This is a genomic window from Achromobacter sp. KK8 (assembly GCF_054188005.1).
In genome coordinates this window covers 223,202-670,741 of record NZ_CM135178.1, presented here as the reverse complement: position 1 = coordinate 670,741, position 447,540 = coordinate 223,202, and the positions used below count along the sequence as shown (strand labels likewise).

Genomic DNA, 447,540 nt, shown 5'->3' with positions numbered 1-447,540 from the left:
GCAGGACTTTGTCGCCGGCGGAAGTTCTGCTTCCATCGAACGGCCGTCGGATCCGGCCATGCGTTCTATCTGAAGATGGCCGGCCCGGGTCGGCGCGCGCACGCTGGTCGAGTCAATCCAAATGAAGGAAAAGCACTCATGAAAGGATATCTGTTCGCAGAACTCGGCGTCACCGACAACGAGTTGTTCTACAACGAATACATGGTCAAGGTAAGGCCGATACTGAAGGCATACGGAGTGCGTATGTTGTCGGCCACCGACAACCCTGAAGTGATCGAAGGGGGGCGCAACGTCAAGCGCGTCATCCTGCTGGAGTTCGACTCCATGGAGATGCTCAAGGAGTTTTATTACTCGGACGCGTATCAGGAAGTTGCACAGATACGTTTCAAGTCCGCCAAGACGCACCTCTACCTGCTAGAGGGCCTACGTTGAGGCATCGGGCCGTGCTGATTCTTGCGGAGAACGCGTAGCGGGGCGCACTTGGAAGGGCAGTGGGAGGCCGGCCGCTTCAATTTTCCGAACGGCCGATCAGCTTTGCGATCAGCGCACCGGCGGTCTGGGCGTTCAGCTTGCGCATCAAGCGCGCCCGATGCGCCTCGATTGTCCTGGGGCTGACGTCGAGCTCCTTCGCGATCTGCTTGCTCGATCGTCCCTCGACCAACAGTCGTGCGATCTGCCGTTCGCGAGCAGTCAGTCCTGTGGTAACGGGACGATTATTGGAAATGTCTTCGAAAACCCAGGTGGCCGAAGCGAGAGGCTGATTCAAATCCATTGCCTGGCCTGTGGCATGGCACCAGAACAGCCGCCCTGACCGATGCCGCATGATTCGCTCGTCGCTATATTTCCCGCGCTTTTGCATGGTCTCGGCTGCTTTCTCTCCCGTATGCTGGAATTCGGCGATGGAGGGATACAGACAGTCCAGTGATCGGCCTATCAGTTCACGCTCGTCGTAGCCGAATATTCTTGCGAATGTCTCGTTGTAGAGCGTGATCACGCGGTCTGTCGCGATCAGCAAGCCGATGGGCGCTGTGCGAAAGGCATGTTCCAGCAATGCAAATGATTCGGGGGAGGGCGAGCTTTCGAGCTGCCGTTCTAGAGCTGCCATATCCGTATCCATATCAGCGTGCGCATGCTTCAGGCGGCATGTTCTGCCCGATTTGTGAACGCGTCTTCGGGGTGCCCGGCAATAACGCGGGTCTCGGGTTTATCCAGGATGGGCGGCCCAACGGGAGCAATTCTTGCTCTGCCAGGACCGGAAGGGGTTCCAAGCATATACCACCGCCAACGCCAGCGCATCAGGAATGAATCCACGGTGGGGCATTGCCAGCCGAAACACATGCGCATCGAACCCGGACATGGCCAGAGCGTGGAACATGAGGCTCCGCTGTCTCAAGCTCGTTGCGCGTTTCAGAGCAATCCTATTTTCAAGGCGTCATCACATGGCTTAAAAGGCCGTCTGGTTTCGACGAAGTTGTGATCACCTGGAATAGGGCATGATGAAAAGCAAAATACGAGTCGGCGCGGCAACTCTCCTGTCGTTGGTACTTGCCGGTTGCGCCACCGAACGTTCCCAGTCGGTCGCGGTACCCGCGGTCGCCGCGGCCAGCAAGCCCTACCAGGGCGTGCGAAGTCCGATCTCGGTTGGCAAGTTCGACAACCGCACCAACTACCTGCGTGGCGTGTTCTCCGACGGCGTGGACCGCCTCGGCGGCCAGGCCAAGACCATCCTGGTCAGCCACCTGCAGCGCAGCGGCCGGTTCCAGGTGATGGACCGCGACAACCTGTCCGAAATCGCCCAGGAAGCGGCGTTCAACAAAAAGGCCAGCCAGATCAAGGGCGCGCGTTACGTCGTGACGGGCGACGTGACGGCGTTCGGCCGCAAGGTGACGGGCGACCATCAGCTGTTCGGCATCCTCGGCCGCGGCAAGGAACAGGTGGCTTACGCCAAGGTCGACCTCAACGTGGTCGACGTGACGACCTCCGAGGTGGTCTATTCCGCGTCGGGGGCGGGCGAATACAGCCTGTCCAACCGCGAAGTCATCGGCTTCGGCGGCACCGCCGGCTATGACTCCACGCTGAACGGCAAGGTGCTGGACCTGGCGATCCGCGAGGCCGTCGATCGCCTGGTCGATGGCATCGAGCAAGGCGCCTGGCAACCGGTCCAACCCTGATAGGTATCCCAATGTCGAACAATCTGGCGAAGGCGCGCCCGCGGGCGCTCGCGCGCATGGGGCGTGCCATGGCGGTGGTTGCCGTGGCGGGGTTGCTGGGTGCGTGCGCGCAGCAACCCAAGAGCATGTACAGCTGGCAGTCGTACCAACCTTCGGTCTACGCCTATCTCAAGGACGACGGCGCCGACTACGCGGCGCAGAGCCTGGCGATGGAAAAGAACATCGAAACCGCGCGGGCGAGCAACGCGCAATTGCCGCCGGGCTTCCGCGCGCATCTGGGCATGCTGTACCTGAAGCTGGGTGATGGCGCCAAGGGCCTGGAACAGCTGGAAGGCGAGAAGGCGGCCTTCCCCGAATCCAAGCCGTTCATGGATTTCCTGCTGCGCAATGCCAGCAAGATGGCGGACAACGCCGCGTCGGCCGCGCCGTCGGCGGCGCCCGCCGCGCCCGCCGCGCCCACGCCCGCCAGCGCACAGCCGGCCAAGCAAGGAGCCTGAGATGAACACGATCATGCGTATTGCCGTGTTGGCGCTGGTCGCGCTGCTGGCGGGTTGCGCCGCGCCGCAGCGCAACGTGGACTATGCCGCCTTTCGCGAAAGCAAGCCGGCATCGATCCTGGTGCTGCCGCCGCTGAACACGTCCGTGGACGTGGCGGCGGGCGCGGCGGTGCTGGCGCAGGCGACCATGCCGCTGGCGGAATCGGGCTACTACGTCGTGCCCGTGGCCGTCATGGAAGAGACCTTCAAGCAGAATGGCCTGACCAACGCGGACGAAATCCACGAGTTGCCGGCCGCGCGCCTGCGCGAGATCTTTGGCGCGGATGCCGCCTTGTACATGACCGTCAAACAGTACGGGTCGAGCTATGCGGTCCTGTCCAGCTCGATCACCGTCTCGATCGACGCCGCGCTGGTGGACCTGCGCACGGGCGCCAAGCTGTGGGATGGCAGCAAGGAGGTCGTGCAAGCCAGCAACAGCAGCGGCGGCCTGATCGGCATGCTGGTGCAGGCGGTGGTGGATCAGGTCGTCAATACGCTCTCCGACCGCAGCTATGGCGTCGCCGGCATGACGAACAACATGCTGCTCAGTGCCGGCACTTCCGGCGGCATTCTGTACGGTCCCCGTTCCCCGAATTACGCTAAGTAGTAGTCGCCGCAATTGGCACGCCCGTTCAAGCGCCAGGGCGGCGCTGAGCCTGCGCGGAGCACTGCTTCAATGGACGTGAAATTGGAAAACGCCAACTCGGCCGTTCTGCGATGTGGTCTTGCTCACGGGGGCGAAACGCGCACTCGAGCCGCAGGCATTGCCGGTCTGTCGCGTGGACAAGAATGCATGCTGATCCCTCGGCCAAGTGGCTTTGCTGCCTCTTTCATGTCACGCATCGCCAACGCCTTGCGCGACTCGTTTCGGCGGCTGAAACTGCTCATTTCGCGCCATACGGATGTTTCCGGCGACAAGAGCTGCTCGAAGCTGCGCTTCCCGCTTTGTCAGAAATACACCGATCAACACGCGGGTCTGGAGACCAAAATCGGGGATTGCGAGGTCGACCCAGGCCCGGTATGTGCCGACCGAGTCGGAAGTTACCCTCTCGCGGATCTCGACGTCTACATGATTGACCATAGAACCCCTCTCTCGTACTGGCAGATCAGGTTGCTGGCGGTGGCAAGCGATGCCGCTTCCGCCATCTTGTCCAAGCGCAAGACATCATAAGCCGATGCAAAAGTGATTGCATGCCCTACCGGTGAATAGCTTTTCGCACAGGCAACATGACGGCGCAGGCTCAGGAGTTGAAACACTGGGTCAACCATTGTGTGAATACGCGGACGCGCGCTGACAGCTGGCGATGTTGCGGATAGAGTACCGACACAGGCATCAGCGGAGGTGGATGCTGCGGCAGAACGACATGCAACCGCCCTTGCGTAATTTCTGCTGCTATGCGATAGCGCGGCACCTGCACCAACCCCAGTCCGGACAGTGCCGCGCCGGTGTACATGTCCGCGCCGGACACCGATATCCGAGCCTTCAACTGACGCTTCACGACGTCGTTGCCCACCAGAAAATCCAGGCTCATCGGCCGGCCGGTGACGCTGGATACATAGTCGACGGCGAAATGGCCTTTCAGATCTTCGAGTGTCGCGGGCACCCCGTGCCGATTCAAGTAGTGGGGGCTGGCGACGGTCACTTGTTCCATTTGCGCCACCTGTTTGGCGATCAATGTGGAATCTTGCGGCACGCCCGCGCGAAGTACGCAGTCCATACCTTCGCGGACGAGATCGACGAGGCGGTCGTGCTCGCTCACGTGAAGCGTGATATCGGGATACCGTGCCAGAAAATCGCCCAAGGCAGGTACCACGAAATGCTTGGCCAGAGTTCCTTGCAGGTTCGCCCGCAAGAATCCCTTGGGCGAGGCGTTGCGGAACGAGTTCTCCGTTTCCTCCAGGTCTGTGAGCAGCCGGACACAGCGACAGTAGTAGGCGTCGCCTTCTTGAGTCAACCGGACTTGCCGCGTGGTTCGCTCCAGCAGTCGCGCACCGATACGCGCCTCCAACCGCTTGATCAGATTGGTGGCCGTTGCTCGAGGAATCTGCAGGTCCTCGGCGGCGAGGGAAAAACTCTTTCTATCCGCAATGCGGACAAAAACCTGCATTTCGTGGAAGCGATCCATGAAGCCCTGACAATCAAAGAAGATGGAATTTGTTAATGGTCTCGGGGTAATTGCTGCGCGGTCGATGGCACGGAAATGGTCGGCGCGGTGGCGGGTCGCATGTGTCGCGGAAGGCTCCGCACTACCGGCCTGACCGCTCCCTGGGGGAGCTCGCATCCGAGACATGGCGGCAACGCACGCGTGCTTCGGTGGCGCCGCTCATCAGCCTACTTTTCTGGCAATGCGGAAGAATGGTGGCTGGTTATGCGCCAGTCCTTGCCGTTCCAGTTGTATGTGTACGTATAGCGAGCCTCAGTCTCAGTGCCGTTGCCGAACTTAAACGTATACAAACCGGTGGCAACAGCCGTGTTGCAACCGATTCTCACTGTTTGGCTGTCAATCCGCCCTTCCGGTTGAAGGGCGAGGAAGTGCGTGAAGTAGTCGCGTTTGGCCTCCCGTGTCAGGCGGGGAGTGTTGGATAGCGTCGGAAGCAGGACGGCATCGTCCTCATACATCGACACCACCTTGTCGGCATCGCCCGTTTTCAGCATGGCGTTCCAGCGATCAAACTGCGCCACGATTTCATCTTGGGTGGCCTGTTTGCATGTCTCTGCTTGCGCAGCATATGGCACCACGCCCAGCAAGAGAACGGCAGCCAGTTTAGGAAATTGCATCTGTGGATCCTTCGACGTAATTGAACAGTATTGCCCGTGACCGCGGCTAACCGGGCCGGGACGCGCCAACCTGCCTTCGGCAGGTTGACGAGCTTACGGGAAAATAATCGCCCGCGACCATGTGCGGATAAAAATCAGAGAATTCCGATATGCGTGGCATTGAGAATCACTTTGGCGTAGGATTCAAATCAGCCATTGGTGCATAGGCTGAGTGCAGCGTCCGCGCTTGTTTGCGTACGGTGGACGAAGGTCATGCCAAGGCTGCCGCAATCTTCCATAGGCCCGAGCAGTTCTCACGCAGTTTCGCCATGTTCTGGAGTTGCCATGCTCAAGCCACAGCCTAGCCGTCTCGTGCTACCGGTGCTCGTCTTCGTCGGCGCCTTCTCGATGCAAGCCGACGCTTCCCAGGGAGTTATTCATTTTCGCGGCGCAATTGTCGAGTCCAACCCTTGCAGTGCCACGCTACCGGCCCATGGCCGCAAAGTTCGCATTGAGTGCGAAGCCGATAATGCGCGGGCTGGCGGTCTGCCCGAAAACGCTTCGCGCCTGGGAGCAAAGCAGGTTCGCGCCAGCGTCACGAAAATAGTCATACCGCCAGCGGGGGCGGAAAAGAGGGCGCAGACGGGCTACCTCATCACGTTGTCCTATTTATAGAAATCGCTTGAAGAGCTGAGAGCGACAGCGCTCTAGCTCGAACAATCGGGCGCAGTATCGCTGTGCGGTGCGAGTTTGCCTCGCCGGCCTTCGATTCGTTGCGTCTGTAATCCAGCGCGCTGCATCTGTCGGCGAGTCCGGGGCAAGTCGCGCCCCGGCGTGCTATTCCTTATCCGCGCCCCGTCTGCTCCATCGCGGCGGTCGATAGCTCAGTTCGCCGTGAGTTCATGGTCGAAGCCCTCTGTCTGCTGGCCAGTGCGCTCGTTTCGATTTCATTGTTTTGGATGCGCCGATAGCCGCTGCTCCGGCGGTTTTCATTACTCTGCAAAATGTGGGTCTTGTGTGTTTTTGTAATCCCCGCGCGCGGCCGATATTGTGAAAAGTGCGCGCGCAAAGAGACGGGAAAATTTGGGAGCAGTCCGATAGTCGAGAGGTGCCCCCCTCGGTACAGTTGCCGCACTGACAAGCGTTGCATCGTCAACGTTCAATCGTCAGTCGCGTAACTTTATCTCTTAGGAAGCACCCCTCTCTATGAAAACCAAGCTGATTTTCGCGCTGACTCTGTCGGCATGCGCCTTTCTGCCTCAGGTTGCCGCCGCCGCGGACGGCACCATTCAATTCAATGGCCGTATTACCGCTCAAACTTGCACGATCAATGGCGGCTCGGGCCGTGACTTCACCGTCACTCTGCCGACGGTATCGGCCAGTTCTTTGAGCGCTGCCGATGCCACCGCGGGCAATACGCGCTTTCAGATTGCGTTGACCAACTGCACCCCGCAGGCTGGGAACGTTCGCGCATTTTTCGAACATGTCGCCGGCACCAACCCTTCGGGCGATTTGAATATCGCCACGGGTAACGGCAATGCCGCCAATGTCCGCATCCGCCTGCTGAACGCAAACGGTTCGCGCATCGTGGTGGGTGCGCCGGAGCCGCTGCAGAATTCGCAATCCACCGCACTGTCGGAAGGTGCCGCGACGCTGGTGTATGCGGCGCAGTACGTCGCGACGGGGCAGGCCACTGCCGGTGCCGCGACCGCAAGCGTTCAGTACACCATCGCTTATCAATAACGAAAGTCAATATTCCAGCAAGCGCTCGCCCTGCGGCGGCGCTTGCTGGCGCCTCGCTGAATATCCCATGAAAATGCTCGGTCGTAATATCGCAACAGTCGTCGGATTGGTTCTACTTGGTTTCGCGGCAGTCATCGCCTTTCGCGCGGAGGCATCGATTGTCATCGCGGGCACGCGGGTGATTTATCAGTCGAGTGACGCCGAGGTTACGGTGAGAATAACGAATAACGGGGATGCGGCGTCGTTGGTGCAAGCGTGGATCGATAATGGTGATCCCGTCCAGAATGCGAGTGACATAAAAGTCCCCTTTGTGGTGACCCCGGCTGTCTCCCGCGTGGACCCGGGCAGGGGCCAGAACTTGCGTATCTTTCATACCAACGAGGCGATGCCTCAAGGTAAGGAATCGATCTATTGGCTCAACGTGCTGGATATTCCGCCCAAAGCTGCGGCCGATGCGTCTGACATCAACACGCTTCAGTTGGCGATCCGTACACGCATCAAGATGTTCTATCGTCCCGCCGACTTGGCCGGTCGCGCGGATACCGCACATGAATCGCTCAAATGGCGACTGAGAAAAGACAGGCAAGGGCAATTAGTAGAGGTAAGCAATCCCTCCGCTTATCACGTGTCGCTCATTGAGATAACCCTTGACAACGGTGGCTCGGATTCGTCCTCGGCGGAAGAGGTCGATATGGTGGGGCCCGGAGAGACGAAGGCCTTTCGCTTGCCCGCGGGCTTTACTGTCGGGCGCAGGGGCACGATTGAATACCGCGCAATCAACGACTATGGCTCGCCCTACGCCGGGAAAGCCACTCTGATTGAACCGTAATGGGCCGCGACGCGGGTTACTCAGGTTTGATTTCGCGGATTCCTATGCACAGCTTCAATTTCGCCTCTAACGCAGGTCCCCGCGCGATGGCGCGCAGTGTCGTGCGAATTTTCGCCGCGGTCGGCTTGTCTCAGGGGGTCTCCGTTGCGTCGGCGACCCAGATGGCCGCGGCACAACCGGTCGAATTCAACGAGATTTTCCTGCAGCGCCATGGTGGTAGTTCGATCGACGTGAGCCGGTTCAATCGAGGCAACGTAGTCATGCCTGGAAAGTACCGAGTGGATCTCTACCTCAATGACAATTGGGTCGGGAGAGTCGAAGTTGATTTTCGCCAGATGGGCGAAGCACCCGGCGCGCAGCCCTGTTTTGACAAGGCATTATTGAACCGACTTGGCGTTGATTTATCCAAGGCGCCCGAAATTCTGGTGACTCCCGGCGTGTGTTACGCGCTTACGGAGGTGATTCCCCAGGCTACCGTAGACTTCGATGCCGGTGACCTTCGCCTGAATCTCACGGTGCCCCAGGCGATGCTCAATAACCGCGCGCGCGGATATGTTGACCCGGAAAATTGGGACGATGGCATAACTGCTGGCTACGTCAACTACAACGCCAACACCTATTCTTCGAGCAGTTCGTCCCAATCCAACACCCAGACTTTCGCAGGAATCAACGCGGGCATGAACGCCGGACCATGGCGATTTCGTCATTCTGGGAACTATACCCATTCGCGCCTTGGCGGCGGCGGCTACCAGAGCACCCTGACCAATCTTTCCCGGGCGATCGTGCCGCTGAAGAGCCAGCTTGTCATCGGCGATGCCTTTACCAATGGCGAGATATTCGACAGCTTTGGCTTTCGAGGCGTAAAGCTGGCGAGTGACACCCGCATGTTTCCCGAAAGCCAACGCGACTATGCGCCGATTGTGCGTGGCGTAGCAAGCAGCAATGCCAAGGTGCAAATTCGTCAGAATCGCAACGTGATCTATGAGACGACGGTCGCACCGGGCCCTTTCGAGATCAATGACCTCTATGCCACGGGTTATGGCGGAGACTTGGAGGTGATCGTCACGGAAGCCGATGGCCGGGTGCTGGTTTCGAGAGTGCCTTTCGCGGCGCCCGTCAATGCCGTGCGCGAGGGGGTGACGAACTACAGTTTGACGCTCGGTACCTACCGAAATCGGTTGGTCAATAGCAAACCCGGCTTGGCGCAGGCTACGGTGCGTCATGGATTCAGCAACACGATTACCGGCTACGGCGGACTTATGCTGTCGCCCGTCTATCATGCGGGCAACGCGGGTGTGGCCTTGAACACGGGCCTTGGCGCTTTTGGCGTGGACATTACCCAAGCGTCTGCGGAAATTTCCTCTCAAGAGACCAGGAGGGGACATAGCGTCCGGTTGAGCTATGGCAAGTGGTTGGAGCCCACCAGCACCAGCATTTCGATTGCCGCGTATCGATATTCCAGCCGCGGCTATCTCGGCTTCGAAGATGCCATGTCGCTGCGCGATTTGCATACCCGGGGGCAGGGGACCGTCCCCGATCTGAATCGCAACCGCTTTCAGGCGATCCTCAACCAGAGCCTGCCCGACGGATATGGCTCGTTCAGCCTGAGCGGCTCCATCCAGAACTACTGGAATCGTAGTGGTCGCGATACGCAATACACCGTTGGCTATGCCAACAGCTACCGTCGGCTCAACTACAGCGTGACGGCGGGGCGGCGCCAGAATTTCAGAAGCGGCGAATGGGATAACCAGGTGATGGTCAATCTCAACTTTCCGCTCAGTTTCGGCAGTCATACCGCCTATGCGTCGACCAATTTCCAGCGCGAATCCAATGGCAGGTCTTCGCTGCAACAGTCGGTGGGAGGCGCGTTGGGTGAGGATCATGGTATTTCCTACAGCCTGAACGCCGGTCGCAGTACGGACGGTTCCAATCGCACGAACAGTGTGGGGGCCAACGTCAATTATTCAACGCCGGTCACGGCGCTTTCGGCCAGCGCAAGCAAGAGCGGTGAATTCACACAGCGAAGCTTCGGCATGTCGGGGGGGGTCTTCGCCTACAGCGGTGGCGTGGTGCTGACGCCGAGCAGCGGCGAGACGGCGGCGATCCTCGAGGCCAAAGGGGCGGGGGGCGCTCGGGTGACCAGTAACAGCGGTCTGCGCCTGGACCCGTGGGGACGCACCGTTGTCCAGAATCTCGTTCCATTTTCGAACAACGATATTGCGTTGGATCCGAAAGGACTGCCGTTGAACGTTGAGTTGCTGAGCACGGAACAACGAGTAGTTCCCACTGCTGGCGCGATTCTCCGGGTGCCGTTCGAGACCAAACACGCCGGACGAGCGGTGATTTTCTCTGGCCTTATGCACGATGGACGACCCCTGCCTTTTGGCGCGCGGGTACTGGACGTGGCCGGGAATGAAATTGGTGTGGTGGCGCAGGGCAGCCGCATTATTGCGCAACGCATTGAAGGCAATCAGGGCATATTGACAGTGCGCTGGGGCGAGCAAGCGCAAGAGTCTTGTGCGATAGATTATTCGCTGCCGGAAGCGAAAAACAGCGGATCCAATCCTTTTGTCACAGTTTCGGATGTGAAGTGCCGGCCAGCGGTGGCTGCCTTCGCGCCATAGGTGAAATTCTATGAGTATTTTCTCGCTGTCGGTGTTCGGCCGGCTTCAAAGCCTCGGTGTTGCAGCTGCTGCATTGCTGAGCGTGATCTGCTTCGATGCCAAAGCGGCGATTCCTGGCTGCGATGATCGCTTCGAGAGCTATACCCTGCCCCTGCCTCCAGCGGTGGTGGTGGCTCGGGACAGTCCTGTCGGTACGCCGATAACGCCTTGGATTGAATCTCCCATCGTCGAATATATACGCTGTGGTGGTGCCCCGCTGCCGGAGCGCGCGCAGCAGGCATGGCGCTTGGACATGACACTCTCGCAGACATCGGCTCGTTATAGCGAGGCTGGTCTCAACTACGTGATATACGCCACCGGTGTCCCTGGCGTCGGGGTGGTGGCGGATTCTTCTGGCCCCTATAACGGACAGTGCAGTTTCCCTCGGCTAGGCGCTAGTCCGTCAGGTACGACTTACGAGCGGGCAAATAGTCACTTTTGCACCATGTCTTTGTCCTTTAACGGCGGCGTAAGAATTCGCTTGATAAAGACAGGATCAGTCCAGAATGGAGTCATGCCCCCTATGGTCTTCGGCCAAGTGCAGACGATGCGCTCACGCGACCAAAGATTATCTATATTTCAGGCTGGGAATTTCATCTTCGGAAATAGATTCACCTATGGTTTTGGTTCCACCCAAATTGTCGGGTTGACCTGCACGACCAGCGACGTGGATGTAAACATGCGCACGCATCTGGTTTCGGCATTTTCCGGGAGCGGCGCAGTTTCGCCGGCGCAGGCTTTCCAAATTCGCATGCTCAATTGTCCAGCAGGGTTGAGATCGATCCAGTACCGCATCGATCCGACCACCGCGGTGGTGCCGGGCATGGCAGGCACGGTAGCTTTGCAAGGCGCGAACGCCGCGCGAGGCATTGGGCTTCAACTTCTTGATGCAAGCAATCGCGCGGTTCAACTGGGCCAATGGCTGTCCTATACGCAATACAACAGTGCAACAGGGGGCAGCTATGACATCAATCTGCGCGCTCGATATATCAGGACTGGAGGCGCTGTTCAGCCGGGCGAGGCCAATGTTCGAATGACGTTCACCATGAACTATCAATGACGGGACGGACCGGCATTGACGGCGTGCTTGCGGGCTCTTATCAATAATTGAAATTCGCGCGATTATTTCGCGGCGCGGTGCCATGCGGCGCGGCGCCGCCGGGTCGCGATCGATGGCGAAGGTTTTATCAAAAGGCGGGAAATAAATGTTATCCAAGACTATTATTGGCGGCGTGCTGTTGATCGCTTCGCACGGCGCGCTGGCGCAGTACGGTGGACCGACGGCGGCAAAGCATCTGACGGTTTCTCAGTTATTGGCCTCCGCTCCGGACGATGCCCATGTTGTTTTGCGCGGTCGATTGGTACAGAAACTCTCCAACGATGTGTTTCTGCTTGACGATGGTTCTGGCCAAGTGCGCGTTGAAATCGACGCGCATTTGTTCCCGCGGGGGGGTACGGTGGATGCGACCACTGAAGTGGAGGTGGAAGGGGAGTTCGATCGTGAGTTGATCGGGCCTTCCGAGGTTGATGTGAGTGTGTTGCGCATCATGGCGCCGAATCAAGGCCGACCCGCTGAGTAGTGCGAAGACCATGCCCGTCATACGTATTTCGAAGGCATTCATGGTGCTTGCGATGGCACTGTTCGCGTCATTGGTGACGTTCAACCACGTGACCGATTACGGAACGAATTTTGTATTCGTGCGCCACGTGCTTCTCATGGATGCCACGTTCCCCGGCAATGGTGCCGCCCATCGCGCAATCCTGGCTCCATGGGCACATCATGTGAGCTACTGCATGATTATCCTGTTGGAGCTGGGGACGGCTGCGCTGTGCTTGGTCGGCGGCACTAAATTGCTATTGGCCTACAAAGCTGAGCGTTTGGATTTTATTGCGGCCAAAGATCTAGCGGTTGCCGGACTGACACTTGGGTTCCTGACCCGGCAAGTGGCTTATATTTCAATCGGCGGGGAATGGTTCGGCATGGGAGCGTCGGCGCATTGGAATGGAATGTACGGCGCGTTTCGCATAGCGATATTGCAGCTGGGCGTTTTGATTTACGTTACATTGTCCAATGATGATTGAGAACTGCGGCGTGAGTTATTCGCGTCGCAGACGTATCCGCAAGATATCTGAGCTATGCGGGCGTCGTGGCCAGGCAGATTTCCACGAAATCACTGACTTCCACAGGCATGGAAAGCGCGAACCCTTGGCCCTTTTGGCAGCCCAGGCGGCGCAGGGTCGCAATACTGGCTTCGTCCTCGATGCCTTCGGCCACCAGGTCCATATTCAGCATGTTGGCCAGCGCCGAGACAGTCGCTACGATACCGCGTGACGGGGACTTTTGGTCTATCTCCTTGACGAATGATCCATCGATCTTGACTTCATCGAATGGCATTGTCGCCAGCAGATTCATCGTGGCTGAACCCGAACCGAAATCGTCCAGCGAGGTTTGGAAGCCGAGCGCACGCAACGACAATAGCGAAGCTGATAAGGACAGGGGGTCGTCGACGGGCATTTCTTCCGTCAATTCCACTTTCAGTAAATGATTCGGCAGGCCCGCCAATGTCATTTTTTCAGCCAGTAGACGGGCTAGCCCGGGGGTGCTGACGGTCTTGACCGAGGCATTGACTGCGATGGGAATGTGGATGCCACGCTGGAACAGTGTCGAAAGCACTTCTATCACGCTGCGCTTTACGAAGCTGAATAGCATCAGATTCAGATCCAGCCTGTTGACCATCGGGATGAACGTTATCGGCGAGATGTTCCCGTGCACCGGATGTGTCCAGCGAACCAACGCCTCCGCGCCTACGACGGCTCTGGTAGCCAAGTCGTACTGCGGCTGCAGCACGATGCGCAGGCCTTCCCCGCCGCTGATCGCCGAGATCAGCTCTTCTTCTAGCGGCAGTTCCTCGTGAGGAACCGCGGGTTCAAAAAAATGGTCGGGCGTGCGCATCAGCGAATGCAAGGTTGTCGCCAATGTCGACGCGGCGCCGCCTTGGGCAATTGCAACGTCAATTCCCGCGTTCCGGGCGAGCCGGATGTGCGCCTGCAAAGCCTGGGCACCGAAGGCGCCGATCTGCCCATGGAGAGGGTCAGGGTGTGCGATGTCGTCCGGTATTGGCGAGCGGCTAGCTGCTTGAAGCCAACATGTGGTCGGGTCGACCATCCATAGCACGCGGGAGGGGGCGGCAGGACCCGCGGCCTTCCTGATGCGACGCAACATACTCGGGACCATCAACGCTTCGGCATGGCCGGGGAGCATGTCGCAGACGACCACGTCAGCGGGACTGGTTTGGAGCAGCATTTCCAATATCCGTAGCGAATCCGCAGTTTCCAGCAGCTGGATTCCCAGATTGGTCAGCGTCTTTCGGATGTGGCTCACGCGAGCCGGGCCGGAGGCGAATGCCACGACGCGTAGCGAGTCGAACTCCGTCGGAGTTTCCATCGGCAATTTCATATGTCCCATCTTCTTGCAGTGTCGAGTTCTTGTGACCGAGGCACTGTAGGGCTTGCGCAAAGTTTCCTGAATCAGATTGGGACTAAAAATGGCTGGCGGATGCGGTTTGGTGGTGTTCCCGTGCGCCGGGGCGGCGTCAAGTGGTTCGTTGGAAAGCGACAGGACATCTTTAGCGTTGTTGATATTTCGAACGCTGATTTAGGAGTGCGCCTATATATGGCGATTTGAGGCGTCCCTATAGTTCGAGTCACGCAGAATTTTCTTTACGACGCTGCTGATTCGCGCGCCCCGGCTCTCGGCTGCCGGCATGTCCGCGAAACGGAAGTAGCGCATTTACTTGTCGCCCGATCACCATGAACCGCATCTACCGCCTTGTCTGGAATGTCGTGTCCCAATCCTGGGTTCCTGTATCTGAAGCTGCGCGTGCTCGCGGAAAATCCCGGGCCAGCCGTGTTGGGGCTATTGCCAGCGTCGCGTTGCTCCTGTCTGCGACGGAGATGTTTTTCCCTCAAGTAGCCGTTGCGCAAGGGCTGCAGCTTTGCCGCGGCATTGGTGATTCGCAGGGGAGATCTTATGGCTATGGTTCCAACGTCACTCTTAACTGCGGTGTGCCGACGCAATTCAGCCTCAATAATGTTGGGACAGAAAATGGCGGTGCAGGCTTTGGCGCTAGCACGACCTATGTTCGAGGTATGCGCGACGATGGCACATTGCGACTTGCCGGTCAGAACGGCATTCGTATGATAAACCGCGTAGATATGCTGAACAATGTGATCGATGGCGTGGCGGCGGGGACGCTGTCGGCGACGAGCACGCAGGCGGTCAATGGTTCGCAGCTGTTCGTGACGAACACCAACGTGACGGCCAATACGGCGGCGATCGGGCAGAATGCCTCGGCCATCACGGGTCTTGGGACTCGGATGACGGCGACCGAGGGCAACGTGACGGGCCTGGGCACGCGCATTACGAGCGCGGAAGGCAATCTGACCACGCAGGGGGCTCGGATTACCCAGAACACGACCAATCTGAGCACGCTGACGACGCAGATCAACAATGGCGCCGTGGGCCTGGTGCGCCAGAATGCGACGACCAATGCGGTGACGGTGGCCGCCGGCACGGGCGGCACGTCGGTGAGCATGGCGGGCACCGGCGGCTCGCGCACGGTGTCGGGGGTGAGTGCCGGGGCGCTGAACGCGAGCAGCACCGATGCGGTCAATGGCGGCCAATTGTTCACGACCAATGCGAACGTGTCGGCCAATACCAATGCGATCAACCGTAACACGGCCGATATTGCTGGCAACAGCACGGCGATTACGAATGTGGCCAATCGCACGACGGCGGTCGAGGGTAATGTGACGAACCTGACGACGCAGGTCAACCAGACCAACTCGGCTGTCAGCAATTTGACGACGCAGGTCAATAATGGTGCGGTGGGCCTGGTGCGCCAGGACGCGACGACCAGCGCGGTGACGGTGGCGGGGGCCAGTGGCGGCACGTCGGTGAGCATGGCGGGCACGGCCGGTGCGCGTACGGTGTCTGGCGTGAACGCTGGGGCGCTCTCTGCGACCAGCACGGACGCGGTCAACGGCACCCAACTGTTCCGGACCAATGCCAACGTCACCGCCAACACCGCTGCCATTGCCCAGAATCGGACCGACATCGCCAACAACAGCACCGCCATCAACACGCTGGGCGACCGCGTGACGACGGTCGAAGGCAATGTGACGAACCTGACGACGCAGATCAACAATGGCGGCGTGGGCCTGGTGCGCCAGGATGCTGCGACCAGCGCGGTGACGGTGGCAGGCACCACCGGGGGCACGTCGGTGAGCATGGCGGGCACGGCCGGTGCGCGGACGGTGTCTGGCGTAAACGCTGGGGCGCTCTCCGCGACCAGCACGGATGCCGTCAACGGCGGCCAGTTGTTTGCGACCAACACGAACGTGTCCGCCAACACCAGCGCGATCACCCGCAACGCGGCCGATATCGCCGGCAACCGCACGGCGATCGCCGATGTGGCCAACCGCACGACGGCGGTCGAAGGCAATGTGACGAACCTGACGACGCAGATCAACAATGGCGGCGTGGGCCTGGTGCGCCAGGATGCTGCGACCAGCGCGGTGACCGTGGCCGGGGCCAGCGGCGGCACGTCGGTGAGCATGGCGGGCACGGCCGGTGCGCGCGCGGTGTCTGGCGTGAACGCCGGGGCGCTCTCCGCGACCAGCACGGACGCGGTTAACGGCACCCAACTGTTCCAGACCAATGCCAACGTCACCGCCAACACCGCTGCCATTGCCCAAAATCGGACCGACATCGCCAACAACAGCACCGCCATCAACACGCTGGGCGACCGCGTGACGACGGTCGAAGGCAATGTGACGAACCTGACGACGCAGATCAACAATGGCGGCGTGGGCCTGGTGCGCCAGGATGCTGCGACCAGCGCGGTGACCGTGGCCGGGGCCAGCGGCGGCGCGTCGGTGAGCATGGCGGGCACGGCCGGTGCGCGTACGGTGTCTGGCGTGAACGCTGGCGCGGTTGCCGCGACCAGCACGGACGCGGTCAACGGTGGCCAGCTGTTTGCGACCAACACGAACGTGTCGGCCAACACCAGCGCGATCAATCACAATGCGGCCGATATCGCTGGCAACCGCACGGCGATCACCGATGTGGCCAACCGCACGACAGCGGTGGAAGGCAATGTGACGAACCTGACGACGCAGATCAACAATGGCGGCGTGGGCCTGGTGCGCCAGGACGCGACGACCAGCGCGGTGACGGTGGCAGGCACCACCGGGGGCACGTCGGTGAGCATGGCGGGCACGGCCGGTGCGCGCACGGTGTCTGGCGTGAACGCCGGTGCGGTTGCGGCGACCAGCACGGATGCGGTCAACGGCGGCCAGCTGTTTTCGACCAACACGAACGTGTCGGCCAACACCAGCGCGATCACCCGCAACGCGGCCGATATCGCCGGCAATCGCACGGCGATCGCCGATGTGGCCAACCGCACGATGGCGGTTGAAGGCAATGTGAGCAACCTGACGACGCAGGTCAGCCAAACCGCCACTACCGTCAACAACCTGACCACGCAAATGAGCAATGGCGAAGTGGGTCTGGTGCGCCAGGACGCGGCGACCAACGCCGTGACGGTGGCTGGTACCACCGGGGGCTCGTCCGTGAACATGGCCGGCGCCGAAGGCGCGCGCACGGTGTCTGGTGTTAACGCCGGCGCCCTGGCCGAGACCAGCACGGATGCGGTCAACGGCAGCCAGTTGTTCGCCACCAATGCGACCCTGGCTGGCCAGGCCACGGCGCTTAACAATATCGCCGACCTGCAGGTCCAGCATAGCGATCGCGTCAATACGCTGACGCAGACGTTGCAGCAGGTTGTCACGATCCAGCAGGATCAAGCGCGGGACACCTCGGCAGTAGTGGCCGACGCCGCCGGCGGCGGCAGCCGGCCGACGGTTGCGCAGGGCACTCAAGGCGTGGCCATGGGGTCCGGTTCGGGTGTCGCTGGCGCAGGCGGCGTGGCACTGGGCAAAGACGCGCAGGCGAATGCGGCGGGCAGTGTAGCCCTGGGCGCGGGCTCGGTGGCCGACCGTGCGAACACCGTGTCGGTGGGAAGCGCGGGGCAGGAGCGGCAGATCACGAACGTGGCGGCCGGTACCGCGGCGACTGATCTTGTGAACCTGGGGCAGGTGCAAGAGATCACCAGCCAATCGTCCGGCCAAGCCGTGCAGCACGCCAACGCATACACCGACAGCCGGATCGGACGGCTGCGCTCGGAGGTGAATGCCGGTATCGCATCGGCCATGGCGATGGCCGGGTTGCCGAGTGCCAGCCTGCCGGGCAAGGGAATGGTCGCGATGGCGGGATCGACCTACCAGGGCCAATCGGCCTTGGCAATCGGGCTCTCCAAGATGTCCCAAGGTGGGGCCTGGGTATACAGGGCCTCGGGTGCGGGCACGTCGCGGGGGCAATTGGGCGTCAATCTCGGGGTCAGCTATCGCTGGTAGACGCTGCGAATTCAATGCACGTCGTCCTGAGTCGTGTCACTGATTCAGGAATCCCCCATTGTCTGCTGAAGGCATACCCATGGATGCGAAATTGCGCATCCATGGCGCTGATTGGCGTGGATGGGCCTTGGTTTTCTTGACATTTCGAGATTGCTTTTAGGAGCACTCCTATTTCTCGTAAATCACCCCCCCTCCTATAGTTAATCCGTTGCGGATTTCTCCTGCTTTTTTTTGATTTGAGAGTGCTTTGGTTTGTTTGGCGCCAGATCGCGCGTCACGTCAAAGTGTCCCTGTGTAGCAAACCCATTTTTTTTATATTTGTCATGAACCACATCTATCGCCTCGTCTGGAATATCGTCAGCCAATCCTGGGTTCCTGTTTCCGAGGCAACCCGGGCTCGTGGCAAATCTCGCGGGCTGAAAGCCGGCGCTGTTGTGGGTTCCGTGCTGCTTTTGTCTTTGATGGGAATGTCGTTTACCCAGACGGCGGTGGCGCAGTCCTTGCAGCTTTGCAATGGCGCCAACGGGTGGGCCTATGGAACGGGAAGTACCTCTCGTTTGAATTGCGGCGGCGAGGTCACGTTTTCGCTTCACGGTTCCGGAACTGCGACGGACGGTGGCGGAGGGTACGGTGAAAGCACCACCTACGTGCGCGGGACGACCAACGGTACGTTGGTACTTGCCGGTCAGAACGGCATTCGTATGATAAACCGCGTAGATATGCTGAACAATGTGATCGATGGCGTGGCGGCGGGGACGCTGTCGGCGACGAGCACGCAGGCGGTCAATGGTTCGCAGCTGTTCGTGACGAACACCAACGTGACGGCCAATACGGCGGCGATCGGGCAGAATGCCTCGGCCATCACGGGTCTTGGGACTCGGATGACGGCGACCGAGGGCAACGTGACGGGCCTGGGCACGCGCATTACGAGCGCGGAAGGCAATCTGACCACGCAGGGGGCTCGGATTACCCAGAACACGACCAATCTGAGCACGCTGACGACGCAGATCAACAATGGCGCCGTGGGCCTGGTGCGCCAGAATGCGACGACCAATGCGGTGACGGTGGCCGCCGGCACGGGCGGCACGTCGGTGAGCATGGCGGGCACCGGCGGCTCGCGCACGGTGTCGGGGGTGAGTGCCGGGGCGCTGAACGCGAGCAGCACCGATGCGGTCAATGGCGGCCAATTGTTCACGACCAATGCGAACGTGTCGGCCAATACCAATGCGATCAACCGTAACACGGCCGATATTGCTGGCAACAGCACGGCGATTACGAATGTGGCCAATCGCACGACGGCGGTCGAGGGTAATGTGACGAACCTGACGACGCAGGTCAACCAGACCAACTCGGCTGTCAGCAATTTGACGACGCAGGTCAATAATGGTGCGGTGGGCCTGGTGCGCCAGGACGCGACGACCAGCGCGGTGACGGTGGCGGGGGCCAGTGGCGGCACGTCGGTGAGCATGGCGGGCACGGCCGGTGCGCGTACGGTGTCTGGCGTGAACGCTGGGGCGCTCTCTGCGACCAGCACGGACGCGGTCAACGGCGGCCAGCTGTTCGCCACCAACACGAACGTGTCCGCCAACACCAGCGCGATCACCCGCAACGCGACCGATATCGCCGGCAACCGCACGGCGATCGCCGATGTGGCCAACCGCACGACGGCGGTGGAAGGCAATGTGACGAACCTGACGACGCAGATCAACAATGGCGGCGTGGGCCTGGTGCGCCAGGACGCGACGACCAGCGCGGTGACGGTGGCGGGGGCCAGTGGCGGCACGTCGGTGAGCATGGCGGGCACGGCCGGTGCGCGCACGGTGTCTGGCGTGAACGCCGGCGCGGTTGCCGCGACCAGCACGGACGCGGTCAACGGCGGCCAGCTGTTCGCCACCAACACGAACGTGTCCGCCAACACCAGCGCGATCACCCGCAACGCGGCCGATATCGCCGGCAACCGCACGGCGATCGCCGATGTGGCCAACCGCACGACGGCGGTCGAAGGCAATGTGACGAACCTGACGACGCAGATCAACAATGGCGGCGTGGGCCTGGTGCGCCAGGATGCTGCGACCAGCGCGGTGACCGTGGCTGGTACCAGTGGCGGCACGTCGGTGAATATGGCGGGCACGGCCGGTGCGCGCACGGTGTCAGGCGTGAACGCCGGTGCGGTTGCGGCGACCAGCACGGATGCTGTCAATGGCGGCCAGCTGTTTGCGACCAACACGAACGTGTCGGCCAATGCCAGCGCGATCACCCGCAGCGCGGCCGATATCGCCGGCAATCGCACGGCGATCGCCGATGTGGCCAACCGCACGACGGCGGTCGAAGGCAATGTGACGAACCTGACGACGCAGATCAACAATGGCGGCGTGGGCCTGGTGCGCCAGGACGCGACGACCAGCGCGGTGACCGTGGCTGGTACCAGTGGCGGTACGTCGGTGAATATGGCGGGCACGGCCGGTGCGCGCACGGTGTCAGGCGTGAACGCCGGTGCGGTTGCGGCGACCAGCACGGATGCTGTCAATGGCGGCCAGCTGTTTGCGACCAACACGAACGTGTCGGCCAATGCCAGCGCGATCACCCGCAACGCGGCCGATATCGCCGGCAATCGCACGGCGATCGCCGATGTGGCCAACCGCACGACGGCGGTCGAAGGCAATGTGACGAACCTGACGGCGCAGATCAACAATGGCGGCGTGGGCCTGGTGCGCCAGGACGCGACGACCAGCGCGGTGACCGTGGCTGGTACCAGTGGCGGTACGTCGGTGAATATGGCGGGCACGGCCGGTGCGCGCACGGTGTCAGGCGTGAACGCCGGTGCGGTTGCGGCGACCAGCACGGATGCTGTCAATGGCGGCCAGCTGTTTGCGACCAACACGAACGTGTCGGCCAATGCCAGCGCGATCACCCGCAACGCGGCCGATATCGCCGGCAATCGCACGGCGATCGCCGATGTGGCCAACCGCACGACGGCGGTCGAAGGCAATGTGAGCAACCTGACGACGCAGGTCAGCCAAACCGCCACTACCGTCAACAATCTGACCACGCAAATGAACAACGGCGAAGTGGGCCTGGTGCGCCAGGACGCGGCGACCAACGCCGTGACGGTGGCCGGTACCACCGGGGGCTCGTCCGTGAACATGGCCGGCGCCGAAGGCGCGCGCACGGTGTCTGGCGTTAACGCCGGCGCCCTCGCCGCGACCAGCACGGATGCGGTCAACGGTAGCCAGTTGTTCGCCACCAATGCGACCCTGGCGGACCAAGCCACTGCGCTTAACACGATTGCGGACCTGCACGTCCAGCACAGCGAGCGCGTCAATACGCTGACGCAGACGTTGCAGCAGGTTGTCACGATCCAGCAGGATCAAGCGCGGGACACCTCGGCAGTAGTGGCCGACGCCGCCGGCGGCGGCAGCCGGCCGACGGTTGCGCAGGGCACTCAAGGCGTGGCCATGGGGTCCGGTTCGGGTGTCGCTGGCGCAGGCGGCGTGGCACTGGGCAAAGACGCGCAGGCGAATGCGGCGGGCAGTGTAGCCCTGGGCGCGGGCTCGGTGGCCGACCGTGCGAACACCGTGTCGGTGGGAAGCGCGGGGCAGGAGCGGCAGATCACGAACGTGGCGGCCGGTACCGCGCCAACCGATGCGGCGAACTTGGGGCAAGTGCAGGATATCTCGCGTCAATCGTCCGGCCAGGCCGTGCAGCAGGCCAACGCATACACCGATAGCAAGATCGGCCAGTTGCGCTCGGAAGTGAACGCCGGCGTTGCGTCCGCGATGGCGATGGCGGGCTTGCCTAGCGCGAGCATCCCCGGCAAAGGCATGCTGTCCATGGCTGCTTCGACCTATGAAGGCCGGTCCGCCATGGCGATTGGTGTATCGGGTATGTCCGGTAATGGAACGTGGGTCTACAAGGCCTCTGGCTCCACCACCACGCGTGGCAGGGTGGGTGCCACGGCCGGTGTGGGATTCCATTGGTAGTGACGTCCAGATGCGTGCGGATTTTCTCACGGATGTGGCTCAATGCCATTTCAGGCGCGGAGCTCAAGGGATGTATTACGCCACCCCCGAAGTCGTCGTGGCGTTGATGCGTAAGCACAAGTGGCCCCCGTTGCGGGCGTGGAGGATATGGCTGTCTTATTCCAAGAAGGAGATGGCGCAACGATTGAGGATGGCTGAACCGACCTATTCGCAATTGGAAGGAGGGGTTGTTCCGTTATGCGAATGGATCGAACCTGCGCTCATGCAGCGCCTTGCGCACTTCAGACCGGCTGTTGCGCGAGCGGCGGGAAGCGTCCAGACGTCGTCGCCCTTGGAGCAATGGATGTCCCACAACCGGTGGCCCAGGGGGTTATGACGCCCGCTGGGGAGGAGACAGCGGCGATCGAAGCAACTCGGGTGGCTGTGTCGGACGTCAGGGCGAACTCGCGCAAAAGGATGCAACTCTGGCTGCTTAGCCACTGCCACCAGCCTTCCGTTACCGCCCAGGAGTTGGCGCGGGCGTTTCAGGTGTCGGTGCGCCACGTGCACCAAGTATTCCGCGAGGGAGGGACAAGCTTCCTCGGATCGCTGCAGCACGCGCGAATGTCTCAAGCCGCTGAATACCTGGCGGACAGGTCGCTGAACGAAATCCCGGTGAAGTTGTTGAGCAGGCGTTGCGGCTATTTGGATTTCGCCTCATTCAGCCGGGTATTCAAACGTCATTTCGGCACGACGGCGGCAGCCTACCGGCGAAACAAGCAACGGGAACGACGCAGTCAGGTGGTGGCGGGGAGCCTCGAGTTCGCACCTGAAAGCTACTGATAAATAGAGTTCCAGGTATCGGGAGCGGTGCGTGGCGTGCAAAGCGCTGCGAGGTTGCGAAGTGTTGCACATTCGCGACCGACGCTCTCGTCTTTCTGTTGATTCGGCGGCGTGTTGGCAGTATTACTCCTAATTAAATGAAATGTTGTGAAATATGTTGACCTACAGTAAGGGCAATTTGGAGGAGCCATCACGTGGCTAATGGCATGCCGAATCAACTACGCGTGGCCATTCTGGATGACCACGCGGTCGTGCGTAACGGCCTATTGGCCCATCTCCAGGTCGAAGCAGGCATACAAATTGTCGGCCTGTATGGCAACAGCCGCGCGATGATCGCGGGATTGGCGCACAAGCCCGCGGATGTCCTGCTTGTCGACTACGCGCTCGGTCCGGACGAGATGGACGGCGTATCGCTTATCCGCGCGCTGCGGGTCAAGTTCCCTGATTGCCGGATCATCGTGTTGTCGGCGCATGCCGAGCCAGCAACCGTGGCGTTGGTGCTTCGAGCAGGTGCGCGAGGCTTTGTGTCGAAGGCGCAGGATATGGCCGAGGTGGTCGGCGCCATTCGGACGGTGGCGGCAGGGGCGGTCTATCTCGAATCCGAAATGATGTTCCGGGTGTCTGACGCCACGACGAAGCATGTGCCGGTGGAACGTGAGGATTCCCACGATGCGGTATACGGGGCGGCATTGTCGGCGCGCGAGCGCGAGGTCATTCGCTGCTTTCTCGACGGCATGACGGTGACGGAAATTGCAGAGAAGTTCAACCGGAGCATCAAGACCATCAGCAGCCAGAAGGCTGCCGCCTTCCGCAAGTTGGGCGTGTCGTCCAACAACGGGTTGTTCAAGATTCGGCACATTATCGATTCCTTATGAAGCGTCCCTTGCTGCGGATGCTGGGCTGCATTGCGCTACTGTGCCTGGCGCCGGTGTCGCTCGCTGTCCACGGCGATGAGTTTTCGGCGGAAGAGCGCGCCTGGATCGCCGCCCACCCCACCGTAGTGGTAGGGGCGCGCAGAGACATCGAGCCGTTGGAATACGTAGAGAATGGCAAGCTGCGAGGCTTGGCCAGTGAATATTTGAACGCGGTGTCAAGGAAAACCGGCCTGAAGTTCGTCATAAAACCTGCCTCCAGCGGGACAATTGCGCAATTGGGTTGGTTGCAGGATGGCACCGTGGACATGTTTGCGCTGGCCGTCCGCCGCTCGGAACCGCTGAGCGAACAACGACGGGAGTTGTTCACATCGCCTTACTACGTCACCACGCACATCATCGTGACCCGCGCGGGAACTGTCTCGATGCTGGATCTGGAGGATCTGGACGGGATGACCGTGGGGGTGACGCAATATAGTGAGATCGGGCCAAAATTGCGCGAGTCTTCGCCCACCGTCAAGATCGTGAATGGTGGAGGAGCGCGAGAAACGTTGGATCTGTTGGCGCAGGGCAAGGTTGACGCCGTGGTCGGCGTTGACGCGTTGCTGTCTCCAATCATGGGGCGTCGCTACAACGGGATACTACAGATTTCCGGTGTGATCGCGTCGGCTTCTGCCGAGTTGAGCATGGCGATGTCCGCCGATCAACCGCTGCTGCATTCGGTCGTGCAGAAGGCGTTGAGCCAAATCACTGCCGACGAAGCCTACCGCATGAACGAAGCATGGCTGGCTCAGACCGATTTCGGAGAGCCTTCGTTGGCGGTGCTCATTCGTCATTATCGTATCCATGGCCTGTTATTCATTGGAATAGCGCTGTTGTTGAGCGGCCTGATCTATGCGTTCAGGTGGGCCCATCGCCAGGCCGTTCGAAGCGAGCAGGAGAAAACGAAGTTCGTTGCCGTAATGAGTCACGAGATCCGCTCGCCGATGAACGCGGTTTTGGCTTCCATTGAATTATTGCGGCATACGCCCTTGGAACCAGATCAGCGGCATCTGGTCGGCCTGGCTGGTAAGGAAGCGGAAGCATTGCTGCGGTTGATCAACAACGTGCTGGATATATCCAAGCTCGAAGCGGGGAAGTTCGTGCTGGACCCGGCGCCTACTGACTTCGCCCATCTTGTGCATGAGGTGGTCGATGCATATCGTACCCGCGCGGCAGAAAAGGGACTGGAACTCGCGGCGGGCGTTCCGGAGAATTGCGGCCGCTTGATACTGGACTCCAGCCGTGTGGCGCAAGTGCTGCACAACCTGGTTTCCAACGGTGTCAAATTCACCGCCGTGGGGAGCGTCACGCTTACCGCTACCTTCGAACCGGAGGAGACGGGTCAAAAAGGGGTCTTACAGATTGAGGTCGCGGATACCGGAATCGGTATCGAGCCAGGCGATCAAAACCACCTATTTAGCCCATATAGCCATTCGGCGAGCCCCGCGAGAGGCCGCAAGGCGAGCGGGACAGGGTTGGGACTGCTGGTTTGCCGCGAGTTGGTGGAGTGCATGGGCGGGACCATCGGACTGCATAGTGTGCCGGGCGTTGGTACGAAAGTGGTCGTGTCGCTGCCGGTCGAGGTCTGTGTAGAAGAGAATTCTCCTATGGTAACGCCGCCTCGTGACGGCGTTCATCCGAGGGGGGAAAGCCTGGCCATCCTGCTGGTAGAAGATACGCCCGCCAATCAATACGTGATTCAGGCGCAATTGGCCCAATTGGGCTGCAACGTCCACTTGGCGCCAGACGGATCACGGGCTCGCCAGGCATTTCGGGACAACCGCTTCGATCTTGTCTTGTTGGATTGCGACCTTCCTGATACCGACGGCTATACCCTGGCCGAAGAATTTCGAGCCCATGAGGCTGAACATCTGCTCCCCGCCAGCTCGATCATAGCCATTTCCGCGTCCTCGGGCAGCGAACATGTATCTCGCTGCCTTGACGCGGGCATGGACGGCGTTCTGAGTAAACCCATCCAATTGGGCAAGCTACGGGACACCATCGAAATCTGGTGTGACGTGACGTTGAACCTGGATGCCGACCACGATTCCGTTGGGGCGGAAATTCCTGTTGTTTCTCGGGACTTCGTGCACTCCGCCCTGGGGGAAGACCTGAGCGCGTTGCGTCGCGCGCTCGCAGAAAGAGATCCAGTTCAGTCCCGGCATTATGCGCACCGATTGCGCGGAGCGAGCTTGACATTAGGGATGGCCGAATTGGCGGGCTTGGCCTCACGGATGGAAGAACGGTTGAAGGCTGGCGCGTTCCCACGACATGATGAGGTGTTGCCAACCTTGATGTCGATGGAGGAGGCGCTCAAACGCGCTGTCGTGACGACGAAGGAGGCCGGTTGAGATCTCCTGTCCAGGCAGTGCGTGGAATGGCGGTGCTCTTTGATGAGTACGTCGCACGGCATCCGGGCCCCCGTGTAGCAACGCGGGCTGGGTGGCTGTTGGCGGCATTGGCTGCCATGACGCCCGTTCTGGTTCTTGGAGCGAGCCACCAGGAGGAGGCCGTGCTGTCGTCTGTGCCGCCAGCATACTCGCTGGTGCTGACGGATGAAGAGCGGGCTTGGATCGCCGGGCATCCAACCGTTACTGTGGGGGTGTTGCCGGATCGGCGGCCGCTGGAATACCTCCAGGACGGCGTACTGCGCGGTCTGTCCGCCGAATACCTGAAAGAGATATCGCAACGAACTGGGTTGACGTTCACTTTCAAGCCGTTGCGCAATGGACAATCACGCGTGGATGGCGTTAGGCGCGGAGAGGTTGATGTCCTGTCTCTGGCATCTCGCAATCTCGGTACCGAGGCGCGCGACAACAACCTGCGTTTTACCTCGGCCTACATTACCAGCGCTGCCGTGGTCGTGGCCTGTGCGTGCGACCCGGTTATTACCGATCTGCAGCAATTGGAAGGTAAGAAGGTCGTCCTGCCGACGTACGGACCGTACACCGAGTTGTTGCAAGACAAACTTCCCAATCTTGTTTTCACCGCTGACGGACAAGCGACGAGTTTGCTGGAAACGGTGGCACAGGGCAAGGCAGACGCGACAATCGGCTCGGAAGTATATCTGGTTCCCTATCTGAACCGGCGATATGAGGGAGTGCTGCAGATTGCAGGGGTTCTACCGACGTTGACCTCGGATATCGCCATGGCGGTTTCCCACGATAACGCCATTCTCTGGTCCATCCTGCAAAAGGCGCTGCGCTCGATATCACCGGAGGACGCCCATCGACTGCGGCATGACTGGATCGAAAGCACAGATCTGGGGGCTCCCTCCGTCGACGTATTGATCCGGCATTACGGCTGGCAGGTTCTGGCGATTGCGGCGACGCTCGGGCTGCTTGGCTTTCTGGCATACAGCACATGGTACGAGTACCGGCGGGCCGTTCGGAACGAGCGGGAGAGGGACATGTTCCTTGCGGTCTTGAATCATGAAATCCGTTCGCCGATGCATGCGGTTCTGGCAGCGATCGAGCTGTTGCTGCGCACGCCGATGAACGAAAAACAGCGGCACCTGGCGGGGCTGGCCAATGGCGGCGCCAGTTCATTGCTGAGACTGTTGGACAATGTACTGGATATCTCCAAACTGGAGGCGGGCGAACTGATCTTGCATCATGAGCCGACGGACGTTGCTGAACTCGCCCGGGAGGTCGTCGAATTGCATCGGCTGCAGGCGGACCAGAAGGGAATCGGGCTTGTCATGACCATGGCGCAGCCGTATCCACGCCTGATGCTGGATACCGCCCGGGTGAGTCAGATTCTGCATAATCTGGTGTCGAATGCGATCAAGTTCACTGACAACGGTCAAGTCGATGTCGAGCTGGAGTTTGTGCCCGATTCCAGAGCGCCGCAAACTGGGATGCTGCATATCCGGGTAAGCGATACCGGGGTAGGGATTGATACGCGCACGCAGGAGAAGCTGTTCCAGCCTTATGTGCAAGGGACTGGCGCGAGAAAAAATCGCGTGGGTACAGGTTTGGGGCTGCTCATTTGCCACGAATTGGTCACATATATGCAGGGAAGTATCGCCCTGCATAGCGAACCGGGACATGGCACCACGATAAAAATCGCCTTGCCTGTGATCATCGGCGTCACTTCCGACAGTACGACGCATGGGACAGATCGCAGGGAGCAGGGTAGCTGCGTGCCGCTGAAAGTGCTGCTGGTGGAGGATGCGCCAGCGAATCAATATGTACTGAAGGCGCAACTGACGCAACTGGGGTGTGTCGTCGTGGTAACGGGAAACGGCGCGGCGGCTGGGCTGGCATATCAAGAAGACCGCTACGACCTGGTCTTGATGGATTGCGATTTGCCCGATATCAGCGGTTACGCGCTGGCCGAGAAGCTGCGGGCCTATGAAATAGAGGCGGGATTACCACGATGTCCCATCATTGCCATATCGGCTTCCTCTGGCAGTGAGCACGCCAAACGGTGCATCGACGCGGGTATGGACGCGGTCATCAGCAAGCCTATCCGCATGGCAAAGCTACAGGACGCCATTGAAATATGGTGCGGCGTGGGCTGAGTTCTTGAGGAGGTGGCAGTAGAGTGATTACTTGGTAAGTGGCTCATCGCCAACGTTCGTCTGGGATGCAAAAAAAACACTGTTCGACCATTGCCTTTTTTGTTCGTTATATCAGACCGCAAGGTGCATCATGAAACTGCGTGCAAAAGCGTTGAAGGCCGGTTTGCGCTTGAATCAACGACGTGGCTCTGTCTTGCCGTTCCCCGAGTCCAGTTCTCCATTGCGCGGACGTCCACCGAGCGAGCGCGTTGCGTCGCGCCTGGGCGCTAACGAGTTAGGAACAATCTCTCTGGTGCTTTTTCTGTCCACGGTAGAGCCCGCATTGGCACAAACCGTTGGGCCGGGCAATATTTCCAGCACGGTCAATGTTGGGGCGGGCACCACCACTATGGTGGGCGGGACGAATGTTTCCACAGCGACCGGCGCCGGTGTTCAGGTAAGCGGCGGCGGTACGTTGATAATCGATCCGTCGGCGGGTCCGAGTCCGGGTTCCGTTTCCATTCAGACCGCAGGCGCGGGCACGGGGGATTCGGGTATTCACTTGTCCGGGCCTGGCGCGCTGACGGTCAATAGCGGCGTCACGATCTCGACCACGGGAGGCGGGCATGGCGTTTGGCTGGCGAGTACCGCCGCGACGGCGCAGATGATAGGTACATCCATCACCACGACAGGCAATGGCGCGCTCGGTTTCCTGATTTCCGCTTCCGGTTCGACGGCCTCGCTCGACCGCGTGACGATTCGAACGTCAGGCGCGAATGCATATGGCGTGGCGCTGAACAATGGCGCAGCGGCCGCCATAGACCTCAAGGATAGTTCTATTTCAACAACGGGTGCTGGCGCCGATGGTCTGATGATCGCAACACCGGGCAACCAGGTAAATATGCAGCGGGTGACGATTACGACCGTGGGCGCGGTGGGCATTCGCAACCAAGGCGGCTCGATAAATATCTCCGATAGCTCGGTATCGACGCAAGGCGCTGGTGGAATCGGGATTGCGGTCCTGGGAGGAGCATTTACTGGCAACTCCGTGTCAGTGACAACATCGGGCCTCGGGGGCAGCGCTATTGGCATGGTCGCGCAGGGCGGCGCGCAGGTTTCCTTGGCGAGACCGGTCATCAGAACCTTGGCGGCGACCGGCATTCTGGTTGATGGGACGGGGACGACACTAAGTGCTACGGATGTTGATATCGCAACCACGAACGGTGCGGGCGGTGTAAGCGCTCAACGTAACGCCCAAGTCTCCATTGTCGGCGGACGAATCGAGACCGCCGGTGTTGGAAATCTGGGCGTAGTGGCCGTTCAGGGGGGGGGCGTCAGCGTCGAAGGAGCGGCCATCCAGACACGGGGAGATAATGCTTTCGGACTCGTGGCGCTATTGGGTAGCAGCCTGCAGGCCAAATCGACGAGTGTCGCCACGCAGGGGAGCAACGCGGCCGGCGTTCTGCTGGGAAACTCCGGCTCCGTGTTCACCGGTGAGAATTTCACCGTCACGACAGGAGGGGGCAACGCGCCAGCCGTGGCGCTCAATGATGGCGCGACATTGACGTTGAGAAATGCCACGCTCACCACCACCGGCGCTTCCAGCAGTGGCTTTGTCTCGGGGGTTCGCTCGGCGCCGACTGCCGTGAACACGGCCGGGTTCTCCAATGTGACGTTGGCGAGTGCGCAGTCGGAATCCATCGCAGCCAGCGGGGGAGTGACCAATCTGCAGTTCGATCGCTCGGATGCGACAGCCAACAATGGCCGCTGGCTCAATGTGACGAGCACCGTTCCCGGAAATCCCACTACGCTGAATCTCTCGGCCGACGCCTCGCGCGTCCAAGGTGCCGCCGCAAAGGACGCGGCGAGTGTCAGCAATATCAGCTTCAGTGGTGGCTCGACATGGATACTGACGGGCGATTCCTCGGCCACTTCGCTGACGAACAATGCAAGCCAGATTCTATTCAGCCCCAGTCAAGGCACGCCTTCATCGAACGCGAGTTACAAGACTCTGACGCTGTCCAATTATTCGGGAACGGGTGGCTCCATCGCGTTGAATACGTTTCTGGCGGGGGACGGGGCTGCATCTGATCGCGTGGTGATCGATGGGGGAAGCGCGACGGGTAGTACCGCATTGCGCATCGCCAATAGCGGGGGGGGAGGGGCACTGACAACTGGTGACGGCATTCTGGTGGTGGATGCACGAAACGCCGCAAGCACACAACCAGGGGCCTTCACTCTCGGCGACCGTGTGGCAGCCGGGGCATTCGAGTATTCGCTGTTCCGCGGTGGTTCCACCAATGGTGAAAGCTATTACCTGCGCAGCACCGTAATCGACCCTGAGGTGGCGCCGCTACCGCCAGAAGCTCCAGCAAATCCAGCGGACGAGGTTCCGAACTACCGCGAGGAAGTGCCGCTGAATATGGCAGTGCCTTTGCTGGCCGCGCGGTACGGCTTGGGAATGCTAGGCACCTATCATGATCGCGCGGGGGCAGTCACGGCTTCAGTTGCCCCGGAAGATGGGACAGGCCGATCGTCTTGGGCGCGTCTGATTGGAGAAACAGGAAGGGTCGGCGGCTCAGGGTTCAGGAGGTTCGAGAACGATGGTCCGTCTTATCACTATGACCTGGCTGGCTTCCAACTGGGGCAGGATCTATACCGCCGACAGGGCGCCGAGGGCGCGCGGGATATCGTCGGTGCCTATTTCGGTGTGGCATCCGCGTCGGCCGACGTCAACGCCGTGTTCGGCGGGCGCGCGGGCAAGGTCTCGATGAACGGAACGTCATTGGGCGTGTATTGGACACGCCAGGGCAGCTCGGGATGGTACGCCGACGGGGTATTGCAGGGTACGATTTTTAGCGATATCAAGACCCGTTCGAATTTGGGGCAAAGATTGTCCACGGATGGCACGGGTTTGGCGGCTTCGTTGGAAGTGGGCTATCCATTCGACCTGGGGGGGAATTGGGCGCTGGAGCCGCAGGGGCAGTTGATTTATCAGTACGTTTCCATCGATAGCGCCAAGGACGACTTCGGTCGCGTCAAATTCGACGACATCAAGGCGACATATGCGCGCCTGGGAGCGCGACTGAAGAAGCAAATGAATACTGAAGGAGGCGCTCCGGCAACCGGCTGGTTGCGTGTCAATGTCTGGCAGCAGATGGGGGCTGATTCGCGTACCTCGTTTTCCGGCTTGCAAGGAGGCAATGCGGTGACGTTGGCAAGCGATTTGGGCGGAACCTGGGCGCAGGTAGGGGTTGGCGTGTCGGGACAGCTTTCCAAACGTGTAAGCGTTTTTGCCGCGGCCGATTACAACCAGTCGTTGAACCATAGTGATGGCCAAGGGGTCAGCGGCAGGTTGGGACTGGCGTTTCGGTGGTAGTCCGAGTTATGGGGTGGCGCCGTCTTGCATGGCGCGCTGGACGGCGTGGTTTGTGACGCCGGCGCTCCGTTGCATGTTAGAGTCCCGCCGGTCGGGAGCAATTTCGCCGACAGTTGCCGACCTTTCGCCCCAGCTTTTGAAGGCTGGGGCGTTTTTATTTTCCGAACGCGGGCGTACCTTCGTGGTGCATGCCCCATGACAGGCACCACCACGGGGAGGATGTCGTCCACTTGCACGCTTCTGGTGCGTGTGGTGCGGACATCTCCTTTCCCTCGTCCCAGGGAAACGACATGGCATTAGCCGCAATTGATCTTGGCACGGTTGTTGCTTGTCAAGGACCATACGGGAGCGGCATACATGCTGCGGACCAAATGGTTGGCTAGGGTTCCGATCCGCATCAGGCGGGTGTCTGGTCCGAGAGCCGACGACCTCGGTTGAGGTTACACGGCGGGATAAAAGCCCGGGAGAGCGGCGCCATCGGCGTTTGGCTGCTCCCGTGCCTGTGTCCTCTCAACCGGAGTGTCCCGACATGATCTTGCGCCATCTCGTGAGTCTGACGATCCTTTGCCTTGCCGCGCTGTCGTCCCCCTTCGCCAGCGCGGCCCCGAGAACCAGCTTCAACGTCTGCTGGACCATCTATGCCGGGTGGATGCCCTGGGACTACGCCCAGACTCAGGACATCGTGGCCAAGTGGGCCAAGAAGTACGGCATCGACATCAAGGTCACCCAGCTCAATGACTATGTCGAGTCGCTGAACCAGTACACCATCGGCAAGTTCGATGGCTGCACCATGACCAACATGGACGCGCTCACCGTGCCCGCGGCCAGTGGCGTGGACAGTACGGTGCTGATCGCAGGCAGCTACTCCAACGGCAACGACGGCATCGTCTTGAAGGGGGCCGGCAAGACGCTCGAGGATTTGAAGGGCCAGAGCGTGCACCTCGTGCAATTTTCCGTGTCCCACTATCTGCTCGCGCGCGGCCTGGAGACTGTGGGCCTGCGCGAACGCGACATCAACGTTGTCAACACCTCGGACGCCGACATCGTCGGCGCCTTCGCGGCGCCCAAGGTGCAGGCCGTAGTGGCCTGGAATCCGCAACTATCCGCCATAGCCGCCATGCCAGGCAGCACCAAGGTCTTCGATTCCGGCAAGGTGCCTGGCGAGATCATCGACCTGATGGTCGTCAACAGCGCGACGCTCAAGGACAATCCCGCCCTGGGCAAGGCCCTGACCGGCGCCTGGTTCGAGGTCATGGCCTTGATGAAGGCCAATGACGATGCCGCGCTCACGCAGATGGCGAAGGCCGGTGGCACCACTTTGAACGACTACCGGGCCCAGCTCGCGACCACGGCCATGATGTACACGGCGGCAGAGCAGCTGGCCTTTGTCTCCAGCCCGAAGCTGCCCGAAACAATGAAGCGCGTCGCTCAATTCTCGTTCGATAAAGGCCTGCTCGGCGAAGGCGCGCGCAGTGCCGATGCCATAGGAATGTCGTTTCCCGGCGGCGTCACCGTTGGCAACGCTACGAACACCAAACTCCGGTTCGACGCGACTTACCTGAAGCTCGCCGCGAACGGCGAACTCTGACGGCGAGGCACTCATGCGCTTCATCAATCGTCGCCCCAAGCGGGGAGAACGCTGGCTGCTCGCCCTGCTGCCGTTTATCCTACTTGCGCTGGTCTACGCGGTCGCCTCGTCCGCGCGGCTGGCGGGAAATCCGGACGACCGCCTGCTGCCGAGCGCCGCGCAAATGCTCGATGCCATTGCGCGGATGGCCCTCAGCGAAGACGTGCGCACCGGCCAAGTGCTGTTCTGGTCTGACACCTTGGCCAGCGTGACGCGTCTGTTGCTGGGCATCGCGACGGCCGCCCTGGCGGGCCTGGGCCTGGGCATTGCCTCTGGCGTCTTTCCGATGCTGGGGGCCGCCTTGTCGCCCTTGATCGCGGTTCTTTCGATGATCCCGCCGCTGGCGATCCTGCCTATCCTGTTCATCGTCTTTGGACTCGACGAGCTCTCCAAGATCATGCTCATCGTCATCGGCATCACGCCGGTGCTGGCGCGTGACCTGGAACACCGGGCCCGCGAGATTCCCGCCGAGCTGTTGGTCAAGGCCCAGACCCTGGGGGCCAACAGCTGGACGGCGGTGTTGCGTGTGATGCTGCCGCAATTGCTGGCGCGGCTGCTGGTGTCGCTGCGGCTGATGCTCGGTGCCGCCTGGCTGTTTTTGATTTCGTCCGAAGCAATTTCGGCGACTGCGGGCCTGGGTTACCGGATCTTCCTGGTACGGCGCTACATGTCGATGGAAATCATCCTGCCTTACGTGGCCTGGATCACCCTGTTGGCCTGGGCGATGGACTGGGCGCTGCGCCTGATCCATCGCAAGTGCTTTCCCTGGTCCGAGGAGGGTTCGTCATGAGTTTCATTGAGATTCGCAATGTCTGGCAACGCTATGGCGACCAGGTCGTGCTCGAACAGTTGAACCTGCGCGTCGCCGAAGGCGAGTTCTGCACGCTGGTAGGCGCCTCGGGCTGCGGCAAATCCACCTTTCTGCGGCTGCTGCTCGGCAAGGAGCGGCCTAGCAAGGGCGAGCTGTGGCTCGAGGGCCGCCCTTTGCCCGCCGAGCCAGATGTTTACCGCGGCGTGGTGTTCCAGCGCTACTCGGTCTTTCCTCATCTGAGCGTGCTGGACAACGTGACTGTCGGACTGGAACTGCGGGCCGCGCCGTTGCTCGGCCGCCTGCTTGGCCGGCGCAAACGCGCCGCGCGCGAGGCCGCGGCGGAAATGCTCCACCGGGTTGGTCTCGGCCATGTGCTGGCGCATTATCCGAGCCAGCTCTCGGGCGGCATGCAGCAGCGCCTGGCCATCGCCCAGGCGCTCATCACGCGGCCCCGCATGTTGTTGCTCGACGAGCCCTTTGCCGCGCTGGACCCTGGCATTCGCAAGGACATGCACGCGCTGCTGCTCGATCTCTGGCGCGAAACGCGCCTGACGGTATTCATGGTGACCCACGATCTGTCGGAGGGTTTCCATCTGGGCACCCGGCTGCTGGTGTTTGACAAGGTGCGCATCGACCCCCAGGCGCCGCTGGCCTACGGCGCCCGCATCACCTACGACATTCCGCTCAACCCGGACCGTGCGGCGAGCGCCAAGACCGTGGCCAGGTTGCCGCCACACGTTTTCGAGCGCGCCTTGCCCCCGGCCGAAGACATTCACGCAAAAGGAAAATCATGAGTACCGACAGCCTTTTCATTGAAGCCCGCCTGTACGAGGAGACCCTGCCGGGCGGCGGCCACACGTCCTTCGTTCTCAGGCGTGGTCAAATACTGCGCATCACCGACCTCGAGGGCGGCGCAAACGTCGGCATGATGCTGCTCAATGCGCGCCAGCCCAGCGAGCGCCTGAACCTGCCCGACACGCTCAAGGGCCAGCATACCTTCCGGCTGACTGAAGGACATTGCCTGTATTCGGACATGGGACGCGTGCTGGCGGCCATCGTGTCCGACAGCTGCGGCTGGCACGACTGCGTCGGCGGCGTGCTGGATGCCAGGGAAGTGCTGGCCAAGTACGGCGCTGGTCGCTATCAGGAACTGCGCAATGGCTTCTTCCGCAACGGTCACGACAACCTACTGGTCGAGATGGGCAAGTGGAACCTCGATCTCGAAGACCTGTTGATGGTCGTCAATCTGTTCAGCAAGGTCGTGGCCGATGGAGATGGAGGCCTTCGCTTCGTCAGCGGAAATTCCCAGGCCGGCGACCACGTCGCGCTCTATGCGCCGATGGACACGTTGGTGGTGCTGTCGGCGTTGCAACATCCGATGGACCCGGATCCGCGCTACGCGCCGCGGCCAGTCCAGTTGGCCTGGAGCCAGGCTCGCACGGAAGGCGTCGCCGAGGTCTGCCGCGCGTCGCGCCCGGAAAACGCTCGGGCCCTCCACAACACCGAACGCCTGTACCTCTGAGGAACTTCGCCATGTCATTGACCGCCAGTCTTCTTACTCCGGAGACCGCCCTGTTTCGCCACGTCATTCCCGCCGGGGAGCCCTACCTCTTCGAGGTAAAGGCCGGGCAGACGTTGCGTCTGCTGGACCTCGAAGGCAACCAGGCCGTGGATACACTGTTCTTCAGCGCCGCCAATCCGCGCGAACGCTACGATCCGCAGCGCACCCTGCGCCGCCAGGACAAGGTTTACCTGACCACTGGCAGCGTGCTCTATTCCAACCTTGGAAATCCGCTTCTGACCATCGTGGCCGACACCTGCGGCCGCCATGACACGCTGGGCGGCGCATGCGCCCAGGAAAGCAACACGGTGCGCTATGCGCTGGGCAAGCGCCACATGCACAGCTGCCGGGACAACTTCCTGCGCGCCTGCCTCAGCGATGGCCGGTTGGACAAGCGCGACATCGGCGCCAATATCAATTTCTTCATGAACGTTCCGGTAACGCCCGAGGGGGGGTTGACCTTCGAGGACGGCCTCTCGGGCCGGGGTAAGTACGTCGAGCTCAAGGCCGCCATGGATGTCATCGTGCTGATCTCGAACTGCCCGCAGCTGAACAACCCATGCAACGGGTGGAATCCGACGCCGGCAGAAGTGCTGGTGTGGGACTGACGCGGAGCTGCCAGGCGTCGCCGAGCATCGTTCCTTTTATCGAGAATCGCGGTTGCGCACGCGCGCCTCGTTCTCCCGCCTCGGACGACCGGGGCGCGACATCTCATCGCGGGACGGCCCGCCTCTCGAGATACCTAGAATGTTCAAGAAACTCCTGATTGCCAACCGGGGCGCCATCGCCTGCCGTATCGAGCGCACGCTGCATGCTATGGGGGTCCAGAGCCTCGCCGTCTATTCCGATGCCGATGCGGGCAGCCTGCATGTGGCCCAGGCCGATGAGGCTTACTGCCTGGGCGATGGCGCTGCCACCAACACCTACCTTGCGACGGACAAGCTACTCGATGTGGCGCGCGCCGCCGGCGCCGACGCGGTCCATCCCGGCTACGGGTTTTTGTCGGAGAACGCCGCCTTCGCGCAGGCCTGCGAAGCAGCTGGCATCGCCTTTGTCGGCCCCACGCCAGAGCAGCTACGGGTGTTCGGCCTGAAGCACACCGCACGGGCGCTGGCCCGCGAACAGGGGGTGCCGTTGCTCGATGGTACCGACTTGCTGGATGACCCCACAGCCGCCCTCGCGGCGGCTGAACAGGTCGGCTACCCGGTGATGCTCAAGAGCACTGCCGGCGGCGGCGGTATCGGCATGCGCGTGTGCCGGTCGCCGCATGAACTTCAAGATGCCTTCACTGTCGTACAGCGCCTGGGGCGGAACAACTTCAGCGACGCAGGTGTGTTCATCGAGCGATACATCGAGCGCGCTCGCCACCTGGAGGTGCAGGTGTTCGGCGACGGCCGGGGCGAGGTGCTGGCCTTGGGCGTGCGCGACTGCTCGGTGCAGCGGCGCCACCAGAAAGTCATCGAGGAGACCCCCGCGCCCAACCTGCCCGACGCCGTCGCCTCCGCGCTCTGTGAGGCAGCCGTGAGGCTGGCGCGCGCGGTGTGCTATCGCAGCGCGGGCACGGTGGAGTTCGTCTATGACAGTGATGCGCAGCGTTTCTATTTCCTGGAGGTCAACACCCGGTTGCAGGTCGAGCACGGGGTCACCGAGCAGGTCTGGGGCGTGGACCTCGTGCGCTGGATGGTGGAGCTTGCCGCTGGCACGCTGCCGCCATTAGCGGAACTCTCGCAGGGCCTGCAACCTCAGGGACACGCTATCCAGGCGCGGCTGTATGCCGAGGATCCCGGACGCGATTTCCAGCCAAGTCCGGGCCTGCTCAGCGAGGTGGTCTTTCCGACCTCCGACGGCCATGCGCTGCGAATCGACACCTGGGTGGAAGCGGGCTGCGAAATCTCGCCATTCTTCGACCCCATGATCGCCAAAGTTATTGCCTGGGAGGCTACCCGGGACGCGGCGCGCGCCGCGTTGGACGTCGCCTTGGCGGACACCCGTCTCTACGGCGTGGAGACGAACCGAGACTATCTTCGCCAGGTCCTAGCGGACGCGCCTTTCTCCAGCGGATCACCCTGGACACGCTGCCTGGAAACGCTGGCCTACCGTAGCACGGCGTTGGAGGTGCTGTCGTCGGGCACCCTGACCACGGTGCAGGACTGGCCCGGCCGCCAGGGATACTGGGCCGTCGGCGTGCCGCCCTCCGGGCCGATGGACGACCGCGCGCTGCGGCTGGGCAACCGGTTACTGGGCAACCCCGAAGGCGCCGCCGGGCTCGAGATCACGATGTCGGGACCGCGGCTGCGCTTTCGCGCGCCAGCGGTAGTGGCGGTGACCGGCGCGCGGCTGCCGGTGTTGCTCGATGGTGTCGAGCAGCCCATGGATACGGCATTGTTCGTGCTGGCTGGCGCCACGCTAGCGCTCGGGGCCGTCCAAGGTTCGGGAGCCCGATCCTACCTGGCGCTGCGCGGAGGCTTGCAACTGCCGGACTACTTGGGCAGCAAGAGTACCTTCACGCTGGGCCAGTTCGGCGGCCACGGCGGCCGGGCGCTGCGTGCCGGCGACATCCTCCATCTGCCGACGCCCGACGATCGCTCGGCCGGCGCCAGTTTGCCGGCGGCGTTGCTCGCTCCGCTGCCGGCCCTGCGCCGGATCCGCGTTCTCTATGGCCCTCACGGCGCTCCCGAGTACTTCACCGCTGAGTATATCGAGACCTTCTTCGCCGCCCAGTGGGAGGTGCATTTCAACTCCAGCCGCACGGGGGTCCGGCTGATCGGTCCCAGGCCAGAATGGGCGCGCGACAGCGGCGGGGAAGCCGGCCTGCACCCCTCCAACATTCACGACAACCCATATGCCGTAGGGGCTGTGGACTTCACGGGGGATATGCCGGTAATCCTGGGACCCGACGGGCCGAGCCTGGGGGGCTTCGTGTGCCCGGTGACGGTCATTGAGGCCGACCTGTGGCAGCTTGGCCAGCTCAAGGCGGGAGACCGTGTGCAATTCGTTGCGGTGGACCTTCCCACGGCGCGCCGCCTGGCCGACGCGCGCGGCCAGGAAAGCGCGACGCTGGTGCCGGTCGAGGTGGACTGGCAACCCGGGGTCGCGGTCTCGCCGATCGTGCTCGACAGCGGCGTCGGCGACCAACGTCTGGTGGCTCGGTTGTCGGGCGATACCCATCTGCTGCTCGAAGTGGGCGCGCCCGAACTGGACCTCGTCACGCGCTTCCGGGCGCACGCCCTCATGCAGGCGCTGCAAGCGCAGGGCATTGACGGCATCGTGGACCTGACGCCGGGCATCCGATCGCTACAGGTCCACTATTGTCCGCGCAGATTGCCGCTGCCGACCTTGCTGCGGAGGATCATGGCGCAATGGGAACTCGTGAGCGCCGCCGACGACGTGAGCGTGCCCTCCCGCATCGTGCATCTGCCGCTGTCCTGGGACGATCCGGCTTGCCGGCTGGCCATCGACAAGTACATGACCACCGTGCGCAAGGATGCCCCGTGGTGCCCGAGCAATCTCGAGTTCATCCGCCGCATCAACGACCTGCCCGATATCGAGGCGGTCCGCAAAACGGTCTTCGACGCCAGCTACCTGGTGATGGGGCTCGGGGATGTCTATCTCGGCGCGCCGGTGGCCACGCCGCTGGACCCGCGGCATCGCCTGGTCACCACTAAATACAATCCGGCGCGTACCTGGACGGCCGAGAACGCCGTGGGCATCGGCGGCGCGTATCTCTGCGTCTACGGAATGGAAGGGCCCGGTGGTTACCAGTTCGTTGGCCGCACGCTGCAGATGTGGAACCGCTACCGGAACGTACCTGCCTTCGACGGCCAGCCCTGGCTGCTGCGCTTCTTCGACCAGTTGCGCTTCTATCCTGTCAGCGCCGAGGAGCTGGAGCGGATCCGGCGCGACTTCCCGCTGGGACGGTTTCCACTGCGGATCGAGCCAGCGGAACTGCACCTGGCTCAGTACCAGGATTTTCTGCGCCGCGAGGCCGATGGCATCGCGGCTTTCAAGTCGCATCAGAGTGCGGCCTTCGACGCGGAGCGCCAGCGCTGGATCGATAGCGGACAGGCGCACTTCGAGATCGATGACAGGGCGGTCGGGGTACCGCAAGCTGAAGCGCCGCTGCCCGACGGTTGCCATGGCGTGGAGAGTGATATCACCGGCAATCTATGGCAGATACGGGTACACGTTGGCCAGCAGGTTCGGCCCGGCCAGGAACTGGTCGTTCTGGAGTCCATGAAGATGGAAATCACGCTGAACGCGCCATTCGGCGGCACTGTGCGCGAGGTGCGCGTGCAACCCGGCTCCCCGGTGCGCGCGGGTCAGTGCGTCGTGGTCATCGAAGCCGACCAAGATGCTCCCTTTTAAGGCAAGGAATTCTTCGCGCCAATGGACAGAACAGGGGATTAAACGTATCGGATGGGAGGGCCGTAATGCAAATAAGGCCGCTCGCCGACTCGCGAGCAAAGCTGGCTACGAATCCGCCGGTATCCCATCCCAGACGGTTTGCCGTAGAAACTCGGACTTGATTGCCAGGACGCGCACGGCGTCTTCGGGCACGATACCGATGCCGCCGTGGCCACCGTCACGGGCTTCCATATACCAAACCTGATCGTGGCCTTGCGCCTGCATTTTTGCCACCATCTTACGGGCATGGCCGGGGTGGACGCGGTCGTCTGTAGCGGATGACGTGAACCAAGCCGGGGGATAAGACGCGCCTGGCTGCACGTTGTGATACGGGGAATAGGCCAGCAGCGCGCGACGGTCGGCAGGGTGGTCAGGGTTGCCGTATTCATCTAGCCACATCGCGCCTCGAAGCAGCAGATGAAAGCGCAGCATGTCGAGAACGGGAACCTCACATAGTACGGCGCCGAACAGGTCGGGCCGCTGGATCATGCATACGGCCGTCAGGAGACCGCCATTGCTGCCTCCCTGGATAGCGAGTTGCTTGCTGGTGGTGATACCCGTATTGATCAGCGCCTCGGATACGGCAATAAAATCGTCAAACGCGATTTGGCGTTTTTGCCGTTGAGCCGCTTTATGCCAGGCGGGGCCGAACTCTCCCCCGCCGCGGATACCAGCGATGGCATATACGCCGCCCGGCGTAAGCCAGTCGGTAGCGGCGTGGCCTAGATAGGACGGTGCATCCATGGTCACGCCGAATCCCCCATACCCAGTCAACAGGCATGGCCGAGGGGCGCCTTGAAGCGCCGATGCGTTGCCTATCACCCAATAGGGGATAAGCGTGCCATCTCGAGCGATGGCCTGTCTTCGCTGCGCCACAAATTCCGCTGGATCGAAGCTCTCGGCCTCGGCGTCGATAAATTGCCAAGGTTCGTCGCTCGACAGATCCGCCAGATACAACGTCGGTGGATGTAAAAAGCTCTCTATTTGAATAAGTACCGTGTCATCGCGGGATCTATCTACCGCGCGTATAGTCGCGGTGCAATCGCCAGGAAGGGCATACGCCTCGGAGGTCCACATTTCCCCGGTGCTCTCGGGAGGCTTCCATAGCGTGGTACGGGTAATGCCCTCATGCTTGTACGCGACAATCAACCAGTGTTTCGTGAATTCGATATTCGTGAAAACGGCGCTCGAAGTCGGCAAAAAGAGTGTGGAGAAACGGCGGCTGCCTGAAAGAAGCTCGTCACGGCGGATTGCCAGCAAAGTCCCGCTGGAATAGCGCGTCTCTTGTGTCAACCAGTCGCTTCGCGGCATCAGGAACAGCCATCCAGCCCATTCGGTAAACAGATCCAAGTCGCGGGGCACGTCATAGCGCCGCCATTCGTTTGCCGATTCATCAAGCCAAAACTGCTCCGATTCGCTGTCTATCTTATAGCGCGATGCAATGTGACGCTGGTTATCGAAGTCATAAGATACCGACACAGAAAGATCGTCGAGGCCGGCCTCGAAGATTATGGGCGCATCCATTCGGGGGACGCCTCGCGGCCATCTGCGTATCTGGCGTGGCGTCTCCGCACGAGCGGGCAACGGCCTGGACTGCGGCGTTGGCGCGTCGCCACCTACATAAACGGTATCCCGGTCGAGCCATTGGATGAAATGGTGACCAGGCTCAAGCAATGAAAAGCCGTTCTCTACGAACGTTCGTGTGGCGACGTCGAATTCCCTGACGATGTGCGCATCGCTTCCGCCCCGCGAAAGGTGGACCAGCGCGCGATCGCCATCGGGGGGAAGCAACTCATAGCGAACTATCGACCAGCGCATGTCGTTGAGCGCGGTGCGGTTCAGGTCGAGTGAATCGTTATCCAGAATCCGTTCCCATTTCGGATTGCCACTGACCCAGGCGTCCCATGGCGTACGGATGATGAAGTCGAGGGGATGGTCAACGTCGGTCCAGGAACTGTAAGCCCAGTCTCCCCAACGCGAGCAAGCAATGAAGCCGTACTCGTCCGGCTCTCTTGCGGCAGAGGGCTGGGCAGCGTGCAGGTTAACTTCATCCTTGCGCCCAAACGCGTTCACGGTTCGCATGGTCTGCGCGCGAACCCATGCGTCGACGGCAGCGTTGTTGAGCTGTTCGAGTTCGATGTAGGGGTCGTCGAGCGCTCGCGCCGGTGGCCACAAGTACGCTCGCGCGAGCCGCGCAGCGGATGCGAATTTGCCAAAGGTTGCGCCCACGATCATGGCTGAAAGCGCGGCCAAGCTTGATGCACGCAGGAATTTTCGTCGCCCGGGCGACATCGTTGTATCGGGGAACCTGGACAAACCGAACTCCATTTCCGGCGCAGGGGATAAAAGCCGTAGGCAGCTTTTTAGACCCCGCTTCGGAAACGGTATATAGGACCTCTCCTATTTGGCGTTCTCGATGGCGCCTGATTGCGTGCTACACGATGCGCCCTTTCACGGACGGGCTAGTTGCCGCTGGCTATGGGACGGCTGATCAGACGGTACGCGATTGCACCGATAACCGCGCCCGCGATCGGCGCGATCCAGAACATCCAGAGTTGATCTAGAGCCCATCCGCCCACGAACAGCGCCGGTCCGGTTGAACGAGCGGGATTCACGGAGGTGTTGGTGACAGGGATACTCACCAGATGGATCAACGTCAATGCAAGCCCGATCGGTATTGGCGCAAAACCGGCCGGTGCATGCTTGGACGTCGCGCCGAGAATCACAAACAGGAAACCTGCCGTCATCACGACTTCGGTCAATAGTGCGGCCGCCATGGAATACTTCCCGGGCGAGTACACCCCATAGCCGTTTGCCGCGAAGTGGCTGGCCTGCAGCGCAAAGCCGACTTGCCCATTAGCGATGCAAGCCAGCACGGCCGCCGCCGCGGTCGCGCCGAAGACCTGCGCAATGACATAGGGCAGGATTTCCTTGGAGGGGAACCGACCGCCCGCGACAAGGCCAATAGTGACCGCGGGATTGAAGTGTCCTCCGGAAATATGGCCAACCGCGTAGGCCATCGTCAGTACCGTCAATCCAAAGGCCAGTGCGACGCCAACAAAGCCTATCCCCAGATTTGGAACACCGGCCGCCAGCACGGCCGCTCCGCATCCTCCCAGGACCAGCCAGAACGTACCAAAAAACTCAGCGCCGCAGCGCTTTGAAAGCGAGAACATCTCAACCCTCCGCGTTGGAAAGGCGTCAAAGATACCCCGCGGTACTGAGTGTGAATGTCAAGAACGGAAAATTCTCATGCTTCTGTCTTGATCCGTGTAGCGCACGCCTCATGGATCGATATTTAGGAGTGGTCTGATTGTCGCGGCAATTCAGGCTTGCACAAAATATGTGCCCTGCTTAGAAGTGCTCGTCCGGCAATCAATCCGGGGGGAGAGGCTTCAAATACGTATTCGGTCAGCTGGCAGGACTTCTCCCAAATGTCGCTATGAATCGATTCGCGCAGATTTACAAGCACGTCCCGCCAGCAAGATCGGAAGTGGGCCCAATCCGGTCATCGATCGTATGAGCCAGGTTCGGGGGTGGAAACTCGTCGCTGGTGTGCTTGCGTCCGCGATCTATGCTGGTGCATGCGGCGCGCAATCCCTGCCCGTGGATGCCGCTGCGCGCACCGATGAAATCCAGCGCCGCCAGGAACAAGAGCTGGACGCCCAACGCGCCCGCGCCGCCGAGCGGCCGGACGTGCTGTCGACGCCGGCCGCGCCCGCCGCCGACGAGGGGCGGCTCGTATTCCCCGAGGAATCGCCCTGCTTCACGATCGACCGGGTGATCTGGGATGGCGACGGCCCGCCGGTTGCGCTGCGCCGTGACGCCGGGACAACGGTGGGCAAATGCATCGGGGGCCAAGGGCTGCGCGCGCTGCAGGAACACCTGATGGCGCGCCTGATAGGCCGAGGCCTGATCACCGCGCGCGTGCTGGTGCCGGAGCAATCGCTGGCCGGCGGCACGCTGACCCTGCGCTACGTGCCCGGCCGCATCTCCGGCGTCAAGAGCGAGGGCGCGCCCGGCTGGTGGCGCACCGCGCTGCCCACCTGGCCCGGCGGCGAGGTCAATCAGCGTGACCTGGACCAGGCGCTTGAGAACATCCGCCGGCTGGCCGGGCAGGCCGACGCCTCCATCGACGTCGCTCCCGGCCCCGAGTTGGGCGACTCCGACATCATCATCAAGCCGGGCACCGGCAAGCGCTGGCATGCCTACGTGGGCGGCGATAACGCCGGCCTGAAATCCACCGGCAAGAACCAGGTCAATGCGGGCCTCACGCTCGATTCGCCGCTGTTCCTGTACGACCAATTGTCGGTGTCCTGGAACAGCAACGCCGACCTGCGCAATAACGACGCCGGCTCGCGCGCCGCGTCCATCAACTACAGCATTCCGTTCGGTTACTGGACCCTGTTCGCCGGCGCCAGCAAGTCGCGCTATCGCCAGACGGTGGCCGGTTTCGAAGAGCCCATCGTCTACGGCGGCACCAGCAAGCAGATCGAGGCGGGCGTGTCGGTGGTGCCCTACCGCGGCGCCAGCTACAAGGGCACCGCCATGCTGAAGTTCCTGCGCAAGCGCGCGAGCAGCACGCTGAACGACATCGACATCGAGGTGCAGCGGCGCGACGTGGTCGGCTACGAGTTCAGCTACGGCCATCGCCATTACGTGGATCAGATGGTGCTGGACATCGGCGGCGGTGTGCGCGGCACGCTGCCGCAGTTTTCCAACCAGTCGGGCTACGTCTATGGCGATCCGGACTGGAACGGGCGCAGCACGGTCTTGGTCGCCAACGCCGGCCTGTACCTGCCGTTCAAGGTGGCGGGCCAACAGCTTGCCTACCAGGCCAACTGGCAGATACAGCACGCGAAAACGCCGGTCGTGCCCGCCGATTACTTCACCATCGGCAACCGCTACGCGGTGCGCGGCTTCGACGGCCAGATGACCCTGGCTGCCGAGGACGGTTGGACCTTGCGCAACGATCTGTCGCTGAATCTGGAGGGGGTGACCGGTGTGCCGGGCCAGCAGCTCTACACCGGGCTGGACGCCGGCCGCGTGGGCGGACCGTCCGCTGAGTTCCTGTCCGGCCGCACGCTGGTTGGCGCCGTGACAGGCTTGCGTGGCCGCGCCGCCTTGCCTTACGTGAAGGCCAGCTACGACCTGTCCGCGGGCTGGCCGCTGAAAAAGCCCGAAAGCCTCAAGACAAGCAACACCGTATTTAGCGCCTCACTGATGTTTGAGTTTTAGCGTGAAGCGCGGACGGGCGCCTGCCCGCGCCGCGTTGCGTGGCAGTTGTGTCGTTGCGCTATCTGCCGTCCCTTGCGCGGGCTCGCGCCCGGCTTGCTGGCGGCGAGCCTTCACCGTGCCTGGTGACGTTGCCGGGTACGGGCTTCTCCAACTGTCGACAAGCTGTTCGAACCGATTACCGAGAATCGCCGCATCATGTTCAAGTTTCGCTCCGCCATCGTCTGGCTTGTGCTCTATACCCAGGTCTGGACGCCTGTCCTGGCGCAGACGCTGCCCATCTCCGTGGATAAGAACGTGGCGGGCCAACGGCCCGTGGTGGGGACGGCCAACGGCGTGCCGGTCGTCAACATCGCGCCGCCCTCGGCCGGCGGCGTTTCGAACAACCGGTTCACCCAGTTCAACGTCGGCCCCTCGGGCGTGGTGCTGAACAACAGCGGAGCGGCCAGCCAGACACAAGTGGCGGGACAGGTGGCGGGCAACCCGATGCTGGGCAACCAGCGTGCCGCCACCATCCTGAACCAGGTCACCGCGGGCAACCCGTCACGCTTGATGGGCATGCTGGAAGTGGCGGGCAACCGCGCCAACGTCATCGTCGCCAACCCGGCGGGCATCACCTGCAACGGCTGCGGCTTCCTGAACGCCAATCGCGCCACGCTGACCACCGGCAAGCCGGTGATCGGCCCGGATGGGGCGCTGGGCTTCGACATCGCCACCGGTCGTCTGGCGATCGAGGGCGCGGGGTTGTATGGCGCCAACCTTAGCCAGCTCGATCTGCTGGCCCGCACGCTGGAACTGAACGCGCAGGTATGGGCCGATCGCCTGAACGTGGTCGCGGGCCTGGCCCGCGTCGGCTATGACGGCATCGACGTTTCGGCGCTGACCGGCGCCGGGGCCGGCACCGGCGTGGCGCTGGACGTGGCCGCGCTTGGTGGAATGTATGCCAATAGCATCCGGCTCATTGGCACCGAGGCCGGCGTGGGCGTGAACGTGGGGGGCAACCTGGCTGCCTTGACGGGCAGCCTTTACGTCAGCGCCAATGGCGACGTCAAGATACTGCCGTCGGGTCGTATGCAAGCCGCCACCGACCTGTCGGTGCAAAGCGGACGCGACATCGTCAACGAGGGCACTGCCGTCGCGGGGGGCGCGCTGGCGCTCAATGCCGCCGGCAAGGTCGTCAACTACACCGGCATGTCCTCAGCCGGAAACGCCAGCATCGTGGCGCGCCAATTGGACAACCGCGGCGCCTTCACGGCGGGCCTGCAGACCGACGGCTCGATCAGCCCCCTGGGCGCGCTGAGCGTTCAAGTCAGCGGTCTGCGAAACGCCGGCACCCTGATGGCTGGCGGCAATGCCAGCGTCGCGGCCGATGTGTTGGGTCTGTCGGGCGGCAAGCTCGTCGCGGGCGGCGCATTGACGCTGGATGCCACGGGCGCCCTCACCAACCGCGCGGGTGCGGTGTACGGCGGTTCGGTCCTGCTGCGCGCGGCCAGCCTGGATAACACCGGCGGCAAGGTCACCAGTGGCGGCGCATTGACCGGCCGCGTTGGTGGCGTGGTCGGCAACACTGGCGGCACGCTGGCCGGCGCGGGTGCGGTCGACATCAGCGGCCAGTCCGTCGTCAACGCGGCGGGCGGCGTCGTCTCGGGCGATAGCGTCACGCTGCGCGGTACCAACGGCATCAACAACCAAGGCGGCGCTGTCCAAGCCAATGGTGCGCTGCGCGTGGAAACCGCCGGCGCCCTGGATAGCCAGGGCGGCAAGCTGCTTGGCGGTAGTGCCGACATTCAAGCGGCCAGCCTGGACAACCGCAACGGTGTGGCGCAAGCCGATGGCAAGCTGGCGGTGACGAACACCGGCGCGTTGCAGAACCAGGGCGGGGGCCTGTACGGCGGCACGGCCGACATCAAGACCGCGAGCCTGTCCAACACGGGCGGCAGGATTGTCAGTGGCGGTGCGTTGGATATCGGTGCCACCGGCAACCTCGACAACAGCGGCGGCACCATCGCCGCGAAAGGCCTGGCCACGCTGAACGCGCAGGCGCTGTCGAACTCCCGTGGCATCGTCGCGGCCAATGGCCTGACGCTCAAGACACAGGGAGTGCTCGACAACAGCGGCGGCCTGATCCAGGCCGACAATGGCCTGGCCTTGAACGCGGGCAGCTTGAACAACCGCGACACGCTCGCCAACGGTATCGCGGGCGCTGGCGGCACCACTGCCGGGGCCCTCGGGTTGATGGGCAAGCAGGTCACCTTGAACACCGGTTCGGTCGACAATCAGGCCGGCCGCATCGGCGCCGGACAGGACCTGGCGCTGACCACCGGCACGCTCGAGAACGCGCGTGGCAACGTGTCGTCCGATGCCAAGGCCACGCTGGCTTTCACCCGCCTGGCCAACACGGGCGGCGCGCTGACCGCGGGAACATCGCTGGAACTCGTGACCGACAACCTGGACAACGATGGCAAGATCCACTCGGGCCAGGACCTGAAGATAACGGCGGATACGCTCACCAACCGCGCGGGCGGTGAATTGATCGCCGTGCGCAACAACGAACTGGTCATCGGCGGCCTGCTGGCCAACGCTGGCCTGATCGACGGCGGCTACACCCGCATCACCGCCGGCAACCTGGTCAACACCGGACGCGTTTATGGCGACCGCATCGGCATCCAGACGCCGTTGCTGCAGAACGAGCCCAACGCCGTCATCGCCTCGCGTGGCGACATGGACCTGGGCGTGGGGACGTTGACCAACCGCGAGCATGCGCTGATCTATGCGGCAGGCGACCTGCGGATCGGCGGCGCGCTGGACGGCGCCGGCAAGGCGACGGGACAGGCGGCATTGTTGAGCAACGAATCGGCCACCATCGAAGCCGAGCGCAACGCAGACATCGCCGCAGCCAGCATTCAGAATCGCAACCTGCATTTCACTAGCGAAACCGTCGAGGTCAGTCGGGGGCCGAAGCTGTACTACCGCTTGGAGAATTCGACTGAGTTGCTGGATGGTTCCAAGCTGTGGCTATGCGATTCCGTGACGACGGCTTGCGGGAGGGATCCCGTGACCTTTCTGGAGGATGATTCCGAGCGGCGCCTGTTGCTGCCTTCAGACAAGTACCCTGAATCGCGATACGGCCCGCCGTTTGACTACGTGCGGGGCGTCAAGGGTAAGGAGGGCCGAGATGCGCCCATTCCGCCCGCGTGGTTGCCCGATCAGTATGTATGTGATGGTCCAGGCGGGGATGCCGGCGGGTCATGCGCCACCGTGCCGGGAGGGCCGCGCTACAAGGCGGGTGAACGCATCTGGAGCGTGTTCGATGTCGCCGAACCCGTGGCTGTTCCCCCCATGGTGGAGCAGAAATGCAAATTCAACCAGGTTTGCCTGGTGTCTACGCCGGAACGCGATCAGGCGCTGGCCCTGAACAAGGCCCGCCACGATGAACTCGCGGGAAAGATCTACGCCTTCAACGCGGACTTCAACGGCAGGCTGGTCAAGAACTTCTTCTATTACAAGGTCAACGAAGTCGTGATGGAGAGCCGCACGCTATCGACCGATCCCGCCAGGATCGTCGTCGGCGGCCAGGCCAAGATCACCGGCACGGTGACAAACGACAAGAGCCGCATCGTCGCGGGTGGCACGTTGACGGTGGACGGCCCCGCCATCAATAACATCGGCGCCGAAGGCATCCGATCCATCGAACGGGTGGGGTCCGAAGTCCGTACCGTGGGTCGAGGCGGCGGGCGCAGGGAAGATTGGTCCGACTACAAGGACATCGTCAAACCGGAGCGCATCGACCTCGCCGTGGCCAGCGCCGTGGGCAATACGTCGTTGCCGGACACGGGTAACCGGAAACCTGCCGCCAGCCCAGTGGTTGACAGCCATCTCCCGGCGCGAATCATGGAGGTGGGCCTGCCGGGCAGGAGCGCGATCCGCGTGGTGACGTTGCCGCCGGTGGTTCCCACGGCCGCGTTGTACCAGGTCATGCAGGCGCCCGAAGCGCCCTACCTCATCGCCACCGACCCTCGCTTCCTGGGCTTGCGTCAGCCTGTCTCCAGTGATTTTCTGTTGCGCGAGCTGAACCAGGACCGAGGTTATGTCCTGAAGCGCCTGGGCGACGGCTTTTACGAGCAGAAGCTGGTTGCCGAGCAAATCATGCTGGCATCCGGCCAGCGTTTCGTGGGCGACTACACCGATAACGAAAGCCAATACAAAGCACTGCTTGCCGCCGGGGCGGGCTTTGCCAAGAAGTTCGGCCTGGCGGTCGGCACGGCGCTTACCGAAGTGCAGATGCAACGCCTGACCAGCGACATCGTGTGGTTGGTGGAGCAGACCGTCACGTTGCCCGACGGCAGCCGGCCAAAGGTGCTGGCGCCGCAGGTGTATCTGATGGTCAAGCCCGGCGACCTGCGCGGCGACGGCACGCTGATTGCCGGTCGTGACACTCGGATCAGCACGACAGGCAATGTAGCCAACAGCGGCACCCTCGGCGCGCGCAACGCGCTGGTCGTCCAGGCCGACAACATTATCAACACCGTGGGTTCCATGCTGGGCCAGACGGTCAACCTGGCCGCGCGCAACGATATTGACAACATTGCCGGGTTGCTCAGGGGGGACAAGGTTGCCTTGAGCGCGGCGCGAGATGTCAACCTGACCGCCACCACGCAGTCCAACGCCAGTGGCGGCGTGAGCAGTACGCGCGTCGACGGCGTGGCCCGCATCGAGGCTGGTGACCTGAACGTGCAGGCCGGGCGCGACATCAATGCGCAAGCGGCGTCGATATCGGCCAGCCGTGATGCCCGCATCCAGGCGGGCAACGACATCAACCTGGGCAGCGCCGATGAGCGTTACGCGGAGTCGTATGACTACGGCAAGAAGAACCGGTCGCAGATGCGCTCGAAGACAGAGGTTGGTTCTCGCGTCGTCGCCGATGGCAATCTGACGCTGGTGGCGGGCCAGGATGTGAACGCGCGCGCGGCGGAAGTGACTTCGGAGCGGCAGCTTGCGGTTGGCGCGGGGCGGGATATCAATGTCGTCGCGGGCACCGACAGCCAATACGCCTACAACGAGACCTACTACAAAAAGCGCGGCTTCTTCTCCAGCAAGAGTGAGCATCGCAAGACAGAGTCGGATCGGACTACATCTGCTTCCTCGACCTTCACGGGGGACAGCACGGTACTGAATGCCGGGCGCGACCTGAACGTCACCGGATCCAATGTCGCCGCGCAGAATGATCTGGTCGTGGCGGGTGGACGCGATGTCAACATCGTCGCGGCGCAGAACAAGGCCGCTGAGTATCAGTACGAGAGGGTCAAGAAGTCGGGTCTTGGTGCAATGGGCGGCTTGAGCTACGGAACGCGCAAACAGACTGACATTCTCGATGGCGACAAGGTGCTTCACGCCAAGAGCACGGTGGGCAGCGTCCAGGGCGATACGCTGATCAACGCCGGCCAGTCCCTGAACGTCGTGGGCAGCAATGTCCTGGCGCGCCAAGGCGATGTGACGATGATTGGCCGCGACGTGAACGTCGCGGCCGCGATCGATACCGCGCGCGAGAAGGAGTTCCACGAGGTCAAGCAATCCGGGCTGAGCATCAACGCCAGCACGCCGCTGGTGAGCGCGATGCAGACCGCTGGCAAGATGAGCGAGGCGGCGGGCAAGACCGACAACAAGGTCATGCAGGGGCTAGCCCTGGCCACGACCGGCTTGGCCGGTGTCAATGCCTATGACGCGATTCAGGCAGATCCCCGCGCGGCGGGTGGCCTGAACATCAGTATCGACCTGGGATCGAGCAAGAGCCAAAGCACCACAAAGCGCGAATCCGCATCGGTTCGCGGGGCCACCGTGGCTGCCGGACAGGACCTGACCGTTGTCGCGCAAGGCGGTGGCCAGGCTTCCAACGTGACGGTGACGGGATCCAGCCTGTCAGCGGGTCGCAATGCGGCCGTCAAGGCCGATGGCGACATCGTTCTGCAAGCGGCCCAGAACACGTTCGAGCAGCACAGCACGAACAAAAGCACCAACGCGAGCATTGGCGTGGGTGTCACCGTAGGCTCGCAAGGCGTGGGCTTCACGCTGAACGTGGCGGCCAGCGCCGCGCGTGGCCGAGCCGATGGCAAGGACACGAGCTGGACCAGCAGCACCGTGACGGCGGGCAACACGCTTGGCCTGCAGTCTGGCGGCGACACGTCGCTGATTGGCGCCATTGGGCAGGCTGATCGGATCCTGGCGTCGGTGGGCAACAACCTGCGCATCGAGACGTTGCAGGACATCAGCACGTACGCGTCCAAGCAACAGAGCGCGGGCTTGGCGGGCAGCTTCTGCTACGGCTATTGCACGAGCCGCGTGTCGGGCAACGTGTCGCAAGGCCAGATGAAGAGCAACTTCAAGTCGGCCACGGAACAGGCGGGCCTGAAGGCGGGCGATGGCGGTTTCCTCGTTGACGTCAAGAACAACACGGCGCTTGTTGGCGGGCTCATCGCCAGCAGCGACAAGGCCGTGGCCGAAGGCGTGAACAGGCTGGAGACGGGCACGCTGGTTACCGAGAACCTGCGGAACAGCGCGAGCTACAAGGCGAGCCAGATCGGGATCAGTGGCGGGTACGGGTGGGGCGGCTCGGGCAGCAAGGACGGCGGCAAGGATGCTGGCCTGGGCACGGACGCCAAGGGCAACGTGGCCGGTGGCTCGAAGGCGCAGGCGGGCACGAGCGTGCCGCAAACGTCGGGCGGGGTGGGGATGGGAACCCCGATGGTGGCGGCCGCCAGCGGCCGGGACAGCTCGACCACGTATAGCGCGATCAGCGGCGGCAAGGTGGTGATCCGCGACGCGGTCGCTCAGCAGAACCTGTCGGGGATGACGGTGGCCGGGACGATCGCGTCGCTCAATCGTGACACGTCCTCCGATACCTTGAATGCGCTTAAACCGATCTTTGACAAGGAGAAGATCGAGGCAGGGTTCGAGATTGTGTCGGAGGCGAACCGGCAGGTGGGGCAGTTCTTGACGAATCGGGCAAAAGAAGCCAAGGCGCTGGAAGATGCGCTGAAGAACGAGCCCGAAGGACCGCGTCGAGATCAATTGCAGCAAGCCTTTGAGGATGCGAAGACATGGGGGCCGGGTGGCGAGAGCCGTCGTTGGCTGACCGCGATCATGGGGGCTGTGAGCGGCAATGTGACCGGTGCGGCCGGTGACGCGCTCCAGGCTGTGGCGGTCAACTATTTGCAAGGGCTCGGGGCGTCTCAGGTGAAGAAGATCGTCTCGGCCCTGGGTGAAGGGCCGCAGGCGGAAGCGGCGCGCGCCGCCATGCACGCGATCGTGGGGTGCGCGGGGGCCGCCGGCAAGGGCAGCGATTGCAGCGCAGGAGCGCTCGGTGCGGGCTCCGGGGCTGTGCTTAATGCGTTGCTGGGTGGCGATGCATCAAAGATGACCGCGGAAGAGAAGGAGGTGCGTCGCAACCTGGTCGGTTCGCTGGTGGCGGGGATAGCAGAAGCGTCAGGGGTGTCTGGCGCCGAGGCGGTTTTTGCAGCGATCAATGAGACGGAAAACAACGCCTTGAGCGTGCCGGAACATCAAGCGCGAATTCAAGAAAAGGCGCAATGCAATTTCGACACGCAATGCGAACAGCGTGTCGCGAAAAAGTATAAGGAGATCGACAATCGGAATCGAAAGGCGTTGACTCAGTGCGCAAGCGTGGACGTTTGTAAGGCAGAAATAGAAGCGGCAGCGGCGCAGCTCGGAGAGTACAGCAGCCGAATTGCAAATTTGGAAGAAAAGCTGCGTAGTGACGGCGGGCTGAGTGCTTCCGAGTGGGAGGAGTTGTCGATTCTAAAGATATCCGCGTCGGTAATGCTTGATGTGGATCGCAATGCTGCGATCAAGAATTACCTTTTGCTGGGAGGCGATCAGGCCAAGCAGCTTGCGTGGAATGAGATAGCAAAGACGGGTGTGGCAGGGGCTGCGGCGGCAGTGGGCGCTGTTGGGTCTAATAGGGCGTCGGTTGCAGGAGTAAAAGGTGGTGGATCAGCCACATCACCACGAATACAATCGGAGAATGACGAGGCGAAGGCTTCGGCTTTAGGTGGCGCAAAAGCAAATGGTGGCGTTAAGTTGGCTGAGGTCGAGGTTGATGTGGCCAAAGCCAGTAAGGGGACGTCTGAATACAAAATACTAAATGAGCCGCCACCAAATAGCCATGTCAAGCTGAGTAACGGCACGGAATTCAAGACTAATTCAAGCGGTTACGTCGATGAAATTACCTATAGCCCGTCTTTAAATAGAGGCGTCCGTGATGCACGTCAAACAGCAGTTGGTAAAGAGGGGATGCCAACGGATGTGGGTGGGCACATCCAAGGTTGTCAGCTCGGTGGTACTTGTGATCGATTCAACCTTTTTCCACAAAATGGCAATTTCAATAATTCTGCTTATAAGCGCTGGGAAAACGAAATTAAGAAGGGACTAAGCAATGGCAATCAAGTTGGTCCCGTGACAGTACAATTTTCAAGAACGGACCCTGCGTCGGCTAGGCCCGACTCATTGGTCATTGATTACTCAATAAACGGGGTGAAAATGCGTAGATCATTTAGAAATGAGGCCGGGAAATGAGCATTGAGAAACAAGTGGAGATATTGAATTCGCTCGTGCAGATTATGCATGAATCTGCAAAAGGGGCGTACGAAGAGATCCGGTGTGAATTTGATCATGAGGTTTACGACGAAGGGTGGTCTGTAGGTTCTAAATATTCTTTCATTCGCGACGGTTCGTTCTTTAGCGAATATCTGGATGACCCTGAGGACAGAGTTTCCAGTCTTGTTCACGAACTACACGAGCTGATGAAATCGCATACGGGCGGTGATTGGAAGAAATTCGTATTAACCTTGGCGGTTGGTGGAAAGGCTAATACGAAATTCACTTATTAATGAATAGCTTCAGGCTTCGCGGTTTTCTCAAATTCTTTGCAATCTTCCGGCGGGTTCGAGGGCAGCGGTGCTTGCAATACTCGAACGAGAACCCCAACTGATGGGGTTTCTAGCTGCGGGAGGTGCATTGGACGCTCACTGCACTTGCTGCCAGCTACAAGGCGAGCCAAGTCGGGATCAGCGGCGGGTACGGATGGGGCGGCTCGGGCGGAAAGGCCGGTGGCAAGGATGCTGGCCTGGGTACGGACGCCAAGGGCAATGTGGCCAGAGGCTCCAAGGCGCAGCCGGGCACGAGCGTGCCGCAGCCATCGGGCGGGCTGGGGATGGGAACCCCGGCGGTGGCTGCCGCCAGCGGCCGGGACAGCTCGACCACGTATAGCGCGATCAGTGGCGGCACGGTGGTGATCCGCGACGCGGTCGCCCAGCAAAATCTGACGGGCATGACGGCGGCCGAGACGATCGCCTCGCTCAACCGTGACACGTCGTCCGATACCTTGAACGTGCTTAAACCGATCTTTGACAAGGAGAAGGTCCAGCGGTCAGCGTGGATGGTTGCGCAACAACCACGCACGACCCTCATACCGCCGAAGAATAATTGACTACCCTTCATCGCATCGGGCAGAATCGCCCTCGATGTAGGATGATCGGCCGGCAACCGTTGCCAGGCCGCAGCAACCAGGACGACCTAGGTTTGCATCTTTTTTTGGGGACGACCCCGCTTACTCTTTCTTGGAAAGAAGCAAAAGCGATGCGTGTTGCCCCCCCTGATTTCTCCTCTCCCTCTTCCCTTGAACGTTCTGCTTTGCGTGGTGGCCGCCCGGTTTCACCTGCACCGTTCAGTGTGGGAGCGATTCGATGATTGTGTCGAATTTCGCCCTCGCAACGGGGGTTGTCGGCGCGGCTGTTTGGCTAGCCGCAGCATCCGCTAAACAAAAGTCGCCGGGCATTGAAAAGCGAGATCTTGGGTTTTTGCTCGCCCTAGGCGGAGTCCTTTTGTCATCCTCTGCCGCGCTATGGACATTGTCCCAATTTCTGCCTCCCGAGGGATAGGCAGTCCTGAAGGCTCGTTGTCGCTCAAGCCCCGCACACGGGAGTTTTTCGGGTAATCCACTTGGAGATAGGACACTTCCATGAATAGACAAGAGCACAGGTCTAGATCCGGGCAGGCAACCGAGCTTGCCATAATGCCAACGAGCATTCCCAAGGCTACGCTATTCAAGCTCGTATGGGCGTGGGTCGTTGTCGGCGCGTTCTCGCTTTACGGCGGGGAATGGCTTGCCAAACCGTTGACGCCCAGCGTTGCCTTGGTTTGTTTCGCAGTGCTGTTCCTGACCATCATCGCAGCATCATTCGGCGTGGTTCACGAAGCGGATCATTTGGCGCATAAGCTGGGTGAGCCATACGGTACGCTGATCCTGACCCTCTCGATCGTATCGATCGAGGTGATCCTGATAGCGTCGGTCCTGCTCGGCCCCGGCGAGTTTCCGACGATCGGAAGAGATTCTATCTTCGCCGTAATGATGATCATCGTTAATCTGGTGATGGGCATCTGCCTTATTGCGGGTGGCCTCAAGCACGGTGAGCAAGAGTTCAATGCACAAGGGACCAACGCTTACCTGGCTATGATCGCCTTGCTAACGGGCACTGCGCTGGTGTTGCCGAACTACCTCAGCGGCGCGGGCGAATTGAACGTCCTTCAAGGCTGGGTGGTCTCGGGTATCACTGCCGTACTCTATGCGGCGTTCTTGATTCTGCAGATGCGCAGCGAACGTAGGTTGTTCATCCAGCCCGAGCCTGGTCGCATGGCGGTTGCTGCGAGCGCCACATCGTCGACTGGCGGAGACGCTCAGAGCGACTCGACGCAGGAAGGCTCGATTCTGAAGAGCAGTATCCTCCTTCTTGCCATGATCGTCCCTATCGTGCTGTTGGCTCATCACCTCGCCGTGGTCATCGATTACGGCGTCGTGACGGCCGGAGCGCCGATCGCAGTGAGTGGGGTGTTGATCGCGATCATTGTATTCACCCCTGAGTCGCTGACCGCAGTGAAGGCCGCGATGAACAACGAAATGCAACGCGCGATCAATCTTTGCCTTGGTGCTTTCGTGTCAACGGTTGGGCTGACCGTTCCCGCGGTGCTAGTCATCGGCTTGGTCACCGGCAAACAAGTGATCATGGGTATTTCCGGCATGGAGACGGTTTTGTTGGCGCTGACGGTATTCATCGGGATGCAGTCTTTCAACAACCAAAGGACATCGGTCATCCAAGGCACGATTCACATCGCGCTCTTTGTGACTTACGCGTTCTTGCTCTTCAACCCGTAAGATGGCGGGCTGCCTTTATGGCAGCCCTTTGGCACGAATTGGCACGGGGGGCTTGCGCGCTAGCAACGCCTTCCGTTGTCAATTCGATGGTGGTCCGAGGCTGCATGACTGCTGGTCCGGGGAAGGGTGAACGCTTCGCTGAGAAAGGTAGTGGCGTGCCTGCCAACGAGGCCACCCATCGGTCGTATCCCGCACTCGGTGCGGGAATATCCCGATGTGTCGAAAGCAAGCGCCCCAAGTTCAATGAACTTTCTGGGAAGGAACACCGGCTTCAATGAACCATGGTGACCAAGGTGGATGAACCAAGGCTTGCTAAGTATTTGATTTAAAAGGCGCCTGGTTTCCATCTTCGCTGAACTTCGACAGCTGAAGCGTCCGAGGAGCAAGAGTCTGCTGCAGAAGTTCGCCGAACATGGAAAGTTGGTTGCTCAATTTGAAAAGTAACAATGGTGTGGAACCAAGAGCGCTGCGGCCTGCTGCCTTGTTCAGGTGCTGAGGTCATGTCCGTGGGACTGCACAAGCGAGAGCTTTGGTTTCCAGCACAAGTGAGTTCTCGAGTTCAGAACGAGTGGAAACGCTGCTGCTCGCGTCGTTGAAGTTGGAATTCTCCGTGAATTACGCGGCGTAGTCGCCGTAGAAGGCATCCTGCGGCGACTTGATGTTTCTTGCGCTATGCCGGGCAATCCCGCCCGGCACTGGAGATCCAGCAATGCAGCATTCCATCGCTTTCCACACCGTCGACCACGTCGCGGGCGCGCTCTTCGTTCGCCACCTTTGTCTAGAAAATCGACGGGCATTTTTCCGGCAGCGGGGCGGTGAAGCCGATCTAACGGTCAGGCCAGCGCAAGCCCGCTGTGCGCGCGGGTGCGGTCGTCGTGCAGGTCCTGCACGGCCAGCGCAGCTGGATGCACGTTCAGCGTATTGCCCACGCTGCCCAGGTATTGGCAGGCGGCAAAACCTTGCGTGGCCTTTTCGTAGCGCGCCACCCAGGCGTTGCGTGCGGCCTGCTTCTCAAACGGCACCGGCCAGACGCTCGGGCGCGGCAGGTGTTCGTCGATGTCCGCGCGCCATGGCTTGGCGCTCAAGCGCGCACGAAAACAATTCTGGTTACGGCACATGCGCGCATAGACCGGGTCGGCGCCCAGCGCCTCGAAAGCTTCGGACACGCCGCCATCCGTGGGAGCGAACACGTCGTGCATCACCAGAATGCGTGCGCCCGACGGCGTGCGGTACAGCCGCAGGTGCCAGTCGGGTCGTTGCTGGATGAACTGATCCAGGCGCTCCCGCAGGCCCGTCAGCGGATCGCTTTTGTCCTCGGTCAGGCGCAGCCCCTCGGCGCGTGCGCGCCAGAAGCCGAACGCCGTCACCAGCATGAGCGTGGCCAGGCCCGCCATCGCCGAGTACGTGGTGTAGCCAACCGCGAAGGCCATCAGAAACGCCGCGCCGATCACCGTCAGCCCGCGCGCGTTGCCGCGCCGTTCTTCGAAGTCGACATCGACGAACATCACGTTGGGCGTGTTCAGGCAGCGCGCCCCGTAGCTGTTGCGGGTGATGATGTTGTCGCCATGGCGTTCCAGGATTTCCTCGCGGATCGGCATGCCGTCGGCGCCGTTATACGCCACCTTGCGTTCGCGACGCTGCAGCGGTTCGCCCTTGACGATGCGGTCGAAAGCCTCGCGCGTGCGCTGGTCGGCATGCGCCTGTGCGGCCATCGCGCTGTCGTTGGACCAGCCGTAGCGGCGCACGGTGTATTGCTTGCCGGCCACCTGCTGCTGGATGCGGCCTTCGGCCCAGTACTCAGGAACGATCATGTGTCAGAAGCCTTTGCCGAGCGCGATCCACGCCAGCGCGAACAGCAGCAGGACGATGGCGATGGGCAGCCATTTGAAGCCGCCGCGCGGCACCCGGCCGGGTTCGGCCATCGGGTCGCCCAGTCTGTTCGATGACAAGGGGACGTCGTTTTCGGCGGCAGGGTTCAACTGTGCGTCGATGAGCTTGAGAGCGTCGGCCAACCCCAGGCCCGTGGCGTCGCGCGTGAGACGAACGGCTTCCACCTTATGGCCGCGCGCCAAGGCGTCCAGGGCTGCGGCCGGTACGGCGGGCCGGTTACCTTGGATGGTCCCGGCTTCGGTCGTGCTGCGGCTTGCGCTGCCGACGGCGCCTGCAGCGCGCTCTTGCTCGCTGCTATTGGCGTACCGTTCGACCGCTTCCCTGGACAACTTCAGGTCCATGCCGGTGTGGTCACGCGTGATCTTGATGGCTTCGATCAGGTTGCCGCGCTCCAGCGCGGCATTGGCTTCGAGGGTAAGCTGGGTCATGGGGGCCTTTCAAGCTCGTAGTTTGACTCTTCTATTCGCACGACGATCACCGCTCCGCAGTTTACGGGGAATGGTGGCCACGGCTGTCGAATTTCGTTCAACTTGAGATTTGGTTCACTGAAGTTGGTCGTAGTCTGGACGGAGAGCACCTTGAGCCGGCTGACCTCTTTCCACCGATTCTGTTGAACAACTCCTTCCACTGATGCTCGACTATCTTCTTGAGAGTGCTTCACCCCTTGCCCGGGATGAGACCGTTGATCTGGCGCCGATCTGAAGGATCAACTTTCGATCCCGGTGCGATGGCGCGAGGAGACAATTGCAATGAACTTTCAGGCAAAAACGCCATGTTCAATGAACCATAGCAACCAGAGTGAATGAACCAAGCCTCACTAAGTCCTTGGTTTAAAAAGTGTCGGCTTTCCACCTTCAATGAACTTCGACAGCTGGCGCCGTTCGTCTATGCCATGTTCGCAACCGGCCACGACGAGGCCAACAGCGCGGTGTTCCGCGCCCAGCCGGCCGACGATCTCGACCTGGTAGGCATCGCCCTGCGGTCCGAAAAAGGCGGTGGACAAGGCGGTCAAGGCGTCGCTGCATCCTTGATGCCGTCGCTGTCGCTGTGGGACGCGGGACGCGCCGGCGCGCCGTCCCGGTAGGCCACCGAGACCATGGCGCCGACGACGAACGTCATGACGATGAAGAGCGTCAGGTAGGCCACGATCCAATACGGCCCGCCGTCCAGGGCGTAGCCCAGGTACTCGTACAGCGCGCTGTGGGCCAGGCCACCCGCGCTCACCAGGATGCCCAGGGCCAGCATCAGCGGCCAGCGCGGGTAGGGCATGGCGGCGCGCACGCCGCGCAAGCCGGTTGCGCCGGTTATGGCGGCGCGCGGCAGGGCGGGCGCCAGTAGCGCCAACCCGTACAGGATCGGCAGCCAGAGCACCAGCACCACGGGCACCAGCGCCGCGAAGAACAGGCCCGAGTCCGGGTCGTTCATCAGCGTGAACAACACGTAGGGCAGGTCGCCGGTCGCGCGCGCCAGCGTCGTCACGACCACCGCCAGCAGGCCCAGCATCACCAGGTGCCAGGCTTGCGCCGTACTGCCGCCGGCATCGATCCGCGTATCGTCCGCGCGCGCGATGACCCGGTGCCAGGCGTACGTCATGCGCGAGAATGCAATCAGGTTGACCAGCGCGAACAGCAGGAACAGGCCGCCCTTAAGCCAGTACAGCGACGCGGCCAGAATGGCGAACGGCAGCGATAATAGGAACACCGCCAGCGACCACGGCGCGGCCGCCAGCATCGCGCGGCCATGGCGCCGGATGGCGCCAGCCGTTGCGTTGAAGAATGAAAGCGCTCCGCTTGCGTTCGACAAGTCGCTCCTCTGTGTGCAATCGACAGGGCCTTGTTTATACCGCAGCCGGGCCGCCCGGGCATCATCGTTGCAAGCCTTTACCAAAAGAGAGGAGACCCGATGGAAGTGACCTTGAGCGGCAGGGTGTAGGGGGCTCCGGAGTCTGAGTGGTCTGCTGTTACGCTACGACTGGCCCTGAAGATGCTTTGCGCTTGGTCATTCTCTGGCTGGAAGACACAGCTTGGCGCAGCGCCTTGGCCGAGGCGTTCTGGTGGGAAGCCAGCACTCGCGGGATCTCTGCGATCCCTAGATGTTTGGATGTAGAAATGGTGTTTTTCATCTTAAGTGAACATCTAAGGGAAAAACTCCATCCTTAATGGTTAGGCGGTGGCAACTTGAGTGGTGAAATGCTGCCTAAGTTATTAATTCTTATAGATCCAGGGTTTTATCTTGAATGGACTTCAACAAGGAGTTCTCTCACGCCCAAGGAGCCAATACATGCCCGCCAGCCTGCGCGCAATTCAATCGGATATCACGAAGCCTCGCGTGGACGCCATCGTCAACGCCGCGAATTCCTCATTGCTTGGGGTGGCGAGTGTCGATTTCGTTCGACTTGAGATCCGGTTCACTGAAGTTGGCACCTGGACGAGTGTGGATTGAGGCGGCGTGTGGATTGAAAGCCCGTTCATTGGCAGGCTGTGCCTTGATCAATAGGTTATATATCCACTGAAGAGCGATTTGCTAGCATGTGTTGTGCTGTACGAAAGACATCATCGACATACAACTTGAGAAGATAGGATCCATGACCCAGCCGCATTCAAGACGCCCACCCGCTTACGTACTGAAGACACGGTGTACACCTGCGATGAAGCTTCTCTTTACGTTGGGCCTCGCAATGCTGGGGACCTACGCCCAAGCCGCCAGTTTTGATTGCAACAAGGCCGCGAGCACGACGGAAAAGTTGATCTGCAGCGATGCCGAGACCTCCGCGCTGGATGGCAAATTGCAGGGGGCCTATAAGGCAGCACTAGCCGCAACCGATGCCTATGGCAAGAAAGCGTTGGCTGAAGAACAGCGCAACTGGATCAAATACGCGCGTGGCATTTGTCAAGACAGCGCCTGCCTGCGGCAAGCATACACAAGCCGCATCGCCCTGCTGGGGCGTAATGAGAAACATATTGCCAATGGCAAGGTGTACTCGGACTGCAAGCTGCCGGGCAACCAAACCGCCAGTGGCGAATGCGTCAATGTTGTGCCGATTCGTGATCCCAACTCTCGCGTGGAATCGTTCAACCAATCGCTGGAGCAGCAGAAGCAAAACGGCCGAATCATCGGTTGTAGCCGGCTGATTGATCTGCCGGTTGGCGTCGCCGGAAGTAATCACAGTTTTGGCGGTTCCTGCGTATTGCAGGAAGGCACGCAGCGCAAGGACGTGAGGATCTGCAACGACGATATGTTCGGTCATTTCCAAGTAGAGCCGTCCACGCCCCAGGATGCCTCGGACAAGCGCCTGGTCGACTTTACTTATGCGCAATGCTATGGCGGCTGATGATAAGCGCCCGCGGCTCCCGGACCTGCTGATCGACCGCGAGCCGAACGACCAGAAGAACCGCTACGAGGGCCAGATGTTCAGCAGCGCTTGCCCATCACGATTTGCGCCCGTTGAACGGCATGGTGCTGTTCGATCTGACGGACAACTACGAGCGACCCGGCCGACAAGAAGTCTGTGCGAAGCTGAGTGAGGTGGATATGGGCTGACTCGTCAGTTCGAGGCGGTCGACGCCTGCCGTGGCAGCGCCACGCGGAAGCGGGTGATGCCGTCGCGCGATTCGGCGCTGATGCAGCCGCCGTGGGATTGCGCCACCTGCTGCGCGATGAACAGCCCCAGGCCCAGGCCGCGATGGCCCCCGGCCGGCCGCGCGCCGCTGCGGAACGGGTTGAACAGTTGCGGCAGCAGTTCCGCGGGAATGCTGCCGCCGTTGCTGACCGTGACCACGACCCGGTCGGCAACGGAACCATCCACCTCGACCCGCACCGGCACGTCGCGGGCGCCGTGGTGCAAGGCGTTGCCGAGCAGATTGGCCAGCACCTGGGCGATGCGCTCGCCGTCCCATTCGCCGACCGGGTCGCCATGGCATTCGGCTTCGATCTGGCGGTCGGCGAAGCCGGCGCGCAATTCATCCAGGGTGCGGTGGACCAGCGTGTCCATGCCGATGCGCGCCGGCGCCAGCGCCAGTCCGCCGGCCTGGCGGATGCGCGTCACGTCGAGCAGGTCTTCGATCAGGTGCTTCATGCGCTCGCTGCTCTGGAGCATGCGTTGCGCCACGCTGACCACGCGCGCGTCGCCGCCTTGGCGCGCCAGCATCGAGGCGCCCATGATGACCGCCTGCAATGGCGTGCGCAGGTCATGGCTGAGCACGGCCATGAACATGTCGTTGACCCGCAGCGCCTCGGTGCGCGCCTCCAGTTGCTGCGCCAGCGCGCGCCGGCGCTCGTGCAACTCGAAGAACACGTTCGCCTTGCTGCGCAGCATGTAAGGGTCGACCGGCTTGTACAGAAAGTCCACCGCGCCGCTCTCGTAGCCGCGGAACTGCCAATTCTGTTCGCGCGAGCCGGCGGTGATGAAGATCAGCGGAATGTGGCGGGTGCGCTCGCTGCCGCGGATCAGCTCGGCCAGCTCGAAGCCGTTCATGTCGGGCATCTGCACGTCGAGCAGCGCCAGCGCCACGTCGGGATGATTCAGCAGCAGTTCCAGCGCCTGCGGGCCGGATTGCGCTTTCAGCACTTCGACCCGGTCGCTCGCCAGCAGCGCTTCCAGCGCGACCAGGTTTTCGGGTACGTCGTCGACCAGCAGGCACTTGATGCGGTCATCCGAGGGTTTGGCAGATGTCAATATCATGGTGTGGTGGAAGTGGGGGGGCAGGGCCGCGGCTGCGCGGGCAACTGCGACAGCAGCGCCGCGATGGCGGCGGGCGCCAGGACCTCGGGGGCGTCGATGCGCGCCAGGGCGGCGTCGGGCATGGCGCGCATCGCGGCGGTGTCCGGCGCCTGGACCACGGCGCGGCCGCCCGCGGCGTGGATGGCGGCCAGGCCGGCGGCGCCGTCTTCGTTGGCGCCCGACAGCAGCACCCCCAGCAACCGTTCGCCATAGCCGTCGGCGGCGGACTGGAACAGCACGTCGATTGAAGGCCGCGAGAAATGCACCAACGGGCCGATCGACAGCGCCAGGCGCGGTCCACGGTCGACGAGCAGGTGGTAGTCGGGGGGCGCGAAATAGACGTGCCCCGGCTGGATGGGCTGCTGGTCCTCAGCCTCGCACAGCGGCAGCGCGCAGCGGTCGCGGAAGATGTCGACCAAGAGGCTGCGGCGGTCGCGCGGCAGGTGCAGCAGCACGATCACCGCCGCGCGCAGGCCGGCCGGCAGGGCGGGCATCAGCAGGTTCAGGACCTCGATGGCGCCCGACGAGCCGCCGATGACGATGGCGTCCCAGGCGCCCGCCGCGTCGCCGCGATCCGGTGTCGGGGCGGTCACAGGCCGGCCTTCTTGCGGTAGATGCGGTCTTCGAGCACGAAATCATCGAAGCCGTCGGCCTGGGCGGAAAAGCGCACCGATTCGCGCGAGCCCAGGCCCATGAAGCCGCGATGCACCAGCGCGTCATGGAACAGGCGCAATGCGCGGTTCTGCAGGTCGCGCTCGAAATAGATAAGCACGTTGCGGCACGAGACCAGGTGCACCTCCGCGAACACGCTGTCGGTCGCCAGGCTGTGGTCCGAGAACACCATGTGCTCGCGCAACTGCTTGTCGAACACCACGCGCCCGTAGCGCGCGGTGTAGTAATCGGACAGCGAGCTGCGGCCGCCGGACTGGGCATGGTTGCTGGTGAAGGCGGCCACCCGGTCCAGGTCGAAGACGCCCTGTTCGGCCGAGCGCAGCGCATGCGGATTGATGTCGGTCGCGTAGATCAGGGCGCGGTCCAGCAGGCCTTCCTCATGCAGCAGGATGGCGAGCGAATAGACCTCCTCGCCGGTGCTGCAGCCGGCCACCCACACCTTGATCGAGGGGTAGGTGCGCAGGATGGGCACCACTTCGCGGCGCAGCGCCAGGAAATAGCTGGGGTCGCGGAACATGTCGCTGACCTGGACGGTCAGGAATTGCAGCAGGCTGGTGAACACCGGCGGCTCGTGCAGCACGCGGTCCTGCAACTGCGACAGGGTCTTGCAGCCGAAGTGCGACAGGGCGCTGCGCAGGCGCCGCTTGAGCGAGGCCTGGGCATACTCGCGGAAATCGTAGTGGTACTGGTGATAGATCGCGTCGAGCAGCAGCCGCTGCTCGATATCGTCGGTCTGCGCCTTGTTCGGTGGGGACTGGGGCATGATCGCGGGGCCGCGTTACTTGCGCATCCAGACGCGCACCAGCGACAACAGCCGTTCCACGTCCAGCGGCTTGGCGATGTAGTCGTTGGCGCCGGCGGCCAGGCATTTCTCCTGGTCGTCCTTCATGGCCTTGGCGGTCAGCGCGATGATCGGCAGGCGGCGCCACTCCGGCCGCGCGCGGATCTCGCGCATGGCGGTGTAGCCGTCCATCTCGGGCATCATGATGTCCATCAGCACCAGGTCGATCACCCGGTGGCCGTCCACGCCGACGCGGTCCAGCGCCTCGAGGGCCTCGCGGCCGTTGCGCGCGATCTCCACCCGCAGGCCGGTCGGCTCCAGAATGCTCGACAGCGCGAACACGTTGCGCACATCGTCCTCGACCACCAGCACCGTGCGGCCTTCAAGCGCGCTGTCGCGGCTGCGGGCCAGCTCCAGCATCTGGCGCTGCTGCGGCGGCAGGTCGGCCTCGACCTGGTGCAGGAACAGCGTCACCTCGTCGAGCAGGCGTTCGGGAGAGCGCGCGTCCTTGATGATGATGGACTTGGAGAAGCGGCGCAGTTGCTGCTCCTCGTCACGCGACAGCGCCCGGCCCGTGTACACGATCACGGGCGGGAACGACACGCTCTCCTGCTCGGCCATCTCGCGCAGCAATTCGTAGCCGCTGATGTCGGGCAGGTTCAGGTCCATGACCACGCAATCGAAGGTGGTCTCGCGCAGCAGCTCCAGGGCGGCGCCGGCGGTCGCGGCCGGCACGATCTCCACATCGTCGCGCGCCAGAAGCTCCCGCACGCTTTCGCGCTGGCGGTCGTCGTCCTCCACCACCAGCACGCGCCGCACGTTCTGGGTGAACTTGGCTTCCAGGCGCAGCAGCGCCTGGGTCAGTTCCTCGCGCTTGACGGGCTTGAGCGCGTAGCCGATCGCGCCGCGGCCCATGGCCTCCTGGGCGTAGTCGGCCACCGACACGATGTGCACCGGGATGTGGCGCGTGTGGGGGTTGCGCTTGAGCTGGTCCAGCACGCCCAGGCCCGAGAAGTCGGGCAGGTTGATGTCGAGCACGATGGCGTCGGGCCGGCGCTGCGCCGCCAGCGCCAGACCGTCGGTCGCGGTGTGCGCGGCCAGACAGCCGAAGCCCATTTCGCGCGCCAGGTCGCCGAGAATGCCGGCGAAGCGTTCATCGTCCTCGATGACCAGGATGGTGCGGCCGGCCTCGCCGGCCGGTTCCGGGTCCGGCTGGACGGGCTCGGCCGCAGGCGCGGCGGCGGGCGCCGCCCAGGCGGGGATGGCGGGCGGCGTCGGGATCGGCGCGGGCAGGCTGGGGACGGGCGCCGCAGGCGTGGCCTCCAGGCGCATCGGCAGCAGCAGCGTGAACACGCTGCCTTGCCCCGGCGTGCTGACCAGCGACAGGGATCCGCCCAGCAGCTTGGCCAGGTCGCGCGAGATCGACAGCCCCAGACCGGTGCCGCCATGCTTGCGATGGCTGCTGCCATCGGCCTGGCGGAAGGCCTCGAAGATCAGTTCCTGCTGGTCGGCCGGCACGCCGATGCCGGTGTCCTGCACGGCGAACGACAGCATGTTGCGCGGCGCGCGCGACACCTTGAGCGCAACGCTGCCTCGCTCGGTGAACTTGAGGGCGTTCGACAGCAGGTTCTTCAGCACCTGGCCCAGCCGCTGCGGGTCGGTATGCAAAGACGCCGGCACGTCGGCGGCGATGTCCAGTTCCAGGGTCAGGCGCTTGTCCTGCGCGATCGGGCGCAGCGGATCCAGCAGCCGCTCGAGCGCCGGCGCGATGGCCACGGCCTCGACGTCCACGGTGGCCTGGCCGGCCTCGATCTTGGCCAGGTCCAGAATGTCGTTGATCAGCGCCAGCAGGTCGCTGCCCGCTTCGTAGATGGTCTGCGCATACTTGACCTGGTCGGCGCTCAGGTTGCCCGGCTTGTTCTCGGACAGCAGCTTGGACAGGATCAGCGTCGAATTCAACGGGGTGCGCAGTTCGTGGCTCATGTTGGCCAGGAACTCGCTCTTGTACTGGCTGGCCTGCGTCAGCAGCCGCGCCTTGTCGGTCAGCGCGCCCTGCACCCGCAACAATTGCTCGGTCTGCAGTTCCAGGCTGACGTTGGCTTGCTTGAGCTCGGTCTGCTGCACCTCCATGCGCGCCTGCGATTCCTGCAGGATGCGGCTCTGCTGTTCCAGCTCTTCATTGCTGACGCGCAATTCTTCCTGCTGGGTCTGCAGTTCTTCCGACTGGCGCTGGGTTTCCGCCAGCAGCGCCTCCAGCCGCGTGCGGTCCAGGCCGGCGCGGATCGCCGAGGCCAGCATCTCGGAGGCGCCCTCGAGCAGGCTGCGCTCGCTCTGGCCCACGGCGTGGGTGAAGCCCAGTTCGATCACGGCATAGACGCGATCGTTCTGCATGGCGGGCGCGAGGATCAGCTCGGCCGGATTGGACGTGCCCGTGGCCGACGAGACCGGGAGGTGGCCGGGCGGTACATCGCGCAGGTGCAGCAGCTTGCGCGAGCTGGCCGCCTGCCCCACCAGCCCTTGCGCGGCGGGGATCTTCTGCGCCAGGCGCTCGGCCGGCAGGGCGTAGCCGCCGAAGAGTTCCAGCTCGTCGCCGCCGTGGTTGACGACGTAGCCGGCGCCGACGCTGGCGTGCAGGTAGTCCGCCAGGTAGTCCAGCGCGCGCTTGCCGATTTCGTCCAGGCGATGATCGCCCCGCAAGCGCAGGCTCAGGCCCGAGAGGCCGGTCGTGACCCAGGCCTGGCGCGCCTTGGCGCGGTACTCACGGATGGTCACGGCGGCCGACGCCAGGATCAGCGCCAGCAGCAACATCGACCCGCCCCATGAGTAATAGGTCGAGGTGGTCGAGGCTGCGGCCCAGGTTTCGCGTTGCTCCTCGACCTGGCCCAGCTGGCGCGTGTACAGATCGGCGACCAGGTCGCGCAACCGGTCCATCGCTTCCTTGCCGGCATCGGTGCGCACCACGGCCATTGCGCCTTCCACGTCGCCGGCCTTGCGCATTTCGATGGTCTCGCGCAGTTCCGTCAGCTTCTGCTGGGTGATGCCCGCGATGTCGTTGACGATGCGGCGTTGCGCCGAATCCGCGGTGGCTGCTTCCTTGACCAGCGCCAGGCGCTGTTCGATCAGCGGCACCGAGCGCAGATACGGCTGCAGGTATGCCGGGTCGCCCGTCAGCAGGTAGCCGCGCTGGCCGATCTCGGCATCCTTGAGCGCCGAGTTGAACAGGCTCAGTTGGCGCACGGTCTCGGTGGCGCGGTCCATGGCCCTGACCGCCTCCGTCCGCGTCTCGGCCGAGCGCACGTTGACGAAGGCGATGACCAGGGTGGCCAGCGCCGCCGTCACGAAACCAGCCATCAAGGTGCGCGGAAGGGTGTGGCGGCTGGCGGATTGTTGCGAATTCGGCATGAGAACGGTTTAAAGTTCGGGGGACAGACCGGTGGACTATACAGGGGTATGGGGCACTCGTTGCGCCCGGATACAAATACTTAGCACATGAAGGGCCCGCATGTCCTAGGATTCGACCTCTCCCCCTGTTTTGCCCGCCGGCGTCTTGAATGCGTGGCACCGACAACCATGACGAAAATCCTTTTGGTCGACGACCAGGCCGTGCTGGTCGCCCTGATGAGTGAATTCCTGAGTGGCGAAGGCTATGACGTCACGACGCACACGGACGGCTTGACCGCGCTGCGGCAAATGCTCGAAGTGCAGCCGGATCTGGTCATCACGGACTTCTCCATGCCCGGCATGGATGGCGGGGCCCTGCTGACCGCCATGCGCGAGAATGCCTACCTGTGCGACACGCCAGTGCTGGTGCTGAGCGGCCGCCCGGAATCCGAGATCGCCGCGGCCTGTGAAGGGCGCGCCACCCTGATGCGCAAGCCCGCCGAGCCGCAGGATGTGCTGGCGGCCGTGCGCCGCCTGGCGCCCGTCCCCACGCGGCGGCCGCGCGTTGATGCGGCGGTCTTCGCGGCTGGCGAGGCCCGCGAACTCGCAGCCCTGGCCGCGTAGCGCCGCCTCATCGCGCGCCCGACCTGGACCTGGCCTGCTTGGCGGGCGTGTTTCCGTTGGCGTCGCGCGCTTCCCGCGGACACCCCTGGGCCGGCGGGAGCTGGACCGGCGTGGCGTCGCCCCCGTCCAAGGAAACCGACATGACATCGCAACCGCAACGCTTCGTGGATCATCTTGCCGCACAGGGCTGGACCTTGCGGCGGACCGCGTCCGAGCCGACGCCGGCGGTCGCGCCGCCGGGCGACCGGCACGGCTATGGCGCTTTCCTGGCGACGTTCACCGAATTGCACAACGCGGACCAGACACGCTGGTTCCTGAGCGCGGCCGACCACGACGGCACGGCGGACGGCGCCTTTGCCTGGCACACGCTGCGCGACATCAGCCTGGAGGCCGCGCTGGACGAGGCCGGCCGGCAGGCGGTCCTGGACTTCTGGCGGCGGCACACGCTGATCTACATGAGCGTTGCCGGTGAATACGAATTCCTGGCGATAGAGGTAGATTCGGGCCGCATCGTGCACGGCATCGAGCCGGAGTTCGAGGACACCCGCGAGGTCGCCCCGAGCCTGGCGGCCCTGTTCGAAGACATGATGGCGGGCCGCGCCGCGGCGGCGCTGCTGGCGTAAGGCCGCTCGCTCCACAGGCAGTGCAATTCTGCGTCATCCAGCGCGCAAAATTGCGCCCTGAGCGCCGGGGATGCTTGCTAGCCTGTGGATTCTCTCCCACACAGGTGCAAGCGGCGCCCCTCGCTGCGGCGCCGGCAAAGGATCACACATGAACACGACCGCGTATCCCATCGGCAAGCAGGCCGCTTATTTGAACGTGCCCTGGGAAAGCGCCTACGGCTATGCGCAGGCGATCCGGGTCGGCCGTGAAATATACGTGTCCGGCCAACTCAGCCATGACGACACGGGTAATCTCGTGGCGCCTGCCGAGTTGGACAGCCATGGCCGCCCGAGAGATTTCTCGGACATGGAAGCGCAAATGCGCAGGACATACGACAACATTTCCAAGGTGCTCGCGCAATTCGGCGCGACGCTCGATAACGTGGTCGAGGAAACCCTGTACGTACTGGACGTTGACGCCGCGTTCGCCGCGGCCGGCAAGGTGCGCAAAGACGCCTACGGAACCCAACGGCCACAGTGCGCGAGCAATCTGATTGGCGTGGCGCGGCTTGCCATGTCCGCACAGCTCATCGAGATTTCCTGCAAAGCCATTCTTGGCCGCGGCGCCGAAGCGTAACGCCGCGGGTGGTTGTGTTCAGGCAATGGACGCGGGCCGGTGGCCCTCGATGAGGGACTTCTGTCCGCGCACGGCTTCCGAGCAAAAGTGCATGAAGCGCTGTACGGGAGGCGACATCCGGATGTCCGGATGGGTGAGCAGCCAAAGTTCATCGTCGAGCTCTGGCTCGGTCGGACCCATACGAACCAACCCGGGCGTTGAGTCCCCCAGCATGCAGGGAAGGAATCCCATCCCCATGCCGGCCGAGATGGCGGTGTGCACTGCCGCCACGGAATCCGCGCGATACAGGATGCTCTGTGGCGCGACGCGCATGTCGACGTACGCCACCGCCCGCAGCCCGGATAGGCGGCCGGCGTAGGATACCCAGACTTGATCGTAGAGGCGCTCGTTTGACGGCGTTTTGTGAGGAAAGTCTGCCCGGCGGCCATACGGCGCCCACGCAATCGTCGCCAGACGCCGCCCGATGAGCGTATCGGGCGGCGTCTTCGTAGCCCGCAGGGCGACATCCGATTCGCCGCGCGCCAGATTCAAGGAGTCGTTGCCGACCAGAATTTCAATCTGTATTGCGGCATGACTTGTTCTGAATGCGGCAACGATAGGCGTCAGGAAGTGCAGAAGCAGGGAATCACTGGTGGTTATGCGCAGACTACCAACGGGTTCGTGGCTGGACGATCCAATCTGCCGGGCAACGCTGACGATGTCCAGTTCGATGCGATCGCCCAGCGCTCGCAGTGCTTGCCCTGCCTGCGTCAAGGTATAGCCCGTGCGCCGGTGCGTAAAGATCTTGATCCCAAGGGTTCGTTCCAGACGCGCGATCCGCCGCGACAAGGTGGAGACATTCCAACCCAGGGCATCCGCTGCGCTCGTCCGGCTTCCCGAATCGCTGAGCGCCTTGACTATCCTCAGGTCGTCCCAGGAAAGGTGGTTCGTAGCGACGTTGTGCGCCGTCAGTAGCGGAAGACCGGGCATCGCAGGGTTCCTGACAATGGCGGGGGCGTCAGGGCACGTATGCCGTAATGTCCAGGAGCGTGTGGGCGCCGGCGATCACCAATGGCCCGCCCGTCACCAGCGTGGTTGATGCCGGCTTGAGACCTGGGAAATGGTCAGACCATTCGCTCATCGCTTCCGCGAAGTTCTGGCCGTCGTCGTGGAAGCAGACTCGCTTCACTACGTTTTCCAGCGATGAACCGGCGGCCAGGCAAATCTCGCCCACGTTCTTGAGCATGTAGGCCATCTGCTGCCGCGACGGTTGGCCGTAGTATGGGAAGTTGGGATGACGGCTCATGCCGGCTGCCAGCTTGCCTGTCGAATCGAACGCCATCTGTTGGCTCAGGAACAACAGGTTGCCGGCCTTGACCGCCTGGGGCTCGTGGCTGAAGGGCTGGGGGGCTTTGTCGGTGTGCACGATGTCGATCGTCTTGCGGCTGTGGTCGGCAAGCAGGGTCAACGCGATTTCGATGCGGCGCCCCTTGCCGCCGGTCAGGCCCATGTTTGGCATGACCACGCGGGCGGGCGGATTCTTGGGAAACCAACGCTTCCATGCGGCTTCCATCCCTGCATATTCGGACGGATGGCCGATATGGATCTCGGCCTTGACGGTGCGCCGCAGCGATGCGCCGGCTTTTTCCGCCAGCTTGGCGAAGTGGCTCAGGATCTGATCGGCTTGCTGTTCCGTCCCGCCGCTGACCGCGGTGCGCTGCCAGGTTTCGCTCGACAGAAAGACCCAGTCCCCGCGGCGGATCACGGCTGCCTGGCCGGGAGCCGGCGCGGGCGACTCAAAACCTTCGTTGCTCGAGCCATCGTCTATGCAGATAAGGTCGACTTCGAGCCGGGTGTCCTTGACCATCAGCGCTTTGACCCCCATGGACGTCGAGATGGGGCCGGGCGACTGTAGAAAGCCGGCCCGTTCGCTAAAGAGCGCCGCGGTCGGAATGCGAGGCCAGTTGTCGCCCTTGGCGAGTTCTTCAGCCGTCGGATAAGGCGAGGTGAGCCACTGCCACAGGCGCGCCGTGTCCCGGCCAAAGTCCAGTCCGGCGGCGGCTACCGTCTTCGCCACATTGCTCATGACGAAGCGCGTTTGCAACGCCAGCTGCTCGGCATCGGGGCCATTGCTGATGGCCTGCGGCGCCACGCCTGTCTCGAAATCGCTGGCCAACTGGCCTGCGATGAAGAGCCAGCCCGCCGCCTTGAGGGCCGGGGTATAGGGCATCAGCGGCTTCTCGATACCGCCAGGCCAGATCGGCGTCGGGGCGAGATCCCCGGCAGGCGAGGCTTGGGCCTTCCCGCCCGCTCGAGCGGCGATGGGCGTGGACAACGCGATTCCCGCGGCTGCGGCGCCCTGCAGGAAAGTCCTGCGGTTGATGGTATGAGGCATGTCGGTTCCTTCCTTGAAATCAATTTGAATGAGAAATATGGAAAATCATCGCGTGCGTGGCGATGCGTTTGGGGGGGACGCCGGCGCGATTTGAGCGGGTGCCGGTGCGTCTGTCGGTGCGCGTCGCGGTGTGAGGGGATCGATGGCCGAGGGCGCGGCGTTGCCTCGCCACATTTCGCCCGCCTTGCGCGCCGCGATAAGTTCTTGAAGAACCTGTTCGCGCGATTTTCCGGTTGCGGGCGTCTGCCGTTGCGCTGCCGGCGCCGTCGACGTCGGTGAAGGCTCAGCGTGAGCGGCGCCGGCGCAGGCGGTCAGGACCGAGAGTGCGATGAAGAAGAATCGAGCCATGGGAGTTTCCGATGATCGGTCTGGTGGAGGGAGGAAATCAGCCCGGGACCTGCGCTTGATCCTGCAACCGCGGGTAGTCCGTATAGCCGCGCGCGCCGCCGCCGTAGAAGGTCTGCGGATCGGCTTCGTTCAACGCGTGTCCGGCGCGTAAGCGATGCACCAGATCCGGATTCGCGAGAGCCCAACGGCCCACCGGCGACACGTCGGCCAGGCCCGACTCAATGTCCTGCCCGATCAGTTCCAGCGGCCGGTTTACGCGGTTGACCAGCAGGGCGCCCGGCCACAACGCCCGGATGGCCTGCAAGAGCGGCTCATCGCCGTTATGGGCGATATGAAGGTATGCCAGGCCCAGCTTGGCAAGCTCGGCCACCAACGCGCGATACAGCTCGTCATGGTTCGATCCTTCGTCGATGCCGCCCAGACGGGATCCTGGCGAAAGGCGGATGCCCGTGCGGTCGGCCCCGATCTCTTGCGCGACCGCCGTGGCGACTTCCAGCGCAAAGCGCATGCGATTGGCGATCGAGCCGCCGTAGATGTCCTCGCGGGTATTCGCGTTGGGAGAAAGGAATTGCTGGATCAGATATCCATTGGCGGCGTGGATCTCCACGCCATCCGCGCCTGCTTCAACCGCGCGGGCCGCGGCCAGGCGGAAGTCGGCGACCGTGCCTTGGATTTCCGCCAGGGACAGCGCCCGCGGCCGGGGAACCTGTTTCAAGCCCGTGGGGGTGTAGATTTGCGCGTCGGGCGCGATCGCCGATGGGGCCACCGCCGGGCGGTGATGCGGCGTATTGTCCGGATGCGACATGCGTCCCGCATGCATGATCTGGATGAATAGGTGGCCCCCTTGCGCATGCACTGCGTCAGCGATTTCACGCCAACCCGCGACATGGGCGTCGGAATGCAGGCCCGGCGAATTGAGAAATCCCTGGCCATCCTCGGACGGCTGCGTGCCTTCCGAGATCAGCAGCCCCAGCGAGGCGCGTTGCGAGTAGTACTCGGCGGCGAATTCGCTCGGCGTGCCGTCGGGCATCGCGCGGCTGCGGGTGAGCGGGGACATCGCCAGGCGATGCGGAAGATTCATGCGTCCGATGCGGATCGGATCCCAAAGCGTGGTCATGCGGTTCTCCTGTGTAGGTCCGGAAATGGCGCCGGAAGCGTGCGGACACACAGTAGAACGTTTCAAAAACGAGATGAAGACTATATTATTTAGACATATCGTCTCAAATATGGATCAAACTATGGATCTATCCACACTGGCCGACTTCCATCTGGTTGCGTCGCAAGGTGGTTTCGGAAAAGCCAGCCGCGCGAGCGGCCGGCCCAAGGCCACCTTGTCCAGGCGCATCATGGACCTGGAGCAAAGCCTGGGGATACGGCTGCTTGAGCGAGGCTCACGCTCGCTTCGCTTGACGGACGAAGGGCAGGCCTTGTTGGAACGTATCCAGGGCCCGCTTGGCGAAATCGTGGAGGCGACGGAACTCGCTGTCGCCGGCCGGGCCACACCGCGAGGCCGGTTGCGCGTCAGCGCTCCCGTGCTGTTCTCGTCCACGTTGCTGGGGCGTCTGGCGGCCGGCTTCGCGAAGGCCTATCCGCAGGTCAGGCTGGAGATCATCGCCGAAGACCGCAACATCGATTTGGTGGAGGACGGCTACGACGCCGTCATCCGGATCAATCCGAGTCCCGACGCAACGCTGGTCGGACGTTGCTTTGCCCGGGACGAAATGCTGCTCGTCGCCTCACCCGCGCTCAAGCGCCCCGCCGCCGTGCCCGAAGGGGAGGCCGCGTCCGTGCCCGCGATCGTGTATGCGACCAGATACGATGGGGGAGTGTGGCGCTATCAGGATGGCGATACGCTGAACAGCGTCATGCCGGACGTGCGTATTCGAATGTCGTCAGTTCTGGCGATGCGTGATGCCGTAGTGGCGGGAGCGGGCGCGGCATTGCTCCCCAGGTCGTTGATCGAGACCGCCATGGCCAGGCGTGATCTCGTCGTCTGGGGCCGCATGCTGGATCGACCCATCGAACTCTGGGTGCTTCACAATTCCCGTCGGCTGGTCAGTACCAAGGTCACCGCCTTCGTGGAGTACCTCTGCAACGCATTTCCGACTCGCTTGCTGACAGGCATCGTTCTGTAGCGGTATCTGGACGCAAGCTACACGGATGCCTGTCGATGAGGTGCCGCCACCTCGATGTCGTCGAAGCGCTTCCTGTCGGCCTCATGCCCTCTCAAAAATCGTAGCGCAGCGTCACGCCGGCGAATCGTGGCGAACCGTAATGTCCATAACTGCCACCGATGCCCTGATAGTAGGCCTTGTCGAACAGGTTGTTGATGTTCAACGTCGCGGCCAGCTTCTTGTTGAACTGGTAGCGTGCCATCAGGTTGACCACCGTGTACGCGTCCTGCTTGACCGTGCTGTCATAACGGCTGAAGTACAACGAGGTCTTCGACGTCCAGTCGACGCCGCCGCCCACCGTCAGCCTGTTCCACGCCCCGCCCAGCCGGTACGTGGTCCACAGGCGCAGCGTGTCGACCGGCTGCTGGGTCAGCAACTGCGCGCCTTGCGCGTCTTCGGTTTTGGCATGGCTGAATCCCGCATGCATGTTCCAACCCGGCAGGATTTCGCCGGCCACTTCCAGGTCGATGCCGGTGGTTCTCGCGCCTTTGGCCGCGCGGTAAGCCGCGTTGTCCGTGCCCGGCACCGTATAGCCCGCGTCCAGTTCGGCGACGTTGTCTTTCTGGGACCGGTAGATCGCCACGCTGGTGTTCAGGCGACGGTTCAGGAATTCCCCTTTCCAGCCCATCTCGTAGTTCTTGCCCACGATGGGGTCGAGCACGTTGCCATTGCGATCCTGGGACGATTGCGGCTGGAAGATGTCGGTGTAGCTGGCGTAGACCGATTGCTCGGGCGTCAGGTCGTAGACAATGCCCGCGTAAGGGGTGATTTCGCCGCGCGCGCGCATGGTGTAGGTTTGCAGGAAGCTGTCGGCCGGGCTTTCATAGTAATAGTCGTAGTTGTAGTCGGACCGTCGGGCGCCCAGGATCAGGTGCACGTCATTGACCGGGTTCAGACGCAGCGCCGCATAGCTGCCATTCTGGCGTGACTTCACATTGAAGATCTCGCCCACGGTTCCGGTGTTGCCCGGCCGCGCCATGTTGTTGCCCCAGGTGCTGAAATCGACCGTGGACACGCCTACGTCCCAGCCTTTGTGCTTGTTCTCGTAGTGCTGGAAATTGAAGCCCGCAATGAAATCATGCGTCCGACCGCCCAGATCGAACGGGCCCTGGATCGTCACGTCCACGCCGGTCTGGGTTTGCGTCGCGCCAGCCCGGTAGGCCAGCATGCCCGCGCGGCCCGTGGCCTGGTCCAGGAACGAGCGGCCCGAACCCACCCGATACGAGCCGTTCAGGTTGGAGCGTTCCACGTCCATGTGGTTGGCGGCGACCTTGAATTGCCAGTCATGCGCCAATGCCTGCTCGAAGTTCAGCGTGTAGTTGGTGGTCTTGAATTCGTCGTACATCCAGCGCGCGCCCGAGCTGGTCGAGCGCGTGAAGTCCGTCCGCTGGCCGTTGGTGTAGAGCAAGGGCACACCTGGCGCGCCCGTCGCCTTGTAGCGTTGGTGGTCGATGCCGAACCGCAGCAGCGTGGTGTCCGTCAGGTCGGCTTCGACCACGCCGTACAACACGTCCTTGTCCTGCGTGTAGGCGTCCATGAACGTGTGGTTGTCCTGCTTGGCGACCACCATCCGGCCCCGCAGCGTTCCGTTGCTGCTCAGAGGGCCGGAGATATCGGCTTCAGCGCGATAAAGATCCCAAGAGCCTGCTCCCACCTGCGCGTAGGCCTGGAACTCGTGCGTGGGGCGCTTGCGGATCAGGTTGACGGTGCCGCTGGGGCTGCCGGCTCCCGTCATCAGGCCGGTGGCGCCGCGCACCACTTCCACGCGGTCATACAACGCCATGTCGAGCAAGGTGCTCGGCATGGTGCGTGACTGGTTCACCTGCGTGGTGGTCACGCCGTCCAGTTGATAGGTATCCATGGCGCTGCCGCGCGAATAGATGTTGAAGCGTTCGCCGCCATCCTGCGACATGGTGATGCCCGGGGTCTGGTGCAGCACGTCGGTCATGCTGTTGAGCTGCTGATCCTCGATCTGCTGCCGGGTGATGACGCTGATCGATTGCGGCGTTTCCCTGATCGACAGGTTCATCTTCGTCGCGGTGTTGCTGACGGGCACCGTGTAGCTGCCCGTGCCTTCGCTGACGGGCGCGTCGAAGCTGCCGAACACGGCGACCGGTTCCAGGACTGCGGCTGCGTTCGCATCAGCGCTCTCGGCGCGCAGGGTGTACGCGTTGTCGCTTTGCCGGACAGCCCGCAGCCCGGACCCGATGAGCAGCGCCTGGAAGGCTGCCTGCACCGTGTAGCGGCCCTGCAGGCCAGCCGTGGCCTTGCCTTGCGTGAGCGTGCCCGGCGCGGTCAGGAACACGCCGGCGTCCGCGGCCAGCTGGTTGAGGGCGGCGGTCAAGGGGCCGGCCGGGATGGCATAGTCGCGCGCGTCGTTGGCCTGGGCTAGCGCCGTCGGCGCCCACGCCGCCGCGCCGCCGGTCAGGCCGGCAACGGCCAGGTGCAGGGTAAGCGCGAAGGGCCGGATGGCAAAACGCGGGGCGGTGTCGGGCGCGCGGTCGGCGCGCAGGCGGGTACGGCGAAACATGAGATGAAAGTCCCTCAAGGCGTGGTGGTGAGCAGCGAGAGGGAAACCGTCGGCGGGTAGGCCTGATCTTCTCTCATTCCGTAAATCGGATGAGATTCAAAAACCCGAACTGGTTCTCGGAAAAATTTCTTGTCAGCGCGCGACGATCGATGTCCACCATGGCAGTGGCCGTTGCACGCGCACGGGCAGATTGCGTTCCAGCAAGTCCAGCGCGCGGTCGGGGTCGTCGGCGGGGAATACGCCCATGACGAGCATGTCGGCGACTTCCGGCGCCACGCCCAGATAGCCCTTGCGGTAACGTCCCAGCTCATTGACGAGCGTTTTCAAGGGGAGGTTGTCGGCCAGCACGACGCCCCGGCTCCACGCTTGGCGGGCGGGGTCGGCGCGCGCGGTGGACAGGATCCGTTCGGCGTCGAAGCGGGCTTGGCCGCCTGCCATGACGTTGACCGTCGCGCCGGCACGGTTGCGCACCGCCACTTCGCCGTCATAGACGTCCAGTTGAACCTGGTCTTGCGCCAGGCGCACGCTGAAACGCGTGCCCAAGGCCTGCATGCGTCCAAAACGGGATTCGACATAGAACGGCCGCCGCGCAGGGTCGGGCGCCGTAGCGATCAGGATCTCCCCGGCCAGCAGCGTCAAGCGGCGGGCGGCGTCGCGGTAATCCACATCCATTGCGCTTCTGGCGTTGAGCCAGATTCTGGATCCGTCTGTCAGCAGCAGGTCGCGCCGTTCTCCCGTGCCGGTGGCGTGGTCGGCGGCAAGCGCCAGTGCCTGATCGCGCAGCGGCGTATGGCGCCACCCCTGCCAGCCCAACAAGCTCGTGCCCAGCACGATGGCGCCGCCGCCCAGCAGTCGACGCCGTTTGAGCACGCCCTTGCGGGCCGCGGCGGCGCCCGCCAGCGCCGCTTCGCCTCCACCCACGCGCAGCGGCTCGAACCGCTGGCTGACGGCTTGGACGTGATGCCATGCCGTGGCGTGCTCGGTTCGCTCGCGCAGCCAGGCCTGCCACGCCTTCCTGTCCTGCTCGGTGACGCGATCCGCGCGCAACAGGGCAAACCAGTCGGCGGCCTGTTGCAGGCTGTCGAAATCGGCCGCCTGCAAGCGGCCCGGCGAGGGCGCGGCCCCATTGCCGGGAGGCGGATTTGGCAAGGGCGGCGCCATGCTCCTATCTGCCCAGCCCGGCATCGATCAAGGCGCATTGCAGCATGCCCTGGGCGACGTATTTCTGGACCATGCGTTCCGACACGCCGAGGTCCCGGGCGATGTCGCGGTAGGGCACGCCGTCCACCTGCGCCAGGATGAAGGCGGTGGCGGCCTTGTGCGGCAAGCGGCTCAGCATCGTGCCGATTTCCATCAGCGTTTCGATGACCAACGCGCGTTGCTCGGGCGACGGTTCGAACGATTCAGGGCGCGTGGCCAGTGTGTCCAGCCAGGCTTGTTCGACCTCGCGGCGGCGCCAGAAGTCCGCGCACAGGCCATTGGCCATGGCGCGCAAATAGCCCCGTGCCTCTGGAAAGCTCTTGAATCCTTGCGAGGCCGGCTTGCTGAGCAGGCGAAGGAAGGCGTCATGGGCCAGGTCGGCGGCGTCGGCCGCGTTGCCCAGGCGGCGTCGCAGCCACCCTTGGAGCCATTCGTGGTGATCGCCGTAGATCACGTCCATGGACGGTGCCGCACCGTATCCGTCAGCCTTCATTCCTGTTCAAGCCCGCGGCGCTGGGGCCTCTCCGTCTAGATTTTGCAAACGACTCTAATTCGCATTCGCAAGAATGGAAGCGAATCATACATCATGGCAAAACCCTTGGCATCAGCCTGGCGCGGGATTCCGCCAGGCAGGGCAATGAAGGCATTCGACAGTTGCGCCCAGCATGGCGTTGCGCTCTTGGGCCAATCCCATGCCGCGGTTGTCGCGCCTTATCCCGCGCCGTCCCGATCCAGCGATCGCAATCGTTCCGGAATCTGATAGCGCTGGCCGTCGAACTTCAGCGTGCGGGGCGTTTTGCCTTTGTCGACGACCTTTTCCTCGCAATCGCCGCGCACCACGGCCGCGCGGCTCGACTCGTAAGATTCGCTCGTGATGATGTCGCGGTATTCGTGGGTGACCGTGTCGGCCATGGACAGGGTGACGGCGCGGCTGGAGAACTTGCCTGCGCAGTTGGTGTCCCATTCGCCGCCGGAGCGGTGCACGATCAGGCCGTCCAGCACCATCGCCAGGCCCTTGGGGCCGATGTCGAACAGGCGCAGGCTGGTTTCGCCGAAGGGGTTGGCGCGCGAGGCGCCGACGCGGGAAATCCGCAGGCCGAAGGCGCGGCGGCCGGCGGTCACGTCGTAGCGGGCGGTGTCGAAGGACACGTCGGACAGGCGTACGGCATCGTCCGACATCACCCCTTCCAACCGGAGGTCGTGGCGGATCTTCAGGGTGGCGCGGTCCAGCACCAGGATGCGCAGGTCGCCCTGGTGTCCATCGTCCTGATTCGGCGTGTCCTGCATCAGGGGAATGGCCGCCAGCAGCAGGTCGGGTTTGGCGGGCCATGTCTTGCACGTCACGGCAAAGGGTTCGCCGTAGTCGGCATCGGCGATCCGCAGGACGATGTTGTCCTGTCCCAGGCGGATGTTGCCTTCGTTGTCGGCGCTCGGGGCCCGCGGGTAGGCCGCGCGCACGATGTCCGCGGCCTGCGGGCAGGCGTCGCGGGCCGCCTGGGCGGCGCCGGAGGCGAGCAACGCGGCCAGTGACGTGGCAAGGGCCAGATGACGGATCATGGGGTGAAGCTCTCCGGATTGGATGCGCCTTCGGCGTCGCAAGCATAGCCCAGTTTATCGGCGCGGCCGCCTGCGCGCGGCCATCGCGGCCATCGCGGTCGCGCACGGATCCACTACCGCTCATTGCACATGCGTGGGCGTGGCGGTGCGCGAGGCCTGGTTGGGCATGGGCTCCTGCGCCAAGGTGCCTGGCTCGGTGGAGGAGGGCCGTATCACGACGGCGTTGTGGCTGTCGTTGGCGCCCAGCTTGGGCAGGTCGGCGGGCCGCGCGGCCAGGGTGGCGAAGGGGCCGCCGCCATTGGACGGCATGCCGTCCAGCGTCAGGTTGGCCGCCCACAGGCCGTCGCGGCGCGACAGCACCTGGTAGCGCTGGGGGCCGCCTGCCATGCGAGCCACTACATATAGCGTGCCATTGACGAGATGGATCGCCGGTGGCGAGGTGGCTTCGGCCTGCAGCCTGGCGGGCTTGCCGTGCTCGACCAGCCAGAGCGGACCGTCCGCGCGTTCGAGGATCGCCAGCACCACGTTGCCTTGCGCGTCGGCATCGACGGCGGGGCGGCCGATGTAGGGCACGCCCAGGTCGACGGGCGCGCTCCAGTCCATTTCCATGTCGGTGGTGTCGCCGGCTTCCTCCAGCCGCGTCAGGTGATTGTTGGCGCGTTGGCGGAAATAGAGTTCGACCCGGTGTTCGTGGTTGCGGATCGCGGCCAGCCCGCCGGCGGCCTCCGGCGCGGCCACGCGGCGCCAGGGCTGCCAATCGGGGCGCTGGCCTTTGGCGGCCGGCAATTGGCGCGTGTAGAACAACTGGCCGCCGCCCGCCGACGCAAACACGATGTAGCGGCCGTCGTCGCCGCGCACGACCGCGGGGGCGCCGGTGGCGCCGTCCAGCGGCGGCAGGCTTTGCCAGTGGCCCCAGCTGCCGTCGATGCCGGACGGCGCGATCCAGTGCAGCAGGCCGTCGTAGCCGAGCGCGACGGCGGCGGCTTCGCCGCGCGGCGCCACCGCCGGGATCTGGCTGACGCGGATCCCGGCCAGCGCCTGCCAGCCCTGCCAGGTGCCGTCGTGGCGCTGTTTGTTGGCCCAAACGCCGCCCAGCGGATCGCGCGCCATCAACCCGGCGGTGCCGTCGGCGTGGCCGAAGGTGACCAGCGGACCGCCGGTGCGCCCGCCCAGGCTCTGCCAGCGGCGCTGGCCGGAATCCCAGCGATTGACGGCGGCATTGGTTTCGCCGGCGGCGTACACCACCAGGCCGTCGCGGCCATCGGGGTAGATCTGCGGCGGCATGTCCTGGCGCGAGACGTAGTAGGCGCGCTGCACCCAGGCGGCGGCGGGGCCGGCGGGTTCCTTGCAGCCGGTGGGGCCGGCGCAATAGTGGTAGTCGTTCCAGGCGTAGTGCTGGAAGATCACCGATTTGCTGGCGATCTCGTTTTCGGCGAGGTTGCTGGCGCGTTCCTGGCTGGGGTAGTCGATATAGCCGGTCTCGGCATAGTTGCCGGGGGCGCGCAGCATGGCCGCGCGCACCAGCCGCGCGCTGGCGATATGGTCGGGATGCCCGTGTCCGGCGCAGCGCCAGCACAGTTGCGTGTAGGGCACCGTGATGGTGTCGTCCAGGTGGCGCACGGTGGTCGGCTGGTACTGGCGGATCAGTTCGGCCAGGGTGTCGACCAGTTGCTCGCGCGAGTAGACCTCGGGGTAGGGCCCGAGCGTGTCCACCATCTGCCCGGGTTCCGATTCGGTGCGGCTCAGCGGGGTGAGGCTGCCCCAGCCCTTGCCCAGCCATGGGTCTTTCAGGCGCAGATGCCACAGTTGCACACGCGGGTTGCCGCTCAGGGTGAAGCGCGCGATCTGCCGTTGGCCCGCGTGGCCGGCGCTTTCCTTCCAGAGGTCGGGCTGGCGCGCCATGTAGGCGTAGGCGGCGCGCACGCCGCGCTCGCGGCCCAGCATGTAGGTGTCGCCTTCGCCGGCGTCGCTGGCCGTCAGGTAGACCACGCGCACGCAGCCGCCGGCCGCGATGTTGGACGCGATGTCCGGGTTCATGAACAGCAGGTCGTCATCCAGGTGGGCGACGAAGGCCAGGTCCTTGATGCCGTTGCATTGCGCCAGCGTGGGCGGCGCGGCCAGGGTGGGCGAGACCAGGCAGGCGAAAAACAGCGCCTGCGCGGCAAGGGAGAGCAGGGTCGTGCGTATCCGCGTCAAGAGGCTTTGCTCCGGAAGGCTGGGATATGGAATTGCCGGTTGCGGGCATCTTAGCAAGTCATGGCGGCGCTTGCGCGGGACGCGCGGCGCCGCTGCGCAGATGCGCGCCGACGCCGGGCGCCGCCCCTAGCGCGCGCCGGCGGCCTGCAGCATCGTCGCGATGGCTTCCTGGCCGCGCTGGCGCGCATGCCACAACGGGCTGCGGCCGTCGCCGTCCGGCAGGTTCACGTCGGCGCCATTGTCGAGCAGCAGCCTGACGACCGCCTGGTGGGCGGGGCCGCCATCGCTCAGGATGATGGCTTCCAGCAGGCCGGTCCAGCCGAGCCGGTTGACATGGTTGGGATCGACGCCGGCGCGCAGCAGCATGCGCACCGTGTCGACCAGGCCGCGCTCGCACGCCGGGATCAGGGCGGTACCGCCATACCGATTGGTGCTGCGCAGGTCGGCGCCATGGCGCAGCGTCTCGGCCAGGATGCCGTTGTGGCCGCGCGCGCCGGCGTACAGGTAGGCGCTGTCCTGCATGCGGTTCTTGGCGTTGACGTCGGCGCCCGCCGCCATGAGCGCCGTGGCGACGGCTTCCTGGTTGGCCAGCGTTGCCCGCAGAAGGGGCGTATTGCCGTCGGCGTCGCGCGCTTCAAGCGGCGCGCCCCGGGCCAGCAGCGCCTGGACGCGCGCAAGGTCGCCGGCGCCGGCGGCGCGCAGCAGCTCGGCGCCGGTCTCGCCTGCGCTGGCCGCGCCACTCTCCGCGACCGCCAGCAGGGCGGCCGCCAGGAACTTGCGCCAGGAACGGATGATGGACATGCCTGAGCCTCCTTGTCGTGGCAGGGAACGTGCCTCGATTATGCCGCCGTGGCGCGGTCGCGACGTGTCGTCGGCCCGCCCGGACGGCCACGCCCAGCGCCGATAGCGCTTGCTCCCGTTGTCCCCTCGCGGGCGATATGGTTTGGCGAATGCGGCGGATCGCTGCAGAATCGCGGGGTTTCCCCGCATCCGTTCCCGCCATGGACACCTTCAACTATATGCGCGCCTTCCGGCGCATCGTGGAACTGGGCAGCCTCGCCAAGGCGGCCGAGGACCTGGACATGTCGTCAGCTGGTCTGAGCAAGCAGCTGCGCGCCCTCGAAGCCCACCTGGGGGCGGTGCTGATCCAGCGCACCACCCGCAAGATGAGCCTGACCGACACCGGCGCCGCCTATTACGCCGAATGCTGCCGGCTGCTCGATGCGCTGGATGCGCTGGAGAAGTCCGTCAAGCGCCAGTCCGGCCGCGTTTCGGGACGGCTGCGCGTGAACGCGCCGGTGTCCTTTGCGCTGAGCGTGCTGTCGCCGTTGCTGGCGCGCTTCCTGCGCCAGTATCCCGAGCTGCGGCTCGATCTGGCCATGGAGGACCGGCTGGTCGACGCGGTGGGGCAGGGCTTCGACGTGTCGATCCGGCTGCGGGCGCAACTGGATGATTCCTCCCTGATCGCGCGTCGCCTGGCGTCGCTGACGCAGGTGCTGTGCGCGGCGCCTTCGTACCTGGAACGCCGCGGCCTTCCGGACAGCGTCGAGGCGTTGCGCGGGCATGACATCCTCAGCTATAGCCTGGCCGACAGCCCCGGTCCGGTTCCCGAGGAAGACGCTGGCCAGCCGGCCGATCCGCTGGCCGGCCCCGCGCTGATCCAGGTCAACAACAGCCTGATGCTGCGCGACCTGCTCGAGGCGGGGCTGGGGATCGGCGCCTTGCCGTCGTTCCTGGCCGGGCCCGCCCTGGCGGCCGGCAGGCTGGTGCGGGTGCTGCCCGAGCTGCCCGGCTCGCCGCGCCAGGTCTACGCCGTCTACCCGACCAGCCGCCACCTGCAACCCAAGGTCAAGGCGTTCGTCGACTTCCTGGCCGAGCACCTGCCCGCCGCCATGCGCGGCGATTCTTGACGGCCAGCGAATAAAGTCCTGCCGGCGAGCGCCTTACTCCCGGGCCTGCCCGTCCGTAAGCTGGCGTCCATTGAAACGAGATGGACGCCAACATGTTTTCGACTTCGCCTTTCGCCACTTCGGCCTCCGCTTCCGCATCCGCCGAAGCCGCCGCGCCCGCCACGCCGCTGACCGTGGATTTCTTCCATGACGTGGTCTGCGGCTGGTGCTACGTGATGTCGCCGCGCCTGCGCCAGGTGGCGGCCGAACTCGGCGTCACGGTGCGCCAGCGCAGCTTCGTGCTGCAGGAATCGCCTGAACAGATGCGCCGTGTGTTCGGCTCGATGGAACGCGCCAAGCGCGTGATCCTGGGCCATTGGGAGGCCTGCGCCCGCCATGATGACACGCCGCGTATCGACATCGAGGGCATGCGCGGCGAGACCTTCGACTATCCCAGCGGCCTGGCCGGCGCGCTGGCCTGCCAGGCCGCTCACCTGCTGGCCGGCGAGGCGGGCCACTGGGACCTGTTCGACGCCATCCAGCGCGCGCACCTGAGCGAGCATCGCAACGTCGGCGATACCGCGGTCCTGCTGGACATCGCGGCGGCGCTGGGATTCGACCGCCCCGAATTTGCCCGCGTGATGCAAGGCGAAGAAGCGCGGCGGCGCGTGCGGGAAGACCGCGCGGCCGCCGCGCGGCTGGGCATTGACTCCATTCCGACGCTGGTCGCGGGACCGCACCAGGCCCGCTTGCAGACCCTGCCGCTGGCCGATCTGCGCGATCGCCTGCTGGCGCTGATGCCGGCGCGCGCCTAGGCCCGCGCCTCGCCGTCAGGCCGGCTCATCCCTCATTTTCCATTCTTCCTGTCCGCCGGACGGGGATTTCACGCATAAGGTGCATCATGAACATCCGCCATACTTCCAGACTGCTCGCCGTGGCGCTGGGCACTGCCATCGGTTTCAACGCTTTTGCGCATGGCGCGCCGGCGCGCGCGCCCGCCTCCGGGCAGGAGGTCGGCATCAGCCCATGGGGGCCGGACGACGAGATCGGCCGCCTCAACCTCATCACGCCGGCCTCGCGCGCCGCCGTCATGTCGCGTGTGGCCGGCGACAAGGTCTATGACCTGGCCACGGAATACTACGTGGGCATGCCGAGCTGGCAGGATGCTGGCGATCCCCATTACCAGTTCTGGATGACGCACACGCCGCGGGGCACCGAAGTCGATGATCCGATGGGCGTGGGCAAGGACATGAACGCGATGCGCAGCTACACCGGCACCGCGTTCTCGATGTACAGCCACACCGGCACGCACATCGACGCGCTGAACCACTTCGGCATCCACGGCAGGATCTGGAACGGATTTCGCGCCGACGAACACCTGGGCGACCGCGGCTGGAAGCGCACCGGCATCGAGAAATTCCCGCCGTTGGTGGCGCGCGGGGTGCTGATCGACGTGGCCGCGCTGAAGGGCGTGGACATGTTGCCGGATTCGTATCGCATAACCCGCCAGGACCTGAAGGCGGCGCTGGCGCGGCAGAAGACCGAGCTGCAGCAGGGCGACATCGTGCTGATCCGCACCGGCCGCATGAAGCTGTACGACGACCCGGCCGCCTACATGGCCAAGCCGCCGGGCATGGGGCTGGACGCGGCCCGCTATCTGGTGGAAGAAGGCGGCGCCATGATCCTGGGCGCGGACAACCTCAGCTTCGAGACCTTCCCGTCGGAAGTCGCCGATGACTACGTGCCGCTGCATACCTACCTGCTGGCGCAGCAAGGCGTGCCCATCATCGAACTGGCGGCGCTGGACGAACTGTCGCGCGACAAGGTCTATGAGTTCGCTTTCATTGGCGGCCCGCTGAAGATCCGTGGCGGCGATGCGGCGCCGTTGCGCCCGGTGGCGATGCCGCTGCGCTGAGGACGCCGCCATGCGCGGACAGGCCGCGCCTGTCCGCCGGCCGGCGCGAAGTTGCTTTTCACGCCAACACCCCCTAGGCTGGCCGCTTGCCTGCAACCCTTTCCAGGAGGCGTCGCCCATGAACCCTGTCCGCCAGCCCGCTCGCGCACCGCAAGCGCCGGATTTCGAGGCCTTGATCGAGGCCGCCGGCGACCTGATCTACACGCTCGATCTGGAAGGCCGGTTCACCTACCTGAACCAGGCCGCCGAGCGCGTGCTGGGATTTCGCGCCAGGGCGTTGATGGGCCTGCCGTTCACCGAGGTGCTGACCGAGAACTCGGCGCAGATCGCCTCGCGCCACTACCGCCAGGGCGTCCTGGGACAGGACCGCACGCCGTTCTTCGAAGTCGAGGCGCGCCATCGCGACGGCCGTATCGTCCATCTCGAGGTGCGCGCCGGCCCGCTGATGCGGGGCGGGCAAGTGGTCGGGCGCCAGGGCATCGCCCGTGACATCAACGAGATCAAGGCGCTCCAGTCGCTGGTAACCGAGAAGTCGCAGCGCGTGACCCTGTTGGAGGAGCGCACGCGCATTGCGATGGCCATGTACGCGCGCATCGCCGAACTGGTGCACGGGGCGCCTGAGGCCGGCGAGGCGGGGGATGACAAGCTGCGCGAGGCGCAATGCATGCTCAGCCGTCTGGCCGCCGAAAAGCATGGGCTGAGCGCCTCGGACCTGAAGATCCTGGGCCTGCTGGCGCAGGGGCGGTCCAATGCGGAGATCGCCGGCATCGTCCACCGCAGTCCCCACACGGTCAAGGACAGCGTCAAGAAGATCATGTCGAGGCTGGGCGCCAGGCGACGCGCCGAGGCGGTGGCCTGCGCCATCAAGGCGGGCCTGATCGCGCCGGGGCCGTGAGGCCCGGCCGGCGATCGCGGCCAGATACCCCGCTTTGGGGGAGCCATACCCCCCGTCGGTGGTCTGCCGCCAGGCGCGGCGCTGCCGCACAATCGCATTCAGTATCGGTAGAACTGGCACAAGATCACCGAAGGAGACAAGCATGAGCAAGTGGAGGAACCTGCGCGGCGTGTGTGGCGCGGTGGGATGCGTCTTGCTGGCGGCTTGCGCGTCCGGGCCGCAGGCTCGCGGCCCGCAGGCCTTGCCGGCGCAAGCCGCTATGAAGGTGGACGGACGCGAATTCCTGCCGCGCGAGCAGGTGCGCCGCTGGCAGGAGGAACTGGACGCCATGGGGCTACGCGACACCGGCTCGCCCGCGCACGAGCGCTACGTCGACCAGTTGCACGAGCGGCTGCTGGCGGCGGGCGTGCGTGACCTGCGCTTCGAATCGCTACCGCTGGCGCGCTGGTCGGCCCAGCACTGGGCCTTGCAGGCCGCGGACGGCGAGCGGATCGCCGTCGCGGGCTACGTGCCTTATTCGGGCAGAACCGGCGCGCAAGGTCGGGAGGCGGGGCTGGTGTACCTGCCGCCGGGCGCGGCGCCGGACCAGCGTGTCGCTGGCAAGATCGTGCTGTTCGACCTGCCGCGCGCCACGCTTACCGGCGATTTCTTCCATCGGTTGGCGCTGCGCGCCTACGACCCGGCCGGTTCGTTGCCGCCAGGCGCGCCGTATGCGCGGCCCTACCAGGTCCTGGAGGTGTTGACCGCGCTGCAGGAAAAACTGCAGGCGGCGGGCGCCGTGGGCGCCATCGCCATCATCGACGCGCCGGCGCAGACCGCCGAGGGACTGTATGCGCCCTACGACCGGGAGTTGCGCGCCGTGCCGGCCTTGTACGTGGACCGTGACGCGGGACGCCGCCTGAAAGCGCTGGCGGCCAAGGGCGCCGCGCTGCGGCTGACGCTGGACGCGCAGGTGGAGCAAGTGCGCACGCGCAACCTGATCGGCGTCATTCCGGGGGCGACGGATGAGTGGATCGTGATCAACAGCCACACGGACGGCACCAACGGCATCGAGGACAATGGCCCCAATGCCATCGTCGATATGGCAGGCTACCTGTCGCGCCTGCCGCGCAGCTCCCTGCCGCGCGGCGTGATGATCATGCTGTCCAGCGGACATTTCGCGGGTGGCGCCGGGGTGCAGGATTTTCTGGCGCGCCATCAGGGCGACGCGCTGGCCTCGCGCATTGCCGCCGTCGTGACCATCGAGCACCTGGGGGCGATGGAGTGGCTGCCGGACGCAACCGGCAAGCTGGCGCCAACCGGAAAATTCGAACCTGTCGGCGTATTCATGCCGCCAATCCCGGCGCTGGTGGACGCCGCCGAAGCGATGGTGCGCCAGGCGGACGCGGGGCCGGCCTTCATCATGCCACCGCTCAACCCCAAGGGGGATGGCGGCCCGAACAACGCTGTCTGGCCAGGAGAGGGGCAGTACTTCTGGGGGCGCGGCCGGATACCAACCATCAACTACATCTCCGGCCCCAACTACCTGCTCAATTACGGCGTGACCACGGCCGACAAGGTCGACTACGCGCGCATGCAACGTGAAACCGTGGCCGCCACGCAGCTGTTGCTGGACCTGTCGCGCGTGCCGTTCGGGCAGTTGCGTCCCGAGCCTGCCGCCGCTCGCTAGCCAGCGCCCGGCGGCGTCGCACGCAGCAGGCCGCCCAATCTCCGTATATCCGCCGCCTTCGCCGCCGCCCCGCACGCCGGCGCGGGGTTGGCCGTGCCTGGCCGATGGCGCGTGTTTCGTTTTTCCCTCAAATCCTGGATGGAGCCATGTCGTCGATGCAACCGAATCCCCCGCCGGGCCAGATGATGAACCGCCCCTTGTTGATTTCCAGCCTCCTGCGGCACGCCGACCAATGCTTCGGCAGCACTGAAATCGTATCGCGCCGCGTGGAAGGCGATATCCACCGCTATACCTATCGCGACTGCCACCGGCGATGCCGCCGATTGGCCAATGCGTTGGCCGGACTGGGAGTCGAGCCGGGCCAGCGCGTCGCCACGCTGGCCTGGAACGGCTACCGCCATCTGGAGCTTTACTACGCCGTGTCCGGATCGGGCGCCGTCATCCATACCGTCAATCCGCGCCTGCATCCGGAGCAGATCGCCTATCTGCTGAACCATGCCGAAGATCAATACGTGTTCTTCGACCTGGACCTGCTGGACCTGGTGAGCCGGGTGGCGCCGCGCTGTCCGGGCGTGCGGGGCTATGTGATGCTGTGCGGGCGCGAGCAGATGCCCGCTGCCGCGCCCTTGGCCGGCCTGTCGTGCTACGAGGACTTGCTGGCGGCCGCCGGCGAGGCCTACGACTGGCCCGAGCTCGACGAGAACACGGCCAGCGGCCTTTGCTACACCTCCGGCACCACAGGCCCGCCCAAGGGCGTGCTCTATACGCAGCGCTCCACCGTCCTGCACGCCTACGCCGCGGCGCTGCCGGACGCGCTGAATCTGTCGGCGCGCGAAACCGTGCTGCCGGTGGTGCCGATGTTTCATGTCAACGCCTGGGGGCTGCCATATGCGGCGCCGTTGACCGGGGCAAAGCTGGTGCTGCCCGGCCCCGCGCTCGATGGCGCCTCGCTGCACGCCTTGTTCGAAGCAGAAGGCGTGACCTCGGCGGCTGGCGTGCCGACGGTGTGGCTGGGCCTGCTGGACTACGTCGAGCAGAACGGGTTGGCGTTCAGCGCCTTCCGCCGCACGGTGGTCGGCGGCGCGGCATGCCCGCCGGCATTGATGCGGGCATTGCGCGAACGGCACGGTATCGACGTGGTGCACGCCTGGGGCATGACGGAACTGTCGCCATTGGGCACCAGTTGCACGCTGCGGGCGGCTGAGCTGGCGCTGCCGCAAGCGGCCCGGGACGCCATCCTGGAAAGCCAGGGCAATCCGGTGTTCGGCATCGAGTTGAAGATCATCGATGCTCAAGGCGTCGAGCTCCCGTGGGACGGCCAGGCGCGCGGCGATTTGCTGGCACGCGGGCCATGGGTTGCCGACGGCTATTACCGGGGCGGCGAATCGCAAGCTCATCCCGGTTGGTTCGCCACCGGCGACATCGCGTCCATCGATGTCGACGGCCGGCTGCGGATACGCGATCGCAGCAAGGACGTCATCAAATCGGGCGGCGAATGGATCAGCTCCATCGAACTGGAAAATATCGCGATGTCCCACCCCGCGGTGGCCGAGGCGGCATGCATCGCGGTGCCGCATCCCAAATGGGGCGAGCGGCCGCTGTTGGTGGTTGTGCCGCGCGCCGGCATGAACCTGTCGCGCGATGCCTTGTTGGCCTTGTACGAAGGGCGCATCGCCAAGTGGTGGATTCCCGATGACGTCGTCTGCGTCGAGCGGCTGCCGATGGGCGTGACGGGCAAGGTGCTCAAGCACGTGCTGCGCGAGCGGTTCAACGAGCAAGGCCAGCCCATGGGCTGAGCCGGCCGCCGCCCGCGGGCGGATCGAGGGGAAGACGATGGGCATTCCGGCCTGGAAGCTGGCCGCCTGCGCGCTGCTGTGCGCCATGGGAGCGTGCCGCGCGCAGGCGGCGGTGACGGTGTATGGCATCGTGGACGCTGGCCTGGCATACATCGACAATGGCGCGCGGCACGGCGCCAGCTCGGTGGCGATGCGGTCCGGCATACTCAGCGGCTCGCTGGTCGGGTTGCAAGGATCGGAGGAGCTTGGCGAAGGCCTGCGCGCGGTGTTCCAGCTGGAGACCGATTTCAACCTGGGCAATGGCCAGGCTGCCACGTACTACGGCGATCCCGCCAGCGCCACGGCGGCCGAGCCGCGTGGGCAACCGATAGCGGGCGGTTTCAACCGGCGCGCCTACGTCGGCGTTGAGAGCCGTCATGGCAGCTTGAGCCTGGGGCGTGACTACACGCCGCTGTACTGGTCGATGGTGGAAGTCGACCCGCTGAAGCTGGCGGGTTACGGCAACATGCAGCAGATCGTGCAATTGTCGGGCACCGGCTCCGAGCGCTTCGGCCGCGCCAGCAATGCGCTGTTCTACGCTACGCCTGTCACATCGGACGGCCTGCAACTGCGCCTGATGGGCAGCTTTGGCTCGCAAGGCTGGGGCGGTCCAGACCGACGGCCGGCCGATGCCAATCGCATGTGGGGAGCCTCGGTCGCCTACTACGCCCGCGGCGGGGCCGTGCTGACCACGGCCTACCAGCAGTTGCGCCTGCCGCGCGTGGCAGGGACGCCGCCGTTCTTCACCGGGGCGGCCGGCACCCGTCACGATCTGTTGGTGGGAGGGCGGTATCCCATGGGCAACGTGACCCTAGCTGGCGGATATTTCCGGGCTTGGCACCCCGAGCCGGGGCACGATGGCGGCACGGTTTGGGCGGGCGGAGTGATCCGGTTTGCGCGCGGTGTTCTCGCGGTCAACGTCCAGCGCGCAGTGCTGCAGCAACCGGACGGCCGCGCCCGCGCCACCGTGATCGGCGCGAGTTACGTCTATCCGGTGTCGCCCAAGATCTCGTTTTACCTGTCCTATGGCCTGTTGAACAACACGGCAGCGTCCGCGCTGACGCTGGGCGGCGTGCCGCCCGCCGGCGCGGGCGCTGACGTGCGCGCCTACGGCGCGGGCATGCGTTTCATTTTCTGAAAGGCGGCGCGGCATTCCGCGCGTGCGCCAAGCCGCCGCCACGCGCGCCATCGAGCCCGGCCAGCCGCTCGCGCCAGGCCGGCGCCGCCGAGGGATTGCATGCATGGGGCGGCAGTTCACCGGCGAGTATCGCCTCCACATTGCGCACGCAGGCCGGCGCGAACGAGGCATACAGCTCCTGGGTGTGCCCGGCCATGTGCGGGGTCAGGATGGCGTTGTCCAGTTGCCGCAGCGGGCTGTCCGGCGGCAGCGGCTCCACCTCGAACGCGTCCAGCGCAGCGCCGGCGATGAGGCCGTCGCGCAGGGCCTGGTGGACGGCGGCCTCGTCGACACAGGCGCCGCGCGCGGTGTTCAGGAGGAAGGCGCCGGGCTTCATGCGCCGCAATTCGGCCGGCCCGATCAGGTGGCGGCTGCCCAGGGTGAGCGTGGTGTGCAGGCTGACGATGTCGCTGGCCCGCAGCAAGGTATCGAGCGCGACCGCTCGCACGCCGGCCGGGACCTGCGCCGGATCCAGGCGCGGGCTGCTGGCCAGGATCTCGACGTTCCAGCCGCGCAGTCTGTCGGCCACGGCGCGCGCGATGCGGCCGAAGCCCACCAGGCCGACGGTCTTGCCTTGCAGCATCCGCGCCCGCGGCGCGGCCGGGCGGGGCGCATTGCGGCGCAGCAGGTCCTCGGTGCCGCGCAGGTCGTAGCTCAGGTTCAGCATCAGCATGATGGTGGCTTCCGCCATGCTCTGGAAATTCTCTGGCGTGGCGCCGTTGGCCACCATCAGGCCGCGCCGGCCGGCGTCGGCCAGGTCCAGCGATTCGGTGCCGATGGAGGGGAACACGACGCCGCGCAGCCGCGGCGCCGCGTCCAGCACGGCGTCGTCGATCACGACGCGCGAAGTCGCGACGATGACGTCGGCGGCGCCTACGAGTTCGCCCAGGCGTTCCGGCGGCAGCACGGTCTTGCGGCCGGGCACGGCGCGCGGGCCGCGCACCACGGTATGGCCCTGCTCGCGCAACCGCTCGGCCGCCGAGTCCAGGGCCGGATCGAGCACGAAGTCAGCGGCGATGAAAATGGTGTGGGGGGAGGGCATGGACGCTCGACCTCATCAAGGGTTGGCCGGCAAGGCGGCGAAAATGCGATAGAGCTCGGGCTGTTCCTCGAAGCCGATGCCGGGCGCGGCGGGCAACGAGGCATGGCCGTCCGCGATCGCGACTTCGCGGCCGAAGCCGCCGAACGCGCCGAACAGGCCGGGATAGGATTCCGCGCCGCCCAACCCCAAGCCGGCCGCGACGTGCAGCGACATCAGGTTGCCGCCATGCGGCATGATGTGGGCCGCCGGCACGCCGTGGCGCCCGGCCAGCCGCACCATGCGGTGGAATTCGCCAATGCCGTAGGCCAGCGGCGGATCGGGTTGCAGCACCACCCGGTGCGGCGCCGGGCCATAGCGCAGGAAGTTCTCTGCCTCTTCCTTGGAATACAGGTTCTCGCCGCCGGCGAGCATGCCGGGATACTGTTCGCTGACGGCGCGGTAGGTGTCGAAATCGGCCGGGTCGCAGGGTTCTTCCAGCCAGCGCAAGCCGTACGGCGCCACGGCCCGCGCATATGCCAGGGCGCTGTCGCGGTCGAAAGCGCAACTGGCGTCCAGCGCCAGGCGGCTGCCGTCATGCAGCAGCGCCAGCGCGGACTCGATGCGCGCCAGGTCCTGCGCCAGCGGCAGGCCGCCGGCCTTGATCTTGACATCGCGATAGCCGGCGTCGAGATACCCCTGGATCTCGTCGCGCAGCCGGGCGCGGTCGTCGGTCGGTTTGTAGAAACCGCCGCCCGCGTAGCAGGCAATGGCGCGCGGCCGCCCGGCGCCGGCAACGCCGTAGCGGCTGGCCAGGACCTGGTACAGCGGCCGGCCTTCCAGTTTGGCGGCGGCGTCCCAGAGCGCCAGTTCCAGCGTGCCCACCGCCATCGAGCGTTCCGCGTGCGCGCCGGCTTTTTCGCGGCGCAGCAGCGCGGTCGCGACGCGGGGCGGATCGAGCCGCTGCGTATCCGGGTCCAGCAGGTCGGACGGCGGCGCGGCCAGCAGGCGAGGGATGAAGCGCTCGCGCAGCGGACCGCCGCAGGCATAGCGGCCAAAGGAGTTGAAGGCGTAGCCCACCACGCGCCGACCGTCGCGGAACTGATCGGTGGCGACGGCGACGACGGTGGCCGTCATCTCGCTGAAGTCCACCCGCGCGTTGCGCAGGTCGCATTCGATCGGGATGGTCTTTTCGCAGGCATGGACGATTTTCATGGCGTGACGGGCTGGCGGTGGAGGGAGAGTCAATCAAGGGAGGCGCCGGTGCGCCGGACGATGTCGCCCCATTTCCGGTGCTCGGCGCGGATGAAGGCGCCGAACTGTTCGGGCGTTCCTTGCACGGCCGGGCTGCCGAGCCGTGCGATCTGCTCGCGCACCTCGGGCTGGTCCATGATGTCGCGCAAGGTCTGGTTGAGCCGCGAGATGACCGGCGCCGGCGTCGCCGCGGGCGCCATCAGGCCGTACCAGGCCAGCGACTCGTAGTCCGGCACGCCGGCTTCGTCCAGGGTGGGAACGTCGGGCAGCAGCGCGGAGCGCTGCTTGCTGGTGACGGCCAGGGGGCGCAGGCGGCCGCTGGTCAGGTTGGGCATGGCCGAGACCATGCTGTCGATGGCGAAGTCGATCTGGCCACCCATCAGGTCGATGGCCATCGGCGCCTGGCCCTTGTAGGGAACATGCACGGCGCGCGCTCCCGTGGTTGATTCCAACAGCGCGGAAGACAGGTGTTGGGGCGTGCCGTTGCCGGAAGAACCATAGGTGTAGCGGCCGGGGCTGGCCTTCAGTTCGGCCAGCAGCGCCTGCGCGTCGCGCGCCGGATTCGACTGGTTGACCAGCAGGACCAGCGGCACCGCCGCGACTTCAATGACGGGAGCCAGGTCGCGCAGCGGATCGTAGGGCAGCCTGGGGTAGAGCCACGGACTGATGGCCAGCGGGCCGCTGGAGGACAGCAGCAGCGTGTGGCCGTCGGGCTGCGCCTTGGCCACCACGTCGGTGCCGATGTTGCCACCGGCGCCGACACGGGCTTCGATGATGACGGGCTGGCCCAGCCGCGCTTGCAGGCGCGGCGCGAGGATGCGTGCCAGGATGTCGGATGGACCGCCTGCCGGATACTGGATCACGATGGTGATGGGCCGCGACGGATACGCGGACGCGTCGGCGTGGGCCGGCCGCGCCGACGCCGCGCCCAGCAGCAGCACAGCGGCCAGCAAGCGCGGCAACGCGTGCCGCAGGCGGGTGGGGATGAGGGTCATGATGTCTCCTTGGGTCGCGCGTCCTGCGTGGGACGCGCTGTTGTGGTGGGCCACGCCGTCGTGGCGGCGCCCGGGGGATCAGAGCGCGTCGATGGTGAACGACAGGCCCTGCAAGGCGTCGCCCAATGCTTGCCGTTGGCGCTCGTCCAGGGGCGTCAGCGGCGGGCGCAGGCGGTTCCAGCCGGCGTCGCCGGTGGCCTGCGCGATGGCGGCTTTCATGGCGGCGATCAGCGGATAGGCCGAGAACGCGCCGCGCAGCGCATTGAGCGCGTCCTGGCGGGCCTGGGCGTCGGCGTCGCGCCACGACCGCCACAGTTGCACGATGGGGCCGGGGTTGACGTTGGCGGTGGCGGAGATGCAGCCCGCGCCGCCCAGGCGCAGTGTTTCGAGCAACAGGGTTTCGGTGCCGGCGTAGACGCCGAAGCCCTCGGCGGCGAATTGTTCGAGGGTCCGCGTGGTGTAGGCCCAGTCGCCGCCGGTGTCCTTCATGCCCGCGACGACGACGGGATAACGCGTGAGCAGCCGTTCGACCAGCGCGTGCGAAAAGCCGACGTGCGCCACGGGCGGGATGTGATACAGGTAGACGCGCAGGCGCGCGTCGCCGACGCGCTCGATGAGTTCGCTGAAGAAGGCGAACAGGCCATCGTCGGTGATCGTCTTGTAGTAGAACGGCGGCAAGGCCAGCACGCCGGCGCAGCCGTGCGCCACCGCGGCGCGGCTCAGCCTGACCGCGTCGGGCAGCGCGCAGCTGCCGGTGCCGGGCAACATGCGCGCTGCGGGGACGCCGGCCTTGACCGCGGCGTCCAGCAGGTCGAGGCGTTCGTCCACCGACAGCGAATTGCCTTCCGAGTTGGTGCCGAACATCGCCAGGCCGCAGTCCTGCCGCGCCAGCCACAGGCAGAGGCGCGCGAAGCGCCGTGGATCCGGCAGCAGATCGGCGTCGAACGGCGTCAACACGGGGGCGAGGACGCCGGGCGGGCGGGGGGCGGAGGCTTGCGGCATGGACGGTTCCCGGAAAGAAGGCGGATGCCCCATCGTAGTGGCGCCGAGGCCCGCAACGGTTGCCGAATCGCCGTGCTGGTTTGCGAAATCCGCAAATCACTCGTCGGAAAAGACGTCCCTGGGAATAAAGGCCGGAAGTACACTTTCGAGGTGATTCTCTTTGAGGAATGCGCAAACATGATCGACCTCGTCGCGCTCAAGGATTTTCTGGTCCTGTGCCAGCTCAGGAGCTTCAGCCGGGCGTCCGAACGCTGCCACGTTTCGGTGTCCGGCTTGAGCCGCCGCATCCAGGGCCTGGAGCAGTGGCTCGGCGTGCCGCTGTTCGACCGTCGCAAGGCGGCGTTGGAACCGACCGACGCGGGCCTGCGCTTGCAGGCGGTGGCGACCGAGGTGGTCTATGCGCTGGAAGGCTTGCGCAAGTCGGTCCGCACCGACGCGCGTGACCGCCAGCAGCGGATCCGCTTTTGCGCGCCGCACATCATGTCGGCGGTGTTCTTCCCCGACTGGATTCCCCGCCTGCACAGCGATTTCCGGGACGCCAAATTCAGTGTCGAGTCCGACAACCTGCCGGAGTGCCTTGCCCTGCTCGACGAAGGCGCGGCCGACTATGCCGTGGCCCTGTTCGACGCCGGCGGGGCGGTGGCGCGGCGCGTCGGCCTGTCCGCCGAGGGCGGCGGACTGCGCTGGCTGGAACTGGGCGGCGAACGCCTGGTGCCGGTCAGCGCGCCCAATGCGGCGGGCCGGCCGCTTTACGACCTGGCGCGGGCCGACGGCCAGGCCATCTCGTTCCTGGGCTATGCGGACGAATGCCATCTGGGCTGGTCATTGCGCCCCTTGCTGGACGGGCTGGACCTGGACCTGCAACAGAGCCACAACGCCAGCCTTACCGACGGCTTGCGGCTCATGGCGTTGTCAGGACTGGGCGTGGCATGGCTGCCGCTGTCGCTGGTGCGCGGCGACCTGGACGCCCGCAAGCTGGTACGCGCGGGTGGCGCGGCGTTCGAGGTGCCGCTGCGCCTGCGATTGCTGCGCGGGGATGCCATCCTGGCGGAGCAGGCCGAGCGGTTGTGGCAACACCTGCAGGCGTTGGCGCGGCCGGCGGCGGACGCGCCGCTGGCCGAGCTGGTCGCGGGTTGAAGCGGCATGCTTGACAGTCAACCAACCAACTAGTAGATTGGTTGCCGTATGCAGCCGTCCGGATCCGTCCGATGCGGCTCGGGCGCCAGGGCATCTTGCCCCCCGCCAGTCACCACAGTGAATTCCCATGAGTCTGGAGCTTTCCCCCCGGGCCATCGAGATCGTCGAGCAGACCAAGCTGCTGCTTGCCGCCGGTGGATACCACGGATTCAGCTATGCCGACGTATCCGAGCGGGTGCATATCGGCAAGGCCAGTATCCATCACCATTTTCCGACCAAGGCGGAGCTGGTGCTGGCGGTCGTGGCGCGGCACCGCGCGCAGGCGCGTGAAGGCCTGGCCGGACTCGATCGGCACGTCGAGGATCCGCTGGCGCGGCTTACCGCCTATACCGAGTATTGGGCCCAGTGCATCCGCGAGGGCTCGCTGCCCATGTGCATCTGCGCGATGCTGGCTGCCGAATTGCCGCTGATTCCCCCGGAAATCGCCGACGAGGTGCGCGCGTATTTCGGCGAGTTGAGCGGCTGGCTGGCGTCGGTGCTGGAAAAGGGCGTGGCCACGGGCCATTTCCGTCTTCGTGATGGCGTCCAGGCCGAAGCGCAGGCGTTCATGTCCACCGTCCACGGCGCCATGCTGACCGCGCGGGCCGTCGGCGATCCCGACGCGTTCGCCTCGGTTACGCGCGCGGCCATCCGCCAACTGACCGCGCCTGCCTGACGATTCCCGCGATGCGCGCCGGCCGGCGCGCATTTTTTTGAACCATTAAACCTACCAACTAGTTGGTTGTTTTTCCTGGAGACTGCATCCATGCCTCATCCCATTTCCCCGCTGGGGGCTGCCCATACCCTCATCAGTCTCGTGCCCGCCATCGCGGGCCTGTACAGCTTCGCGCGTTATCGTGGAATCGACAGCGCGACAGTCGCCGGCAAGGTCTACCTGGGTGGATTGCTGGTGGCCGTGTTCACCGCCTTCGGATTGTCCAGCACCGGCGGCTTCAATGCCGGCCATGCGCTGGGCATCCTGGCGCTGCTGTCGATCGCGGGCGCCTTGCTGGCATCGCGCCTGCCGCCGCGCGTGCGGGCGCGGCCCTATCTGTCCCAGCTTGGGTTCTCGTTCAGTTTTTTCCTGATGTGGATTCCCGGCATTGCCGAAACGTTGACGCGGCTGCCGCTCTCGCATCCGCTTGCCGATGGGCCGCAATCGCCCTTGGTGCGTGGCGCGTTGGCGACGTGGCTGGCGCTGTTCGCGGTGGGCGTGGTGGCGCAGATGCTCTGGATCCGCGCGCAGCGCCGGCGCGAGCCCGCCATCCGAAGGGCATCGGCATGAGCGCCAAAGCCATTGATCCCATGGGCTCGGTCCGGATCGACGATGTCCGCGATCCCTACCGTGCCGAACGCCTGCGGGCACAGGCTCGGACCGAGCGGGCGGGCTTCGCGCGCACGCAGGCCGCGGCGTTGGCGCTCGCGCAGGCGGGGCGTTCGCAGGCCGCGGCCACGGCGGCATCGCCGCAACGCGGCGCGGGCGCCGGCAGGCCGGCCGTCGGCGTGCCCCTTGACCGGCTGGGCGATCAATACACTGCCCATTGCCTGCGCAATGCGATCCAGGCGTTCCACGACGCGCAGGCCCGCCTGCTGGCGCGGGGCATCGCGAACAACCAGGCTTTGCGCGAGGAACAGGCGGCGTTGCGCGCGCGCGCCGACGCGGCCAATGACCTTGGCACCATCCAGGGCCTGCTGCCGTTGCAGGCGCATCGTATCGCGGCGAGCCTGCCGTTGCTGCTGCCACCACCACTGGCGGTGGCCGGCGCCGCGGGCATCTCAAAGCGCGATCGCGCTTCGAGATGGATGGGTCAGGATTCGCAGGTCCATCCCGCGGGGGCGTGGTCGGCCGAAAATCGCAGCGACGGCCAGTAGCCCGGCATGAACCAGGCCGCGTCGCGCGGCGCGAGATGCAGGACGTAGCCGCCATCGGCCGCCATCACCAGGTCGGACGGCGCAAAGCCTTCCATGAAGGCGGCGGGCGCATCGTCGGGATCGCCGGCTTCGCGGCCGGCCTGCCACAGGAAGCGCAACGCGGCGTCCAGGCGCGCCGGCAGCGCTTGCGCGATGGCGCGGGCCGATGCCAGCAGCGTGGCGGTGGCCCGAGTTTCTTCCGCCAGCAACACCAGGCGCAGCCGGCCGCCGTCGGCCGACGCGCAATCCAGCCAGGTTTCCCGGGCGGGAATGCCATCATGCACGCAGGGTTGCAGCGTCGCGGATTGCGCCGTCGCCATCAGGCAGCCTCTTGGCCTTGCGGCCGCGATGATTCCCGGCGCGGCGGCGTCATGTCGCCGGACAGGCCTGCGACGTCCGCGCGTTTCACCGTGCCGCGGCGCCGGACAGGCGCTTCCAGGAATCGTTCGTGCAACTGCGTCATGCCGGCTCCGGTTCAGGGCCGCGGCGAATGGCGAAATGCCGGCGCGGTCCGCCATGATGCCATTTCCGGATCGCGCATTGAAGGCCCGCGCCGGGCAGGGGGCCGATGTATATACTCACTCGACATTTCAAGCGGCTCGTCTTCCGGCGGCCGTTCTCGATGCAAGGGGACCGTCGACAATGACAGACAAGGCCGCCAAATCCCTGTCGTTGAAGCAATTGGAACTGTTCATCGCGCTGGCGTCCTCGGACAACATCGCCAGCGCCGGCGCGCGCCTGGGGATGACGCCGTCGGCGACAAGCCATGCGCTCAAGACGCTGGAACTGACGCTGGGCGCCCCGTTGATCGACCGCAATGTCACCGGCGTCCAGCTGACCTACGCGGCGCAACAGATCCTGCCGCATGTGCGCGACGTGTTCGCGTCCCTGCAGGTGGTGCGGGCCACGGTCAGCGCCAGCGCGGGGCTGCGCGCCGGGATGCTGACGCTGGGATCGCTGGGCGCGAGTTCGTCGTTGAATATCCTTCCGCAGTTGCTGGAGATGTTCAAGGCGCGCTATCCGGGCGTCGACGTCTTCGTCACCGAAAAGCCAGATCCGGAAATGGAGCGCGCCCTGATCGAGCGCCGCATCGAGATCGGCGTGGTGGCGCTGCCCAAACCCGACTTCGACACGCTGCCCCTGGTGTCCGACGAACTCATGGTCGTGCTGCCGCAAGGGCATCCGCTGGCCAGGCTGAGCGTGATCGGCGTCAAGGACTTGGCCGCCTATCCGCTCATCATGACGCGCGCCGGCTCGCAGCCGGTGATCACGCGCATGTTCGAGCGCGCCGGCATCACGCCGCGCATCGCTCACGACCTCTCGCAGATCATGTCGATCCTGGAGTTCGTCAGGAGAGGCCAGGGCATTTCCGTGCTGGCGTCGCTGGTGTTGCCCGAGCGCTACGACGGCCTGGTTTATCGGAAGATCGGCCCCGCGGTCAAAAGGCGGATCGGACTGGCCTGTCTGAACGAACGGCGGCTTTCCCCGGCCGCCCACGCATTCTGGACCATGGTGCGCGAGGCCGCGCCCGGCATGACGTTTCCGGTGATGTGACGGCGGCTCACGCGGTTGGCGCGTGTTTTTTCCGGCTGCGCGATTTGGCCAGTTTCCAGAACGCCGCGGCCGCGGGCGACAGCCGGCTTTCGTTGAGACAGGCCAACCCGACCCTGCGGGAAGTGAGGGGCGCGATCGCCTTGTAGACCACGCCGTCGTACCTGGCCGGCAGGGCCAGCGACGCCACCACCGAAATGCCTTCGCCGCGCGCGACGAAGTCGAGGATGGAGAGCATCTGCGACAGCTCGTGGGTCACTTTGAGCGAAACGTCGGCCCGGCTGAACATCCTGGCCACCAGCCCCTGTGAACCCGCATGCGTGAGGATGAAGGGGAACTGTGCCAGCCGCCCGACTTCGATCGTGTCCAGGCTGGCCAGTTCGTGCCGCGCCGGCACCACGGCCACCAGCTCGTCGTTGGCGATCGCCACGGTGTCGAACTGCGGCTTGGGCAGCGTGACGACGCCGATTTCAAGGCGCCGCTCTATCAGGTCCTGCACGATGTCCGCGTCGGCCTTTTCGAAGACCCTCAGGTCGATGCCCGGATACAGCTTGCGAAACTGCTGCAACAGCGGCGGCAACAGCCGCAGCGACGAGCTCAGGCCGAACGAGCCGATCTTCAGCATTCCGCTTTTCAGGCCGACGCTGGCGTTGGCCGTGGCCTGGATCAGCTGCAGGGCCGCGAACACGTCGCGCACATGCGGCAGGATCTGCTCGCCCGCATGGGTCAGTTCGAGCTGCGGCGCATTGCGGTCGATCAGCAGCACGCCCAGAGTCGACTCCAGCGCGCGCAGGGCGTGGCTGGTGGCCGAGGGCGTCATGCCGATCTTGGCGCCGGCACTGGCGATGCCGTCGGCGCTGGCCAGGGACAACAGCAGTTCCAGCTGGCGCAGGGTGGGGACCTCGGGCCCGAGGGGCGAAATCATATTGAATCCAAATTCAATTGAGATTGAATCATGTGAATTCTAGACTGATTCCACCTCGTCAGGGATTCCGCCCATGTTCGCTCCCATCATCTCCGCTCTGCGCCTTTCCCCCATCCAGGTCATGGCGGAACGAACCCGCCAGGCCATCCAGCAGGGCCACAGTGTCATCGACATGACGCTCGGCGAGCCGGATTTCCCCACGCCGCAGCACATCGGCGAGGCGGCGATCCGCGCCATCCGCGATGGTGAAACCCGCTACACCCCCATCAACGGCAGCACGCGGCTGCGTGAGGCCATCGTCGCCAAGTTCAGGCGCGACAACGGCATCGACTGCTCCATTGCCGAGATCAGCGTGGGCTGTGGCGGCAAGCAGGTCATCTACCAGGCGTTCCTGGCGACCCTGAGTCCGGGCGATGAGGTCATCATGCCGGCGCCTTACTGGGCCTCCTACAGCGATATCGTCGCCATGAATGGCGGCGTTTTGCGCCCGATCATGACGTCGCCGCAGCGCGGTTATGCGCTGTCGGCGGCCGATCTGGCGGCGGCGATCGGCCCCCGGACCAAATGGCTGGTCCTGAATTCGCCCAGCAATCCCAGCGGCACCGCCTACGACCGGGCCCAACTGGCTGAATTCGCGCAGGTCATCCGCCAAAGCCCGCACCGGGATTTCTTCATTCTGGTCGACGATATCTACGAGCACATCCTGTACGACGGACGCGCCTTCCACACCCTGGCGCAGGTGGCGCCGGACCTCGCGGATCGCATCCTGACCGTCAACGGCGTGTCGAAAGCCTATGCCATGACGGGATGGCGCCTGGGCTACGCCTGCGGGCCGCGGCACCTGATCGAGGCGATGACCAAGCTGCAGATGCAGATCAATTCACACACCTCGTCCATCTCCCAGGCCGCGGCGGTGGCCGCGCTGGAAGGGCCGCAGGACGAAGTGCGGCGGCGTTGCCAGGCCTTTCAGCGCCGCCGCGACTTCCTGCATGACGCGCTTTCCGGGATCGCCGGGCTCCATACGCCGCGGCCCGAAGGCGCGTTCTACCTGTTTCCCGACGTGCGGGCCTGTCTTGGCCGCCAGGCGCCTGGCGGCGAACGCATCGCCGACGACGTGGCCCTGGCTGCCTATCTGCTCCGAGCCGGCGTCGCGGTGGTGCCCGGCTCCGGCTTCGGCATGCCGGGCTTCCTGCGGCTGTCGTACGCGACCTCGGACGAGAACCTGCGCATCGCCGCCGAACGCATGGCGTATGCCTTGGGCAACCTGACCTGAACGCCTTGCCCGATCGGCGCGGCCGGTCGGCATTCCTGCAACAAGGGGCGCGACGAGCCGACCGCATCGGCCCCGGAACCGCGTCCCGCTTTTTTCTGGATCATCCATGTCTACCGTTTCCCAGATCATCGGCCAGCGTCTTTATGAGGCGGGGTGCCGGCACGCGTTCGGCATCCCGGGAGGGGAGGTGCTGTCGGTCATGCGCGGCCTGGACGAAGCCGGCGTGAAGTTCACGCTGGTCAAGCACGAGAACTCCGGCGGCTTCATGGCCGAAGGCGCGTTTCATCGGTCCGGCGCGCCCGGCGTGCTGATCGCGACGCTGGGGCCGGGCGTCGCCAACGCCGTCAACGTGGTCGCCAACGCGCTGCAGGACCGGGTGCCGATGTTGTTCATCACCGGCTGCGTCGACGAGGACGAGGCCGCTACCTATACGCATCAGGTGTTCGACCACGCGGCATTGATGCGGCCGATCACCAAGGCATCGCTGCGCATGTCCGCCGGCGCCGCGCAGGCCATCATCGACAAGGCGCTCGCCATCGCCATGGACGACCCGCCGGGGCCGGTGCACGTGGATGTGCCGATTTCGGTTGCCCTGCAGGAAGTCATGCCCGCCAGGGGCGCGCGGCGCGTGCCGCCGGCGCCGGTGGCGCCGGCCGATACGGACCGCTTCCAGCAAGCCCGCGCCTGGCTGGCGGCGGCCAGGCGGCCCGTGATCATCGCCGGGGTCGAGGCCCTGCATCATCACGCGCAGGCGCAGGTCGAGGCGCTGGTGCGGGAGTTGAGGATTCCGCTGATCACGACCTACAAGGGCAAGGGCATCGTGGACGAGCGCAGCGACATGGTGATCGGCGGCATGGGGCTGTCGCCATTGGCAGACCAGGTCGTGCTGCCGCTCGTCCGCGAGGCCGACGTGGTCCTGCTGGCCGGCTACGACCCGATCGAGATGCGCGTGGGATGGCGCAATGTCTGGGCCGACGACGCGCGGGTGATCGAGGTGTCCGCGACCCGCAACACCCATTACATGCACCAGTCGGCGATCTCGTTCGTCGGCGATATCAGGCACAGCCTGGCCGCGCTGGGCGCCGGGCTGGCGGGGCAGTCGCAATGGACCGAAGGCGCCGTCGCCGACATCAAGCGCGCCATCGCCGCCATCTACCGCGCCGACGAGGAATGGGGGCCGGCCGCGATCGTCGATGTGGCGCGGGCGTTGCTGCCCGCGAACACCGTGGCCTCGGTCGACAGCGGCGCGCATCGCATCCTGTTGTCGCAAGTGTGGCAATGCCATGAACCGCGGACCCTGATGCAGTCCTCGGCGCTGTGCACCATGGGCTGCTCGCTGCCGCTGGGCATCGGCGCCAAGCTGGCCGAGCCCGAACGGCCGGTGGCCGTGTTCACCGGCGACGCGTGCCTGGAAATGACGCTGGGCGAACTGGCGACGGCCCGCGACGCGCGGGCGCCGGTGATCGTCTTCGTCTTTGCCGACGAATCCCTGTCGCTGATCGAGATCAAGCAGCGCGCCAACGGCCTGCCCAACCTGGGCGTGGATTTCGCGGGCACCGATTTCGCCGGCGTGGCGCGCGCCATGGGCGGCCTGGGATTCGAGGTCGGCAGCCGCGCCGAACTTGCCGCCGCGATCCGCGAGTCGCTGGCGTCGGATCGCTTTGCATTGATCTCGTGCCGCATCCCGAGAAAGGCCTACGACGGCCGCATCTGACCGCTGTTTCGACGACCAAGCCCCTGCAAGAGGGGCTTTTTCATAACCGGAAGGGGAAAACACATGAAGCGCCGTCATTTCATCCAGGCTTGCGCGTTGTCGCTGGCCGCCGCGTCGCGGGTCCAGGCCCAGGACCGCGTCATCCGTATCGTCGTGCCTTTCGCGCCGGGGGGCTCGGCGGACCTGATCCCGCGCCTCATCGCGGGGGCGCTGGCGGAGCGCCTCGGGCAGAGCGTCATTGTCGAAAACAGGCCGGGCGCCGGCGGCGCGGTGGGCGCCCTGCATGTATCGCGCGCGGCGCCGGACGGGCTGACATTGGGGGTGGCCACGGTCAGTACGCATGCGATCCAGCCCGCCGTCTCGGCCAGGCCCGGCTACCAGCCCCTGCGCGATTTTTCCCCCATCTCCAATCTGGCCGACGTCCCCAACATCGTGTCGATCAATCCGCGACTGCCTGCCGCCAATCTGGTGGAGTTCGTCGCGCTGGCCAGGCGCAAGGACGGCGACCTGATGTTCGGATCGCCGGGCGTTGGCTCGCTTGGGCACATGATGGGCGAACTCCTGGCGCAGACGACCGGCGCGCGCCTGCGGCACGTGCCGTACCGCGGCGCGGGGCCGGCCTTGCAGGACGCGATCGCCGGCCACGTCGACGTGCTGTGCGACAACCTGCCGGCCTCGCTGCCGCACGTGCTGGGCGGACGCTTGCGCGCGCTGGCGGTCGCCTGGCCGGGGCGTGTCGCCCAACTGCCCGACGTGCCGACATTTGCCGAGGCCGGCATCCCGGCGCTCAACGATCCCGCGTGGTTCGGCCTGGTCGGTCCGGCGGGCATGCCTCCCGCTTTGGTGGCGGCCTTGCAGGAAGCGGTCGTGGCGGCATTGAAACGGCCGGAGGTCGCCGCCCGGATCGTGGAATTGGGCGCCGTGCCGCGCGCCAATGCGCCGGAGGAATTCTCCAGGCAGATCGGCGCCGAACTTGAAAAATGGCGGTCGGTGGCGAAACGCGCCAACATTTCCCTGGAGGCGTGATGGCACTCCCTCTCCTTGATGGCCTGCACGCGACCTTGTCGTGGCTGGGGCGGCTGGTGGCATGCGAGACGGTGTCGGGCACGGCATCGAACCTGCCGTTGCTGGAGATGGTCGAGGAGGCCTTGCGCGGGCTGGGGTTCCGCATCCGCTACACCTACAGTCCGGATGGGCGGCGCGCCAACTTGTATGCCAGTCACGGCGGCGATGTCGGCGGCATCCTGTTGTCCGGGCATACCGACGTGGTGCCGGTGGCCGGCCAGGAATGGTCGCGCGCGCCGTTCGAGCTGTCGCGCGAGGGCGAACGGGTCTACGGCCGAGGCGTATGCGACATGAAGGGATTTCTCGCCTGCGTGCTGTCGGTGCTGGAACGGCTCGACCTGAAGGCCCTGAAGCGGCCCGTGCATGTGGCCTTCACCTTCGATGAGGAGATCGGCTGCATCGGCGTGCGCAGTCTGCTGGAAGATCTGCGCGGACTCGGCATCCGGCCCGACGCCTGCGTGGTGGGTGAGCCGACCGGAATGGCGGTGGTGCGCGCCCACAAGGGGCGGCACGCGCTGCGGTGCCGCGTGCTTGGCCGCGCGGCGCATTCGTCCCTGAGCGGCCTGGGCGTGAACGCGGCGCAAGTGGCCTGCGCCCTGGTGGCGGAAATCACGGAGCAGGCCGGGCAGCTGGCGCAGCGGGAGGTGGACGAGGATTTCTACGTGCCGTTCTCCACCATGGCGGTCTGCCGCGTGCACGCGGGGCAGGCGGCCAACGTCATCCCGGAAAGCGCCGAATTCGACTTCGACCTGCGTTTTCTTCCCGGCGTCGATCCCGATGCCGTGCTGGCGCCGATCCACGCGCGCGCGGCCGAACTGCAGCGACGCATGCGCGACAAGGTCGAGGCCTCGCGGGTCGACGTCTTCCGCCGCACCGCGGTGCCGGCGCTGGTATCCCGGCGCGACGAGGACGGCATCGTCGCGCGCCTGTTCCAGGCGGGGGCGGGCAAGGGCGGCCACGTGGCGTTCACCACCGAAGCGGGCCTGTATCAGGCCGCGGGCATCCCGACGGTGGTGTGCGGGCCGGGCGATATCGCCCAGGCCCACACCGCGGACGAGTTCATCGCGGTGGAGCAGTTGGCGTTGTGTGAAGCGGTCCTGGCGCGCCTGCTGGCGCAATGAGGCCGGCGGACGGAATTCAGGGTTTGCCGCCCGGCGCGCCTTCGCGCGCTGCGCGGGCCAGGCGCTGGCCGCGCAGTTCCGCCCGGCGCCGGCCGACATGCATGAGCGCCATGCCGGAAATGGCCAGGGCGGCGCCGAGGAACAGGCTCTTGCTGGTGGGTTCGTCCAGCCACAGGCTGGAGAACAGCACGCCGAACACGGGCACCAGCGTGATGTAGCCCGAGGCCGCGCCGGCGCCCAGCGCTTTGACGCCCTCGAAGTACCAGGCATAGGCGACGGCCGTGGCGCCGAAGGCCAGGGCCAGCAGGCTGACCCAGGCATCCGCCGGCGCGCCGCGCAGCGCGCCCCAGGCGGCGGTGCCTTCGAATCCGATGCTGGCCAGCAGGAGCAGCAAGGCGCCGATCACGGTGGTGACCGTGGTGGTGGTCAATGCGTCCACGCCCTTGAGCACCAGCCGGCCGATCAGCGTGTACGCGACCCAGCAGGCCACGCAGCCCAGCAGCAACAGCTCGCCGATGCCGACCGAGCCGGGCAGGGCGGCGCTCGGTCCGTTGCCGCTGATCGCGATGTAGGCGCCGATGGCCGACAGGACCATGCCCGCCAGGATCGCCGGGTTCAGGTGCTCCCTGAACAGGATGGCCGCCAGCAGCAGCGTGGCGCCGGGATTGAGCGTCACCACGATGGCGGCCTTGCCGGCCGGCACCAGCTGCAGGCTCAGCATGAAGAAGGTCGAGTAGCCGAATACGCCCGCCATGGCCGCGGCGGCCAGGCCGAGCCACTGGTTGCGCGTCAGTTTCTTCAGGTCGCGCAGCGCGGACGCGCGATGCATCCAAAGCACCAGCACCACGCTGGCGAACAGGAACCGCAGGCTGGCCGCGGCCAGCGGGGCCATCGCCTGCGCAACGACCTTGCCCCAGGACCACGATGCGCCCCAGAGCGCCGCCATGCCGACCAGGCGCAGGTGCGTGGCCATCAACGTATTTTTCATTTGTGCTTCGAAGGTGAGGAGGCGGTGGCGGCGAATCGGGACGATGCAAGCGTAGTGCGTCGTGGTGGCGTTGGCAACGTCAATTCGCGCGGGGCGTTCTTGAAAAAAATCTCAATTGAAGGTGAAGGGGCCGAATTCTAGACTGCCTCGACATCAATCGTGGAGACAGGCATGCAGTCGATGATCCCCGGCACGCTCGACGGCGTGCGCATTCTTGACCTTTCGCGCATTCTGGCCGGTCCCAGCGCCACCCAGCTGCTGGGCGATCTGGGCGCGGACGTGGTCAAGGTGGAGAAGCCCGGGGAGGGCGATGATACGCGCAAATGGGGGCCGCCCTACGTTGTCGGCAAGGATGGCCGCGACACGGACGAGAGCGCCTACTACCTCAGCGCCAATCGCAACAAGCGCTCGATCGCCATCGACATCGCCACCGAGGACGGGCGCGCGCTGCTGCACCGCCTGCTGGCCCGGGCCGATGTGCTGGTGGAAAACTACAAGGTCGGCGGATTGGCCAGGCATGGACTGGACTATCCCAGCCTGCGCCAGCGCTATCCCGGCCTGGTGTATTGCTCGGTCACCGGCTTCGGCCAGACCGGCCCCTACGCCCGGCGCGCAGGCTATGACTTCCTGATCCAGGGCATGGGCGGCATCATGAGCCTGACCGGCGAGACCGACGGCACGCCGATGAAGGTGGGCGTCGGTATCGCCGACGTCATGACGGGCATGTACGCGGCGGTCGGCATCCTGGCGGCGTTGCGCCATCGCGACGCGACCGGAGAAGGGCAGCAGATCGACATTTCGCTGCTGGACAGCCAGATCGCCTGGCTGGTGAACGCGGGCACCAATTACCTCGCCAGTGCAGAGGTCCCGAAGCGGCTGGCCAACGGCCATCCGAACATCGTGCCGTACCAGGTGTTCGAGACGGCCGACGGGCCGATGATCCTGGCGGTCGGCAACGATGGGCAATTCCGGCGCTTCTGCGAGGTCGCCGGCATCGAAGCGGTGGCGCGGGACGAGCGCTACGGCACCAACGTCGCGCGGGTCCGGCACCGAGAGGCCGTTTGTGAAGCCGTGCAGGCGGCGCTGCGCACCCGCCCGCGCCAATACTGGCTGCAATCGCTGGAGGCCGTGAACGTGCCGTGCGGACCGGTCAACGATCTGCGCGAGGTGTTCGAGGATCCGCATGTGCAGGAACGCGGCGCCCATCTGCGCATGCCCTGCGACTGGGCGCGCGATGGCGCGGTGAGCCTGCTGGCCAACCCCTTGAAGCTGTCGCGCACGCCGGTGTCGTACCGGCGTGCGCCGCCGCGCCTGAACGAGCACGTCGACGAGATCCTGCGCGATTGGGGCGGCGGCGCGCGGGCATAGCGCCCGCGGCCGCGGGCCGGTATCCGAAGCAGAAGCAATCAGGCCCCGATCCGAGGGCCGATCCACCAGAGGAGACAGACATGGACAGGAGACAGTTGTTGTTGCTTGCCGCGGCCGCCCCGTTCGGCAGGGCGCTGGCCGCCAGCGGATACCCCTCGCAGACGATACGGCTGGTCGCGCCGTATGCGCCGGGCGGCACCGTGGACATTCTTTCGCGGCAGCTGGCCGAGCCACTGCGCGCCGGATTGGGCCAATCGGTGATCGTCGAGAACCGTGGCGGCGCGGGCGGGACCCTGGGCGCGGACGCGGTCGCCAAGGCCAGGCCGGACGGCTACACCATTCTCTTCGGGGCGGTGCACCATGCGATCGCGCAGTCGGTCTATCCGAAGCTGGGCTACGACATCCGCGAGATGTCCGCGGTGGGTTTCCTGGGACGGGTCAATCATGCGCTCATCGTCAACAAGGACCTGCCGGCCGGCAATGTGGCGGAACTGGTCAGGCTGCTGAAGGCGGACCCGGAGAAGTACAGCTACGCCACCCCGGGCGCCGGCACCATGCAGCACCTGATGGCGGAGTACTTCAAGAGCGTGACCGGCACCCGGATGATGCATGTGCCGTATCGCGGCTCGGCGCCGGCCATCGTCGACATCATCGCCGGCAACGTGCACATGATGTTCGAGACCATGCCGTCGGCCATCCAGCACATCCGGGCCGGCAGCGTCCGCGCCATCGCGGTTACGTCCAAGGACCGGTCGGCCAGCCTTCCCGACGTCCCCACCGCCGCGGAAAGCGGCGCCGAGAACTACGACGCGACCAGCTGGTACGGCATCTATGCGCCGCCCGGCACTCCCGCGGATACGGTCGCGTCGCTGAACCGGGCCATCAACGGCGCCTTTGCCGACGCGCCGTTCGCGCGGCGATGGGTGGAGCTGGGCGCGGACGCCGGCGGCGGCACGCCCGCCGAGCTGGCGCAGTTGACCCGGGCCGAGGTCGCGCGTTGGGCGCAAGTCGCGCGCAACGCCAACATCAAAGTGGGCTGAGCGGCGCGCGCTGCGCTTTTTTTTCAGCGGCAATCAGGAGAAATCATGGTGGTACTTTCGAAGGAACAAGCGGCGCTGCGGCAGCGCGCCCGGGAGCTGGCCCAGCAGGCGTTCAAGCCGACCGCGGCGCACACCGACCAGAGCGAGCAGTATCCGTGGGACAACGTGCGCCAGCTGTGCGACCAGGGGTTCATGGGGATGACCATCCCCCGTGAGTACGGCGGCCAGGGGCTCGGCCACCAGGACACGATCATCGTGGTCGAGGAAATGGCGAAGGCGTGCGCGACCATGGGTCGGATCACGGTCGAGGCCAACATGGGCGCGATCGGCGCCATCATGCGGTACGGCACGCATGAACAGAAGCAGCGGGCCGCGGCCTGCGTGCTGGCGGGCGACAAGCCGGCCATCTGCATCTCGGAGCCGCAGGCGGGCAGCGCCGCCAGCGAGATGGCGACGCGGGCCGTGCGGCATGGCGACGACTATCTCATCAACGGCGAGAAGTACTGGATCACCGGCGGCGGCGTTTCGCGCCTGCACCTGATATTCGCCCGCGTCATCGAAGACGGGGTCGACCAGGGCATCGGCGCGTTCATCCACATCAAGGACGATCCCGCCCTCCAGGACGGGCTGGCGGTCACGCAGCGGTCCTACGCCATGGGGGTCAGGGGCATCCCGGAGACCTATCTGCGCTTCACCGACCTGAAGGTGCCCAGGTCCATGCTGGTCGTGCCGCCCGAAGGACTCAAGCGCGGGTTCGCGGGGTTGATGCAGGCATACAACGCGCAGCGCGTCGGCGCCGGCACCGTGGCGCTGGGCATTGCGCAGGGCGCTTTCGAAGAGGCAGTGGCATACGTGAAGCAACGCCACCAGTTCGGCCGCCCCATTGCCGAATTCCAGGGCTTGCAGTGGATGATCTCGGACATGGCCATCCAGCTCAACTGCGCGCGGCACATGCTGTACGCCGCGGCCAACAGCGGCACGCCGGAGACTTTCGGCTTTCCGGACATCTCGCTGGCCGCGCAGGCCAAGATCGTGGCGGCCGAGACCGCGCAACGCGTCACCAACGACGCCTTGCAGCTGCATGGCTCGTCCGGCTATGGGCGCGACCTGCCGCTGGAACGCCACGTGCGCGACGCGCGCATGTTCACCATCGCGGGCGGCACCGCGCAGATCCTGCGCACCCAGGTGGCGTCATCGATCCTGGGGATGAAGCTGCCACAGACGCGCGACGGCTATATCCGGGGGCGGTGACGGCATCGCGGTCCGGCCCGGGCCTGGCGGGATTTTGTTGCAATTGTCATGGATTGCCGCCCGGCCCCAGGCATAACGGTGTTGAATCTGTCGCGGAACAGGAACTGGGGAGTCTGGCGTGCCGCTAGAGTTCGCTCCGATCGAGTCGGCATTCATGGAGACGCTGCAGCAGGCCGGCCTTGTATGACTGGATGACAGTGCTGTGGGTATCATTGATTCCCTTGGCGTTGGCGCTGGCCGCATTGGCGGCCAGCGTCGCTGGCGCGCGGCGGCCCGGATAGCCTTTCGCGCGGCCGCGCCATCCCCCGATTTCAGCAACAGGAGTCCCCATGATTCGTCCGCATGCGCCCAGCCGCATCCTTTTCGCCCTGGCCGCCATGCTTGCCGCCGCCGGCAGCCAGGCCCAGGATCGGCCCGCCGTGCTCAAGGCGCTGGAGACGCGCGGCCTGCGCGTGGTGCAGGAATTCAAGGTCGACGGCAACCTGCGCGCCTTCGCCGGCGTGGCTGGCGACCAGCCCGTGGCGATCTATGTCACCCCCGATGGCAACGCCATCGTCGGCGCGCGCCTGGATGCCCAGGGCAAGCCGCTTGACGATGCCAGGATCGAGGCCCTGGTCAGCAAGCCGATGGGCGACCAGGCCTGGGCGCAGCTGGAAAAATCGACGTGGGTGCTCGACGGCCGGAAGGACGCGCCGCGCATCATCTACACCTTCAGCGATGCCAATTGCCCCTATTGCCACAAGTTCTGGGAAGCCGCGCGTCCGTGGGTGGATTCCGGCAAGGTGCAATTGCGGCATGTGCTGGTGGGCGTGATCCGGCAGGACAGTCCCGCCAAGGCCGCCGCCATCCTGGGCGCCGCCGATCCGTCTGCCGCGTTGATCGAGAACGAACACAAGTTCGACAAGGGCGGCATCACGCCTGCCAAGAGCGTGCCCGACAACATCGGCAAGATCCTCGACGACAACCAGGCGCTGATGGTGTCGCTGGGCTTTCGCGGCACGCCAGGCATCGTCGTGCGCGACGACAGCGGCGCGCTCAAGAAGTACAACGGCATGCCGCAGGCCGGCAAGCTGGCCGAGGTGTTCGGGCCGCGCTGACGCGGCCGCGCCTGGTTCAGTACGCGCCGGCGGGCAGGACGTCCGCGAGATACGCCCCGGGGTCCGGCGCCGGATTCAGCATATGCCGTACCCAGGCGTCGCGCTCGTGCGCGGTAACCACCAGTTCCCAGACGCAGGCCAGCGCTGGCGCCTGCACCGGCGCGTAGTGGCCGGGACGCGCGAGCGGCGCCGACAGCATGCGCTGGCAGGCGATGCCGCCCGTGATCCACCAGTCCACCAGCAGCCATACGGCTTCCTGGCCCACATGCACCATGCAGAAGCCCAGGCCATGGCTGCGGGCGTCCTGCGCGTGTTCGGCCAGCGCCACGCCCGCGGCCGCGCGCGCCGCGGCGGCGAGCGCGGCATCCAGCAAGGGCGCCGGATGGCGCGCATCGTGATGAATGGCGTAGGCCTTGAGGATGTGGCCGGCCAGATTCCAATTGCCCAGTGGTTCGAAGCGCCGCGGCAGATAGGGTTCGGGGGGATGGGTCATGAGAGCCGGCCGGTGGAAGGACGAGGCCATTCTACTTTGCCATCGGCCAAGGACAGTTACCGCTACTCACCACTTCCTGTCTTTTGCGAATAGCCCTGCGATACCATCGAAGCATCCGGCCAAGCCTGGCGGTCGTCGGATCAGGCGGCTCTTTCCTACAGGAGAACCCTTGCAACTCGACCCGAGTTTGAAATTCCTGCCAGATCAGGGCGAGGTCGCGCGGCATCTGCGGCAACTGGATTGGGACTCGACTTCGATCGGGCCGCCCGCCCTGTGGCCGCAGAATCTGCGCACGGCATTGAGCCTGTGCCTGAGTTCCCGCTTTCCCATCCTGCTCTGGTGGGGCGAGGATTTCAGCGTCCTGTACAACGATGCCTATGTTCCGTTCCTGGGCGCCCACAAGCATCCGGCGGCGCTTGGCCGGCCCGGGCAGGAATGCTGGAGCGAGATCTGGCCCGAAATCGGCCCGATGCTTGCGGGTGTCTATCGCAGCGGCCAGGCTACCTGGTCCTACGACGAGGAATACTATTTCGACCGCCACCTGCCGCGCGAAGAAGTCTACGTCACCTTCACCTACGGCCCGATCCTGGCGGCGGACGGCGTCACCGTCCAGGGCGTTTTCTGCCCCTGCACCGAGACCACCGAGAAGATCGTCAGCGCGCGGCGTCTGGAAACCTTGCGCGAGCTCGGCGCGCAGCCGGTGCCGGCCGCCGGGCCGGCCGCCACGGCGGGGCGTATCTGCGATGTGCTGGCGCGCAACCCGCGCGACGTGCCGTTCTGCCTGATCTATCGATGCGGCGACCCGGACTTCGAACTGCTTGCCGCGACCGGCGTGAATGCGCAGTCGCACCCGGCGGCCCACTGGCCCCTGGCTGCCGTCGCCGGCAATGGCGAACCGCAGACCGTGGCGCTGGCGTCGTTGGGACTGGCATTGCCAGGCGGGCCCTGGCCCGATCTGGCCGCATGGGCGCGCATCCTGCCGTTGCGCTGGACCGCTGATGGCTCGGTCTCGGGCGTCATGGTGCTGGGCGTCAGTGCGCGGCGGCCGCTGGATAGCGCCTACCGCGACTTCCTCGACCTGGTCGCCCAGCATTCGGCCAGCGCCATCGCCAGCGCCGTCGCCTATGAGCAGGAGGCTCGGCGCGCCGAAGTCCTGGCGGAGCTGGATCGCGCCAAGACCATTTTTTTTTCCAACGTCAGCCACGAGTTCCGGACGCCGCTCACGCTGATTCTCGGACCGCTGCAACAGGCGCTGGCGCAGCCGTCGGCAGGCCTGGAACGCGAGACGCTGGAACTGCTGTTGCGCAATGCGCTGCGCCTGCAGAAGCTGGTGAACTCGCTGCTGGATTTTTCGCGTATCGAAGGGGGCGGCATGGTGGCGCGGCTGCAGCTCACCGACCTGGCCCGCGCCACCCAGGAGCACGCCAGCGCGTTCCGATCGGCGATGGAGAGCGCGGGGCTGGCCTTGTCGGTACAGTGCGACGCGGTGCCCACCGTGCTCATCGATCGCGACTGGTACGAAAGAATCGTGCTGAACCTGTTGTCCAACGCGTTCAAGTACACCTTGCGGGGATCGATCGACGTGGCCTTGCGCGACAGCGGCGATGAGGTGGTCCTGTCCGTGCGGGATACCGGTGTCGGCATCGCCCGCTCGGACCTGGCCAATATCTTCCAGCGCTTTCACCGGGGCCAAAGTCCGGCGGCCCGCAGCCACGAAGGCTCGGGTATCGGGCTGGCGCTGGTGCGTGAATTGGTCAAGCTGTTGGGCGGCGCCATCAGCGTCGATAGCGAGCCGGGCGTGGGCAGCGTGTTCACGGTCACGCTGCCCAAGAAGCAGGCGAGCGCGGCCGATGGCAAGGTCGCCCACGAACCCGTCGCGGGCAATGCCACGATGCAGGCCCGCCAGGAAGCGTCGCGCTGGCTGGCCAACGCATCCCCGGCGCTTGCATCCGCGGGCGCCGCCAATCGCCCGCGGATCCTCTGCGCTGACGACAATGCCGATCTGCGCGAGTACCTGCGCAGCCTGCTCGCCGCTGATTACGATGTGCGCATTGCCGCCGATGGCGCGACAGCCCTGCGCAGCGCGCGGCAGGATCCGCCCGACCTGGTGATCACCGACATCATGATGCCGGGCATGGACGGGCTGACCTTGCTGCAGGCCCTGCGCGGCGATGCGCGGACGCGGACCGTGCCGGTGATCCTGCTGTCGGCGCGCGCCGGGCAGGAAGCGCGCGTCGAAGGCCTCGATGCGGGCGCCGACGATTATCTGGTCAAGCCATTCTCGCCCGCCGAATTGCAGGCGCGGGTTGGCGCGCATTTGCGGTTGGCGATGTTGCGCCAAGAAACCCAGGCGGCATTGCGCGACGCCAACGAACGCAAGGACGAGTTCCTGGCCATGCTGGCGCATGAACTGCGCAACCCGCTGGCGCCGCTGCACAATGGACTGCACCTGTTGCGGCATTCGGAGGTGGACGCCGCCGGCACGGTGCGCGTCCATGAGATGCTCGCGCGCCAGGTCAGCCACATCGCGCGGCTGGTGGATGACCTGCTGGACATCGCCCGCATCAACAGTGGCAAGATCCTGCTGCGCAAGGCGCCGGTGGACCTGGTGGAGCTGCTGCGCAACGCGCTGGAGGCAAGCCGCGGACAGATCGAGGCGGCCGGACACACCGTGAGCGTGACCCTGCCGGAGCAACCGGTGATGATGCAGGCCGATGCGGTGCGACTGACGCAAGTGGTCTCCAACCTGCTCAACAACGCAGCCAAATATACCGACCGGGGCGGCCATATCGTCCTGAAGGGCACCCAGGATGCGGCGGGCGAATTCATCCTTTCGGTGCGGGATAACGGACGCGGTATTCCGGTGGATATGCTGACACGTGTCTTCGAGCCTTTCGTGCAGGTCGATGGCCGGCGCGGGTCGGGCGGCCTGGGCGTGGGGCTCACGCTGGTGGCGCGCCTGGTGGCGTTGCACGGAGGCAGCGTGAGGGCGGCGAGCCAGGGACCCGGAACGGGCTGCGAGATCGTCGTGCGCCTGCCGGTGCAGGCCGCGTCGCCGCGCCAAGTGACGCCGCAAGGTGGCCAGGCCGCGCCCAGGCAGAAACTTGGTCGTATCCTGGTGGTGGACGACAACACCGATTCCGCGGACACCACCGCCATGGTGCTCCAGGCGTTCGGCGCGCGGGTTGGGGTTGCGCGTGACGGCCGGCAGGCGCTGGCCATGCTGGACGAGTTCGCGCCGGCCGTGATGCTGGTGGACATCGGCATGCCTGGAATGGACGGCCACGAGGTGGCGCGACGGGTACGCTCGGCGCCGTCGGGCCAGGGCGTCGTGCTGATCGCCATGACGGGGTGGGGCCAGGACGAGGATCGGCGCCATTCCCACGAGGCCGGGTTCGACCATCACCTGGTCAAGCCGGTGGATTTTGCGGCGTTGGAACAACTGCTGGTTTCGCTGGCGCGCCGGCGGCAGCGACGGGGCCCGGCGGGGCTTGATGGCGGCGCGGCCGCTATCCAGGTCGGGAAAATTAGATAATAATAATCGTTCCCATTAAGTTCTATTGCCGCCGTCATGCCGTTGCCAGGCTGGCGGCCTCCTGCCTTGGATACCTCCGACTACGCGATCCCGCCCAGCGTGGAAACCCTTTACGGCGACCATCATTCCTGGCTCCAGGCCTGGCTGCGCCGTCGGCTCGGCAATGCCGCCGACGCGGCCGACCTGGCGCAGGACGCGTTCGTGCGGCTCCTGACCACGCCGCGCCGCTTCGGCAGCCTGCCTGAAGCGCGCGTCTACCTGCGCACCATGGCCGGCGGCCTGTGTGTCGACCTGTGGCGCCGCCGGCGTATCGAACAGGCCTGGCTCGACACGCTCACCGCCCAGCCCGAGGCGCTGGCGCCGTCGGCCGAACATCAGGCGATCGTGCTGGAGGCGCTGCAAGAGATCGACCGCCTGTTGCGCAGCCTGCCCGTGAAGGCGGCTCACGCCTTCGTCATGGCCTCCGGTTGCGGCATGAGCGAAACGGAAGTGGCGGCGGAGCTGGGCGTCAGCACCCGCATGGTGCGCAAGTACATCGCGCAGGCCATGCTGCATTGCCTGAAGACGCTTTGACGACGATGGGCATGCCGCCGCAACGGGGGCACGGGGAGCACGCGGTCCTGGAGCAGGCCGCGCAGTGGTTCGCGCTGCTGCAATCGGAAGAGGCCACCGCCACCGACCGCGAGGCGTGGCGGCGCTGGTGTGATAGCGCCGAGGCGCATCGCGCGGCCTGGGCCCAGGTCGAGCGCGTCGGCCAATTGTTCCGGCCCATCCAGACGGCGCCCGATCCCCATGGCGCGGTCGGCGCCTATCGTGCCGCCACCGCCAATGCAACCCGGCGCCGTGTTGTCCTCGGTCTGGCGCTGGTGGCCGGCGCCGGCCTGACGAGCGGGGTGGCCTGGCGCTACTCGCCGCTGGCCGGCCTGGTCCTGGCCCGCATGGCCGACCATCGCACTGCCACCGGCGAAGTCCGGGAGGTCTTGCTGGCCGATGGCACACGGGTCTGGCTGGGAACGGCAAGCGCCTTCGACACGGACTTCGGCCCGGCGCTGAGGCGCCTGCGGCTGGTCGCGGGCGAAATCCTGGTCAGCACGGCCGGCGGGCAGCAACGGCCGTTCGTGGTGGATACGCCGCAAGGCCGGCTGCGCGCGCTCGGCACGCGCTTCACCGTCAGGCTGGATGCCGGCATCACGCGTATCGCGGTCTACGACGGCGCCGTCCAGGCGCATGGGGCCGATGGCGCCGGCGTGGTCATCCCCGCCGGTTGGCAGGCGCGCCTGACGGCGACGGGACTGTCGCCGATCGAGCCGGTGGACCCGGCCAGCGAAGGCTCGACGCGGGGCTTGTACATTGCCCGCAATGCGCCCCTGGGCGAGGTCTTGCGCGAACTCGGACGCTATCGCGCCGGCCTGCTCAGCGTGTCGCCGGAGGTGGCGGATCTGCCGGTGTTCGGCAGCTACCCGATGACCGAACCCGAACGGGTACTGGCCATGCTGGCTTCGGTCATGCCCATCCGCGTCAGCCATCCCCTGCCGTGGTGGACCCGCGTCACCCCCCGTTGACGGGGCGCCGGCAGGGCGTGGCGGCGGTGGCGCATTTTTTTTGCAAAAGCGGTTCCTGTTTTGGGTGGCTCGTTCGATGAAGCGGGTGAAAGGTCTTCGGACCATCCCCCAATTGCCCATTTGAGGAAGCCCGCATGTCCATCCGAACCCTCCGGCCCCGTCACTTCACCGAGCCGGCGCGCCGCCCCGATGCGGCCCGCCGCGCGCCGCTCGCGCGCAGCCTGGCACAACTGGCCTGCGCCGGGGCGCTGGTGGCGATGGCGGGCGGATTGCCGGTCGCCGCCGCCCAGGAGGCCGGCGCGGTGACGGACGGCGCGGCGCGCCGCTACGACATCCCGGCCGGCCCGCTCGATGCCGTACTGGCGCGCTATGCGGCCGAATCCGGCGTGCTGCTTGCCAGCCCGCCCGGCCTGGTGCAAGGGCGCCACAGCCCCGGGGTGCAAGGCACCTACGATTCACAGGCCGCGCTCATGGCGGCGTTGTCGGGAACCGGCGTGGAAGCGGTCAGGGATGCCCAGGGCCAATACCGGCTGCGCGCGGCTACCAGCGCCGAGGTTGCAACCCTGGCGCCGGTCACCGTGCCGGGTCTGGGCATCGCCACCACCGAAGGCACCGGTTCGTACGCTTCGAACGTGGTGACGATCGCCAAGGGCGACCAATCATTGCGCGAGATCCCGCAGGCGGTCTCGGTGATTACCCGCCAGCGCATGGACGACCAGAACATTACCGATATCCGCGACGCGCTCAATCACGCGCCAGGCGTGTCGATGGTGGCGAACGAGCCGGGCGGGCAGTTTTATTCGCGCGGATTCTTCATCCAGAGCTACCAGTTCGACGGCGTGCCGCTGGAACGGCAGCTCTACGCGCGCGGTTCGGCCTTCAATTCCGATGCGGCTCTCTATGACCGCGTGGAAATCATGCGCGGTCCGCAAGGGCTTTTCGAAGGAGCCGGCGACCCGTCGGGCTCGGTGAACATGGTCCGCAAGCGGCCGACGCCGCAGCGCCAGTTCGTCTTCACCGGCAAGGCCGGCTCGTGGGACCAGTACGGCGCGCAGGCCGACCTGGGCGGCGCGCTCAATGACAGCAAGAGCGTGCGCGGCCGCGTGGTGGTGAACTACGACACCGCCGGTTCGTTCCGCGACTATATCAACTCCCATGACCGCACCTTCTACGGCGCGCTGGACATCGACCTGGGCGCCGCCACCACCGTCGGCATCGGCTACAGCCGCGAGAAGCCCTATGGCGTGATCGACTGGTCGGGCCTGCCCAACTATGCCGACGGGTCCATGCCCGACTATGCGCGTTCCACCAACCTGAGCGCGCCGTGGAACCATGCCTCGAAAACGCAGGACACCTGGTTCGCCGACCTGACCCACCGTTTCGCCAATGGCTGGAAATTCAAGGCCGCCCTGGTGCGCGTGCAAGAGGCCAACGACATCAAGTACCTGCTGCGCACGGGACGGTTGGGACCGCCCAATACCTACCGTGGCGACGCCTATGCGTTCGACATGGAGTCCAGGAACCTGGGCGGCGACACCTATCTGACGGGGGATACCACGCTGTTCGGCCGCAAGCTCGGCCTGACGGTGGGGGCCAACTTTTCGCACCTGCGCAGCAACGACACCTGGGGTTGGCTGCGCAACGTCGAAACCCTGAACCGCAGCCCGTATCAACGATTCACCGCGCCCGCCCTGAACAGCGACGAAATCATCGCGGCCAACCGCATGGACGATGGCTATCGTTCCGACAAAAAGGGCTTGTACGCCAGCGCGCGCTACCAACTGGCCGATCCGCTGCTGCTGGTGCTGGGCGGCCGCTACTCCTGGTACAAGCAGACCTACATTTCCAATGGGGTCTGGGGCTACAGCGAGACCACGGCCGAGGAGTCCGCGGAGTTCACCCCCTTCGTGGGGGCCGTGGTCACGCTCGACGACCAATGGTCGGCGTATGCCAACTACGCCGACATCTTCCGCCCGCAGAGCCAACGCGGCGTTTCCGGAGAATTCCTTGCGTCGGTGACAGGCCGCAACTATGAGCTGGGCCTGAAGGGTGAGTTGCTGGACGGCCGGGTCGATGTGGGTCTTGCGTTGTTCCGCACCGAGCAGAAGAACGTCGCCTTCGAGGATACCGACGTCCCGCAGGCCGTGGCCAACGCCCAGTGCGGCGGCACCTGCTACCGCCCCACGGCGCAGGTGCGCAGCCAGGGTTTCGAGGCCGAGATCAATGGCGAGGTGCTGCCTGGATTGCAGCTGTCCGCCTCATACACCTATACGCAGACGCGTCACCGGAGCGCCGATGTGCCGGCGGTGGGTTACGACATCTCGGCCAACACGGGGATCCCGCGCCATTTGGCGCGCCTGTGGGCCAACTATCGCCTGCCGGGGGAATGGAGCCGCTATTCGGTGGGCGCCGGCCTGATCACCCAGAGCAAATCGTCAGGCTTCGGCTATTACGGCCGCGAGCAGGGTGGCTACACCGTGCTGGACGCGCGCCTGGGCTACCGCGTGGACGAACGTCTGTCGTTCGCGTTGAATCTGGGCAACCTGACCGACAAGAAGTACTACAGCTCCATCAGCTACGACCACAATTACTACGGCGCGCCGCGCAATTACCTGCTGACGGTGCAGTACAGGATGTAGCGTCGGCGGCGCCGCGTTCGCGGTATAACCGACAGATGCAGCGCCGCGGCTCGCGCACCCCGCGCGAGCCGCGCCCGCCAGATCGGGAGACAGTCATGGCCGACATCGTCCAATTGCGTCCGGAAGGCTTGTATTGCGCCGCGGGCGGGTTCTACATCGATCCCTGGCGCCCCGTGGATGTCGCGGTCCTCACGCACGGCCATGGCGACCATGCCCGCGCAGGCATGGGCCGCTACCACACCAGTGTCGAGGGCCTGCCGATCCTGCGGTGGCGGCTGGGGGACCAGGACTATCGCGTCCATGCGTACGGCGAGCCCTTCACGCTGGGCCGCGCGCGCGTCTCGCTGCACCCCGCCGGCCACGTGCTGGGATCCGCGCAGGTGCGCGTCGAAGTCGACGGCCAGGTGTGGGTCGTGTCGGGCGACTACAAGCGCCAGCCGGACCCCACCTGTACGCCGTTCGAGGTCGTGCGTTGCGACACCTTCATCACGGAAGCGACCTTCGGCCTGCCGATATACCGCTGGCCCAGCGCCGCCGACGTGGCGCGCGACATCGTGCAGTGGCGCGACCACTGCGCGGCGCGCGGCGAGGCCGCCATTCTCTACTGCTATGCGCTGGGCAAGGCGCAGCGCGTGCTGGCCGAGCTGATGCCTTTCATCGACCGCCCCGTCTACCTGCATGGCGCGATCGCCGCGGGCGTGGACGTCTATCGCGGCGCGGGCGTGGCAATGGCCGATACGCGCCTGGTCATCGACGCGGAAGGGGCGCCAGCGGCCGCGGGCACGGGATTTGCTGGCGAGCTGGTCCTGGCGCCGCCCTCGGCCGCCGGCAGTGCGTGGCTGCGGCGGTTTCGCAAGGCCCAGCATGGCTTTGCATCGGGCTGGATGCGGCTGCGCGGCAACCGGCGCCGGCGCAACATGGACCGCGGTTTCGTCGTGTCGGACCATGCGGACTGGCCCGATCTGCTGCGCACCGTCCGCCAGACCGGTGCGCGGCGCGTCATCGCCACGCACGGCGACACCGACGCGCTGGTGCGCACCTTGAACGAATCAGGCATCGCCGCCGAGACGCTGGCCACGCAGTACGGCGAAGACGACTAGGAGCCGTGCCCATCCGTGCTGGCAGGCCGCGGGACAGGCGCTTTTTTTGGATCGGCAGGAGAACGGACGCAGGCATGAAGCGATTCGCGGCGTTGTATCAGGAACTGGACCGCAGTACCGCCACCTTGGACAAGCGCGCGGCGCTGGTGGCGTACTTCCGTGATGCGCCGCCCCGCGACGCGGCATGGGCGTTGTATCTGCTGGCCGGCGGCAAGATCACCAGCGCGCGCAGGAAGATCGCGGCGGTCGGCGAACTGCGCGCCTGGGTCGCGAGCGCGTCCGACACCGCGCCCTGGCTGGTGGATGCCTGCTATGACCAGGTCGGCGACCTGGCCGAGACGCTGGCGCTGCTGGTTCCCGACCCCGCCACCGCCGCGCCCGAGCGCGGCCTGGCCGATTGGATCGAAGAGATCCTGTTGCCCGTGGCCAATCGCGACGAGGGCGAGCGCCGCGAGGTCATCGTGGCCGCATGGATGGGCCTGCCGTATGCGGAACGCCTGGTCTTCAACAAACTGCTGACCGGCGCCCTGCGCGTCGGCGTGTCGCAGCGGATGGTGCAGCAGGCGCTGGCGGAGATGTCGGGCGTGCCCATCGCGCGCATCGCCCAGCGCATGCTGGGCGCGTGGTTGCCCAGCCCCGCCTTCCTGCGTGACTTGCTGAGCGCCGAGGAATTGCCCGGCGACCGCCAGCAGCCTTACCCCTTCTTTCTGGCTTCGCCGCTGGAGGGCGATCCGGCGCTGCTGGGGCCGATCGGCGACTGGCTGCTCGAATGGAAGTGGGACGGCATCCGCGCGCAATTGATACGGCGGCGCGGCGAAGTGGCATTGTGGTCGCGCGGCGAGGAGCGCCTGGACGGCCGGTTTCCCGAGGTCGAGGCCGCGGCCGCGGCGCTGGATGTGGACTGCGTCATGGACGGGGAACTGCTGGCCTGGCAGGACGACACAGCCGGTCCCATGCCGTTTTCCGCCTTGCAGACCCGCATCCAGCGTCTCAAGCCCGGGCCCAAGTGGCTGGCCGAGGCGCCGGTGCGCCTGCTGGCCTACGATTTGCTGGAGCTGGACGGCGCCGACCTGCGCGAGCTGCCGCAGACCGAACGGCGCGCCCGGCTGGAAGCGTTGCTGCGCCGGCATCCGGACCCGCGCCTGCGGCTGTCGCCGATCGTCGCGCCCGAAAGCTGGGACGAGGCCCGCCTGCTGCGCGCGCAATCGCGCGAACGCGGCGTGGAGGGCTTCATGCTCAAGCGCGGCGCCGCGCCGTACCAGAGCGGCAGGCGGCGCGGCGACTGGTGGAAGTGGAAGATCGATCCGCTCACCATCGACGCGGTGCTGCTGTATGCGCAGTCCGGCCACGGCCGCCGCAGCACGCTCTACACCGACTACACCTTCGGCCTGTGGGATGGCGATGCGCTGGTGCCCATCGCCAAGGCCTATTCGGGCCTGGACGACAAGGAGATCCTGGAACTGGACCGTTGGCTGCGCGCCCACACGCGCGAGCGTTTCGGCCCGGTGCGCTCGGTTGATCCGGTACAGGTGTTCGAGCTGGGTTTCGAGGGCGTCAACCTGTCCAAGCGCCACAAGTCGGGCGTGGCGGTGCGTTTTCCGCGCATCCTGCGCTGGCGGCATGACAAGCGCGCCGACCAGGCCGACCGGCTCGACACGCTGAAGGCGCTGGCGCGATGAGCGCCATGCGCCGTGGCCCGGATGCGCCGCTGGCGGCATGGTTCGCGGCGCGCGGCTGGAAGCCCGCCCCGTTTCAGCGCGAGACGTGGCGGCGCTATCTGGATGGCGAATCGGGCCTGCTGCACACGCCCACGGGCAGCGGCAAGACCCTGGCGGCATTCGGCGGCCCGCTGCTGGAGGCCCTGGCCGGTGACGCGCCCATGGCCCCGGGTGAAGGGCCGCGGGTGCTGTGGGTCACGCCGTTGCGGGCCCTCGCCGCCGACACCACCCGCGCGCTGACGCAGACCGCGGCCGACATGGGCCTGGCGTGGACGGTGGCGCTGCGCACGGGCGATGCCAGCGCCCGCGACAAGCGCCTGGCGCGGCAGGGCAAGGCGCAGGCGCTGGTGATCACGCCCGAATCCCTGGCCCTGCTGCTTTCCTACGCCGACGCGTCGTCGCGCTTTCGCGCCCTGCGCTGCATCGTGGTGGACGAATGGCACGAATTGCTGGGCAACAAGCGCGGCGTGCTGCTGCAGCTGTGCCTGGCGCGCCTGCGGCGCCTGTCGCCCGGCGTGCGGACCTGGGGCCTGTCCGCCACGCTCGGCAACCTGGACGAGGCCCGCGCCGTGTTGCTGCCGCACGCGCCGGGCAGCGCCCTGGTGGCGGGCGCGCGGCCGCGGCGGATGCAGATATCGACGCTGCTGCCCGAGCGCAGCCGCGCCCTGCCATGGGCCGGGCACCTGGGCCTGTCGCAGCTGGAGCGGGTGTTCAAGCGCCTCTCCAGGTCGATATCGCGCAGGGCTGGCGCACTGCCGCCGGCGTAGCGGAATTCGAGACCGTTGATACGGATGCGCGCCGGTCCGCCAGGGCCGCCCTCTGACGGCCATTGCGGCAGCGGCGCCACCGCCCGTACGTCTTCGATGCGGGCCAGGGCGGCCTCGATCAGCGCCAGGATCGTGGTGAAGTTCACGAAGGTCGCCAGCGGCTCGGCAAAGCGCGCCACCAGCACCAGTACCGCGCCGAGAGCCGCGGGAGCCAGGCTCCCCTGGGTGACCCACAGCATGCCGCAGCCCAGGATTGCCAGCATCCCGGATTCGACGATGGCGGCCACCATCAACGACGGCTTGGCGCCGCGCCGGTGATGCTCGCGCTGCAATCGTTCCACCTGCTCGAAGCCGGCGCGCAGGCGTTCATTGGCGGCGCCGGCTCGGCCCGTCGCCAGGCACACGGGCAGCCCTTGCATGTACTCGAGCAGTTCCGCGTTCAAGGCTTCATTGGCGCGGCCCGTGGCCGCATGCCCGCGATCCAGCGCCGGCCGGCGCCAGCGGTAGAGCGGCACGATCACGGGAAACACCAGCATCAGCGCCATGCCCAGTCGCCAGTCCCAGGCCAGCAGCGCCAGCGCGGTCGTGGCCGGCGTAACCGCGGCGCCCAGGATCAGGTTGATCACCGTCAGCGCGTAGTTCATCTGCTCGTCGACGCCGCCCAGCAGCTTGGCGGCGATGCCGCCGGTGCGGTGGGCCTGCAGCGCCTCCAGCGGCATGCGCCGCAGTTGCTCGCCCAGCAGCACGCGCAGCTTGTGCGTGGCGCGCGCCATGTGGCCGCGATAGTCGAAGCCCTGCGCGCGCCAGCGCAGGATGATGGCGGCGGCTGCCAGCAAGGTGAAGCCCGCCAGCCAGGCCAGCGCGGCGCGCCAGGGATCGCCGCGGGTCACGTGGACGAACAGGGGCACGATGCAGGCCAGCGACAGGCCCTGGCACACGGCGGCGGCCAGCAACAGGCACAGGCTGGCGCGCAGGCGGCCGGCCTGGCTGCCTGCGCTGCGGAGAAGGCGGCGATAGGTGTCGCGCCAGGGAGCGGGAGGTGTCGTCATGAGGGTTGCTCGCCCAAGGTCCAGCGGCGGGCGCGTTGATGGTTGTTCCAGAGCTGGGCATAGAGGCCGCCCGCCGCGAGCAGGGTGTCGTGCGTGCCGGATTCGGCTAGCCGGCCACGGTCCAGCACCAGGATCTGGTCGGCGTGGCGGATGCTGGCGAGCCGGTGCGCGACCATGATGACGGTGCGGCCGCGCATCAGCGCGGCCAGCGCGGCGCCGACCGCGCGTTCGTTTTCGGGATCGGTGGCGGCGGTGGCTTCGTCCAGCACCAGGATCGGGCGGTCCATCAGCACGGCGCGGGCGATCGTCAGGCGCTGGCGCTGGCCGCCGGACAGGTCCTTGCCGCCTTCGCGCAGCACGGTGGCGTAGCCGTCGGGCAGCGCGAGGATGAAGTCGTGCGCCTGCGCCGCCCGGGCGGCGGCCTCGATCTCGGCGGGGCGGGCATCGGGGCGGCCCATGGCGATGTTCTCGGCCACGCTGCCGGAGAACAGGAAGTTGTCCTGGAACACGAAGGCGACATGCTCGAACAGGGTCTCGCGTTCCAGGTCGCGCACGTCGACGCCGCCCACCAGCAGGCGCCCGGCATCGATGTCCCAGAAGCGGGCGATCAACCGCGCCACGGTGCTCTTGCCGGCGCCTGAACGGCCGACCAGCGCCGTCACCTGGCCGGCATGCGCGGTGAAACTCAGGTTGTCCAGCGCGGTATGGCCACCATAGCCGAAGCGCACATCCTCGAAGCACACGCTGGCGTCGGCCGGCCGCCGCCGCGGCGCGCGGGCCGGCGCCAGCGGCGCGATCGCCAGCACCTGCTGGATGCGCGCCACGCTCAGCTTGGCCTGGTCGATCATGTGCGCCAGCGACATCATCGGAAACATGGCTTCGGCCATGCCCATGCCGAACAGCAGCAAGGCCAGCCAGATTGGAAAGCCGAGCTGGCCCTGCGCCGTCCACCAGGCGCCCAGCCACAGCAGCACCGCAAGGGTCGGCAGCGGCCCGAGCGCGGCAATCGCGAAGCGGGAACTGAAGCTGGCGCCGCGATACCAGTCGGTCAGCATCGCCAGGTAGCGCTCCAGGGCGCGGTGGTAGCGTCCGAAGGTGCTCTGGCCGGTATCGAAGGTGCGCACCACGGGCATGGCCTGCACGTATTCGATCACCGCGGCGCTGACCTGTTCGCGCGCCTGGTGGTAGCGCCGCGTCATGGCTCCGCGGCCGCGCATCGCCAGCGACAGGACCGCCACGCCTACCGCCAGCACGCCCACGGCGGCCAGTGCCATGCGCCAGTCCAGCGCGAACAGCAGCGCCGCGCTGAACAGCGGCATGGCGTAGGCGCGGGCGAACAGCGGCGTGCTGTCGGCCACGAAAACGTGCAGCGCCTGCACGTCGTTCTGCAACACCTTGGCCAGCGGGCCGCTGCCCAGCGCCTGCAATTCGCCGAAGGAAAGCCGCGCCAGGTGCCGCACCAGGTCGTTGCGCAGGATCACTTCCAGGCGGAAGGCGGCGTAGTGCGACTGGTTGAAGGCCTGCAGCCGCAGGAAGCAGGCCAGCAGGGTGCACGCCAGCGCGCCCAGGAACGCGGGCCAGGGATAGGTGTCCGGGGACAGCAGCAACTCACGCATGGCCAGCGCCAGGCAGGCCAGGCTCGACAGGCTGCACAGCACGCCGGCCACGGCCAGCCTCATGGCCAGGCGGATCCGGCCGCGCACCGGCCGCATGATTTCCCAGGACTTGTTCATGTTGCCTCCCGGGGAACCCAGCGCGCGGCGGCCAATAGGCCGCATACCGCCAGCACGACCGCCGCGCCGACCACGCCGCCGTAGCCGATGCGGCCGGCCAGCATGGTGCCGGCCGAGGTCAGCAGCATCGCGAAGAAGTGACTCACGCTCATTTGCAGCGTGTAGTCGGTGGCGGGACTGTGCGGCGACGACTGATCCATGATGAGCGTGCACAGCACCGTGGCGGCCGGCGTGTACAGCATGTAGTACAGCACTACCGCCACGCCCGTGGCGGTGTGCGAGCCCCAGGCCATGGCGGGCAGCGCCAGGCCGCCAATGCCCACGGCCTGCAACAGCGCCGCCGCGAGCGTGGCGCCACGCCGCGACCAGCGCTTCAACAGGCGGCCGTAGGCCAGCGCCACGAGCAGGCCGGCGGTGGCGCCCACGACGTTGAGCACCAGGCCGATGTCGGCGAGCGACCATCCGGTATCGAGCAGCGATGGCATGATGACTGCGTAGCCGAGCGATGCGGAGGCGGGATAGAGCAACAGCACCAACAGCCAGTGCTTGCGTTGCGGCCCGCGCCAGAAGGCCAGCAGGCGCGCGTGGCTGGCGGGGCCGGCGTTGCGGGGCCATTGCGGTTCACGATAGCCCAGCAGCTGCAGCCATGACACTGCCGTGAGCGCCGCCAGCAACAGGCAGCAGCCGCGCCAGCCCAACCGCGGATAGAGCATCAACATCATGCCGCCGCCCACCAGGTTGCCGATCAGGCCGCCGGCGATCTGCAGACCGTTGCCGAAACCGCGATCAGCGGGGCGGGTCAGCACGCGGCAGGCCAGGCCGTCGAGCGCCACGTCCTGCGCGCCCGAGAACAGCGCGGTCGCCCAGCACAGCAGGTAGATCGTCGTGAAGTCGGCGCGCAGGTCGAGCAGGCCGATCAGGGCCAGGCACAGCACCAGCCCGGCCTGGGTCGCCAGCAGCCAGCCGCGGTAATGGCCGCGCAGGCCAGTCGCGTGGCGGTCGATCCAGGGCGCGTACAGCGCCTTCAGCGGCCAGGCCATGCCCATCAGGTAGACCAGGCCGATGGTGTCCAGGCTGGCCCCGCCTTCGCGCAGGATGGCCACCATGGCGATGACGAAGAACATCAGCCCCAGGAACTGGGTACTGTAGAGACTGGCCAGCAAGGCCCAGGTACGGCGCGATGGCACGGGGAAGCTTCTCCGGAGGGATGAGTAGGCGGATCTCGGAAGTGCCTGGAGCGGCGGCGCGGGCCGCAATCCGGGATCGGATGCCGTGAATACATGGATGATAATGATTTTTATTGTTGTTTCTACCCGAATCCGATCATCTCGGCCTGAATCGGATAGACGGCCCATTCCATGTCCGGCGGCCACGCATGCCGCGCTTGAGGCAGGCGCCGGCGCTGATGCCCGGACGGCCAGCCTTCGTCCGCTTTTTTGGGACGGCGGCAGGGATATCCTCCCTTTGTCGCGGTCTTTATAATATAGTCCCCTACACTATATATTCCTTTCCCCCGACCATGGCCCACACCATCCGCCAGAAGGAAAAACTCATCGCCCGCGTGCGGCGCATCCGCGGCCAGCTCGAAGGGCTGGAACGGGCGCTGGAGGCCGAGGCGGCCTGCGGCGAGGTGCTGCGCCAGCTGGCATCCGCGCGCGGCGCGCTCAGTGGCCTGACCGCCGAGGTGATGCAGGGCCATCTGGACGAGCACGTGGTGCACGCGCCGTCGCAGGCCGAGCGGGTCGAGGCGGCGCGGGAAATGATGGACGTTATCCGGGCCTACATGAAATAGCGGTCCGCCGGCACGGGCCGCCGGTCACAGGCCCCGCGAGCAGCAGGAACAATCCCATGAATACTTCCCCGTCCCATGACCACGTCTTCCTGGGCCAAGACCACCGGCGCAACGAGCGCCGGGTGTGGTGGGTCATCGCCTTGACCGCCAGCATGATGGCCGTCGAGATCATTGCCGGCAACGTCTACGGGTCAATGGCGCTGGTGGCCGACGGCTGGCACATGTCCACGCACGCCGGCGCCATGCTCATCACCGCGCTCGCCTACGGCTACGCGCGCCGCCAGGCCCGCAACCCGCGCTTCACCTTCGGCACCGGCAAGCTGGGCGAACTGGCGGGATTCGCCAGCGCGGTCGTACTGGCGCTGATCGCCCTGATCATCGGCTGGGAAAGCCTGGTGCGCCTGATCGACCCGGTGCCCATCCGCTTCGACCAGGCCATCGCCATCGCGGTCGTCGGCCTGCTGGTCAACCTGGTGTCGGCCTGGCTGCTGAAGGATGACCATGGCCACGCGCATGGCCATGGCGGGCATGCGCACGGCCACGCGGGGCACGACCACCACCACGGCCGCGCGCACCGCCACGATCACGATCACGGTCACGACCATGACCATGACCATGACCACGCGCCCGCCGCGGGCCATGGCCATCCGCAGGTCCGCGACAACAACCTACGGTCCGCCTACATCCACGTGCTGGCCGACGCGCTGACTTCGGTGCTGGCCATCGTGGCGCTGCTGGCGGGCCGCAGCTATGGCTGGCTATGGGCGGACGCGGCGATGGGCGTGGTCGGCGCGCTGGTCATCGCGCGTTGGTCATGGGGCTTGATCCGCGACTCGGGCACCGTGCTGCTCGACGCCACGCCGCAAAGCGCCCGGCTGCGCCACGACATCGAGCGGGCGCTGGACGCCGGCGATGGCCAGATCGCCGACCTGCACGTATGGCAGGTCGGGCCCGGCCACTTCGCGGCGATCGTGTCGCTGGTCACGGCGCATCCGCGCGACAGCGCTTTCTACAAGGGCAAGCTGGCGCATATCGCGGGCTTGTCGCATGTGACGGTGGAGACCCAGGCCGTGCCGTGAGCGCGGCGGCCCGCGGGCTCAATCGCAGGCGCCGGCGTCGCGCCGGGCCGGATCGATGCAGCGCTTCCAGGCCTGCGCATCCAGCGCCGTCACGGGCAGGAAGCGGGTCATCTCGTGCACATACAGGAATACCCGCCCCGGGGTCTCGCGCAAGGCCTGGTGGAACGGCGCGATCTGCCCGGCGTCCAGGACCACCTGGCCCCGCGCGTTGCTGAGTCCCTTGAGCAATACCGTCTGCACCTTCGGGTCCCAGGACGGCAGGCCGTCGCCTTCGTCCGTGTCGGCCGGCACCCGTACCAGCCGCCAGGGTTCATCGGGAATCTCGGTGGTGATGACCGGGGAAGTGCCGGGCGCCACCGGCAGGATCCGGTCTTCCTGGGCGGGTGGAACCGCATAGGCGATCAGGGCGCCGTCCCGGTCCGGGTCGGGGCGCGACCGATAGACCGCGCGCGTCGTTCCGTCCGGGTTCAGGCGGTGCACCAGCGTGCCGAGCGGACCGGCGCGCTGGTCGATGGTGCGCAGCAGGGCGCCGGCGTCGTCGCGCACGTAGTAGACCGGCCGCTCGGGCGTAGCGCTGCAGCCATCCTGGAAGACGGCCGTGACCCGCTCCTTGGCATCGCGCCTGACGCAGGCTTGCTGCAATGCGCCGCCACGTTCCCGTGCCGACGCATACTCCGCATAGCCCGCCAGCCGGCCCTCGGCATCATAGGCCAGCCGGTAGCCGCCATCTTCGATCTGGCGCCCGCGCTGCAGCCGGTAGCGGTCGATACGGCACAGCCGGCCCTCGGCGTCGCGCTGCAACACGGTCGCGCCCGGTTCGCCGGCGCGGCTGGCGTAGACGCTCCAGTCCACCGCGTCGGGCCAGATGCGCGGGGCCAGGTCGCCATCCTCGGGGACCGCGATCAGCCGGGTGTCGGCCGGCACCCGTTCCCCATGCAGGCCGAGCAGCACGCGCGGGCCGTCCAGCGCCAGCGCCAGTGGCTGGGGGTGCAACGCGGCGCCGGGCGGATCGGCGCCGAAGGGCGTGTCCAGAGGCGGGCAGGCGGACCAGGCCAGGGCAGGGGCAAGCGCCAGCAACAAGGCGCCCAGTCGGCCCGGCCGGGGACGGGGCAGGGTTGCGTCAACCATGTTGCAGGTCGTCCAAAAAGCGCACCACGTTCCAGTATTCGCGCGTCATGGCGCCCAGCCGCAGGCGCGGGCCGTCCTCGAACACCAGGAAGGGGTAGACGCCGCGTTCCAGCGTGCCGTCGGCCGGCAGGCGGTAGGGCTTGTAGGCCTCGGGGTCGTTGAAAAGACGTTCCAGTTCGCCGCCGCCGTCCACGTGCAGATACCAAGCGCGCAGTGTCAGCGGGGCCTTGCCCGGCGGCGTGTCGGTGTAGGGGCCGCCATCGCCCGCCACCACCGACTGGCGCAATACGCCGATCAGCAGGCGCGCGGGACCCTGGAACACGATTTCGCCGGAGACCGAGCCGGCGGGCCGCGCCGCCAGTTCGCGCACGAACCCCACCGCGCGCGATGACGGCACCACGGTATCGGCGAAGATGCGCTCGACGTCGGCATCGGTGGCATCTGGCACGGCGGCCAGCTGGCGCAGGTTGCGCTCGAATTGATCCAGCCATTGCTGGTAGCGCTGCGTCTGCGCCTGGCGGTCGAAGGCCTGGGCGGCGGGAGCGCAAGCCAGCCACAGCAGTGCGGCAATGCAGCAGAACACAAGGCGAAGGCGGCGCGCGGCGAGATGCGCCTGCGGCGGCGTGGGCAAGGGCATGCCGGAGACTCCAGGACAGGGATCGACGGATTATGCGCAGGACGGCCGTGATCTGTCACCTTCGGCGCGCACTGCGGCGGGCGAGGGAAAGTCGAGGCATCGACCGGCATGCTTCTACGCTTGGTAACGCACGCGGACCGTTGCCGGCGCTATGCTCGACCGGGCAGCATCCCTGGCGCGCGTCCACCGGGCCTTGCGGCGCGTTCGCGTGTTTCCGTTTTTCATCTCAGGAGAGCGAAGATGGTCAGCAAGAATACGGTTTGCCTCTGGTACGACCGCGACGCGCTGGAGGCGGCGCGTTTCTATGCCCAGACCTTTCCCGACAGCGCGGTGGGCCGCGTCATGCACGCGCCCGGCGATTATCCGTCGGGCAAGGAAGGCGATGTCCTGACGGTGGAGTTCACCGTCGCCGGCATTCCCTGTCTCGGCCTGAACGGCGGCCCCGGCACCCCCCACAACCACGCCTTCTCGTTCCAGATCGCCACCGACGACCAGGCCGAGACCGACCGCCTGTGGAACGCGATCGTCGGCAACGGCGGCGCGGAGAACGTCTGCGGCTGGTGCCAGGACAAATGGGGCCTGTCGTGGCAGATCACGCCGCGGGTGCTGACCGAGGCGCTGGTGTCGCCCGATCGCGCCGCCGCCAAGCGCGCCTTCGAGGCCATGATGCAGATGGGCAAGATCGACGTCGCCGGCATCGAGGCGGCGCTGCGCGGCTGAATGAGTCGGTCTGGCGGCTGGCGCGCCCGCCGCCGTGCGGGCGCGCTGACGCGACCCGCGCAAATCCCATCGTTTCCGTTTTCCGGGCGCCGCAAGGCGCCCGTGTCGTTGTTGCCGCCCGTTGTAAAGGCCGCTCACGGCGCGCCGGCGCCACCGGGCGTTCGCCCCGGGCACGCCAATTGCGCGAGGAGTGATCCGCCTACGCAGACAGAAGGAGCAACGACGTGCAAACCGTATCCGACTTCGTGCTGGACCGCCTCGGCCAGTGGGGCGTGCAACGCGTGTTTGGTTATCCCGGCGACGGCATCAACGGGCTGATCGGCGCCTTCGGCCGCAACGACACACTGGAATTCGTGCAGACCCGGCACGAAGAGGGCGCCGCTTTCATGGCCTGCGCCCATGCCAAGTTCACCGGGCAGGTCGGCGTCTGCATGGCGACGTCCGGCCCGGGCGCCATCCACCTGCTCAATGGCCTGTACGACGCCAGGATGGACCATCAGCCCGTGGTGGCCATCGTCGGCCAGCAGGCGCGCAGCGCCCTGGGCGGCGACTACCAGCAGGAGGTCGACCTCGTGAACCTGTTCAAGGACGTGGCGCACGAGTTCGTGCACATGGTGACCTCGCCCCTGCAGGCGCGGCACATGGTCGACCGCGCCATGCGTATTGCGTTGGAGCGGCGCAGCGTCGTCTGCCTGATCTTCCCGAACGATGTGCAGGACCTGGAGGCCGTGCCCGTGCCGCCGCGCGAGCATGGCACCGTGCACACCGGCATCGGCATCACGTCGCATGCGGCGGTGCCGCCCGAGGCCGCCCTGGCCAATGCGGCCGACCTGCTCAACCGCGGCGAGCGGGTGGCGATGCTGGTGGGGGCCGGCGCCTTGTCCGCCGGCGCCGAGGTGCGCGCGGTGGCCGAGCGCCTGGGGGCGGGCGTGGCCAAGGCGCTGCTGGGCAAGGCGGTGTTGCCGGACGCGCTGCCGTACGTGACGGGCGCCATCGGTCTGCTGGGCACCCAGCCGAGCTGGGAAATGATGAACGAATGCGACGCCTTGCTGATGGTGGGCACTTCCTTCCCCTATGCCGAATTCCTGCCCAAGGAGGGCCAGGCCCGCGCCGTGCAGATCGACGTGGACGGCCGCCAACTGAGCCTGCGCTATCCCGTCGAGGTGGGGCTGGTGGGCGATGCCCGGCTGACGCTCGAAGCCTTGTTGCCGCGGCTGGAGCCCAAATCGTCGAATTCCTGGCGCGAGCGCATAGAGAAAAGCGTGCGCCGCTGGCGCGAGACCGTCACGGCGCGTGCCATGGTCGAAGCCAAGCCCGTCAATCCGCAACGCCCGTTCCTGGAGCTGTCCAGTCGACTGCCGCCGCATAGCATCATCACCTGCGACTCGGGCTCGGCCGCCAACTGGTATGCGCGCGACGTCCAGTTGGACGAAGGCATGATGGCGTCGGTCTCGGGCCGCCTGGCAAGCATGGGCTGCGGCGTGCCCTACGCGGTGGCCGCCAAGCTCGCCTATCCCGGGCGTCCGGTGATCGCGCTGGTGGGCGATGGCGCGATGCAGATGCTCGGCATCAACGAACTCATCACCATCGCCCACCGCTGGAAGGACTGGAGCGACCCGACGCTCGTGGTGCTGGTGCTCAACAACGGCGACCTGAACCTGGTGACGTGGGAGCAGCGCGTCATGGGTGGCGATCCGCGCTTTGCCGCGTCGCAGTGGCTGCCGGAGTTTTCCTACGCCGACTACGGCCGCATGCTGGGCCTGGAAGGCATCCGGGTTACGTCGCCCGACGAGGTGGGGCCGGCGTGGGATCGCGCCCTGGCGGCGGGGCGCCCGGCGGTGCTGGAAGTGGTGACCGATCCGGAAATGCCGCCGTTGCCGCCGCATGTGTCGATGAAGCAATTCGGCGCCTACATGACGGCCTTGCGCAAGGAAACCGGGGCGGCGGGCACGGCCGCGCTGCGCGCCACCATCAAGCAATGGTGGGCGAGCTGACCTGGCCGGCGGCGTGCCGCCGTGCCGGCTGGCCCGGCGGCACGCCACTTGCTGTAGGACCGGGGTCCGGGCTCGCGGTGAGGTTGGCGCGGACTTTTTTTCAAGGAGGTGTCATGGCTACACACAACGGCAACGGGACGTTGCGCGACCTGATTGCGGGAACCGAAAGCCTGCTGCGCAGCACTGCCAGCTATGGCGGCACGGAGATCGAAGCGGCGCGCGATCGTCTCAAGCAGCAACTCGACGCCGCGCGCGCCGAGGCGCGCGGATGGGAGAAGCATGCATGGCGGCGCGCCCGGGAAGTCTCGGCCGCGACCGATGGCTATGTGCACGAGAACGCCTGGAAGAGCATCGCCGGCGCCGTGCTGGTGGGCGCGCTGGCTGGCGCCTGCCTGATGTCGGAAGCGCGCCGCCGCTGATGCGGCGCAATCCTCGATTCCAAGATATGCAGCGGGTACGCCCGCGGGAGAAACGCGATGGAACAGCAATCGAATATCGTCGGTGGTCCGAAGTCCAAGGCGCTGGGTCCCGGCCCCGAAGTGATGGCCGCCAGTACCCTGGAAGGAAATGACGTCTACAACGCCGCCGGCGAAAGCCTGGGCGACATCAAGGCGATCATGCTCGATGTGCCGCGCGGGCGCGTGGCCTATGCGGTGCTGGCGCGCGGCGGCGTGCTGGGGATGGGGGAAAAACTGTTCGCCATTCCGTGGGCGGCGCTGACGCTGGACACCGACCGCAAGTGCTTCGTGCTCAATGTCGACAAGGAAACCCTCAAGGACGCGCCGGGCTTCGACAAGGACAACTGGCCGAGCATGGCCGACGAGACCTGGGCGCGCGACGTGCACAAGTACTACAACCAGGACGTCTACTGGTAAGGGGCGCTTGCCACGGCCGGCGGCCGGCATATCCGCTTGCGCGGACCTGCCGGCCGGACCCGGCGCGGCGGCGGCGTCAGCCGGCGTCGATCCAGCGGCCGAGGTCCGGCCGCACCTGCTGGCGCGCGCGGCCACGCCGCACCTGCTCATCGTCCAGCCGCGCGGCGCCCGCGGAATCGATATCGAAAGCGATGCCCAGCGCGCCGGCCACGCCGGGATCCTCGATGGGCAACTCCCACGTCAGGAACACCTGCGACAAGTCGCGGCTCGCCGGGAAGTCGGCCTCGTCGAACATGCTGGAACCCCGCGGCACCACGCCATGAGGCTGGCAGGTGTCGAACAGCACCGCGGTGCCGCGCGTCAGCGCGATGCGCTGGCCGCTGTTGGCGAACAGCAGGTCCAGTCCCTTGTCCTCGCTCAGGAACAGATTGCAGAAGGCCGCGCCGCCATACTGGTCGCCGTCGTGGTGGTAGCGCGCGCCGCGGCAGGCCATCAAGGCGATATCGCTTTCGGCCAGCGCGTCGCCCAGGCCTAGCGCGCCGGTCCAGGCGCGCATGGCCTGCACGCAGGCGGTGTAACCGGGCCAGCGCGCGATGGTGCGCGCCAGCGCCATCTGTTCGACGTCGCCGGGGCCGAGTTCCAGGCGCGATGCGATGTCGCGCGCCCAGTCCGCCAGCAGGCGGTCGGGCGGCGCGGGCAGGGTGAGCGTGGCGCTGCGCACCACGTCGCTGACGCCGCGGCTGCGCAGGGCATCGCCGCTCCAGAAGTACGAGACCAGGCGGTCGGGGGACAACGGCATGATGCGCGGGGACCGGTTCATCCGCTTTGCACGTTTGCCCAGAGCCGCTGCCACCAGGAGCGCCGCGGCGGCCGCGGCCGGTTGCCGGTGTAGTGCTTCTGCGAGGCCTTGATCAAGTCGCCAAAAAGGGACGCGCTACGGTAGTCGTCGAGCCGATGGCCGGCGGCCAACGCTTCCTGGTAGTAGCGGTCGAACAACTCGGTCAGGTCGGTGCGCGCATGCGCCACCACTTCGCCGTCGAACCAGTGGCGGCGACCTTCCGCGCGCAGGCGCGGCATGGCGTAACGGTGCGAGAACTGCGTGCCCATGTCGGAGTAATGCAGGATGCGGATATCGTCGCGCGCCAGGCCGTCGCCGTCGATGCTGTTGTAGCGTGGGTCGAGGTACTGGACCAGGTGCGGCCGGCTGGCGAAATAGTGCGTCATGTCGTGGTTGGCGCGACGCATCGCGCGCAGCGCGTCGAGTGGCGGCAGATGGGCGCGGGCGCGCTCGCAGTCCCATAATGCCATGCATGAACGCCAGCCCTCTCCATCGCCTTCGCGGCGGGCTGCGACGATCGCTCCCTCGGCCAGCGGCATGTCCCAGATCTCTGCCAGGTCGCACAGCACCAGCATGTCCGCATCCATATAGAAGGCGCGGCCCTGGAAACCGGCCGCGGCCGGTACCGCCCAGCGCAGGGCGGAGAATGGCGTGGCCCATTTTTCGGTGCGCCAGCCCAGGCCGTGCGCCGGGTCGCAGTACCACGGGCTGGCAGGATCGCGCGACAGGCGCATCCAGGTGATCTCGACCGGCCGCGAAGCATGTTTGCGGGCGCTGTAGTCCAGCACCATCATCTGCTCCAGGTCGCAGTCGTTGGGGTCGCAGCCGACAAAAATCCTTATGGCGTCATTCATTTTGTCTCGTCATCCCGGGCGGCAGGGGCCGGTCCGCGCTGCCGGCTTTCCTGAATTTTCACTGAATTGTAATCGGGTTTTTCAGGGGGAAGGTCCCGCGGCGGCGTAGTCGCGCCGCGCTGTTGCATGCAGCGGACGCTTGCCGCGCGGGCGCTGCCGAGGGCGTGTAAACCGAATACAGTGCGCGACGGAGCCCGCGCCTCGCGGCGAGGGCAGACATCAAAAAAGGGAGACGAGACATGGATACGGCAGGAACGCTGGCCGCCCGCGTGCGCGAGCAGGTCGGCGAAACGGAATGGCAGGTGCGCAAGGATCTGGCGGCGCTCTACCGGCTGGTGGCGCTGTTCGGCTGGGATGACCTGATCTTCACCCACATCACGGCCAAGGTGCCCGGCACCGAGCATTTCCTCATCAACCCCTACGGCATGATGTTTGACGAGATCACCGCGTCCAGCCTGGTCAAGATCGACCTGGACGGGCGCAAGGTGATGGACTCGGCATACGACATCAATCCGGCGGGCTTCACCATCCACAGCTGTATCCACGCGGCCCGCAAGGACGCCATGTGCGTCCTGCACACGCATTCCATCAACGGAGTGGCGGTGTCGGCGCAGAAGGACGGCCTGCTGCCGCTGTCGCAGTTCGCCTTCATCGCGCTGCGTTCGCTGGCATATCACGACTACGAAGGCCTGGCGCTCAATCCCGAGGAACAGCCGCGCCTGGTGCGCGACCTGGGCGCCAGCCAGTACCTGATCCTGCGCAACCATGGCCTGTTGACGGTGGGACAGAGCATGGCCGAAGCGTTCCAGGCCATGCACCGGCTGGAAGCGGCCTGCATGGTGCAGGTGCGGGCGCAGGCCGGGGGCGGCGAACTGACCTTCATCCCGCCCGAGGTGCTGGCGCGCGCCGCGGTGGAATCCCCGGCCGACCGCGCCCACAAGGCCGCGCTGGCCTGGCCGGGCCTGTTGCGCCGGCTGGACCGGCGCAATCCGGGCTACGCCGACTGACGCCCCCAGCGGTCCGCCGCGTCCCGCCGGTGCGGCGGAGCGGGCGCGGCCAGGGTGGCCAAGACCCGCGCCTTATTTCTTCCCGGGCTGCGGTTCCAGGAACTCGGCGCAGTCCGGCACCGGCGTGGCCGGCTGGTAGACCGAGCCGTCTTCTTTCCATTTGTAGGTCACCGTGTAGCTGCACTGCTTGTCGGCCTGCGGTTGCAGTTGCGCGGCCGTCGGCGCGGGCCGCTTGCTCGAATCGGCGTAGCGGCTGGCGTCGGCCGGACTGCGCGTGGCCTGCGTGGTGACCTGCAGGTCCGGGTACGGCTGCTGGCTGGGCAGGGCCTTCACCGTGGCGTCATAGCGGTAATAGTCCATGCAGTTGCCTTCGCGGCGTTTCTCGTCGGCCTCGTTGGCGCAGGCGCGGATGCCGGCCTTGGCGGAGTAGGGCAGCAGGTGCGCCAGGGCCGAGGACTTGTCGCCCAGGTCGACCATGAACAGGTACAGGTCGCGGCGCGAGAAGCTGCCGCCGGGGAACTGGATCTCTTCCTTGTAGTCCGGCTCGTTGGGGCCGATCACGCCGACCAGCGCGCGTTCCTCGCTCAGGCGGATGAGGTGCGGCCAGACCGTGAAGCGCGTGAAGTTCGGGATGTCGGGCAGGTCCCAGAAGCGGTAGTCGGCGCGCAGGGTGCGGCTGGTGGCGAACGGGCCGTTATCCTCGAAGCCGCCGTCGACCTTGATCCCCACGCACCAGTCGGCCTGCTTGTTGCAGTAAAGCTGGTTCTGCGGGTTGAGCGTCAGGGGCTCGACATCGGGCTGCACCGCGGACGCGGCGGCGGGCAGGACGGCGCAGAGCAGCGCCGCAAGGGCTTTGTTCATCGTGGTTCCTAATGGGTCGGGAAAAGCGGTCGGGAAAAGCGCCGGCGCATTGTGGCCCGATTCCTCCGGCAAAGCGTCACCAATTGTATAAGGTGGTGCGAAAGTTCCGCGTCGGGCAGCGCGTCAGCGCGGCCCCTGCGCGCGGTGCCGCAGGATCAGGTCGTGCAAGGCCTGGGCGGCCGGCGACAGGTGCGCGCCCTTGCGGCTGATGAGCGAAAAGGTGCGTCTCACCACCGGCGTGTGCAGCGACACCACGCGCAGCCCCGGATACGAACCGGCCTGCCAGGCCAGCCGCGGCGCCACGGCGATGCCGGCGCCGGCCGCCACCAGCCCGACGGCGGTCGAGCTGCGTTGCACTTCATAGAAGGCCGTCAGCCGCGGCGCCAGCTCGGCCAGCGCGTGATCGAGCAGCGGCCGGTTGTTGCTGCTGGCGCCGGGAAAGATCAGCCGATGACCCTCCAGTTTTTCCCAGGGCAGCGTGCGGCGTCGCGCCAGCGGATGGTCCTCGCGGCAGATCAGCACGAAGTCGTCCTGCAGCAGCGGGATGCTCCGCAGGGTGGGGGCGTGGGTCTCGGCGATGTTGATGCCGAACTCGGCCTCGCGCGTGAGCACCGCCTGCGCCACGGCGCCGGAAGAGTGGTCCAGCACCTTGACGCGGTTCTGCGGATGCTCGGCGCTGTAGCGCTGCAGGATGTGCGGCAGGTAGTGCACGCCGATGGTCGGCACACACGCCAGCGTCACGTCGCCGCGCTGGGCCTTGCCGGTTTCCCGGATCTCGGTAAGCGCCGCGGCCAGGTCGGCCAGCAGGCGCCGCGCCTGCGGCAGGAAGCTGTCGCCCGGCGGCGTCAGCGCCACCGAGCGGGTGGTGCGCTCCACCAGCCGCACGCCCAGGAACGATTCCAGGTTCTGCAGCCGGCGGCTCAGCGCGGTCTGGGTGATGCTGAGCTCGCCGGCGGCGCGGCGAAAGCTCTTGTGATCCGCGATCGCCACGAAGGCCTGCACGCCGAGCACATCGATTTTCATGAGAAAAACGCATCAATTGACTAATTAATATCATTTTACGGTCGGCAAGGCGGCGCTCACAATGCCCGCATCCTGGCAGGAGACAGACCATGAACATCACGATTCTGGACGATTATTTCGACACGCTGCGGGGCTTGCCCTGTTTCCGCAAACTCGATGGCCATGCCGTCACGGTCTGGAACGACCATGTGCAGGACGTGGACGCGCTGGCCGAGCGCCTGCGCGACACCGAGGCGCTGGTGCTGATCCGCGAACGCACCCAGATCCGCGCGCCGCTCATCGCGCGCCTGCCCAAGCTGCGGCTGATCAGCCAGCGCAGCGTCTATCCGCACATCGACGTCGACGCCTGCACCGCGCACGGCGTCATCCTGTCTTCCAACCAGCATGCCGGCACGCCGTCGTACGCCGCCGCCGAACTGACCTGGGGCCTGGTGCTGGCCGGCATGCGGCGGATCCCGCAGCAAGTTGAGGCGCTCAAGAACGGCGTCTGGCAGACCGGCATGGGCCGTACCCTGCGCGGCCGCACTCTCGGTATCTACGGTTATGGCCGGATCGGCGCCGAAGTGGCGCGCTATGGCGCGGCGTTCGGCATGCGGGTGCTGGTGTGGGCGCGCGAGGCGTCACGCCAACGGGCGCGCGACGACGGCTGGGATGTGGCGCCGGACAAGCAGGCGTTCTTCGAGGCCTGCGACGTGCTCTCGCTGCACATGCGGCTGGTGCCGGATACGCGCGGCATCGTCACGGCGGCCGATCTGGCGCGCATGAAGCCATCGGCGCTGTTGGTGAATACCAGCCGCGCCGGCCTGATCGAGCCGGGCGCGCTGGTGCAGGCGCTGCGCGCGGGCCGCCCCGGCATGGCGGCGGTGGACGTGTTCGAAACCGAACCGCTGCGCGATCCGAAGGACCCGCTGCTGCAACTGCCCAACGCGATCTGCACGCCGCATATCGGCTATGTCACCGAGGACGAGTACGAAACCCAATTCTCGGACGTGTTCGATCAGATCGTGTCCTATGCCGCCGGCAAGCCGATCCACGTGATCAATCCCGCGGTCCTGGCCTGACGCCCGGTTGGTCGCCGGGGCGACATCCCGCCGCGCCTTCACGCGCGCCGCAGGCGACCCGTCAGGACGATGGCCGCGGCGGGTGCGATGGCGAACACGCCGAACAGCGCCAGCGCCGCGCTTTTTGCCCCTTCGACGCCGCCGGGTTGCGTAAGGCCGCCGGCATTGGCGACCACCCCGGCCAGCGCCGCGGTCAGGGCGGTGGCATACAACTGCACCGTGGTGATCGACGACGACGCCAGCGTCTCCTCGCCCGGCGCGGCGGCCGAGAACACCCGGGTCAGCAGGTGCGGCCAGCCCAGGCCGATACCGAATCCCACCGCCGTCAGCATTACGCCATGCAGGACAGGCCCCAGCGGCGCGGGATGCCAGGTGACGACCGGCATGGTGACCGCCAGTCCGGCCAGCGCGGCCAGCACGACGATGGGACTGGCCCGGATCAGGCGCCAGGCGCGGGCCGGCTCGCGGCCGGCGCTGTAGATCGAGGCCAGTGTCCAGCCGCCCGCCATCAGCGCGGTCATGTAGCCCGCGGCCAGCGGCGTCATCGCGTGCGTCACCTGGAGGAAGTACGGCACGAAAATCTCGGTGGTCAGGGCCGCCACCAGCAGGCTCATGATGGCGTAGAGCAGGCCCAGCTGGGTGCCGAGCGTATAGGCGCCGGTGGGCAGCAGCTTGGCGCGGGCGCGGGTATCGATGCGCGCGATGGCGGCGGCGATGGCGATGCCCGTGGCGATGCCGGCGGCGTTCCAGGCCAGGCTTTGCGACAGGCTGGCCGCCGAGATGGCCAGCACCGACAGTACCAGCAGCGTGATGGTCAGCCACGGCACCGGTCCCGACGCCGATTCGCCGTGGGTCTTGCCGCGGAACTGGCTGGCGACGATCAGGGCCAGCAACAATGCCACCGGCACCAGCACCCAGAACGCCGGCCGCCACTGGCCGTTTTGCGCGAACACGCCGCCGATCGCCGGGCCGCCCAATGTGGCCACGCCCCACATGCCGGACACCAGCGCCATGGCCCGCGGCCACAGCCGCGCGTCGAAGATGACGCGGATCAAGGCATAACTCAGCGCGAACAGCACGCCGCCGCCCAGACCCTGCACCGTGCGGCCCAGCAACAGCGCGGGCATCGACGGCGCCAGGGCGCAGGCGATTGCGCCCGCCGAGAACACCGCCAGCGCCAGCAGGTACGCCAGGCGCGGACCGAGGCGGTCGATGAGCTTGGCCGACAGCGCCGAGCCGACGATGGAGGCGGCCACGAACAGCGTGGTGTTCCAGGCGTAATAGGTCAGCCCGCCGATCTCGCGAATGATGGTCGGCAGGATGGTGGTGACGACGTAGATATTGATCGCGTGCAGCGCGACGCCGCCCGCCAGCGCGATCGAGCGCAGGGCGTTCCTGCCGCGCAGCAGGTCGGCCCAGGAGACGGGGGGAAGGGTCCCGCCGGGCGTGGTAAGGCTGGATGGCATCGCGATTCCTTTTTTTGTAAATTATCAATCCAACAAATGATGGAATGATAGGAAGATGCTAAGGTCGCGTCAATGAAGACCTTGCCGCCCGCCCCGCCATTGACCGACGTCGCCGCCGATTCCCTCGATGATCTGGCCGACGCCGCCAAGACTCTCGGCCACCCGCATCGGCTCGCGTTGCTGCAGGCGGTGCTGCAACGCGAAAGCACGGTGGAGCAGCTGGCGCTGGGCGTCGGCCTGTCGATCACCAATGCCTCGCAACACCTGCAGCAGCTCAAGCGCGCCGGCTTCATCCAGTCGCGCCGCGACGGCAAGCACGTGCTGTATCGCGGCGGCGCGGGCCCGGTGTCCGAAGTGCTGTCCGCGCTGCAGGACTACCTGTCACACCAGCGCCAGGAAATGCGGCGCGTGGCCGCCGACAGCGTCAATCACCCCGAGCAGCTCGAGGCGGTCTCGATAGAACAATTGGTCGCCAAGCTTGATGACGGCGCGCTGTTGCTGGACGTCCGGTCACCCGCGGACTATGCCGCCGGCCACATTCCGGGCGCGGTCAACATCCCGACCGAAGAACTGGAGTCGCACCTGGCGCAGCTGCCGCGCGACCAGCAGATCGTGGCATATTGCGGCGGCCGATACTGCGTGCTGTCGATGCGCGCGGTGGCCTTGCTGCGCAAGCGCGGCTTCCAGGCGCAGCGCCTGGGCGACGGCTTTCCCGCCTGGAAGGCGGCCGGCCTGCGCGTCAAGGCGGCGCGCCATTGATCCCAATTCCTTTTTTCCGGCAGCACCATGATCACCTTGAGAACCTCCACCCCCGCGGACGGCGCGCGCATCGTCGACATCTGGCGCCGCGCCGTGGATGCCACCCATGACTTCCTGTCGCCGCGGGACCGCCGCGACATCGAGGCCGAGGTCGTGGCCTTCCTGCCCGCTGCCACGCTCGACCTGGCGGTGGACGCGGACGATCGCGCGCTGGCCTTCATGCTGCTCGACGGCAGCCACATGGAAGCGCTGTTCGTCGACCCCGACGCGCGCGGCGCGGGCGTCGGGCGCGCCCTGGTCGAGGATGCGCTGCGGCGCCATCCCGGCCTGAGCACCGACGTCAACGAGCAGAACGCGCAGGCGATCGGTTTCTATGAACGGCTGGGGTTCGAGCGCACCGGGCGGTCCGAGCGCGACGGCCAGGGACGGGCGTATCCGCTGATCCATCTGCGTCATCGCGGCGACGCGCCGGCATGAGCCCGGTCTTCAAGTCCGAGCGCCACGCCGAAGCCGTGCGCCAGGCCTATGCCGCCGCGCTGGCCCATTGGCCGGCCGATGTGCGGCGAGTGACGGTGCCGACGCCGGCCGGCGACACCCATGTGCTGGTGTGCGGCCGCGAGGACGCCCCGCCCCTGGTGCTGCTGCATGGCGCGCAGAGCACGGCCGCCAGCTGGCAGCGGCAGGCCGCGGCCTGGGCGCCGCATTTCCGCATTTACGCGATCGACCTGATCGGCGAGGCCGGCCCGAGCGCGCCGGCGCGGCTGCCGCTGGCGAGCGATGCGCACGCGACCTGGCTGGAGGCCGTGCTCGATGGACTGGGCGTGGCGCGCGCGGCGTGCTTCGGCATCTCGCTGGGCGCGTGGCTGGCGCTGGACTTCGCCGTGCGGCGGCCGGCGCGGGTCGAGCGGCTGGCGCTGTTGTGCCCGTCCGGCATCGGCCGCCAGAAGCACATCCTGCCGTGGGTCCTGCCATTGTTGCTGCTGGGGCCCGCCGGCCGCGCGCTGGTGCGCCGCCGCATCATCGGGCCGCTGCCCACCGATCCGGCGCCTGCCGATCGGGCTCAGTTTGCGTTGATGCACGCCATCAATCGTGGTTTCCGCTCGCGCTTCGGCGCCATTCCGGTCTTCGGCGACGAGGCGCTGCGCCAGTTGTCGCAGCCGCTGTTCGTGGCGGTGGGCGGGCGCGACGTGATGCTCGATTCGCAAGATACCTGCGAACGGTTGCGCCGCCTGGCGCCGAGCGCACAGGTGACGCTGTTGCCGAGTGAGCGGCATTTCATCCGGGGACAGGACGACGCGGTGCTGGCATTCCTGCGGGCGGCCTAGGGCCTGTTCACACGATAAGGAGCCTCGCACAGGCCGGCAATCGGGCGCCAGGCGCGGTCGCGCCGCAACGGGGGCGAGATTGCGCCGTCAGCGTGGCGCGCCCGGCGTCTCGGCCCGCAGCGGCGGCGGCTCGAAGGCCCGCACCGGCGGCGCGTCGCCGTGCCAGCGTTCCACCTGCACCAAGGCCGACAGCGCGCTCGGGCCCTGCGCCAGCCGCGACGTGCCCACGTCCACCGTCAGCACGTTGGGATTGCCGTGGCGTTCGAGCGAGCCGTCCTGCGGGTCGAACCAGGCGCCGGTGGGCATCACCACCACGCCGCGCAGCAGGTCGGCGCTGAGTTGCGCGCCGCCGAGGCAGGCGCCGCGGTCATTGAAGATGCGCACCACATCGCCCTGCGCGATGCCGCGTTCGGCGGCGTCGTCGGGATGCAGCAGCACCGCCTCGCGGCCGGCGACCTTGTGGGCGCGGGTGGCTGGCGCCGGGTCCAGTTGCGAATGCAGCCGGTCGGCGGGCTGGCAAGTGACCAGGTGCAGCGGCCAGCGCGCCGCGCGTTCGGCGCCCAGCCATTCCACCGGCGGCAGCCAGGCTGGATGCGGCGGGCAGTCGTCATAGCCGAACTCGGCGATCGCCGCGCTGTGCAGTTCGAGACGGCCGGAGCGGGTCTTGAGCGGATGCGCGGCGGGATCCTCGCGGAACTGCTCGAACAGCACGAAGTCGCGCGTGGGCGGCGGCAGCGCCACGTGGCCGCGCTCCCAGAATTCATCGAAGGCCGGCAGCGTCAGTTGCGCGGCTTCCCAGGCCGGCCGCATCTGTTCGTAGATGTGGCGGATCCAGGCCATCTCGTCGCGGCCTTCGGTGAAGGCCTGCTCGAAGCCGCCGCGCGCGGCCAGTTCCCGATAGATGTCGAAGTCGTTGCGGCTGTGGCCCACCGGCGCCAGCGCCTGCCGCATCGCCAGCAGGTAGCGGTCGCGCGAGGAGCCGCCGATGTCGTTGCGTTCGAGCGTGGTGGTGGCGGGCAGCACGATGTCGGCGCGCCGCGCCGTCGGCGTCCACCAGGGTTCGTGCACGATGATGGTCTCGGGCCGCGTCCAGGCCCGCGCCAGGCGGTTCAGGTCCTGGTGGTGGTGGAACGGGTTGCCGCCGGCCCAGTAGACCAGGCGGATGTCGGGATAGACGCCGGTCCTGCCGTTGAACGCATACGATTCACCCGGTTGCAACAGCATGTCGGTCAGGCGCGCCACCGGAATCGAGGCGCCGGCCGGATTGCGCCCCGCGCGCATCTCCGGCGCGGGCAGGTCGGGGCGCGGATTGCCGGCGCCGTTCATCGAGCCGTGGCCGAAGGCGAAACCGCCGCCGGGCAGGCCGATCTGGCCCAGCAGGGCGGCCAGCGCCACGCTGCCCCAATAGGGTTGTTCGCCGCGATGGCCGCGCTGCAGCGACCATGAGCAGGACAGCAGCGTGCGGGTGCCGGCCGCTTCCAGCGCCAGCGCGCGGATGGTGGCGGCGGGTACGCCGCAGATGCGTTCGGCCCATTGCGCGCTCTTGGGCTGGCCGTCGGCGCGGCCCAGCAGGTAGTCGGCATACTGCTCGAAGCCGTTGCAGCAGCGCGCCAGGAATTCGCGGTCGTGGCGATCCTCGGCCAGCAGCGTGTGCGCCATGCCCAGCATCATCGCCGCGTCGGTGTTGGGTCGGATGGGAATCCATTCGGCCGCCAGCGCCTCGGGCGCGTCGGCGCGCGTGGGGCTGACCACCACCGCGCGCATGCCGGCTTGCCGTGCCCGCGCCAGCCAGCCGGGCGCGCTGTGGTCGCCCGCGCCACCCGAGGCGATCTGCGTGTTGCGCAGCGGGATGCCGCCGAACGCGATCAGCAGCCGCGTGTGCCCGACCACGCTGTTCCAGTCGGTGATGCGGCCGGTCACGGGCGCGTAGGTGCCGATGATGTGCGGCAGCAGGAACTGCGCCGCGCCCCAGCTGTAGTTGCCCGACTGGTCGACGCAGCCGCCGCCGGCGTACAGGAAGCGGTGCGTCAGCGTGCGCGCATGGTGCAGGCGGCCGGCCGACGACCAGCCGTACGAGCCGCCGAAGATGGCGGTGGGGCCATGCTGCGCGCGCACCCGTTGCAGTTCGTCGTGCACCAGCGCCAGGGCGGTGTCCCAATCGACCTCCACATAGCCATCCACGCCGCGCAATTCGGGCGCGCCGCGGTGCCTGAGCCAGCTGGCGCGCACGGCGGGGCGGGCGATGCGCAGCGACGAATGCACCATGTCGGGCATCGCGTGGATAAGCGGGGACGGGGCCTGGTCGTGCGCGAACGGCTCGCAGCCCACGACGCGGCCGTCGCGCACCAGCGCGGTATAGGCGCCCCAATGGGACAGGGACGGATAACGGGAGATCGCTTCGGTCATGCGGGCGCCGCCGTGAAAAGCGTATTGTTATGGAAATCCTCATAACTTAATCGCATTGCCTTAGAAAATCTTTGTCTTTCGGGCGTCCTGAAAGTGTGGAAAATAGAAAAATTTTCGGGGCCGCTCTTCCTATACTGCATAAGCAGCAAGGGGAATGGTCAGGTGCAGGCGCCAACCACCGCGCGCCAGCCTGGCTTTTTTGATTGAGCAGTCCATCCGCATGTGGAGCAGGTCATGAGCAAAATGAAAATCCAGGGGTCCTTCGTCGCCATCGTCACGCCGTTCAATCGCGACGGCAGCGTCGATTTCAGCGCCTTCCGCAGCCTGTTGAAGTTCCAGGAAGACAACGGCACCGCCGCCGTGCTGATCATGGGCTCCACCGGTGAAGTCTCGCTGCTGTCGCCCGAAGAGCGGCGCCAGGTGATCGTCGAGACGGCCAAGATGAAGACCGGCAGGATGAAGCTGTTCTACGGCTGCACCGGCAACAACACCGACACCACCATCGACTACCTGAAGTTCGCGCGCGCCAACGGCGCCGACGGCGCGATCCTGGCCGCGCCGGCCTACATCTGCGCCTCCGAAGCCGACACCGAAGCCTATTTCCTCGAAGTGGCCGACGCCACCGACCTGCCGCTGGGCATCTACAACAATCCACCGCGGGTCAAGAGCGACCTGCACTGGGACCAGTTGCTGCGCATCTTCAAGCACCCGAACTACGTGGTGCACAAGGAATCGACCACGCGCGTGGGCCAGGTGGCGCAGGTGCTGCGCGGCCGTCCCGACGTGTCGGTGATGTGCTGCGACTCGCCCAACCTGGGGCTGGTGGTGCCCACCATGAGCCTGGGCGGCCACGGCACCGCCAACATGACCGGCAACATCGCGCCGGCCGAGATGGCCGAGATTTCGCGTCCCTGGGACACGCCGGACGTGTCGGTCAGCTTCCGCGAAGGCTACCTGGGCCTGCTGCCGATGCTGCATTACTCGTACTCCGCCATCAACCCGGTGGCGATCAAGTCGCTGATGAAGGCGGTGGGCCTGCCGGTCGGCGACCTGCGCCGTCCGCTGCGCGGCCTGGAGGGCGACGCCCTGGCCAAGGGCCTGCGCATCGTGCGCGAGTTGGGGCTGGATACCAAGTACGGCTTCAGCTCCGCGCAGCTCAAGGCGGCGTGATTCCCCTGTTCCGGCGGCGATAGCCGCCGGATTCATTTTTGACGACCCACGACACGGCGGCCGCGAGCGTCGCGGCCGGTGGCGTGGGCGGCCCCTGCGCGCCCGAAACGGATGCGTCATCGCCAAGAGAGACCCCACCATGTTCCATTGCCCGTCCCGCCCCGCGCCGCTCAAGCGGCTGTTCAGCGCCGCCCTGCTGGCGTTGGGCCTCACCACCACCGCCGCCGCGCTGGCCGCCGACAGCTATCCGCAGCGCCCCATCACGCTGGTGGTGCCGCATCCGCCGGGCGGTTCCGTCGACGGCGTGGCGCGCCTGTACGCCGAGCAACTGGGCAAGGAACTGGGCCAGTCGGTGGTGGTGGAAAACCGCGCCGGTGCCTCGGGCATGATCGGCGCCGCCTATGTGGCGCGCGCGGCGCCCGATGGCTACACGCTGTACCTGAATGCCTCGATCCACGCGATCAATCCGCTGCTGTACAAAAAGACCATCAAGTTCGATTCGGTCAAGGATTTCACGCCCATCAGCGAACTGGCGCAGGGCGCGCTGATCTTCAGCGTCAACCCCAAGGTGCCGGCCGACAACGTGCGGGACCTGGTCAAGCTGCTCAAGGCCGAGCCGCAGAAGTACTCCTTCGCCACCACCGGTTTCGGCTCGGCCGGCCACCTGGCCGCGGCCTCGTTCCTGCATGAAAACGGCCTGGAGCAGATTCCCATCGTGCTGTATCGCGGCGGCGGCCCGGCGCTGTCGGACCTGGTCGGCGGCCAGGTGCAGGGGCTGATCGACCCGATGCTGTCGTCGCTGCCGATGGTGCGCGCCGGCAAGCTCAAGGCGGTGGCGCTGACCGGCGCCGACCGCAGCCCCCTGCTGCCTGACCTTGCCACCATGAAGGAGCAGGGCCAGAAGAACTTCGAGTTCTATTCCTGGTACGGCGTGTGGGGGCCGGCCAACCTGCCCGAACCGGTGCTGCGCAAGCTGGAGGCGGTGTCGGCCAAGGTGATGGCCAGCCCGAAGATCGTCGAACAACTGAACGGGCTGGGCTTCGAGCCATCGGTGAAAAACTCGGCGGCCTTCGCCAGGTTCATCGATGCCGAGATGAAGCGCTACCAGGTCATCATCGACCAGGCCAACATCCACATCACGGAATGACCGGGGCCATGCCGCCCCGATACTGCGACGGGCTGAGGCCGTAGCGGCGTTGGAACGCCTTGGCCAGCTGCGTTTCCGAGCGAAACCCGGCAGCCCGCGCCAGGGGCTTGAGCGGCTGGCCCGCGTCCAGCCCCGCGCGCACCGCTTCGAGCCGTAGCGCCTCGAGAAAAGCCCGTGGCGTATAGCCGGTGTCGCGCGTGAAGCCGCGATGGAAGGTGCGTGGCGCCTGGCCGGCCAGTGATGCCATGCGTTCGACATCGATGGCTTCGGCCAGATGGTCGCGCAGCCAATCGACCAGTTCGCCGTAGGCGCCGGCCTGCCCCTCGAGGATCGTCGAGTATTGCGCCTGGTTGCCGCTGCGCCGCAGCGCCAGGTTCAGCTGTCTTGCCACTCGCGCCGCCAGCCAGCGGCCCGCGTCCTGTTCGACCATGGCCAGGCACATGTCGATGCCGGCAGTGACGCCGCCCGAGGTCCAGAATCGGTCGTCCTGAACATAGAGCGCCTCCGGCTCCACCTGCAAGCCATCGAAGTGGCGCGCCAGCAATTGTGCCGAAGCCCAATGCGTTGCCACGCGCCGGCCGCCCAGCATGCCCCAATGGGCCAGCAGGAAGGCGCCGGTGCACACCGAAGCCAGGCGCCGCGTCCGCGTGCCGGCCTGGCCAACCCACGCGCGCAAGGTTTCGTCGGCGCCGGCCTGCATCAGCCCTTCGCGCTCGCCGCCGGCGATGATCAGTGTGTCGACCGTGGCCGGGTCGATGCCAGCCACTGCCTCGGTCTGCAGCGTCAGGCCGTTGGACAGCGTGACCGGTCCACCCCGGGCCGACAGGAGGGCGACGCGATACCGTGCGTCCAGGCCCAGCGCGCTGGCCATGGAGAAGACGTCGGCGGGGCCGGCCACGTCCAGGTGCTGCACCGTGGGATAGACGACGATGGCGACCAGGCGGGGCCTGCCGGCGGCGGAGTGTCGCGGCATGGGGAAGGCTAAGTGGCAATGCCGGCATCTTAACGCGGCCGTATGGCAGAAAACGACTGAATTCTGTCATTGCTGCCGAGCGCACGCTATCGCTAGGCTGTCGGAATTGGGGCATGGCCTCGTTGCGGAAAAGGGTGGTTCATGGCGGTCGGATGGGGGCGAGCGGGCCTGGTATGCGTGTTGACGACCGTGGCCGTCGCCGCGGCCTGGTCGGTGTGGCGCGATCCTGGCGGGGTGCCCGCGCCGCCATCACCGCGCGGGCAGGCCGGGCCATTGACCGCTGCGCGGCCTGCCGCGGCTGGCCGCCTGCCGCGTGTCGTGGTGATCGGCCATAACGCCAACACCGAGCTGACCGACTTCGTGGTGCCCTACGCGGTGCTCAAGCGCTCGGGCGCCGCCGAGGTCTGGGCGCTGGGCCTGGATCCCGGACCGATACGGTTCTTTCCCGCCTTGCGGGCACAGCCGGATGCCGACATCGCCGCGTTCGACGCGCATTACCCGGACGGCGCCGACTACGTGATCGTGCCGGCCGTGCACGAAGACGCGGATCCGCGGCTGTCGGCCTGGGTGCGCGCGCAGGCCGGCAAGGGCGCCGTCGTCATCGGCATTTGCGACGGGGTGTGGGTACTGGCGCGGGCCGGCTTGCTGGACGGCCGGCAGGCGGTTTCGCATTGGTATTCGCGCTCGACGCTGGCGCGCGACTTTCCGGCGGTGCGCTGGCGCCAGGATCGCCGCTACATCGCGGACGGCGGGGTGGTGACCACCACGGGCGTCAGTGCTTCGATTCCCGTGTCGTTGGCGCTGGTCGAGACCCTGGCCGGCCGGCCGCGCGCGCAAACGGTGGCGCTCGAACTGGGCCAGGCGCACTGGGACGATGCCCATCCGGGGCAGGACTTTCAGCTCGGGCCGCGCCATATCTACACCGCGACGCGCAATGCAACGGCCTTCTGGCGGCACGAGACGTTGCAGGCGCGGCTGACAGCGGGTACGGACGATCTGCGGCTGGCCCTGACTGCCGATGCCTATGCCCGCAGCTACAGCACCTCGGTGGTCGCGGTGGCCTCCGAGCCGGGCCCCGTAAGGCTGGCCAGCGGCCTGGCCTATCTGCCCGACCAGGTGTCGTCAGCGGACATGCCGTCGCTGCCCATGGACAACACGCTGGCGCCGACTCCCACGCCGTTGCTGGACGGGATTCTGCGCGGCATGAGCGCGCGCTACGGACGCGCCACCGCCGGCTTCGTGGCGCTGCAGTTGGAATATCCCATGAGGGAACCCTGATCAGGGGCTCGCCGTCGGAGGGGGGGACCGCCATGCGCCGCCTACGGCATCGTCCGGGCCGACAGCGGTTGGCGCGGCTGGACCGCCGCCGCCAGCGCCACCAGCAGCAACAGGCTGGCGGCGACCACGTATGGCATCCATGGGCGCACGCCGTACAGCAACGTGCATACCAGCGGCGCCACCACCATCGCCATGCCCTGCACGGCGATCACCGAGCCGGCGGCGATGCCTTGTTCGTCGGCCGTGACGGCGTTGGCCGCCAGGGTCTGGATCGACGGGAACACCAGCCCCATGCCGGCGGCCATGATGGCATAGCATGCCACCAGGCCCCAGGCGCCGCCCAGCACCGGCACCAGCAGGAAGCCGACACCGGACAGCAGGGCGCCGCCCGCCAGGCAGCGAGCCGCGTTCATGCGCCGCGCCTTGGCCAGTCCCACCTGCACCAGGATCAGCATGACGCCGACGGTGGTCATGGCCCATCCGGCCGTCCGTGCCGCCGGGCCGGGCTCCTGGCGCAGCGCGTCCATGGCATAGAAGCCGACGATCATCTGCGCCGTGATGACCGCGCTCATGGCCAGCAGCATGGCGGCCAGCGGCAGGCGCAGGCGCCGGTCGCTCAGCTTGAGCGGCGGCGTGACGCGCGGTTCGTGCGCGGCGTCGGACGGCAGTTTCGCGGCCAGCCACAGCGTGCCCAGCAAGGGCAGCACGGCGGCGATGTAGAGCGGCAGCGTCAGGCTGTCCTTGACCAGCAGGCCGCCGATGGCGGGCCCCAGCACCATGCCCAGGCCGTTGGCCGCGCCCAGCCTGGCCATCATGGCGCCGCGCTGCTCCGGCGCGGTGATGTCGGCGATGCGCGCGGCGCTGACGGTGGGCATGGCGGCGTAGAAGGCGCCGAGCAGGGCGCGCAGCGCCATCAGCGCCAACAGCGCCAGCCATGCCGGCGGCGGCTCGCGCAGCATCAGGTCCAGGCCGATGGCCAGCAGCAGGTAGCTGACGATGTAGCCGGCGGCGGCGCGCAGCAGCACGCGGCGGCGGCCGACGCGGTCGCTGCGGCCGCCCCAGTAGCGCGCCATCAGCATCCACAGCACGCCGGCCACGGTGACCACCAGCCCGCCATGCCATTCGGCCAGCCGCAGGCCGCGCACCACCGGGCCGATCACGGGCATGAAGGCCATGATGGCGGTCAGGCACAGGGTATTGAAGACGAACAGGGCGGCGGCCTCGTTCGGGCGGCGGACGGGGTCTGGCGTAGGTGTCATGAAAGACTGGATGAGGATGAAAATTGTTATCATCCAGGCCAGGCGGCGGCCGCGCTAGCGAATCCGCGCCGGAAATTGCGGAATTGGAACAAAATGGCCTCTCAGCCCCGTCTTGCCCCGGACCGCGGCGCGCCGCTCAGCGTGCAGGACCTGCTGCGCCTGCTGCCGCCGGACTGGCTCAGGATCCGCTCCCAGCACGAACTGCCGGGCGGCATCTCGATCGGCTGCCTGGACGGCCGGCCCGAATCGGACTGGGCCGCCAGCGGCGCGGCCGAGTCCAGCGTGGGCGTGGCGATCGTGCTGCAAGGCCAGTTCGGCCTGGGCTTCGAGGGCGGCACGGCCCTGCGCATCCAGCCGGGCAGCGTCATCCTGCACGGCACGGTCGAGCCGGTGCCGGGCTGGGACGAATTCAAGGGCCGGCGCGACATCCGCGTGGTCGATATCCGTTTTTCGAGCGAAGCCACGCGCGCCCTGTGGTGGCGCACCTTGCGCCAGGTGCCGTCCGCCGCGTTCGCGGCCGATGGCAGCGTGCCGGCGCGCGACGCCCAACTGGCGACGCTGCCGCTGTGGCCCGGCCTGGCGCGCGTGGCCGGCGAGATCCTGGCCTGGAGCCAGGATCGTGGCGAGGTCGCCGCGCTGTATCTGCAGGGCAAGGCCCAGGAGGCGCTGGCCCTGACCCTGGCGCACCTGGCCGGCCGCGGCGCGGCCGACCAGCCGCCGCCCGCGGACCGCAGGCGGCTGGCCGAGGCCCATCGCCGCATCCAGCACGAATACGCCGATTGCGGCAGCGTGCGCCAGCTGGCGCAGGCCGTGGGGCTGAGCGAAAAACGGTTGCAGGCAGGCTTCATGTCGCTCTACGGGCAATCGGTGCATGGCTGCCTGCTGCAAGCCAGGATGGACGCGGCCGCCGGCCTGTTGCGGCGCGGCTGCTCGGTTACCGAAACCGCATACAGCATCGGGTTTTCCAGCCTCAGCCACTTCATCAAGGCCTTCAAGGCGCATCGCGGCGCCACGCCCAAGGCCTGGCTGCGCGGCGTCGCGCAATAGGCGCGGCACGGTCGCGCCGCGTCGGCTTGGGGGGTAGCGGCAATACCGGTATCGCGGCTGGCCTTGCTGCGTGGAGCGAGGCTGGCAACAATCCCCGTTCACCGACTTCGCGCTCGACACCCCGAGGCTTTTTTCCATGACATCGTCCACCTCCCCGGAACGCGCCGACGCCGATGCGGCCGCGTCGGCCGGGAACATCCATTGGCGGCGCAACCTGGCCGTCTGTTTCGCCGGTTCGTTCAGCACCATCGTGGCGATGACGCTGCTGCTGCCGTTCCTGCCGCTGTACGTGGAGGAACTGGGCGTGCAGGGTCACGCCGCCATCGTGCAGTGGTCGGGCGTGGCCTATGGCGCCACCTTCTTCGCCGCGGCGCTGGTCGCGCCCCTGTGGGGCCGGCTGGGCGACCGCTACGGGCGCAAGCTGATGCTGGTGCGCGCGTCGTTTGGCATGGCGATCTGTATGTCGCTGACTGGCATGGTGCAGAGCGTGTGGCAGCTGGTGCTGCTGCGGCTGCTGGTGGGCCTGGCCGGCGGCTACGCGTCGGGTTCGACCATCCTGGTGGCGATGCAGGCGCCCAAGGCGCGCTCGGGCTGGGCGCTGGGCGTGCTGTCGGCGGGCATCATGGCGGGCAACCTGGTGGGCCCGCTGATCGGCGGCGGGCTGCCGCCGTTGATCGGCATCCGCGCCACCTTCCTTCTGGCCGGCGGCGTGATCTTCCTGGCCTTCCTGGCGACGGTGTTCCTGATCAAGGAGATGCCGCGCCCGGCCAAGCCCGCCAGGCATGAAGGCAAGCGGCGCGGCGGCTGGGCCCAGATTCCCGACAAGCGGCCGGTGGCCGCGATGCTGGCGACGGGCATGCTGCTGATGTTCGCCACCATGTCGATCGAACCGATCATCACGGTGTACGTGGGCCAGCTGGTGGACGACCCGGCCCGCGTCACGCTGGTGTCGGGCGTGGTGATGTCGGCGGCGGCGCTGGGCGCCATCCTGTCGGCGTCGCGGTTGGGCCGGTTGGCCGACCGGGTCGGCCACTGGACCGTGATCATCGGCGCGCTGGCGGTGGCGGCGTTGCTGCTGGTGCCGCAGGCCTTCGTCACCGCCGGCTGGCAGCTGGTGGCGCTGCGCTTCCTGATGGGTTTGGCGCTGGGCGGGCTGCTGCCGTGCGTGACCAGCGTGATCCGCCACAATGTGCCCGACGGCGTCGGCGGCAACGTGCTCGGCATGTCGATCTCGGCGCAGTACGCGGGCCAGGTGGCGGGCCCCTTGCTCGGCGGATTCATCGGCGGGCATTTCGGCATGCCGGCCGTGTTCCTGGGCACGGCCGTGCTGCTGGCCCTGGGGGCGCTGGCCAATGGCGTGCTGCGGGCGCGCCACCAGCGTGTCGCGGCCGGCGCGTAGCGGGGCGCGGACGCCGATGGCGCAAGCAGCCCGGGCGCGGCGGCGTCCTTGCGCGTCGGCGCATCAGAAGCCGGCCGAGCGCGCATCCATGACGTGGTCGATCAGGCCCCATTCGACCGCTTCCTCGGCGGTCATGTAGCGGTCGCGGTCCAGGCTGCGCTCGACGTCCTCGTAGCTGCGGCCGCAGTGTTCGGCATACAGGCGGATGATGCGCTGCTTGGTGCGCTGCATTTCCTCGGCGTGGATCAGCATGTCCGAGGCCTGTCCCTGGAAGCCGCCCAGCGGCTGGTGCACGTGCAGGCTGGCGTTGGCCAGCGCGGCGCGCTTGCCGGGCTCGCCCGCCATCAGCAGGAACGAGCCCATCGATCGCGCCGTGCCCATGCACAGCGTGTGCACCGGCGATTTGATGAACTGCATGGTGTCGTACATGGCCAGGCCGCTGGTGATCACGCCGCCGGGCGAGTTGATGTACATGTGTATCGGCTTGCCGGGGTTCTCGGCTTCCAGGAACAGCAGCTGCGCGCACACCAGGGCCGAGACGGCGTCGTTGACTTCGCCGCTCAGGAAGATGATGCGTTCGCGCAGCAGGCGCGAGTAGATGTCGAACGAACGTTCCCCGCGGCCGGACTGTTCCACCACCATCGGGACGAGCTGCATCGTTTCGCTCATGAGCGAACTCCTGTCTTGCGTGAAAAGGGAAGGGGGCGTCAGGCGGCGAGCTTGAAGCCGGACCAGGAATCGTTGGCCGCCTGCGGCGCCGGTTGCGTCAGGCGGGCGTCATCAGGGGTGTGGACGATGGTGAGGCGCGTGCCGCCATCGGCGGTGGGACTGAGCTGGAACGTCACCACGCTGGCCAGGCAGGGCGGCAGCGTCTCGCGCATGCGGTAGCGGACCTCGACGCCCGGGGTGGCGGCCAGCGGCTCGGCGTCGGCCAGCGCGCCGTCCGGCAGCCATTGCTCGCGCAGCGCCGGGATGCTGATGGCGCGCCAGACTTTCTCGGGCGGCGCGTCCAGCTCGTAATCGAGCACCAGCGCCGTGTCCTGCCGGGTGGGGTCCGCGGGGTTCATTGGTCCATTTCCTTGAGCAGTGTCTTCAGGGCGTCGACGCGCGCCGGCCAGTAGGCACGGTACTTGGACATCCAGCCGGCGAGCAGCGCCAGACCGTCCGGATCGACCTGGTAGTTGACGAAGCGCCCCTGGCGTTCCTCGCGCACCAGGCGCGCCTGGCGCAGCACCGCCAGGTGTTGCGAGACCGCGGGCTGGCTGATGTCCAGGCCCGCGCGCAGCGCGCTGGCGTTCATGGCGCCCGCGGCGAGCTTGTCGAAGATCGCGCGGCGGGTGGGGTCGGCCAGGGCCTTGAAGATGTCGTTTTCCATCATGGCAACACATTAGCAAACACTTATGTGTTGTGCAAGCCCCCGATGAACCTGCGCCCGGGCCGTCCGGTTCAGTGGATGGTGCGGGCGGCCTTGCGGGCGCGCTTGATGTCGTACATGCGGGCATCGGCCAGGCGCACGGCTTCCTCGGCCGACAGGCCGCGCGGATCCAGCGCCACCACGCCGACGCTGGCGCCCTCATACGGCAGGGTGACCTCGCCGAGCTGGTAGCGGCCGACGGTGGCGGCGGCGGCGCGATCTTCCAGCGAGCGGGCGGCTTCCTCGGCGTCGCCGCGTTGGGCCTCGTGCCCCGGCGCCGCGTCGCCGCGCGCCAGGGCCGGGCCGGGGCCGATCAGCACGAATTCGTCGCCGCCCAGCCGGCCCACCATGTCGGAGGCGCGCAGCGTCATTGCCAGGCGGCGCGCGATTTCCTGCAGGAAGACGTCGCCCTGCTGGTGGCCGTGGGTGTCGTTGATGCCCTTGAAGCCGTCCAGGTCGACCACGCCCACCAGCACGCTGCCGCCTTCGCGCAGGGCGCGGCCGCGCAGCCGGTCCAGTTCTTCGTACAGGGCGCGGCGGTTGGGCAGGCCGGTGAGCGGATCGGTCAGCGCAAATGCCAGCAGCCTGGCGTTGGCGTCGCGCAGTTGGGCGACGAGCTGCTCGCGTTCCAGGAAGCTGGCGATCACGTTGGAGAAAAGCCGCAGGATCGATTCGGCCTGTGGCGCGATCGGCCGCTGGCTGGCGCTGGCGCCGCACAGGGTGCCCAGCAGCAGGCCGTCGTCGGTGCGGATGGGCGCGCTGACGTAGGTCTGGATGCCAAGCTGGCGCGCCGCCTCGGAGTCGGGCCAGCAGGCGCCGACGTCGCTGGTGGCCATGCGGCCCTCGTCCAGCGCGCGCTTGCACAGCGTGTCCGACCATGGCACCGACAGGCCTTCCGGAATCTGTAACGTGCCGGCATTGCGCGCGTAGCGTACCTGCTGCCGGTCGGCCTGCGGGTCGATCGACGTGAGGTAGGTGGATTCCAGCCCGGTCACGGCGCCGAGCATATCCAGGATGGGGCGGGTCAACTGTTCGACCGACTTGGCGGCCTGCAGCGACGCCGACAGTTCGGCGAGTATCGGGTCCAACGAAAGCTCCCTGCGTATCACTGGCGTGACCAAACCGGTTCCAAGGCGGCCCGGGCCGTCGACGCATTCCACGCCGCGCACCGCGGTCTTGGCGTCCATTATGCCTTGCCGGGACTGCCGCCCCATGTCGTTTGCGTATGCGCAGGGTTCGACGCGCGCCGGGCCTAAAGTCCCTTGCCGCCTTGCCGTAAGCCTGGGTGGCGCGGACCTTTTATCGCGTACCTGGATACCCGTGCCCTCCGGCACGGGCAGTTGCAGTAAGAAGACAAGCATGAAAATCACCTCGTTGCGCAACAGGATCCTGTTGATCACCTGTTTCACCGTCATCGGCGCGCTGGTGCTCTCGGGCATCGCGATCTATCAGATCGTGCGCGACAACATGATGGCGACCATCTCCGCGGACCTGGACGCCATCGCCGCCGGCAACGCCAGCGCCATCGAACGCTGGTCCGCCGACAAGGCCCAGGCCGTGACCGCCACCGCCGCCGTGGTCGAAAAGGGCGATCCGCGCGGCCTGACCAAACTGATGGGCGAAACCAACGGCTTTCCCATCACCAGCATCGGCTGGAGCGACAAGACCTACTTCTCCACCGCGCAGACGCCGCCCGACTACGATCCGACCGCGCGTCCCTGGTACAAGAGCGCGGTGGCCGCCGGCAAGCTGGCCGTGACCAAGCCATACGGCGATTCGGGCACCGGCAAGCCCTACGTGGCCTTCACCGCGCCGATCGTGCGCAACGGCCAGACCACCGGCGCCATCAGCGGCGCGGTGGCGCTGGACGGTATCAAGGACGTCATCAAGGTCATCCGGCCGACGCCGTCCAGCACCGCGTTCGTGCTGGCGACCGATGGCCAGGTGATTTCGCACGTCGATGACAAGCTGGCGCTCAAGCCGTCGACCGACGTGGCGGCCGGCCTCACGCCGGCCGTGCTGGCCGACATGGCGCGCGACGGCGCCGCGCCGCTGGCGTTGAGCCTGAACGACGCGCCCAAGCTGCTCAAGGCGCGCCGCATCCCCGGCACCGATTGGTTCCTGGTGATCGCGCTGGACGAGGCCGAGGCCACCGCGGGCCTGGCGCAGGTGTTCAACGCCACCCTGATCTCGATGGTGGTGCTGACGCTGGTTGCCGTCGTGCTGGCCAGCGTGGTGACGTCGCGCGCCTTCAAGCGCCTGTCCGCGGTGCGCGATGCGATGGACACCATCGGCTCGGGCGAAGGCGACATGACGCACCGGCTGGCCGTGGTGGGCCATGACGAAGTGGCGCAGATCTCCGCTTCGTTCAACGCCTTTGTCGACAAGATCAGCCACGTGATGCTCGACGTGCGCAACGGCGTGCATTCGATGACCTCGGCCACGCGCGAGATCGAGATGGGCAACCGCGACCTGTCGCAGCGCACCGAGGTATCGGCCGGCTCGTTGCAGGAAACCTCGTCGGCGCTGACCGAATTGACTTCCAGCGTGCGCCAGACCGAGGAGGCCGCCGAGCACGCCACGCGCCTGGCGACCGAGGCCAGCCTGGCGGCCGAGCGCGGCGGCCAGGTGGTGACCGACGCCGTCACCACCATGGGCGCCATCGCGCAGTCGTCCGAGCGCATCACCGAGATCATCAGTGTCATCGACGGCATTGCGTTCCAGACCAATATCCTGGCGCTGAACGCGGCGGTGGAAGCGGCGCGCGCCGGCGAGCAGGGCCGCGGCTTTGCCGTGGTGGCCGGCGAGGTCCGCACGTTGGCGCAGCGCAGCGCCGCCTCGGCGCAGGAGATCCGCGCGCTGATCCAGGCTTCGGTACAGAATGTCAAGAGCGGCACCGAGCGGGTGCAGGCGGCCGGCTCGACGATGCAGGAAATCGTCGAAGGCGTGTCGCGCGTGCAGAAGCTGGTCAGCGAAATCCACGGGGCCATGGCCGAGCAGAGCGTGGGCATCAGCCAGATCGACCGCAGCGTTTCCGACATGGACCAGGCCACCCAGCAGAACGCCGCGCTGGTGGAACAGTCGGCGGCGGCGTCCGCCATGTTGAGCGATCAGGCCGGCGCGCTGGCCGGCACGGTGGCCCTGTTCAAGTTGCGGGAAAACTTGCGGGTTGCCGCGCCCGAGCGGATCGCGCTGCCCGCCTGACCGCTTTGCCCGATGTGGCGACGCCTGTCGCCACGCGCCGCGATCGCTATCGCGGTTTGCGCCGGCTCCTGCCGGTGATGCGGGCGGCGGCCTCGGCCGATTGTTGGACGGCCCGGTCGCCGCGCCACCGCAGATCCGCTTCATAGTCCCGCAAGGCCTGCCCCAGCGGCAGGCCTTTGCACACCCGCGCCAGCCGCGTCGCCAGCGATTGCGCATCCGCCAGGGCGGTGTTGGCGCCCAGGCCGCCCGCCGGACTCATCGCATGCACCGCGTCGCCCAGGAAAGTCAGCCCGGCTTGCGTCCATTGCGGCAGGGGCGGCGCCTGGTAGACGGTCTTGAGCGCGATGCCGCGCGGGTCGCTGGCGGCCACCATGGCGGCCAGCGCGGGATGCACCGGCGCCAGCAGGCGCTGCGCGGCCTGTTGCCAGCGCGCGCCCGTCGCGGTGTCGTCCCGCTGGCTCGCGCTGATCGCGGCGTCGTCCGCGCCCGGCACCGCGCTGCGCTCGCCGATGATCGCCCAGTACTGGTAGCCGGGCACCGCCGTCAGCGCGCAAGCCGGCGCGAGGCGTTGCGCCAGCGCCGGCAGCGCCGCCAGTTTCATGGCGTCCAGCACCAGCGCGTAGCCGGCGCCGAACACCACGCCGGCGCCGTCGCGCAGGTCCGGCGGCAGGCCATCGGGCGCGAGGCTGCCGGCCGGCGCCATGCCGAAGATCGTCACCGTGCCGCTGTCCTCGGGCGCCGCTTGCGGCAAGTGCTGGCGCCGCAGCGCCGAGTGCACGCCGTCGGCGGCCACCACCAGCGTGCCGGGCCGCGCGCGGATGCCCTCCAGGCGCGGGCCGCCGTCGTCCATGCCCGCGCAGCCATGGCCGAAATGCACGCGCCCGTCCAGGCCGGCCAGCAGGATCTCGCGCAGCGTCTGCCGGTGCGCCGAGCGGTCGGGCGGGGCGTCGGCGTCGTCCAGGCGCCAGGTGGCGGAGGCGCGTTGCGGCAGCGGCCGCAGTTGCGCGTCGAGCATGGCGCCCGGGCGGTCGTGGGTCGAGCAACTGTGCTGGAACAGGGCGTAAAGGTCCGGCGGCAGGCAGTGCGCCAGCGCCGCCTGGCCGCTGGCGTCGATGCGCAGGCGGTAGCCCTGCACCCGGCTGTCGGTGCGCGCATCGCGCTCGTAGACGTCGAAGTCGATGCCGGCGCGCGCCAGCCCCTGCGCCAGGCACAGGCCGCCCAGGCCGGCGCCGATGATGGAAACGTGGAGATTCTGCATAATGTCCTCGAAGCAGGCCGGCGTTGCCGGCACCCATACAGCTTGCGCGCAAGCGCGTCCCCGCCGGTAATGCCGGCGCGCCAACAAATCATGCGAACCCGCCAGACCGCAGCCCCCGCGCCCGACTACAGCGAATTGCTCGACGGCCCGGCCGTGTGCGTGTTCCATGGCGCCGACGCGCCAGGCAGCGAATTCCGCCTGGGCTCGCGCGAATACGATTGGCACGCCCATGCCCGCGGGCAGTTGTTCGGGGTGGATAGCGGCGCGATGCGGGTGCGCACCGAGGCCGGCTCATGGCTGTTGCCGCCGCAGCGCGCGGGCTGGATCCCGCCGGGGCTGCGGCATCGGGTCAGCGTGGTGGGCGCGGCCAGCGGCTGGGTGGCGCTGGTGCATCCGCGGGCCGCCGCGGCCCTGCCGACGTCGCCCTGTGTGCTGGGTGCGGATGGGGTGTTGCGCGCCATGGTGCTGCGCGCGGCCGATTGGCCGGACAAGCTGGCGCTGGACCCGGCGCGCGCGCGCTTCGCGGCGGTGTTGCTGGACGAGATCGAGGCGGCGCCGCGCGAGCGCCTGCACCTGCCATGGCCGCGCGACCGCCGGCTGGCTCGGCTTGCGCAAGTCCTGGCGGACGACCCGGCCGACAACCGGCCGCTGGAAGCACTGGCAGCGCTGGCCGGGCTGGCGCCGCGCACCGCGCAGCGCCTTTTCCGCGAGGAAACGGGATTAGGCTTCGCGCAGTGGCGCCAGCAACTGCGGCTGATCCACGCGCTGGAACGCCTGAGCGCGGGCCAGCCGGTGGCGCAGGTGGCCGACGCGCTGGGCTACGCCACGCCCGGCAATTTCATCGCCATGTTCAAGCGCGCCTTCGGTACGACGCCGGGGCGCTATCTGCGGGCGCCGCAGGCCGAGGGCGACGCCGCCGTCGACTGAGCCGCGCCGGGGCGCGTGGCGTCCCGCTCGCTACCGGCCCCTTACTCCGCCAGCTTGCGCATCTCGGCGATCAGGTCCGCCTTGCCCTCGAAGCCGATGCCGGGCAGTTCGGGCAGGGTGACGTGGCCGTTGTCGACCCGCACGCCGTCGGGGAAGCCGCCGTAGGGCTGGAACAGGTCCGGATAGGATTCATTGCCGCCCAGCCCCAGGCCGGCGGCGATGTTCAGCGACATCTGGTGGCCGCCGTGCGGAATGCAGCGGCTGGCCGACCAGCCGTGCTGGCGCAGCATGTCCAGCGTGCGCAGGTATTCCACCAGACCATAGCTCAGGGCGCAGTCGAATTGCAGCCAGTCGCGGTCCGGCCGCATGCCGCCGTAGCGGATCAGGTTGCGCGCGTCCTGCATCGAAAACAGGTTCTCGCCGGTGGCCATCGGCTTGTCGTAGTAGTTGCGCAGCGTGGCCTGCAGTTCGAAGTCGAGCGGGTCGCCGGCTTCCTCGTACCAGAACAGGTCGTACTGCGACAGCGCCTTGGCGTAGCGGATCGCGGTGTCCAGGTCGAAGCGGCCATTGGCGTCGACCGCCAGTTTCCTGCCGTCGCCCAGCACGCCCAGGATGGCGTCGATGCGGCGCAGGTCTTCGTCCAGCGAGGCGCCGCCGATCTTCTTCTTGACCACGGTATAGCCGCGGTCGACGTAGCCGCGCATCTCGTCCTTGAGCTTGCCCAGGTCCTGGCCCGGGTAGTAGTAGCCGCCCGCCGCATAGACGAACACGCGGCGGTCGGGGCGGCCGTTGCCGTAGCGCTCGGCCAACAGCTGGAACAGCGGCTTGCCGGCGATCTTGGCGACCGCGTCCCACACCGCCATGTCGATGGTGCCGATGGCGACCGAGCGTTCGCCATGGCCGCCCGGCTTTTCGTTGACGTACATCGCGTTCCAGATGCGGTGCGGATCGAGGTTGTCGCCGCTGTCGTCGAGCAGGCTGGCGGGGTCGGCCTCCAGCACGCGCGGGATGAAGCGTTCGCGCATCAGCGTGCCCTGGCCATAGCGGCCGTTGGAATTGAAGCCGTAGCCGATCACGCGCCGGCCGTCGCGCACCACGTCGGTCACCACCGCCACCAGGCTCAGCGTCATCTTGCTGAAGTCGATGTAGGCGTTGCGGATCGGGGAACTGATCGGGACGGTCTTCTCGCGGATTTCGACGATTTTCATGGTGTCTCCTGGCCGTGCGGCGGATGGGAAAAACCGTAGATTATTGGCTTGAAGGCGCATTATGATTCGCTATCAGGCACTACTTTATTAACTGAAAGTTAAAGATTCCGGCGCTCGTTGCCCGTCGCCGCCCTCGTCCCGATGAGGCGTTCCCCGCCGTGAACCACGATCTGGCATCCTCCCTGGAGTTCTTCGTGCTGCTGGCGCGCCACCGCAACCTGTCGACGGTGGCGCGCCAGCTCGACCTGACGCCGCCGGCGGCCACCAAGCGCCTGGCGCAACTGGAGGCGCGGCTGGGCGTGCGGCTGGTGAACCGCACCACCCGCAGCATCAGCCTGACGCCCGAAGGCGAAACCTACCTGCACTACGCCACGCGCATCCTGGCCGACGTGCGCGAAATGGAAGAGGTGGTGTCGTCCAGCGGCTCGGTGCCCAAGGGCCTGCTGCGCATCAATGCGACGCTCGGCTTCGGCCGCACGGCGATCGCGCCCATCGTGTCGGAGTTCGCCCTGCATCATCCGCAGGTCGAGGTGCAGCTGGACGTGACCGACCGGCCGATCGACCTGGTGGAAAGCGGCGTGGACCTGGGCATCCGCTTCGGCGCCTTGCCCGACCAACGCCTGGTGGCGCGCCGCGTCCTGTCGAACCGGCGCTTCCTGTGCGCGGCGCCGCGCTACCTGGCGCGCCACGGCACGCCCGCCAGCCTGCGCGACCTGGCCGACCACCAGTGCATCATCCACCGGCAGAACGAGGACGCCTACGGCGTCTGGCGATTCACGCGCGAGGGCCGCGCCGAGACCGTGAAGGTGCACGGCGCGCTGTCCAGCAACGATGGCGACATCGTGCTGAACTGGGCGCTGGACGGCCATGGCATCCTGGTGCGCTCGGAGTGGGACCTGGCCAAGTACCTGGAAAGCGGGCGCTTGCGCGTGGTGCTGCCCGAGTTCATCCTGCCTTCGGCCGACCTGTTCGTGTACTACCCCAGCAAGCGCGACCTGTCGGCGCGCACGCGGGCGTTCATCGATTTCCTGATGGCGCGTTTCGCGTAGGCCAGGCCGGGGGGCGAAGGCGCGCCGGTCGGCGGCATGCGCGGGGGCGGACGCTAGGCGAACCGGTAGGCGAGCACTTCGTCGCCGGCCGCGTCGATCTCGCCCGTGGGCGCCCAGCCCAGCCGCCGGTAGAAGCCATGCGAGCGCACGCCCGGATCGGCCGCGCAACTCAGGAACAACCGTTCATGGCCCAGCGCCCGCAGCGTTCGCATGACCTGCCCGAGCAGTTCGCGGCCGATGCCGCGGCCCTCGTAGGCCGGCAGCAGGGCCAGCACCAGGATCTCGCCGCTGTCGCGATCGCCGAAGCAATAACCCGCCATCACGCCGTCGGCCAGCGCCACCACGCCCGGCAGCGCGCCGTCGCGGATGCCGTCGCGCCAGCTTTCGACGGTGATGCCCAGGGCGCGCAGGTCCTTGGCCGAGAAGGCGTTCTCGCGGGTGCGGCCGCGCAGGTCGATGCAGGCAGCGGCGTCGTCGGGATGGGCTGGGCGGTAATGCAGGTTCATGTCGGGTGTCGTCTATCGGAAGAGGGCGCGGCCGGCGCGCCGCGCAAGGCCGGCGCGGGGATCAGCCGCCGAGCGCCGCCAGGTTCAGCGTGTGGCTGTGGCCGATCCACAGCGCGCAGTCGCGGTGATCGCGCAGCGATTCGCCGGTGTTCGGATGCAGGAACACGTCCAGCAGGCCATGGTTCAGCGCCAGCCAGGTGAGCACGCGCGGCAGCGCGGCCGGCGCGAAGGCGAGCTGGTAGCTCCATTGCGGATGCGGGCCGACCGGGCGCTCGTGGAAGCGGCCCATCTGGACGCTGTCGCCGAACGCGTCCAGCGCCTGTGCGCGCAGCGCCCAGGCCGCGTCGCGGCTATCGGCGTTGAAGTAGACGTGGGCGTGCCAGCTGTCGACGATGGCGGGGTCCAGGATCATGGTGGTCAACCTCCGGCGCGCTTGGCGCGATGGCCGAGTTTTTCGAGCGCGGCCAGGATGCGGTCGCAGTGATCGCCCTGCACCTCGATGACGCCGTCCTTGACGGTGCCGCCGGAGCCGCAGGCGGTACGCAACTGCTTGCCCAGCGCCGCCAGCGCGTCGTCGTCCAGCGGCAGGCCCTTGACGACGGTCACGGCCTTGCCGCCGCGGCCCTTGGTTTCGCGCGACACGCGCGCGCCGCCCGGTGCCGGCACCGGGCGGGACGCCGCCTGGCATTGGCAGTCGGCGAGCGGGCGCCGGCATTGGGGGCACATGCGGCCGCCGTCGGTGGAATAGACGAGTCCGCCCTTGGAGCTGCTTTTCATGGGTATTGCGTGATGTTGCGGTTCAGGCGGCCATTATGCCGGACCCGCCGCAGCCTGGCGTCGCCGGAGCCGCGCGCGCCGCGCTCACTCGTCGAAGCCGCGAGGCCCCAGCGATTCGACCAGGTAGTCGATGAAGGACTTGATGCGCGAGGAGATCGCGGTGTTGCGGTAATAGACCGCATTGACCGGCTGGCGCACGTCCAGCGTCTGGCGCGGGAACAGCTGGCGCAGCGCGCCGGACTGGCGGTCGGCGCGCGTCATGAAGTCGGAAAGGCAGACGATGCCGGCGTCGTTCAGCGCAAGTTGCCGCAGCGTCTCGCCGCTGAACGAGCGGATCGACGGCTGGATGTGCAGCGGCTGGCCGTCGGCGTCCTCCAGCGGCCATTCGTTCAGCGATTCCAGTTGCGAGAAGCCGAGCAGGGTGTGCTCGCGCAGATCGGCTACCCGCTTGGGCGTGCCATGCGCCGCCAGGTAGCCGGGGCTGGCCAGCACCCGCACGCGGCTGCGGCCGATGGGCACCGCGTGCAGCGACGAATCCTTCAGGCTGCCGATGCGCAGCGCCAGGTCGGTACGGCGCTCCAGCAGGTCGATGTTGCCCTCGTTGCTGTTCAGCTCCAGCTCGACCTTGGGATAGCGCTGGCGGTAGCCCGGCACCAGCGGAACGATGACGTGCAGCATGAAGGGCGAGGCGGCGTCGACCCGCAGGCGGCCGGCCGGCTGGTTGCGTCGCGCGCGCATCTGTTCCTCGGTCTCTTCGACCGCGGCGATGATCTTGCGGGCCTGCTCCAGGTAGGCGCTGCCTTCCTCGGTCAGCTCCAGCCGCCGGGTGGTGCGGCGCATCAGCGTGGTCTGCAACTTTTCCTCCAGCCGCGTCATGGTGCGGCTGGTGGCGGAAATGGTTTGCTGCAGCGCGTCGGCGGCGGCGGTGATCGAACCGCAGTCCACGATGGCGATAAAGACCTGCATTTCGTCGAGTGTCGTCTTCATATTTGACGTTATATCAAAAGTATTTCGCCAATACCGGGCTTATTCCGCAAGGATCGAGCGGGCACACTGGATGCATTCCAACACTTACCCAGGAGTTTTACATGAGCATCCCGTCTTTTGGCGTCGGCACTTTCCGCCTGCAGGGCCAGGTCGTCATCGATTCCGTGCGCAACGCGCTGGACGTCGGCTACCGCGCCGTCGACACCGCCCAGATCTATGAAAACGAAGCCGAAGTGGGCCAGGCCATCGAGGCCAGCGGCGTCGCCCGCGCCGACCTGTTCGTGACCACCAAGATCTGGGTGCCGAACTATGGCCGCGCCAAGCTGGTGCCCAGCCTGAAGGACAGCCTGGCCAAGCTGCGCACCGACTACGTCGACCTGACCCTGATCCACTGGCCCGCGCCCGGCAACGGCGTGGCCATCGCCGAGATGATGGCCGGCCTGATGGACGCCCGCGAGCAGGGCCTGACGCGCCAGATCGGCATTTCCAACTTCCCCATCGCCGAGACCCGCGAAGCCATCGCCGCCGTCGGCAAGGAAGCGATCGCCACCAACCAGATCGAGCTCAGCCCGTATCTGCAGAACCGCAAGCTGGTGGACTTCCTGAACGAACAGGGCATCCACGTCACGTCGTACATGACGCTGGCCTACGGCAAGGTGCTCAAGGACCCCGTGATTGGCCAGATCGCGCGGCGCCACAACGCCACGCCGGCGCAGGTGGCGCTGGCCTGGGCGCTGCAGCGCGGCTTCGCCGTGATCCCGTCGTCCACCAAGCGCGAGAACCTGGCGAGCAACCTGCTGGCCCGCGACCTGCGCCTGACCGACGCCGACATGGCGCAGATCGCCGCGCTGGAACGCAATGGCCGCGAAGTCAGCCCCGACGGCCTGGCCGCGGCCTGGGACTGAGGCGCGCCATGGACAACGCGCTTTCGAGCCTGACCGCGGGCGGTTTCAGCATCGGCCTGGAAGCGCCCCTGGACAACGACTGGACCGCCGCCGGCGAGCAGGCGCGGCGCCAGGCCGGCCGCCTGCCCGGCGAGCCCGACCTGCAACGCCACGCCGACCTGGCCGTGCTGGCCGACCGGCTCGGCTTTCGCGCCCTGTGGGTGCGCGACGTGCCGCTGTACGACCCGGCCTTCGGCGACGCCGGCCAGGTGTTCGAGATATTCACCTACCTGGGTTACCTGGCGGGCGTCACGCGCGACATCCTGCTGGGCACCGCCGCAGTGGTGCTGCCGCTGCGCGAGCCGCTGCTGACGCTCAAGTCCGCCGCCAGCGTGCAGCGGCTGAGCGGCAACCGCCTGCTGCTGGGCGTGGCCAGCGGCGACCGGCCGGTGGAGTATCCGCTGTTCGGCCGCGATTTTCCCAATCGCGGCGCCGCTTTCCGCGAACAGGTGGCGCTGCTGCGCCAAGGCGCCCGCGGCAGCCTGCCCGATGGCCTGGACGTGCTGCCGCGGGCGCCGGCGCCGCCGCTGCTGGTGGCGGGCCTGGCGCAGCAGACGCCGGCCTGGATCGGTGCGCACATGGATGCCTGCCTGGCCTATCCCGGCGCGCCCGACGACCATGCGCGGCGCAGCGCCGCCTGGCGCCAGGTGGCTGGCGACAAACCCTATGCCAGTTTCATCCACCTGGACCTGGCCGAGGACCCGGACGCGCCGCTGCGGCGCTTTCGCTTCGGCGCGCAGGCGGGCCGCCACGCGCTGGCGCGGGAACTTCATGCGCTGCGCGCCGCGGGTGTGCAGCACATCGGCCTGCACCTGCGGCGCAACCAGCGGCCGCTGGCCGACACGCTGCACGAGATCGCCGAGCACGTGCTGCCGCAGTTCCATGGCGGCGTGCCGGCCTCGCAAGCGGAAACCACGGCCGCCTGAGCCTCTCGCGGCCTACCAATACAAGGAGCAAGCACCATGAAGCTATTCATCACCGGCGCCAGCGGATTCATCGGCGGCGCGGTCGCTACCTCGATGGTCAAGGCCGGCCATGAGGTCCGCGGCCTGATCCGCAACCCCGAGCGCGCCGCCGAGCTGCGCGGTTTCGGCATCGAACCGGTGCTGGGCACATTGGACGACGCGGCGCTGCTGGCGGCCGAGGCGCGCGCCGCCGACGCCGTCATCAACGCGGCCGACAGCGACCACCGTGGCGCCGTCGAGGCCCTGCTGGGCGCGCTGGCCGGCAGCGGCAAGGTGTTCATCCACACCAGCGGCAGCAGCCTGGTCGCCGACGACGCGCTGGGCGAGCCGTCCGACGCGGTGTTCGACGAAACCACGCCGGTGGCGCCGGTGCCGGGCAAGGCCGCGCGCATCGCCATCAACGACCTGATCCTGGCCAGCGCGCCCGGCGTGCGCAGCGTGGTGCTGTGCCACAGCCTGATCTACGGCGCCACCGAGGGGCCGCGCGCCGAAAGCGTGCAGATTCCGCCGCTGGTGGCGCAGGCCCGCGCAAGCGGCATCGCGCGGCACGTCGGCCGGGGCCTGAACCGCTGGTCCAACGTGCACGTCGCCGACGTGGCGGCGCTGTACCGGCTGGCCCTGGACAAGGCGCCGGCCGGCAGCTTCTATTTCGTCGAGAACGGCGAGGCGGCCTTCGTCGACCTGGTTGGCGCCATCGGCCAGGCGCTGGGGTTGGGGCCGGCCCAGGCCTGGGATCCGGCGCAGGCGGTGGCCTACTGGGGCAAGGACCTGGGCGCCTACGCGCTCGGTTCCAACAGCCGGGTGCGGGCGGGCAAGGCGCGCCGCGAGCTGGGCTGGGCGCCGGTCCATGACGACGTGATCGCCTGGGTGCGCCAGGCCATCGCCTGACGCGGGGGCGGCGCGGGCGGCGTCCACAGGGTGGGCCAAGGGCGCAACGCCGTCAGCAAAACGCCAACCGAGTTGCGGTAAGGTGATCGCTCCCTTCAGAGATTCCGCACGGAGCAGAACTTGAAATACCGCAAACTCGGCCGTACCGACCTGGACGTCAGCCTGATCGGCCTGGGCACCATGACCTGGGGCGAGCAGAACACCGAGGCCGAGGCCCACCAGCAGCTGGACTACGCGCTGGAGCGCGGCGTCAACCTGGTCGACGTGGCCGAAATGTACCCGGTGCCGCCCAAGCCCGAAACCCAGGGCCTGACCGAAACCTACATCGGCACCTGGCTGGCGCGCAGCAAGCGCCGCCAGGACATCGTGCTGGCCAGCAAGGTGGCCGGCCCGGTGCGCGATCCCAAGCGTCCCGGCCACATCCGCGACGGCAAGACCTTCCTGGACCGCAAGAACCTGACCGAGGCGCTGGACGCCAGCCTCAAGCGCCTGCAGACGGACTACCTGGACCTGTACCAGTTGCACTGGCCCGACCGCACCACCGCCACCTTCGGCCAGTTGTCGTATCCGTGGGTCAAGGACGACCACACCGTGCCGATCGAAGAAACCCTGTCGGTGCTGCAGGACTTCGTCAGCGCCGGCAAGGTGCGCCACGTGGGCGTCTCCAACGAAACGCCGTGGGGCGTATCGCAATTCCTCAAGGCCGCCGACAACCTGGGCCTGCCGCGCATCGCCTCGATCCAGAACGCCTACAGCCTGCTCAACCGCGTCTACGAGATCGGCCTGTCCGAATTCACCCACCACGAAGGCGTGGGCCTGCTGGCCTATTCGCCGCTGGCCATGGGCATGCTCTGCGGCAAGTACCTGGACGGCGCGCGTCCGGCCAACGCCCGCCTGACGCTGTACACGCGCTTCACCCGCTACAGCAACCCGCAGGCCGAGGCCGCCACCCGCGAATACGTGGAGCTGGCGCGCCAGCACGGCATTTCGCCGACGCACCTGGCGCTGGCCTGGATCAATCAGCGTCCGTTCGTCACCAGCAACCTGATCGGCGCGACCAATCTGCAGCAATTGAAGGAGAATATCGACAGCGTCGATGTTGAACTGCCGGCCGACGTGCTGCAGGCCATCGACCAGATCCACGTGCGCCACCCGAACCCGGCGCCCTGATCCCGCCCAACGCGGGCAGGCGCGAAAGGGGGCACGAGCCGGTCACCCAGGGGGCACGGCCGTGCCCTTTTCAATACACGTCGCGCACATAACGCTTGTCCGCCGTCATGCGCGCCACGTAGGCCGCGGCGGCGTCGGCGTCCATGCCGCCGTGTTGCGCCACCAACTGCCGGAGCATGGCGTCCACGTCCTTGGCCATGCGCTCGGCATCGCCGCAGACATAGAAGTGCGCGCCCTCCTGCAGCCACGCCCATAGCTGCGCGCCATGCTCGCGCATGCGGTCCTGCACGTAGACCTTGGCGGCCTGGTCGCGTGAGAACGCCAGGTCCAGCCGCGTCAGCAGGCCGTCGTCGCGCAGCGCCTGCAGTTCGTCGCGATAGTAGAAATCGCTGGCCGCGTGCCGCTCGCCGAAGAACAGCCAGTTGCGGCCGCGGTCGCCGCGCGCCCGCCGTTCCTGCAGAAAGGCGCGGAACGGCGCCACGCCGGTGCCGGGTCCCACCATGATCATCGGCGTGTCGCCCTGGCGCGGCGGACGGAAATGGCTGGCTTCCTGCACGAAGACCGGCACGTCGGCCTCGCCGGCGCGGTCGGCCAGGAAGGTCGACGAGACGCCCTTGCGTTGCCGTCTGCCGTTGTCGTAGCGCACGGCGGACACGGTCAGGTGGACTTCGCCAGGATGCGCCTTGGGGCTGGAGGCGATGGAGTACAGGCGCGGCTGCAAGCGCTTGAGCGCGCCCAGCCACGCCTGCGCCGGCAGTGTCACTGGAAACGCGTGCAGCACGTCGGCCAGTTGCTTGCCCCACAGCCATTGGCGCAGGTCGGCGCGGCGCTCCTCTGCCAGCAATTGCCGCAGGCCGGGATCGCGGCTGTGCTCGGCGATCAACGCCAGCGCGGCCGGTGCCGGTCGCGCGATTTCGTAATGGGCGGACAGCGCCCGGGCCAGCGGCATGTCGCCCGCGCCCGGCACGCTGGCCACGGCATCGCCCGACAGGCCGGCCTGCGCCAGCAGTTCTTCCACCAGCTCGGGACAGTTCAGCGGCCATACGCCGAGGGCGTCGCCGGCCTCGTAGTCCAGTCCCGTGCCGGCGATGTCCAGCGCCAGCGCGCGCGTGTCCTTGTCGCCGCGGGTGTTCAGCCGCTGGTTGCCGATCAGGCGCGCGGGGGCCGGACGCGTCCGGGAGGGCGGCGCGGGGCGCGCGCCGGCGGGCGGGGCGAGCGGCTCGGGCGGCGCGACGCGGACCGCCACGGTGGGCGGGGCGTCGGCCGCCAGCGCCGCCGCGATGTCGTCCGGCATCAGGCCAGTGGCCGGATGGCCATGCTGATCGGCCTCGGCCGCATGGATGGTGGCGATGGCATTTTCCAGCCAGGCGTCGGCCGGCGCCTCGTAGTCCGTATCGCAATCGACCCGCGCCAGCAAGGGCTGCGCGCCCAGTTGCGCCAGCCGCTGGTCGAGCCGACGGCCATGGCCGCAGAAGGCGTCATAGTTGCTGTCGCCCAGCGCCAGCACCGCATAGCGCAGCGATGCCAGCCGCGGCGCATCGGCGGCCGACAGGGCGCGCCACAGGCCCTGGCCGTTGTCCGGCGCGTCGCCGTCGCCGAAGGTGCTGGTGATCAGCAGCAGGTACTGCGTGCGAGCGAGGGCGTCGATCGCATAGTCGGCCATGCATGCGGTGCGCAACTCGAAGCCGGCCGCGGCCAGCGCGCTGGCGCTGCGTTCAACCAGCGATTCCGCATTGCCGGTCTGCGAGGCCCACAGCAGCGTCACGCGCGGGCGCGGGCCGATGATGCGGACGGCGCTTTCTTCCGTCCCGGCCGCCGCCGTGATTGCTGGCGCCGACGGCAATGGCGCGCGGCTGTACAAGCCATGCAGCAGGCCGTTCAACCATAGGCGGGTGGCGTCGTCGAAAGGCGCACGGACGGGCAGCTCGGGTATGCCGGACGCGCCGCCGGCCTGCCGCAATCCGCCAAGAAAGCCCGACAGGTAATGGCGCTGGCGCGCATCCAGCGCGGGTGGCTCGCCGCCAGCCAGGCCCAGCACGGCGGCCATGGCCTCGGCCGGTGTGGTCGCGCCAGCCAACGCGGCGACGGGTAGCGAGGCCGTATCGGCAGACCGGGGGCCGACGGCCACAGGCGCCTGTACGCGGCACAGCGCCACCGCGCAGAACTTCAGCTCCGGCTGTTGCGACACCGGATCAATCGCGTCGCTGGTGACGGCGTTGATGCAGAGTTCATCGCCATACACGTCGTTCCAGTGCATGGGCGCGAAGCAGTTGCCCGGCCGCACCCGGTCTGTGACCACGGCGGGCAGCACCGCGCGGCCGCGACGCGAGCGGATCTCGACGCCGTCGCCGGCGCCGATGCCGAGCGTTGCCGCGTCGTCTGGGTGAATCTCCACGAACGGCGCGGAATTGAGCTTGTTCAGCATCGGCACCTTGCCGGTCTTGGTCAGCGTATGCCATTGGTGCTGCAGGCGTCCGGTGTTGAGCACCATGGGATAGTCGGCGTCGGGCAGCTCGGCCGGATCGACATGCGGCCGCGCGTGGAATTGCGCGCGGCCGTTGGCGGTGGCGAACACCAGGCGCGGGCGGGCGCCGTCGTCCGCCAGGAGCGATGGCTGGCTGACGTCGTCATTGAGATAGCGGATCGGGTTGCGGTCCGGCCCGTCGGCGCGCGCGCAGGGCCATTGCAGCGGCGTCTCGCGCAGCCGCGCATGGCTGGCGCCGCGCAGGTCGTAGCCGGTGGCGGGGTTGGCGAAGGCGGCGATTTCGTCGAACACCTCGGCCGCGCTGGCGTACTGGAACGCGTGGCCGTAGCCCATCTCGCAGGCCACGCCGGCGATGATGCGCCAGTCGGGCAGCGCGTCCCCGGGCGGTGGCACGGCCTGTGGCATCAGCGTCAGGGTGCGTTCGGAATTGACCATCACGCCCTCGGCCTCGGCCCACAGCGCGCCCGGCAGCAGGATGTCGGCGTAGCGGTTGGTCTCGGTGTCCAGGTAGCCGTCCTGCGCGATCACCAGTTCCGCCGCCCGCAGCCCCGCCACCACATTGGCGCGGTTGGCCACGCTGGCCACCGGGTTGGTGCAGATGATCCAGCAGGCCTTGACCACGCCCGCGGCCATGCGCTGGAACAGGTCGATGGTGCCTTGCCCGAGCCGCGTATGCAGCGTGCCGGCCGGCACGCCCCAGCGCGCCTCGACAAAGGCGCGGTCGGCGGCCGACAGCACGCTGCGCTGGCCCGGCAGGCCGGGACCCATGTAGCCCATCTCGCGCCCGCCCATGGCGTTGGGTTGGCCGGTCAGCGAGAACGGGCCGCTGCCGGGCCGGCAGATGCGGCCGGTGGCCAGGTGCAGGTTGCACAGCGCGTTGGTGTTCCAGGTGCCGTGGGTGCTCTGGTTCAGCCCCATGGTCCAGCAGCTCATCCATTCGGGCGCCGCGCCGATCCATTCGGCGGCCTGGCGCAGTTGCGCGGCGGGGATGCCGGTCAGCGCCTCGACCCGCTCGGGCGCGTAGTCGCGCAGGAAGTCCGGCATCGCCTCCCAGCCGTCGGTGTGGGCGGCGATGAAGGCCGCGTCGGTCTTGCCGGCCTGGTGCAGCAGGTGCAGCAGGCCGTTGAGCAGCGCCAGGTCGGTGCCCGGTCGGATCGCCAGGTGCAGGTGCGCCTTCTCGGCGGTGGTGGTGCGGCGCGGGTCGACCACGATCAGGCGCGCGCCGGCCTTGACCCGCTCCATCATGCGCAGGTACAGGATCGGATGGCAATCGGCCATGTTGGCCCCGATCACCAGGAACAGGTCGGCGCGGTCGATGTCCTGGTACGAGCCGGGCGGTCCGTCGGCGCCCAGCGACAGCTTGTAGCCGCTGGCGGCGCTGGCCATGCACAGCCTCGAATTCGATTCAATGTTGTTGGTGCCGATGAAGCCCTTGGCCAGTTTGTTGGCCAGGTATTGGGCCTCGATCGACATCTGCCCCGACACGTACAGCGACACCGCGTCCGGGCCATGCGCATCGATGATGGCGCGCAAGCGCGTGGCGGTGTCGCGCAGGGTGTCTGCCATCGGCCGCGGCGCCAGGTCCTGCCCGCGGCGGGCGCGCACGTAGGCGTGTTCCAGCCGTCCCGACTGGCGCAGGGCGATGTGGGCCGAGGACCCCTTGGTGCAGAGGCGGCCGAAGTTGCTGGGATGGTCGCGGTTGCCGGTGATCTTCACCACCTGCTCCCGTTCCACGTGCAGGGTCATGCCGCAGCCCACGCCACAGTAGGGGCAGACGGTGTCCACGGTGCGCGGCGTGCCGCTCATGCTCGGCTCCAAAAAAGAAGGCGCCCTGCCTGCGCGGCCAGCGGGCCGGGCGGGCAGGGCGCCATTGCCCTGGTTCCCGGCGCGGCCGGGTCGATGTCCTGCCGATGCAAGTTCCATGCCAATCGCTTGCCACGGGCGGGCAGCGGGGCGCGGGGACTGGCGGCGTGCGCGGTGGTGCGCGGCCGCACCGGATTGGTGCGGCGCGGAACCGTTTGGGTGCGCGGCGGGTGCGGCGGCGCCGCGCCGCGCGGGCGTCAACGGGATGGCACGCTTATTGCTTTGATTGCCATACCGGGCCCGTGTCCGGCCAGACAACGCAAGCATTGCAGGCAACGGCGCCCGGACCCAACAGTCCCGGGCGCCGTTTGTCTTTTGAAACCCGAACGGCCCAGCCTGGATAGACCCATGAGCACAGCGACCTCCACGACTTCCATGCAGACCCTGATCGTCATCGGCAACGGCATGGTCGGCCATCACTGCGTCGAGCAACTGATCGAGCGCGGCGCGCTGGCGCGCTACCGCATCCTGGTGTTCGGCGAAGAGAGCCGGCGCGCCTACGATCGCGTGCACCTGTCCGAGTACATGGGCGGGCGCGACGCCGAGTCCATGGCCATGAGCGATGCCGCGTTCTATCAACGGCCCGGCCTGTCGCTGCGGCTGGGCGCGCCGGTGCTGCGCATCGACCGCCACGCGCGCCAGGTGGTGACGGCCGACGGCAGCCATGGCTACGACAAGCTGGTGCTGGCCACCGGCTCCTATCCCTTCGTGCCGCCGATCGCCGGCGCCGAAGGAGCCTCGCGCCTGGTGTACCGCACGCTCGACGACCTGGACCAGATCCGCGCGGCGGCCAATGGCGCCCGGCGCGGCGTGGTGGTGGGCGGCGGCCTGCTGGGCCTGGAGGCCGCCAACGCGCTCAAGTCGCTCGGGCTGGAGGCGCACGTGGTCGAGTTCGCGCCGCGCCTGATGCCGGTGCAGCTGGACGAGGCCGGCGGCGCGGCGCTCAAGGCGCGCATCGAGGCGCTGGGCGTGGGCGTGCACCTGTCGCGTGCGACGCAGGAAATCAAGCAAGGCACGCAATACCGCTACCGCATGCGCTTCGCCGAAGGCGCGCCGCTGGAGACCGACCTGATCGTGTTCTCGGCCGGCATCCGCCCGCGCGACGGCCTGGCGCGCCAGGCGGGCCTGACGGTGGCCGAGCGCGGCGGCGTCGCGGTCGACGGCCACTGCCGCAGCAGCGATGCGTCGATCTACGCGATTGGCGAATGCGCCGCGTTCGACGGCGCCATCTTCGGCCTGGTCGCGCCCGGTTACCAGATGGCGCGCGTGGCCGCCGCCGACCTCTGCGGCGAGGCCGGCGCGCCGTTCGCCGGCGCCGACATGTCGACCAAGCTCAAGCTGCTGGGCGTGGACGTGGGCTCGATCGGCGACGCCCACGGCGCCACGCCGGGCGCGCGCAGCTACCGCTACATCGACGAGGCCGGCGCCTCGTACCGCCGCCTGGTGGTGTCGGCCGACGGCAAGCGCGTGCTGGGCGCGGTGCTGGTGGGCGACAACAGCTACTACGACACCCTGCTGCAATATGCGCAGAACGGCATCGCGCCGCCGGCCGACCCGGCCAGCCTGATCCTGCCCGCCGGGCAGGCCGCGCCCATGCTGGGCGCGGCCGCGCTGCCGGCCACCGCCACCATCTGTTCGTGCCACAACGTCAGCAAGGCCGCCATCTGTGACGCGCTGGACGGCGGCTGCGCCGACGTCGCCGGCGTCAAGGCCTGCACCAAGGCCGCCACCGGCTGCGGCGGCTGCGCGGCCCTGCTCAAGCAGGTGGTGGAACACGAACTGGCGAGCCGTGGCGTCGCGGTGGACAAGAGTCTGTGCGAGCATTTCGCCTACACCCGCCAAGAGCTCTACGCGATCGTGCGGGTGCAGGGCATCGAATCGTTCGAGGAACTGCTGGCGCGTCACGGCCGCGGCCACGTCGGCTGCGACCTGTGCAAGCCGACCGTGGCGTCGATCCTGGCCTCGTGCTGGAACCGCCCGATCCAGGATCCGGGCCTGGTGCCGCTGCAGGACACCAACGACACCTTCATGGCCAACATGCAGAAGAACGGCACCTACTCGGTGGTGCCGCGCATCCCGGGCGGCGAGGTCACGCCCGACGGCCTGATCGCGATCGGCGCCGTTGCCAAGAAGTACAAGCTCTACACCAAGATCACCGGCGGCCAGCGCATCGATCTGTTCGGCGCGCAGTTGCACGAGCTGCCGGACATCTGGGCCGAACTGATCGCCGCCGGCTTCGAGACCGGCCACGCCTACGGCAAGTCCACCCGCACCGTGAAGTCCTGCGTGGGCAGCACCTGGTGCCGCTACGGCGTGCAGGACAGCGTCGCCATGGCGCTGCGCATCGAAGACCGCTACAAGGGCCTGCGCGCCCCGCACAAGCTCAAGTTCGCGGTCTCCGGCTGCACCCGCGAATGCGCCGAGGCGCAAAGCAAGGACATCGGCGTCATCGCCACCGAGAACGGCTGGAACCTGTACGTGTGCGGCAACGGCGGCATGCGGCCGCGCCACGCCGAACTGTTCGCCCAGGACCTGGATGACGCCACCCTGATCCGCTATATCGACCGCCTGCTGATGTTCTACATCCGCACCGCCGACAAGCTGCAACGCACCTCGGTCTGGCGCGAGTCGCTGGAAGGCGGCCTGGCCTACCTGAAGGCCGTGGTCATCGACGACAGCCTGGGCCTGGGCGCCGAGCTGGAGGCGCAGATGCAGCTGGTGGTGGACCGCTATGAATGCGAATGGGCCAACGCCCTGTCCGACCCGGAAAAGCTCAAGCGTTTCCGCACCTTCGTCAACGACGCCGCGGCGGATCCGGACATCCGCTTCGTGCAGGAGCGCGGCCAGCCGCGCCCGGCGCCGGCCGCGCGCGTGATTCCCATCGCCGAGGAGCTCGCCTGATGCGTTCGAATGCCGTGATTGCCCTGCGCCCGGAGACCGCACGTGACGCCACGCCCGACGCCGCGTCTTGGCGCCCCGTCTGCACCCGCCGCGACCTGGTCGCCGATTCCGGCGTGGTGGCGCTGGTGGACGGCCGCCAGGTGGCCCTGTTCTATCTGCCCGCCGTTGCCGGCGAAACGCTCTACGCCCTCGACAACCGCGACCCGAAATCCGGCGCCAACGTCATCGGCCGCGGCATCGTCGGCCACCTGGCCGGCGAACTGGTGGTGGCCTCGCCGCTGTACAAGCAGCACTTCCGGCTGCGCGACGGCGCCTGTGTCGAATACCCCGAACAATCGCTGCGGGCCTGGCCTGTGCGCTTCAATGGCGACGCCGTTGAAGTCCGGCCGCCCGCCGCGCAGTGAGGATGCTCGTTATGTCCGAGCACGCCATGCCCTCGACCCTGCGCTTCCTGCTGGCGGCGCGCCGCAGCGAGCTGCACGGGCTCGAGGCCCTGGCGGCCACCTGCGAACTGGCCACCCTGGTCAGCAAGCTGGTGCACGTGCTGCAGAAGGAACGGGGCTCGTCCAACCTGTATCTGTGCGGCGGCCAGGACGCGCTGCGCCAGACGCTGGCGGGCCTCAGTTCCGACGCCTGCGCGGTCGAGGAAGAAGTGCGCCGCTTCCTCGACCGGCTGGAGCCGGATGCCACCCGCAGCGCCGGCAAGGCGCGCCTGCTCAACTGCATCGCGTATGCGCTGTACCGCCTGGACGAACTGCCGCGCACGCGCCGCGCCATCCGCGACCGCCGCGTGGCGGCGGAAGACGCCGGCGCGGTCTTCACGCGGCTCATCGCCAGCCTGTTCGCGCTGGTGTTCGAAGCCGCCGATTCGTCGCTGGACGCCGGCGTCACGCGCCTGTTGGTGGCGCTGCTCAATTTCATGCAGGGCAAGGAGCTGTGCGGCCAGGAGCGCGCCTATGGCGTCATGGGCTACACCGCCGGCTACTTCACCGAATCGCAAAAGGCCCGCCTGCTGGAACTGGCGGACCTGCAGAAGCGCTGCTTCGACAGCTTCGCGCAGTACGCCGGCGCGGATGCGCTGGCGGCGTGGGAGCGGCTGGAGCAGGGCGGCGGCCCGGTGCTGCGCTTGCGCGACATGGCGCTGCGCACCTCCGAGGCCGAACGCGTCGACGCCGGCCTGGCCGAGCTTTGGTTCGGCCTTTGCACCGAACGCATCGACGCCATGCGCGCGGTCGAGAGCCTGCTGGCCGAGGCCCTGACCCTGCAATGCCATCGCCGCATCGTCGAGACTCGCGCCGAGCTCGACAATCACCGGCTGCTGCTCAGCCGTTTCGCCGACCACGCCAGCGACGCGGCGCCGGCCATGCTGTTCCAGTTGCAGGGCCGTATTCTCGACGTGCCGCCGCAGGATGGCGTGGGCGAGGCCATGGAACGGTCCATCCTCGACCTGATGCGGGAACAGGCGCAGCGGCTGCGGCAGTCGGACGATGCGCTGGCGCTGGCCCGCGGCGCGCTGGAGGAACGGCGCCGCGTCGAGCGCGCCAAGTGGTTGCTGGTCAGCCGCCACGGCCTGAGCGAGCAGGCCGCGCACGATCAATTGCAGCGCGTGGCGATGGACCGGCGGCGCTCGCTCGACGACGTCGCGCGGCAGGTGCTGGCCGAGCTGGACGAGGCCCCGGGCTGAATGGCGGAAAGGCGCGCTGCGCGGCTACGCCGCCGGCACCTCCCACAGCGCGTCGGGCAGGAAGCCGTCCTGTTCGCCCTTCCTGGCGTAGCCCAGCGGATTGGCCACCACGCGACAGCCGTCCTTCACGTAGTCCAGCGGACAGTGCAGGTGGCCGTGCATCCAGACGTCCGCCAGCGGCAGCAGGCCGTCCAGCGCGTTGCAGAAGCCGGCCGTGCCCGGCGTGACGCCGTAGCGCGGATCGGCGCTGGCCAGGCTGGGCGCGAAGTGGGTGATGGCCAGCGTCGGGCCGTCGAAGGGCGTGCGCAGCGCCTGTTCCAGCCAGGCCTGGCAGGCCAGGCCCTGTTCGCGCATCTGCTCGGCCATGAAGGGCGCGCCATGGCGCCGCATCTGCGCCTTCTCCAGGTAGAAATCGGCGGCCCGGAAGGCCTTGCCGCGCTTGGCCAGCACCTGCGTCAAGGTGTCGCCGGGCGCGGCCAGCGCGTCGAAATCGGTCCACAGCGTGGTGCCCACCAGACGCACGCCATCGATGACCCGCGTTTCGCGTTCCAGCCACTGGATTTCCAGTTGTTGGCAAAGCGTTTGCAGGCGTTCATGGGTTTCGTCGAAATCGAGGTTGTCGTATTCATGGTTGCCGGGCACGTAGACCACGGGCGTGGGCCAGCCGTTGCGTGGCGCATAGCGGCCCAGGCCGAAGTCGTCCGTGGTCAGCCGGGACCGCTGCTGGTACGAACCGATGTCGCCGGCCAGCACCAGCAGGTCCGCGCCGGGGATGGGATGGGCGACGAAGCCGGGATCGGACTCCAGGTGCAGATCGGACAGCAATTGAATTTTCATGGGCCGGGGCTTGTTTTGGTTGCGATTCGCAAGTAAATTGGTTGCGACCCGCAACTTCAGGACGCGCCATCATGGATCTTATCGATTTTCCCACCCGATCCCGGGAACAGACCATCCGCGACCTGCGGGAATTCTCGCGCAAGCTGGTGCGCGAACTGGGTTTCATGCGGCCGTCGCTGGCCGGCAGCGACCTGGCGCCCTCGGCGGTGCACGCCATCATCGAGATCGGCCTGCAGCCCGGCATCCAGGCGCGCGACCTGGCGCTGGTGCTGCGGCTGGACAAATCCAACACCAGCCGCCAGGTGGCCAAGCTGGAAGCGGCCGGCCTGGTGGCGCGCGAGAGCGACAGCGGCGACGCGCGCGCCTCGCGCCTGTCGCTCACGCCCGCCGGCCTGGACCTGCGCAACCGCATCGACCAGTTCGCCACCGAGCAAGTCTCGCGTGCGCTGCGGCAACTGGCGCCGCCCGACCAGGAAATCCTGGTGCGCTACCTTTCCTTGTATGCCGACGCCCTGTCGCGCGAGAACCCCAACACCCGCGCCGCGCAGGCCAGCGACGCGATCGAGTCGCAGATCCAGGAAGGCTACGCGCCGGGCTGTATCGGCGACGTGGCCGCGCTGCACGCGCGCTACTACGCCCAGGCCGCCGGCTTCGGCGTGGTGTTCGAGCGCCTGGTGGCCACGGGGTTGGCGGCCTTCGCCGAAAGCCTGCCCGCGCCCGGCAAGAACCTGTGGCGCTACACCGACGGCAACCGCACGCTGGCCTCCATCGCCATCGACGGCGACCTCGCGGCGCGCAGCGCGCACCTGCGCTGGTTCATCGTCGACGAGTCGCTGCGCGGCATGGGCGTGGGGCGGGCCTTGCTGGCGCGCGCCATGGCCTTCGTCGACGCGCTCGATATTGACGAAACGTATCTGTGGACCTTCAAGGGCCTGGACGCCGCGCGCCATCTCTATGAGTCGGCGGGCTTCGTGCTGACGCAGGAAGCCGAAGGCACGCAATGGGGCGGCGTGGTGGTCGAACAGCGCTTCAGCCGCCGCGCGCGTTGATTCCGCGCTGACGCATCTGGACACACACTGAGGCCGCGCGCACGCGCCGCGGCCGGCATTGACGCGCCTGCTTTCACGGCGCTGTCACTTCGCATTCCTAGACTCGCTGGGGTCTTGCCGATGCTTCGCGGCAAGGTCGGTCCTCCTCTTTTCCAAGAACCTCCCCATGCCCTCCACGAGTCTCGCAAGAACCCTTGCCGCGGTCCTGCTCGCCGCCGCCACGCTCGTCGCCTGTGGCGGCGACGACGATTCCTCGGATGATCCCGCGTCGCCGCCGGCCACCGAACAACCCAAGCCCGCGCCGCAGTTGCGTTGCGCGCCGTAAGCGGCGGTTGCGCCGACCCCACCGATTCCGAGTACAACGATGACTTCCCGCCGCAATTTCCTCCAGACCGCCGCCGGCGCGGGCTTTGCCGCCGCCGCGCTGGCCGCCTTTCCGCCCAGCATCCGCCGCGCCCTGGCCATTCCCGCCAACAACGCCACCGGCACCATCAAGGATGTCGAGCATGTGATCATCCTGATGCAGGAGAATCGCTCGTTCGACCATTACTTCGGCACGCTCAAGGGCGTGCGCGGCTTCGGCGACCGCTTTCCGATTCCGCTCGCCAATGGCCGCAAGGTCTGGCAGCAGCAGCGCGCCAATGGCGCCGTGCTGACGCCGTTCCACATCGATGGCACCAGCCACAACGCGCAGCGCGCCGCCGGCACGCCGCATAGCTGGGACGACAGCCAACGCGCCTGGGACGGCGGCCGCATGGCGCAATGGCCCACGCACAAGAACGACATCTCGATGGGCTACTTCAAGGAACGCGAGGTCCCGTTCCAGTTCGCGCTCGCCAATGCCTTCACGCTGTGCGACGCCTATCACTGTTCCATGCACACCGGCACCGACGCCAACCGCGCGTTCCACCTGACCGGCACCAACGGCGCGGTGCCCACCAACACCGCTTTCGTCAACAACGAATGGGACTGGATCGACGGCCTGCCCGCCAATGTCAACACCGGCTACACCTGGATGACCTACGCCGAGCGGCTGGAACAGGCTGGTGTCAGCTGGATTTCGTACCAGAACATGCCCGATGAATGGGGCGACAACATGCTGGGCGCGTTCCGCGCCTTCCGCCAGGCCAACGTGAATTCCGGCTATCCGGTCTCCAGCGGCGGCGAGCCCGGCGTGCCCTACGCCAACACCGGCCAGGCGCTGCCGTACAAGGCGTACGACCCCGCCACCGACAACGCCGCCAATCCGCTCTACAAGGGCATCGCCAACACGCTGCCGGGCACGGCGCCCGAAAACTACCTGGACGCCTTCAAGCGCGATATCCGCGAAGGCAGGCTGCCGCAAGTGTGCTGGATGAACGCGCCCTCGATCTACTGCGAACATCCCGGCCCGTCGAGTCCGGTGCAGGGCGCCTGGTTCCTGCAGGAAGTGCTGGACGCGCTGACCGCCGTGCCCGAGGTCTGGAGCAAGACGGTGCTGCTGGTGAACTTCGACGAGAACGACGGCTACTTCGACCACGTGCCGTCGCCGTCCGCGCCGTCGCGCGATGCCGGCGGCGGCCTGGCCGGCAAGACCACGCTGGCCGACGCCGACATGACGTTCGAGTACTTCACGCACGCCTCGCCCGCCGGCAGCACCACCCAGCCGGCGGCCAAGGACGGCCGCGTCTATGGGCCCGGCCCGCGCGTGCCGATGTACGTGATCTCGCCGTGGAGCCGCGGCGGCTGGGTCAACTCGCAGGTGTTCGACCACACCTCGGTGCTGCGTTTCCTGGAAGCGCGCTTCGGCGTGGCCGAGCCCAACATCAGCCCGTTCCGCCGCGCGGTCTGCGGCGACCTGACCAGCGCCTTCAACTTCAAGACGCCCAACACCGAGGCGCTGCCCACGCTGGCCGGGCGCGCCACGCGCGCCGCGGCCGATCAGTTGCGCACCGCGCAGGAAGCCCTGCCGCAGATGCCGCTGCCCACCGACATGCAGCTGCCGTTGCAGGCCAGCGGCACGCGCCCGTCGCGGGCCCTGCCGTACGAACTGCACACCAGCGCGCGCTGCGCCGCGGCCGGCACGGTGGAACTGCTGTTCGCCAACGGCGGCACGCAGGGCGCGGTGTTCCACGTCTACGACCGCTATCACCTGGACCGGCTGCCGCGCCGCTACATGGTCGAGGCCGGCAAGACGCTGTCCGACACCTGGAACGCGCTGCAGGACAACCTGGGCATGTACGACCTGTGGGTGTTGGGCCCCAATGGCTATCACCGCCACTTCAAGGGCGACACCAACCGCATCGCCGACAGCGGCTCGCTGCCCGAGATCAGGGTCTGTTACGACATCGCCAATGGCGAGGTCTATGCCGAGTTCCTCAACACCGGCGCCCAGGCCTGCACCTTCACCGTCACGCCGCAGGCTTATCGCCAGGACGCGCCGGTGGCGCTGGAGGTGGCGGGCGGCGGCAAGGCCTCCCGCCACTGGACGCTGGCGGCCAGCGGCCAGTGGTACGACTTTGCCGTCACCTGCTCCAGCGACCCGGCGTTCTATCGCCGCTTCGCCGGTCGCGTCGAGACCGGCGCGCACACGGTAAGCGATCCGGCCATGGGCCTGTCCGGCGCCTGACGCAGGGGCGCGCTCAGACGCGGAAGTCCGCCGCCATGTCCTCGTCGGTGCGCATGGGCAGCCGGCCCGCGCGGCAGGCGTCGCGGAAGTGGCGGTAGTCCTTTTCGTTCTGCCGCGCATAGTCCTGCGCGTAGGTCACCAGTGCTTGCGGAAAGGCGCTGGCACGCCCCATGTACGCGGCCAGCTCCACCGCATGCCCGCTGGCCTTGGCATGGGCGCGCGCCAGCGCCCGGCCGCACAGCCGGGCGTAGCCGGTCAGGATCTTCAGGTTGAAGCTCTCGACGTCGGCCGACACCTTCATGTCGCGCAGCTGGCGGAAGTAATAATGCTTGCCGCGCGGGCCGGTCGACCAGCCCAGGAAGATGTCGCTGGCCGCCTGCAACAGGCGCTGTCCCGCCACCACGCGGAAACCGCCATGCGCCGGCGCCTTGTCGCGGGCATAACGCGCGATCACGGACTCGCGCGCCTCCTTGGCCTGAAGGAACAGCGGATTGCCCCAGCTGTCGACCATCAAGGCCACCAGGCACACGGTGCCGACGCTGCCCACGCCCACCACTTTGAACACCACGTCCTGCAGCGCGAAATGCTTGAGCAGTTCGCGCCGGTCCGGCGTCAGGCTGTCGAGATAGCCGCCGAAGCACTTGGCCATCTTCTTCTTCCAGGTGGCGGTGTCGGGCCAATGCTCGTCCTTGCCCAGCAGGGTGACGGGGCCGGACGGATGGAACATCGCCGGCGGCGCGTCGCGGATGCGCCACAGGCCGTCGTCCTGGTACGCCATCTTGCGCAGCATGCTTTCGTTGGTGCGGCCGGCGGCCTTCTCCATTGCCTTGGCGATCAGCCGGCGGCCCTCGGGCGTCGCGGCGTCCTGCAGCATGCGTTCGAAGGTGAGGCCGTCGTACCAGACGTCCAGCGTGCTGTTCTGCGCGTATTCGTTCATCCGCGACTGGTACTCGGCCGCAGCCGCCATGACGATGTCGGCGCTGTCGCCGCGGCCATAGCCCATGTGCGTCGCCGCCACCGCCAGGCTGGCCGCCAGGCGCTTGATGTCCCATTCCCATGGGCCCGGGGCGGTCTCGTCGAAGTCGTTCAGGTCGAACAGCAGTTGCCGTTCGGGCGTGGCGAAGCCGCCGAAATTGAGCAGATGCGCATCGCCGCAAAGCGGAATCGAGATGCCGGTATGCGGCGTGCCCGCCAGGTCGTGCGCCTGCAGGATGGCGGCGCCGCGAAAGAAGGTGAAGGGGGAGGCCGCCATGCGCCCGTAGCGCAGCGGGATCAGGGCCTTGACGCGGCCGTGGCTGTTGCCGCGCAACAACCTGACCGGATCGCGGTCGACGTTGCCGATGGCCGCGTGCGACGAACGCTTGACGTGCTCCCGGGCCTGTTGCCCGGCTGACCTGCGCGCTTGGATGCTGTCTGTCTCGAGCATGGCGGTTCCCTGGTCGCGGACCGGCGCCGATGGCCCGGCCTGTCGGCGGCAGTGTAGCGGGAGGCGGGCGCGGCGGCCAGCCCCCGCCTGGCGCATGCGCAGGGAGCCGGCGTCAGATGACGGTGATGCGCAGTTCCGCCAGCAGCGCCGCCGCCTGGGTCTTGGAGATCACTGCCCCGGCCAGCCTGGCGGCCGCCGACAGGTCGATGCCGCCCAGGTCGGCCTCGCGCAGGTCGGCGCCCTCGAAGCGCACGTTCTTGAGGGTGGCATGGCGCAGGCTGCCGCCGTGGAACACCGTATCGCGCAGGTCGCTGCCGCTCAGGTCGGCATCGGAAAAGTCCAGCTGCCGCAATTCGCTCTTGCGAAACGAGATGCCGCGCACCAGCGCGCCCACCAGCAGGCAGTCCTCTAGCGTCCAGCCCAGGCAGGCGATGCCGTCGAAGTCGGCGCCCGTGAGTTTGCAGCCGGTGTAGCGGGCCGCCGCCAGCCGCGCGCGGCGCCAGCTGGCGTTGTTCAGGTCGCAATGCTCGAAGATCGCGTCGCTGGCATCGGCCGAGGCGAAGACGGCGTGCCCGCCACGGCAGCGCCGCCAGACGGTGTCGGCCAGCGTGGCGCCCTGGAACGAGGCGCCGGCGATGGCGCAGGCGGTGAAGCGGGCGCCGCGCAGGTCCAGCCGGGAAAAGTCGGCTTGCTCGAAATCGCAATCCTCGAAGGCCAGCGGCCTATCCTGCGCCTGGTCGATCATCGCCTGCATGGCCTGGCGGTCCACCGCCAGGCCGCTGACGACGTCCATGGATTGCTGCGTCATGCCCATCTACTCAATCGGGTTGGTCGAACCCTTATTGGAACATGCCGCTTTCGACACAGAAGGCGACCAGTTCCTGGTCGGTCTGCACGTTCAGCTTGCGCATGGCGGAAATCTTCTGGCCGCTGACGGTCTTGACGCTGCGCTTGAGGCTGTCGGCCACCTGCATCATCGATTCGCCGCGGATGAAATGCCGCAGTACCTCGAATTCCTTGGGCGACAGGCTGTTGATGCGCTCGCCGATGAACTTGTGGCGCGCGGCCAGCGAACCCTCGCGCTGGAAACCGGGAGGATAGTATTTGCGGCCCAGCTGCAGCGCGTGCAGCGCGGTGACGATCTCGCCCAGGTCGTCGCGCTTGAACACCACGGCCTCGACGCCGGCGTCGTACAGCGCCGAAATGATCATGGGATTGGACACCATGGTCAGCACGACGATGCGGGCGCCGGGAAAGTGGCGGATCAGGTACTTGACCAGGCGGATGCCGTCGCCGTAGATCTCGTCGCCCGGCATCGAGTAATCGGTGATGACGACTTGCGGCAGATCGCGCTTCATGTGCTCCACCAGCGCGGTGGGGCTGGCCAGCGTCGCCACGACGTCGAAGCTCAGGTCCTTGTTCAGCAGGTCGGTCATGCCCATCAGCACGAGCGGATGGTCATCGGCGATGACGATGCGGAGTCTTTGCATGCGAGGCGCAGTCAGGTTGGCCGGGACGGCATACGGATTATTCTGCACCAGGATCCGGACTTGAACCAAAATGTTTCGAAGCCAGGGCGTAAGACGGAATCGTATCGACGTTTGCGGATTCGGACCATAAGAAGAATCTCAAAAATTGGGGACAGTCATTGTCGCTTGATCCGTTCGCTCGGGCGTGAGGCGATCGCCGGGGCCAGCGGTGGCCCCGCCGCTCCCGCGGTGTGCGCGCGCCGCGATTGAGAATTTTCTTGTTCAATCGCCGCTGTGCCTTTGGCAACATCGTCCTCGTACCAGATTCTGTCTTCCGCCCGCCGCGCCGCGGCCGGAATCCCGGCGCCACCGCGCTCACACGAGGTTCCATGATGTTTCCCCCCGCGCGCCGTTCCTGGCCGGCATCCGCGGCCAGGCCGCGCCATGCGTGATGCCGCTCGCCGTTGGCCGCCACGCGAGGAATCCCTGTTCCTGCGGTTCCAGCCCGTGTTCACGGCGCAGGGCCAGGTGCACGAGTACGCCGTCGCGGACAGCATCACGCCGTTGCGCAGCGGCAGCCCGGGCCTCATGGCGCAGCGGGCCCGGCTGCGGGCCGCCGTGGCCTTCGCGGCCGGGCTTCCCGCCCCGCTCGACCTGTCCTTCGAACACGCGTTGACCGTGCCGGACGGCACAGACGTGGCGCGGCGGCTGTGCGCCGATCTCGATATCAGCGTGTCGCGCGATCATATCTGCCTTGGCCCGGCGGCCGGCAACACGCCGCTGCAACTGGCCACCCGGCGCCTGACCTTCAGCGTGCCGCTGTTCCGGCGTCTGCTGCCGCAGGCGCATGTGCTGGCCTGCCACACCGAATTCCGCGCCAGCCTGCGCGCGCGGCTGCTGCCGGCCAGTTGCGGCGGCAAGCCGGTGGCCAGCGGCGTCATGCGCGTGACCGGCCTGACACTGCGCATTCCTCGCGGCCTTGGCGCCGACCGCGCGCTGCAGCGCCGCTTCGACTCCCTCATGGAATGCGCGACGGCCGCCAAGCTGCAGGTGACGATCGACGACATCGAAGACATGCACGATTTCGTCTGGCTGCGGCCGCGGCCCGGCCTGCTGTTCCGCGGCACGGTCCTGTCGGCGCCGATCAGCGCGCAATGCCTGGACGTCTGGTTGCAGGCCGACGGCGATGCCTGGCGAAGCTTCCATGCCTGCACCGCCCGGCCCAGCTGGACCGAGCGCTGACCGGCAGCCCGGCGGGGCGCGGCGGCGTCCTCGGCCCACGCCGGCCCCGGTTGGCACGGCTTATTCGGACTGCAGGCGGCCCAGGATGAAACCGTCCACCGCGCTGCTGCGGCCACGCCAGAGCGTGGGCTGGCCGGCGATCGGCGTGCCGTCAGCGGTGAAGAACAGCGCATCCACCAGGTGGATGTAGTTGGGCAGGGGCTCGGCCGGCTGCGGCAGGCGGAACACGTCGCCCAGTTCCGCCAGCGACGTGCGCACCGATTGGCGCGCCTGTGTATCCATGTCGGAGAGCGAGTCGGAGAAGGTTTCGGCGAAGCGGTCGAAATACTCCGCGCCCGACACGATCGAACCCGACACCAGCATGCCGCCCATCTGCAGCGTGACGCCGATGCTCTTGAGCTGGCCGCCGTTGTTCACCAGGTTCACCAGGAATTGCAGGAATACGTCGGCGGGCGGGGCGACGGAAGCGGAAGGGAGGGAAGTGGGGTTCGTGTCGAGACTCATGGCGGCGCGCGCTCCGGTATGTGCGTGGGAGTCACAAGATACTCGAACGGCAGCCGGCGCGCACGGGCCGCAATCCACGGATAAGCAACCGGATCGGCCCTCAGTCCGGCGCTTCGGCGGGCCGGCTGGCGGGGTAACTTGCGGACCATCGAGATGACTCGCGCAAAGGTTTCCCCATGATCGCCGTGAATGCCAGTAACGCCGCCAACCGGGCCGGCTTCCGTACGTCTGATGCCGCCAGCGGCGACGCGTTCCGCGCGGCGTTCACCGACGCGCAGCAACGCGGCGCTTCGGCCCTGGCCGGTGGCGTCAAGGGAGCGGCGCCGGTCGCGTCGGCCGCCGAGCGCGAGTTCATGGACTACGCTTCCATGTCGCTGCAGGAAAAGATGTTCTACGCCGCGCTGGCATCGCTCGGCATTTCCAAGGCGGAATACGACGCCATGTCCGCGGCCGACAAGCTCAAGGTCGCGGAAAAGGTATCGTTGGTCCTGCAGCAATTGGCCAAGGCCGAACAGGCCAGGCAGGTCGAGCACGCCGGCTGAGCGCGCCCGGCCCGGGCCGTCAGCCGCCGGCAGGGCCGTCCGGCACGCTGCCCGGCGCGGTCTCCCGCCGTTGCAGCATGCGCGCGACGCGCTCCGCCGCGGTGCGCAGGCGCAACGCCAGCGCGGCGGGCGCCAGCACATCGAACTCCACTTCCAAGGCCATCAGCCAGTACGCCAGCGCATCCAGCGACTGGCCCGGGCAGCGTAGCAGGCAGCGATCGTCGTCCAGGGCGTCGATTTCGCCGACGGCTGCCGGAATGCGCGCGGTCATCGCCGCGCGCGTGGCATGAAGGACGATGCGCGCCTCTTCGCCGTTGGCGGCCTGCCCCACCGATCGCGCCACGTAGGCGCGCAGGTCGCCGCCATCGGGCGGCGGGCGTGGCGCAAAATGCGCGCCCGGGGTCACCGGGCCGGCGATGCGATCGAGCCGGAAGGTGCGCCAGTCCGCGCGCGCCGGATCCCACGCCACCAGATACCAGCGATAGCCCGTATGGGCCAGCCCCTGCGGCTCGACCTGGCGGCTGGTGGCCTGTCCACGGCCGTCGGTATAGTCGAAATGCACGCGCAGCTGGTCGCGGCAGGCGGCTGCCAGCACGGCCAGCTGGCTGGCATCGATCAGCGGACCGGCGCGCGGCACCGGCACCAGCGCCGTGCGCAGCGCATCGACCTTGTGGCGCAGCCTGGCAGGCATGACCTGTTCCAGTTTCACCAGCGCGCGCAGCGCCGCTTCCTCGGCGCCACCCACCGAACCGGTGGCCGCGGTGCGCAGCGTGATCGCCACCGTCAGCGCCTCGTCGTCATCCAGCAGCAAGGGCGGCAGGGCATTGCCCGCGCGAAACGCATAGCCGCCCGCCACGCCGCTGCTGGCCTGGATCGGGTAGCCCAGCTCGCGCAGCCTGTCGATGTCGCGCCGCAATGTGCGGGGGTGGATTTCCAGGGTCTGCGCCAGTTCGCCGCCGGCCCAGTGGCGGCGGGTCTGCAGCAGGGAAAGCAGGCGCAGGAGTCGATTGCTGGAAGCGAGCATGGCGGTGACGATAAAACGAATCGAGGGCGGAAACTGTCCGCAATGGATTCTACAGTTCACGCCATCGCCAGCGGCCATGGGGCCGCGGCGGGAATCCCCTGAAAACCGGAGTTCTTCATGTCCATCGTCTTCTATTGGCACCCCCAGTCCAGCGCCTCCCCGATCGCCGCCGCCCTGGCCGAGCTGCAAGTCCCGCACGAACGCGTGAAGGTCGACATCCGCGCCGGCGAACAGCGCCGGCCCGAGTTCCTGGCGATCAATCCGAACGGCAAGGTGCCGACGCTGACCGTGGACGGCGCGCCGCTGTTCGAGGCGCTGGCGATCCAGCTGTGGCTGGGCGAGCACTGGGGCGTCGAGCGCGGCCTGTGGCCCGCCGCGGGCACGCCGCAACGGCTGGCCGCCATGTCCTGGTGCGCGTGGTCCTATGTGTCGTATGGCGCGGTGCTGTGGCGCCTGTTCCACCTCGGCCATGGTGATGAAGGCCAACGCGATCCGCGCCAGGCGGAGCGGGCGCTGGCCGACCTGGATTCGCTGCTGGCGGTGCTGGAGGGCCACCTGGCGCGCCAGCCGTGGATGCTGGGCGCCGAGTATTCGCTGGCCGACCTGGTGGTGGGGGCGGTGATCGGCTACAGCGCGATGCTGGGGGCGCCGATCGCGGCCCACCCCAAGGTGCAGGCCTGGCTGGGCAAGGTGCAGGCGCGGCCGGCCATGCAGGTCGACCGCTGAGGCGGCCCCGCGCCTACCAGCCCCAGCAGGTGCCGGCGGCGGGCTTGCCGCAGGCGCGGTAGTTGACCGCGAACCACAGCTTGCCGGCGCCGCGCGGCGAGCCTTCCGGCGACGCGTCGGCCTTGACGTCGTTGCGCGGCAGTTCTTCGAGCGTATCGCGCGCCTTCTTGGTGGGCGAGCCGCTGGGGGCGCCCGCCACCAGCTGGATGCGGCCCAGGCTGGCGGCCGTGCGGTCCTGGAACACGATGTCGCTGTCGGCCAGCGCGCTCATCTTCAGCGCGGCGTTGCGCACCGCGGCGGCGTAGCCATCGTTGGCGCCGGTGGAGGCCAGCGACGCATTCAGCGTGCTCACGGTCAGGATCTGCGCGGGCGTGGACGGCGCCATCATGGCGTACTGGTCCAGGCCCGGCAACTGGCCGCCGGCCACCTGCCGGCGCAGCCAGTCGCCCCACAGGAATTCCGCGAACTCCGGCAGGTTGCCGTTGCTGTAGGCGATGTCGCGGGTGAAGTACACCAGCGAGCGGTAGCGGTCTTCCTGCATGCCGCCGGCTTCCTGCGCGTTGGCGATACCCAGCCGCGTCGGCAGCTGGTCCACCGTGATGGGCTGGTTCTGGCCGTCGCGCAGCCAGGCCTTGCGTTCGTCGACCATGCGTTGCCAGAACGCCGCGGCGGTGCCGACGCCGCTGTAGTTGGCATCGACCTTGACCCACACCGGCAGCTTGGGGCCGCCATCGGCGATCTCACGCAGCGACGAGAAGGTGTGGTGGCCGTCGGTCAGGTACAGATTGCCGTCCCAGCCGACCACCACGGTCTTCAGGTTGGCGGGATCGGCGCCCATGGCGGCGGTGCAGCTGAAGGTGGCCGGCTGGTCCAGGCGCGCCGCCTGCAACTGCGCGATCGATGTGAAGGCCTGGGAGGTGGTGGCGCCCATGTCCTCGCAATAGTCGCTGAACTTCTTGCCGACCGTGCGGTTCAGGTAGTCCAGTTGCTTGACCGGGTCGGCCGCCCAGGTGGCGCGATTGAAGTCGCCTTGCCAGCGGCCCAGCTTGTAGTAGATCTGGTCGTAGCCGATCGCGGCCTGCGTCGGCCGCAGTTCCTCGATGCGCACCTGGATCACGTCGCCGGCCTTGGCCGCCAGGTAGGCCTGGTTGCGCGTGTCCGCCGGCGGCGCCGGATTCTGCGCCACCGGGGGGCTGGTGGCCTCGTCGTCATCGTCGTCGCCGCCGCCGTTGCAGGCGGCCAGCAGCAGCGGCAGCGCGGCCAGGGCCAGGATCCGCAGCGCGGGGCGCCAGCGAGCGGTGAACGGACGGAGCAGGTCGGAAGAAGGCATGCGGGACATGGATTTGGAGGATTGGTCCGAGAAGTATCCAATGATGACGGCGCCGTGTTTCGCGTTCATTGCATCGTCACGCCGCGGACATGCCGGGGAGGCGTCCAAGGAGCAGACGGGTGCAGGCGCAATGCTAAGATCGCCGCCAATGACCGCGCCTTCCGTCCAGCCCCCTCTTGCCGCCGAATTGGCCGAACTCGCCCGTACCCTGGGCAATGCCCATCGCCTGATCCTGCTGGAGCATATCGCGCAGGGCGAGCGGCCGGTCGAGCGGCTGGCCGAATTGTCGGGACTGTCGGTGGCCAATGCCTCGCAGCACCTGCAACAGTTGCGCCGCGCCGGCTTCGTCGTGACGCGGCGCGAGGGCAAGCACGTGTACTACCGGCTTGGCTCCGCGCCGATCGCCGGCCTGCTCAACGCCCTGGACGCGGTGGCGCAGCACAATCGCGGCGAGATGCGGCGCCTGGTGGCCGACAGCCAGGACCGGCGCGACGGCCTCGAAGCCATATCGCGCGACGAACTGCTGAGCCGCCTGGGCGAAGGCAGCATGACGCTGCTCGACGTGCGGCCCGCCGACGAATTCGCGCAGGGGCACCTGCCCGGCGCCATCAACATTCCCGCGGACGAACTGCTCAAGCGGCTCGAAGAGCTGCCGGCCGACCATGAGATCGTGGCCTATTGCCGCGGCCCCTTCTGCGTGCTGTCGTCCGATGCCGTCACCGCGCTGCGCGCCCATGGCCTGCGCGCGCGGCGGCTGGACGCCGGTTTTCCCGACTGGCGCGCCGAGGGGCTGGCGGTCGAGGCGCCGCCGGCGCACAAGGGCCGCCGGCGCCCGCAGACGCAGTAAAGGTTGGCGGCCAAGCGGCGGCCGGCCGCCTGGCCGCGCTAATCGCGTTCACGCGCCGCCAACAGCCACAATGCGACGGCCAGCCAGGCCGCGCTCAACGGCAGCGGCGTATCGAACGGCAACCACGACGTGGCCGCCAATCCCAGTCCCAGCAGACTGTAGTAGGCCAGGCCGAACAATGCGCCGGCGCGGCCCAGGCAATGGCCATAGCGACGCAGCGCCGGTCCCAGCAGATTGGGTATCGCCAGGCCGTAGCCGATGAACACCGGCAAGGCCGCGGCGGCCCACAGCCAGCCGGGCTGCGGCCGCCACGCCATGGCCAGCGCCTGCGCCGCCGCGCCCAGCGCGACGCAGCGCAGGCCATGGCGCACCCGGATCGCGGCGCCCGCAGTCGCGGGCAGGCGGCGGTTGCAGGCCGCGCCCAGGCTGCCGGCCAGCGCCACGCCCAGGCCCACCCAGCCAAAGCCCAGGCCGGGCAGCGAGCCTGTCATGAACGGTCCCGCCGCGTAGAACGAAAATACCAGCAGGTTCAGTCCCGCCACCCGCTGCACGGCCAGGCGCAACGCGCCGTCGGCCAGCATCCGGCGCGCCAGCGCGGCCAGCGGCACGGCGCCGGTCGGCGCCGGCCGGGTTTCGCGCCAGCGCCAGGCGACCGCTCCCAGCAGCAGCGCCACCACCACCGCGATCGCGGCCAGCACGCCGCCGTAGCCGTGTCCGTCGGCCAACACCTGGCCCGTCAGCGGCCCGACGGCCGGCGACCACGCCAGCACCGTGCCCAGCATGACGAAGTAATGGGTCAGCCGTGGGCCGTCCAGGCAATCACGCAGCACGGTCTGCGTCACCACCGAACACGCCGCCAGCCCCAGCGCCTGCAGGAAACGGCCGGCCAGCAGCCAGGGATAGGCCGGCGCGGCCAGCGCGCACAAGGTGCCCGCCAGCCCCAGTGCCAGGCCGGCCAGCATCGCCGGGCGGCGCCCGCGGGTGTCGGCCAGATGGCCCCACAGCAGCACCCCGGCGGCAAAGCCGACGAAGAAGATGCCCATGACCGGCTGCGTGGCCGCGGCATCCAGGCGCCAGTGGCGCGCCAGGTCGGGCAGCGCGGGCGCGAGTATGGTCTCGGCGACCTGCGGCAGCGCCAGCAGCGCGATGACGAGCCAGGGCGGGGGCAACGCGCGCGGGCCGGATGAGGAGGGGGGGAAAGACATGGTGTCGCCGTCAAGCAAAAAGACGCTAGCGTAGGCGCGCCACGGCGCGCAAAATCACGACATCGCGCCATAAAACATCGCCAATCGGACATGCCCATCTATACGCTTCCCGCCGTCGAGGATCCCGACCTTGTCGCCTGCCCCATCGTGGGCATGGCGATCGACACGCGCGAGCATGCCTCGGACTGGCACGCGCACCAGCGCACCCAATTGCTTTACCAAGCGGAAGGTGGTGTGACGCTGTACCTGGCCGACCGGGTCGGGCAGTTGGCGCCGCTGCAGGCCGCCTGGCTGCCGGCCGGTTGCGTGCATCGCACGGCCATGCAGGGCACGTTCGCCTATCGCAGCCTGTATTTCGATGTGCGCGCCTACCCGGACCTGCCACGGGAGCCGGCGATCCTGGACGTCAATCCGCTCTTGCGCGAACTGATCGTGCGCGTGACGCGATGGCCGTCCGACGCGGCCCTGGATGCGCCGCGCCAGCGTCTGGTGGGCGCGTTGCTGGACGAGTTGGCGGCGGCGCCGACGGCGCCGCTGCATCTGCCGATGCCACGCGACCGGCGGCTGGCGCCCATCGCGCGTGAATTGCTGGAGAATCCGGCCTGCCCGCTGTCGATCGACGAATGGGGCCGGCGGGTGGGGGCCAGCGGCCGCACGCTGGCGCGGGTGTTCCTGGCCGAAACCGGCCTGTCGTTCACCCGCTGGCGCGCGCAATGCCGCCTGTTGATGGCGCGGGCCCGGCTGGCCGAAGGCGCCTCGGTGACCGAGGTGGCGCATGCCGTGGGCTATGCCAGCGACAGCGCCTTCATCGCCATGTACCGGCGCGCCTACGGCGAGCCGCCGGGGCGCCGGCTGCGCCGGCGCGATCCCCCGCCTTAGAACACGTGGCGGATGCCGACGCCGGCCGCGGTGCTCTTGAGGCCATCGATGAACGCGTAGTCCTTGCCGTACGAACCATAGGCGTACAGGTTGGTGCGCTTGGACAGGTCGTAGGTGTAGCCCACGCTCCAGACGTTCATGTTGGCGTCGCCGCCGGTCAGGCGATCGTTGGACGGCGACACGTGCTGCCACGACGCGAACAGGCTGCTGGCCCCGCCCACCGGCATCGTCGCGCCCAGCATGTAGGCGTTGGCCTTGAAGCCGTCGACGTAGCGGTTGGTGCCGAACTCGTCGCTGAACGGCGTGCCGGCCGGCAGGTCCTGGCCGACGAACCAGCCGTCGGTGGTGCGGCCATAGGCGGCCGCCAGCTTCACCACTTCCAGGTCGTACGACAGGCCCACCGCGTACTGGCGCGGCGTGGCGTCATGGTCGATCGACGCGCGGTTCGAGCCATTGAGCTGGTCGTAGGTCAGCGTGACGTTGACCGGCCCTTCCACGTAGCGCAGGCCGGCGGTGATGCCACGCGAATTGTCGTTGGTGCGGAAATGGGTTTCGTCGTTGTTGGTATCGTCGACGTTGAACGAATAGCCCGCGGCGAACTGGAAGCCGCTCATCGAGGGGCTGCGGTACATCACCATGTTGTCCCAGCGCATGGTGTTGGCCGCGCTGAAACCCAGGCCCAGGTTCGATTGGGTGTAGCTGGTGTAGAAGGGATCGATGTCGGCCAGGTAGTTCGAGCCGACGGTGGCCTGGCGGCCGAATTCGATCGTGCCCCAGGCGTCGTTGGCCAGTCCGATGGTGGCCTGGCGGCCGAACAGGCGGTCGCTCTGGCCGCGGGTGCCGTTGCCCGAATCGAAACCGCTTTCCAGCGTGAACACGGCGCGCAGGCCATCGCCCAGGTCTTCGGATCCGCGCAGGCCCCAGCGGGAGCCGGCCTGGATGCCGTTGATCATGCCGAGCTTGCTGCCGTCATAGCCATTGCCCTTGATCTTGTTGTAGCCAATGCCGGTGTCGATGACACCATAGAGAGTGACTGACGTTTCTGCCTGAGCGACGCCTGCAAAAGTGGTCAACATTGCGGCTGCGAGCAGCGTCTTTTTCATCCGTGGGACTCCTGTAGTGAAGGGAAAGGAAGAGACAAAAAGAAAGGGAACAGCACGCTGAGCATGACGCCCAGCGGTGTTCCCGGCCGCTATTGTAGGTCAAAAAGTCCTATTTTCTGGCAAAAATCACGAATTTCTGGTTATTTTCGGCGACGCAACGGGGTTAACCCCGAGCGCGGATGGAGAAAGGGCGCATCCGCATGAAACTGCGCGGATGCGCCCTGGGCGCCGACCAGTTGCCGCGCCGGCCCGGCCGGCGCGGGGCACGGATCAGAACAGGTGACGCACGCCGACGCCGCCTGCGGTGCTCTTGAGGCCGTCGATGAACGCGTAGTTCTTGCCGTACGAGCCATAGGCGTACAGGCTGGTGCGCTTGGACAGGTCGTAGGTGTAGCCCACGCTCCAGATGTTCATCTTGGCATCGTCGCCGGTCAGCAGGTCGTTGGACGGCGAGACATGCTGCCAAGAGCCGAACAGATTGCTTGCCCCGTCCAGCCGCAGGGTGGCGCCCAGCATGTAGGAGTTGGCCTTGAAGCCTTCGGCGTAGCGATACGTGCCAAAGTGGTTGGAGGCCGAGCCCTCGGGCAGATCCTGGCCCACGAACCAGCCGTCGGTGGTGCGGCCGTAGGCGGCGGCCAGCTTCAGCACCTCCAGGTCGTACGAGACGGCCACCGCGTACTGCCGCGGCGTGATGTTGTTGTCCAAGGCAACCCGATTGCCCGCGTCATCAAACACGGGGCGGCCGTTCTTGCCCGTGGCATATGCCTTGTTGGAACTGTTGAGCTGGTCATAGGTCAGCGAAACGTTCAGCGGTCCTTGCACATAGCGCAGGCCGGCGGTGATGCCGCGCGCATTGTCGGCCGTGCGGAAGCCGGTCTGGTTGCCATCGTCGGTGTCGACGTTGAACGAATAGCCCAGAGCGAACTGGAAGCCGTCGGTCCAGGGGCTGCGGTACATGATCATGTTGTCCCAGCGCATGGTGTTTGCGGCGCTCAAGCCCGTGCCGATGTTCGCTTGGGTGAAGCTGGCGGCGAAGGGATCGATTTCCACCAGGAAGTTCGAACCCACGGTGGCTTGACGGCCGAATTCAACCGACCCCCAGGCATCGTTGGCCAGGCCGACGGTGGCCTGGCGGCCGAACAGGCGGTCCAGGGTGGTGTCGCCATTGCCGGAGTCGAACCCGCTTTCCAGTTGGAACATGGCGCGCAGGCCGTCACCCAGGTCTTCGGAACCCTTCAGGCCCCAGCGCGAGCCCGATTGCACCCCGTTGATCATGCCGATTCTGCTGCCGCTGACGTCGACGTTCTGAGGTTTGCCGGTGCCAAGGTTGATACCGGGTTCGGTGCCGGAGACCTTGTTGTAGCCAATACCGGTATCGATGATGCCGTAGAGCGTGACTGACGTTTCCGCCTGGGCGACGCCGGCGAAAGTGGTCAGGATGGCGGCTGCGAGCAGCGTCTTTTTCATCGGAAGAACTCCTAGAGAGGTGAAGGGCGGAAGAACGGACCGGAGGACCGGAAGTCCGGCCGGTCCCGGTTGCCCGTGTCGATTGCACCGGGTCATTCTCCGGTAAGTTCGGTGAATGACCGGTCATCCTGCTTTCTTCTAGGACGGATCTGAGACGAGTTAGCCACGATGGCACATGGGCCGCCGGAATGGGACGCGTGAGCGCGCCAGCGCCGCCTGTTCAGGCCGCGCCGGCCAGGCCGGGCAAGAGGCAGAGGAGAGGTGCTCCGGCGGCGCGCCGGAGCGCGGAAATCAGCGGCGCGCGCGCAGCCGCCGTTCTTCGCGCGCCACGATGCCGGCGCCGAGGACGATCATGGCGGCCAGGGCGTACCAGGTGATGGCGTAGACCAGGTGGTTGTTGGGGAAGGTCAGCGTCGTCAGGCCGCCCACCGGCGCCTGGGTCGGATCGCGGCCCGCGCCCGGCGCGGCGTCGGCATCGATGAAGTAGGGCGCCACGTCGCCCAGGCCGCGCGCGCTGGCGATGGCCGGCAGGTCGCGCGAATACCAGAGGTTGGCGGCCGGATCGTTGTTGCGCAGGAATCCGTTGCCGGGTTCGCCCATGCGCAGCAGGCCATCGACCTTGACCGGGCCGGCGTCGGCCTCGGCCTGGCCGCCGGCCTGGCGCTTGCGCCATTCGGGCAGCACGAAGCCGCGGTTGACCAGCACCGTGCCGCCGCCGTCCGCCAGTTGCAGCGGCGTCATGACCCAGTAGCCGCTGCCCAGTTCGGTGGCGGCCTGGACCAGCGTCTGCTTGTCGTATTGGTAGGCGCCGCTGGCGGACACGCGGCGGTATTCGGCATTGTCCGCGGTCAGCCCGGGCCAGTCGGCGCGCGCGGGAGCGGGGGTGGCCGGGGCATGGGCCCGTTGTTCCACCTGCGCGATCAGGTTCTGTTTCCAGGCCAGGCGGTGCACCTGCCAGGTACCGAGGGCGCACAGCCCCGCGAACAGCGCGACCGCAACCACGCCCAGGATGACCAGGGTGGTTGCGCTGCGGGGATTGCGGGGGGTGTCGCCGGAATGCGTAGAGTCTTTTGTTGCCGCCATCACGTCAGGGCATATTCCGCATGTCGTGGACCGACATGGGCATCATGTTGGAGTTCAAGTGGTACATGATCCAGATGGATCCGCTGAGCGTGATCACGACCAGCACCAGCGTGAATATTAACGCCAACATGTTCCAGCCGCTTTCGGACTTGGTATCCATGTGCAGGAAGTAGATGATGTGCACCACGATCTGCACCACCGCGAACGCCAGGATCACCAGCGCCGTGGTGCGCGAGCTGGCGAACACCCGGTCCATCACCAGCCAGAACGGGATCGCGGTCAGGATGGCCGCCAGCACGAAGCCGGTGACGTAGCTTTTCAGGGTGCCATGGGCGGCGCCGTCGTCATCGTCGTGATGGCCGTGATCGTGGCCGTGGCCGGCATGGTCGGCATGCGCGTTCATGGCAGCACTCCCATCAGGTAGACAAAGGTGAACACGCCGACCCAGATCAGATCCAGGAAGTGCCAGAACATCGACAGGCACATCAGCCGGCGGCGGTTCTCGGGGATCAGGCCGTGCATGCGCAACTGCACCATCATCGTCACCAGCCAGACGATGCCGAACGTGACGTGCAGCCCGTGCGTGCCGACCAGCGTGAAGAACGACGACAGGAAGGCGCTGCGCTGCGGCCCGGCGCCCTGGTGGATCAGGTGCGCGAACTCATACAGTTCCAGCGACAGGAAGCCCAGCCCCAGCAGGCCGGTGACCGCCAGCCAGCCCTGCGTGGCGCCGACCCGGTTGCGCCGCATCTCCAGCATGGCGAAGCCATAGGTGATGGACGACAGCAGCAGCAGCGAGGTGTTGACCGCCACCAGCGGCAGGTCGAACAGGTCGGCGCCGGACGGGCCGGCGGCGTAGTTGCGCCCCAGCACGCCGTAGGTGGCGAACAGGCAGGCGAAGATGAGGCAGTCGCTCATCAGGTACACCCAGAAGCCCAGCAGCGTGCCGTTCTTCGGATGGTGTTCGCCAGCCACGTGGAACACGGGCTCGGCGGGCGGCGCGCTGCCGCCGGGCAGGGTGGGGGCCAGGGTATCAGACATGTTTCGCCAACAGGTGGGTGCGGGCGTCCTCCGTGCGCACGACCTCGTCGGCCGGCACGTAGTACTCGCGCTTGTAGTTGAAGGTGTGGACGATGGACACGATGACCAGCGCGGCGAACGACAGCACCGCCAGCGGCCACATGTGCCAGATCAGCGCGAAGCCCATCACCACGCTGATCGCCGCCAGCACGATGCCGGCCCAGGTGTTCTTGGGCATGTGGATGGGGATGAAGCCGGCCTGCGGGCGCTGGTAGCCGTGCTGCTTCATCTGCCACCAGGCATCCTGGTCATGGATGCGCGGCGTGAAGGCGAAGTTGTAGTTGGGCGGCGGCGACGACGTCGACCATTCCAGCGTGCGGCCGTCCCATGGGTCGCCGCTGAAGTCGCGCAGCGATTCGCGGCGGCGGTAGCTCACCACCAGCTGGATCAGGAAGCAGGCGATGCCGATGGCGATCAGGAAGGCGCCGAACGCGGCCACCTGGAACCAGATCTGCAGCGACATGTCCTCGAAGTGGTTGACGCGCCGCGTCACGCCCATCAGCCCCAGCACGTACAGCGGCATGAAGGCGAAGTAGAAGCCCACCAGCCAGAACCAGAACGAACACTTGCCCCAGAACGGATCGAGCTTGTAGCCGAAGGCCTTGGGGAACCAGTAGGTGATGCCGGCCATCAGCCCGAACAGCACGCCGCCGATGATGACGTTGTGGAAGTGGGCGATCAGGAACAGGCTGTTGTGCAGCGCGAAGTCGGCCGGCGGCACCGCCAGCAGCACGCCCGTCATGCCGCCGATCACGAAGGTGACCATGAAGCCCAGCGTCCACAGCATCGGCACCTCGAAGCGGATGCGGCCGCGGTACATGGTGAACAGCCAGTTGAAGATCTTGGCGCCGGTCGGGATCGAGATGATCATGGTGGTGATCCCGAAGAACGAGTTCACGCTGGCCCCGGACCCCATGGTGAAGAAGTGGTGCAGCCACACCAGGTACGACAGCACCGTGATCACCACCGTGGCGTACACCATCGATGCGTAGCCGAACAGGCGCTTGCGGCAGAAGGTGGCGACCACCTCCGAGAAGATGCCGAAGGCCGGCAGGATCAGGATGTAGACCTCGGGGTGACCCCAGATCCAGATCAGGTTCACGTACATCATGGCGTTGCCGCCGAAGTCGGCCGTGAAGAAGTTGGTGCCGACGTAGCGGTCCATCGACAGCAGCGCCAGCACCGCGGTCAGCACCGGGAACGCCGCCACGATCAGCACGTTGGTGCACAGCGCGGTCCAGGTGAAGATCGGCATGCGCATCAGCGACATGCCGGGCGCGCGCATCTTGACGATGGTGACCAGCAGGTTCACGCCTGACAGCAGTGTGCCGACCCCCGCTATCTGCAAGGCCCATATGTAGTAGTCGACCCCCACGTCCGGACTGTGCGCGATGCCCGATAACGGGGGATACGCCAGCCAGCCCGTGCGGGCGAATTCGCCCACGAACAGCGACATCATCACCAGCACCACGCCGCCGGTGGTCATCCAGAAGCTGAAGTTGTTCAGGAACGGAAAGGCCACGTCGCGCGCGCCGATCTGCAGCGGCACCACGTAGTTCATCAGCCCCGTGACCAGCGGCATGGCCACGAAGAAGATCATGATGACGCCGTGCGCGGTGAAGATCTGGTCGTAGTGGTGCGGCGGCAGGTAGCCCGTGGAATCACCGAAGGCCACGGCCTGCTGCAGGCGCATCATGATGGCGTCGGCGAAGCCGCGCAGCAGCATCACCAGCCCCAGGATCATGTACATGATGCCGATCTTCTTGTGGTCGATGCTGGTGAACCACTCGTGCCACAGGTAGCCCCACTTGCGGTAGTAGGTGATGGCGCCCAGCACCACGATGCCGCCGATCGCCACCATGGCGAAGGTGGCCAGCAGGATGGGCTCGTGCAAGGGAATGGCGTCCCAGGTCAGGCGACCGAAGATCAGCTTGGTGAGGTCTGGTTGATCAGTCATCTCGGTTTCCAGGGCTCGGTTTCCAGGGGGAATACCTTGATTTCACGCGATGCGCCGTGGCGGCGGCGCGGCCGCTACAGCGCCAGTTCCGCCGCTGACGTGCACATGGCGCCGACATACTTGCGCACGGGCGCATCGGCCAGGCCCAGGCGTTCGCGCGTGGCCTCGTCCAGGCTGGCGATGTTGCGCGCGCCGGGAATGCCCATGCCGCCGCCGGCGTCGATCGCCATGGCGTCCTTCATGCACATGCGGTTCGGCTCGACGCAGCGGTTGACGATGGCGTCGAACAGGCCGGGCGCGACGCTGGCGTAGCGCTGCACCGGGTTGCGTTCGCTGGGTTGTTCCAGTTTCAGGTAGGTGTCGCGGCCGAGCGTGGCGCCGGAGGCGCGGGCATCGGCGATCCACTTGTCAAAGCCCTGCTGGTCCAGGCCGTGGAAGCGAAAGCGCATGCCGGAAAAGCCCGCGCCGCTGTAGTTGGCCGACAGGCCCTCGTATTCGCCTGGGTGGTTGATGACCGCGTGCAGCGTGGTCTGCATGCCCGGCATGGCATAGATCTGGCCGGCCAGCGCCGGGATGAAGAACGAGTTCATCACCGTGGACGAGGTGATCTTGAACTGGATCGGGCGGTCGACCGGCGCGGCCATTTCGTTGACCGCCGCCACGCCTTGTTCGGGATAGAGGAACAGCCACTTCCAGTCCAGCGCCACCACTTCGACCACCAGCGGCTTGGTGCCGGGAGGAACCTCGCGGCCTTCGGACAGGCGCGCCAGCGGCCGGTAGGGATCTAGCTGGTGGGTGCTGACCCAGGTGAGCGCGCCCAGCGCGATGATGATCAGCAGCGGCGCCGCCCAGATCAGCAGCTCCAGCATGGTGGAGTGATTCCAGTCGGGATCGTAGTGCGCGTCGCGGTTGCTGGCGCGATAGCGCCACGCGAACAGGAAAGTCAGGAAGATCACCGGCACGATGATCAGCAGCATCAGGCCGGTGGAGATGATGATCAGGTTGCGCTGCTGCAGCGCGATGTCACCGGATGGCGAGAGCAATACCGCATTGCATCCGGAGAGCAACGGCAGGGCGGCGAACAGCAACAATCCGCGGAGCCTTGGGAAAGACGGCATGGCCATACCCCGAAACGTAACCGTGGGAGTTAAACGCAACACTACGCTGGAAGCCGCGAAAAATCTAGGGTAAAAAGAGCAAAAGTACGCACGCGAAGGTGTGCGGGGCAGGGCCTGCCGCCATGGCGCCGCGGCCCGCGGGTCCCGGATGCATGTGCGTACGAGTGTGTTGCAAAAAAGCGTAGACAAGGCGTTTTTCAAACCTCCTTTCAGCGAGCACTCACATGGCGACCACCACGCAGTACCCTGGCCACGCGTCTCCTTTGCCGAGCCCGGGCTCGGCAGGCGCAACGGGCAGTCACGCCAAGGTGGCGCCCGGCGAGATCGCGGTGGGCGTCGTGATCGGCCGCGCTTCCGAGTACTTCGACTTCTTCGTCTTCGGCATTGCCTGCGTGCTGGTGTTTCCGCGCGTGTTCTTTCCCTTCGAGCCGCAACTGGAAGGCACGCTGTGGGCCTTCGTGATTTTCTCGTTCGCGTTCATCGCGCGTCCCATCGGCACCGCGGTGTCGATGGCGATCCAGCGGCGCTGGGGGCGGGGCACCAAGCTCACCATTGCGCTGTTCCTGCTTGGCACCGCCACGGTGGGGATGGCGTTCCTGCCGGGCTATGACGTCATCGGCGCGCACGCCATCGTGCTGCTGGCGGTGTTCCGCTGCCTGCAGGGGCTGGCGTTTGGCGGCTCCTGGGACGGCCTGCCGTCGCTGCTGGCGCTGAACGCCCCGCCCAAGCGGCGCGGCTGGTACGCGATGCTGGGACAGCTGGGCGCGCCCATCGGCTTCATGATCGCCAGCGCCTTGTTCCTGTTCCTGCACGTGACGCTGACCGAGGCCGACTTCATCGAGTGGGGGTGGCGCTATCCGTTCTTCGTGGCCTTCGCCATCAACGTGGTGGCTCTGTTCGCGCGGCTGCGGCTGGTGGTGACTGAGGAATACACCCAGTTGATGGAAGAAGGGGAGCTGGAGCCCATCAGCACCGGGCAGATGGTGCGCGAGCAGGGCTACAACCTGTTCCTGGGCGCGTTCGCGGCGCTGGCCAGCTATGCGCTGTTCCATCTGGTGACGGTGTTTCCGCTATCGTGGATCGCGGTCAGCGCGACGCAGCAGATTCCTGACGTGCTGATCGTGCAGATCATCGGCGCGGGATTGGGCATTCTGGGCACCATCGCCTCGGGCTGGATCGCCGACCGCATCGGCCGGCGCACCACGCTCGGCCTGCTGGCCGCGCTGATCGGCGTGTTCGCGTTGTTCACGCCGTGGCTGCTGGGCGGCAGCCCCAAGGCGCAGGACGCCTTCATCCTGATCGGCTTCGCGCTGCTGGGGCTGTCGTACGGCCAGGCGTCCGGCACGGTGACGGCCAACTTCAGCAAGCGTTTCCGCTATACCGGGGCGGCGCTGACCACCGACATGGCGTGGCTGGTGGGCGCGGCCTTCGCGCCGCTGGTGGCGCTGGGGCTGTCGGCGCGTTTCGGGCTGGTGGCGGTCAGTATCTATCTGCTGTCCGGCACGGCCTGCACGCTGCTGGCGTTGCGGATCAACAAGGCGCTGGAAACGCGCGACTGAAAAAAAACGCCGCGGGTCGGGGTTCGGACCCCGGCCCGCGGCGCGGCTTGCGCGCGTCAGCGCACCGGCCAACCATACATCTGGCCGCCGTCGCGCCATTGCGCGTTCAGGCCGCGCGGCAGCTTCATGGCGCTGGCCATGCCCAGGTTGCGTTCATAGCTCTCGCCATAATTGCCGACCTGCTTGACGATGTTGTAGGCCCACTTGTCATCCACCCCCAGGTTCTTGCCCATGCCCGGCGTCACGCCCAGGATGCGCTGCACGTTGGGGTTGGTGCTCTTGAGCTGGCTGTCGACGTTGGCCGAGGTCACGCCGAATTCTTCCGCCTCCAGCATGGCGTTGAGCGTCCAGCGCACCACGTTGAACCAGTTGTCGTCGCCCTGGCGCACCATGGGCCCGAGCGGACTCTTGGCGATATTTTCGTCCAGGATCACGTAGTTGTCAGGGTGCTCCAGCGTGGTGCGCGAGGCGGCCAGCTGCGATTTGTCGGAGGTGAAGGCGTCGCAGCGGCCGGCCGAGAAGGCGCGCACGATCTCGTCGTACTTGTCGATCACCACCGGCTTGAATTTCAGGCCGTTGGCGCGGAACCAGTCGGCCAGGTCGAGCTCGGTGACGGTGCCGGGCTGCACGCAGATGGTGGCGCCGTCCAGTTCCTTGAGCTTCTTGACGCCGAGCTTGGCGGACACCATCACGCCCTGGCTGTCGTAATAGTTCACGCCGGTGCTGATCAGCCCCAGCGTGGTGTCGCGCGCCATCGTCGGCGTGACGTTGCGCGTCAGCACGTCGACCTCGCCCGATTGCAGCGCGGTGAAGCGCGCTTGCGTCGTCAATGGCGTCAGGCGGAACTTGCTGGCGTCGTTGAAGACGGTGGCGGCGATGGCGCGGCACATGTCAACGTCCAGTCCCTGCCAGTTGCCCTTGCTGTCCGGCGAGGAAAAGCCCTGGATGCCGGTGGACACGCCGCACTGCACGTAGCCGCGCTTCTTCACGGTATCGAGGGTGGGGCCGGCGTGGGCCAGGCCGGTGACGGTGGCCAGCGCCAGGGCGCCGGCCGCGGTTCGGAATATCGGCATTGCATTCTCCGGCCGGGCCCGGCCCGGCGCCAGGGTGGGACGGCTCAGGCGCTCAGCGCGCGAGGCTTGGCGATCTGGTCCAGGCTTTCGGTCAGGGCCTGGTCGAGGATGGCGATGGCGCGGTCGATCTCGTCGTTGCTGACGGTCAGCGGCGGCGCGATGCGCCAGACCGAGCCGCGTTCGGGGCGGCGGCGGATGTTCATCGACAGTCCCAGTTCGAAGCAGCGCTGCGTGGTCAGGGCGCCGAGCGCGTGATAGGGCTCGCGCGTGTCGCGGTCCTGCACCAGTTCCACGCCCAGCAGCAGGCCCAGGCCGCGCACGTCGCCGATGGCTTCGTGGCGCTGCTGCAGTTCCAGCAGGCCGCGGCGCAGGTAGTCGCCCTGCCGGCGGGCGCGTTCGAGCAGTTGTTCACGTTGCAAGGTTTCCAGCACGGCCAGGCCGACGGTGGCGGGCAGCGGGTCCGAGACGTGGCTGGTGTAGAAGGTGAAGCCCTTTTCGTGCACGTCCTGCTCGATGGCGGGCGTGGTGATGGTGGCCGCCAGCGGCAGGCCGCCGCCCAGGGTCTTGGAGACGCTGATGATGTCGGGCGTGACGCCGAAGTGTTCCGAGCCGGTGCGGCAGCCCAGGCGGCCGAAGGCGGTCTGCGCCTCGTCGAAGATCAGCAGCATGCCGCGCGCGTCGGCGGCACGGCGCAGCGCCTGCATGTACGACTTGGGCGGCACCAGCACGCCGCCGGCGCTGATCACCGGTTCGACGATGATGGCCGCGGGCCGGCCGGCCGAGGCCATGTCGAACATCTTCAGGCCGATCTCCAGGCAGGCCAGCGCCGATTGCTCGGCGTCCAGGCCGGCGATGTAGGGGCGATACGAGTTAGGCTCGGGCATGACGAACACGCCGGCCGGCGGCACGCCATAACCCTTGCGGTCGCTGGCGTAAGAGACCGAGCCGGCGCCGCTGGTGACGCCATGCCACGAGCCGCCCACCGCCAGGATCTCGAAGCCGCTCTTGTGCATCTTGGCCATGCGCAGCGCGATTTCGTTGCTCTCGGAACCGGTGTTCACGAAGATCGACTTGGTCATGCCCGCCGGCATCCAGTCGCGCGCCATCGTCGCGGCCAGTTGCGCGACGGCTTCCGGGATCATGCCGCTGAAGAAGTGGAAGGCGGTTTCGCCGGCGCGGCGCACCGCGTCGACGATGGCCGGGTGGTTGTGGCCGATGGTGGCGCACATCTGGCCCGAGGTGAAGTCCAGTATCTCGCGGCCGGTGTCGTCGCGCACCACCGTGCCCTTGGCCGACTTGAACAGGTTCGGGAAGGTGTCGCCGCCGTAGCGGATGAGGTATTCGCGGGCCGCCGCACGCAGGGTTTGATCCATGTTTACACTCCGGCAAAAGGCAGGTTTCAATGCGGGCAGGTTCCAATGCGGAACCGGCGGACACAGTGTCCGGGGGCGCGGCGCGGACGTCCAATGCGAAGTACGCATGCGCCGCCATGCATGGCGCGCATGACCCATGCGAATCGCGCAAGGAGTGGTATGGATACCCGGTGGCTGCAGGACTTCATCACCTTGTCGGAGCTGCGCAATTTCACGCGCGCGGCCGAGGCCCGCAATCTGTCGCAGGCGGCGTTCAGCCGCCGCATCCAGAGCCTGGAGAACTGGGCGGGCGCGCGGCTGATCGACCGTTCGGCGTTTCCGACCCAGCTGACCGAGGCGGGCGAGCGCTTCCGCGTCGCGGCGATCGAACTGGTCAACCAGCTGGTCGAGGCGCGCGCGGGCATCGCCGCGGTGCCCGCGCGCAACCAGCTGCGCTTGGCGACCTCCTATGCCTTGGCCACGACCCACCTGCCGGGTTGGTGGCGCGACTGGAGCGCGGGGCAGCAACTCAGCTGCAGCCTGCAGACCGGCAACGTGCACGACACGGTATCGGCCTTCACCTCGGGCGCGGCCGACCTGCTGATCTGTTTCCACCAGGTGGCGCAGCCGCTGCCGCTGGACCTGTCGCGCTACGACTGCCTGACGCTGGGGCGCGAGCTGATCCGGCCGTACGCGGCGCGCGGCCTGGTCGAGCGCGACGGACTGGACCTGCCGGGCGCCATGGACAGGCCGGTGCCGTTGTTGATGTATTCCCCCAGCGTCTATTTCGCGCGCCTGATCGATGCGGCGATCGAGAGCGGGCCGGAGCCCCTGCACGGGGTGCGCCTGTTCGAGGCCGAGATGTCGGACGTGCTGGGCGATATGGCCGCGCAGGGCCTGGGCGTGGCCTGGCTGGCGGACAGCGCGCTGCGGCGCCTGGGGGCCGCCGACCTCGCGCCGCTGGCCAACCGCGCCTGGGACATCGAGGTATCGATCCTGGCGTTCAAGGACCGCAGCGACGCGCGCGCCGCGGTCGAGGCCGTGTGGCGGCGGATGGCGGCCGGCGCTCAGCCGGCGTAGCCTTCCAGCACGTTGGCCACGTTGGTGCCGACCTCGGCCACGGCGTAGCCGCCTTCCATGGTGAACACCGCGGGCAGGCCCAGCCGCGCCAGCCGCGCGCCTACTTGCAGGTAGTCGGCGCTGCGCAGCTTGAATTTCGAGATCGGGTCGCCTTCGTAGGTGTCCACGCCCAGCGCGATCACCAGCGCGTCCGGCTTGAAGCGGCCGATGGCGGCCAGGCCCTGTTCGAGCGCCTCGTTCCAGCCAGCGAAGTCGGCGCCCGCCGCCAGCGGCAGGTTCAGGTTGGCGCCCACGCCCGCGCCCCGGCCGGATTCGTCGGCGTAGCCGAGGAAGAAGGGATATTCGGTGGTCGGATCGCCATGCACCGACACGGTCAGCACGTCGCCGCGTTCGTAGAAGATGCTTTGCGTGCCGTTGCCGTGGTGGTAGTCGATGTCCAGCACCGCCACGCGTTCGGCGCCGGCCTCGCGCAGCGCCTGCGCCGCCAGGGCCGCGTTGTTCAGGAAGCAATAGCCGCCGAAGAAGTCGGCGCCGGCGTGATGGCCGGGCGGACGCGTCAGCGCCATGGCGGCGCGGGAGCCGTTGCCGCGGGAGACCGCGCGCGCCGCGTCGATGGCGCAGGCCGCGCCGGCGACGGCGGCTTCCCAGGTGCCCGCCGTCAGCGGGCTGCCGCTGTCGAACGAGAACAGGCCGACGCGCGCGGCGAAGTTGGTGGGCGAGATGTCGTGGCGGAAACCGCGCACCGGCCATACCGACGGCAGGATGTCGAGCTCGGCATTGGCCGGATCCAGCGCGATCCAGTCGGCCCACGCGCCTTGCAGGAAGTCGACGTAGCGCGGGCTGTGCACGCGCCGGATCAGGTCCAGGTCGGGCGCGGCCGGCGCCTGCAGCGTGCCGATGCCGCGCTGGCGCAGGGCGTCCAGCACGTACTCCAGCCGCGCCGGGGTCTCGTGGCAGGGCACGAGCCTGCCGCGGAACATTTCGTGGCGGCCATCGTGTCTGCCGTGGACGGGGTTGTGGAAGATATGCACGGTAGCGTCGGGGGATGAGGGGAAAGGGAACTATAGCGGCCGCGCCGCGTACCAGGCGATGGCAGGCAGTTCGCGCAGGATCGAATACAGGTCGCGCGCTTCGGCGTAGCGGGGGTATCCCGCGCTGACCTCGGCGACGCCGTGGCGATGCAGCGCCAGCCGGGTGCGCGGCACATGGAAGTATTGCGTGACGGCCATGGCGCGGGTGTAGCCGCGGGTCCGCATGTAGGCGCTGGCGTGGCGGGCGGTGGCCCAGGTGTCTGCGCCGGCGCTGTCGGTGACGATGCGGTCGGCGGGAACGCCGCGTGCTTCCAGGTAGGCGCGCATGGCCGCCGCCTCGTCGCGGCCCGTCGGGTCGATGCCGCCGCTGACGAAGATCTCGCGGCAGCGGGTGGCGGCATAGCAATCGTAGGCCCGGTCCAGCCGCGCCGCCAGGCGCGCCGAGGGGCTGCCGTCGGCCGCGACGGTGTTGCCCAGCACCACGGCGATGTCGGCATCGGCATCGTCGGCCAGCAGGCCGGCCGCCACCAGCGCGGCCGCGGCCGCCAACACGCAGGTGGCCAGCGCGATGGCCGTGCGCGCGATGATCGCGGTCGCGCCGCGATGTGAACGGGAAGGGCGGAATTCGCTCATGCGGAATCGGCGTTCAGGGCCGCTTGGGGAACGGCAGGTCGACCTCGATCTGGTTGGAATAGACCGGTTCCGCCAGCGAGCCCGGGTCGGTCAGCGCCACGGCCAGGCGATAGCGGCCTGGCGCCAGGTCCGGAAAGAAGGGCACATAGCGGCCATTGCCGGCGTTGACCTGGTAGGCCGGCTTGCCGTCTTCGCCCGGACGCCAGACCACCGGGTCGTCGGCCCAGTCGGCAACGTGGCGCGCAGCGGCGGCGGATGGCGCGGGCCGCTGCGCGTCGCCGGCATAGGCGGGGGAGGCCTGCGTGGCGTCGGCCGGATTGGGCGGCGGCGCCAGCGTGACCGGCGCGCGCGGGTACAAGGGCTGCAAGGTGCGGCGCCCCTGCGCATCCGTGAACAGCAGCCAGATGCGCGGCGACGCCAGTGTCGCGGCGTCCGGGCCAAGGTTCGTCACATGCAGCGTGAAGCGGCCGCCGGCTTCGTAGAGCTGCGTGCCCAGGTGGCCGCGCACCGACAACGACAGTCCGCGCATGGGCATGCGTTGTTGCGGCGCGTAGGCATATTTGTCGATTTTCAGGTCCGCGTAGCGCACCCACTTCAGGGGCGCGTCCGCCCCGCCCGCCGGGTAGCGCACCTGCAGCCATTGCGGGCGCAGCGCGACCACGTCGAGACGATCACCGGCCTTGGCGGTTTGGGTCGATAACGCCTTCACGTCGGGCGCGTCGTACAGGTCGATCCGGTCGAAGGGCACCCGGCTGTCACCGTCCAGCGGCGAGCCTTCGCCATCGATCTGGATGCGCGCAACCGTACCGTCTTCGTTGAAGCCATAGCTCAGCTCGAATGGCTTGTCTTCCAGGTCGAACAGCGCCTGCGTGGTCCAGCGTTCCGGCCGCGCCGTTCCGTTGGCGCGCAACACGTATTCCTCGGTGCCCATGCTGTCGGCGCCGTAGCGGCACCCGACCGAGAACGCGGCACGCTGCGCGTCGAACACCGGGTTGACGAACCGGTGGCAGGGGCTGGCCTCGGGCGCCGGATGCTGGATTTCCTGGAAACGGCGTTCCTGGGGACGATACAGGAAGAGGCGGGCATGGACCTGGCCGCCACCGCCGCTCTGGCCGATCGCCAGGTCGCGATAGCCGTCGTGGTCGATGTCCGGGGTTTCGAAATAGTCGATCGCTTCGTCATCCAGGCGGGCGATCTCTTGCGCCGCGCCCTTGCCGACGCGCACGCTGACGCGCTGTTCGGTCGTGCCCTCGATGGTCGCCACCGCCCGCAACCCGGATTTGATGGCGTATGCATGATCGCGCGCGTGCACGTTGGCGCTGACGCCGATCAGCAAGGCCGCGAGCAGGATCGTCTTCAAGGCACCGTCTCCGAGGTTTCGTCTCGGCGCATTATGCCCGACCGCGCCGGCGATTCAATCGCGGCAGCGGCCCGTTCCTGGGTAGAATCGATGGATAGCATTGCGATGCGCGTCCCATGAATCTCCCGTTCCCCATCCGCCAGGAATGCCCGCCGGGCGCCTGTATGTGCGACCGCGATCGGCTGTTGGCCGACCCCGCGGCGGACGTGCGCATCCTGCGGCTCACCAAGGAAGAGGAAAAGCGCCTGGTGGCGCGGCTCGAGAACATCACCAGCCTGGAAGACCTGCGCGCGATGCAGGGCCGCATGCAGGCGCAACTGGGCATCGTGGTGCGCATCGTTCCCAGCGACAACGAGGTCCGTACCTCGCGCGGCATCGCCATCCAGCTCGATGAACAGCCCGGCCTGTGCCGCAAGACGCGCTCGTCGATTCCGGCCGCCATCCGCCGCGGCTTCGACAACAAACCCGAGATCGTCTATGCGCTGCTGAACGAGCGCGATCTGCTGAACGGCACCTGATGCCGGGGCGAGGCTTCTTGCTGTGTGGTTCGGCCCTGGGCGGGGCGCGCGCCTGGACGCCGGCGCGTCCCGGCCGCCGGGCCGCGGCCTTGGCCCGAGGCGCTATCGGCCGCGCGGCACCACGCAAGGCTTGAGCGGCGTGACTTCGGTCGGGCTGCGGCCCGCCTCAGGCCGGCTGTCGACCGTTTTGCCGCCGCGAGCGGGATAGGCCAGCAGCACGGCGCTGCCCGGCTCCAGCCGGGGCGCGTTGGCGCCACCGTAGGCCACCGTCCAGCCGCGCAGGGCGAGCGGCGCCAGCGTGTACTGGAGCGCCGAGCCGGGCGATACGTGAGCGACCTTGCCGGCGAACAATTCCTGTTGGCGGGTTTCGACGCCATCGACGACGCGGTAGGTGGCAATGCTGACGAGCGCGGCCGATTCCCCGTGGCGAGCCAGAATGGCGGTTTCGTATCTGCCGGGGGGGATGGCGGTCAGGCTCACCGCGATGTCGCCCTGCGCCCGGCCCGCGGCGTCCAGCCGCACGCCGGTGATGTCGGCGCGCGCCAGTGGCGCCGAGCCGGTATTGCGTACCCGCACGCTGTACTGGCCCGAGGTGCCGCTCAACGTGCAGACGTCGATGCCATATGGCGCCGTGCCCGCATGGGCGGGCGCCAGCGCCGCGAAGGCGGCGGGCAGGATGGCGGCGCGAAGGAATCGGGACGGCACGGTACGCTCCTGTAAGGAGGCAGCGCGCCGGGATGCCGCGTTGCCCGCCTTATTACACCACTTGGCGGCCGGCGCCGTCGCCCTGCGGGCGCTTGCCCGCCAGCCAGTGCAGGATCAGCGCCAGAATGAGCAGCGCGGCCATGATGAAGCCCCAGAACAGCCAGCCCAGCACCGAGATCCAGGTGCCAAGGCTGCCCGCGGCGGGCAGGATCTGGTTCAGCAGGTCCACCAGCCACACCAGGCCGGACTGCAGCGACTGGATCAGGCCGGCGTCGACCCAGGGCGCGGCCCAGGCGGGCGCTTCCCACTGCGCCGAGCCGATGGCCGTGGCGCCCGGCACCTGGGTCGAGGCGATGGTCGCCAGCACCCAGTCCGCCAGTTGCAGCGTGATGGCGACCAGCCCGGTCCATAGCGCCGCCAGCACGGCGAAAGCGATCCAGATGATTTTCTTCATTGCGGTGGTACTCCGGTGATTCAGGAAAGAAACGCCACGATAGAGCGGAAACAGCTTCTGAAAAACCAGCGTCTTTGTGACAATAATTAAGAAAAAACCGAAGTCTTGGCATGCGCCAGGATGCGTTGCACCAGGGGGTGGTGCTGCCCGCGGCGATTGCGGATGCCGTGGATTTCCTCGTGCACGCTGTCGCAGCGCGCCAGCGGCCGCAGGCCGCGCAGCAGGCCGACGTCGCCGCCGCCCAGGCGGCTGAGCGGAAAGACGCCCAACCCGCGCGCCGCGAATACCGACATGAGCGCGCTGTCCTCGAATTCCCCGACCACGTTGGGACGCACGCCCTGCTCATTGAACCAGCGGTCCAGCGTCTGGCGCAACACCGAATGACCGGTGGGCAACAGGACGGGAAGGCGCTCCAGGCAGCGCGGAAAGTCCAGCGTATCGGCCTTGCGCACCAGCCGCGCCGGGCCGTACCAGTCCACCGGCGAGGACACCAGGCGGTCGCTGGTCAGGCGCAGGTTGGGGTTGGCGGGCGCGCCCTGGCCGGCCAGCACCAGGTCCAGGTGGTGGCGTGCCAGTTCGCCCAGCAGTTCCTCGACCTCGCCCTCGTGGCAGGTCAGGCGCAGGTCCGGGGTGTCGAGCACCGGCCCCAGCAAGGCGTGGGCGGCCAGTTTGGAAATGCCGTCCGACAGGCCCACCGACAACCGTATCACCGGCTTGGTGGCGGCGGCGCGGACCTCCTGGGGCAGTTCCTGGCCGATCTGGAAGATCTCTTCGGCGCGGGCGAAGGCGGCCTGGCCGGCATCGGTCAAGGCCACGCCGCGCCCGGCCGGGCGCAGCAACTGGTGCCCCAGGTTCTTTTCCAGCTCGCGCACCTGGGCGCTGATGGTCTGGATGGCCATGTCGAGCCGCTCGGCGGCGCGCGAGAAGCCGCCTTCCTTGGCGACCATCCAGAAGTAGTACAGATGGCGGTAATTGAGCATGATGGTTTCACTTCGGTTTTTTCGAACCATAACTCACTTTCAGGCTGATTTCTCCGTTTGCCCGGTATCCGGATCATGAGGGCCTTCACATACAAGCGGGAACATCATGGAAGCCTTGCTCTCATTTCTACAAGCCGACTTCGCCGGCACGCCGGCCTGGAGCTGGCTGCTGTTCATCGGCATCGTCATCTCCCTGCTGGTCTTCGACCTGGGCGTGCTGCACAAGGAAGACCGCGAGATCGGCGTGCGCGAAAGCCTGCTGCTGTCGGCCGGCTACATTTCCGCCGCGCTGCTGTTCGGCGGCTGGGTCTGGTGGCAGATGGGCCCGGCCAGCGGCATGGCCTACTACACGGGCTTCCTGATCGAGAAATCGCTGTCGCTGGACAACGTGTTCGTGATCGCGCTGATCTTCAGCTTCTTCGCCATCCCGCGCCAGTTCCAGCACCGCGTGTTGTTCTGGGGCATCCTGGGGGTGATCGTGCTGCGCGCCATCATGATCGGCCTGGGCGCCGCGCTGGTCAGCAACTTCGGCTGGTTGATGTATCTGTTCGGCGCTTTCCTGGTGTTCACCGGCATCAAGATGTGGATGATCGCCGACCAGGAGCCGGACATCGCCACCAACCCGATCCTGATGTTCCTCAAGCGCCGCATGCGCGTGACCGATGGGCTGCGCGGCAATGCCTTCTGGGTGCGCGAGCCGGATGCGGCCACGGGCAAGACGGTGCGCTGGGCCACGCCGCTGTTCCTGGCCCTGGTGCTGATCGAGTTCGTGGACCTGTTGTTCGCGGTGGACTCGGTGCCGGCGATCTTCGCCATCACCACCGACCCGTTCATCGTGTACACCAGCAACATCTTCGCGATCCTGGGCCTGCGCGCGCTGTACTTCGCGCTGGCGGCGATGATCCACCGCTTCCACTACCTGAAGTACGCGCTGTCGCTGGTACTGGTGTTCATCGGCACGAAGATCTTCCTGGTCGGCTTCATCGGCAAGATTCCCGCCGTGGTGTCGCTGTCGGTGACCTTCGGCCTGATCGGCGGCGGGGTGCTGTTCTCGCTGTGGAAGACCCGCTCGGGGGCGTCGCAGCCTGAGCTGAAGACCGAGTAAGCCCGGCACGAGCAAGAGGGCCCGCCCATGGCGGGCTTTTTTTTTCGCCGCGCCGTCTCAAGATGAAACAGCCCCCCTCGGGGGGCCGGGAAGCCGAGGGCGCGGCGTGGGGGTGCTTTCTCATGCGCCGGCGGCGGGGGCCGGGTCGAGCGTGCGCAGGAAGCCGGCGATGGCCGCGGCGGCGGCCTCGGGCGCGGCCTGCAACAGGCAGTGCGGCGCGTCGATGTCGACCAGGAGGGTCTGCGGCGCCAATTGCCTGACCAGCATGGCGGCGGCGGGCGGCACCACGCGGTCGTGGCGCGCCTGCAGGTATAGCAGCGGCAGGCGCACGCCGGCACAGGCCGCGCGTAGGTCGGCGGCCATCACGGCCTGGAGACGGGCTCGCATGACGGCGGGCGCCACCTGCGCGACGGCCCGGTCCAGCGCGGCGCGCAGCGCCGGCGTGCCATGGGCGCCCAGCAACAGGTGATGCAGGACCGCGCGCGGCAGCAGTGTGACCGGCAGCCAGTTGGCCAGCGGCCGCGCCAGGCCCAGCCGGGGATGCGGCGCGCGCACGAACGAGGCGCACAGGATCAGGCCTCGCAGGTTTGGCGGCGGCGCGGCGGCGATGGCGGCGCCCAGCGGTCCCGAGAAGGATTCGGCCAGCAGCACGAAGGGCGCCTGCGCGGGCAGGGCCTGGCGCACGCGCTGTTCGAGCGTGGGGTAACCGAGCGGCTCGCGGGCGGGATAGCGCAGCACCACGGGCGGCGGCGCGGGGGGCAGCGCGGACAGCAGCGGATCAAACAGATCGCCGGTGCCGTCCATGCCGGGCAACAGGACCAGTTGCGGGGGCATTCATCAGGTTCCGGATGGGGGGAATAGTCGCATTCTGACAGGGTGTCGACATATTCAGTAAATATGAATGTATAGCCATATATATATTTGTCATATGGAATGACGCGGCGTAGAGTGCGGAACGTATCCAGACCCACGCAAGGAGCCGCCATGACCTGGTCCGCCAAACAGTATTCCGCCTTTGAAAACGAACGCACCCGCCCGGTGCGCGACCTGGTTGCCGCCCTGCCGAACGAACAGGTCGGCCACGCGGTGGATCTGGGCTGCGGCCCCGGTAACTCCACCGAGGTGTTGGCCGCCCGCTACCCGCAGGCCGACGTGACCGGCATGGACAGTTCCGACGACATGGTGCAGGCGGCGCGCAAGCGCCTGCCGTCGATCGCGTTCGAACTGGCCGACATCGAAACCTGGAATCCGCCGCGCCGGTACGACGTGATCCTGGCCAACGCCGCGTTGCAGTGGGTGCCCGGTCACGCGACCCTCTATCCGCGCCTGGTGGGCAAGCTGGCGCCGGGCGGCAGCCTGGCGGTGCAGACGCCGGACAACCTGGAAGAGCCGGCCCACAAGCTGGCGCGCCAGGTCGCCGCCGACGGCCCCTGGGCCGGCAAGATCGGCGGCGTCAAGCATCCGCCGCGCCACAGCGCCGCCTGGTACTACGAGCTGCTCAAGCCGCATTGCGGTCGACTGGACGTGTGGCGCACGACCTACATGCATCCGCTGGCGGATGCGCAGGCGGTGGTGGAATGGTTCAAGGGCACGGCGCTGCGGCCCTATCTGAACAAGCTGGATGCCGATGAGCAGGCGGCCTTCCTGGCGCGTTACCACGACGAGATCGCGCGCGCCTATCCGGCGCTGGCCGATGGCACCGTGCTGCTGCCTTTCCCGCGCCTGTTCCTGGTGGCGGGCCCCCGGGACTGACGCGGTGCGCCGCCAGGCGCGTGCCGCGGGTTCCCGTGCAAACGGAGCCTACGCCTTGTCGGCGAAATAGCGCGCCGGCGTCTGCCCCAGCGTCTTGCGGAACATGGTGATGAAGGCGCTGACCGATTCGTAGCCCAGGTCTTCGGCGGTGCGTTGGACTGATACGCCGGACGACAGCCGCTGCAGCGCCATCACGATATGCATCTGCTGGCGCCAGCGGCCAAAGCTCATGCCGACCTCCTGCTGCACCAGGCGCGCCAGCGTGCGTTCGCTCATGGCCATGCGGCGGCCCCATTCGGCCACCGTGCTGCGGTCGGCCGGATCGGTGCGCAGCGCCGCGGCGATCTCGCGCAGGCGCGGGTGGTCGGACAGGGGCAGGTGCAGCTGTTCCGTGGGCATCAGCGCCAACTGCTCGACCAGCACCTCGGCCAGCCGGCGGTTGGCGGGCAAGGCGGTGTCGGCCGGCGCCAGGTCGGCCAGGTGCGCCACCATTTCGCGCACCAGCGGCGTGACCGCCAGCGTGCAGCATTGCGTCGGCAGGCCCGGCGTGTCCGCCGGCACGAACAGGAAGCAGACCCGGCCGTTGTCGGTGACGCGGTTGCTGTGCGGCACGCCACCGGGGATCCAGACGCCGCAGCGCGGCGGCACCATCCACAGGCCCTGCGGCACGAAGCTCGTCACCCCGCCTTGCAGCGACAGCACCAGCTGCCCCATCCGATGGCGATGGGTGGGCGATTCGTGCTCGTTGCGGGCGGCGTCCACACGCATGGCGTACGTCCATTGCGCGGGGGTGTCGGGATCGAAGTAGGGGCTGTGGGCTTGCGGCGGATACATAGGCGCGGCGCGGGCTTGGCTGGATTTGAGGATATTTTGTCATTATCTCGAAATTCAGCAGGGCCGGCTTTCTCTAAGCTGGCGCCATGACTCCTTCCGCTTCCTCCCCCGCTTCCCAACGCCCCGTCCTGTTGATCGTGGGCATCCTCTTCATTGCCATGGCGCTGCGCGCGCCGGTCACGGGCATGCCGCCGCTGGTCGGCCTGATCCGCGAGCAGCTCGGCCTGTCCAATACCGCGGCCGGCATGCTGATCACGCTGCCGCTGCTGGCCTTCGCCGTCGTCTCGCTGGTGTCGGCGGGCATGGCGCGCCGCTACGGGTTGGAGCGCACCCTGTTCGCGGCGCTGCTGCTGATCGGCGGCGGTATCGTGCTGCGCAGCCAGGGCCAGGCCTGGGCGCTGTATACGGGCACGGCAGTGATCGGCTCGGGCATCGCCATCGGCAACGTGCTGCTGCCCAGCCTGCTCAAGCGCGACTTTCCGCAGCGCGTGGCGGGGCTGACCTCGGCCTACGTGCTGACCATGAGCATCGCGGCCGGCGCCGCCTCGGCCCTGGCTGTGCCGCTGGCCAGCCTGGCGGGAGGCAGCTGGCGCTTCTCGGCGTTGTGCCTGCTGGTGATCCCCGTGGCCGGCGTGCTGCTGTGGCTGCCGCAGCTGGCCAACCATACGCCGCCGGCTTCGTCCACCGCGCACGCGCCGCACGGCGGCCGGCTGTGGCATTCGGCGCTGGCCTGGCAGGTGACGCTGTACCTGGGCATCAATTCGTTCGTGTTCTACGTCGGCGTGAGCTGGCTGCCGGCGATCCTGCGCGACGCGGGTTATACGGCCGAGCGCGCCGGCTCGCTGCACGGCCTGCTGCAGTTGATGTCGGCCGGGCCGGCGCTGTTCCTGGCGCCGGTGGTGCGACGCATGAAGGACCAGCGCGCCGCCGCGTTCTGCTCGGCGGCGTCCTCGCTGGTGGCGTTCGTCGGTTTGATCGCGGCGCCGGGCTGGGCCACGCTCTGGATCGTGCTGCTCGGATTGGGCACGGGCGGCGGCATCATTCTGGGCTTGATGTTCGTGGGCCTGCGCGCCAGTCATGCCCAGCAGGCGGCGGCGCTGTCGGGCATGGCACAGTGCGTGGGCTACCTGTTCGCCGCCAGCGGACCCGCGCTGGTCGGCGCCATGCACGACCGGCTGGGTGGCTGGTCGGCGGCGCTCGGGCTGTGCGCCGCATTGTGCCTGGCGATGGCGGGCTGCGGCCTGCTGGCGGGCCGCGCGATCCAGATCGGCCAGTTCCGGCCCCACCCGGCCAAGGCGCCGCAACGCGCGGCGGAGTGAGACCGGCGCATGCCGGGCGCGCAGGCGCGTCGTTTTAGCCGCCGGCCTGGGTGCGCCACAGGCGCACCAAGACGTCGGGCGCCTGCGCCTCGGGCACGTCGAACGTGAGGCTGGCGGTATCGCCGCTGGCCGGGTCGCGGAACACCAGTTCCACATGGAAGTAGCGCTGGTCGCCGCCCTGCGCGGGGCAGTCCGGCGTGGCCAGCGGGGCGGTGCGGCGCAAGGCTTCGCCGACCTCCTGGCGCAGCCCGGGGGGGCAGTCGGTCAGGTCGATGCTGCGCGTGCGAGCCAGGCCGGGCAGGTAGGCCAGGCCGCCTTCGCGCGTCAGGCTGACACGCAGCGCGAATTCGAGCGGGGGCAGGTCGATCATGGCTGTATGCCCACCGCCGCCCAGGCGCCGGCCACGGCCTTGTGCGCGGCGTCGCCGTGCGCGCCCCGCGCCACGTCCAGCGTCAGGCGCGCGAACGTGGCGAAGTCGGCGTCGTGGCGCAACCGCTTGTCGCGCAGGGTGTCGTACCAGATGCGGCCGGCCACTTCCCAGGCCGGTCCCTTCAGCGCGGTCGCGGCCAGGTAGAAGGCGCGGTTCGGAATGCCCGAATTGATATGCACGCCGCCATTGTCCTGCGGCGTATCGACGTAGCCGCTCATGTGCGCCGGCTGCGGGTCCTTGCCCAGCACCGGATCGTCATAGGCGCTGCCCGGCTCGGCCATCGAGCGCAGCGCGCGGGCCCGCACTTTCGGCAGGAACAGGCCCTGGCCCACCAGCCAGTCGGCGTCGCTGGCGTCCTGGCCCAGGGCGTATTGCTTGACCAGCGCGCCGAACACGTCGCACAGCGATTCGTTGAGCGCGCCGGACTGGCCCTGGTAGGCCAGCGCCGCTTCGCTGTCGATGACGCCATGGGTGAGTTCGTGGCCGATGATGTCGACCGCCACGGTGAAGCGGTTGAACACCTCGCCGTCGCCGTCGCCGAACACCATCTGCGTGCCATTCCAGAAGGCGTTGTCGTAGTCTTCGCCGTAGTGCACGGTGCCCACCAGCGGCAGGCCGGCGCCATCGATCGAGTCGCGCTGGTAGACGTCGTGGAACAGCTTGTAGGTGGCGCCCAGGTGCTCATAGGCTTCGTCCACCGCCGGGTCGCCGCTGGCCTTCGCGCCTTCGGCGCGCACCAGCTTGCCGGGCAGGGTGGTGGTGTTGGCCGCGTCGTGCACCGCGCGTCGCGGTGTGCCGGCGGCCGGTGGCTGGCGCGGCGCCGCGACCTGGGCGCGGGGCGGTGGCACGGCCATTTCACGCAGCCCGCGCTGCTGCTGGTCGATGATGAGCGTCTTGACGGCCGGCATGCTTACGCGCGCATCGGCGTGCTGCGCCAGGCGGTCCAGGACATAAGGCGGGATCACGCCGATCAGGGGCGTGGACGCGGAGGGGCGCGGCATTGTCGATCTCCCTGTGAGGACATGGCGGACGCGGCGCGCGGGCCGGGCCCGGGGCAGGCTTTACGGTAGCAGATAGGCCTGGCGCGGGCGTAACAGTGTGCGGCCTGATGCTAGGAACGATAAACGAGCGCGGCGCGGCTCGACGCCCGCGGCGCGATCCGCTATCTTTCAGCGCGCCCCATCCCTTTCGCTTACGCTTCGAGACATCGCATGTCCGCCGACCACCGCATCCGCCATCTCGCGCTGACCGAGACCCACATCCTGCTGACGCTGGCCGACGGCCGCACGTTGCGCGAGCCGATCCGGCGGCATATCCGGCTGGAGAAGGCCAGCCCGGCCGAGCGCGCGCAATGGCAACTGGTGGACGACGACCATGGCGTGGTGTGGCCCGCGCTGCTGGCGCCTTCGGCCGCGGGCATGCTGAACGTGCGCGACCTGTTGTGGGACGCGCATTACGAGAGTGCGCTGGCGGCGCTGCGGGCGGTGGAGTGGAAGCTGGACAGCCTGCCGCAGCGCGAGCAGGAACTGGTTGCGCTGTGGCGCATGGAAGCCGACATCAACAACGGCGGTTTCATGCAGTTCCTGTGCAACTGGGGCGACCCGACCTGCCAACTGGCGCTGCTGGCGCTTGGCAAGATCGGCGCGGCGCGCACGCGCGCCATCCTGGCGGACATGCGTGGCCTGGTAGATCGTTTCGAGGCCGCGCCCGAGGTGATCCAGCTGAACGACATCTACGGCGCCATGACCGAGGCCGAGCAGGCGCGCCTGCATGAGCTGGACGAAGCCTATTTCGACTATCCGGACGACCTGGCGCGGCTGGGCCTGGCCTACTACGACTAGCCTGGCGGCCAGCCGGCGCGCTTCAGTCGAACACGTTCGCCAGCACGTCGGCGACGATGCCGGTGGCGATGGCGATCAGGATGAGGTCATTGCCGGCAACGCGCCATTCATAGCCGGGATGCACCGGCAGCCGGGCCAGCATCGGGCCGGGCACCATCTTCTTGGCGATTCCAGGAGGCAACGGCTTGCCGCGCGCCAGGTTCTTGCGGATGCCGGGCGGCAGGGAGCCATAGCCGGTGGCGCCGGCCTGCACCGCATAGCCGCGCGCGGTCGAGATGCTGATGCCGGCGGTGCTCAGGGTGACGCTGACGTTGGTGTCCGAATCCTTGCCGTTGCCCTTGTCGTTGCCCTTGTTCTTGCCGCCGCTGTTGCCATTGCCCTTGTTGTTGCCATTGCCGTTGCCATTGCCGGCGTGATCGGGTTTGCCGCGGTTTTCCGGCGGCGCCGACCAGGCGGGGGCCAGGAGGGTGGTACAGGCCAAGGCGGTCACGAAGATGGCGATCGAGCGGCGCATGATGGGGACCCGAAGTTGAGGTCCAAGCAGCGTACCGCAGCGCTGGAACGCGCGCCATCTCCATTGGCAAGTGGTTTTTCTTATTGCAACAACCGTAACCTTTCACGCCGCTGACTCGGGCTAGAATCGCTCGCTTCTATTCCGGGGGGAATGCCAGGTGCGATATTTCCTGATCTTGGTGGGGGCGGCCGTGGTCGCCTATTTGCTCGCGCGCGGCATCGCCGCCGTGCTCTCGGACCGCAAACGCAATAAATCAGAAAGGGACTCCAAGTGAAGCCGACCGACCTCCAGATCGTCAAGTCCGTCAAGCCGCGCAGCCTGAAGCTGGCCATCGGCACGGGCGTGTTGTTCGTGCTCATCCTGTGCCTCGCGTTCGGTTCCTGGTTCCAGGTGGACCAGGGCGAACGCGGCGTGGTGCTGCGCAACGGCAAGCTGGTGCGCGTGTCCGAGCCCGGCCTGGACTTCAAGACGCCCTTCATCGACAACGTGATGACGGTGTCGGTGCGCGACCACACTTTCGTGTTCGAGAAGCTGGAAGCCTACAGCTATGACCAGCAACCGGCCACGCTGCGCGTGTCGGTGACCTACCGCGTGCCGCCCGAGCACGTGGCCGAGCTGTATTCCGAATACGGCACCATCAGCAACCTGCAGATGCGCGTGCTCGAACGCAAGACGCCGGACGCGGTCAAGAACGTGTTCGGACAGTACACCGCCGTGCGCGCCATCCAGGAACGCCAGAAGCTGGGCCTGGACGTGAACAACGCCGTGCTCAAGACCATGGAAGGCGCGCCGGTCCAGGTGGTGGGCGTGCAGATCGAGGAAGTCGGCTTCTCGCAGGCCTACGAACATTCGATCGAGCAGCGCATGCTGGCCCAGGTGCAGATCGAGACCACGCGCCAGCAGAAGGAAACGGCGATGATCAACGCCGAGATCCAGGTGGTCAAGGCCAAGGCCGAGGCCGACGCGCGCCGCCAGCAGTTCACCGCCGAGGCCGACGGCATCCGCATGCGCGGCGAAGCCGAGGCCGCGTCGATCCGCGCCAAGGCCGAGGCCCTGGCCGCCAATACCAACCTGGTCAGCCTGAACGCGGTCGAGAAGTGGGACGGCGTGCTGCCGGCGACCCAGGTGCCGGGCGCGGCGCTGCCGTTCATCGGCATCAAGTGACGGCGGCGCTGCCGCGGGACGCGGCGGCTGGAGGGCGCCGCCGCGCGAATTCCATCATGTCGTCGCCGGACAGCGCCTTGCTGTAGAACCAGCCTTGCACGATGATCTCGGCGCTCGATTCGAGCGCCGAGATCTGTTCCGGCGTTTCGACGCCCTCGACGATGATCTGCAGGTCCAGCGCCTCGCAGAAGCGCAGCAGGCCGCTCATCACTTGCGCGCCGCGTTCGCTGCCCTGCGCCAGCACGAAGCTGCGGTCGATCTTGACCGCGTCGATTTCGAACTGGTGCAGGTAGCTCAGCGCCGAATAGCCGGTGCCGAAATCGTCGATATAGATTCTGCAGCCGATGCCGTGCAGCCGGTCGAACGCCTTGTGCAGGGCCTGCGCGTCCTCGACCAGCGCGTCCTCGGTGAGTTCCACCGACACCTGCCCGCGGGCCTGTTCCAGCACTTTGACGAGCTTGTCCAGATACGATTCCGACGTCAGCGTGCCGCTCGTGACGTTGACGGTCAGCGGCAGGGCGAAATCCGCCTTGCGCCAGGCGTGGCATTGCAGCACCGCCTGCTTGGCCACCCACAGATCCACCTCGCGCATCAAGTCCGCCTGCGCCAGCCAGCGCAGGAATTCGAGCGGCGCCTGCTGCATGCCTTCCGGGCCGGTGGCGCGCAGCAACGCCTCGCAACCGGTGCAGCGGCCATCACGCAATGACACCTGCGGCTGGTATTCGAGGTAGAAGTCGTATTCGCTGATGGTGCGGATACGGGAAATCTCGGCGCTGCGGCGCGCGCGGTTGGCATACGTGGAGACCACCGGGTCGTGCGCGAACAGCAGCGATTCCTCCTGCAGGCGCGGGAATGTGGTGTCCAGCGACTTGAAGTAGACGGTGGCGTCGGCCTTGCGCTGGCGTTCCAGCGCCACCACGAAGGGCGCGTAGATGCAGGTGCCCAGCGCGATCAGCACCACCTGCAGGATCACGCCGCCCAGGTGCCCGCCGGCGCTGAGATAGGCGTTGAGCAGCACCGGCGAAGTGAGCGGCAGCGTGACGGTGGCTGGCGGCATCCAATCGAGCTGCACCGCCGTCAACGCGATCAGGACGTTGCACACCGGCGCCAGGATGAACGGCAGCAGCAGGCGCGGGTTGAGGATCAGCGGCAAGCCGAACAGCAGGATTTCGTTGACGTTCAACAGCGATACGGGAATGCTCGCCAACGCCAGCAGCCGCAGCGATTCGCTGCGCGAGAACAGCAGGATGGCGGCCACCAGCGACAGTGTCGCGCCGGCGCCGCCGATGAAGGTGAAGGCGCCGAGCAGGCTGCCGTTCAAGGCGTACATGCCCTGGTAGCCGGCGGCGGCGCTGGCGGCATTCAACGCCGTGGCCTGGTCCAGTACGTCGATGACAGGCGACATCGCATGGTAGCCATGGATGCCGAAGAACCAGAAGATCGAGTTGAGCGCGGCGGTCGCAGGCCCGATGGTGAAGGGGCTTTCGAGCGAGGCCAGGTCCACCGGAATGTCGAACCGCGCGACGCCGGGAATCCGCAGCAAGGCGCTGACCGCCAGCGCCACGGCGGCGGCGGTCAGCACGCCCGGTATGACCATGTTGAGGGTGCCGCGCACGTTTTCGCCGATCAGGCCGTCGGGCGCCAGGCGGGTCCAGTGGCGCCGGTGCAGCCACGCCAGCAGCGGCACGCAGCCCAGCGGCAGCAGGATGGCGAGGCTCAGGATCAGGGTGGCGGCGGCGTGGGGATGGGGCGCCAGCAGTGCCTCGGCGATCACCACGTACGACAGGCACAGGAACGCCGCCGGCAGGTTGGGCACGCGATAGCGGATCGACAGCATGTAGCCGACCGAGGTGCCCACCAGCAACGGCATGATCGTGTTCAGCCTGGCGTGCACGGCGGCCAGGCCTTCGACCACGCCCGCGGGCAGGCCGGCCTGCCCGGCCACCACCGACAGCACCAGGAACAGCGCGGACACCAGCAGGCAGGGCATCGTCCAGAGCAGGCCCTCACGGATGGCGCGTAGCGCGCTGGCGCTGGCCAGGGCCGCCAACCGGTCTTTCGGATAGCGCATGAACCTTGATGTCGACATACCGGTATCGCCCAAAAAAGCCCGCTGCCGAAGGAGGGCCCGCCCCGGGGGCTGGCGCTGCGGCCGTCCCGGGTTTGTAAGAATCCTTTGCCGCATCCTAGCGCCTGAGTTCCCGGCTTAGCAATCGCGCGGGGAAAAAATCCTAGGGATTCCCCTCTGTCAAGAAATGAAAAGCCGGCGCATCGTGCGCATATCAGGAGGACGGCGGCGCGCTACGATCGGACGCAAGCCCTGGTTGGGCGGACGCCGCGGCTTCATGACAGGCTAGACCCAGAGGGAGACACGATGTCGCAGTTGGAGTGGGTGCCCGGCGACAAGACGCCGGAACGGCAGGGCTATTACGAAACGCGGTTGGACACGGGCGGCACCGCGATCACGCTGTACAGCGTCCTGGGCTGGATGCCGGTCAAGACGCCGGGCAATATGGTGAGCTGGCGGGCCTTGCCACCCGCCGCCGAAAGGCAGGAGGCCGAGCGCCACATCCAGGAATTGCGCGCGGCGCAGAGCCACGTGCCGATGGACTACTAGTGGCAATGGCTCGGCGGCAGCGCCAGGTGTTCTTGCGGGAATGAGAATTATTTGTAAAATCCGCAGCGTTGCCACACTACGCCACCGGATCGATCCATGTCCCGCCCCGCTTCGTCCCGTCCCGGATGGCTCGCCTGCTATGACGAGCTGATCGGCGCCTGGAGCCGCCGCTCGGGCAACCGGCACGACGCCGAGGACGCCGCGCACGACGCGATCGAGCACCTGCTCAACGCCGACGCCAGCGTGGCGGCCAAGGCGCGCGGCTATCTGTTCCAGGTGGCCGGACACCGCCTGATCGACCGCTGGCGCCGCCAGCATCGCGAGCAGCACGTGCCGTTGGATGAACTGGACGAGCGCGACCAGCCGGTGCACGCCGATCCCGAGTCACCGGTTCGCGCCGCGCGGCTGGCCGACGACCTGGCGCGGGTGCTGGCCGAACTGCCACCCAAGTGCCGCCAGGCCTTCGTCCTGAACCGCATCGAAGGCTGGACCCAGGCCGAGGTGGCCACCTGCATGGGGCTGTCCAAGAATATGATTGAACGCTACGTCATGCGAGCGATCCAACACGTGCAGGAACGCCTGCGCGAACACAATCCATGACGCCGTTCCTGCTTACTTCATGTCCGCGTTCCGGCGTGGACGGCCACCGACGATGACCGAGTCCTTTTCCCGCGATGCCGATGACCCGCGCCAGCCCGCCAGCGCCGCCTGGTGGTTCGCGCGCTGGCATTCGGGCGACATGACGCGGCGCGAGCGGCGCGCATTCGCGCGCTGGCGGCGCGAGCAGCCGGACGCGGCGCGCGAGTTCGACCGCATGCAGCAGTTGGGACAGGCCGCCGCGCAGTTGCCGCCCGACCGCGTGCGCGACCTGCTGGGCGGCGCGGTGCCGCCTCGCCCGGGCCGCCGGCGCATCGCCGCGCCGCTGCGCATCGCCTTAGCCTGCGCGGTGCTGGCGCTGGTGGCGCTGGTCGCTTGGTGGAGCCTGCCGGGCGAGGCGCCGACCTACACCATCGTGGTGGGGGCCGACCGCGGAGAACGCAAGCAGGTGACCCTGCCCGACGGCTCGGTGCTCGAGATCAACGGCAGCACGCTGGCCGAGGTCAAGTTCTATGCCGGCCGCCGCGAGGTCGAACTGCAAGGCGGTGAAATCCTCTTCAGCGTCAGTCCGGAAGCGGAACGGCCCTTCATCGTGCGCGCCGGCAGCGGCGACGTGCGCGTGACCGGCACGGTGTTCGACGTGCGGCGCGACGAGGACGTGGTCACCGTGCTGGTGCGCTCCGGCACGGTGGAAGTGACCGGCGGCCATTGGTGGAACCTGGGGCTGGCGGTATTGCGCGATGGCCACGGCATCCGCGTGCCGGGCAGCGGCGCCATCGGTGTTCCGGCGCCCGCCGACGTCGAGACGGCGCTGGCCTGGCAGACGGGCAGGGTGGTGTTCCGGAACGCGCCGCTGGCCGAAGTGGTGAGCGTGATGAATCGCTACCTGGCCACGCCGCTGCGGCTGGCCGACAGCAAGGCGGGACGCCTGCGGGTATCGGCCTCGTTCAGCCTGGACCGGCCCGAAGCATTGCTTGAGGCGCTACCGGCGGTGGCGCCGGTGAAGCTGACGCCTTCGGCATCCGGCGTCATCGACGTGACCGCGCGCTAGGCGTTACAAAATAATCGTCCCCGGCATTCAGGTTTTTTCGCCTCGGCATCGTTCTAGGAATGAAGGCGCGCCGCGCCCTGCCTTTGCAAGAAGGCTTCCTTCCTGTTCCTGAACCGAAACCGCCGCTGATCGTGAATGCTTCCTCCAGGCGCCGCGCGCGCGCCACGCCCCGTATCGTTCTTTCTTCCCTGATGCTGTCGCTGGCCCTGGCGACCGGTGTCTGCGGCGCCGCCGGGCCGCGGGCGTCCGCGGTGGCGGTGGACATTGCCGCCATGCCGCTGGACGAGGCGCTGTTGCAGTGGGCCGCGCAGACGCGCCAGCGCGTGTTCTATGCGCCTGAACTGGTGGCCGGCCTGCGCACGTCGGGCCTGCGCATGACCGCCAGTCCGGAGCAATCGCTGGCGCGCCTGCTGCAGGGCTCGGGCGTGGGCTATCGCTGGCAGGGCGACAGCATCGTCCTGACGCGGGAGGGCGAAGTGGCCAGCCTGGCGCCCGTGACGGTGCTGGGTGCGGGCGACCCGGCCGTGACCGAAGGCACCGGCTCGTACACCACGCCCGCCACGGCGGCGGCAACCGGATTGTCGTTGTCGCTGCGCGAAACGCCGCAGTCGGTCACCGTGGTGACGCGCCAGCGCATCGAGGACCAGAACCTGCGTTCGCTGGACGAGGTGATGGGCAACGTGGTCGGGGTGCAGGTGGTTTCCGAAGACAGCGACCGCACCGATTTCTGGTCGCGCGGTTTCTACATCGACAGCCTGCAGTACGACGGCGTGCCCACCACGATCGGCCTGTCCATGTATGGCGAGTCCAACAACGATTCCATCATCTATGACCGCATCGAGGTGGTGCGCGGCGCGACCGGCCTGATGACCGGCGCGGGCAATCCCTCGGCTTCGATCAACCTGGTGCGCAAGCACGCCAACAGCCGTGAATTCACCGGCGAGGTCAACGCCGGCATGGGGTCCTGGAACCGGTATCGCGGGTCGGCGGACCTGACCACGCCGCTGAACGCGGCGGGCACCGTGCGCGCGCGCATGGTGACGCTGTACCAGAAGTCCGATTCGTACATCGATCGCTATCGCGCCGACAAGAAGGTGTTCTACGGTGTGGTCGACGCCGATCTGACGTCCGCCACGCAACTGAGCGTGGGCATGGACTACCAGGACAAGCGGCCGCGCGGGTCGACCTGGGGCGGCCTGCCGGTGGTGTTCAGCGATGGCACGCCCACCGATTGGCGCCGCTCCAAGAGCAGCGCGGCCGATTGGACCTATTGGCACACGACGCAGCGCACGGCCTTCGCGACGCTGACGCACCGTTTCGACAACGATTGGGAGGCGCGGCTCGCCTGGTCGCAGCGCAAGAGCAAGTACGACGCCAAGCTGCTGTGGTTCAGCGGCAAGCCCGATCGCGCCAGCGGCGCCGGCTGGACCGGTTTCCCGGGGTACTGGAATTCCTATGCGCAGCAGACCGCGCTGGACCTGCAGGTCAAGGGCCCGTTCCAGTTGCTGGGCCGGCGTCACGAACTGGTGCTGGGCGCTTCGCGCAGCCGCTACAGCGAGGACTTCTACAGCTACGCGCGGCCCGCATCGATGGCGGACACCGGCTCGTTCTACGATTGGGACGGTTCCTATCCCGAGCCGGCCTGGGGTGCCTCGACGCTGCGCGACACCGTCACGCACCAGCGTGGCGTGTATGGCGCGGCGCGCTGGTCGCTGACCGACGACGTGACGCTCATCACCGGCGCTCGCCACGCCTCGTGGAAGTCGCGGTCGCCCACCCGCGACCAGCGCGATGCGCGCCTGTTGCCGTATGCTGGGGTGGTGGTCGACCTGGACCGTACCTATTCCGCATACGCCAGCTACACCGACATCTTCCAGCCGCAGGACTACCGCGACCGCAACGGCAACTACCTGGATCCGGTCGAAGGGCAGAACTACGAAATCGGCGTCAAGGGAGAATATCTGGACGGTCGGCTCAACGCGTCGCTGGCCTTGTTCAAGGTGAAGGAAACCAAGACCGCCGTGCCGGATCCCGGCTATGTGGTGCCGGGATCGACCGATGGCGCTTACCGGACCGCCGACGGCGTCACCACGCGCGGCATCGAAATGGAGCTGACCGGCCAGCTGGCGCCGGGCTGGAACACCACGCTGGGCGGCACCTACTACACCAGCCGCGACGTGCACGGCGTGTCGGTCAATACCGAGCGGCCGCGTGCCTCGGCCACGCTGTTCACCACCTATCGCCTGCCCGGGGCCTGGAACAGGCTGACGTTGGGCGGCGGCGCCAACTGGCAGATCAGCACCTACAGCAAGGTGGAGCTGGACGAGGGCAGCGTCATCGCCAAGCAGAAGGCCTACGCGATCTTCAACCTGATGGCGCGCTACGACTTCAGCGCGCACCTGTCGGCGCAGTTGAACGTGAACAACCTGTTCGACAAGAAGTACTACCTGGGCGGCGTGGCCAACCAGGTGTACTACGGCGAGCCGCGCAACGTGTTCCTGAACCTGAAGGCCACGTTCTAGCGCGGCGGCCGTGCAGGCCGCGTGACCCGGGCCTGCTTCAGGCCTGCTGGCGCGTCGCCGCCAGCACGATCTCGCGGATGCACACGCCTTGCGGCTGCGCATAGGCGTAGTAGACGGCGTTGGCCACGTCCTCGGCGGCCAGCACCTTGCCGCCCATGCCGGCCTTCCAGTCCTGGTAGCCGCTCTTGATGCCCGCGTCCGTGGTGTGGCTGAGCAGTTCGGTCTCGACCGCGCCCGGGGCGATGGTCACCACACGCACATTGTGTGGCGACAGTTCCTCGCGCAGGTTTTCCGACAGGCCATGTACCGCGAACTTGGTGCCGACGTAGGCCACGTGGTTGGGGAAAGTCTTGCGGCCGGCCACCGAACTGATGTTGATGATGGTGCCGCGACCGCGCTCGGCCATGCCGGCGGCGACGGCGTGCACGCCGTTGAGCAGCCCCTTGACGTTCACGTCCAGCATGCGGTCCCATTGCGCCGGGTCCTGGCGCGTGATGTCGCCCAGCAGCATGACGCCAGCGTTGTTGACGATGGCGTCGGCCGGACCATGCAGGGCTTCGGCCTCGCGCAGGGCGGCGGCCAGCGCGGCGCGGTCGGTCACGTCGACCTGGCGCGCCAGCGCATTCGGCAGGTTCAGCGCCTGCATCGGTTCCAGCCGCCGCGCCAGCAGCAACAGCGGGTGGCCGTGGGACGAGAACAGGCGCGCGGTGGCCAGGCCGATGCCGGAACTGGCGCCGGTGATGACGACGAGGGGGCGTTGAGGGGTAGTCATGAGGGAAACTCCAGATATCGATTATTCATATGCCTTAGGGGCTGGAGACCATTATGGGGCGGGCTTTTTTGCTTGAAAAATGGTTTATTCTTCTCGCATCGATCGGAAAAACTTATGGACAGCCGTCAGCTCAATGCCTTCATCGCGGTCTTCGAGGAACGCAACATCACCGCCGCCGCGCAACGCCTGCACCTGAGCCAGCCGGCGTTGTCGGGCACCATCAAGGCCCTGGAAGGCGTGCTTGGCACGCAGCTTTTCGAGCGCCAGGCGCGCGGCGTGTCGGTCACCGACGCGGCCCGCATCCTGTATCCGCAGGCGCGGCGCCTGGTGGCGCAGACCGAGTCGATGGCGCGCCAGTTCCGCCAGGACGCTCGCCTGGCGCAACTGCGCATCGGGGTCGAAGGCGAGATCGCGGGCGCGCACGTGCGCGCCTTCGTGGCGCAGGCCCGCCAGGCGGTGCCCAATCTGATGCTGCTCCTGCTGGAAGGCTGCGTCGGCGACGCCCGCCTGGCGACCGAGGACGAACGCTGCGAGGACGAGCTGTTCGTGCCGCTGTGGGACGACCCCTATGCCATCGCCATGCCCTTGGATGCGGGCACGGCCGCACCGGCGTGGATCGTGTGCCCCGACCACCCCAGCCACCAGCGCCTGTTGCCGTACTACGGCGCCGCCGCCAACGCGCCGGCCGGCCAGGCTGGCTCGCTGCGCCTGGCGCTGGAACTGGTGGCCGCCGGCGTCGGCGCCTGCGTTGCGCCGCATTCCCTGATCGCGCAGCAAGCGGACGTGGCGATCCACGACCTCGACGGCCTGGCGCTGTCGCGCCGCATCGGCCTGTGCTATGCGGCGCAGGCGCTGGACAAGCCGGCGCTGGCATTGCTGACGGAACATCTGCGGGAGGCAGGCCAGGGCTGAATGGCGCGCGGCTGCCTGGTAGCGGCGCGAATGGGATAAAATAGTAACAATTCCCATTTAGATTGCTCGCGAGCTGCGCCGTGTCCTCGACCGATACCCTGCCCACCGACACCGTCACGCAGATCTACCGCGAGCACCATGGCTGGCTGTCGGCCTGGCTGCGCAAGAAGCTCGGCAATTCCTTCGATGCGGCCGACCTCGCCCACGATACGTTCCTGCGCCTGATGGCGGCGCGCGTGAGGGCAGGCGGCGGCGACGAGCCGCGCGCGCTCCTCACGCACATCGCCAAGGGGCTGGTGGTGGATCACTGGCGCCGCCGCGCGCTGGAGGACGCCTATCAAGCCGCCGCGGCGCAGCTGCCGGCGCGCGAGGTGCCGTCGCCCGAGGTGCGGGCGCTGATCCTGGAGACCCTGTACGCGATCGATGCCACCTTGCGCACCCTGCCGGCCAAGACCCGCGAGATCTTCCTGTCGTCGCAGTTCGACGGCATGGCGTATGCCGACATCGCGCGCGCGCAACGCGTATCGCTGGCCACGGTCAAGCGCCACATGCAGAAGGCGCTGACGGCCTGCCTCATCGCCTACCAGGCGGGTTCCGCATGAGCGCGACGCCGGACCCCGCCCTGCTCGAGGAGGCCGCCGGCTGGCTGGTGCGCTTCCAGTCGGAAACCCTGTCGGTCGCGGACCGCGCGGCGTTCGAGCGCTGGCGCGATCGCAGCGCGGCGCATGCCGCCGCCTGGCGCCGGGTCGAAGACATGCTGCGCAGTTTCGGCCAGGTGCCGCCGGCGTTGGGCGCGCATACGCTGCGGCGCCTTGAGCGGCCCGCGCGCCGGCAGGTCCTGCGCACCGCGGGCGGCCTGCTGCTGGCGGGACCGGCGGCCTGGCTGGCCTGGCGCGAGGTGCCCTGGCGCGAATGGAGCGCCGACGCCCGCACGGCCATCGGCGAGCGGCGGCAGATGCTGCTCGCCGACGGCACGCGCCTGTGGCTGAACACCGCCACCGCGGTGGACATCCAGTACAGCGCGCGGCAACGGCTGGTCTGGCTGCGCGCGGGCGAGATCCTGCTGACCACCGGCAAGGACCCGGCGCCGGCGCCGCGGCCGTTCCTGGTGCAGACCGGGCTCGGCAGCGTGCAAGCGCTGGGCACGCGCTTCATGGTGCGCGACGAGGGCGCCGCCATCCAGGTCGCGGTGTTCGAGGACGCCGTGGAAATCCGCGCTGCCGGCGGCGCGCGCCGGGTGCTGCGCGCGGGGCAGCGGGCCCGCTTCGACGCGGACGCCATCGGGCCGGACCAGGCCGCGGACGCCGCGCAGGTCTCGTGGGAGCACGGCATGCTGGCCGCGCGCAATTGGCGGCTGGCCGATCTGGTGGACGAACTGGCGCGCTACCGGCGCGGCTTTCTGCGTTGCGATCCCGAGGTGGCCGGGTTGCGGGTATCGGGCGCGTTTCCCCTGGCCGACACCGACGCCAGCCTGCGGCTGCTCGAGAAGACGCTGCCGGTGCGGATCCAGCGCGTCACGCCGTATTGGGTCACCGTGGCGGCGCGGCCGGCGGGCGGCGAGACCGTCGTTACAAATTAATCGCCGCCGCGCTGACACTTTTTCCGCCTTCGTCCGGTGTACCGGGTGAATCGTCGCGGCCAGGCCGCGAGGCCCGCCCACGAAGGATCTTCCATGCCCGTCCGCCATTCCCGTCATCCGTTCCGCCGCGCGCGGCCCCAATCCCGCCCGGCGCTGGCCACGGCCCGCGCGCTCGGGCTGGGCCTGGCCCTGCTGCTGTCGAGCGGGGCGCCGGCCGCGCGCGCCGCCGACGACGCCAGCGCCGCGCGCGGCAACTCCTATGCGATTGGGGCGGGGGCGCTGGGCGACGTGCTGGCGCAGTTCGCCGCCGCTTCGGGCGTGCCGCTGTCGTTCGACCCGGCCTTGCTGGCCGGGCGCCACAGCGACGGCTTGAACGGCGTCTATACCGTGCGCGATGGCTTTGCGCGGCTGCTGGCCGGTTCCGGCTTCGCCCTTGCCGAGCAGGGCGATGGCGCCTACTCGCTGCGCAGGCTGCCGGCGTCGGGCGAGACCACCACCTTGCCGAACATCGTCGTGGCCGGCGCCGGCGCACCCGCCTCGGCCCTGCCGGCCAGCTATGCCGGCGGCCAGGTCGCGCGGGGCGGCCGGCTGGGCATGCTGGGCAACCGCGACGTGATGGACGCGCCTTTCAGCGTCGCGAACTATACCGCCGACCTGCTGGCCAATCGCCAGGCGGTGACGCTGGCCGATGCGCTCAACGTCGATTCCTCGGTGCGCTTCACCGGCCAGATCGGCGGGGTGACGGATTCGTTCTACATCCGCGGCTTCCCGATAGGCGAAGGCAACCTGGGCGAGATCGCGTTCGACGGGGTCTATGGCGTGGCGCCCAACTACCACGTGTTCACCGACTACATCGAACGCGTCGAGGTGCTCAAGGGTCCGGCCGCGCTGCTGTATGGCATGTCGCCCAACAGCGGCGTGGGCGGCGTCATCAACATGGTGCCCAAGCGCGCCTTGCCGCAAGACCTGACGCGGGTGTCGGCCGACTACGCCGGCACCTCGCAGTTCGGCGGCCGCGTCGACCTGAGCCGGCGCTTCGGCGATGATGGCGCCTGGGGCGTGCGCGTCAATGGCCTGCACCGGCAGGGCGACACGCCGCTGGACAACCTGCATTCGCGCACCGACATCGGCGCGCTGTCGCTGGACTACCAGGGTGAAAAGCTGCGGGCCTCGCTGGACCTGCTGACGCAGGAGGAAAAGGTGGACGCGCCGACGCGGCCATTCCTGGTGGCCGCCGGACTGCGCACGCCGGACGCGCCCGATGGCCGGCGCAACGCGACCCAGCCTTGGGGCTGGTGGAAATCTTCCGGGCAGTCCGCGCTGCTGCGGGTGGAGTATGACGTCGGCGAGCGCCTGACCGTGTTCGCCGACGCGGGCGGTTCGGATACCTCCATCGACCGGCTGTCCGACCAGACCCCCACCATCGTCAACGCCGCTGGCGACACCGTGGTGACGCCCAACCATTTCAAGTTCCAGGTCGACCGCAGCACCTACAACGCCGGCCTGCGCGCCCGGCTGGATACCGGCCCGGTAAGCCACGCCGTCACTTTCATGGGCACGCTGTACAGCGACCGCAACGCGCAGGCCAGCGTGAATGGAACGCCGCTGTCGTCCAACATCTATCACCCGGTGACGCGGCCGCGGCAGGACATCGCCGCGCCCGCCAGCGTGCCCAAGGTGTCGTCCTCGGACCTGACCGGCTTCGCGCTGGCCGACACCATGAGCGTGCTGGACGAGCGCGTGCAGCTGACGCTGGGAGCGCGCCAGCAGCGCGTCGAGTCGCGCAATTTCAATCCCGTCAGCGGCGCGCGCACGGTCAGCTACGACGAAAGCGCCGTCACGCCGCTGGCCGGACTGGTGCTCAAGCCGTGGCACAACGTTTCGTTCTACGCCAACTACATCGAGGGCCTGAGCAAGGGCGACGTGGCGCCGGCCACCGCGTCCAACGCCGGGCAGGTGTTCAAGCCGTACAAGTCCAAGCAGAAGGAAGTGGGCGTCAAGGTCGACTTCGACAGCGCCATGCTGACCCTGAGCGCATTCGAGATCACCAAGCCCAGCGGCCAGTTGACGGGCACGGTGTATGCCGCGGACAGCGAACAGCGCAACCGCGGCCTGGAGCTGAACCTGTCGGGCGAGCCGCTGCGCGGCCTGCGCCTGCTGGGGGGCGTGACCTTCCTGGATGCCGAGCTGACGCGCACCAGCAACCCGGCCACGCGCGGCAACCGGCCGGTGGGCGTGCCGCGCTGGACGGCCAACCTGGGCGCGGAGTGGGATACGCCCTGGGTCGCCGGGCTGACCCTGACCGGCGGCGTGATCCACACGGGCACGGAATACGTCAACCAGGCCAACACCCAATCGGTGTCCTCATGGACCACCTTCGACCTGGGCGCGCGCTACGTCACGCGCATGCACGGCAACAACCTGACCTTGCGCGCCAATGTCGTCAACGTGTTCAACCGCGCCTATTGGTCGGGCGTGGCGTCCTACGGCACCATCTCGCAAGGCGTGCCGCGCACGCTGATGCTGTCGGCCTCGATGGACTTCTGACGGCGCCTGGCGCGCGCTACGGCGCCAGGATGCCGCGGATGCGGGCCAGGTTGTCGAGCGTGCTGCGCAGGTGATGCGCCAGCGCCCGGGAGGCTTCTTCGTTGCGTTCGCGTTCGAGCAGGTCGAGGATTTCCAGGTGCTGGTCGCAATGCTGGCGGTAACGGCTGCGATCCTGCATCGAGCGGTACGACAGCAGCCGGCGCACGCGGTTGACGCGCTTGATGGTCTCGATGAAGAACGGGTTGCCGGAGGCTTCGACCAGCGACTCGTGAAAGCGCACGCCGCGCTCGTGCAAGCGGTCGGGGCTGTCGCCGTCGATGCCGCCGTCGAGCAGGTGGCGTTCGGCGGCGCGGCAGCGCTGCAGCACGGCGGGGTCCAGGCGGAACGTCGGTTCCAGCAGCGCCGCCGGCTCCAGCGCCAGGCGCAGGCGGTACGACTGCAACAGGCTGTCGGGCGTGGTCATCATCGACGAGAACTCCCAACCGTAGCCGGGGCGCCGCTCGGCCCAGCCTTCCTGCGCCACGCGCGCCAGCAGGGCCTGGGCCTGGGCTTGCGTCAGGCCATAGCGGGCCCGCAGCTGGGCCTCGCTGCATTGCAGCGGCAGCGCGCCGCGCAGCAGCTCGTCGGCCAGGCGGAAATAGCTTTGCGTGACGATGTCGTCGGCGACGGGGGCCAACGCGGCCGGCGCGTGCGCCAGCGCGTCATGATCGAGTTGCAGGAAATAGCCGCGGTTGGGCTGGCGCGCCACGATGCCATGCCGTTCCAGCAGGACCAGCGCGTCGTTCACCGGCGAGCGCGACAGGCGCAGGCGGTCGGCCAGTTTCTGCGCGCTCAGGTGCGCGCCGGGGCTCAGGCGGTCTTGCTGGATCAGTGCCAGGATCTTGTTGGCGGTGTGGGTCTGCGCGCTCATGGGTGGACGGAAATCGGCGGGGGTTCGGCCCGGCGCTCCGGCGTCCGTGCGCGGTCGCCGAGCGTGTCCGCCAGGATAGCCGGAATCACGCCGCCCATCCGTAGCAAGCGCAGTTCCAGCTGGGTCTCCACGGCTGCCGTGGCGCGCAGCGATTGCGTGGCGCCGTTGGCGCGCAGCAGCCGCACGGTGATGGACTGGCGCGGCGCCAGCTCGTGCGCGGGACAATCGATCTCGATGCGGTCGCCGGGCCGCAACGCCAGGCTTTGCGGCCCGGCGTCCGCGGCCAGCCGCAGGGGCAGGATCCCCATGCCGATCAGGTTGGAACGATGGATGCGTTCGAAGCTCAGCGCCAGCACCGCGCGGATGCCGAGCAGCCGCTGGCCCTTGGCGGCCCAGTCGCGCGAGGAGCCGGTGCCGAAGCGTTCCCCGGCCACCAGCACCACCGCGTCGCCGTCGCGGCGATAGCGCTCGGCGGCCTCCCAGATCGGTGCGATGGCGCCGCTGGGCGCATGCACCGTGTGGCCGACCGGGGCGTCGGGACACAGCAGGTTGGCCAGGCTCCTGCTGTAGAACGCGGCGCGCATCATCACCTGCCAATTGCCGCGGCGCGAGGCGAATACGTTCAGGTCGTCGCGGTCATCGCCTTGGGCCACCAGGAAGTCGGCGACCAGGCTGTCGGGTGGAATGGCGCTGGCGGGCGAGAGGTGGTCGGTGGTGACGTCGTCGCCCAGCACCAGCAACGGGTGCGCGGCGTAGCGGCCCAGCTGGCTTGCCGGGCCGGCGGCGGCAAAGGGCGGCCGGCGCAGCGCGGTCGAGGCCGGGTCCCAGGGAAAACAGGGCGTGGCGGGCGACCGCAGGGCCTGCCAGCCCGGATTGGCGCTGGCCGCCTGGAACGCCCGCTGGAAATCGTCGGCGCGCACGCCGCGCGCCAGCGCCGCGTCGATCTCGTGGTCGTCGGGCCAGAGATCGCGCAGGAACACCGCGCGCCCATCGGGCGCGACCTGCACCGGCTCGCTCGCCAGGTCGCGCTCGGCGTCGCCGGCCAGCGCGAAGGCAATGACCAGGGGCGGCGACATCAGGAAGCCCAGGTCCAGGTCCGGGTGGATGCGGCCGGTGAAATTGCGGTTGCCGGACAGCACCGCCACCGGCCGGACGGCGCCGGCCGCCATGGCCTCGCGCACCACCGGCGGCAAGGGGCCGGCGTTGCCGATGCAGGTGGTGCAGCCATAGCCAACGATGCCGAAGCCGACCGCCTCCAGGTCATCGAGCAGGCCGGCGCGCGCCAGATAGTCGGCGGCGGCGGGCGAGCCCGGGCCGAGCGAGGTCTTGACCCAGGCGGGCGCCTTGAGCCCGGCGCGGCGCGCCTTGCGCGCCAGCAGGCCGGCCGCGACCAGCAGGCGCGGGTCGGAGGTGTTGGTACAGCTGGTGATGGCGGCGATGGCGATGGCGTGGCGCGGCAGCGGCGAGGCCGTCGCCGGCGTGAACGCCTGGGCGGCGAGAAGGGCGCGGGTATGTTCGTAGGGATGCAGGTCCTGCGGCCGCGTGGGGCCGGCCACCCGGGTGCCGACCTGGTCCAGCGCGATCTCGACCACGCGCGTATAGCGCGGCGTGGCCGCCGGATCCAGCGCCAGGCCCGCGCTGGCCGCGTAGGCGCCGACCCGCGCCACCTGGGCCGCGTCGCGGCCGGTCTGGCGCAGGTAGTCGAGCGTATTGCCGTCGATGGGGAAATAGCCGGTGGTGGCGCCGTACTCCGGCGCCATGTTGGCCACCACGCAGCGGCTGCCGGCCGACAGGGTGGCGACGCCGGGACCGAAGAACTCCACGAATTCGCCGGATACGCCGATGGCGCGCAGGCGCTGGGTCACGGTCAGCGCCAGGTCGGTGGCGGTGATGCCGGCCGGCAGCGCGCCGCTCAGCCGCACACCGATCACGTCGGGAATGCGCAGCATGGTCGGCATGCCGAACATCACCGTCTGCGCCTCCAGCCCGCCCACCCCCCAGCCCAGCACGCCGATGCCGTTGATCATCGGCGTGTGGCTGTCGGTGCCGATCATCATGTCCGGGTGCAGCATGCCGTCCTGCTCGCACACCACGGTCGCCAGCTGCTCCAGGTTGATGGTGTGCATGATGCCGGTGCCGGGCGGATGGATGCGCACGTTGGACAGCGCCTGCGAGGCCCAGCGCAGGAAGCGGTAGCGCTCGGCGTTGCGGCGCAGTTCCAGCGCAAGGTTGCGCGCGGCCGCATCCGCTTGCGCATAGGCCTGCACCGCCAGCGAGTGATCCACCGACACGTCCACCGGCAGCACCGGATTGAGCGCGCGCGGGTCCATGCCGGCCTCGTCCAGGGCGTCGCGCATGGCGGCGATATCCACCAGCGCGGGCGTGCTGGTGGTGTCGTGCATCAGGACGCGGCCGGGCTGGAAGGCGATCTCCGCCTCGCTGGTGCCGCGCGCCAGCCACGCGAACAGGGCCGCCACGGCCGCGTCGCGCTCGGCGCCGCGCATGTTGCGCAAGGCGTTTTCCAGCAGCAGCCGCAGCACCACGGGCAGGCGCAGGAAATCCGGACCGTACCGGCCCGCCATGTCGATGTGGGTATAGGCGACGCCGTGCAGCGTGAAGCCGGTGCGGCGGGGTGGGGTGTCGTCGGGGGTCTCCATGGCGGCTAGTTTTGCACATTGACGTTTAAAAATGCAATGTGATTTCTAGCCAGCCCTGCCGGCAACCCGGCGCGGCAGGATCACCCGGGCCGGTCAGGGCGGGGCCGACAAGCCGTCCAGCGGCAGCGACAGGCCCACCCGTTCGCCGCTGCGCACCCGACTGACGGCGTGGCGCAGCGTGGCGCGGTAGTCGCCGTTGGCGCCATGGATGGGGCGGTGCGCCACCGCGATCACGGCGGCGTCGCCCCGTTGCAGCGGCAAGACCATGGGACGCGACTGCTGGCGCGGGCGTTGCTCCGTCATGACGAATTCACCGCCGGTGAAGTCCTGGCCGGGCTCGGACAGCAGCGCAATCAGGCCGAACGGGAACGCGGCGTCATCCGCGGCGTGGCGCAGGGGCAGAAAGCCGTCCTGGCGCAATCTGTTCAGGCAGGGCGGTGCCATTGCCGTGGCGGCGGGGGCGGCGCGTCCCAAGCGCCGCGCCCACGCATCCGCCAGCGGCGCCAGCCGGGCGCGCAGCGCGCCTTGCAGGGCGTCCAACCCCGACGGCAGCGGCGGGCGCAGCGAGCGCCATGTGTCGCCGTCCACACCGCTTGGCATCGCCTGCGCATCGTCGAAGGCGCGCGCCATGGCAACCGCCTGGGCGGCGCTGAACAGCGCGGGCAGCGGCGCCCAGCCCTCCGCGTCCAGCTGCCGCTGGATATGGTCCCAGTCGTAGCGCCGCAGCGACAGGGGCGCGCTCATGGCGCCGCCGGCGACGGGGTGGCGGGCATGCGCCACAGATACCAGGCCGCGATCGTGCGGTACGGGCTGAAGGCCTCGCCGATGGCGCGCATCTGCGCCGGCGAGGGCGCCTTGTCCAGCCGCTTCAGGCGCCGGTAGCCCTCGCGCACGCCGAAGTCGTCCACCGGCAGGATGTCCATGCGTTCCAGCGTGTAGATCAGCAGCATCTCGACGGTCCAGCGGCCCACGCCGCGCAGCGTCACCAGGCGTTCGACCAGGGCTTCGTCGCTCATCGCCAGCGCTTCGTCGCGCGCCGGGATCAGGCCGTCCAGCGCGGCCTGCGCGATGCCGCGGATGGTGGCCAGCTTGGACGCGGAGAAGCCGCAGGCGCGCTGGACCTGCGGATCGGTGTCCAGCAATGCGCGCGGCGCGGGAAAGGCCTGTCCGGGATACAGCGCCAGCAGGCGGCCGAGAATCGCGTCGCCGGCGCGGGCGTGCAGCTGCTGGTAGGCGATGGCGCGTACCAGCGCCTCGTAGGGATCGCGCGCCGGCCGCGAAGCGTGTCGACAGGGGCCGATGGCGGCGACATGGCCGGCCCAGTCGGCATCCAGCGCGGCCAGGTGCCGGGCCGCGCGCGCATAGAGGGCGGCAACGTCGTCGGCGGCGGCGGTCGCCTGGCGGGGCGCCGGCCGCGCGCGCTTCGGAGGGGAGGTCGGTGGCGTCATGAGGGGAAAGCTGCGGGTTGAATGGGGGCGCGGGGCCCGGGTTTGGCCGGCCGCGATACAGCATAGCGAAGCCTGCGGTCCGGCACACTCCGCCGCTTGCTGCCGCGGCGGGAGCCGGATTGGCGCGGTGCAGTATGCTCTAGGGCTTCCCCGACCCTCCCCGTAGCCGCAATGACTGATTTTCCCTTTGACGCCGTGTTGTTCGATTGCGACGGCGTCCTGGTCGATTCCGAACCGATCACCGCCCGCGTCCTGACCGAGATGCTCAACGAGCTGGGTTGGGCCATCACCTTCGAGGAAGCCACGCGTATCTTCACCGGCAAGGCGGTGCGCGACGAACTGCCCTTGATCCAGGCCCGCACCGGCGTGGCGCTGTCGCCGGAGTGGTTCGCACAGTTTCGCGAGCGGCGCAATGCCGCGCTCGACCGTGAACTGCGCGAGATTCCGGGCGCGCCGGACGCGGTGCGCGCCCTGCACCGGACGCTGGCGGGCCGCATCGCGGTCGCCTCGGGCGCCGACCGCCGCAAGGTCGAGCTGCAGCTGGCCAAGGTCGGCATCGCGGACTGTTTCGGCGAACGGGTCTTCAGCGGCCACGAGATGCCGCGCAGCAAGCCGCACCCCGACGTCTACCTGGCCGCGGCCAGCGCGCTGGGCGTCGATCCGCGGCGTTGCGCCGTGGTCGAGGACACCGTCACCGGCGCCACCGCCGGCGTGGCGGCGGGCGCCACGGTGTTCGGCTACAGCCCCGATGCCAACGGCCACAGCAGCGCCGAAGCGCTGCGCGGCGTCGGCGTGACGCACGTATTCACCGACATGGCGCAGCTGCCGGGCCTGCTGGCGGGCTGGGCCGCGGCGCGCTGAGGCGCCGCGCGCGCCGTCAACGGCCGGCGTACTGCTCGCCGCCGTCCAGGTCGATCACCGTGCCGCTGAGATACCCGGCGCGCGGCGACGCGCCGAACACCACCATGTCCGCGACTTCCTCGGGCTCCATCAGGCGGCCGAAGGGCAGGTCGTTCAGGGTTTCCTGCCAGCGCGATTCATCGCCCCAGCGGGCCTGCGCGCGTTGCCTGGCCAGGGTCAGCACCCGGTCGGTGCGGGTGCGCGACGGATTGACGCCGAACACGCGCACGCCGTGGCGCGGCCCGTCGCCGCCCAGGGCTCGGGTGAAAGCGATCAGCGAGGCATTGGCGGCCGCGCCGCAGATGTAGTCGGCCCGCGGCGCCGAGCCTGCCATGCCGATGATGTTGGCGATGACGCCGGCGCCCGCGGCGCGCATCAGCGGATAGTAGTGACGCGCCAGGTCGATGTAGCCGTGCACTTTCAGGTCCCAGCCGGCGCGCCAGCGTTCGTCCTGCACCTGGTCCAGGGCCCCGCCGGGCACCGCGCCGGCGTTGTTGACCAGGATGTCGATCGCCCCGGTCCGCTCCAGCACCCGGGCCGCGGCGCCCGGCTGCGCCAGGTCCACCGCCACGGTGCGCGGCTGGCGGCCGGTCTGCGCCAGGATCGCCTGCGAGGCGGCCTGCAATGCGGCGTCGTCGCGCGCGGCCAGGATCGGCTCGGCGCCCTCGCGCGCGAAGGCGGTGGCGCAGGCCAGGCCGATCCCCTTGGACGCGCCCGTGATCAGGACGCGCTTGCCAACCAGTTGTAGATCCATCCAAAGCTCCTCGTCGTGCCCGTCTCGATGCGGACCTGCCTGATGTTGTAAACCAGATGGGCGCAGCCACGCCAGCGCGGCCCTGCTATGCTGGCGCAACCACCACGGGGAGACGACGATGGCGGATATCTGGCTGGAGATCTGGAGCACCTTGCGCAGCGAATTCGCCGACATCCCCGACGTCGGCGAGGCGACCCGCATCGTGCTGCGACTGGGCATGGCGGTGCTGCTGGGCGGCCTGCTCGGTTACGAGCGCGAGCGCAGCGGCAAGGCCGCCGGCCTGCGCACCCACATGCTGGTGGCGCTGGGCGCGGCGATCTTCGTGCTGGTGCCGCTGCAGAACGGCATGCAGGTCGGCGACCTGAGTCGCGTGCTGCAGGGCGTCATCGCGGGCATCGGTTTCCTGGGCGCGGGCGCCATCATCAAGCTCAGCGACGAACGCGAGATCCGTGGCCTGACCACGTCGGCCAGCATCTGGATGACGGCCGCCATCGGCGTGGCCGCCGGCATGGGCCGCGAGGCCACCGCGGTGGCCAGCACGCTGATGGCGCTGTTCGTGCTGGCGGTGCTGCGGCGGGTCGAGGCGCGCATCGCGGCCAAGGGCGACAAGCGCGTGATCGAGACCGAGCGCCCCTGAATCGACTTCAGATCCAGACGTCGTTGGGCGCGCTGCGCTCGCCTCCCTGGTCGCCGGTGTTGCGCACCCCGCGCGGCTCGATCAGCATGGCATGCACTTCTTGCGGCGCACAGGGCTTGTGTTCCACGCCCCGGGGGACCACGGCCATTTCGCCCGGGCCCAGGTCGATGTGGCCGTCGCGCAGGTCGATGCGCAGCTGGCCCGCCAGCACGATGAAGGTCTCGTCGGTGTCGGCATGGGCATGCCAGACGAACTCGCCGTGCAGCTTGACCAGCTTGAACTGGTAGTCGTTCATCTCGGCGATGACCTTGGGCATCCAGGGTTCCTGGATCAGCGACAACTTGCGGGCCAGGTTGATGGCGGTGATGGCGGGCATGGCGACGTCCTCGGTGCGGCAATGAAAACCACAGCTTAGGGAGCGGCGCGCGCGGGGTCTTGTACGTTTGTGCGAAACGCGTCAGCGGCGCAGGGTGCCGCGCCAGTGCGCGGGCGTCATGCCGAAGGCCTCGGCGTGGCGGCGCGTCATGTGGCTCTGGTCGGTGAAGCCGGCGGCCAGCGCGGCCTGCGCCAGGGGCTGGCCCGCGGCGATCAGGCGGCGCGCCAGGTCCAGGCGGCGCAGCAAGGCATAGCGATAGGGACTGGTGCCGTACAGCGCGCGGAAGTCGCGCGACAGGCTCCAGCGGTCGATTCTGGCGGCGCGTTCCAGCTCGTCCAGCGATACCGCCTGGCCGCGCGCGTCATGGATGTACTGGCGGGCGCGTTCGCAGGCGGCGTAGTCGGGGCGGGGCCGGGCGGGAACCTGGCCGGCCGCGGCGCAAAGCGCCTGCGTCAGGTCGTAGATCGCGTCGTCCTCGCGCAACGGGTCCGCCATGGCGTCGGTGTCGCCCAGCAGGGCGGCGCAGGCGGCGCGCAGCCGCGCATCGCTGGAAATGCCGTCGCGCACGAAGGGCAGCGGGCGGCCGCCCAGGATGCGCTGGATCAGCGCCGGCTGCACATACGCCATGCGGTAGTGGAAGCCGGCCTCGGTGCCGGCCTGGCCGTCGTGGGCCTCGTCGGGGTGCAGCACCAGCACGCCGCCAGGCAGGCTGTGCCGCAGGCCGCGGCGGTAGTGGAAGCTCTGCACCCCCGCCAGCGTACAGCCGATGGCGTAGGTGTCATGCCGGTGCAGCCCATAGCCGCGGCCGCCGAAATAGGCTTCGATGCGCTCGAACCGGTCGTCCGGCGCGTGGCGCACGATCCAGTCGCGCGATGCGGTGGCGGCAGCGGAGCGGGCGGCCATGGCGGGGGCGGACTACTTCAGCTGCACCAGCACGAACTCGTTGCCGTACAGGTCGATGAAATGCGCATAGACGGCCGCGGTGTCGTCGACGGGCTCTCGGGTGAAGCGCACGCCGCGCGCGGCGAAGCGGGCGTGGTCGCGCGCCACGTCGTCGGTGTAGAACACCCCCACCGGCTGGCCGCCGGTCTGGTCGCCGACGCGGTCGCGCTGGGCCTGGGTCTGCGCCTGCAACAGCCAGACGCCCACCGAAGGTTGCTCGGGCAGGCGCAGGTGCACATAGCGCTGCGGCCCCACCGCCATGTCGACGAACACCTCCATGCCCAGCTTGTCCTGGTAGAAGGCGATGGCGGTGTCGTAATCGTTGACCAGCAGGACGAGGCGGCCCAGCGAATGCATGTCGGACTCTTTTGAAAGTTAGGCTTGCGGCTATGCTAACCGGTCTTCATGGCCCCACTTCGCGCAGCAGCCGGAATCCGACCAGCGGATAGCGCGTTTCGGGAGTATTCCAGTTGCGGTAGGCCGAGCGCGTGTAGAGCGGCCAGGTGTGCCACGAGCCGCCGCGGCGCACCCGCACGTTGCCGCTGGCGGGGCCTTGCGGGTCGTCGCGCGGCGAGTGCGCGTAGTAGTCCTCGCCGTACCAATCGGCCACCCATTCCCAGGCGTTGCCGTGCATGTCGTACAGCCCGAAGGCGTTGGGCGCGTAGCTGGCGACCGGCGCGGTGTAGCGATGGCCGTCGCTGCGCGCCACCGCGTAGGCCTGCCACTTGGGCCAGAGCGGCGCGGCGTCGGCGTCGAAAGTGTTGGCCACTTCCGCCAGGGCGGCCGGATCGTCACCATGCTGATAGCGGCCCCGGCCGCCGGCGCGCGCCGCGTATTCCCATTCGGCCTCGGTCGGCAGGCGGTAGACGCGGCCTTCGCGCTGGCTCAGCCAGCGCGCCATGGCGACGGCGTCGTTCCAGCTGACGTTGACCACCGGATGGGCGTCGGTCTGGGGGAAGCCGGGATTGCGCCACGAATAGCGGCGATCGCGGCCTTCGAAGGCATCGCCGCGCTCGGACGCGTCGGGATCATAGGCCGCGTTGTAGCCATAACCGCCGGTGCCGTCCGCTTCGGATTCCGGCACGTGGCCGGAGGCTTCCAGGAAGCGGCGGAACTGGCCCACGGTGACCTCGGTGGCCATCAGCTGGAACGGCCGGGTGATGTGCACGGCATGCACCGGCGCTTCGTCGAACAATTGCGTGAAACGCTCCCGAGGGTAGTGCGGATAGTCGCGCGCCAGCGTCTCGGGCGCTTCGTCGCTACCCATCAGGAAGCGGCCCGCCGGCACCGTGACGAACGGCATGCCGAGCGAATTCTCGACGCCGGCGGCGGGTTCGGCGGCGCCGGCGGGCGGGAGGGCCGACAGGCACAGAACGGTAAGGGCAAGGCGCGGGCGCATGGGATTCCCAAGGGGCGAAAAGGGTGCTCGATAGTAGGGCCGCTCGCCGCCAGCCGCCAGTTCTGGGGAACCCGCATGCGGGCCAGGCGGCGCTAGCCGGCGGGCTGGTCGAGCCAGCCGCGCGGCGATGCGCCGAGCTTGCGGCTGAAGGCGCGCGACAGCGCCGAGGCGTTGGCGTAGCCCAGCTCGGCGGCGATGACCTTGACAGGCCGGCCCTGGCGCAGCCGGGCCTGGGCCAGGGCCAGGCGCCAGTCCGCCAGGTAGTCGGCGGGCGGTTGGCCGACCGCGTCGCGGAACGCGGCGGCGAAGGCGCTGCGCGACATGCCGGCTTCCTGCGCCAGCGCGGCCAGGGTCCAGGACGCGCCCGGCGCCTGGTGCATGGCGACCAGCGCGCGCGCCAGCCGGGGATCGGCCAAGCCCGCCATCAGGCCGGCCTGGATGCCGGCCTCGTCGGGGTGGTCGACCAGCCAGCGCAACAGTTGGATCAGCACGACTTCGAACAGCTTGTCGGCCAGCAGGCGCTGGCCGCAACGCACCGATTCGGTCTCGGCGAACAGCAACGCCAGCGACTGTTCCAGCCCGTCGATCCGCGCCAGCGGCAGCGCGATCAGGGGAGGCAGCGCGCGCACCAGCGGATTGCGCGCGCCGCCATCGAAATCCAGCGTGGCGCAGGTGAAGTCGCTGCCGTCGCGCGGCGGGTTGTGGAAGTCGTGCCGCACGGGCCGGGGGTAGAACAGCAAGGTCGGTTCATCCAACGCCAGGCGGCGCGGCAGGTCCTGACCCGCCGGATGGCGGACCTCCATCCGGCCGCGCCGCAGCACGTGCAGGAATCCGCGTCCGTCCTCGGGCGGGAAGCGGGTCAGCCCGCACATCGGGCCGCTGTGGAACAGGCGCGCGCGGGCGCGGAACTGTTCCAGGAGGGCGGACAGGCGATCGACGGGTTGCGGCATGGTGCTTGGACGAATGGGTATGTTTGATGGACGTAAAGTATCCAATGATACTGCCGCAACGGGAATACTGGATGCCAGGCGAAGGACCCTTCCGGTCAGCGCCGCGATGCCCTCCCACTTTCAAAGGAAACCATCATGTCCCGTGTACCCCTGCTCGACACCGCCACCGCTCCGGCCGCCAGCCAGGATCTGCTGCGCCAGATCCACGGGACGTTCGGCGCCACCCCCAATATGTTCCGCGCGGTGGCCAATTCGCCCGCGGCCCTGGCCAGCATGTGGGCCGCCTTCGGCGCGCTCGGCGGCGGAACGCTGTCGCCGCAACTGGGCGAGAAGATCGCCGTGGCGGTGGCCGACAGCAACCGCTGCGAATATTGCCTGGCCGCGCACACCGCGCTCGGCCGCAAGGCCGGCGCCAGCGCCGAGCAGATGGCCGCCGCCCAGGCCGGACAGGCCGACGATCCGCGCACCGCGGCGGCGCTGGCGTTCGCGCTCAAGCTGGTGCGCGGCCGCGGCCAGGTCAATGATGCCGACGTCGTCGCTTTGCGCCAGGCGGGCTTCGACGACGGCGAGATCGTGGAACTGCTGGCGCACGTGGCGCTGAACCTGTTCACCAACTACGTCAACGTCGCCTTCGACGTGCCGGTGGATTTTCCCAAGGTGGCGCTGCGCGCCGCCTGAGGCGGGCCGCTTCAGCCGGCCTGGCGAATGGTGAAGTTGATCCGCACGCTGCCCAGCGTGGGATGGGGGCGGTCCTTGAGCGGCAGCACGCCGTGATAGCGCAGCCGGTCGACGCCGCCCCACACCACCACGTCGCCATGGAACAGCGGCACGTGCACGGCGCGATCGCCGCGCGCGTGGCCGCCGAACAGGAACACCGCCGGCATGCCGAGCGACACCGAGACGATGGGGGCGCCGTAGTCGCGCTCGTCCTTGTCCTGGTGCAGCGACAGCCGCGATCCCGGTTGATAGCGATTGACCAGGCAGGCGTCCGGCGCGAAGCCGGGAAAGCCCGCCGCCAGCGCGGCCGCGCGCGCCAGCGTGTCGAAGGCCTCGGGCATGGCGGGCCAGGGCAATCCCGACAACGGATCCTCGCGCGTATAGCGGTAACCGTGTTCGTCGCTGGTCCAGCCATGGCGGCCGCAGTTGGTCAGCGCCACCGACATGGGCAGGCCGCCGGGGGTGACCATGTGGCGAAAGGGCGCCTGGCGGCGCACCGTGTCGACGCCGGCCAGCAGCGCCTGCGCCGCCGGCAGCGCGTAGCCGCGCAGCACCATCGACTGCGCGCCGATGCGCTCGAGGCCGGTCTGCGCGATCTCTTCGTCGTCAAACAGGTTCAGGCTGGTTCCCATGTCAGGTCGCGTCGTGGAAGATCACGCCGAGCGTGTGGCGCCGGCCGCCGCGCAAGGCGCTGACGCCGTGGCGCATGGCCACGCGGCGCCAGCCGCGCGCGCCGGCCACCGGTCGCTGGTTGACGGTGAACACCAGCGCATCGCCCTGGCGCAGCGGCAATACCTCGGCGCGTTGGCCGGCGCTGTCGGTTTCGGTCATGACGAATTCGCCGCCGGTGAAGTCTTCGTCCGGCCGCGACAGCAGCACCGCGACCTGCAAGGGGAACACATGTTCGCCATACAGGTCCTGGTGCAGGCAGTTGTAGTCGCCGGCTCCGTACCGAAGAATCAGCGGCGTGGGCCGGCGCTGGCCCGCCTGGTGGCAACGCGCCAGGAAGGCGGCATGCTCGGCCGGATATTGCACCGCGATGCCCATCTGCCGGTTCCAGCGGTTGGCGATCGGCGCCAGCCGCGGATACAGCGCGGTGCGCAAGTTGTGCAGCAGGCGCGGCAAGGGATAGGCAAAGTACTTGTACTCGCCGCGGCCGAAACCGTGGCGGCTCATGACGATGCGGCTGCGGTAGCGGTGCTCGTCGTCGTAGCCGGCCGCCAGCGCCTGGCATTGCGCGGGCGTGAGCAGGCCGGCGACCACGGCGTGGCCGCGCGCGTCCAGGTCGGCGGCGATGCGGGTCCAGTCCAGGGTGTCGAGCTTGCTCATGGGAAAAGCGGGGCGGGAAGTCGGCGGATATCCAGTCTACCGCCGGCGCGGCCGGCGTGAACTCCGTAATTTGCTCCGCCGCCCGCGTCGTGGCCTGTCCGGCAACCTGCGTGTTGGCTTGGACGGCTGCTTGCGGCCGGACTACAGCAGCGACTCGATCGGCAGCAGCGACACGAACCAGACCGAGAACCGCTGCCAGGCGGTGGTGCCGGGCTCGGTGTCGTGCCGGATCGTGCGGCCTTCGCGCTGCTCCAGCCAGTAGAGCCGGTCCTGGTCGTCCAGGCAGACACGATAGGCATTGCGCGGGATGTCCTGGTCGAAGGCCGTGGCGATGTGCCGCGCCAAGGTCGGGCTGTCGATGACGAAGCCCAGTTCGGTGTTCAGGCGGGCCGAGCGCGGATCGAAATTGAACGACCCGACGAATACGCCGCGCCCGTCCACCGCGAAGGTCTTGGCGTGCAGGCTGGAGCCGGAGCTGCCGAACGGTCCCAGGCTCTTGTTGCGCCCGATCTCGCCCGCCTGCCGCTTCATCTCGAACAGCTCGACCCCGGCCGCCAGCAGCTCGCGGCGGCGCGTGGCGTAGCCGGAATGCACCACCGCCACGTCGGTGGCCTCCAGCGCGTTGGTCAGGACCCGCACCTTGACCCCGCGCCGCGCCATCGCCGCGAAGGCGGCGGTGCCGCTGGCGGTGGGCACGAAGTAGGGCGATACCAATTCCACGTCGGTGGCGGGCGTGCCGATGATGTCGTGCAACTGGTGCGACAGCATGGCGTCGGCCGGCGCGGTGCCGAGGGTCTTGCGCGGATCGTCGCTCACCATGCGGGTCGGGGCCCATTCCAGGGCCAGCTCGCCGCGCAACAGCTGCTGGATGAAGGGCAGCTGGCGCATGGCTTCGGCGTAGGCCGCCGCCGCGGGCGACTGCTCGACGGCGGCCGCCCGCTGGGCCAGCGCAGCGAGCTGGTCAGGGCCGGCGGGCTTGAGCAGGCCGACCACGGGATAGGCCGACTGGCTGGCCCAATAGCGGTCGAAGTCGCTTGAGACGTCCTGCACCACGGGCCCCACGGCCAGCACGTCCAGGTCGGAGAACAGCACGCCTTCGGCCGCGCCGAAATACTCGTCGCCGATGTTGCGGCCGCCGACGATGGTGGCCTGGTTGTCGGCGGTGAAGGACTTGTTGTGCATGCGCCGGTTCAGGCGGCGGAAGTCGGTCAGGTAACCGATGGCCTTGGGCCAGCGTACCGCGAAGGGGTTGTACAGCCGCACCTCGATGTTCGGGTGCGCGTCCATGGCCGCCAGCACCGTGTCCAGTCCGGAGGTGCCGTTGTCGTCCAGCAGCAGGCGCACCCGCACGCCGCGGTCGGCCGCCGCGTGCAGGGCTTCCATCAGCATGGTGCCGGTCATGTCGTCGTGCCAGATGTAGTACTGCACATCCAGGCTGCGTTGCGCGGTGCGCGCCAGCATCATGCGCGCGGCGAACGCGTCGTGGGCGTCGGCCAGCGCGTGGATGCCGGACTTGCCGGGGTGTTCGGCCGCCAGCGGCGTAATGGCCCGGCCCAGCGGCGTGTCGCGCGCCACGTCCGGCGCCAGCGCCTGGGTCGGGTTGGTCGTCGCCCGGGGCGGCAGCCCGCAGCCGGTGAGAATGCCAAGGCACAGAGCGGTCATGGACAGGAAACGGAGGGTAGGCATGGGCCGTATTGTGCCGAATTGTCGCCATGGCCGTCGAAGGGCTCGGCTGCGTCGCAGGCAGGAACGCATTCGCGTGGCCCGCCAGCAGGCACCGTTGATGTATTTCCATATATGGGATAAATTCCCGAATATGGAAAATTCATTCGCTCCCGAAGCCGACCTGGACCAACGCCTGGCCGATCGCCTGAAAACGCTGCGTGTCGAACGCGGCTGGTCGCTGGACGAACTGGCCGGGCGCGCCGGCGTCAGCCGCGCCACGCTGTCGCGCCTGGAAAATGCCGAGGTCAGTCCCACCGCCAGCGTGCTGGGCAAGCTGTGCGGGGCCTACGGCATGACGATGTCGCGCCTGATGCGCATGGTCGAAGACGACTTCACCCCGCTCGTGCCGAGCGCGGCGCAGGCGCTGTGGGTCGATGGCGGCACGGGCTTCCGGCGCCGCTCGGTCTCGCCGCCCTCGCAGAAGCTGGCCGGCGAAGTGCTGGCCTGCGAACTCCCCGCGGCCACCCACATTGCCTACGAGCATTCGCCGCGCGCCGGACTTGAACATCATCTGGTCATGCTGGAAGGCGAACTGTCGGTCCGCGTCGACGGCCAGTCCCATACTTTGGCGCGCGGCGATTGCCTGCGATACCAGCTTTACGGCGCCAGCGCCTTCGATACCCCGCCGCACAGCGGCGCCCGCTACCTGCTGTTCATCATCTGAGTCCGCCATGTCTCCCTGCCTGCCTGCCTTGACCTCCCTGTCCGCCGACCAGGCGCGCGATCGCTTGCCCGAGCTGGGCGCGCTCTTGCATGCCTGTGTGCAGGACGGCGCCAGCATCAGTTTCGTGCTGCCGTATTCGATCGACGAGGCGCAGGCCTTCTGGCGCGACAAGGTGCTGCCGCCGCTGGCGGCCGGCCGCCTGGCCTTGCTGGTGGCGTGGCAGGACGGCCGTATCGCCGGTTCGGTGCAGCTCGATTGCGACACGCCGCCGAACCAGCCGCATCGCGCCGAGATCCGCAAGCTGATGGTGCATCCCGATTTCCGGCGCCAGGGCATTGCGCGGGCGCTGATGCGGGCGGCGGAAGCCGCCGCCGTGGCGGCCGGGCGCAGCCTGATCACGCTGGATACGCGGACCGGCGACAATGCCGAGCCGCTCTACGCCTCGCTGGGTTATCACACCGTGGGGGTGATTCCGGGATTCGCCCGCGACGCGCGCGATCCGTCCAGGCTGGACGGCACGACCATCATGTACAAGGCGCTCTAGGAGGGCCCGGAGACGGCCGGGCGGGCAAGGCCGTTCAGGCGAGCGGCTTCAGTCCCACGCTGTAGGGCGGGGCATTGCCGCGCGCGGCGGCCTTGATCTTCAGCATCGAGCCGCCCGGCGTGAATTCGAACTCCTGGAACGGCACTTCGAACCACTGGTGGAAGCTGGTGCGCGAGAATTCCGGCACCCAGACCTTGGGGCGCTTGGCATCGCAGTGGAATTCCACCAGCGTGCGATCGATGCCCAGCGGCCGGGTGTTGCCTATACGGTAGCTGGCGCGCAGTTCGGCGCTCTCGGTGCGGCCGGGCTGCCAGGTCAGTCCGATGGACATCATGAATTGTTCGATCGCTTCAATGCCGCGATACATAGCTGACTCCGAATGCTGCCAGGCGCGGGCGCCGGCGGGAAACCGCCGCCCGTGGGCGGGAAATAGGCGGATTATCCGCCATTCCCCGTTTTCCTGCGCGGCGCCGGCTCGCCGCGTCAGCCTGGCGCCGCCGGCGCGGCGACGAAGTTCAGGATGGCGGCGGCCACCGCCTGCGGCGCCTCGCGCTGCGGGAAATGCCCCACGCCATCGAGCACCCGGCGTTCGTAGCGGCCGCTGAAGTAATGCGCCTTGCCTTCGGACGTGGCGGGTTGGTTGCAGGTGTCGGCGCCGCCATGCAGCACCAGGGTCGGCACGGCCAGCCGCGGCGCCGGCGTGAGCCGCGCGCCATCCTGCGCATAGGCTGGGTCGCCGGCTTCCAGGCCCCAGCGGTGGCGATAGGAGTGCAACACCACCGCCGCCCAGTCGGGGTTGTCGAACGCCTGCGCGGCCTCGGCGAATTCCTGCTCGGTGTACCAGCCAGGCGGCGACCAGGTGTCCCACAGGTAGCGGGTGAAGCCGCGCGCGTCGTCGCGCACGGCGGCTGCGCCGCGCGGGGTGGCCATGAACCAGTGGTACCAGTAGCTGCGCGCCTGGGGCAGCGGCAGGGCCTGCGCGGGATCGTTGGTGCCGTAGCCAACCGACAGCAGCACCAGCCGCGCGGCGACGCCCGCGTCCAGGCCGCAGGCGTTGGCGGCGGCACGCGCGCCCCAGTCGTGGCCCACCAGCAGCGGTTGCTCCAACCCCAGGGCGGCGATGAAGTCCAGCAGGTCGCGGCCCAGCGCCGCCAGTTCGCCGCTGCGCGGCGTGGCCGGGTCCAGGAAGCGGGTCGGGCCGAACCCGCGCAGCGCCGGGCACAGCACCCGGTAGCCTTCGGCGGCCAGGCACTGCGCCACCGGGCCCCAGCCGGCCGGGCTGTCGGGCCAACCATGCAGCAGCACCGCGCTGCGGCGGCCGGCGGGATTCCATTCGAGATAAGCGATTTCGAGCAGGGGAGTGTGGATCGTGGAGTAAGAGGGCATGGCGCCGTGTCCGGGGATGTCGGGAGTTCCACGATAGCGGCGCGGGTAATCATGATTAGTGAATAATCCGGGTTTATTATCAAAGAATCGTGTACTGATTTCGCCCCATGGACACCCTCCCGACTTCCCCCGGCGCCGTGCTGGACCTGACACTGCTGCGCACCTTTCTCGAGGTCGTGGACCACGGCGGTTTCGCGCTGGCGGCGGACGCGCTGGCGCTGACGCCATCGGCGGTCAGCGGCCACATCAAGCGCCTTGAATCGGCCGCCGGGGCCGTCCTGCTGGCACGCACCACGCGCAGTTTCGAACTGACCGCCGCCGGTGAAACGCTGTACGCCTACGCGCGCAACATCGTCGAGCTCGAGCGCGAGGCCCGCGCCCGGCTGAGCGGCGCGGGCCTGAAGGGCCGCTTGCGCATCGGTTCCTCGGAAGACTTCGCCGGCGCCTGGCTCGCCGAGGTATTGCAGGCATTCCATCGCGCGCATCCGGGGGCGTCCATCGAGCTGAAGGTGGGCGTGACGGCGGATCTGCTGCGCCAGCAGGCGCGCGGCAAGCTCGACGTGGTCTTCGGCAAGCAGTGCTCGCGCGTGCGCGACGAGGGCGAACTGCTGTGGGAAGAGGAACTGGTGTGGGCCTGGGGCGAAGACAAGGCCTGGCTTCCCGGCGAACGCGTGCCGCTGGCGGTGTTCCCCGAACCCTGCGTCTACCGCGAAGCCGCGATCGCGGCGCTGGGCAAGGCGCGGCGGGCGTGGTCGCCGGCATTCGAAAGCGGCAGCATGGCCGGTTGCCTGGCGGCCGCGCAGGCCGGTTTCGCGGTGGCCCCGGTGGCGCGCAGCCAGCTGCGGCCCGGGCTGCGGGCGCTGTCGCGCGAAGAAGGCATGCCGGCGCTGCCGAATGCGCGCTTCTATGCCTTCGCGCGTTCGGCCGAGCCGGTGGCGCGGGCGCTGGTGGCGGCGGTGCGGCAGACCGGCCAGCGGCGCCGCTTCGCCGGCTGAGCCACGGCCTTGCGTTCCCTCAATCGCCCTGATTGAGTAAACCAAATGGACGCGCGCCATCGCGCCCAGCAATATGAGCCCCATGTCTTATATAAGACCGGCGCAACTGCCGCCGGTCTGGGCATTTGACTCAAAGGAATCATCATGGCGAATCTTCTGCTTGCATTGGTCACCGCTGAACTCTCCCTTTTCGGCGTCGATGCCGCCGCTCCCGCCGTCGTGCCGGCGGCCGATGCCGCGCCGGCCGACAGCGCGCCGAGCTTTGACAGCGAACACTACCGCAGCGCGCTGGGCTGATATCCGGGCCCGGCCGCCGGGGACGGGGCGCCGCGACGGCCCCTTCCGGCAAACCCGTAGAAATAGGCAGGTTTCACGCAAGAACGAGCCTGTTCTGCCCGACGCGCGATTCCTACACTTCCTCTCACGCTTGGGGGCGATGTATTCCGCGTGAATCCGTGGCCGCCAGCGGGCCGCCGGCGTGTTGCCGGCCGCCGCAAGCAGAGGGAGATCGCATGAGCACCGAAAAAATCTGGTTTGTGACGGGCGCCTCCGGCGGCCTGGGCCTGGCGCTGGTCCGGATGCTGCTCGACCAGGGCCACAAGGTCGCGGCCACGTCGCGCGACGTCGATGCGCTGATGGACGCGGTGGGCGCCAAGCTTGAAGGCCGCTTCCTGCCGCTGGAAGTGAACCTGGCCGACGAGGGCAATGTGCGCCGCGCGGTGGACACCACCGTGGCAGCGTTCGGCCGCATCGACGTGGTGGTCAACAACGCCGGCCATGGCCTGGCCGGCGCGCTGGAAACCCTGTCGGACGCCGAGCTGCGCGACAGCTTCGACATCAATGTCTTCGGCGTGCTGAACGTGGTGCGCGCGGTGATGCCGCGGCTGCGGGCGCAGCGCGGCGGCCATGTGTTCAACATCTCGTCGATCCTGGGGTTCGATGGCGGCAGCGCGGGCTGGGGCGCCTACAGCGCCGCCAAGTTCGCCGTCAGCGGATTGAGCGAAACGCTGGCCCTGGAAGCCGCGCCGCACGGCGTGCGCGTGTCGCTGGTCTACCCCGGCGCGATGCGGGCGCGGGCGGAGGGGGCGCATCCCGAGGCCGGCGCCGGCCTGGGGCATCCCGCCGCCGGCGACCCGTCCAAGGCGGCACGCGCCTTGATCCAGGCGGCGCAGGCGCAGTACGCCCCGCTGCATCTGTTCCTGGGGCGCGACGCCTTCGACCAGGCGCGCGGCAAGATCCAGTCGGTGCAGCAGGAGCTGGCGCGCTGGCGCGAGATGTCCGTGTCGATCGGCTTCGTCGACGAACGGCGCCTGGCCGCCTGACGCCCGGCCAGGGCGCCTACCCGGCCAGGCCCTGCGCCACCTGGTAGGCGCCCAGCAGCGCCAGGCTGACCATGAAGCACTGCTTGAAGGCGCGCGCCGACAGACGGCCGCGCAACCACTGGCCCAGGGCCATGCCGGCCAGGGCCGGCAACAGCATCAATACCGAGGCGCCCGCGGCGCCTGGCGTATAGCTGCCGTTCAGCCACAGGCCCGCCGCCAGGGCGACGGTGGACACCGTGAACGAGATGCCCATCGCCTGGATCAGGCCGTCCTTGTCCAGGTGCAACGCTTGCAGGTAGGGCACGGCGGGAATCACGAACACGCCGGTAGCCGCGGTGATGAGGCCGGTGATCGCGCCCACCACGGCGCCCAGCGCGCCCTCGTGCCGCGCAGGCACCGCGGGCGGCGTGCCGAACAGCCCCCAGGCCGCATACGCCACCAGGGCGACGCCCAGGCACACGCTGGCCCAATGGCCGGCGGGGGCGCCGAACCATGCGGCGCCGGCCAGGGTGCCGGCGCAGACGCCCGCCTGCAGGGTGGCGATGCGGCGAAATAGCCGCATCAACGTCGGCCACGGCCGCGCCTGCCACAGGTTGGTGATGAGCGACGGCACGATCAGCAGCGCGGCGGCCTGCGCGGGCGCCATGATCAGCGCCAGCATGGCCATGGAAATGGTCGGCAGGCCCAGGCCGACCACGCCCTTGACCACGCCGGCCAGCACGAATACCGCGGCGGTCGCGGCCAGCAACGCGGGCGTGCCCGCGCCCAGCAGGTCGTTGGCGCTCATGCGGCCTCGCAGTGCGCGGTCAGCGCGTCGCGCGGCCGGCCGAACAGGGCGTAGGCGACGTCGTCGCCCGCGCCCTGGCCGGCTGCGCGCAGCAGCCATTGGCGGCCTTCGCAGAGGTCGGCGGGCTGCCCGGCGCCGTACAGGGCCGGACCGCCGATCAATGCAATGCCGAGCATGCGCTGGGCCGGTGAGTGGCCTTCGCGCGCCGCCGCCCGCAACCAGGCCAGCATGGCGGGGTAGTCGCCCTGGGTCTGGGCCTCCAGCGCCAGCGCATACTTCTGCACCGGCGTGGCATAGGCCGACAGGGCATCGTTGGCTTCGGCCCGGCCTGAGGAGTGCAGCGCCAGCGCCGCGAGTAGCGCCGCGCACCAGGCGCTGGCCGCGCGGCCGGTGATGGCATGTGTCATTGGAAAACCCCGTTTTCGATGATGGATGGCGCCATTCTGCGCCCGTGGCGCGGCGTCTCCCTATCGGGATCTGGCGTAGGCAGCCTATGGAAGCGCCTGAGCCTGGCGTGCTACGCTTTTTGCCATGCGCTTCGACCTTACCGATCTGCGGCTCTTCCTCAATGTGCAGGAAACCGGTTCCATCACGGCCGGCGCGCGGCGTTCGCACATGACGCTGGCGTCGGCCAGCGAGCGTATCCGCGGCATGGAGGAAACGCTGGGCGTGCCGCTGCTGCTGCGCGAGCACCGCGGCGTGCAGGCCACGCCGGCGGGGCGCACGCTGGCGCATCACGCGCGCCTGGTGCTGGCGCAGATGGACCGGATGCGCGGCGAGCTGGATCATTACGGGCAGGGGCTCAAGGGCCATGTGCGGGTGCTGTGCAACACCACCGCCCTCAGCGAATATCTGCCGGCCGTGCTGGGCGACTTCCTCAAGGATCACCCGCGCGTGTCGGTGGATCTGCAAGAGCGCCTCAGCTACGAAATCGCCGACGCCCTGCGCGCCGGCACCTGCGACATCGGCGTGCTGGCCGATTCGACCGACCTGCAGGGTCTGCAGGTTGCGCGTTTTCGCCATGATCCGCTGGCGCTGGTGGTGCCGCCGGACCATCGCCTGGCGGGCCGCGAGACGGCGCTGCTGGCCGACGTCGCGGACGAGGAATTCGTCGGCCTGGTCGAGGGTAGCGCCTTGCAGGAACACATCGCCCACCATGCGCGCCGCGGCGGCAAGGTACTGTCGTACCGGGTGCGCCTGCGCAGCTTCGATGCGGTCTGCCGCCTGGTGGGCCAGGGCGTGGGCATCGCCATCATGCCGCGCGTCGCCGCCGTGCGCCATGGTCGCGCGGCGGGCGTGCGTCGCCTCGCGCTGGCGGACGACTGGGCCAGGCGCGACCTGGTGCTGTGCGTGCGCGGCGAACTGCCGGCCTACGCCCAGCAACTGGTCGCCTACGCGCTGCGCGACGCGCCGCGGTCGTAGCCTGCGCGGCTCAGCGTTGGGACAGCACGCCAGGCCGGCGCAGATGGCCGCGTTCGAACCACGACCCCGATGCCACGGCGGCCAGGATCACCAGCCCGTACACCGCCATGGCCAGCGCCGCGACCGCGAAGAACCCCGCGAGCGACCCTGTCAGGCGCAGCACCGCGCCGCCCAGGCCGATTGCGATGGCCAGGCGCAGCACGCCGGCCCACAGCGGCCACTTCAAGCGTCCCGCGCCCTGCGAGGCGAAATACATCGAGAAGCCCAGCGCGAAGAAGCCGTAGACCGGACCCACGATACGCAGGTACGCGGCGCCCGCGGCCAGCATGTGGTCCTGCGCGCCGAACAGGCGCAGCCACGCTTCCGGAAAGAGCGCCGCCGCCAGGCCGATGACCTCGGCCAGCGCGAACGCCATGGCGCCGCCGGTCAGCGCGATGCGCAGCGCCCGTTCCGGCTGGCCGGCGCCGATGTTGGCGCCGACCATCGCCACCATCGGCGCGCCCAGGCCGAACGCCAGCGGAATCATCAGGTATTCCAGCCGCACCGCGATGCCGTAGCCGGCCACCGCCGCGGTGCCGGCGTAGGCGCCCACCAGCGCCACCGTCAATGCCACCAGGCCGTTGGTGAGCAAGGGGTTGAGCGTGGCCAGCGCGCCCACCCGCAGAATGCTGCGCATCAGGCTCAGGTGCAGGCGGCTGCGCGTCAGCCGCGCGGCATTGCGGCCGCTCAGGCAATAGCCGCCCAGCACCAGGGTGCCCGCCGCGTAGTACGTGACCAATGCCCAGCCGCCTCCCGCCACCCCCAGCGCCGGAAACGGTCCCCAGCCGAAGATCAGGCAGGGCGACAGCGGTACCAGCAGCGCCGCGCCGCCGCAGATCACCGCGCCCGGCACCAGCATGTTGCCGGTGCCGCGGATGACGCTGGCAAAGGCGTTCATCAGCCACATCAGCACGATGCCGCCAAAGATGACGTTGGAGTAGGCCAGCGCCGCGTCCAGCGTCGCGCCTTCGGCGCCCAGGGCGCGGTACAACTGCGGCCCGAACGCCAGCAGCAGCGCGCAGAATGCGATGCCGAGCGCGGCGTTCAGGACGACCGCGTGCAGCACCAGCTGGTCGGCCTCCCGTTGCCGTCCCGCGCCCAGGGTACGGGCGACGGCCGCCGAAATGCCGCCGCCCATCGCGCCCTGGGACATGTTCTGCATCAGCATCAGTACCGGCACCACCAGCGCCACGCCGGCCAGCACCGGCGTTCCCAGGCGCGCCAGGAACCAGGTTTCGATCAGGCCGGTGGCGGACTGCGCCAGCATCATCAGGATATTGGGCCAGGCCAGCCGGGCCAGCGTGGGCGCGATCGGCGCGTGCAGCATCGCCTGCAGGCGCGCGTTGGCGGGGCGAGGCGTGGCGGCGGAGGTGGCGGACATGATCTGGCGGCCGGAGGGAAGGGTGCGTAAAATTTACGTGCATATGCCAATATGTGTCAACATCGGGCTGGACTGGGACGGCGCGCGGCAGTAGCGTTATGGACTTGCCGCGCCCGGCTCGTCCGGTGAACCTGCCCACTGGCGCGCGCCTTTCCTTTTGCCGTCCGTATCCGCCATGTCCGACGCCGATTCCTCCGCCATTCCCCAGGACCCGCTGGTCTGCAACGGTGCCGCCCTGCGCAAGGCCACCCGGCGCGTTTCGCAGCTGTACGACACGGTGCTGGCGCCCTGCGGCCTGAAGGTATCCCAGCATTCGATCCTGGTTCATATCGCGCGCGCCGGCACGCCCTCGATGACCGATCTGGCGCGCGCCATGGTGCTGGACCGCTCGGCGTTGGCGCACAATCTCAAGCCGCTGCAGCGCGACGGCTACGTGCGCATGGCGCGCGACGAGCGCGACGGACGCAGCCGGCGCGTGGCATTGACCGATGCCGGGCGCGACAAACTGGCCGAGTCCAAGCGCCTGTGGAAAGACGCGCAGCGCCGCTTCGAAGCCGCCTATGGCGCGGAGCGCGCCGCCGCCTTGCGGCAATCCCTTGCCGACATCTTTTCCGACGATTTCGCGTTGGCCTTCAGCCGCGGTTGACGCGGCGCCGGCGCGGGCCGGTTCATTCCCGCCGCACCTCGAATTCCGGCGCGCGCGCATCCAGCACCGCATGGCGCAACGGCGCCTGCCACACCTCGGCCAGCGCCGCGCGCAGTTCTCCGGTCAGCCGCGCGATGTCGCGCGCCGCGCCGTCATGCAGGGCCTCGGCCACGATCAGCACCTCGCGCGTGTCGTCATGCACCGCGGACAGGCCGCTCTGGCGATTGGTCCAGCGGCGGGCGTGCGCGCGGCCTTCGGGATCGGCATAGGTCACTTCGCCCGGTTCCGGATGCTCGGTGTCGCCGCCGAACGTGAGATACCGCTCGGTGCCGTCGGCGTAGCGCACCTCCAGCGCCGATCCCAGGCGCTGCGCATCCAGCACCGCGACCGGGATGGCGTAGGCCATGGAGACCGCGTTGCACAGTTCGATCAGCGGATGCAGCGGCGGCATCGAGCCTTCCTTGCGCAGGCGGCGCAGCAGCGCTTCCGACGCGCAGCGGTACTGGGTGGGCTTGATGCCCATGCTGGCAAAGGCGCGGCGCCAGGCCTGGATTTCCGGCAGGTCGGATTCGCTGGCGCCTGCCAGCCGCTGGCGAGCGCGCTCCAGGAACGGCGCGGCCCGGTCGCCGACCCCGGCGTGCCGATGAATGCCGCGCACGTGCAGGGCGCCGGCGGACAGTTGGGGATAATCGCGCCAGATGGCGCTCGCGTGGCGGAACAGCATGGATTACCTCGCAACGGTGGCCGGTTTGCGGGTCCGGCCCAGGATGAGTACGGCGCCCAGCACGCAGGCCATGCCCGCGAGCTGGAGCGCCGACATGGATTCGTCCAGCAGCAGCGCCGCCAGCAGGACGGCCGATACCGGCGCGATGGCGGTGAACAGGGCGGCTTCCGACCCTGCGACACGCTCGGCGCCGGCGTACCACAGCACGAAGCCGGCCACGGTCGGCACCAGCGCGTAATAGGCTACCGCCAGCAGGGCCTCGCCGGAAAGCGCCAGCGTCCACGGCGCTTCCGCCAGGCTGGCCGGCAGGCACACGGCCAGGCCGATGGCGCACATCAAGGTCGACAGCGCCAGTGGCGGCACCGGCGCGCGCAACCGCTTCTGCAGCAGGATGAAAAGGCCCTCGCACAGCACCGCGCCCAACACCAGCGCATTGCCGATCCACGAACCGGCGCCAGATGCCGCATCGCCGTGCGTCATCAACCAGACGCCCGCCGCCGCCGTGGCGATGGCCAGCAGCGTGGCCTTGCCCGGCCGCTCGCCCAGCACCGCGATGGCGACGGCGGCCGACACCAGCGGCAGGGTGCCCAGGATGACGCCGCCGTCCACCGCCGAGGTGCGCCGCAGGCCGGCGATCAGCAGGGTGGTGTAACCGACGCTGCCGGCGACGGCCTGCGCCGCCAGCAGCAGCCAGTCGCGCCGGTCCAGGCGCGGCAGGCGCGCGCCGGCCAGCCAGCCCAGCAGCGCGAAACACGGCAGCGCCAGCGCAAAGCGCATGGCGGTGGCGGTGAAAGGCGGCAGCCCGGCGGCGATGACCTTGCTGGCAACGACGGTGCTGCCCACCAGCGCCATGGCGGCGGCCAGGCAGGCATACCCTTGGGTTCGGTTCATGGAGAGGGCCGGAGTCGGGACAAGGCCGCAGCGTAGGCGCGGCCGGCGCTTGCGGTCTTGAACGAAATTGCAGCGTGGTCGCGCTTGCCAAGGCCCTCAGTGCGCAGCGGCCAAGGCGTAGCGTCCGGGCGACAGGCCATAGGCGCGCGAGAACAGCCGCGTCATGTGGCTCTGGTCGGAGAAGCCGGCGGCCGCGGCGGTGTCGGCCAGCGCCATCCCCTGGCGCAGCAGGTGGCGCGCCAGCAGCAGGCGGCGCTGCACCTGGTAGGCGTGCGGCGTCATGCCGGTGGCGCGGTGGAAGGCGCGCAGTACCTGGAAGCGGCTCAGGCCGCAGGCCCGGGCCAGGTCGGCCAGCGACAGCGCGGCGGCGGGCGCGTCATCGATCAGACCTAGCGCGTGGCGGATGGCCGCGGGAGCGCCGGGCCGGGGCGCGCGGGCGCCCTGGCGGCCGGCGCGCGCCAGTACCCGCAGCAGCAGCGTGTCGCAGGCCAGCGGCTCGGCGGCGGCGGTGACCTGCGCATACAGCGCCAGCAGGTCCGCCGCCAGCGCCGGCGCGTCCAGCACCAGATGCTCGAATTCGAAGCCGGCCCCGGCCGGCAGGCCGTCCACCGCCTCGGCCACCACCGCCGGATCCAGGTACAGCATCTGCCAGGCGCGTTCGCCGCCGATGGGCGCGCCGTCGTGCACCTCGCCGGGATTCACGGTGATCACCTGGCCCGGGCCGGCCTCGACCTGGCCGCGGCCGCTGTGCGAGGCCTGGCCTCCCAGCCGCAACACGCCGATGCCGAACTGCTCGTGTGTATGCCGCGCAAACGTCCGGGCGCTGCGCGCGGCCACCGCCTGCACGCCGGCCAGGGCGCTGCGCTGCATGACGAATTGGTTGGCGTGCATGGCGGATTCCGTTGTGTGCCGGTATCTTGGCGGGCCGGCTCAGGCCCGTCCGTTGCGGCTGAAGACCTCGCGCAAGGCCGCCGCGAACAGGGCGTCGACATTGCGGCGCAAGCCGTCGGCGCGGGTGAACAGCGAAATCGGCGGCAAGGTCCAGTCGAAAGAATACGGCACGATCGCCGCGCCGGCGATACGCACCAGTTCATCGGCGATGTCGGCCGGCAGGATCGACACGGCGCGGTCGCTGGCGACGATCATTTCGCCGATCAGCTTGGACGAATCGCTTTGCACCGACGGCGTGGGCGGCGCCAGGCCGGCGCGCAGGAAGATGTCGGCCACCTGTTCACGGATCGGGCTGTCCGGCGTGCCCAGGATCCAGTCCAGGTCGGCCAGCATGTTCCATTCCAGCCGCGTGCGTCCCAGCCGCGCGGCCAGGCGCCGGCTGGCGATCAGGCGCGGCGGCTGGTGGTACAGCACTTCGAAGTCGATCTGCCCCAGGTCCACCGACGGAGTCGCCCAGCCCACCACCACGTCCAGGGTGTGGTCGCGCAACTGGCGCAGCAAGGCCGGGCCTTGGCCTTCGTGGATGGTGGCGGTGATGCCGCGTCCTTGCGGCATGGTGCGGGCGATGGCGGCCGACAGCAATTGCCCCGACACGAACGGGATCACCCCGATGTGCAGGTGCGCGGCATGGCCGGCGGCCACGGCTTCCATTTCCTGCACCAGGTGCCCCAGGTCGTGCACCAGCGCGCGGGCGCGCGCCAGCACCACCGCGCCCAGCGGCGTGGGCGTCATGCCGCGCACCGAGCGTTCGAACAGCGGCACGTCGAACATGCTTTCCAGTTCGGCCAGTGCATTGGTCACCGCCGGCTGGCTGGTGGCCATGTGCTCGGCCACCCGGGTGAGCGAGCCGTGCTGCTCGATTTGTAACAGCAGCATGAGGTGGCGCATCTTCAGCCGCGAGGTCAGTTTCCGGATAACCTCGTCCGGGGAAAACGGCGTCATAGACAAGCCATAAGAAAAAAGTGATGTGACAATATTAAATCTGAATGATCACCTTATGCCCGCCGACCTAGAATTTTCCCTGTTCAAGACTAGGAGGCGCCGCCCCATGAATTCGCAATCCGACCGCCAGGCCGCTCTGGATTACCACGAGTTTCCCACCCCGGGAAAGATCTCCGTCGTGGCCTCCAAGCCGCTCGTCAACCAGCGTGACCTGGCCCTGGCGTACTCGCCCGGGGTGGCGGCGGCCTGCGAGGAAATCGTGGCGGACCCGGCCAATGTGTTCCGCTACACAGGCCGCGGCAACCTGGTGGGCGTGATCTCCAACGGCACCGCGGTGCTGGGCCTGGGCAATATCGGCGCGCTGGCCTCCAAGCCGGTGATGGAAGGCAAGGCGGTGCTGTTCAAGAAGTTCGCCGGGCTGGACGTGTTCGACATCGAGATCAACGAGACCGACCCGGACAAGCTGGTCGAGATCATCGCCGGCCTGGAAGCCACCTTCGGCGGCATCAATCTGGAAGACATCAAGGCGCCGGAATGCTTCACCGTCGAGCGCAAGCTGCGCGAGCGCATGAAGATCCCCGTCTTCCACGACGACCAGCACGGCACCGCCATCACCGTTTCCGCCGCCTTCATCAACGGCCTGAAGGTGGTGGGCAAGGACATCGACAAGGTCAAGGTGGTGACGTCGGGCGCCGGCGCGGCCGCGCTGGCCTGCCTGGACCTGATGGTGGACCTGGGGCTGCCGCTGGAAAACATCTGGGTCACCGACATCGAAGGCGTGGTCTACGAAGGCCGCACCGTGCTGATGGACCCGGACAAGGCGCGCTTCACCCAGAAGACCGACGCCCGCAAGCTGGCCGAGGTGATCGAGGGCGCGGACGTGTTCCTGGGCCTGTCGGCCGGCGGCGTGCTCAAGCCCGAGATGGTTGCCAAGATGGGCCCGCGCCCGCTGATCCTGGCGCTGGCCAACCCGACGCCGGAAATCCTGCCGGAAGTGGCGCACGGCGTGCGTGACGACGTGGTGATGGCGACGGGCCGTTCGGACTACCCGAACCAGGTCAACAACGTGCTGTGCTTCCCGTACATCTTCCGCGGCGCGCTGGATGTGGGCGCCACGACGATCACGCGTGAAATGGAAAAGGCGGCGGTGTACGCCATCGCCGAGCTGGCCGAGGAGGAGCAGAACGAGGTGGTGGCCGCGGCTTACGGCACCTACGACATTTCGTTCGGTCCCGAGTACCTGATTCCCAAGCCGTTCGATCCGCGCCTGATCGTGCGCATCGCGCCGGCGGTGGCCAAGGCCGCCATGGAAGGCGGCGTGGCCACGCGTCCGCTGGCCGACCTGGAAGCCTACGAAGAGCAGTTGCAGCAGTTCGTGTACCACTCCGGCGCCTTCATGAAGCCGCTGTTCTCGGCCGCCAAGCGCATCGTGCGGGGCGGCGGCAAATCGCGCATCGTCTTCACCGAAGGCGAAGACGAGCGCGTGCTGCGCGCCGTGCAGGTCATCGTCGACGAAGGGCTGGCGCGCCCGATCCTGGTGGGCCGTCCCGCCGTGCTGCTGTCGCGCATCGAGAAATTCGGCCTGCGCCTGCGGCTGGGCGAGGACGTGGAAGTCACCAACCCCGAATACGACGAACGCTTCCACCAGTACTGGACCACGTATTGGGAACTGATGTGCCGCCGCGGCATCACCAAGGAGATGGCGCGCGTGGAAATGCGCCGCCGCCTGACGCTGATCGGCGCGATGATGGTGCACCTGGGCGATGCCGACGGCATGGTCTGCGGCACGGTCGGCGCCTATCACGATCACCTGCGCTTCGTCGACGAGGTGATCGGCCGCCGTCCGGGCGCCAACGTCTACGCCGCCATGAACATCCTGCTGCTCAACGAGCGCACGGTGGTGCTGGTGGACACGCACGTCAACGACGAACCCACGGCCGAGCAGATCGCCGAGTTCACCATCGCCGCGGCCAAGGAAATGCAGCGCATGTTCCTGGCGCCGAAGGTGGCGCTGCTGTCGCGCTCGAACTTCGGTTCGGGCAGCTCGGCCTCGGGCGCCAAGATGCGCCGCGCGCTGGAACTGGTGCGCCAAGCCGAGCCCGAACTGGAGATCGACGGCGAAATGCACGGCGACTGCGCGCTGGATGAAGCGCTGCGCCTGCGGATCCTGCCGTCCTCCACGCTCAAGGGCGAGGCCAACCTGCTGGTGTGCCCGAACGTGGACGCCGGCAACATCGCCTACAACCTGCTCAAGACGGCCGCGGGCGGCAACGTGGCGGTCGGCCCGATCCTGCTGGGCGCGAATGCGCCGGTGCACATCCTGACTTCCAGTTCGACCGTGCGCCGCATCATCAACATGACGGCCATGACGGTGCTGGACGCCAACCGCGTCGAAGGCTGACGCGGCTGCCGGCCCGCGCCACGGGCGCGGCCGGATGGCAAAACGCCCGCTTCATCCTGGGATGTCGCGGGCGTTCTCTTTGGCCGATGCAAGGGCCGCGATGCTCAGTTCGAGCTGGCCTTCCAGGTGCCGTCCGGTTGCTTGCAGAACCAGAACTTCCAGGTTTCGGTGGTGCTGGTGCGGGCGAAATCCCCTTCCAGCAGGCGGCAGGTGCGGTCGCCCGACAGCTTGCTGGTCTGCAGCGGGGTGATCTTGGCCGTGATCGGCGCGGCCTTGCGCTTGGGCGTGCTCGACCAGTTGACGCTCTGGCCATCGGCGGCATTGTTCAACGCATCCGCGACGGCCTGGTGGAAGGCGGGCTTGTCGGCCTTGGAAATCTGGGTGATGAGGGCATTGTTCAGCATGACGGCGGGCGCCGCCAGGGCCGGGCCGGCAGTGACGCCGGCGGCGAGCGCGAAAGCGATGAGACGGATGGTTTTCATTGCGGACTCCCTCATTGTTGTCACGGCTGCGCGGACAGCCTTTTGATGGTCAGGTCCGATGGTACGCGAAGCGCCCGTTTCTTGTCTCGATCCGCCGCGGCCGCATGCTCGCCGGCTTGTGCGGGCGCAAAAAATGGTCGGTGTCAAGACTTTCGTGGAAATCACGCTAGGCTTGAAACCACATACAGGGCAATAGGTTAGCTCTGTTTCATGTCGCTTGCAGCGGATGCGGCGTTGTGGGCTGGGAGCCACATGAGAGCCTGTGGAAAGCAAGCCGGGGCGTGCTGAGGCGGTGCAGACATTTGCTGCGAAGGGGCCTACCTCAGCAAGCCTAGCCCACCTATGCGCATGCTGTCATCAGACGTTAAACCAAGTTCCTCACTAGCCCCTACCACAAAGGGGCATGGTCGCCTTGGTTATTAGCCGTGCTTAAAATGTAGTGTTCTAGTGTGTGGGTCAGCTTTGAACGCAAAATCGTTTCCGTCCATGAAGCTCATTTGGTCGTTAGTTACGTGCTCGCCATTCAGCATGAACGTCCAGTAGTAGAGATCGTAAAGATCGAGATATGTTCCCGCTTCCGACTCGGTACTTTGCAGCACAATCGCCCCTGTTTTAGCATCTCGGTAACGTACCTCTACTGTGTCCTCCTGTACCAGAGTGGCTTCAATGGTCATAGTCTCAGTGGAGAGCAATAATTTCGTCTCGCCAACCTTCATGCCGTCAGAAGCTGCGGCCTTTGTCTTAGCCTCCAAGGTTTCCATGGCCTCTATGGCTTCCCGGTTTTCGCGCTCAATTATTTCATCAGCCCTTGCTTTGTAATCTCGAAATAAGGAATGAACCTCATCACGTGTCTTCACGAGGAATGTGGATGCAAGTGACAAACATATTGATGTATAACCCTCCTCTACAGGCGTTGGCAACCCTCTGCCGCGCTCCTCACCAATGCGAAAGAAAGACATCGGCAACGCATGGACGTGAGATGAAAGGAGAACGTACAACCACCTAAATTGGGCCTTCTCAATTCCAGCCTTCTCAGCTATATCCTCAAGCGGAAAAAGATAAGCTGATTGCCCGTGCAACGCAGTTTTCTTCTTTTTCTCTGGCAGGGCATCAAAGAATGGGTTTGCCCTGATTCGCTCACGTATTTCGTCGGCCGCCTGTGACAACTTTTCTACTTCTTCATTGTTTTCAATTGCTGTGAACATGCGGATGCGAGAGGTGCAGTCGTGGAGATTAAATATATTCCAACGGCACTCCCATTCTTTTTCTTCACATTCCTCAGTACACAAGTAGTAGAACGCGATTCGAAGCTCCAGCATCGTTCGAGTAATTCCAGCAGCAGAAGCGTAATCCCAATGCTCGATTTTTTTATCCACCCAAGGAGTGAAGGGCATGATCTGAGCAAGAGTCACCCCCTTGGTCACAAGTGCCGTGAACAAGACCGACGAATAGTAGTGCTTGGCACTTGGGGATGCTATACCACTATAGCTCCGTGACACGTACATGCACTCTCGAACAACATTGTCTAGCATATCGACAACGCGCATATAGTCATCGCTTGGCTTACCCCCCAAGGAGGAGAAGTCAACCATCTCATCGTGTGTGAGCGCTTCTGGCGTTTCGTCTGTCATTTAAACTGTTACCTGCATTAAAAATACCCTCTGGCACTATTGGTCTCGCAATATGCGTCCATGCGGTTAACGGCACCTGTATTTCAGGTGTTTCACTATACTAAACATCAACTGCTTCAGGTCTTGGTGCTTGTTCTCTTAAATCCCCGATCCCCGGCCATGAACGCCTCCAGCATGTGCGGGATCAGCGTCATGGCATCGACTGCCTCGCCATACGCCTGCGCGTGCAGCGCGGCGTAGCGGTCGAGGTCGGCTTTTACGCTGGCCGGGCAAGCGAAGGTCAGCTTCGTGGATTCGGTTTTCGGCAGCGGCCCGAGCCGGAGCTTCTTGGTCGTGCTCATCGCGAAGTCCCCCGATTGAAGAACAGCGGCTGGTATGGCCGCAGCACCAGATCGCGGTTGACGATGATCCGCACCGGCAGGCCCGGCCGCTCGGTCAGCGTCGGTTGGATGTTCATGTTGCGCCGATTGATCTCCTGGCCGACCTGATTGATGCTGTCTTGGGCGCTGTCACGCCCGGCGATGACGATGCGGTTGCCGTCCTGGCGGTTCTCCGGCGCGGCCAGCTCGGCACCCACGCCCAGCAGCGTCGTCAGCACCGCGCCCGCGACGATGCGCTTCCAGTGCCAATCCACGTCGTCTTCCAGGCCGGCGTAGCCGGCCGGGTCGGTGCCCACGAGGTTGTCGAGCGTCAGCTGACCTGCCCCCAGAACCCGTACCAGTCGATTTGAGGAATCCGCTGGGTTGAAGGAGATTACTCCTGGGTCTGCAGCGGTGCCGGGACGGCACCGCCGGTTGTTTGACGATGCTGTGCCGCGAACTTCGCTGGCGGTATCCGCCCGCAACTGCTGTGGGGCCGCACTTCGTTGTAGTCGGTGCGCCAGCGCGCGATCTCAACGCGCGCCTGCTTCAGGCTCTGGAACCAGTGCTCGTTGAGGCACTCATCGCGGAACTTTCCATTGAAGCTCTCGATGTACGCGTTCTGCGTGGGCTTGCCCGGTTGGTTGAGGATGTGGCGCACGCCCTTGGCCTGCGCCCAGGCCATGAAGGCACGGCTGGTGAACTCCGGTCCTTGGTCCGTTCGCACGGCCTGTGGATAGCCCCGGAATCTCGCCATCTGGTCCAGCACGCGCACGACGTACTCGCCGCCGATGCCGTGATCGACGGCGATGTCCACGCACTCGTGGCTGAAGTCGTCGGTGACGGTCAGGCACTTGATGCGCCGACCGCTGGCCAGGCTGTCGCTGACGAAGTCCATGCTCCAGACTTCGTTGACGCTCTGGCATTTGTGCAGCGGCACGCGTTCGAGCTTCAGGCGCTGCTTGCCGCGGCGTTTGCGCACCGCCAGGTCGGCCAGCTTGTAGAGCCGGTACACGCGCTTGTCGTTGATCTTGGTGCCCGCAGCGCGCAGCAGGTCGCCGATGCGCCGGTAGCCGAAGCGCCGCCGATCGTGTGCCAACTCGACGATGCGCTGGCTCGTCGCCTGGTCATGCTGCGCACGCTGGGGCGGGTGTCGCCAACTGTCGCGCGACAGGCCCACCAAGGCGCAGGCGCGCCGTTCACTGATAGAAGTCGCGTTCAACATCTCGCCCACCGCGCGTCGCTTCGCCGGTGGGCTCAGCGCTTTACGCCGAAGGCCACCTTCAGCGCCTCGTTGTCCAGCACCGCCTCGGCCAGCAGCTTCTTGAGTCGGTTGTTCTCGGCTTCGACCTCGCGCAGCCGTTTGGCGTCGCTGGCCTCCATGCCGCCGAACTTGGCCCGCCACTTGTAGAAGGTCGCTGAGCTGAAGCCCTCTCGGCGGCACAGGTCCGCCACGCTCATGCCGGCGTCGGCCTGCCTGATGAACCCGAAGACTTGCTCGTCTGTGAATCTGCTCTTGCGCATCGCGCTTCCTCTCGGTTGCGCGGATTCTTCTCTATTGCCGTGGTACGGGGCTCGGGTTGCAGGTCAGTTGCAGTACATATGCATCTGCCCCACATCGGCATGCGTCAGGCTGCCCAGCTTCAGGTCGATGATGACTAGGCAGCGCAGCTTCCGATGAAAGAACAGCAGATCGACCCGATACCAGGTCTGGTCGATACGCAAGCGCCGCTGGCGCCCGACAAAGGTAAAGCCTTCCCCCAGTTCCAGCAGGAAGTCTTCCAAGCGCTGGATCAATGCCGCTTCCAGGTCGGATTCCGAATACTCGTCCTTGAGGTCGAGGAACTCCAGCACATACGGGTCTTTGATCGCATCATTGGGCGTGACGGCATCTTCGGGCTTGGTCACCGAACCCTTGACCAGCATCGCCGCCTTGTCCTTGGACAAGGCGGTGCGCTCGTAGAACTGGCTGCCAATCTGCCGGTCAAGCTGGCGCACGCTCCAACCGCCACGCAGTGCCTCGGTCTCGTAGAACTGGCGAGCATGGTCATCCTTGACCGACAGCAGCCGGACATAGGCCGACCACGGCAAGGTGAAGACCTGGGCCAGTTCGGAGAGGTCGAATTTCCGAGACACCGTCTCGGAATTCTCGATGGGCAGTCCGTCTCCAGATTTCCGAGACAGTGTCTCGGAAATTGCTTCAAGGGGGTAGGCGGCGAAGAAGCGCCGCATGTTCTCCAGGTTGTCCGGGCTGAACCCGCGCCCGAATCGTGCAGTCAGGTCGGCGGACAGCCGCGCCATCAACTGCTCGCCGTAACCGGCCCGCCGCCTGCCTTTCTGCTCGGCCTCCACGATTCGGCGGCCAATCTTCCAATAGCTGGCCGTCATCAGCGCATTGACACTGCGCGCCGCTGCCTGGCGCGCCGCATCCAGCAGCTCCACGATGCCGCCGTGGATGCCGGCATAGCCAGCCGGTAAGGCCGCAGGTTTCCGCGTTGCCGCAGGCGTCTTCCTTGTCATGCTGTCACCTCCATAGAACGGGATGCCCCGGTAATCGCCAGCCGCCGATTTGCCACCAGTTCGGCCGCATCCCGCACCGGCTTGTCCTCGGTATGAACATCGTGCATAAACATCGCCACGGCCTTGTGACCTGTGAGCTTCATGCCCACCTTGGTCGGCACGCCCGAGTTGGCAATGTCGGTGGTCGCTCGGTGGCGGATGCCGTGGGTACCAACGTGTGGCACGCCAGCGGCCTTGAGCACGCGCGTCCAGCCGCCGTAGTGTTCGCCGTGAGTCATGTGCCGGGCCGGGTCGTTGGGTGACGGCAGGACGTAGGGGCAGCCCTCCCGGCGCGGCGCAGTGGACAGCAGCCGATAGGCTTCCTCGCTCATGGGCTTGGAGATACCGCCAGTCTTGCTGTCGGGCCAGACGACGCGGCGGTTTTCCAGATCAACCCAGCCCCATTCCAGTGGGCAGATTTCGGAGCGGCGGGCGGCAAACTCGAATTGCAGGCGGATCGCCAGTGGGATGACGTAGTTTTCCAGTCCTTCTGCCTCCAGGTGTTCCAGTTGGCGGAAGATTCGCACCAGTTCATCGTCCACGATGAGCCGGGTTTCCTTGCCGGGCGGGTACATCGGAACGTGGCGGCACGGGTTCGTGCCGTCGGGGCGCAGCCCCCACACTTCGGCCAGGTTGAACATCTTGCGCAGCACGCCGAAAGTGCGGTTGGCCTCGGCCTGCTTGTAGGCCAGCTTTTTCATCAGCGCGGCCACGTCGGGACGCTTCACGTCCTGCACCTTCATCCGGCCCATGATCGGGATGATGCAGCGGTCAATCACGCCCTGATAGCCACGCTGCGTGCTGGGCTTGTTGCGCTGCTTGGAGTAGTCCTCCATGAAGGTGTGGCAGAACTCCTTCATGGTCGGTGCCCTGCGGGCTGCGTTCTTGGCAGCGCTAGGGTCGCCGCCCTTGCGTACCTCGGCCAGCCACTCCTGCGCCATCGTGCGCGCCTGATCGACCGTCAGTTCCCCGTACTGGCCCAATGCGGGCTTGCGGCGCTCGCCGGCGTTCGTGCGGTACTGGAGCATGAACACCTTGCGGCCCGCCGGGGTGATCTTGCACAGGAAGCCAGGCACTACGGTATCCCGTAGTTCGACGGCCTTGTCTTGGGGTTGTGCCGCATCGACTGCGGACTTGGTGAGCTTGATCTTCGCCATGATGACTCCTCGGAAAGCCCGGTTTCCAAGAGCCGCATGGGAGCCACGCGAGGGGAAGCCGGGTCAAGTTTCGGAAAGCACCGGCATATCTTGAACTCGCCTAAGTGATTGATAAACCTGCTGTATCGAGCCTTGGCGTAGTCCAGCGAAATGCGATGCTGGAGTCATCGTGAAAAAAAAAGCCGCCCGGCAAGGGCGGCCAAGGTACAACAAGGGGAGGGGTAAATCGTCGGCCGATCAGTTGGCGCGATGGTAGGCGCCCGAGAACGGCAGGTCGTTCGGTTCGACGTTCGAGACCAGGCCGGCCGCCTTGGCGTTGGCCAGTTCGGCTTCGACCTGGGCGCGCGTCACGCCAGACTGGGGCGCGCCGTACACGCCCTGGAAGGGCACGTCGTTGGGTTCGACGTTCGAAACCTGGCCGGCGGCCTTGGCAGCGGCCAGTTCGGCCTGCACCTGGGCGCGGGTCGGGCCTTCATAAGGGGTGCCGTAGACGCCCTGGAAGGGCACGTTGTTCGGTTCGATGTTCTGCGAGGCGTAGGCGCCGGCGCTCAGGGCGGCCAGGGACATCAGCAGGGCGGAAGCAAGGGTCTTTTTCATGGTGAATCTCCGATTTCAGAAGCCTGGGAGCGAATCCGGCGGCCTATCCGTCGTGGTTCGTTGTTGTTTCCCGATGGCTCCATAGTGCGCGCAAACGGCCTACGGATAAACCCTGATATCGGTAAAAGATTTTTCCACCAATGGAAAGAAATGGCGATTATTGGTAGTTAGTCGCCATTTATGGCGACGATAGCTGTCGCCATATTGCCAGCGCGAGAGACGCCCAGCTCAGTAATGGGGCGGCAGTTCGTCGCGCAGGCTGCGGAACGGCGCCGCGCCTTCGGGCGCCTGTTGGCGCAGCTCGGCCACCTCGCGTTGCAGGCGGTCGATCTGTTGCTGCTGGCGCACGATGATCTGGTTCAACTGTTCCAGCAGGTCGTCGGCGAAACTGGCCTTGACTTCCAGGTCCAGCAGCCGGCGTTCGATGTCTTGCGGATTTTCCATGGCGCTATTAGAACCCATTCGCCGCGGCGTCCGGGCCGTATCGACATCCGCGCAATCCTGTGCGAGGCTCGGGGGCATGGTCACTCAGCGGGGAACTCGATTGGCGCAGCAACGACGCCGGCGCGGCGCCCTGGCCCGCCCCTTTCTGCAGGGCCTGCTGGGCATGGCGCCGGCGGTGGCGGCGCTGGCCCAATCGCAGGCGCCGCAGCAGCTGGCCCCGGTGGCGGTGACCGGCACCCGGATCGGCGCGCCGCCCTGGGAAACCCCGGCCTCGGTCGACATCGTGGAAGGCGCGGCGATGCGTCGCGGCCAGCCCGGGATCAACCTGTCCGAAGGCCTGGCCGGCGTGCCGGGCCTGCAGGTCCAGAACCGCCAGAACTACGCGCAGGACCTGCAGCTATCCAGCCGCGGCTTCGGCGCGCGTTCCACGTTCGGCGTGCGCGGGGTGCGGCTGTACGTGGATGGCATCCCGGCGACCATGCCCGATGGACAGGGCCAGACCTCGAACATCGACATCGGCTCGCTCGACCGGGTGGAGGTGTTGCGCGGGCCGTTCTCGGCGCTGTACGGCAATTCCTCGGGGGGCGTGATCCTGGCCTATACCGAAGACGGCGCGGTGCCCGCCGCAATCGGGGTGTCGGGCTGGGCCGGCAGCGACGGGACCTGGCGCTACGGCGCCAAGGCCTCCGGCGCCTCGGGCGACATCGACTACGTGCTCGCCCTGTCGCGCATGACCACCGACGGCTACCGCGACCACAGCGCCGCGCGCAAGAACCTGGGCAACGCCAAGCTGGGTGTACAGCTGGACGACGCGAGCCGCTTGACGATCGTGGCCAACAGCGTCGACCTGACGGCGCAGGATCCGCTCGGCCTGACCTACGCGCAATTCCAGGACGCGCCGCGCAGCGCCGCGCTGGCCACGCAATACGACACCCGCAAGACCGTGCGCCAGACCCAGGGCGGGCTGGTCTACGAGCGCCACGTCGACGGCGCCAACACCCTGCGCCTGATGCTGTACTACGGCCAGCGCGACACCACGCAATTCCAGGCCATCCCGCCCGCCGCGCAGGCGGCGCCGACCCAGGCGGGCGGCGTGATCGACCTGCGCCGCCGCTATGGCGGCGCCGACCTGCGCTGGACCGCGGAACTGGGGCCGGCGGAACGGCCTTTGACGCTGGTCGGCGGCTTCTCGTACGACACACTGCGCGAACAACGCAAGGGCTACCAGAACTACACCGGCGACGGCGCCGACCGCCAGCTCGGGGTGCAAGGCGCGCTGCGGCGCGACGAAACCAACACCGTCTACAACGCCGATCCCTACCTGCAGGCATCGTGGCGCATGGCGCCGCGCTGGACCCTGGATGCGGGCCTGCGCTACAGCACGGTGGCGTTCCGCTCGCGCGACCACTACATCGCGCCGGGCAACGGCGACGACAGCGGCGATGCCCGCTACCGCCGCGCATTGCCGGTGGCCGCGCTACGCTACCAGCCCGAGGCGCGCACCAGCCTGTACGTGTCCTATGGCCGCGGCTTCGAAACCCCCACGTTCAATGAGTTGTCGTACCGGCCCGGCGGCCTGCCGGGGCTGAACTTCGCGCTGGCGCCCGCGCTCGGCAACAGTGCCGAAGCGGGCCTGAAGACCGACCTTGCCGGCGGGCAACTGACCGCCGCGGTGTTCCGCGTGTCGACGCACGACGAGATCGTGTCGGCGGGCAGCGCGGGCGGTCGCGCCACCTTCCGCAACGCCGGGCGCACGCGCCGCGATGGCGTCGAGTTGGGCTGGTCGGCGGCCTTTGCCCGCCATGGGCGCGCGCAACTGGCCTACACCTGGCTGGATGCGCGCTATCGCGACGATGGCGCCGGCGGCATCCGCGCCGGCAACCGCATTCCGGGCATCGCGCGTCAATCGGCCTACGCCGCGCTGGGCTGGGCGCCACCACAGGGTTGGCAGGCGGGCATCGAGGCTCGCTACCTGAGCCGCCTGTATGCCGATGACGCCAACGACGCGGCCGCGCCGGGCTATGTGGTGGCCGCGCTGTCGGCGGGCTATGTCAAGCGCCTGGGAGACTGGGATCTGAGCGCCTACGCCCGCGTCGACAACCTGTTCGACCGGCGTTATGCCGGATCCGTCATCGTCAACGAAAGCAATGGCCGCTACTACGAGCCGGCGCCCGGGCGCAGCGTGGGCGCGGGGTTGGGCGCGACGTATCGCTACTGACCGGCCCGCCGTGGCTGGAGCTGGAGCGAGACGCGGCGGCGGGGCTTGATATTCGAAATGTCGGACGGTCGGACAGAGCAATACTAAAGGGGTGACCGATAAAATAGTTTTTACATTCTGAACATCCGGGGAGCATTGATCATGGCGACAAAAATAAAAAGGCCATGCGCCTGGCTTGCCGGGTTCATGGCCGCCTGCCTGCTTCTGCCGGGACTGGCATATGCGCAAGCCGGCGCCCGGGGATGCAAGCTGCTCGATGGCGGCAGCACCGTGGTATTCAATTTGCCGCCGTCGGTGAGTTTCTCGCTCGACGCGCAGTACGTTCCCGGCTTTCCCATGTACATCAGTCGCCCTTATGAGTTCAGGTACCGCTGCGTGAACAACGCCTCGGTCCCGCAGCGGGCCGCCATCGTGATTCTGGGCGACTACGGGCCGATCAGGAAAGCCTTGAGGGATGCGTCGCTGTCCCTCGCAATCGTTTATGACCGGCTGCAGGAGGGCCAGTGGAATCCGGATCCCCAGGAGCCGTTGTACTCACCTTATTTCAGCGTCGACGCGCCCTATCAGGGAGACTCCGGCGAGCGCCTGGGGCGCATCATGCTGGTCCTGTACTCGAAAAAAGCCGTAACCCGGCCTTTGCGTGTATTCCTCCCGCCCACGTTCGCATTCAAACTGGTCGCCGACGAGGCGGCAGTGGCGGATCCGGGCATCTTTCTCAATTCCACCGCCTCGCGCTTCCAGTTCATCCCTTCTTGCATCGGTTCGGTCAATGTCGACAACACCGTGGCGTTCGACACCGTGCTTACGACCAGCAACTACAACGGCAAGCTGCCCCAGGCCAAGCCGTTCAATGTGACGACCCGCATCAACAGTCCCGCCTGCCCGGGCTTGGCGTCGCTGACCGGTCCGCCGTCTTCCGACAATCCGCTGGACGAGTTCTACCTGCGCACGGTGGTGTCGTTTCTGCCGCAAGGCGGCGAGCGCACCGACCTCGCCAACGAGTCGATCTTCCTGAAAAATGCCGATGGCCAGGAAAACGGCCTGAAGCTGAGCATCACCAATGGCGCCAACCAGACGATCAAGCTTGGTGTGCCCCCTCCCGACGACCACGGTATCTTCCCCTCCTACTACAACGGCAATCTTGGCGGTGTCCTGCACGGCACCATGCTGTCCCACACGCAGACCTATACGGCCCACCTGGAGCGGACCAGCGGCGAACTAAAAACCGGCAGATTCAGCACCCAGGTGGTGGTCAAGGTGAGCTGGTTCTGATCCGGCGCGTGCCCAGGATGTGCTGAGGCGGCGGGGGGGGCTCAGTGCCCGGCGCCGGCGCCATAGCAGAAGCCGCGATCCTCGCAGTCCGAACAGCCGGGCGCGGCGGCAGCTGGCAGGCCTGCATGCTCAAACGCGGAATACGCCAGGAACTTCTTCCACCGCAGGTTTTGCGTATTGCGTGCCACCAGACCGGGGTAGTGGCGGGTCAGCAGCGCGGTGACGTCGTCGCGGCCCTTCAACCCCAAGTCCCGCCATAGGTGGTCAGGGCGCAGGCAGGCGTGCGCCAGCACGCTGGTGACCCATGGTGTCGTGACTGCCGGTCCGCCACAGGCATCGAGCAGCACGCGCAGCAGGCGCGTGAAATCCGCCTGTGGACTGGCCTGGCCCTGCGTTGCGTAGGCGAGCAATCGCGCCTGCTGGTCGGCGAGCGTCGCGGTCGCGCCGTCCTGCGTACCCGGAAAGACGCTGGCCAATACCTCGGCCAGTTCGACGGATGACAGGCCGGTGCGGGCCAGGTCGCCGTGCGCCAGGCTCTTGCCGATCACGGTGGCGAAAAAGCGCGCGTCGGGATGATCGGACGATGCGTGCGCCAACAGCGCACTGGTCAGGGCATCGATATCCCGGGCGGCGGGAGGGGCGATGAAGATGGCATCCATGAGCAGCCCGCGGTGGTAATATCAAAATTCGTTATGAGCTGAAATATATAACGAATAGTGGAGGGAGGCGTCTGCGCCGCATCAAACCCGCCGGAATGAAGGGCGGGGCCGTGCGTGGAAAGATGGATGCGACCGGGCGGCGTCAGGCCAGCCCGGGCCAGCTCGCCAGTGCCACGCCCGCCGCCAACAGCAGGCACAGCGGCGAATAGACGCGGGTGTCGAGGCGGGCGAAGGGGTCTTCGCCCTTGCGCTTGAAGAAACCTACGTAGCGAAAATCGCCGATGGCGCGCGCCAGCAGGCCCAGCGCCACGGCCATGCCCAGCCACGGTAGCCAGCGCAGGGGCGGCGCGGTCACCAGGCCGCCATTGGCGGCCGTGATCCAGGCGCAGCCGATCAGCACCGTGGCCACGGCCAGCGTGCCCAGCGGCGACGGCCGGAACAGCGGCTGTCCGTTCTGGATCGGCAGCGCTGCCCGGTGCGCCAGCCGCCCGCCGGCTGCCCAGTAGGCGTGCCACAGTCCGAGCACCACGAAGACGACGGCCGTGATGGCGGCGGCGATGGTTTGCATGCGGATTCCTCGGGGTCGATTCTGCGATGGCGCGAGTATGCCAAAGAAAGCAGCGCCGCGTATCTCCAGACCGCGGCCGCGGCAGGGCGTAAAAAAAGCCGTCCCGATAGCGTGACGGCCTTCCAAAAAAAACAGGCGCCTCGCGGCGCCTGTCTGTCGTCATCGGATGACGGGTCTTACATGGCGTGGCCCATGTTGACGTTCATGTTGTACAGCACCCAGGCCGAACCCCCGACGATGATGGCGATGATCATCACGGTGAAGACGAACGTGGCCAGGTTGTCGCGGGCCGATTTCGATGCGCCCATGTGCAGGAAGTACACCAGCTGCACCAGCAGCTGGAGCACGCACAGTGCCACCACGCCGATGATGGTGATGGTGTGGGACAGCGCGCCGCTCATCACCAGGCCGAACGAGCCGAAGGTGAGCAGGAGCGAGAGCACGAAACCGATGATGTAGGACTTCAGGCTGCCGTGGTCGGCGGCGTGATCGTCGTGGCCGTGTGCGGCCGCAGCGGAGTGCGACATCAGAGGGCTCCCAGAAGATAGACGAAGGTGAAGACGCAGATCCAGACGATGTCCAGGAAGTGCCAGAACAGGCTCAGGCACGCCAGGCGACGCTTGTTGATCGAGTCCAGGCCATGGCGGCGGATCATGTCGATCATGACGACGATCCAGATCAGGCCGAACGTCACGTGCAGGCCGTGCGTGCCGATCAGCGTGAAGAACGCCGACAGGTAGGCGCTGCGGCCGGGGCCCGCGCCTTCGGTGATCAGGTGATGGAATTCATAGACTTCCATCGCGATGAAGCCCGCGCCGAACAGGAACGTGACCATCAACCAGCCGATTGCGCGGCTCTTGTTGTTGGCGTGGACGTTCAGGTTGGCCATGCCGAAGGTGAAGCTCGAGAACAGCAGCAACAGGGTTTCGACCAGCACGAACTTCAGGTCGAACAGTTCCTTGCCGGTGGGGCCGCCCGCGGTGGCGTTGGCCAGCACCGCGAACGTCGCGAACAGCACCGAAAAGATCAGCAAGTCGCTCATGAGGTAGACCCAGAAACCGAAAACGGTCTTGGATCCATCGTCATGGTGCGCGTGATCGTCGTGACCCGCGTGGGGGTGAGTGGCTACGGCTTGAATCATGGCTCAGGCGGCCTTCTGCATTTTTTCAAAGTGGGCGTTTTCGATGCGTTCGACTTCCGCGGCCGGGACCCAGTAGTCGACGTCGCGGTCATAGGCGCGGACGATGAACGAACCGATCATGCCGACGAAACCGACGATCGACAGCCACCAGATGTGCCAGATCAGGGCAAAGCACATGACCAGGCCGAATGCGCCGATGAAGACGCCGGCGGCGGTGTTCTTCGGCATGTGGATGTCTTCGTACTTGGCCGGGCGCTTGTAGGCCTTGCCGTTCTGCTTGTCTTCCCAGAACTGGTCCAGTTCATCGACGTGAGGAACATGGGCGAAGTTGTAGAAAGGCGCGGGCGACGAGATCGACCATTCCAGGGTGCGGCCATCCCAGGGATCGCCGGTGATGTCCTGGTTCTGCTTGCGCTGGCGCACCGACACGAACACTTGCTGCAGCAGGAACCAGATGCCCAGCATGATCAGCGCGGCGCCGGCCAGCGCGACCAGCAGGTACGGCTGCCATTCGGGGTTGTCGTAGTGGTTCAGGCGACGCGTCATGCCCTTGAAGCCCAGGATGTACAGGGGCATGAAGGCCAGGAAGAAGCCGACGAACCAGCAGTAGAACGAGTAGCGGCCCAGGCGTTCGTTCAGCTTGAAGCCGAAAGCCTTGGGGAACCAGTAGGTCATGCCGGCGATGCAACCGAACACCACGCCACCGATGATGGTGTTGTGGAAGTGGGCGATCAGGAACAGGCTGTTGTGCAGCACGAACGACACGCCGGGGATGGCCAGCATCACGCCGGTCATGCCGCCGATGACGAACACCAGCATGAAGCCCAGCGTCCACAGCACCGGCGTGGTGATGCGCAGGCGGCCGCGGTAGATGGTGAACAGCCAGTTGAAGATCTTCGCGCCCGTCGGGATCGAGATGATCATCGTGGCGATGCCGAAGAACGCGTTGACGTTGGCCCCCGCGCCCATGGTGAAGAAGTGGTGCAGCCAGACCAGGAACGACAGCACGCCGATGGCGGCCGTGGCGTAGACCATGGACTTGTAGCCGAACAGGGTCTTGCGGGCGAACGTGGCGACCACTTCGGAGTACACGCCGAAGGCCGGCAGCACCAGGATGTAGACCTCGGGGTGGCCCCAGATCCAGATCAGGTTCACGTACATCATGACGTTGCCGCCCATGTCGTTCGTGAAGAAGTGCGTGCCCAGGTAGCGGTCCATCGTCAGCAGCGCCAGCGTGGCGGCCAGCACCGGGAAGGCGGCCACGATCAGGACGTTGGTGACCAGCGAGGTCCAGGTGAAGATCGGCATCTTCATCAGGCTCATGCCCGGCGCGCGCATGCGCAGGATGGTCACGATGAAGTTGATGCCGCTGAGTGTTGTACCCAGCCCGGAGATCTGCAGCGCCCAGATGTAGTAGTCCACCCCGACACTTGGGCTGTAGTCGAGCCCGGACAGCGGCGGATAGGCGAGCCAGCCGGTCGCGGCGAATTCACCGACGAACAGCGAGATCATCATGAGCGCGACGCCGGCGCCGAACAGCCAGAAGCTCAGCGAGTTCAGGAACGGGTAGGCCACGTCGCGGGCGCCGATCTGCAGCGGCACCACGATGTTCATCAGCCCGGTGATGAAAGGCATCGCCATGAAGAAGATCATGATGACGCCGTGGGCGGTGAAGATCTGGTCGTAGTGGTGGGGCGGCAGGAAGCCGGCGGAGTCGGCCGAGGCGACGGCCAACTGGGTACGCATCATGATGGCGTCGGCGAAGCCGCGCAGCAGCATGATCAGCGCGACGATGATGTACATCACGCCGATGCGCTTGTGGTCGACCGAGGTCAGCCATTCGGTCCAGAGGTACTTCCACTTGCGGAAGTAGGTGATGGCGCCGAAGACCGCTAGGCCTCCCAGGCACACGGCGGCCAGCGTGACCATGACGATGGGTTCATGGTACGGAATGGCCTCGAGGGTGAGTTTCCCGAGCATTATTGAGTCAATCCTGCGACAAGATTATTCGACGTGGGGGTGCACGTGGCGTCATCGACGCCGGCCATCTTGGACATGGTGCTGCCCAGGATGTAGTCGAACATGGACGGCGGCACCGAGGCGTACTTGGCGACCGGGTTGTGTTCGCTGCGCTTGGTCAGTTCCTGGTACACCGCCGGAGTCAGCGCGGTGCCGGAAGCCTTGGCTTCCTTGACCCAGTTGTCGAAGCCTTCCTGCGACGTGGCGATGGCCTTGAAGCGCATGCCGGAGAAGCCGGCGCCGCTGTAGTTGGCCGAGATGCCGGCGTAGGTGCCGGGCTCGCGCGCGTTCAGGTGCAGCTTGGTCTCCATGCCCGCCATCGAGTAGATCTGGCTGCCCAGTTGGGGGATGAAGAACGAGTTCATGACCGAGGCCGAGGTGATCCTGAAATTGACCGGGACGTCAACCGGGAAGGCGATCTCGTTGACCGTGGCGATGTCGTACTCGGGGTAGATGAACAGCCACTTCCAATCCAGCGACACCACCTCGATGGTGACCGGCTTGTGCTCGGAGACGAGCGGCTTGTAGGGATCGAGCGCGTGCGTGGAGCGCCAGGTGATCACGGCGAGGATCGCCACGATGATACATGGCACGGTCCAGACCACGACTTCGATCGCCGTGGAGTGGGCCCACTTGGGCTGGTAGTCGGCCTTGGTATTGGATGCGCGGTATTTCCAGGCAAACGTCAGGATCATGATGATGACCGGGATCACCACCAGGAGCATCAGACCGGTTGCCGTGAACAGCAGGGTCTTTTCCTGAGCGCCAATGTCTCCCTTGGGGGAGAGGATTTCCATGTTGCAGCCGCCAAGCAGCATGACCGCGCCGACGCCAAAAATGCGCGTAAGGGTCGCAAGGAGGGGGTGTTTCACGTACAGCCTTGGATGGAAGGTGGGAAATGCTGCGTAGCAGCAGACTGGAATGCTGCTAGGCAGCAACGTCCATCCTATCGGTTTGATTTGGGTCAAGGCTGCGACGAATGGTCGCATTGCCTGGCGGGCTTTTGCCCTCAAGGCTTCCCGTTAAGGGTTTTCCCAGGCGGGGGCGGGCTTTGCTGGAAGGGTGGGGGTGCGACGATATGTCGCACCTGCACAAGACGGGATTGTTGCGATGTGTGGCATCCGCGCCAATCAGTCGACCAGGACCTCGCGTTCCGGCCCCGGTTTTTTGGCCAACTTGCGCTGCAGGGAGCGCCGGTGCATCCCCAGCAGGCGGGCGGCGGCCGACACGTTGCCGCCGGTCTCGTGCAGCGCCTGGTGGATGTGTTCCCATTCTAGGCGGTGCAACGGCGTCATGGTGGTTTCGATCGTAACCGTTTCCGGCTTCACCAGGCCCAGGGTGCGCAGGATCATCGGGGCGGTGGCGGGCTTGGGCAGGTAGTCGTCGGCGCCGCGCTTGATGGCCTCGACCGCGGTGGCCACGCTGGCGTAGCCGGTGACCAGCAGGATGCGCATGTCGGCGCGCAGGGCGCGCAGGGGACGGATCAGGGTCAGGCCGGAGTCCTCGCCCAGGCGCAGGTCGACCAGCGCGAAGGCGGGGCGGATCTCTTCGGCCACGCGCAGCGCTTCGGCGATGCCGGTGGCGGTTCGGGTTTCCAGGCCGCGGCGCGACAGGCTGCGCTGCAGGGTGCGCACGTAGAGCTCGTCGTCGTCGATCAGCAGGCCGAGGTCGGTGGGATTCAACATATCAGGTCCCGGGGCTACCGAGGGGTAAATAAAAACGGATGCGGGTGCCGCCGCCATCGGCGGCCGTCATGGTCATTTCGCCGCCCATCTGCTCGACGGTGGCGTGCGACAGGGCCAGGCCGACGCCAAGCCCTCCCGGTTTGCCGCTGTTGAACAGGCTGGTGGCCGGCAGCAGCGTCTGGTCGGGGTCGAAGCCACGGCCGTAGTCGCGCACTTCGCCACGCAGGGCGCCGTAGCCGTATTCCAGGTGCAGGTCCACGCGCGGCTCGCTGGCGGCTTCGCCGGCGTCGGCCGCGTTGTTCAGCAGCGCCTGCAGCAGGTGGGCGATGGCCGGATCGACCCGCAGGCTGGCCGGCAGGGTGCCCGAGCGTTGCAGGTCGATGGTCGGCCGGATCAGGCGCCATTGCCCCACCACGCGAACCAGGTCCACCGCGGTTGGGACCGCCAGATTGCGGATGCGTTCCCGGCACAGGGCCAGCAGCTGGCTGAGGGTGGCGACATCCTGCTTGAGTTCGGGCTCCTTGACCTCGGCGGCGATCTCGTCGGCCAGCAGGGTCATGGTGGCCAGCGGGGTGTTCAGTTCGTGCGCCATGGCCGCCGCGTGGGTGGCCAGGGCGACAATGCCCTCGTTGCGCGTGAAGCGTTCGCGCAGGCGCGCCAGTTCGCGTTCGCGCGCCCGCAGGTCGGCGGCCAGGCGGGTGGTGAACACCAGCACCACCACCACGGAAATCAGGAAGTTGGCGCCCAGGCCCCACAGCAGCAGGGTGTGGGTGTTGACGTCGCCGCGCAGGGGCTGGCCGAGGATGGCCGCGGCGAAATAGCCGGAGATGCCCGCCAGCGCGGCGGCCAGCGCCCAGTTGCGCGGCAGCGCCAGCGCCGCCAGCGCCGTGAGGATCAGGAACATCATGCCGAACGGATTGCTCAGGCCGCCGCTCCAGCCCACCATCCAGGCCAGCACCGCCATGTCCACCAGCAGGTGGCCGAAGGCGGTGGCGTGCGACAGGTCGCGGCTGTGGCGCAGGCGCAGGCTGGCGTAGACGTTGAAGCCGATCAGCACGCCCACGCCGATCCACAGCGGTTCCAGCGGCAGGGCCAGGCCCAGCACGGCGCTGGCCACCAGGATGGTGGCAGCCTGGCCCGCGATGGCGAGCCAGCGCAGGCTGCAGAGGGTACGCAGGAAGGAAAAGGCGGAACTACCGGGCATATCCAGACACAGGGTTGCCGGTCCATCGCCGGCGGATCAGGCGCCCGGCTGCGCGGAGCGCTGGCATCCTGGGCGGCATGGGGCGCCGCGCTGCCGCCGGGCCCCGCGAGGCCGCCGGCGGCGGATGTGTGCTGGCATTGTATGAGGAATCAGCACGGGCCGCAGATCGCAGTGTGTCCCTTATTACTGCATGTCGGACATACCGCTATGGGCCATGGGCATCGGCGGATAGCTTTCCTGGTCGGACGCCATCTGCCCTTGCATTTCGGCGGTCTGGAGTTCCTGTTCGACCTGGGCGCGGCTTTCACCGGGGCCGGTTGAGACGATGGCGGGCGGGTAGTCTTCCTGGCCGAAGGTGTACTGGCCGTCGGCCTTGGCGCGGGCCAGTTCGGAGGATACCTGGTCCGAGGTCTTGGCCGCGGGCGCCGGATAGCTGACACGCCAGTCGCCGTACAGATCGCGCTTGTACTGGGCGGCCGGGGCCTGGGCCTGCTGGGCTTGCACGGTTGCGGCGGCGGTCAGGCCGGCGCAAAGCAACAAGGTGGCTGTCAATGTCTTCATGAAACGCTCCTGGCAATCAAAGCAAACGGCCTGGGGGCAGGCCGCGCCGTCGTCCCCGCTGCGGCTTGGGGACGATTTCCTGGGATGCGGGCGATGCGCGCCGGGAGCGTGGCGCGGCCGCGCGCCCGGTTTTCTTGATTCGACCGGGCGCGGGCCGTGGCGTTGCGGGAAACGCGGGTTGTCTTGCAAACAGCTATTTCAAGCTTGAAATACAGGTGTCAATCCGCTTGCGGTGATGCGATCCCCGTATTTCGCGGCACCGCTTCAGTGCTTGTGATCCCCGGCCGGCGCGGCCGCCGCTGACAGCGGACGGGCCTCGGCCGTCACCGGCACGCGCCGTTGCTTGCCGTCGGCGTCCTGCACCAGCAGCGTCAGGGCCACCGGGTCGCCCACGGAAATCTGCCTGGCCAGGTCGATCAGCATGACGTGGTAGCCGCCCGGCTTGAGTTCCACCGGCTTGCCGGCGGGCAGGTCGATGGCGGGCACCTGGCGCATCTTCATGACGTTGTCCTGCATGGCCATTTCGTGCACTTCGGCGTGCTTGGCGGCGGCGGATTCCACGCCCACCAGGCGGGCCGCGGTCGGCGAGGTCAGGCGCATGAAGACGCCGGTGGCGTGCTGGTTGGGCACCGTGGCGCGCACCCAGGCGTCCTCGACCTTGAGCGTGGCGTCCTGCGCCAGGGCGCCAGGACTGGCCAGCACCAGGGCGCCCAGGGCGAAGGCGGCGGCCAGGGACTTGAAAGCGGTCGGTTTCATCGGGAGTTCCTTTGGTTGGTGTGGTGGGTCAGAGCACGGTGCGCAGGTCGGCCGCGCATTCCTCGGCGCTCTGCTGGTGGCGCAGGGCCAGGCGCAACTTGCCCTGGGCGTCGATGATGTAGGTCAGCGCGGTGTGGTCCATGGTGTAGGACGAGCCGGTCGGCACCTTCTGGTAGAACACCTTGAACGACTGCGCGGCGGCGCGGGTCTGTTCGGCGTCGCCGCGCAGGCCGACGAACGCGGGGTCGAAGGCCCGCATGTAGGCCTGCAGGATTTCCGGCGTGTCGCGCTCCGGATCAACGGTGATGAACAGCACCTGCAGCTTGGCGGCGTCGGCGCCGAGCAGGCTCTTTATTTCCAGCGCGCGGGTCAGCGCGGTCGGGCAGATGTCCGGGCACTGGGTGAAGCCGAAGAACAGCATCACGGTCTTGCCGCGATAGTCGGCCAGTTGGCGTTGGCGACCCTCGGTGTCCTTCAGTTGGAAGTCGCCGGCGGGCATGCTGGACAGGTCCATGCCGTTGATCTTGGGGGCTTCGGGGCCGCAGCCGGCCAGGGGCAGCAGGGCCAGGGCCGACAGCAGCCGGCGCCGGTGACGGTCGGGCGCGGGCGGCGCGCCCAGGAGGGCGCGCGGGGATGGGGAGTGCATGAAAACCTCGTTGCTTGACGGTTCGCGTAGGCGCGGCGGGGCCGCGCGGAAAGGCGGAGTCAGGCCAGGCGAGGCGGGGCGCGCGAGCCCAGGGGCGGCCCTTGGGCCGGCTGCGCGGGCAGCGCGAGCGGGGCCGGCGCGGGGGGCGCGGCCCGGCGGCCGCTGGACAACGCCAGCGGCGAGGTGTGCGAGGCGGGAGCGGGCGCAATGTGCGCCAGCAGCCCGAAGGGGCATTGCGCGCCGGTATCGGCGTTGGAGTGGGCGCCGGAACCCGCGCCGCCCTTGTCATCGGGGGACAGCGCCAGCCGCAGCGTGGAAATATCGCCTGCCGCCGAGCAGAAGGTGACCTCGAGCCGGCCGTCGTGCAGCGCGCGGGCGTCGGGCATATAGCCCGCGGGCACCACCGCGCGCAGCAGCAAGGCCAGGAACGCCAGCCACAGCACACCGCGGACGCGCAAGGCGCCACGGCTTCGTGGAGGTCGGGTCAAGGCGGGCATGCGCCGATTGTAGGCCCTGTTGCCGGCCAGGATCAGGTATCGGGATCCAGGCGCCGGATCAGGGCGATGTAGCGGCGCCGGGCCTGGTCGGCGGGCAGGCCCGCAAGCAGGCGCCAGGTGGCCAGCTCGATCTGCTGGCGCACGGTGGCGTCGGCGGGATCCTGCGCGGGCGCGTCGCCGTGCCGGGCCTGCCGTTCATAGGCGTGCAGGCGGATGGCGACGCTGGTGGAGGGCGCTTGCGGCAGGGCGCGCAGTTCGATCACGGCGGCCTCGAACGCGTCTTCCAGGTCCTGCGCCGCGATCGCCAGCGTGGCCGGATCCATGGCGTCGCCCTCGGGCTCCAGTCCGCTGGCCACGGCCAGCCGTCGCCACAGGGCGTCGTCGGCGGCCGGGTCGGCGGCCTGCGCGCTTACCTTGACGATGCTGTTGTTGCGCAGGCGCAGGGTATGGGTGGCGGCGCCGCGGCCGGTGGCGGCGCCGTCCCGCACCTGGAAGGTCAGCGGCACCGCGATGGCGCGGCCGGCCAGGGCCGGCTGGCCCACGCTGTCGACGGTGAAGGTGTTGCGCGAATAGTCCATCACGCGCGAGAACAGGTCGATCAGGCCGCCACGGCCACGGTATTCGCCGCTCAGGGGATTGTCGCCGCCTTCCTGCCACACGACGTCGTCGGCGAACAGCGGGAACAACGTTTCGTATTCGCCCGACAGCAACGCCTCGCGGTACTGCGCGAGCAGGCGCTCGACCTCGTCGCCGGTCATCGCGGCGGCGCGGCCCGGACGCGCGGTGTCGGGGCGCTTGTCCATGAATTGCAGGATGTCGGCGGCGACGCGGTCGCGGTCGTTGTCCACGCAGATCATGTGGTAGCTGTTGTCCAGCAGCACCATCCGGCTGTCGGCAATGGCGTCATTCAGGAATCGCGCCGAGCGCACCGAGGTCAGCTCGTCCTCGTGCGCATGGATGATCAGGCTGGGGCAGGTGATGGCGTTCAGTCCGCGCTGCACGAAGCGGCGCAGGCGGTCCACCTCGCGGACACAGGCCAGCGGCACCCAGCGGTAATGGAAATTCTCGCCGCGCTCGAACTTGGCCTTGACGATGGATCGCACCAGTTCGTTCTTGATGCCGTAGGGTTCTTCTTCCTCGACGCGCATGCGCGCGGCCAGGCCAGGGATGCGGTAGACCAGCTTGCGCAGGCCGCGATACCAGGGCGTGCTCCAGCCGTCGATGAAGACCGGCGCGGCCAGGCTGACCAGCTTGCCCTTGCGGTGCCCGACGCGCTTGCACAGCTCCACCGCCAGCAGCGCGCCCAGGCACATGCCGACCACGTGCAGCGTGTCGTGGCGTTCGGCCACCTCGCGGTACTTGGCGGTGACGGCATCGATCCAGTCTTCGGCGCGCACCGGCAGCAGGTCCTCGGGAACCGTGCCGTGCCCGGGCAGCGTCAGCGAGTGGGTCTCGATGCCGGCGCGCTTGAGGATCTTGTGCAGCGACCCCAGGTCGTACTGGGTGCCGCCCAAGCCGTGGATGAGCAGGGCTCCGGTGCTAGTGGACATCTGCCTGCTCGATTTCGCCCAGGCGCCACATGCCGGCGACGACGGCCACGCTGCCGTCGAAATCCTCCAGCGGCGAACCGCGGTCGCTGATCACGCGCCAGCCGCCGCTGGCGTGCGCCATGCGGAACAGCAGCGGCGTGCGGTCGTGGGCGCCGGCGCGGCGCGCGGCCCAGTGCAGCGTCAGGCGCGCGCGGTCGTCCGGGTGGGCCAGTGCCAGCAGCGCGTCCAGGTTGGAAATGGCGGCCGCCTGCACGCCCAGGGCGCCCTGCAGGTCGCCGGCCAGTTCGAGCGAGCCGTCGAACGGGTTGTAGCGGTACATCAGCTGATGGCTGCCGGCCAGCGCCAGATCGAAGCGGCCGCGCCAGCGCTCGGCGTTCTCGAGTTCCTGCGCGCGGGCGGCGCGCAGGGTGTTGACCAGCAGGATCAGCAGCGCGGTGACCACCAGGTAGACCTGCGTGGCCAGCAGCACGTGCCAATGGTCGTTGGCTTCCACGAACGGGCCTTCGCCCTGCGCGCTCTGGTACAGCGCCATCAGGGCCAGCGTGATGACAGCCAGGGTGCCGCCCGGCGGACCCCACACCAGCGCGGTCAGCACCGCGAACACCAGCGGCAGGTAGGTCAGCTCGAAGGTGACCACGTACGGCAGGTTCTGGATCATGTCGCCGTCGAAGGTCATGAAGGTCGAGGCGATCAGCGCGACGTAGGCGATGGCGCCCAGCACCAGGTCGCGCTTGCGCGGCCCCCCCGAGCGGCGCGGGCGGAAATGGGCCCACACGGTCAGGGCCGGCGCGACGATCAGGATGCCGGCCAGGTAGGCCGCGACCCAGGTGCGCAGCCGCAGCCAGCCATGCGCTTCCTGCGTCAGCCACAGCCAGCCGCCGCCCAGCAGCGCCGACAGGCCCGCGCCCGCCAGCGCGCCGGCCAGCAGCGCGGCGACCAGCCCGAGTCCGCCCTCGCGCGGGGCCAGGCGCTGCACCGTCCAGGCCGCCAGCAGGCTGGACAGGCTGGCGGCGATGGCGAACACCAGCGCGGTGGCGGGCTGGCCACGCGTGAAGCTGGTCAAGACCAGTTGCGCGCAGAAGAAGGCGGCCAGGAGCAGCGGCCAATTGCGGCGCTGCGTCAGCAGATAGGCGCCCACCGCCACGCCCGGCGGCAGCCAGACGAAGACCGCGTGGCTGACCGGATCGTTCAGCAGGCGCGAGAAGACCCCGCACAGCAGGTAGGGGATGGCCCACAGCAGGCAGTACAGGTTTCTTCGGGGCGCTCGTGGTGTTGCCATATCGTTCCTTGCAGACGCGGTGATCCATGGCGAGCGCGGGCTCGCGCCAATCAGCGGGGTTATACAACACGGCCCGGCACCGTCCGCGAAAGTTGCCGGGGGCATACCGCCGTTCGAAAATCTTGGTACCCTTGGACGCAGTCGTGTCCCACTCCGTTCCAGGATTCAGTGCTCTCCTTGCCCGCCCAGACCCTGCCAGCCCCCGATTCCATTGCCGTTTCCGGGTTCGCCCGGGCGCGTCCGCCCCTGCGCGATGTCATCCGCTTCGTCCGGCTGGCGCTGCTGGCCGCGTTGCTGGCATTGCTGGCCGCCTGCGGCACCACGACCAAGGTCCAGCCCGGCTATTACCGGGTGCAGTCGGGCGACACGCTGACGCAGATCGCCCGCAAGCAGGGCACCAGCGTATCCAACCTTGCACGCTGGAACAACCTGTCGAACACCAATGCAATCGAGGTGGGGCAGATGCTTCGGGTGGTGCCGCCGGCGGGGCAGGCCAGCACTTCCGCGCCGTCCAAGTCGCGGCCCAAGGCCTCGGGCGGCTCGCGCGCGGGCGCCTCCAGCATGGGCAAGCGGCGCACCGCGCCGCCGGGGGCGATCTCGCTGGTGTGGCCGGCGCAGGGCAAGGTGACCCGCGGCTACGATGGCTCGGGGTCGAACGGCATCGTCATTTCCAACACCACCGGCACGCCGGTGGTGGCCGCGGCCGCCGGCACCGTCGCCTATTCCGGCAGCGGCCTGCGTGGCTACGGGCATCTGGTGATCGTCAAGCATAGCGCCAGCTTCCTCAGCATCTACGCCCACAACAGCAAACTGCTGGTCAAGGAAGGCCAGCGGGTGAGCCAGGGGCAGAAAATCGCCGAAATGGGCAATAGCGACAGCAAGCAGGTAGGACTGTACTTCGAATTGCGCTACGACGGCCAAGCGGTCGATCCGGCCGGGTCGTTGCCAGGGAAGTAAGGGCCCCCACGCGGCGCGCGCGTAGCGCGCTTGCTGCCCCCCGAGGAGGCTGCCCGGCCTTCGGGCGGCCGGGCGGCCGGGCGGCTATTTTTTTGTGGCGTTGTTGGTGGGGGGAGGGGACGCGCGCGTTCGATGGGGGGCGCCGCCTCAACCGATCTGGCCGGCTTCTTGCGTCAAGGTCGAGATGAACGTCGCGGTGCGCGGATCGCGCGGTCGGGTGAACAGGTCGCGCGAGGCGCCGGCTTCGACCACGTTGCCGTCGAGCAGGAACACCGCTTCGCGCGAAACGCTGGCGGCCAGGCGCAGGTCATGGGTGGCCATCAGCATGGTCATGCCCTCGGCGGCCAGCTGGCGCAGCACGTCCACCACTTCGGCCGCCAGGCCCGGGTCGAGCGCCGAGGTCGGTTCGTCGCACAGCAATACGCGGGGGGCGGGCGCCAGGGCGCGGGCGATCGCCACGCGCTGCTGCTGGCCGCCCGACAGATTGGCGGGCCAGGCCTCGGCCTTGTCCAGCATGTTGACCTTGCGCAGCAGTTCCTCGGCTCGCGCGCGGGCGCGGTCGGCGGGCCATTTCTGCACCGTCACCAGGCCTTCCATCACGTTGCCGATCACGGTCTGGTGCGGGAACAGCTGGAAGTTCTGGAACACCATGCCGGTCTGCATGCGCACCCGCTGCACCTGGTCGCGCGAGAGCTTCAGGCCGGGTTCGAAGTGGACCTGTTCCGGGCCGATCTCGAGGGTGCCGCGATCGGGCACCTCCAGCAGGTTGACACAGCGCAGCAGGGTGCTCTTGCCGCTGCCGGACGGGCCGATCAGCGCGGTGACGCTGCCTTCGGCGATGGCCACGTCGACCTGCTTGAGCACCAGGTTGCCGCCGAAGGATTTCTCGATCTGTTCCAGGCGGATCATCGGTTCTTCTCGGAAAACACCGCGTGCTGGCCGAAGCGCCGTTCCAGGCGCACCTGGGCGGCGGACAGCACCGAGCTGAACACCAGGTAGATCAGCGCGGCCTCGGTGTACAGGATCAGCGGTTCGTACGTGACGGCGGCGATGCGCTGGGCCGCCTGGAAGATCTCGGGCACGGTCAGCACGGCGGCCAGCGAGGTGTCCTTGACCAGGGCGATGAAGGAATTGGACAGCGGCGGCACCGCCACCCGCGCGGCCTGCGGCAGCACGGTGCGGCGCAGCGCCTGGCCGCGCGTCATGCTCAATGAATAGGCGGCTTCCCACTGGCCCTTGGAGATGGACTCGATGGCGCCACGGATCACTTCGGAGTTGTAGGCGCCGACGTTCAGCGTGAAGCCGATCAGCGCCGCCGGCAACGGGTCGAGCACCACGCCGACGCTGGGCAGGCCGTAGAAGATCACGAACAGCTGCACCAGCAGCGGCGTGCCGCGGATCAGCCAGACGTAGAAGCGCACCAGCGCCACCAGCGGCGCCGGCCCGAACAGCCGGATCAGCGCCACCACGAAGGCCAGTGCCAGCCCCAGCGCGAACGACATCAATGTCAGCGGGACGGTGAACACCAGCCCGGCGTGCAGCAAGGGCCAGAACGAGTCGGCCATCAACTGCACCCAGGCCGGCACCGCGAGGGTGTCGACCTGGGACAGGATCCAGTCGGGCAGGACGTTGTGCAGCCAGGCGGGGAGCGTCATCGAAGAGGCCGCTTATTGCTGCGCCGACAGGTCCGTGCCGAAGTACTTGACCGAGATGGTCTTGTAGGTGCCGTCGGCCTTGATGTCGGCCAGCGCCTTGTTGATGGCGGCCACCAGTTCGGGGTTGTTCTTGCGCAGCAGCACGCCGGAGTTGCTGAACTCGGCGGCCTTGTCGGTGGCGGCGATCTTGACCTTGGCGTTGGGCTTCTGCTTCTTGAAGTCCAGGAACGACAGGTTGTCGTTGACCGTGGCCTCGACGCGGCCCGAGGTCAGCAGGTCGATGGCTTCGTTAAAGCCCTGCACGGCAACCACTTCCGCGCCGTGGCTCTGCGCCAGCTTGCCGAAGTTGCTGGTGAGCGTGTTGGCGGACTTCCTGCCCTTCAGGTCCGCGAACGACTTGATGGTGGTGTTGTCATCGCGCACGATCAGCACCGCGGCCGACGAGATGTAGGGATCGGAGAAGTCGTACTTGGCGCGGCGCGCGTCGGTGATGCCGACCTGGTTGATGACGGCGTCGTAGCGCTTGGCGTCGAGCCCGGCGATCAGGCCGTCCCACTTGCCTTCGACGAATTCGGCTTTGACGCCCAGGCGCTGGGCGATGGCGCGCCCAATGTCGACGTCAAAACCGGTAAGCTGGCCGGAGGCGTCGTGGAAGGTGAAGGGAGCGTAGGTGCCTTCGGTGCCGATCTTGAACACGCCGGCGGACTTGATCTGGTCCAGCCCCGACTGGGCGTGGGCGGCGGACAGGGCGGCGACCTGGACCAGGCCGGCGATGAACAACGAGCGCAAGAGTTTCATGGCAATGCTCCACGGATGAGAGATCACTGCGAAAGGCCCGCGCCGATCGCGCCGCCTTCCGGTGTAGCCGCACTCTAACAACGCGCCTATTTTTCCACAAAGCATAAGGAATAGTAAAAATATAGCGGCAAGTCATATGCGGTATTCGCGCCCCGGCCGCCCGGCTCGGGGTTGATCCAGGCGGTATCCAGATGGAGACAGGCGTGCAACAACAGTGGAACAGGCGGGCTTTCATGATGGCGGCGACGGGTGTCGCTGCGTCCGCAAGTGTCATGCCGGCGCAGGGCGCCGGCGGTTTGCGGCGGGTGCCCGGCGGCGGCAGCATCACCGACGTGGCCGGCATCAAGGTCGGGCACTACACCGACACGCGGCGGCCGACCGGCTGCACGGTCATCATCGCCGAAGCGGGCGCCACCGGCGGCGTGGACGTGCGCGGCGCGGCGCCGGGCACGCGCGAGACCGACCTGCTCAACCCCGTCAACATGGTCGAAAAAGTGCACGCGGTGATGCTGGCCGGCGGCAGCGCCTTCGGCCTGGAGGCGGCCACCGGCGTCATGCGCTACCTGGAGGAACGCAAGATCGGTTTCGACGTGGGCGTGGCGCACGTGCCGATCGTGCCGGCCGCCATCCTGTTCGACCTGGGCGTGGGCGATGCCTCGGTCCGGCCCGATGCCGCGGCCGGCTACCAGGCCTGCAAGTCGGCCAGCGCCAAGCCGCCGCAGGAGGGCAACGTCGGCGCCGGCGCCGGGGCGACGGTCGGCAAGCTGTACGGCGCCAAGCGCGCCATGAAGGGCGGCCTGGGCAGCGCCTCGCTGACCGTGGCCGGCGTCACGGTGGGGGCCATCGTCGCGGTCAACGCGGTGGGCGACGTGGTCGATCCGGCCACCGGCCACGTGCTGGCCGGCGCCCGCACCGCCGACGGCAAGATGCTGCTGGACACGCGCGCGGCGATCCTGGCCGGCGACCTGCCGACCTCGATGCGCGAGGGCGCGGCCACCACCATCGGGCTGGTGGCCACCGATGCCAGGTTGACCAAGGCGCAGGCGCAGAAGATGGCGCAGACCGCGCACGACGGCCTGGCCCGCACCATCAATCCTATCCACACCATGCTCGACGGCGATACGGTGTTCGCCCTCGGCACGGGCGCGTCCGGCAAGCCCGCCAACATGATGCTGCTCGGCGTGATGGCGGCCGAGGCCATGGCGATCGCGGTGCAGCGCGCCATCCTGGCGGCGCGCGCGCTGGAAGGCTATCCGGCGGCGGTCGACTTCATCGCCTGAGCCCGCGTGTCGGGGCGGCGACGGCCGCCCCGACCTTGCTGCCCGTCTTGACCCCAAGCTGTCACATGGCTTGGGCAAGATGAAAAGCGTCGGCGTCACGCCTGCGCGCGGGGAGAGGGGCAGCATGTACGAAGGAGAGCGCTTGAACGGAGCCACGCACCTGGCCGGCCTGGCCTTGGCGGTGGCTGCATCCGGGGCCCTGATCGCGCGGGCCGCGGAACTGAAAGTGGAGTGGCGCCAGATCGTGGCCTGCGCGGTGTTCGCGGCATCCATGATCGCCGTCTATGCGTCATCGGTGCTGTATCACTGGTCGCGCGGACGCCGCAAGGCGCGCTGGGCCAAGGCCGATCATTGCGCCATCTACCTGCTGATCGCGGGCACCTATACGCCGCTGGCATTCGTGCCGCCGGAGCTGGGCTGGGGCGCCGCCATGGCGGTGGCGATCTGGCTGCTGGCGCTATACGGCATCGGCCGGGAATTGTGGTGGGCGCGTGACGCCGCGCCGGCCTTGCCGCTGTACCTGGCGATGGGATGGCTGGGCGTGATGTGCGCCGCGCCCATCGCCGGCGCGCTGTCGGGCGCCGGCCTGGCCTGGCTGCTGGCCGGGGCCGCGCTCTACACGGTGGGCACGGTGTTCTACGCCAACGACAAGCGCTGGCGCCATGCCCACGGCATCTGGCACCTGTTCGTCATGGGCGGCTCGGCCTGCCACTTCGTCACGGTGTTCGGCTTCCTGCGCCACGCGTAGGGCCCGATCAGCGCCAGGCCGCCAGCGGCAGCATGCCGCCGCGGTTCTTCACTTTGCGCATGACGATATGCGAGCACAGGTCGCGCACTCCGGCGATCTTGCTGAGCTTGTCCTCCACGAACTGCGAGAACGCCGCCAGGTTGCGGGTGCGCACCGTCAGGATGTAGTTGGATGCGCCGGTGACGATGCTGGCCTCGGTGATTTCGTCGTACAGGGCGATGCCGGCAAGGAATTCCTCGTGCCAGCCGGCGCGGGACTGGTCCAGCGACACGTGCACGACGGCTTCCAGCTCGAAGCCCAGCCGCTCGGCGTCGAGCACGGCGCGATAGCCCCGGATCAGCCCGCCTTCTTCCAGCGCCCGCACCCGCCGCAGGCAGGCCGACGGCGACAGCGCCACCTGCTCGGCCAGGTCCTGGTTGCTGAGCTGGCTGTTCTCCTGCAGGCGGTAGAGGATGCGGTGGTCGATGGCGTCCAGTTGCATGATGCAATCCAATTCGAAAAAAATGGCTATGACGCAATTTAATGCGAAATCCTAGGGTTAGCCACGCCTTGTTTTGCAACTATTCGGCTTGGCCGCGCTGCTAGTATGTAGCCAGCATATTGCCCGAAGGAGCTGTGAATGCATACCCGCGAAAGCTGTGTCGCCGCCGACCGGCAGGACCCCCTGGCGCCGCTGAAGGCGCGTTTCGACCTGCCGCCCGGCGTGCTGTACATGGATGGCAATTCGCTCGGCGTGATGCCGCGCGCCGCCGCCGCGCGTGCCGCCGAGGTCATCACCCAGGAATGGGGCACCGGCCTGATCCGCAGCTGGAACACCGCCGGCTGGTTCGAACTGCCGTCGCGGCTGGGCGACAAGCTGGCCGGCCTGCTCGGCGCGAAAGAGGGCGAACTGGTCATCACCGACACCACCTCGCTGAACATCTTCAAGGCCCTGGCGGCCAGCCTGCGCATCCAGCAGAAGCGCCAGCCCGAGCGCCGCGTGATCTTGTCCGAACGCGACAACTTTCCCACCGACCTGTACATGATCCAGGGCATGATCGACCTGCTGCAGCAGGGCTACGAGATGCGCCTGATCGACGACGACCTGCCGCTGGAGCGGGCGCTGGACGAGGACGTGGCGGTGGTGCTGCTGTCGCACGTCAACTACCGCAGCGGGCAGATGCACGACATGGCCGCGGTCACGCGCCAGGCGCACGAGCGCGGCGCGCTGGTCATCTGGGACCTGGCGCACGCCGCCGGCGCGGTGCCGGTGGACCTGAACGGCGCCGACGCCGACTACGCCGTGGGCTGCACCTATAAATACCTGAACGGCGGCCCCGGCTCGCCGGCCTTCATCTGGGTGGCGCCGCGCCACATTCCCGATTTCTGGCAGCCGCTGTCGGGCTGGTGGGGCCACCAGCGTCCGTTCGACATGACGGTCGCCTACGAGCCGGCCGGCGGCATCCGCCGCTACCTGTGCGGCACCCAGCCCATCGTGTCGCTGGCCATGGTCGAATGCGGCCTGGACGTGGCGCGCGAGGCCGACATGGCCGAGGTGCGCAGGAAGTCGCTGGCGCTGGGCGACCTGTTCATCGCCCTGGTCGAGGAACGCTGCGCCGGGCATCCGCTGACGCTGGTGACGCCGCGCGACCATGCCCAGCGCGGCAGCCACGTGAGCCTGCGCCATCCCAACGGCTACGAGGTCATGCAGGCGCTGATCGCGCGCGGCCTGATCGGCGACTATCGCGAACCCGAGGTGCTGCGCTTCGGCCTGACGCCGCTGTACTTCGGCTACGCCGACGTCTGGGACGCGGTCGAGATCCTGAAAGACGTGCTCGACAGCAAGGCCTGGGACAAGCCCGAGTTCAAGCAGCGTTCGGCCGTGACCTGAGCGGCCGGTTGCCGGCCCGAGCGACATCCAGCAAGAGAGCGCAGTACCGGAGGAGACAATGACACAACAACAAGGATTCGGCAGGATCGCCGAACGCGAACAGGGGCTCAAGCGCCGCCTGACGTCCGGCCAGATGAGCATGATCGCAATCGGCGGGGCCATCGGCACCGGCCTGTTCCTGGGCAGCAAGTTCGCGATCGGCTTCGCCGGCCCCAGCGTCATCATCAGCTACGCCATCGGCGGGCTGATCACGCTGCTGCTGATGGGCTGCCTGGCCGAGATGACGGTGGCGCATTCGACGTCGGGTTCGTTCGGCGCCTATGCCGAACACTACATCGGCCCGCTGGCCGGCTTCCTGGTGCGCTATGCGTACTGGTCGTGCGTGGTGCTGGCGGTGGGCACCGAGGTCACCGCGGTGGCCGAGTACATGAAATTCTGGTTCCCGTCGGTGCCCGGCTGGCAATGGGTCTGCCTGTTCTCGGCGGCGCTGATCTTCATCAACGCCATGAGCGTGAAGGCCTTCGGCACCATCGAGTACTGGTTCTCGACCATCAAGATCAGCGCCATCGTGGCCTTCATCATCCTGGGCGCCTATGTGGTCTGGGGCAATCCGCAGTACGGCACGGCGCAGTACACGGCGCACGGCGGCTTCTTCCCCAACGGCGTGTGGGGCATGTGGATCGCGGTGGTCATCTCGATCTTCAGCTACCTGAGCGTGGAGATGATCGCGGTGGCGGCGGGCGAGGCCGAGGACCCCGAGCGCGCGGTGAAGAAGGCGTTCCGCGCCACCATCGTGCGGCTGGTGGTGTTCTACCTGCTGACGCTGGCGCTGATCCTGGCCATCGTGCCGTGGGACCAGGCCGGCAAGGGCGGCAGCCCGTTCGTGACGGTGATGGAAGCGGTGAAGGTGCCGTACGCGGCCGGCGTCATCAACTTCATCGTGCTGGTGGCGGCGCTGTCGGCCATGAACAGCCAGCTGTACATCACCACCCGCATGATGTTCAGCCTGTCGCGCGCGGGGCATGCGCCGGCGGCTCTGGGCAAGCTGACGCGCAGCGGCACGCCCCTGAATGCGCTGCTGCTGTCGACCAGCGGCATCGCCATCGCCACCGTGCTGAACGTGTTGTATCCGGAAACCTCGTTCACGCTGATGATGGCGATCTCGATGTTCGGCGCGCTGTTCACGTGGATGATGATCTTCGTCACGCATTACTTCTTCCGCCGCCGCTGGGCGCGCGAGGGCGGCGCGGCGTTGTCGTTCCGCATGCCGGGTTTCCCGCTGCTGACGCTGCTGGGCGCGGGCGCGATGCTGGCGATCCTGGTGACGACCTATTTCACCGGCGTGTTCAAGATGACGCTGGTGTTCGGCGTGCCGTTCCTGTTGGTGCTGGCGGCCCTGTACCTGCTGCTGTTCCGCAAGACCGCGGCGGCGGTGGTGCTGCAAGCGCGCCAGCAGCGCTCCTAGCGGTTGCGCCGGCGGACTCGCCCGGTGTTGCCGGCGGCGCCTTTCAAACGGCGCCCGCGTCCGCGCACTGGCGGATCGCCGCCAGCATGGCGCGGGCCCGCGCCGGCAGCGAGCGCGAGGCGTACACGGCGTGCATCTGCGGCGCCACGCCCTGCGCCGAGGTGGCGGTGTAGCCGGGGCATACCCGCACCAACGTGCCGCGGGCGATCTCCGGCGCCGCCGCCCAGTCCGCCAATCTGGCGATGCCCACACCCTGCAGCGCCAGCGCCATCAGGCCGCTGCCGGTGCTGACCCGCACCGCCGGCTCGGCATGCATGCGCACGATGCGCTTGTCGCGCCGCAGGTGCCAGTCCTTCAGCACGCGCGGCCCGGTGTGCATGATGAGCCGGTGCCGCGCCAGTTCTTCGGGCTCGCGCGGCAGCCCCATGCACGCCACATAGTCAGGGCTGGCGCACAGCAGCCGCGCATACGGCCACAGGCGCGCGCCCAGCAGCTCGCTCGATGCCGGAAAGCCGCCGCGGATGGCGAAGTCCAGGCCCTCCGCGATGGGGTCGACCCACTTGTCGGTGTAGTTGATGTCCACCGTGACGCCGGGATAGTCCGCCGCGTAGCGCCGCAGCACCGCCGGCAGCAGGGTCACGCCCAGCAGGTCGGGCGCCGAGAAGCGCAGACGGCCCTGATCGCCCGACTGGGTGTCGCGCAGCGCCTCGCGCGCTTCGCTTTCCAGCCGCAGGAGGCCGCGCGCCGACTGGAAGTAGCTTTCGCCCTGCGGCGTCAGCACCACGCTGTTCTTGCTGCGCAGCAGGAGCTGCGCGCCGACCTGGCGTTCCAGCGCCTGCACCGCGCGGGTGACCGCGCTGGGCGAGGCGCCCAGGGCGCGGGCCGCCAGCACGAAGCTCTGGCGTTCCGCGACGGCGCAGAACACCTGGTATTCCCATAGCGCGCCACGTTCCATGGCGGTTCTCCATTGCATTTATCGCAACATGATATTGCAACGCGGAGCGCTCGGGCGGACCTAGACTGCGGCCATCCCCGACTTTCTCCAGGTTGATCGCCATGTCAGATCCCCACTATTTCGATCCCGCCACCGGCGCGCGCCATGCGCTGGATGAGGCCCGCTGGTGTTCCGATGCGCGCACCCCCTTGATGATCTCGCCGCTGCCGGGCATCTCGCGTGACGACATCGACCGGGGCGAGCGTTCGCTGTGGCGCTACCGCGCCGCGCTGCCGGGCGCCGTGGCGCGGCCGGTGTCGATGGGCGAGGGCGGCACGCCGATGGTCGAGCGCGCCTGGGGCGGCCTGCGGCCGCATTTCAAGCTGGAATGGTTCAACCCGACCTGCAGCTTCAAGGACCGTGGCGCGGCGGTGATGCTGTCGTGGCTGCGCCAGATCGGCATCCGCGCCATCGCCGAGGACAGCTCGGGCAACGGCGGCGCCGCCATCGCCGCCTTTGGCGCGGCGGCGGGCATGGACGTCACCATCTTCGCGCCCGCCTATACCTCGACCGCCAAAGTGGCGCAGATCCGCGCATTCGGCGCCGACGTGCAACTGGTGCAAGGGCCGCGCGAAAACGCCGAGACCGCGGCGATCGAGGCGTCCGCGCGCATCTTCTACGCCAGCCACAACTGGCAGCCGTTCTTCCTGCAGGGCACCAAGTCCATCGCCTATGAGATGTGGGAGGACTTCGGCTTCGAGGCGCCGGAGAACGTGGTGATTCCGGCGGGCGCGGGCAGCAATGTGCTGGGCTGCGCCATCGGCTTTGCCGAACTGCTTGCGGCCGGACAGATCCAACGCCTGCCGCGCCTGTTCGTGGCCCAGCCCCTGAACTGCTCGCCGGTGGACGCCAGCTTCCATGCCGGGGTCGACACGCCGGTGCCGCGCGAGGTGCTGCCGACGGTGGCCGAAGGCACCGCGATCAAGCGGCCGGTGCGGCTGCGCGAGGTGTTGCAGGCGATCCGCGCCAGCGGCGGCCAGACCGTCGCGGTGCCGGAGGCGGACATCGTTGCCGCCGTGCGCAGGCTGGCGGCAATGGGGCTCTACGCCGAGCCCACCAGCGCCACCGCGGCGGCGGCGCTGGATATGCTGCGCGCGCGCGGCGCGATCCGCGAGACCGAGCGCACCGTGGTGCTGCTGACCGGCACCGGCATCAAGGCCACGCAGTTCATGACCGATCTGTATTCGGCGGCGTGATCCGGGCGGCGTCGGCCAGCAGGTGGTCGAGCAGGCGGCGGGCGCGGGCGCTGAGCGTTTCGCGCGCTTGCACGCACAGCAGCAGTTGGCGCGAAGCCCAGGCGTCGGTCAGTGCCACCGACACCACGTCGAGCAGCCGGCACATGCTGTTGGCCGTGGTCTCGGGCACGATGCCGACACCGACGCCGGCCTCGACCAGCCGGCACATGGCGTCGAAACTGCGCAGCTGCACGCGCAGCTTGATCGGCCCGCCCGCCACCAGCGCCTGGCGCGCCAGGAAGCGTTGCAGCGCGCTGCTGCGGTCGAGGCCGACAAAATCCTCGTCCAGCACGTCGCGGAAGGCGGTTTCGGCGGTGCCCGCCAGCGCATGGCCGGCGGGCACGATCAGCACGAAGCGATCGCAATGGTACGGGTAGGTCTGCAGCGCGCCGGTATCGACGGTGCCGGCAACGATGCCGATGTCGGCCGAGCCATCGGCGATGCACTCGACGATCTCGTCGCTCAGCATCTCCTGCAATTCGACGTTGATGCGCGGGTGCGCCGCCAGGAAACCGCCGAGCGCTTCGGGCAGGAAGGCGGTCAGGGCGTTGGTGTTGGACAGCAGGCGCACCGAGCCGCCGAATTCGCCGGAGAAATCGGCCAGGTCGTCGCGCAGGCGGTCGGCCTGGGCCAGCATCACGCGGGCGTGCGCGGCCAGTTTCAGGCCCGCCGGGGTGGGGATGACGCCCTGGCGGCGGCGTTCCAGCAGCGGCGTGCCGAGAGAGGCTTCGAGGTTGCGGATGCGGGCGCTGGCGGCGGCCAGCGCCAGGTTGGCGCGGGCGGCGCCGTGGGTGATGCTGCCGGCCTGCACCACGTGCAGGAAAAGCGCCAGATCGGTCAGGTCGAAACGCATGGCGGCGAGCCTACGCGAGGCGCGCAGGCTGCCTCTGCGAATGGCGCATTTTCAGCGGCGGACAGGGTCCGTACACTGCGCCGATTCGTGTTTTTTTGGTGGTTTCTTCATGCATCTGGTCGCCTCCGGTTTTCCGATTCTACCCGCGCTGATCACCGCGATCACGATCGCGTTGTGGGCCTTTTCGCGGCTGCCTGAGTACCTGACGGCGCTGCTGTTCTTCAGCGCCGCGATGATCCTGGCGGTCGCCTCGCGCGATGTGGTGTTTTCGGGGTTCTCGTCGGCGGCGTTCTGGCTGGTGCTGAGCGGCTACGTATTGGGGCTGGCGCTGAAGTACACGGGCCTGGCCGACCGCATGGCGGGCGCGTTGTCGCGGCGCCTGTCGGGTTCATATCCGAAGGTGGTGGCCGGCGTGGTCGCGCTGACCTACCTGCTGGCCTTTGTGATGCCGTCGAACATGGGCCGCATCGCGCTGCTGATGCCGATCGTGCTGGCGTACGCCGACCGGATCGGGCTGGCGGCGGGACGGCGCGGGCGAATCGGGCTGGCGCTGGCGGTGGGCTTCGGCACCTTCCAGCTGTCCACCTCCATCCTGCCGGCCAACGTGCCCAACCTGGTGATGGCCGGCAGCATTGAATCCAGCTACGGCCTGCAGCTGGGCTACCTGCCATACCTGTGGCTGCATGCGCCGGTGCTGGGCATCCTGAAAGGCGCGGTGCTGGTGGCCTGTATTGCGTGGCTGTTTCGCGACACGCCGGAAGCGGCGCCGCCCGCCGCGCCGGCCCCGCCGCTGACGAGGGCTGAAAAGCGCCTGGTGGTGTTGCTGGGGTTGACGCTGCTGGGCTGGGTGACCGACGGATGGCATGGCGTGTCGCCGGCCTGGATCGGGCTGGCTGCGGCCTGCGTGTGCCTGTTGCCCAGGGTGGGGTTCGTCAGCGGCGAGCAGTTCGGCAAGGAAGTGAACTTTCGCACCGCGATCTATGTGGCGGGCATCCTGGGGCTGGCCGCGATGGTGGCGGACAGCGGCCTGGGCGGCATCATCGGCCGCGCCCTGCAGGCCTGGCTGCCGCTATCGCCCGACGCGCCGATGCAAAGCTTCTTTTCGCTGGTGGGGCTGTCGGCCGCGCTGAACTTCGTGGTCACGGCCAACGGCGTGCCGGCCTTGTACACGCCGCTGGCCGAGACGCTGGCGCAGGCATCGGGCTTTTCGTTGATGACGGTGCTGATGGCGCAGGTGGCCGGCTACGCCACCGTCATCATGCCGTACCAGGCTTCGCCCATCGTGGTGGCGATGGGCATGGGCCACGTGCCGGCGCGCAGCGGCCTGGCGCTGAGCCTGCTGACCGCGCTGGTGTCGTTCGTGGCGCTGGTGCCGCTGGACTTCCTGTGGTTCAGGCTCCTGGGAATGCTGGGATCGTGACCAGTTCCTCCTCGGCGGGCGTGGTGTCGGGCGCCGGGGCGAACACGCGCAGGCGGTGGCCGTCGGGGTCGAGCGCCACGAAGGTGCGGCCGAAGTCCATGTTGGTGGGCGCCTGCAGGATGGGCAGGCCGCGCAGGCTCCAGTCGAGGTGGCGCTGGTCGAGCGCGTCGGCGTCGGGCACGGTGAAGGCCAGTTCGGTGCAGCCGCCGCGGCCGGCCGCGGCCGGTTCGACGGTGTGGCGCGACCACAGGCCCAGCATCAGGCCGGAGTCGAGCGCGAACAGGGCGAAGGTGGGCGAGCTTTCGACGGGCGGGCGGTTCAGCAGCGCGCTGTAGAACGCCGCGCTGGCCTCGGGCTTGTCGACGTAGAAAATGACGAAGTTCTTGGCGGACATGATGCGCTCCTGGTTGGATGAGCGCTCATCTTAGAAAGACATGCTGTCAGATTTTGTCAGCAGTCTTTGGCCGGATGTCGCACCGGCCGCCCCGCGTCAGCAGCCGTCGCACTCGGCCGCATTGATGGCGCGCCACTCCTTGAGCAAGGCATGGCGGCGGCGCGGGTAGCGCTGCCCGGGTTCGAGCGTGGCGATGCGGTCGGTGCGGAAATGGCGGAAGTCCTGGCGCAGTTCGCACCAGGCCATCACGATGCGCACGCTGTCGAAAAAACCCAGGGCGAACGGCCAGATGACGCGCTCGGAGTCGGCGCCCTTGTCGTCGCGGTAGGTGATGGCGATCTTCTGTTCGCAGCGGATCGCCTGGCGGATCTGGGACAGGTCGACCCGGTCGACCACCGCCCAGCTGCTGGGGCCGACCAGCAGCGGAATGGCGTCGAGTTCGTCGCGCAGTTCCCGCGGCAGCACCGCGCTGATCTTGGCCAGCGCGTTGGCGGCGGCCTGGCCCAGGCGCGGGTCGGAACGGCCGGCCACCCAGCGGGTGCCCAGCACCAGGGCCTCGATCTCCTCGGTGCTGAACATCAGCGGCGGCAGCATGAAACCGGGCCGCAGCACGTAGCCGATGCCCGGCTCGCCCTCGATCTCGGCGCCCTGCGCCTGCAACGTCGCGATGTCGCGATACAGGGTGCGCAGGCTCACGCCCAGGTCGGCCGCCAGGCGGTGGCCGCTGACGGGCAGGCGATGGCGCCGCAGGGTCTGCAGCAGGTCCAGGAGTCGTTCGGCGCGGGACATGTAGGCGGGCAAGGGCGGGACGCCGTAATGCTGCCACGGAATGGCAGCAGCCGGAAGCCGCGGCCCTCAATCATCAAGTGGTTTGCGTTCGAGCCGATGCACGGGCGCGAGACCACCTTCGACCGCCTGCTCAGGCCTTGCGCCACCGCCATACCGGTCAGCATGCCGCGCCGTTGCAGGCGTGGCTGCGCGGCCAGGTGCGCGACGTGCTGCGCGAGCGCCTGGCCGCGGATGCTTCCAGCTAGCGGCTGACCGGCTTGCCGCTGGCCACGTCGATGGCCGAGCCGTCTTCCAGGCTGACGCGGTAGATCTCGCGCAGCACGTTGCCGGCAAAGCCGATCTCGACGATGGACACGTCCTTGAAGGTGGTGGCGATGCCGTCGGGCAGCGCGGCGTTGAACTTGTCGGATTCCTGCTTCATGGCGTCGGCCAGGCGGGCGTCGTACGGCGCCATGCTGTAGACCAGCGTGGTGTGCGGATTGTGGGCGCGCACTTCCTTGCCGTCCTTCATCACGTTGACGCCGCTCACGCCCATGGTCTTGACCTGGTCGCGGCCGGCCTCGCCCATCTTGGCGTACACCGGGCCGGTCACGCGCGGCAGCGGGCCATCGCGCAGCGGCGCCAGCGCGGCCGTGGCCACCGTGTTGTAGGCCATCATGGCCTCGAAGCCCGCGCCGCTCTTGACCACGCCCAGGTCCAGCCACCACGGATGGCCCGCGCCCTTGGCGGCCTCGGTGGGGTAGAAGCCCTTGAGCGTGACGGCCAGCGGCGCCGGCGGCTTGGGCAGCGCCCGCAGCATGCGCTGCGGCGTGGCGGGGTCGGCGCTGTGGATGTGGACCACCGTGACGTGGGGGATGTTGGGCGTTTCCGCCTCGGTCTTCAGGCCCAGCGCGAGCAGGTCCTGCTTGAGCGTGCCGTTGACCTTCGCGTCGAGCACTGCGTTGACTTCCTTGGGCAGGCGGTACACCACGCCATAGGTGGCCTTGTGATCGCGGAACGCGGGCTGTTCCAGCGCGCTGTTGTCGATGGGGGCGGCGGCCAGGGCGACCGAGAGGGTGGCGAAGGACAGGCCGAGGGCGGCCAGGGGCAGGATGCGCTTGATCATGGATTTTCCTTTTATGTGGGACCCGCGAGAGTCCGAGCCAGTGTGGCCACGCCGGATGTACGGCGTATTGCACCAGTCCAAAGAAATCCGATAGCCGCCGTGGTCTGGCCGATAGCTGCGCGCCACCGAAGCGGCCGGACCGGACCGCGGGGTGTCAGAGCAGGAAAACGGCCGCGATGATCGCCAGTCCCAGCGCCAGGTTGACGCCGACCCAGCGGCGGATGCCGGCCATCGCCTGGCCGCCGCGCGGCCAGTCGGAGGCGGCCACCGCCGCCCGCAGCCGGGGATAGAGCGCGGCGCGGATGTAGGCGTAGATCACGGCCATGATCAATCCGCCGGCGGCCATCACCGTCCAGCCGCGCGGCATGAAGAAGGCGCCGCCCGTCTGCGCGGCCTGGGACGCCTCCTGGCCGATCATCGCCGCGCCGGTGGCCAGGATCAGCACGATCGCGGCCAGCACGGCATTCAGGAACGGGCCGAGCACCGCATGCATCAGTCGCAGCCGTTGTGGCGGCTCCAGCTGCGCGGCCGCCGGCCGCAGGAAACAGTGGGCGAACAGCATGCCGCCCACCCAGAGAATGACGGCCAGCAGGTGGATCAGTTTGAACGCGCTGTAGAGCATCCGGTCGGCCTTGGGCAAGAGGGGGAAGGGACGTCGCGCCAGCGCCGGGGCGGCCGGTCGGGCAAGTCCGTCCCCATCATATCGCCACCCTTGCGCGGGCGGGGTTCTTGACCTGGGTCAGGGTTTTCCATTTAGAATGAGATTGATTTTTATTTGTGATCAAGTGTGTTCGGGAGCCCACCGTGTCCAACCTTGCGCTTGCCTGCGGCGACGCCGTCCACCTGCTTTACCGCGCGCACCACGGATGGCTGCACAACTGGCTGCGGGCCAAGCTGGGCGATTCGTTCGACGCCGCCGACCTGGCGCAGGACACCTTCGTGCGCGTGCTGCGCCACCGGCACGAGCTGGACGCGCTGCGCGAACCCCGTGCCTACCTGACCACCATCGCCAAGCGCCTGGTGCTGAACCTGCACCGGCGCCGCTCGCTCGAACGGGCCTACCTGGACGCGCTGGCCACGCTGCCCGAGGCCCAGGCGCCGTCGCCCGAGCAGCGCCTGCTGATCCTCGAGGCGCTGCAGGAAATCGACGAGATGCTGGCGGGCCTGCCGCTTCCGGCGCGGCAGGCTTTCCTGATGGCGCAGCTCGAAGGCCTCGGCCACGCCGAGATCGCCGCGCGGCTGAACGTGTCGCTGCGCTCGGTGCACCGCTACATCGCCAAGGGGTACGAACAATGCATCATGGCGGTGATGTAAGCGCGCCGTGGGGCGCCGCGGGCGAGCTGCCCGCCGTCGACCGCAAGGTGGCGCGCGAGGCGGCGCGCTGGCTGTTGCGCCTGAGTTCCGAGCGCGCCACCGAGGCCGACGTGCGCGCCTGCGCGCAGTGGCGCGCCAGCAAGGCCGAACACGAACATGCCTGGCAACGGGCGCAGCGCGTCAACCAGCGTCTCGGCCTGGTGCCGTCCTCGTTGGGCATGGCGGCGCTGAACCGGCCCGACCTGGCCGGCCGCCGCGCGGCCCTCAAGACCCTGGCCGCGCTGATCGTGGCCGGCCCCGCCGGCTGGGCCGCGTGGCGCGCCAGCCCGTTCGAGTGGAGCGCCGACTACCGCAGCGCCACGGGCGAGCAGCGCCGGGTCGCGCTGAGCGACGGCTCTTCCATGCACCTGAACACCGCCAGCGCGGTCGACGTGCTGTACGACGCCGACCTGCGGTTGCTGCGCCTGCGCGCCGGCGAGATCGCGGTCCACGCCGTGGAAGAGTCGGGCGCCCATCCGCGCCCGTTCGTGGTGCGCGCCCGGCAGGGCGAGGTGCAGGCGCGGGCGGCGCGCTTCTGCATGCGCCAGGACGGCGCCGCCTGCCGCGTGAGCGTGCAGGAAGGGCGCGTCAACCTGCGGGGCGGCGGCGTGGTCGTGCCGTTGGCGGCCGGCGAGCAGGCATGGCTGCGCGATGACGCGCCCGCGCGCCCCGAGCCGGCCGATCCGCATGCGGCCGACTGGACCCGTGGCGTGCTGCACGTCAACGCCTGGCGCCTGGATGCGTTCGCCGCTGAACTGGGCCGCTACCGGCCGGGCCTGCTGCGGTGCGACCCCGAAGTGGCGGGCCTGCGGCTTTCGGGCGCGTTCCAGTTGCATGACACCGACGCGGTGCTGGCGGCCTTGCCGTCGACGCTGCCGGTGCGGGTGCGCTATCGCAGCGCGTATTGGGTGACGATCGCGCCGCGCGCCGGACAGGCGTGAATCGTCGTTGTTACAAAAAAACCGAGGACACGCTGTCCGGTCCGCGAATGTCGAGGGTCATGGTCAGTAGAGGCACACGAATGCCGATACCCGTTGGATCGAAAGGACGACCATGGCTCATTTCCCCGCCAGCCGCGTGCGCGGCTATCCCATCAACCGAGAGGCCCCATGCCGACTGACCCGCCTGACCCTGGCGTTGCGCCTTGCCACCGCGTTGGCCGCGCCGGCCGCCATGCTGTGGCCGGCCGCCGCCGCGCAGGCGCAGGCCGCGCCAGCGCAGCAGGCGCGCAGCTACCGCATCCCGGCCGGCCCGCTGGCCGAGAACCTGGCGCGCTTTGCCGACCATGCCGGCGTCACGGTGCTGTTCGACGCGACGCTGGTGGGCCAGCGCCGTGGCGCGGGCTTGAATGGGGAATACACCGTGGCTGACGGCTTTGCCCGCCTGCTGGCCGGCAGCGGCCTGGCCGCGCGCGAGCGCAGCCCCGGCGTATTCGTGTTGCAGGCCTTGCCGCAGCCGGGTGTCGCGCAACTCGCGCCGGTCACGGTCCAGGGCGAAGGCGCGGTGGCGGCGCCGGCATGGGAAACGCGCACCGACCGCAAGCGCATGGACGATCTGCAGATCAAGAACTGGAGCGACCTGGGCAAGCGCGCCGAACCCGGCGTGAGCTTCAGCCGCCAGAACAACAGCATCAACATCCGCGGGCTCGACCAGGACCGCGTGCTGACGCGGGTCGATGGCATCCGGCTGCCGTGGCTCGACGACGGCGCCCGGGGCGTCAAGGGCGGCCTGGAGGCGGTGGACTTCAATACGCTGTCGCGCCTGGACGTCGTGCGTGGCGCCGACGCCGGCTCGGGCGGTTCGGGGGCCATTTCCGGACTGGCCGACCTGTACACGCTCAGCCCGGCCGACCTGCTGACCGACGGCAAGACCTTCGGCGCGCTGGCCAAGACCGACTACGACACCGCCGACAGCAGTTGGGGCGCCAACGCCGCGCTGGCCGGGCAGATCCATGACAACACCTTCTGGCTGGTGCAGGCGGGCGTGCGCAACGGCCACGCGCTCGACAACCGTGGCGACGTCGGCGGCTACGGCCCGCGCCGCAGCGAGCCGACGCCCGAAGACTACGCCCAGCGCAGTTTCCTGCTCAAGCTGCAACAGCGCGTGGATGGCGGCCATCGTTTCGGCCTGACCGGCGAGTACTTCAAGCGCAACGCCACCCAGGACAGCATGTTCGAGCAGGGCCCGGGCACCAGCTACCAGATCGGCGAGAACACCACCAAAAAGGAAACCGAGCGCGAGCGCGTGTCGTTCGACTATGCCTACAAGGCGCCGGGCGAGGGCGGCTGGATCGACAGCGCCACGGCGGTGGTGTATTGGCAGCGCATGCAGCTCGACAGCGCGCTGGATGGCCAGCGCAGCCGCGACGCGCGGGGCAACATTCCCGGCGACCCATTCCGCTACGGTTTTCCCAGTGGCGCCTATGGCCGCAACAACTCCATCCGTCAGACCATGTTCGGCGCCAATGCCGAGCTGACCAAGCGGCTGGCCGGCAACAGCGTTTCACAGCTTTGGACTGTGGGCGGGGAATGGTACGGCAACAAGACCGAGCAGAATTCCAGCGGCTACGACAATTGCCCGGTAGTGCGACCGGGCACACCCGCGCCGATGGGTCCGCGCACCTGCGACATGCTGCACACCAACCAGGCCGACGTGCCGCTGTCCAAGGGCAGCCAGTGGGCCTTGTGGGCCTCCGACGAATTCAGCTTCGCCGACGGCCGCTACACGGTCATGCCGGCGCTGCGCTACGACCATTACGAGCAGAAGCCCAAGTCCACCGAAAGCTACGCCAGCAACCGCAACGGCGGCGCGCTGCCGCCCGACAATGGCGGCGGGCGCTTCTCGCCCAAGCTGCTGGCCACCTGGAAGGCCGCGGACGAACTGAACCTGTACGCGCAGTACGCCTACGGCTTCAAGGCGCCCAGCGCGACGCAGCTCTACACCAACTACGGCGGCCCGGGCACCTACCTGCGGGTCGGCAACCCCTACCTGAAGCCGGAAACCAGCAAGGGCTGGGAACTGGGCGCCAAGCTGGGTTCCGATTCGCTGGGGGGCGCGTTATCGTTCTTCGATAACCGCTACCGGAACTTCATCGACAGCAACGTGCCGCTGGACGCCGGTTCGCCGCAATGGCAGGCGGGTTGGGCCGGGCAGTATCCGCTGGGCATCACCGGCAACGTCAACCGCGCCAAGGTGCGCATCTATGGCGCCGAGGCCAGCGCGCACTGGAAATTCTCGCCGGGCTGGCGCACCTGGGGCTCGCTGGCATGGGCCGTGGGCAAGGACGAGGGCACCGGCCAGTACCTGAATTCGGTGGCGCCGCTCAAGGCCGTGCTGGGCGTCGGCTATGGCCGCGACGCATGGGGCGTGGACGCGATGCTGACCACGGCCCTGCGTCGCAACAAGGTCGAGTATCCGGACGCTTCCGCCAAGGCGCCCAACCGTGATTTCCAGGCGCCTGGCTATGGCGTGGTGGACCTGATGGGCTACTGGCGCCCGGCCTCGGTGAAGGGCCTGCAGGTGCAGGCCGGCGTGTTCAACCTGTTCGACAAGAAGTACTGGGAAGCCATCAACGTGCCGACCGCAGGCGCCACGGCGCTGCCGCGGCCGGTGGACTGGTACACCGAACCGGGACGCAGCCTGCGCGTCTCACTGACGTATCAATACTGACCCGCGCTGCCGCCGCGCGTCAGCGGCGGCAGTCCCGATTTTCCATTCCGGCCGGAGGGCCCGCAATGAGCAACGAAGTGAAGCACCCCGATTTCGACACCCGCGCCGCCGAGCTGCGCGCCCGCAACGAAGCGCTGGCGGCGTCCAAGCCCGGCCTGCGCGCCCGCAACCTGGCCCAGGAACTCGGCGTGTCCGAGGCCGAATGGGTCGCCGCCGGCTGTGGCGGTGTCAAGGCAGTCGAACTGCATGGCCAGCCGCAGGAGATCTTCCGCGAACTGGGCACGCTGGGGCCGGTGATGGCCCTGACGCGCAACGACTGGTGCGTGCACGAACGCCATGGCGCCTACCTCGACATCCAGGCCGACGGCCCGGTCGGCCTGGTGCTGGGGCCGGACATCGACCTGCGGGTGTTCTTCTCGTGCTGGGCCTCCGCCTGGGCGGTCGAGCAGGACGGCCGCCACAGCCTGCAGTTCTTCGACGGCGCGGGCGTGGCGGTGCACAAGGTCTACCGCACCGAGGCCACCGATGCCGCCGCGTACGACGCGCTGGTGGCGAAGTTCGCGGGCGCCTCGCGCTGGCCCGACACCGCGCCTTATGCCGCCGCCACCGACGCGCCGAGCGTCGACGACAGCGCCCAGTGGCGGCAGGCCTGGCTCGGCATGCAGGACACGCACGAGTTCTTCCCGCTGCTGCGCAAGTTCAAGGTGTCGCGCCTGGCGGCGCTGGCCGCGGCCGGCGAGGACCTGGCGCAGACGGTGCCGATGGAGTCGGTCGAACGCATGCTGGAGTCGGCGGCGGCCAGCGGCTTGTCGATCATGTGCTTCGTGGGCAACCGCGGCATGATCCAGATCCACACCGGCCCGGTGCACCAGTTGCGCCGCACCGGCCCCTGGTTCAACGTGCTGGATCCGACCTTCAACCTGCACCTGGACACCAGCGCCATCGCGTCGGCCTGGGTGGTGAACAAACCCACCAGCGATGGCTGGGTGACGTCGCTGGAGCTGTATTCGTCCAGCGGCGACCTGATCGCGCAGTTTTTTGGCGAGCGCAAGCCGGGCAAGCCGGAACTGACGGGTTGGCGTGAATTGATGTCGGGCCTGTGCCGCGTGCCGCTGGCCGCATGAGGATGATGCAATGAAGAAATGGCTGGCGGTGGCGGCGGGATGGATGCTGGTGGCGGCCGCGCAGGCGGCGCCGCCCGCGCGCGTGGTGACCCTGGGCGGAACCGTGACGGAAATCGTTTACGGCCTGGGGCAGGGCGAGCGGCTGGTCGGCGACGACCAGTCCAGCCTGTATCCGGAGGCAGCGACCCGTCTGCCGCGGGTCGGCTATTACCGCGCCGTGCCGGTCGAAGGCGTGCTGGCGCTCCAGCCCGACCTGGTGCTGGCGTCGGAGCAGGCTGGTCCGCCCGACGCGCTCAAGCGCCTGGGCGAAGTCGGCGTGCGGGTGGTGAGCGTGCCGGACGCGCCGTCGGTCGATTCGCTCAAGGCGCGCATCCGCGCCGTGGCGGCCGCGCTCGACGTGGCGCCGGCCGGCGAACAGATGGTGCGGGACGTGACAGGCGAACTGGCCAAGGCCGAAGCCATGCCGGCAACGCGCGCGCGGGCATTGCTGCTGATCAACCGCAGCGGCGCGCCGCAGGGCGCGGGGCGCGGCACCGCGGCGGCCGAGATCATGCGCCTGGCCGGCCTGGACAACGTGCTGGCGGGACAGCAGGGCTACAAGCCGCTGTCGCCCGAGGCCATCGGCGCGCTGGCGCCCGACCTGATCATCGTCACGCGTGAATCGCTGCAGGCCAGCGGCGGCCTGGAGGGCTTTGCGCGCCTGCCCGGCATCGCGGCGACGCAAGCCGCGGCGAAACAGCGCATCATCGTCATGGACGATCTGCTGATCCTCGGCCTGGGGCCGCGGCTGCCGCAGGCGCTGATCCAGCTCAAGCAGGAGGCGGCGCATGCCATGGCGCGCTAGGGCGCCGGTGGCACTGGCGCTGCTGGCCGCGGCGCTGGTGCTGGCGGTGCTGGCGGCCAGCGCTAGCGGCGCGGTGCCGATCCCGCTGCGTGAACTGCCGTCGCTGTTGTGGGGCGCGCCCACGCCTGAACAGGCGCTGTGGCGCAATGTGCTGATCGACATCCGCCTGCCGCGGGTATTGCTGGCGGTGGTGATGGGCGCGGGCCTGGCGATCTCCGGCGCGGCGTTGCAGGCGCTGTTCCGCAATCCGCTGGCCGAGCCGGGGCTGATCGGCATTTCCGCCGGCGCTTCGCTAGGCGCGGTCATCGCCATCGTCATGACGCACGGCGGCTTCTGGTACACCGCGCCGGGCGCCTTCATCGGCAGCCTGGTCGCGACGCTGTCGGCCTATGTGGTGGGACGGCGCGTGCCGGGCGTGGCCGGGCTGCTGCTGGCGGGGGTGGCCATCACGGCCATCGCCTTCAGCCTGATCGGGCTGTTCACGTTCATGGCGTCCGATGCGCAGTTGCGCGACCTGACCTTCTGGAACATGGGCAGCCTGGCCGGCGCCAGCTGGAAGCTGCTGGCGTTCCTGGGGCCGTGGGTGCTGCTGCTGTCGTGCTGGCTGCTGCGCCAGTGGCGCGTGATGAACGCGCTGCTGCTGGGCGAGCGCGAGGCCCAGCACCTGGGCTATTCGCTCAAGCAGGCGCGCGCCCGGCTGGTGCTGGCCTGCACCCTCATCGTCGGGCCGCTGGTGGCTGCCAGCGGCACCATCGTGTTCGTCGGCCTGGTGGTGCCGCACCTGGTGCGCATGACGCTGGGCGCCAACCACCGCCTGCTGTTGCCGGCCTGCCTGCTGGGTGGCGGGCTGGTGATGACGCTGGCGGACTGGCTGGCGCGCATTGTGGTGGTGCCGGCCGAACTGCCGATCGGCCTGGTGACCGGGCTGGTGGGCGGTCCCTTCTTCCTGTGGCTGCTGGCGCGCGGCCGGAGGCACGGTTGATGCTGGCCGCCGAGAACCTGACACTGGCGCGCGACGGCAAGCGCATCCTGGACCGCGTCTCGCTGGCGATCCGGCCGGGCGAGGTGGTGGGCCTGCTGGGCAGCAACGGCGCCGGCAAATCGACCCTGCTGGGCGCATTGGCGGCCGAGCTGGATGCCGATGGCGGCAGCCTGGCGCTGGACGGCCGCCCGCTGCGCGCGCTGCCGCCGCGCGCGCAGGCGCGCAAGCGCGCGGTGCTGCCGCAGAAGCCCGGGCTGACCTTCGACCTGGGCGTGCGCGAGGTGGTGGCGATGGGCGCGTATCCGTTTCCGGAGCTGTCGCCGGCCGAGGTCGATGACCTGGCGCGGCAGGCGCTGGAATGGGCCGACGTCAGCCACCTTGACGGCCGGCGCTATCCGCAGCTGTCGGGCGGCGAGCAGCAGCGGGTGCAGTTCGCCCGGGTGCTGGTGCAATGTCGCGCGGCGCGCGTCCCGGGCGAGGCCCGCTACCTGCTGCTGGACGAACCGACCGCCAGCCTCGATCCCAGGCACCAGGCCGACCTGATGCGACGGGCGGCGCAACTGGCGCACGAAGGCAATACCGGTGTGCTGGTGATCCTGCACGACATGAACCTGGCGGCGCGCTGGTGCGACCGCCTGCTGTTGCTGAGCGGCGGCCAGGCGATCGCGCAGGGTACGCCGGCGCAGGTGCTGACGCCGGCCAACCTGTATCTGGCATACGGCATCCAGGCGCAGGTGATGCCGCATCCGTTGCAGGCGGACCGGTTGCTGGTGCTGATGGCTTGAGGGGCGCGCGCCCCGGTAAAATGGGGCAATCGCGGCGGCCGCGGCCGCCTTTTCTTCATCTACCGACAGGACCCAGTGTCATGCCTACTTTCGACGTCGTCTCCGAAGTCGACAAACACGAACTCACCAACGCCATCGACCAGGCCAACCGCGAACTCGCCACCCGTTTCGATTTCAAGGGCACGGATGCCAAGTTCGAACTGGAAGGCTTCGTGGTGACGCAAGTGGCGTCGAGCGCGTTCCAGCTCAAGCAGATGCTGGACATCCTGCGCGGCCGGCTGTCGGCGCGCGGGATCGACGTGCGCTGCCTGGACGTGGCGGATCCGCTGGAGAACCTGGGCGGGGCGCGGCAGAAGATCACGGTGAAACAGGGGATCGAGCAGCCGGTGGCCAAGAAGCTGATCGCGGCGATCAAGAACGCCAAGCTCAAGGTCGAAAGCCAGATCAACGGCGACAAGCTGCGGATCAGCGGCAAGAAGCGGGATGATCTGCAGACGGCGATTGCGTTGTTGAAGAAGACTGACGTGGATTTGCCGTTGCAGTTCGAGAATTTTCGGGACTGACTGTTTTGCTTGCGGCTGGGTGGGGTTCGTAGGCCGCCCGTCGCGCGGGGTGTCGGGGGGGCGGGCGCCCACGATTGCGGTCCGGAGCGTTCGCTCCGGACTGCCCCATCCTCAACCTCGTACGCCTTCGGCTTCCTACGGTTTCCGTCGGGCGCATCGAGGTTGCCCACCCCCCCGACACCCCGCGCAACGGGCTACCGGCGTCTAGGTTTGCGGCGCAGTCAGGTCGGACGGGGGCGCGGAGAGGCTTGCGTTGCCCGCAAGAACCGGCCGCCCTGCGCGGCCGGTTCTTGCATACGCAATTTGTTGCGTCGGAACGGTGTGCGCTGCGCGCTTGTGGAGAGGGGCGCGCTGAAGGTGTTTTTTGCTGGATAGGCGTGGTCTCGTTCTGCGGGCTCCGTGGAACGCCATTGATTACGGGCTGGCGTCTTCCCAAATTGCGTAACGCCATCCGACTTCCTCAATATTCCGCCCACAAGTGCTGGGCCGCATAGGCGCGCCAGGGGCGCCAGGCTTCGGCGCGGGCCAGGAGCTGGGCGGGGGTGTATTGGCGGTTTTCCAGTTTTTCCAGGGCGCGGATCAGGCCGATGTCGGAGGCGGGGAAGGCGTCGGGTTCGCGTAGCTGGCGCAGGGCGATGTATTGGGCGGTCCATTCGCCGACGCCGCGCAGGGTGCGAAGGCGGGTGACGGCGTTGTCGAGGCAGTCGGCGGTGTCGAACAGGCGGGGGTCGGCCAGGGCCGCGGCGGCGACGGCGGAGAGGGTGGCGGCGCGCGTGCGGGGCATGCCGAGCGGGGCGAGGTCGGCGGGGGCGACGGCGGCCGGCGTCGGGAACAGGTGGGTCAGGTCGCCGTCGGGCTGGTCCAGGGGCTGGCCGTAAGCGGCGACGAGTTTGCCGGCGAGCTTGATGGCGGCGGTGACGGTGATCTGCTGGCCGAGGACGGCGCGCAGGGCGAGTTCGAAGCCATCCCAGGCGCCGGGCACGCGCAGGCCGGGACGGGCGGCGGTGAGGGCGGCCATGACGGGGTCGTGGGCCAGTTGCGCGGCGAGCGCGGCGGGGTCGCTGGCCAGGTCGAAGACGCGGCGCAGGCGCGCGATGATGGTGGGCAGGGCGTGCAGCTGGGGGAAGCGGACGGTGGCTCGCAGCGCGTTGCCCGGGCCGGGTTCGACCCGCACGGTGCCCTGGCCGCCGTCCAGGCCGATGGTGCGCGTGTAGCTGTCGTCCGTGACCCGTTCGATGCCGGGGATGGCGCGCACGCGCAGGAAGTCCAGCATGGCGGGCCAGTCGTAGGGCGGGCGGTAGCGCAGCAGCAGCTTGATTTCGCCCTGCGGGCCGGCCGGGACGTCGGGCTTGCCGGAACGCCGCAGTTCGCCCGGGGCGCGGCCGAACAGGGCCAGGAAGATCTCGTTGAAGCGGCGGATGCTGCCGAAGCCGGCGGCAAACGCGATCTCGGCCATGGGCAGGCGGGTTTCGTGGATCAGCTGCTTGGCCAGCAACACGCGCCGGGTCTGCGCCACGGCCACGGGCGAAGCCCCCAGGTGCTGGCGGAACTGGCGCCGCAACTGGCGTTCGCCGACGCCCAGGCGCGCGGCCAGGGCGTCGACGCCGGCGTCGTCGAGCGCGCCGAGTTCGATCAGGCCGAGGGCGCGCGCGACGCTGTCGGGCAGGTCGCGGCCGCGGCCGGCGGCGGGCGCGGTTTCGGGCCGGCAGCGCAGGCAGGGATGGAAACCCGCTTCCTGGGCGGCGGCCGCCGTCGGGTAGAAGACAACATTGCGCGACAGCGGCGTGCGCGCCGGGCAGACCGGGCGGCAATAGATGCGCGTGGTCTTGACGGCGGTGAAGAAGCGGCCGTCGTAACGGGCGTCGCGTACGCGGATGGCGCTGTAGCAGGCGTCGTGGTCGAGGTTCATGCGATCCATGCTAGCGCCGGAAGCGGCCTGGATCTAGCGGTTTTCGGACACTGTTGTCCGGCTTGCTGTGATGTCCGGAATCCGCCAGCGCCGGCGCCGCGTCCGGCCTATATTGGGCGCGTCAATACCGAAGCCGGAGCCCGCCATGCCTGTCCAGATTTTCCAATTCGAACGCGTCGCCACGCCCCTCGGGCAGATGCTGGTCCTGACCGACGCGCAGGAATGCCTGCGCGCGGTCGACTGGCACGACTACGAACCCCGCATGCATGCCTTGCTGCGGCGCCAGTATGGCAAGGGCGCGGTGCAGTTGCGCGATGCCGCGCGCGCCTCGGCCGCGAGCCGCCAGCTGCAGGCCTATTTCGAGGGCGAGGTGGATGCGATCGACCGGTTGAAGGTGGCGTCCGGCGGCACCGATTTCCAGCGCAGTGTGTGGCGGGCGTTGCGAGAGATCGCGGCGGGCGAGACCGTCAGCTATGGCGCCCTGGCCACGCGCATCGGCCGGGCTTCGGCGGTGCGCGCGGTGGGCATGGCCAACGGCGCCAACCCCATCGGCATCGTGGTGCCCTGCCACCGGGTGATCGGCGCCAATGCGTCGCTGACCGGCTACGGCGGCGGGCTGCATCGCAAGCGGTGGCTGCTGGAACACGAAGGCCGCTGGCGCGCCACCCGGGGCGCGCCGGTGGCGCGGGCCGCCTGAGGCGGCCGCACCGGCAAGGAATGCCCGCGTCGCGTCGACGCGCGCGGCGCGCGGTGTGGCCGTCAGGCGCGGATCCAGCCGCGCGCGATGGGCAGCGCCAGCAGCCTGCGGTAGATGGCCTGCAGCACGGCCGTCAGCGGCTCGCCGACGCGGCGCCAGACCGGCACGGCCAGCCCGGCGGCCACTGGCGCCAGCAGCAGGCCGCCGGCGATGTCCAGCGGAAAGTGCACGCCCAGGTAGACGCGCGACAGGCCGACCACGGCCGCCAGCAACAGTAAGGCATAACCCCAGCCGGCCCAGCGCCGGTCGAAGATCAGCGTGAACGCCAGCGTGGCGATGATGATGGTGTGGTTGCTGGGAAAGGACGCGGTGGCCTTGTGCGCGAAGAACGCGTGGCCCAGCCCCAGCACGAACGGCCGCGCATGCGGCCACAGCGCGCCGCACAGGTAGCTGATGCAGAGCGCGGCGCCGATGCCGGCCAGCGCCTTGAGCGCGACGTCACGCTGGGCCTGGCCGCCCCACAGCCACAGCCCCGCGAGCGCGGCCGGCACCAGCAGGATCAGCCGGTTGGCGACGAACAGGGCCGCCTGGATGTGCCAGGCCGGGCTGGCCGGGTCGGCGTTGATCAGGAGAAACAGGGACTGATTGATAGGTTCCAGGAAATCCATGACGCGTCATTTTGCTGAAATATTCTCGACTGGCGCGATGGTAGTCGGGTTTGCCGTCAATTCCCTTGCAAAATGCGCGCCGATTCCCGGGATTTACTTTTGGATGCGCGTGTGGCTTTCCGTGGCATTTGCCGGTTTGCCCGGAAAGGGCGCGCGGCCCAGCTCCTCCTGTCCGGACTGCGTGGCCCCAGGTAGCGCGCGCCGGTGCCGTCGACACGGCGCTCACTTGGCGATGCGCTTGCCCTGCGCGTCGATCACCGCTTCGCCGTCTTCCTTGGTGAAGGCGCCTTGCTGCGGCGCGGGCAGGATGTCCAGCACCAGTTCGGACGGGCGGCACAGGCGCGCGCCCAGTGGCGTGCTGACGAAGGGGCGGTTCAGCAGGATGGGGTGGGCCTCGATGGCGTCCAGCAGGGCCTCGTCGCTCAGCGTGGTGTCATCCAGGCCGAGTTCGGCGTAGGGCGTGCCCTTCTCGCGCAGCGCGTCGCGCACGGTGATGCCGGCGCGCTTGAACAGCGCCTTGAGCTGTGCGCGCGAAGGCGGCGTCTCCAGGTACAGGACGACCTGCGGTTCGATGCCGGCGTTGCGGATCATGGCCAGCGTGTTGCGCGAAGTGCCGCACTTGGGGTTGTGGTAGATGGTGACGTCGGACATGGGCTTTCCTTGCGGTATTGCGGGGACAAGGAGGGAGCATAGTGCATTCCAGCCCCATCCCCGCGGCCATGGCGGCGTCAGGCGCGCAGCTTGCGGCCCAGCCGGCGCCAGCCGATCACAACGCCGGTCAGGCTCAGCGCCGCGCCGCCCAGGCTGAGGAACACCAGCAGGATGTCCCACAGCGGCCGGCGCGCCAGCAGGCCGGTCCAGTCCCAGCTGTGCAGGAAGGCGAACAACCAGCGGCTGGCGCGGTTGCGGCGGTCCTGCCGGCCCAGCACCTGGCCGGTGCGCGGATCCAGGTAGACCCAGCTGGCCTGCGGGTCGTCAAACACCAGGCGCCACGCCGGCAACGGCTTCTCGATGTGGCCGAGCATGGCGTGTTCGTCGCGGCCGTAGTAATAAAAATCGTAGCGGTCCAGCACCTGCACGTCGGCCAGGGCCGCGCCGGGCACCAGGCGGGCGGCGGCGGCGCGCAGGGCGGCGGGGTCGAGCGTGACGGGGCGGGCGTCGGCGGCCGCCAGCAGCCGCGGCGCGCCCGGGCCGCTGCGGGCCAGCACCAGGTCCTGGCCGTCCACGCGTTGCCAGCGCAGTTCGCGCGGCGCCGCCGGCAGGGCGCGGATCAGCGCGGCGGGCGGCGCCTGGGGCGCGTCGGCGGCATAGGGGCCGCCGGCGTAGGCCTGTTGCGCCAAGGGCGGCGCGCCGCTGCTGAACAGCTTCCACGGATTCATCGACATCAATCCGCTGAAGATCCAGGTGATGGTGATGCCGGCGAACAGCAGGCCCGCCAGGTGATGCCAGCGCATCATGTTCTCGCGGTAGGGCGAACGGCTGCCGCTGGCGTACGGGCGCGAGAAGCGCCAGCGCAGGATGCCGACCACCGTGCCGGTCAGCGCCAGGGCCACGCCGGCCACCGACAGCCAGACGACGATGTCGTGCCACCACGGATCGAAGGCGTTGCCGCGAAACGGATACAGCCAGTGGATCCAGGCGCCCGCGTAGTTCCACAGCCGTTCGCGGCGGGTGGCGTCCAGCACCACCTCGCCGGTGGCGGACGAGACGTACAGCCGCGTGCGCGCCGGATCGTCCATGTCGATGCGGTGCAGGGGCCGGTGCGGGTCGAGCGCGCCGGAATGGGTGTAGACGTCCTCGTCCACCTCGCCCTGGTAGTGCGCGGCGTAGCGGCCGTCGAACCAGGCCGCGGCGCTGGCGCTGGCGACGGCGGCATCGGCGCGCGGCAGCAATGCGCCGCTGGCGGCATCCACCACCTTGGGCGCGCGGCCGCGGCCGGCCGGCACCAGGTAGACCGGCGCGCCGCCGCGCAGCGCGGCCAGGCCCAGGCCCGTCATGTCGCTGGCGCCGGCGGCGGCCAAGGCCTGCGCCGGCGTGGCGGCAACGCGCGCCGGATCGAGCGGCGCGACGTGCGTCATGCGTTCGAGCGGGGTGAGCTTGGGATAGCCCACGTACATCATCACCACGCCCGAAATGAACCACATGGCGAAGAACAGGCACAGCACGATGCCGGCCCAGCGGTGCGTGAGGTACAGCCAGCGCTTGGCGCGGCTGGACCACGGCACGGGCGCGGGCCGGCGGCGGGGGGAGGGGATTGCGCTCATGATCGTTCTCAGTATCGCGCCTGCAGCGTCAGTTCGAACGAGCGCGGCGCGCCCAGGTAGAACATCGGCGTGCCGGTGACGTTGGCCGCGTACACCTTGTCGGTCAGGTTGCGGACCCGGCCGGTGAGGGTGAAATGGCGGTCGATGCGATGCGACAGCGCCGCGTCGAACACGGTGTACGACGGCGCCCAGACGGTGTTGGCGGCATCGGCATAGGCGCGGCCGACGTAGCGCGCGGCGACGCTGGCGTTCCAGTCCGGCAGGAAGGCGTAGTCGATCCAGGCGTTGGCCACGCGCCGCGGCGTGTTGGTCGGCACGTTGCCATTGCGCGATACGCGTACGCCGCCGACGGTTTCCGAGAAGTCGTCGTACTGCGGGTCGACGAAGGCGACGTTGGCCTGCAGCGACAGGGTGCGCGTCAGCCGCAGGCCGCCGGCCAGTTCCAGCCCGCGCGCCGACTGCTGCCCCACCGGGATGCTGACCGCCGGATTGTTGGCGTCGGGGGCCGAGATGTTCTTGCGCTTGATCTCGTAGGCGGCGATGGTGGCCGAGCCGCGGCCGTCCCAGAACTCGAACTTGCCGCCGACCTCCTTCTGCGTGCCGGTGGTCAGCTTGTCGTTGTTGAGCACGTCGGCGAACGACGCGGTGGCCATGATGCCGGACGGCGGATCGGCGGCCGTGGCGTATTGCGCGTACAGCGACGCCTGCGGCGTGATGGCCCAGTTCAGCGCCAGCCGGCCGGTGGTGGGCGAATAGCTGCGCGAGGCCGACGCCGGCGCGGCGGCCGTGACCGCGCGGCGGTTGGTCAGGTCCAGGTCGATGAAGTCCTTGCGCAGGGCCGACACGATGGCCACGCCGGGCAGCACCTCGGTGCGGTTCTCCAGCGTGAACGCGAGGGTGCGGACGCGGTTGTCGCGATCCGGATTGTGGCCGCGCGTCATGCCGGGAATGTCGTAGAAATAGCCCGGCTGGAAATCATACGGATCGACCGCGTCCACCGTGGCCGGCAGGCTGGTCGGATAGCGGGTCTGCCTGTTCACGCTCAGGTCGGCGCCGAATGACCAACTGGTGGGCAGGCCGGCCAGCGTCGATTCGACCAGTCCCTCGACGCGGTTGCCGACCAGGCTCTGCTCATGGCGCTGCAGCAGCGTGGCCGAGCGCAGCACGCGGCTGTTGCCGGCGTTGTAGCGGTAGGTCTCCAGGTTGCGGAAATCGCGCTCGGCGCGGTAGTAGTAGAGCGTGTTCTTGAACGTCACGCCCGGCGCGGCACGCCATTCCGTCAGCGAACGGGCCCACAGCACCGACTGCTCGTACAGGCCGTCGTCGACGTTGTAGTTCTTGAAACGCGTGCCGCCGCGGATGCGGCCCTCGCCGCTCACCTTGCCGTTGGCGCCGACCGTCAACGGCGTGCCCCAGTAGGGGCGGTCGACGCGCTCGCGCTGGTACTCGAAGGCCCAGGTCTGGGTGACGTCGTCGCCCAGGTCGGACAGCAGCGACGCCGCCACCTGGGTGGCGTTCGACCGTTCACCGTCGACCCAGCCGTTGCTGGCGGTGGTGTTGGCGTCGATGCGCAGGTAATGGCCGCGGCCGCCGGGCGACCCGGCCAGTTGCTGGTTGATGCCGGCCGATGCCTGGCGCGTGTCGAACGAACCCAGGCGCAACTGGCCTTCGTAGAAGGTGTCGCGTTCGGGCAGCTTGGTGACGTAGTTGATGGCGCCGCCGACGGCGCCGGCGCCGAACAGGAAGGTCGACGGGCCGCCGATGGCCTCGACCCGGTCGTAGATCCAGCTGTCGATCGGCCGCGCCGCCGCCGAGTCGTACTGCACCGAGATGCCGTTGAACAACTGCGACACCTGCCCGCCGCTGAAGCCGCGATAGCTGACGGCGCCGGCCATGCCGGGGGGCGAGGCGTTGTTCACGCCCGGGATGCCGCGGGCGATGTCCTGGGTGTTGAGGGCGCCGCGCGCCTCGATCTGCTGGCGCGAGATGACGGTGACGGAGGCCGGCGTGTCCTTGATCCGCAGGCCAAGGCGGCTGCCGGTGCCGTCGATGCGTTCCAGGTTGATCGGGCCGTTGGGGCGGTCCTCGGCGTTGTCGCCTTCGACCACGGTGGGCGCCAGCGTCTCGATGGCGGGCTCGGTCGTCAGCGCGAGCGCCGGATTGGCGGCGCAGGCGCCGGCCAGCAGGGATACTGCGTAGGTTCTTTTCATGGTCCACGCCGGCGGGGCCGGCCTGCGCGCCCGCGATGGCGCCGCGCTAGCAGGCGGCACCGGGATGCGGACGAGGGTTCTGCGGGAATCGCCGCCGGTCGGCGGCGACGAATGCTCGGGCGGAAGCGGCGCGTGCGCCGATCAGGCCGCCGGCGGGGCGCGCGGCTGGGCCGCGCGCCAGGCGTGGAGGGGGTGCGAGGCGCGGTAGAACAGCGCCGGGTAGGTGACGCCGCCGCTGGCGGGCGCCGGCAGCACGGTCAGGGGAGCGGGAGGGAGGCCGAGGTCGGCCTGGGGGTTGCGGCAGAACGGGCAGTGGTTGCTGTCGCCGTGGTGGGCGGCGTGGTCGCCGGCCCTGTCATCGCTTTGCACCTCGATGGTCAGGGACGATTGGCCCTCGGGGGCGCAGTAGTCCACGCTGACCTGGCGGCTGGCATTGGGCAGGTGATTGCCATGCGCCAGCGACGGAACCAGCGACGCCCACAGGATCGCGATCAGCGCGATCCAGGCGTAGCCGCGGTTCAGGAAGTGGGCGAGGTGCATGACGGCGCATTATATCCAAGCCTTTTCAGACGGAAAGATGGCGCCGCACGTCCTCGCCGTCGATGGCGGCGCGGTCGCCGCTGGCCACCACCTCGCCGCGCGACAGCACCACGAAGCGGTCGGCCAGCTCGCGGGCGAAGTCGAAGTACTGTTCGCACAGCAGGATGGCGATGTCGCCGCGCTGGCGCAGCATGTGGATGACGCGGCCGATGTCCTTGATGATGGACGGCTGGATGCCCTCGGTGGGTTCGTCCAGGATGATCAGCTTGGGCTCGGCCACCAGCGCGCGGGCGATCGCCAGCTGTTGCTGCTGGCCGCCGGACAGGTCGCCGCCGCGCCGCGCCAGCATGCTCTTGAGCACCGGGAACAGCTCGAACACTTCCTCCTTGATGCGGCGCGCGCGCGCCGCCGGCTTGGTGGCCATGCCCATCAGGATGTTCTCTTCCACCGTGAGCCGGGCGAAGATGTCGCGGCCCTGCGGCACGTAGGCCATGCCGCGCGCGGCGCGCTGGTGCGGCGCCAGGCGGGTGACGTCGGCGCCGTCGAAATCGATGGCGCCGCGCGCCACCGGCAGCACGCCCATCACGCACTTGAGCAGGGTGGTCTTGCCGACGCCATTGCGGCCCAGCAGCGCCAGGCATTCGCCCTGGTTCACGGCCAGCGACACGCCGCGCAGGGTATGGCTGCCGCCGTAGTACTGGTCGATGGTGTTCACGTTCAGCATGTCAGCGCCCCAGGTAGACTTCGATCACGCGCGGGTCGGCCTGCACCTTGGCCATCGGCCCCTCGGCCAGCACCGAGCCCTCGTGCAGCACGGTCACCTTGCCGTCGCCGGCGATCTGGTTGACGAAATCCATGTCGTGCTCGACCACCATCAGCGAATGGCGGCCGCGCAGCTCGTTGAGCAGTTCGCCGGTGCGCTCGGTCTCGGCGTCGGTCATGCCGGCCACCGGCTCGTCCAGCAGCAGCAACTGCGGTTCCTGCATCAGCAGCATGCCGATCTCCAGCCATTGCTTCTGGCCGTGCGACAGCAGGCCGGCGGGGCGGAAGGCCTCGGGCCGCAGCCGGATCAGGTCGAGCGTCTCGCCGATGCGGTCGGCCTGCTCGCCGGTCAGGCGCGCGAACAGCGTGGGCCGCACGCGCTTGTCGGTCTTCATGGCCAGCTCCAGGTTCTCGAACACCGTGTGCTGCTCGAACACGGTGGGGCGCTGGAACTTGCGGCCGATGCCGGCGTGCGCGATCTGCGCCTCGCTCAGCGTGGTCAGGTCGATGCTCTGGCCGAAGAACGCGGTGCCGGCGGTGGGCCGCGTCTTGCCGGTGATGACGTCCATCATGGTGGTCTTGCCGGCGCCGTTGGGGCCGATGATGCAGCGCAGTTCGCCGACGCCGATGTCCAGCGTCAGGTCATTGAGGGCCTTGAAGCCGTCGAAGCTGACGGTGATGCCCTCCAGGTACAGGATGGCGCCGTGGCTGGTGTCCAGGCCCTTGGGGCTGACGCGGCCGTAGCCGGCGTCGCCGCTGGGGCCGCCATCGAGCATGGCGCTTTCGGTATGGGTGCTGGTCATGCGCGTCGCTCCTGGTAGCGGGCGGCCAGGCGCCGGGCCAGGCCGACGATGCCGGTGGGCAGGAAGAGGGTCACCAGCACGAAGATCAGGCCCAGCGCGTACAGCCAGAATTCGGGCAGCACGCTGGTGAACCAGGTCTTCAGGCCGTTCACGGCGCCGGCGCCGATGATGGGGCCGATCAGCGTGCCGCGCCCGCCGGTGGCGACCCAGATCACCATCTCGATGGAGTTCTCGGTGGACATTTCGCTGGGGTTGATGATGCCGACCTGCGGCACGTAAAGCGCCCCGGCGATGCCGCACAGCACCGCCGACAGCGTCCACACGAACAGCTTGAAGCCGAGCGGGTCGTAGCCGATGAAGCGCAGCCGGCTCTCGGCGTCGCGCACCGCCGTCAGCACCCGGCCCAGCTTGGACTGCGTGACGGCGCGCGCCAGCACCAGCGCGCCGGCCAGCGCCGCCAGCGTGATCCAGTACAGCGCGGCGCGGGTGCCGGGCGCGGTGATATCGAAACCCAGGATGCGCTTGAAGTCGGTGAAGCCGTTGTTGCCGCCAAAGCCGGTGTCGTTGCGGAAGAACAGCAGCATGGCGGCGAAGGTCAGCGCCTGCGTGATGATGGAGAAGTACACGCCCTTGATACGCGAGCGGAAGGCGAAGTAGCCGAACACGAAGGCCAGCACGCCCGGCACCAGCACCACCAGCAGCATGGCGTAGGCGAAGTGGTCGGTGAAGGCCCAGTACCAGGGGTAGTCCTTCCAGTCCAGGAACACCATGAAGTCCGGCAGCCGGCTCTGGTAGACCCCGTCCTGGCCGATGGCGCGCATCAGGTACATGCCGTGGGCGTAGCCGCCCAGCGCGAAGAACAGGCCGTGGCCCAGCGACAGGATGCCGGCGTAGCCCCACACCAGGTCCAGCGCCAGCGCCGCCAGGGCGTAGCACATGAACTTGCCCAGCAGCGCCACCGCGTAGGCCGAGACATGCAGCGGATGGCCGGCGGGAAACGCCAGGTTCAGCAGCGGCACCAGCGCCAGCAGCAGCACGCCCGCGCCCAGCGCGGCCCAGGCGCGGCCATTGAACAGGGGCCGGCGCGCCAGCAGGTTGAAATCGGTCAGCGCGGTCTGCTTCATTCGACGCTCCGGCCGCGCGGGGCGAACAGGCCTTGCGGCCGCTTCTGCACGAAAAGCACGATGAGCACCAGGATGGTGATCTTGGCCATGACCGCTCCCGCGTAAGGCTCCAGGAATTTGTTGACGCCGCCCAGGCCGAGCGCGGCGATGACGGTGCCGGCCAGCTGGCCGACGCCGCCCAGCACCACCACCATGAAGGAATCGACGATGTAGCCGCGGCCCAGGTCCGGGCCGACGTTGCCCAACTGCGACAGCGCCACGCCGGCCAGCCCGGCAATGCCAGAGCCCAGCCCGAACGCCAGCATGTCGACGCGGCCGGTGGGCACGCCGACGCAATCGGCCATACGCCGGTTCTGGGTGATGGCGCGCACGAACAGGCCCAGCCGCGTGTGGTTCAGCAGCGCCCACACCAGGAACACCACGAACAGCGCGAAGCCGATGATGACCAGCCGGTTGTAGGTCAGCACCAGGCCGCCCAGCACGGTGAAGCCGCCGGACATCCAGCTCGGGTTGCCCACTTCCACGTTCTGCGCCCCGAAAAGGGTGCGCACGCCCTGCATCAGCATCAGGCTGATGCCCCACGTGGCCAGCAGCGTTTCCAGCGGCCGGCCGTAGAGCCAGCGGATCACGGTGCGTTCCAGCGCCATGCCGACCAGCGCGGTGACCACGAAGGCCAGCGGCAGCGCCGCCGCCACGTACCAGTCGAGCCAGCCTGGCAGCCAGGCGCGGAACGCCGTCTGCACCAGGTAGGTGACGTAGGCGCCGATCATCAGCAGCTCGCCGTGCGCCATGTTGATGACGCCCATCAGGCCGAAGGTGATGGCCAGCCCCAGCGCCGCCAGCAGCAGCACGCTGCCCAGGCTGAGGCCGTAGAACAGGTTGCCGGCCCACTCGATGGTGGCCAGGTGGCGGTCGATGCGCTTGAGCGCGTTGGCGGCCGCCTCGCGCACGCCGGCGTCGGGTTCGGGGTAGACGCCGTCCTGTTGCTGCGCCAGCGCCGCCAGCGTCGGCCGGAAGGCGGCGTTGTCGGTGCGGCCGAGCAGCTCGACCGCGTGGCGCCGCACGGCGGGGTCGGCGCTCTTGAGTTCCAGGCTGGCCTGCGCGATCTCCAGCGCGGCGCGCACGGCCGGGTCTTTTTCGGCGGCCAGCGCCTTCTCCAGCAGCGGCAGGCGCGCCGGATCGCCGGTCTGTTGCAGGCGGCGGGCCGCGGCCAGCCGTTCCTGCGGGTTGTCGGAGAACAGGCGCGAGCCGGCCAGCGCCGCCTCGATCGCGCGCCGCAAGCGGTTGTTGATGCCGATGGAGGAGGCCTCGGGCGGCAGCGCCAGGGCCGTGCCGGTGGCCGGATCGGTGGCCTGGCCCTTGCCGTCGCCGATCAGCACGCGGCCGTCCGGCAGCGCATACAGCTGGTCATTGCCCAGCGCCTGCAACACGGCGGCCGCGCCCGGGCCGGGCTGCTGGCCCAGGGCGGCAATGGCCTGCAGGCGGGCGTCGGTGTCGTCGCCGGCCAGCGGCGCCAGCAGCGCCGGGTCCACGCCGGATGCGGCCGCGTGGGCGGCCAGCGCCGGCGTGGCCAGCAGCCATGCAAGCAGGAGATGACGCAGGAATTTCGCGATGACCGCATTCAGCATGGCTGCGCTTCCGGTTCCGGTTAGAGGCCTTGCTTGCTTTCGTTGCCCGCGATGTACGGGCTCCACGGTTGCGCGCGGATCGGGCCCTTGCTTTTCCAGACCACGTTGAACTGGCCGTCCGCCTTGATCTCGCCGATGTAGACCGGCTTGTGCAGGTGGTGGTTGGTCTTGTCCATTTCGATGGCGAAGCCGCTCGGCGAATTGAACTTCTGGCCGCCCATGGCCGCGATCACCTTGTCGACGTCGGTGGTCTTGGCCTGTTCGACCGCCTGCTTCCACATGTGGATGCCGATGTAGGTGGCCTCCATCGGGTCGTTGGTGACCACGGTGTTGGCGTTGGGCAGGTTCTTGGCCTTGGCGTAGGCCTTCCACTTCTTGATGAACTCCTCGTTGACCGGGTTCTTGATCGACTCGAAGTAGTTCCAGGCGGCCAGGTGGCCCACCAGCGGCTTGGTGTCGACGCCGCGTAGTTCTTCCTCGCCCACCGAGAACGCCACCACCGGCACGTCGGTGGCCTTCAGGCCGGCGTTGCCCAGTTCCTTGTAGAACGGCACGTTGGAGTCGCCGTTGATGGTGGAGATGACGGCGGTCTTGCCGCCGGCGGCGAACTTCTTGATGTTGGCGACGATAGTCTGGTAGTCGGAGTGGCCGAACGGGGTGTAGACCTCGTCGATGTCGCTGTCCTTGACGCCCTTGGAGTGCAGGAAGGCGCGCAGGATCTTGTTGGTGGTGCGCGGGTACACATAGTCGGTGCCCAGCAGCACGAAGCGCTTGGCGCCGCCGCCGTCTTCGCTCATCAGGTATTCCACGGCGGGAATGGCCTGCTGGTTGGGCGCGGCGCCGGTGTAGAACACGTTCTTCTCCAGTTCCTCGCCCTCGTATTGCACCGGGTAGAACAGCAGGCCGTTCAGTTCCTTGAACACCGGCAGCACCGACTTGCGCGACACCGAGGTCCAGCAGCCGAACACCACCTCCACCTTGTCCTGCGACAGCAGCTGGCGCGATTTCTCGGCGAACAGCGGCCAGTTCGAGGCCGGGTCGACCACCACCGCTTCGAGCTTTTTGCCCATGACGCCGCCGTTGGCGTTGATCTCGTCGATGGTCATCAGGGCCACGTCCTTGAGCGACGTTTCCGAGATGGCCATGGTGCCCGACAGCGAATGCAGGATGCCGACCTTGATGGTGTCTTCGGCGGCGAACAGCTGCGGCATCCAGCCGGACATGGCCAATAGGCTCGCGGCGGTCAATTGCTTGAGGGCTAGTCTGCGTTTCATGGTGACTCCTGGATGGGAAGAGGCCGGCGGCGCCGGTGATGAAAGGACGTGACCAGGACGTCAAAGCAAAAGCCGTGCCAGCCGCGATGCGATGGCGGCGCGCTGTATTGAGCAATGGGTGTGCGCGAGGAGGCGGGGCGGCGGACGGGCGGCGCGCCGCGGTTCAATCTGGTGCCGCGTGCACAAAACCGGTGCGGCCGCTGCCCGCTGGGAGTGCGCGCGCGGACTTGTCCGCGAAGGCGGCCAGGCCGTGGCGCGCGGCGTGCAGGGCGAAAACGCCGGGCGCGGCGCACATGGCACGCGTATTGCTTGGGAATCCGTACTTGTATACCAGAAAGGATTCCAGCATGAATGCCGTAGCAACGCAGCAGGGCCCGCTCGGTTGGACGATCGCGCAATGGCTGTCGGCCTATCAGGAAGGGGCCACGCCCGAAGCGCTGTTGATGCCCCTGGCCGCCGCGCCGGACGACCCGGCCGACAACGCCTGGATCACGCGCGCCAGCGCGCCGGTGCTGGCGCGCCAGCTCGACGACCTGCGCCTGCTGCTGGCCGCGGCCGGCGGCGATCGTTCCCGCCTGCCGCTCTACGGCGTGCCGTTCGCCATCAAGGACAACATCGACGCGGCGGGCTGGCCCACCACCGCCGCCTGCCCCGCGTTCGCCTACACGCCGGACGAGGACGCCACCGTGGTGCGGCGCCTGCGCGCGGCCGGCGCCATCCTGATCGGCAAGACCAATCTCGACCAGTTCGCCACGGGCCTGGTCGGCACCCGCTCGCCGCACGGCGCGGTGGCCAACAGCTTCAATCCCGACTACATCAGCGGCGGCTCCAGTTCGGGGTCCGCCTCGGTGGTGGCGCGCGGGCTGGCGGCGTTTTCGCTGGGCACGGACACCGCGGGCTCGGGCCGGGTGCCGGCGGGGTTCAACAATATCGTCGGCCTCAAGCCGACCAAGGGCTGGCTCAGCACCGCCGGCGTGGTGCCGGCCTGCCGCACGCAGGACTGCGTGTCGATCTTCGCGCTGACGGTGGACGATGCCGAGCGCGTGGCCGGCATCGCCGGCGGCTATGACGAACACGATCCCTATTCGCGCGCGCAGCCGGCCGGCGCCGCCGCGCCCTGGCCCGCCGCGCCGCGGCTGGCCGTGCCCGACCGGCTGGAGTTTTTCGGCGACGCCCAGGCCGACGCCGCGTTCGAGGCCGCGGTGCAGGCGCTCAAGGCCGGCGGCGCCGAGGTCCAGGCCATCGACTTTGCGCCTTATGCCGAACTGGCGGCGCTGCTGTACCAGGGGCCGTGGGTGGCCGAGCGCTTCGCCGCGGTCGAGCCGCTGTGGCGCGACAATCCCGACGCCATCCATCCGGTGGTGCGCGGCATCGTCGAAGGCGCGGTCCACTACGACGCGCTCGACGCCTTCAAGGCCGAGTACCGCCGCGCCGAGCTGACGCGCAGTATCCACCAGTCGCTGCAAGGCTTCGACGCGCTGGTGGTGCCGACCTCGCCGTCGATCTACACCATCGCCCAGTTGCAGGCCGATCCGGTGCGGCTCAATTCGCAACTGGGCATCTATACCAACTTCGCCAACCTCGCCGACCTGTCGGCGCTGGCGCTGCCCGCGGGCATGCGCGATGACGGGCTGCCGGCCGGCATCACGCTGATCGGCATGGCGTGGCAGGACCGCGCGCTGGCGCATTTCGGCCGCCAATGGCAGGCGCAGCGCGGACTGCCGCTGGGCGCCACGGGCCGGCCGCTGCCGCCCATGGGGCCGACCGCCGCCGACCCCGGGCTGTTGCGCGTGGCCGTGGTGGGCGCGCACCTGACCGGCATGCCGCTGAACCATCAGCTGACCTCGCGCCGCGCGGTGCTGGTGGAAAAGACCCGCACCGCCGCCGACTACCGGCTCTACGCGCTGGCCAACACCACGCCGCCCAAGCCGGGGCTGGTGAAGTCCGACAGCGGCGCGCCGATCGAGGTGGAGCTGTGGGACATCCCGCTGGCGGCGTTCGGCGCCTTCGTGGCCGAGATCCCCGCGCCGCTGGGCATCGGCACCTTGACGCTGCATGACGGCCGCCAGGTCAAGGGCTTCATCTGCGAGCCGCGAGGCCTGGAGGGCGCGCGCGACATCACCGCCTTCGGCGGCTGGCGCGCCTATCTCGCCAGCCTGAACGCCACCCCCCGCTAAATCCAATCGCCCCTGGGAGCCGAACCGTGTTCGATACCGTCCTCATCGCCAACCGTGGCGAAATCGCCGTCCGCGCCATCCGTACCCTCAAACGCCTGGGCATCCGCAGCGTTGCCGTGTATTCCGATCCCGACCGCAATGCCGCCCATGTGCGCGAGGCCGACGTGGCCGTGGCGCTGGGCGGCGAGAAGGCGGTCGACAGCTATCTGCGCACCGACCTGTTGCTGGCGGCCGCGCGCGAGCACGGCGCGCAGGCCATCTACCCCGGCTACGGCTTCCTGTCGGAGAGCGCCGAGTTCGCCGAAGCCTGCGAGGCCGCGGGCATCGCCTTCGTCGGTCCCACGCCGCTGCAGATCCGCGAGTTCGGCCTGAAGCACCGCTCGCGTGAACTGGCGGCCGAAGCCGGCGTGCCGATGACCCCCGGCACGGGCCTGCTGGCCAGCCTGGGCGAGGCGCTGACGCAGGCCGAGCGCATCGGCTATCCGGTGATGCTCAAGAGCACCGCGGGCGGCGGCGGCATCGGCCTGTCGCGTTGCGACAACGAGGCCGAACTGACGGTGGCGTTCGACAGCGTGCAGCGCATGGGCGAGCACTTCTTCCGCGACGGCGGCGCCTTCATCGAGCGTTACGTGGACAACGCCCGCCACGTCGAGGTGCAGATCTTCGGCGACGGCGCCGGCCGCGTGCTGGCGCTGGGCGAGCGCGATTGCTCGGTGCAGCGTCGCAACCAGAAGGTGATCGAGGAAACCCCCGCGCCGCACCTGCCGGCCGCGACCCGCGCGGCGCTGCTGGCGGCGGCCGTCAAGCTGGGCGAGTCGGTGGCTTACCGCTCGGCCGGCACGGTCGAATTCATCTACGATCCGGCGCGCGACAGCTTCTATTTCCTGGAGGTCAACACCCGCCTGCAGGTGGAGCATCCGGTGACCGAGGCGGTGACCGGGCTGGACCTGATCGAATGCATGCTGCGCGTGGCGGCGGGCGAGCCGCTCGACCTGGCCGCGATGTCGCGCGCGCCGCAAGGCGCGTCGATCGAGGTGCGGCTGTACGCCGAAGACCCGCTGCGCCAGTTCCAGCCGTCGCCCGGCGTGCTGACGGAGGTGCATTTTCCCGAAGGCGTGCGCCTGGACAGCTGGGTCGAGACGGGTACCGAGGTGCCGGCGTTCTACGATCCGATGCTGGCCAAGCTGATCGTGCACGCCGACACCCGCGAGGCCGCGCTCGACAAGCTGGCCGATGCGCTGGCGCACACTCGCCTGCACGGCATCGCCACCAACCTGGACTACCTGCGCCAGATCGTGGCCGACGCGCGCTTCCGCGCCGGGCAGCTGTCGACGCGCTTCCTGGAGGGCTTCATCTATCGCCCCGCGGCCATCGAGGTGCTGGAAGCCGGCACCTACACCAGCGTGCAGGATTACCCGGGCCGCACCGGCTATTGGGATATCGGCGTGCCGCCGTCGGGCCCGATGGACGACTACGCCTTCCGCCTGGCCAATCGCATCGTCGGCAACGCGCCCGACGCAGCCGGCATCGAGGCCACGCTGGTCGGGCCGACGCTGCGCTTTCATGGCGATGCCATCGTCGCGCTCACCGGCGCCGAATGCGCCGCCACGCTCGATGGCGAGCCGGTGCCGATGTGGCAGCCGGTCACGGTGCGCTCGGGCCAGGTGCTGGCCACGGGCCGCGCGCTGTCCGGCTGCCGCACGTACCTGGCGGTGCGCAACGGGCTGGACGTGCCGGTCTACCTGGGCAGCCGTTCTACCTTCGCGCTGGGCCAGTTCGGCGGCCACGCCGGCCGCACGCTGCGCGTCGGCGACATGCTGCCGCTGGTGCGCCCCGAGCTGCCGGCCGCGAACGCCCAGGCGCCGGTGAGCGCGCCGCAGGCGGCGCCGGCTGAGCTGATCCCGGCCTATGGCAACACCTGGGAGATCGGCGTGCTGTACGGCCCGCATGGCGCGCCGGACTTCTTCCGCCCCGAGGCCATCGAGGCCTTCTTCGCCGCCGATTGGGAGGTGCACTACAACTCCAATCGCCTCGGCGTGCGGCTGACCGGCCCCAAGCCGACCTGGGCGCGCGAGAACGGCGGCGAGGCCGGCCTGCATCCGTCCAACATCCATGATTGTGAGTACGCCATCGGCAGCATCAACTTCACCGGCGACAGCCCGGTGATCCTGACGCGCGACGGCCCCAGCCTGGGCGGTTTCGTCTGCCCGGTGACGATCGCGCGCGCCGAACTGTGGAAGGTGGGGCAAGTCAAGCCGGGCGACCGCATCCGCTTCGTGCGCATCGATTACGCCGAGGCGGTGGCGCGCGAGGCCGCGCAGGACCGCAGCGTGGAGCAGTTGCGCGCCGTGGCGCCGCAGGCCACCACGCCCTCGGCGCCGCCCGCCACGGCCTCGGAGACCATCATCGCGGCGCTGCCGGCGACGGGCAGCCGGCCGTCGGTGTCGTACCGCCAGGCGGGCGACGGCTACCTGCTGCTGGAGTATGGCGACAACGTGCTCGACCTGGCGCTGCGCATGCGCATCCACCTGCTGATGGAGGCGCTGGCGGCGCGGCCGATCGAGGGCGTGCGCGAGCTGTCGCCGGGCGTGCGCTCGCTGCAGATCCGCTACGACAGCCGCGTGATCCTGCAGCAGGCGCTGATCGCGCGGCTGCTGGAGATCGAAACGCAGCTGGCCGACGTGTCGACGCTGAAGGTGCCGACCCGCGTGGTCCATCTGCCGATGGCGTTCGAGGATTCGGCCACGCTGGGCGCGGTGCAGCGCTACCAGGAAACGGTGCGCGCCAGCGCGCCGTGGCTGCCGAACAATGTCGACTTCATCCAGCGCATCAACGGCCTGGCCAGCCGCGAGGACGTGCGCCGCATCGTGTTCGACGCGAGTTATCTCATCATGGGCCTGGGCGACGTCTACCTGGGCGCGCCGTGCGCGGTGCCGATCGATCCGCGCCACCGCCTGCTGACGTCCAAGTACAACCCGGCGCGCACCTTCACGGCCGAAGGCACGGTCGGCATCGGCGGCGTCTACATGTGCATCTACGGCATGGATTCGCCCGGCGGCTATCAACTGGTGGGCCGCACGCTGCCGATCTGGAACAAGTTCCTGAAGAACCCGGCGTTCCAGGACGGCAAGCCCTGGCTGCTGCGCTTCTTCGACCAGGTGCGCTTCTATCCGGTGAGCGAGGCCGAGCTGGATGTGCTGCGCGAGGATTTCCGCGAGGGCCGCGCCACGGTGCACATCGAGGAGGAACTATTCGATTTCGCCGCGCACCAGCGTTTCCTGGCCGACCAGGCGGACAGCATCGGCGCCTTCCAGGCGCGGCAGAAGTCGGCGTTCGATGCCGAAGTCGCGCTGTGGAAACACGAGGACGTGACGGCGCCGCCGGCCGAGGCGGCGCCGGAACTGGAGATCGCGCTGCGCGACGGCGAACGGCTGGTCAGCGCCGATATGTGCGGCAACGTCTGGAAGATCCCCGTGCAGGTGGGCCAGAGCGTGGCGGCTGGCGACACGCTGGTGGTGGTCGAGGCGATGAAGATGGAGCTGTCGGTGATCGCGCCGGTGTCGGGCACGGTGGCCGCGATTCGCTGCGTGCCGGGCAAACCGGTCAACGCGGGCGATGCGCTGGTCGTGCTGGCCGAGGACGCGACTTGCCCGGTGGCCTGACCATGCGCGATTCGGTGCGTGTCGGGCCAGCGTTGCGGCAGGCGCCGGCGCTGGCGGGGTCGTTGGCCGAGCAGGTCTACCAGCGCATCAAGGATGAGCTGTTCGACTTCCGCCTGCTGCCGGGCGACCGCTTTACCGAGGCGGAGCTGGCGTTGCGGCTGGGGGTGAGCCGCACGCCGGTGCGGCTGGGGCTGGCGCGGCTGGAGCGCGAGGGCTTCGTGCTGCCCAGTCCGCGCAGCGGCTGGCAGGTGCGGCCGTTCGATTTCGAGCGCTTCGAGGCGCTGTACGACGTGCGCGTGGTGCTGGAACTGGCGGCGGTCGAACGGCTGTGCGCGCGCGAGCGCATGGACGATGGCGGGATGCTGGCGGCGCTGGTGGATGTGTGGCTGGTGCCGCCGGATCAACGCATTCTGGATGGGCGGATGGTGGCGCAGCTGGACGAGGCGTTTCACTGCTCACTGGTGGCGGCTGCCGGGAATGCGGAGATGGCGTTGATCCACCGGGAAGTCACCGAGAAGATCCGGATCGTGCGGCGGTTGGATTTCACCAAGGAGTTCCGGGTGGATGCGACGTATGAGGAGCATGGGGCGATTCTGCGGGCGGTGCTGGCTCGGCGGGGGGAGGCGGCGGGGAGGATGTTGCGGGGGCATGTTGAGATGAGCAAGGCTGAGGTTCGGAGGATTACGTTGCATATGTTGCATGTGGCTAGGGAGGGTTCTTAAGGCGCGGCGGGGCGAGGCTGGCGGGCGGGTGCGGGGCTACGATTGCGGTCCGGAGCCTTCGCTCCGGACTACCCCTTCCTCATCTTCGTCCAGGCCTTCGGCCTTCCCTTCAGATTCCGTCGGGCGCATCTACACGCCCCGCACCCGCCCGCCAGCCTCGCCCCGCCGCTCGTCTGTCTTCCTGCGACGGATTGGGGGGAGGGCGGTTTTCTTGGCGTTCTATTCAACGTCGGGGTGGGGCGGAGGAGATTGCGGGGCCCGCCAAAAACGGCTGCGCGGGCAGCCGTTTTTGGCATACGTGGGGTGGGGCGTCGGGACTGTGGTCGCTGCGCGCGGTGGCTGCAATTTAGGCGCGCCCTCGCCGTCCCCTCGCTCCTGCTCGCGCCCGGCTCAGCCTTGCAGTTGTTTGTAGACTTCTTCGGAGACGCGTTGCAGTTCGTCGCGGCTGATGGCGCCGGAGAGGGCGTAGCCGAATTGGCCTTCGACCCAGTAGAAGACGCGGACGGGGCCTTCCTGGGTGAATTGGAAGGCGGTCTGGCCGCCGGCGGCTTCGCGGGTGACGTAGAGGGTCAGGCGTTGGCCGTCGGGGGCGCCGTACATGAAGAGGGCGACGGGGCCGCTGCCGCCGGGCAGCAGGCGGCCGCCGACGAGGTCGTAGCCGGCATGGGTAAGGGACGGGGCGCGCACGGGGGCGCCGAGGCGCTTGGTGAGCCAGGTGACCAGGGCTTTTTCGTTGTCGCCGCTGACTTCGACGGGGCGGCCCATGTCGGGGGCGTAGACGGCGTGGGCGATGGCGGCGCGCTGGGCGTAGCCGCCGGCGGCGCGGTCGGGTATGGCGGTGGCCAATACGGTTTGCAGGTGGCGGGCGTCCATGGCGCCGCGCGCCATCCAGGCGCTGCTGGCGCTGATGACGGCGATGGCGGCACAGGCAGCGACGGCGCGCCAGGGCAGGCGGCGCGCGGGGGGCGAGAGCGGCAGGCGCAGGGGCAGGGGTTCATCCAGCACCGGGTCCAGCAGGGCGTGCAGGGCGCGGCGCTGGGCCTGCCAGCCGTGCACGCGCGCCAGGTCCTGCGGATGGGCCGCTAGGAAGGCGTCGACCTCGGCGTGGCGGCCGGGCGGCAACTGGCCGTCGGCGTAGGCGTGCAGGTCGGCTTCGGTGATGGGGTTGCCGGCGGTGGGAATGGCGTGGAGGCGTTTGTCGTTCATGTCATTTCACGCGATGGAGCCGGCTGGCGGGTTCCTGGCCCTGCATCAGGGCGCCCAGGCGTTCGCGGGCGCGCGACAGGCGCGACATGACCGTGCCGATCGGCACGCCCAGCACCTGCGCGGTTTCCTGGTACGACAGGTCTTCCACGCACACCAGCAGCAATACTTCGCGCTGCTCGGCCGGCAGGCCTTGCAGGCAGCGGTCCAGGTCGCGCACCTCCAGGTGGTCGGTCTGCGTGGCGCGCACCGGCACGTCGGGCAGGTCGCCCGCGCCGGCCTGTTCGGCCTGCCGGTGGCTGGCGCGCACGCCGTCGATGAAATGGTTATGCATGATGCCGAACATCCAGGCCCGCAGCTCGCCGCGGCGCTGCCAGCGCGAGTAGCGGCTCCAGGCCCGTTCGAGCGTGTCCTGCACCAGGTCGTCGGCCCGGTGCGGGTCGCCCGTCAGCCCGCGGGCGTAGCGCCGCAGGCTGGGGATGCAGGCCAGGATCGCGGCTTCGTCGTCGGCGCGCATGGTCGGGCGTGGAGGGACGGCTCAGGCCGGATCAGGGCTTGATGACGTGCCAGACGTCCTTGAAGTTGTCGCCGGTCTTGTCGCCCGGCTTGGTGTCCTTGGCATACAGGTAGACCGGCTTGCCCTTGTAGGCCCACTGCTTGGAGCCGTCGTCGCGGGTGATGATGCTCAGGTCGCCCGAGGCCTTGGCGTCGGCGGCGGCGGTGACGGGCGGCCAGATCTTGGCGCACTGGTCGTTGCAGGCGCTCTTGCCGCCGGCATCCTTGTCGAAGGTGTAGAGGGTCATGCCGGCGCTGTTGACCAGGATGCCGTCCTGGGTCTTGACGGCCTGGGCATGGGCGCCGGCCGAGAACAGGGCGGCGCAGGAGAGGGCCAGGGTTGCGGCGAGTTGAGTGCGCATGTCGTGCCTCGTAGATGGAAGAGTTTGGGGGACTGCCCTCTACAGACGCGGGGCGGAACGGGAATATTCCGCCACCGGACAAAAAAATCGGGAGGGCTGGGGATGAAGATTCAACCGAGCCTCGCGCGGGCCCTTCGCGACGGCCGCCGTCAGGCGTGGCCGCCGGCGGGCGGGGCGGGTTCGTAGCGCATTTCTATTTCCAGGGCGGTCTCCTCGACAGGGGTGAAGCCCAGCGACTCGTAGAGCCGGCGGGCGGGGTTGCCCTTCAGGACGGACAGGGTGACCGGGGCGCCTTCGTCGTCCGCCTGCCGCAGCAGGCCGGCCAGCAGGCGCCGGCCCAGTCCCTGGCCCTGGAAGGCCGGGTCGATCTGGATCTGCACCACGCGCCAGCCGGCCGGATCGCGGAAGGTCTTGAACAGGCCCGCCGGGCGGCCGTGCAGCCAGACGATCTGGGCGTCGTCGAAGTGATAGCGGATGCGCGCCAGGTGATGCGCATCGTCCCGCGGTGCGTCAACGCGCGCCAGGTGTTCGGTCATGGTTGCCTTGCGCAGCGCCAGCAGGAACGGCAGGTCGTCTTCGGTGGCGGCTTGCAACGCCAGGGAATGGGGGCTCATGGTGCGGCTTCAGGGTTGCTTGGGGGGACCACGCTTGGCGCTTTTGCCGGCCTGGTGGATAAGGTTATAGAGCTGTTGCGCCGCCGGCGCCAGGGGGCGGCCCCTGCGCGAGATCAAACCCAGGCTGCGGGTGACGCGCGGATGCTCCAGCTTGACGCCCGCCAGCGTGGCGTGGCCGGCCGGCGGCATCGCCAGCTGCGGCACGGCCGCCACGCCCAGCCCGGCTTCCACCAGCCCCAGCAGCGTCATGACGTGGCTGACCTCGAAGGCGCTGACGGTGCGCTTGCCGCTCTTGGCCAGCGCGTCGTCGATCAGCAGGCGGTTGCCGCTTTCCTTGGCCACGGTCATGAAGCGTTCCTGCGACAGCTCCTCCCACGACACGCTGCGGCGCGCGGCCAGCGGATGGTCGCGCCGCACCGCCAGCACGAAGTCCTCGCGCAGCACCGCCTTGAAATCCACGTCCGGCTCCTGGGTGCCGAAAAAACTGATGCCGAAGTCGGCGCGGCCGGTCACCACGCTGTTGAGCACGGTGTGGGCGGTCTCGTCGATGATGCGCACGCGGATGCGCGGAAAGCGCGCGGCGTAGTCGTGGATGATGGCGGGCAGGAAGTAGTAGGCCACCGACGGCACGCAAGCCACCGTCACCAGCCCGCCGCGCTGCGCCGCCAGGTCGCCGATGCTGAGCACCGCGCGTTCCAGTTCGTCGATGGCGCCGCGCGCCCGTTCCAGGAAGATGCGGCCGACGTGCGTCAGCGCCACGCGGCGCGTGGTGCGTTCCAGCAGGCGCGCGCCCAGCAGGTCCTCCAGCTTGTCGATGCGCCGGCTCAGCGCCGGCTGCGACAGGTTCAGGTCTTCGGCGGCGGCGCGGAAACTGGCGCGTTCGGCCACGGCCACGAAGGCCTGCAATTCCTGTAAATCGAAATTGATGCGTGCCATGCATTAATCCATCCGTAAGTTGCAATTCAAATAATAGCCGCGCCGTCGCAGAATGCACTGCATGGAAACGATCATCCCTTGCGTACTGATGCGCGGCGGCACCTCCCGCGGCCCCTTTTTTCTTGGCGACTGGCTGCCGGCCGATCCCGCCGAGCGTGACCGGCTGCTGTTGCAGGCCATGGGTTCGCCCCACGCGCTGCAGGTCGATGGCCTGGGCGGCGGCAACTCGCTGACCAGCAAGGTCGCGATCGTGTCGCGCTCGACCCGGCCCGACTGCGATATCGACTATCTGTTCGCGCAGGTCTCGGTGGACCGCGCCAGCGTCGACACCCGTCCCAACTGCGGCAACATGCTGTCGGGCGCAGCGCCCTTCGCCATCGACGAGGGCCTGATCGCCGCGGCCGACGGCGAAACCTCGGTGCGGGTGCACAACGTCAACACCGGCGCCGTGATCGAGGCGGTGGTGCAGACGCCGGGCGGCCGCCTGACCTATGAAGGCGAGGCGCGCATCGACGGCGTGCCTGGCGCTGCCGCGCCGGTGCGGTTGAATTTCCTGGATGCATGGGGGGCGGTCACCGGCCGCCTGTTCCCGACCGGCCTGCGGCAGGAAGTGGTTGACGGCGTGGCCGCCACGCTGATCGACGCCGCCATGCCGATGGTGCTGCTGCGCGCCGCCGACTTCGGCCTGCGCGGCGACGAGTCGCCGGCCGAACTGGACGCCAACCCTGCCCTGCTGGCGCGCCTGGAGCGCATCCGCCGCGAGGCCGGCAGCCGCATGGGACTGGGGGACGTCTCGAACAGCGTCATTCCCAAGCCGGTGCTGCTGGCGCCCGGGAGCGATCCCGCCGCGCTGTCGCTGCGTTCGCGCTACTTCACGCCGCACGCCTGCCATCGCGCCCATGCCGCCACCGGCGCGGTGGGCGTGGCCGCCGCCTTCCTGATGGCGGGCACCGTTGCGCACGACTGTGGCGGGCCGGCGCCGCGCCCGGGCTACCGTGGCGTGCGCATCGAGCACCCGTCGGGCGGCATGGACATTGACGTCAGGCTGGACGCCGCCAGCGGCGAGGTGCGGGCCGCCGGCCTGGTACGCACCGCGCGCAAGATCATGAAGGGCCTGCTGTACGTGCCGGGGCGCTATGTGCCGGCGCGCGAGGAACGCGCCAGCCGACCGGAGTCGGCGCCTGCCGCCATGGCGGCATAGGCTGCGATCAAGAATGCCGTACCCGGAAGCCGCCCTCGGCCGCCGGCACCGAAACATGAAGGTGGCGGCCCGAGCCGCCTCCGACCCGAGACACAGCGGTCCGCAGAGGCCGCCCATAGAACCATCAGGAGACATGACATGGCTTTTCCCTCCCGCAGCACCCTGTGCGCCGCCGCGCTTTGCCTGGTCCTGGGCAGCCCGGCCGCGCAGGCCGAATTCCCCGAACGCGCCATCACCATGGTGGTGCCCACCGCCGCCGGCGGCGGCAATGACACCCTGGCCCGCGTGATCGGGCAGAAGATGGGCGAACTGCTGGGCCAGACCGTCATCGTGGTCAACAAGCCCGGCGCGCAGGGCGCCATCGCCGCCGACTACGTGGCGCGCCAGCCGGCCGACGGCTACACGCTGATGCTTGGCTACATCGGCACGCACGGCATCAATCCGGCGCTGCAGAAGCTCAACTACGATCCGGTGCGCGACTTCACCGCGATCGGCATGGTGGCCGACTCGCCCACGCTGATGGTGGTGTCCAGCAGCATCGGCGTGCAGGACGTGCCGGGCCTGCTCAAGTACGGCCAGGCCCATCCCGACGGCCTGAGCTACGCCTCCGCCGGCCCGGGCACGGCGCCGGCGGTGGCGGGCGAGCTGTTCAACCGCGCCACCGGCGCGGCCATGCTGGAGATTCCCTACAAGGGCTCGGCCCCCGCCATGACGGACACGCTGGCCGGCGTCACCCAGGTCATGTTTCCCAGCCTGTTCAGCGCCTATCCGCACCTGAAGTCGGGCAAGATCCGCGCGCTGGGCGTGGCCGGCGCGCGCCGCGCCAAGGTGCTGCCCGACATGCCGACCCTGGCCGAACTGGGCGTGCAGGGCGTGGACGTGGCGCAGTGGTACGCGGTGTTTGCGCCGGCCAACGCCGATCCGCAGGTGGTTGCCAAGTTGAACACCGCGCTCAATGGCGCGCTCAACGATCCGGCCGTGGCCGCCAAGATCGACGACCAGGGCGCCGAGGTGCGCACCAGCACGCCGGCGGAGCTCGCCGCGTTCGTGCGCGAAGAGGCCGTCAAGTGGAAGCGGCTGGCATCGACGATTCACGCGGCGCTGTAAACAGCGCCAAAGGCGCGGCGTCGAAGTGGCGCAGGTTCGGAAACACCAGCCGCAGGTCGTCGGCGCTGGCGCCGAACCAGCCGCCCAGCGCCGCGCCCAGTTGCTCCACCGCCAGCGTCGGCAGCAGCCGGCCGTTGTCCACGAACCCGGGGCCGTCGGGCGCGATCTGCGGATGCGTGCCGTGGTAGCGGCCGCCGTTGACGGCGCCGCCCAGCACGAAATGATGCGCGCCCCAGCCATGATCCGAACCGTTGCCGTTCGATCCCAGCGTGCGGCCGAATTCCGAGGCGGTGAAGGTGGTGACCTGGCGCGCCACGCCCAGGTTTGCCAGCGCCGTCTGGAAGGCGGCCAGCGCCTGGCCCAGTTCCTTGAGCAGGGCCGGGTGGGTGTCGTTCAGGCCGGTGTGGTTGTCGTAGCCGTTCTGCGACACGAAGAATACCTGGCGCCGCGCCCCAAGGGCCTGGCGCGCCGCGATGATGCGGGCCACGATCTTCAACTGCTGCGCCAGCGGCGAGTCGAAATCGCCTGGCACGGCCACGCCAGACAAGGCCGCCCGCAGCCGCGCGTCGGCGTCGATCGACTGCGCCGCGATGCGCGACATTTCGCGTTCCATCAGGTGCTCGCGCGGCTGTGTGATCAGCTGGCGCAGCAACGCGGTGCAGGCGCTGGAGCCGTACATGTCGCGTGTCAGCAGCTCGATGCGGGTCGAGCCGTTCACGCCGACGCGGTAGCCCGCGACATGGCGGCCGGCCAGCAGCACGGTGCTGCCGCCGGCGGTGATGCCGGTGAAGCTGCGCTGCGCGTTGATGCCGGCGTACAGGTCCGTCAGGCGTCCGGCCCAGCCGGAGGAAGCGCCTTCCGGCGCTAGCGCCTGCCAGTACGACTGCTGGTCGTTGTGCGAGAACAGCTTGGGCGGCAGCGGCACCCGCGCGCCGATGTAGTCCGCCTTGCTGGTGGGCACCACCAGCGGGCCGACGTTAAGCACCGCCGCCATCTCGCCGCGCGCGAACAGCGGCGCCAGCGGCGCCAGGGACGGGGCCAGCGCGAATTGCGCGCCATCGGCGGTGGATGCCTTGTCGCGCAGCGCCGTGGATTGGAGGGCGTCACGCGGCAGCGCGATGTCGCTGCGGGCCGCGGCATAGGCGCGGTAGGCGGGCGCGTCGAACGGCACCAGCGTGTTGAACGGATCGTTGCCGCCGTACAAAAACACGCACACCAGCGCCTTGTAGTCGCCGTCGGCCGCCGATTGCGCGGCCGCCGCGCCCAGCGCCGCCAGGTTCAGCGCCAGCGGCGCCGCCGCGTGCGTGGCGCCCAGGGCGCAGGCGAGCAGCAGGAATTCGCGGCGGTCGGCCTTCATTTCTGCACCAGGTACTCGGGGCTGGCCGCCACCAGCGTGATGGCGGCGCGCACGCGGTCGCGCGGCCGTGCGCGCGGCAAGGTGTCGACCGCCTGCGCGATGGCCTGCGCCGTCGCCGCGCTGAAGGCGTCGCCCGCCAGCAGCAGCACGATGCGCGCCACCAGCGCGTCGGCGTCGGCGGCCAGGGCGATCTCGGCGGTGTACTGCGTCTGCAGGTCTTCCCAGCCGCGATCAACGTAGATGGCCACGAAGTTCAGGTAGCCGGCGATGCTGGTTTCATCGGTGATCTGCAGTTCCGGCGCCACCAGGCCGCGCCGCGCCAGCTCGGTGACGGGAGGGGCATAGCGCGGCCGGAAGAAGTTGAACACGCTGGCCGAGCGCATCGGGCTCTGCGCCAGCCGGATGGTGTTGTCGGTGGTGTCGGGCATGGCCCAGGCGCCGTTGGTGGAGGTGGCGCCGAACGCCCGAGCCCAGCCGGAAAAGCGCAGGATGGGTTCGCGCACCTTGCCCCAGCCGGGCGCGGCCAGATCAGGGTGGCGCGCCTCGTCGTCCAGCAGGATGGCGCGCACCACCGCCTTGAGGTTGCCGCGCGCGCCGTGGCCGTCGTCGTCGAACACGGTCGCCACCCGCTCGACGTAGGCCGGACTCGGATTGCTGGTGACCAGCCGCTGGATCAGCTGCGTGCCGATGAACGGCCCGACGTTCGGATGCGCGCTGATCACCTCCATCGCGAGCTTGAGCGACAGGTGTCCATCGGTGCCGGGCGGGATCACCGCGCCCAGGAAGCGCTTTTCGGCCAGCGAATGCAGCGCCGGATTGAGCGCCATCGGCCGGCGGTGGAACTGCACGTCGGTCTCCGGCCCATCCAGGTCCCAGCCGGTGAAGACCTTGGCCAGTCCCTGCACGTCGGCATTGTCGTAGGTCTCCACGGGGGCGCCGTTCACCAGCCGCGGCGTGCCGTCGCGGTTCAGTTCGACCAGGCCGATGCTGAACAACTGCATCACTTCGCGCGCATAGTTCTCGTCGGGATGGCGGCCGGTGCGCGGGTCTTCCTTGCGGTTGCCGCGATAGGTCAGCATGCAGCCCATCGACAGGTTGCGGGTGACGGCGGTGAGCAGGTCCTGGTAGCTGCCAAAGGCATGCTCGGCCAGCAGGTCCATGAAGCCGGCGGCGCCGAACAGCGGCCAGTTGGCCGTGATCGACGCCACCCCGACCACGAAGATCTCCGACAGCGCGAACGCCACGCGGGTGCGCACCTGGTCCTCGGCGCTGATGAACTTGCGCCACAGCGTCGATTCGAGCGGCGCGTTGATGCCGTTGCCCTTGTAGGCCTCGGTGTCCTTGCCTTGCTGCAGCAGCCAGTCGAAATGGCTTTGCGACGGCGGCAGCGCCAGTTGCGCGTCCAGCCAGGCGGCGTAGCCGTCGCGCACCACCGCGTCGATCAGCGCCGGCGTCGGGCCGAAGGTGGCCTGGGCCAGGAAGCGCGAGGCCTGGCCAGGCGTGGGCGGGCGGGTTTCAGCGGAAGCGGGCGGCGCCGCTCCGAACGGCGACGCGGACATGCAGGCAGCCCCGGGGTCGAATGCGAAAGCCTACGGTAGCGAAGCGCCAGGGGGGCTTCAAGACCGCCATTCGGACGAGGGACTAATCCTTTTGCACGAGGCGCGCACGCGCGGCGCGCCGGCCCGCGCGGGGGCCGGCCGGGCCGCGCGGATCAGACCGAACGGGTGATGCCGCCGTCGATGCGGATGTTCTGTCCGGTGATGTACGAGGAAGCGTCGGAGGCCAGGAAGGCGATCAGGTCGGCCACTTCCTCGGCGGTGCCGTAGCGGCCCATCGGGATGCGCGCGCGCCGGTCTTCCTTTTCCGGCAGGCTGTCGATGAAGCCGGGCAGCACGTTGTTCATGCGCACGTTGTGTTCGGCGTATTCGTCCGCGAACACCTTGGTGAACGCGGCCAGGCCGGCGCGGAACACGCCGGACGTGGGGAACAGCGCCTCCGGTTCGAAGGTGGCGTAGGTCGAGATGTTGACGATGGCGCCGGTTTTCTGCTGCTTCATGACCGGCGCCACCAGGCGCGCGATGCGCACCACGTTGAGCAGGTAGAACTCCATGCCCAGGTGCCAGTCGTCGTCGCTGATTTCCAGCAGCGGGCCCTTGGGGCCGTGGCCGGCGCTGTTGACCACGGCGTCGACGCGGCCCCACTGCTGCAGGGTCGCGTCCACCAGCCGCGCCAGGTCCTCGGGCGAGCGGTTCGAACCGGTCACGCCCAGGCCGCCGAGTTCGGCGGCCAGCGCCTCGCCCTTGCCGGACGAGGACAGGATCGCCACGCGGTAGCCGTCGGCCGCCAGTTTGCGCGCCGACGCCGCGCCCATGCCGCTGCCGCCGGCGGTGATGATTGCCACTTTATCCGTGCTCATGCGTCGTTCCCCAGGGTGTCGGAAAACGGCCATTGTAGGGGCGGGCGCGGCGGCCCCGCGCAGATCCCGCGAGGCCGGCAGGGGCGATCAGTCGACCAGCTTGAGCACGCCCTTCATCAGCGCGAAGTGGCCGGGGAACGAGCAGAAGTAGGCATAGTCCTGGCCGGCGGCCAGCTTGCTGACGTCGAAGGTGACCGAATCGGTCTCGCCGCCGCCGATCACCTTGGTGTGGGCGATGACGCGGGCATCGTCCTTCTTGACGTAGTTGTTGTCCAGGCCGGCGGCCATGCCGTCGTGGACGGCGCCCTGCATGTCGGCCTGCTTGGTCAGCACCCAGTTGTGGCCCATGACGTTCTTGGCCAGCTTGCCGGGGTGCTTGAGGTTGACGGTGAACTGCTTGCAGCTCTTGCTGACCGTGATTTCCTTCTTGTCGAACTGCATCTGGTCATTGCCGGCGATGTCGACCGAGCATTCGGCCGCCAGCACGGGCGCCGAGGCCAGGGCCAGGATGGTCGCGGCGCAGAGATTCTTCAACAGCATGTTCATGCCTCCAGGTGTCGAGGGGAAAAGGGCCGCGGAGCCGTTGCACCGGATCCCGCGGGCGACAAAGTGATCCGACCTCAGTCTACGCCTCTTGGGCCGGCCTTGCCCGCCGGCGGTTTGACGCAGCGCAATCGGACGCCAGCGAATTGCGCGGGCGCCGCATCAACGCGCCGCTGGCTGCGCGGTTACGCGCCAGATCACGTTGCCGACGTCGTCGGCCACCAGCAGGCCGCCGCGCCCATCCACGGCCACGCCCACCGGCCGGCCGCGGGCCTGGCCGTCCGCGTCCAGGAATCCCGTCAGCACGTCGCGCGCCTGGCCGTCGGCGCGGTTGCCGGTGAATGGCACGAAGATGACCTTGTAGCCGCTGCGCGGGTCGCGGTTCCAGGAACCATGCTGGCCGACGAACATGCCGTGGGTGAACGGCGCCGGCAGCGTGGCGCCGCCGGACCAGGCCAGCCCCAGCGAGGCGGTGTGCGGCCCCAGCGCGTAATCCGGCACGATCGCCTGCGCCACCAGGTCCGGGCGCGGCGGCTTCACCCGGGTGTCGACGTGCTGGCCGAAGTAGCTGTATGGCCAGCCATAGAAACCGCCGTCGCGCACCGAGGTCATGTAGTCGGGCACCAGGTCGCTGCCCAGCTCGTCGCGTTCGTTCACCGCCGTCCACAGTGTCTTGCCGTCGGGGCCCCAGGCCATGCCCACCGGGTTGCGCAGGCCGCTGGCATACAGGCGCTTGGCGCCGCTGGCGACGTCGATTTCCCAGATGGCGGCGCGGCCTTCCTCTTCCGCCATGCCGTTCTCGGCGATGTTGCTGTTCGAGCCGACCGTCGCATACAGTTTGGCGCCGTCGGCGCTGGCGATGAGGTTCTTGGTCCAATGATGGTTGCGCCCCGCGGGCAGGTCGGTCACCTTGACGCCGGGCGCGTCGATGCGGGTCTGGCCGACCTGGTACGGAAACCGCAGCACCGCGTCGGCGTTGGCGACATACAGCTGGTCGCCCACCAGCGCCATGCCGAAGGGCGAATTCAGGCCTTCCAGGAACACGCTGCGCGTCTGCGCCGCGCCATCGGGCGTCAGGCCGCGCAGCAGGGTGACGCGGTTGGCGCTGGGCGTGCGCGCGCCGGCGCGCTTCATGACGATGCCGGCGGCCCAGTCCTTGAGGCCGCCGGACATCTCGGGCGGCTTGGGCGGCGCGTTGGTCTCGGCCACCAGCACGTCGCCATTGGGCAGCACGTAGAGCCAGCGCGGATGATCCAGGCCGCGGGCGTAGGCGGTGACCGCCAGGCCGCTGGCCGGCGTCGGCAGGCCGGTCTCGCTCCAGCCCACCGCCCTGGCCGTGTTGACCGTGGGAATGAGGGTGGTATTGGGGGCGGGCAACTCGGGCCGCGGCCCCATGCCGGCCTCGACCGGCAGGCGGGCGACTTCGCCGCAAGCGGCCACCAGGCTGGCGGCCGCGACGAGCGCCGGCAACAGGTATCGAATTCGCATGGCGCGGCTCCAGGCGCGGATGGGCGAACTTCCATCATACGACGGGGCGGCGTGGGCTAGCGCATGTCGAAGGCTTCCTGATGCCAGTGGACGTTGCCGCGCCCCAGGCGCCGCAGGCCCTTGCGCAATGCGTTCGCCAGCCCGGCGGGGCCGCAGTACCAGACATCGGCGACGCGGCCGGCGGCCACTTCGCCCTGCGCCAGCGCGGCGGCGTCCAGGCGCTGGCCGGCGGCGGCGCTGTGTACCTGGAGCGTGACGTTGTCCAGCGCGGCGCAGCGTTGCCGCAGCACGTCCACGAACGGGTCGGTTGCGCCGTCGCGCACGCAATAGTGCAGCCAGACGGGCGGCGTGTGGCCGGACGCGTCGCGCGCGGCCTCCAGCCAGGCCAGGAAGGGCGTGACGCCGATGCCGCCCGCCACCCACACCTGCGGGCCGGCGGCGGGACGCTCGAAGCGGCCATAGGGGCCTTCCACCATCACGGGCGCGCCCTCGCGCAACGTGGCGGCCAGCCGCTGGGTGTAGTCGCCCAGCGCCTTGATCTGGAACGTCACGTCGCGGCGTCCGCGATGCGGCGCGCTGGCGATGGTGAACGGGTGCGCGCCTTCGCGCCGGTCGAAGGTGACGAAGGCGAACTGGCCGGCGGCGTGGCCGGGCCAGCGCGCACCGAGTTCACAGGTGACTTCGAGGATGTCGCCAGGCCGCTGCGTCAGCGCCGTCACCCGGCCCGCCACGCGCCGGGCCCGGCCGATGCGGCCGGCCAGCGACAGCAGCGCCGCCCAGGCGCCGCCCGCCATCAACGGCAGCAGCAGCGCGCCGGTCGGCCCGGTCCAGTAATAGGCCGGCGCCAGCGCCAGGGTATGGAACACCAGTATCAGGTAGGCCAGCGGCATGGCGCGGTGGACGATGCGCCAGGCATGGTACGGAAAGCGGCGCCACAGCGTGATGACCAGCATGGCCAGCAGCGCGTAGATCGTCCATTCGCCCAGGTCCTTGGCCAATCCGCGCGAATCCGCCAGCATGGCCAGCACCGCGTCGCGCGCCGGCCTGCCCTCGACGCCGACCAGCGCCTTCAGCGGCGTGCTGGCCAGCTTGACCAGCCAATGCGCGGCGCCGGCGCCGATGGCCAGGATGCCGGCCCATTTGTGCAGCCGGTAGATCTTGTCCATGCCGCCCAGCGGACCTTCCAGCCAGGCAGGGCGCAAGGCCAGCAGCATGATCAGCGACATCAGGCCGATGGACCAGACGCCTGTCAGGTACAGCGCCTGCTGGCGCAGCACCCAGGGCCAGGCGGCCGTGGCCGCCGGTTGCAGCACCAGGGCGTCGATGGCCCAGGCGCCGGTCAGCGCCAGCAGGAACAGTCCCAGGGCGGTACGGGTTTTCATGGCGTCGGCCTCAATCCTTGATACGGCTGCGCAGCACCGCGCCGGTCTGCGCGTCCACCCGCAGCTTCACGCGCTGGCCTTGCGGGTTGTCGGCCTTGACGTCGTAGCCGCGGTGATGCTCCAGTTCGATCTCGGTGATGTTGCGATAGCCCGCGGCGGTCAGCGTGTCATAGACCTGGCGCACGGTCAGGATCTGCGCGGCGGGGGCGGCCTGGACCGGCGCGGTTGCGGCGGGCGCCGGGGTCGCCGGAGCGGGCTGGGGCGCGGTCTGCGCCAGCGCGGCGGTGCCCGCGAGGGCGGCGGCGCCGATGGCCAGGGCTGACAGGGTCTTGCGGATCGGGTTCATGCGGTTTTCTCCTGAAGGTCGAGGTAGGGCCGTGGATCGGCCATGACGTCATTATTCGGCGGGGCGCATGAACCCGTTCTGAAGCCGCCGTTCACCCGCCGTTCATGTTCCGCCCGCTATAAATGAGGCGCTTGTGTTCCCTGTTTTTCCCCCGCGCGCCGGGTTACCCTGGAACGCGACCGCCCGACGGAATTCCCATGACCGCACGCCTACGTATCGCAATCTGGCTGACCGGCCTCGCGCTGGCCCTGGCGCTGGCCATCGGGCCGGGCGCGGGCCGCGCCGACGAAAGCGACCATGAACAGGCGCGCCAGGCCCTGCAGGCCGGCAAGGTGTTGCCGTTGCGGTCGGTGCTGGATATCGTCGAGCGTGATTTCCCTGGCCAGGTGGTCAAGGTGGAATTCGAGGAGGATGACGGCATCTTCCTCTACGAAATCCGCCTGCTGCAGCCCGGCGGCAGCCTGGTCAAGCTGAAGATCGATGCGCGCGACGGCACCGTGCTGGGCATGAAGGGGCGCGACATCCAATTCCGGAACCGACGCTGATGCGCATACTTGTCGTCGAAGACGAACCGACCCTGGCCGCGCAGCTGGCCGAGGCCCTGCGACTTGCGGGTTATACCGTCGACACCGCCGCGGACGGCGCCGGCGCGCACTACATGGGCGAGGTCGAGACCTACGACGTGGTGGTGCTGGACCTGGGCCTGCCGGTGATGGACGGCCTGACGGTGCTCAAGCAATGGCGCGCGGCCGGCCGCGGCATGCCGGTCCTGATCCTGACCGCGCGCTCCAACTGGCACGAAAAGGTCGCCGGCATCGACGCCGGCGCCGACGACTATCTCACCAAGCCCTTCCACATGGAAGAACTGCTGGCGCGCGTGCGCGCCTTGCTGCGGCGGCACAGCAACCACGCCAGCGCGCAATGGCGCTGCGGTCCGCTGATGCTCGACACGCGGCTGGCCCGCGCCACTGTCGACGGCCAGCCGCTGAACCTCACCAGCCACGAATTCAAGGTGCTGGCGGTGCTGATGCAGCACGCCGGCGAGGTGGTCTCGCGCGGTGACCTGATCGAACACATCTACGCCCAGGACCACGACCGCGACTCCAACACCATCGACGTGTTCATCGGCCGCCTGCGCAAGAAGCTGCCGGCCGACACCATCGAGACCGTGCGCGGGCTGGGTTACCGGCTCGCCTGTCCGTCATGACCGCGTCGCGCGCGCCGGGGTCGCTGCGCTGGCGCATGCTGGCCGGCACGCTCGCCTGGATTGCGGCGATCATCGTGCTGGCCGGATGGGGACTGGGCAGCCTGTTTCGCCAGCACATTTCCGAACAGTTGCGGGCCGAGCTGGCGCTGCACATGAACCAGTTGACGGCGGCGGTCAGCGTGGCGCCGGACGGGCGGCCGACCGTGGCTTCTCCCTTGAGCGATCCCCGCCTGGAGCAGCCGCTGTCCGGCCTGTACTGGCAGATCGACCGTCTCGACGACGCCGGCCGCGTGGTGGCCGCGGGCGTGGCGCGTTCGCGCTCGTTGTGGGACCAGGTGCTGGCCCTGCCCGCCACTGACCGCACCGATGGTTTCCATGACATCGCCGGACCCGAGAACCACGACCTGAGCGCGCTGACGCGCCTGCTCAAGCCCGAAGACAGCGACGCCGGCGCGCTGCGCCTGGTGGTGGCCGCCGATCGCGCGGTGCTGGCCGAGCCCATCGAACGCTTCGACCACATGTTGTTGCTGTCGCTGGGCGCGCTGGCGGCCGGATTGGTGGCGGCAGCGGTGGTGCAGGTGATGGTTGGGTTGCGGCCGCTGGGACGGCTGCGGCGCCAGCTGGCCGCGCAGCAGGGCCGCAATAGCGTGCGCATCGAGGGCCGTTTTCCCAGCGAGATCCAGCCGCTGGTCGATGATTTCAACCGCGTCCTGGCGGTCAACGCCGACATCGTGCAACGGGCGCGGACCCAGGCCGGCAACCTGGCGCATGCGGTCAAGACGCCGTTGACCATCCTGGGCAACGCGGCGATGCGCGAAGAGGGCGCCTTCGCCCGCCTGGTGCGTGAACAGGTTGCGATGGCGCAGCGCCAGATCGACCACCACCTGGCGCGCGCGCGCGCCGCAGCGGCCTCCGGCACGGCGGGCGGACGCACGCCGCTGCGGGCGCCGCTACAGGCGCTGTTGCGCGTCATGCAGCGCTTGTATGCGGCACGGCAACTGCAACTGGAGATGGACGAATTCGCCGACCGGCTCGAGTTTCGCGGCGAGGAGCAGGACCTGCAGGAAATGGTCGGCAACCTGCTCGACAACGCCTGCAAATGGGCCGCGCGGCGCGTCCGCATCGGCGCCCAGGCGACCGCGCCAGACCGCCTGAGCATCGTGATCGACGACGACGGCCCGGGCATCTCCGAAGACGAGCGCGAACGCATCTTCGAGCGTGGCGTGCGCATGGACGAGCAACGGCCTGGTTCCGGCCTGGGCCTGGACATCGTGCGCGACCTGGCCGGCACCTATGGTGGCGAGGTCAGCGCGGGGCCATCGCCGCTGGGCGGGCTGCGCGTGACGCTGACCTTGCCGGCGTTGCCGACCGGCCTCTAGCGGACCTGCCGCGCCGGCCGCCTCGCGCCCTCGCCGGGGTTCAGCGCACCAGCGTCACCGGCACCTCGGCCAGCTGCACCACCTGGTTGGCGACCGAGCCGATCAGAACGCCGGCCAGCGCGCCATGGCCGCGCGTGCCCATGACGATGCGCGCGCACTGGTGTTCCTGCGCATAGGCGTGGATCTCGATCGCCGGTTTGCCGAATTCGACATGGCTGGTGTAGTCGGTGCCGGTGACGTCGAGCAGCTTGCGCGCTTCATCGGCGGCTTCCTGGCCCTCGCGCACGTAGTACTCGTCGATCATGTCCTGCGTGACCAGCCGCGACAGGCCGGCGCGGCCCTGCGGCGGCGACTGGATGTTGAGCAGGTGGATGCGCGCGTCGGGCGCGCCCTGGGCCAGCTGGCGCGCGTGCAGCACGGCGCGGTTGGCATTGTCGGAACCGTCCACGGGGACGAGGATGTTCAGCATGGCGGCTCCTTACTTGACCAGGGTGACGGGCAATTCCGTCAGGTGCAGGACCTTGGTGGCGACCGAGCCCATGAACAGCGCGGCCACCGAGCCCATGCCGCGCGTGCCCATGTAGATTTCGTCGGCGTCGATCTCGGCGGCGACGCGGGCGATGGTCTCGGCCGCCGCGCCGGTCTCGATGCGCGGGGTGAACGGCACGCCGGCTTGCGCCAGCAAGGCGCTGGCGTCGCGCAGCGCGGCCTCGCCTTCTTCCTGGTGATAGGCGTCGATATCGGCCTGCGACAGGCCGCGGCCGATCTTGCCGGCCTGCAGCGGGATCTGCACGGTCAGCAGCTCCACGCGTTCGACGGGGTCATAGCTGCGCGCATCGAGCATGGCGCGCACGGCGTGGACGGCATGCTGCGAGCCGTCCACCGGGATCAGAATGCGTTTCATCGACGTCTCCTTGTTGTCCGCGAGCCCGCGGCCGCCCCGTCATGGCGGCGCCGCGGCAACTCCACTTTACGCAATTATTCCGCCGGACGGGGGCCGGCGGGATGCGCGCAATCAAGGGAAACGGAATCGGCCCGTCAGCACCACCCGGGCGGCACCCGCGTGGCGGTCGCCGGCAGGCCGAGCAGTTGCGCGGCCAGGCCGGCCAGCGCGGCGGCGTCGCCGGTGGTTACCAGTTCCACCGCGCCGGGGCCCGCGCCCGCCAGCAGTCCGCGTTCCTGCAACTGGTGCCGCAGGCGCCGCGCCACCGGCCCGCCGGTTTCCAGCAATGGCACGGCGGGGCCCGCCGCGGCCTGGATCGCGTCATGCAGGAACGGGAAATGGGTGCAGCCCAGCACCAGCGCATCGGCGCCCTGGGCCAGCAGTTCATGCACCGGCGCGGCCACGACGCGGGCGGCGGCCTCGCCTTGGATTTCACCGCGTTCCACCTGCAGCACCCATTCGGGGCAGGGGCGGAACAGGATGCGGATCTCCGGCGCCTCGCGCTGCACCAGAGCGGCGAACTTGGGGCTGGCCAGCGTGCCCGTGGTGGCGAAGACGCCCACCACGCCGCTGCGCGTCAGGTGCGCGGCCGGCTTGATGGCTGGTTCCACGCCGATGATCGCCAGGTCCGGATGGCGGGCGCGGAGGGCGGCGATGGCGGCGGCCGTGGCGGTGTTGCAGGCCACCACCATGGCCTTGGCCCGGCGCGACACCAGGTAGTCGGCGATGGCCAGCGCCCTTTGCTGGACGTATTGCTGCGTCTTCTCGCCGTAGGGCACGTGGGCGGAGTCGGCCACGTACAGCAGGTGCTCGTGCGGCAGGGCCTCGCGGATGGCGCGCAGCACGCTCAATCCGCCGACGCCGGAGTCGTATACGCCGATGGGATGGGGGGCGGGCATGGGGATGCGGCTGGGACTGGGGGTGGCCAGTGTAGCGCTATCGCGCCGGGTCCTCGGCTTCGCGGTGTGCCCGCACTTCCTCGATCAGGCGGCGGATGGCGCCGGTCAGCGGCGCGTCGCGCCAGATCAGCGTGAGCGGCGCGCGCATTGCCACCGGGCCGCTGACGTTGACGTACACCACGCCCTCGATATTGACCCGGCGCAGCGAGGCCGGCACCAGCGACACGCCCAGGCCGGCCGCCACCAGGCTGAGGGTGGACAGCATGCGCGGCGCTTCCTGGGCCACCCTGGGGCTGAAGCCCGCGGCGCGGCACGCCGAAATGATGGCATCGTACAGTCCCGGGCCGTTGTGGCGGCGATACAGGATCAGCGATTCGTCGGCCAGTTCCGACAGGGCGATGCGCTTGCGCGCGCGGCCCTTGACCATGGGGTGGTCGGCCGGAAAGGCGGCCAGCATGCTTTCCTCCAGCACGGTCTCGACCGCCACGCCGCGGTCGACGCCATGGGCGCCGCGGATGAAGGCCACGTCGACGCGGCCGTCGCGCACGTCTTCCATCAGTTCGCCGGTGCTGCTTTCCTCCAGCACCAGGCGCACCTGCGGCGCGTTCTCGCGAAAGCGGCGGATCAGCGACGGCACGAAGGGATGGAAGGCCGCCGAACCGGTGAAACCCACCGTCAGCCTGCCGCTTTCTCCCAGCGACACGCGCCGCACGCCATCGACCGCCTGGTCGACCAGGGCCAGGATGCTGCGCGCGTCGGCCAGCAGGGCGCGGCCGCTTTCGGTCAGCTCCATGCCGCGCGGCAGCCGGTGGAACAGCGTGACGCCCAGCTCCTGTTCCAGCACGCGGATCTGCTGGCTCAGTGGGGGCTGGCGGATACCGAGCCGGGCGGCGGCCTTGGTCAGGTGGGATTCCTCGGCCACCGCCAGGAAATAGCGCAACAGACGCAGGTCGACGGATGCCATATGAACAGGATATGAGTGTTTAACCAGTCATATATTAGACATTATCCTGGCGCGGGAGTAGGCTGCGTGCTGTCTCTCCACTCCCGGCGCCGCGGCGCCGGCGCCTTGCGGACCCGCCGCGACCTCCACGACAATGAACGCAGCAGCACCTGATTCCCCCGACGCCGCCACGCGGCCGCCGCCCACTTGCGGGCAACTGTTCTACGGATTCCTCATGCTCGGCCTGACCGCCTTCGGCGGCGCGCTGCCCCTGGCGCGCCGCATGGTGGTCGAAAAGCACCGCTGGCTGTCCGGCGCCGAGTTCACCGACCTGCTGGGGCTGTGCCAGTTCCTGCCGGGCGGCAACATCATCAACCTGTCGGTGGCGCTGGGCATGAAGTTCCGCGGCCCGCGCGGCGCCTTCGCGGCGCTGATGGGCCTGATCCTGGCGCCTTCGGCCATCGTGGTGCTGCTGGGCATGGTCTACGACCGCTTCCAGAACGACCCGCACATCCAGCACCTGTTCGCCGGGCTGGCCGCGGCTGCCGCAGGGCTGCTGATTTCGATGGCGGTCAAGATCGGCATGCCGGTCCTGAAGCGCCGCGATTGGCTGGCCGGCCTGGTGGCCACGGCCTGTTTCATCGCCATCGCGGTGCTGCGCATCCCGCTGCTGCCGACCATGGCGGTGCTGACGCCGCTGAGCATCCTGCTGGTCTGGAGGCAACGTCGATGATGCAGACCCTGATCGCCCTGGCCATCATCTTTTCGCAGCTGTCGGTGCTGGCCTTCGGCGGCGGCAACACCATCCTGCCCGAAATGCAGCGCCAGGTGGTGGAGGTGCACGGCTGGATGACGGCCGCCGACTTCTCCGCGCTGTTCGCCCTGGGCCAGGCGGCGCCCGGCCCCAACCTGATGGTGGTCACGCTGGTCGGCTGGCACGTGGCCGGCTGGGCCGGCATGCTGGTCACCACGCTGGCCAAGTTCGGGCCGTCGTCCCTCATCACCATCATCGCCCTGGGCCTGTGGGAGCGCTTCAAGGACCGGCCCTGGCGCGGCGTGATCCAGGCCGGCATCTTCCCCATGACGGTGGGGCTGGTGGCCGCCAGCGCCGCCCTGATCACCGAGGCCTCGGTGCATTCCTGGCTGCTGGGCGCCATCACCGCCGTGGTCGCGTTGCTGGGCAGCGCCTCGCGCATCCACCCGCTATGGCTGCTGTTCGGCGGGGCGCTGGTCGGATTGCTCGCTATCGGTTAGCGTTTAGGCTCCTGCCACGCTGGGAGTCCGCCATGACGCTGCCGGTCAAGGATCCGGATATCGAATCGCCGCCCGCCGGGATCGCGCCGCTGCCGTTCTTCCATGCGCACCGGCGGCTGGTGCTGTGCGGCGCGCTGTTCGCCATCCTGGCGGGCGCGCTGTGGCGCGTCGGCCTCACGCCCAGCCGCGCCGGGCTGCTGGCGTTCGACGTGGCGGCGCTGGTGTTCCTGCTGCTGACCGGCGCCGCGTTCGGCAGGGCCACGCCGGACATGATGCGGGTACGCGCGCAGCAGGTCGACGTCGGCCGCAGCGCCGTGCTCTGGAGCAGCGTGGCGCTGTCCTGCCTGGTGATGGCGGCGCTGTGGACCGAAATGCGCGCGGCTGGCGGCGCCGAGGGCGTGGCCGACCTGGTGGCGGCCGCCGTCAGCATCGTGCTGTCGTGGCTCTACCTGAACATGATCTTCGCGCTGCATTACGCGCATGGCTACTACAGCCATCGCAATGCCCTGCACAAGGGCCTGGATTTTCCGGGCAAGGAAGACCCCGACTACTGGGACTTCGCCTATTTCGCCCTGGTGCTGGGCATGACGTTCCAGGTTTCCGACGTGCAGATCGTCAGCCGGCGGATGCGGCGCACGGCGCTGGTGCACAGCGTCATCGCCTTCTTCTTCAACGTCTTCATCATCGCCATCAGCGTCAACGTCGCGGCGGGGCGGGCATGAAAAAACGGCCGTGAGGCCGGTTGACCGCTCTCAGGCCGCCGCCAGCCGCCACAGCGACGTGACTTCCTTCGAGCGCGCCGCGTACAAGGGATCGTCGGGATCCTTGGCGCGGCCATGCGTGGGCCGCGTATCGATGCGTTCCAGCACGCGCAGGCCGGCCTGCTCGATCATCTCCAGCAATTGCTCGCGGGTGCGCAGCCCCAGGTGCTCGGCCAGGTCCGACAGGATCAGCCAGCCCTCGCCGCTGGGCGTCAGGTGCGCCGCCAGCCCGTTCAGGAAGCCCCGCAGCATGCGGCTGTCGGGGTCGTAGACGGCGTGCTCGACGGGCGAACTGGGCCGGGCCGGCAGCCACGGCGGGTTGCAGACGGCCAGCGACACCCGGCCTTCGGGAAAGAGGTCGGCCTGCGCCACCTCGACCTGTTTCGACAGGCCCAGCCGTTCGAGGTTTTCGCGGGCGCAGGCCAGCGCCCGCGGGTCCATGTCGGTGGCGATGACGCGCTTGCCGCCGCGCCGCGCCAGCACCGCCGCCAGCACGCCGGTGCCGGTGCCGATATCGAAGGCCACGCTGCCGCGCGGCATCGGCGTGCGCGCCACCAGGTCGATGTACTCGCCGCGCAACGGCGAAAACACGCCATAGTGGGGGTGGATGCGGTTGTCCAGCGCGGGGATCTCCACGCCTTTCTTGCGCCATTCGAAGGCGCCGATCAGGCCCAGCAGTTCGCGCAGCGACGCCACGTAGGGCTCGTTGGCGGGGCCGTGGGCTTCTTCGCAGGCCTGCCGCGCATCCGGCGCGCGGCGCAGCGAAATGCCGTGGCCGGCGTCGAACGGAATCAGCAGCATGCCCAGGACGCGGGCGCGCTGCGACTGGATCTGGCGATGCTGGTTGAAGGCCTCCAGCATGGTGTCCACCGGCTTGCGCGGACGCTTGTCGACCCGCCGGGTCATGGCCTGCAGCAACTGGCGCGCATTCTGGAAGTCGCCACGCCACAGCAGGCCGACCCCTTCGCAGGCCAGGCGATAGGCCGCGTCCGCCGTGGTGCGGTCGTCGGCCAGCACCACGCGCTTGGGGGGCGCGGCGCCCGATTCCGAGCGCCAGCGGGCGCTATGGTGGGTCAGGTCCGGGGCCTCGCCCTCCGTCCAATGCAGTTCAGGCTGGGTCAACGGGACGCTCCGGGCAGGGAAGGCTTGGGGGACAGGGCGGTCATGAAACGGGGAAATCCGGGGAACGGAAAAAGAAAAGGCGCGGGCTGCCAATGTAGCAGCTTCGCGCCCCGTGGGCGGCGGACGAGGCGTGGCGCCGCCCACCGGGTCCGTCTCAGTGGAACAGCACCACCGTCTTTTGCAGCGTGATCCAGATGCCCCAGGCCAGCGGGATGCCGACGCAGGCCCAGGCGAACAGCACCAGGGCCAGCGGCGTGCGGAAGGTCGAGGCGCCCACGCCATGGGTCTCGGCGGCCACGGCGCGCTCGTGCGCCAGGGCCTTTTCGCGCGCCAGTTCCTCGTCGTTCATGAAGTACTTGGGATTCACCGGGCGGATCGCCAGGTTGCACAGGAAGCCCAGCACCAGCATGCCCGCCAGGATGTACATGGTGATGTCGTAGACCTGCGCCCGCGGCACGCCGATGGACAGCTGGTATTCGCGGATGTAGTTCACCAGCACGGGCCCGAAGATGCCCGCCGCCGACCACGCCGTCAGCAGACGGCCGTGGATGGCGCCCACCATCTGTGTGCCGAACAGGTCCGCCAGGTAGGCCGGCACGGTGGAAAAGCCGCCGCCGTACATCGACAGGATGACGCAGAAGGCCCCCACGAACAACGCCAGCGCGCCCATGTGCGCGGTCCACGGAATGGCCGCGTACAGCGCGAAGCCCAGCACGAAGAACACCAGGTAGGTCATCTTGCGGCCCAGCTTGTCCGACAGGCTGGCCCAGAAGAAGCGGCCGCCGATATTGAACAGGCTGAGCAGGCCGGTAAAGCCCGCGGCGATGGCGGCGATCGCGGCCAGCTGGCTCTTGTCGAGCTGGCCGTAGCCCAGCTCGGGCTTGTTGATCAGGCCGCCGCCGAACACTTCCTGCAGCAGCGGCGAGGCCATGCCCAGGATGCCGATGCCGGCGGTCACGTTCAGGCACAGCACCAGCCACACCAGCCAGAACTGCGGCACGCCCCAGACCCGCTTCACGTGCACGTGGCCCTTGGTGATCATGACGTTGTTGGCGTGCTTGGCGGGCGCGGTCCAGCCTTGCGGCTTCCAGCCGGTGGGCGGCACGCGGTAGCCGAGCGCGCCCGACATCATGAAGACGAAGTACACCAGCGCCATGGTCAGGAAGGTCTGCCACACGCCCGGCGAGGTGGGCGTGGCGAAGTGGCGCATCAGCACGTCGGCCAGCGGCGCGCCGATCATGGCACCGCCGCCGAAGCCCATGATGGCCATGCCCGTCGCCATGCCGCGACGGTCCGGGAACCACTTGATCAGCGTGCTGACCGGCGAGATATAGCCCAGCCCCAGCCCGATGCCGCCGATGACGCCCGAGCCCAGCCACAGCATCCACATCTGGTGCAGGTAGACGCCGGCCGCCGAGATCACCAGGCCGCCGCACCAGCACAGCGCCGACACCACGCCGGCCTTGCGCGGTCCGGCGCGTTCCAGCCAGCCGCCCCACAGGGCCGCCGAGCAGCCCAGCAGCACGAAGAACAGCGTGTACATCCACCCCATGGTGGAGATGCGCCAGTCGCAACTGGTGGTGAACAGTTCGGCGACCAGGCTCATGTCGGCCGGGCATTGCAGCGGCTGGGCGCCGCCGATGGCCTTGGACAGGGGCAGCCAGAACACCGAAAAGCCATAGGCCATGCCGATGCAAAGGTGGATGGCCAGCGCGGCCGGGGGTACCAGCCAGCGCGAGAAGCCCGGCCCGGCGATGGTGCGTTCTTTGTCCAGGAAGCCCGGCTTGGCGCCGGGCAGGTCGAGTGTTGCAGTGCTTTCCATGAGGTCTCCTCGGGGTGCGGCTTTATAGCGGCGTTGGCTGGAGAAATCCAGTCCCGCCGTCTCTTGTTGAACCCTTTGCTGCGGTAAAGCTTGCTGCGCCCGCGCGCCGTCGTGGGCACGCGGATCGGTGTGGACGCGTCGGTCGGTCAGGACACGCGCGCCAGCGGTGTCAGGCGTTCGCGGTTCTGCGCCACCGCCTCCAGCACCAGCGGATGCAATTGGTGTTCGCCGGCATCGCCGTCGGGCTGCCGCGCCAGGAAGTCCAGCAGCTCGTTGCGCATGCGGGGCTCCCAGAATTTGTGGATGTGGTTGGCCACGCCTTCCACCGCTTCCGGCCGCAGCGGCATGGCTTCGAAGAATTGGCCGATGCGGTTGGCCATGCGGATCAGGTTGCCGATTTCCATGCGTGTCAGGTCTGCGAAGTGATGCGTTCAGGGTGGGAATACAGGGTCGCGTCGTCGTCGCGCAAAAAGCCCAGCAGCGCGATGCCGGCGCTGTCGGCCAGGCGCACGGCCAACGCGGTCGGGGCCGATACCGCCGCCAGGATGCCGACGCCGGCCGCTGCGGTCTTCTGCACCATCTCGAAGCTGGCGCGGCTGGACACCAGCACCACGCCGTGCGCGGCGGACAGGGCCTGGCGCGCCAGCGCGCCGACCAGCTTGTCGAGCGCGTTGTGGCGGCCCACGTCCTCGCGCACCAGGGCCACGGCGCCGCTGGCGTCGGCCCAGCCGGCGGCGTGGGTGGCCCCGGTCAGGTCATGCAGCGCCTGGCGCGCGCGCATGTCGCGCATCGCCCGCAGCACCGCGCCCACCGGCAGCGGCGCGCCGGCGGGCACCGGCGCGACCGGCCGCAGCACCTCGGGCAGCGTCTCGACGCCGCACAGCCCGCAGCCGGTGCGTCCGGCCATGGCGCGGCGGCGCGATTTCAAGCGCGCCTCGCAGGCGCTGGAAATCTCGATCTGCACCACGATGCCGTCGCATTGCGGCAGCACGTCGATGCCGCGCACGTCGGCCACGCTGTCGATGATGCCTTCCGACAGCGAAAAGCCGACGGCGAAGTCCTCCAGGTCGGCGGGCGTGGCCAGCATGGTGGCGTGGCTGATGCCGTTGAACTCCAGCGCCACTGGCGTTTCTTCGGCCAGCCGGTCGCCCTCGGCGTGCGGCGCGATGGCGCCGGCCCGCACGCGGGTCACCTGGGCCGCCACGGAATCGGGGCGGTCTGCGGGGGAGGAAGGGCTGTGGTCCATGGCGGCTCCGGCCGGCTGTCGGGGTTATTTCCCCGCCAGCGTGGCTTCGCTTTCGCGTGAGCGCTCGCGCAGCAGCTTCTGCTGGATGTCCGCGAAGCGCGACCATTGCCGCTGCCATTCCGATGGCTGGGACACGCGCGTGACCTGCACGGCCGTGACCTTGTACTCGGGGCAGTTGGTGGCCCAGTCGGAACTGTCGGTGGTGACGACGTTGGCGCCGGACTCGGGGAAGTGGAAGGTGGTGTATACCACGCCCGGCTGCACCCGGTCGGTCAGGGTCGCGCGCAGCACGGTCTCGCCCGAGCGGCTCTGGATGCCGACCCAGTCGCCTTCGTTGACGCCACGGTCCTCGGCGTCCTGCGGATGGATCTCCAGCACGTCCTCGCTGTGCCACATGACATTGGGCGTGCGGCGCGTCTGCGCGCCCACGTTGTATTGCGACAGGATGCGGCCGGTGGTCAACAGCAGCGGGAAGCGGCGCGTGCTGCGTTCGTCGGTCGGCACGTACTTGGTGATCATGAACTTGCCCTTGCCGCGCACGAAGCTGTCGATGTGCATGATCGGCGTGCCCTCGGGCGCGTCGTCGTTGCATGGCCATTGCAGGCTGCCCAGCTTGTCCAGCTTCTCGTAGCTGACGCCGCTGAAGGTCGGCGTCAGGCGCGCGATCTCCTGCATGATCTCGCGCGGGTGGCGGTAGTTCATGGGATAGCCCAGCGCGTTCGACAGCGCCACGGTCACTTCCCAGTCGGCCTTGCCGTTCTTCGGTTCCATCACCTTGCGCACGCGCGAGATGCGGCGCTCGGCGTTGGTGAAGGTGCCGTCCTTTTCCAGGAACGACGAACCCGGCAGGAACACGTGCGCGTACTTGGCGGTCTCGTTCAGGAACAGGTCCTGCACCACGATGCATTCCATCGCCGCCAGCGACGCCGCCACGTGCTGCGTGTTGGGATCGGACTGCACGATGTCCTCGCCCTGGCAGTACAGGCCCTTGAAGGTGCCGCCCAGCGCGGCCTCGAACATGTTGGGAATGCGCAGGCCGGGCTCGGGCTGCAGCGTCACGCCCCAGTCCTGCTCGAACTGCGCCCGCGCCACGTTGTCGGAAATGTGGCGGTAGCCCGGCAGCTCGTGCGGGAACGAACCCATGTCGCACGAGCCCTGCACGTTGTTCTGGCCGCGCAGCGGGTTCACGCCCACGCCTTCGCGGCCGACATTGCCGGTGGCCATGGCCAGGTTGGCGATGGCCATGACGGTGGTCGATCCCTGGCTGTGCTCGGTCACGCCCAGGCCGTAGTAGATCGAGCCGTTGCCGCCGGTGGCGAACAGGCGCGCCGCGCCGCGCACGGCCTGCGCCGGCACGCCGGTGATCTCGGCCATGGCTTCGGGCGAGTTCTCGGGCAGCGACACGAAGTCGCGCCATTCCTGGAACGCCTTGGCCTCGCAGCGCTCGGCCACGTAGGCCTCGTCGATCAGCCCTTCGGTGGCGATCACGTGCGCCATCGATGACAGCAGCGCGGTGTTGGTGCCGGGCCGCACCTGCAGGTGGAAGTCGGCCTTGATGTGCGGCGAACTCACCAGCTCGATGCGGCGCGGGTCGATCACGATCAGCCGCGCGCCCTGGCGCAGGCGGCGCTTCAGGCGCGAGGCGAACACCGGATGGCCGCTGGAGGGGTTGGCGCCCATGACGATGACCACGTCGGTGTGCATCACCGAGTCGAAGGTCTGGGTGCCGGCGGATTCGCCCAGCGTCTGCTTCAGCCCGTAGCCCGTGGGCGAATGGCACACGCGGGCGCAGGTGTCGACGTTGTTGGTGCCGAAGGCGGCGCGCACCAGCTTCTGCACCAGCCAGGTTTCCTCGTTGGTGCAGCGCGACGACGTGATGCCGCCGACCGCGTCGCGGCCGTACTGGCCCTGGATGCGGCGGAATTCGGAAGCCGCGTACTCGATCGCCTCTTCCCACGACACTTCGCGCCAGGAATCGGTGATGCGCTTGCGGATCATCGGCTTGAGCACGCGTTCCTTGTGGGTGGCGTAGCCCCAGGCGAAGCGGCCCTTGACGCAGGAGTGGCCGCGGTTGGCCTGGCCATCCTTCCACGGCACCATGCGCACCACTTCCTGGCCCTTCATCTCGGCTTTGAAGCCACAGCCCACGCCGCAATAGGCGCAGGTGGTGACCACCGAGTGCTCGGCCTGGCCCATCATGATGACGGTCTTTTCCTGCAGGGTCGAGGTCGGACAGGCTTGCACGCAGGCGCCGCAGGACACGCATTCGCTCTCCAGGAACGGCTGGTCCTGCCCCGGCGACACGCGCGACTCGAAGCCCTTGCCCGAGATGGTCAGCGCGAAGGTGCCCTGGGTTTCCTCGCAGGCGCGCACGCAGCGGTTGCAGACGATGCACTTGGAGGCGTCATAGGTGAAGTACGGGTTGGACTCGTCCTTCTCGCTCTTCAAGTGGTTGGCGCCGTCATAGCCGTAGCGCACGTTGCGCAGCCCCACCACGCCGGCCATGTCCTGCAGCTCGCAGTCGCCGTTGGCCGGACAGGTCAGGCAGTCCAGCGGATGGTCGGAGATGTACAGCTCCATCACCCCGCGCCGCAGGTCGTGCAGCTTGGGTGTTTCGGTGAACACCACCATGCCGTTCTCGGCCGGCGTGGTGCACGAGGCGGGATAGCCGCGCCGGCCCTCGATCTGCACCAGGCACAGGCGGCACGAGCCGAACGGCTCCAGGCTGTCGGTGGCGCAGAGCTTGGGGATGTTGATGCCGGCCTCGGCGGCCGCGCGCATCAGCGAGGTGCCTTCGGCCACGGTGATTTCCTGGCCGTCGATGGTCAGGGTGACGGTCTTTTCGGACACCCGCGCCGGGGTGCCCAGATCGCGGTCGCGCTTGATGACGGTTTCTAGCATGGCGGTCTCGGATTCAGGCGGGGTGGGCGGCGGACTGCGCGGACTCGATGCCGAAGTCCTGCGGGAAGTGGTTCAGCGCGGACAGCACCGGGTAGGGCGCCATGCCCCCCAGGGCGCACAGCGATCCGCCCAGCATGGTGTCGCACAGGTCGCGCAGCAGGTGCACCTGCTGTTCGCGCCCCGGGCCGCCGGCGGTGATCTTGTCGATGGTCTCCACGCCACGGGTCGAGCCGATGCGACAGGGCGTGCACTTGCCACAGGACTCGATGGCGCAGAACTCCATCGCATAGCGCGCCATGCGCGCCATGTCGACGCTGTCGTCGAACGCCACCAGGCCGCCGTGGCCGATCATGGCCGAGATCTGGACATAGGCTTCGTAGTCCAGCGGCACATCCCACTGCGATTCGGGCAGGTAGGCGCCCAGCGGGCCGCCGACCTGCACCGCGCGCAGCGGCCGGCCCGAGGCGCTGCCGCCGCCGAAGGTGTAGAGCAGGTCTCGCAGGCTCAGGCCGAAGGCCTTTTCCACCAGCCCGCCCTGCTTGAGGTTGCCGGCCAGCTGGAACGGCAGCGTGCCGTGCGAGCGGCCCACGCCGTAGTCGCGGTAATAGGCCGCGCCCTTGGCCAGGATGATCGGCACGGTGGCCAGCGAGATCACGTTGTTGATCACGGTGGGCTTGCCGAACAGGCCCGCGATCGCCGGCAGCGGCGGCTTGGCGCGCACCACGCCGCGCTTGCCCTCGATGCTCTCCAGCAGCGAGGTTTCCTCGCCGCAGATATAGGCGCCGGCGCCCTTGCGCACTTCCAGGTCGAAGCGGCGGCCGCTGCCGTGCACGTCGTCGCCCAGCCAGCCGACGCTGCGCGCCCGCTCGATGGCGGCCTCCAGCGTGGCGATGGCGTGCGGGTATTCGGAACGCACGTAGATGTAGCCGTAGGTGGCGCCCACCGCCAGGCCGGCGATGGTCATGCCCTCGATCAGCACGTAGGGATCGCCTTCCATCAGCAGGCGGTCGGCGAAGGTGCCCGAATCGCCCTCGTCGGCATTGCAGACGATGTACTTGCGGTCGGCCGGCGACCCCAGCACGGTCTTCCACTTGATGCCGGTGGGAAAGGCCGCGCCGCCGCGTCCGCGCAGGCCCGACGTGACCATCTCTTCGACGATGGCGGCGGGCTCCATGGCCAGCGCGCGCTTCAGGCCCTGCAGGCCGCCGTGCGCGGCGTAGTCCTGCAGCGACAGCGGATCGATCACGCCGACGCGGGCGAAGGTCAGGCGTTCCTGCTGCTTGAGATAAGGAATCTCCTCGGTCAGGCCCAGGCCCAGCGGATGCGCGCCGCCCGTCAGCCAGCCGGCGTCGAACAGCGCCGGCACGTCCTCGGGCTGCACCGGCCCGTAGGCCAGGCGGCCCTGGGGCGTGGCGATCTCGACCAGCGGTTCCAGCCACAGCAAGCCGCGCGAGCCGTTGCGCACCACTTGCACGGCCAGGCCGCGTTCGTCGGCGGCCAGTTCGATGGCGGCGGCCACGGCGTCGGCGTCCATGGCCAGCGCCGCGGCGTCGCGCGGCACGTAGATCAGGGTGGGGGCGCTCATTGGCCGGCCTCCCGCGCGCGATGCAGCAGGCGGTCGAGCTTGGCCGGCGTGACGCGTGCGTGCGGCTGGCCGTCCAGCATCACCGCCGGCGACTGGGCGCACAGGCCCAGGCAGTACACCGGCTCCAGCGTGAAGTCGCCGTCGCGCGTGCTGGCATGGAAATCACAGCCCAACGCCTGGCGCGCATGGGCGGCCAGTTGTTCGCCGCCCATCGCCTGGCAGGATTCGGCGCGGCATACTTCCAGCGTGTGGCGCCCGGCGGGTTCGCTGCGGAAATGGGGGTAGAAGGTGATGACGCCGTGGACTTCGGCGCGCGACAGGTTCAGGGCCTCGGCGATGGTCTGCACCGCCTCGGCCGGAATACAGCCCAGTTCGTGCTGCACCGCGTGCAGCACCGGCAACAGGGGGCCGGGCTGGTCCTTCAGGCGCGCCAGGATGCGGGCGGTGGCCGCCACCGCCGGGCTGGCGGACGCCTGGGCGGCGTCCAACGCCAACGCGCCGCCACGGGCGCCGCCGGTGGAAGCCAGATCGGATTTTGCCTCGCGCTGGCGCATGGCGGTCTCCTCCAAGTAGTGCTGGGCCCCGTAGGGTGGGGGGCTGTTGTGATGGGAGGTCAGGGTGATTTATATGTAAAGAAAAACATATAAAATTCCCGTGCCTCGCGTTATTTGTGTACTCTAAATAGGTAATTAATCGCCTTCAATAAGAAATAAATGACATATAAGTTCCGAATCGGCCTGCGGCCGCAATGGACCTTGGGTGGAGACGACGGCGCCCCCGTGCCGCTGCAGGACATGCTGGCGCTGCTGGCCGCCATCGACGCCACCGGCAACATCGCCGGCGCCTGTCGCGCCTGTGATCTGTCATACCGGCACGCCTGGGGCGTGCTGCGCCGTTTCGAAGGCATCTTCGGCACCCAGCTGCTGATCACCAACCGTCGCCAGGGCACCCAGCTGTCGCCGTTCGCGCAGCGCCTGCTGTGGGCCAACCGCCGCATCGAGGCGCGGTTGATGCCCACGCTCGACAGCCTGGCCTCGGAACTGCAGGAGGAACTGGCGCGGCTCTTGCCGGAAAACGATCCGCACCTGCGGCTGCACGCCAGCCACGGCTTCGCGGTGGAATCGCTGATGGAACACATGGGCGGGCGCAAGCCGGGGCTGGAACTGCGCTACCGCACCGCGATCGAGGCGCTGGCCTCGCTCGAGCGCGGCGAATGCGACCTGGCGGGCTTCCAGGTGCCGCTGGGCGACTTCGAGGCGCCCATCATGGATCGCTACGCACAGTGGCTGCACGCCGACGATTACGTGCTGATCCACCTGGCGGTGCGCAATACCGGGCTGTTCGTGATGGCCGGCAATCCCAAGCGCATCAGCGGCATGGCCGACCTGGCGCGCCAGGACGTGCGTTTCGTCAACCGCCAGATCGGCTCCAGCACGCGCTATCTGGTCAGCCTGATGCTGCAGCGCGCGGGGGTCTCGATCAGCGAGGTTCAGGGCTACGAGACCAACGAATTCACCCACATGGCGATCGCCGCCCATATTGCCAGCGGCATGGCCGATACCGGTGTGGGCGTGGAGACCGCCGCCTGCCGCTTCGGCCTGGACTTCATCCCGCTGGTGCGCGAGCGTTATTTCTTCGCCATCCGCAAGAGTGCGCTCGAAACGCCCGCCATGCGCGACCTGCTGTCCATCATGCGCAGCCCCGACTACGTCGGCTACGTCGGCCAGCTGGTGGGCTACGACGCCCGCGACACCGGCCGCCTGCAGACCCTTGAAGAGGCATTTTCCTAGGCGCGCCGCCGCGTGCGCCGGGCTATGATGTTCCCATGAGCAAAGTGATCCTCCTGGCTGACCGCCGCACCGAGCGTCCGGCGCCCCTGGCGCCGCCGCCCGCGGGCCGGCCCGCGCTCGACCGGCGCGCGCGGCCGCTGCGCGACCTGCGCATCTCGGTCACGGACCGCTGCAATTTCCGCTGCACCTACTGCATGCCGCGCGAGGTATTCGATACCAACTACGTCTTCATGCGCCATTCCGACCTGCTGTCGTTCGAGGAAATCGCGCGGCTGGCCGGCGTCTTCACCCGCCTGGGGGTGGAGAAGATCCGCCTGACCGGCGGCGAGCCGCTGCTGCGCAAGCATGTGGAAAACCTGGTCGGCCTGCTGTCCGGGCTGCGCACGCCCGCCGGCCGGCCGCTGGAACTGACGCTCACCACCAACGGCAGCCTGCTCGAACGCAAGGCCGCCGTGCTCAAGCAGGCGGGGCTTAACCGCGTCACGGTCAGCCTGGACGCGCTGGACGCGTCCATGTTCCAGGACATGAGCGACAGCGGCTTCACCCCCGACGACGTGCTGCGCGGCATCGACGCCGCCGCCGCGGCCGGGCTGGCGCCCGTCAAGGTCAACATGGTGGTGCGGCGCGGCCTGAACGATGCGCAGATCCTGCCGATGGCCGAGCGCTTTCGCGGCAGCGGCCACATCCTGCGCTTCATCGAATACATGGATGTGGGCAACACCAACGGCTGGAACCTGACCGAAGTGGTGCCCAGCGAGGAAGTGCTGGCGCGCATCGGCGCGGCCCATCCGCTCGAACCGATCTCCACCGACGGCATGGGCCGCGTCGCCGAACGCTGGCGCTATCGCGACGGCGGCGGCGAGATCGGCGTCATCTCCAGCGTCACTCACGCCTTCTGCGGCGGCTGTACGCGCGCGCGCCTGTCGCCGGAAGGCAAGCTGTTCCTGTGCCTGTTCGGAAACGAGGGCCACGACCTGCGCGCGCCCTTGCGCGACGGCGCCAGCGACGATGAACTGGCCGCCATCCTCACGGGTATCTGGGCCGCCCGGGGCGACAACTACTCCGAACAGCGCGGCCGCAACATGGCCGACCCGGCCCGCAAAGTCGAGATGAGCTACATCGGTGGTTGACCCCGCGCCCGTTTTCGACCGGCAACAGGTGGCCGGCCTGATCCTGGCCGGCGGCCAGGGCTCGCGCATGCAGGGCAGCGACAAGGGATTGGTCCTGCTGGGTGGCGAGCCGCTGGTGGCGCACGTGGCGCGGCGCCTGGCCCCGCAGGTCGGGCCGCTGATTCTCAGCGCCAACCGCAATGCCGACAGCTACGCCCGCTATGGCCGGGTGGTGGCCGACGATACCGATGCGCTGGGCGCCTGGCAGGGGCCGCTGGCGGGCCTTGCCGCCGGCCTGGCGGCCGCCGCGCCGTGCGAATGGCTGGTGGTGGCGCCGTGCGACACGCCGTTCCTGCCGGCGGATCTGGCCCACCGCCTGATCGCCGCGGCGCGGGCGGCGGGCGCGCCCCTGGCCTATGCGGTGGCCGGCGGCCAGCGCCATCCGGCCTGCATGGCGCTGCGCACATCCATGCTGCCGGTGCTGCGCGACTACCTCGCCGCCGGCGAACGCAAGGTCGGCCTGTGGCAGTCGCGCGTGGGAGGCGTGGGCGCGCCGTTCGATGACGCGCCCGGCGCGTTCATGAACCTGAACACGCCCGAGGAACTGGCGGCGGCCGAGCGCTACGCCAGCCAGTGACGCAGGTCGTAGTAGGGCACGCGGTCGCGGTCCTGCACCCGCACGTCGGCGGGCAGGCGCGCCAGCCCGGTCGACCACGGCAATGAACTGATCACCCCCGAACCCTGGTGGCCGTAAGGCACCAGTTCGGCGCCGCCGTCGTCGGCCGTGCGGCGCTGCACCCGCAGGAATTCCTCGCGGCTGTCCTGGCGCGGATGCTCGGTGCGCAGCGGCAGCCGGCTGACCGGCGGGAACAACTCTTCGCGGCCCTGCATGCGGCGCACCAGCGGCGTCACCAGCATGGCGAACACCGCGTAGGCCGACACCGGATTGCCCGGCAGGCTGACCACCGGCTTGTCGCCGATCATGGCCAGCGCCACCGGCTTGCCCGGCTTCATGCGCACCTTCCACAGAGACAGTTCGCCGCCCAGCGCGGCCAGCGCCGGCTTGACCAGGTCGCGCTCGCCCACCGACACGCCGCCCACGCTCAGCACCAGGTCGCAATCGGCCAGCAGCGTCTTGAACGCGGCCAGCAGGTCGGCTTCGGTGTCGCGCGCATGCAGCAAGTGGGTCGGTTCGGCCGCCAGCCCGCGCACCAGCGCGGCCAGCATCGGGCCGTTGGAGTTGTAGATCTGCGCCGGTTCGCGCGCCTCGCCGGGGGCCACCAGTTCGTCGCCGGTGGTCAGGATGCCGACCCGCAGGCGGCCGAACACCGGCACGCTCGCAAGGCCCTGCGAGGCCAGCAGCGCCACGTGGGCGGCCTGCAGCTGCGTGCCGGCGGCCAGCAGCGGGGCGCCGGCCAGGGTGTCCTCGCCGCGCAGGCGGATGTGCTGGCCGGGGCGCGGCTCGCGCGTGATCTCGACCTGCTCGTCGGCCTCGTGCGTATCTTCCTGCATCACCACCACGTCGGCGCCAGCGGGGATCAGGCTGCCGGTGAACAGGCGGATGGCATGGCCGGGCTTGAGCGGCTCGGGCGTGTCGCCGGCATAGCAGCGCTGCTGGATCGGCAGGCGCGCGCCCGGCCGCCAGTCGGCCAGGCGCAGCGCGTAGCCGTCCATGGCGCTGTTGTCGGCCGGCGGGATGTCCACGGTGGCGTCGAGGTCGGCCGCCAGCACGCGTCCGGGCGCCTGGTCCAGGCCGACGTCTTCGCGGCGCGCGATGGGGGCGGCCGCGTTGGCCAGCAGGGTCTGGGCTTGGTCGAAATCCAGCATGGGTATCAGTGGTCTTCTTGGTCGCGGGGTTGGAAGTGCGTGGCGAAATTGCAGGGGCGGTGGCCGCTGTCGAGCTGCTCGCGGATGATGCGGTTCCAGGCGGTCTCGCAGGCGTTGTTCGAACCGGGCAGGCAGAACAGCAGGGTCTGGTTGGCCGCGCCGGCAAAGGCGCGCGACTGGATGGTGGAGCTGCCGATTTCCTCGTAGGAGATCTGGCGGAACAGCTCGCCGAAGCCGGGAATCTCGCGGTCCAGCAGCGGCAGGATCGCCTGCGGCACGTGGTCGCCGTGCGAGAAGCCGGTGCCGCCGGTGGTCAGGATGACCTGCACCTCGGGGTCGGCGATCCAGTCGCTGATGACGCGCCGGATCTGGTAGATGTTGTCCTTGGCGATGTCGCGCCGCACGCATTGGTGGCCGGCCTGGGCCAGGCTGTTGGCCAGCAGGTTGCCGGAGGTGTCGTCACCGGCGCTGCGGGTGTCGCTGACCGTCAGCACGGCGCAGGCCAGCGAGACGGGGGAGGCGTCGTTCATGGAGTCTCCTTGGGGGGCGGGGGTTCGGCGTCCCAGGACTGCGTGCGGTCCTGGTCGGATTGGCGCTGTTCCACCCAGAAGCTGTCGCCACCCGCCAGGGTCTCGCGCTTCCAGAAGGGCGCGCGGGTCTTGAGCGCGTCGATGATGAATTCGCAGCCGCGGAAGGCGTCGCCGCGATGCGCGCTGGCCGCGGCCACGAACACGATCTGGGCATTGCGGGCGAGGGCGCCAACCCGGTGCACGATCACGGTGCCGTCCAGGTTCCAGCGCGCGCGGGCGGTGGCGGCGATGTCTTCGAGCTCGCGCTCGCACATGCCGGGGTAGTGTTCCAGGTAAAGCGTGTCGGTGGGCGTGTCCGGCGCGTAGTCGCGCACGTAGCCCACGAAGGTGACGATGCCGCCCACGCCCGGCCCGGCGCTGGCGCGCAGGGCGGCGGTGAGCGCGGCGCCGTCGAAGTCGGCTTCCTGCACGATGACCATGACGCTCAGCCTCCGGTGACGGGTTCGAACACCGCCACCTCGTCGCCCGCGCGGATCGGCGCCGACGGCTTGGCGTGGGTCTGGTTGATGGCCAGCTTCAGGCGGCCGGCCGGGGCCAGTTGCGGATAGCGTTCGCCAAGCGCGGCCAGCAGTTGCGCGCCGGTGGACTCGCCGTCCAGCGGCCAGGCCTCCGCGCGCTTGCCGACCAGTTCGGCCACGCGGGCGAAGTACAGAAGATTAATCGTTGCGCCATTCACCGCTTTTACCTCCCGCCTTGTACTTCAGGCGAACTTGTTCGATCACGATACCTTTGTCGGCCGCTTTGCACATGTCGTAGATGGTGAGCGCGGCGACGCTGCACGCGGTCATGGCTTCCATTTCGACGCCGGTCTTGTAGCTGGTGCGGCAGGTGGCCAGGATGTCGATGCGGTGCGCCGCGTCGTCCAGCGCGAATTCGATGCCGACGAACGACAGCGGCAGGCTGTGGCACAGGGGGATGAGCTCGGCGCAGCGCTTGGCCGCCAGGATGGCTGCGACGCGCGCGGTGTTGAGCACTTCGCCCTTGCCCTGGCCGGGCTGCGTCAGCAGGCCGTAGGCCACCGCGTTCATGCGGACGCTGGCGGTGGCGATGGCGACGCGTTCGGTGTCGGTCTTGCCGATGACGTCGACCATGCGGACCTGGCCGGCTTCATCCAGGTGGCTCAAGGTGGGGGCGGGGGTGGACATGGGAATCGGGATCGAGAATTGTTAATGATTGAAAAGAGCGGTCCCGGCAGGCCGTGGCGGGCCGCTGATGCGCCTATGATAGACGAGCCGCCGCCCGCCGCGCTTTGAGGAAAGATAAGCGCGGCCGCCGTCGCCGTGGCGCCGCGCCCGCCCGCTTCATCCCGGGGTACGCGCCGGTCGCGGCTTGCGCGCTTTCGTGCCCCTGCGGGGGCATTTGCGCTTTTGGCGGCGCGGCCGCGATGGCGCGGCGCAAAAAGCCCCCCAATTTGCTCGAAGGACGCGATAATGGCCTTCGATTCGTACCAGGAGACGCACAATGCCCTTGCGGATGCCCAAGTTCCGGTTTACCCGCCGCTTAGGCAAGATCCTCTTGGGCGTCGTGGCCACGGCGTTGATCCTCTGTGGCATCGCCGCCTGGCAGGTGCCCAAGGTGCTGCACAATGTGCTGACCCAGGACGTCGCAAAGATGCTGGGCCGCGACGTCGCCGTCGGCAAGATCACCTTCAATCCCTTCACGCTGACCGTGCGCGCGCGCGATCTCGCGGTGGCGCAGCCCGGCTCGCAGACGCCGCTGCTCACCGCCGCAGAGGTCGACGTCAGCGCTGCCTGGACCTCGCTGTTCTGGTTCGCGCCGGTGGTCGACCGCTTCACCTTGCGTTCGCCCACCCTGTCGATCGTGCGCGAGGACGTCACCCGCTTCAACTTCTCCGACGTGCAGCAGCGCGTGGCCGAGATGACGGCCGCCAACCCCGACGAGCCGCCCAAGCCCGATGAGGGCCTGCCGCGCTTTTCCCTGAACAACATGGTGATCGAGGGCGGCGTCGTCACCCTGGACGACAAGGTCACCGGCCGCAAGCAGGTGATCGACGAACTGGCCGTGGGCGTGCCGTTCATCTCCACCTTCGGCTACGCCACCGACATCGACGTGCAGCCGCGCCTGCACCTGCGCATCAATGGCAGCCCGTTCGACCTGACCGGCGTGGCGCGGCCCTTCGACAAGGTGCCGTCGTCGACGCTGCGGGTCGCCTTCACCGGGCTGCAACTGGAAAAATGGGCCGACGTCTGGCCCATGCCGCTGCCGTTCAAGCTCGAGCGCGCGCTGCTCGACTCGAACTTGCAGATCGTGTTCGAGCAACCCAAGGACGCGCCGCCCAAGATCCGCGTGGTCGGCGACCTGGGCCTGCGCCAGTTCGACCTGCGCGATAACGCCGGTGAAAGCCTGGCGGCCTGGAGCGCGCTGACCATCAACCGCCTTGAAATCGAACCGATCGCGCGCCAGGTCTATGTGGGCGACGTCGGCCTGTGGGCGCCGCAGGTCTACGCGCGGCGCTACAACAACCAGCGCCTGAACTGGCAGGACGTGGCCGACAAGCTCAAGCAGCTGGGCGGCCCGGCGCCGGCGGCCAAGCCCGCCGCGACGCCTGGCGCGAAGCCGGCCAGCGGCGCCAAGCCGCCCGCGGGCGGCGCGCCCGCCGCCACGGCAAGCGTGGACGCCGGTGCTCCCGCCAAGCCCGGCGCCGCCAAGCCGGCCGCCCCGGATTCCGCCGCCAAGCCAGCGGCGGAGAAGGGCGCGCCCGCCGCGAGTCCCGCCGCCGTGGCAACGGCCAATCCCGCACAAGCCGCCAAGCCCGCGACCGCCCCGGCCGCCGGCCAGGCATCCGCGCCCGCCGTCGGCAACCCGGCATCCACGCCCCAGCCCGCCGCGCCCGCCGCCTCCGCGCCCAACGGTGCCCCGGCCGCCGCCGGCACGCCCCCCGCCGCCGACGCCCCGCCCAAGCCGGCCGCGCCCAAGCCCGCCGCGCCCGCCGAATGGAAGGTCACGCTGGACGCCTTCAATATTCACGAAGGCGAGCTCTACGTCACCGACGCCGTCAGCAAGCTCGACTACACCCTGACCGGCCTGGGCGTCACCGTCGAAGGCGTGGCGCTGCCGCAGGTCAAGGGCGAACCCATCAATCTCTGGCTGACCGTGGACAACAGCACCGACGGCGGCTGGATCCGCGCCAAGGGCCCGCTGGTGCTGCAGCCGCTGTCGCTGGAACTGGCGCTGCGCATGGGCAACGTCGCGCTGGCGCCGTTCGCGCCGGCCGTGCGCAGCCTGTCGCCGATCCAGCTGCTGGACGGCCGCCTCGGGCTGACGGCGCAGGTGCACGTGCTGGACAACAACGGCGCCATCGACGCATCCGCCACCGGCGTGCGCGCCGAGCTGGCCCAATTCAAGGCGCGCGACGAAACGCTGAAGCCGGCGCTCGACATCGCGCTGCAGCAGCTGGTCGTTACCGCCGACCGCCTCGCCATGGGCCCGGGCGCCAGCAATTTCACGCTGGCCGCGGCCGGCATCCAGGGCGGGGGCAAGCTCGACCTGAAGGGCGCCTTCACGCCGCAGCCGCTGACCGTCAAGACGTCGGTCGACCTGTCCGGCCTGAACGTCGCCTCGTTCGCGCCGTATTTCGCCTCCAGCCTGAACGCCACCGTGCGCGCCATCACGCTGGGCGCCAAGGGCGACGCCGACTTCGCCGCGGCCAACGGCAACGCGCCGATGAAGGCTGGCTGGAGGGGCGGCGTCGAGATCACCGACGTCGACCTGCAGGACCGCGTCAACAAGGACGACTTCCTCAACTGGAAGCGCCTGGCGTTCTCCGGCATGAACGTCGCCGTGGCGGGCGAGAAGATCGCCGCCGGCCTGGGCGACATCGCGCTCGACGACTTCTACGGCCGCATCCTGCTGAACGCCCAGGGCCGCCTGAACGTCATGGACCTGGTGGCGGCGCCCGGCCAGGCCGGCGGCTCCATCACCCAGGATACGCAGACCCCCGGCCGGCGCGCCGAACCGCCGGCGCCGGCGGCCAAGGGCGGCGGCATGCCCGACATCTCGCTCAACAGCGTCACCTTGACGCGCGGCCGCATGACCTTCACCGACCGCTTCGTCAAGCCCAACTATGTGGCCGAGCTGTCCAATATCGACGGCTCCATCACGGCGGTCTCGTCCACCAACCCGCAGCCCGCCAAGGTCAAGGTCACCGGCCGCGTCTACACCACCGCGCCCCTGTCGATCAGCGGCGTGGTGCAGCCGTTCGCCAAGTACCTGTCGCTCGACCTGAAGGCGTCGGCCAAGGGCGTGGACCTGCCGCGCTTCAACACCTACTCGGCCAAGTACGTCGGCTACCCGATCAAGCGCGGCAAGCTATCGGTCGACCTGGAATACAAGATCAAGGACCGCGCGTTGCTGGCCACCAACCACGTGGTGCTGAACCAGCTCACCTTCGGCGACAAGACCAACAGCCCCGACGCCACCAAGCTGCCGGTGCTGCTGGCCGTGGCCCTGCTGAAGGACTCGCGCGGCAACATCGACATCAACCTGCCGATCTCCGGTTCGCTCGACGACCCCGAGTTCTCGGTCGGCGGCATCGTCGTGCGGGTGCTGCTGAACCTGGTGGTCAAGGCCGTCACCTCGCCGTTCAGCCTGCTGGCGTCCGCCTTCGGCGGCGGCGAGGAACTGTCGTACGTGGAATTCGCGCCCGGCAGCGCCGCGCTCACCGAAGACACGCTGCAGCGCATCGAAACCCTGACCAAGGCCCTGGCCGACCGCCCCGCGCTCAAGATGGACCTGAGCGGCCGCGCCGATCCCAAGACCGACCTGGACGGCCTGCGCCAGGCCTGGGTCGACGCCCAGATCCGCCTGGCCAAGGCCCGCGACATCGCGCCGCGCGGCAAGAAGCCGAACCCGGCGGGCGTCGAGGTCTCGGGCGCCGAACGCGCCAAGTACCTGGAAGAGGTCTACGACGACACCGACATCAAGGACAAGCCGCGCAATTTCATCGGCATGGCCAAGTCCGTGCCGCCGGAGCAGATGGAGGAGATGCTGCGCAGCGTGGCGCCGGTCGGTGAGGAACAGTTGCGCCAACTGGCCGACGCGCGCGCGCAGGCGGTATACGAAAAGCTGCAAGCCCAGGAAGGACTCGCGGATCGCGTGTTCATCGTTGCCCCGCAACTGGACGCCGATGGCATCAAGGACGAGGGCCTGCCCTCGCGCGTGGACTTCTCCCTGAAGTGAACCCCGGCGGTTCGCCAGGACGCGCCCGCGTCCGGCGGCCGTCCCTTGCCCGGAGATGCATGATGAAAGACCAGGACGCGCATTTCGACAGCCTGCTGCCGCCCCTCAAGCTCGACCGCCGCGGCTTCATCGCCACCACCGTCGCCGCCGGCTTCTCGCTGGCCGCCGGCCCCGCCGTCGCGCAGACCGCCATCAAGACCGACGCCAACGGCCTGACCGCCGGCAAGGTCGACATTCCGCTCACCGATGGCAAGATGCCCGCCTACCGCGCCGCGCCGGCCGGCAAGAAGAACCTGCCCACGCTGCTGGTGGTGTCCGAGATCTTCGGCGTGCACGAATACATCCAGGACGTCTGCCGCCGCCTGGCCCACCTGGGCTACCTGGCCATCGCGCCCGAACTGTTCGCGCGCCAGGGCGACCCGTCCAAGTACACCGAGATTCCCAAGCTGCAGGCCGAGATCATCGGCAAAGTGCCCGACAAGCAGGTGCAGGCCGATCTCGACGCCACAGTCGCCTGGGCCGCCGCCAACGGCGGCAGCGACGACAAGCTCGGCATCCTCGGCTTCTGCTGGGGCGGCCGCCAGGTCTGGCTCTACGCCGCCCACAACCCCAAGCTCAAGGCCGGCGCCGCCTGGTACGGCCAACTGGCCGGCGACCCCACCGAACTCAAGCCCCGATCCGTCCTCAGCCTGGTCAACGACCTCAAGGCCCCGGTCCTCGGCGCCTACGGCGGCAAGGACGCCGGCATCCCCCAGACCGACGTCGACAAGATGCGCATCGAACTCGCCAAAGGCCCCGCCGCCGCCAAGGCCTCCCGCATCGACGTCTACCCCGAAGCCCCCCACGCCTTCCACGCCGACTACCGGCCGAGTTACCGCAAGGCCGAGGCGGAGCAGGCCTGGCAGAGGATGCTGGACTGGTTCAAGCAGAATGGGCTCGGGGCTTGAGGCGAGAAGCTCGTTCTTCGTAGGCCGCCCCTGGCGTCGGCCGGGCAGGCGGAGCGCGCCCACGATTGCGGTCCGGAGCCTTCGCTCCGGACTGCCCCGTTGTCATCTTCGTTGTCGCCTTCGGCGACTGCCTTCAGATTCCCTCGGGCGCATCGAGGTTGCGCCCCGCCTGCCCGGCCGACGCCAGGGGCTACCGACATCTGCATAGGTGAGGCCGCTCGGGCGGAGTGAGGGGAGAGATCTTGCGTTGCCCGCCGGGACCGGCTGCGCGGGCAGCCGGTCCCGGCATACGCTTTGGCGGTGCGTCGAAGGGCTGGCGCTGCGCGCGGGTGGCGAGGAGGGACGGTAGCTGCAACGTCGTTGACGGGAAGATCGGTGTGATCGTTGACGGGCGGCCTGCGGCTATCCGTGGGACGTCAATCCTCCGCACTCCAGACTCCGTTCCCAAACGCTCATGCCTCCCGCACGCGCGCAGCGTCATCCGTGACCGCAAGACCCCGCGTAAGCCAAAAAAAGGCCGCCCGCGCGGCCGGTTTTGGCGGGCCCTGCAAACTCCTCCCACCCCCGTAGATGCGGCCAAGCATGCCAAGCACCCACCTCGCCCCAACAATGCGGAAACCAAGACATCCTGAGCCCGGCGGGACGGCGGCAGGCGGGGGCGGGGCGTGTAGATGCGCCCGACGGAATCCGAAGGAGTCGCCGAAGGCGAGGACGAGGATGAGGATGGGGCAGTCCGGAGCGAACGCTCCGGACCGCAATCGTAGCCCCGCCCCCGCCTGCCGCCGTCCCGCCGGGCGGCTCAAGAACTCAATCCCCCGCCAGCAAAAAACCCCGCAGAGAATTCACTTCTCCGCACTCTCCCCCGGCAACCCATCACTAACCTCAGCCAACGCCGCCTTCATATCCTCATAAGAAATCACCCGCTCATTCTGAAAACTCCCCAGCACCCCCCGGCACCCGTCGACGCCCGACCGCTTCATCTCCTCCATCATCCGCGTCCCATCCGCCAGCCCCTTCTGGTACAGCCCGTCATACCCCGCGGCCGAAAACCCATATTCCTTGGCATACCGCTCCAGGTTCTTGCGCGAGGTCGCCTGGTGCTGCGCCAGGTCGGGTTCGGACGCCCCGCAGGAACGGGCCGCGCCGTTGGAGGCGCCCGCCGCCACCACGAACGATTCGAACTGGGCCTGTTCTGCCGCGTCGGGCGCGGCCCAGGCCGGGGCGGCCGCGGCCATCGTAAAGGCCAGGCCGATCAACATCTTGCGCATCGGTTCATCTCCGCAAAGCGCCCGCGCGCGGCCATCGCGCCCGGGCATTGATCACGCCCACATTATGGCAATGATCCCCGCGCCGCCCTGCGTGTGGAGTCGTTTCAGACTGTGCGGGTTTCTTTCCCGATCTGTCCGCCGGGCCAGCAAGCGCAACAGACACGAACTATGATGAGGGCTGTGGGGCACGTCCGCCCCAATGCAACACCCCAACACTGGAGATCCTCCCATGAGCATCAAAGTCGGCGACCGCGTGCCCGATGGCACCCTGACCGAATTCATCGAAACCGAAAGCGAAGGCTGCTCGCTCGGCCCCAACGCCTTCCAGGTCGCCGACCTGACCCGCGGCAAGACCATCGCCCTGTTCGCGCTGCCCGGCGCCTTCACGCCGACCTGCTCGGCCAAGCACCTGCCGGGCTACGTCGAGCAGGCCGCGGCCCTCAAGGCCAAGGGCGTGGATGAAATCTGGTGCGTGTCCGTCAACGACGCCTTCGTCATGGGCGCCTGGGGCCGCGAACAGAAGACCGGCGGCAAGGTCCGCATGCTGGCCGACGGTTCCGCCCTGTGGACCAAGGCCCTGGGCCTGGAGCTGGACCTGATCCAGCGCGGCATGGGCGTGCGCTCGCAGCGCTACTCGGCCCTGATCGTCGACGGCGTGGTCAAGCAGCTGAACGTCGAAGGCCCCGGCAAGTTCGAAGTCAGCGACGCCGCGACCCTGCTGTCGCAACTCTGATTTCTCGCGCAGTTCCTGTTTCATCGCTCAATGCGCGGGCCGCCCAGGCGGCCCGCGTCGCTCCCCCCCGGCAGGGGCAGCCAGACGCCATGCTTGCAACCCTCTCTTCTTTCTCGTCGCTGTATGTCGCGACCCTGCTGATGCTCATCGGCACCGGCCTGTTCAACACCTACATGGGGTTGAGGCTGACCGCGCAGTCCGTCAGCGAGATCTGGATCGGCGCGTTGATCGCCGGTTACTACCTGGGGCTGGTGTGCGGCGCGCGGCTGGGCCACAAACTCATCATCCGCGTTGGCCACATCCGCGCCTTCGTCGCCTGTGCCGCCGTCGCCACCAGCATGATCCTGGCGCAGACGCTGGTCGATTCCATGCCGCTGTGGCTCGTGTTCCGCGTCATCTCCGGCATCGTCATGGTGACCGAATTCATGGTCATCGAAAGCTGGCTCAATGAACAGACCGAGAACCATCAGCGCGGGCGCGTGTTCTCCGTCTACATGGTGGTGTCCGGCCTGGGAACCGTGCTGGGGCAACTGGCCCTGACGGCCTACGCCACGCTCGACCTGCGGCCGCTGACCCTGGTGGCCATGTGCCTGGTGCTGTGCCTGGTGCCGATCGCCGTCACGGCGCGTTCGCACCCGCCCACGCCGCTGCCCGCCGCGCTCGACATCCGCTTCTTCATGCGGCGCGTGCCGCTGTCCATGACGGTGCTGTTTGTCGCCGGCAACCTGTCGGGCGCCTTCTACGGCCTGGCCGCCGTCTACGGCGCCAAGCACGGCATGACTACCTCGCAGGCCGCCATCTTCGTGGCCGCCGCCGTCACCGCCGGGTTGTTGTCGCAATGGCCCATGGGCTGGCTGTCCGATCGCATCAACCGCGCCGGCCTGATCCGCTTCAACGCATTGCTGCTGGTATTGCTGCCGGTCGTCATGTGGGGCTGGCTGACGCTGCCGTTCTGGGCGCTGGTGCTGCTGTCGTGCGCCTTCGGCATCCTGCAGTTCACCCTGTATCCCCTGGGCGCCGCCTTCGCCAACGACCACGTCGAATCCGAGCGCCGCGTCAGCCTGTCGGCCGTGCTGCTCATGACCTATGGCGTGGGCGCCTGTGTCGGCCCGATGATCGCCGGCGTGCTGATGTCGCTGGCCGGCCACAGCATGTATTACGTCTTCATCTCGGCCTGCGCCCTGATCCTGGTCTGGCAGGTGCGGCCCACGCGCGTCACCGGCGCGCACCAGGTCGACGAGGCGCCGGTCCACTTCGTGCCGATGCCGGACACCCTGCAGAGCTCGCCGGCCGCGGCCGTGCTCGATCCGCGGGTCGACGTCGAAAACGATATCAGCATCGAAATGGTGCAGCCCGATCCGGCCGCCGCGCCCGCCACGCCGCCGGTGGAAGGCGCGGGCGCCGTGGACCCGCCTGGCGGGGCGGCCGAGACGCCGCGGGATGAACCCGCCGAGCCTGAGCGCCAGGCCCGCACCGGCACCTGACTGCCGCCGCGATTCACCAGGGCGCCATCAGCACGATGGCCGCCAGCGCCAGGGCCAGGCCGACGCCATTCAGGCGCGTCAGCGGCTCGCGGAACACCAGCGTTCCGACCAGCGTGCCCAGCGTGATCACGCCCATGTTCATGGACGCGAACACCAGAGCGGGGTGCTCCGGCAGCGCCTGGTGCGCGCGGATGTAGGTGATGATGTTGCCGAAATTCACCGCGCCCAGCGCCACGCCGGCCGCCAGGTGGCGCGGCGCCCAGCGTGCGCGGCGCCACAGCAGGTAGGCCAGCATCAGCGCGCTGGACAGCGCGAACGCCAGCAACAGGCCGCCCGCGAACGCGGTGCCGGCGCGCGCCATCTGCTTGAACAGGATATCCACCACGCCGTAGGCGACCCACACCGCCAGCGGCCACAGCCACAGCGCGCGGCGGTGCGCGGCGTCCATCGCGCCCGGGGCCGCCGCGTCCGTGGCGGCGGGCCGGCGCAGCAGGCAGAACAGCGCGGCGAAGGCCAGCGCGATGGCGCCCAGCTTGCGGCCGCTGACCGGCTCGCCGAACAGCAGGAACGCCGCCAGCAGGGGAATGAACAAGGACAGCCGCTGGGCCGCGTCGCTGCGCACCACGCCGGCATGGCGCACCGCCAGCGCCATCGCCATGAAGCCGCTCGGCAGCAGCAGGCCCAGCGCCAGCAGCACGGCCCACGGCGTCTGCGGCGTCAGCAGCGCGGCCGGATCCGGCCGCAGCACGACCCAGCAGAGCAGGGCGGCGACCGCGTGGTTCACCATGATGGCCCGGCGCACGTCCAGCTGCCAGCGCCGTGCCAGCTTCAGCATCGCCGCCACGGCGACGCTGCAGGCGACGCTGGCCAGCAGGTAGAACAGGCCGGGCGCCAGCGTCACGCCGAGATATCCTGGCGCGCGTGGTGGTGCGCGTGCTGGCCGGCGTCGATGCGCATGCCCAGGCGTTGCAGCAGGCGCTGGTCCGCCTCCATGCGCGGGTTGCCGGTGGTCAGCAGCACGTCGCCGTAGAACATCGAATTGGCGCCCGCCATGAAGCACAGCGCCTGCATGGCGTCGTCCATGGCTTCGCGCCCGGCCGACAGGCGCACCATGGCGCGCGGCATGGTGATACGGGCCACCGCGATGGTGCGCACGAACTCGAACGGATCAAGCGGCTCGGCATCGGCCAGTGGCGTGCCCTCCACCCGCATCAGGTTGTTGATCGGCACCGATTCGGGGTAGGGCTCCATGTTGGCCAATTGCGCGATCAGGCCGGCGCGCTCCTGGCGCGATTCGCCCATGCCGACGATGCCGCCGCAGCAGACGTTGATGCCGGCGCCGCGCACCCGTTCCAGGGTGTCCAGGCGGTCCTGGTAGGTGCGGGTGGTGACGACCTTGCCGTAGAACTCAGGCGCAGTGTCCAGGTTGTGGTTGTAGTAGTCCAGGCCGGCGTCCTTGAGCTGTTCGGCCTGGCCCTCGCGCAGCATGCCCAGCGTGACGCAGGTCTCCAGGCCCAGCGCCTTGACCGCGCTCACCATCTCGGCCACGGCTTCCAGGTGATGCGGCTTGGGGCTGCGCCAGGCCGCGCCCATGCAGAAGCGCTGCGCGCCGCCGGCCTGCGCGGCGCGCGCCGCCGCCAGCACCTCGTCCAGCGGCATCAGCTTTTCGGCTTCCAGGCCGGTGTCGTAGCGCGACGACTGCGAGCAGTAGCCGCAGTCCTCGGGACAGCCGCCGGTCTTGATCGACAGCAGGCTCGACAGCTGGATGCCGTTGGGATCGAAATGGGCGCGGTGCGTCTGCTGGGCGCGATACACCAGGTCCATGAACGGCAAGTCGTAGAGCTCCATCACGGCGGCGCTGCTCCACGCGGACGCGGGTTGCGGCCGGGACGGCTTGGGAACGGGAATGTAGGCGGTCTGCATCAACGGACTCCAGGAAGGCTTGCGGGGATCGCGCCGCGCGCCTTGGCGGGGCGGCTTGATCGGCGGATCGTAAGAAGCTGCGCAGGGTTGGCGCAATCTCGGGCCTGTCCGTGTTTTTGCGGGTGCGTTGGAGGCGATTTCGGAGGATATGGCGTTTTTTAGCGGGGATGCGAATCTAACGCGGCGCCATCTTCGCGCAGCCGTAACCCCGGATTATTTTGATTCAATTTGTAAATACACGCGCCAGGCATCAGCCTTGGCCGGCTTTGCCCCGGGTCCGCGGCTTTTCGTGGCCGGTGATGCCGCGGTCGCGGGCCCACACGATCGCCGCGCTGCGGCGGTGCACGCCGATCTTGCTGTAGATGGTGGCCACGTGGTTGCGCACGGTATTGCGCGACAGGCGCAATTGGCGCGCGATACCGTCGTCGTCGTGCCCCTGGCACAGCAGGTCCAGCACCTCGCGTTCGCGCGCCGTCAGTTGCGCCAGGTCGGCCACGTCGCGTGACGCCGGGGCCGGCGCGCGCAGTTGCGCCAGCTTTTCGATGATGCCGCGGCTGAACCATGACGTGTCCTGCATCACCGCCTCGATCGCGGCCAGCAGTTCGGTCTCGCTGCGCTTGCGTTCGCTGATGTCCTGCATCACCAGCAGCACGCGGCGCTCGCCGCCAATCATGACCGGTTCGGCGGACGCCAGGCAGTCGAGCTGGCCGCCATCGGCCGCGACCAGCATGGCCTCGCGGTTGCGCACGCTCTCGCCGCGCGCCAGGCTCTCGGCCATGCCTTCGGACGGACGCAGGCCCAGCGCGGTCAGTTCGCGGCCGACGGCATCCTCGGGCGAGACGCCCACGGCCTGGGCAAAGGCGTCGTTCAGGTCCAGCGCGCGCAGCGACTCGCCTTCGCACAGCGCCATGGGCACCGGCGCCAGCCGGAAGGCCTTGGAAAAGCGCTCCTCGCTGTGTTGCAGGGCCTCTTCCGCGCGCTTGCGCTTTTCCAGGTCGATGAAGGTGAACAGCATGCACGGCTCGCCCTGCATGTCGATCGGCTGGCCGGCGACGATGACGAACCTGGCGCCACCGTCGCCCAGCCGCAGCACGCCTTCGCGCTGGCTGATGGTCAGGCCGGCGTTCAGCTTGGCCACCGCGTCGTCCTTGTCCTCGCCGCCGTCCAGCACGTCGAGTTCGTAGGCCGACTTGCCCAGCACGGCCTCGCGCGGCAGCCCCGTCATGTCCAGGAAGCCCTGGTTCACTTTCACGTAGCGCAGGTCGGACAGCCGGCAGATCAGTGCCGGCGCGGGATTGGCGGCGAAGGTGCGTTCGAAGCGCTGTTCGGCGTTGAACGCCTCGGTCTGGTCGTCCAGGATCAGCACGCGGTAGTCGGCGTCGTCGTCTTCGAGCAGCAGGCCGCGCGCGCGGATGTTGCGCAGGAAGTCGGGGTCGTCCTTGCGGGTCAGGTCCAGCAGCAGGTCGTCGAAGGCGGCGCCCGCGGCCAGCAGATCCAGCGGATACTGCCGGGCCGGCACGCGGTGGTGGTTGCGGTAGGTCAGCGCATAGCGTTTGCGGTAGCCGGCCGGGGTGTTGCCCAACGCCTCCAGTGTGTCGATGCCATGCAGCGCCAGCGCGCTGGCGTTGGCCCAGGCGATGGCGCCATTGGCTTCGAGCAGGATGATGCCTTCGTTCAAGCCTGCGATGATGCGTTGCAGGTGCTGGCGATGCGCGTGCGGGGCGGCGTTGCTGGGGGTCACGTGGGCCTCTTGGCTTGGCTGGCACAAGCGCACAGGATGCGTTGCGCGGCGCGCCATGTCCAGAGGATAAACGGACGAGACGGGGGAAGGGGGCGGCACGGCGCTTGCTGCCGCGCAAAGCAAAAAAGCCCCGGAATCCGGAGCTTTTGGCGGGCGCCTTCTGGCGCAGTGCAGGAAGACTCCTGCGGAACAACTGGATCTTGCGGCTTGCTGGGATGCACGCAAGTGCTTGGCGGAGCGGACGGGGCTCGAACCCGCGACCCCCGGCGTGACAGGCCGGTATTCTAACCAACTGAACTACCGCTCCGCAGCGGCTTACTTCACTTCTGGCATGTCGTCTTGTCAGGACGATCCTGCAGGTCCGGTCGGCGAGCCAGCGAACTGGCGTCCCCTAGGGGATTCGAACCCCTGTACTCACCGTGAAAGGGTGATGTCCTAGGCCTCTAGACGAAGGGGACCGGAAACTGCAACTGCTCGAACTACTGTACTACTTACTGCTTTACTGGTGGAGGTAAGCGGGATCGAACCGCTGACCTCTTGCATGCCATGCAAGCGCTCTCCCAGCTGAGCTATACCCCCCAGAATCCCTGCCGTTCCAACCTGCAAACAACAAGGCTTACACCCTATAAATGCAAAAAGCCCCGAGGACGGAGCTCTTGAAAGGCACTGCGTAGAGCGCTTTTGGCGGAGCGGACGGGGCTCGAACCCGCGACCCCCGGCGTGACAGGCCGGTATTCTAACCAACTGAACTACCGCTCCGCAGCGGCATACTCAACTACTGTGTCACTTCAACTGCATCTTGTACTGCTGCCAGTAAAACTGGCGTCCCCTAGGGGATTCGAACCCCTGTACTCACCGTGAAAGGGTGATGTCCTAGGCCTCTAGACGAAGGGGACTTGGACTTGCGTCGTGCTTTACTACTGCACTATTTCTACTGCACTATTTACTACTCTTCGCTTTGGACTGGTGGAGGTAAGCGGGATCGAACCGCTGACCTCTTGCATGCCATGCAAGCGCTCTCCCAGCTGAGCTATACCCCCGTTTTTCTAATCAACTCCAGCCACGTTTTACGTTTCTCCGAACGCTTTCACGCCCGTTTTTTCGTATCTCGTTGCCGGTTTTGTTTAGTGCCGTTGGCGAAGAAACGAGATTATGCACGAACTAAATTCGGCGTGCAAGTCGGTTCGATGCAAAAAATGAAAAAGTTGCGTGGAAGTCGCTTTCAAGGGGACGCATGCGCGGGAAGCCGGAGATAAATCAAGGGTTTGCGCGAATGCTATCGTGGGGAAGGTCGCGGGCGCGCACAATGTGTATCCCGCCATGATGTCTTGCCGGCAGGAGAATTCTTTCGCATGAGCACCCGGACTTCCTTTCCGACGCGCCAGTTGGGGCGCAGCGACATGTTCATCACGCGGATTGGCGTGGGCGCCTGGGCCATGGGCGGCAACGCCTGGGCCATCGGCTGGGGCCCGCAGGACGACGGCGATTCGATCGCCGCGATCCGCCTGGCGGTGGACCGCGGCATCAACTGGATCGATACCGCCGCCGTCTACGGGCTGGGCCATGCCGAGGAAGTGGTGGGGCGGGCGCTGGCGCAGATGAGCCCCGCCGACCGGCCCTACGTCTTCACCAAGTGCGGCCTGACCTGGTCCCCCGACCAGCCGCGGGCGACGCCGCGGCGCAATGGCGCGCCGGCCAGCATCCGCCGTGAAATCGAAGGCTCGTTGCAACGCCTGGGCGTGGAACGGATCGACCTCTACCAGATGCACTGGCCGGCCGGCGACGGCACGCCGCTCGAGGCCTATTGGCAGGAACTGCTCGACCTGAAGCAGGAAGGCAAGGTGCGCGCGGTGGGCCTGTCCAACCACAACCTGGCGCAGTTGCAGGACGCCGAGACGCTCGGCCACGTCGACTCGCTGCAGCCGCCGTTCTCGGCGATCCAGCGCGGGGCGGCCAACGACCTGATTCCGTGGTGCGCGCAGAACGGCACCGGTGTCATCGTCTACAGCCCGATGCAGTCGGGCCTGCTCAGCGGCGCCTTTTCCGCCGCGCGGGCGCAGGCCCTGGGCGCGGATGACTGGCGTTCCCGCAACGCCGAATTCCAGGCGCCCAACCTGGCGCGCAACCTGGCCCTGGCCGAAGCGCTCAAGCCCATCGCCGAACGCCACGGCACCACCCAGGCGGCGGTGGCCATTGCCTGGACGCTGGCGTGGCCGGGCGTCACCGGCGCCATCGTCGGCATGCGCAACGCGGCCCAGGTCGATGGCGTGCTGGGCGCGGCCGAACTGGAGCTGGACAGCGACGACATGGCGCGCATCGCCGACGCGATCGAGCTGACGGGCGCGGGAGTGGGGCCATTGCGGCCGCTTGACGACAGCGGCGCGCTGCCGGTCAATTTGTTGCGCTAGGGGCGCGCCAGGACAAGCGCTGGCAGTAAAGGCGTGGGCCAGTACAGGCACGGCCGGTAAAGGCGTGGCCGGCAAGGGGGCGGCCTGCAAAGGCCTGTGAAGTGGAACCGGGCCAGGCAGAACCCGGCCCGTTCCTGGTTCAGGGACGACGCGCGCGGCGGCTGCCGAAGGCGGCGATGAGGGCCAGGCCGATCAGCGCCAGCGCCGACTTGTCGCCGAAGCGGGCGTAGGGCGTCAGGCCCGTCATGCCCTGCACCGAGACCGGCAGCACGCCCGGCTGCAGCGGCGCCAGTTGCGCCGCCACGCGGCCCTTGGCGTCGATGGCCGCGGTGATGCCGGTGTTGGTCGAGGTCAGCATGGGGCGCGCGGTTTCGATCGTGCGTAGGCGCCCGATCTGCAGATGCTGGCGCAGGGCCCACGTATCGCCGAACCAGCCCAGGTTGCTGACGTTGACCAGGATGGTCGCGCCCGGTTCGCCATTGGCGCCCGGTTGCAGCGCCGGCAGCAGGTCGGGACCGAACAGGTCTTCGTAGCAGATGTTGAAGGCGATGTGCTGGCCGCCCACCGCGAACGGCGTCTGGCGCTCGGGGCCGCGGTCGAAATCGCCCAGTGGGATGTTCAGCATGTCGACGAACCAGTGAAAGCCCGGCGGCACGTATTCGCCCCAAGGCACCAGGTGGCGCTTGTCGTAGCGCATGGCGGTGCTGCCGCCGGTCAGCTGTTCCAGCGGCGTCTGGCCGTCGAAACCCATGACGCTGTTGGTGTAGCGGTCGCGGCCATTGCGCACGTCGTGGATCGGCACGCCCATGGCGATCACGGCGTTCTGCCGCGCCGCCACCTGGCGCCAGACGTCCCAGACGCGGGGATCGAGCTGGTCCTGGAAGATCGGCAGCACGGTTTCCGGCAGGATGATCGTCTGTGGCGGCGGCACGCCCGCGGCCGGCGGCAGGGCCGCCAGTTCGAGGTGGCGACGCAGGCTCTGGTCCAGCAGCGCCGGGTCGAACTTCTGCGATTGTTCGATGTTGCCCTGGACCAGCCGCACGTTCAGCGCATCGCCGCTGGGCGTGGACCAGTCGATGCGCGACAGCGGCCAGCCGGCGGCGGCCAGCGCCAGCGCCACGCCGGCGGCCAGCGCCCGCCGGCCGTCGCGCGCTTGTTTCCGGTCGCCCGCCGGGCGCCACAGGCTGGCGATGGCGGCGGCGGCGAAGGCCGCCACCAGCGCCATGCCATGCACGCCCAGCAGCGGCGCCCAGCCGGCGATGGGGCTGTCGACCTGCGCGTAGCCGATGTTGAGCCAGGGAAAGCCGGTCAGCAGCACCGCGCGGACCCATTCGAAGCCGGCCCACAGCGCGCCCCAGGCCAGCGTGCCGGACAGCACGCGACCCGGCGCCGAGTCGGCCGTCAGCGGCACGTAGCGCCGCGCCAGCGCGCCGGCCGTGGCCGGGAACAGCGCCAGGAAGGCGGACAGCGCCAGCACCGCGGCCACCGCCAGCGGCGCGGCCAGGTCGCCGTAGCGGTGCAGGCTGATGAAGATCCAATACAGCCCCAGCGCGTAAGTGGCGAAGCTGAACAGCCAGCCGCGCAGCCAGGCCTGGCGGGCCGAGGGCGCGTACAGGGTGACGCGGGCGGCCACCGCCAGCGCCAGCACCTGGGTGATGGCCAGCGCCCAGCCCGGCAACGGGCCGGGGGCGAAGGTGAGGGCCTGGACGGCGCCGGCCAGCGTCAGGCCGGCCGCGCCCAGCAGGAACGGACCGCGGGGGGCGCGGCTCATGCGTCGGTATCGGGCGGAACGCCGCGGGACGGCGCGACGCGCTTGACGCGCAGCCAGATGGCGCGGCGGGCGTCGCCGCGCGCCACTTCCAGTTTCAGGCCGTCGAATTCGGCGCTGTCGCCGCGGCGCGGGATGCGACCCAGCTGGCCGCCCATCCAGCCGCCGACGCTGTCGTATTCGTCGTCGGGCAACTGGCAGCCGAACACGTCGTTGAAGTGCGAGATGTCGGTGGCGGCCAGGACGCGCCACTGGTTCTCGCCTTCGGGGAAGATCGAGTCTTCCTCGGTTTCGTCGAATTCGTCTTCGATGTCGCCGACGATCTGTTCCAGCACGTCTTCCATCGTGACCAGGCCGGAGATGCCGCCATGCTCGTCGATGACGATGGCCTGGTGGTTGCGGCTGGCGCGGAACTCGTGCAGCAGCACGTTCAGGCGCTTGGATTCGGGGATGAACACGGCCGGGCGCACCAGCGTGCGAACCTCGATGTCGGGTTCCAGCATGCAGCGCAGCAGGTCCTTGGCGAGCAGGATGCCGATGATGTTGTCGCGGTCGCCCTCGTACACCGGGAACCGCGAATGGGCGGTTTCGATCACGGTGGCCACCAGGTAGGGAATGGGCTGCGTGACGTCGAGCAGGTCCATGCGCGAGCGCGGCACCATGATGTCGCCGACGGTGCCTTCGGACACGGCCAGCGCGCCCTTGATCATCTTGTAGGACTCCGCGTCCAGCAGGTCGCGGTCATGCGCGGCTTCCAGGATGGCCTTGATGCCTTCACGGTCCTCGGGCTCGCGGCGCACGAGGGAAAGCAGGCGGTCTAGAAGGGATTTGGTGGCGGGTTTGGATGAGCGAGAGGGAGTCGCTTCGGGAGCAGGATAAGGGTCAGACATCGTCCGGGAGGACAAGTTATGGAGGGGCCAGCATAACCGAATCTGGCGCGCAATTTGTAACGCGACCCCGGAAAATGGGTCCAACCGACGCGATCTGCGCCTTGCTGGCCGCCATTTCGCGTCGATTGCTCAGGGTTGACCCCAGGCCCGTGAATCAGGCGGCAAGATAGGGATCGGCGATGCCCATGCGCGCCAGCGTGGCGGTTTCCAGCGCTTCCATGCGGCGGGCGTCGCGCGCCTTGATGTGGTCGTAGCCGAGCGAATGCAGCACGCCGTGCAGCGTCAGGTGGGCGGCGTGGTCCAGCAGCGCCTTGCGCTGCTCGCGGGCCTCGCGCACCAGCACCGGCACGCACATCACGATGTCGCCGCGCGCCACGCCCAGCGGATCGACGCCGTACTCGAAGGTCAGCACGTTGGTGGCGTAGTCGCGCTGGCGGAAGTCGCGGTTCAGGCGGCGTCCCTCGGCCGCGCCCACCAGGCGCAGGCTGAGCTCGGCGGCGCTGAATTCCACCAGGCCATCCTCGGCCGCGGCGGCCAGCGCGCGCTCGGCCCAGCGGCGCAGGCGCCAGCGCGGCAGGCGGGGTTCCTCGACGCCGTACTGGACGGACAGGGACAGTTCAGGCGTCATTTTCCGCGGCCCGGTCATAGGCATCGACGATGCGCGCCACCAGCGGATGGCGCACCACGTCGCGGCTGGTGAAGCGGGTGGTGGCGATGCCCTGCACGTCGTGCAGCACCTTGACCGCGTGCGCCAGGCCGCTTTCCTGGCCGCGCGGCAGGTCCACCTGCGACGGGTCGCCGGTGATGACGGCCTTGCTGCCGAAGCCGATGCGCGTCAGGAACATCTTCATCTGTTCCGGCGTGGTGTTCTGCGCCTCGTCCAGGATGACGAAGGCGTGGTTGAGCGTGCGGCCGCGCATGTAGGCCAGCGGGGCGATCTCGATGGTCTGCTTCTCGAACAGCCGCTGCACCTTCTCGAAGCCCATCAGGTCGTACAGGGCGTCGTACAGCGGACGCAGGTAAGGGTCGACCTTCTGCGCCAGGTCGCCGGGCAGGAAGCCCAGGCGCTCGCCGGCCTCGACCGCCGGGCGCGTCAGCACCAGGCGCTGCACCGTGTCGCGCTCCATCGCATCGATGGCGCAGGCCACCGCCAGCCAGGTCTTGCCGGTGCCGGCCGGACCCACGCCGAAGGTGATGTCGTGCTTGAGGATGTTGTTCAGGTAGTCGCGCTGGCGCGGCGTGCGCGGCCGCAGGTCGCTGCGCTTGGTGCGCAGGGCGATGGCGTCGCTGTCGTCGTCCAGCGACGGCAGCGGATCGGCCTCGCGGGCCGGCGCGTCCTGCAGCTTTTCTTCCTGGCGGCCGACGCCGATCTCGACCAGCCCCAGCTGGATGTCGTCGACCGACAGGGCGCGGTGCACCGCCTGCTCGTGGAAACGGCGCAGCACGCGGCCGGCCAGTTCGGCCTTGTCGCCTTCGATGGTGACGCGGCTGCCGCGGCGCGAGAGCTTCACGCCCATGCCGTCGGCGAGCTGGCGCAGGTTCTCGTCCAGCGGGCCGCACAGGTTGGCCAGGTGGGTGTTGTCGCCGTCCAGGGTGACGACGACGGGCATGCTGCGGCGGGCGCGGGGGCGGGAAGTGGTCATTCGGCCTCTTGGGGATCGCGGTCGACGTCGGCCACGCGGGCGCGCAACGAGTTGGTGTGCGCCTCGGTGATGATGACGTCGACCATCTGTCCGATGAGCCGCGCGGGCGCGGCGAAATTGACGATGCGGTTGTTCTCGGTGCGGCCCATCAGCTCGTTCGGATCGCGCCGCGACGGGCCTTCGACCAGCAGGCGCTGGCGGGTGCCGATCATGTTGCGGGCGATGGCGGCGGCCTGCTCGTTGATCAGCGCCTGCAGGCGCTGCAGGCGGCGCAGCTTGACGTCCTGCGGGGTGTCGTCGTGCAGGTCGGCGGCCGGCGTGCCGGGGCGGCGCGAGTAGACGAACGAGAACGAGGTGTCGAAACCGACGTCCTCGATCAGCTTCATGGTCTTTTCGAAGTCTTCCTCGGTTTCGCCGGGGAAGCCGACGATGAAGTCCGACGACAGCGTCAGGTCGGGACGCGCGGCGCGCAGGCGGCGCACCACCGACTTGAACTCCAGCGTGGTGTAGCCGCGCTTCATGGCCGCCAGCACGCGGTCGCTGCCGGCCTGCACCGGCAGGTGCAGGAACGACACCAGCTTGGGCAGGCGGGCGTAGGCGTCCACCATGCGCTGGGTCATTTCCTTGGGGTGCGAGGTGGTGTAGCGGATGCGTTCGATGCCGGGGATCTCGTGCACGTATTCCAGCAGCATGGCGAAATCGGCGATTTCGCCGCCATCGCTCATGCGGCCGCGGTAGGCGTTGACGTTCTGGCCCAGCAGGGTGACTTCCTTGACGCCCTGGTCGGCCAGGTCGGCCACTTCGACCAGCACGTCGTCGAACGGACGCGAGACTTCCTCGCCGCGCGTGTACGGCACGACGCAGAAGCTGCAGTACTTGCTACAGCCTTCCATGATCGAGACGAAGGCGGTGGCGCCCTCGACCCGCGGCGGCGGCATGTTGTCGAACTTCTCGATCTCCGGGAAGCTGATGTCGACCTGCGAGCGGCCCTCGGCGCGGCGGCGCTGGATCAGGTCGGGCAGGCGGTGCAGGGTCTGCGGGCCGAACACCACGTCCACGTAGGGCGCGCGCTTGACGATGGCCTCGCCTTCCTGGCTGGCGACACAGCCGCCCACGCCGATCACCAGGTTCGGGTTGGTCTTTTTCAGGTGCTGCACGCGGCCCAGGTCGGAAAAGACCTTTTCCTGGGCCTTTTCGCGCACCGAACAGGTGTTGAACAGGATGACGTCGGCGTCTTCCGGGTTGTCGGTCAGCTCCAGCCCCTGGTCGCCGCGCAGCACGTCGGCCATCTTGTCCGAGTCGTACTCGTTCATCTGGCAACCAAAGGTGCGGATGTACAGCTTGCGGGGGGCGCCGGTGGCGGGGGCGGGCGGGACGGCGGCGGCGCCGTCTTGCGCGTGGGGCACGCGCTTGAGGGAAGTTTCTTGCATGTCGGTCGCCGTGACGGGTGTAGATCCCGGGGGCAGTGGAGAGGGGAAAAGCGGAATTTTACCCCTTGCTGCAAATTTCCTTCATGCGGACGCAATGCAGGGTTACGATAGCTGGCCCTCGCCGATTCCCTTTCCGAGAACAATTATCTTTACGCGACCGGTCCGATGACGACGAATCCCTCCCTTCCGCCGGCCGCCACGCTCGCGCCCGGCGCCGCGACCGCCGCGACGGACGAGTTCCGCAATCCGCTGTCGACCTCCGCCTGGCTGCTGGCCGGGCTCGGGGTGGCGCTGGTGGCCGCGGTCTGCGCCCTGTGGGTCGACCTGCCGCTGGCGACCTGGATCCGGCAATCGGTCAGCGACGGGGTCAACACCTCGTTCGAGTGGATCGGTGAAATGGGCGAAAGCGGCCGCTACATCGGCGTGGCGCTGGCGTTCTACATCGTCGGCCTGGTCGGCCTGGCGCGCGGCTGGCGCAATCCGGTGCGCATGAGCTACGCCAGCATGGCGCGCGGCAGCCTGCTGATGCTGTCGACCATGGCGGTCGGCGGGCTGGTGGTGCTGGTGCTCAAGCGCTCGGTGGCGCGGGCCCGTCCCGAGCTGTTCTTCGAGAAGGGCATCTACGGGCTGGGCGAATCGTTCTCGCGCGCCAACCAGTTCAATTCCTTTCCGTCCAGCCACACCTATGCCGCCTTCGCCGTGGCGGTGGTGCTGGGCATCCTGGCGCCGCGCTGGCGCTGGGCCTTCCTGTCGCTGGCCGCGCTGGTGGCGACCAGCCGCCTGGTCAACCTGGATCACTACCTGTCCGACGTGTTGACCGCCGCCGCGATCGCCATCGCCGTGGGTCACCTGCTGGCGCCCCGGGTGCTCTGTAGCAAGTACCAGTGGCCGCTGCGCGCGCCGTGGCGCTGGTGGAAGAAGGGCTGAGCGCGCCGCGAGGCGCCGCCGACGGACTTCAATGAAAATGGCCGCCATGCAGGCGGCCATTTTCATTGGCGGCAAGGTTCAGGCGAACGCCACCACCACGCGGCGGTTGGTGCGGCTTTTCTTTTCGATCTTGGTGACGGTCACCGCGCCGATTTCGCCCGTGTTGGCCACGTGCGTACCGCCACAGGGCTGGCGGTCCACGCCTGGAATCTCGATGATGCGGATGCGTTCCGTGCCGGCCGGAGGCGCCGCGCCGATGGTGCGCACCAGGTCCGGCTGGGCCGCCAGCTCCTCGGGCGTGATGGCGTTGACCGTGACGTCGGTGGCGGCCGTGATCAGCGCGTTCAGGCGCTCGGTCAGGTCGGCCTTGTCCAGCGTCGACTCGGGCAGGTCGAAGTCGATGCGCGCCGAGTCGGGCGAGATGCTGCATCCCGTGACCGGCGCGGGCACCAGCGCGCCGAGCAGGTGCAGGCAGGTGTGCAGCCGCATCAGCCGGTGGCGCCGGGGCCAGTCGATGGCCACGGTGACGCGTTCGCCCACTGGTGGCGGCGCCACGCCTTCGGCCAGCACGTGCACGATGCGGCGACGCTCGTCGGCGTAGACCGTGTCGGTCAGCGCCAGCACCCGGCCGTCGGCCAGGGTCAGCGTGCCGCTGTCGCCCGCCTGGCCGCCGCTGCGGGCGTAGCAGACGGTCTGGTCCAGTTCGACGCCGTCGGCGCCGACGGCGATGACGGTGGCGTCGCACTGCCGTTCATAGGGCGCGTCGTCGAAGCGCTTGCGGGTCACGCTCATGGGGAAGTCTCCGTGTCCATTGTCCGTATCAGGCCAGGGTCTTGATGCCCTGCGGGGTTTCGATGGTGGCGCGCAGGCACGGCGCGCCGTCGGCCTGTTCGACCGTGATGAGATGCTCGGCGCCCAGCCAGGCCAGCCCCTGGCGCAGCAGCGCCGCGCGCGGGTGGGTGCCGGCCAGCGCCACCAGGGCCAGCGGTTGGGGCGGCAGGCTGACGCCGGGATAGGCGTCCACATCCCACTGGATCAGCGTCGGCAGCAGGCCGTCGCCGGCCGTTGCGCCTGCTTCGCGCCAGGCCGGCAGGCTGCCGTCGTCGGGCACGGTAAGGCGCCAGCGCAGGTCGCCGCGGGTCATGGGGATGGCGGGCGCGATGCGATCGGGGTGCCGCGCCTGCCATGCGCTCAGGTCAGCGGGCGCCTCGACTCGCGCCGCCCAATGCGCCAGGAACGGCCCTTCGGCCAGGCGCGCCCGCATGGCCGGCTGGTCCAGCCCGAACCAGCGCGGCCGCTGCGGCGCGGGCGCGTCCGGGTCGATGGCGATCACTTCCAGGTACACGCCGTTCGCCATGCCCAGCACGCGGTTGTGGGTGCCCATGCGCGGATGCGCGCCGCCGCCCGTGGGGGCGATGCCCAGCAGGCCGGCCACGTGGCGAGTGCCGCTGTCCAGGTCCGCGGCGGCGACGACGAGATGATCGAGAGCGAGTTTCATGAGGCCTATGGTAGCGAATACGGCGGCAGCCGTACCCGTACACCCTGTGGGCGGAGCGTCTGTACAGTGCGGGGCTGCCTCCCGCTCGTGCTAGGCCGCGACGCTGATCCCGGCAGTGTCGGATTGCCTTGCCTTGCGTACCCGTATCTCCACGTGCTGGTCCAGCGCGACCAGGGCGCGCAGGAGCCGCTCCAGCGAGATGTTCTGCAATTGGTAGCGGCGGATCTGGGAGACCTTGGGCTGGGTCATGCCGGTCAGGGCGGCAACCTGGGCCTGGGTGAGCTGGCGCTGGTCGATCAGATCGTTGAGCTTGATGGCGAGCTGCGCCTGGGTGGTCAGATCGGCGGCGTCGTCAAAGCCGAGGTCATGCAGAACATTCAGGGTGCCGGTAGTACGCGTCATGGTTGTCTCTTGTGGGGCCCATAGCGGGCCTGAACCTGTTTGAGCCGCGGGAGTTCGATAAACATGAATATACCTGTTCGGATATAACGGTCAACCTCCATGGCGACGGTCATGGCAAAGGTATCCGCATGTAGGACGGGCGGCTATTCGTAGTGACCGAGGGCCCTGCGCCAGGCTCGTCCGCCCATAAAAAAACCCGCCACAGCGGGCGGGTCTTGCGGGGCGGGAAGCAACTCAGGCGACTTCGCCTTCCTCGCCTTCCTTCTTGACCGGCTTGACCAGGTCTTCGCGCTTGACGCCCATCCACATGGCCAGCGCGGCGGCGACGAACACCGACGAGTAGATGCCGAACCAGATGCCGATGGTCAGGGCCATGGCGAAGTAGTGCAGGGTGGGGCCGCCGAAGAACAGCATCGCCAGCACCATCATCTGGGTCGAGCCGTGGGTGATGATGGTGCGCGAGATGGTCTGCGTGATTGCGCTGTTGATGACTTCCTGCACGTCCGCCTTGCGGTACTTGCGGAAGTTCTCGCGGATCCGGTCCATGATGACCACGGATTCGTTCACCGAGTAGCCCAGCACCGCCAGCACGCCGGCCAGCACCGACAGCGAGAATTCCCACTGGAAGAAGGCGAAGAAGCCCAGGATGATGACCACGTCGTGCAGGTTGGCGATCACGCCGGCCACGGCGAACTTCCATTCGAAGCGGAAGCCCAGGTAGACCATGATGCCGATGACCACCACCAGCAGCGCCATCAGGCCGTTGTGCAGCAGTTCCTGGCCCACCTGCGGGCCGACGAACTCGACGCGGCGCAGTTCCACGCCCTGGTCGGCGGCCTTGAGCGCGGCCATCACGGTTTCGCTCTGGGTGGCGGAAGTTTGGCCTTCCTGCAGCGGCAGGCGGATCATGACGTCGTGCGAGGTGCCGAAGTTCTGCACCTGGAAGTCGGTGTAGCCCAGCTTCGAGACCACGCCGCGCACGTTTTCAAGCTGCGCCGTCTGGGCGTAGTTGACTTCCATGACCGTGCCGCCGGTGAATTCGATCGACAGGTGAAAGCCGCGCGTGAGGATGAAGAAGACGGCCGCCACGAAGGTGACGAGGCTGATGATGTTCAGCACCAGCGCGTGGCGCATGAACGGGATGGTGCGGTGAATCCGGAAAAATTCCATGTTTTGCCCTGGCTATTCGGTGGCGGGCGGCATGGCCGCCCGCAAGCATGTTCAGTTGGTCTTCGGCTTCCAGACTTCGCCGATGGAGATCGACGTGAGCTTCTTCTTGCGGCCGTACCAGAGGTTGGCCAGCGCGCGCACGCCCACGACGGACGAGAACATCGAGGTCAGGATGCCCAGGCAATGGACCACCGCGAAGCCGCGGATCGGGCCGGAACCGAATGCCAGCAGGGCCAGGCCGACAATCAGCGTAGTGAGGTTGGAGTCGAGAATCGTGCCCCAGGCGCGCTCGAAGCCATGGTGGATGGCCTGCTGTGGCGACGCCCCGTTGCGCAATTCTTCGCGTATCCGCTCGTTGATCAGCACGTTCGAGTCGATCGCCATGCCCAGTGTCAGCGCGATGGCCGCGATGCCCGGCAGCGTCAGCGTGGCCTGCAGCATCGACAGCAGGGCCAGCAGCAGCAGCACGTTCAGGGTCAGGCCGACGGTCGAGAACACGCCGAACAGGTGGTAGTAGATGATGATGAAGACGGCGATGGCCAGGAAGCCGTACAGCGTCGAATGGAAGCCCTTCGAGATGTTGTCGGCGCCCAGGCTCGGGCCGATGGTGCGTTCCTCGATGATCGACATCGGCGCGGCCAGCGCGCCGGCGCGCAGCAGCAGGGCGGTGTCGGCGGCTTCCTCGGAACTCATGCTGCCCGAGATCTGCACCTGGCCGCCGGCGATTTCGCTGCGGATGACCGGGGCCGTGACCACTTCGCCCTTGCCGTTCTCGAACAGCAGGATGGCCATGCGCTTGCCGATGTTGTCGCGGGTGACGTCGCGGAAGATGCGCGCGCCCTTGGAGTCCAGCGTCAGGTGGACGGCGGCCTGCTGGGTCTGCGAATCGCGGCCGGGCTGGGCGTCCTGCAGGTTCTCACCGGTCAGGACCACCTGGCGGCGCACCAGGATCGGGCGGCCGTCGCGGTCGGAGTAGCGCTCCAGGCCGAACGGCACCGAGCCGCCCAGCAGCGCGGCCTGCGCGGCGGGCGAATCGTCGACCATGCGGATTTCGAGGGTGGCGGTGCGGCCCAGCAGTTCCTTGGCCTTGGCCACGTCCTGCACGCCGGGCAGCTGCACCACGATGCGGTCCGAGCCCTGCTGCTGGATGACCGGCTCGGCCACGCCCAGTTCGTTGATCCGGTTGTGCAGCGTGTTGATGTTCTGCTTGAGCGCCGAGTCCTGCACGCGGGTGACCGCGGCCGGGTTCAGCGCGCCCAGCAGCAGCAGCTTGCCGTTTTCTTCGCTTTCGGTGAATTCCAGGTCGGGCAGGCGGCTGCGCAGCGTCGAGATGGCGCGGTCGCGGTCCTGCGCGTTGGCGAAGCTGGCGGCCACGCTCATGCCCGAGCGCTCGACGCCGGCCACGTTGACCTTCTGGTCGCGCAGCACCGAGCGCACGTCGGCGGCCAGCGAATCGTAGCGGGCGGTCAGGGCGCCCTGCATGTCCACTTGCAGCAGGAAGTGCACGCCGCCGCGCAGGTCCAGGCCCAGGTACATGGGCTTGGGGGCGAACCAGCCCAGCGCGCGCATCCAGGTGGGCGAGGCCGGCAGCAGGTTCAGCGCCACGGTGTAGTGCGGGTCGCCCTGGACGGTATTGAGGGATTTGTCGATCAGGTCGCGCGCCTGCAGTTGCAGGTCGGTCGAGGTGAAGCGGGCGCGCACGGTGCCGAGCGTGCCATTCTGTTCGTAGTAGACCCCTTCATTGGGGATCTTGGCGTCGGTCAGGATCTGCTCGACCCGGCTCAGCATGGCCGGATCCACCTTGATGGTGGCCTTGGCGCTGGAAACCTGGACGGCGGGCGACTCGCCGTAGAAATTGGGAAGCGTATACAGCAGGCCGATAAGGACCGCAATCAGGACCGTAATGTACTTCCAGAGGGGATAGCGGTTCATTGCCGGCTACGTCATGTAAGAGTGGAGAAAAGGCCGCCCGGGCGGCTGGCGCGACGGGCGGCGGGCGGCTGCCGTCGGACCCCGGGGCCCGGCGGCGGAGCTCCTATGGGACGCTTACAGGGCCTTGATGGTTCCCTTGGGCAGAACGGTCGACACCGACGACTTCTGCATGATGATCTCGACCGGCTTGTCGGCCAGTTCCGAGACTTCGACGGTGACGTAGCTGTCGTTCACCTTGGTGACCTTGCCCAGCATGCCGCCGGCGGTGACGACTTCGTCGCCCTTGGCCAGGGCGGCGATCAGGTTGCGGTGTTCCTTCTGGCGCTTCATCTGGGGACGGATCATCAGGAAATAGAGGATCACGAACATCAGGATGATGGGCAGCATGCCCATCAGCGCATTGCCTTCGGGGGCGGCGGCCTGGGCCACGACGAGGCTGGCGGTATCGATAGCGGACATGTAATTCTCCTGCGTTTGGTCTGTTTGGGTTTGTTTATATCGTGCTGTCGACGATCTTGTTCTGCGCCCATCCCCGCGCGAGCCATGGATAGGGCAAGCCGACTATTGTAGCGAGGTTATCCCGGGCTACCAGTCACGGCCTGTGCGCAGTGATGGGGGCGGATCGCCAAATAAAAAGCCCCGACGATCTCGTGGTTTTCACTAGGTCGGCCGTCGTTTGCTCCTCCCGCTACTCCACCCCGCGCGCCCGGTCGGCCGCGAACTGCGCGCGCCAGGCATCGAAGCGGCCTTCGGCGATGGCCTCGCGCATTTCCTTCATGATGGTCAGGTAGAAATGCAGGTTGTGCAGCGTGTTCAGGCGCGCGCCGGTGATCTCGTTGGCGCGCTGCAGGTGATGCAGGTAGGCGCGCGAGAAGTTGGCGCAGGTGTGGCAGGCGCAGCTAGGGTCCAGCGGGCGGGTGTCGTCGCGGTACTTGGCGTTGCGGATCTTGACGTCGCCGAAACGGGTGAACAGCCAGCCGTTGCGGGCGTTGCGGGTCGGCATGACGCAGTCGAACATGTCGACGCCGCGGCTCACGCCCTCGACCAGGTCTTCCGGCGTGCCCACGCCCATCAGGTAGCGCGGCGCCTGGGCCGGCAGCTTGGGCGTCACGTGCGCCAGGATGCGCATCATGTCTTCCTTGGGCTCGCCCACCGACAGGCCGCCGATGGCGTAGCCGTGGAAACCGATGTCCTGCAGGCCGGCCAGGGACTCGTCGCGCAGCGATTCGTACATGCCGCCCTGCACGATGCCGAACAGCGCGTTGGGGTTCTGCAGCCGGTCGAATTCCTCGCGCGAGCGGCGCGCCCAGCGCAGCGACATGCGCATCGAGCGGGCCGCTTCCTCGACGGTCGCGGGGCGGCCGTCGATCTCGTAGGGCGTGCACTCGTCGAACACCATGACGATGTCCGAGTTCAGCGAGCGCTGGATGCGCATCGATTCCTCGGGCGTCAGGAACAGGCGGGCGCCGTCGATGGGCGAGGCGAACTTCACGCCTTCCTCGGTGATCTTGCGCATGCCCTGCAGGCTGAACACCTGGAAGCCGCCCGAGTCGGTCAGGATCGGCTTGTCCCACTGCATGAAGCCGTGCAGGCCGCCATGCTTTTCCATGATGTCCGTGCCCGGGCGCAGCCAAAGGTGGAAGGTGTTGCCCAGCACGATCTGCGAACCGATGTCCTTCAGTTCGTGCGGCATCATGGCCTTGACGCTGCCATAGGTGCCCACGGGCATGAAGATGGGCGTTTCCACCACGCCGTGGTTGAGCGTGATGCGGCCGCGGCGGGCGCCGCCGTCGGTGGCAAGCAGTTCGAAATTCAGTCCGGTCATGGGGCGGGGGATTCGATGAACATGGCGTCGCCGTAGCTGAAGAAGCGGTAGCGCTGGGCCACGGCGTGGGCGTAGGCGCGGCGGATCGGCTCGACGCCGGCCAGCGCCGACACCAGCATCAGCAGGGTCGACTGGGGCAGGTGGAAGTTGGTGACCAGGGCGTCGATGACGCGGTACTGGTAGCCGGGGGTGATGAACAGGCGCGTGTCGCCTTGGGCGGCGGCCAGCGGCAGGCCGGGAGCGGTGCGGCCCTCGGTCTGGGCGGCGGCCGATTCCAGGGCGCGCACGCTGGTGGTGCCGACCGCGATCACGCGGCCGCCGCGGGCGCGCGTTGCGGCGATGGCGTCCACCGTGGCCTGCGGCACGGTGAACCATTCGGCGTGCATGACGTGGTCGGCCAGGTTGTCCACGCGCACCGGCTGGAAGGTGCCGGCGCCCACGTGCAGCGTGACGAAGGCGCGTTCCACGCCCAGCGCCGCCAGGCGGTCCAGGGTGGGCTGGTCGAAGTGCAGGCCGGCGGTCGGCGCCGCCACGGCGCCCGGTTCGCGGGCGTAGACGGTCTGGTAGCGGTCGTCGTCGCCGGCGTCGGCGGCATGCGTGATGTAGGGCGGCAGCGGCGTCGCGCCGTGCGCGTCCAGCAATTCCAGCACCGGCCCGGGGAAGCGGATGTCGAACAGCTCGCCCTCGCGGCCCAGCACCGTGGCGTCGAAGGCGCCGGCCAGCCGCAGCACCATGCCGGCGCCGGGCGACTTGCTGGCGCGCACGTGCGCCAGCGCGCGGTCGGTGTCGGTGATGCGCTCGACCAGCACCTCGACCTTGCCGCCGGTGATCTTGTGGCCGGCCAGGCGCGCCTTGATGACGCGGGTGTCGTTGAACACCAGCAGGTCGCCGGGGCGCAACAGCCCCTCCAAGTCGGCGAACTGGCGGTCATGCAGCTGGCTGGCGCCGTCCAGGTGCAGCAGTCGGCTGCCCGTGCGCTGGGCAGCGGGTGTCTGCGCGATGAGCTCGGGAGGCAGCTCGTAGTCGAAATCGGAAACGGTAAGGGCTTGCACGCGGGTATCGGTATCAGGGGCGGGCGCGGCCTGGGCCGGCCGCCGGGCCGCCGGATGGGGCGGCGGCAAAAAAGCGAGCCGGACCTGTCGGCACGGCTCTGGGCAACTGTCTATTGTAAAGGGGCTGGCGAAAAGGGCGGGGCGGCCGGCGACGGCGGCGCCCGCGCAAGCGAGGACGGCAGGACGGGAGCGAGCGATTTTCAGGGGAAGGTGCGCCGGGGGCTGGCGCGGCGACTTAGCGCCCGCCGCGCCAGCCGAGCCGGCGCGAGCAGTCGGCCGCGGCCGCCATCAGCGCCCGCAGCGGCACGCCGTCCGGCGCCAGGTCGAAGCCGCCGTGCAATCCCAACCCGGTGATGGCGCCGGCCAGCTGGCCTTGCGCGTCCAGCACCGGCAGGGCGGCCGAGTCGATGCCGTGCAGCAGGTGGCCGCTGACGCTGGCGTAGCCGCGCTGGCGCGTGGCCTGCCAGCGCGCCCGCAGCGCGGCGGCGGGGTCGGCAGGATCCAGCGGCAGCCCGCCAGCGGCCGGATCGTCCAGCAGTTGCGCGGTGTCGGCGCCCTGGCGCCGCGCCGCGTCCCATTCGGCCAGTGCGCGCGGCAGCGCCAGCGGCTCCGGCAGCCAGGCCGCGAAGACGCGCCCGGTGGCGCTGTTGAGCAGCGGCAGCACCGAACCCACGCGCACGTTGACCGTGACCGGCAGCCGCGCGTCGCGCCACTGGACGATGGTGGGACCGTGCTGGCCCCAGACCGAGAGGAAGACGGTCTGGCCGATGGCGGCGCTCAGGTCTTCCAGGCAGCCGGCCGCCACTTTGACGAAATCCACCTCGGCCAGCGCCGCCAGCCCGGTGTGCAGCGCCTGCGGCCCGAGCCGGTAGCGGGCGCTGGCCGGATCCTGCTCGACGTAGCCGCGCCGCTCCAGCGACACCAGGTAGCGGTGCGCCTTGGCGCGCGGCATGTCCAGGCTGCGGCCCAGTTCCGACACCGACACGGCGCCGCCCAGCTCGGCCAGCCGGGTCAGGACGTCCAGGGCGATTTCGGCGGACTGGATCCCGGTGCTGCTATCTGTTGACATCAGTTCGTCTCTTATTAGAATACGTGTATCACTAAAAAATACATCAGCGTGCCGTGGCGGACAACCATCCGGGCCGGAAGACCGATTCGGGGGCGCGAGCGGACAAAGACGGAGACAAGCAATGAAGATGTCCATCTTCTCGGTGCAGGACCACTACCCCGACCAGCCCCGCAGCCTGGGCCAGCTCTACAGCCAGGTGCTGGAGCAGGCGCGCCGCGCCGAACAGCTGGGCTACGACACCTTCTGGGTGGCCGAGCACCACTTCCATGAATACGGCGCGGTGCCGAACCCGGCGGTGTTCCTGGCGGCGCTGTCGCAGCAGACGACGCGGCTGCGGCTGGGCACCGCGATCTCCATCCTCACCTTCCACAACCCGCTGACGGTGGCGGAAAACTATGCCCTGGTGGACCAGCTTTCGCAAGGTAGGCTGTCGCTGGGCGTGGGCTCGGGCTACCTGAAGCACGAGTTCGAGGGCTACGCCGTCGATCCGGCCACCAAGCGCGAGCGCTTCGACGAGAACCTGATGCTGGTCGAGCGCCTGCTGGCCGGCGAGCGCGTCAGCCACGAAGGCAAGTTCAACCGCATCCACGAGGTGCGCCTGAACGTGCAGCCGGTGCAGCAGCCGGTGCCCGTCTACGTGGCGATCCTGCGCCGCGAGGCCGCCTACCACGTCGGCCGCCAGGGCCGCCGCATGCTGTTCGTGCCGTACGCGGCGGTGGACAACTTCGAAGAGATCGGCCTGATGATGCAGGACTACCGCCGCGGCCTGGCCGAGGCCGGCATCGAGGATGCCACGGGCATGGCGGCGGTGGCGCTGCACACCCACGTGGCCGAGACCGACGACGAGGCCCGCGAACGCGCCGCCCGCGCCTTCGACCTGTACGTGGACACCCGGCTGTACGCGCGCAAGCAGGTCTACGACGACATCATCGCCAGCGGCCTGTCGCTGTTCGGCTCGCCCCGCACCGTGGCCGACAAGCTGGCGCGGCTGGCCGACATGGGCCTGGACCACGTGATGAGCCTGCACAACTTCGGCCTGATGCCGCAGGACCTCGTGCTGGACTCGATGCAGCGGTTGATGGCCGAGGCCATGCCGCTGTCGGGCGTGCGCCCGGCCAGCACGGTGCCGGCCTGAGCGGCGGCCGCGGGGAAGCCGCCATGCCTGCCAGCGACGATCTCAGCCCGCTTCGTCTGCGCCGGGCGCTGGGGCGCTACGCCACCGGCGTCACGGTGGTGACCGCCGCGGGCGCCGACGGGCCGATCGGCCTCACGGTCAACTCCTTCGCGCCCGTCTCGCTGGAGCCGCCCCTGGTGCTGTGGAGCCTGCGCCGCGCCAGCATCCACTACGCCGACTTCACCACCCGCGGCGGCTTCGCCATCCATGTGCTGGGGGCGCCGCAGCGCGACCTGGCGCGGGTGTTCTCGCAACCCGTGGCGGACCGCTATGCCGGGCTGGACTGGTATGCCACCGAGGACGGCATCCCCGTGTTCGACGCCTGCGCCGCCCGCTTCGAGTGCGCCACCCGCCAGGTGCTGGAAGTGGGCGACCACGCCGTGCTGATCGGCGAGGTGCGGCGCCTGCACGCGCCGGACGACCACGGCGGCGCCCTGGTTTTCCATGACGGCGCTTTCCTGTCGCACCGGGGGGATCCCGTCGTATAACGCTTTCTACGCCGTAGCGGATCGGCAAGACGCATAACGATATCCGCGCCCCAAAGGAGATACCGCATGACCCCTCGTAGCACTCTGACGGCCGCGTTGGCGGCCCTGCTGGTCGCGGGCGCCGCGCCCGCGCTGGCGCAGGTGAAGATCGGCGCCACCCTGTCCACCACCGGCCCCCAGGCGTCCCTGGGCATTCCCGAACGCAACACCATCGGCCTGCTGCCCACCGAGATCGGCGGCGTCAAGGTCGAATACGTGGTGCTGGACGACGCCTCCGACACGACCCGCGCGGTCAGCAATTCGCACAAGCTGATCTCCGAGAACAAGGTCGACCTGATCGTCGGCTCGACCACCACCCCCAACACCATGGCCATGCTGGACACGGTGGCCAGCGGCGCAACGCCGGTGATCACGCTGGCCTCGTCGGCGCGCCTGATCGATCCGGTGGACGACAAGCGCCGCTGGGTCTTCAAGACGCCGCATTCCGATTCCCTGATGGCCGAGGGCATCGCCCGCCACGCCGCCGCCAATGGCGTCAAGAAGCTGGCCTTCATCGGCTTCAACAACGCCCTGGGCGAGACTTTCTGGGTGGAAGTGGAAAAGGCCGCCAAGCAGCACGGCATCGAGATCGTCGGCAAGGAAAGCTTCGCGCCCACCGACACCTCGGCGGTGGCGCAGACGCTGAAGCTGGTCGGCGCCGCCCCGGACGCGGTGGTGGTGGGCGCCTCCGGCACGCCGGCGGCGATGCCGGCGCGCTCGCTGCGCGAACGCGGCTTCAAGGGCAAGATCTACTTCAACCACGGCGTGGCCAACAACGACTTCCTGCGCGTCTGCGGCGCCGCCTGCGACGGCGCCTGGGTGCCGGTGGGGCCGGTGATGGTGGCCGACCTGCTGCCGGACACCCATCCGGTCAAGGCCACGGCCCAGGCCTTCGCCAAAAAGTACGAGGCCGCCAACGGCGCGGGCAGCGTGTCGCTGTTCGCCGCCTACACCTGGGACGTCGGCCTGCTGCTGCAGCAGGCCGTGCCGGTGGCGCTGAAAAAGGCCAAGCCCGGCACCGCGGAATTCCGCGCGGCGCTGCGCGACGCCCTGGAGAACGTCAAGAACCTGCCGACCGCCACCGGCGTGGTCAACATGGGCGCCACCGACCACAACGGCCTGGACGAGCGCGCCCTGGTCATGGCGACCGTGGCCGGCGGCAAGTGGAAATTGCAGCAGTAGTGCCACGGCGAAGGCGGCCGGCGCCGGCGTTCGGCCCGTGTCGCCGCCCGTAACCGTCCCAGGTTTTGTATGCTCACGGTTTTGCAGGACGAGCAACCGGGTGGACAGGGCATGACGGGACTAGGGAAAAAGCGTGTGGGCGGGCCGCGGCAATGGCTGGCCGGTGGACTGCTGGCCCTGGCCGCCGGCGCCGCCTGCGCCCAGGTGCCGGGCCTGCCGCCCAGCGTGGTCAACGCCTGGAAGGCCAGCAAGCTGCCGGACAGTTCGCTGTCGCTGGTGGTGCAGGAAGTCGGCGGCCCGCGCCTGGCGGCCCTGAACGCCAAGGAAGCGCGCAATCCGGCCTCGGTGATGAAGCTGGTCACGACCTGGGCGGCGCTGTCCGAACTGGGCCCCAACTACGTCTGGCGCACCGCCTTCATGACCGAGCCGGGCGCCCGGCCCGACGCCAAGGGCGTGCTGCCGGGGCCGCTCTACCTGCGCGCCGGCGGCGATCCGCAATTCCTGATGCAGGACCTGTGGGTGCTGCTGCGCGAACTGCGCCTGCGCGGCGTCAAGCAGATCAACGACCTGGTGATCGACCGCAGCATCTTCGGCCAGGTCGCCACCGACCCCGGCGCCTTCGACGGCGCGCCCGACCGCGCCTACAACGCCAGCCCCGACGCCCTGATGGTGGGCTTTGGCGCCGTGCGCATCCTGTTCACCCCCGATCCCGCCGCCAACAAGTGGGTGCCGCTGATCGACCCGCCGCTGCCCGGTTTGAAGATCGAGGGCCGGGTCGAATGGAGCGATGCCCGTTGCCCGGGCGCGCCGGTGGTCACCACCGATCCGGTCATCACCCAGCAGGGCGTGACCCTGCGCGTGGGCGGCAAGGTGGCCGGCTCCTGCGGTGAATTCGACCTGTACCGGCTGGCGCTGTCGCAGACCGACTACGCCACCGAGCTGTTCCGCCTGCTGTGGAAGGAACTGGGCGGCACCTTCAAGGGCCAGGTGCGCGCCGGCATGGTGCCTGGCGATGCCGTGGTGCTGGCCTCGCACGATTCGCCGACGCTGGCCGAGGTGATCCGCCAGATCAACAAGCGCAGCAACAACGTCATGGCGCGCACGCTGCTGCTGACCCTGGGCGCCGAGAAGGGCCGCCGGCCGGCCACCGTGGCCAGCAGCGGCGCCGTGGCCAAGGACCTGCTGGCGCGGCAAGGCCTGGACATGCCCGAACTGGTGATCGACAACGGCGCCGGCCTGTCGCGCGACGCGCGGGTCTCGGCCGACAGCCTGGCCTCGATGCTGACCCTGGCCTGGAATTCCCCCGTCATGCCGGAGTACATTTCATCCCTCGCGATCGCGGGCGTCGACGGCACGGTGCGGCGCCGCATGAAAGGCGATGGCACCCTGGGCATGGCCCACCTGAAAACCGGCTCGCTGCGCGACGTGCGCTCGATCGCCGGCTACGTGCTGGGCGCCAGCGGCAAGCGCTACGTGGTGGTCAGCATCGTCAACCACGAGCAGGCCGGCGCCGTGCGGGCCTTCGACGACGCCCTGATCGCCTGGCTGGCCGAACAATAAAGGTTGACGCGGCCCCCTGCATCCTCCTGCCAAACCGATTACGATTCTCGGGCGTGCGCCATGTTGTGGCGGCGCCTGAGGCGAACCAACCCTGCTTATCAATATTCTGGAGATTTACGCACATGCCCGTGCACGAAATCCGCCATCCGCTGATCCGCCACAAGCTCGGGATCATGCGCCGCGCCGACCTCAGTACCAAGAGCTTCCGTGAACTGTCGCAGGAAGTGGGCGCGCTGCTCACTTACGAGGCGTCCAAGGACCTGCCGCTGGCGCCCGCCACCGTCGAAGGCTGGTGTGGCGCCGTGCAGGTCGAGAAGATCGCCGGCAAGAAAGTCACCGTGGTGCCCATCCTGCGCGCCGGCATCGGCATGCTGGACGGCGTGCTCAGCCTGATCCCGGGCGCCAAGGTCAGCGTGGTGGGCGTGGCCCGCAACGAAGAGACGCTCGAAGCGCACACCTACCTGGAACGCCTGGTGGGCGAGCTGGACCAGCGCCTGGCGCTGATCGTCGACCCGATGCTGGCCACCGGCGGCTCCATGGTCGCCGCCATCGACCTGCTCAAGCGCGCCGGCTGCAAGGAAATCCGCGCGCTGGTGCTGGTGGCCGCGCCGGTCGGCATCGACGCGGTGCTGTCCAAGCACCCGGACGTGCATATCTACACCGCGTCCATCGACGACGGCCTGAACGAGCACGGCTACATCATGCCGGGCCTGGGCGACGCCGGCGACCGCATCTTCGGCACCACCCAGAAGACCGACTGAGTCCTGCCGGGCGGCGTGGCCGGGGCCTTGCGGCAGCCGTCGCCGGCCGCTACGCCGCCAGCCTTTGCGGCGCGCCTTCCAGGTGCTCGCCGAACCAATGCAGTGATTGCGCCAGTCCCGCCACCTCGCCCACGATCAGCAGGGCGGGGGAACGGATGGCGTGCGCCCGCGCCAGTTGCGGCAGGTCGCGCAGCGCGCCCGACAGCACCCGCTGCTCGGGCCGGCTGCCGTTTTCGATCAGCGCGAACGGCGTCTCCGGCGCGCGGCCGTGGCGGATCAAGCGCTGCGTCAGCAATTCCAGCTGGCCCACGCCCATGTAGAACGCCAGCGTCTGCCGCTCGCGCGCCAACGCCGGCCAGTCCAGATTGTCCTCGTCCTCGCGGCAGTGCGCCGTCACCAGGCGCACCGATTGCGCGTGCTCGCGGTGCGTCAGCGGAATGCCGGCATAGGCCGCACAGGCCAGCGCCGCGGTGATGCCGGGCACGACCTCGTAGCGCACGCCATGCGCGCGCAGATGTTCCAGTTCCTCGCCGCCGCGGCCGAAGATGAAGGCGTCGCCCCCCTTCAGGCGCACCACGCGGCGGCCGGCGCGGGCGTGCTCGACCAGCAGGGCGTGGATGCGCGCCTGCGTGGCGTGGTGGTCCTCGCCCGGCAGCTTGCCCACCGCAACGCGCTCGGCGTCGCGGCGCGCCAGCGACATGACCTCGTCGCTGACCAGCCGGTCGTACAGGATCACGTCGGCTTCGTTCAGCGCGCGCAGCGCCTTCAGCGTCAGCAGGCCGGGGTCGCCGGGGCCGGCGCCCACCAGCACCACGCTGCCCTCGGCCGGCCTGAGCGGCTGGGCCAGCGCCGCGTCCAGCGCGGCCGCGGCGGCCTCGGGCCGCTGCTGGCGCAGCAGGCCGGCCACCGGGCCGTCCAGCAGCCAGTCGTAGAAGCGGCGCCGCGCGCCCAGGTCGGGATGGCCGGCGCGGATGCGCGCGCGGTAGCGTTCGGCCAGCGCCGCCAGGCGGCCCAGGCTGTGGTCGAACAGCGATTCGATGCGTTCGCGCAGGCGCCGCGCCAGCACCGGCGCCACCCCTGACGACGAGATGGCGACGATCACGGGCGAACGGTCGACGATGGACGGCACCTGGAACGAGGACAGCTCGGGGTCATCCACCACATTGCTGAAAATGCGGCGGGCCTGGGCGGCGGCGGAGACCGTGGCGTTGACGTCGCGGTCGTCGGTGGCGGCCACCACCAGCCAGGCGCCCTCGAGCCACGCGGGGTCGAAACGGCCGGGCAGGTGGCGGATGCGGCCGTCGGCCAGCAAGGCCTCCAGGGCCGGCGTCAATTCGGGGGCGCCGACGGCGACCGCGGCATGGGCTTCGAGCAGGGCCAGCGTCTTGCGCTCGGCCACCGCGCCACCGCCCACGACCAGCACGGGCCGGTCTTTCAGATCGGCAAAAATCGGGAAAAGCTTCATCACGCAGCCTCGGGCGCACCCGGCAGAAGGTCAAACGATCATAGGGACCGGGTTTCATCCCCACAACTTCTGATTTCTTGAATCCATATAGCCATAACTTATTTGGCGTGGCGCGCATGCGCGTTGCGCCGCCTCAAGCCATGCAAGTTCCATGCCCGCGCCGGGGAAGCGGCGCGATGCAACGCCGGTGTCCGCGGGCGCGCTGCCCGGAAATGCGGAAAAAGGCGGCGGCCGGCAGGGGGCAGGGCAGCCGGGCCATCGAACACAGGAACTGCCGTGGCGCGCACATCGATGGTGCGCCGCCGCATTCGTTTACGCACCAAGTTGGATCGCGGGTCCCGCCGTCGCCATCGGGCCTGGCCCGCGACCTGCGCCCGCGCCACTGCCGTGGACGCCCGCAAAGCCAGTGGGCACGCGGGCGCAGGGCCGCCGCGCCGGTCATGCGAGGCGCCTTGGCACGCGGATTGCTTAACGGTTCATGGGCGGGCCGCGAGCGGCTCGACCACGCCAAGCGCCGCGACAGCGGCAGGGAACAACGACGTTCCGCGGCGCCAGCGGGTTGTTCCCGCGCGGCGCGCGGGACGTTTTTTTTTGCCAGGAGCCCCGTATGACGCCAGTGAAACCCCGCCTTCCCGCCTCCGCCGCGGACCCGGATTCGACCACCGACGCCAGCCGCCGCAAGTGGCTGGCCGGCACCGCGCGCGCCGTGGCGGGCGCCGGCCTGCTGTCGCTGGTCGACCCGCTGGTGCGCGCCGGCGCCTGGGCCGCCGGCAGCGACGCGCCCGAACAGGCCGAGGTGAAGATCGGCTTCATTCCGCTGACCGACTGCGCCTCGGTCGTCATGGCCTCGGTGCTGGGCATCGACAAGAAATATGGCGTGACCATCACGCCGTCCAAGGAAGCCTCGTGGGCGGCCGTGCGCGACAAGCTGCTGAACGGCGAACTGGCGATGGCGCACGTGCTCTATGGCCTGATCTACGGCGTGCAGATGGGCATCGGCGGGCCCAGGAAGGACATGGCCGTGCTGATGAACCTGAACCAGAATGGCCAGGCCATCACCCTGTCGAGCAAGCTGTCGCAGGCCGGCGCCCGCGACGGTGAATCGCTCGCCAGGCTGATGGCGTCCGAGAAGCGCGAATACACCTTCGCCCAGACCTTTCCCACCGGCACCCACGCCATGTGGCTGTACTACTGGCTGGCCGCCTATGGCATCGACCCGATGAAGGACGCCAAGGTCATCACCGTGCCGCCGCCGCAGATGGTGGCCAACATGCGCGTGGGCAACATGGACGGTTTCTGCGTCGGCGAACCATGGGGCGCGCGCGCCATCCTCGACAAGATCGGCTTCACCGCGGTGACGACCCAGGCGATCTGGACCGACCATCCCGAGAAAGTGCTGGGCACCAGCGCAGACTTCGTGGCGCGCAACCCCAACACCGCGCGCGCCGTCACCGCCGCGATCCTGGAAGCCGGCAAGTGGATCGACGCCTCGCCCGAGAACCGCCGCAAGACGGCCGAGACCATCGCCGCCAAGTCATACGTCAACACCGACGCCAGCGGCATCGTCGACCGCATGCTGGGCCAGTACGACGACGGCCTGGGCAAGCGCTGGAGCGACGCGCACCCGATGCGCTTTTCGGGCGACGGCGCGGCCAACTTCCCCTACCTGAGCGATGGCATGTGGTTCCTGACCCAGCACAAGCGCTGGGGCTTGCTCAAGGAACATCCCGACTATCTGGCCACCGCGCGCCAGGTCAACCGCATCGACGTCTACAGACAGGCCGCGCAGGCCGCCGGCATCGCCGTGCCCGCCGGCGAGATGCGCAGTTCCAAGCTGATCGACGGCGTGGTCTGGGACGGCAGCAATCCGGCGGCCTATGCCGACGCTTTCAAGGTCAAGGCCTGAGCGCCGCCACGCAGAGGAGAGACTCGCCATGTCTACCGTAACGAGTATGGAACGGGCCGCCGCCGCGCCGGCGCCGCAGCCTGCCGCGCCCGCCACGCCCCCCCCCGCAATGGGCCGATGCCTGGCGCGAACGGCTGGAAGCGGCGCTGCGCGCCGTGGTCGGCCCGGTGGCCGGTTTCGCGCTGTTCGTGCTGGTCTGGCAGGTGGTCGCCATGCGCATCCCGGAGATCCCCACGCCGGGCGTGACCTGGCAGGCGGCGGTGGCATTGTTCTCGGATCCGTTCTACGACAACGGTCCCAACGACAAGGGCATCGGCTGGAACCTGCTGGCCTCGCTGCAGCGGGTCGGCATCGGCTTCGGCCTGGCCGCGCTGGTGGGCATCCCGGTGGGCTTTGCCATTGGCCGCTACGCGCCGGTGCGGGCGATGTTCTCGCCCATTGTCAGCCTGTTGCGGCCGGTGTCGCCGCTGGCGTGGCTGCCGCTCGGCCTGCTGCTGTTCAAGGCCGCCAACCCGGCCGCGATCTGGGCGATCTTCATCTGTTCGATCTGGCCCATGATCATCAACACGGCGGTCGGCGTGTCGCGCGTGCCGCAGGACTACCTGAACGTGGCGCGCGTGCTCAACCTGTCGGAATGGAAGGTCACCACCAAGGTGCTGCTGCCGGCCGTGCTGCCGTACATGCTGACCGGCGTGCGGCTGTCCATCGGCACCGCCTGGCTGGTGATCGTGGCGGCCGAGATGCTGACCGGCGGCACCGGCATCGGCTTCTGGCTGTGGGATGAGTGGAACAACCTGAAGGTCGAGCACATCGTCATCGCCATTTTCGTGATCGGCATCGTCGGGCTGATCCTGGAAACGCTGCTGGTCGCGCTGGCCCGCCGCTTCACCTACACCGAGGAGTAGCGCCGTGAAGAAATTCGTACGCATCGAACGCGTGGGCCAGACCTTCGCCACCCGCAAGGGCGCCTTCGTCGCGCTGCGCGACATCGACCTGACGGTGGAGCAGGGCGAGTTCATCACCCTGATCGGCCATTCCGGTTGCGGCAAGTCCACCTTGCTGAACCTGATCGCCGGCCTGACCCGTCCGACCAGCGGCGTGTTGCTGTGCGCCGAGCGCGAAATCACCGGCCCCGGCCCGGACCGCGCCGTGGTGTTCCAGAACCATTCGCTGCTGCCCTGGCTGACCTGCTTCCAGAACGTGCACCTGGCGGTGGAACGGGTCTTCGGCGCCTCGGAAAAGCGCGCCCAGCTGGCCGAGCGCACCCGCGCCGCGCTGGACCTGGTGGGCCTGCTGCCGGCGCAGAACAAGCTGCCGCGCGAGATCTCGGGCGGCATGAAGCAGCGCGTCGGCATCGCCCGCGCGCTCGCCATCGAGCCGGGCGTGCTGCTGATGGACGAGCCGTTCGGCGCGCTCGACGCGCTGACCCGCGCGCACCTGCAGGACGAACTGCTCAAGATCGTCGCCAAGACCCGCACCACCACCATCATGGTGACCCACGACGTGGACGAGGCGGTGCTGCTGTCCGACCGCATCGTCATGCTGACCAACGGGCCGGCCGCGACCATCGGCGAAATCCTGCCGGTGCCGCTGCCGCGCCCGCGCGACCGGGTGCGCCTGGCCAACGATCCTGTCTATCTGTCGTGCCGCGCGGCGGTGGTCGATTTCCTGCACCGGCGCCATGGCAACCCGGAACGCGCCCAGGCTGCCGTGGCGCTGGCCGCCGTGCCCGATGAGGATATCGACGCCGAGGCCGGTGCGGCCACCGGCTCGCGGGCCGTGGCCTAGCGAGGGGATCGATAGGCACGGGCGCCGCGCCTACGCCGGCGGGTCGCCCGGTCGCCCGGTCGTGGCGAGCCGTCGCGGGCCATTGGGGCGGTCGGGGGCCGTCGCGGCGCGTCGTCCGGCTGACACGTTCCGTCATGCGCCGGTTTCGCCAACCGGTGTAGTATCAAGCCAGCCGTGCGCGGACCGGCGCGCGGTGCGTTTCCTGGATTTCTGGAGTGGCTTGTGGCGTTGCGAAAATTGGCATCCCTGGTATTTGTGGCCGGCGCGCTGGGCGCGGCCGGCGCGGCGCAGGCCGGCGTCTGCGATGCGCAGTTCATGCATGACGGCGGCGCGGTGCAACTGACCGGCTCCGGCAATATCGCGCTGGGCGCCGACCTGACCTTCGCCGAGGTTACAAAAAGCAATGGCGACAACTGCCGCGCCCGCGTGCAGGGCGTGGCGCGCTTCAGCTACGCGGGCCTGCCGCCTGGCAAGTCCAAGCTCGATTACCTGATGACCGTCAAGGGCGGCCAGGCCACCTTCCTGAAGTACGCCAGCGCGGGCGAAGCGCCCAAGCCGTCCGAAGGCCAGTTCGACCTGCGCATGCTGGGCCTGTTCGCCTACGACGGCAAGCTGAGCGCCGGCCAGAAGCTGCCGGGCAATTCGTTCCGTCTGAAAATCGGCAAGGAAGCGCCGGTCGGCGGCCAGCCCAGCACCACGGTCCGCATCGGCGACAAGACGGTCGGCCGCGCCGCGGCGATCAACACGGCGTTGGGGCAGCAGTCGTGCCACCCCATCACCTACACCCGCAATTCCGATCCCACCATGGCCACGTTCCAGGGGCTGACGATTCCCATCCCCGGCATGAACACCACGGTCACCGACTGGTACTGCCCGGCGGTCAACCTGGTCATGAAGCAGGATATCGACCAGGGCGGCGTCAAGTCCGCCGTTGAGATTACGCAAATCAAGTAGCACACGGTAGCAAGCCGGCCGGGCCCATCGCGGAGCGGCTGGTATGATGGTTTCGTCATAGACACAAACAGGAGCTCAAAACATGGCCACGAGAAAATCCGAAGACGTCGCAAAAGAAAAACTCATCGACAGTGTCAAGACCAGCCTGAACGACGCCGAAAGCCTGCTGCGCGAAGCCGCCAGCAGCACCGGCGACAAGGCCGCTGAATTGCGCGAACGCGCCCTGACCTCGCTCAAGCGCACCCGCGAAGCCCTGTACGAAGCGCAGGACGCGGTGCTCGAACGCGGTCGCAAGGCGGCGCGCGCCACCGACGACTACGTGCACGACAATCCCTGGCAAGCCATCGGCATCGCGGGCGTGACCGGCCTGCTGCTCGGCTTGCTGATCAGCCGCCGCTGACAAGGCAGGACCTCCGGGCGGGCGGCGCCGGCCTTTGGCCGGCTCGCCCGCCCGGTGTCCTTTTGGCCATGGGTCTACGCAAATCTGTGTTTGGCGTGGCGTCCAGCCTGGTCGGGCTGATGCGCACGCGCCTGGAACTGCTGGCGCTGGAGGCGGCGGGCGAGAAGGCGCGCCTGCTCAAGCTGCTGGGCATGGCGTTCGCCGCCTTGCTGTTCCTCACGCTGGCGGTGCTGGTGTTCACCATCACGATCGCGGTGGCGTTCTGGCCCACCGAAGACCGCTACCTGGCCCTGGGCCTGCTGGCGGCCTTGTACCTGGTGGTCGGCGTGGTGCTGCTGCTGGTGGTGCGCCACGGCCTGGTCTACGGCCCGCCGCCGTTCTCGGCCACGCTGGAAGAACTGGGCCGCGACGCCGAATTGCTCGAACGCGTGCGCGACGCGCAGGACGATGACCGCGCGCAGCGGCGCCAGGAGGACTGAATCATGACGAAAAGGTCTCCCGCCGTCGACCGCGCCGTGCGCATCGAACTGTTGCGCGCCCGCGCCGCCATCGAGCGCGAATCGCTGGCGCAGGGCATCGTGTCCGCCGGACGCAGGCTCGAACCGGCCGCGCTGTTCAAGAGCTTGCTGCCCGGGCTGGCCTCGGGCGGGGCATCGCGCTGGGCCATGCAGGCCATCGGCCTGGCGCGGCGCTATCCGCTCATCAGCTCGTCGCTGTCGGCCATGTTCATGCGCGGCGGCGGCAAGTCCAAGCTGCTCAAGCTGGCCGGCGGCGCGCTGGTGGGCTGGCAGGTGTTCAAGCTCTGGCGTGATTCGCGCGACGAACGCAACGACGCGCGCTGATTCTGGTCTCTGCGTCCCCCAAAAGAAAACCCGCCGGATACGGCGGGTTTTCTTTTGGGGCGGGGGATGCGGCCAGGGCGGCAGGCCCGGCCATCGGGCTACAGCCCCAGCTGCCCCCACATGTCGTCCACCCGCTTCTTGACGTCGGCGTCCATGGTGATGGGCGTGCCCCATTCGCGCTGGGTTTCGCCGGGCCATTTGTTGGTGGCGTCCAGGCCCATCTTGCCGCCCAGGCCGGACACCGGCGAGGCGAAGTCCAGGTAGTCGATGGGCGTGTTCTCGACCAGCAGCGTATCGCGCACCGGGTCCATGCGCGTGGTCATGGCCCACACCACTTCCTTCCAGTCGCGCGGATTGATGTCCTCGTCCACCACCACGATGAACTTGGTGTACATGAACTGGCGCAGGATGCTCCACAGCCCGAACATGACGCGCTTGGCGTGGCCGGCGTACTGCTTGCGGATCGACACCACCGCCAGGCGGTAGCTGCAGCCCTCGGGCGGCAGGTAGAAGTCGACGATCTCGGGCAGCTGGCGCCGCAGCAGCGGCACGAACACCTCGTTGAGCGCCACGCCCAGCACCGCGGGTTCATCGGGCGGCTTGCCGGTGTAGGTGGAGTGGTAGATGGGGTTGCGGCGCATGGTGATGCGCTCGACCGTGAACACCGGGAACCAGTCCTGCTCGTTGTAGTAGCCGGTGTGGTCGCCGTAGGGGCCTTCCAGCGCCATCTCGTAGTCGCTGTTGGGCGGCGGATTGACGCCGTCCGGCACCACCGGGGCGATGGCGCGCGGATCCGACGACGGCAGCAGGTGGCCTTCCAGCACGATCTCGGCCCAGGCCGGCACCGACAGGTTGCTGCCCAGCGCCTGCGCCACCTCGGTGCGCGAGCCGCGCAGCAGGCCGGCGAACTGGTATTCGGACAGGCTGTCCGGCACCGGGGTGACCGCGCCCAGCGTGGTGGCCGGGTCGGCGCCCAGCGCCACGGCGATGGGGAAGGGGGTGCCGGGATGCGCCAGCGCGTGGTCGCGGAAATCGAGCGCGCCGCCGCGGTGCGACAGCCAGCGCATGATGAGCTTGTTCGGGCCCAGCAGTTGCTGGCGGTAGATGCCCAGGTTCTGGCGGCGGGCGTTGGGGCCGCGCGTGATCACCAGGCCCCAGGTCAAGAGCGGCGCCACGTCGCCGGGCCAGCAGGTCTGGATCGGCAGGCGCGTCAGGTCCACGTCCTTGCCTTCCCAGACGATCTCCTGGCAGGCCGGGCTCTTGACGTTCTTCGGGCTCATGTCCCACAGCGCCGACTTCAGCATCGACACCTTGGCCAGCGCATCGCGCAGGCCCTTGGGCGCCTCGGGCTCGCGCAGCGAGGCCAGCAGTTCGCCGATGTCGCGCAGCGCGCTGACGTCGTCGGCGCCCATGCCGCGCGCCACCCGCGAGGGCGTGCCGAACAGGTTGGCCAGCACCGGCATCCCGGCCGGCCTGCCGTCGTGCAGGGCCTTTTCGAACAGCAGGGCCGGGCCCTCGGCGCGCAGCACGCGGTCGGAAATCTCGGTCATTTCCAGGCGCGTCGAGACCGGCGCGGCGATGCGTTTGAGCTCGCCCATGCGTTCAAGTTGGGCGAGGAAGTCTCTAAGGTCGCGGTATTTCACTACAGATCCCGGCTATTTGGTTACATCTTGGGTAGAAAGAGAGGTTAACATTGACTCCCTCTTTTTTAACGCAGGAGGTTTTCATGCCCGATGCGTCAGTGGCCAGCCTGTTCAGGAGCATGGCCCAAGGAGTGCACCAATATCTTGCCGAATCACTGCGCATCTGCGCCCTCTACCTGGGCATTGCGGTGATCGTGACGGTAAGCATGGGATTCGCCTTGCCCGGTTTGCGCGACCAGGCATTGCAAGTGCACAAAGCCTTGTTGACCGCCCTCGCGCCTTCATCCATGCAGACCGGCGTCGAATCCGAAGCCGGGTCCGAACTCGGCGCCGATTCCTCGTCGGCGATCGCCATGGCCGTTCCCACCGCGCCGTCCAGCAATGCGACCGGCATGCTGGGGCCTGCCCGCGCGGCGCCCGCCGCGCCCAAGAAGCCCGCCATGGTCGCCACCGGCCCGCAGGCCGAAGCGTTGCGCAACTATATTTCGCGCAAGTACAAGGTCGCCTATGACGCGACCGGCCCGCTTCTGAATACCGTGTACAAGGTGGGCCGCGAGAAGCAGCTGGATCCGCTGCTGCTGCTGGCCGTGATCGCCATCGAATCACGCTACAACCCGCTGGCCGAGAGCCATGTCGGCGCGCAAGGCCTGATGCAGGTGATGACGAGCGTGCACCAGGACAAGTTCGATGCCGTGGGCAAGAACCCGCTGGACCCGGGCGCCAACATCGCCGTGGGCGCGACCATCCTGCGCGACTGCATCAACCGGCGCGGCTCGGTCGATGGCGGCCTGGCCTGCTATGTCGGCTCGACCGGGCCGGACGACAACGGCTACGGCGCCAAGGTGCAGGCCGAGCGCCGGCGCCTGGCGCTGGCATCGGGGATCGCGCTGGCCCGCGATTGATCGCGCTGGTCCCTGGAGCGGGTCCGGGGATCAGCGGAAGGTCACGAGTATCGTGACTTGCTGGCTGAATGTCCCCGGCACCAGCGGTGCGCCGGTCTTCATCAGTTCCGCCGAGTAGTACAGGTTCCTGGGATGCTGGGCAACGGTCAATGACTCGCTCTCACGCCATTCATTGAAGGCGATCGGAATGGCGCCGTTTTCCTTGACTCGCAGCGCAAGGCCGTTCGGCGTGCCGTCGGTGTTTTTCAGTTCGATGTTCTGGTTTCGGGACGTCAGCACCGCGCCGCCTTCGGGCTGGAACTTGATCTGCAGTGGAACCACCATGTTGCCCAGGTCGATGACGCGGAAACCGCCATCGCAGGCTTCGTCGAAATCCGCGGCGATGGTGAACTGCGTGGGCGCCGGCAGCGGCAGATTGCCCACGCTGTATGCCCTGCCCAGGTGAACCGTGCCGGGCGTCGAGATTTTGGCGATGCATGTCGGGATCAGGCTTATGGCCGTGTCGTTGTTGGAGCCGATCTCGATGTGATTCGTATTGATGAATGCGTAATGCATCCTGACCAGGTCGGCGTACGGGGGGAAGTAGGCCCTGACGGGTTTGGTCGGAGGCGTGACGGTGACCAGTTGCATCCTGCCGAGCAGCAGCCCTGCCGCCGTGAGCGTGGGGTCTGTCGCGGACTTGGGGGCGTAACGCTCGGCGCTCAAGCGGAATCTGTCATCGGTGGTGCTGCCCGTGGGTTCCCAATCCGGGTAACCGTTGATCTTGATGATGAGTTTCAGTCCAGCCCTGCGCAACTCGTTCAGTACCGAGGCCATGTTCCCCCCGGACACCAGGAAAGGCGCCGTGCTCGCACTGTTGCTGACGCACACCCAAGGCACGGGCGGCAAGGGGGCATCGTAGACGACCGTGCCGGGCGGATTGGACTTGTCCAACGTCAGGAGCGTTGGCGCGAATTGCCCGGGCGCGGCCTGCGTTCCCATGTCCTGTGTGTAGTTGCCGGCCTGCTTCGGGTCGAGCTGGCACCCGGGGCCCAGCGCATGGGCGGCAACGGGCAGCAGGCAGGCGAATAGGCTTCCCGCCACCGCCAGCGCGCCACGCCGGGGGCGGCGGACCATCGTCGCGATCCGCTTGATCATGAATTCACTCCTGGATAGGCGCGGCCGGGCCGCGCGGCGGCCGGCCGGATTGCGGAAAAGTCCTCGGGGAATATCGGTGGCCACGCGCGGGAGATGCCGCGCCGCGATGGGCGTGGCTATTGTTTCCGGGCGATTTCGGCGGGCGCGAAGGCCCTGCCATGGCTGTCGGGATTCACCGGGGCGTGGCACGGAGGCCGTGACGCCCGGCGAGTTTGCATGGCAAGGATTATCTGAACGTTAACTTCTCGTCAGATGCCTGGGTGGTGGCGCGCGGGGCGCCTCGCGAACGCGCGGCGCCCCGCGCTATCTTGCGATGTTCACTGAAAGGCCACCTGGATGGTGACCTGCTGGCTGAATGCGCCCGGCACCATCGGCGCGCCGGTCTTTTGCAATTGCGCCGAGTAGTACAGGGGCAATGGCCGATTGCTCACAGTCAGCGAGGTGGGTGTGTCGTGCCATTGGTTGAATGTGATGGGGTACGCCGCGGCCGCCTTGATCCCGAGCGCCAGGCCATTGGGCTGCCCGTCGCTGTTCTTCAATACGATTGCGCTATCGAACGGAGTGAGTTCCTGGTTGCCCTCGGGCTGGAACCTGACCTTGAGCGGCACGGTGAGCGAGCCCAGGTCGACGATGCGAAAGCCGCCGTCGCAGCTTTCGTCGAAATCCGCAGAGAGCACGAAATTTACCGGGGCAGGCAGTGGCAGATGGCCGACCCCGTAGGCTCTGCCCAAGTGGACCGTTCCCGGTGTCGAAATCTTCGCGATGCATCTGGGAATGAGGGCCACCCTGGTGCCGTTGGTCGATCCGATCTGGATCCTGTTCGTGGCGGCCAGATAGCCTGGATGCATTCTGACGATATCGTCCATGGGGCCGAAATAGGCACTGATCGGCCTCGTGGGAGGCGTTACCACGACGAGTTGCATCCTGCCGAGCAATACTCCCTTGGCCGTCAGGGTGGGATCCGTTGCCGACCTGGGCGCATAAATGGCGCTGGTCAGGGGAAGCTTGTCGTCGGTGGTATTGCCTGTCGGTTCCCAGGGCGGATAGTTGTCGATCAGCAGAACCATTTTCAGGCCGGTCTTGGCCAGTTCCTTCAGCACCACCTGCATGTATCCGCCGGGTGTCAGGAAAGGGTGTTGGGTTGCGAGTCCCGCAGTGCAGACCCAGGGGACCGGTGGCAGGGGCTTGTCATACACGACCATGCCTGGGGGATTCGATTTGTCCAGCGTAATGACATCGGGCGCCAGCTTGCCCAGCGCGTAGGATATGCCCACGTCTTGCGCGTAGTTCCCGGCTAGCGAAGGGTCGAGCTGGCATCCCGGTCCCAGGGCATGCGCCGGCAGGGGCAGCAGGCAGGCCGCCAGCCACGCGGCCGCCAACGCTCCGCGCCAACCGGGGCGGACGGTCCTTGTCTTGGGCTGGATCATGCGATTTCTCCTGGATCGGCGCCGTGTCACGCGGCGCGGCCGGGTCTGGCCGGAATGCCGAAAAATGAACGGAAAAATATAAGTGGAAGGCGGGCGCCCGAGACCGCGTCACCACAGGGTTGGCTATTGAGTCGGGAAGGTCTGGACGGATTGGAAATACCGGTCCGGCGATCCAAAATCAACGGGCGAGGGGAAGGGCCAGGCGGCCTCTTGCCAGGCGAGTTTGCATGGCAAGGATTATCTGAACGTTAGTTTTTCGTCAGACGGGGAGAGGGCGACGCAAAGCCGCCCGGCGAGTGTACCCGCGGGGGTCGGGCGTGAACCCGGCAGGGGGCGCCGCGGACCGGTGCGGTGCCGCGCCGGTGCGGCCCCGCGGAGCGTCAGCGGCCCAGCAGCTTGCCCATGCGGGCCACGGCTTCTTCCAGCCGGTCCAGGCCGGTGGCGTAGGAAAAGCGCATGGTGTGGCGGCCGTGCGCGGGGCCGAAGTCCAGCCCGGGAACGGCGGCGATGCCGGCTTCGAGCAGCAGGCGCTGCGAGAAGGCGGCGCTGTCGTTGGCCAGGTCGCTGATGTCGGCGTAGATGTAGAAGGCGCCATCGGGCTTGACCGGCACCTTCAGGCCCAGGCGTTCGAACTCGGGCAGCAGGTAGTCGCGGCGCTGCTTGAAGGCTTCGCGGCGGTGTTCGAAGGTGCGCAGGGCGTCGGGGGTGAAGCAGGCCAGGGCGGCGTGCTGCGCCAGGGTGGGAGCGCAGATGGCGAGGCTGCCGGCGATCTTCTCGACCGCGGCCACCATGGCCTCGGGCACGATCATCCAGCCCAGGCGCCAGCCGGTCATGTGGAAATACTTGGAGAAGCTGTTGATGACGATGATGTCGTCGTCCAGCGTCAGCGCGGAGCGCGGCTGGCCTTCGTACGACAGGCCCAGGTAGATCTCGTCGACGATGGCGAAGCCGTCGCGGGCGCGGACTTCGGCCAGCAGCCTGGCCAGTTCGCCATGGTCGATGGAGGTGCCGGTGGGGTTGCTGGGCGAGGCCACCAGCACGCCCTGGGTGGCCTCGGTCCAGTGCGCGGCGACGTCCTGCGCCGACAGCTGGAAGCGCTTGTCGGCCGAGCTGGGAATCAGGCGCGGCCGGCCGCCGGCCGCCAGCACGAAGTTGCTGTTGGCGGGGTAGGAGGGGTCCGGCATCAGCACTTCGGCGCCGGTGTTGACCAGGGCGGCGCAGGCCAGGGTCAGGGCGCCCGAGGCGCCGGCGGTGACGACGACGCGGCGCGGATCGATCCTGGCGCCGAACTGTTCGTGGTAGAACCGGGCGATGGCTTCGCGCAGCGGCATCAGGCCGGCCGGGGCGCTGTAGCCGCTGTGGCCGGCCTGCGCCGCGCGCTGCAGCGCTTCCACGACCTGGGGCGGCGCGGTAAAGTCCGGTTCGCCGATGCCCAGGCTGATGATGTCCTTGCCCGCTGCCTGCAGCGCTTGCGCCTGCTTGAACAGTTCAACCACCTGGAAGGTCAGGAAATCGTTGGTACGGGCGGCAAGGCGGGGCATCGGAATCTCGAAGGCGATTTGAAGCGGAAAAAAAGGATTGTAGTCATGCAGCCATCGCGGCGCGCTTTCCTCCTTGGCCGACGGCCGGTCCAGACCCCCTGGGCCACCTTCCTGCAACGGCTGGCGCTGCTGTGCCAGGGGGCCGTGCGCGACCTGGGCGAGGCGCCGGGCCTGGGGCCGCGCGCCATGCTGGCGCCGCAGCGCGAAGCGGACGTGGCCCATGCGCGCGCGCTGTGCGCGGAGTATGGCGTGGTGATGGCGCTGGACGAGGCGCAGGGGCCGTTCGCGCCGGCGAACGGGCCGCTGCTGGCGGTCGATCCGGGCCGCCTGGCGGGGCTGGCGCGGTTGACGGGGCCGACTCCGCGCTGGCGCGCCCAGCCGGGCGTGCCGCTGGCGGCCCTGGCGCAGGCGGGCCTGCGGCAGTTCGACGGGCTGCCGGGCAGCATGACCCTGGCGCAATGGCTGGCGGCCCCGGCGGCCTGGCCGATGGGACGCTGCGCCGATTCGGGCGTGCTGGCCGTGGACCTGCTGCTGGCCGATGGGGTGGAGGAAACCCTGGGCCCCTTTGGCACGGACGACGTGCAGCCGCTGCGGTCGGCGACGGTGCAACGGCTGGTGCCGGCGCTGTTCCAGCTGGCCGCAGGCGAACTGGCCAGCGCCTGCCGCGCGGCGCCGCGCTGGGGCGCGCGCTACCGCCTGGATGCGCTGGCGCCCGAGGCGCCCGCCACCGTCAACCTGGCGCATCTGGTGCTGGGACACGGCGGCACGCTGGCCTGGGTGCAGGGGGTGACGCTGGCCATCGGGGCGGCGCCGGCCGATTCCGCGTCGGGCGACGCCGCGCCGCCGCAGGCCGCCGCGCTGCGCGCGCGGATCAAGGCGCTGTTCGATCCGTATGGGCGTTTTCCCGAATTGGCGGCGCGCCCGGATGGCGACAATTTGTAAGCCGGGGGTAAGATGGGCGGCGCCCGCGGCCATGGCGGCCGTGCGCGCCGGCGGCCCCCAGCGGGAACGTTTCGTCCGGCCCGCCATCGGAATAGAATTGCCCCCTTTCGTGTTCCTCACTCTAGCCAGTAGCCGCCCCTATGGATGCCAACCTCCGCAAAGCCGCCCTTGAATACCACGAGCACGGCCGTCCCGGCAAAATCTCCGTCACGCCGACCAAGCAGCTCTCCAACCAACGCGACCTGGCCCTGGCGTACTCGCCCGGGGTGGCGGCGGCCTGTGAGGAAATCGTGGCGGACCCGGCCAATGTGTTCCGCTACACCGCGCGCGGCAACCTGGTGGGCGTGATCACCAACGGCACCGCGGTGCTGGGCCTGGGCAACATCGGCGCGCTGGCCTCCAAGCCGGTGATGGAAGGCAAGGCGGTGCTGTTCAAGAAATTCGCCGGGCTGGACGTGTTCGACATCGAGATCAACGAGACCGACCCGGACAAGCTGGTCGAGATCATCGCCGGCCTGGAAGCCACCTTCGGCGGCATCAACCTGGAAGACATCAAGGCGCCCGAATGCTTCACCGTCGAGCGCAAGCTGCGCGAGCGCATGAAGATCCCCGTCTTCCATGACGACCAGCACGGCACCGCGATCTGTGTGTCGGCGGCCTTCATCAACGGCCTGAAAGTGGTGGGCAAGGACATCGACAAGGTCAAGGTGGTGACGTCGGGCGCCGGCGCGGCCGCGCTGGCCTGCCTGGACCTGATGGTGGACCTGGGGCTGCCGCTGGAGAACATCTGGGTCACCGACATCGAAGGCGTGGTCTACGAAGGCCGCACCACGCTGATGGACCCGGACAAGGCGCGTTTCGCGCAGAAGACCGACGCCCGCAAGCTGGCCGAGGTGATCGAGGGCGCGGACGTGTTCCTGGGCCTGTCGGCCGGCGGCGTGCTCAAGCCGGAGATGGTCGCGGCCATGGGCCCGCGCCCGCTGATCCTGGCGCTGGCCAATCCCACGCCCGAGATCCTGCCCGAACTCGCCCATTCCGTGCGCGACGACGTGGTGATGGCGACGGGCCGTTCGGATTACCCGAACCAGGTCAACAACGTGCTGTGCTTCCCGTACATCTTCCGCGGGGCGCTGGACGTGGGCGCCACCACCATCACCCGTGAAATGGAAAAGGCGGCGGTGTACGCCATCGCCGAGCTGGCCGAGGAAGAGCAGAACGAGGTGGTGGCCGCCGCCTACGGCACGTTCGATATCTCGTTCGGCCCCGAATACCTGATTCCCAAGCCGTTCGATCCGCGCCTGATCGTGCGCATCGCGCCGGCGGTGGCCAAGGCCGCCATGGAAGGCGGCGTGGCCACGCGTCCGCTGGCCGACCTGGAAGCCTACGAAGAGCAGCTGCAGCAGTTCGTGTACCACTCCGGCGCCTTCATGAAGCCGCTGTTCTCGGCCGCCAAGCGCATCGTGCGCGAAGGCGGCCCGGCCCGCATCGTGTTCGCCGAAGGCGAGGACGAGCGCGTGCTGCGCGCGGTGCAGGTAGTGGTGGACGAAGGCCTGGCCCGTCCCATCCTGGTGGGCCGTCCCTCGGTGCTGTTGACCCGCATCGAGAAACTCGGCCTGCGCCTGCGCCTGGGCGAGGACGTCGAAGTCACCAACCCCGAATACGACGAACGCTTCCACCAGTACTGGACCACGTACTGGGAACGCATGTGCCGCCGCGGCATCACCAAGGAGATGGCGCGCGTGGAAATGCGCCGCCGCATGACGCTGATCGGCGCGATGATGGTGCACCTGGGCGATGCCGACGGCATGGTCTGCGGTTCGGTCGGCGCGTATCACGACCACCTGCGCTTCATCGACGAAGTGATCGGCCGCCGGCCGGGCCGCAACGTCTACGCCGCCATGAACATCCTGCTGCTCAACGAGCGCACGGTGGTGCTGGTGGACACGCACGTCAACGACGAACCCACGGCCGAGCAGATCGCCGAGTTCACCATCGCCGCGGCCAAGGAAATGCAGCGCATGTTCCTGGCGCCGAAGGTGGCGTTGCTGTCGCGCTCGAACTTCGGTTCGGGCAGTTCGGCCTCGGGCGCCAAGATGCGCCGCGCGCTGGAACTGGTGCGCCAAGCCGAGCCGGAACTGGAGATCGACGGCGAAATGCACGGCGACTGCGCGCTGGATGAAGCGCTGCGCCTGCGCATCCTGCCGTCCTCCACGCTCAAGGGCGAGGCCAACCTGCTGGTGTGCCCGAACGTGGACGCCGGCAACATCGCCTACAACCTGCTCAAGACGGCGGCCGGCGGCAACGTGGCGGTCGGCCCGTTCCTGCTGGGCGCCAACGCGCCGGTGCACATCCTCACCTCCAGCTCGACCGTGCGCCGCATCGTCAACATGACCGCGATGACGGTGGTCGATGCCAATACCCCGCGTTGAAGTCACCAATGGCGGTCCGGCGTGTCCGCGCACGCCGACCGGCCTGGTCCTGACAGGCGGCGGCGCCCGCGCCGCCTATCAGGTGGGCGTGCTCAGCGCCATCATGGAGCTGCTGGACCCCGACTGGCATTCGCGTTTCAAGAATCCCTTCGACATCATCTGCGGCACGTCCGCCGGCGCCATCAACGCCGCCGCGCTGGCCTGCCGGGCCGAGCGTCCCCACCTGGGCGTACGGCGCATCCGGCGCCTGTGGTCGTCGCTCAACACCGACATGATCTACCGGGCCGACGCGCCCGGCCTGATCCGCACGGGCGTGCGCTGGCTGGGGCTGCTGTCGCTGGGGTGGATGTACTCCGGCCTGACGCGCAAGCGGCCGCAGTCGCTGCTGGACAACAGCCCGATGCAGGCGCTGCTGGCGCGGGTACTGGATTTCGACCACCTGCAGTCCAGCCTGGAAAGCGGCGCCCTGTCGGCGCTGGCGATCACGGCCTCGGGCTACACCAGCGGCGAGCACCTGACCTTCTACCAGGCGCACACGCCGATCGAGCCCTGGCACCGCTACCTGCGGCTGGCCATCCCGACGCCGATCACGGTCGATCACCTGATGGCGTCGTCCGCCATTCCCTTCGTCTTCCCGGCCCGGCAGATCAAGGTGCACGGCAAGGGCGAGTGGTGCGGCGACGGTTCCATGCGGCAGCTGGCGCCGATCAGCCCCGCCATCCACCTGGGCGCGCACCGGGTGCTGGTGATCGGCACCGGCTTTCGCGACGACACCCATCCTGAACACCGCGAGGATTCCCCGCCGTACCCCTCCCTGGCCCAGGTGGGCGGGCATGCCCTGTCCAGCATTTTCCTGGACGGCCTGTCGATGGACGTCGAGCGCCTGGAGCGGATGAACTACCTGGTCGACCAGGCCGTTCCACGCGATGGGGGCGAGCCGGTCACCGTGCGCCGCATCCAGGTGCTGACCATCACCCCGAGCCGCTCGCTGGATTCGCTGGCGCTGGAGCACCTGGGCGACATGCCGGCGCAGGCCCGTGCCCTTTTCCGCGTACTCGGTGTATCGTCCGACCCAGGCCGTCCCGGGGGCGGTGCGCTGATGTCCTACCTGTTGTTCGAGTCCAGCTACACCAAGCGATTGATCGAACTGGGTTATGCCGATACGATGCAGCGTAACGATGAAGTGATCGCCTTTTTCAAGGAGGCACAGGCATGACGCGCAATGCCCAATCTACCCTGCACAAGCAGTTGAAGCGAGGTGGAGCGCTGGCCCATGACGGGCTGGACAAAAAGGCCGTGGTCGACGCCGCGCACGAGCTCGGCCTGGCACTGTTCGTGGCCAATTGCGACCCGGCCCGCAGCCGTTCCGCGGTGCTGCGCGCCATCGTCAAGGCGGTCGATTTCCCCGAGTATTTCGGCGGCAACCTCGACGCGCTCTACGACTGCCTGTGCGACACCGTGCTGGATCACAAGACCGGCGTGGTGCTGTGGCTGTACAAGCTGCATTCCGGCGACCCGGCGCTGGAGGAAGACGCCGCCCGCATCGAGTCGGTGTGCGCCGACGCCGCGGAGTTCGCCCACGAAAATGGTCGCACCTTTGCGTATGTGGTGGAGCACGCGGGCAAGCACCCGGACCCCGAGCCCGGCGTGGCCGCCGCGCCCTACGGCGAGAACGACTGAAGTCCTGGCGGGCGGCATTCGCGTCGTTACCAGCCCAGCAGCGCCCCGGCGGCTGAGATCAAGGCCAGGCCAGCTGTTTCCGTGCGCAGCACGCGCGGGCCGAACCTGACGGCCTGCACGCCGGCCTCGCGCGCCAGGGCCAATTCCTGGTCCGACCAGCCGCCCTCGGGGCCGACCAGCAGCGTCAGTGAAGCCAGGCCGGGCGTGGCGCCGAGCAGGCCGGCCAGGTCGGTATCGGCCTGCGGGTGGCACAGCAGGCGCAGGCTATCGGCGGGCCGCGCCAGCCAGTCGGCCAGGGCCATGGGCGCGTCGACCGCCATGAGGCGATTGCGGCCGCACTGTTCGGCGGCCGACTGCGCGATGCGCTGCCAGTGGGCCACCCGCTTTTCCAGCCGCGGGCCGGCCAGTTGCAGCACGCTGCGCTGCGCGGCGATGGGACAGACACGGGCGGCGCCCAGCTCCACGGCTTTTTCCACCACCCAGTCCATCTTGTCGCCGGCGGGCAGGCCCTGTACCAGGGTGATGCGGCCGGCCAGCTCGGCTTCGCGCGGATCGAACGCGCCCAGCTGGGCGAAGCCGGTCTTGCCCTCGATTTCCAGCATCGCTGGATATTCGCCGCCCTGGCCGTTGAACAGCACCATGGGTTTCCCCGCGCGCAGCCGCAGCACGCGGATGGCGTGGTGAGCCAGGGCCTCCGGCAGGGCGATGCGGGCGCCGGCGGAAAGGGGAGCGTCGCAGAAGAAGCGGGGAGCGGACATGGGTAACGCGGTGGCGGACGGAAAGCGGACGTGGGGCCGGGCGCAGACCCGGGGCGCGGCACGGGCGGCGGCCCGGCGACTCAGGGGCCTGGCTCGTCGCCCGGTCACCTGAGCGCGTAGCCTACCATCTTGATGCCCCAGTCGATCAGGGTGGGGGCGCTGGACGCCAGTTGCAGCGTCAGCAGGGTCAGGAAACCCACGGTCATTTTCTTGTCCAGCCGCAGGAGGTCGTGGCGTACCTCGGCCAGGTCTTCGTGGGTGGCGAAACGCTTGAGTTCTTCGCGGGTGGGCAATTGCTTGAGTTCCTCGCGGGTGGGCAATTGCGCGACGATTTCGACGAGTCTGTCGAATTGTTCCTGGGCGGCGCGCTTGGCGATGTCGCGTTCGAGCTCGGCGCGTTCGCGGGCGAAGTCGACGCGTGACAGGGCATAGGCCTGGAGTTCGGCGCGCGCTTCGTCCTGCGAGCGCTTGAGCAGGTCGGCCTCGCCCTGCAGGCGGGCGTGTTCCAGCGCCTGCGCCACCGCGATGGCGCGTTCCTCGCCGAGCGCGTTGCGCAGGGCCAGGATGCCGGCGGCGGGAATGGTGAAGCTCAACATGGCAATCATGATACGGAATCCAGCAAGGGGGGATGCCGGTCCATCATGAATCTCGGACCGGCCCGCCGCAATTGTGGGAACTACGCCATGCCATTGCGGTTTCCGCCCCGGGGGACCGCGTTTTCCCCAGGGGGTATCGTCCATCTGGCGGACCCCGCCGCCAGCCGCCGGCCGGGTCATCCCCAGGTGTTAAAATCGTCTGCTTCGCAACCTACTCAACTGGCCCCCATTTCCTGCGTGGGCGCGCCAGCCTCAAAGAGCCTTCCGAATGAGCAATCCGACCGCCCCTAAACTTGCCTTGGCGGATGCCATCCGCGCCCTCGCGATGGATGCCGTGCAACAAGCGAACTCCGGGCACCCGGGCGCTCCCATGGGCATGGCGGAAATCGCCCAGGCCCTCTGGATCGGCAACCTGCGCCACAACCCCAAGGATCCCGCCTGGGCCAACCGCGACCGCTTCGTGCTGTCCAACGGCCACGGCTCGATGCTGATCTACGCGCTGCTGCACCTGACCGGCTATGACCTGCCGATCGAAGAACTGAAGAACTTCCGCCAGCTGCATTCCAAGACGCCGGGCCACCCCGAAGTGGGCATCACCCCGGGCGTGGAAACCACCACCGGCCCGCTGGGCCAGGGCCTGGGCAACGCCGTCGGCATGGCGCTGGCCGAAGCGCTGCTGGCCGCCGAGTTCAACAAGCCCGGCCACACCATCGTCGACCACCACACCTACGCCTTCACCGGCGACGGCTGCCTGATGGAAGGCATCTCGCACGAAGTGTGCTCGCTGGCCGGCACGCTCAAGCTGTCCAAGCTGGTGGTGCTGTATGACGACAACGGCATCTCGATCGACGGCCACGTCGAGCACTGGTTCGCCGACGACACCGCCAAGCGCTTCGAGGGCTACGGCTGGAACGTCATCCGCGGCATCGACGGCCACGACGCCGCCGCCGTGGACGCCGCCATCAAGGCCGCCCGCGCGCAATCGGAAAAGCCCACGCTGATCGTCTGCCGCACCGTCATCGGCAAGGGTTCGCCCAACATGGCCGGCACCCACAACGTGCACGGCGCGCCGCTGGGCAAGGACGAGATCGCCGCCACCCGCGCCGCGCTGGGCTGGTCGGCCGAGCCGTTCCAGATCCCGCAGGACGTCTACGACGGCTGGGACGGCCGCAAGGCCGGCGCCGCCGCGCAGGCCGAATGGCAATCGGCGTTCGACGCCTACGCCGCCGAATTCCCGGCCGAGGCCGCCGAGTTCACGCGCCGCATGAAGGGCGAGCTGCCCGCCGGCTACGCCGACCAATTCAAGGCGTTCCTGAACGCCACGCTGGAAAAGGCCGAAACCGTCGCCACCCGCAAGGCCTCGCAGTTCGCGATCACGGCGCTGGCCGCCGCGCTGCCCGAAATGCTGGGCGGCTCGGCCGACCTGACCGGCTCGAACTTCACCGACTGGAAGGGCGTGGGCGCCGTGCGCGCCGGCGACAAGGGCATCCAGTTCGGGCGCCACATCAACTACGGCGTGCGCGAATTCGGCATGGCCGCCATCATGAACGGCGTGGCGCTGCATGGCGGCTACCTGCCGTTCGGCGGCACCTTCCTGACGTTCTCCGATTACTCGCGCAACGCCATCCGCATGGCCGCGCTGATGAAGCAGCGCGTGGTGCACGTGTTCACGCACGACTCCATCGGCCTGGGCGAAGACGGCCCGACCCACCAGTCGATCGAGCACGCCGCCAGCCTGCGCCTGATCCCCAACCTGTCGCTCTGGCGTCCCTGCGACACGGCCGAAACCGCCGTGGCCTGGAACGCCGCCGTGACGCGTCCTGCCAGCATCGGCATGGACGTGCATGACGGCGGCCCGACGGCCCTGCTGCTGTCGCGCCAGAACCTGCCGTTCGTGCAACGCGATGCCGCCACCGTGGATGCCATCGCCCGCGGCGGTTACGTGCTGCGCGACGCCGAAGGCGCCCGCGCCGTGATCATCGCCACCGGTTCCGAAGTCGCCATCGCCCTGGACGCGCAAGCCCAGCTGGCCAAGGAAGGCATCGCGGTGCGCGTGGTGTCCATGCCGAGCACCGACGTGTTCGACAAGCAGGACGCCGCCTGGAAGCAATCGGTGCTGCCCAAGGGCCTGCCGCGCGTGGCAGTCGAGGCCGGCGTGACCGCCTTCTGGCACAAGTACGTGGGCCTGGAAGGCGCCGTGGTCGGCATCGACCGCTACGGCGAATCGGCCCCGGCGGGCGCGCTGTTCAAGTTCTTCGGGCTGACCGCCGACAAGGTGGCCGAGACCGTCAAGCAAGTTCTGTAAAAAAGGAGCCTAGTCATGACCATTCGCGTCGCCATCAACGGTTACGGTCGCATCGGCCGCAACATCCTGCGTGCCCACTATGAAGGTGGCAAGAAGCACGATATCGAAATCGTCGCCATCAACGACCTGGGCGATCCCAAGACCAACGCCCACCTGACCCGCTACGACACCGCCCACGGCAAGTTCCCGGGCACCGTCGAAGTCGACGGCGAGTACATGGTCGTCAACGGCGACAAGATCCGCGTGCTGGCCAACCGCAACCCGGCCGAACTGCCGTGGGGCGAGCTGAAGGTCGACGTGGTGCTGGAATGCACGGGCTTTTTCACCACCAAGGAAAAGGCCGGCGCGCACATCAAGGGCGGCGCCAAGAAGGTCATCATCTCGGCCCCCGGCGGCAAGGACGTTGACGCCACCGTCGTCTACGGCGTCAACCACGGCGTGCTGAAGTCGACCGACACCGTCATCTCGAACGCGTCGTGCACCACCAACTGCCTGGCCCCGCTGGTCAAGCCGCTGAACGACAAGCTGGGCCTGGAAAACGGCCTGATGACGACCGTCCACGCCTACACTAACGACCAGGTCCTGACCGACGTCTACCACGAAGACCTGCGCCGCGCCCGTTCGGCCACCATGAGCATGATCCCGACCAAGACCGGCGCCGCCGCCGCGGTCGGCCTGGTGCTGCCGGAACTGAACGGCAAGCTGGACGGCTACGCCATCCGCGTCCCGACCATCAACGTGTCGATCGTCGACCTGTCCTTCGTGGCCAAGCGCGACACGACCGTCGAGGAAGTGAACGGCATCCTGAAGGCCGCCTCGGAAGGCGAGCTCAAGGGCATCCTGGACTACAACACCGAACCCCTGGTCTCGGTGGACTACAACCACAACCCGGCCTCCAGCACCGTTGACGCGTCGCTGACCAAGGTCTCGGGCCGCCTGGTCAAGGTTTCGTCCTGGTACGACAACGAGTGGGGCTTCTCGAACCGCATGCTCGACACCACCGTCGCGCTGATGTCGGCCAAGTAAGCATCGCTGTCGAACCGAAGGGGACGAACAGGTTTTCCGCCACGGCGGAAAGCGGGTTCGTCCCCTTCGTTCGCCAACTCTAGGAGACGCAAAGCATATGTCCAAGGTCAATACCCTGTCCGCGCTGGCCAAGGCCGGCGCCCTGTCCGGCAAGCGCGTGTTCATCCGCGCCGATCTGAACGTGCCGTTCGATGACGCCGGCCGCATTTCCGAAGACACCCGCATCCGCGCCTCGGTGCCCGGCATCCGCCTGGCGCTGGACGCCGGCGCCGCGGTGATGGTCACCTCGCACCTGGGCCGTCCCAAGGAAGGCGAGCTGACCGAGGCCGATTCGCTGGCCAAGGTCGGCCAGCGCCTGTCCGAGCTGCTGGGCATGCCCGTGCCGCTGGTGCGCGACTGGGTCGACGGCGTCAAGGTCGAGCCGGGCCTGGTGGTGCTGCTGGAAAACTGCCGCGTCAACGTCGGCGAGAAGAAGGACGACGAGGCGCTGTCGCGCAAGATGGCGTCGCTGTGCGACGTCTACGTCAATGACGCCTTCGGCACGGCGCACCGCGCCGAGGCCACCACGCACGGCATCGCGCGCTTCGCGCCGGTGGCCTGCGCCGGCCCGCTGCTGGAAGCCGAGCTGGACGCGCTGGGCCGCGCGCTGCACGAACCGAAGCGCCCGCTGGTGGCGATCGTCGGCGGCTCCAAGGTGTCGACCAAGCTGTCGATCCTGCAATCGCTGGCCGACAAGGTCGACCAGCTGGTGGTGGGCGGCGGCATCGCCAACACCTTCATGCTGGCGGCCGGGCTGCCGATCGGCAAGTCGCTGGCCGAGCCGGACCAGGTGGAGCAGGCGCGCGCCGTGATCGAGCTGATGAAGCAGCGCGGCGCGGACGTGCCGATCCCGGTGGACGTGGTGTGCGCCAAGGCGTTCGGCGCGGACGCCGAGGCCACCGTCAAGGCGGCCGATGACGTGGCCGCCGACGACATGATCCTGGACATCGGCCCGCAGACCGCGCAGCAGCTGGCCGAGATCCTCAAGCAGGCCGGCACCATCGTCTGGAACGGCCCGGTCGGCGTGTTCGAGTTCGACCAGTTCGCCAACGGCACCAAGGTGGTGGCGCAGGCGATCGCGGATTCCGAGGGCTTCTCGATCGCGGGCGGCGGCGACACGCTGGCCGCGATCGCCAAGTACGGTATCGGCGAGCAGGTCGGCTACATCTCGACCGGCGGCGGCGCGTTCCTGGAATTCCTGGAAGGCAAGACGCTGCCGGCCGTGGCCGTGCTGCAGGAGCGGGCCCAGTAATCTTTCCGCCCGCGCGATGAAAAAGCCGCTCCGAAAGGAGCGGCTTTTTTTTCATGGGCCGGAGACCACATTGTCCGCCGCGGGGCATTTATTCCATCTTCGCGCCCGACAGCTTCACGATGCCGCCGTAGCGGTCGACCTCGGCGCGCATGAAATCACCGAAGGCCGCGGGCGTCTGGCCGGCGGGGACGATGGCGCCCATGGATTCCATGCGCTGGCGCATGGCCGGGTCGCTGGTGATGGCGTTGATGTCGCGGTTCAGGCGGGCGACGATGTCGTTGGGCGTGCCGGCCGGGGCGACGATGCCGTACCAGGCCGAGGCGTACATGTCGCTGACGCCCACTTCGGCAAAGGTGGGCACGTCCGGCAGGGCGGGCAGGCGCTGGCGCGAAGCGACGGCGAGGGCGCGCAGGGCGCCGGCCTGGACCTGGGCCAGCGAGCCGGTGTCGATCATCATGTCGACCTGGCCCGCGAGCAGGTCGGATACGGCGGGGCCGCTGCCTTTGTAGGGGATGTGCAGGATGTCGACGCCGGTACGCGCCTTGAACATGGCGCCAGCCAGATGCTGCGACGAGCCGACGCCGCCCGAACCGTAGTTGAGCTTGCCGGGCGCGGCCTTGGCGGCGTCCACCAACTGCTGCACCGACCGGTAGGGCGATTGCTTGGGCACTTCCAGGATGTTGGGGATCTCGGCGACGAAGGCGACGGGCGTGAAGTCCTTGACCGGGTCGAAGCCCAGGCGCGCATACAGGTGCGGGTTGGCGGCGTTGGTCGAGCTGGTGGCGACCAGCAGGGTGTAGCCGTCGGGTTTCTCGCGCACGAATGCGGCCGTGCCGATGTTGCCGCCGGCGCCGGCCTTGTTGTCGACGATGACGGTCTGGCCCAGGCGTTCGGTCAGGCGCTGCGCCAGCATGCGCCCCAGGGCGTCGGTGGCGCCGCCCGGAGGCCATGGCACGACCAGCTTGATGGGACGGTCGGGGTAGGCCTGGGCGTGGGACAGCGCGGGGAAGGCGGCAAGTGCGGCGAATGCGAGCGCGGCGCCGGCGGCGCGGCGCAGGAATGCGTGGGGCATGCTGGGGTCTCCTGGCGCGCGGTCCATGGGTTCGGCCGCGCTCTTGTTCAAGGGCCGCTGGACGGCCCCGTGAGCGGCCGCGAGGCCGCATCTGTTGTGCCCCAGACTCTACGCAATCCCCAGATTGATAAAAAGGGATAAATATTTAAGGAAGTCGATTCCTTTTTGGAATGAAGGCGCGTTTACTGTCGATCGGCGCTTGATTCTCCCCCGGTTTGGGGGACGCGGACTGGTGTAGGCTTGGCGCTCGCCCGCGCTCCGCGGTATCCGTCCACGTTTCGCCTGCCCCGCAGCACCATGAACCTACGTTTTCTTCCTGGCCTGAACAATTTCCGGGGCATGACCCGGGAGTCCGCGGGCCGCGATATTGCCGCGGGCCTGAGCGTGGCCGCGGTGGCGCTGCCGGTGGGGCTGGCGTATGCCGCGATGATGGGCGTGCCGCCGGTGGCGGGGCTGTGGGCGGCCATCGCGGGCATGCTGGGGTACGCGCTGTTCGGGTCGTCGCGCACCTTGATCGTGGGGCCGGACACGGCCACCTGCACGCTGATCGCGGCGACGCTGACCGGCATGGCGCTGACCTCGCCCGAAGACCGCCTGGTGGCGGCGACCGGCATTGCGCTGACCGTGGGGGTGGGCTGCCTGATCGCGCGGCTGCTGCGGCTGGGCGTGCTGGCCAACCTGCTGTCGCGGCCGGTGCTGATCGGCTACATGGCGGGCGTGGCGGTGACGCTGGCGCTGTCGCAACTGAGCGGCCTGACCGGCGTGGGCCTGCGCAACAGCGGGCTGGTGCATCCGTTCCTGGAACTGTCGCGGCGCGTGTCGGAGATCCGCATTCCGACGCTGTGCCTGGGGCTGGCGTCGTGCCTGCTGCTGGTGGCGATCAAGCGCTGGCGGCCGACCTGGCCGGGGCCGATCATGCTGGTGGTGGGCGCCTGCCTGCTGTCGTGGCTGTTCGATTTTCCCAGCCTTGGCATCGCGGTGGTGGGCGAGGTGCCGGCGGGCCTGCCGGCGCTGCGCCTGCCGGTGCGGCTGGACGGCGTGGACAACATCCTGCTGGGCGCGGCGGGTGTGCTGGTGGTGAGTTTTTCCAGCGGCATCGTGACGGCGCGCAGCTTTGCCGCGCGCACCGGCGAACACGTCGATCCGAACCGCGAGCTGGTCGGTTTCGGCGCGGCCAACGTGGCGGCCGGGCTGTTCCAGGGCTTCGTGGTGACGGGGGCCGATTCGCGCACGGCGGTGGGCCTGGCCGCGGGCGGCTCGTCGCCATTGGTGGGCGTGAGCGCGGCGGTGGCGCTGGCCGTCGTGGTGGGCCTGCTGAGCGCGCCGCTCTATTGGCTGCCGCAGGCGGTGCTGTCGGCGATCCTGCTGCTGGCGGCCGCCAGCCTGTTCGACGGCCAGGCCTTCATGCGGCTGGCGCGCATTTCGCGCATCGAGCTGGCCTTCGGCATCCTGGCGGCCGTGGGCGTGGTGGGCTTCGGCGTGCTGCAGGGCGTGGCGGTGTCGGTGGGCGCGACCCTGCTGTACGCCATGTACGTGTCCGGCAATCCGCGCGATGCGCTGCTGGGGCGGCTGCCGGGCGAGTCGGTGCTGGGCAAGATGCACCTGAACCCGCAGGCGCAGCCGGTGCCGGGCGCGGTGATCTGGCTGTTCGAGTCGTCGGTGTGGTTCTTCAACGCGGACGCTTTCCGCCGGCGCGCGCGCGAAATCATCGAGCAGGCCGGCGATGTCACCTGGTTCGTGCTGGACGCCGAAGCCATGACGCAGGCCGATGCCGACGCCATCGAGGCGCTGTACGAATTGCGGCGCGAGCTGCGCGACCGCGGCATGGTGCTGTTGGTGGCGGGCGGCCACGGCCAGTTCCGCATGGCGCTGGAGCGCTCGGGCCTGGCCGAGCGCATCGGCCGTGACAAGATCTTTGCGTCGCCCGAACAGGCGGTCGAGGCCATCGAGCGCTGGCGCCAGGGGCCGGCGCCAGCCACGCTCTCCTGATACTTGGCGCGGGCCGTGGCGCCCGCGCCTCAATCGATGATGTGATAGCCGCCGTCGATATACAGCGTCTGCCCGGTCATGCGGCGGGCGGCGTCGGTGGCGAGCCAGGCGGTGGCCTCGCCGACGTCGTCGATCGACACCAGGCTGCGCGCCGGCGCCTTGGCCTGGGCGCGGTCGAGCAGCGCGTCGAACTCGGCAATGCCCGAGGCGGCGCGGGTCTTGAGCGGTCCGGGTGAGATCGCATGCCCGCGGATGCCCTGCGGGCCGAGCTCGGCCGCCAGGTAGCGGGTGGCCGATTCCAGCGCGGCCTTCACCGGGCCCATCATGTTGTAGTGCTCGACCACCATCTGCGAGCCGTAGTAGCTCATGCAGAACAAGGTGCCGCCGGTCGGCATCAGCGGCTCGGCCAGCTTGGCCATGCGGATGAACGACCAGCACGACACGTCCATGGCCGTCAGGAAGCCGGCGCGCGAGCAGTCGGTGACGCGGCCGTGCAGGTCGTCGCGCGGGGCGTAGGCGATGGAATGCAGCACGAAGTCCAGGCCGCCCCATTCGGTCGCGATGCGCTCGAACACCGCCTCCAGCTCGCCCTCGCGCAGCAGGTCCAGCGGCATCAGCAGCGGCGCGTCGACCTGGCGCGCCAGCGGCTCGACGTGCGGGCGGGCCTTGTCGTTCAGGTAGGTCACGGCCAGTTCCGCGCCCATGGCGCGGAACGCCTTGGCGCAGCCCCAGGCGATGGAGTCGGCGTTGGCGATGCCGGTGACCAGGCCGCGCTTGCCGGCAAGAGGCAGGGCGGCGCTCATCGTTGCTTCACCAGGGCCAGCGTGTGCTGCGCGATGATCAGTTCTTCGTTGGTGCGCACCACGTACACGCCGATGCGGCTGTCGTCGCTGGAAATGCGCGGCCCGTGATGCGCATTGCGCTCGGGATCCAGCTTGATGCCGAGCCAGCCCCAATGCTCGCTGATGGCCTGGCGGATCTCGGCCGAGTTCTCGCCGACGCCCGCGGTGAAGACGATGCCGTCGATGCCGTTCATGGCGCAGCCCAGGCCGATCATGCCTTCGGCCACGCGCCAGGCGAAGTACTTGAGCGCCAGCCTGGCCGACGGCGCGTCGCTGGCCAGCAGCTCGCGCATGTCGTTGCTGATGCCCGACAGGCCCTTCATGCCGCAGTCGTGGTACAGCAGGTGCTCGATGTCGTCGTGCGACATGCCCTGTTCCATCATCCACAGCACCACGCCCGCATCCAGGCGCCCGGGCCGCGTGCCCATGGGCAGGCCTTCGAGCGCGGTGAATCCCATGGTGCTGTCGACGCTCCTGCCCTGGTGCATGGCGCAGGCCGACACGCCCGAGCCCAGGTGCGCCGCGATGATCTTGCCCATCGCGATCTCGGGCAGCGCCTGGCGCAGCCGCTGCGCGATGTACTCGTACGACAGGCCGTGGAAGCCATAGCGGCGCACGCCCTGCTGGTAGAGGTTCTCGGGCAGGGCGTAGCGGTCGGCCACGTCGGAATGGCTGCGATGGAAGGCGGTGTCGAAGCACGCCACCTGCGGAATCCACGGGCGCCGCTCGCGGATCACGCGGATCGGCGCCAGGTTGTTGGGCTGGTGCAGCGGCGCCAGCGGCGTGAAGGTGTCCAGCTTGGCGAGGATGGCGTCGTCGATCAGCACCGGCTCGGCCAGGTCGGGGCCGCCATGCACCACGCGATGGCCCACCGCCAGCGGCGCGCCGCCCAGGTGGCCGCTGAGCCAGGTGCCGACCACTTCCTGGCCGTTGGGCACGTCGGGCGCGTGGCTGGGCGCGATGTCGCGTTCCACCAGCGTCTGGCCGGCGGCGTCGCGCACCCGCAGGCGCGGATGGCTGGTGCCGATGCCTTCGAGCTGGCCGCCCAGGCGCGGCGCCAGGGCCTGCTTGCCGTCGATGTCGTACAGGTAGAACTTGATGCTGGAACTGCCGGCGTTGATGACGAGAATGGTGTCGGACATGGAGTCGATCGCCTCTTGATGCAACGGACAAGGCGGGGCCGGGGCCCCGCCGCTCATTCACGGCCTGTCGGCCCGCCTAAGCCAGCGGGCGCGCCTGCTGCGCGGCCAGGTGGTGCGCGTAGATCGCCGCCACCGCGCAGGACGCCAGGCGCGAACGCGGGCTGTCGGCGCGGCTGGTCAGGATGATGGGCACGCGCGCGCCCAGCACGATGCCGGCGGCCTCGGCGTTGGCCAGGAAGGTCAGGTTCTTGGCCAGCATGTTGCCGGCTTCCAGGTCGGGCACCACCAGCACCTGGGCCACGCCCGCCACCAGCGAGCGGATGCCCTTGATGCGGGCGGCGTCGGGGCTGATGGCGTTGTCCAGCGCCAGCGGGCCGTCGAGCACGCCGCCGCTGATCTGGCCGCGGTCGGCCATCTTGCACAGCGCGGCGGCCTCGATGGTGCTGGGGATGCTGGGCGTGACCTGTTCCACCGCCGACAGGATCGCCACGCGCGGCTCGCCCAGGCCCAGGCCGTGGTGCAGGTCGATCACGTTGCGGATGATGTCGGCCTTGGTTTCGAGGTCCGGAAAGATGTTGATGGCCGCGTCGGTGATGAACAGCGGTTCGGCGTAGGTCGGCACTTCCATGATGAACACATGGCTGATGCGCCGGCCGCTGCGCAGGCCGGTGGCGCGCGCCACCACCTCGTGCATCAGTTCGTCGGTGTGCAGGCTGCCCTTCATCAGCAGCGAAGCCTCGCCGCCGCGCACCAGCGCCACGGCGGTCTCGGCCGCGGCGTGGCTGTGCGGCGCATCGACGATGCGGGCGTCGCCCAGGTTCAGCTTGTGCTGCGCGGCCGTGTCGCGGATCTTGAGTTCCGGCCCCACCAGGATGGGGCGCAGCAGGCCCAGGTCGCGCGCTTCCAGCGCGGCCGACAACGACGGTTCGTCGCAGGGATGGGCGATGGCGCAGGCCGCGGGCGCCAGGGTCTGGGCGCGCGCGATCAGTTTGTCGTAGTGCGTGGAGGTGGGCAGGCTCATTCCGGTTTGGCCTTGGCGGTGGCGGGTTTGCGGACGCGCGCGGGCGCGGCTTCCTTCTTGCGGGCGGCGGCCTTGACCGCGGCCTGCGGCGTGGACTTGGCGGCGGCCGCCGTGGCGGCGCGGCGCGCACGGGCGGCGGGCGGCGCCGGCGGCGACGGTTGCAGTTTCGCGGTGGCGGCGCGCACGGCCTTGCGCGCGCCCGGCGCCGGCTCATGCTTTTGCGCGCGGCGCGCGGCGGTCTCGAAGATCCGTTCCATCTCGGCCAGGCTGTCACGCGCCGCCGGACTCAGGGGCTGGGCCGCCTCGAGCACGTGTTTCATGGCCTCCAGCGCCTCGCGGATGGCGGCGGGCGACGAGTCTTCCAGCAGCTTCGGCATGGTCTGCAGCACGGCCGCGGAATCGAGCCGCATCATCATGGCCTGGTCGCGGGTGATGTCCTTGAATTCCTGCAGCGTCATGGCGTTGCCGGCCTCGGCCCGCATCTTGCGGATCAGCGCGAAGCTGCGTTCGTCCAGGCCGCCCTCGGCGCCGGCCACGTACAGCAGCATGCGGATGGCGGCCACGCGCAGGCCGCCTTCCTGCAGCAGCGAGCGCAGTTCGGCGGCGCGTTCTTCCATGAAGCGGCGGTGTTCGGGCGACACGCCGGGGTGGCGGCGCGGCTGGCCATCCTTGCCGCCCAGCCCGGCCAGGTCCTGCACCAGCGGCGAGCCGTAGACGCTCATGAAGGTGCGCTCGTCGGCCGAATCGCGCAGTTCCTGGAAGATGTTCAGGCTGGTCTCGACCAGCTTGGAAAACATTTCCTGGGCCAGCAGGAACGGGTTGTCGGGCGACACGGGCTGGCGATGTTCGCGCACCTGCTCGGCCACCTGGGCGATGGGCGCGATCAGCGGGTTGCGGTCGGACACCAGTTCGTAGGGCAGGCGCAGCGGATGCAGGCGCTGGCTCCATTCGGCCGATTGCGGCGTCACCAGGGCGCGCACCCAGGGCTGCACGAAGCTGCGGTACATGCCCAGGTTGATGTCGGAGATGCGGGCCACGGCGGCAAAGCGCAGGTCGTCGTCTTCCTTGCGTTCGACGATGGCGCGCACGTCGTCCATGCGGCGCTGCTCGAACGACAGCACGTAGTTGCCATAGGCCAGGTCGGCGTTGGGCGTGTCCGGCGTCTTGTCGGCGATCTCGGCCTGGTAGATGCCCGGCGGCAGCACATCGATCATGTCGATGTTGGAGGTGAATTCCTGGTGTTCCTTGCGCGCCACGCTGCCGGACACGAAGATGCCCAGGTGGCCGATGCTTTCATGCACGGCGTAGACGATGGTCTGGTCGTGCGCCAGCACCTCGGCGTCGTCCTGGTACAGGTCGGGGATCCAGCCCAGCGCCTGCGGCGGCGGCGTGATGTTGTCGCCCTTGGAGCAGAACACCACGATGGGCGAGCGGATGTTGCGCAGGTCGATGCGGATGCCGTCCGACGTGACCAGCCCGGCGGTCGACAGCCGGTTGCCGACGAACAGGTTGTCGACGATGTACTGGATTTCCGGCCCGTTCAGGAACACGTGGCCGCCCCACCATTTCTCGAAGCTCAGGTAGCGGCCGGCTTCGGTGTCGACCTTGGAATACAGGTTGTACTGCTTGGACCAGAGCGTGTTGGCCGGATTGAGGTTCTCGAAGTTCTGCACCAGCCAGGCGCCGTCGAACTTGCCGTCGCCCAGGTCGCTGGTCAGCGCGGTGAGCCAGCTGCCGCCCAGCAGGCCGCCGGCGTAGCGCATCGGATTCATGCCGCGCCAGCCCGCCCAATAGGACAGCGGCGCGCCGGCGATGATGATGGGGCCGAACAGCTCGGGACGCACGGCGGCGGTCATCATGATCTGCCAGCCGGCCTGGCAGTTGGCCACCACCACCGGCTTGCCTTCGGCGTCGGGGTGGCGCGCGATGATCTCTTCCAGGAAATGGGCCTCGGCCTTCATCACGTCTTCGACGGTCTGGGTGGGCACGGGCTGCGGCAGGAAGGTGGCGAAATAGCAGGGATGGCCGGCGCGCACCGCCACGCCGATCTCGCTCTCGGGCTTGAAGCCGCCGATGCCGGGGCCGTGGCCGGCGCGCGGATCGACCACCAGGAAGGGGCGCTTGATCGGGTCGACCGTCACGCCTTCCGGCGGCTTGATGCGCAGCAGGCCGTAGTTGACCGGGCGCGGCAGTTCGCGGCCGTCCAGCACCAGTTCGTACTCCATGCTGAGCACGTTGGGGGCCCGCTTGGCCATGTGGTCGTGGTACTGGTTGCCGCGCTGGCGCATCACATCGGCGTACAGCACGCCGCGCTGCCAGGCGTCCACAGCGTATTCATAGGCGGCCGTCCAGGGGTTGAAGGACGGGGCGGGGACGCGATCGTTGCCGGATCCGGCCATGGCGATCTCCTATAGGTAGCACCCGGCAGCGGGTGCTACCGGACCGGTTCCTCAAGTGGAACCAGCTGACTTGACCCCCCCATTACACCTGAATGGATGTTGCATCGCAACATGGGGACGGTTGATGCAGGTCAAACGTCGGGGACTATCCGTCCCTGCTTGTTCGCGGCAGCCGCGCCCGGCCTCACGGCGCGTCGTGGCAAGCGGCTTCGATACGGTTGCCGGATGGGTCCGACAGAAAGGCGGCGTAGTAATGCGGGTGGTAGTGGGGGCGCGGGCCGGGGGCGCCTTCGTCACGCCCGCCGTGGGCCAGCCCGGCGGCATGGAACGCGTCCACCGCGGCGCGGCTGGCGGCCTTGAAGCACCAGTGGCGGCGCGCCGGCGCGCTCGGCGACGCGGCCGGATCGGCCTGCACGCTCAGGTAGGTGTGGCCGGAATCGCCGGGGCGGCAGCGTTCGCCGTAGCCCAGCGCGTCGGCGTGGTCGTAGACCTTGGCCGCGCCCAGGGCGGCCATGACGGCGTCGTAGAAGGGCCGGGCGGTGTCGAGCCCGGCGACGCTGATGGAGACGTGATCCAGCAATTGCATGGCGGCTCCGGGTGGTGGATCAGGCGCGGGCGGCCGCGTTGTGATCCAGCCATTTGCGCACCGAGGGCCGCTGCCATTGGATCTCGACATACTCGCGCAGCGGGTCGGGCAGGCCGTCCTGCCACAGGCGGCGCAGCGCCACCGCCAGGTCCAGGTCGGCGATGCACCAGTCGTCGAACAGGCTGGCCTGGCCCGCGCCGATCAGGGCGCCGGCCACGTGGATCAGCTTGGCCGCGGCCGCATGGCCGGCGTCGGACAGGGGTTGTCCGGCGTCGCCGTAGAACACCGATTCGGTCGGCCGTTCCTGGCGCAGGGCGCCCAGGTCGCTGCGCAGCCAGGCCTGCAGCTGGCGGGCGCGGGCGCGCTCGCGCGGCTGGGCCGGGTACAGGGCGGTACAGGCCGGCGCCGGATGCAGGTCTTCCAGGTACTCGGTGATGGCGGTCGATTCGGTCAGGTTGAAATCGCCGTGGGTGAGGGCCGGCACGCGCGCGGTCAGGGCGCGGCACTGGTAGGGCTGCATGCGCTGTTCGCCCGCGTCCAGATCGATCAGGCGGACCTCGAAGGGCAACTGTTTTTCGGCCAGCGCCACATAGGCCGACATGGCGTAGGGGCTGAGGAACTGGGAATCGACGTACAGCGTAAACGGGGCGCCCAAGTGGATCTCCGGTCAGGCGATTGAAAAAACTCCAACGTTGCGCCTTCGGCTTGCTGCCCCGGAAAAGGGGCTTTCATCTCGAGGCGGCGCGGCGTTGAAAAAGGGGTGCGTAGCGCAAAGCGTAACGCAACTGAAATTTCGCGTGTCGCGCCGGCGCGTCAGTCGACGATGAACAGCCTGGCGCCGGTGGTGGTGGACGAGCGATGCGGCTCGGCCTGGTCGGCCACCTGGTAGCTCATGCCGGGCGTCAGCACGAAGGTGCGACCGTCTTCCAGCTCGGTATGCAGCTCGCCTTCCAGGCAGAACAGGATGTGGCCCTTGCTGCACCAGTGGTCCGCCAGGTAGCCCGGCGTGTATTCGACCATGCGCACGCGCAGGTCGCCGAACTGGCGGGTGCGCCAATAGGCCATGCCGGTGTCGCCGGCATGTTCTGTGGCTTCGACCTCGGACCAATCGGTGGTGCCGAAGGGGATGTTGCTCATCTTCATGTGTTTTTCCCTTGGGGGCGGCGCGCCCCGCGCGCCGCGAATGGAGGACTCAGGCGGCCAGCTTCTTCTGCCAGAACATGGCGCGGCCGGTGTCTTCGTCCAGCGAATAGCCTTCGTAGCCCAGCTTGCGGTACAGGCCCTGGGCCACGTCGTTGCCTTCCAGCACTTCCAGCGTGATCTTGCAGCAGCCCAGCCGGCGGGCGCGGTCTTCCAGCGCGGCCAGCAGCTGCTTGCCCACGCCCTGGCCCTGGAACCGGGGCGACACGCCCAGGTCGTGCAGGTTGACCAGCGGACGGCAGGCGAAGGTCGAAAAGCCCTCGATATAGATGGCCACGCCGGCCGCCTCGCCGTCGACCCGCGCCAGCAGGGCGCGCGCCGTCGGCCGCTTGGCCAGTTCCGGAATCAGGTTGCGCTGGGCGTACTCGGGCAGGGGCGTGTTGCCGCCCATGGGGCCGCTGGCGTATTCGTTGAGCATGGCCAGCACCTGCTGGCCGTGTTCCGGGTTGTTGAAGTCGACGTCGATGATTTCCAGCACGATCGGTTCCTGTTCATTGGCGATGGCCTGCCGGGCCCGGCGGCGGGCGCGGCAACCGTCCATTATGCGCGAAGCCGCGCGGCTGACGAAACGCATTGAAAAATCGCACCGTAACCCCTATCTTCTTTCCATTCAGGGCCGAATCCGGCGCGAGCCGCCTTTGGCTGCAACCCTTACCATGGGCTGGGAAATGGAGTTCAAGGACTACTACAGCATTCTTGGTGTGGAGCGCGGCGCCTCCGAAGACGAGATCCGGCGCTCCTACCGCAAGCTCGCCCGCAAGTACCACCCCGACGTCAGCAAGGAAAGCGACGCCGAGGCGCGCATGCGCGACGTCAATGAAGCCTACGACGTGCTGCGCGACAAGGAAAAGCGCGAGGCCTACGACAATCTCGCCGCCGGCGTGTCGCCGGGCGGGGGCTTCCAGCCGCCGCCGGGATGGGACGAGGGCTTCGAGTTCCACCGCGGTCCGGCGTCGGGCGAAGAGGCCCAGTTCAGCGAGTTCTTCTCGTCGCTGTTCGGCGGCCGCGGCCGCCGCGGCGCGCCGGGCCAGGGCCACCAGCAGGAATTCCGCGCCCGCGGCGACGACCACCACGCGGCCATCGAGGTCGACCTCGAAGACGCTTTGCAGGGCGCCACCCGCGACATCAGCCTGCGCTCCATGACGGTGGACGACCAGGGCCGCCCGCAGGTGCAGACCCGCACGCTCAGCGTGCGGATCCCCGCGGGCGTGCGAGAGGGCCAGTTCATCCGCCTGGCCGGGCAGGGCATGCCGGGCTACGGCGGCGGCGAGAACGGCGATCTGTACCTGGAGGTCCGCTTCAAGCCGCACGCCCGCTACCGCGCCGAAGGCCGTGACCTGTACATGACGCTGCCGGTGGCGCCGTGGGAAGCGGCGTTGGGCGCCAAGGTCAATGCGCCGACGCCGGGCGGCACGGTCGAGGTCTCGGTGCCCGCGGGGTCCGGCAACGGCCGCAAGCTGCGGCTGCGCGGCCGCGGCATTCCGGGCGATCCGCCCGGCGACCTGTACCTGGTGCTCGAGCTGGCGCTGCCGCCGGCCGACACCGAAGCGGCCAAGGAGGCCTACCGCAAGATGCAGCACGACCTGCCGTTCAACCCGCGGCGCCACCTGGGGGTCTGATCATGAAGAAAGTCGTCATCAGCAGCGCCACCGTGGTGGGCAAGTCGCAGCCGCTCAGCGCCGACGACCTGGCCCGCGCCTGCGGCGCGGAAGTCGAATGGGTCGCGCAACTGGTCGAGGTCGGCATCGTCGACGCCAGCGGGCCGCGTCCGGCCGAATGGCGCTTCTACAGCGTCGACCTGCAGCGCGCGCTGGATGCGCGCCGCCTCGAGCGCGACTTCGGCGCCGGCCTGGATGCCGTGGCGCTGATCCTGGACCTGAGCCAGGAGGTGCGCCGCCTGAAGGCGCAACTGCGCGCGCTGGGCGCGACCGGCGAATAGGGCGGCCGGTGGACAGGGCGGCCGGCGGACAGGCGCCTGGCCGCCGGTGACGGTACTGGCCGCGGCTGGGCGGCCTGCGGCACAATGGCCGCAGGGGCCGCGCCCCGGAACCAGGAGACCGCCCATGCTGACCCTCTATCACGCCCCGCGCTCGCGCTCTTTCCGCATCCTCTGGCTGCTCGAAGAGCTGGGCGTGCCCTACGACACCGAGATGGTGTCGATCCGCCGCCGCGACGGCTCCGGCCATATCCCGCCCGACTACATCGACATCCACCCGCACGGCAAGGTGCCGGCGCTGGTGCACGACGGGGTGCCGGTGTTCGAAACCCCCGCCATCGCGCTTTACCTGACCGACCTGTTCCCCCAGGCCGGCCTGGGTCCGGTCATCGGCGATCCGCAACGCGGTCCCTACCTGACCTGGCTGGCCTACTCGACCGGCGTGTTCGAGCCCGCCATGACGGAGCGCGTGTTCAAGACGGCGCACCAGCAGGGCACGATGGGGTGGGGCTCGGCCGACGAGGTCGAACAGGTCGTGACCCGGGTGCTGCAGGCCCGCCCGTATTTCCTCGGCGAGCATTTCAGCGCCGTCGACATCGTGCTGGGCGGCACCTTGCAGTTCATGATGCAGATGAAGGTGATTGCCGAGAACCCGGTGTTCTCGGCCTATGCCGAACGGCTGGCGGCGCGTCCGGCGATGCACCGCGCCTTGCAGCGCGACGGTGACATCGGCGAAGGCTGACTACCCGAGCCGGGCGCGCAGGTCCGCCTGCCATTGCGACGGGCGGCCCAGGAAGCGCGACGGTTCCAGCAGTTCGCAGGCGCCGTCGCGTTCCAGCGCCAGCGTCGGAAAGCCCGAGCCGCGCAGCCGCCCGAGCAGCGCGCGGCTTTCGGCAATGTGGCGATCGGTGGCCGCGCCTTCGGTGGCGGCATAGGCCTCCTGGAAGGCGGCGCCGTCCAGGCCGGCGTCTTGCGCCAGGCGCCGCAGTTCGGCCGGGTCGGCGATGCGCCGGCCCTCGACGTAATGGGCCCGTTGCAGGCGTTGCAGCAGGTCCAGGCCACGGCCGCCCAGCGATTGCGCCGCCAGGATGGCGGTGGTGGGCGGGGCCGAGTCGAATACCGCGCCGCTGTCGCGCAGCAGGCCGTCGAAATAATCCGGACCGAACTGCTGGCCGGTCAGGCCGGCGATGCGTTCGTCATGCGGCATGACGTAGCGCCGCAGCGCGTCGGTGACCGGCTGGCGGTTGCCGCCGGTCATCATGCCGCCGCCGTGCAGCGCAATGGCCAGGCCGTCGATGCCGCGGGCGGCCTGCACCAGCGGCGCGGCGCCATAGCACCAGCCGCAGAGCGGGTCGTAGATGTAATGCAGGATGGGGAAAGGGGTAGCCATGGCGCCATGGTAGGGGCGCGTCCGCGCGGGACATAGCCCGTCGCGGTAGCCACTGTGTTGCGCCGGCCGCGCAGATCGTTCGCGCGGCCGGTGGCGGCGTCAGCCGGCGATCTGCACGCCGATCCAGAACAGGCCGGCCGCCAGCAGCATCGAGGCGGGCAGGGTCAGGACCCAGGCCAGCAGGATGTTGCGCACCGTGCCGCCCTGCAGGCCGCTCTTGTTGGCGATCATGGTGCCCGCCACGCCCGAGGACAGCACGTGGGTGGTGGAGACCGGCAGGCTGAAGACGTTGGCCAGGCCGATGGCGCCGACCGCGGTGAGCTGCGCCGACATGCCTTGCGCGTAGGTCATGCCCTGCTTGCCGATCTTCTCGCCCACCGTCAGCACCACGCGGCGCCAGCCGACCATGGTGCCGGCGCCCAGCGCCAGCGCCACCGCCACGATCACCCAGAAGGGCGCGTATTCGGTGGTGGCGGTCAGGTCGGCGCGCAGGCGCTGCAGGTCGGTGCGTTCACGCGCCGGCAGGCCCTCGATGCGCGCCACCTTCTTGGCGGTGTCGTCCAGGCACAGCAGGTAGCGGCGCACGTCGATGCGCTTGGCGGCGGACAGGTCGGCGTAGTTGCTGACGCCGCGCAGGTCGGCCTGCAGCGCGTCGATGGTGGCCAGGGTCAGTTGCGGGTCGCAGCGGAAATTGCGCGGCAGGTCCGAGGCGGAGCCGGCGCGCTTGAGCGCCAGGAAGTCGCCCAGCATGGCTTCGTTGCGCTGGTAGAAAGCGCTCAGGTGGGTGGCGGCGTCGCGGGTGCGCTCGATCTGGTAGGTGGTGCTGTTGGTGTCCAGCACGAAGTTGGCCGGCACGATGCCGATCAGCACCAGCATGATCAGGCCGATGCCTTTCTGGCCATCGTTCGAGCCGTGCACGAAGCTCACGCCCATGGCCGACAGCACCAGCACCAGGCGGTTCCAGAACGGCGGGTGTTTCTTGTTGTCGATGGCGCGGCGCTGTTCCGGCGTCTTGTGCATCTTCGACAGCGGCAGCCAGCGCTTGAGCGCCAGCAGCAGGCCGCCGGCCACCAGGAATCCGGCCACCGGCGACACCACCAGCGAGGCGCCGATGTCGATCGCCTTGCCCCAGTTCACGCCATCGGCCAGCGGCAGGTCGGTGATCAGCGCGTTGGCCAGGCCCACGCCCAGGATCGAGCCGATCAGCGTGTGCGAGCTGGAGGCCGGGATGCCGAAATACCAGGTGCCCAGGTTCCAGGCGATGGCGGCGGCCAGCATGGCGAACACCATGGCCAGCCCGCGGCCGGTATCGACGTTGATCAGCAGTTCGACCGGCAGCAGGTGGACGATGGCATAGGCCACGCCCACGCCGCCCAGCAGCACGCCGAGGAAGTTGAAAATGCCCGAGAGCACCACCGCCAGGTGGGGCGGCATGGCCTTGGTGTAGATGACCGTCGCGACGGCGTTCGCCGTGTCGTGGAAGCCATTGATGAATTCGAAGGCCAGGACGAACGTCAGGGCCAGGACGAGGCTGAGGCCGACCCAGAGATCTAGGCCGTGGAAGAGGGAGGGCATGGGGGGGCGGGGAGAGGTTCCGGCGAGCCCAGATTATTACAGATTTGTGACCTGTCCCCGGTTGCTGGGGGCAATTTTCTCGACGCCTTTCCGACGGGGCTCCCGCCGCGCGGGGCCATGGCGGGCTGGCCGGGGCCCGGGCGCCGGCCAGCCCGCTAGAACTTCTGGTACTGGAACTCGATTTCCAGCGGCTTGCCCAGATTGGCCGACGTGTCGGCCTGGATCATCATGACCGCCAGCAGGCCCAGGTAGAGCAGGCACAGCCACAGGGTTTTTCTCATCGCGCGGCGTCCTTGGCCTGGGAAGGGGTATCGGGGAACGGGTTCACGGGCGGAAGACCTCGGCGATGCGCTGGTTGACACGCAGCCAGCCCAGTTCGCCCAGGTGCTGCACGTCGCGCAGGGTGCCGATCTCGTAGGGGGCGTCGTACATGTTCATGCAGGCCATGGCGTAGCGCGCGCACAGCGCGTCGACCTGGCGCTGGATCGGGGCGAAGCGGTCCAGGTCCTTGAACACCAGCGGGTGCAGCGGCTGCATCACGAACAGCGCGTTGACGCCATGGTTGTGCAGCAACCGCATCAGCGCCTCCAGTTCGCGCAATTCGTCCTTGCCGGTCAGCGGCCGCGGCAGGAAGGCGGTCTTGCCGCCGGCCGGGACGGCCTGCAGGTATTTGTCGAAGAAATCGTCGCGCACGGCATAGCGGTTGCGCGCCATCCGCGCCTGTTCGGCTTCCTGCGCCTCGCGCGCCAGGGCGTCCCAGTCGACCACCCGGGCGGCCGCCGCCGGGCCCGCCGCTTCGGTCTCGGGCGCCGGGGCGGCATGGGCCGGCGTCCACAGGTCGACCAGCCGCTGGCGGAACACATAGGCCTGCTCGGCGGCCATCGACCACGCCACCCGGGCATCGCCCTTGTCGCGCAGCCAGCGCGCCAGTTGCTCGCGGCCCTCGGGCTGGCGCACCAGGCGCGGCAGCAGGGGATTGGCATGTTCGCGGAATTCGTCCGGCCCCAGGCCGCCGTCGCCATCGAACCAGCCGGGCGACACCATGATCACCACGCGCGAGGCCGGCGACAGGTCGTCGGCCAGCGCCGCCAGCACCAGTTGCATGCCGAGCGACTGGAAGCCCGAATGGCCGTAGGCCATGACCGGCATGCGCAATTCATCGGCCAGGAAACGGTAGGGCACGAAGCGCAGGTCGGTGCTGGTGAGTTCCGACGACCCCATCACCACCAGCCGGTCGCCGGTGCGCAGCGCCTGGCTCAGGCGCGACAGGTTGCGGGTCTGGTCCTGCAGGGTATTGCCGAGGTTGTGGATGTAGACGCCCGTTGCCGCGTCCGGCGCCGGGCCGGTGCGCAGGGCCAGCCCGTGCCAGGCGCCCAGGCCCGCGGCCAGCGCGACCGTCAAGGCCAGCGCCGCCGCCAGCGCATGCTGCCCGAGTGTGCGTTTGAACATGAGGAACCAGGAGGCGCGGCGCGCGGGTCGGGTGGAAGGGAAGATTGTGAGCGGATGTTATCCAGCGCCCATGACCGATACAAGCGCGCAAACCCGGGGATTCCCCTTTTTGCCACAGGGACGGCAGGCCCGTCCGCGGGCCCAAGGGGGGAGAATGCGCTAGCATCCTTGTCTGGCGGACTCCTGGATTACCAGGATTGACCGCGTCCCGGCCCGCCGGGACGGTGGTTGCCGCCATCCGCCCACTCCACGCCCCGCCTGCCCATGACCGCCCCTGTCCGCATCGCCCGCCGCCACCCCGACGAACTGATCATCGGCCTGGTGTCGATTTCCGACCGCGCCTCGGCCGGCGCCTACCAGGACCAGGGGTTGCCGGCGTTGCGCGAATGGCTGGGCGGGGCGCTGGCTTCGCCGTGGCAGGCCGTGGAGCGGCTGATTCCCGACGAGGCGGGGCGCATTTCCGACACCCTGATCGAACTGGTCGACACCTGCGGCTGCGACCTGGTCCTGACCACCGGCGGCACCGGCCCGGCGCGGCGCGATGTCACGCCCGAGGCCACGCTGGCGGTCGGCACCAAGGAAATGCCGGGCTTCGGCGAACAGATGCGCCAGATCAGCCTGCGCTTCGTGCCCACGGCGATCCTGTCGCGGCAGGTCGCCGTCATCCGCGAACGGCCATCGCACGCCGCCCTGATCGTCAATCTGCCGGGCCAGCCCAAGGCGATCCGCGAAACCCTCGAGGGCCTGAAGGCCGATGACGGCACGGTGCTGGCGGCGGGCATCTTCGCGGCGATTCCCTACTGCATCGATCTGATCGGCGGCCCCTACGCCGAGACCCATCCCGAGGTCATCGCGGCCTTCCGCCCCAAGTCGGCGCGCCGTCCGCA

401 protein-coding genes, 6 tRNA genes, 5 pseudogenes and 1 riboswitch (2 of these 413 only partly in view) are annotated in these 447,540 nt (G+C 67.9%); of the genes and pseudogenes, 189 read left to right on the top strand and 223 right to left on the bottom strand.

Going from position 1 to position 447,540, the window contains the following annotated elements:
- Together ACVN9Z_RS03135 and ACVN9Z_RS03130 are read left to right on the top strand one after the other, a co-directional pair.
- Positions 1-73 carry the final stretch of an MFS transporter gene (locus ACVN9Z_RS03135; protein WP_458213110.1) on the top strand. It extends 1,262 nt beyond the left edge of the window, so the window shows 73 of its 1,335 coding nt (coding positions 1,263-1,335); its start codon lies beyond the left edge, outside the window; its stop codon occupies positions 71-73.
- A gap of 65 nt (positions 74-138) precedes the next feature.
- Entirely contained in the window at positions 139-432 is a 294-nt protein-coding gene (locus ACVN9Z_RS03130; protein WP_458213109.1) for a DUF1330 domain-containing protein, read from the top strand.
- 76 nt (positions 433-508) lie between these two features.
- Here the strand turns inward: ACVN9Z_RS03130 and ACVN9Z_RS03125 are convergent, their stop codons facing one another.
- Entirely contained in the window at positions 509-1,105 is a 597-nt protein-coding gene (locus ACVN9Z_RS03125; RefSeq protein WP_458213108.1) for a LuxR C-terminal-related transcriptional regulator, read from the bottom strand.
- Positions 1,106-1,496: 391 nt separating this feature from the next.
- Here ACVN9Z_RS03125 and ACVN9Z_RS03120 point away from each other — a divergent pair, with 391 nt between their 5' ends.
- The 4 genes from ACVN9Z_RS03120 to ACVN9Z_RS03105 all read left to right on the top strand — a co-directional run bounded on the left by ACVN9Z_RS03120 (position 1,497) and on the right by ACVN9Z_RS03105 (position 3,878).
- Complete coding sequence (locus tag ACVN9Z_RS03120) at positions 1,497-2,171, top strand: CsgG/HfaB family protein (protein ID WP_458213502.1); 675 nt, start codon at positions 1,497-1,499, stop codon at positions 2,169-2,171.
- A gap of 11 nt (positions 2,172-2,182) precedes the next feature.
- Positions 2,183-2,668 (top strand): DUF4810 domain-containing protein, encoded by a 486-nt coding sequence (locus ACVN9Z_RS03115; RefSeq protein ID WP_458213107.1) that lies wholly within the window; start codon positions 2,183-2,185, stop codon positions 2,666-2,668.
- A gap of 1 nt (position 2,669) precedes the next feature.
- Positions 2,670-3,314, top strand: coding sequence for a DUF799 domain-containing protein (locus ACVN9Z_RS03110; RefSeq protein ID WP_458213106.1), 645 nt, complete (start codon positions 2,670-2,672; stop codon positions 3,312-3,314).
- Positions 3,315-3,383: 69 nt separating this feature from the next.
- Entirely contained in the window at positions 3,384-3,878 is a 495-nt protein-coding gene (locus ACVN9Z_RS03105; RefSeq protein ID WP_458213105.1) for a hypothetical protein, read from the top strand.
- 70 nt (positions 3,879-3,948) lie between these two features.
- On the opposite strand, the gene ACVN9Z_RS03100 is transcribed toward ACVN9Z_RS03105, so the two are convergent.
- Together ACVN9Z_RS03100 and ACVN9Z_RS03095 are read right to left on the bottom strand one after the other, a co-directional pair.
- Positions 3,949-4,833, bottom strand: a complete 885-nt coding sequence (locus tag ACVN9Z_RS03100) for a LysR family transcriptional regulator (protein ID WP_458213104.1) — start codon at positions 4,831-4,833, stop codon at positions 3,949-3,951.
- Positions 4,834-5,039: 206 nt separating this feature from the next.
- Positions 5,040-5,486, bottom strand: coding sequence for an SgcJ/EcaC family oxidoreductase (locus ACVN9Z_RS03095; RefSeq protein ID WP_458213103.1), 447 nt, complete (start codon positions 5,484-5,486; stop codon positions 5,040-5,042).
- A 324-nt stretch (positions 5,487-5,810) separates the two neighbouring features.
- On the opposite strand from ACVN9Z_RS03095, the gene ACVN9Z_RS03090 reads away from it, so the two are divergent.
- The 7 genes from ACVN9Z_RS03090 (at position 5,811) to ACVN9Z_RS03060 (ending at position 12,782) form a co-directional block, all read left to right on the top strand.
- Positions 5,811-6,140: a hypothetical protein gene (locus tag ACVN9Z_RS03090; RefSeq protein ID WP_458213102.1), complete on the top strand. Its 330-nt coding sequence runs from the start codon at positions 5,811-5,813 to the stop codon at positions 6,138-6,140.
- A gap of 531 nt (positions 6,141-6,671) precedes the next feature.
- Positions 6,672-7,208, top strand: a complete 537-nt coding sequence (locus ACVN9Z_RS03085) for a fimbrial protein (RefSeq protein WP_458213101.1) — start codon at positions 6,672-6,674, stop codon at positions 7,206-7,208.
- A gap of 67 nt (positions 7,209-7,275) precedes the next feature.
- Positions 7,276-8,037 (top strand): fimbrial biogenesis chaperone, encoded by a 762-nt coding sequence (locus ACVN9Z_RS03080; RefSeq protein WP_458213100.1) that lies wholly within the window; start codon positions 7,276-7,278, stop codon positions 8,035-8,037.
- 44 nt (positions 8,038-8,081) lie between these two features.
- Entirely contained in the window at positions 8,082-10,661 is a 2,580-nt protein-coding gene (locus ACVN9Z_RS03075; RefSeq protein WP_458213099.1) for a fimbria/pilus outer membrane usher protein, read from the top strand.
- Positions 10,662-10,671: 10 nt separating this feature from the next.
- Positions 10,672-11,760: a fimbrial protein gene (locus tag ACVN9Z_RS03070; protein WP_458213098.1), complete on the top strand. Its 1,089-nt coding sequence runs from the start codon at positions 10,672-10,674 to the stop codon at positions 11,758-11,760.
- A 145-nt stretch (positions 11,761-11,905) separates the two neighbouring features.
- Positions 11,906-12,280, top strand: a complete 375-nt coding sequence (locus ACVN9Z_RS03065; RefSeq protein WP_458213097.1) for a NirD/YgiW/YdeI family stress tolerance protein — start codon at positions 11,906-11,908, stop codon at positions 12,278-12,280.
- A gap of 10 nt (positions 12,281-12,290) precedes the next feature.
- A complete protein-coding gene (locus ACVN9Z_RS03060) occupies positions 12,291-12,782 on the top strand; it encodes a DUF2165 family protein (protein WP_458213096.1) in 492 nt (163 codons plus the stop codon).
- A gap of 52 nt (positions 12,783-12,834) precedes the next feature.
- On the opposite strand, the gene ACVN9Z_RS03055 is transcribed toward ACVN9Z_RS03060, so the two are convergent.
- Entirely contained in the window at positions 12,835-14,157 is a 1,323-nt protein-coding gene (locus ACVN9Z_RS03055; protein ID WP_458213095.1) for an EAL domain-containing protein, read from the bottom strand.
- A gap of 353 nt (positions 14,158-14,510) precedes the next feature.
- Here ACVN9Z_RS03055 and ACVN9Z_RS03050 point away from each other — a divergent pair, with 353 nt between their 5' ends.
- The 13 genes from ACVN9Z_RS03050 (at position 14,511) to uca (ACVN9Z_RS02990) (ending at position 40,139) form a co-directional block, all read left to right on the top strand.
- Positions 14,511-18,176: an ESPR-type extended signal peptide-containing protein gene (locus tag ACVN9Z_RS03050; RefSeq protein ID WP_458213094.1), complete on the top strand. Its 3,666-nt coding sequence runs from the start codon at positions 14,511-14,513 to the stop codon at positions 18,174-18,176.
- A 323-nt stretch (positions 18,177-18,499) separates the two neighbouring features.
- Positions 18,500-22,156, top strand: coding sequence for a YadA-like family protein (locus tag ACVN9Z_RS03045; RefSeq protein WP_458213093.1), 3,657 nt, complete (start codon positions 18,500-18,502; stop codon positions 22,154-22,156).
- A 456-nt stretch (positions 22,157-22,612) separates the two neighbouring features.
- Positions 22,613-22,978 carry a helix-turn-helix transcriptional regulator gene (locus ACVN9Z_RS03040; RefSeq protein ID WP_458213092.1) on the top strand — a complete coding sequence of 122 codons (366 nt, stop codon included), beginning with the start codon at positions 22,613-22,615 and terminating at the stop codon, positions 22,976-22,978.
- A gap of 206 nt (positions 22,979-23,184) precedes the next feature.
- Positions 23,185-23,853, top strand: a complete 669-nt coding sequence (locus ACVN9Z_RS03035) for a response regulator (RefSeq protein ID WP_458213091.1) — start codon at positions 23,185-23,187, stop codon at positions 23,851-23,853.
- Positions 23,850-26,243: an ATP-binding protein gene (locus tag ACVN9Z_RS03030; RefSeq protein WP_458213090.1), complete on the top strand. Its 2,394-nt coding sequence runs from the start codon at positions 23,850-23,852 to the stop codon at positions 26,241-26,243. The genes ACVN9Z_RS03035 and ACVN9Z_RS03030 overlap by 4 nt, the downstream gene beginning before the upstream one ends.
- A gap of 116 nt (positions 26,244-26,359) precedes the next feature.
- The gene (locus ACVN9Z_RS03025) at positions 26,360-28,417 is read left to right on the top strand and encodes an ATP-binding protein (RefSeq protein WP_458213089.1); all 2,058 of its coding nucleotides are present in this window, start codon (positions 26,360-26,362) and stop codon (positions 28,415-28,417) included.
- A 130-nt stretch (positions 28,418-28,547) separates the two neighbouring features.
- On the top strand, positions 28,548-31,775 hold the full coding sequence (locus tag ACVN9Z_RS03020; RefSeq protein WP_458213088.1) for an autotransporter family protein: 3,228 nt from the start codon (positions 28,548-28,550) through the stop codon (positions 31,773-31,775).
- A 368-nt stretch (positions 31,776-32,143) separates the two neighbouring features.
- A riboswitch (guanidine-I (ykkC/yxkD leader) is annotated at positions 32,144-32,244 on the top strand.
- A gap of 60 nt (positions 32,245-32,304) precedes the next feature.
- Complete coding sequence (locus ACVN9Z_RS03015; protein WP_458213087.1) at positions 32,305-33,363, top strand: putative urea ABC transporter substrate-binding protein; 1,059 nt, start codon at positions 32,305-32,307, stop codon at positions 33,361-33,363.
- A gap of 13 nt (positions 33,364-33,376) precedes the next feature.
- Entirely contained in the window at positions 33,377-34,192 is an 816-nt protein-coding gene (locus ACVN9Z_RS03010; protein WP_458213086.1) for an ABC transporter permease, read from the top strand.
- A complete protein-coding gene (locus ACVN9Z_RS03005; RefSeq protein WP_458213085.1) occupies positions 34,189-35,007 on the top strand; it encodes an ATP-binding cassette domain-containing protein in 819 nt (272 codons plus the stop codon). The genes ACVN9Z_RS03010 and ACVN9Z_RS03005 overlap by 4 nt, the downstream gene beginning before the upstream one ends.
- Entirely contained in the window at positions 35,004-35,735 is a 732-nt protein-coding gene (locus ACVN9Z_RS03000; RefSeq protein WP_458213084.1) for an urea amidolyase associated protein UAAP1, read from the top strand. The genes ACVN9Z_RS03005 and ACVN9Z_RS03000 overlap by 4 nt, the downstream gene beginning before the upstream one ends.
- A gap of 11 nt (positions 35,736-35,746) precedes the next feature.
- Entirely contained in the window at positions 35,747-36,382 is a 636-nt protein-coding gene (locus ACVN9Z_RS02995; protein ID WP_458213083.1) for an urea amidolyase associated protein UAAP2, read from the top strand.
- Between the two features lie 139 nt (positions 36,383-36,521).
- Entirely contained in the window at positions 36,522-40,139 is a 3,618-nt protein-coding gene (uca, locus tag ACVN9Z_RS02990; RefSeq protein WP_458213082.1) for an urea carboxylase, read from the top strand.
- A gap of 105 nt (positions 40,140-40,244) precedes the next feature.
- Here the strand turns inward: uca (ACVN9Z_RS02990) and ACVN9Z_RS02985 are convergent, their stop codons facing one another.
- The gene (locus ACVN9Z_RS02985) at positions 40,245-42,494 is read right to left on the bottom strand and encodes a prolyl oligopeptidase family serine peptidase (protein WP_458213081.1); all 2,250 of its coding nucleotides are present in this window, start codon (positions 42,492-42,494) and stop codon (positions 40,245-40,247) included.
- A 146-nt stretch (positions 42,495-42,640) separates the two neighbouring features.
- Complete coding sequence (aqpZ, locus tag ACVN9Z_RS02980) at positions 42,641-43,354, bottom strand: aquaporin Z (protein ID WP_458213080.1); 714 nt, start codon at positions 43,352-43,354, stop codon at positions 42,641-42,643.
- A gap of 343 nt (positions 43,355-43,697) precedes the next feature.
- On the opposite strand from aqpZ, the gene ACVN9Z_RS02975 reads away from it, so the two are divergent.
- From ACVN9Z_RS02975 to ACVN9Z_RS02955, 5 genes are all read left to right on the top strand, one after another.
- The gene (locus tag ACVN9Z_RS02975) at positions 43,698-45,416 is read left to right on the top strand and encodes a ShlB/FhaC/HecB family hemolysin secretion/activation protein (RefSeq protein ID WP_458213079.1); all 1,719 of its coding nucleotides are present in this window, start codon (positions 43,698-43,700) and stop codon (positions 45,414-45,416) included.
- Between the two features lie 195 nt (positions 45,417-45,611).
- Complete coding sequence (locus tag ACVN9Z_RS02970) at positions 45,612-54,002, top strand: hemagglutinin repeat-containing protein (protein ID WP_458213078.1); 8,391 nt, start codon at positions 45,612-45,614, stop codon at positions 54,000-54,002.
- A complete protein-coding gene (locus ACVN9Z_RS02965) occupies positions 53,999-54,316 on the top strand; it encodes a hypothetical protein (protein ID WP_458213077.1) in 318 nt (105 codons plus the stop codon). The genes ACVN9Z_RS02970 and ACVN9Z_RS02965 overlap by 4 nt, the downstream gene beginning before the upstream one ends.
- Before the next feature lie 122 nt (positions 54,317-54,438).
- The gene (locus ACVN9Z_RS02960) at positions 54,439-54,915 is read left to right on the top strand and encodes a hypothetical protein (RefSeq protein ID WP_458213076.1); all 477 of its coding nucleotides are present in this window, start codon (positions 54,439-54,441) and stop codon (positions 54,913-54,915) included.
- 585 nt (positions 54,916-55,500) lie between these two features.
- Positions 55,501-56,637 (top strand): calcium:proton antiporter, encoded by a 1,137-nt coding sequence (locus tag ACVN9Z_RS02955; RefSeq protein ID WP_458213501.1) that lies wholly within the window; start codon positions 55,501-55,503, stop codon positions 56,635-56,637.
- A gap of 833 nt (positions 56,638-57,470) precedes the next feature.
- Here ACVN9Z_RS02955 and ACVN9Z_RS02950 read toward each other — a convergent pair.
- Positions 57,471-58,448: a hypothetical protein gene (locus ACVN9Z_RS02950; RefSeq protein ID WP_054484792.1), complete on the bottom strand. Its 978-nt coding sequence runs from the start codon at positions 58,446-58,448 to the stop codon at positions 57,471-57,473.
- Positions 58,449-58,451: 3 nt separating this feature from the next.
- Positions 58,452-58,955 (bottom strand): hypothetical protein, encoded by a 504-nt coding sequence (locus tag ACVN9Z_RS02945; protein ID WP_054505252.1) that lies wholly within the window; start codon positions 58,953-58,955, stop codon positions 58,452-58,454.
- A gap of 443 nt (positions 58,956-59,398) precedes the next feature.
- Here ACVN9Z_RS02945 and ACVN9Z_RS02940 point away from each other — a divergent pair.
- Positions 59,399-59,558, top strand: a pseudogene (locus tag ACVN9Z_RS02940) (DUF2000 family protein); the annotation flags it as partial.
- On the opposite strand, the gene ACVN9Z_RS02935 reads toward ACVN9Z_RS02940, so the two are convergent.
- On the bottom strand, positions 59,536-60,330 hold the full coding sequence (locus ACVN9Z_RS02935; protein ID WP_190283003.1) for a hypothetical protein: 795 nt from the start codon (positions 60,328-60,330) through the stop codon (positions 59,536-59,538). The pseudogene ACVN9Z_RS02940 and the gene ACVN9Z_RS02935 sit on opposite strands and share 23 nt — an antisense overlap.
- Positions 60,331-60,807: 477 nt before the next feature.
- On the opposite strand from ACVN9Z_RS02935, the pseudogene ACVN9Z_RS02930 reads away from it, so the two are divergent.
- Both ACVN9Z_RS02930 and ACVN9Z_RS02925 read left to right on the top strand, forming a co-directional pair.
- Positions 60,808-60,912: pseudogene (locus ACVN9Z_RS02930) on the top strand (O-acetyl-ADP-ribose deacetylase); the annotation flags it as partial.
- A 199-nt stretch (positions 60,913-61,111) separates the two neighbouring features.
- A complete protein-coding gene (locus ACVN9Z_RS02925; RefSeq protein ID WP_458213075.1) occupies positions 61,112-61,858 on the top strand; it encodes a lysozyme inhibitor LprI family protein in 747 nt (248 codons plus the stop codon).
- Positions 61,859-62,071: 213 nt separating this feature from the next.
- On the opposite strand, the gene ACVN9Z_RS02920 is transcribed toward ACVN9Z_RS02925, so the two are convergent.
- Genes ACVN9Z_RS02920 through ACVN9Z_RS02905 form a run of 4 tightly spaced genes read right to left on the bottom strand, consistent with a single transcriptional unit; the run spans position 62,072 to position 68,102 of the window.
- On the bottom strand, positions 62,072-63,208 hold the full coding sequence (locus ACVN9Z_RS02920) for a hybrid sensor histidine kinase/response regulator (protein WP_060721362.1): 1,137 nt from the start codon (positions 63,206-63,208) through the stop codon (positions 62,072-62,074).
- Positions 63,205-63,840 (bottom strand): chemotaxis protein CheB, encoded by a 636-nt coding sequence (locus ACVN9Z_RS02915; RefSeq protein ID WP_054445869.1) that lies wholly within the window; start codon positions 63,838-63,840, stop codon positions 63,205-63,207. Before ACVN9Z_RS02915 ends, ACVN9Z_RS02920 begins: the two co-directional genes overlap by 4 nt.
- Positions 63,837-64,682 (bottom strand): CheR family methyltransferase, encoded by an 846-nt coding sequence (locus ACVN9Z_RS02910; protein ID WP_020926417.1) that lies wholly within the window; start codon positions 64,680-64,682, stop codon positions 63,837-63,839. The genes ACVN9Z_RS02915 and ACVN9Z_RS02910 overlap by 4 nt, the downstream gene beginning before the upstream one ends.
- Positions 64,683-64,697: 15 nt before the next feature.
- Positions 64,698-68,102, bottom strand: a complete 3,405-nt coding sequence (locus ACVN9Z_RS02905) for a response regulator (RefSeq protein WP_155872306.1) — start codon at positions 68,100-68,102, stop codon at positions 64,698-64,700.
- A gap of 168 nt (positions 68,103-68,270) precedes the next feature.
- On the opposite strand from ACVN9Z_RS02905, the gene ACVN9Z_RS02900 reads away from it, so the two are divergent.
- The 3 genes from ACVN9Z_RS02900 to ACVN9Z_RS02890 all read left to right on the top strand — a co-directional run bounded on the left by ACVN9Z_RS02900 (position 68,271) and on the right by ACVN9Z_RS02890 (position 69,944).
- Positions 68,271-68,705 (top strand): response regulator, encoded by a 435-nt coding sequence (locus ACVN9Z_RS02900; RefSeq protein ID WP_223308610.1) that lies wholly within the window; start codon positions 68,271-68,273, stop codon positions 68,703-68,705.
- 140 nt (positions 68,706-68,845) lie between these two features.
- On the top strand, positions 68,846-69,328 hold the full coding sequence (locus ACVN9Z_RS02895; RefSeq protein ID WP_054484798.1) for a hypothetical protein: 483 nt from the start codon (positions 68,846-68,848) through the stop codon (positions 69,326-69,328).
- A gap of 148 nt (positions 69,329-69,476) precedes the next feature.
- On the top strand, positions 69,477-69,944 hold the full coding sequence (locus ACVN9Z_RS02890; protein ID WP_054445862.1) for a RidA family protein: 468 nt from the start codon (positions 69,477-69,479) through the stop codon (positions 69,942-69,944).
- 18 nt (positions 69,945-69,962) lie between these two features.
- On the opposite strand, the gene ACVN9Z_RS02885 is transcribed toward ACVN9Z_RS02890, so the two are convergent.
- Genes ACVN9Z_RS02885 through ACVN9Z_RS02870 form a run of 4 tightly spaced genes read right to left on the bottom strand, consistent with a single transcriptional unit; the run spans position 69,963 to position 73,783 of the window.
- On the bottom strand, positions 69,963-70,913 hold the full coding sequence (locus tag ACVN9Z_RS02885) for a LysR family transcriptional regulator (RefSeq protein ID WP_054481836.1): 951 nt from the start codon (positions 70,911-70,913) through the stop codon (positions 69,963-69,965).
- Positions 70,914-70,941: 28 nt separating this feature from the next.
- Entirely contained in the window at positions 70,942-72,318 is a 1,377-nt protein-coding gene (locus tag ACVN9Z_RS02880; protein WP_241123137.1) for a RidA family protein, read from the bottom strand.
- Between the two features lie 45 nt (positions 72,319-72,363).
- On the bottom strand, positions 72,364-72,666 hold the full coding sequence (locus ACVN9Z_RS02875; RefSeq protein WP_081089674.1) for a DUF4148 domain-containing protein: 303 nt from the start codon (positions 72,664-72,666) through the stop codon (positions 72,364-72,366).
- A 37-nt stretch (positions 72,667-72,703) separates the two neighbouring features.
- Complete coding sequence (locus tag ACVN9Z_RS02870) at positions 72,704-73,783, bottom strand: alkene reductase (RefSeq protein ID WP_155872311.1); 1,080 nt, start codon at positions 73,781-73,783, stop codon at positions 72,704-72,706.
- Between the two features lie 121 nt (positions 73,784-73,904).
- On the opposite strand from ACVN9Z_RS02870, the gene ACVN9Z_RS02865 reads away from it, so the two are divergent.
- Positions 73,905-74,801 (top strand): LysR family transcriptional regulator, encoded by an 897-nt coding sequence (locus ACVN9Z_RS02865; RefSeq protein ID WP_155872313.1) that lies wholly within the window; start codon positions 73,905-73,907, stop codon positions 74,799-74,801.
- A gap of 91 nt (positions 74,802-74,892) precedes the next feature.
- Here ACVN9Z_RS02865 and ACVN9Z_RS02860 read toward each other — a convergent pair whose 3' ends face one another.
- The 6 genes from ACVN9Z_RS02860 to ACVN9Z_RS02835 form a co-directional block, all read right to left on the bottom strand.
- The gene (locus tag ACVN9Z_RS02860; protein ID WP_427200008.1) at positions 74,893-77,370 is read right to left on the bottom strand and encodes a TonB-dependent siderophore receptor; all 2,478 of its coding nucleotides are present in this window, start codon (positions 77,368-77,370) and stop codon (positions 74,893-74,895) included.
- Between the two features lie 132 nt (positions 77,371-77,502).
- Positions 77,503-78,531, bottom strand: coding sequence for a FecR domain-containing protein (locus ACVN9Z_RS02855; protein ID WP_458213074.1), 1,029 nt, complete (start codon positions 78,529-78,531; stop codon positions 77,503-77,505).
- Between the two features lie 4 nt (positions 78,532-78,535).
- The gene (locus ACVN9Z_RS02850; RefSeq protein WP_054497265.1) at positions 78,536-79,063 is read right to left on the bottom strand and encodes a sigma-70 family RNA polymerase sigma factor; all 528 of its coding nucleotides are present in this window, start codon (positions 79,061-79,063) and stop codon (positions 78,536-78,538) included.
- 218 nt (positions 79,064-79,281) lie between these two features.
- On the bottom strand, positions 79,282-80,127 hold the full coding sequence (locus ACVN9Z_RS02845; protein WP_054442757.1) for a PA3715 family protein: 846 nt from the start codon (positions 80,125-80,127) through the stop codon (positions 79,282-79,284).
- A 120-nt stretch (positions 80,128-80,247) separates the two neighbouring features.
- Positions 80,248-82,323 (bottom strand): PIG-L family deacetylase, encoded by a 2,076-nt coding sequence (locus ACVN9Z_RS02840; protein ID WP_238911298.1) that lies wholly within the window; start codon positions 82,321-82,323, stop codon positions 80,248-80,250.
- A 126-nt stretch (positions 82,324-82,449) separates the two neighbouring features.
- Positions 82,450-83,124: an ankyrin repeat domain-containing protein gene (locus ACVN9Z_RS02835; protein ID WP_020926427.1), complete on the bottom strand. Its 675-nt coding sequence runs from the start codon at positions 83,122-83,124 to the stop codon at positions 82,450-82,452.
- A 200-nt stretch (positions 83,125-83,324) separates the two neighbouring features.
- Here ACVN9Z_RS02835 and ACVN9Z_RS02830 point away from each other — a divergent pair, with 200 nt between their 5' ends.
- The 7 genes from ACVN9Z_RS02830 (at position 83,325) to ACVN9Z_RS02800 (ending at position 91,664) form a co-directional block, all read left to right on the top strand.
- A complete protein-coding gene (locus ACVN9Z_RS02830; RefSeq protein ID WP_112957972.1) occupies positions 83,325-84,233 on the top strand; it encodes a LysR family transcriptional regulator in 909 nt (302 codons plus the stop codon).
- A gap of 92 nt (positions 84,234-84,325) precedes the next feature.
- Positions 84,326-85,027, top strand: a complete 702-nt coding sequence (locus tag ACVN9Z_RS02825) for a DsbA family oxidoreductase (protein ID WP_232066999.1) — start codon at positions 84,326-84,328, stop codon at positions 85,025-85,027.
- 86 nt (positions 85,028-85,113) lie between these two features.
- Complete coding sequence (locus ACVN9Z_RS02820; protein WP_112957971.1) at positions 85,114-86,127, top strand: cyclase family protein; 1,014 nt, start codon at positions 85,114-85,116, stop codon at positions 86,125-86,127.
- Positions 86,128-86,245: 118 nt separating this feature from the next.
- Positions 86,246-87,022, top strand: coding sequence for a PAS domain S-box protein (locus ACVN9Z_RS02815; RefSeq protein WP_006385988.1), 777 nt, complete (start codon positions 86,246-86,248; stop codon positions 87,020-87,022).
- Positions 87,023-87,164: 142 nt separating this feature from the next.
- Positions 87,165-88,691, top strand: coding sequence for a PA domain protein (locus ACVN9Z_RS02810; protein WP_458213073.1), 1,527 nt, complete (start codon positions 87,165-87,167; stop codon positions 88,689-88,691).
- Positions 88,692-88,837: 146 nt separating this feature from the next.
- Positions 88,838-90,487 carry a 3-(methylthio)propionyl-CoA ligase gene (locus tag ACVN9Z_RS02805; RefSeq protein ID WP_026384059.1) on the top strand — a complete coding sequence of 550 codons (1,650 nt, stop codon included), beginning with the start codon at positions 88,838-88,840 and terminating at the stop codon, positions 90,485-90,487.
- A gap of 37 nt (positions 90,488-90,524) precedes the next feature.
- Entirely contained in the window at positions 90,525-91,664 is a 1,140-nt protein-coding gene (locus ACVN9Z_RS02800) for a porin (protein WP_020926432.1), read from the top strand.
- Here ACVN9Z_RS02800 and ACVN9Z_RS02795 read toward each other — a convergent pair.
- The 4 genes from ACVN9Z_RS02795 to ACVN9Z_RS02780 all read right to left on the bottom strand — a co-directional run bounded on the left by ACVN9Z_RS02795 (position 91,654) and on the right by ACVN9Z_RS02780 (position 95,972).
- Positions 91,654-92,745: a 2-hydroxyacid dehydrogenase gene (locus ACVN9Z_RS02795; RefSeq protein ID WP_458213072.1), complete on the bottom strand. Its 1,092-nt coding sequence runs from the start codon at positions 92,743-92,745 to the stop codon at positions 91,654-91,656. The genes ACVN9Z_RS02800 and ACVN9Z_RS02795 overlap by 11 nt on opposite strands.
- A 15-nt stretch (positions 92,746-92,760) precedes the next feature.
- Positions 92,761-93,936 carry an enolase C-terminal domain-like protein gene (locus ACVN9Z_RS02790; RefSeq protein ID WP_054437683.1) on the bottom strand — a complete coding sequence of 392 codons (1,176 nt, stop codon included), beginning with the start codon at positions 93,934-93,936 and terminating at the stop codon, positions 92,761-92,763.
- Between the two features lie 29 nt (positions 93,937-93,965).
- Complete coding sequence (locus ACVN9Z_RS02785; protein WP_054505236.1) at positions 93,966-94,970, bottom strand: Bug family tripartite tricarboxylate transporter substrate binding protein; 1,005 nt, start codon at positions 94,968-94,970, stop codon at positions 93,966-93,968.
- Positions 94,971-95,048: 78 nt separating this feature from the next.
- Entirely contained in the window at positions 95,049-95,972 is a 924-nt protein-coding gene (locus tag ACVN9Z_RS02780; protein ID WP_049051717.1) for a dihydrodipicolinate synthase family protein, read from the bottom strand.
- 177 nt (positions 95,973-96,149) lie between these two features.
- Between ACVN9Z_RS02780 and ACVN9Z_RS02775 the strand changes: the two genes are divergently transcribed.
- From ACVN9Z_RS02775 to ACVN9Z_RS02760, 4 genes are all read left to right on the top strand, one after another.
- On the top strand, positions 96,150-97,109 hold the full coding sequence (locus tag ACVN9Z_RS02775; RefSeq protein ID WP_172999954.1) for a LysR family transcriptional regulator: 960 nt from the start codon (positions 96,150-96,152) through the stop codon (positions 97,107-97,109).
- Positions 97,110-97,236: 127 nt separating this feature from the next.
- Positions 97,237-97,824, top strand: coding sequence for a TetR/AcrR family transcriptional regulator (locus ACVN9Z_RS02770; RefSeq protein ID WP_020926437.1), 588 nt, complete (start codon positions 97,237-97,239; stop codon positions 97,822-97,824).
- A 90-nt stretch (positions 97,825-97,914) separates the two neighbouring features.
- Positions 97,915-98,433, top strand: coding sequence for a hypothetical protein (locus ACVN9Z_RS02765; protein WP_006385998.1), 519 nt, complete (start codon positions 97,915-97,917; stop codon positions 98,431-98,433).
- Entirely contained in the window at positions 98,430-99,020 is a 591-nt protein-coding gene (locus ACVN9Z_RS02760; RefSeq protein WP_054497259.1) for a hypothetical protein, read from the top strand. The genes ACVN9Z_RS02765 and ACVN9Z_RS02760 overlap by 4 nt, the downstream gene beginning before the upstream one ends.
- On the opposite strand, the gene ACVN9Z_RS02755 is transcribed toward ACVN9Z_RS02760, so the two are convergent.
- A complete protein-coding gene (locus ACVN9Z_RS02755) occupies positions 98,957-99,379 on the bottom strand; it encodes a hypothetical protein (protein WP_109864580.1) in 423 nt (140 codons plus the stop codon). The genes ACVN9Z_RS02760 and ACVN9Z_RS02755 overlap by 64 nt on opposite strands.
- Positions 99,380-99,701: 322 nt before the next feature.
- Between ACVN9Z_RS02755 and ACVN9Z_RS02750 the strand changes: the two genes are divergently transcribed.
- Complete coding sequence (locus ACVN9Z_RS02750) at positions 99,702-100,613, top strand: LysR family transcriptional regulator (RefSeq protein WP_026384067.1); 912 nt, start codon at positions 99,702-99,704, stop codon at positions 100,611-100,613.
- 7 nt (positions 100,614-100,620) lie between these two features.
- Here ACVN9Z_RS02750 and ACVN9Z_RS02745 read toward each other — a convergent pair whose 3' ends face one another.
- Positions 100,621-101,535, bottom strand: coding sequence for a LysR family transcriptional regulator (locus ACVN9Z_RS02745; protein ID WP_458213071.1), 915 nt, complete (start codon positions 101,533-101,535; stop codon positions 100,621-100,623).
- 73 nt (positions 101,536-101,608) lie between these two features.
- Here ACVN9Z_RS02745 and ACVN9Z_RS02740 point away from each other — a divergent pair, with 73 nt between their 5' ends.
- The 4 genes from ACVN9Z_RS02740 (at position 101,609) to argE (ending at position 106,708) form a co-directional block, all read left to right on the top strand.
- Positions 101,609-102,808, top strand: coding sequence for a pyridoxal phosphate-dependent aminotransferase (locus tag ACVN9Z_RS02740; RefSeq protein WP_026384069.1), 1,200 nt, complete (start codon positions 101,609-101,611; stop codon positions 102,806-102,808).
- Positions 102,809-102,914: 106 nt separating this feature from the next.
- Entirely contained in the window at positions 102,915-104,522 is a 1,608-nt protein-coding gene (locus ACVN9Z_RS02735; RefSeq protein ID WP_020926441.1) for a thiamine pyrophosphate-binding protein, read from the top strand.
- A gap of 63 nt (positions 104,523-104,585) precedes the next feature.
- Positions 104,586-105,548 (top strand): Bug family tripartite tricarboxylate transporter substrate binding protein, encoded by a 963-nt coding sequence (locus ACVN9Z_RS02730; RefSeq protein ID WP_241072000.1) that lies wholly within the window; start codon positions 104,586-104,588, stop codon positions 105,546-105,548.
- Complete coding sequence (gene argE, locus ACVN9Z_RS02725; RefSeq protein ID WP_458213070.1) at positions 105,548-106,708, top strand: acetylornithine deacetylase; 1,161 nt, start codon at positions 105,548-105,550, stop codon at positions 106,706-106,708. Before ACVN9Z_RS02730 ends, argE begins: the two co-directional genes overlap by 1 nt.
- Positions 106,709-106,724: 16 nt before the next feature.
- Here argE and ACVN9Z_RS02720 read toward each other — a convergent pair whose 3' ends face one another.
- On the bottom strand, positions 106,725-107,696 hold the full coding sequence (locus tag ACVN9Z_RS02720) for a DMT family transporter (protein WP_035182098.1): 972 nt from the start codon (positions 107,694-107,696) through the stop codon (positions 106,725-106,727).
- Between the two features lie 171 nt (positions 107,697-107,867).
- Between ACVN9Z_RS02720 and ACVN9Z_RS02715 the strand changes: the two genes are divergently transcribed.
- The 4 genes from ACVN9Z_RS02715 (at position 107,868) to dsbG (ending at position 112,452) form a co-directional block, all read left to right on the top strand.
- Positions 107,868-109,064 (top strand): CaiB/BaiF CoA transferase family protein, encoded by a 1,197-nt coding sequence (locus ACVN9Z_RS02715; RefSeq protein WP_429941480.1) that lies wholly within the window; start codon positions 107,868-107,870, stop codon positions 109,062-109,064.
- An 80-nt stretch (positions 109,065-109,144) separates the two neighbouring features.
- Complete coding sequence (locus ACVN9Z_RS02710; RefSeq protein WP_053498215.1) at positions 109,145-110,104, top strand: Bug family tripartite tricarboxylate transporter substrate binding protein; 960 nt, start codon at positions 109,145-109,147, stop codon at positions 110,102-110,104.
- Positions 110,105-110,149: 45 nt separating this feature from the next.
- Positions 110,150-111,355 carry a 3-sulfinopropanoyl-CoA desulfinase gene (gene acdA / locus ACVN9Z_RS02705; RefSeq protein ID WP_058665770.1) on the top strand — a complete coding sequence of 402 codons (1,206 nt, stop codon included), beginning with the start codon at positions 110,150-110,152 and terminating at the stop codon, positions 111,353-111,355.
- A gap of 329 nt (positions 111,356-111,684) precedes the next feature.
- Complete coding sequence (gene dsbG, locus ACVN9Z_RS02700) at positions 111,685-112,452, top strand: thiol:disulfide interchange protein DsbG (protein ID WP_020926449.1); 768 nt, start codon at positions 111,685-111,687, stop codon at positions 112,450-112,452.
- 16 nt (positions 112,453-112,468) lie between these two features.
- Here dsbG and ACVN9Z_RS02695 read toward each other — a convergent pair whose 3' ends face one another.
- Positions 112,469-112,945: a hypothetical protein gene (locus tag ACVN9Z_RS02695; RefSeq protein WP_020926450.1), complete on the bottom strand. Its 477-nt coding sequence runs from the start codon at positions 112,943-112,945 to the stop codon at positions 112,469-112,471.
- 169 nt (positions 112,946-113,114) lie between these two features.
- On the opposite strand from ACVN9Z_RS02695, the gene ACVN9Z_RS02690 reads away from it, so the two are divergent.
- The 7 genes and pseudogenes from ACVN9Z_RS02690 to ACVN9Z_RS02660 all read left to right on the top strand — a co-directional run.
- Positions 113,115-116,480, top strand: a complete 3,366-nt coding sequence (locus ACVN9Z_RS02690; protein WP_458213069.1) for an ATP-binding response regulator — start codon at positions 113,115-113,117, stop codon at positions 116,478-116,480.
- A 66-nt stretch (positions 116,481-116,546) separates the two neighbouring features.
- Positions 116,547-117,053 carry a sigma-70 family RNA polymerase sigma factor gene (locus ACVN9Z_RS02685; protein WP_020926453.1) on the top strand — a complete coding sequence of 169 codons (507 nt, stop codon included), beginning with the start codon at positions 116,547-116,549 and terminating at the stop codon, positions 117,051-117,053.
- The gene (locus ACVN9Z_RS02680; RefSeq protein ID WP_223308607.1) at positions 117,035-118,042 is read left to right on the top strand and encodes a FecR domain-containing protein; all 1,008 of its coding nucleotides are present in this window, start codon (positions 117,035-117,037) and stop codon (positions 118,040-118,042) included. The genes ACVN9Z_RS02685 and ACVN9Z_RS02680 overlap by 19 nt, the downstream gene beginning before the upstream one ends.
- Before the next feature lie 134 nt (positions 118,043-118,176).
- Positions 118,177-120,681 carry a TonB-dependent siderophore receptor gene (locus ACVN9Z_RS02675; protein ID WP_458213068.1) on the top strand — a complete coding sequence of 835 codons (2,505 nt, stop codon included), beginning with the start codon at positions 118,177-118,179 and terminating at the stop codon, positions 120,679-120,681.
- A gap of 95 nt (positions 120,682-120,776) precedes the next feature.
- Positions 120,777-121,781, top strand: coding sequence for a ligase-associated DNA damage response exonuclease (locus ACVN9Z_RS02670; RefSeq protein ID WP_458213067.1), 1,005 nt, complete (start codon positions 120,777-120,779; stop codon positions 121,779-121,781).
- A 74-nt stretch (positions 121,782-121,855) separates the two neighbouring features.
- Positions 121,856-123,460, top strand: coding sequence for an ATP-dependent DNA ligase (locus ACVN9Z_RS02665; protein WP_458213066.1), 1,605 nt, complete (start codon positions 121,856-121,858; stop codon positions 123,458-123,460).
- Positions 123,457-123,996 (top strand): annotated as a pseudogene (locus ACVN9Z_RS02660) (DEAD/DEAH box helicase); the annotation flags it as partial. The gene ACVN9Z_RS02665 and the pseudogene ACVN9Z_RS02660, both read left to right, overlap by 4 nt.
- On the opposite strand, the gene ACVN9Z_RS02655 reads toward ACVN9Z_RS02660, so the two are convergent.
- The 3 genes from ACVN9Z_RS02655 to ACVN9Z_RS02645 are packed head-to-tail and all read right to left on the bottom strand — an operon-like array spanning position 123,882 to position 128,235.
- The gene (locus tag ACVN9Z_RS02655; protein ID WP_458213065.1) at positions 123,882-125,315 is read right to left on the bottom strand and encodes an ABC transporter transmembrane domain-containing protein; all 1,434 of its coding nucleotides are present in this window, start codon (positions 125,313-125,315) and stop codon (positions 123,882-123,884) included. The pseudogene ACVN9Z_RS02660 and the gene ACVN9Z_RS02655 sit on opposite strands and share 115 nt — an antisense overlap.
- Positions 125,312-127,027, bottom strand: coding sequence for an ABC transporter ATP-binding protein (locus tag ACVN9Z_RS02650; protein ID WP_458213500.1), 1,716 nt, complete (start codon positions 127,025-127,027; stop codon positions 125,312-125,314). Before ACVN9Z_RS02650 ends, ACVN9Z_RS02655 begins: the two co-directional genes overlap by 4 nt.
- Positions 127,028-127,044: 17 nt before the next feature.
- Positions 127,045-128,235, bottom strand: coding sequence for an MFS transporter (locus tag ACVN9Z_RS02645; protein WP_458213064.1), 1,191 nt, complete (start codon positions 128,233-128,235; stop codon positions 127,045-127,047).
- A 332-nt stretch (positions 128,236-128,567) separates the two neighbouring features.
- Here ACVN9Z_RS02645 and ACVN9Z_RS02640 point away from each other — a divergent pair, with 332 nt between their 5' ends.
- Together ACVN9Z_RS02640 and dmeF are read left to right on the top strand one after the other, a co-directional pair.
- Positions 128,568-128,840, top strand: a complete 273-nt coding sequence (locus ACVN9Z_RS02640) for a metal/formaldehyde-sensitive transcriptional repressor (RefSeq protein WP_006386026.1) — start codon at positions 128,568-128,570, stop codon at positions 128,838-128,840.
- A 56-nt stretch (positions 128,841-128,896) separates the two neighbouring features.
- A complete protein-coding gene (dmeF, locus tag ACVN9Z_RS02635) occupies positions 128,897-129,919 on the top strand; it encodes a CDF family Co(II)/Ni(II) efflux transporter DmeF (RefSeq protein WP_054473027.1) in 1,023 nt (340 codons plus the stop codon).
- Positions 129,920-129,937: 18 nt separating this feature from the next.
- On the opposite strand, the gene ACVN9Z_RS02630 is transcribed toward dmeF, so the two are convergent.
- Complete coding sequence (locus ACVN9Z_RS02630) at positions 129,938-131,047, bottom strand: hypothetical protein (RefSeq protein ID WP_458213063.1); 1,110 nt, start codon at positions 131,045-131,047, stop codon at positions 129,938-129,940.
- Positions 131,040-131,684 carry a hypothetical protein gene (locus ACVN9Z_RS02625; protein ID WP_006386029.1) on the bottom strand — a complete coding sequence of 215 codons (645 nt, stop codon included), beginning with the start codon at positions 131,682-131,684 and terminating at the stop codon, positions 131,040-131,042. The genes ACVN9Z_RS02630 and ACVN9Z_RS02625 overlap by 8 nt, the downstream gene beginning before the upstream one ends.
- 240 nt (positions 131,685-131,924) lie before the next feature.
- Here ACVN9Z_RS02625 and ACVN9Z_RS02620 point away from each other — a divergent pair, with 240 nt between their 5' ends.
- The 4 genes from ACVN9Z_RS02620 (at position 131,925) to ACVN9Z_RS02605 (ending at position 135,273) form a co-directional block, all read left to right on the top strand.
- Positions 131,925-132,404 (top strand): VOC family protein, encoded by a 480-nt coding sequence (locus ACVN9Z_RS02620; RefSeq protein ID WP_020926465.1) that lies wholly within the window; start codon positions 131,925-131,927, stop codon positions 132,402-132,404.
- A 224-nt stretch (positions 132,405-132,628) separates the two neighbouring features.
- Complete coding sequence (locus tag ACVN9Z_RS02615; protein WP_458213062.1) at positions 132,629-134,398, top strand: thiamine pyrophosphate-requiring protein; 1,770 nt, start codon at positions 132,629-132,631, stop codon at positions 134,396-134,398.
- A gap of 113 nt (positions 134,399-134,511) precedes the next feature.
- Positions 134,512-134,817 (top strand): DUF883 family protein, encoded by a 306-nt coding sequence (locus ACVN9Z_RS02610; protein ID WP_006386032.1) that lies wholly within the window; start codon positions 134,512-134,514, stop codon positions 134,815-134,817.
- Between the two features lie 57 nt (positions 134,818-134,874).
- Positions 134,875-135,273 carry a PRC-barrel domain-containing protein gene (locus tag ACVN9Z_RS02605; RefSeq protein WP_006386033.1) on the top strand — a complete coding sequence of 133 codons (399 nt, stop codon included), beginning with the start codon at positions 134,875-134,877 and terminating at the stop codon, positions 135,271-135,273.
- Positions 135,274-135,349: 76 nt separating this feature from the next.
- On the opposite strand, the gene ACVN9Z_RS02600 is transcribed toward ACVN9Z_RS02605, so the two are convergent.
- The gene (locus ACVN9Z_RS02600; RefSeq protein WP_241076668.1) at positions 135,350-136,093 is read right to left on the bottom strand and encodes a hypothetical protein; all 744 of its coding nucleotides are present in this window, start codon (positions 136,091-136,093) and stop codon (positions 135,350-135,352) included.
- On the bottom strand, positions 136,090-136,965 hold the full coding sequence (locus ACVN9Z_RS02595) for a glycosyl transferase (protein WP_458213061.1): 876 nt from the start codon (positions 136,963-136,965) through the stop codon (positions 136,090-136,092). Before ACVN9Z_RS02595 ends, ACVN9Z_RS02600 begins: the two co-directional genes overlap by 4 nt.
- Before the next feature lie 239 nt (positions 136,966-137,204).
- On the opposite strand from ACVN9Z_RS02595, the gene ACVN9Z_RS02590 reads away from it, so the two are divergent.
- A complete protein-coding gene (locus tag ACVN9Z_RS02590; protein WP_006386036.1) occupies positions 137,205-137,972 on the top strand; it encodes a class II aldolase/adducin family protein in 768 nt (255 codons plus the stop codon).
- 72 nt (positions 137,973-138,044) lie between these two features.
- On the opposite strand, the gene ACVN9Z_RS02585 is transcribed toward ACVN9Z_RS02590, so the two are convergent.
- Positions 138,045-138,833, bottom strand: a complete 789-nt coding sequence (locus ACVN9Z_RS02585; RefSeq protein WP_024070326.1) for a hypothetical protein — start codon at positions 138,831-138,833, stop codon at positions 138,045-138,047.
- Between the two features lie 123 nt (positions 138,834-138,956).
- Positions 138,957-139,856 (bottom strand): LysR family transcriptional regulator, encoded by a 900-nt coding sequence (locus ACVN9Z_RS02580; RefSeq protein WP_006386038.1) that lies wholly within the window; start codon positions 139,854-139,856, stop codon positions 138,957-138,959.
- A gap of 89 nt (positions 139,857-139,945) precedes the next feature.
- Between ACVN9Z_RS02580 and ACVN9Z_RS02575 the strand changes: the two genes are divergently transcribed.
- Positions 139,946-140,917, top strand: a complete 972-nt coding sequence (locus ACVN9Z_RS02575) for a D-2-hydroxyacid dehydrogenase family protein (protein WP_006386039.1) — start codon at positions 139,946-139,948, stop codon at positions 140,915-140,917.
- Between the two features lie 38 nt (positions 140,918-140,955).
- On the opposite strand, the gene ACVN9Z_RS02570 is transcribed toward ACVN9Z_RS02575, so the two are convergent.
- Positions 140,956-142,383 carry an MFS transporter gene (locus ACVN9Z_RS02570; protein ID WP_006386040.1) on the bottom strand — a complete coding sequence of 476 codons (1,428 nt, stop codon included), beginning with the start codon at positions 142,381-142,383 and terminating at the stop codon, positions 140,956-140,958.
- Between the two features lie 72 nt (positions 142,384-142,455).
- Here ACVN9Z_RS02570 and ACVN9Z_RS02565 point away from each other — a divergent pair, with 72 nt between their 5' ends.
- Genes ACVN9Z_RS02565 through ACVN9Z_RS02555 form a run of 3 tightly spaced genes read left to right on the top strand, consistent with a single transcriptional unit; the run spans position 142,456 to position 144,467 of the window.
- Positions 142,456-143,142, top strand: coding sequence for an ArsR/SmtB family transcription factor (locus ACVN9Z_RS02565; RefSeq protein WP_006386041.1), 687 nt, complete (start codon positions 142,456-142,458; stop codon positions 143,140-143,142).
- Positions 143,143-143,169: 27 nt separating this feature from the next.
- Positions 143,170-143,619 carry an acetyltransferase gene (locus ACVN9Z_RS02560; protein WP_006386042.1) on the top strand — a complete coding sequence of 150 codons (450 nt, stop codon included), beginning with the start codon at positions 143,170-143,172 and terminating at the stop codon, positions 143,617-143,619.
- A complete protein-coding gene (locus ACVN9Z_RS02555) occupies positions 143,616-144,467 on the top strand; it encodes an alpha/beta fold hydrolase (protein WP_458213060.1) in 852 nt (283 codons plus the stop codon). Before ACVN9Z_RS02560 ends, ACVN9Z_RS02555 begins: the two co-directional genes overlap by 4 nt.
- Before the next feature lie 87 nt (positions 144,468-144,554).
- On the opposite strand, the gene ACVN9Z_RS02550 is transcribed toward ACVN9Z_RS02555, so the two are convergent.
- Positions 144,555-146,873 (bottom strand): molybdopterin-dependent oxidoreductase, encoded by a 2,319-nt coding sequence (locus ACVN9Z_RS02550; protein WP_054513579.1) that lies wholly within the window; start codon positions 146,871-146,873, stop codon positions 144,555-144,557.
- A gap of 234 nt (positions 146,874-147,107) precedes the next feature.
- Here ACVN9Z_RS02550 and ACVN9Z_RS02545 point away from each other — a divergent pair, with 234 nt between their 5' ends.
- The gene (locus ACVN9Z_RS02545) at positions 147,108-148,043 is read left to right on the top strand and encodes a 4-hydroxy-tetrahydrodipicolinate synthase family protein (protein WP_020926474.1); all 936 of its coding nucleotides are present in this window, start codon (positions 147,108-147,110) and stop codon (positions 148,041-148,043) included.
- A gap of 139 nt (positions 148,044-148,182) precedes the next feature.
- Complete coding sequence (locus ACVN9Z_RS02540) at positions 148,183-149,190, top strand: Bug family tripartite tricarboxylate transporter substrate binding protein (RefSeq protein ID WP_006386046.1); 1,008 nt, start codon at positions 148,183-148,185, stop codon at positions 149,188-149,190.
- Here the strand turns inward: ACVN9Z_RS02540 and ACVN9Z_RS02535 are convergent.
- A complete protein-coding gene (locus tag ACVN9Z_RS02535) occupies positions 149,180-150,163 on the bottom strand; it encodes a GlxA family transcriptional regulator (RefSeq protein WP_006386047.1) in 984 nt (327 codons plus the stop codon). The genes ACVN9Z_RS02540 and ACVN9Z_RS02535 overlap by 11 nt on opposite strands.
- A gap of 141 nt (positions 150,164-150,304) precedes the next feature.
- On the opposite strand from ACVN9Z_RS02535, the gene ACVN9Z_RS02530 reads away from it, so the two are divergent.
- The gene (locus tag ACVN9Z_RS02530; RefSeq protein WP_458213059.1) at positions 150,305-151,441 is read left to right on the top strand and encodes a DJ-1/PfpI family protein; all 1,137 of its coding nucleotides are present in this window, start codon (positions 150,305-150,307) and stop codon (positions 151,439-151,441) included.
- Between the two features lie 41 nt (positions 151,442-151,482).
- On the opposite strand, the gene ACVN9Z_RS02525 is transcribed toward ACVN9Z_RS02530, so the two are convergent.
- Positions 151,483-152,700: an MFS transporter gene (locus tag ACVN9Z_RS02525; RefSeq protein WP_070542495.1), complete on the bottom strand. Its 1,218-nt coding sequence runs from the start codon at positions 152,698-152,700 to the stop codon at positions 151,483-151,485.
- Between the two features lie 93 nt (positions 152,701-152,793).
- Between ACVN9Z_RS02525 and ACVN9Z_RS02520 the strand changes: the two genes are divergently transcribed.
- Together ACVN9Z_RS02520 and ACVN9Z_RS02515 are read left to right on the top strand one after the other, a co-directional pair.
- Entirely contained in the window at positions 152,794-153,747 is a 954-nt protein-coding gene (locus ACVN9Z_RS02520) for a helix-turn-helix transcriptional regulator (protein WP_241071097.1), read from the top strand.
- 136 nt (positions 153,748-153,883) lie between these two features.
- Positions 153,884-155,146 carry an MFS transporter gene (locus ACVN9Z_RS02515; protein ID WP_458213058.1) on the top strand — a complete coding sequence of 421 codons (1,263 nt, stop codon included), beginning with the start codon at positions 153,884-153,886 and terminating at the stop codon, positions 155,144-155,146.
- Between the two features lie 63 nt (positions 155,147-155,209).
- On the opposite strand, the gene ACVN9Z_RS02510 is transcribed toward ACVN9Z_RS02515, so the two are convergent.
- The 4 genes from ACVN9Z_RS02510 to ACVN9Z_RS02495 form a co-directional block, all read right to left on the bottom strand.
- The gene (locus ACVN9Z_RS02510) at positions 155,210-155,815 is read right to left on the bottom strand and encodes an ATP-dependent Clp protease proteolytic subunit (protein WP_006384598.1); all 606 of its coding nucleotides are present in this window, start codon (positions 155,813-155,815) and stop codon (positions 155,210-155,212) included.
- A 38-nt stretch (positions 155,816-155,853) separates the two neighbouring features.
- A complete protein-coding gene (locus ACVN9Z_RS02505) occupies positions 155,854-156,213 on the bottom strand; it encodes an SRPBCC family protein (protein WP_006384597.1) in 360 nt (119 codons plus the stop codon).
- Positions 156,210-156,524, bottom strand: coding sequence for an ArsR/SmtB family transcription factor (locus ACVN9Z_RS02500; RefSeq protein WP_006384596.1), 315 nt, complete (start codon positions 156,522-156,524; stop codon positions 156,210-156,212). The genes ACVN9Z_RS02505 and ACVN9Z_RS02500 overlap by 4 nt, the downstream gene beginning before the upstream one ends.
- Before the next feature lie 68 nt (positions 156,525-156,592).
- A complete protein-coding gene (locus tag ACVN9Z_RS02495; protein ID WP_223203238.1) occupies positions 156,593-157,648 on the bottom strand; it encodes a GGDEF domain-containing protein in 1,056 nt (351 codons plus the stop codon).
- Between the two features lie 271 nt (positions 157,649-157,919).
- On the opposite strand from ACVN9Z_RS02495, the gene ACVN9Z_RS02490 reads away from it, so the two are divergent.
- A complete protein-coding gene (locus tag ACVN9Z_RS02490) occupies positions 157,920-159,764 on the top strand; it encodes a methyl-accepting chemotaxis protein (protein ID WP_053499235.1) in 1,845 nt (614 codons plus the stop codon).
- Positions 159,765-159,810: 46 nt separating this feature from the next.
- Here ACVN9Z_RS02490 and ACVN9Z_RS02485 read toward each other — a convergent pair whose 3' ends face one another.
- Positions 159,811-161,022, bottom strand: a complete 1,212-nt coding sequence (locus ACVN9Z_RS02485) for an FAD-dependent monooxygenase (protein ID WP_458213057.1) — start codon at positions 161,020-161,022, stop codon at positions 159,811-159,813.
- 90 nt (positions 161,023-161,112) lie between these two features.
- On the opposite strand from ACVN9Z_RS02485, the gene ACVN9Z_RS02480 reads away from it, so the two are divergent.
- Entirely contained in the window at positions 161,113-161,949 is an 837-nt protein-coding gene (locus tag ACVN9Z_RS02480; RefSeq protein ID WP_353630786.1) for an AraC family transcriptional regulator, read from the top strand.
- 41 nt (positions 161,950-161,990) lie between these two features.
- Here the strand turns inward: ACVN9Z_RS02480 and ACVN9Z_RS02475 are convergent, their stop codons facing one another.
- Positions 161,991-163,157, bottom strand: a complete 1,167-nt coding sequence (locus tag ACVN9Z_RS02475) for a mandelate racemase/muconate lactonizing enzyme family protein (RefSeq protein WP_024070314.1) — start codon at positions 163,155-163,157, stop codon at positions 161,991-161,993.
- Positions 163,158-163,315: 158 nt separating this feature from the next.
- Between ACVN9Z_RS02475 and ACVN9Z_RS02470 the strand changes: the two genes are divergently transcribed.
- Entirely contained in the window at positions 163,316-164,206 is an 891-nt protein-coding gene (locus ACVN9Z_RS02470; RefSeq protein ID WP_026384103.1) for a LysR family transcriptional regulator, read from the top strand.
- A gap of 53 nt (positions 164,207-164,259) precedes the next feature.
- Here ACVN9Z_RS02470 and ACVN9Z_RS02465 read toward each other — a convergent pair whose 3' ends face one another.
- The 4 genes from ACVN9Z_RS02465 to ACVN9Z_RS02450 form a co-directional block, all read right to left on the bottom strand.
- Positions 164,260-164,712 carry a GNAT family N-acetyltransferase gene (locus ACVN9Z_RS02465; RefSeq protein WP_060721331.1) on the bottom strand — a complete coding sequence of 151 codons (453 nt, stop codon included), beginning with the start codon at positions 164,710-164,712 and terminating at the stop codon, positions 164,260-164,262.
- A gap of 61 nt (positions 164,713-164,773) precedes the next feature.
- Positions 164,774-165,124 carry a DOPA 4,5-dioxygenase family protein gene (locus ACVN9Z_RS02460; protein WP_179840759.1) on the bottom strand — a complete coding sequence of 117 codons (351 nt, stop codon included), beginning with the start codon at positions 165,122-165,124 and terminating at the stop codon, positions 164,774-164,776.
- A gap of 5 nt (positions 165,125-165,129) precedes the next feature.
- On the bottom strand, positions 165,130-165,489 hold the full coding sequence (locus ACVN9Z_RS02455) for a translation initiation factor Sui1 (RefSeq protein ID WP_006387337.1): 360 nt from the start codon (positions 165,487-165,489) through the stop codon (positions 165,130-165,132).
- An 84-nt stretch (positions 165,490-165,573) separates the two neighbouring features.
- Positions 165,574-166,476 carry a LysR substrate-binding domain-containing protein gene (locus tag ACVN9Z_RS02450; protein WP_020926490.1) on the bottom strand — a complete coding sequence of 301 codons (903 nt, stop codon included), beginning with the start codon at positions 166,474-166,476 and terminating at the stop codon, positions 165,574-165,576.
- A gap of 101 nt (positions 166,477-166,577) precedes the next feature.
- On the opposite strand from ACVN9Z_RS02450, the gene dkgB reads away from it, so the two are divergent.
- The 4 genes from dkgB (at position 166,578) to ACVN9Z_RS02430 (ending at position 170,443) form a co-directional block, all read left to right on the top strand.
- Positions 166,578-167,381, top strand: a complete 804-nt coding sequence (dkgB, locus tag ACVN9Z_RS02445) for a 2,5-didehydrogluconate reductase DkgB (RefSeq protein WP_006387341.1) — start codon at positions 166,578-166,580, stop codon at positions 167,379-167,381.
- 8 nt (positions 167,382-167,389) lie between these two features.
- Complete coding sequence (locus tag ACVN9Z_RS02440) at positions 167,390-168,346, top strand: TIGR03571 family LLM class oxidoreductase (protein ID WP_238920024.1); 957 nt, start codon at positions 167,390-167,392, stop codon at positions 168,344-168,346.
- 36 nt (positions 168,347-168,382) lie between these two features.
- Positions 168,383-169,273: an NAD-dependent epimerase/dehydratase family protein gene (locus ACVN9Z_RS02435; protein WP_054515921.1), complete on the top strand. Its 891-nt coding sequence runs from the start codon at positions 168,383-168,385 to the stop codon at positions 169,271-169,273.
- 120 nt (positions 169,274-169,393) lie between these two features.
- The gene (locus ACVN9Z_RS02430) at positions 169,394-170,443 is read left to right on the top strand and encodes an NADP(H)-dependent aldo-keto reductase (protein WP_458213056.1); all 1,050 of its coding nucleotides are present in this window, start codon (positions 169,394-169,396) and stop codon (positions 170,441-170,443) included.
- Positions 170,444-170,513: 70 nt separating this feature from the next.
- On the opposite strand, the gene ACVN9Z_RS02425 is transcribed toward ACVN9Z_RS02430, so the two are convergent.
- Positions 170,514-174,734 (bottom strand): molybdopterin-dependent oxidoreductase, encoded by a 4,221-nt coding sequence (locus ACVN9Z_RS02425; protein WP_458213055.1) that lies wholly within the window; start codon positions 174,732-174,734, stop codon positions 170,514-170,516.
- A 405-nt stretch (positions 174,735-175,139) separates the two neighbouring features.
- On the opposite strand from ACVN9Z_RS02425, the gene nirB reads away from it, so the two are divergent.
- The 3 genes from nirB to ACVN9Z_RS02410 are packed head-to-tail and all read left to right on the top strand — an operon-like array spanning position 175,140 to position 179,376.
- On the top strand, positions 175,140-177,692 hold the full coding sequence (nirB, locus tag ACVN9Z_RS02420) for a nitrite reductase large subunit NirB (protein ID WP_458213054.1): 2,553 nt from the start codon (positions 175,140-175,142) through the stop codon (positions 177,690-177,692).
- Positions 177,692-178,096 (top strand): nitrite reductase small subunit NirD, encoded by a 405-nt coding sequence (nirD, locus tag ACVN9Z_RS02415; RefSeq protein ID WP_080969319.1) that lies wholly within the window; start codon positions 177,692-177,694, stop codon positions 178,094-178,096. The genes nirB and nirD overlap by 1 nt, the downstream gene beginning before the upstream one ends.
- A gap of 11 nt (positions 178,097-178,107) precedes the next feature.
- Entirely contained in the window at positions 178,108-179,376 is a 1,269-nt protein-coding gene (locus ACVN9Z_RS02410; RefSeq protein WP_054473045.1) for a nitrate- and nitrite sensing domain-containing protein, read from the top strand.
- Between the two features lie 24 nt (positions 179,377-179,400).
- On the opposite strand, the gene ACVN9Z_RS02405 is transcribed toward ACVN9Z_RS02410, so the two are convergent.
- Positions 179,401-180,213, bottom strand: a complete 813-nt coding sequence (locus tag ACVN9Z_RS02405) for a metallophosphoesterase (RefSeq protein WP_024070303.1) — start codon at positions 180,211-180,213, stop codon at positions 179,401-179,403.
- A 71-nt stretch (positions 180,214-180,284) separates the two neighbouring features.
- Here ACVN9Z_RS02405 and ACVN9Z_RS02400 point away from each other — a divergent pair, with 71 nt between their 5' ends.
- The 3 genes from ACVN9Z_RS02400 to ACVN9Z_RS02390 all read left to right on the top strand — a co-directional run bounded on the left by ACVN9Z_RS02400 (position 180,285) and on the right by ACVN9Z_RS02390 (position 183,870).
- Positions 180,285-181,262 carry a GNAT family N-acetyltransferase gene (locus tag ACVN9Z_RS02400; protein ID WP_049054397.1) on the top strand — a complete coding sequence of 326 codons (978 nt, stop codon included), beginning with the start codon at positions 180,285-180,287 and terminating at the stop codon, positions 181,260-181,262.
- A 166-nt stretch (positions 181,263-181,428) separates the two neighbouring features.
- Complete coding sequence (locus ACVN9Z_RS02395; protein ID WP_165595750.1) at positions 181,429-181,587, top strand: hypothetical protein; 159 nt, start codon at positions 181,429-181,431, stop codon at positions 181,585-181,587.
- A gap of 39 nt (positions 181,588-181,626) precedes the next feature.
- Complete coding sequence (locus tag ACVN9Z_RS02390) at positions 181,627-183,870, top strand: phosphocholine-specific phospholipase C (RefSeq protein ID WP_006387353.1); 2,244 nt, start codon at positions 181,627-181,629, stop codon at positions 183,868-183,870.
- A gap of 13 nt (positions 183,871-183,883) precedes the next feature.
- On the opposite strand, the gene ACVN9Z_RS02385 is transcribed toward ACVN9Z_RS02390, so the two are convergent.
- The 3 genes from ACVN9Z_RS02385 to ACVN9Z_RS02375 form a co-directional block, all read right to left on the bottom strand.
- On the bottom strand, positions 183,884-185,296 hold the full coding sequence (locus ACVN9Z_RS02385) for a DUF2252 domain-containing protein (protein ID WP_049050726.1): 1,413 nt from the start codon (positions 185,294-185,296) through the stop codon (positions 183,884-183,886).
- Between the two features lie 112 nt (positions 185,297-185,408).
- Complete coding sequence (locus ACVN9Z_RS02380; RefSeq protein WP_006387354.1) at positions 185,409-186,110, bottom strand: pentapeptide repeat-containing protein; 702 nt, start codon at positions 186,108-186,110, stop codon at positions 185,409-185,411.
- Positions 186,111-186,135: 25 nt separating this feature from the next.
- Positions 186,136-186,786, bottom strand: a complete 651-nt coding sequence (locus ACVN9Z_RS02375; RefSeq protein WP_035183054.1) for a response regulator — start codon at positions 186,784-186,786, stop codon at positions 186,136-186,138.
- A gap of 423 nt (positions 186,787-187,209) precedes the next feature.
- Here ACVN9Z_RS02375 and ACVN9Z_RS02370 point away from each other — a divergent pair, with 423 nt between their 5' ends.
- A complete protein-coding gene (locus tag ACVN9Z_RS02370) occupies positions 187,210-188,007 on the top strand; it encodes a hypothetical protein (RefSeq protein WP_054445762.1) in 798 nt (265 codons plus the stop codon).
- Between the two features lie 60 nt (positions 188,008-188,067).
- Here the strand turns inward: ACVN9Z_RS02370 and gvpU are convergent, their stop codons facing one another.
- A complete protein-coding gene (gene gvpU / locus ACVN9Z_RS02365; RefSeq protein WP_006384571.1) occupies positions 188,068-188,511 on the bottom strand; it encodes a gas vesicle accessory protein GvpU in 444 nt (147 codons plus the stop codon).
- 176 nt (positions 188,512-188,687) lie between these two features.
- Here gvpU and ACVN9Z_RS02360 point away from each other — a divergent pair, with 176 nt between their 5' ends.
- Positions 188,688-189,053, top strand: a complete 366-nt coding sequence (locus tag ACVN9Z_RS02360) for a hypothetical protein (protein WP_020926507.1) — start codon at positions 188,688-188,690, stop codon at positions 189,051-189,053.
- 19 nt (positions 189,054-189,072) lie between these two features.
- Here the strand turns inward: ACVN9Z_RS02360 and ACVN9Z_RS02355 are convergent, their stop codons facing one another.
- Positions 189,073-190,077, bottom strand: a complete 1,005-nt coding sequence (locus tag ACVN9Z_RS02355; RefSeq protein ID WP_054437620.1) for a helix-turn-helix transcriptional regulator — start codon at positions 190,075-190,077, stop codon at positions 189,073-189,075.
- Positions 190,078-190,194: 117 nt separating this feature from the next.
- Here ACVN9Z_RS02355 and ACVN9Z_RS02350 point away from each other — a divergent pair, with 117 nt between their 5' ends.
- Positions 190,195-190,803 (top strand): glutathione S-transferase family protein, encoded by a 609-nt coding sequence (locus tag ACVN9Z_RS02350; RefSeq protein ID WP_458213053.1) that lies wholly within the window; start codon positions 190,195-190,197, stop codon positions 190,801-190,803.
- 13 nt (positions 190,804-190,816) lie between these two features.
- Here the strand turns inward: ACVN9Z_RS02350 and ACVN9Z_RS02345 are convergent, their stop codons facing one another.
- A complete protein-coding gene (locus ACVN9Z_RS02345) occupies positions 190,817-192,142 on the bottom strand; it encodes a ParB/Srx family N-terminal domain-containing protein (RefSeq protein ID WP_081398424.1) in 1,326 nt (441 codons plus the stop codon).
- Positions 192,143-192,281: 139 nt separating this feature from the next.
- Between ACVN9Z_RS02345 and ACVN9Z_RS02340 the strand changes: the two genes are divergently transcribed.
- Positions 192,282-192,980 carry an ArsR/SmtB family transcription factor gene (locus tag ACVN9Z_RS02340; protein WP_458213052.1) on the top strand — a complete coding sequence of 233 codons (699 nt, stop codon included), beginning with the start codon at positions 192,282-192,284 and terminating at the stop codon, positions 192,978-192,980.
- A 38-nt stretch (positions 192,981-193,018) separates the two neighbouring features.
- Here the strand turns inward: ACVN9Z_RS02340 and ACVN9Z_RS02335 are convergent, their stop codons facing one another.
- Positions 193,019-194,185, bottom strand: a complete 1,167-nt coding sequence (locus ACVN9Z_RS02335) for an MFS transporter (RefSeq protein ID WP_458213051.1) — start codon at positions 194,183-194,185, stop codon at positions 193,019-193,021.
- Between the two features lie 90 nt (positions 194,186-194,275).
- Here ACVN9Z_RS02335 and ACVN9Z_RS02330 point away from each other — a divergent pair, with 90 nt between their 5' ends.
- Positions 194,276-195,064: an AraC family transcriptional regulator gene (locus ACVN9Z_RS02330; protein ID WP_054505206.1), complete on the top strand. Its 789-nt coding sequence runs from the start codon at positions 194,276-194,278 to the stop codon at positions 195,062-195,064.
- Here ACVN9Z_RS02330 and ACVN9Z_RS02325 read toward each other — a convergent pair.
- The 7 genes from ACVN9Z_RS02325 to cyoA (ACVN9Z_RS02295) all read right to left on the bottom strand — a co-directional run bounded on the left by ACVN9Z_RS02325 (position 195,061) and on the right by cyoA (ACVN9Z_RS02295) (position 202,872).
- A complete protein-coding gene (locus ACVN9Z_RS02325) occupies positions 195,061-196,167 on the bottom strand; it encodes a porin (protein WP_112957947.1) in 1,107 nt (368 codons plus the stop codon). The two genes, ACVN9Z_RS02330 and ACVN9Z_RS02325, sit on opposite strands and share 4 nt — an antisense overlap.
- A 270-nt stretch (positions 196,168-196,437) precedes the next feature.
- A complete protein-coding gene (locus ACVN9Z_RS02320; RefSeq protein WP_458213050.1) occupies positions 196,438-197,634 on the bottom strand; it encodes a porin in 1,197 nt (398 codons plus the stop codon).
- 291 nt (positions 197,635-197,925) lie between these two features.
- Complete coding sequence (locus tag ACVN9Z_RS02315) at positions 197,926-198,717, bottom strand: SURF1 family protein (RefSeq protein ID WP_458213049.1); 792 nt, start codon at positions 198,715-198,717, stop codon at positions 197,926-197,928.
- Between the two features lie 4 nt (positions 198,718-198,721).
- Positions 198,722-199,120 (bottom strand): cytochrome o ubiquinol oxidase subunit IV, encoded by a 399-nt coding sequence (cyoD, locus tag ACVN9Z_RS02310; protein ID WP_006387366.1) that lies wholly within the window; start codon positions 199,118-199,120, stop codon positions 198,722-198,724.
- Positions 199,117-199,758 (bottom strand): cytochrome o ubiquinol oxidase subunit III, encoded by a 642-nt coding sequence (cyoC, locus tag ACVN9Z_RS02305; RefSeq protein WP_054437607.1) that lies wholly within the window; start codon positions 199,756-199,758, stop codon positions 199,117-199,119. The genes cyoD (ACVN9Z_RS02310) and cyoC (ACVN9Z_RS02305) overlap by 4 nt, the downstream gene beginning before the upstream one ends.
- Positions 199,751-201,754 (bottom strand): cytochrome o ubiquinol oxidase subunit I, encoded by a 2,004-nt coding sequence (cyoB, locus tag ACVN9Z_RS02300; RefSeq protein WP_458213048.1) that lies wholly within the window; start codon positions 201,752-201,754, stop codon positions 199,751-199,753. Before cyoB (ACVN9Z_RS02300) ends, cyoC (ACVN9Z_RS02305) begins: the two co-directional genes overlap by 8 nt.
- 74 nt (positions 201,755-201,828) lie before the next feature.
- Positions 201,829-202,872, bottom strand: coding sequence for a ubiquinol oxidase subunit II (gene cyoA, locus ACVN9Z_RS02295; RefSeq protein ID WP_035183065.1), 1,044 nt, complete (start codon positions 202,870-202,872; stop codon positions 201,829-201,831).
- Positions 202,873-203,096: 224 nt separating this feature from the next.
- Here cyoA (ACVN9Z_RS02295) and ACVN9Z_RS02290 point away from each other — a divergent pair, with 224 nt between their 5' ends.
- Positions 203,097-204,431, top strand: a complete 1,335-nt coding sequence (locus ACVN9Z_RS02290) for an MFS transporter (protein ID WP_458213047.1) — start codon at positions 203,097-203,099, stop codon at positions 204,429-204,431.
- Positions 204,432-204,487: 56 nt separating this feature from the next.
- On the opposite strand, the gene ACVN9Z_RS02285 is transcribed toward ACVN9Z_RS02290, so the two are convergent.
- Together ACVN9Z_RS02285 and ACVN9Z_RS02280 are read right to left on the bottom strand one after the other, a co-directional pair.
- On the bottom strand, positions 204,488-205,504 hold the full coding sequence (locus tag ACVN9Z_RS02285; protein WP_054445739.1) for an amino acid ABC transporter substrate-binding protein: 1,017 nt from the start codon (positions 205,502-205,504) through the stop codon (positions 204,488-204,490).
- A 44-nt stretch (positions 205,505-205,548) separates the two neighbouring features.
- Entirely contained in the window at positions 205,549-206,877 is a 1,329-nt protein-coding gene (locus ACVN9Z_RS02280; RefSeq protein ID WP_006387372.1) for an aspartate aminotransferase family protein, read from the bottom strand.
- Between the two features lie 159 nt (positions 206,878-207,036).
- Between ACVN9Z_RS02280 and ACVN9Z_RS02275 the strand changes: the two genes are divergently transcribed.
- Positions 207,037-207,936, top strand: a complete 900-nt coding sequence (locus ACVN9Z_RS02275) for a LysR family transcriptional regulator (protein ID WP_006387373.1) — start codon at positions 207,037-207,039, stop codon at positions 207,934-207,936.
- Here ACVN9Z_RS02275 and ACVN9Z_RS02270 read toward each other — a convergent pair.
- Genes ACVN9Z_RS02270 through ACVN9Z_RS02260 form a run of 3 tightly spaced genes read right to left on the bottom strand, consistent with a single transcriptional unit; the run spans position 207,924 to position 210,960 of the window.
- Positions 207,924-208,967, bottom strand: coding sequence for a histone deacetylase family protein (locus ACVN9Z_RS02270; protein ID WP_049050734.1), 1,044 nt, complete (start codon positions 208,965-208,967; stop codon positions 207,924-207,926). The two genes, ACVN9Z_RS02275 and ACVN9Z_RS02270, sit on opposite strands and share 13 nt — an antisense overlap.
- 30 nt (positions 208,968-208,997) lie before the next feature.
- Positions 208,998-209,600 (bottom strand): YdcF family protein, encoded by a 603-nt coding sequence (locus ACVN9Z_RS02265; RefSeq protein WP_083325176.1) that lies wholly within the window; start codon positions 209,598-209,600, stop codon positions 208,998-209,000.
- Between the two features lie 13 nt (positions 209,601-209,613).
- Positions 209,614-210,960, bottom strand: coding sequence for a hypothetical protein (locus ACVN9Z_RS02260; RefSeq protein ID WP_070781902.1), 1,347 nt, complete (start codon positions 210,958-210,960; stop codon positions 209,614-209,616).
- A gap of 116 nt (positions 210,961-211,076) precedes the next feature.
- Here ACVN9Z_RS02260 and ACVN9Z_RS02255 point away from each other — a divergent pair, with 116 nt between their 5' ends.
- Positions 211,077-211,478 (top strand): hypothetical protein, encoded by a 402-nt coding sequence (locus tag ACVN9Z_RS02255; protein WP_006387380.1) that lies wholly within the window; start codon positions 211,077-211,079, stop codon positions 211,476-211,478.
- A 102-nt stretch (positions 211,479-211,580) separates the two neighbouring features.
- Here ACVN9Z_RS02255 and ACVN9Z_RS02250 read toward each other — a convergent pair whose 3' ends face one another.
- The 3 genes from ACVN9Z_RS02250 to ACVN9Z_RS02240 form a co-directional block, all read right to left on the bottom strand.
- Positions 211,581-212,183 (bottom strand): hypothetical protein, encoded by a 603-nt coding sequence (locus ACVN9Z_RS02250; protein ID WP_024070284.1) that lies wholly within the window; start codon positions 212,181-212,183, stop codon positions 211,581-211,583.
- A 52-nt stretch (positions 212,184-212,235) separates the two neighbouring features.
- Positions 212,236-212,637 carry a hypothetical protein gene (locus tag ACVN9Z_RS02245; protein ID WP_024070283.1) on the bottom strand — a complete coding sequence of 134 codons (402 nt, stop codon included), beginning with the start codon at positions 212,635-212,637 and terminating at the stop codon, positions 212,236-212,238.
- Positions 212,638-212,723: 86 nt separating this feature from the next.
- Positions 212,724-213,617, bottom strand: coding sequence for a LysR family transcriptional regulator (locus ACVN9Z_RS02240; protein ID WP_006387383.1), 894 nt, complete (start codon positions 213,615-213,617; stop codon positions 212,724-212,726).
- Positions 213,618-213,723: 106 nt separating this feature from the next.
- Between ACVN9Z_RS02240 and ACVN9Z_RS02235 the strand changes: the two genes are divergently transcribed.
- Positions 213,724-214,722: a TerC family protein gene (locus tag ACVN9Z_RS02235; protein WP_458213046.1), complete on the top strand. Its 999-nt coding sequence runs from the start codon at positions 213,724-213,726 to the stop codon at positions 214,720-214,722.
- A 120-nt stretch (positions 214,723-214,842) separates the two neighbouring features.
- Here the strand turns inward: ACVN9Z_RS02235 and ACVN9Z_RS02230 are convergent, their stop codons facing one another.
- A complete protein-coding gene (locus tag ACVN9Z_RS02230) occupies positions 214,843-215,556 on the bottom strand; it encodes a serine aminopeptidase domain-containing protein (RefSeq protein ID WP_070781901.1) in 714 nt (237 codons plus the stop codon).
- Between the two features lie 150 nt (positions 215,557-215,706).
- On the opposite strand from ACVN9Z_RS02230, the gene tam reads away from it, so the two are divergent.
- Positions 215,707-216,474 (top strand): trans-aconitate 2-methyltransferase, encoded by a 768-nt coding sequence (gene tam / locus ACVN9Z_RS02225; protein WP_458213045.1) that lies wholly within the window; start codon positions 215,707-215,709, stop codon positions 216,472-216,474.
- A 48-nt stretch (positions 216,475-216,522) separates the two neighbouring features.
- On the opposite strand, the gene ACVN9Z_RS02220 is transcribed toward tam, so the two are convergent.
- Complete coding sequence (locus ACVN9Z_RS02220) at positions 216,523-217,308, bottom strand: AraC family transcriptional regulator (protein WP_024070281.1); 786 nt, start codon at positions 217,306-217,308, stop codon at positions 216,523-216,525.
- 86 nt (positions 217,309-217,394) lie between these two features.
- Between ACVN9Z_RS02220 and ACVN9Z_RS02215 the strand changes: the two genes are divergently transcribed.
- Positions 217,395-218,627 (top strand): MFS transporter, encoded by a 1,233-nt coding sequence (locus ACVN9Z_RS02215; RefSeq protein ID WP_054437500.1) that lies wholly within the window; start codon positions 217,395-217,397, stop codon positions 218,625-218,627.
- Positions 218,628-218,661: 34 nt separating this feature from the next.
- On the opposite strand, the gene ACVN9Z_RS02210 is transcribed toward ACVN9Z_RS02215, so the two are convergent.
- A complete protein-coding gene (locus ACVN9Z_RS02210; protein ID WP_020926534.1) occupies positions 218,662-218,997 on the bottom strand; it encodes a protealysin inhibitor emfourin in 336 nt (111 codons plus the stop codon).
- Positions 218,994-220,058 carry a M4 family metallopeptidase gene (locus tag ACVN9Z_RS02205; protein WP_054442839.1) on the bottom strand — a complete coding sequence of 355 codons (1,065 nt, stop codon included), beginning with the start codon at positions 220,056-220,058 and terminating at the stop codon, positions 218,994-218,996. The genes ACVN9Z_RS02210 and ACVN9Z_RS02205 overlap by 4 nt, the downstream gene beginning before the upstream one ends.
- A 210-nt stretch (positions 220,059-220,268) precedes the next feature.
- Between ACVN9Z_RS02205 and ACVN9Z_RS02200 the strand changes: the two genes are divergently transcribed.
- Entirely contained in the window at positions 220,269-220,898 is a 630-nt protein-coding gene (locus ACVN9Z_RS02200) for a DMP19 family protein (protein WP_026384138.1), read from the top strand.
- A 22-nt stretch (positions 220,899-220,920) separates the two neighbouring features.
- On the opposite strand, the gene ACVN9Z_RS02195 is transcribed toward ACVN9Z_RS02200, so the two are convergent.
- Positions 220,921-221,412 carry an anti-virulence regulator CigR family protein gene (locus ACVN9Z_RS02195; RefSeq protein WP_054442848.1) on the bottom strand — a complete coding sequence of 164 codons (492 nt, stop codon included), beginning with the start codon at positions 221,410-221,412 and terminating at the stop codon, positions 220,921-220,923.
- A 270-nt stretch (positions 221,413-221,682) separates the two neighbouring features.
- On the opposite strand from ACVN9Z_RS02195, the gene ACVN9Z_RS02190 reads away from it, so the two are divergent.
- Positions 221,683-222,576: a prohibitin family protein gene (locus tag ACVN9Z_RS02190; protein WP_020926539.1), complete on the top strand. Its 894-nt coding sequence runs from the start codon at positions 221,683-221,685 to the stop codon at positions 222,574-222,576.
- Here ACVN9Z_RS02190 and ACVN9Z_RS02185 read toward each other — a convergent pair.
- Positions 222,569-224,665 carry an EAL domain-containing protein gene (locus ACVN9Z_RS02185; RefSeq protein ID WP_458213044.1) on the bottom strand — a complete coding sequence of 699 codons (2,097 nt, stop codon included), beginning with the start codon at positions 224,663-224,665 and terminating at the stop codon, positions 222,569-222,571. The two genes, ACVN9Z_RS02190 and ACVN9Z_RS02185, sit on opposite strands and share 8 nt — an antisense overlap.
- A gap of 285 nt (positions 224,666-224,950) precedes the next feature.
- Between ACVN9Z_RS02185 and ACVN9Z_RS02180 the strand changes: the two genes are divergently transcribed.
- From ACVN9Z_RS02180 to fhuE, 4 genes are all read left to right on the top strand, one after another.
- Entirely contained in the window at positions 224,951-225,193 is a 243-nt protein-coding gene (locus tag ACVN9Z_RS02180; RefSeq protein WP_024070276.1) for a hypothetical protein, read from the top strand.
- Positions 225,194-225,289: 96 nt separating this feature from the next.
- Positions 225,290-225,793: an RNA polymerase sigma factor gene (locus ACVN9Z_RS02175; protein ID WP_024070275.1), complete on the top strand. Its 504-nt coding sequence runs from the start codon at positions 225,290-225,292 to the stop codon at positions 225,791-225,793.
- A 52-nt stretch (positions 225,794-225,845) separates the two neighbouring features.
- Positions 225,846-226,841, top strand: a complete 996-nt coding sequence (locus tag ACVN9Z_RS02170) for a FecR family protein (RefSeq protein ID WP_458213043.1) — start codon at positions 225,846-225,848, stop codon at positions 226,839-226,841.
- Between the two features lie 59 nt (positions 226,842-226,900).
- Positions 226,901-229,363 carry a ferric-rhodotorulic acid/ferric-coprogen receptor FhuE gene (gene fhuE / locus ACVN9Z_RS02165; protein ID WP_458213042.1) on the top strand — a complete coding sequence of 821 codons (2,463 nt, stop codon included), beginning with the start codon at positions 226,901-226,903 and terminating at the stop codon, positions 229,361-229,363.
- 37 nt (positions 229,364-229,400) lie between these two features.
- Here fhuE and ACVN9Z_RS02160 read toward each other — a convergent pair whose 3' ends face one another.
- Positions 229,401-230,135, bottom strand: a complete 735-nt coding sequence (locus tag ACVN9Z_RS02160) for an SDR family oxidoreductase (protein WP_024070272.1) — start codon at positions 230,133-230,135, stop codon at positions 229,401-229,403.
- 114 nt (positions 230,136-230,249) lie between these two features.
- Here ACVN9Z_RS02160 and ACVN9Z_RS02155 point away from each other — a divergent pair, with 114 nt between their 5' ends.
- From ACVN9Z_RS02155 to ACVN9Z_RS02140, 4 genes are all read left to right on the top strand, one after another.
- Positions 230,250-231,047 carry a LysR family transcriptional regulator gene (locus ACVN9Z_RS02155; protein WP_024070271.1) on the top strand — a complete coding sequence of 266 codons (798 nt, stop codon included), beginning with the start codon at positions 230,250-230,252 and terminating at the stop codon, positions 231,045-231,047.
- Positions 231,048-231,127: 80 nt separating this feature from the next.
- Complete coding sequence (locus ACVN9Z_RS02150; protein WP_458213041.1) at positions 231,128-231,649, top strand: sigma-70 family RNA polymerase sigma factor; 522 nt, start codon at positions 231,128-231,130, stop codon at positions 231,647-231,649.
- Positions 231,646-232,626 carry a FecR domain-containing protein gene (locus ACVN9Z_RS02145; RefSeq protein ID WP_238876283.1) on the top strand — a complete coding sequence of 327 codons (981 nt, stop codon included), beginning with the start codon at positions 231,646-231,648 and terminating at the stop codon, positions 232,624-232,626. Before ACVN9Z_RS02150 ends, ACVN9Z_RS02145 begins: the two co-directional genes overlap by 4 nt.
- Before the next feature lie 93 nt (positions 232,627-232,719).
- A complete protein-coding gene (locus tag ACVN9Z_RS02140) occupies positions 232,720-235,173 on the top strand; it encodes a TonB-dependent siderophore receptor (RefSeq protein ID WP_458213040.1) in 2,454 nt (817 codons plus the stop codon).
- A gap of 16 nt (positions 235,174-235,189) precedes the next feature.
- On the opposite strand, the gene ACVN9Z_RS02135 is transcribed toward ACVN9Z_RS02140, so the two are convergent.
- The 4 genes from ACVN9Z_RS02135 to ACVN9Z_RS02120 all read right to left on the bottom strand — a co-directional run bounded on the left by ACVN9Z_RS02135 (position 235,190) and on the right by ACVN9Z_RS02120 (position 240,188).
- The gene (locus ACVN9Z_RS02135; protein ID WP_006387401.1) at positions 235,190-236,083 is read right to left on the bottom strand and encodes a GntR family transcriptional regulator; all 894 of its coding nucleotides are present in this window, start codon (positions 236,081-236,083) and stop codon (positions 235,190-235,192) included.
- On the bottom strand, positions 236,080-238,740 hold the full coding sequence (acnA, locus tag ACVN9Z_RS02130; protein ID WP_458213039.1) for an aconitate hydratase AcnA: 2,661 nt from the start codon (positions 238,738-238,740) through the stop codon (positions 236,080-236,082). Before acnA ends, ACVN9Z_RS02135 begins: the two co-directional genes overlap by 4 nt.
- Positions 238,741-238,833: 93 nt before the next feature.
- Complete coding sequence (locus ACVN9Z_RS02125; protein ID WP_047992091.1) at positions 238,834-239,484, bottom strand: 2OG-Fe(II) oxygenase; 651 nt, start codon at positions 239,482-239,484, stop codon at positions 238,834-238,836.
- Positions 239,481-240,188 (bottom strand): DNA-3-methyladenine glycosylase family protein, encoded by a 708-nt coding sequence (locus ACVN9Z_RS02120; RefSeq protein ID WP_024070266.1) that lies wholly within the window; start codon positions 240,186-240,188, stop codon positions 239,481-239,483. Before ACVN9Z_RS02120 ends, ACVN9Z_RS02125 begins: the two co-directional genes overlap by 4 nt.
- A 171-nt stretch (positions 240,189-240,359) precedes the next feature.
- Between ACVN9Z_RS02120 and ACVN9Z_RS02115 the strand changes: the two genes are divergently transcribed.
- Positions 240,360-241,049, top strand: a complete 690-nt coding sequence (locus ACVN9Z_RS02115) for an HAD family hydrolase (RefSeq protein ID WP_024070265.1) — start codon at positions 240,360-240,362, stop codon at positions 241,047-241,049.
- 16 nt (positions 241,050-241,065) lie between these two features.
- Here the strand turns inward: ACVN9Z_RS02115 and ACVN9Z_RS02110 are convergent, their stop codons facing one another.
- The gene (locus ACVN9Z_RS02110) at positions 241,066-241,842 is read right to left on the bottom strand and encodes an SDR family oxidoreductase (RefSeq protein WP_006387405.1); all 777 of its coding nucleotides are present in this window, start codon (positions 241,840-241,842) and stop codon (positions 241,066-241,068) included.
- A 118-nt stretch (positions 241,843-241,960) separates the two neighbouring features.
- Here ACVN9Z_RS02110 and ACVN9Z_RS02105 point away from each other — a divergent pair, with 118 nt between their 5' ends.
- A complete protein-coding gene (locus ACVN9Z_RS02105) occupies positions 241,961-242,479 on the top strand; it encodes an MgtC/SapB family protein (protein WP_006387406.1) in 519 nt (172 codons plus the stop codon).
- A 7-nt stretch (positions 242,480-242,486) separates the two neighbouring features.
- Here ACVN9Z_RS02105 and ACVN9Z_RS02100 read toward each other — a convergent pair whose 3' ends face one another.
- The 5 genes from ACVN9Z_RS02100 to ACVN9Z_RS02080 all read right to left on the bottom strand — a co-directional run bounded on the left by ACVN9Z_RS02100 (position 242,487) and on the right by ACVN9Z_RS02080 (position 246,146).
- Positions 242,487-242,855: a cupin domain-containing protein gene (locus tag ACVN9Z_RS02100; protein WP_006387407.1), complete on the bottom strand. Its 369-nt coding sequence runs from the start codon at positions 242,853-242,855 to the stop codon at positions 242,487-242,489.
- 81 nt (positions 242,856-242,936) lie between these two features.
- The gene (locus ACVN9Z_RS02095; protein WP_458213038.1) at positions 242,937-243,758 is read right to left on the bottom strand and encodes an AraC family ligand binding domain-containing protein; all 822 of its coding nucleotides are present in this window, start codon (positions 243,756-243,758) and stop codon (positions 242,937-242,939) included.
- 12 nt (positions 243,759-243,770) lie between these two features.
- On the bottom strand, positions 243,771-244,154 hold the full coding sequence (locus ACVN9Z_RS02090) for a VOC family protein (protein WP_006387410.1): 384 nt from the start codon (positions 244,152-244,154) through the stop codon (positions 243,771-243,773).
- A gap of 46 nt (positions 244,155-244,200) precedes the next feature.
- Complete coding sequence (locus ACVN9Z_RS02085) at positions 244,201-245,196, bottom strand: formylglycine-generating enzyme family protein (protein ID WP_458213037.1); 996 nt, start codon at positions 245,194-245,196, stop codon at positions 244,201-244,203.
- A 92-nt stretch (positions 245,197-245,288) separates the two neighbouring features.
- A complete protein-coding gene (locus tag ACVN9Z_RS02080) occupies positions 245,289-246,146 on the bottom strand; it encodes an AraC family transcriptional regulator (protein ID WP_006387414.1) in 858 nt (285 codons plus the stop codon).
- 135 nt (positions 246,147-246,281) lie between these two features.
- Here ACVN9Z_RS02080 and ACVN9Z_RS02075 point away from each other — a divergent pair, with 135 nt between their 5' ends.
- Positions 246,282-246,824, top strand: coding sequence for a carboxymuconolactone decarboxylase family protein (locus ACVN9Z_RS02075; RefSeq protein WP_024070261.1), 543 nt, complete (start codon positions 246,282-246,284; stop codon positions 246,822-246,824).
- An 11-nt stretch (positions 246,825-246,835) separates the two neighbouring features.
- Here the strand turns inward: ACVN9Z_RS02075 and alkB are convergent, their stop codons facing one another.
- From alkB to ACVN9Z_RS02060, 3 genes are all read right to left on the bottom strand, one after another.
- Positions 246,836-247,495, bottom strand: a complete 660-nt coding sequence (gene alkB, locus ACVN9Z_RS02070; protein WP_006387416.1) for a DNA oxidative demethylase AlkB — start codon at positions 247,493-247,495, stop codon at positions 246,836-246,838.
- 1 nt (position 247,496) lies between these two features.
- Complete coding sequence (locus ACVN9Z_RS02065) at positions 247,497-248,192, bottom strand: 2OG-Fe(II) oxygenase (protein ID WP_006387417.1); 696 nt, start codon at positions 248,190-248,192, stop codon at positions 247,497-247,499.
- A gap of 141 nt (positions 248,193-248,333) precedes the next feature.
- On the bottom strand, positions 248,334-249,878 hold the full coding sequence (locus ACVN9Z_RS02060; RefSeq protein ID WP_458213036.1) for a phospholipase D family protein: 1,545 nt from the start codon (positions 249,876-249,878) through the stop codon (positions 248,334-248,336).
- Between the two features lie 130 nt (positions 249,879-250,008).
- Between ACVN9Z_RS02060 and ACVN9Z_RS02055 the strand changes: the two genes are divergently transcribed.
- Both ACVN9Z_RS02055 and ACVN9Z_RS02050 read left to right on the top strand, forming a co-directional pair.
- The gene (locus ACVN9Z_RS02055) at positions 250,009-250,581 is read left to right on the top strand and encodes a helix-turn-helix domain-containing protein (protein WP_035183043.1); all 573 of its coding nucleotides are present in this window, start codon (positions 250,009-250,011) and stop codon (positions 250,579-250,581) included.
- Positions 250,582-250,588: 7 nt separating this feature from the next.
- A complete protein-coding gene (locus ACVN9Z_RS02050) occupies positions 250,589-251,125 on the top strand; it encodes a GNAT family N-acetyltransferase (RefSeq protein ID WP_047991731.1) in 537 nt (178 codons plus the stop codon).
- Positions 251,126-251,159: 34 nt separating this feature from the next.
- On the opposite strand, the gene ACVN9Z_RS02045 is transcribed toward ACVN9Z_RS02050, so the two are convergent.
- Together ACVN9Z_RS02045 and ACVN9Z_RS02040 are read right to left on the bottom strand one after the other, a co-directional pair.
- Positions 251,160-251,492: a hypothetical protein gene (locus tag ACVN9Z_RS02045; RefSeq protein ID WP_020926561.1), complete on the bottom strand. Its 333-nt coding sequence runs from the start codon at positions 251,490-251,492 to the stop codon at positions 251,160-251,162.
- A gap of 116 nt (positions 251,493-251,608) precedes the next feature.
- Positions 251,609-252,511 (bottom strand): alpha/beta fold hydrolase, encoded by a 903-nt coding sequence (locus ACVN9Z_RS02040; RefSeq protein ID WP_238911248.1) that lies wholly within the window; start codon positions 252,509-252,511, stop codon positions 251,609-251,611.
- Between the two features lie 107 nt (positions 252,512-252,618).
- Between ACVN9Z_RS02040 and ACVN9Z_RS02035 the strand changes: the two genes are divergently transcribed.
- The 3 genes from ACVN9Z_RS02035 (at position 252,619) to ACVN9Z_RS02025 (ending at position 254,828) form a co-directional block, all read left to right on the top strand.
- Complete coding sequence (locus tag ACVN9Z_RS02035) at positions 252,619-253,506, top strand: LysR family transcriptional regulator (RefSeq protein ID WP_024070255.1); 888 nt, start codon at positions 252,619-252,621, stop codon at positions 253,504-253,506.
- Positions 253,507-253,650: 144 nt separating this feature from the next.
- A complete protein-coding gene (locus ACVN9Z_RS02030; protein WP_024070254.1) occupies positions 253,651-253,803 on the top strand; it encodes a hypothetical protein in 153 nt (50 codons plus the stop codon).
- Positions 253,804-254,018: 215 nt separating this feature from the next.
- Positions 254,019-254,828: an SDR family oxidoreductase gene (locus ACVN9Z_RS02025; protein ID WP_020926565.1), complete on the top strand. Its 810-nt coding sequence runs from the start codon at positions 254,019-254,021 to the stop codon at positions 254,826-254,828.
- A 16-nt stretch (positions 254,829-254,844) separates the two neighbouring features.
- Here the strand turns inward: ACVN9Z_RS02025 and ACVN9Z_RS02020 are convergent, their stop codons facing one another.
- Together ACVN9Z_RS02020 and ACVN9Z_RS02015 are read right to left on the bottom strand one after the other, a co-directional pair.
- Positions 254,845-255,615, bottom strand: coding sequence for a sulfite exporter TauE/SafE family protein (locus ACVN9Z_RS02020; protein WP_054442863.1), 771 nt, complete (start codon positions 255,613-255,615; stop codon positions 254,845-254,847).
- Entirely contained in the window at positions 255,612-256,022 is a 411-nt protein-coding gene (locus ACVN9Z_RS02015) for a sel1 repeat family protein (RefSeq protein ID WP_458213035.1), read from the bottom strand. Before ACVN9Z_RS02015 ends, ACVN9Z_RS02020 begins: the two co-directional genes overlap by 4 nt.
- A 124-nt stretch (positions 256,023-256,146) precedes the next feature.
- On the opposite strand from ACVN9Z_RS02015, the gene ACVN9Z_RS02010 reads away from it, so the two are divergent.
- Positions 256,147-257,037 (top strand): LysR substrate-binding domain-containing protein, encoded by an 891-nt coding sequence (locus tag ACVN9Z_RS02010; protein ID WP_006387427.1) that lies wholly within the window; start codon positions 256,147-256,149, stop codon positions 257,035-257,037.
- A gap of 10 nt (positions 257,038-257,047) precedes the next feature.
- On the opposite strand, the gene ACVN9Z_RS02005 is transcribed toward ACVN9Z_RS02010, so the two are convergent.
- Positions 257,048-258,457 carry an MATE family efflux transporter gene (locus ACVN9Z_RS02005; RefSeq protein WP_223203233.1) on the bottom strand — a complete coding sequence of 470 codons (1,410 nt, stop codon included), beginning with the start codon at positions 258,455-258,457 and terminating at the stop codon, positions 257,048-257,050.
- 175 nt (positions 258,458-258,632) lie between these two features.
- Between ACVN9Z_RS02005 and ACVN9Z_RS02000 the strand changes: the two genes are divergently transcribed.
- A complete protein-coding gene (locus ACVN9Z_RS02000; protein WP_024070249.1) occupies positions 258,633-259,103 on the top strand; it encodes a MarR family winged helix-turn-helix transcriptional regulator in 471 nt (156 codons plus the stop codon).
- A gap of 22 nt (positions 259,104-259,125) precedes the next feature.
- Here ACVN9Z_RS02000 and ACVN9Z_RS01995 read toward each other — a convergent pair whose 3' ends face one another.
- From ACVN9Z_RS01995 to ACVN9Z_RS01980, 4 genes are all read right to left on the bottom strand, one after another.
- Positions 259,126-259,827: a B3/B4 domain-containing protein gene (locus ACVN9Z_RS01995; protein ID WP_006387430.1), complete on the bottom strand. Its 702-nt coding sequence runs from the start codon at positions 259,825-259,827 to the stop codon at positions 259,126-259,128.
- A 3-nt stretch (positions 259,828-259,830) separates the two neighbouring features.
- On the bottom strand, positions 259,831-260,718 hold the full coding sequence (locus tag ACVN9Z_RS01990; protein WP_458213034.1) for a DMT family transporter: 888 nt from the start codon (positions 260,716-260,718) through the stop codon (positions 259,831-259,833).
- 96 nt (positions 260,719-260,814) lie between these two features.
- The gene (locus ACVN9Z_RS01985; RefSeq protein ID WP_458213033.1) at positions 260,815-261,609 is read right to left on the bottom strand and encodes an AraC family transcriptional regulator; all 795 of its coding nucleotides are present in this window, start codon (positions 261,607-261,609) and stop codon (positions 260,815-260,817) included.
- 39 nt (positions 261,610-261,648) lie between these two features.
- Positions 261,649-262,611: a LysR substrate-binding domain-containing protein gene (locus ACVN9Z_RS01980; RefSeq protein ID WP_006387434.1), complete on the bottom strand. Its 963-nt coding sequence runs from the start codon at positions 262,609-262,611 to the stop codon at positions 261,649-261,651.
- Between the two features lie 106 nt (positions 262,612-262,717).
- On the opposite strand from ACVN9Z_RS01980, the gene ACVN9Z_RS01975 reads away from it, so the two are divergent.
- A complete protein-coding gene (locus ACVN9Z_RS01975; RefSeq protein ID WP_024070246.1) occupies positions 262,718-265,012 on the top strand; it encodes an NADP-dependent malic enzyme in 2,295 nt (764 codons plus the stop codon).
- Between the two features lie 104 nt (positions 265,013-265,116).
- Here ACVN9Z_RS01975 and ACVN9Z_RS01970 read toward each other — a convergent pair whose 3' ends face one another.
- The 9 genes and pseudogenes from ACVN9Z_RS01970 to ACVN9Z_RS01930 all read right to left on the bottom strand — a co-directional run bounded on the left by ACVN9Z_RS01970 (position 265,117) and on the right by ACVN9Z_RS01930 (position 272,241).
- Positions 265,117-265,494, bottom strand: a complete 378-nt coding sequence (locus ACVN9Z_RS01970; protein WP_006387436.1) for a hypothetical protein — start codon at positions 265,492-265,494, stop codon at positions 265,117-265,119.
- A gap of 419 nt (positions 265,495-265,913) precedes the next feature.
- Positions 265,914-267,125 carry a DUF5677 domain-containing protein gene (locus tag ACVN9Z_RS01965; RefSeq protein WP_458213032.1) on the bottom strand — a complete coding sequence of 404 codons (1,212 nt, stop codon included), beginning with the start codon at positions 267,123-267,125 and terminating at the stop codon, positions 265,914-265,916.
- Between the two features lie 116 nt (positions 267,126-267,241).
- Positions 267,242-267,466, bottom strand: a complete 225-nt coding sequence (locus ACVN9Z_RS01960; RefSeq protein WP_458213031.1) for a DUF2274 domain-containing protein — start codon at positions 267,464-267,466, stop codon at positions 267,242-267,244.
- A pseudogene (locus ACVN9Z_RS01955) lies at positions 267,463-267,822 on the bottom strand (TrbI/VirB10 family protein); the annotation flags it as partial. The gene ACVN9Z_RS01960 and the pseudogene ACVN9Z_RS01955, both read right to left, overlap by 4 nt.
- A 56-nt stretch (positions 267,823-267,878) precedes the next feature.
- Positions 267,879-269,008, bottom strand: a protein-coding gene (locus ACVN9Z_RS01950; RefSeq protein WP_458213030.1) for an IS3 family transposase whose coding sequence is annotated in 2 segments (ribosomal slippage) — positions 267,879-268,762 and positions 268,762-269,008 — 1,131 coding nt in all. Because the reading frame shifts where the segments join, the coding sequence is not laid out codon by codon here.
- Positions 269,009-269,074: 66 nt separating this feature from the next.
- Positions 269,075-270,004, bottom strand: a pseudogene (locus ACVN9Z_RS01945) (PDDEXK nuclease domain-containing protein); the annotation flags it as partial.
- Positions 270,001-271,200, bottom strand: a complete 1,200-nt coding sequence (locus tag ACVN9Z_RS01940; RefSeq protein ID WP_458213029.1) for a tyrosine-type recombinase/integrase — start codon at positions 271,198-271,200, stop codon at positions 270,001-270,003. The gene ACVN9Z_RS01940 and the pseudogene ACVN9Z_RS01945, both read right to left, overlap by 4 nt.
- 237 nt (positions 271,201-271,437) lie before the next feature.
- On the bottom strand, positions 271,438-271,797 hold the full coding sequence (locus ACVN9Z_RS01935) for a DUF4148 domain-containing protein (protein ID WP_458213028.1): 360 nt from the start codon (positions 271,795-271,797) through the stop codon (positions 271,438-271,440).
- A gap of 228 nt (positions 271,798-272,025) precedes the next feature.
- Positions 272,026-272,241 (bottom strand): SlyX family protein, encoded by a 216-nt coding sequence (locus tag ACVN9Z_RS01930; RefSeq protein ID WP_006387438.1) that lies wholly within the window; start codon positions 272,239-272,241, stop codon positions 272,026-272,028.
- Positions 272,242-272,404: 163 nt separating this feature from the next.
- On the opposite strand from ACVN9Z_RS01930, the gene ACVN9Z_RS01925 reads away from it, so the two are divergent.
- Both ACVN9Z_RS01925 and ACVN9Z_RS01920 read left to right on the top strand, forming a co-directional pair.
- A complete protein-coding gene (locus ACVN9Z_RS01925) occupies positions 272,405-274,459 on the top strand; it encodes a TonB-dependent receptor domain-containing protein (RefSeq protein WP_458213499.1) in 2,055 nt (684 codons plus the stop codon).
- A gap of 141 nt (positions 274,460-274,600) precedes the next feature.
- Positions 274,601-275,731, top strand: coding sequence for a hypothetical protein (locus tag ACVN9Z_RS01920; RefSeq protein ID WP_458213027.1), 1,131 nt, complete (start codon positions 274,601-274,603; stop codon positions 275,729-275,731).
- A gap of 41 nt (positions 275,732-275,772) precedes the next feature.
- Here ACVN9Z_RS01920 and ACVN9Z_RS01915 read toward each other — a convergent pair whose 3' ends face one another.
- The 14 genes from ACVN9Z_RS01915 to ACVN9Z_RS01850 form a co-directional block, all read right to left on the bottom strand.
- Positions 275,773-276,390 (bottom strand): nitrogen fixation protein NifQ, encoded by a 618-nt coding sequence (locus ACVN9Z_RS01915; RefSeq protein ID WP_047993334.1) that lies wholly within the window; start codon positions 276,388-276,390, stop codon positions 275,773-275,775.
- Positions 276,391-276,532: 142 nt separating this feature from the next.
- Positions 276,533-276,958 (bottom strand): DUF3995 domain-containing protein, encoded by a 426-nt coding sequence (locus ACVN9Z_RS01910; RefSeq protein ID WP_458213026.1) that lies wholly within the window; start codon positions 276,956-276,958, stop codon positions 276,533-276,535.
- A 176-nt stretch (positions 276,959-277,134) separates the two neighbouring features.
- Positions 277,135-277,485, bottom strand: a complete 351-nt coding sequence (gene cyoD, locus ACVN9Z_RS01905) for a cytochrome o ubiquinol oxidase subunit IV (protein WP_006387442.1) — start codon at positions 277,483-277,485, stop codon at positions 277,135-277,137.
- On the bottom strand, positions 277,485-278,099 hold the full coding sequence (gene cyoC / locus ACVN9Z_RS01900; protein ID WP_006387443.1) for a cytochrome o ubiquinol oxidase subunit III: 615 nt from the start codon (positions 278,097-278,099) through the stop codon (positions 277,485-277,487). Before cyoC (ACVN9Z_RS01900) ends, cyoD (ACVN9Z_RS01905) begins: the two co-directional genes overlap by 1 nt.
- Positions 278,100-278,102: 3 nt before the next feature.
- The gene (gene cyoB / locus ACVN9Z_RS01895) at positions 278,103-280,079 is read right to left on the bottom strand and encodes a cytochrome o ubiquinol oxidase subunit I (RefSeq protein WP_006387444.1); all 1,977 of its coding nucleotides are present in this window, start codon (positions 280,077-280,079) and stop codon (positions 278,103-278,105) included.
- Positions 280,079-280,990, bottom strand: a complete 912-nt coding sequence (gene cyoA, locus ACVN9Z_RS01890; protein ID WP_026384598.1) for a ubiquinol oxidase subunit II — start codon at positions 280,988-280,990, stop codon at positions 280,079-280,081. Before cyoA (ACVN9Z_RS01890) ends, cyoB (ACVN9Z_RS01895) begins: the two co-directional genes overlap by 1 nt.
- Before the next feature lie 258 nt (positions 280,991-281,248).
- Positions 281,249-281,803 (bottom strand): response regulator transcription factor, encoded by a 555-nt coding sequence (locus tag ACVN9Z_RS01885; RefSeq protein ID WP_006387446.1) that lies wholly within the window; start codon positions 281,801-281,803, stop codon positions 281,249-281,251.
- A 1-nt stretch (position 281,804) separates the two neighbouring features.
- The gene (locus tag ACVN9Z_RS01880; RefSeq protein WP_006387447.1) at positions 281,805-283,007 is read right to left on the bottom strand and encodes an ATP-binding protein; all 1,203 of its coding nucleotides are present in this window, start codon (positions 283,005-283,007) and stop codon (positions 281,805-281,807) included.
- Between the two features lie 183 nt (positions 283,008-283,190).
- Positions 283,191-283,568 carry a DUF4148 domain-containing protein gene (locus tag ACVN9Z_RS01875; RefSeq protein WP_006387448.1) on the bottom strand — a complete coding sequence of 126 codons (378 nt, stop codon included), beginning with the start codon at positions 283,566-283,568 and terminating at the stop codon, positions 283,191-283,193.
- A gap of 264 nt (positions 283,569-283,832) precedes the next feature.
- Positions 283,833-284,324 (bottom strand): copper chaperone PCu(A)C, encoded by a 492-nt coding sequence (locus ACVN9Z_RS01870; protein WP_006387449.1) that lies wholly within the window; start codon positions 284,322-284,324, stop codon positions 283,833-283,835.
- Positions 284,325-284,352: 28 nt separating this feature from the next.
- A complete protein-coding gene (locus ACVN9Z_RS01865) occupies positions 284,353-284,970 on the bottom strand; it encodes an SCO family protein (RefSeq protein WP_458213025.1) in 618 nt (205 codons plus the stop codon).
- Between the two features lie 59 nt (positions 284,971-285,029).
- The gene (locus ACVN9Z_RS01860) at positions 285,030-285,428 is read right to left on the bottom strand and encodes a DUF2946 family protein (protein WP_458213024.1); all 399 of its coding nucleotides are present in this window, start codon (positions 285,426-285,428) and stop codon (positions 285,030-285,032) included.
- Between the two features lie 71 nt (positions 285,429-285,499).
- The gene (locus tag ACVN9Z_RS01855; RefSeq protein WP_458213023.1) at positions 285,500-287,017 is read right to left on the bottom strand and encodes an acyl-CoA-binding protein; all 1,518 of its coding nucleotides are present in this window, start codon (positions 287,015-287,017) and stop codon (positions 285,500-285,502) included.
- Entirely contained in the window at positions 287,007-288,296 is a 1,290-nt protein-coding gene (locus ACVN9Z_RS01850; RefSeq protein ID WP_054473559.1) for an MASE1 domain-containing protein, read from the bottom strand. Before ACVN9Z_RS01850 ends, ACVN9Z_RS01855 begins: the two co-directional genes overlap by 11 nt.
- A 246-nt stretch (positions 288,297-288,542) precedes the next feature.
- On the opposite strand from ACVN9Z_RS01850, the gene ACVN9Z_RS01845 reads away from it, so the two are divergent.
- A complete protein-coding gene (locus tag ACVN9Z_RS01845) occupies positions 288,543-289,253 on the top strand; it encodes a peptidoglycan DD-metalloendopeptidase family protein (protein WP_035182616.1) in 711 nt (236 codons plus the stop codon).
- Between the two features lie 147 nt (positions 289,254-289,400).
- Here ACVN9Z_RS01845 and ACVN9Z_RS01840 read toward each other — a convergent pair whose 3' ends face one another.
- The 3 genes from ACVN9Z_RS01840 to ACVN9Z_RS01830 all read right to left on the bottom strand — a co-directional run bounded on the left by ACVN9Z_RS01840 (position 289,401) and on the right by ACVN9Z_RS01830 (position 291,706).
- Positions 289,401-290,162, bottom strand: a complete 762-nt coding sequence (locus tag ACVN9Z_RS01840) for an amino acid ABC transporter ATP-binding protein (protein WP_054484844.1) — start codon at positions 290,160-290,162, stop codon at positions 289,401-289,403.
- Entirely contained in the window at positions 290,159-290,839 is a 681-nt protein-coding gene (locus tag ACVN9Z_RS01835; protein WP_026384606.1) for an amino acid ABC transporter permease, read from the bottom strand. Before ACVN9Z_RS01835 ends, ACVN9Z_RS01840 begins: the two co-directional genes overlap by 4 nt.
- Positions 290,840-290,920: 81 nt before the next feature.
- Positions 290,921-291,706, bottom strand: a complete 786-nt coding sequence (locus ACVN9Z_RS01830; protein WP_006386703.1) for an amino acid ABC transporter substrate-binding protein — start codon at positions 291,704-291,706, stop codon at positions 290,921-290,923.
- Positions 291,707-291,897: 191 nt separating this feature from the next.
- Here ACVN9Z_RS01830 and ACVN9Z_RS01825 point away from each other — a divergent pair, with 191 nt between their 5' ends.
- A complete protein-coding gene (locus tag ACVN9Z_RS01825) occupies positions 291,898-292,986 on the top strand; it encodes a P1 family peptidase (protein ID WP_458213022.1) in 1,089 nt (362 codons plus the stop codon).
- A 124-nt stretch (positions 292,987-293,110) separates the two neighbouring features.
- Entirely contained in the window at positions 293,111-293,734 is a 624-nt protein-coding gene (trhA, locus tag ACVN9Z_RS01820; RefSeq protein ID WP_049052975.1) for a PAQR family membrane homeostasis protein TrhA, read from the top strand.
- 7 nt (positions 293,735-293,741) lie between these two features.
- Here trhA and ACVN9Z_RS01815 read toward each other — a convergent pair whose 3' ends face one another.
- Entirely contained in the window at positions 293,742-294,215 is a 474-nt protein-coding gene (locus ACVN9Z_RS01815; protein ID WP_020926585.1) for an Lrp/AsnC family transcriptional regulator, read from the bottom strand.
- A 138-nt stretch (positions 294,216-294,353) separates the two neighbouring features.
- Between ACVN9Z_RS01815 and kynU the strand changes: the two genes are divergently transcribed.
- Positions 294,354-295,604: a kynureninase gene (kynU, locus tag ACVN9Z_RS01810; protein WP_047993327.1), complete on the top strand. Its 1,251-nt coding sequence runs from the start codon at positions 294,354-294,356 to the stop codon at positions 295,602-295,604.
- A gap of 58 nt (positions 295,605-295,662) precedes the next feature.
- Positions 295,663-297,069 carry an amino acid permease gene (locus tag ACVN9Z_RS01805; RefSeq protein WP_006386708.1) on the top strand — a complete coding sequence of 469 codons (1,407 nt, stop codon included), beginning with the start codon at positions 295,663-295,665 and terminating at the stop codon, positions 297,067-297,069.
- Positions 297,070-297,112: 43 nt separating this feature from the next.
- Here ACVN9Z_RS01805 and ACVN9Z_RS01800 read toward each other — a convergent pair whose 3' ends face one another.
- On the bottom strand, positions 297,113-298,024 hold the full coding sequence (locus tag ACVN9Z_RS01800) for a LysR family transcriptional regulator (RefSeq protein WP_049052969.1): 912 nt from the start codon (positions 298,022-298,024) through the stop codon (positions 297,113-297,115).
- 101 nt (positions 298,025-298,125) lie between these two features.
- Here ACVN9Z_RS01800 and ACVN9Z_RS01795 point away from each other — a divergent pair, with 101 nt between their 5' ends.
- Positions 298,126-299,259 (top strand): threonine synthase, encoded by a 1,134-nt coding sequence (locus tag ACVN9Z_RS01795; RefSeq protein WP_104413383.1) that lies wholly within the window; start codon positions 298,126-298,128, stop codon positions 299,257-299,259.
- Here ACVN9Z_RS01795 and ACVN9Z_RS01790 read toward each other — a convergent pair.
- A complete protein-coding gene (locus tag ACVN9Z_RS01790; RefSeq protein ID WP_054517237.1) occupies positions 299,231-300,151 on the bottom strand; it encodes a LysR substrate-binding domain-containing protein in 921 nt (306 codons plus the stop codon). The two genes, ACVN9Z_RS01795 and ACVN9Z_RS01790, sit on opposite strands and share 29 nt — an antisense overlap.
- A 109-nt stretch (positions 300,152-300,260) precedes the next feature.
- On the opposite strand from ACVN9Z_RS01790, the gene ACVN9Z_RS01785 reads away from it, so the two are divergent.
- Positions 300,261-301,571, top strand: coding sequence for an SLC13 family permease (locus ACVN9Z_RS01785; protein WP_049052960.1), 1,311 nt, complete (start codon positions 300,261-300,263; stop codon positions 301,569-301,571).
- Here the strand turns inward: ACVN9Z_RS01785 and ACVN9Z_RS01780 are convergent.
- From ACVN9Z_RS01780 to ACVN9Z_RS01765, 4 genes are all read right to left on the bottom strand, one after another.
- A complete protein-coding gene (locus ACVN9Z_RS01780) occupies positions 301,543-301,965 on the bottom strand; it encodes a VOC family protein (RefSeq protein WP_020926592.1) in 423 nt (140 codons plus the stop codon). The two genes, ACVN9Z_RS01785 and ACVN9Z_RS01780, sit on opposite strands and share 29 nt — an antisense overlap.
- Positions 301,966-302,061: 96 nt before the next feature.
- Entirely contained in the window at positions 302,062-302,754 is a 693-nt protein-coding gene (locus ACVN9Z_RS01775; protein WP_035182617.1) for a helix-turn-helix transcriptional regulator, read from the bottom strand.
- A gap of 241 nt (positions 302,755-302,995) precedes the next feature.
- A complete protein-coding gene (locus ACVN9Z_RS01770) occupies positions 302,996-303,859 on the bottom strand; it encodes a hypothetical protein (RefSeq protein ID WP_148316982.1) in 864 nt (287 codons plus the stop codon).
- A gap of 154 nt (positions 303,860-304,013) precedes the next feature.
- Positions 304,014-304,481: a CopD family protein gene (locus tag ACVN9Z_RS01765; protein ID WP_024070228.1), complete on the bottom strand. Its 468-nt coding sequence runs from the start codon at positions 304,479-304,481 to the stop codon at positions 304,014-304,016.
- Between the two features lie 182 nt (positions 304,482-304,663).
- On the opposite strand from ACVN9Z_RS01765, the gene ACVN9Z_RS01760 reads away from it, so the two are divergent.
- The 8 genes from ACVN9Z_RS01760 to ACVN9Z_RS01725 all read left to right on the top strand — a co-directional run bounded on the left by ACVN9Z_RS01760 (position 304,664) and on the right by ACVN9Z_RS01725 (position 313,179).
- Entirely contained in the window at positions 304,664-305,173 is a 510-nt protein-coding gene (locus ACVN9Z_RS01760; RefSeq protein WP_020926597.1) for a sigma-70 family RNA polymerase sigma factor, read from the top strand.
- On the top strand, positions 305,152-306,153 hold the full coding sequence (locus ACVN9Z_RS01755; RefSeq protein ID WP_047993321.1) for a FecR domain-containing protein: 1,002 nt from the start codon (positions 305,152-305,154) through the stop codon (positions 306,151-306,153). The genes ACVN9Z_RS01760 and ACVN9Z_RS01755 overlap by 22 nt, the downstream gene beginning before the upstream one ends.
- Positions 306,154-306,265: 112 nt before the next feature.
- Positions 306,266-308,881, top strand: coding sequence for a TonB-dependent hemoglobin/transferrin/lactoferrin family receptor (locus ACVN9Z_RS01750; protein WP_458213021.1), 2,616 nt, complete (start codon positions 306,266-306,268; stop codon positions 308,879-308,881).
- Between the two features lie 77 nt (positions 308,882-308,958).
- A complete protein-coding gene (locus ACVN9Z_RS01745) occupies positions 308,959-310,005 on the top strand; it encodes a hemin-degrading factor (RefSeq protein WP_458213498.1) in 1,047 nt (348 codons plus the stop codon).
- Positions 310,006-310,015: 10 nt separating this feature from the next.
- Positions 310,016-310,849: a heme/hemin ABC transporter substrate-binding protein gene (locus ACVN9Z_RS01740; protein ID WP_024070224.1), complete on the top strand. Its 834-nt coding sequence runs from the start codon at positions 310,016-310,018 to the stop codon at positions 310,847-310,849.
- Complete coding sequence (locus tag ACVN9Z_RS01735) at positions 310,833-311,831, top strand: FecCD family ABC transporter permease (protein ID WP_458213020.1); 999 nt, start codon at positions 310,833-310,835, stop codon at positions 311,829-311,831. The genes ACVN9Z_RS01740 and ACVN9Z_RS01735 overlap by 17 nt, the downstream gene beginning before the upstream one ends.
- Complete coding sequence (locus tag ACVN9Z_RS01730; RefSeq protein WP_458213019.1) at positions 311,828-312,616, top strand: heme ABC transporter ATP-binding protein; 789 nt, start codon at positions 311,828-311,830, stop codon at positions 312,614-312,616. The genes ACVN9Z_RS01735 and ACVN9Z_RS01730 overlap by 4 nt, the downstream gene beginning before the upstream one ends.
- 80 nt (positions 312,617-312,696) lie before the next feature.
- Complete coding sequence (locus ACVN9Z_RS01725) at positions 312,697-313,179, top strand: YajQ family cyclic di-GMP-binding protein (RefSeq protein ID WP_006386723.1); 483 nt, start codon at positions 312,697-312,699, stop codon at positions 313,177-313,179.
- Between the two features lie 460 nt (positions 313,180-313,639).
- Here the strand turns inward: ACVN9Z_RS01725 and ACVN9Z_RS01720 are convergent, their stop codons facing one another.
- Positions 313,640-315,088, bottom strand: a complete 1,449-nt coding sequence (locus tag ACVN9Z_RS01720) for an AlkA N-terminal domain-containing protein (protein ID WP_054442987.1) — start codon at positions 315,086-315,088, stop codon at positions 313,640-313,642.
- A 145-nt stretch (positions 315,089-315,233) separates the two neighbouring features.
- Here ACVN9Z_RS01720 and ogt point away from each other — a divergent pair, with 145 nt between their 5' ends.
- Positions 315,234-315,785, top strand: a complete 552-nt coding sequence (ogt, locus tag ACVN9Z_RS01715; protein WP_109442151.1) for a methylated-DNA--[protein]-cysteine S-methyltransferase — start codon at positions 315,234-315,236, stop codon at positions 315,783-315,785.
- Between the two features lie 62 nt (positions 315,786-315,847).
- Here ogt and ACVN9Z_RS01710 read toward each other — a convergent pair whose 3' ends face one another.
- The 10 genes from ACVN9Z_RS01710 to urtA all read right to left on the bottom strand — a co-directional run bounded on the left by ACVN9Z_RS01710 (position 315,848) and on the right by urtA (position 327,058).
- Positions 315,848-316,453: a phosphatase PAP2 family protein gene (locus tag ACVN9Z_RS01710; protein ID WP_054514767.1), complete on the bottom strand. Its 606-nt coding sequence runs from the start codon at positions 316,451-316,453 to the stop codon at positions 315,848-315,850.
- Positions 316,454-316,675: 222 nt separating this feature from the next.
- On the bottom strand, positions 316,676-317,104 hold the full coding sequence (arsC, locus tag ACVN9Z_RS01705; RefSeq protein WP_006386125.1) for an arsenate reductase (glutaredoxin): 429 nt from the start codon (positions 317,102-317,104) through the stop codon (positions 316,676-316,678).
- A 77-nt stretch (positions 317,105-317,181) separates the two neighbouring features.
- Positions 317,182-318,717 (bottom strand): PepSY domain-containing protein, encoded by a 1,536-nt coding sequence (locus ACVN9Z_RS01700; RefSeq protein WP_054442876.1) that lies wholly within the window; start codon positions 318,715-318,717, stop codon positions 317,182-317,184.
- Between the two features lie 8 nt (positions 318,718-318,725).
- Positions 318,726-320,927: a TonB-dependent receptor gene (locus tag ACVN9Z_RS01695; RefSeq protein WP_458213018.1), complete on the bottom strand. Its 2,202-nt coding sequence runs from the start codon at positions 320,925-320,927 to the stop codon at positions 318,726-318,728.
- A 141-nt stretch (positions 320,928-321,068) separates the two neighbouring features.
- On the bottom strand, positions 321,069-321,467 hold the full coding sequence (locus ACVN9Z_RS01690; RefSeq protein WP_110135204.1) for a DUF2946 domain-containing protein: 399 nt from the start codon (positions 321,465-321,467) through the stop codon (positions 321,069-321,071).
- 25 nt (positions 321,468-321,492) lie between these two features.
- Positions 321,493-322,191 carry an urea ABC transporter ATP-binding subunit UrtE gene (gene urtE / locus ACVN9Z_RS01685; RefSeq protein ID WP_006386129.1) on the bottom strand — a complete coding sequence of 233 codons (699 nt, stop codon included), beginning with the start codon at positions 322,189-322,191 and terminating at the stop codon, positions 321,493-321,495.
- Position 322,192: 1 nt separating this feature from the next.
- Positions 322,193-323,032, bottom strand: coding sequence for an urea ABC transporter ATP-binding protein UrtD (urtD, locus tag ACVN9Z_RS01680; protein WP_006386130.1), 840 nt, complete (start codon positions 323,030-323,032; stop codon positions 322,193-322,195).
- A complete protein-coding gene (gene urtC, locus ACVN9Z_RS01675; RefSeq protein ID WP_006386131.1) occupies positions 323,029-324,156 on the bottom strand; it encodes an urea ABC transporter permease subunit UrtC in 1,128 nt (375 codons plus the stop codon). Before urtC ends, urtD begins: the two co-directional genes overlap by 4 nt.
- On the bottom strand, positions 324,153-325,784 hold the full coding sequence (urtB, locus tag ACVN9Z_RS01670; protein ID WP_020926617.1) for an urea ABC transporter permease subunit UrtB: 1,632 nt from the start codon (positions 325,782-325,784) through the stop codon (positions 324,153-324,155). The genes urtC and urtB overlap by 4 nt, the downstream gene beginning before the upstream one ends.
- A 20-nt stretch (positions 325,785-325,804) precedes the next feature.
- Positions 325,805-327,058: an urea ABC transporter substrate-binding protein gene (gene urtA / locus ACVN9Z_RS01665; protein ID WP_458213017.1), complete on the bottom strand. Its 1,254-nt coding sequence runs from the start codon at positions 327,056-327,058 to the stop codon at positions 325,805-325,807.
- A gap of 347 nt (positions 327,059-327,405) precedes the next feature.
- Here urtA and atzF point away from each other — a divergent pair, with 347 nt between their 5' ends.
- Genes atzF through ACVN9Z_RS01650 form a run of 3 tightly spaced genes read left to right on the top strand, consistent with a single transcriptional unit; the run spans position 327,406 to position 333,619 of the window.
- Positions 327,406-329,235, top strand: coding sequence for an allophanate hydrolase (gene atzF / locus ACVN9Z_RS01660; RefSeq protein WP_054439691.1), 1,830 nt, complete (start codon positions 327,406-327,408; stop codon positions 329,233-329,235).
- A gap of 26 nt (positions 329,236-329,261) precedes the next feature.
- Positions 329,262-332,897: an urea carboxylase gene (gene uca / locus ACVN9Z_RS01655; protein ID WP_458213016.1), complete on the top strand. Its 3,636-nt coding sequence runs from the start codon at positions 329,262-329,264 to the stop codon at positions 332,895-332,897.
- A gap of 2 nt (positions 332,898-332,899) precedes the next feature.
- On the top strand, positions 332,900-333,619 hold the full coding sequence (locus tag ACVN9Z_RS01650; RefSeq protein WP_054439686.1) for a GntR family transcriptional regulator: 720 nt from the start codon (positions 332,900-332,902) through the stop codon (positions 333,617-333,619).
- 390 nt (positions 333,620-334,009) lie between these two features.
- Here the strand turns inward: ACVN9Z_RS01650 and ACVN9Z_RS01645 are convergent, their stop codons facing one another.
- The 5 genes from ACVN9Z_RS01645 to ACVN9Z_RS01625 all read right to left on the bottom strand — a co-directional run bounded on the left by ACVN9Z_RS01645 (position 334,010) and on the right by ACVN9Z_RS01625 (position 337,289).
- Complete coding sequence (locus tag ACVN9Z_RS01645; RefSeq protein WP_458213015.1) at positions 334,010-334,825, bottom strand: anti-sigma factor family protein; 816 nt, start codon at positions 334,823-334,825, stop codon at positions 334,010-334,012.
- A 1-nt stretch (position 334,826) separates the two neighbouring features.
- Positions 334,827-335,339, bottom strand: coding sequence for an RNA polymerase sigma factor (locus ACVN9Z_RS01640; RefSeq protein WP_006384421.1), 513 nt, complete (start codon positions 335,337-335,339; stop codon positions 334,827-334,829).
- Positions 335,340-335,370: 31 nt separating this feature from the next.
- Positions 335,371-335,739, bottom strand: a complete 369-nt coding sequence (locus ACVN9Z_RS01635; protein WP_054442881.1) for a COG4315 family predicted lipoprotein — start codon at positions 335,737-335,739, stop codon at positions 335,371-335,373.
- Between the two features lie 149 nt (positions 335,740-335,888).
- Positions 335,889-336,353, bottom strand: coding sequence for a GNAT family N-acetyltransferase (locus ACVN9Z_RS01630; RefSeq protein ID WP_006384419.1), 465 nt, complete (start codon positions 336,351-336,353; stop codon positions 335,889-335,891).
- Between the two features lie 9 nt (positions 336,354-336,362).
- On the bottom strand, positions 336,363-337,289 hold the full coding sequence (locus ACVN9Z_RS01625) for a LysR family transcriptional regulator (protein ID WP_024070208.1): 927 nt from the start codon (positions 337,287-337,289) through the stop codon (positions 336,363-336,365).
- Positions 337,290-337,350: 61 nt separating this feature from the next.
- On the opposite strand from ACVN9Z_RS01625, the gene ACVN9Z_RS01620 reads away from it, so the two are divergent.
- A complete protein-coding gene (locus ACVN9Z_RS01620; protein ID WP_024070207.1) occupies positions 337,351-338,490 on the top strand; it encodes a 4-oxalomesaconate tautomerase in 1,140 nt (379 codons plus the stop codon).
- Between the two features lie 138 nt (positions 338,491-338,628).
- Positions 338,629-339,597, top strand: coding sequence for a Bug family tripartite tricarboxylate transporter substrate binding protein (locus tag ACVN9Z_RS01615; RefSeq protein ID WP_006384415.1), 969 nt, complete (start codon positions 338,629-338,631; stop codon positions 339,595-339,597).
- Here ACVN9Z_RS01615 and ACVN9Z_RS01610 read toward each other — a convergent pair.
- The 7 genes from ACVN9Z_RS01610 to ACVN9Z_RS01580 form a co-directional block, all read right to left on the bottom strand.
- Entirely contained in the window at positions 339,554-340,954 is a 1,401-nt protein-coding gene (locus ACVN9Z_RS01610) for a DUF1501 domain-containing protein (protein ID WP_458213014.1), read from the bottom strand. The two genes, ACVN9Z_RS01615 and ACVN9Z_RS01610, sit on opposite strands and share 44 nt — an antisense overlap.
- Positions 340,951-342,513: a DUF1800 domain-containing protein gene (locus ACVN9Z_RS01605; protein WP_458213013.1), complete on the bottom strand. Its 1,563-nt coding sequence runs from the start codon at positions 342,511-342,513 to the stop codon at positions 340,951-340,953. Before ACVN9Z_RS01605 ends, ACVN9Z_RS01610 begins: the two co-directional genes overlap by 4 nt.
- 152 nt (positions 342,514-342,665) lie before the next feature.
- On the bottom strand, positions 342,666-343,370 hold the full coding sequence (locus ACVN9Z_RS01600; protein WP_458213012.1) for an SDR family oxidoreductase: 705 nt from the start codon (positions 343,368-343,370) through the stop codon (positions 342,666-342,668).
- Positions 343,371-343,457: 87 nt separating this feature from the next.
- Positions 343,458-343,910, bottom strand: coding sequence for an azurin (gene azu, locus ACVN9Z_RS01595; protein WP_458213011.1), 453 nt, complete (start codon positions 343,908-343,910; stop codon positions 343,458-343,460).
- Between the two features lie 165 nt (positions 343,911-344,075).
- Positions 344,076-345,401 carry a PQQ-dependent sugar dehydrogenase gene (locus tag ACVN9Z_RS01590; RefSeq protein WP_316312030.1) on the bottom strand — a complete coding sequence of 442 codons (1,326 nt, stop codon included), beginning with the start codon at positions 345,399-345,401 and terminating at the stop codon, positions 344,076-344,078.
- Between the two features lie 56 nt (positions 345,402-345,457).
- Entirely contained in the window at positions 345,458-346,783 is a 1,326-nt protein-coding gene (locus ACVN9Z_RS01585) for a ferredoxin reductase family protein (RefSeq protein WP_049054952.1), read from the bottom strand.
- Between the two features lie 10 nt (positions 346,784-346,793).
- Complete coding sequence (locus ACVN9Z_RS01580; RefSeq protein ID WP_020926634.1) at positions 346,794-347,129, bottom strand: PepSY domain-containing protein; 336 nt, start codon at positions 347,127-347,129, stop codon at positions 346,794-346,796.
- 197 nt (positions 347,130-347,326) lie between these two features.
- Between ACVN9Z_RS01580 and ACVN9Z_RS01575 the strand changes: the two genes are divergently transcribed.
- Genes ACVN9Z_RS01575 through ACVN9Z_RS01565 form a run of 3 tightly spaced genes read left to right on the top strand, consistent with a single transcriptional unit; the run spans position 347,327 to position 349,715 of the window.
- Positions 347,327-347,674: a PepSY domain-containing protein gene (locus ACVN9Z_RS01575; RefSeq protein WP_458213010.1), complete on the top strand. Its 348-nt coding sequence runs from the start codon at positions 347,327-347,329 to the stop codon at positions 347,672-347,674.
- Entirely contained in the window at positions 347,674-348,336 is a 663-nt protein-coding gene (locus ACVN9Z_RS01570; RefSeq protein WP_238875440.1) for a response regulator transcription factor, read from the top strand. Before ACVN9Z_RS01575 ends, ACVN9Z_RS01570 begins: the two co-directional genes overlap by 1 nt.
- On the top strand, positions 348,333-349,715 hold the full coding sequence (locus ACVN9Z_RS01565) for an ATP-binding protein (protein ID WP_150101770.1): 1,383 nt from the start codon (positions 348,333-348,335) through the stop codon (positions 349,713-349,715). The genes ACVN9Z_RS01570 and ACVN9Z_RS01565 overlap by 4 nt, the downstream gene beginning before the upstream one ends.
- A gap of 40 nt (positions 349,716-349,755) precedes the next feature.
- Here ACVN9Z_RS01565 and ACVN9Z_RS01560 read toward each other — a convergent pair whose 3' ends face one another.
- The 4 genes from ACVN9Z_RS01560 to ACVN9Z_RS01545 all read right to left on the bottom strand — a co-directional run bounded on the left by ACVN9Z_RS01560 (position 349,756) and on the right by ACVN9Z_RS01545 (position 352,521).
- Positions 349,756-350,184: a universal stress protein gene (locus tag ACVN9Z_RS01560; RefSeq protein ID WP_006384626.1), complete on the bottom strand. Its 429-nt coding sequence runs from the start codon at positions 350,182-350,184 to the stop codon at positions 349,756-349,758.
- Between the two features lie 9 nt (positions 350,185-350,193).
- Positions 350,194-350,619, bottom strand: a complete 426-nt coding sequence (locus ACVN9Z_RS01555; RefSeq protein ID WP_020926638.1) for a universal stress protein — start codon at positions 350,617-350,619, stop codon at positions 350,194-350,196.
- A 134-nt stretch (positions 350,620-350,753) separates the two neighbouring features.
- The gene (gene murI / locus ACVN9Z_RS01550; RefSeq protein WP_026384328.1) at positions 350,754-351,557 is read right to left on the bottom strand and encodes a glutamate racemase; all 804 of its coding nucleotides are present in this window, start codon (positions 351,555-351,557) and stop codon (positions 350,754-350,756) included.
- A 37-nt stretch (positions 351,558-351,594) separates the two neighbouring features.
- Positions 351,595-352,521, bottom strand: a complete 927-nt coding sequence (locus ACVN9Z_RS01545; RefSeq protein WP_053498151.1) for a LysR substrate-binding domain-containing protein — start codon at positions 352,519-352,521, stop codon at positions 351,595-351,597.
- A 133-nt stretch (positions 352,522-352,654) separates the two neighbouring features.
- Here ACVN9Z_RS01545 and ACVN9Z_RS01540 point away from each other — a divergent pair, with 133 nt between their 5' ends.
- The 3 genes from ACVN9Z_RS01540 to ACVN9Z_RS01530 are packed head-to-tail and all read left to right on the top strand — an operon-like array spanning position 352,655 to position 354,476.
- Entirely contained in the window at positions 352,655-353,233 is a 579-nt protein-coding gene (locus tag ACVN9Z_RS01540; protein ID WP_006386690.1) for a chromate transporter, read from the top strand.
- A complete protein-coding gene (locus tag ACVN9Z_RS01535; protein WP_006386689.1) occupies positions 353,230-353,754 on the top strand; it encodes a chromate transporter in 525 nt (174 codons plus the stop codon). Before ACVN9Z_RS01540 ends, ACVN9Z_RS01535 begins: the two co-directional genes overlap by 4 nt.
- Positions 353,755-353,786: 32 nt before the next feature.
- Positions 353,787-354,476 (top strand): DUF1345 domain-containing protein, encoded by a 690-nt coding sequence (locus tag ACVN9Z_RS01530; RefSeq protein WP_020926641.1) that lies wholly within the window; start codon positions 353,787-353,789, stop codon positions 354,474-354,476.
- Positions 354,477-354,506: 30 nt separating this feature from the next.
- Here ACVN9Z_RS01530 and ACVN9Z_RS01525 read toward each other — a convergent pair whose 3' ends face one another.
- From ACVN9Z_RS01525 to ACVN9Z_RS01495, 7 genes are all read right to left on the bottom strand, one after another.
- Entirely contained in the window at positions 354,507-355,637 is a 1,131-nt protein-coding gene (locus tag ACVN9Z_RS01525; protein WP_006386687.1) for a methyltransferase, read from the bottom strand.
- Positions 355,638-355,791: 154 nt separating this feature from the next.
- Entirely contained in the window at positions 355,792-357,459 is a 1,668-nt protein-coding gene (locus ACVN9Z_RS01520; protein ID WP_006386686.1) for an OFA family MFS transporter, read from the bottom strand.
- A gap of 146 nt (positions 357,460-357,605) precedes the next feature.
- Entirely contained in the window at positions 357,606-357,863 is a 258-nt protein-coding gene (locus tag ACVN9Z_RS01515) for a formate dehydrogenase subunit delta (RefSeq protein WP_006386685.1), read from the bottom strand.
- Positions 357,864-357,868: 5 nt separating this feature from the next.
- Complete coding sequence (gene fdhD / locus ACVN9Z_RS01510; protein WP_038504311.1) at positions 357,869-358,705, bottom strand: formate dehydrogenase accessory sulfurtransferase FdhD; 837 nt, start codon at positions 358,703-358,705, stop codon at positions 357,869-357,871.
- A 24-nt stretch (positions 358,706-358,729) separates the two neighbouring features.
- Complete coding sequence (gene fdhF, locus ACVN9Z_RS01505; protein WP_238878208.1) at positions 358,730-361,606, bottom strand: formate dehydrogenase subunit alpha; 2,877 nt, start codon at positions 361,604-361,606, stop codon at positions 358,730-358,732.
- Between the two features lie 13 nt (positions 361,607-361,619).
- Positions 361,620-363,191 carry a formate dehydrogenase beta subunit gene (locus tag ACVN9Z_RS01500; RefSeq protein ID WP_150101774.1) on the bottom strand — a complete coding sequence of 524 codons (1,572 nt, stop codon included), beginning with the start codon at positions 363,189-363,191 and terminating at the stop codon, positions 361,620-361,622.
- Positions 363,188-363,745 (bottom strand): formate dehydrogenase subunit gamma, encoded by a 558-nt coding sequence (locus tag ACVN9Z_RS01495; RefSeq protein ID WP_006386680.1) that lies wholly within the window; start codon positions 363,743-363,745, stop codon positions 363,188-363,190. The genes ACVN9Z_RS01500 and ACVN9Z_RS01495 overlap by 4 nt, the downstream gene beginning before the upstream one ends.
- Before the next feature lie 159 nt (positions 363,746-363,904).
- Between ACVN9Z_RS01495 and ACVN9Z_RS01490 the strand changes: the two genes are divergently transcribed.
- The 3 genes from ACVN9Z_RS01490 to mobA are packed head-to-tail and all read left to right on the top strand — an operon-like array spanning position 363,905 to position 366,727.
- On the top strand, positions 363,905-364,981 hold the full coding sequence (locus ACVN9Z_RS01490; protein WP_006386679.1) for a substrate-binding domain-containing protein: 1,077 nt from the start codon (positions 363,905-363,907) through the stop codon (positions 364,979-364,981).
- Between the two features lie 35 nt (positions 364,982-365,016).
- Positions 365,017-366,111, top strand: coding sequence for a GTP 3',8-cyclase MoaA (moaA, locus tag ACVN9Z_RS01485; RefSeq protein WP_458213009.1), 1,095 nt, complete (start codon positions 365,017-365,019; stop codon positions 366,109-366,111).
- Positions 366,104-366,727, top strand: coding sequence for a molybdenum cofactor guanylyltransferase MobA (mobA, locus tag ACVN9Z_RS01480; protein WP_458213008.1), 624 nt, complete (start codon positions 366,104-366,106; stop codon positions 366,725-366,727). The genes moaA and mobA overlap by 8 nt, the downstream gene beginning before the upstream one ends.
- On the opposite strand, the gene ACVN9Z_RS01475 is transcribed toward mobA, so the two are convergent.
- The 5 genes from ACVN9Z_RS01475 to moaC are packed head-to-tail and all read right to left on the bottom strand — an operon-like array spanning position 366,712 to position 369,652.
- Positions 366,712-367,917 carry a molybdopterin molybdotransferase MoeA gene (locus ACVN9Z_RS01475; RefSeq protein WP_238920974.1) on the bottom strand — a complete coding sequence of 402 codons (1,206 nt, stop codon included), beginning with the start codon at positions 367,915-367,917 and terminating at the stop codon, positions 366,712-366,714. The two genes, mobA and ACVN9Z_RS01475, sit on opposite strands and share 16 nt — an antisense overlap.
- 5 nt (positions 367,918-367,922) lie before the next feature.
- The gene (gene moaB / locus ACVN9Z_RS01470; protein WP_006386673.1) at positions 367,923-368,447 is read right to left on the bottom strand and encodes a molybdenum cofactor biosynthesis protein B; all 525 of its coding nucleotides are present in this window, start codon (positions 368,445-368,447) and stop codon (positions 367,923-367,925) included.
- Positions 368,444-368,926 (bottom strand): molybdenum cofactor biosynthesis protein MoaE, encoded by a 483-nt coding sequence (locus ACVN9Z_RS01465; protein ID WP_006386672.1) that lies wholly within the window; start codon positions 368,924-368,926, stop codon positions 368,444-368,446. The genes moaB and ACVN9Z_RS01465 overlap by 4 nt, the downstream gene beginning before the upstream one ends.
- Positions 368,927-368,931: 5 nt before the next feature.
- Positions 368,932-369,183 (bottom strand): MoaD/ThiS family protein, encoded by a 252-nt coding sequence (locus ACVN9Z_RS01460; RefSeq protein ID WP_020926652.1) that lies wholly within the window; start codon positions 369,181-369,183, stop codon positions 368,932-368,934.
- Positions 369,164-369,652: a cyclic pyranopterin monophosphate synthase MoaC gene (gene moaC, locus ACVN9Z_RS01455; protein WP_006386670.1), complete on the bottom strand. Its 489-nt coding sequence runs from the start codon at positions 369,650-369,652 to the stop codon at positions 369,164-369,166. The genes ACVN9Z_RS01460 and moaC overlap by 20 nt, the downstream gene beginning before the upstream one ends.
- 316 nt (positions 369,653-369,968) lie before the next feature.
- On the opposite strand from moaC, the gene ACVN9Z_RS01450 reads away from it, so the two are divergent.
- Complete coding sequence (locus ACVN9Z_RS01450; protein WP_458213007.1) at positions 369,969-373,706, top strand: DUF748 domain-containing protein; 3,738 nt, start codon at positions 369,969-369,971, stop codon at positions 373,704-373,706.
- Between the two features lie 62 nt (positions 373,707-373,768).
- Complete coding sequence (locus ACVN9Z_RS01445; protein WP_316314964.1) at positions 373,769-374,653, top strand: dienelactone hydrolase family protein; 885 nt, start codon at positions 373,769-373,771, stop codon at positions 374,651-374,653.
- 842 nt (positions 374,654-375,495) lie between these two features.
- Here the strand turns inward: ACVN9Z_RS01445 and ACVN9Z_RS01440 are convergent.
- On the bottom strand, positions 375,496-375,921 hold the full coding sequence (locus ACVN9Z_RS01440) for a hypothetical protein (protein WP_006386666.1): 426 nt from the start codon (positions 375,919-375,921) through the stop codon (positions 375,496-375,498).
- A 229-nt stretch (positions 375,922-376,150) separates the two neighbouring features.
- Here ACVN9Z_RS01440 and ACVN9Z_RS01435 point away from each other — a divergent pair, with 229 nt between their 5' ends.
- The gene (locus ACVN9Z_RS01435; RefSeq protein WP_026385101.1) at positions 376,151-376,654 is read left to right on the top strand and encodes a peroxiredoxin; all 504 of its coding nucleotides are present in this window, start codon (positions 376,151-376,153) and stop codon (positions 376,652-376,654) included.
- A gap of 89 nt (positions 376,655-376,743) precedes the next feature.
- Positions 376,744-378,138, top strand: a complete 1,395-nt coding sequence (locus ACVN9Z_RS01430; protein ID WP_020926656.1) for an MFS transporter — start codon at positions 376,744-376,746, stop codon at positions 378,136-378,138.
- 13 nt (positions 378,139-378,151) lie between these two features.
- Here ACVN9Z_RS01430 and ACVN9Z_RS01425 read toward each other — a convergent pair whose 3' ends face one another.
- The 9 genes from ACVN9Z_RS01425 to ACVN9Z_RS01385 all read right to left on the bottom strand — a co-directional run bounded on the left by ACVN9Z_RS01425 (position 378,152) and on the right by ACVN9Z_RS01385 (position 382,842).
- Complete coding sequence (locus ACVN9Z_RS01425) at positions 378,152-379,033, bottom strand: EamA family transporter (protein ID WP_458213497.1); 882 nt, start codon at positions 379,031-379,033, stop codon at positions 378,152-378,154.
- Between the two features lie 2 nt (positions 379,034-379,035).
- On the bottom strand, positions 379,036-380,061 hold the full coding sequence (gene bioB, locus ACVN9Z_RS01420) for a biotin synthase BioB (RefSeq protein WP_006386662.1): 1,026 nt from the start codon (positions 380,059-380,061) through the stop codon (positions 379,036-379,038).
- A gap of 250 nt (positions 380,062-380,311) precedes the next feature.
- A complete protein-coding gene (locus ACVN9Z_RS01415) occupies positions 380,312-381,859 on the bottom strand; it encodes a PAS domain S-box protein (protein ID WP_458213006.1) in 1,548 nt (515 codons plus the stop codon).
- A gap of 173 nt (positions 381,860-382,032) precedes the next feature.
- Positions 382,033-382,109 (bottom strand) — tRNA-Asp (locus tag ACVN9Z_RS01410).
- Between the two features lie 75 nt (positions 382,110-382,184).
- A tRNA-Glu gene (locus ACVN9Z_RS01405) sits at positions 382,185-382,260 on the bottom strand.
- Positions 382,261-382,305: 45 nt separating this feature from the next.
- Positions 382,306-382,381: transfer RNA gene (locus tag ACVN9Z_RS01400), tRNA-Ala, on the bottom strand.
- A 103-nt stretch (positions 382,382-382,484) separates the two neighbouring features.
- A tRNA-Asp gene (locus ACVN9Z_RS01395) sits at positions 382,485-382,561 on the bottom strand.
- Positions 382,562-382,622: 61 nt separating this feature from the next.
- Positions 382,623-382,698: transfer RNA gene (locus ACVN9Z_RS01390), tRNA-Glu, on the bottom strand.
- A 68-nt stretch (positions 382,699-382,766) separates the two neighbouring features.
- Positions 382,767-382,842: transfer RNA gene (locus ACVN9Z_RS01385), tRNA-Ala, on the bottom strand.
- Between the two features lie 312 nt (positions 382,843-383,154).
- On the opposite strand from ACVN9Z_RS01385, the gene ACVN9Z_RS01380 reads away from it, so the two are divergent.
- Positions 383,155-384,210, top strand: a complete 1,056-nt coding sequence (locus ACVN9Z_RS01380; RefSeq protein WP_458213005.1) for an aldo/keto reductase — start codon at positions 383,155-383,157, stop codon at positions 384,208-384,210.
- A gap of 139 nt (positions 384,211-384,349) precedes the next feature.
- Here ACVN9Z_RS01380 and lnt read toward each other — a convergent pair whose 3' ends face one another.
- The 5 genes from lnt to miaB form a co-directional block, all read right to left on the bottom strand.
- Positions 384,350-385,981, bottom strand: a complete 1,632-nt coding sequence (gene lnt / locus ACVN9Z_RS01375) for an apolipoprotein N-acyltransferase (protein ID WP_458213004.1) — start codon at positions 385,979-385,981, stop codon at positions 384,350-384,352.
- The gene (locus tag ACVN9Z_RS01370; protein WP_026385103.1) at positions 385,978-386,868 is read right to left on the bottom strand and encodes an HlyC/CorC family transporter; all 891 of its coding nucleotides are present in this window, start codon (positions 386,866-386,868) and stop codon (positions 385,978-385,980) included. Before ACVN9Z_RS01370 ends, lnt begins: the two co-directional genes overlap by 4 nt.
- Positions 386,869-387,022: 154 nt before the next feature.
- On the bottom strand, positions 387,023-387,496 hold the full coding sequence (gene ybeY / locus ACVN9Z_RS01365) for an rRNA maturation RNase YbeY (RefSeq protein WP_006386657.1): 474 nt from the start codon (positions 387,494-387,496) through the stop codon (positions 387,023-387,025).
- Complete coding sequence (locus ACVN9Z_RS01360) at positions 387,486-388,511, bottom strand: PhoH family protein (RefSeq protein WP_026385104.1); 1,026 nt, start codon at positions 388,509-388,511, stop codon at positions 387,486-387,488. The genes ybeY and ACVN9Z_RS01360 overlap by 11 nt, the downstream gene beginning before the upstream one ends.
- Positions 388,508-389,941, bottom strand: a complete 1,434-nt coding sequence (gene miaB, locus ACVN9Z_RS01355) for a tRNA (N6-isopentenyl adenosine(37)-C2)-methylthiotransferase MiaB (protein ID WP_026385105.1) — start codon at positions 389,939-389,941, stop codon at positions 388,508-388,510. Before miaB ends, ACVN9Z_RS01360 begins: the two co-directional genes overlap by 4 nt.
- Positions 389,942-390,106: 165 nt before the next feature.
- Between miaB and ACVN9Z_RS01350 the strand changes: the two genes are divergently transcribed.
- Positions 390,107-390,868 carry a phosphatase PAP2 family protein gene (locus ACVN9Z_RS01350; RefSeq protein WP_316312014.1) on the top strand — a complete coding sequence of 254 codons (762 nt, stop codon included), beginning with the start codon at positions 390,107-390,109 and terminating at the stop codon, positions 390,866-390,868.
- A gap of 78 nt (positions 390,869-390,946) precedes the next feature.
- Here ACVN9Z_RS01350 and ACVN9Z_RS01345 read toward each other — a convergent pair whose 3' ends face one another.
- The 9 genes from ACVN9Z_RS01345 to ACVN9Z_RS01305 form a co-directional block, all read right to left on the bottom strand.
- Positions 390,947-391,660, bottom strand: a complete 714-nt coding sequence (locus ACVN9Z_RS01345) for an alanyl-tRNA editing protein (protein WP_020926663.1) — start codon at positions 391,658-391,660, stop codon at positions 390,947-390,949.
- 28 nt (positions 391,661-391,688) lie between these two features.
- Positions 391,689-392,366 carry a VOC family protein gene (locus ACVN9Z_RS01340; RefSeq protein ID WP_458213003.1) on the bottom strand — a complete coding sequence of 226 codons (678 nt, stop codon included), beginning with the start codon at positions 392,364-392,366 and terminating at the stop codon, positions 391,689-391,691.
- Positions 392,367-392,456: 90 nt separating this feature from the next.
- Entirely contained in the window at positions 392,457-392,768 is a 312-nt protein-coding gene (locus ACVN9Z_RS01335; protein ID WP_006386651.1) for a helix-turn-helix domain-containing protein, read from the bottom strand.
- 234 nt (positions 392,769-393,002) lie between these two features.
- On the bottom strand, positions 393,003-393,938 hold the full coding sequence (gene secF / locus ACVN9Z_RS01330) for a protein translocase subunit SecF (protein ID WP_006386649.1): 936 nt from the start codon (positions 393,936-393,938) through the stop codon (positions 393,003-393,005).
- 51 nt (positions 393,939-393,989) lie between these two features.
- On the bottom strand, positions 393,990-395,870 hold the full coding sequence (gene secD, locus ACVN9Z_RS01325) for a protein translocase subunit SecD (RefSeq protein WP_006386648.1): 1,881 nt from the start codon (positions 395,868-395,870) through the stop codon (positions 393,990-393,992).
- Between the two features lie 114 nt (positions 395,871-395,984).
- Entirely contained in the window at positions 395,985-396,329 is a 345-nt protein-coding gene (gene yajC, locus ACVN9Z_RS01320; RefSeq protein WP_006386647.1) for a preprotein translocase subunit YajC, read from the bottom strand.
- Between the two features lie 229 nt (positions 396,330-396,558).
- Positions 396,559-397,695, bottom strand: coding sequence for a tRNA guanosine(34) transglycosylase Tgt (gene tgt, locus ACVN9Z_RS01315; protein WP_049051050.1), 1,137 nt, complete (start codon positions 397,693-397,695; stop codon positions 396,559-396,561).
- Positions 397,692-398,747: a tRNA preQ1(34) S-adenosylmethionine ribosyltransferase-isomerase QueA gene (queA, locus tag ACVN9Z_RS01310; RefSeq protein WP_238876704.1), complete on the bottom strand. Its 1,056-nt coding sequence runs from the start codon at positions 398,745-398,747 to the stop codon at positions 397,692-397,694. Before queA ends, tgt begins: the two co-directional genes overlap by 4 nt.
- A gap of 235 nt (positions 398,748-398,982) precedes the next feature.
- On the bottom strand, positions 398,983-399,816 hold the full coding sequence (locus ACVN9Z_RS01305; RefSeq protein WP_054439640.1) for an IclR family transcriptional regulator: 834 nt from the start codon (positions 399,814-399,816) through the stop codon (positions 398,983-398,985).
- 121 nt (positions 399,817-399,937) lie between these two features.
- On the opposite strand from ACVN9Z_RS01305, the gene ACVN9Z_RS01300 reads away from it, so the two are divergent.
- From ACVN9Z_RS01300 to upp, 5 genes are all read left to right on the top strand, one after another.
- Entirely contained in the window at positions 399,938-400,951 is a 1,014-nt protein-coding gene (locus ACVN9Z_RS01300) for an LLM class flavin-dependent oxidoreductase (protein WP_024070172.1), read from the top strand.
- 23 nt (positions 400,952-400,974) lie between these two features.
- Complete coding sequence (locus ACVN9Z_RS01295) at positions 400,975-401,478, top strand: flavin reductase family protein (RefSeq protein WP_006386642.1); 504 nt, start codon at positions 400,975-400,977, stop codon at positions 401,476-401,478.
- A gap of 66 nt (positions 401,479-401,544) precedes the next feature.
- On the top strand, positions 401,545-402,699 hold the full coding sequence (locus ACVN9Z_RS01290; RefSeq protein WP_024070171.1) for an ABC transporter substrate-binding protein: 1,155 nt from the start codon (positions 401,545-401,547) through the stop codon (positions 402,697-402,699).
- 111 nt (positions 402,700-402,810) lie between these two features.
- On the top strand, positions 402,811-404,259 hold the full coding sequence (dacB, locus tag ACVN9Z_RS01285) for a D-alanyl-D-alanine carboxypeptidase/D-alanyl-D-alanine endopeptidase (RefSeq protein ID WP_035182572.1): 1,449 nt from the start codon (positions 402,811-402,813) through the stop codon (positions 404,257-404,259).
- Positions 404,260-404,381: 122 nt separating this feature from the next.
- Positions 404,382-405,020 (top strand): uracil phosphoribosyltransferase, encoded by a 639-nt coding sequence (upp, locus tag ACVN9Z_RS01280; RefSeq protein WP_006386639.1) that lies wholly within the window; start codon positions 404,382-404,384, stop codon positions 405,018-405,020.
- Positions 405,021-405,069: 49 nt separating this feature from the next.
- On the opposite strand, the gene cysG is transcribed toward upp, so the two are convergent.
- Positions 405,070-406,485: a siroheme synthase CysG gene (gene cysG / locus ACVN9Z_RS01275; protein WP_024070170.1), complete on the bottom strand. Its 1,416-nt coding sequence runs from the start codon at positions 406,483-406,485 to the stop codon at positions 405,070-405,072.
- Between the two features lie 607 nt (positions 406,486-407,092).
- Between cysG and ACVN9Z_RS01270 the strand changes: the two genes are divergently transcribed.
- The 7 genes from ACVN9Z_RS01270 to ACVN9Z_RS01240 all read left to right on the top strand — a co-directional run bounded on the left by ACVN9Z_RS01270 (position 407,093) and on the right by ACVN9Z_RS01240 (position 412,375).
- Positions 407,093-408,391: a CmpA/NrtA family ABC transporter substrate-binding protein gene (locus ACVN9Z_RS01270; protein ID WP_241061031.1), complete on the top strand. Its 1,299-nt coding sequence runs from the start codon at positions 407,093-407,095 to the stop codon at positions 408,389-408,391.
- 134 nt (positions 408,392-408,525) lie between these two features.
- Entirely contained in the window at positions 408,526-409,296 is a 771-nt protein-coding gene (gene ntrB, locus ACVN9Z_RS01265) for a nitrate ABC transporter permease (RefSeq protein WP_054470876.1), read from the top strand.
- Positions 409,297-409,300: 4 nt separating this feature from the next.
- Positions 409,301-410,179, top strand: coding sequence for an ABC transporter ATP-binding protein (locus ACVN9Z_RS01260; protein ID WP_020926678.1), 879 nt, complete (start codon positions 409,301-409,303; stop codon positions 410,177-410,179).
- Positions 410,180-410,407: 228 nt separating this feature from the next.
- Positions 410,408-411,133: a hypothetical protein gene (locus tag ACVN9Z_RS01255; RefSeq protein ID WP_026384962.1), complete on the top strand. Its 726-nt coding sequence runs from the start codon at positions 410,408-410,410 to the stop codon at positions 411,131-411,133.
- Between the two features lie 82 nt (positions 411,134-411,215).
- The gene (locus tag ACVN9Z_RS01250) at positions 411,216-411,533 is read left to right on the top strand and encodes a DUF883 family protein (RefSeq protein ID WP_006386633.1); all 318 of its coding nucleotides are present in this window, start codon (positions 411,216-411,218) and stop codon (positions 411,531-411,533) included.
- A 68-nt stretch (positions 411,534-411,601) separates the two neighbouring features.
- Complete coding sequence (locus ACVN9Z_RS01245; RefSeq protein ID WP_006386632.1) at positions 411,602-412,012, top strand: phage holin family protein; 411 nt, start codon at positions 411,602-411,604, stop codon at positions 412,010-412,012.
- A gap of 3 nt (positions 412,013-412,015) precedes the next feature.
- Positions 412,016-412,375 (top strand): hypothetical protein, encoded by a 360-nt coding sequence (locus ACVN9Z_RS01240; protein WP_006386631.1) that lies wholly within the window; start codon positions 412,016-412,018, stop codon positions 412,373-412,375.
- 98 nt (positions 412,376-412,473) lie between these two features.
- Here ACVN9Z_RS01240 and ubiD read toward each other — a convergent pair whose 3' ends face one another.
- A complete protein-coding gene (gene ubiD, locus ACVN9Z_RS01235) occupies positions 412,474-414,018 on the bottom strand; it encodes a 4-hydroxy-3-polyprenylbenzoate decarboxylase (protein ID WP_458213002.1) in 1,545 nt (514 codons plus the stop codon).
- Positions 414,019-414,101: 83 nt separating this feature from the next.
- Here ubiD and ACVN9Z_RS01230 point away from each other — a divergent pair, with 83 nt between their 5' ends.
- Entirely contained in the window at positions 414,102-414,920 is an 819-nt protein-coding gene (locus ACVN9Z_RS01230; RefSeq protein ID WP_006386629.1) for a lytic transglycosylase domain-containing protein, read from the top strand.
- Positions 414,921-414,950: 30 nt separating this feature from the next.
- Here the strand turns inward: ACVN9Z_RS01230 and ACVN9Z_RS01225 are convergent, their stop codons facing one another.
- From ACVN9Z_RS01225 to ACVN9Z_RS01215, 3 genes are all read right to left on the bottom strand, one after another.
- Complete coding sequence (locus ACVN9Z_RS01225; protein ID WP_054483092.1) at positions 414,951-416,057, bottom strand: hypothetical protein; 1,107 nt, start codon at positions 416,055-416,057, stop codon at positions 414,951-414,953.
- A 317-nt stretch (positions 416,058-416,374) separates the two neighbouring features.
- Positions 416,375-417,484, bottom strand: a complete 1,110-nt coding sequence (locus ACVN9Z_RS01220) for a fimbrial protein (protein ID WP_458213001.1) — start codon at positions 417,482-417,484, stop codon at positions 416,375-416,377.
- A gap of 380 nt (positions 417,485-417,864) precedes the next feature.
- Entirely contained in the window at positions 417,865-419,025 is a 1,161-nt protein-coding gene (locus ACVN9Z_RS01215) for a pyridoxal phosphate-dependent aminotransferase (protein WP_006386624.1), read from the bottom strand.
- 45 nt (positions 419,026-419,070) lie between these two features.
- Here ACVN9Z_RS01215 and ACVN9Z_RS01210 point away from each other — a divergent pair, with 45 nt between their 5' ends.
- The 4 genes from ACVN9Z_RS01210 (at position 419,071) to ACVN9Z_RS01195 (ending at position 424,076) form a co-directional block, all read left to right on the top strand.
- Positions 419,071-419,967, top strand: a complete 897-nt coding sequence (locus ACVN9Z_RS01210; protein WP_458213000.1) for an FAD-binding protein — start codon at positions 419,071-419,073, stop codon at positions 419,965-419,967.
- A 140-nt stretch (positions 419,968-420,107) separates the two neighbouring features.
- Entirely contained in the window at positions 420,108-422,396 is a 2,289-nt protein-coding gene (locus ACVN9Z_RS01205) for an NADP-dependent malic enzyme (protein WP_006385615.1), read from the top strand.
- A complete protein-coding gene (locus tag ACVN9Z_RS01200; protein ID WP_020926688.1) occupies positions 422,377-423,612 on the top strand; it encodes a patatin-like phospholipase family protein in 1,236 nt (411 codons plus the stop codon). Before ACVN9Z_RS01205 ends, ACVN9Z_RS01200 begins: the two co-directional genes overlap by 20 nt.
- Entirely contained in the window at positions 423,609-424,076 is a 468-nt protein-coding gene (locus ACVN9Z_RS01195; protein WP_006385613.1) for a barstar family protein, read from the top strand. The genes ACVN9Z_RS01200 and ACVN9Z_RS01195 overlap by 4 nt, the downstream gene beginning before the upstream one ends.
- Positions 424,077-424,102: 26 nt before the next feature.
- Here ACVN9Z_RS01195 and ACVN9Z_RS01190 read toward each other — a convergent pair whose 3' ends face one another.
- Both ACVN9Z_RS01190 and ACVN9Z_RS01185 read right to left on the bottom strand, forming a co-directional pair.
- Positions 424,103-424,834, bottom strand: coding sequence for a 16S rRNA (uracil(1498)-N(3))-methyltransferase (locus tag ACVN9Z_RS01190; protein ID WP_458212999.1), 732 nt, complete (start codon positions 424,832-424,834; stop codon positions 424,103-424,105).
- 104 nt (positions 424,835-424,938) lie between these two features.
- Positions 424,939-425,439 (bottom strand): hypothetical protein, encoded by a 501-nt coding sequence (locus ACVN9Z_RS01185; protein ID WP_024070159.1) that lies wholly within the window; start codon positions 425,437-425,439, stop codon positions 424,939-424,941.
- A gap of 259 nt (positions 425,440-425,698) precedes the next feature.
- Between ACVN9Z_RS01185 and tkt the strand changes: the two genes are divergently transcribed.
- The 3 genes from tkt to ACVN9Z_RS01170 all read left to right on the top strand — a co-directional run bounded on the left by tkt (position 425,699) and on the right by ACVN9Z_RS01170 (position 430,052).
- Positions 425,699-427,735: a transketolase gene (tkt, locus tag ACVN9Z_RS01180; protein ID WP_458212998.1), complete on the top strand. Its 2,037-nt coding sequence runs from the start codon at positions 425,699-425,701 to the stop codon at positions 427,733-427,735.
- Between the two features lie 15 nt (positions 427,736-427,750).
- On the top strand, positions 427,751-428,761 hold the full coding sequence (gene gap / locus ACVN9Z_RS01175; protein WP_020926693.1) for a type I glyceraldehyde-3-phosphate dehydrogenase: 1,011 nt from the start codon (positions 427,751-427,753) through the stop codon (positions 428,759-428,761).
- A gap of 97 nt (positions 428,762-428,858) precedes the next feature.
- Positions 428,859-430,052 carry a phosphoglycerate kinase gene (locus ACVN9Z_RS01170; RefSeq protein WP_020926694.1) on the top strand — a complete coding sequence of 398 codons (1,194 nt, stop codon included), beginning with the start codon at positions 428,859-428,861 and terminating at the stop codon, positions 430,050-430,052.
- A gap of 88 nt (positions 430,053-430,140) precedes the next feature.
- Here ACVN9Z_RS01170 and ACVN9Z_RS01165 read toward each other — a convergent pair whose 3' ends face one another.
- Entirely contained in the window at positions 430,141-431,124 is a 984-nt protein-coding gene (locus ACVN9Z_RS01165; protein ID WP_020926695.1) for a Bug family tripartite tricarboxylate transporter substrate binding protein, read from the bottom strand.
- Between the two features lie 297 nt (positions 431,125-431,421).
- Here ACVN9Z_RS01165 and ACVN9Z_RS01160 point away from each other — a divergent pair, with 297 nt between their 5' ends.
- Positions 431,422-433,113, top strand: a complete 1,692-nt coding sequence (locus ACVN9Z_RS01160; protein WP_006385603.1) for a SulP family inorganic anion transporter — start codon at positions 431,422-431,424, stop codon at positions 433,111-433,113.
- Positions 433,114-433,142: 29 nt separating this feature from the next.
- Here ACVN9Z_RS01160 and fabI read toward each other — a convergent pair whose 3' ends face one another.
- The 8 genes from fabI to ACVN9Z_RS01120 form a co-directional block, all read right to left on the bottom strand.
- Entirely contained in the window at positions 433,143-433,916 is a 774-nt protein-coding gene (fabI, locus tag ACVN9Z_RS01155; protein ID WP_458212997.1) for an enoyl-ACP reductase FabI, read from the bottom strand.
- The gene (locus tag ACVN9Z_RS01150) at positions 433,913-435,097 is read right to left on the bottom strand and encodes an acetate/propionate family kinase (protein ID WP_020926697.1); all 1,185 of its coding nucleotides are present in this window, start codon (positions 435,095-435,097) and stop codon (positions 433,913-433,915) included. Before ACVN9Z_RS01150 ends, fabI begins: the two co-directional genes overlap by 4 nt.
- 76 nt (positions 435,098-435,173) lie before the next feature.
- Positions 435,174-436,118, bottom strand: a complete 945-nt coding sequence (locus ACVN9Z_RS01145) for a phosphate acetyltransferase (RefSeq protein ID WP_024070154.1) — start codon at positions 436,116-436,118, stop codon at positions 435,174-435,176.
- Positions 436,115-438,517, bottom strand: coding sequence for a DUF3141 domain-containing protein (locus ACVN9Z_RS01140; protein WP_458212996.1), 2,403 nt, complete (start codon positions 438,515-438,517; stop codon positions 436,115-436,117). The genes ACVN9Z_RS01145 and ACVN9Z_RS01140 overlap by 4 nt, the downstream gene beginning before the upstream one ends.
- Positions 438,518-438,701: 184 nt before the next feature.
- On the bottom strand, positions 438,702-439,103 hold the full coding sequence (locus ACVN9Z_RS01135) for a VOC family protein (protein ID WP_458212995.1): 402 nt from the start codon (positions 439,101-439,103) through the stop codon (positions 438,702-438,704).
- Positions 439,104-439,122: 19 nt separating this feature from the next.
- Positions 439,123-439,758 carry a glutathione transferase gene (yfcF, locus tag ACVN9Z_RS01130; protein ID WP_020926702.1) on the bottom strand — a complete coding sequence of 212 codons (636 nt, stop codon included), beginning with the start codon at positions 439,756-439,758 and terminating at the stop codon, positions 439,123-439,125.
- Between the two features lie 158 nt (positions 439,759-439,916).
- Positions 439,917-440,246, bottom strand: coding sequence for a DHCW motif cupin fold protein (locus ACVN9Z_RS01125; RefSeq protein WP_053499157.1), 330 nt, complete (start codon positions 440,244-440,246; stop codon positions 439,917-439,919).
- Positions 440,247-440,295: 49 nt separating this feature from the next.
- On the bottom strand, positions 440,296-440,781 hold the full coding sequence (locus ACVN9Z_RS01120; protein WP_026383191.1) for a GNAT family N-acetyltransferase: 486 nt from the start codon (positions 440,779-440,781) through the stop codon (positions 440,296-440,298).
- Positions 440,782-440,971: 190 nt separating this feature from the next.
- On the opposite strand from ACVN9Z_RS01120, the gene ACVN9Z_RS01115 reads away from it, so the two are divergent.
- From ACVN9Z_RS01115 to ACVN9Z_RS01105, 3 genes are all read left to right on the top strand, one after another.
- A complete protein-coding gene (locus tag ACVN9Z_RS01115; RefSeq protein ID WP_035181969.1) occupies positions 440,972-441,922 on the top strand; it encodes a DnaJ C-terminal domain-containing protein in 951 nt (316 codons plus the stop codon).
- 2 nt (positions 441,923-441,924) lie between these two features.
- Entirely contained in the window at positions 441,925-442,242 is a 318-nt protein-coding gene (locus tag ACVN9Z_RS01110; RefSeq protein ID WP_006385593.1) for a chaperone modulator CbpM, read from the top strand.
- Positions 442,243-442,366: 124 nt separating this feature from the next.
- The gene (locus ACVN9Z_RS01105; RefSeq protein WP_006385592.1) at positions 442,367-442,981 is read left to right on the top strand and encodes a glutathione S-transferase family protein; all 615 of its coding nucleotides are present in this window, start codon (positions 442,367-442,369) and stop codon (positions 442,979-442,981) included.
- On the opposite strand, the gene ACVN9Z_RS01100 is transcribed toward ACVN9Z_RS01105, so the two are convergent.
- From ACVN9Z_RS01100 to ACVN9Z_RS01085, 4 genes are all read right to left on the bottom strand, one after another.
- Positions 442,982-443,629, bottom strand: a complete 648-nt coding sequence (locus ACVN9Z_RS01100; protein WP_049054897.1) for a DsbA family protein — start codon at positions 443,627-443,629, stop codon at positions 442,982-442,984. It abuts the gene before it with no gap.
- 99 nt (positions 443,630-443,728) lie between these two features.
- A complete protein-coding gene (locus ACVN9Z_RS01095) occupies positions 443,729-445,204 on the bottom strand; it encodes an inorganic phosphate transporter (protein ID WP_006385590.1) in 1,476 nt (491 codons plus the stop codon).
- Between the two features lie 155 nt (positions 445,205-445,359).
- Positions 445,360-445,485, bottom strand: a complete 126-nt coding sequence (locus tag ACVN9Z_RS01090; RefSeq protein ID WP_020926707.1) for a hypothetical protein — start codon at positions 445,483-445,485, stop codon at positions 445,360-445,362.
- Between the two features lie 43 nt (positions 445,486-445,528).
- Positions 445,529-446,653 (bottom strand): D-alanyl-lipoteichoic acid biosynthesis protein DltD, encoded by a 1,125-nt coding sequence (locus ACVN9Z_RS01085; protein WP_173010433.1) that lies wholly within the window; start codon positions 446,651-446,653, stop codon positions 445,529-445,531.
- Positions 446,654-446,917: 264 nt separating this feature from the next.
- Here ACVN9Z_RS01085 and mog point away from each other — a divergent pair, with 264 nt between their 5' ends.
- Positions 446,918-447,540 carry the 5' portion of a molybdopterin adenylyltransferase gene (mog, locus tag ACVN9Z_RS01080; protein WP_107316774.1) on the top strand. Its footprint extends 25 nt past the window's final position, so 623 of the gene's 648 nt are visible here — the first part of the coding sequence; the start codon lies at positions 446,918-446,920; its stop codon lies beyond the right edge, outside the window.

What these genes read in the sequence shown, in the direction of transcription:
- ACVN9Z_RS01140 (WP_458212996.1), bottom strand. Translation starts at nt 438,517, where the DNA reads ATGGCCGGATCCGGCAACGATCGCGTCCCCGCCCCGTCCTTCAACCCC.
- ACVN9Z_RS03120 (WP_458213502.1), top strand. Translation starts at nt 1,497, where the DNA reads ATGAAAAGCAAAATACGAGTCGGCGCGGCAACTCTCCTGTCGTTGGTA.
- ACVN9Z_RS02450 (WP_020926490.1), bottom strand. Translation starts at nt 166,476, where the DNA reads ATGAAGACGACACTCGACGAAATGCAGGTCTTTATCGCCATCGTGGAC.
- ACVN9Z_RS01160 (WP_006385603.1), top strand. Translation starts at nt 431,422, where the DNA reads ATGAACCTACGTTTTCTTCCTGGCCTGAACAATTTCCGGGGCATGACC.
- upp (WP_006386639.1), top strand. Translation starts at nt 404,382, where the DNA reads ATGCCCGTGCACGAAATCCGCCATCCGCTGATCCGCCACAAGCTCGGG.
- moaC (WP_006386670.1), bottom strand. Translation starts at nt 369,652, where the DNA reads ATGTCCACCCCCGCCCCCACCTTGAGCCACCTGGATGAAGCCGGCCAG.
- miaB (WP_026385105.1), bottom strand. Translation starts at nt 389,941, where the DNA reads ATGCAAGAAACTTCCCTCAAGCGCGTGCCCCACGCGCAAGACGGCGCC.
- ACVN9Z_RS03015 (WP_458213087.1), top strand. Translation starts at nt 32,305, where the DNA reads ATGATCTTGCGCCATCTCGTGAGTCTGACGATCCTTTGCCTTGCCGCG.
- azu (WP_458213011.1), bottom strand. Translation starts at nt 343,910, where the DNA reads ATGCTGTTGAAGAATCTCTGCGCCGCGACCATCCTGGCCCTGGCCTCG.
- ACVN9Z_RS02860 (WP_427200008.1), bottom strand. Translation starts at nt 77,370, where the DNA reads ATGTTTCGCCGTACCCGCCTGCGCGCCGACCGCGCGCCCGACACCGCC.
- ACVN9Z_RS02000 (WP_024070249.1), top strand. Translation starts at nt 258,633, where the DNA reads ATGTCCGACGCCGATTCCTCCGCCATTCCCCAGGACCCGCTGGTCTGC.
- ACVN9Z_RS01940 (WP_458213029.1), bottom strand. Translation starts at nt 271,200, where the DNA reads ATGGCGAAGATCAAGCTCACCAAGTCCGCAGTCGATGCGGCACAACCC.
- ACVN9Z_RS01305 (WP_054439640.1), bottom strand. Translation starts at nt 399,816, where the DNA reads ATGTCAACAGATAGCAGCACCGGGATCCAGTCCGCCGAAATCGCCCTG.
- ACVN9Z_RS02820 (WP_112957971.1), top strand. Translation starts at nt 85,114, where the DNA reads ATGAACATCCGCCATACTTCCAGACTGCTCGCCGTGGCGCTGGGCACT.
- dmeF (WP_054473027.1), top strand. Translation starts at nt 128,897, where the DNA reads ATGAATACTTCCCCGTCCCATGACCACGTCTTCCTGGGCCAAGACCAC.
- ACVN9Z_RS02050 (WP_047991731.1), top strand. Translation starts at nt 250,589, where the DNA reads ATGTCTCCCTGCCTGCCTGCCTTGACCTCCCTGTCCGCCGACCAGGCG.
- urtC (WP_006386131.1), bottom strand. Translation starts at nt 324,156, where the DNA reads ATGAAGCAGACCGCGCTGACCGATTTCAACCTGCTGGCGCGCCGGCCC.
- ACVN9Z_RS02075 (WP_024070261.1), top strand. Translation starts at nt 246,282, where the DNA reads ATGTCCCGTGTACCCCTGCTCGACACCGCCACCGCTCCGGCCGCCAGC.
- ACVN9Z_RS02285 (WP_054445739.1), bottom strand. Translation starts at nt 205,504, where the DNA reads ATGCCGATATTCCGAACCGCGGCCGGCGCCCTGGCGCTGGCCACCGTC.
- ACVN9Z_RS02805 (WP_026384059.1), top strand. Translation starts at nt 88,838, where the DNA reads ATGTCGTCGATGCAACCGAATCCCCCGCCGGGCCAGATGATGAACCGC.
- ACVN9Z_RS01970 (WP_006387436.1), bottom strand. Translation starts at nt 265,494, where the DNA reads ATGAAAACCATCCGTCTCATCGCTTTCGCGCTCGCCGCCGGCGTCACT.
- ACVN9Z_RS01200 (WP_020926688.1), top strand. Translation starts at nt 422,377, where the DNA reads ATGCCAATACCCCGCGTTGAAGTCACCAATGGCGGTCCGGCGTGTCCG.
- ACVN9Z_RS02745 (WP_458213071.1), bottom strand. Translation starts at nt 101,535, where the DNA reads ATGATTTCGCCCCTCGGGCCCGAGGTCCCCACCCTGCGCCAGCTGGAA.
- dsbG (WP_020926449.1), top strand. Translation starts at nt 111,685, where the DNA reads ATGATTCGTCCGCATGCGCCCAGCCGCATCCTTTTCGCCCTGGCCGCC.
- ACVN9Z_RS02905 (WP_155872306.1), bottom strand. Translation starts at nt 68,102, where the DNA reads ATGCCGAATTCGCAACAATCCGCCAGCCGCCACACCCTTCCGCGCACC.
- ACVN9Z_RS01650 (WP_054439686.1), top strand. Translation starts at nt 332,900, where the DNA reads ATGCGCGATTCGGTGCGTGTCGGGCCAGCGTTGCGGCAGGCGCCGGCG.
- ACVN9Z_RS02350 (WP_458213053.1), top strand. Translation starts at nt 190,195, where the DNA reads ATGTCCATCGTCTTCTATTGGCACCCCCAGTCCAGCGCCTCCCCGATC.
- ACVN9Z_RS02815 (WP_006385988.1), top strand. Translation starts at nt 86,246, where the DNA reads ATGAACCCTGTCCGCCAGCCCGCTCGCGCACCGCAAGCGCCGGATTTC.
- ACVN9Z_RS02515 (WP_458213058.1), top strand. Translation starts at nt 153,884, where the DNA reads ATGACATCGTCCACCTCCCCGGAACGCGCCGACGCCGATGCGGCCGCG.
- ACVN9Z_RS02920 (WP_060721362.1), bottom strand. Translation starts at nt 63,208, where the DNA reads ATGATATTGACATCTGCCAAACCCTCGGATGACCGCATCAAGTGCCTG.
- ACVN9Z_RS02240 (WP_006387383.1), bottom strand. Translation starts at nt 213,617, where the DNA reads ATGCTCAATTACCGCCATCTGTACTACTTCTGGATGGTCGCCAAGGAA.
- ACVN9Z_RS03005 (WP_458213085.1), top strand. Translation starts at nt 34,189, where the DNA reads ATGAGTTTCATTGAGATTCGCAATGTCTGGCAACGCTATGGCGACCAG.
- dkgB (WP_006387341.1), top strand. Translation starts at nt 166,578, where the DNA reads ATGAGCATCCCGTCTTTTGGCGTCGGCACTTTCCGCCTGCAGGGCCAG.
- arsC (WP_006386125.1), bottom strand. Translation starts at nt 317,104, where the DNA reads ATGTCCGACGTCACCATCTACCACAACCCCAAGTGCGGCACTTCGCGC.
- ACVN9Z_RS01145 (WP_024070154.1), bottom strand. Translation starts at nt 436,118, where the DNA reads ATGAGCCTGCCCACCTCCACGCACTACGACAAACTGATCGCGCGCGCC.
- ACVN9Z_RS01800 (WP_049052969.1), bottom strand. Translation starts at nt 298,024, where the DNA reads ATGGAACGTGGCGCGCTATGGGAATACCAGGTGTTCTGCGCCGTCGCG.
- ACVN9Z_RS02375 (WP_035183054.1), bottom strand. Translation starts at nt 186,786, where the DNA reads ATGCAAAGACTCCGCATCGTCATCGCCGATGACCATCCGCTCGTGCTG.
- ACVN9Z_RS02600 (WP_241076668.1), bottom strand. Translation starts at nt 136,093, where the DNA reads ATGAACCGGTCCCCGCGCATCATGCCGTTGTCCCCCGACCGCCTGGTC.
- ACVN9Z_RS03125 (WP_458213108.1), bottom strand. Translation starts at nt 1,105, where the DNA reads ATGGCAGCTCTAGAACGGCAGCTCGAAAGCTCGCCCTCCCCCGAATCA.
- ACVN9Z_RS02610 (WP_006386032.1), top strand. Translation starts at nt 134,512, where the DNA reads ATGGCTACACACAACGGCAACGGGACGTTGCGCGACCTGATTGCGGGA.
- ACVN9Z_RS02280 (WP_006387372.1), bottom strand. Translation starts at nt 206,877, where the DNA reads ATGGATCAAACCCTGCGTGCGGCGGCCCGCGAATACCTCATCCGCTAC.
- ACVN9Z_RS01775 (WP_035182617.1), bottom strand. Translation starts at nt 302,754, where the DNA reads ATGTCCCGCGCCGAACGACTCCTGGACCTGCTGCAGACCCTGCGGCGC.
- ACVN9Z_RS02810 (WP_458213073.1), top strand. Translation starts at nt 87,165, where the DNA reads ATGAGCAAGTGGAGGAACCTGCGCGGCGTGTGTGGCGCGGTGGGATGC.
- ACVN9Z_RS02220 (WP_024070281.1), bottom strand. Translation starts at nt 217,308, where the DNA reads ATGTATCCGCCGCAAGCCCACAGCCCCTACTTCGATCCCGACACCCCC.
- ACVN9Z_RS02440 (WP_238920024.1), top strand. Translation starts at nt 167,390, where the DNA reads ATGGACAACGCGCTTTCGAGCCTGACCGCGGGCGGTTTCAGCATCGGC.
- ACVN9Z_RS03090 (WP_458213102.1), top strand. Translation starts at nt 5,811, where the DNA reads ATGCTCAAGCCACAGCCTAGCCGTCTCGTGCTACCGGTGCTCGTCTTC.
- ACVN9Z_RS01740 (WP_024070224.1), top strand. Translation starts at nt 310,016, where the DNA reads ATGAAGAAATGGCTGGCGGTGGCGGCGGGATGGATGCTGGTGGCGGCC.
- ACVN9Z_RS02490 (WP_053499235.1), top strand. Translation starts at nt 157,920, where the DNA reads ATGAAAATCACCTCGTTGCGCAACAGGATCCTGTTGATCACCTGTTTC.
- ACVN9Z_RS01855 (WP_458213023.1), bottom strand. Translation starts at nt 287,017, where the DNA reads ATGTCCACTAGCACCGGAGCCCTGCTCATCCACGGCTTGGGCGGCACC.
- ACVN9Z_RS02120 (WP_024070266.1), bottom strand. Translation starts at nt 240,188, where the DNA reads ATGACGCCACCGACCTCCCCTCCGAAGCGCGCGCGGCCGGCGCCCCGC.
- ACVN9Z_RS01980 (WP_006387434.1), bottom strand. Translation starts at nt 262,611, where the DNA reads ATGACGCCGTTTTCCCCGGACGAGGTTATCCGGAAACTGACCTCGCGG.
- ACVN9Z_RS02395 (WP_165595750.1), top strand. Translation starts at nt 181,429, where the DNA reads ATGCCCTCCACGAGTCTCGCAAGAACCCTTGCCGCGGTCCTGCTCGCC.
- ACVN9Z_RS02385 (WP_049050726.1), bottom strand. Translation starts at nt 185,296, where the DNA reads ATGCTCGAGACAGACAGCATCCAAGCGCGCAGGTCAGCCGGGCAACAG.
- ACVN9Z_RS01795 (WP_104413383.1), top strand. Translation starts at nt 298,126, where the DNA reads ATGTCAGATCCCCACTATTTCGATCCCGCCACCGGCGCGCGCCATGCG.
- ACVN9Z_RS01915 (WP_047993334.1), bottom strand. Translation starts at nt 276,390, where the DNA reads ATGGATGCCATCTTCATCGCCCCTCCCGCCGCCCGGGATATCGATGCC.
- ACVN9Z_RS02500 (WP_006384596.1), bottom strand. Translation starts at nt 156,524, where the DNA reads ATGATGGAAAACGACATCTTCAAGGCCCTGGCCGACCCCACCCGCCGC.
- ACVN9Z_RS02265 (WP_083325176.1), bottom strand. Translation starts at nt 209,600, where the DNA reads ATGAGCGAATTCCGCCCTTCCCGTTCACATCGCGGCGCGACCGCGATC.
- ACVN9Z_RS02390 (WP_006387353.1), top strand. Translation starts at nt 181,627, where the DNA reads ATGACTTCCCGCCGCAATTTCCTCCAGACCGCCGCCGGCGCGGGCTTT.
- gap (WP_020926693.1), top strand. Translation starts at nt 427,751, where the DNA reads ATGACCATTCGCGTCGCCATCAACGGTTACGGTCGCATCGGCCGCAAC.
- ACVN9Z_RS01605 (WP_458213013.1), bottom strand. Translation starts at nt 342,513, where the DNA reads ATGTCCGCGTCGCCGTTCGGAGCGGCGCCGCCCGCTTCCGCTGAAACC.
- ACVN9Z_RS02480 (WP_353630786.1), top strand. Translation starts at nt 161,113, where the DNA reads ATGCGAACCCGCCAGACCGCAGCCCCCGCGCCCGACTACAGCGAATTG.
- ACVN9Z_RS01560 (WP_006384626.1), bottom strand. Translation starts at nt 350,184, where the DNA reads ATGCTGAACATCCTCGTCCCCGTGGACGGTTCCGACAATGCCAACCGC.
- ACVN9Z_RS02910 (WP_020926417.1), bottom strand. Translation starts at nt 64,682, where the DNA reads ATGCCCCAGTCCCCACCGAACAAGGCGCAGACCGACGATATCGAGCAG.
- ACVN9Z_RS02205 (WP_054442839.1), bottom strand. Translation starts at nt 220,058, where the DNA reads ATGCCGCGCCCCTCCGCGTCCACGCCCCTGATCGGCGTGATCCCGCCT.
- ACVN9Z_RS01270 (WP_241061031.1), top strand. Translation starts at nt 407,093, where the DNA reads ATGACGCCAGTGAAACCCCGCCTTCCCGCCTCCGCCGCGGACCCGGAT.
- ACVN9Z_RS02060 (WP_458213036.1), bottom strand. Translation starts at nt 249,878, where the DNA reads ATGCCTACCCTCCGTTTCCTGTCCATGACCGCTCTGTGCCTTGGCATT.
- ACVN9Z_RS02605 (WP_006386033.1), top strand. Translation starts at nt 134,875, where the DNA reads ATGGAACAGCAATCGAATATCGTCGGTGGTCCGAAGTCCAAGGCGCTG.
- ACVN9Z_RS02035 (WP_024070255.1), top strand. Translation starts at nt 252,619, where the DNA reads ATGGACACCCTCCCGACTTCCCCCGGCGCCGTGCTGGACCTGACACTG.
- ACVN9Z_RS01770 (WP_148316982.1), bottom strand. Translation starts at nt 303,859, where the DNA reads ATGATCAAGCGCATCCTGCCCCTGGCCGCCCTCGGCCTGTCCTTCGCC.
- ACVN9Z_RS01220 (WP_458213001.1), bottom strand. Translation starts at nt 417,484, where the DNA reads ATGATCCAGCCCAAGACAAGGACCGTCCGCCCCGGTTGGCGCGGAGCG.
- ACVN9Z_RS01360 (WP_026385104.1), bottom strand. Translation starts at nt 388,511, where the DNA reads ATGACCACTTCCCGCCCCCGCGCCCGCCGCAGCATGCCCGTCGTCGTC.
- ACVN9Z_RS02210 (WP_020926534.1), bottom strand. Translation starts at nt 218,997, where the DNA reads ATGATCGACCTGCCCCCGCTCGAATTCGCGCTGCGTGTCAGCCTGACG.
- ACVN9Z_RS02560 (WP_006386042.1), top strand. Translation starts at nt 143,170, where the DNA reads ATGATCACCTTGAGAACCTCCACCCCCGCGGACGGCGCGCGCATCGTC.
- ACVN9Z_RS02780 (WP_049051717.1), bottom strand. Translation starts at nt 95,972, where the DNA reads ATGCCGCAAGCCTCCGCCCCCCGCCCGCCCGGCGTCCTCGCCCCCGTG.
- ACVN9Z_RS02290 (WP_458213047.1), top strand. Translation starts at nt 203,097, where the DNA reads ATGGCGACCACCACGCAGTACCCTGGCCACGCGTCTCCTTTGCCGAGC.
- ACVN9Z_RS01830 (WP_006386703.1), bottom strand. Translation starts at nt 291,706, where the DNA reads ATGAAACTCTTGCGCTCGTTGTTCATCGCCGGCCTGGTCCAGGTCGCC.
- gvpU (WP_006384571.1), bottom strand. Translation starts at nt 188,511, where the DNA reads ATGAGTCTCGACACGAACCCCACTTCCCTCCCTTCCGCTTCCGTCGCC.
- ACVN9Z_RS01995 (WP_006387430.1), bottom strand. Translation starts at nt 259,827, where the DNA reads ATGCTGTTCCGCCACGCGAGCGCCATCTGGCGCGATTATCCCCAACTG.
- ACVN9Z_RS02055 (WP_035183043.1), top strand. Translation starts at nt 250,009, where the DNA reads ATGGAAAATTCATTCGCTCCCGAAGCCGACCTGGACCAACGCCTGGCC.
- ACVN9Z_RS02360 (WP_020926507.1), top strand. Translation starts at nt 188,688, where the DNA reads ATGATCGCCGTGAATGCCAGTAACGCCGCCAACCGGGCCGGCTTCCGT.
- ACVN9Z_RS01630 (WP_006384419.1), bottom strand. Translation starts at nt 336,353, where the DNA reads ATGAGCCCCCATTCCCTGGCGTTGCAAGCCGCCACCGAAGACGACCTG.
- trhA (WP_049052975.1), top strand. Translation starts at nt 293,111, where the DNA reads ATGTACGAAGGAGAGCGCTTGAACGGAGCCACGCACCTGGCCGGCCTG.
- ACVN9Z_RS01350 (WP_316312014.1), top strand. Translation starts at nt 390,107, where the DNA reads ATGACGACGAATCCCTCCCTTCCGCCGGCCGCCACGCTCGCGCCCGGC.
- ACVN9Z_RS01615 (WP_006384415.1), top strand. Translation starts at nt 338,629, where the DNA reads ATGGCTTTTCCCTCCCGCAGCACCCTGTGCGCCGCCGCGCTTTGCCTG.
- ACVN9Z_RS01585 (WP_049054952.1), bottom strand. Translation starts at nt 346,783, where the DNA reads ATGAAAACCCGTACCGCCCTGGGACTGTTCCTGCTGGCGCTGACCGGC.
- ACVN9Z_RS01645 (WP_458213015.1), bottom strand. Translation starts at nt 334,825, where the DNA reads ATGAACGACAAACGCCTCCACGCCATTCCCACCGCCGGCAACCCCATC.
- cysG (WP_024070170.1), bottom strand. Translation starts at nt 406,485, where the DNA reads ATGAAGCTTTTCCCGATTTTTGCCGATCTGAAAGACCGGCCCGTGCTG.
- ACVN9Z_RS01765 (WP_024070228.1), bottom strand. Translation starts at nt 304,481, where the DNA reads ATGCTCTACAGCGCGTTCAAACTGATCCACCTGCTGGCCGTCATTCTC.
- ACVN9Z_RS03020 (WP_458213088.1), top strand. Translation starts at nt 28,548, where the DNA reads ATGAAACTGCGTGCAAAAGCGTTGAAGGCCGGTTTGCGCTTGAATCAA.
- ACVN9Z_RS01885 (WP_006387446.1), bottom strand. Translation starts at nt 281,803, where the DNA reads ATGTTGAATCCCACCGACCTCGGCCTGCTGATCGACGACGACGAGCTC.
- ACVN9Z_RS02020 (WP_054442863.1), bottom strand. Translation starts at nt 255,615, where the DNA reads ATGAGCGCCAACGACCTGCTGGGCGCGGGCACGCCCGCGTTGCTGGCC.
- lnt (WP_458213004.1), bottom strand. Translation starts at nt 385,981, where the DNA reads ATGAGCCGCGCCCCCCGCGGTCCGTTCCTGCTGGGCGCGGCCGGCCTG.
- ACVN9Z_RS01985 (WP_458213033.1), bottom strand. Translation starts at nt 261,609, where the DNA reads ATGCACGCCAACCAATTCGTCATGCAGCGCAGCGCCCTGGCCGGCGTG.
- ACVN9Z_RS02170 (WP_458213043.1), top strand. Translation starts at nt 225,846, where the DNA reads ATGACCGAGTCCTTTTCCCGCGATGCCGATGACCCGCGCCAGCCCGCC.
- secD (WP_006386648.1), bottom strand. Translation starts at nt 395,870, where the DNA reads ATGAACCGCTATCCCCTCTGGAAGTACATTACGGTCCTGATTGCGGTC.
- ACVN9Z_RS02200 (WP_026384138.1), top strand. Translation starts at nt 220,269, where the DNA reads ATGTCCGCCGACCACCGCATCCGCCATCTCGCGCTGACCGAGACCCAC.
- ACVN9Z_RS01875 (WP_006387448.1), bottom strand. Translation starts at nt 283,568, where the DNA reads ATGAAGACATTGACAGCCACCTTGTTGCTTTGCGCCGGCCTGACCGCC.
- ACVN9Z_RS01600 (WP_458213012.1), bottom strand. Translation starts at nt 343,370, where the DNA reads ATGAGCACGGATAAAGTGGCAATCATCACCGCCGGCGGCAGCGGCATG.
- ACVN9Z_RS02400 (WP_049054397.1), top strand. Translation starts at nt 180,285, where the DNA reads ATGGATCTTATCGATTTTCCCACCCGATCCCGGGAACAGACCATCCGC.
- ACVN9Z_RS02865 (WP_155872313.1), top strand. Translation starts at nt 73,905, where the DNA reads ATGGATCTATCCACACTGGCCGACTTCCATCTGGTTGCGTCGCAAGGT.
- ACVN9Z_RS02530 (WP_458213059.1), top strand. Translation starts at nt 150,305, where the DNA reads ATGGCGGTCGGATGGGGGCGAGCGGGCCTGGTATGCGTGTTGACGACC.
- ACVN9Z_RS01190 (WP_458212999.1), bottom strand. Translation starts at nt 424,834, where the DNA reads ATGTCCGCTCCCCGCTTCTTCTGCGACGCTCCCCTTTCCGCCGGCGCC.
- ACVN9Z_RS02730 (WP_241072000.1), top strand. Translation starts at nt 104,586, where the DNA reads ATGAAGCGCCGTCATTTCATCCAGGCTTGCGCGTTGTCGCTGGCCGCC.
- ACVN9Z_RS03060 (WP_458213096.1), top strand. Translation starts at nt 12,291, where the DNA reads ATGCCCGTCATACGTATTTCGAAGGCATTCATGGTGCTTGCGATGGCA.
- ACVN9Z_RS02900 (WP_223308610.1), top strand. Translation starts at nt 68,271, where the DNA reads ATGACGAAAATCCTTTTGGTCGACGACCAGGCCGTGCTGGTCGCCCTG.
- ACVN9Z_RS01450 (WP_458213007.1), top strand. Translation starts at nt 369,969, where the DNA reads ATGCCCTTGCGGATGCCCAAGTTCCGGTTTACCCGCCGCTTAGGCAAG.
- ACVN9Z_RS02825 (WP_232066999.1), top strand. Translation starts at nt 84,326, where the DNA reads ATGTTTTCGACTTCGCCTTTCGCCACTTCGGCCTCCGCTTCCGCATCC.
- ACVN9Z_RS01135 (WP_458212995.1), bottom strand. Translation starts at nt 439,103, where the DNA reads ATGCAATTGCTGGATCACGTCTCCATCAGCGTCGCCGGGCTCGACACC.
- ACVN9Z_RS01240 (WP_006386631.1), top strand. Translation starts at nt 412,016, where the DNA reads ATGACGAAAAGGTCTCCCGCCGTCGACCGCGCCGTGCGCATCGAACTG.
- ACVN9Z_RS02925 (WP_458213075.1), top strand. Translation starts at nt 61,112, where the DNA reads ATGACCCAGCCGCATTCAAGACGCCCACCCGCTTACGTACTGAAGACA.
- ACVN9Z_RS01380 (WP_458213005.1), top strand. Translation starts at nt 383,155, where the DNA reads ATGAGCACCCGGACTTCCTTTCCGACGCGCCAGTTGGGGCGCAGCGAC.
- ACVN9Z_RS02845 (WP_054442757.1), bottom strand. Translation starts at nt 80,127, where the DNA reads ATGATCCGTCATCTGGCCCTTGCCACGTCACTGGCCGCGTTGCTCGCC.
- ACVN9Z_RS02160 (WP_024070272.1), bottom strand. Translation starts at nt 230,135, where the DNA reads ATGACTACCCCTCAACGCCCCCTCGTCGTCATCACCGGCGCCAGTTCC.
- murI (WP_026384328.1), bottom strand. Translation starts at nt 351,557, where the DNA reads ATGCCCGCCCCCCATCCCATCGGCGTATACGACTCCGGCGTCGGCGGA.
- ACVN9Z_RS02345 (WP_081398424.1), bottom strand. Translation starts at nt 192,142, where the DNA reads ATGTCCCGCATGCCTTCTTCCGACCTGCTCCGTCCGTTCACCGCTCGC.
- ACVN9Z_RS01205 (WP_006385615.1), top strand. Translation starts at nt 420,108, where the DNA reads ATGGATGCCAACCTCCGCAAAGCCGCCCTTGAATACCACGAGCACGGC.
- ACVN9Z_RS01695 (WP_458213018.1), bottom strand. Translation starts at nt 320,927, where the DNA reads ATGAAAAGAACCTACGCAGTATCCCTGCTGGCCGGCGCCTGCGCCGCC.
- ACVN9Z_RS01300 (WP_024070172.1), top strand. Translation starts at nt 399,938, where the DNA reads ATGAAGATGTCCATCTTCTCGGTGCAGGACCACTACCCCGACCAGCCC.
- ACVN9Z_RS02785 (WP_054505236.1), bottom strand. Translation starts at nt 94,970, where the DNA reads ATGACCCTCATCCCCACCCGCCTGCGGCACGCGTTGCCGCGCTTGCTG.
- ACVN9Z_RS02105 (WP_006387406.1), top strand. Translation starts at nt 241,961, where the DNA reads ATGGCGGATATCTGGCTGGAGATCTGGAGCACCTTGCGCAGCGAATTC.
- ACVN9Z_RS02520 (WP_241071097.1), top strand. Translation starts at nt 152,794, where the DNA reads ATGGCCTCTCAGCCCCGTCTTGCCCCGGACCGCGGCGCGCCGCTCAGC.
- ACVN9Z_RS02485 (WP_458213057.1), bottom strand. Translation starts at nt 161,022, where the DNA reads ATGCAGAATCTCCACGTTTCCATCATCGGCGCCGGCCTGGGCGGCCTG.
- ACVN9Z_RS01105 (WP_006385592.1), top strand. Translation starts at nt 442,367, where the DNA reads ATGCTGACCCTCTATCACGCCCCGCGCTCGCGCTCTTTCCGCATCCTC.
- cyoD (WP_006387442.1), bottom strand. Translation starts at nt 277,485, where the DNA reads ATGTCGCACTCCGCTGCGGCCGCACACGGCCACGACGATCACGCCGCC.
- ACVN9Z_RS01500 (WP_150101774.1), bottom strand. Translation starts at nt 363,191, where the DNA reads ATGAGCGCCCCCACCCTGATCTACGTGCCGCGCGACGCCGCGGCGCTG.
- ACVN9Z_RS01090 (WP_020926707.1), bottom strand. Translation starts at nt 445,485, where the DNA reads ATGAGAAAAACCCTGTGGCTGTGCCTGCTCTACCTGGGCCTGCTGGCG.
- ACVN9Z_RS02320 (WP_458213050.1), bottom strand. Translation starts at nt 197,634, where the DNA reads ATGAAAAAGACGCTGCTCGCAGCCGCCATCCTGACCACTTTCGCCGGC.
- ACVN9Z_RS02475 (WP_024070314.1), bottom strand. Translation starts at nt 163,157, where the DNA reads ATGAAAATCGTCGAAATCCGCGAGAAGACCGTCCCGATCAGTTCCCCG.
- atzF (WP_054439691.1), top strand. Translation starts at nt 327,406, where the DNA reads ATGAATGCCGTAGCAACGCAGCAGGGCCCGCTCGGTTGGACGATCGCG.
- ACVN9Z_RS01215 (WP_006386624.1), bottom strand. Translation starts at nt 419,025, where the DNA reads ATGCCCCGCCTTGCCGCCCGTACCAACGATTTCCTGACCTTCCAGGTG.
- ACVN9Z_RS01115 (WP_035181969.1), top strand. Translation starts at nt 440,972, where the DNA reads ATGGAGTTCAAGGACTACTACAGCATTCTTGGTGTGGAGCGCGGCGCC.
- ACVN9Z_RS01170 (WP_020926694.1), top strand. Translation starts at nt 428,859, where the DNA reads ATGTCCAAGGTCAATACCCTGTCCGCGCTGGCCAAGGCCGGCGCCCTG.
- ACVN9Z_RS02275 (WP_006387373.1), top strand. Translation starts at nt 207,037, where the DNA reads ATGGATACCCGGTGGCTGCAGGACTTCATCACCTTGTCGGAGCTGCGC.
- ACVN9Z_RS02835 (WP_020926427.1), bottom strand. Translation starts at nt 83,124, where the DNA reads ATGTCCATCATCCGTTCCTGGCGCAAGTTCCTGGCGGCCGCCCTGCTG.
- ACVN9Z_RS02945 (WP_054505252.1), bottom strand. Translation starts at nt 58,955, where the DNA reads ATGACCCAGCTTACCCTCGAAGCCAATGCCGCGCTGGAGCGCGGCAAC.
- ACVN9Z_RS02465 (WP_060721331.1), bottom strand. Translation starts at nt 164,712, where the DNA reads ATGAACCTGCATTACCGCCCAGCCCATCCCGACGACGCCGCTGCCTGC.
- ACVN9Z_RS01725 (WP_006386723.1), top strand. Translation starts at nt 312,697, where the DNA reads ATGCCTACTTTCGACGTCGTCTCCGAAGTCGACAAACACGAACTCACC.
- ACVN9Z_RS02460 (WP_179840759.1), bottom strand. Translation starts at nt 165,124, where the DNA reads ATGATCCTGGACCCCGCCATCGTCGACAGCTGGCACGCCCACGTCTAC.
- ACVN9Z_RS02135 (WP_006387401.1), bottom strand. Translation starts at nt 236,083, where the DNA reads ATGAGCGCGCAGACCCACACCGCCAACAAGATCCTGGCACTGATCCAG.
- argE (WP_458213070.1), top strand. Translation starts at nt 105,548, where the DNA reads ATGGCACTCCCTCTCCTTGATGGCCTGCACGCGACCTTGTCGTGGCTG.
- ACVN9Z_RS01520 (WP_006386686.1), bottom strand. Translation starts at nt 357,459, where the DNA reads ATGGAAAGCACTGCAACACTCGACCTGCCCGGCGCCAAGCCGGGCTTC.
- ACVN9Z_RS02110 (WP_006387405.1), bottom strand. Translation starts at nt 241,842, where the DNA reads ATGGATCTACAACTGGTTGGCAAGCGCGTCCTGATCACGGGCGCGTCC.
- ACVN9Z_RS01805 (WP_006386708.1), top strand. Translation starts at nt 295,663, where the DNA reads ATGACACAACAACAAGGATTCGGCAGGATCGCCGAACGCGAACAGGGG.
- ACVN9Z_RS02235 (WP_458213046.1), top strand. Translation starts at nt 213,724, where the DNA reads ATGGAAGCCTTGCTCTCATTTCTACAAGCCGACTTCGCCGGCACGCCG.
- ACVN9Z_RS02795 (WP_458213072.1), bottom strand. Translation starts at nt 92,745, where the DNA reads ATGCCCTCCCCCCACACCATTTTCATCGCCGCTGACTTCGTGCTCGAT.
- ACVN9Z_RS02155 (WP_024070271.1), top strand. Translation starts at nt 230,250, where the DNA reads ATGGACAGCCGTCAGCTCAATGCCTTCATCGCGGTCTTCGAGGAACGC.
- ACVN9Z_RS02870 (WP_155872311.1), bottom strand. Translation starts at nt 73,783, where the DNA reads ATGACCACGCTTTGGGATCCGATCCGCATCGGACGCATGAATCTTCCG.
- ACVN9Z_RS01865 (WP_458213025.1), bottom strand. Translation starts at nt 284,970, where the DNA reads ATGCACTCCCCATCCCCGCGCGCCCTCCTGGGCGCGCCGCCCGCGCCC.
- ACVN9Z_RS01620 (WP_024070207.1), top strand. Translation starts at nt 337,351, where the DNA reads ATGGAAACGATCATCCCTTGCGTACTGATGCGCGGCGGCACCTCCCGC.
- ACVN9Z_RS01430 (WP_020926656.1), top strand. Translation starts at nt 376,744, where the DNA reads ATGCTTGCAACCCTCTCTTCTTTCTCGTCGCTGTATGTCGCGACCCTG.
- ACVN9Z_RS02575 (WP_006386039.1), top strand. Translation starts at nt 139,946, where the DNA reads ATGAACATCACGATTCTGGACGATTATTTCGACACGCTGCGGGGCTTG.
- ACVN9Z_RS02740 (WP_026384069.1), top strand. Translation starts at nt 101,609, where the DNA reads ATGTTCGCTCCCATCATCTCCGCTCTGCGCCTTTCCCCCATCCAGGTC.
- ACVN9Z_RS03000 (WP_458213084.1), top strand. Translation starts at nt 35,004, where the DNA reads ATGAGTACCGACAGCCTTTTCATTGAAGCCCGCCTGTACGAGGAGACC.
- ACVN9Z_RS01535 (WP_006386689.1), top strand. Translation starts at nt 353,230, where the DNA reads ATGATGCAGACCCTGATCGCCCTGGCCATCATCTTTTCGCAGCTGTCG.
- ACVN9Z_RS01975 (WP_024070246.1), top strand. Translation starts at nt 262,718, where the DNA reads ATGAATTCGCAATCCGACCGCCAGGCCGCTCTGGATTACCACGAGTTT.
- aqpZ (WP_458213080.1), bottom strand. Translation starts at nt 43,354, where the DNA reads ATGTTCTCGCTTTCAAAGCGCTGCGGCGCTGAGTTTTTTGGTACGTTC.
- ACVN9Z_RS01290 (WP_024070171.1), top strand. Translation starts at nt 401,545, where the DNA reads ATGACCCCTCGTAGCACTCTGACGGCCGCGTTGGCGGCCCTGCTGGTC.
- ACVN9Z_RS01530 (WP_020926641.1), top strand. Translation starts at nt 353,787, where the DNA reads ATGACGCTGCCGGTCAAGGATCCGGATATCGAATCGCCGCCCGCCGGG.
- cyoA (WP_035183065.1), bottom strand. Translation starts at nt 202,872, where the DNA reads ATGCCGTCTTTCCCAAGGCTCCGCGGATTGTTGCTGTTCGCCGCCCTG.
- moaA (WP_458213009.1), top strand. Translation starts at nt 365,017, where the DNA reads ATGAGCAAAGTGATCCTCCTGGCTGACCGCCGCACCGAGCGTCCGGCG.
- ACVN9Z_RS01225 (WP_054483092.1), bottom strand. Translation starts at nt 416,057, where the DNA reads ATGATCAAGCGGATCGCGACGATGGTCCGCCGCCCCCGGCGTGGCGCG.
- ACVN9Z_RS01580 (WP_020926634.1), bottom strand. Translation starts at nt 347,129, where the DNA reads ATGAACCCGATCCGCAAGACCCTGTCAGCCCTGGCCATCGGCGCCGCC.
- ACVN9Z_RS02975 (WP_458213079.1), top strand. Translation starts at nt 43,698, where the DNA reads ATGAGCCAGGTTCGGGGGTGGAAACTCGTCGCTGGTGTGCTTGCGTCC.
- ACVN9Z_RS03115 (WP_458213107.1), top strand. Translation starts at nt 2,183, where the DNA reads ATGTCGAACAATCTGGCGAAGGCGCGCCCGCGGGCGCTCGCGCGCATG.
- ACVN9Z_RS01750 (WP_458213021.1), top strand. Translation starts at nt 306,266, where the DNA reads ATGGCTCATTTCCCCGCCAGCCGCGTGCGCGGCTATCCCATCAACCGA.
- ACVN9Z_RS02555 (WP_458213060.1), top strand. Translation starts at nt 143,616, where the DNA reads ATGAGCCCGGTCTTCAAGTCCGAGCGCCACGCCGAAGCCGTGCGCCAG.
- ACVN9Z_RS02850 (WP_054497265.1), bottom strand. Translation starts at nt 79,063, where the DNA reads ATGAAGGCTGACGGATACGGTGCGGCACCGTCCATGGACGTGATCTAC.
- ACVN9Z_RS02655 (WP_458213065.1), bottom strand. Translation starts at nt 125,315, where the DNA reads ATGACGACACCTCCCGCTCCCTGGCGCGACACCTATCGCCGCCTTCTC.
- ACVN9Z_RS02370 (WP_054445762.1), top strand. Translation starts at nt 187,210, where the DNA reads ATGCGTGATGCCGCTCGCCGTTGGCCGCCACGCGAGGAATCCCTGTTC.
- ACVN9Z_RS01570 (WP_238875440.1), top strand. Translation starts at nt 347,674, where the DNA reads ATGCGCATACTTGTCGTCGAAGACGAACCGACCCTGGCCGCGCAGCTG.
- cyoB (WP_006387444.1), bottom strand. Translation starts at nt 280,079, where the DNA reads ATGCTCGGGAAACTCACCCTCGAGGCCATTCCGTACCATGAACCCATC.
- ACVN9Z_RS02100 (WP_006387407.1), bottom strand. Translation starts at nt 242,855, where the DNA reads ATGCCCGCCATCACCGCCATCAACCTGGCCCGCAAGTTGTCGCTGATC.
- ACVN9Z_RS01345 (WP_020926663.1), bottom strand. Translation starts at nt 391,660, where the DNA reads ATGAGCGTGACCCGCAAGCGCTTCGACGACGCGCCCTATGAACGGCAG.
- ACVN9Z_RS01495 (WP_006386680.1), bottom strand. Translation starts at nt 363,745, where the DNA reads ATGCGCCAGCGCGAGGCAAAATCCGATCTGGCTTCCACCGGCGGCGCC.
- ACVN9Z_RS02890 (WP_054445862.1), top strand. Translation starts at nt 69,477, where the DNA reads ATGAACACGACCGCGTATCCCATCGGCAAGCAGGCCGCTTATTTGAAC.
- ACVN9Z_RS02510 (WP_006384598.1), bottom strand. Translation starts at nt 155,815, where the DNA reads ATGAGCGAAACGATGCAGCTCGTCCCGATGGTGGTGGAACAGTCCGGC.
- ACVN9Z_RS02090 (WP_006387410.1), bottom strand. Translation starts at nt 244,154, where the DNA reads ATGCATTCGCTGGGCCGCCTCGTCCTGCTGGTCAACGATTACGACACC.
- ACVN9Z_RS01825 (WP_458213022.1), top strand. Translation starts at nt 291,898, where the DNA reads ATGGAGACAGGCGTGCAACAACAGTGGAACAGGCGGGCTTTCATGATG.
- ACVN9Z_RS02145 (WP_238876283.1), top strand. Translation starts at nt 231,646, where the DNA reads ATGAGCGCGACGCCGGACCCCGCCCTGCTCGAGGAGGCCGCCGGCTGG.
- ACVN9Z_RS01110 (WP_006385593.1), top strand. Translation starts at nt 441,925, where the DNA reads ATGAAGAAAGTCGTCATCAGCAGCGCCACCGTGGTGGGCAAGTCGCAG.
- ACVN9Z_RS01210 (WP_458213000.1), top strand. Translation starts at nt 419,071, where the DNA reads ATGCAGCCATCGCGGCGCGCTTTCCTCCTTGGCCGACGGCCGGTCCAG.
- ACVN9Z_RS01415 (WP_458213006.1), bottom strand. Translation starts at nt 381,859, where the DNA reads ATGGCGCGCCGCGCAACGCATCCTGTGCGCTTGTGCCAGCCAAGCCAA.
- ACVN9Z_RS02585 (WP_024070326.1), bottom strand. Translation starts at nt 138,833, where the DNA reads ATGAACAAAGCCCTTGCGGCGCTGCTCTGCGCCGTCCTGCCCGCCGCC.
- ACVN9Z_RS01920 (WP_458213027.1), top strand. Translation starts at nt 274,601, where the DNA reads ATGGCGACAAAAATAAAAAGGCCATGCGCCTGGCTTGCCGGGTTCATG.
- ACVN9Z_RS03075 (WP_458213099.1), top strand. Translation starts at nt 8,082, where the DNA reads ATGCACAGCTTCAATTTCGCCTCTAACGCAGGTCCCCGCGCGATGGCG.
- ACVN9Z_RS02315 (WP_458213049.1), bottom strand. Translation starts at nt 198,717, where the DNA reads ATGGCGGCAACAAAAGACTCTACGCATTCCGGCGACACCCCCCGCAAT.
- ACVN9Z_RS02570 (WP_006386040.1), bottom strand. Translation starts at nt 142,383, where the DNA reads ATGCCATCCAGCCTTACCACGCCCGGCGGGACCCTTCCCCCCGTCTCC.
- ACVN9Z_RS01435 (WP_026385101.1), top strand. Translation starts at nt 376,151, where the DNA reads ATGAGCATCAAAGTCGGCGACCGCGTGCCCGATGGCACCCTGACCGAA.
- ACVN9Z_RS02720 (WP_035182098.1), bottom strand. Translation starts at nt 107,696, where the DNA reads ATGAAAAATACGTTGATGGCCACGCACCTGCGCCTGGTCGGCATGGCG.
- ACVN9Z_RS01245 (WP_006386632.1), top strand. Translation starts at nt 411,602, where the DNA reads ATGGGTCTACGCAAATCTGTGTTTGGCGTGGCGTCCAGCCTGGTCGGG.
- yajC (WP_006386647.1), bottom strand. Translation starts at nt 396,329, where the DNA reads ATGTCCGCTATCGATACCGCCAGCCTCGTCGTGGCCCAGGCCGCCGCC.
- nirD (WP_080969319.1), top strand. Translation starts at nt 177,692, where the DNA reads ATGCGTTCGAATGCCGTGATTGCCCTGCGCCCGGAGACCGCACGTGAC.
- acnA (WP_458213039.1), bottom strand. Translation starts at nt 238,740, where the DNA reads ATGGAGACCCCCGACGACACCCCACCCCGCCGCACCGGCTTCACGCTG.
- ACVN9Z_RS02245 (WP_024070283.1), bottom strand. Translation starts at nt 212,637, where the DNA reads ATGAAGAAAATCATCTGGATCGCTTTCGCCGTGCTGGCGGCGCTATGG.
- ACVN9Z_RS01720 (WP_054442987.1), bottom strand. Translation starts at nt 315,088, where the DNA reads ATGAACCTCGACCACGACGCCTGCTACAGCGCCATCCGCGTACGCGAC.
- ACVN9Z_RS02330 (WP_054505206.1), top strand. Translation starts at nt 194,276, where the DNA reads ATGCCCATCTATACGCTTCCCGCCGTCGAGGATCCCGACCTTGTCGCC.
- ACVN9Z_RS03055 (WP_458213095.1), bottom strand. Translation starts at nt 14,157, where the DNA reads ATGAAATTGCCGATGGAAACTCCGACGGAGTTCGACTCGCTACGCGTC.
- cyoD (WP_006387366.1), bottom strand. Translation starts at nt 199,120, where the DNA reads ATGAACGCGCATGCCGACCATGCCGGCCACGGCCACGATCACGGCCAT.
- urtD (WP_006386130.1), bottom strand. Translation starts at nt 323,032, where the DNA reads ATGACCAGCACCCATACCGAAAGCGCCATGCTCGATGGCGGCCCCAGC.
- cyoC (WP_006387443.1), bottom strand. Translation starts at nt 278,099, where the DNA reads ATGATTCAAGCCGTAGCCACTCACCCCCACGCGGGTCACGACGATCAC.
- ACVN9Z_RS02215 (WP_054437500.1), top strand. Translation starts at nt 217,395, where the DNA reads ATGACTCCTTCCGCTTCCTCCCCCGCTTCCCAACGCCCCGTCCTGTTG.
- ACVN9Z_RS02620 (WP_020926465.1), top strand. Translation starts at nt 131,925, where the DNA reads ATGGTCAGCAAGAATACGGTTTGCCTCTGGTACGACCGCGACGCGCTG.
- ACVN9Z_RS02955 (WP_458213501.1), top strand. Translation starts at nt 55,501, where the DNA reads ATGCCAACGAGCATTCCCAAGGCTACGCTATTCAAGCTCGTATGGGCG.
- fabI (WP_458212997.1), bottom strand. Translation starts at nt 433,916, where the DNA reads ATGAGCGCCGCCCTGCCTCTTGCCGGCAAGCGCGGCCTGGTCACCGGC.
- ACVN9Z_RS01640 (WP_006384421.1), bottom strand. Translation starts at nt 335,339, where the DNA reads ATGCGCGCCGACGACGAAGCCGCGATCCTGGCCTGCATCCCCAGCCTG.
- ACVN9Z_RS02175 (WP_024070275.1), top strand. Translation starts at nt 225,290, where the DNA reads ATGTCCCGCCCCGCTTCGTCCCGTCCCGGATGGCTCGCCTGCTATGAC.
- ACVN9Z_RS02695 (WP_020926450.1), bottom strand. Translation starts at nt 112,945, where the DNA reads ATGACCCATCCCCCCGAACCCTATCTGCCGCGGCGCTTCGAACCACTG.
- ACVN9Z_RS01935 (WP_458213028.1), bottom strand. Translation starts at nt 271,797, where the DNA reads ATGAAAAAGACCCTTGCTTCCGCCCTGCTGATGTCCCTGGCCGCCCTG.
- ACVN9Z_RS03030 (WP_458213090.1), top strand. Translation starts at nt 23,850, where the DNA reads ATGAAGCGTCCCTTGCTGCGGATGCTGGGCTGCATTGCGCTACTGTGC.
- ACVN9Z_RS03105 (WP_458213105.1), top strand. Translation starts at nt 3,384, where the DNA reads ATGGACGTGAAATTGGAAAACGCCAACTCGGCCGTTCTGCGATGTGGT.
- ACVN9Z_RS01785 (WP_049052960.1), top strand. Translation starts at nt 300,261, where the DNA reads ATGCATCTGGTCGCCTCCGGTTTTCCGATTCTACCCGCGCTGATCACC.
- ACVN9Z_RS02195 (WP_054442848.1), bottom strand. Translation starts at nt 221,412, where the DNA reads ATGCGCCGCTCGATCGCCATCTTCGTGACCGCCTTGGCCTGTACCACC.
- tkt (WP_458212998.1), top strand. Translation starts at nt 425,699, where the DNA reads ATGAGCAATCCGACCGCCCCTAAACTTGCCTTGGCGGATGCCATCCGC.
- ACVN9Z_RS02590 (WP_006386036.1), top strand. Translation starts at nt 137,205, where the DNA reads ATGGATACGGCAGGAACGCTGGCCGCCCGCGTGCGCGAGCAGGTCGGC.
- dacB (WP_035182572.1), top strand. Translation starts at nt 402,811, where the DNA reads ATGACGGGACTAGGGAAAAAGCGTGTGGGCGGGCCGCGGCAATGGCTG.
- ACVN9Z_RS01960 (WP_458213031.1), bottom strand. Translation starts at nt 267,466, where the DNA reads ATGAGCACGACCAAGAAGCTCCGGCTCGGGCCGCTGCCGAAAACCGAA.
- ACVN9Z_RS03045 (WP_458213093.1), top strand. Translation starts at nt 18,500, where the DNA reads ATGAACCACATCTATCGCCTCGTCTGGAATATCGTCAGCCAATCCTGG.
- ACVN9Z_RS02760 (WP_054497259.1), top strand. Translation starts at nt 98,430, where the DNA reads ATGAGCGCCAAAGCCATTGATCCCATGGGCTCGGTCCGGATCGACGAT.
- ACVN9Z_RS02405 (WP_024070303.1), bottom strand. Translation starts at nt 180,213, where the DNA reads ATGAAAATTCAATTGCTGTCCGATCTGCACCTGGAGTCCGATCCCGGC.
- ACVN9Z_RS02830 (WP_112957972.1), top strand. Translation starts at nt 83,325, where the DNA reads ATGGACACCTTCAACTATATGCGCGCCTTCCGGCGCATCGTGGAACTG.
- ACVN9Z_RS02095 (WP_458213038.1), bottom strand. Translation starts at nt 243,758, where the DNA reads ATGGCCGCCCGCTCCGCTGCCGCCACCGCATCGCGCGACTGGATCGTG.
- ACVN9Z_RS03050 (WP_458213094.1), top strand. Translation starts at nt 14,511, where the DNA reads ATGAACCGCATCTACCGCCTTGTCTGGAATGTCGTGTCCCAATCCTGG.
- ACVN9Z_RS01165 (WP_020926695.1), bottom strand. Translation starts at nt 431,124, where the DNA reads ATGCCCCACGCATTCCTGCGCCGCGCCGCCGGCGCCGCGCTCGCATTC.
- ACVN9Z_RS01910 (WP_458213026.1), bottom strand. Translation starts at nt 276,958, where the DNA reads ATGCAAACCATCGCCGCCGCCATCACGGCCGTCGTCTTCGTGGTGCTC.
- ACVN9Z_RS02185 (WP_458213044.1), bottom strand. Translation starts at nt 224,665, where the DNA reads ATGTCGACATCAAGGTTCATGCGCTATCCGAAAGACCGGTTGGCGGCC.
- ybeY (WP_006386657.1), bottom strand. Translation starts at nt 387,496, where the DNA reads ATGACGCCTGAACTGTCCCTGTCCGTCCAGTACGGCGTCGAGGAACCC.
- cyoC (WP_054437607.1), bottom strand. Translation starts at nt 199,758, where the DNA reads ATGTCTGATACCCTGGCCCCCACCCTGCCCGGCGGCAGCGCGCCGCCC.
- ACVN9Z_RS02115 (WP_024070265.1), top strand. Translation starts at nt 240,360, where the DNA reads ATGACTGATTTTCCCTTTGACGCCGTGTTGTTCGATTGCGACGGCGTC.
- ACVN9Z_RS02045 (WP_020926561.1), bottom strand. Translation starts at nt 251,492, where the DNA reads ATGTATCGCGGCATTGAAGCGATCGAACAATTCATGATGTCCATCGGA.
- ACVN9Z_RS02005 (WP_223203233.1), bottom strand. Translation starts at nt 258,457, where the DNA reads ATGTCCGCCACCTCCGCCGCCACGCCTCGCCCCGCCAACGCGCGCCTG.
- ACVN9Z_RS01465 (WP_006386672.1), bottom strand. Translation starts at nt 368,926, where the DNA reads ATGGTCATCGTGCAGGAAGCCGACTTCGACGGCGCCGCGCTCACCGCC.
- ACVN9Z_RS02505 (WP_006384597.1), bottom strand. Translation starts at nt 156,213, where the DNA reads ATGAACCCCGCGGACCCCACCCGGCAGGACACGGCGCTGGTGCTCGAT.
- fdhD (WP_038504311.1), bottom strand. Translation starts at nt 358,705, where the DNA reads ATGGACCACAGCCCTTCCTCCCCCGCAGACCGCCCCGATTCCGTGGCG.
- fhuE (WP_458213042.1), top strand. Translation starts at nt 226,901, where the DNA reads ATGAAGGCGCGCCGCGCCCTGCCTTTGCAAGAAGGCTTCCTTCCTGTT.
- ACVN9Z_RS03065 (WP_458213097.1), top strand. Translation starts at nt 11,906, where the DNA reads ATGTTATCCAAGACTATTATTGGCGGCGTGCTGTTGATCGCTTCGCAC.
- ACVN9Z_RS01540 (WP_006386690.1), top strand. Translation starts at nt 352,655, where the DNA reads ATGAACGCAGCAGCACCTGATTCCCCCGACGCCGCCACGCGGCCGCCG.
- ACVN9Z_RS02675 (WP_458213068.1), top strand. Translation starts at nt 118,177, where the DNA reads ATGTCCATCCGAACCCTCCGGCCCCGTCACTTCACCGAGCCGGCGCGC.
- ACVN9Z_RS01880 (WP_006387447.1), bottom strand. Translation starts at nt 283,007, where the DNA reads ATGCCCGGTAGTTCCGCCTTTTCCTTCCTGCGTACCCTCTGCAGCCTG.
- ACVN9Z_RS01590 (WP_316312030.1), bottom strand. Translation starts at nt 345,401, where the DNA reads ATGCGAATTCGATACCTGTTGCCGGCGCTCGTCGCGGCCGCCAGCCTG.
- ACVN9Z_RS03100 (WP_458213104.1), bottom strand. Translation starts at nt 4,833, where the DNA reads ATGGATCGCTTCCACGAAATGCAGGTTTTTGTCCGCATTGCGGATAGA.
- ACVN9Z_RS01490 (WP_006386679.1), top strand. Translation starts at nt 363,905, where the DNA reads ATGACATATAAGTTCCGAATCGGCCTGCGGCCGCAATGGACCTTGGGT.
- tgt (WP_049051050.1), bottom strand. Translation starts at nt 397,695, where the DNA reads ATGACCGGACTGAATTTCGAACTGCTTGCCACCGACGGCGGCGCCCGC.
- ACVN9Z_RS02735 (WP_020926441.1), top strand. Translation starts at nt 102,915, where the DNA reads ATGTCTACCGTTTCCCAGATCATCGGCCAGCGTCTTTATGAGGCGGGG.
- ACVN9Z_RS01250 (WP_006386633.1), top strand. Translation starts at nt 411,216, where the DNA reads ATGGCCACGAGAAAATCCGAAGACGTCGCAAAAGAAAAACTCATCGAC.
- ACVN9Z_RS02950 (WP_054484792.1), bottom strand. Translation starts at nt 58,448, where the DNA reads ATGATCGTTCCTGAGTACTGGGCCGAAGGCCGCATCCAGCAGCAGGTG.
- ACVN9Z_RS01095 (WP_006385590.1), bottom strand. Translation starts at nt 445,204, where the DNA reads ATGCCCTCCCTCTTCCACGGCCTAGATCTCTGGGTCGGCCTCAGCCTC.
- ACVN9Z_RS02010 (WP_006387427.1), top strand. Translation starts at nt 256,147, where the DNA reads ATGCGCTTCGACCTTACCGATCTGCGGCTCTTCCTCAATGTGCAGGAA.
- ACVN9Z_RS02025 (WP_020926565.1), top strand. Translation starts at nt 254,019, where the DNA reads ATGAGCACCGAAAAAATCTGGTTTGTGACGGGCGCCTCCGGCGGCCTG.
- ACVN9Z_RS02580 (WP_006386038.1), bottom strand. Translation starts at nt 139,856, where the DNA reads ATGAAAATCGATGTGCTCGGCGTGCAGGCCTTCGTGGCGATCGCGGAT.
- ACVN9Z_RS02355 (WP_054437620.1), bottom strand. Translation starts at nt 190,077, where the DNA reads ATGCTCGCTTCCAGCAATCGACTCCTGCGCCTGCTTTCCCTGCTGCAG.
- urtA (WP_458213017.1), bottom strand. Translation starts at nt 327,058, where the DNA reads ATGAAACGCAGACTAGCCCTCAAGCAATTGACCGCCGCGAGCCTATTG.
- ACVN9Z_RS02875 (WP_081089674.1), bottom strand. Translation starts at nt 72,666, where the DNA reads ATGGCTCGATTCTTCTTCATCGCACTCTCGGTCCTGACCGCCTGCGCC.
- ACVN9Z_RS01475 (WP_238920974.1), bottom strand. Translation starts at nt 367,917, where the DNA reads ATGCTGGATTTCGACCAAGCCCAGACCCTGCTGGCCAACGCGGCCGCC.
- alkB (WP_006387416.1), bottom strand. Translation starts at nt 247,495, where the DNA reads ATGGGAACCAGCCTGAACCTGTTTGACGACGAAGAGATCGCGCAGACC.
- ACVN9Z_RS02710 (WP_053498215.1), top strand. Translation starts at nt 109,145, where the DNA reads ATGGACAGGAGACAGTTGTTGTTGCTTGCCGCGGCCGCCCCGTTCGGC.
- ACVN9Z_RS02455 (WP_006387337.1), bottom strand. Translation starts at nt 165,489, where the DNA reads ATGAAAAGCAGCTCCAAGGGCGGACTCGTCTATTCCACCGACGGCGGC.
- ACVN9Z_RS02230 (WP_070781901.1), bottom strand. Translation starts at nt 215,556, where the DNA reads ATGCCCCCGCAACTGGTCCTGTTGCCCGGCATGGACGGCACCGGCGAT.
- ACVN9Z_RS01295 (WP_006386642.1), top strand. Translation starts at nt 400,975, where the DNA reads ATGCCTGCCAGCGACGATCTCAGCCCGCTTCGTCTGCGCCGGGCGCTG.
- ACVN9Z_RS01185 (WP_024070159.1), bottom strand. Translation starts at nt 425,439, where the DNA reads ATGATTGCCATGTTGAGCTTCACCATTCCCGCCGCCGGCATCCTGGCC.
- ACVN9Z_RS02340 (WP_458213052.1), top strand. Translation starts at nt 192,282, where the DNA reads ATGACCGCGCCTTCCGTCCAGCCCCCTCTTGCCGCCGAATTGGCCGAA.
- ACVN9Z_RS01445 (WP_316314964.1), top strand. Translation starts at nt 373,769, where the DNA reads ATGAAAGACCAGGACGCGCATTTCGACAGCCTGCTGCCGCCCCTCAAG.
- ACVN9Z_RS02665 (WP_458213066.1), top strand. Translation starts at nt 121,856, where the DNA reads ATGAAGCGATTCGCGGCGTTGTATCAGGAACTGGACCGCAGTACCGCC.
- ACVN9Z_RS03080 (WP_458213100.1), top strand. Translation starts at nt 7,276, where the DNA reads ATGAAAATGCTCGGTCGTAATATCGCAACAGTCGTCGGATTGGTTCTA.
- ACVN9Z_RS01815 (WP_020926585.1), bottom strand. Translation starts at nt 294,215, where the DNA reads ATGCAACTGGACGCCATCGACCACCGCATCCTCTACCGCCTGCAGGAG.
- ACVN9Z_RS02965 (WP_458213077.1), top strand. Translation starts at nt 53,999, where the DNA reads ATGAGCATTGAGAAACAAGTGGAGATATTGAATTCGCTCGTGCAGATT.
- ACVN9Z_RS02800 (WP_020926432.1), top strand. Translation starts at nt 90,525, where the DNA reads ATGGGCATTCCGGCCTGGAAGCTGGCCGCCTGCGCGCTGCTGTGCGCC.
- ACVN9Z_RS03040 (WP_458213092.1), top strand. Translation starts at nt 22,613, where the DNA reads ATGCAACTCTGGCTGCTTAGCCACTGCCACCAGCCTTCCGTTACCGCC.
- tam (WP_458213045.1), top strand. Translation starts at nt 215,707, where the DNA reads ATGACCTGGTCCGCCAAACAGTATTCCGCCTTTGAAAACGAACGCACC.
- ACVN9Z_RS03025 (WP_458213089.1), top strand. Translation starts at nt 26,360, where the DNA reads ATGACGCCCGTTCTGGTTCTTGGAGCGAGCCACCAGGAGGAGGCCGTG.
- ACVN9Z_RS01700 (WP_054442876.1), bottom strand. Translation starts at nt 318,717, where the DNA reads ATGAGCGCAATCCCCTCCCCCCGCCGCCGGCCCGCGCCCGTGCCGTGG.
- ACVN9Z_RS02970 (WP_458213078.1), top strand. Translation starts at nt 45,612, where the DNA reads ATGTTCAAGTTTCGCTCCGCCATCGTCTGGCTTGTGCTCTATACCCAG.
- ACVN9Z_RS01575 (WP_458213010.1), top strand. Translation starts at nt 347,327, where the DNA reads ATGACCGCACGCCTACGTATCGCAATCTGGCTGACCGGCCTCGCGCTG.
- ACVN9Z_RS01555 (WP_020926638.1), bottom strand. Translation starts at nt 350,619, where the DNA reads ATGAAACGCATTCTGATCCCGGTGGACGGCTCGCAGCATGCCGTCCAC.
- cyoB (WP_458213048.1), bottom strand. Translation starts at nt 201,754, where the DNA reads ATGACTGATCAACCAGACCTCACCAAGCTGATCTTCGGTCGCCTGACC.
- ACVN9Z_RS01565 (WP_150101770.1), top strand. Translation starts at nt 348,333, where the DNA reads ATGACCGCGTCGCGCGCGCCGGGGTCGCTGCGCTGGCGCATGCTGGCC.
- ACVN9Z_RS01340 (WP_458213003.1), bottom strand. Translation starts at nt 392,366, where the DNA reads ATGAAACTCGCTCTCGATCATCTCGTCGTCGCCGCCGCGGACCTGGAC.
- ACVN9Z_RS01755 (WP_047993321.1), top strand. Translation starts at nt 305,152, where the DNA reads ATGCATCATGGCGGTGATGTAAGCGCGCCGTGGGGCGCCGCGGGCGAG.
- ACVN9Z_RS01840 (WP_054484844.1), bottom strand. Translation starts at nt 290,162, where the DNA reads ATGATCCGCCTGGAACAGATCGAGAAATCCTTCGGCGGCAACCTGGTG.
- ACVN9Z_RS02015 (WP_458213035.1), bottom strand. Translation starts at nt 256,022, where the DNA reads ATGACACATGCCATCACCGGCCGCGCGGCCAGCGCCTGGTGCGCGGCG.
- ACVN9Z_RS01545 (WP_053498151.1), bottom strand. Translation starts at nt 352,521, where the DNA reads ATGGCATCCGTCGACCTGCGTCTGTTGCGCTATTTCCTGGCGGTGGCC.
- ACVN9Z_RS03095 (WP_458213103.1), bottom strand. Translation starts at nt 5,486, where the DNA reads ATGCAATTTCCTAAACTGGCTGCCGTTCTCTTGCTGGGCGTGGTGCCA.
- secF (WP_006386649.1), bottom strand. Translation starts at nt 393,938, where the DNA reads ATGGAATTTTTCCGGATTCACCGCACCATCCCGTTCATGCGCCACGCG.
- ACVN9Z_RS02535 (WP_006386047.1), bottom strand. Translation starts at nt 150,163, where the DNA reads ATGCCGCGACACTCCGCCGCCGGCAGGCCCCGCCTGGTCGCCATCGTC.
- ACVN9Z_RS01925 (WP_458213499.1), top strand. Translation starts at nt 272,405, where the DNA reads ATGGCGCCGGCGGTGGCGGCGCTGGCCCAATCGCAGGCGCCGCAGCAG.
- ACVN9Z_RS02790 (WP_054437683.1), bottom strand. Translation starts at nt 93,936, where the DNA reads ATGAAAATCGTCCATGCCTGCGAAAAGACCATCCCGATCGAATGCGAC.
- ACVN9Z_RS03110 (WP_458213106.1), top strand. Translation starts at nt 2,670, where the DNA reads ATGAACACGATCATGCGTATTGCCGTGTTGGCGCTGGTCGCGCTGCTG.
- ACVN9Z_RS03010 (WP_458213086.1), top strand. Translation starts at nt 33,377, where the DNA reads ATGCGCTTCATCAATCGTCGCCCCAAGCGGGGAGAACGCTGGCTGCTC.
- ACVN9Z_RS02335 (WP_458213051.1), bottom strand. Translation starts at nt 194,185, where the DNA reads ATGTCTTTCCCCCCCTCCTCATCCGGCCCGCGCGCGTTGCCCCCGCCC.
- ACVN9Z_RS02670 (WP_458213067.1), top strand. Translation starts at nt 120,777, where the DNA reads ATGGCCGACATCGTCCAATTGCGTCCGGAAGGCTTGTATTGCGCCGCG.
- ACVN9Z_RS02565 (WP_006386041.1), top strand. Translation starts at nt 142,456, where the DNA reads ATGAAGACCTTGCCGCCCGCCCCGCCATTGACCGACGTCGCCGCCGAT.
- ACVN9Z_RS02715 (WP_429941480.1), top strand. Translation starts at nt 107,868, where the DNA reads ATGCAGTCGATGATCCCCGGCACGCTCGACGGCGTGCGCATTCTTGAC.
- ACVN9Z_RS02880 (WP_241123137.1), bottom strand. Translation starts at nt 72,318, where the DNA reads ATGCCTCATACCATCAACCGCAGGACTTTCCTGCAGGGCGCCGCAGCC.
- ACVN9Z_RS01965 (WP_458213032.1), bottom strand. Translation starts at nt 267,125, where the DNA reads ATGACAGACGAAACGCCAGAAGCGCTCACACACGATGAGATGGTTGAC.
- ACVN9Z_RS02650 (WP_458213500.1), bottom strand. Translation starts at nt 127,027, where the DNA reads ATGCGGCCGGTGCGCGGCCGGATCCGCCTGGCCATGAGGCTGGCCGTG.
- ACVN9Z_RS02855 (WP_458213074.1), bottom strand. Translation starts at nt 78,531, where the DNA reads ATGGCGCCGCCCTTGCCAAATCCGCCTCCCGGCAATGGGGCCGCGCCC.
- ACVN9Z_RS01100 (WP_049054897.1), bottom strand. Translation starts at nt 443,629, where the DNA reads ATGGCTACCCCTTTCCCCATCCTGCATTACATCTACGACCCGCTCTGC.
- ACVN9Z_RS01610 (WP_458213014.1), bottom strand. Translation starts at nt 340,954, where the DNA reads ATGAAGGCCGACCGCCGCGAATTCCTGCTGCTCGCCTGCGCCCTGGGC.
- ACVN9Z_RS02380 (WP_006387354.1), bottom strand. Translation starts at nt 186,110, where the DNA reads ATGGGCATGACGCAGCAATCCATGGACGTCGTCAGCGGCCTGGCGGTG.
- kynU (WP_047993327.1), top strand. Translation starts at nt 294,354, where the DNA reads ATGCATACCCGCGAAAGCTGTGTCGCCGCCGACCGGCAGGACCCCCTG.
- ACVN9Z_RS03070 (WP_458213098.1), top strand. Translation starts at nt 10,672, where the DNA reads ATGAGTATTTTCTCGCTGTCGGTGTTCGGCCGGCTTCAAAGCCTCGGT.
- bioB (WP_006386662.1), bottom strand. Translation starts at nt 380,061, where the DNA reads ATGCAGACCGCCTACATTCCCGTTCCCAAGCCGTCCCGGCCGCAACCC.
- ACVN9Z_RS01335 (WP_006386651.1), bottom strand. Translation starts at nt 392,768, where the DNA reads ATGACGCGTACTACCGGCACCCTGAATGTTCTGCATGACCTCGGCTTT.
- ACVN9Z_RS01195 (WP_006385613.1), top strand. Translation starts at nt 423,609, where the DNA reads ATGACGCGCAATGCCCAATCTACCCTGCACAAGCAGTTGAAGCGAGGT.
- urtE (WP_006386129.1), bottom strand. Translation starts at nt 322,191, where the DNA reads ATGCTGAACGTGAACACCATCGACCAGTACTACGGCGGCAGCCATACC.
- ACVN9Z_RS03085 (WP_458213101.1), top strand. Translation starts at nt 6,672, where the DNA reads ATGAAAACCAAGCTGATTTTCGCGCTGACTCTGTCGGCATGCGCCTTT.
- ACVN9Z_RS01690 (WP_110135204.1), bottom strand. Translation starts at nt 321,467, where the DNA reads ATGCACCTCGCCCACTTCCTGAACCGCGGCTACGCCTGGATCGCGCTG.
- ACVN9Z_RS02895 (WP_054484798.1), top strand. Translation starts at nt 68,846, where the DNA reads ATGACATCGCAACCGCAACGCTTCGTGGATCATCTTGCCGCACAGGGC.
- ACVN9Z_RS01850 (WP_054473559.1), bottom strand. Translation starts at nt 288,296, where the DNA reads ATGGCAACACCACGAGCGCCCCGAAGAAACCTGTACTGCCTGCTGTGG.
- ACVN9Z_RS02435 (WP_054515921.1), top strand. Translation starts at nt 168,383, where the DNA reads ATGAAGCTATTCATCACCGGCGCCAGCGGATTCATCGGCGGCGCGGTC.
- ACVN9Z_RS02995 (WP_458213083.1), top strand. Translation starts at nt 35,747, where the DNA reads ATGTCATTGACCGCCAGTCTTCTTACTCCGGAGACCGCCCTGTTTCGC.
- uca (WP_458213082.1), top strand. Translation starts at nt 36,522, where the DNA reads ATGTTCAAGAAACTCCTGATTGCCAACCGGGGCGCCATCGCCTGCCGT.
- ACVN9Z_RS02140 (WP_458213040.1), top strand. Translation starts at nt 232,720, where the DNA reads ATGCCCGTCCGCCATTCCCGTCATCCGTTCCGCCGCGCGCGGCCCCAA.
- ACVN9Z_RS02065 (WP_006387417.1), bottom strand. Translation starts at nt 248,192, where the DNA reads ATGAGCAAGCTCGACACCCTGGACTGGACCCGCATCGCCGCCGACCTG.
- ACVN9Z_RS02255 (WP_006387380.1), top strand. Translation starts at nt 211,077, where the DNA reads ATGAATCTCCCGTTCCCCATCCGCCAGGAATGCCCGCCGGGCGCCTGT.
- ACVN9Z_RS02775 (WP_172999954.1), top strand. Translation starts at nt 96,150, where the DNA reads ATGATCGACCTCGTCGCGCTCAAGGATTTTCTGGTCCTGTGCCAGCTC.
- ACVN9Z_RS01625 (WP_024070208.1), bottom strand. Translation starts at nt 337,289, where the DNA reads ATGGCACGCATCAATTTCGATTTACAGGAATTGCAGGCCTTCGTGGCC.
- ACVN9Z_RS02525 (WP_070542495.1), bottom strand. Translation starts at nt 152,700, where the DNA reads ATGACACCTACGCCAGACCCCGTCCGCCGCCCGAACGAGGCCGCCGCC.
- ACVN9Z_RS01710 (WP_054514767.1), bottom strand. Translation starts at nt 316,453, where the DNA reads ATGGATTTCCTGGAACCTATCAATCAGTCCCTGTTTCTCCTGATCAAC.
- ACVN9Z_RS01085 (WP_173010433.1), bottom strand. Translation starts at nt 446,653, where the DNA reads ATGTTCAAACGCACACTCGGGCAGCATGCGCTGGCGGCGGCGCTGGCC.
- ACVN9Z_RS02550 (WP_054513579.1), bottom strand. Translation starts at nt 146,873, where the DNA reads ATGACCGAAGCGATCTCCCGTTATCCGTCCCTGTCCCATTGGGGCGCC.
- ACVN9Z_RS02765 (WP_006385998.1), top strand. Translation starts at nt 97,915, where the DNA reads ATGCCTCATCCCATTTCCCCGCTGGGGGCTGCCCATACCCTCATCAGT.
- ACVN9Z_RS03130 (WP_458213109.1), top strand. Translation starts at nt 139, where the DNA reads ATGAAAGGATATCTGTTCGCAGAACTCGGCGTCACCGACAACGAGTTG.
- fdhF (WP_238878208.1), bottom strand. Translation starts at nt 361,606, where the DNA reads ATGCTAGAAACCGTCATCAAGCGCGACCGCGATCTGGGCACCCCGGCG.
- urtB (WP_020926617.1), bottom strand. Translation starts at nt 325,784, where the DNA reads ATGCTGAATGCGGTCATCGCGAAATTCCTGCGTCATCTCCTGCTTGCA.
- ACVN9Z_RS02040 (WP_238911248.1), bottom strand. Translation starts at nt 252,511, where the DNA reads ATGCCCTCTTACTCCACGATCCACACTCCCCTGCTCGAAATCGCTTAT.
- ACVN9Z_RS02885 (WP_054481836.1), bottom strand. Translation starts at nt 70,913, where the DNA reads ATGCCCGGTCTTCCGCTACTGACGGCGCACAACGTCGCTACGAACCAC.
- ACVN9Z_RS01230 (WP_006386629.1), top strand. Translation starts at nt 414,102, where the DNA reads ATGCCCGATGCGTCAGTGGCCAGCCTGTTCAGGAGCATGGCCCAAGGA.
- ACVN9Z_RS02750 (WP_026384067.1), top strand. Translation starts at nt 99,702, where the DNA reads ATGACAGACAAGGCCGCCAAATCCCTGTCGTTGAAGCAATTGGAACTG.
- ACVN9Z_RS02125 (WP_047992091.1), bottom strand. Translation starts at nt 239,484, where the DNA reads ATGAGCGCGCCCCTGTCGCTGCGGCGCTACGACTGGGACCATATCCAG.
- ACVN9Z_RS02085 (WP_458213037.1), bottom strand. Translation starts at nt 245,196, where the DNA reads ATGCGCCCGCGCCTTGCCCTTACCGTTCTGTGCCTGTCGGCCCTCCCG.
- ACVN9Z_RS01780 (WP_020926592.1), bottom strand. Translation starts at nt 301,965, where the DNA reads ATGTCCGCCAAGAACTTCGTCATTTTCTACGTCGACAAGCCCGAGGCC.
- ACVN9Z_RS03035 (WP_458213091.1), top strand. Translation starts at nt 23,185, where the DNA reads ATGCCGAATCAACTACGCGTGGCCATTCTGGATGACCACGCGGTCGTG.
- ACVN9Z_RS01790 (WP_054517237.1), bottom strand. Translation starts at nt 300,151, where the DNA reads ATGCGTTTCGACCTGACCGATCTGGCGCTTTTCCTGCACGTGGTGCAG.
- ACVN9Z_RS02625 (WP_006386029.1), bottom strand. Translation starts at nt 131,684, where the DNA reads ATGCCCTTGCCCACGCCGCCGCAGGCGCATCTCGCCGCGCGCCGCCTT.
- ACVN9Z_RS01515 (WP_006386685.1), bottom strand. Translation starts at nt 357,863, where the DNA reads ATGGAAATCGGCAACCTGATCCGCATGGCCAACCGCATCGGCCAATTC.
- ACVN9Z_RS01370 (WP_026385103.1), bottom strand. Translation starts at nt 386,868, where the DNA reads ATGTCTGACCCTTATCCTGCTCCCGAAGCGACTCCCTCTCGCTCATCC.
- ACVN9Z_RS01125 (WP_053499157.1), bottom strand. Translation starts at nt 440,246, where the DNA reads ATGAAGATGAGCAACATCCCCTTCGGCACCACCGATTGGTCCGAGGTC.
- ACVN9Z_RS02030 (WP_024070254.1), top strand. Translation starts at nt 253,651, where the DNA reads ATGGCGAATCTTCTGCTTGCATTGGTCACCGCTGAACTCTCCCTTTTC.
- ACVN9Z_RS02325 (WP_112957947.1), bottom strand. Translation starts at nt 196,167, where the DNA reads ATGAAAAAGACGCTGCTCGCAGCCGCAATGTTGACCACTTTTGCAGGC.
- ACVN9Z_RS02180 (WP_024070276.1), top strand. Translation starts at nt 224,951, where the DNA reads ATGTCGCAGTTGGAGTGGGTGCCCGGCGACAAGACGCCGGAACGGCAG.
- ACVN9Z_RS02425 (WP_458213055.1), bottom strand. Translation starts at nt 174,734, where the DNA reads ATGAGCGGCACGCCGCGCACCGTGGACACCGTCTGCCCCTACTGTGGC.
- ogt (WP_109442151.1), top strand. Translation starts at nt 315,234, where the DNA reads ATGCCTGTCCAGATTTTCCAATTCGAACGCGTCGCCACGCCCCTCGGG.
- ACVN9Z_RS02545 (WP_020926474.1), top strand. Translation starts at nt 147,108, where the DNA reads ATGAGCAAAATGAAAATCCAGGGGTCCTTCGTCGCCATCGTCACGCCG.
- nirB (WP_458213054.1), top strand. Translation starts at nt 175,140, where the DNA reads ATGAGCACAGCGACCTCCACGACTTCCATGCAGACCCTGATCGTCATC.
- ACVN9Z_RS02595 (WP_458213061.1), bottom strand. Translation starts at nt 136,965, where the DNA reads ATGAATGACGCCATAAGGATTTTTGTCGGCTGCGACCCCAACGACTGC.
- ACVN9Z_RS01635 (WP_054442881.1), bottom strand. Translation starts at nt 335,739, where the DNA reads ATGCGCACTCAACTCGCCGCAACCCTGGCCCTCTCCTGCGCCGCCCTG.
- ACVN9Z_RS02630 (WP_458213063.1), bottom strand. Translation starts at nt 131,047, where the DNA reads ATGGTTGACGCAACCCTGCCCCGTCCCCGGCCGGGCCGACTGGGCGCC.
- ACVN9Z_RS02640 (WP_006386026.1), top strand. Translation starts at nt 128,568, where the DNA reads ATGGCCCACACCATCCGCCAGAAGGAAAAACTCATCGCCCGCGTGCGG.
- ACVN9Z_RS02410 (WP_054473045.1), top strand. Translation starts at nt 178,108, where the DNA reads ATGTCCGAGCACGCCATGCCCTCGACCCTGCGCTTCCTGCTGGCGGCG.
- ACVN9Z_RS01870 (WP_006387449.1), bottom strand. Translation starts at nt 284,324, where the DNA reads ATGAAACCGACCGCTTTCAAGTCCCTGGCCGCCGCCTTCGCCCTGGGC.
- moaB (WP_006386673.1), bottom strand. Translation starts at nt 368,447, where the DNA reads ATGAACGACGCCTCCCCCGTCTCGCTGGCCTGCGCCGTGCTGACGGTC.
- ACVN9Z_RS02080 (WP_006387414.1), bottom strand. Translation starts at nt 246,146, where the DNA reads ATGCCGCAACCCGTCGATCGCCTGTCCGCCCTCCTGGAACAGTTCCGC.
- ACVN9Z_RS01440 (WP_006386666.1), bottom strand. Translation starts at nt 375,921, where the DNA reads ATGCGCAAGATGTTGATCGGCCTGGCCTTTACGATGGCCGCGGCCGCC.
- ACVN9Z_RS01150 (WP_020926697.1), bottom strand. Translation starts at nt 435,097, where the DNA reads ATGTCCGACACCATTCTCGTCATCAACGCCGGCAGTTCCAGCATCAAG.
- ACVN9Z_RS01735 (WP_458213020.1), top strand. Translation starts at nt 310,833, where the DNA reads ATGCCATGGCGCGCTAGGGCGCCGGTGGCACTGGCGCTGCTGGCCGCG.
- ACVN9Z_RS02540 (WP_006386046.1), top strand. Translation starts at nt 148,183, where the DNA reads ATGTTCCATTGCCCGTCCCGCCCCGCGCCGCTCAAGCGGCTGTTCAGC.
- ACVN9Z_RS01990 (WP_458213034.1), bottom strand. Translation starts at nt 260,718, where the DNA reads ATGAACCGAACCCAAGGGTATGCCTGCCTGGCCGCCGCCATGGCGCTG.
- acdA (WP_058665770.1), top strand. Translation starts at nt 110,150, where the DNA reads ATGGTGGTACTTTCGAAGGAACAAGCGGCGCTGCGGCAGCGCGCCCGG.
- ACVN9Z_RS02770 (WP_020926437.1), top strand. Translation starts at nt 97,237, where the DNA reads ATGAGTCTGGAGCTTTCCCCCCGGGCCATCGAGATCGTCGAGCAGACC.
- ACVN9Z_RS01930 (WP_006387438.1), bottom strand. Translation starts at nt 272,241, where the DNA reads ATGGAAAATCCGCAAGACATCGAACGCCGGCTGCTGGACCTGGAAGTC.
- ACVN9Z_RS02755 (WP_109864580.1), bottom strand. Translation starts at nt 99,379, where the DNA reads ATGGCGACGGCGCAATCCGCGACGCTGCAACCCTGCGTGCATGATGGC.